At 64.9% G+C, this 395,942-nt stretch carries 301 protein-coding genes, 3 tRNA genes, 2 pseudogenes and 2 riboswitches (1 of these 308 only partly in view); of the genes and pseudogenes, 206 read left to right on the top strand and 100 right to left on the bottom strand.

The window, feature by feature from the left end; genetic code table 11:
- Positions 1-632 precede the first annotated feature (632 nt).
- Complete coding sequence (locus tag EMB92_RS08820) at positions 633-1,298, top strand: tRNA (cytidine(34)-2'-O)-methyltransferase (protein WP_223846827.1); 666 nt, start codon at positions 633-635, stop codon at positions 1,296-1,298.
- Here the strand turns inward: EMB92_RS08820 and EMB92_RS08815 are convergent.
- On the bottom strand, positions 1,271-2,998 hold the full coding sequence (locus tag EMB92_RS08815) for a glycosyltransferase family 39 protein (RefSeq protein ID WP_150394558.1): 1,728 nt from the start codon (positions 2,996-2,998) through the stop codon (positions 1,271-1,273). The genes EMB92_RS08820 and EMB92_RS08815 overlap by 28 nt on opposite strands.
- A 147-nt stretch (positions 2,999-3,145) precedes the next feature.
- Complete coding sequence (locus EMB92_RS08810) at positions 3,146-4,135, bottom strand: glycosyltransferase family 2 protein (protein WP_150394557.1); 990 nt, start codon at positions 4,133-4,135, stop codon at positions 3,146-3,148.
- A 293-nt stretch (positions 4,136-4,428) separates the two neighbouring features.
- On the opposite strand from EMB92_RS08810, the gene EMB92_RS08805 reads away from it, so the two are divergent.
- The 4 genes from EMB92_RS08805 to EMB92_RS08790 all read left to right on the top strand — a co-directional run bounded on the left by EMB92_RS08805 (position 4,429) and on the right by EMB92_RS08790 (position 14,614).
- A complete protein-coding gene (locus tag EMB92_RS08805) occupies positions 4,429-5,487 on the top strand; it encodes an HhH-GPD family protein (protein WP_223847649.1) in 1,059 nt (352 codons plus the stop codon).
- Positions 5,488-5,586: 99 nt separating this feature from the next.
- Positions 5,587-6,336: a hypothetical protein gene (locus EMB92_RS08800; protein WP_190973625.1), complete on the top strand. Its 750-nt coding sequence runs from the start codon at positions 5,587-5,589 to the stop codon at positions 6,334-6,336.
- Between the two features lie 356 nt (positions 6,337-6,692).
- Positions 6,693-10,256: a DNA-directed RNA polymerase subunit beta gene (gene rpoB, locus EMB92_RS08795; RefSeq protein ID WP_043165114.1), complete on the top strand. Its 3,564-nt coding sequence runs from the start codon at positions 6,693-6,695 to the stop codon at positions 10,254-10,256.
- Between the two features lie 134 nt (positions 10,257-10,390).
- The gene (locus EMB92_RS08790) at positions 10,391-14,614 is read left to right on the top strand and encodes a DNA-directed RNA polymerase subunit beta' (RefSeq protein WP_150394555.1); all 4,224 of its coding nucleotides are present in this window, start codon (positions 10,391-10,393) and stop codon (positions 14,612-14,614) included.
- Between the two features lie 101 nt (positions 14,615-14,715).
- Here EMB92_RS08790 and EMB92_RS08785 read toward each other — a convergent pair whose 3' ends face one another.
- Both EMB92_RS08785 and EMB92_RS08780 read right to left on the bottom strand, forming a co-directional pair.
- On the bottom strand, positions 14,716-15,552 hold the full coding sequence (locus EMB92_RS08785; protein WP_150394554.1) for an FHA domain-containing protein: 837 nt from the start codon (positions 15,550-15,552) through the stop codon (positions 14,716-14,718).
- A 12-nt stretch (positions 15,553-15,564) separates the two neighbouring features.
- Positions 15,565-16,209 carry a variant leucine-rich repeat-containing protein gene (locus tag EMB92_RS08780; RefSeq protein ID WP_150394553.1) on the bottom strand — a complete coding sequence of 215 codons (645 nt, stop codon included), beginning with the start codon at positions 16,207-16,209 and terminating at the stop codon, positions 15,565-15,567.
- A gap of 215 nt (positions 16,210-16,424) precedes the next feature.
- Here EMB92_RS08780 and EMB92_RS08775 point away from each other — a divergent pair, with 215 nt between their 5' ends.
- The 4 genes from EMB92_RS08775 (at position 16,425) to EMB92_RS08760 (ending at position 26,980) form a co-directional block, all read left to right on the top strand.
- Positions 16,425-20,879: a PD-(D/E)XK nuclease family protein gene (locus EMB92_RS08775; RefSeq protein ID WP_223847648.1), complete on the top strand. Its 4,455-nt coding sequence runs from the start codon at positions 16,425-16,427 to the stop codon at positions 20,877-20,879.
- Positions 20,876-24,817: an ATP-dependent helicase gene (locus EMB92_RS08770; protein ID WP_223847647.1), complete on the top strand. Its 3,942-nt coding sequence runs from the start codon at positions 20,876-20,878 to the stop codon at positions 24,815-24,817. The genes EMB92_RS08775 and EMB92_RS08770 overlap by 4 nt, the downstream gene beginning before the upstream one ends.
- 175 nt (positions 24,818-24,992) lie before the next feature.
- Entirely contained in the window at positions 24,993-25,670 is a 678-nt protein-coding gene (locus EMB92_RS08765; RefSeq protein WP_190973624.1) for a GNAT family N-acetyltransferase, read from the top strand.
- A 107-nt stretch (positions 25,671-25,777) separates the two neighbouring features.
- Entirely contained in the window at positions 25,778-26,980 is a 1,203-nt protein-coding gene (locus EMB92_RS08760) for an MFS transporter (protein WP_223847656.1), read from the top strand.
- A gap of 3 nt (positions 26,981-26,983) precedes the next feature.
- On the opposite strand, the gene EMB92_RS08755 is transcribed toward EMB92_RS08760, so the two are convergent.
- Positions 26,984-28,051 carry a Gfo/Idh/MocA family protein gene (locus tag EMB92_RS08755; RefSeq protein WP_150394550.1) on the bottom strand — a complete coding sequence of 356 codons (1,068 nt, stop codon included), beginning with the start codon at positions 28,049-28,051 and terminating at the stop codon, positions 26,984-26,986.
- Positions 28,052-28,233: 182 nt separating this feature from the next.
- Here EMB92_RS08755 and EMB92_RS08750 point away from each other — a divergent pair, with 182 nt between their 5' ends.
- The 3 genes from EMB92_RS08750 to EMB92_RS08740 are packed head-to-tail and all read left to right on the top strand — an operon-like array spanning position 28,234 to position 31,313.
- Positions 28,234-29,409 carry a pyridoxal phosphate-dependent aminotransferase gene (locus tag EMB92_RS08750; RefSeq protein ID WP_190973633.1) on the top strand — a complete coding sequence of 392 codons (1,176 nt, stop codon included), beginning with the start codon at positions 28,234-28,236 and terminating at the stop codon, positions 29,407-29,409.
- 57 nt (positions 29,410-29,466) lie between these two features.
- Positions 29,467-30,435, top strand: coding sequence for a Ppx/GppA phosphatase family protein (locus EMB92_RS08745; protein WP_150394548.1), 969 nt, complete (start codon positions 29,467-29,469; stop codon positions 30,433-30,435).
- Between the two features lie 11 nt (positions 30,436-30,446).
- On the top strand, positions 30,447-31,313 hold the full coding sequence (locus EMB92_RS08740) for an aldo/keto reductase (RefSeq protein WP_150394547.1): 867 nt from the start codon (positions 30,447-30,449) through the stop codon (positions 31,311-31,313).
- A 119-nt stretch (positions 31,314-31,432) separates the two neighbouring features.
- Here the strand turns inward: EMB92_RS08740 and EMB92_RS08735 are convergent, their stop codons facing one another.
- The 3 genes from EMB92_RS08735 to EMB92_RS08725 all read right to left on the bottom strand — a co-directional run bounded on the left by EMB92_RS08735 (position 31,433) and on the right by EMB92_RS08725 (position 32,752).
- Positions 31,433-31,822 carry a type II toxin-antitoxin system PemK/MazF family toxin gene (locus EMB92_RS08735; protein WP_150394546.1) on the bottom strand — a complete coding sequence of 130 codons (390 nt, stop codon included), beginning with the start codon at positions 31,820-31,822 and terminating at the stop codon, positions 31,433-31,435.
- Entirely contained in the window at positions 31,819-32,079 is a 261-nt protein-coding gene (locus tag EMB92_RS08730) for an AbrB/MazE/SpoVT family DNA-binding domain-containing protein (protein WP_150394545.1), read from the bottom strand. The genes EMB92_RS08735 and EMB92_RS08730 overlap by 4 nt, the downstream gene beginning before the upstream one ends.
- 268 nt (positions 32,080-32,347) lie before the next feature.
- A complete protein-coding gene (locus tag EMB92_RS08725; RefSeq protein WP_150394544.1) occupies positions 32,348-32,752 on the bottom strand; it encodes a hypothetical protein in 405 nt (134 codons plus the stop codon).
- Between the two features lie 258 nt (positions 32,753-33,010).
- Here EMB92_RS08725 and EMB92_RS08720 point away from each other — a divergent pair, with 258 nt between their 5' ends.
- Positions 33,011-34,483 (top strand): ATP-binding protein, encoded by a 1,473-nt coding sequence (locus tag EMB92_RS08720; RefSeq protein WP_150394543.1) that lies wholly within the window; start codon positions 33,011-33,013, stop codon positions 34,481-34,483.
- Positions 34,484-34,717: 234 nt separating this feature from the next.
- Here the strand turns inward: EMB92_RS08720 and EMB92_RS08715 are convergent.
- A tRNA-Arg gene (locus tag EMB92_RS08715) sits at positions 34,718-34,793 on the bottom strand.
- A gap of 676 nt (positions 34,794-35,469) precedes the next feature.
- Between EMB92_RS08715 and EMB92_RS08710 the strand changes: the two genes are divergently transcribed.
- From EMB92_RS08710 to nrdG, 5 genes are all read left to right on the top strand, one after another.
- Complete coding sequence (locus tag EMB92_RS08710) at positions 35,470-36,432, top strand: endonuclease/exonuclease/phosphatase family protein (protein ID WP_190973632.1); 963 nt, start codon at positions 35,470-35,472, stop codon at positions 36,430-36,432.
- A 63-nt stretch (positions 36,433-36,495) separates the two neighbouring features.
- Positions 36,496-37,839 (top strand): exodeoxyribonuclease VII large subunit, encoded by a 1,344-nt coding sequence (gene xseA / locus EMB92_RS08705; protein WP_223847646.1) that lies wholly within the window; start codon positions 36,496-36,498, stop codon positions 37,837-37,839.
- Between the two features lie 80 nt (positions 37,840-37,919).
- Positions 37,920-38,267, top strand: coding sequence for an exodeoxyribonuclease VII small subunit (locus tag EMB92_RS08700; protein WP_150394541.1), 348 nt, complete (start codon positions 37,920-37,922; stop codon positions 38,265-38,267).
- A 361-nt stretch (positions 38,268-38,628) separates the two neighbouring features.
- On the top strand, positions 38,629-41,028 hold the full coding sequence (gene nrdD / locus EMB92_RS08695) for an anaerobic ribonucleoside-triphosphate reductase (protein WP_150394540.1): 2,400 nt from the start codon (positions 38,629-38,631) through the stop codon (positions 41,026-41,028).
- Between the two features lie 177 nt (positions 41,029-41,205).
- Complete coding sequence (gene nrdG, locus EMB92_RS08690) at positions 41,206-41,919, top strand: anaerobic ribonucleoside-triphosphate reductase activating protein (RefSeq protein WP_150394539.1); 714 nt, start codon at positions 41,206-41,208, stop codon at positions 41,917-41,919.
- A gap of 541 nt (positions 41,920-42,460) precedes the next feature.
- Here nrdG and EMB92_RS08685 read toward each other — a convergent pair.
- Positions 42,461-43,792 carry an MFS transporter gene (locus tag EMB92_RS08685; protein WP_150394538.1) on the bottom strand — a complete coding sequence of 444 codons (1,332 nt, stop codon included), beginning with the start codon at positions 43,790-43,792 and terminating at the stop codon, positions 42,461-42,463.
- A gap of 1,864 nt (positions 43,793-45,656) precedes the next feature.
- On the opposite strand from EMB92_RS08685, the gene EMB92_RS08680 reads away from it, so the two are divergent.
- The 6 genes from EMB92_RS08680 (at position 45,657) to EMB92_RS08655 (ending at position 60,145) form a co-directional block, all read left to right on the top strand.
- Positions 45,657-50,855 carry an acyl-CoA dehydratase activase-related protein gene (locus EMB92_RS08680; protein WP_150394537.1) on the top strand — a complete coding sequence of 1,733 codons (5,199 nt, stop codon included), beginning with the start codon at positions 45,657-45,659 and terminating at the stop codon, positions 50,853-50,855.
- A 114-nt stretch (positions 50,856-50,969) separates the two neighbouring features.
- Entirely contained in the window at positions 50,970-52,247 is a 1,278-nt protein-coding gene (locus tag EMB92_RS08675) for a glutamate-cysteine ligase family protein (RefSeq protein ID WP_107044245.1), read from the top strand.
- Between the two features lie 104 nt (positions 52,248-52,351).
- Positions 52,352-54,748 carry a glycoside hydrolase family 3 N-terminal domain-containing protein gene (locus EMB92_RS08670; protein ID WP_150394536.1) on the top strand — a complete coding sequence of 799 codons (2,397 nt, stop codon included), beginning with the start codon at positions 52,352-52,354 and terminating at the stop codon, positions 54,746-54,748.
- An 833-nt stretch (positions 54,749-55,581) separates the two neighbouring features.
- On the top strand, positions 55,582-56,151 hold the full coding sequence (locus EMB92_RS08665; RefSeq protein ID WP_150394535.1) for a MarR family winged helix-turn-helix transcriptional regulator: 570 nt from the start codon (positions 55,582-55,584) through the stop codon (positions 56,149-56,151).
- 140 nt (positions 56,152-56,291) lie between these two features.
- On the top strand, positions 56,292-58,088 hold the full coding sequence (locus tag EMB92_RS08660; protein ID WP_223847655.1) for an ABC transporter ATP-binding protein: 1,797 nt from the start codon (positions 56,292-56,294) through the stop codon (positions 58,086-58,088).
- On the top strand, positions 58,085-60,145 hold the full coding sequence (locus EMB92_RS08655; RefSeq protein ID WP_150394533.1) for an ABC transporter ATP-binding protein: 2,061 nt from the start codon (positions 58,085-58,087) through the stop codon (positions 60,143-60,145). Before EMB92_RS08660 ends, EMB92_RS08655 begins: the two co-directional genes overlap by 4 nt.
- 71 nt (positions 60,146-60,216) lie before the next feature.
- On the opposite strand, the gene EMB92_RS08650 is transcribed toward EMB92_RS08655, so the two are convergent.
- Positions 60,217-61,980, bottom strand: coding sequence for a zinc-dependent metalloprotease (locus tag EMB92_RS08650; protein ID WP_150394532.1), 1,764 nt, complete (start codon positions 61,978-61,980; stop codon positions 60,217-60,219).
- A 106-nt stretch (positions 61,981-62,086) separates the two neighbouring features.
- Here EMB92_RS08650 and EMB92_RS08645 point away from each other — a divergent pair, with 106 nt between their 5' ends.
- Together EMB92_RS08645 and EMB92_RS08640 are read left to right on the top strand one after the other, a co-directional pair.
- Positions 62,087-63,022, top strand: a complete 936-nt coding sequence (locus EMB92_RS08645; RefSeq protein ID WP_150394531.1) for a YlbL family protein — start codon at positions 62,087-62,089, stop codon at positions 63,020-63,022.
- A gap of 72 nt (positions 63,023-63,094) precedes the next feature.
- Positions 63,095-63,511, top strand: a complete 417-nt coding sequence (locus EMB92_RS08640) for a DUF3052 domain-containing protein (protein ID WP_043165149.1) — start codon at positions 63,095-63,097, stop codon at positions 63,509-63,511.
- Positions 63,512-63,773: 262 nt separating this feature from the next.
- On the opposite strand, the gene EMB92_RS08635 is transcribed toward EMB92_RS08640, so the two are convergent.
- Positions 63,774-63,847, bottom strand: a tRNA-Val gene (locus tag EMB92_RS08635).
- 266 nt (positions 63,848-64,113) lie between these two features.
- Here EMB92_RS08635 and EMB92_RS11520 point away from each other — a divergent pair.
- The 6 genes from EMB92_RS11520 to EMB92_RS08605 all read left to right on the top strand — a co-directional run bounded on the left by EMB92_RS11520 (position 64,114) and on the right by EMB92_RS08605 (position 71,700).
- On the top strand, positions 64,114-65,916 hold the full coding sequence (locus EMB92_RS11520; RefSeq protein ID WP_190973623.1) for a DivIVA domain-containing protein: 1,803 nt from the start codon (positions 64,114-64,116) through the stop codon (positions 65,914-65,916).
- Complete coding sequence (dxr, locus tag EMB92_RS08625) at positions 65,916-67,097, top strand: 1-deoxy-D-xylulose-5-phosphate reductoisomerase (protein WP_150394585.1); 1,182 nt, start codon at positions 65,916-65,918, stop codon at positions 67,095-67,097. Before EMB92_RS11520 ends, dxr begins: the two co-directional genes overlap by 1 nt.
- Complete coding sequence (gene ispG, locus EMB92_RS08620) at positions 67,097-68,332, top strand: flavodoxin-dependent (E)-4-hydroxy-3-methylbut-2-enyl-diphosphate synthase (protein WP_150394530.1); 1,236 nt, start codon at positions 67,097-67,099, stop codon at positions 68,330-68,332. The genes dxr and ispG overlap by 1 nt, the downstream gene beginning before the upstream one ends.
- Before the next feature lie 78 nt (positions 68,333-68,410).
- Positions 68,411-70,138: an alpha/beta hydrolase family protein gene (locus EMB92_RS08615; protein WP_223847654.1), complete on the top strand. Its 1,728-nt coding sequence runs from the start codon at positions 68,411-68,413 to the stop codon at positions 70,136-70,138.
- Between the two features lie 15 nt (positions 70,139-70,153).
- Positions 70,154-70,903 (top strand): DNA repair protein RecO, encoded by a 750-nt coding sequence (recO, locus tag EMB92_RS08610; RefSeq protein ID WP_043165155.1) that lies wholly within the window; start codon positions 70,154-70,156, stop codon positions 70,901-70,903.
- A gap of 5 nt (positions 70,904-70,908) precedes the next feature.
- Positions 70,909-71,700, top strand: a complete 792-nt coding sequence (locus tag EMB92_RS08605; protein WP_043165158.1) for an isoprenyl transferase — start codon at positions 70,909-70,911, stop codon at positions 71,698-71,700.
- 189 nt (positions 71,701-71,889) lie between these two features.
- Here the strand turns inward: EMB92_RS08605 and EMB92_RS08600 are convergent, their stop codons facing one another.
- The 8 genes from EMB92_RS08600 to EMB92_RS08565 all read right to left on the bottom strand — a co-directional run bounded on the left by EMB92_RS08600 (position 71,890) and on the right by EMB92_RS08565 (position 80,664).
- Positions 71,890-73,158, bottom strand: coding sequence for a nucleoside hydrolase (locus tag EMB92_RS08600; protein ID WP_150394528.1), 1,269 nt, complete (start codon positions 73,156-73,158; stop codon positions 71,890-71,892).
- 82 nt (positions 73,159-73,240) lie between these two features.
- On the bottom strand, positions 73,241-74,311 hold the full coding sequence (locus EMB92_RS08595) for an ABC transporter substrate-binding protein (RefSeq protein WP_043165159.1): 1,071 nt from the start codon (positions 74,309-74,311) through the stop codon (positions 73,241-73,243).
- A gap of 322 nt (positions 74,312-74,633) precedes the next feature.
- Positions 74,634-75,416, bottom strand: coding sequence for an ABC transporter permease (locus EMB92_RS08590; protein ID WP_043165161.1), 783 nt, complete (start codon positions 75,414-75,416; stop codon positions 74,634-74,636).
- A 161-nt stretch (positions 75,417-75,577) separates the two neighbouring features.
- Complete coding sequence (locus EMB92_RS08585; RefSeq protein WP_150394527.1) at positions 75,578-77,155, bottom strand: glycoside hydrolase family 32 protein; 1,578 nt, start codon at positions 77,153-77,155, stop codon at positions 75,578-75,580.
- Between the two features lie 126 nt (positions 77,156-77,281).
- A complete protein-coding gene (locus EMB92_RS08580) occupies positions 77,282-78,628 on the bottom strand; it encodes an MFS transporter (RefSeq protein WP_150394526.1) in 1,347 nt (448 codons plus the stop codon).
- A 298-nt stretch (positions 78,629-78,926) separates the two neighbouring features.
- On the bottom strand, positions 78,927-80,006 hold the full coding sequence (locus EMB92_RS08575; RefSeq protein WP_150394525.1) for a LacI family DNA-binding transcriptional regulator: 1,080 nt from the start codon (positions 80,004-80,006) through the stop codon (positions 78,927-78,929).
- A 119-nt stretch (positions 80,007-80,125) separates the two neighbouring features.
- Positions 80,126-80,383, bottom strand: a complete 258-nt coding sequence (locus EMB92_RS08570) for a Txe/YoeB family addiction module toxin (RefSeq protein ID WP_043165169.1) — start codon at positions 80,381-80,383, stop codon at positions 80,126-80,128.
- Between the two features lie 2 nt (positions 80,384-80,385).
- Positions 80,386-80,664: a type II toxin-antitoxin system Phd/YefM family antitoxin gene (locus tag EMB92_RS08565; RefSeq protein ID WP_150394524.1), complete on the bottom strand. Its 279-nt coding sequence runs from the start codon at positions 80,662-80,664 to the stop codon at positions 80,386-80,388.
- A 154-nt stretch (positions 80,665-80,818) separates the two neighbouring features.
- Here EMB92_RS08565 and EMB92_RS08560 point away from each other — a divergent pair, with 154 nt between their 5' ends.
- Positions 80,819-81,184 carry a phage holin family protein gene (locus tag EMB92_RS08560; RefSeq protein ID WP_150394523.1) on the top strand — a complete coding sequence of 122 codons (366 nt, stop codon included), beginning with the start codon at positions 80,819-80,821 and terminating at the stop codon, positions 81,182-81,184.
- An 84-nt stretch (positions 81,185-81,268) separates the two neighbouring features.
- On the opposite strand, the gene ilvD is transcribed toward EMB92_RS08560, so the two are convergent.
- The gene (ilvD, locus tag EMB92_RS08555; RefSeq protein WP_043165175.1) at positions 81,269-83,134 is read right to left on the bottom strand and encodes a dihydroxy-acid dehydratase; all 1,866 of its coding nucleotides are present in this window, start codon (positions 83,132-83,134) and stop codon (positions 81,269-81,271) included.
- Positions 83,135-83,532: 398 nt separating this feature from the next.
- Here ilvD and EMB92_RS08550 point away from each other — a divergent pair, with 398 nt between their 5' ends.
- Entirely contained in the window at positions 83,533-84,540 is a 1,008-nt protein-coding gene (locus tag EMB92_RS08550; RefSeq protein WP_150394522.1) for a hydroxyacid dehydrogenase, read from the top strand.
- Positions 84,541-84,746: 206 nt separating this feature from the next.
- Here EMB92_RS08550 and EMB92_RS08545 read toward each other — a convergent pair whose 3' ends face one another.
- A complete protein-coding gene (locus EMB92_RS08545) occupies positions 84,747-85,880 on the bottom strand; it encodes a LacI family DNA-binding transcriptional regulator (RefSeq protein WP_150394521.1) in 1,134 nt (377 codons plus the stop codon).
- Between the two features lie 268 nt (positions 85,881-86,148).
- Between EMB92_RS08545 and EMB92_RS08540 the strand changes: the two genes are divergently transcribed.
- From EMB92_RS08540 to EMB92_RS08525, 4 genes are all read left to right on the top strand, one after another.
- On the top strand, positions 86,149-87,213 hold the full coding sequence (locus tag EMB92_RS08540) for a glycerate kinase family protein (RefSeq protein WP_263390629.1): 1,065 nt from the start codon (positions 86,149-86,151) through the stop codon (positions 87,211-87,213).
- Positions 87,214-87,302: 89 nt separating this feature from the next.
- Positions 87,303-88,694, top strand: a complete 1,392-nt coding sequence (locus EMB92_RS08535) for an alginate lyase family protein (protein ID WP_150394519.1) — start codon at positions 87,303-87,305, stop codon at positions 88,692-88,694.
- Positions 88,691-90,352 (top strand): glycoside hydrolase family 43 protein, encoded by a 1,662-nt coding sequence (locus tag EMB92_RS08530; RefSeq protein ID WP_223847645.1) that lies wholly within the window; start codon positions 88,691-88,693, stop codon positions 90,350-90,352. The genes EMB92_RS08535 and EMB92_RS08530 overlap by 4 nt, the downstream gene beginning before the upstream one ends.
- A 53-nt stretch (positions 90,353-90,405) precedes the next feature.
- On the top strand, positions 90,406-91,293 hold the full coding sequence (locus EMB92_RS08525) for a sugar phosphate isomerase/epimerase family protein (protein WP_150394518.1): 888 nt from the start codon (positions 90,406-90,408) through the stop codon (positions 91,291-91,293).
- Between the two features lie 411 nt (positions 91,294-91,704).
- On the opposite strand, the gene EMB92_RS11515 is transcribed toward EMB92_RS08525, so the two are convergent.
- Complete coding sequence (locus EMB92_RS11515; protein WP_190973622.1) at positions 91,705-92,028, bottom strand: hypothetical protein; 324 nt, start codon at positions 92,026-92,028, stop codon at positions 91,705-91,707.
- Between the two features lie 98 nt (positions 92,029-92,126).
- Entirely contained in the window at positions 92,127-93,344 is a 1,218-nt protein-coding gene (locus EMB92_RS08520; protein ID WP_150394517.1) for an ATP-binding protein, read from the bottom strand.
- A 690-nt stretch (positions 93,345-94,034) separates the two neighbouring features.
- On the opposite strand from EMB92_RS08520, the gene EMB92_RS08515 reads away from it, so the two are divergent.
- Both EMB92_RS08515 and xylA read left to right on the top strand, forming a co-directional pair.
- A complete protein-coding gene (locus tag EMB92_RS08515; protein WP_150394583.1) occupies positions 94,035-95,264 on the top strand; it encodes an ROK family protein in 1,230 nt (409 codons plus the stop codon).
- 253 nt (positions 95,265-95,517) lie between these two features.
- A complete protein-coding gene (gene xylA / locus EMB92_RS08510; protein ID WP_150394516.1) occupies positions 95,518-96,864 on the top strand; it encodes a xylose isomerase in 1,347 nt (448 codons plus the stop codon).
- Positions 96,865-97,047: 183 nt separating this feature from the next.
- Here xylA and EMB92_RS08505 read toward each other — a convergent pair whose 3' ends face one another.
- The 6 genes from EMB92_RS08505 to EMB92_RS11830 all read right to left on the bottom strand — a co-directional run bounded on the left by EMB92_RS08505 (position 97,048) and on the right by EMB92_RS11830 (position 100,416).
- Positions 97,048-97,302 (bottom strand): hypothetical protein, encoded by a 255-nt coding sequence (locus EMB92_RS08505; RefSeq protein WP_150394515.1) that lies wholly within the window; start codon positions 97,300-97,302, stop codon positions 97,048-97,050.
- Positions 97,299-97,775, bottom strand: a complete 477-nt coding sequence (locus tag EMB92_RS08500; RefSeq protein WP_150394514.1) for a DUF3990 domain-containing protein — start codon at positions 97,773-97,775, stop codon at positions 97,299-97,301. Before EMB92_RS08500 ends, EMB92_RS08505 begins: the two co-directional genes overlap by 4 nt.
- On the bottom strand, positions 97,772-97,996 hold the full coding sequence (locus tag EMB92_RS08495; RefSeq protein ID WP_150394513.1) for a DUF3791 domain-containing protein: 225 nt from the start codon (positions 97,994-97,996) through the stop codon (positions 97,772-97,774). Before EMB92_RS08495 ends, EMB92_RS08500 begins: the two co-directional genes overlap by 4 nt.
- A 189-nt stretch (positions 97,997-98,185) precedes the next feature.
- Positions 98,186-99,706, bottom strand: a complete 1,521-nt coding sequence (locus EMB92_RS08490) for a xylulokinase (RefSeq protein WP_150394512.1) — start codon at positions 99,704-99,706, stop codon at positions 98,186-98,188.
- Between the two features lie 267 nt (positions 99,707-99,973).
- Entirely contained in the window at positions 99,974-100,102 is a 129-nt protein-coding gene (locus EMB92_RS11835; protein WP_258184550.1) for a hypothetical protein, read from the bottom strand.
- A 188-nt stretch (positions 100,103-100,290) separates the two neighbouring features.
- Positions 100,291-100,416, bottom strand: a complete 126-nt coding sequence (locus EMB92_RS11830) for a hypothetical protein (protein ID WP_258175602.1) — start codon at positions 100,414-100,416, stop codon at positions 100,291-100,293.
- 102 nt (positions 100,417-100,518) lie between these two features.
- Between EMB92_RS11830 and EMB92_RS08485 the strand changes: the two genes are divergently transcribed.
- Complete coding sequence (locus EMB92_RS08485) at positions 100,519-100,764, top strand: hypothetical protein (RefSeq protein WP_150394511.1); 246 nt, start codon at positions 100,519-100,521, stop codon at positions 100,762-100,764.
- A gap of 5 nt (positions 100,765-100,769) precedes the next feature.
- Here the strand turns inward: EMB92_RS08485 and EMB92_RS08480 are convergent, their stop codons facing one another.
- Positions 100,770-101,654, bottom strand: a complete 885-nt coding sequence (locus EMB92_RS08480; RefSeq protein ID WP_150394510.1) for a Fic family protein — start codon at positions 101,652-101,654, stop codon at positions 100,770-100,772.
- A 484-nt stretch (positions 101,655-102,138) separates the two neighbouring features.
- Here EMB92_RS08480 and EMB92_RS08475 point away from each other — a divergent pair, with 484 nt between their 5' ends.
- Positions 102,139-102,822 carry a YesL family protein gene (locus EMB92_RS08475; RefSeq protein WP_150394509.1) on the top strand — a complete coding sequence of 228 codons (684 nt, stop codon included), beginning with the start codon at positions 102,139-102,141 and terminating at the stop codon, positions 102,820-102,822.
- On the opposite strand, the gene EMB92_RS08470 is transcribed toward EMB92_RS08475, so the two are convergent.
- A complete protein-coding gene (locus EMB92_RS08470) occupies positions 102,803-103,837 on the bottom strand; it encodes a LacI family DNA-binding transcriptional regulator (protein WP_190973621.1) in 1,035 nt (344 codons plus the stop codon). The two genes, EMB92_RS08475 and EMB92_RS08470, sit on opposite strands and share 20 nt — an antisense overlap.
- Before the next feature lie 198 nt (positions 103,838-104,035).
- Here EMB92_RS08470 and EMB92_RS08465 point away from each other — a divergent pair, with 198 nt between their 5' ends.
- A complete protein-coding gene (locus EMB92_RS08465; RefSeq protein WP_150394507.1) occupies positions 104,036-106,249 on the top strand; it encodes a beta-galactosidase in 2,214 nt (737 codons plus the stop codon).
- Here the strand turns inward: EMB92_RS08465 and EMB92_RS08460 are convergent.
- Positions 106,243-107,304 (bottom strand): LacI family DNA-binding transcriptional regulator, encoded by a 1,062-nt coding sequence (locus EMB92_RS08460; protein WP_190973620.1) that lies wholly within the window; start codon positions 107,302-107,304, stop codon positions 106,243-106,245. The genes EMB92_RS08465 and EMB92_RS08460 overlap by 7 nt on opposite strands.
- Positions 107,305-107,759: 455 nt before the next feature.
- Between EMB92_RS08460 and EMB92_RS08455 the strand changes: the two genes are divergently transcribed.
- The 20 genes from EMB92_RS08455 to fmt all read left to right on the top strand — a co-directional run bounded on the left by EMB92_RS08455 (position 107,760) and on the right by fmt (position 137,717).
- Positions 107,760-109,355 (top strand): type 2 periplasmic-binding domain-containing protein, encoded by a 1,596-nt coding sequence (locus EMB92_RS08455; RefSeq protein WP_150394505.1) that lies wholly within the window; start codon positions 107,760-107,762, stop codon positions 109,353-109,355.
- 165 nt (positions 109,356-109,520) lie between these two features.
- On the top strand, positions 109,521-110,513 hold the full coding sequence (locus EMB92_RS08450) for an ABC transporter permease (RefSeq protein ID WP_150394504.1): 993 nt from the start codon (positions 109,521-109,523) through the stop codon (positions 110,511-110,513).
- A gap of 24 nt (positions 110,514-110,537) precedes the next feature.
- A complete protein-coding gene (locus tag EMB92_RS08445) occupies positions 110,538-111,500 on the top strand; it encodes a carbohydrate ABC transporter permease (protein WP_043165208.1) in 963 nt (320 codons plus the stop codon).
- A gap of 328 nt (positions 111,501-111,828) precedes the next feature.
- Positions 111,829-113,619 carry an ABC transporter ATP-binding protein gene (locus EMB92_RS08440; protein ID WP_150394503.1) on the top strand — a complete coding sequence of 597 codons (1,791 nt, stop codon included), beginning with the start codon at positions 111,829-111,831 and terminating at the stop codon, positions 113,617-113,619.
- Positions 113,620-113,716: 97 nt separating this feature from the next.
- Positions 113,717-114,631, top strand: coding sequence for a family 43 glycosylhydrolase (locus EMB92_RS08435; RefSeq protein ID WP_150394502.1), 915 nt, complete (start codon positions 113,717-113,719; stop codon positions 114,629-114,631).
- A gap of 55 nt (positions 114,632-114,686) precedes the next feature.
- On the top strand, positions 114,687-116,054 hold the full coding sequence (locus EMB92_RS08430) for a glycoside hydrolase family protein (protein WP_150394501.1): 1,368 nt from the start codon (positions 114,687-114,689) through the stop codon (positions 116,052-116,054).
- Between the two features lie 82 nt (positions 116,055-116,136).
- On the top strand, positions 116,137-117,675 hold the full coding sequence (locus tag EMB92_RS08425) for a family 43 glycosylhydrolase (RefSeq protein WP_223847644.1): 1,539 nt from the start codon (positions 116,137-116,139) through the stop codon (positions 117,673-117,675).
- Positions 117,676-117,740: 65 nt separating this feature from the next.
- On the top strand, positions 117,741-119,780 hold the full coding sequence (locus EMB92_RS11510) for a hypothetical protein (protein ID WP_190973619.1): 2,040 nt from the start codon (positions 117,741-117,743) through the stop codon (positions 119,778-119,780).
- Positions 119,781-119,848: 68 nt separating this feature from the next.
- Positions 119,849-121,987, top strand: coding sequence for a beta-galactosidase (locus EMB92_RS08420; protein ID WP_190973618.1), 2,139 nt, complete (start codon positions 119,849-119,851; stop codon positions 121,985-121,987).
- 55 nt (positions 121,988-122,042) lie between these two features.
- The gene (locus tag EMB92_RS08415; RefSeq protein ID WP_190973617.1) at positions 122,043-124,121 is read left to right on the top strand and encodes a glycosyl hydrolase 115 family protein; all 2,079 of its coding nucleotides are present in this window, start codon (positions 122,043-122,045) and stop codon (positions 124,119-124,121) included.
- A gap of 33 nt (positions 124,122-124,154) precedes the next feature.
- Positions 124,155-125,765, top strand: a complete 1,611-nt coding sequence (locus EMB92_RS08410; protein ID WP_190973616.1) for an MFS transporter — start codon at positions 124,155-124,157, stop codon at positions 125,763-125,765.
- A gap of 723 nt (positions 125,766-126,488) precedes the next feature.
- Positions 126,489-127,529, top strand: coding sequence for a LacI family DNA-binding transcriptional regulator (locus tag EMB92_RS08405; RefSeq protein ID WP_150394498.1), 1,041 nt, complete (start codon positions 126,489-126,491; stop codon positions 127,527-127,529).
- A gap of 311 nt (positions 127,530-127,840) precedes the next feature.
- A complete protein-coding gene (locus EMB92_RS08400) occupies positions 127,841-128,992 on the top strand; it encodes a Gfo/Idh/MocA family protein (RefSeq protein WP_150394497.1) in 1,152 nt (383 codons plus the stop codon).
- A 50-nt stretch (positions 128,993-129,042) separates the two neighbouring features.
- On the top strand, positions 129,043-130,263 hold the full coding sequence (locus EMB92_RS08395; protein ID WP_150394496.1) for a DUF993 family protein: 1,221 nt from the start codon (positions 129,043-129,045) through the stop codon (positions 130,261-130,263).
- Between the two features lie 43 nt (positions 130,264-130,306).
- Positions 130,307-131,152: a sugar phosphate isomerase/epimerase family protein gene (locus tag EMB92_RS08390; protein WP_150394495.1), complete on the top strand. Its 846-nt coding sequence runs from the start codon at positions 130,307-130,309 to the stop codon at positions 131,150-131,152.
- A gap of 195 nt (positions 131,153-131,347) precedes the next feature.
- Entirely contained in the window at positions 131,348-131,680 is a 333-nt protein-coding gene (rpoZ, locus tag EMB92_RS08385) for a DNA-directed RNA polymerase subunit omega (protein WP_052119197.1), read from the top strand.
- Between the two features lie 248 nt (positions 131,681-131,928).
- Positions 131,929-132,008: riboswitch (SAM riboswitch) on the top strand.
- Positions 132,004-133,233 carry a methionine adenosyltransferase gene (metK, locus tag EMB92_RS08380; protein WP_150394494.1) on the top strand — a complete coding sequence of 410 codons (1,230 nt, stop codon included), beginning with the start codon at positions 132,004-132,006 and terminating at the stop codon, positions 133,231-133,233. (Overlaps the previous riboswitch by 5 nt.)
- Positions 133,234-133,477: 244 nt before the next feature.
- Positions 133,478-135,838: a primosomal protein N' gene (locus EMB92_RS08375; protein WP_150394493.1), complete on the top strand. Its 2,361-nt coding sequence runs from the start codon at positions 133,478-133,480 to the stop codon at positions 135,836-135,838.
- Positions 135,839-135,949: 111 nt separating this feature from the next.
- Positions 135,950-136,663 (top strand): HAD family hydrolase, encoded by a 714-nt coding sequence (locus EMB92_RS08370; protein WP_150394492.1) that lies wholly within the window; start codon positions 135,950-135,952, stop codon positions 136,661-136,663.
- A gap of 52 nt (positions 136,664-136,715) precedes the next feature.
- Positions 136,716-137,717 carry a methionyl-tRNA formyltransferase gene (gene fmt, locus EMB92_RS08365; RefSeq protein ID WP_150394491.1) on the top strand — a complete coding sequence of 334 codons (1,002 nt, stop codon included), beginning with the start codon at positions 136,716-136,718 and terminating at the stop codon, positions 137,715-137,717.
- Here the strand turns inward: fmt and serB are convergent.
- Complete coding sequence (gene serB, locus EMB92_RS08360) at positions 137,714-138,415, bottom strand: phosphoserine phosphatase SerB (protein WP_190973615.1); 702 nt, start codon at positions 138,413-138,415, stop codon at positions 137,714-137,716. The two genes, fmt and serB, sit on opposite strands and share 4 nt — an antisense overlap.
- A gap of 149 nt (positions 138,416-138,564) precedes the next feature.
- Between serB and EMB92_RS08355 the strand changes: the two genes are divergently transcribed.
- The 7 genes from EMB92_RS08355 (at position 138,565) to EMB92_RS08325 (ending at position 146,646) form a co-directional block, all read left to right on the top strand.
- The gene (locus EMB92_RS08355; protein ID WP_223847653.1) at positions 138,565-139,173 is read left to right on the top strand and encodes a DedA family protein; all 609 of its coding nucleotides are present in this window, start codon (positions 138,565-138,567) and stop codon (positions 139,171-139,173) included.
- Between the two features lie 46 nt (positions 139,174-139,219).
- Positions 139,220-140,797: a proteasome ATPase gene (gene arc / locus EMB92_RS08350; RefSeq protein WP_150394488.1), complete on the top strand. Its 1,578-nt coding sequence runs from the start codon at positions 139,220-139,222 to the stop codon at positions 140,795-140,797.
- Between the two features lie 153 nt (positions 140,798-140,950).
- Positions 140,951-141,904 (top strand): hypothetical protein, encoded by a 954-nt coding sequence (locus EMB92_RS11715; RefSeq protein ID WP_150394487.1) that lies wholly within the window; start codon positions 140,951-140,953, stop codon positions 141,902-141,904.
- A gap of 319 nt (positions 141,905-142,223) precedes the next feature.
- Positions 142,224-143,909, top strand: a complete 1,686-nt coding sequence (dop, locus tag EMB92_RS08340) for a depupylase/deamidase Dop (protein ID WP_150394486.1) — start codon at positions 142,224-142,226, stop codon at positions 143,907-143,909.
- Positions 143,910-143,955: 46 nt separating this feature from the next.
- Entirely contained in the window at positions 143,956-144,804 is an 849-nt protein-coding gene (locus EMB92_RS08335) for an inositol monophosphatase family protein (RefSeq protein ID WP_150394485.1), read from the top strand.
- 124 nt (positions 144,805-144,928) lie between these two features.
- Positions 144,929-145,135: a ubiquitin-like protein Pup gene (locus EMB92_RS08330; RefSeq protein ID WP_043166336.1), complete on the top strand. Its 207-nt coding sequence runs from the start codon at positions 144,929-144,931 to the stop codon at positions 145,133-145,135.
- Complete coding sequence (locus EMB92_RS08325) at positions 145,135-146,646, top strand: proteasome accessory factor PafA2 family protein (RefSeq protein WP_150394484.1); 1,512 nt, start codon at positions 145,135-145,137, stop codon at positions 146,644-146,646. Before EMB92_RS08330 ends, EMB92_RS08325 begins: the two co-directional genes overlap by 1 nt.
- Positions 146,647-146,720: 74 nt before the next feature.
- Here the strand turns inward: EMB92_RS08325 and EMB92_RS08320 are convergent, their stop codons facing one another.
- From EMB92_RS08320 to purB, 3 genes are all read right to left on the bottom strand, one after another.
- Positions 146,721-147,005, bottom strand: coding sequence for an HU family DNA-binding protein (locus EMB92_RS08320; protein ID WP_043166340.1), 285 nt, complete (start codon positions 147,003-147,005; stop codon positions 146,721-146,723).
- Positions 147,006-147,121: 116 nt separating this feature from the next.
- A complete protein-coding gene (locus tag EMB92_RS08315; protein WP_223847643.1) occupies positions 147,122-149,578 on the bottom strand; it encodes a lysylphosphatidylglycerol synthase transmembrane domain-containing protein in 2,457 nt (818 codons plus the stop codon).
- 16 nt (positions 149,579-149,594) lie between these two features.
- Positions 149,595-151,031 carry an adenylosuccinate lyase gene (gene purB / locus EMB92_RS08310; protein WP_150394482.1) on the bottom strand — a complete coding sequence of 479 codons (1,437 nt, stop codon included), beginning with the start codon at positions 151,029-151,031 and terminating at the stop codon, positions 149,595-149,597.
- Between the two features lie 208 nt (positions 151,032-151,239).
- Between purB and EMB92_RS08305 the strand changes: the two genes are divergently transcribed.
- A complete protein-coding gene (locus EMB92_RS08305; RefSeq protein WP_150394481.1) occupies positions 151,240-151,935 on the top strand; it encodes an ECF transporter S component in 696 nt (231 codons plus the stop codon).
- A 120-nt stretch (positions 151,936-152,055) separates the two neighbouring features.
- Here the strand turns inward: EMB92_RS08305 and EMB92_RS08300 are convergent, their stop codons facing one another.
- The gene (locus EMB92_RS08300) at positions 152,056-152,268 is read right to left on the bottom strand and encodes a hypothetical protein (protein WP_043166344.1); all 213 of its coding nucleotides are present in this window, start codon (positions 152,266-152,268) and stop codon (positions 152,056-152,058) included.
- A 550-nt stretch (positions 152,269-152,818) separates the two neighbouring features.
- Between EMB92_RS08300 and EMB92_RS08295 the strand changes: the two genes are divergently transcribed.
- On the top strand, positions 152,819-153,244 hold the full coding sequence (locus tag EMB92_RS08295; RefSeq protein WP_150394480.1) for a DUF4186 domain-containing protein: 426 nt from the start codon (positions 152,819-152,821) through the stop codon (positions 153,242-153,244).
- A gap of 7 nt (positions 153,245-153,251) precedes the next feature.
- Here EMB92_RS08295 and EMB92_RS08290 read toward each other — a convergent pair whose 3' ends face one another.
- Positions 153,252-154,409: a LacI family DNA-binding transcriptional regulator gene (locus tag EMB92_RS08290; protein WP_150394479.1), complete on the bottom strand. Its 1,158-nt coding sequence runs from the start codon at positions 154,407-154,409 to the stop codon at positions 153,252-153,254.
- A gap of 141 nt (positions 154,410-154,550) precedes the next feature.
- Between EMB92_RS08290 and EMB92_RS08285 the strand changes: the two genes are divergently transcribed.
- Positions 154,551-155,909: an ABC transporter substrate-binding protein gene (locus EMB92_RS08285; protein ID WP_190973614.1), complete on the top strand. Its 1,359-nt coding sequence runs from the start codon at positions 154,551-154,553 to the stop codon at positions 155,907-155,909.
- 229 nt (positions 155,910-156,138) lie between these two features.
- On the opposite strand, the gene EMB92_RS08280 is transcribed toward EMB92_RS08285, so the two are convergent.
- Positions 156,139-156,372, bottom strand: a complete 234-nt coding sequence (locus tag EMB92_RS08280) for a DUF2283 domain-containing protein (RefSeq protein ID WP_150394477.1) — start codon at positions 156,370-156,372, stop codon at positions 156,139-156,141.
- 23 nt (positions 156,373-156,395) lie between these two features.
- Entirely contained in the window at positions 156,396-156,836 is a 441-nt protein-coding gene (locus EMB92_RS08275; RefSeq protein WP_150394476.1) for a DUF4258 domain-containing protein, read from the bottom strand.
- A 287-nt stretch (positions 156,837-157,123) separates the two neighbouring features.
- Between EMB92_RS08275 and EMB92_RS08270 the strand changes: the two genes are divergently transcribed.
- On the top strand, positions 157,124-159,001 hold the full coding sequence (locus EMB92_RS08270) for an oleate hydratase (RefSeq protein ID WP_150394475.1): 1,878 nt from the start codon (positions 157,124-157,126) through the stop codon (positions 158,999-159,001).
- Between the two features lie 298 nt (positions 159,002-159,299).
- On the opposite strand, the gene EMB92_RS08265 is transcribed toward EMB92_RS08270, so the two are convergent.
- Together EMB92_RS08265 and EMB92_RS08260 are read right to left on the bottom strand one after the other, a co-directional pair.
- Entirely contained in the window at positions 159,300-160,595 is a 1,296-nt protein-coding gene (locus tag EMB92_RS08265; protein WP_150394474.1) for a sensor histidine kinase, read from the bottom strand.
- Positions 160,592-161,281, bottom strand: a complete 690-nt coding sequence (locus EMB92_RS08260) for a response regulator transcription factor (RefSeq protein WP_150394473.1) — start codon at positions 161,279-161,281, stop codon at positions 160,592-160,594. Before EMB92_RS08260 ends, EMB92_RS08265 begins: the two co-directional genes overlap by 4 nt.
- Positions 161,282-161,473: 192 nt before the next feature.
- On the opposite strand from EMB92_RS08260, the gene EMB92_RS08255 reads away from it, so the two are divergent.
- The 5 genes from EMB92_RS08255 to EMB92_RS08235 all read left to right on the top strand — a co-directional run bounded on the left by EMB92_RS08255 (position 161,474) and on the right by EMB92_RS08235 (position 165,696).
- Positions 161,474-161,881: a lactococcin 972 family bacteriocin gene (locus tag EMB92_RS08255; protein ID WP_081887429.1), complete on the top strand. Its 408-nt coding sequence runs from the start codon at positions 161,474-161,476 to the stop codon at positions 161,879-161,881.
- A gap of 18 nt (positions 161,882-161,899) precedes the next feature.
- Positions 161,900-163,912, top strand: a complete 2,013-nt coding sequence (locus tag EMB92_RS08250; protein WP_223847642.1) for a bacteriocin-associated integral membrane family protein — start codon at positions 161,900-161,902, stop codon at positions 163,910-163,912.
- Between the two features lie 45 nt (positions 163,913-163,957).
- On the top strand, positions 163,958-164,698 hold the full coding sequence (locus tag EMB92_RS08245) for an ABC transporter ATP-binding protein (RefSeq protein WP_150394472.1): 741 nt from the start codon (positions 163,958-163,960) through the stop codon (positions 164,696-164,698).
- Complete coding sequence (locus tag EMB92_RS08240; protein WP_150394471.1) at positions 164,695-165,117, top strand: hypothetical protein; 423 nt, start codon at positions 164,695-164,697, stop codon at positions 165,115-165,117. The genes EMB92_RS08245 and EMB92_RS08240 overlap by 4 nt, the downstream gene beginning before the upstream one ends.
- A 234-nt stretch (positions 165,118-165,351) precedes the next feature.
- Complete coding sequence (locus tag EMB92_RS08235; protein ID WP_150394470.1) at positions 165,352-165,696, top strand: hypothetical protein; 345 nt, start codon at positions 165,352-165,354, stop codon at positions 165,694-165,696.
- A 502-nt stretch (positions 165,697-166,198) separates the two neighbouring features.
- Here EMB92_RS08235 and EMB92_RS08230 read toward each other — a convergent pair.
- Complete coding sequence (locus tag EMB92_RS08230) at positions 166,199-167,026, bottom strand: aldo/keto reductase (RefSeq protein WP_150394469.1); 828 nt, start codon at positions 167,024-167,026, stop codon at positions 166,199-166,201.
- A 408-nt stretch (positions 167,027-167,434) separates the two neighbouring features.
- Between EMB92_RS08230 and EMB92_RS08225 the strand changes: the two genes are divergently transcribed.
- The 8 genes from EMB92_RS08225 to priA all read left to right on the top strand — a co-directional run bounded on the left by EMB92_RS08225 (position 167,435) and on the right by priA (position 175,572).
- Positions 167,435-167,977, top strand: coding sequence for a GNAT family N-acetyltransferase (locus EMB92_RS08225; RefSeq protein ID WP_150394468.1), 543 nt, complete (start codon positions 167,435-167,437; stop codon positions 167,975-167,977).
- Between the two features lie 46 nt (positions 167,978-168,023).
- Positions 168,024-169,853, top strand: a complete 1,830-nt coding sequence (locus EMB92_RS08220; protein WP_223847641.1) for a xylulokinase — start codon at positions 168,024-168,026, stop codon at positions 169,851-169,853.
- A 316-nt stretch (positions 169,854-170,169) separates the two neighbouring features.
- Positions 170,170-171,549, top strand: coding sequence for a histidinol dehydrogenase (hisD, locus tag EMB92_RS08215; protein ID WP_150394578.1), 1,380 nt, complete (start codon positions 170,170-170,172; stop codon positions 171,547-171,549).
- Positions 171,546-172,730 carry a histidinol-phosphate transaminase gene (locus EMB92_RS08210; protein ID WP_043166356.1) on the top strand — a complete coding sequence of 395 codons (1,185 nt, stop codon included), beginning with the start codon at positions 171,546-171,548 and terminating at the stop codon, positions 172,728-172,730. Before hisD ends, EMB92_RS08210 begins: the two co-directional genes overlap by 4 nt.
- A 40-nt stretch (positions 172,731-172,770) precedes the next feature.
- Positions 172,771-173,373: an imidazoleglycerol-phosphate dehydratase HisB gene (gene hisB, locus EMB92_RS08205; RefSeq protein WP_043166357.1), complete on the top strand. Its 603-nt coding sequence runs from the start codon at positions 172,771-172,773 to the stop codon at positions 173,371-173,373.
- Positions 173,373-174,125, top strand: a complete 753-nt coding sequence (locus EMB92_RS08200) for a hypothetical protein (RefSeq protein ID WP_150394467.1) — start codon at positions 173,373-173,375, stop codon at positions 174,123-174,125. The genes hisB and EMB92_RS08200 overlap by 1 nt, the downstream gene beginning before the upstream one ends.
- Positions 174,126-174,168: 43 nt before the next feature.
- Complete coding sequence (hisH, locus tag EMB92_RS08195; RefSeq protein ID WP_150394466.1) at positions 174,169-174,813, top strand: imidazole glycerol phosphate synthase subunit HisH; 645 nt, start codon at positions 174,169-174,171, stop codon at positions 174,811-174,813.
- A 33-nt stretch (positions 174,814-174,846) separates the two neighbouring features.
- Complete coding sequence (priA, locus tag EMB92_RS08190; protein ID WP_150394465.1) at positions 174,847-175,572, top strand: bifunctional 1-(5-phosphoribosyl)-5-((5-phosphoribosylamino)methylideneamino)imidazole-4-carboxamide isomerase/phosphoribosylanthranilate isomerase PriA; 726 nt, start codon at positions 174,847-174,849, stop codon at positions 175,570-175,572.
- Between the two features lie 13 nt (positions 175,573-175,585).
- Here priA and EMB92_RS08185 read toward each other — a convergent pair whose 3' ends face one another.
- A complete protein-coding gene (locus EMB92_RS08185) occupies positions 175,586-177,043 on the bottom strand; it encodes a DUF2252 domain-containing protein (RefSeq protein WP_150394464.1) in 1,458 nt (485 codons plus the stop codon).
- A 213-nt stretch (positions 177,044-177,256) separates the two neighbouring features.
- Here EMB92_RS08185 and EMB92_RS08180 point away from each other — a divergent pair, with 213 nt between their 5' ends.
- The 3 genes from EMB92_RS08180 (at position 177,257) to EMB92_RS08170 (ending at position 181,531) form a co-directional block, all read left to right on the top strand.
- Positions 177,257-178,663 carry an ATP-binding protein gene (locus EMB92_RS08180; protein WP_150394463.1) on the top strand — a complete coding sequence of 469 codons (1,407 nt, stop codon included), beginning with the start codon at positions 177,257-177,259 and terminating at the stop codon, positions 178,661-178,663.
- A gap of 49 nt (positions 178,664-178,712) precedes the next feature.
- A complete protein-coding gene (glnA, locus tag EMB92_RS08175; RefSeq protein ID WP_150394462.1) occupies positions 178,713-180,050 on the top strand; it encodes a type I glutamate--ammonia ligase in 1,338 nt (445 codons plus the stop codon).
- 200 nt (positions 180,051-180,250) lie between these two features.
- The gene (locus EMB92_RS08170) at positions 180,251-181,531 is read left to right on the top strand and encodes an MFS transporter (protein ID WP_150394461.1); all 1,281 of its coding nucleotides are present in this window, start codon (positions 180,251-180,253) and stop codon (positions 181,529-181,531) included.
- 9 nt (positions 181,532-181,540) lie between these two features.
- On the opposite strand, the gene EMB92_RS08165 is transcribed toward EMB92_RS08170, so the two are convergent.
- From EMB92_RS08165 to EMB92_RS08155, 3 genes are all read right to left on the bottom strand, one after another.
- The gene (locus EMB92_RS08165) at positions 181,541-184,006 is read right to left on the bottom strand and encodes an energy-coupling factor transporter ATPase (RefSeq protein ID WP_150394460.1); all 2,466 of its coding nucleotides are present in this window, start codon (positions 184,004-184,006) and stop codon (positions 181,541-181,543) included.
- A gap of 26 nt (positions 184,007-184,032) precedes the next feature.
- Positions 184,033-184,632, bottom strand: coding sequence for an ECF transporter S component (locus EMB92_RS08160; RefSeq protein WP_150394459.1), 600 nt, complete (start codon positions 184,630-184,632; stop codon positions 184,033-184,035).
- Positions 184,633-184,639: 7 nt separating this feature from the next.
- Positions 184,640-184,795, bottom strand: a riboswitch (FMN riboswitch).
- Between the two features lie 109 nt (positions 184,796-184,904).
- Positions 184,905-185,687 (bottom strand): nitroreductase family protein, encoded by a 783-nt coding sequence (locus EMB92_RS08155; protein ID WP_395951967.1) that lies wholly within the window; start codon positions 185,685-185,687, stop codon positions 184,905-184,907.
- Between the two features lie 89 nt (positions 185,688-185,776).
- Here EMB92_RS08155 and ppgK point away from each other — a divergent pair, with 89 nt between their 5' ends.
- Together ppgK and EMB92_RS08145 are read left to right on the top strand one after the other, a co-directional pair.
- The gene (ppgK, locus tag EMB92_RS08150) at positions 185,777-186,547 is read left to right on the top strand and encodes a polyphosphate--glucose phosphotransferase (protein ID WP_150394457.1); all 771 of its coding nucleotides are present in this window, start codon (positions 185,777-185,779) and stop codon (positions 186,545-186,547) included.
- A 183-nt stretch (positions 186,548-186,730) separates the two neighbouring features.
- On the top strand, positions 186,731-187,918 hold the full coding sequence (locus EMB92_RS08145; protein ID WP_150394456.1) for a pyridoxal phosphate-dependent aminotransferase: 1,188 nt from the start codon (positions 186,731-186,733) through the stop codon (positions 187,916-187,918).
- Between the two features lie 45 nt (positions 187,919-187,963).
- On the opposite strand, the gene EMB92_RS08140 is transcribed toward EMB92_RS08145, so the two are convergent.
- From EMB92_RS08140 to EMB92_RS08130, 3 genes are all read right to left on the bottom strand, one after another.
- Positions 187,964-188,755: an ATP-binding cassette domain-containing protein gene (locus EMB92_RS08140; RefSeq protein WP_150394455.1), complete on the bottom strand. Its 792-nt coding sequence runs from the start codon at positions 188,753-188,755 to the stop codon at positions 187,964-187,966.
- Between the two features lie 64 nt (positions 188,756-188,819).
- The gene (locus EMB92_RS08135; protein ID WP_150394454.1) at positions 188,820-190,496 is read right to left on the bottom strand and encodes an aryl-sulfate sulfotransferase; all 1,677 of its coding nucleotides are present in this window, start codon (positions 190,494-190,496) and stop codon (positions 188,820-188,822) included.
- A gap of 210 nt (positions 190,497-190,706) precedes the next feature.
- Entirely contained in the window at positions 190,707-192,899 is a 2,193-nt protein-coding gene (locus EMB92_RS08130; RefSeq protein WP_223847640.1) for a hypothetical protein, read from the bottom strand.
- Between the two features lie 263 nt (positions 192,900-193,162).
- On the opposite strand from EMB92_RS08130, the gene EMB92_RS11500 reads away from it, so the two are divergent.
- Entirely contained in the window at positions 193,163-196,627 is a 3,465-nt protein-coding gene (locus EMB92_RS11500) for a tetratricopeptide repeat protein (RefSeq protein WP_223847652.1), read from the top strand.
- A gap of 183 nt (positions 196,628-196,810) precedes the next feature.
- On the opposite strand, the gene EMB92_RS08120 is transcribed toward EMB92_RS11500, so the two are convergent.
- The 7 genes from EMB92_RS08120 to EMB92_RS08090 form a co-directional block, all read right to left on the bottom strand.
- Entirely contained in the window at positions 196,811-197,938 is a 1,128-nt protein-coding gene (locus EMB92_RS08120; RefSeq protein ID WP_150394453.1) for an Mrp/NBP35 family ATP-binding protein, read from the bottom strand.
- Between the two features lie 69 nt (positions 197,939-198,007).
- The gene (gene ligA / locus EMB92_RS08115; protein ID WP_150394452.1) at positions 198,008-200,677 is read right to left on the bottom strand and encodes an NAD-dependent DNA ligase LigA; all 2,670 of its coding nucleotides are present in this window, start codon (positions 200,675-200,677) and stop codon (positions 198,008-198,010) included.
- 246 nt (positions 200,678-200,923) lie between these two features.
- The gene (locus EMB92_RS08110; RefSeq protein WP_150394451.1) at positions 200,924-201,943 is read right to left on the bottom strand and encodes a cation diffusion facilitator family transporter; all 1,020 of its coding nucleotides are present in this window, start codon (positions 201,941-201,943) and stop codon (positions 200,924-200,926) included.
- Between the two features lie 152 nt (positions 201,944-202,095).
- The gene (gene glnA, locus EMB92_RS08105) at positions 202,096-203,529 is read right to left on the bottom strand and encodes a type I glutamate--ammonia ligase (protein ID WP_043166424.1); all 1,434 of its coding nucleotides are present in this window, start codon (positions 203,527-203,529) and stop codon (positions 202,096-202,098) included.
- A gap of 341 nt (positions 203,530-203,870) precedes the next feature.
- Complete coding sequence (locus EMB92_RS08100; RefSeq protein WP_150394450.1) at positions 203,871-204,656, bottom strand: DUF4191 domain-containing protein; 786 nt, start codon at positions 204,654-204,656, stop codon at positions 203,871-203,873.
- Between the two features lie 81 nt (positions 204,657-204,737).
- Positions 204,738-206,279, bottom strand: coding sequence for an FAD-dependent oxidoreductase (locus tag EMB92_RS08095; protein WP_150394449.1), 1,542 nt, complete (start codon positions 206,277-206,279; stop codon positions 204,738-204,740).
- Positions 206,280-206,354: 75 nt separating this feature from the next.
- Complete coding sequence (locus EMB92_RS08090; RefSeq protein ID WP_043166376.1) at positions 206,355-206,978, bottom strand: DUF3043 domain-containing protein; 624 nt, start codon at positions 206,976-206,978, stop codon at positions 206,355-206,357.
- 145 nt (positions 206,979-207,123) lie between these two features.
- Between EMB92_RS08090 and EMB92_RS08085 the strand changes: the two genes are divergently transcribed.
- From EMB92_RS08085 to EMB92_RS08000, 18 genes are all read left to right on the top strand, one after another.
- Positions 207,124-208,491, top strand: a complete 1,368-nt coding sequence (locus EMB92_RS08085; protein ID WP_150394448.1) for a dipeptidase — start codon at positions 207,124-207,126, stop codon at positions 208,489-208,491.
- A gap of 209 nt (positions 208,492-208,700) precedes the next feature.
- Positions 208,701-209,294, top strand: coding sequence for a hypothetical protein (locus tag EMB92_RS08080; RefSeq protein WP_150394447.1), 594 nt, complete (start codon positions 208,701-208,703; stop codon positions 209,292-209,294).
- 261 nt (positions 209,295-209,555) lie between these two features.
- Positions 209,556-210,155: an ECF transporter S component gene (locus EMB92_RS08075; protein WP_150394446.1), complete on the top strand. Its 600-nt coding sequence runs from the start codon at positions 209,556-209,558 to the stop codon at positions 210,153-210,155.
- On the top strand, positions 210,155-211,708 hold the full coding sequence (locus tag EMB92_RS08070) for an ABC transporter ATP-binding protein (RefSeq protein WP_190973612.1): 1,554 nt from the start codon (positions 210,155-210,157) through the stop codon (positions 211,706-211,708). Before EMB92_RS08075 ends, EMB92_RS08070 begins: the two co-directional genes overlap by 1 nt.
- A gap of 53 nt (positions 211,709-211,761) precedes the next feature.
- Positions 211,762-212,607, top strand: coding sequence for an energy-coupling factor transporter transmembrane component T family protein (locus EMB92_RS08065; RefSeq protein ID WP_223847639.1), 846 nt, complete (start codon positions 211,762-211,764; stop codon positions 212,605-212,607).
- Between the two features lie 88 nt (positions 212,608-212,695).
- Positions 212,696-212,989, top strand: coding sequence for a type II toxin-antitoxin system RelB/DinJ family antitoxin (locus EMB92_RS08060; protein WP_150394445.1), 294 nt, complete (start codon positions 212,696-212,698; stop codon positions 212,987-212,989).
- A complete protein-coding gene (locus tag EMB92_RS08055; protein WP_150394444.1) occupies positions 212,989-213,279 on the top strand; it encodes a type II toxin-antitoxin system RelE/ParE family toxin in 291 nt (96 codons plus the stop codon). The genes EMB92_RS08060 and EMB92_RS08055 overlap by 1 nt, the downstream gene beginning before the upstream one ends.
- Positions 213,280-213,331: 52 nt before the next feature.
- Positions 213,332-214,228, top strand: a complete 897-nt coding sequence (locus tag EMB92_RS08050; RefSeq protein WP_150394443.1) for a TrmH family RNA methyltransferase — start codon at positions 213,332-213,334, stop codon at positions 214,226-214,228.
- Between the two features lie 166 nt (positions 214,229-214,394).
- Positions 214,395-215,459: a phenylalanine--tRNA ligase subunit alpha gene (gene pheS / locus EMB92_RS08045; RefSeq protein WP_043166436.1), complete on the top strand. Its 1,065-nt coding sequence runs from the start codon at positions 214,395-214,397 to the stop codon at positions 215,457-215,459.
- A 6-nt stretch (positions 215,460-215,465) separates the two neighbouring features.
- Complete coding sequence (gene pheT, locus EMB92_RS08040) at positions 215,466-218,075, top strand: phenylalanine--tRNA ligase subunit beta (protein ID WP_150394442.1); 2,610 nt, start codon at positions 215,466-215,468, stop codon at positions 218,073-218,075.
- Between the two features lie 135 nt (positions 218,076-218,210).
- Complete coding sequence (locus EMB92_RS08035; protein WP_150394441.1) at positions 218,211-218,987, top strand: hypothetical protein; 777 nt, start codon at positions 218,211-218,213, stop codon at positions 218,985-218,987.
- A 139-nt stretch (positions 218,988-219,126) separates the two neighbouring features.
- Entirely contained in the window at positions 219,127-220,221 is a 1,095-nt protein-coding gene (argC, locus tag EMB92_RS08030) for an N-acetyl-gamma-glutamyl-phosphate reductase (RefSeq protein ID WP_150394440.1), read from the top strand.
- On the top strand, positions 220,218-221,390 hold the full coding sequence (gene argJ / locus EMB92_RS08025) for a bifunctional glutamate N-acetyltransferase/amino-acid acetyltransferase ArgJ (RefSeq protein WP_150394439.1): 1,173 nt from the start codon (positions 220,218-220,220) through the stop codon (positions 221,388-221,390). The genes argC and argJ overlap by 4 nt, the downstream gene beginning before the upstream one ends.
- A gap of 167 nt (positions 221,391-221,557) precedes the next feature.
- On the top strand, positions 221,558-222,514 hold the full coding sequence (gene argB, locus EMB92_RS08020) for an acetylglutamate kinase (RefSeq protein WP_043167853.1): 957 nt from the start codon (positions 221,558-221,560) through the stop codon (positions 222,512-222,514).
- Entirely contained in the window at positions 222,504-223,832 is a 1,329-nt protein-coding gene (locus EMB92_RS08015) for an acetylornithine transaminase (protein WP_150394438.1), read from the top strand. The genes argB and EMB92_RS08015 overlap by 11 nt, the downstream gene beginning before the upstream one ends.
- A gap of 70 nt (positions 223,833-223,902) precedes the next feature.
- Complete coding sequence (gene argF, locus EMB92_RS08010; RefSeq protein WP_107043391.1) at positions 223,903-224,868, top strand: ornithine carbamoyltransferase; 966 nt, start codon at positions 223,903-223,905, stop codon at positions 224,866-224,868.
- Complete coding sequence (gene argR / locus EMB92_RS08005) at positions 224,865-225,368, top strand: arginine repressor (protein ID WP_150394437.1); 504 nt, start codon at positions 224,865-224,867, stop codon at positions 225,366-225,368. The genes argF and argR overlap by 4 nt, the downstream gene beginning before the upstream one ends.
- Positions 225,369-225,471: 103 nt before the next feature.
- Positions 225,472-226,710, top strand: coding sequence for an argininosuccinate synthase (locus EMB92_RS08000; protein WP_107043389.1), 1,239 nt, complete (start codon positions 225,472-225,474; stop codon positions 226,708-226,710).
- Positions 226,711-227,199: 489 nt separating this feature from the next.
- Here the strand turns inward: EMB92_RS08000 and EMB92_RS07995 are convergent, their stop codons facing one another.
- Both EMB92_RS07995 and EMB92_RS07990 read right to left on the bottom strand, forming a co-directional pair.
- On the bottom strand, positions 227,200-227,475 hold the full coding sequence (locus tag EMB92_RS07995) for a hypothetical protein (RefSeq protein ID WP_150394436.1): 276 nt from the start codon (positions 227,473-227,475) through the stop codon (positions 227,200-227,202).
- Positions 227,472-228,047 (bottom strand): macro domain-containing protein, encoded by a 576-nt coding sequence (locus EMB92_RS07990; RefSeq protein WP_150394435.1) that lies wholly within the window; start codon positions 228,045-228,047, stop codon positions 227,472-227,474. The genes EMB92_RS07995 and EMB92_RS07990 overlap by 4 nt, the downstream gene beginning before the upstream one ends.
- Positions 228,048-228,240: 193 nt before the next feature.
- Between EMB92_RS07990 and argH the strand changes: the two genes are divergently transcribed.
- From argH to EMB92_RS07925, 13 genes are all read left to right on the top strand, one after another.
- Positions 228,241-229,713, top strand: a complete 1,473-nt coding sequence (gene argH, locus EMB92_RS07985; RefSeq protein ID WP_043165461.1) for an argininosuccinate lyase — start codon at positions 228,241-228,243, stop codon at positions 229,711-229,713.
- Between the two features lie 457 nt (positions 229,714-230,170).
- Positions 230,171-230,365 carry a sulfur carrier protein ThiS gene (thiS, locus tag EMB92_RS07980; RefSeq protein WP_043165460.1) on the top strand — a complete coding sequence of 65 codons (195 nt, stop codon included), beginning with the start codon at positions 230,171-230,173 and terminating at the stop codon, positions 230,363-230,365.
- Between the two features lie 59 nt (positions 230,366-230,424).
- Positions 230,425-231,294 (top strand): thiazole synthase, encoded by an 870-nt coding sequence (locus EMB92_RS07975; RefSeq protein ID WP_150394434.1) that lies wholly within the window; start codon positions 230,425-230,427, stop codon positions 231,292-231,294.
- Between the two features lie 28 nt (positions 231,295-231,322).
- The gene (gene thiF, locus EMB92_RS07970) at positions 231,323-232,132 is read left to right on the top strand and encodes a thiazole biosynthesis adenylyltransferase ThiF (protein ID WP_150394433.1); all 810 of its coding nucleotides are present in this window, start codon (positions 231,323-231,325) and stop codon (positions 232,130-232,132) included.
- 49 nt (positions 232,133-232,181) lie between these two features.
- Positions 232,182-232,577, top strand: coding sequence for a rhodanese-like domain-containing protein (locus EMB92_RS07965; protein WP_043165458.1), 396 nt, complete (start codon positions 232,182-232,184; stop codon positions 232,575-232,577).
- A gap of 208 nt (positions 232,578-232,785) precedes the next feature.
- Positions 232,786-233,286, top strand: a complete 501-nt coding sequence (locus EMB92_RS07960) for an HD domain-containing protein (protein ID WP_140444436.1) — start codon at positions 232,786-232,788, stop codon at positions 233,284-233,286.
- Positions 233,283-234,134 (top strand): putative ABC transporter permease, encoded by an 852-nt coding sequence (locus EMB92_RS07955; RefSeq protein ID WP_190973611.1) that lies wholly within the window; start codon positions 233,283-233,285, stop codon positions 234,132-234,134. Before EMB92_RS07960 ends, EMB92_RS07955 begins: the two co-directional genes overlap by 4 nt.
- 98 nt (positions 234,135-234,232) lie before the next feature.
- Entirely contained in the window at positions 234,233-235,555 is a 1,323-nt protein-coding gene (gene tyrS, locus EMB92_RS07950) for a tyrosine--tRNA ligase (RefSeq protein WP_150394432.1), read from the top strand.
- A 163-nt stretch (positions 235,556-235,718) separates the two neighbouring features.
- Positions 235,719-237,659, top strand: coding sequence for a tetratricopeptide repeat protein (locus EMB92_RS07945; RefSeq protein WP_150394431.1), 1,941 nt, complete (start codon positions 235,719-235,721; stop codon positions 237,657-237,659).
- Between the two features lie 11 nt (positions 237,660-237,670).
- Positions 237,671-238,714 (top strand): HAD-IIA family hydrolase, encoded by a 1,044-nt coding sequence (locus tag EMB92_RS07940; protein WP_150394430.1) that lies wholly within the window; start codon positions 237,671-237,673, stop codon positions 238,712-238,714.
- Positions 238,711-238,917, top strand: coding sequence for a hypothetical protein (locus tag EMB92_RS07935; protein WP_150394429.1), 207 nt, complete (start codon positions 238,711-238,713; stop codon positions 238,915-238,917). The genes EMB92_RS07940 and EMB92_RS07935 overlap by 4 nt, the downstream gene beginning before the upstream one ends.
- The gene (locus EMB92_RS07930) at positions 238,910-239,755 is read left to right on the top strand and encodes a TlyA family RNA methyltransferase (RefSeq protein ID WP_395951957.1); all 846 of its coding nucleotides are present in this window, start codon (positions 238,910-238,912) and stop codon (positions 239,753-239,755) included. Before EMB92_RS07935 ends, EMB92_RS07930 begins: the two co-directional genes overlap by 8 nt.
- Positions 239,756-239,804: 49 nt before the next feature.
- On the top strand, positions 239,805-241,283 hold the full coding sequence (locus tag EMB92_RS07925) for a TrkH family potassium uptake protein (protein WP_150394428.1): 1,479 nt from the start codon (positions 239,805-239,807) through the stop codon (positions 241,281-241,283).
- Between the two features lie 88 nt (positions 241,284-241,371).
- On the opposite strand, the gene EMB92_RS07920 is transcribed toward EMB92_RS07925, so the two are convergent.
- Both EMB92_RS07920 and EMB92_RS07915 read right to left on the bottom strand, forming a co-directional pair.
- The gene (locus tag EMB92_RS07920; protein WP_140444432.1) at positions 241,372-242,025 is read right to left on the bottom strand and encodes a potassium channel family protein; all 654 of its coding nucleotides are present in this window, start codon (positions 242,023-242,025) and stop codon (positions 241,372-241,374) included.
- Positions 242,026-242,117: 92 nt separating this feature from the next.
- Positions 242,118-243,581: a TrkH family potassium uptake protein gene (locus EMB92_RS07915; protein ID WP_150394427.1), complete on the bottom strand. Its 1,464-nt coding sequence runs from the start codon at positions 243,579-243,581 to the stop codon at positions 242,118-242,120.
- 225 nt (positions 243,582-243,806) lie between these two features.
- On the opposite strand from EMB92_RS07915, the gene EMB92_RS07910 reads away from it, so the two are divergent.
- The 5 genes from EMB92_RS07910 to yidC all read left to right on the top strand — a co-directional run bounded on the left by EMB92_RS07910 (position 243,807) and on the right by yidC (position 248,774).
- Positions 243,807-244,721: an NAD kinase gene (locus EMB92_RS07910; RefSeq protein WP_150394426.1), complete on the top strand. Its 915-nt coding sequence runs from the start codon at positions 243,807-243,809 to the stop codon at positions 244,719-244,721.
- Positions 244,721-246,514 carry a DNA repair protein RecN gene (gene recN, locus EMB92_RS07905; protein WP_150394425.1) on the top strand — a complete coding sequence of 598 codons (1,794 nt, stop codon included), beginning with the start codon at positions 244,721-244,723 and terminating at the stop codon, positions 246,512-246,514. Before EMB92_RS07910 ends, recN begins: the two co-directional genes overlap by 1 nt.
- The gene (locus EMB92_RS07900; protein ID WP_140444429.1) at positions 246,511-247,182 is read left to right on the top strand and encodes an HAD family hydrolase; all 672 of its coding nucleotides are present in this window, start codon (positions 246,511-246,513) and stop codon (positions 247,180-247,182) included. The genes recN and EMB92_RS07900 overlap by 4 nt, the downstream gene beginning before the upstream one ends.
- Positions 247,183-247,236: 54 nt before the next feature.
- Positions 247,237-247,617 (top strand): hypothetical protein, encoded by a 381-nt coding sequence (locus tag EMB92_RS07895; RefSeq protein ID WP_150394424.1) that lies wholly within the window; start codon positions 247,237-247,239, stop codon positions 247,615-247,617.
- Between the two features lie 152 nt (positions 247,618-247,769).
- Positions 247,770-248,774: a membrane protein insertase YidC gene (gene yidC / locus EMB92_RS07890; protein ID WP_223847638.1), complete on the top strand. Its 1,005-nt coding sequence runs from the start codon at positions 247,770-247,772 to the stop codon at positions 248,772-248,774.
- A 13-nt stretch (positions 248,775-248,787) separates the two neighbouring features.
- On the opposite strand, the gene EMB92_RS07885 is transcribed toward yidC, so the two are convergent.
- Complete coding sequence (locus tag EMB92_RS07885; protein ID WP_150394422.1) at positions 248,788-249,408, bottom strand: GNAT family N-acetyltransferase; 621 nt, start codon at positions 249,406-249,408, stop codon at positions 248,788-248,790.
- A 349-nt stretch (positions 249,409-249,757) separates the two neighbouring features.
- Between EMB92_RS07885 and EMB92_RS07880 the strand changes: the two genes are divergently transcribed.
- The 4 genes from EMB92_RS07880 to EMB92_RS07865 all read left to right on the top strand — a co-directional run bounded on the left by EMB92_RS07880 (position 249,758) and on the right by EMB92_RS07865 (position 252,675).
- A complete protein-coding gene (locus EMB92_RS07880) occupies positions 249,758-250,135 on the top strand; it encodes a GntR family transcriptional regulator (protein WP_150394421.1) in 378 nt (125 codons plus the stop codon).
- A gap of 63 nt (positions 250,136-250,198) precedes the next feature.
- Complete coding sequence (locus EMB92_RS07875) at positions 250,199-251,137, top strand: ABC transporter ATP-binding protein (protein WP_150394420.1); 939 nt, start codon at positions 250,199-250,201, stop codon at positions 251,135-251,137.
- Positions 251,134-251,847: an ABC-2 transporter permease gene (locus tag EMB92_RS07870; protein WP_150394419.1), complete on the top strand. Its 714-nt coding sequence runs from the start codon at positions 251,134-251,136 to the stop codon at positions 251,845-251,847. Before EMB92_RS07875 ends, EMB92_RS07870 begins: the two co-directional genes overlap by 4 nt.
- A gap of 48 nt (positions 251,848-251,895) precedes the next feature.
- Complete coding sequence (locus EMB92_RS07865) at positions 251,896-252,675, top strand: DUF5808 domain-containing protein (protein WP_150394418.1); 780 nt, start codon at positions 251,896-251,898, stop codon at positions 252,673-252,675.
- 36 nt (positions 252,676-252,711) lie between these two features.
- Here EMB92_RS07865 and thrC read toward each other — a convergent pair whose 3' ends face one another.
- Positions 252,712-254,202, bottom strand: a complete 1,491-nt coding sequence (gene thrC, locus EMB92_RS07860; protein WP_150394417.1) for a threonine synthase — start codon at positions 254,200-254,202, stop codon at positions 252,712-252,714.
- A 338-nt stretch (positions 254,203-254,540) separates the two neighbouring features.
- On the opposite strand from thrC, the gene glyA reads away from it, so the two are divergent.
- The 6 genes from glyA (at position 254,541) to tnpB (ending at position 260,788) form a co-directional block, all read left to right on the top strand.
- The gene (glyA, locus tag EMB92_RS07855) at positions 254,541-255,848 is read left to right on the top strand and encodes a serine hydroxymethyltransferase (RefSeq protein WP_140444421.1); all 1,308 of its coding nucleotides are present in this window, start codon (positions 254,541-254,543) and stop codon (positions 255,846-255,848) included.
- A gap of 128 nt (positions 255,849-255,976) precedes the next feature.
- On the top strand, positions 255,977-257,284 hold the full coding sequence (locus EMB92_RS07850) for a glutamate-5-semialdehyde dehydrogenase (protein ID WP_150394416.1): 1,308 nt from the start codon (positions 255,977-255,979) through the stop codon (positions 257,282-257,284).
- 38 nt (positions 257,285-257,322) lie between these two features.
- Positions 257,323-257,961 carry a phosphoribosylglycinamide synthetase gene (locus EMB92_RS07845; protein ID WP_395952004.1) on the top strand — a complete coding sequence of 213 codons (639 nt, stop codon included), beginning with the start codon at positions 257,323-257,325 and terminating at the stop codon, positions 257,959-257,961.
- A gap of 14 nt (positions 257,962-257,975) precedes the next feature.
- On the top strand, positions 257,976-258,695 hold the full coding sequence (nadD, locus tag EMB92_RS07840; RefSeq protein WP_395952002.1) for a nicotinate-nucleotide adenylyltransferase: 720 nt from the start codon (positions 257,976-257,978) through the stop codon (positions 258,693-258,695).
- A gap of 220 nt (positions 258,696-258,915) precedes the next feature.
- On the top strand, positions 258,916-259,497 hold the full coding sequence (locus EMB92_RS07835) for an IS607 family transposase (RefSeq protein WP_150394415.1): 582 nt from the start codon (positions 258,916-258,918) through the stop codon (positions 259,495-259,497).
- Positions 259,490-260,788 carry an IS607 family element RNA-guided endonuclease TnpB gene (tnpB, locus tag EMB92_RS07830; protein WP_150394414.1) on the top strand — a complete coding sequence of 433 codons (1,299 nt, stop codon included), beginning with the start codon at positions 259,490-259,492 and terminating at the stop codon, positions 260,786-260,788. The genes EMB92_RS07835 and tnpB overlap by 8 nt, the downstream gene beginning before the upstream one ends.
- Before the next feature lie 13 nt (positions 260,789-260,801).
- Here the strand turns inward: tnpB and EMB92_RS07825 are convergent, their stop codons facing one another.
- On the bottom strand, positions 260,802-262,154 hold the full coding sequence (locus EMB92_RS07825) for a glycoside hydrolase family 3 N-terminal domain-containing protein (RefSeq protein ID WP_223847637.1): 1,353 nt from the start codon (positions 262,152-262,154) through the stop codon (positions 260,802-260,804).
- 347 nt (positions 262,155-262,501) lie between these two features.
- Here EMB92_RS07825 and EMB92_RS07820 point away from each other — a divergent pair.
- From EMB92_RS07820 to mfd, 4 genes and pseudogenes are all read left to right on the top strand, one after another.
- Positions 262,502-265,657, top strand: a pseudogene (locus EMB92_RS07820) (UPF0182 family membrane protein); the annotation flags it as partial.
- Between the two features lie 17 nt (positions 265,658-265,674).
- On the top strand, positions 265,675-266,187 hold the full coding sequence (locus EMB92_RS07815; RefSeq protein WP_223847636.1) for a GNAT family N-acetyltransferase: 513 nt from the start codon (positions 265,675-265,677) through the stop codon (positions 266,185-266,187).
- Between the two features lie 58 nt (positions 266,188-266,245).
- A complete protein-coding gene (pth, locus tag EMB92_RS07810; RefSeq protein ID WP_043165427.1) occupies positions 266,246-266,845 on the top strand; it encodes an aminoacyl-tRNA hydrolase in 600 nt (199 codons plus the stop codon).
- Complete coding sequence (gene mfd, locus EMB92_RS07805) at positions 266,835-270,425, top strand: transcription-repair coupling factor (protein WP_150394412.1); 3,591 nt, start codon at positions 266,835-266,837, stop codon at positions 270,423-270,425. The genes pth and mfd overlap by 11 nt, the downstream gene beginning before the upstream one ends.
- A 90-nt stretch (positions 270,426-270,515) precedes the next feature.
- Here mfd and EMB92_RS07800 read toward each other — a convergent pair whose 3' ends face one another.
- Positions 270,516-271,178: a hypothetical protein gene (locus EMB92_RS07800; protein WP_150394411.1), complete on the bottom strand. Its 663-nt coding sequence runs from the start codon at positions 271,176-271,178 to the stop codon at positions 270,516-270,518.
- Between the two features lie 291 nt (positions 271,179-271,469).
- A complete protein-coding gene (locus tag EMB92_RS07795; protein ID WP_107043359.1) occupies positions 271,470-271,955 on the bottom strand; it encodes a GNAT family N-acetyltransferase in 486 nt (161 codons plus the stop codon).
- Between the two features lie 317 nt (positions 271,956-272,272).
- Here EMB92_RS07795 and eno point away from each other — a divergent pair, with 317 nt between their 5' ends.
- The 9 genes from eno (at position 272,273) to EMB92_RS07750 (ending at position 279,352) form a co-directional block, all read left to right on the top strand.
- Entirely contained in the window at positions 272,273-273,571 is a 1,299-nt protein-coding gene (eno, locus tag EMB92_RS07790) for a phosphopyruvate hydratase (protein ID WP_043165421.1), read from the top strand.
- A gap of 72 nt (positions 273,572-273,643) precedes the next feature.
- A complete protein-coding gene (locus tag EMB92_RS07785; RefSeq protein WP_395951950.1) occupies positions 273,644-274,234 on the top strand; it encodes an FtsB family cell division protein in 591 nt (196 codons plus the stop codon).
- Positions 274,235-274,237: 3 nt separating this feature from the next.
- Positions 274,238-274,792: a DUF501 domain-containing protein gene (locus tag EMB92_RS07780; protein ID WP_150394409.1), complete on the top strand. Its 555-nt coding sequence runs from the start codon at positions 274,238-274,240 to the stop codon at positions 274,790-274,792.
- Positions 274,793-274,859: 67 nt separating this feature from the next.
- Positions 274,860-275,858, top strand: a complete 999-nt coding sequence (locus EMB92_RS07775) for a Ppx/GppA phosphatase family protein (protein ID WP_150394408.1) — start codon at positions 274,860-274,862, stop codon at positions 275,856-275,858.
- A 73-nt stretch (positions 275,859-275,931) separates the two neighbouring features.
- A tRNA-Leu gene (locus EMB92_RS07770) sits at positions 275,932-276,011 on the top strand.
- Positions 276,012-276,118: 107 nt separating this feature from the next.
- The gene (locus tag EMB92_RS07765) at positions 276,119-276,688 is read left to right on the top strand and encodes a cadmium transporter (RefSeq protein ID WP_150394407.1); all 570 of its coding nucleotides are present in this window, start codon (positions 276,119-276,121) and stop codon (positions 276,686-276,688) included.
- A 72-nt stretch (positions 276,689-276,760) separates the two neighbouring features.
- Complete coding sequence (locus EMB92_RS07760) at positions 276,761-278,221, top strand: L-serine ammonia-lyase (protein WP_150394406.1); 1,461 nt, start codon at positions 276,761-276,763, stop codon at positions 278,219-278,221.
- A gap of 122 nt (positions 278,222-278,343) precedes the next feature.
- The gene (locus tag EMB92_RS07755; RefSeq protein WP_043165408.1) at positions 278,344-278,748 is read left to right on the top strand and encodes an FKBP-type peptidyl-prolyl cis-trans isomerase; all 405 of its coding nucleotides are present in this window, start codon (positions 278,344-278,346) and stop codon (positions 278,746-278,748) included.
- A 124-nt stretch (positions 278,749-278,872) separates the two neighbouring features.
- The gene (locus tag EMB92_RS07750; RefSeq protein WP_043165406.1) at positions 278,873-279,352 is read left to right on the top strand and encodes a GreA/GreB family elongation factor; all 480 of its coding nucleotides are present in this window, start codon (positions 278,873-278,875) and stop codon (positions 279,350-279,352) included.
- Positions 279,353-279,429: 77 nt separating this feature from the next.
- On the opposite strand, the gene trhA is transcribed toward EMB92_RS07750, so the two are convergent.
- Positions 279,430-280,308 (bottom strand): PAQR family membrane homeostasis protein TrhA, encoded by an 879-nt coding sequence (gene trhA, locus EMB92_RS07745; protein ID WP_190973628.1) that lies wholly within the window; start codon positions 280,306-280,308, stop codon positions 279,430-279,432.
- Between the two features lie 202 nt (positions 280,309-280,510).
- Between trhA and EMB92_RS07740 the strand changes: the two genes are divergently transcribed.
- Positions 280,511-282,001 carry a sensor histidine kinase gene (locus EMB92_RS07740; RefSeq protein WP_043165404.1) on the top strand — a complete coding sequence of 497 codons (1,491 nt, stop codon included), beginning with the start codon at positions 280,511-280,513 and terminating at the stop codon, positions 281,999-282,001.
- 89 nt (positions 282,002-282,090) lie between these two features.
- Here EMB92_RS07740 and EMB92_RS07735 read toward each other — a convergent pair whose 3' ends face one another.
- The 3 genes from EMB92_RS07735 to EMB92_RS07725 all read right to left on the bottom strand — a co-directional run bounded on the left by EMB92_RS07735 (position 282,091) and on the right by EMB92_RS07725 (position 285,646).
- Positions 282,091-282,369, bottom strand: coding sequence for a WhiB family transcriptional regulator (locus tag EMB92_RS07735; protein WP_003826822.1), 279 nt, complete (start codon positions 282,367-282,369; stop codon positions 282,091-282,093).
- A 169-nt stretch (positions 282,370-282,538) separates the two neighbouring features.
- Positions 282,539-284,017 (bottom strand): LCP family protein, encoded by a 1,479-nt coding sequence (locus EMB92_RS07730; protein ID WP_449727608.1) that lies wholly within the window; start codon positions 284,015-284,017, stop codon positions 282,539-282,541.
- 249 nt (positions 284,018-284,266) lie between these two features.
- A complete protein-coding gene (locus EMB92_RS07725) occupies positions 284,267-285,646 on the bottom strand; it encodes an LCP family protein (protein WP_150394404.1) in 1,380 nt (459 codons plus the stop codon).
- Positions 285,647-286,093: 447 nt separating this feature from the next.
- Between EMB92_RS07725 and EMB92_RS07720 the strand changes: the two genes are divergently transcribed.
- The 3 genes from EMB92_RS07720 (at position 286,094) to EMB92_RS07710 (ending at position 291,155) form a co-directional block, all read left to right on the top strand.
- A complete protein-coding gene (locus EMB92_RS07720; RefSeq protein WP_043165517.1) occupies positions 286,094-286,396 on the top strand; it encodes a WhiB family transcriptional regulator in 303 nt (100 codons plus the stop codon).
- A gap of 101 nt (positions 286,397-286,497) precedes the next feature.
- Positions 286,498-289,635 carry a glycosyltransferase family 2 protein gene (locus tag EMB92_RS07715; protein WP_223847650.1) on the top strand — a complete coding sequence of 1,046 codons (3,138 nt, stop codon included), beginning with the start codon at positions 286,498-286,500 and terminating at the stop codon, positions 289,633-289,635.
- Positions 289,632-291,155: a DUF5719 family protein gene (locus EMB92_RS07710; protein ID WP_150394403.1), complete on the top strand. Its 1,524-nt coding sequence runs from the start codon at positions 289,632-289,634 to the stop codon at positions 291,153-291,155. The genes EMB92_RS07715 and EMB92_RS07710 overlap by 4 nt, the downstream gene beginning before the upstream one ends.
- Positions 291,156-291,158: 3 nt before the next feature.
- Here the strand turns inward: EMB92_RS07710 and EMB92_RS07705 are convergent, their stop codons facing one another.
- On the bottom strand, positions 291,159-291,587 hold the full coding sequence (locus EMB92_RS07705) for a metallopeptidase family protein (RefSeq protein ID WP_081887230.1): 429 nt from the start codon (positions 291,585-291,587) through the stop codon (positions 291,159-291,161).
- A gap of 161 nt (positions 291,588-291,748) precedes the next feature.
- On the opposite strand from EMB92_RS07705, the gene EMB92_RS07700 reads away from it, so the two are divergent.
- A complete protein-coding gene (locus tag EMB92_RS07700; protein ID WP_150394568.1) occupies positions 291,749-292,573 on the top strand; it encodes an HAD-IIB family hydrolase in 825 nt (274 codons plus the stop codon).
- Positions 292,574-292,582: 9 nt separating this feature from the next.
- Positions 292,583-293,323 (top strand): ComF family protein, encoded by a 741-nt coding sequence (locus EMB92_RS07695; protein WP_150394402.1) that lies wholly within the window; start codon positions 292,583-292,585, stop codon positions 293,321-293,323.
- On the opposite strand, the gene EMB92_RS07690 is transcribed toward EMB92_RS07695, so the two are convergent.
- The 3 genes from EMB92_RS07690 to glgB all read right to left on the bottom strand — a co-directional run bounded on the left by EMB92_RS07690 (position 293,296) and on the right by glgB (position 297,446).
- Entirely contained in the window at positions 293,296-294,312 is a 1,017-nt protein-coding gene (locus EMB92_RS07690; protein WP_395951999.1) for a sensor histidine kinase, read from the bottom strand. The two genes, EMB92_RS07695 and EMB92_RS07690, sit on opposite strands and share 28 nt — an antisense overlap.
- Before the next feature lie 89 nt (positions 294,313-294,401).
- On the bottom strand, positions 294,402-295,157 hold the full coding sequence (locus EMB92_RS07685) for a response regulator transcription factor (RefSeq protein ID WP_043165393.1): 756 nt from the start codon (positions 295,155-295,157) through the stop codon (positions 294,402-294,404).
- A 33-nt stretch (positions 295,158-295,190) separates the two neighbouring features.
- Positions 295,191-297,446 carry a 1,4-alpha-glucan branching protein GlgB gene (gene glgB / locus EMB92_RS07680; RefSeq protein WP_150394401.1) on the bottom strand — a complete coding sequence of 752 codons (2,256 nt, stop codon included), beginning with the start codon at positions 297,444-297,446 and terminating at the stop codon, positions 295,191-295,193.
- Positions 297,447-297,586: 140 nt separating this feature from the next.
- Here glgB and EMB92_RS07675 point away from each other — a divergent pair, with 140 nt between their 5' ends.
- Complete coding sequence (locus EMB92_RS07675) at positions 297,587-298,183, top strand: CarD family transcriptional regulator (RefSeq protein ID WP_150394400.1); 597 nt, start codon at positions 297,587-297,589, stop codon at positions 298,181-298,183.
- A complete protein-coding gene (gene ispF, locus EMB92_RS07670; RefSeq protein WP_150394399.1) occupies positions 298,183-298,677 on the top strand; it encodes a 2-C-methyl-D-erythritol 2,4-cyclodiphosphate synthase in 495 nt (164 codons plus the stop codon). The genes EMB92_RS07675 and ispF overlap by 1 nt, the downstream gene beginning before the upstream one ends.
- Position 298,678: 1 nt before the next feature.
- Here ispF and EMB92_RS07665 read toward each other — a convergent pair whose 3' ends face one another.
- From EMB92_RS07665 to EMB92_RS07655, 3 genes are all read right to left on the bottom strand, one after another.
- A complete protein-coding gene (locus tag EMB92_RS07665) occupies positions 298,679-299,515 on the bottom strand; it encodes a metal ABC transporter permease (RefSeq protein ID WP_150394398.1) in 837 nt (278 codons plus the stop codon).
- 26 nt (positions 299,516-299,541) lie between these two features.
- Complete coding sequence (locus tag EMB92_RS07660; RefSeq protein ID WP_150394397.1) at positions 299,542-300,507, bottom strand: ABC transporter ATP-binding protein; 966 nt, start codon at positions 300,505-300,507, stop codon at positions 299,542-299,544.
- 113 nt (positions 300,508-300,620) lie between these two features.
- Complete coding sequence (locus EMB92_RS07655) at positions 300,621-301,757, bottom strand: metal ABC transporter solute-binding protein, Zn/Mn family (RefSeq protein ID WP_150394396.1); 1,137 nt, start codon at positions 301,755-301,757, stop codon at positions 300,621-300,623.
- Positions 301,758-301,948: 191 nt separating this feature from the next.
- Between EMB92_RS07655 and EMB92_RS07650 the strand changes: the two genes are divergently transcribed.
- From EMB92_RS07650 to pyk, 6 genes are all read left to right on the top strand, one after another.
- On the top strand, positions 301,949-302,833 hold the full coding sequence (locus EMB92_RS07650; protein WP_150394395.1) for a bifunctional methylenetetrahydrofolate dehydrogenase/methenyltetrahydrofolate cyclohydrolase: 885 nt from the start codon (positions 301,949-301,951) through the stop codon (positions 302,831-302,833).
- Between the two features lie 121 nt (positions 302,834-302,954).
- A complete protein-coding gene (gene rpsA, locus EMB92_RS07645) occupies positions 302,955-304,427 on the top strand; it encodes a 30S ribosomal protein S1 (protein WP_043165382.1) in 1,473 nt (490 codons plus the stop codon).
- A 116-nt stretch (positions 304,428-304,543) separates the two neighbouring features.
- On the top strand, positions 304,544-305,149 hold the full coding sequence (gene coaE / locus EMB92_RS07640) for a dephospho-CoA kinase (protein WP_150394394.1): 606 nt from the start codon (positions 304,544-304,546) through the stop codon (positions 305,147-305,149).
- Positions 305,150-305,155: 6 nt separating this feature from the next.
- Positions 305,156-307,267, top strand: coding sequence for an excinuclease ABC subunit UvrB (gene uvrB / locus EMB92_RS07635; protein WP_150394393.1), 2,112 nt, complete (start codon positions 305,156-305,158; stop codon positions 307,265-307,267).
- A 130-nt stretch (positions 307,268-307,397) separates the two neighbouring features.
- Entirely contained in the window at positions 307,398-308,393 is a 996-nt protein-coding gene (locus tag EMB92_RS07630) for a TerC family protein (protein WP_140444411.1), read from the top strand.
- A gap of 261 nt (positions 308,394-308,654) precedes the next feature.
- A complete protein-coding gene (gene pyk, locus EMB92_RS07625; protein ID WP_150394392.1) occupies positions 308,655-310,097 on the top strand; it encodes a pyruvate kinase in 1,443 nt (480 codons plus the stop codon).
- A gap of 167 nt (positions 310,098-310,264) precedes the next feature.
- Here pyk and EMB92_RS07620 read toward each other — a convergent pair whose 3' ends face one another.
- Entirely contained in the window at positions 310,265-311,230 is a 966-nt protein-coding gene (locus EMB92_RS07620) for a universal stress protein (protein WP_150394391.1), read from the bottom strand.
- Between the two features lie 139 nt (positions 311,231-311,369).
- Between EMB92_RS07620 and EMB92_RS07615 the strand changes: the two genes are divergently transcribed.
- On the top strand, positions 311,370-313,964 hold the full coding sequence (locus EMB92_RS07615) for an ATP-dependent Clp protease ATP-binding subunit (protein ID WP_150394390.1): 2,595 nt from the start codon (positions 311,370-311,372) through the stop codon (positions 313,962-313,964).
- Between the two features lie 101 nt (positions 313,965-314,065).
- Here EMB92_RS07615 and EMB92_RS07610 read toward each other — a convergent pair whose 3' ends face one another.
- Positions 314,066-315,838 carry an acetolactate synthase large subunit gene (locus tag EMB92_RS07610; protein WP_150394389.1) on the bottom strand — a complete coding sequence of 591 codons (1,773 nt, stop codon included), beginning with the start codon at positions 315,836-315,838 and terminating at the stop codon, positions 314,066-314,068.
- Positions 315,839-316,003: 165 nt separating this feature from the next.
- Here EMB92_RS07610 and EMB92_RS07605 point away from each other — a divergent pair, with 165 nt between their 5' ends.
- Both EMB92_RS07605 and EMB92_RS07600 read left to right on the top strand, forming a co-directional pair.
- Positions 316,004-317,797: a bifunctional metallophosphatase/5'-nucleotidase gene (locus EMB92_RS07605; protein WP_150394566.1), complete on the top strand. Its 1,794-nt coding sequence runs from the start codon at positions 316,004-316,006 to the stop codon at positions 317,795-317,797.
- Between the two features lie 152 nt (positions 317,798-317,949).
- Positions 317,950-320,286, top strand: a complete 2,337-nt coding sequence (locus EMB92_RS07600; RefSeq protein WP_150394388.1) for a hypothetical protein — start codon at positions 317,950-317,952, stop codon at positions 320,284-320,286.
- Between the two features lie 124 nt (positions 320,287-320,410).
- On the opposite strand, the gene EMB92_RS07595 is transcribed toward EMB92_RS07600, so the two are convergent.
- Complete coding sequence (locus EMB92_RS07595) at positions 320,411-321,829, bottom strand: DUF349 domain-containing protein (protein WP_150394387.1); 1,419 nt, start codon at positions 321,827-321,829, stop codon at positions 320,411-320,413.
- 157 nt (positions 321,830-321,986) lie between these two features.
- Here EMB92_RS07595 and hisS point away from each other — a divergent pair, with 157 nt between their 5' ends.
- Together hisS and aspS are read left to right on the top strand one after the other, a co-directional pair.
- On the top strand, positions 321,987-323,309 hold the full coding sequence (gene hisS / locus EMB92_RS07590) for a histidine--tRNA ligase (protein ID WP_263390628.1): 1,323 nt from the start codon (positions 321,987-321,989) through the stop codon (positions 323,307-323,309).
- Positions 323,310-323,390: 81 nt separating this feature from the next.
- Positions 323,391-325,190 (top strand): aspartate--tRNA ligase, encoded by a 1,800-nt coding sequence (aspS, locus tag EMB92_RS07585; RefSeq protein WP_150394385.1) that lies wholly within the window; start codon positions 323,391-323,393, stop codon positions 325,188-325,190.
- A 633-nt stretch (positions 325,191-325,823) separates the two neighbouring features.
- Here the strand turns inward: aspS and EMB92_RS07580 are convergent.
- Positions 325,824-326,774 (bottom strand): DUF559 domain-containing protein, encoded by a 951-nt coding sequence (locus tag EMB92_RS07580; protein WP_150394384.1) that lies wholly within the window; start codon positions 326,772-326,774, stop codon positions 325,824-325,826.
- 521 nt (positions 326,775-327,295) lie between these two features.
- Between EMB92_RS07580 and EMB92_RS07575 the strand changes: the two genes are divergently transcribed.
- From EMB92_RS07575 to EMB92_RS07545, 7 genes are all read left to right on the top strand, one after another.
- Positions 327,296-327,850 (top strand): YbaK/EbsC family protein, encoded by a 555-nt coding sequence (locus tag EMB92_RS07575; RefSeq protein WP_150394383.1) that lies wholly within the window; start codon positions 327,296-327,298, stop codon positions 327,848-327,850.
- A gap of 161 nt (positions 327,851-328,011) precedes the next feature.
- Positions 328,012-328,812 carry an amino acid ABC transporter ATP-binding protein gene (locus tag EMB92_RS07570; RefSeq protein WP_043165354.1) on the top strand — a complete coding sequence of 267 codons (801 nt, stop codon included), beginning with the start codon at positions 328,012-328,014 and terminating at the stop codon, positions 328,810-328,812.
- A 24-nt stretch (positions 328,813-328,836) separates the two neighbouring features.
- Positions 328,837-329,682: a glutamate ABC transporter substrate-binding protein gene (locus EMB92_RS07565; RefSeq protein ID WP_043165352.1), complete on the top strand. Its 846-nt coding sequence runs from the start codon at positions 328,837-328,839 to the stop codon at positions 329,680-329,682.
- A 3-nt stretch (positions 329,683-329,685) separates the two neighbouring features.
- Positions 329,686-330,363, top strand: coding sequence for an amino acid ABC transporter permease (locus EMB92_RS07560; protein ID WP_043165351.1), 678 nt, complete (start codon positions 329,686-329,688; stop codon positions 330,361-330,363).
- A gap of 5 nt (positions 330,364-330,368) precedes the next feature.
- Complete coding sequence (locus EMB92_RS07555; RefSeq protein WP_140444401.1) at positions 330,369-331,613, top strand: amino acid ABC transporter permease; 1,245 nt, start codon at positions 330,369-330,371, stop codon at positions 331,611-331,613.
- A gap of 164 nt (positions 331,614-331,777) precedes the next feature.
- The gene (locus EMB92_RS07550; protein WP_395951997.1) at positions 331,778-333,295 is read left to right on the top strand and encodes an acid phosphatase; all 1,518 of its coding nucleotides are present in this window, start codon (positions 331,778-331,780) and stop codon (positions 333,293-333,295) included.
- A 140-nt stretch (positions 333,296-333,435) separates the two neighbouring features.
- On the top strand, positions 333,436-334,020 hold the full coding sequence (locus EMB92_RS07545) for a hypothetical protein (RefSeq protein WP_150394381.1): 585 nt from the start codon (positions 333,436-333,438) through the stop codon (positions 334,018-334,020).
- Positions 334,021-334,046: 26 nt separating this feature from the next.
- Here EMB92_RS07545 and EMB92_RS07540 read toward each other — a convergent pair whose 3' ends face one another.
- Positions 334,047-335,156: a sensor histidine kinase gene (locus tag EMB92_RS07540; protein WP_150394380.1), complete on the bottom strand. Its 1,110-nt coding sequence runs from the start codon at positions 335,154-335,156 to the stop codon at positions 334,047-334,049.
- A complete protein-coding gene (locus EMB92_RS07535) occupies positions 335,150-335,794 on the bottom strand; it encodes a response regulator transcription factor (RefSeq protein WP_043165347.1) in 645 nt (214 codons plus the stop codon). Before EMB92_RS07535 ends, EMB92_RS07540 begins: the two co-directional genes overlap by 7 nt.
- Before the next feature lie 182 nt (positions 335,795-335,976).
- Between EMB92_RS07535 and EMB92_RS07530 the strand changes: the two genes are divergently transcribed.
- Complete coding sequence (locus tag EMB92_RS07530; RefSeq protein ID WP_043165345.1) at positions 335,977-336,993, top strand: PPK2 family polyphosphate kinase; 1,017 nt, start codon at positions 335,977-335,979, stop codon at positions 336,991-336,993.
- A gap of 99 nt (positions 336,994-337,092) precedes the next feature.
- Here the strand turns inward: EMB92_RS07530 and EMB92_RS07525 are convergent, their stop codons facing one another.
- Positions 337,093-337,560 carry a hypothetical protein gene (locus EMB92_RS07525; RefSeq protein WP_150394379.1) on the bottom strand — a complete coding sequence of 156 codons (468 nt, stop codon included), beginning with the start codon at positions 337,558-337,560 and terminating at the stop codon, positions 337,093-337,095.
- Positions 337,561-338,847: 1,287 nt separating this feature from the next.
- On the opposite strand from EMB92_RS07525, the gene EMB92_RS07520 reads away from it, so the two are divergent.
- From EMB92_RS07520 to EMB92_RS07510, 3 genes are all read left to right on the top strand, one after another.
- Positions 338,848-339,645 (top strand): ABC transporter ATP-binding protein, encoded by a 798-nt coding sequence (locus EMB92_RS07520; protein ID WP_150394378.1) that lies wholly within the window; start codon positions 338,848-338,850, stop codon positions 339,643-339,645.
- A gap of 98 nt (positions 339,646-339,743) precedes the next feature.
- Positions 339,744-341,012, top strand: coding sequence for a hypothetical protein (locus EMB92_RS07515; protein WP_150394377.1), 1,269 nt, complete (start codon positions 339,744-339,746; stop codon positions 341,010-341,012).
- Positions 341,002-341,640, top strand: a complete 639-nt coding sequence (locus EMB92_RS07510; protein WP_150394376.1) for a hypothetical protein — start codon at positions 341,002-341,004, stop codon at positions 341,638-341,640. The genes EMB92_RS07515 and EMB92_RS07510 overlap by 11 nt, the downstream gene beginning before the upstream one ends.
- A 451-nt stretch (positions 341,641-342,091) precedes the next feature.
- On the opposite strand, the gene iolD is transcribed toward EMB92_RS07510, so the two are convergent.
- Positions 342,092-343,969: a 3D-(3,5/4)-trihydroxycyclohexane-1,2-dione acylhydrolase (decyclizing) gene (gene iolD / locus EMB92_RS07505; RefSeq protein ID WP_150394375.1), complete on the bottom strand. Its 1,878-nt coding sequence runs from the start codon at positions 343,967-343,969 to the stop codon at positions 342,092-342,094.
- A gap of 384 nt (positions 343,970-344,353) precedes the next feature.
- Between iolD and iolB the strand changes: the two genes are divergently transcribed.
- The 6 genes from iolB (at position 344,354) to iolG (ending at position 351,044) form a co-directional block, all read left to right on the top strand.
- On the top strand, positions 344,354-345,229 hold the full coding sequence (iolB, locus tag EMB92_RS07500; protein ID WP_150394374.1) for a 5-deoxy-glucuronate isomerase: 876 nt from the start codon (positions 344,354-344,356) through the stop codon (positions 345,227-345,229).
- Between the two features lie 114 nt (positions 345,230-345,343).
- Entirely contained in the window at positions 345,344-346,447 is a 1,104-nt protein-coding gene (locus EMB92_RS07495; RefSeq protein ID WP_150394373.1) for an alcohol dehydrogenase catalytic domain-containing protein, read from the top strand.
- Positions 346,448-346,501: 54 nt separating this feature from the next.
- Positions 346,502-347,965: an NAD-dependent succinate-semialdehyde dehydrogenase gene (locus EMB92_RS07490; protein WP_150394372.1), complete on the top strand. Its 1,464-nt coding sequence runs from the start codon at positions 346,502-346,504 to the stop codon at positions 347,963-347,965.
- 145 nt (positions 347,966-348,110) lie between these two features.
- Positions 348,111-349,007, top strand: a complete 897-nt coding sequence (locus EMB92_RS07485) for an IclR family transcriptional regulator (protein WP_181281118.1) — start codon at positions 348,111-348,113, stop codon at positions 349,005-349,007.
- Between the two features lie 5 nt (positions 349,008-349,012).
- A complete protein-coding gene (locus tag EMB92_RS07480) occupies positions 349,013-349,777 on the top strand; it encodes an IclR family transcriptional regulator (protein ID WP_150394371.1) in 765 nt (254 codons plus the stop codon).
- Positions 349,778-350,033: 256 nt separating this feature from the next.
- Positions 350,034-351,044: an inositol 2-dehydrogenase gene (iolG, locus tag EMB92_RS07475; RefSeq protein WP_150394370.1), complete on the top strand. Its 1,011-nt coding sequence runs from the start codon at positions 350,034-350,036 to the stop codon at positions 351,042-351,044.
- Positions 351,045-351,140: 96 nt separating this feature from the next.
- Here iolG and EMB92_RS07470 read toward each other — a convergent pair whose 3' ends face one another.
- The 6 genes from EMB92_RS07470 to EMB92_RS07445 form a co-directional block, all read right to left on the bottom strand.
- Complete coding sequence (locus EMB92_RS07470) at positions 351,141-351,869, bottom strand: MIP/aquaporin family protein (protein WP_107043311.1); 729 nt, start codon at positions 351,867-351,869, stop codon at positions 351,141-351,143.
- A gap of 89 nt (positions 351,870-351,958) precedes the next feature.
- On the bottom strand, positions 351,959-352,900 hold the full coding sequence (locus EMB92_RS07465; protein ID WP_107043310.1) for a TIM barrel protein: 942 nt from the start codon (positions 352,898-352,900) through the stop codon (positions 351,959-351,961).
- A gap of 117 nt (positions 352,901-353,017) precedes the next feature.
- Positions 353,018-354,046, bottom strand: coding sequence for a Gfo/Idh/MocA family protein (locus EMB92_RS07460; RefSeq protein ID WP_107043309.1), 1,029 nt, complete (start codon positions 354,044-354,046; stop codon positions 353,018-353,020).
- Positions 354,047-354,474: 428 nt separating this feature from the next.
- Positions 354,475-355,656: an ISL3 family transposase gene (locus tag EMB92_RS07455; RefSeq protein ID WP_223847633.1), complete on the bottom strand. Its 1,182-nt coding sequence runs from the start codon at positions 355,654-355,656 to the stop codon at positions 354,475-354,477.
- Between the two features lie 227 nt (positions 355,657-355,883).
- Entirely contained in the window at positions 355,884-356,171 is a 288-nt protein-coding gene (locus EMB92_RS07450) for a putative quinol monooxygenase (RefSeq protein WP_181281117.1), read from the bottom strand.
- A 193-nt stretch (positions 356,172-356,364) separates the two neighbouring features.
- Positions 356,365-357,366, bottom strand: a complete 1,002-nt coding sequence (locus EMB92_RS07445) for a GlxA family transcriptional regulator (protein WP_150394369.1) — start codon at positions 357,364-357,366, stop codon at positions 356,365-356,367.
- Between the two features lie 349 nt (positions 357,367-357,715).
- Between EMB92_RS07445 and iolE the strand changes: the two genes are divergently transcribed.
- From iolE to ppdK, 6 genes are all read left to right on the top strand, one after another.
- Positions 357,716-358,603: a myo-inosose-2 dehydratase gene (gene iolE, locus EMB92_RS07440; protein ID WP_223847632.1), complete on the top strand. Its 888-nt coding sequence runs from the start codon at positions 357,716-357,718 to the stop codon at positions 358,601-358,603.
- A 156-nt stretch (positions 358,604-358,759) separates the two neighbouring features.
- Complete coding sequence (locus EMB92_RS07435) at positions 358,760-360,196, top strand: sugar porter family MFS transporter (protein ID WP_190973610.1); 1,437 nt, start codon at positions 358,760-358,762, stop codon at positions 360,194-360,196.
- 45 nt (positions 360,197-360,241) lie between these two features.
- Entirely contained in the window at positions 360,242-361,681 is a 1,440-nt protein-coding gene (locus EMB92_RS07430) for a sugar porter family MFS transporter (protein ID WP_150394366.1), read from the top strand.
- Positions 361,682-361,747: 66 nt separating this feature from the next.
- On the top strand, positions 361,748-362,632 hold the full coding sequence (locus tag EMB92_RS07425; protein WP_223847631.1) for a sugar phosphate isomerase/epimerase family protein: 885 nt from the start codon (positions 361,748-361,750) through the stop codon (positions 362,630-362,632).
- A 176-nt stretch (positions 362,633-362,808) separates the two neighbouring features.
- Positions 362,809-363,861 (top strand): 3-isopropylmalate dehydrogenase, encoded by a 1,053-nt coding sequence (locus EMB92_RS07420; RefSeq protein ID WP_107043302.1) that lies wholly within the window; start codon positions 362,809-362,811, stop codon positions 363,859-363,861.
- Between the two features lie 463 nt (positions 363,862-364,324).
- A complete protein-coding gene (gene ppdK, locus EMB92_RS07415) occupies positions 364,325-367,000 on the top strand; it encodes a pyruvate, phosphate dikinase (protein WP_150394364.1) in 2,676 nt (891 codons plus the stop codon).
- Positions 367,001-367,165: 165 nt separating this feature from the next.
- On the opposite strand, the gene EMB92_RS07410 is transcribed toward ppdK, so the two are convergent.
- Positions 367,166-367,789 (bottom strand): XRE family transcriptional regulator, encoded by a 624-nt coding sequence (locus tag EMB92_RS07410; RefSeq protein WP_150394363.1) that lies wholly within the window; start codon positions 367,787-367,789, stop codon positions 367,166-367,168.
- A 616-nt stretch (positions 367,790-368,405) separates the two neighbouring features.
- Here EMB92_RS07410 and EMB92_RS07405 point away from each other — a divergent pair.
- From EMB92_RS07405 to EMB92_RS11495, 5 genes and pseudogenes are all read left to right on the top strand, one after another.
- Positions 368,406-370,991 (top strand): DEAD/DEAH box helicase, encoded by a 2,586-nt coding sequence (locus EMB92_RS07405; RefSeq protein ID WP_150394362.1) that lies wholly within the window; start codon positions 368,406-368,408, stop codon positions 370,989-370,991.
- Positions 370,992-371,041: 50 nt separating this feature from the next.
- Positions 371,042-372,409, top strand: a complete 1,368-nt coding sequence (locus EMB92_RS07400; protein WP_150394361.1) for a replication-associated recombination protein A — start codon at positions 371,042-371,044, stop codon at positions 372,407-372,409.
- A gap of 58 nt (positions 372,410-372,467) precedes the next feature.
- Positions 372,468-373,273: pseudogene (gene mtrA, locus EMB92_RS07395) on the top strand (MtrAB system response regulator MtrA).
- Positions 373,270-375,024 (top strand): MtrAB system histidine kinase MtrB, encoded by a 1,755-nt coding sequence (mtrB, locus tag EMB92_RS07390; protein WP_150394360.1) that lies wholly within the window; start codon positions 373,270-373,272, stop codon positions 375,022-375,024. Before mtrA ends, mtrB begins: the two are co-directional and overlap by 4 nt.
- Complete coding sequence (locus EMB92_RS11495; RefSeq protein ID WP_223847630.1) at positions 375,008-376,798, top strand: LpqB family beta-propeller domain-containing protein; 1,791 nt, start codon at positions 375,008-375,010, stop codon at positions 376,796-376,798. Before mtrB ends, EMB92_RS11495 begins: the two co-directional genes overlap by 17 nt.
- A gap of 89 nt (positions 376,799-376,887) precedes the next feature.
- On the opposite strand, the gene EMB92_RS07380 is transcribed toward EMB92_RS11495, so the two are convergent.
- A complete protein-coding gene (locus EMB92_RS07380; protein WP_150394359.1) occupies positions 376,888-377,157 on the bottom strand; it encodes a hypothetical protein in 270 nt (89 codons plus the stop codon).
- Positions 377,158-377,516: 359 nt separating this feature from the next.
- Here EMB92_RS07380 and EMB92_RS07375 point away from each other — a divergent pair, with 359 nt between their 5' ends.
- The 5 genes from EMB92_RS07375 to EMB92_RS11705 all read left to right on the top strand — a co-directional run bounded on the left by EMB92_RS07375 (position 377,517) and on the right by EMB92_RS11705 (position 383,609).
- Positions 377,517-378,500, top strand: a complete 984-nt coding sequence (locus EMB92_RS07375) for a fructose ABC transporter substrate-binding protein FruE (protein WP_150394358.1) — start codon at positions 377,517-377,519, stop codon at positions 378,498-378,500.
- Between the two features lie 161 nt (positions 378,501-378,661).
- The gene (locus tag EMB92_RS07370; RefSeq protein WP_150394357.1) at positions 378,662-380,191 is read left to right on the top strand and encodes a fructose ABC transporter ATP-binding protein FruK; all 1,530 of its coding nucleotides are present in this window, start codon (positions 378,662-378,664) and stop codon (positions 380,189-380,191) included.
- An 8-nt stretch (positions 380,192-380,199) separates the two neighbouring features.
- Positions 380,200-381,273, top strand: coding sequence for a fructose ABC transporter permease FruF (locus tag EMB92_RS07365; protein WP_395951931.1), 1,074 nt, complete (start codon positions 380,200-380,202; stop codon positions 381,271-381,273).
- Complete coding sequence (locus EMB92_RS07360; RefSeq protein WP_150394355.1) at positions 381,270-382,292, top strand: fructose ABC transporter permease FruG; 1,023 nt, start codon at positions 381,270-381,272, stop codon at positions 382,290-382,292. The genes EMB92_RS07365 and EMB92_RS07360 overlap by 4 nt, the downstream gene beginning before the upstream one ends.
- Positions 382,293-383,015: 723 nt before the next feature.
- Positions 383,016-383,609, top strand: a complete 594-nt coding sequence (locus EMB92_RS11705; RefSeq protein WP_223847629.1) for a TM2 domain-containing protein — start codon at positions 383,016-383,018, stop codon at positions 383,607-383,609.
- Positions 383,610-383,708: 99 nt separating this feature from the next.
- Here EMB92_RS11705 and EMB92_RS07350 read toward each other — a convergent pair whose 3' ends face one another.
- The 4 genes from EMB92_RS07350 to EMB92_RS07335 form a co-directional block, all read right to left on the bottom strand.
- Positions 383,709-385,172: an MFS transporter gene (locus EMB92_RS07350; RefSeq protein WP_150394354.1), complete on the bottom strand. Its 1,464-nt coding sequence runs from the start codon at positions 385,170-385,172 to the stop codon at positions 383,709-383,711.
- 11 nt (positions 385,173-385,183) lie between these two features.
- Positions 385,184-385,489 carry a YhbY family RNA-binding protein gene (locus tag EMB92_RS07345; RefSeq protein WP_043165319.1) on the bottom strand — a complete coding sequence of 102 codons (306 nt, stop codon included), beginning with the start codon at positions 385,487-385,489 and terminating at the stop codon, positions 385,184-385,186.
- Between the two features lie 72 nt (positions 385,490-385,561).
- Positions 385,562-389,689 (bottom strand): DUF3418 domain-containing protein, encoded by a 4,128-nt coding sequence (locus EMB92_RS07340; RefSeq protein ID WP_150394353.1) that lies wholly within the window; start codon positions 389,687-389,689, stop codon positions 385,562-385,564.
- A 57-nt stretch (positions 389,690-389,746) separates the two neighbouring features.
- Positions 389,747-390,412 carry a class I SAM-dependent methyltransferase gene (locus EMB92_RS07335; RefSeq protein ID WP_150394352.1) on the bottom strand — a complete coding sequence of 222 codons (666 nt, stop codon included), beginning with the start codon at positions 390,410-390,412 and terminating at the stop codon, positions 389,747-389,749.
- Positions 390,413-390,566: 154 nt separating this feature from the next.
- On the opposite strand from EMB92_RS07335, the gene hflX reads away from it, so the two are divergent.
- Together hflX and EMB92_RS07325 are read left to right on the top strand one after the other, a co-directional pair.
- Positions 390,567-392,054, top strand: a complete 1,488-nt coding sequence (gene hflX / locus EMB92_RS07330; protein ID WP_150394351.1) for a GTPase HflX — start codon at positions 390,567-390,569, stop codon at positions 392,052-392,054.
- Between the two features lie 249 nt (positions 392,055-392,303).
- Positions 392,304-393,269: an L-lactate dehydrogenase gene (locus EMB92_RS07325; RefSeq protein WP_043165480.1), complete on the top strand. Its 966-nt coding sequence runs from the start codon at positions 392,304-392,306 to the stop codon at positions 393,267-393,269.
- Between the two features lie 855 nt (positions 393,270-394,124).
- Here EMB92_RS07325 and EMB92_RS07320 read toward each other — a convergent pair.
- Complete coding sequence (locus tag EMB92_RS07320) at positions 394,125-395,066, bottom strand: cation diffusion facilitator family transporter (RefSeq protein WP_150394350.1); 942 nt, start codon at positions 395,064-395,066, stop codon at positions 394,125-394,127.
- A 138-nt stretch (positions 395,067-395,204) separates the two neighbouring features.
- Positions 395,205-395,942: the 3' portion of a transcriptional repressor LexA gene (gene lexA, locus EMB92_RS07315; RefSeq protein ID WP_150394349.1), read on the bottom strand. Its footprint extends 66 nt past the window's final position; 738 of the gene's 804 nt are visible here — the last part of the coding sequence; its start codon lies off the right edge, out of view; the stop codon is at positions 395,205-395,207.

The raw sequence follows: 395,942 nt of genomic DNA, 5'->3' as shown, positions 1-395,942 counted from the left end.
AGATGTGTATAAGGGGCGGCCTACCACCCCAACCCTTCTCTCCGCCCTCCTCACTGCGGCTGGCGTACGTTTCCCTGGGTCTTTTCAATGTCTTTCCGGACAAACGTACGGTGAGGCACATTTAACGTACGTTTGTCCGGATAGCTCACAGAAACCTCCGGATGAACGTACTCTGATCGGGACTCTGCGTACGTTTGTCCGGGCGCGAGACGAAAACATCCGGATAAACGTACGCCAGCTGTGTGTGGGTGGGGGTGGATTGGCTGTGGTTCCAGGGGTTGTGGTTCCGGTAGTGATATGGAGGGGTTCTGGTGGTGATGTAGGGGTTGTGGTTCTGGGAGGTTGTTTTTCTGGTGGTGACACGGAGGGGTTGATGGTTCTGGTGATATGGAGGGGCCGGTGGTGATATGGAGGGTTGTGATTTCCGGGGGTTGTGGTTCTGATGGTGATGGTGTAGGGGTTATTGATGGTGTAGGGGTTGTGGTTCAGGGATTTCATGTGGATTGTGGGCAGAGCATGTCCTATGCTCGATTGTCGTCCGTGACGGTGGAACGGATATGAAGTCGTCCGTGACAGGGAACGGATATGGACAAGACGAGACCCGTGGTGGGAATAGGACGGAAAACAGGAATATGAGCGAGAACCAGACCATGCCGGAGGGCGAGACTTCCTCCAACCCGGAGGACAAGGTCGAGAAGATGTTCGAATACGGCTACCGCAAGTCGAACTACGGGCCGGACGAACTGGTGACCGACGCACACGGCAACCCGATCTCGGTGGTCGACGCGATGCTCTCCGCCGAGAAGGCCGCCGAGACGGAGACCGTCACCCCGCATCTGTGCTACTACAGCCCGCGCATCCCCGGCAACACCGGTTCGGCGATCCGCCTGTGCGCGGTCACCGGCACGATCCTGCATCTGGTCGAGCCGCTCGGTTTCAATCTGCGCGACACCAAACTGCGCCGCGCCGGCCTCGATTACCATGACATGGCGCACGTCGTACTGCATCCGAACTTCGAGAACCTCGTCGAGTCGATGCCGAACTCGCGCATCATCGCGTTCACCGCGCACGCCACGAAGCTGTACACGGAGATCGACTACCGTCCGACCGACATCCTCCTGTTCGGCCCCGAGCCGGGCAACATCCCCGACCCGATGGACATCATGGCTGGACCGCATGTGGCCGAACAGGTGAGGCTCCCGATGCGCCCGAGCCTGCGCAGCCTCAACCTCACCAACTGCGCGTCGATCGCGATCTACGAGGCGTGGCGTCAGTTGAACTTCGCCGGCGGACGGTGATCCGGGAGTCTCCGATACTCCTGATAGGTGATGGCCGCGTTCGCGTCGTGCTTCAGGATGCCGGTTCGCGTCCACTTGTCTGAGTCGAGCAGTCGGTCGTAGTCGCGCGTCGTCGACCATGACAGCAGCGTGAACCCCGCCGCGTCGAGGTCGTCGAGGGACCGCAGTTGCGCGGCCGACCCATGCAGGGGCGCGTACCCGCCGCGCGCCGGCACGTCGTCGGCGTCGAGGAAACGGTAGGCCGGACAGTCGCGGTAGTACCAGTACGCGTCGATGTACGTGTATTCGTCCTGCGCGACCACCGGATGCGTCTCGGAACATTCGACCTGCCGGCTCAGGGCGGCCGATCCGGGCGTGTCATCGCGATCGAAGCTGTGATTGCCCCGCACCCCGAACACGATGGCGCCGGCGACGAGCGTGACCAGCGTCACTACGTAGGCGATTCCGGTGAGGTGTCGGAAGGCTGTGGTTCGGCGGAGTATGGCTATGTCTGGCGATGAGGACGGTGATTGTGCCGGCGATGCCCGGCCCTCGGTGAGGGGCATGGCGAACGATATGCCCAGCGTCGCGTAGAGGAACGGCGCGACTACGCTCAGATAGCGCACCGAGAACATGCCGTATCCGCCGTTCGCCGTCTCCTGGATCGCCGACCAGAGTATGAGCAACGTTGTCGGTACGACGAACAGCATGACGATCAACGTCATCGCCGACATGCGATTCGGGTGGTGTATCCGGTTCGCCGGATCCGTCCATCGCAGTGTGCACATATATGCCGTGTATGCCGCGACCAGCGATCCGATGGCCGCCAGCACGATCGCCCCGACCATCAATGACGCCGGCGCGGGAATCTCGTCCTCGGTCATGCCGAGCAACATCACGTCGAACGCGTTCGCCACGCCGGACATGTTCATCCTGCGCGTCACCGGCGGCAGTACGGAGGATGAGCCGCGGACCTGTCCGATCGCGGCCGGCATCCAAGGCAGGAACAGCAGGATCGACGCGACGTAGGCGAGCATCCAACGCCATCCGTGCCATGTGCCATCGGTTCGGGTCCCTCCCGATTCGGCCCGTCGCGTCGCCTTCACCGAACGGACGGTCAGCCAGACCGCGTGCGTGAACCAGACGAAGGCGGTCAGATACAGCGTCAGCATGCCCAGCGCGACGATCACCGCGTACGCCGCCCACCAGCCGAATGTCGCGGATGGGCTCCGCGATTCGGGTGGTGATGTGGCCGGGCCCGGTCGCGACTGGCCGGCACGGCGAACCACGGTGACGCCCGTGGCATGCACGAGCGCATAGGTGCCGAGCGTGGCGAGCAGCATCGCCATCGCGTACATGCGCAATTCGTAGCCGTAGCGCAGCGTGAACCCGCCGCACAGCAACAGCGGCATGCACAGGCACGCGACGCGTTCGCCGAACAGGTCGCGTAGCATGACGAGCAGCGTCAGCACGGCGGCCCCGAGCAACAGGCAGTTGAACGTACGCAGCATGTCGATGTTCCCCTGCGCCAGCGGCATCCACGACTTGAGCATCAGGTAGTAGAGCGGCGGATGGGCGTCCACGGAGGTCAGCCTGATGAGTTCCGGCACCGGTTTCGAGGCGAGGATCAGCGAATACTGTTCATCGAACCACAGGGATCGTCCGCGTCCCATCAGCGCGCTGGTCGTCGTGACGACGGCGGCGCAGCACGATGCCAACACGGGGAATGGTATGGGAAGAAGGATGGAACGCAGGTGTGGGCGTATCCGGCGTAGGACAGGGGAGAGGGCCGGGGCAGAAGCGGCTGCGCGGCATGTGGAAGGGCGTGGGCGTGACATGGCTGGACTTCCTGTGACGGTTGCCGGCGGCTACCGCGACGTCGGCTGCCCGAGGTTGCCCCCGAGGTTGCCGTCGCGCACGATGTAGCTCGGCCGTCGCTTCGTCTCGAGATACGTCTTCGCCAGATACCGGCCGATCACCCCGAGACACAGCAGCTGCAACCCGCCGATGAACGTGACGATGCAGGCGAGCGACGGCCAGCCGGCCACAGGATCGCCGAACAGGGCCGCGCGCACGGCGATGAAGCAGGTGGCGCCGAACGCGACCGCGCACAGCAGCAGCCCGATGTAGGAGGCGATGGTCAGCGGCATCGTGGAACAGGACATGAGACCGTCGATCGCGTATCCGGTCAGCGTGAGGAAGTTCCATGTCGTGCGTCCGGCCGCGCGTTTCGCGTTCGGGTATTCGATCCACGCGGTGCGGAATCCGACCCACGCATACAGCCCCTTGGAGAACCGGTTGCGTTCGGGCAGTGCGGTGATCGCGTCGACCATGGCCCGGCGCATCATGCGGAAGTCGCGCGCTCCGTCGGGCACCTCGACCGGCGACACGAGGTTCATGAGACGGTAGAACAGTCGGGAGAACGCCGATCGGATCGGTGGCTCGCCGGCGCGTGTGGTACGTCGCGTCGCCACGCAATCAAGCGTCGGATCGTCGACCAGCATGGCGGCCATGCGCGGCAAGAGCGACGGCGGGTCCTGCAGATCGGCGTCCATCACGGCCACGAGGTCGCCGCTCGCCGCGTCGAGTCCGGCGAGCAGCGCGCCCTCCTTGCCGAAGTTGCGCGACAGCGACAGCCATCGGACGTCGAACGGCCATGTGCCGTCCGCCGCCTCGCGCAGCAGATGGGCGGTGCGGTCGCGGGATCCGTCGTCCACGAACACCAGTTCGACGCGCGTGCCGGGCGCGGCCGCGTCGATGCCGGCGATGGTGTCGGCCATCGCCGCGAGAAACAGCGGGATGCAGTCCTCCTCGTTGTAGGAGGGCACCACGATGGACAGGGTGGATGCGTTATGCATGGGAGCCTCCTTCTCTCGCGTTTCGCTTCTTCGTGATGCTCGCGATGATTTCATTGTCGGTTCGGGCGACGGCGAACTTGCCTGTAGTCGCCCTGAACGGACCCTGATTCATGTCCGGGTTGTCCTCATAACGGCTACGGGATGACGTAGGGGTTGTCGGGGCGTCGTGTCGTCGGCGGCTGTACGGCGTGACCGGCACAATGGGATCCTTGACGAAAGAGGTGGAAATGGTGCGGAACGGTGATCGGACTGACAGCGGTCGGGCTGATGGTCGGATCGATGGAACCGGCGTGGTGGCGTCCGGTGATGCGGGCGGTACCGGTCCGGCTGATCGGGCGAACCGCGCCGAACGCGTCCGCCTCAGGCTCGCCGCGTGGTGGGAGGCGAACGCGCGCGACCTGCCGTGGCGCTTCGGACGCGCGACCCCGTGGGGCGTACTGGTCTCCGAGGTGATGAGCCAGCAGACGCAGATGAGTCGCGTCGTGCCGTACTGGACCCAATGGATGGAACGCTGGCCCGACGCCAGGGCGCTCGCCGCCGCGCCGAAGGCCGACGTGATCACCGCGTGGGGACGGCTCGGCTATCCGCGCCGCGCGCTGCGATTGCAGGAGTGCGCGCGCGTCGTCTCGAGCGAATGCGGCGACGAACTGCCGCGCGGGTACGACGCTCTGATCGCGTTGCCCGGGGTAGGCGACTACACCGCGTCCGCCGTGATGAGCTTCGCGTACGGCGAGCGCGTGGCCGTGATCGACACGAACATCCGTCGCGTGCTTTCCAGACTGTTCCGTGGCGAGGAGTCGCGCGGGGGTGCGGCGAGTCCCTTGGAGCGCGCGCTCGCGAATGAGGTGCTGCCGTCGGATGGCGATGATGGCATGAACGATGTTTCACGCGGTGTTTCACGCGGTGTTCCACGTGGTGTTTCACGACGCGCCCCGCGTGCGACCCCGCCGTCGGTCGTGTGGAACCAGTCGGTGATGGAGCTGGGCGCGCTGGTGTGTACGGCGAAGAACCCGCTGTGCGAGCGGTGTCCGGTGTCGGCCGACTGCGCGTTCCTCGCCGCCGGGCGTCCGGGGCTGGGGGAGCGGCGTACAAGGCCGCGCCAGCGGTTCGAAGGCACCGATCGTCAGGTGCGCGGCATCGTGCTCAAGGCGTTGCGGGAGCTGGGTTCCACCGATTCCGGCGGTTCCGCCGGTTCCGCCGGTTCCGCCGGTTCCCGGGATTCCCTGCCGCGCGAGCGGGTCGAGGCGTTGTGGAAGGACCATGTCCAGCTCGACGCCTGCATCGCGGGTCTTGACGATGACGGACTGATCGAGATCCTGCCCGACGGGGCGCTGAGGCTGCCGCGGGGCTAGGCCCGGCGCGTGTGAGGTATTGGGAGAATCGTCTGTTCCGCGCGTATCGAACGCGTTCGTCCGTACACTGGGGATGTTATGGCAGTCAGGAGGAGCAGCATGGGCGGAACCGTGAATCCCGGCGGTGCGGGCCGTCCGGGGGCGAGATCAGGGGCGATGTCGGGGAACAGGGCGTCGGGCCGTTCGGCTGGCAGTGGCCGGTCCGGCGGTTCGCCTGCCGGTAGGCCCAACGGGAAGAAGCGCAGGCTCAGCAAGCGGCAGCGCGCGATCTACCGCCGTCGCCGCATAGTCGTGTTCTCGGCGCTTGTCGTCGTCCTGTTCGTGCTGGGATTCACCGTGTACAGCCTTGGACGCGGAGCCGGTGCGGTCATCAACGTGGCCACGGGCAATGCAAGCCATGCCGTCCTCGAACGCTCCACCTCGCCCGAACCGCATCACAGCGCCACCGTGAAGAACTGCACGGCGAAGAACACGCGGCTTGAACTGACGGCGAAGACCGCCACCGTCGCGGTCGGCGGCTCGCTCGACTGGGTGGCGACCATCACGCACGAGGGATCCGACTCCTGCATCATCGACGCGTCCGACTCCGGCCGCGTGCTCACCATCACCTCCGGCGGCGAGACCGTGTGGCGCTCCGACTCCTGTCCGACCGAGGCGCGCTCGCTCCTCATGGCCAAGGGCGACAAGGACGTCCAGACGATCACGTGGAACGCGAGCCGCACGTCCGACCAGTGCGTCGAGAACCAGGACGATCTGCCCAAGGTGGATCGCGGCACGTACGTGGGCGTGCTGAGTCTCAAGAACGCGCCGAAGGTCAAGAGTCAGCCGGTCACGGTCGAGGTGCAGTGACGGTCGAGGTGCAGTGACGGCTGAGAGTGTCTGTGGTGAAGGCGTGGGACGTCACTGGGGCGCTGTCAACACCGGCAAATGCATCGGAAAATGCATCGGCAAATGCCGAAAATACCGAATCAGCCGCCAATAGTCATGTGATTTGTGAAGGAAATGTGCTGATTTGATTCCGTCGTGTGGGGAGATCGTCTCGTCGCGGTAAAGAGTCCACCCTTACCACTACATTTATTTACTTGCATATGGCGTGTCATATTGCGGGCATGCCGTCAACGATGAAGCGCCCGCACAGGCATATGGTGGCCGTGCCGGCGCTCCCGGGGAAACCATACGATCTAGCGAGCGATAAGGAACGTCCATTGGCTACTGAGTCCAAGACGAACACCACCACCATCACCGCACGCGCCGACCAGCACGACATCGACCTGCACAAGGCGTCGGACCGCGTGAACTTCGGTTCCATCAAGGAACCCATCGATGTGCCCTACCTGCTGGGCGTGCAGACCGACAGCTTCGACTGGCTGATCGGCAACGACCGCTGGAAGGCGCGCGTCGCCGAGGACGAGAAGAACGGCACCGTCACGACGCCGCACACCTCCGGCCTCGATGAGGTCTTCAACGAGATCTCTCCGATCGAGAACTTCGCGCAGACCATGTCCCTGACCTTCTCCGACCCGTACTTCGAGGAGCCGCGCCACACGGTCCAGGAGTGCAAGGAGAAGGACTACACCTACTCCGCGCCGCTGTACGTCAACGCCGAGTTCGAGAACGGCGAGACCGGCGAGATCAAGTCCCAGACCGTGTTCATGGGCGACTTCCCGCTGCAGACCGCGCACGGCACCTTCATCATCGGCGGCACCGAGCGTGTCATCGTCTCCCAGCTCGTGCGCTCCCCGGGCGTCTACTTCGACCGCCAGCAGGACCGCACCTCCGACAAGGAGGTCTTCGGCGCGAAGATCATCCCGTCGCGCGGCGCGTGGCTCGAGTTCGAGATCGACAAGAAGGACCAGCCGCAGGTGCGCGTGGACCGCAAGCGCAAGCAGTCCGCGATCGTCTTCCTCATGGCCATCGGCATGACCAAGCCGGAGATCCGCGAGGCGTTCAAGGACTACCCGCTGGTGCTCGACGCCCTGGAGAAGGAGCAGCTGCAGACCCAGGACGAGGCCCTCGTCGACCTCTACCGCAAGATCCGTCCGGCTGACACCCCGACCCCGGACGCCGGCAAGAACCTGCTCGACTCCTTCTACTTCAACACCAAGCGCTACGATCTGGCGCGCGTCGGCCGCTACAAGATCGACCGCAAGCTCGGTCTCGAGACCGACATCAATGATCGCAGCCTCAAGCACGAGGACATCATCGCGACGATCAAGTACCTCGTCACCCTGCACGACGGCAAGACCACCTTCCCGGGCAAGCGCAACGGCGAGGACGTGGAGCTGCGCGTCGACGTCGATGATATCGACCACTTCGGCAACCGCCGCATCCGCCAGGTCGGCGAGCTGATCCAGAACCAGCTGCGAACCGGCCTGAGCCGTATGGAGCGCGTCGTGCGCGAGCGCATGACCACCCAGGACGCCGAGGCCATCACCCCGCAGTCCCTGATCAACATCCGCCCGGTGAACGCCACCATCAAGGAGTTCTTCGGCACCTCCCAGCTGAGCCAGTTCATGGATCAGAACAACCCGCTCTCCGGCGTGACGAACAAGCGTCGTCTCTCCGCGCTGGGCCCCGGCGGCCTCTCCCGCGACCGCGCCTCCATGGAGGTGCGCGACGTGCACCCGTCCCACTTCGGCCGTATGTGCCCGATCGAGTCCCCTGAAGGCCCGAACATCGGTCTGATCGGCTCGCTGGCGACCTTCGGCCGCGTCAACCCGTTCGGCTTCATCGAGACCCCGTACCGCAAGGTCGTCGACGGCCACGTCACCGACGAGGTCGAGTACATGACCGCCGACCGCGATCTCGACCACGTCATCGCCCAGGCCAACCAGGAGCTCGACAAGGACGGCAACTTCGTCCAGGACGAGGCCCTTGCCCGAGTCGGCGAGGAGGAGGCGGTCGATGTCCCGGTCAGCCAGGTCGACTACATGGACGTCTCCCCGCGCCAGATGGTCTCCCTCGGCGCCTCGCTGATCCCGTTCCTCGAGCACGACGAGGGCCACCGAGCGCTGATGGGCACCAACATGCAGCGTCAGGCCGTTCCGCTGATCGAGTCCGAGCGCCCGCTCGTGGGCACTGGCTCCGAGTGGCGCGCCGCCAACGACTCCGGCGACGTCATCAAGTCCGAGAAGGACGGCGTGGTCACCTACGTGTCCGCCGACATGATCCGCGTGATGAACGACGACGGCACCACCAGCTCCTACAAGCTGGCCAAGTTCCAGCGTTCCAACCAGACCACCTGCTACAACCAGCGTCCTATCGTCCACGACGGCGAGCGCGTCGAGGCCGGCACCGTGATGGCCGACGGCCCGGCCATCCAGAACGGCGAGCTGGCCCTCGGCAAGAACCTGCTCATCGCGTTCATGCCGTGGAACGGCTACAACTACGAGGACGCCGTGATCATCTCCCAGCGTCTCGTGCAGGACGACACCCTCTCCTCGATCCACATCGAGGAGTACGAGATCGACGCCCGCGAGACCAAGCTGGGCGCCGAGGAGATCACCCGCGACCTGCCGAACGTCGGCGAGGACGCGGTGGCGAACCTCGATGAGCGCGGCATCATCCGCATCGGTGCCGAGGTCGAGGCCGGCGACATCCTCGTCGGCAAGGTCACGCCGAAGGGCGAGACCGAGCTGACCCCGGAGGAGCGCCTGCTGCGCGCCATCTTCGGCGAGAAGTCCCGCGAGGTGCGCGACACCTCGCTGCGCGTGCCCCACGGCGAGACCGGTACGGTCATCGGCGTCAAGGAGATCACCCGCGAGGATGCCGAGGAGGACGGCGACGAGCTGCCCAACGGCGTCAACCAGATGATCCGCGTCTACATCGCCCAGCACCGCAAGATCACGGTCGGCGACAAGCTCTCCGGCCGCCACGGCAACAAGGGCTGCATCTCGCGCATCCTGCCCGAGGAGGACATGCCGTTCCTCGCGGACGGCACCCCGGTCGACATCATGCTGAACCCGCTCGGCGTGCCGTCGCGAATGAACCTGGGCCAGGTGCTCGAGCTGCACCTGGGCTGGATCGCGCACTCCGGCTGGGACATCTCCCTGGATCCGGATCTCGAGGCCGAGTGGAAGAAGCTCGTCCCCGCCGGCGCCGAGAAGGCCGAGCCGGGCACCCCGGTCGCGACCCCGGTGTTCGACGGCGTCAAGCCGGACGTCCTCAAGGGTCTGCTGTCCACCACGCTGCCGAACCGCGACGGCGACCGCATGGTCGGCCCGGACGGCAAGGCCACGCTGTTCGACGGCCGCACCGGCGAGCCGTTCGCGCGTCCGATCTCCGTGGGCTACATGTACATGTTGAAGCTCCACCACCTCGTGGACGACAAGATCCACGCCCGTTCCACTGGCCCGTACTCGATGATCACCCAGCAGCCGCTGGGCGGCAAGGCGCAGTTCGGCGGCCAGCGCTTCGGCGAGATGGAGGTGTGGGCCCTCGAGGCCTACGGCGCCGCGTATACGCTGCACGAGATGATGACCACCAAGTCCGATGACGTGGACGGCCGCGTGCGTGCCTACGGTGCGATCGTCAAGGGCGAGAACCTGCCGCCGGCGGGCATCCCCGAGTCCTTCAAGGTGCTTCTCAAGGAGATGCAGTCCCTGTCCCTGAACGTCGAGGTCCTGAACGCCGAAGGCCAGGCCATCGACATGAAGGACGAGGACGACGATCCGACGAACGCCTCCGACGACCTCGGCTTCAACATCGGCGCCCGCCCGGACGCCGCTGCGAAGGAAGACCAGGCCGCCCCGCAGCCCGAGTATCAGTGAGCGATACCGGACCTGAAGGTCTTATGACGGCGGCGCGCGGCCGGACGGGGACGACCCCCGGCCGGCGCCGCCCATGAGCCAAAGAGTCAATCGAGACAACGACAAGCTAGCGTAAGTAAGGACGAAAGAAACAAGTGCTGGACGTCAACGCATTCGACAAGCTGAGGATCGGCCTGGCCACCGCGGACGACATTCGCGGCTGGAGCCACGGCGAGGTCAAGAAGCCCGAAACCATCAACTACCGCACCCTGAAGCCGGAGAAGGACGGTCTGTTCGGTGAGCAGATCTTCGGTCCGACCCGCGACTGGGAGTGCGCCTGCGGCAAGTACAAGCGCGTGCGCTTCAAGGGCATCGTGTGCGAGCGATGCGGCGTGGAGGTCACCCGCTCCCGCGTGCGCCGCGAGCGCATGGGCCACATCGAGCTGGCCGCCCCCGTCACCCACATCTGGTTCTTCAAGGGCGTGCCGTCCCGTCTGGGCTACATGCTGAACGTCACCCCGAAGGAGCTGGAGAAGGTCATCTACTTCGCCTCCTACATGGTCACCGCCGTCAATGACGAGCAGCGTCACCAGGATCTGCCCGACCTGCAGGCCGAGTTCGACCACGACATCAACGCCCTGGAGCATCGCCGCAACAACGAGATCGAGGATCGTGCCAAGAAGGTCGAGGCCGATCTGCACGAGCTCGAGGAGGCCGGTGAGGCCAAGGGCGCCGCCAAGGCCAAGCTGCGCAACTCCGCCGAGCGTGATATGGCGGCCATCCGCCAGCGCTACGACGATCAGATCGCGCGCATGGGTGCCGTCTTCGACAAGTTCAAGAAGCTCAAGCCGGGCGACATCATCGACGACGTGGATCTGTGGAGCGAGATGCGCGATCGCTATGACGACTACTTCGAGGGCTGCATGGGCGCCGAGGCGGTCAAGAAGCGCCTCCAGTCGCTCGACCTCGAGGCCATCGCCGCCGAGCTGCGCGAGGAGATCAAGGACGCGTCCGAGCAGCGCAAGACCAAGGCTCTGAAGCGCCTGAAGGTCGTCAACGCCTTCCTGTCCACCGGCAACAAGCCGGAGGCCATGGTCCTCGACGTGATCCCGGTCATCCCGCCGGATCTGCGCCCGATGGTCCAGCTGGACGGCGGCCGCTTCGCGACCTCCGACCTCAACGACCTGTACCGTCGCGTCATCAACCGCAACAACCGTCTGAAGCGACTCATCGAGCTGGGCGCCCCGGAGATCATGCTCAACAACGAGAAGCGCATGCTCCAGGAGGCCGTCGACTCCCTGTTCGACAACGGCCGCCGCGGCCGTCCGGTCACCGGCGCCTCGAACCGCCCGCTCAAGTCCCTGTCCGACATGCTCAAGGGCAAGCAGGGCCGCTTCCGTCAGAACCTGCTCGGTAAGCGAGTCGACTACTCCGGCCGTTCCGTGATCGTCGTCGGCCCGTCCCTGAGGATGCACCAGTGCGGTCTGCCGAAGCCGATGGCGCTCGAGCTGTTCAAGCCGTTCGTCATCAAGCGCCTCGTGGACATGAACTACGCGCAGAACATGAAGAGCGCCAAGCGTCTGGTCGACCGCGGCGACTCCGAGGTGTGGGGCGTGCTCGAGGAGGTCATCTCCGAGCACCCGGTGCTGCTCAACCGTGCGCCTACGCTGCACCGTCTGGGCATCCAGGCGTTCGAGCCGATCCTCGTCGAGGGCAAGGCCATCCACCTGCCGCCGCTCGCCTGCGCCGCGTTCAACGCCGACTTCGACGGCGACCAGATGGCAGTCCACCTGCCGCTGTCCGCCGAGGCCCAGGCCGAGGCCCGCTCGCTGATGATGGCCTCCGACAACATCTTGAAGCCGGCCGACGGCCACACCGTGACCATGCCGAGCCAGGATATGATCCTCGGTCTGTACTACCTGTCCACCGTGGTGGAGGGCGCCAAGGGCCAGGGCCGCGTGTTCTCCTCGCTCGCCGAGGCCGAGATGGCCCTCGACCTGCACGAGATCGACATGCAGGCCAAGGTGCTCATCCGCGTGCCGAGCAACTTCGTGCTGCCCGCGGACTGGGAGCCGGGCGAGCTCAAGGTCGCCGATCCGGCCGCGCAGAACGGCGAGGAGGTCGTCAGGGAGGAGCGCTTCCACGACGGCACCGCGCTGTTCGCCACCTCCTACGGCCGCGTGCTGTTCAACGAGACCCTGCCGATCGACTACCCGTTCGTCAACGAGCAGGTCGGCAAGAAGCGTCTGGCCAAGATCGTCGACGACATCGCGACCCGCTACTCCACCGCGCAGGTGGCCGCCTCGCTGGACGCCCTGAAGGATCTCGGCTTCACCCGAGCCCCGTGGTCCGGCGTGTCCTTCGCGTTCTCCGACGTCATCGAGCCGGCCGAGCGCACCAAGCTCGTCGCCAGCTACGAGGACGAGGCCGCCACGGTCAACGAGAACTACGAGATGGGTCTTCTGACCGAGGAGGAGCGCCGCCAGGAGCTCATCGACCTGTGGACCAAGTGCACCGCCGAGGTCTCCAAGGCCGTCGAGCACGACTTCGATCCGTCGAACAACCTCGCCATCATCGTCCAGTCCGGTGCACGAGGAAACATGATGCAGATCAACCAGATCGCAGGCATGCGTGGCCTCGTGGCGAACCCGAAGGGCGAGATCATCCCCCGTCCTGTCAAGTCCAACTACCGCGACGGCCTGTCCGTGCTGGAGTACTTCATCTCCCAGCACGGCGCGCGTAAGGGTCTGGCCGATACCGCACTGCGTACCGCCGAGTCGGGTTACCTGACCCGTCGTCTGGTCGACGTGGCGCAGGACGTCATCGTTCGCGAGGAGGACTGCGGCACCAAGCAGGGCATCCAGATCCGCGTGGCCGACCGTGACGCCGACGGCAATCTCGTGCTCGTCAAGAACGCCGACGGTGGCCCGTACTCCCGTCTGCTTGCGGCCGACGTCGTCGACCCGGCCGACGGCACGACCGTGCTGTACAAGCGCGACGATGCCCTGTCGATGGACGTCCTCAACGATCTGGTCGCCCACGGCGTCGAGTTCGTCAAGTGCCGTTCCGTGCTCTCCTGCGAGTCGAGCCGCGGCGTGTGCGCCAAGTGCTACGGCTGGTCGATGGCCACCAACAAGCTGGTCGACGTCGGCGAGGCCGTCGGTATCGTCGCCGCCCAGTCCATCGGCGAGCCGGGTACGCAGCTGACCCTGCGTTCCTTCCACTCCGGTGGCGTCGCCTCCGCGTCCGATATCACCCAGGGTCTTCCCCGTGTCACCGAGCTTTTCGAAGCCCGTACGCCTAAGGGTGAGTCCCCGATCGCCGAGTTCGCCGGTACCATCAAGGTCACCGAGAACGACCGCGGCCGTCAGGTCATCCTCAACCCGGACTCCGACTCCGGCGCCCCGACCGAGGACGGCGTGATCAAGCCGATCACGTACAACGTCTCCCGCCGCGTGCCGCTGCTGGTCAAGGACGGCGAGCACGTCGAGACCGGCCGCCAGCTGGTCGAGGGTTCCGTGGATCCGAAGAAGATCCTGCGCATCCTCAACAAGCGCGCCGCGCAGATGAACATCGTCGAGGAGGTGCACAACGTGTACCGCTCCCAGGGCGTCGACATCCACGACAAGCACATCGAGGTCATCGTGCACCAGATGAGCCGTCGCGTCACCGTGATCGACTCCGGCGACACCGACCTGCTGCCGGGCGAGCTGGTGGACCAGCGCCGCTTCCGCGACGTGAACAAGGCCGCCGTCAAGGCCGGCAAGAAGCCGGCCTCCGGCCGTCCGGAGCTCATGGGCATCACGAAGGCCTCGCTGGCCACCGATTCGTGGCTGTCCGCCGCCTCCTTCCAGGAGACGACCCGCGTGCTCACCGATGCCGCCCTGAACCAGAAGGTCGACGACCTCAAGGGTCTCAAGGAGAACGTCATCATCGGTAAGCTCATCCCCGCCGGCACCGGTCTGGCCCGCTACCGCAACGCGGTCGTCGAGCCGGACAAGGCCATCCGCGACACCATCTACCCGAACTTCGGTCTGGGCGGCGACGCGGACAACGAGGGCATGGACTTCAACGACGGCGACATGGGCGATGTGGACTTCTCCAACATCGACTTCGGCGATCTCAAGCTCGGCGAGGACTTCAACCCCGACGACTTCCTCGACGACCAGGGCGGCACCGCCGACTTCGGCGGCGACGAGGGCGACGATGCGCATCACATCGATCACAGTGACCTGCTCGCCGGCCTGGACACCGACGACGCCGGCGATGCCGGTGCCGCGGGTGCCGATTCCGCGGATACCGATTCGGACACGACCGCCGATGACGCCGATGATTCGGCTGCATCCGATGACGCCGACGCCGATGATCAGAACGCCTGAGCGCAGCTGATCCGCGACTGATCCGCGCCTAATCACAAGGGCCGCGGTTTCTTCCCCATCAGGGGAGGAACCGCGGCCCTTGCCGTTGTTCGTATTGCCATCTACTGCAGATTGAACAGCTGATCTCCGAATCGGATGACCGCAGGCGCCTCGATGGAGACCGGCGAGCCGGGCGTGACCTTGACGTCATGCCCGTCGACGACCAGATACGTGCCGTTGAGCGAGTCGCAGTCGTCAAGCCACAGCCGCCCCTCGGCGTCCATCGTGATCGTCGCGTGATTGCGCGAGATCGTGCGCGTCGGATCGTCGAGCTGGACGACCTTGGCACCGTCCGGCACCGGATTGGACGGTCTGCGCCCCAGAAGCATGCTGGCGTCCACGAGGATCTCCTGATGCGTGGTCCCGTTGATCATGCGATACGTGCGGACCGCGGGGGTACCGGGGGTACCGGAGGAGGCGGAATCGCCAAAGTCGTCGGGCATGACCTGACCGGCATCCGAAGGGCCCGAAGGCATCGCATTCGCGTCCGCACCCGCATCCGAGGAGTCGGACGGCTCCTGATGGCGCGGCAGCGTGCTGCGCGCATCACCCGTGGGAGCGCCGGCGGTCGCGGAGGACCCGGGGAACCCGGAAAGGACGGACTGCTGGCCGTTGCGGCCGACCGCCGACCGTACCGTCATCGGCACGGTCGACTGCGGGATCGCGGCGCTGGTAGCGGGGTAGGCGTCCTCGATTGCCGCAAGATCGCTGATATCGGACATGCCGCCGATACCGTCGATGGGGGCGATGCCGAGCAGGCCGTCGCCGTCGAGGGCTTCGGCGTCGATCGGATGATCGGCGATGGACTCGATATCGTCGGCCAATGCGTGACCGTCATGCGCGTCATCCTCATACCAGCCGGGTTCGGGCGGGGGAGGGAACGGAATCGTTCGGGCCATCGGATGCTCCTTTCAGAAGCGACGTCCGCGTGCGGCGAGCGCCGCGTCGACCGCCGGGTCGTGCAGCTGGGCGAGCCAGTCGACGAGCGCGGGGTACAGGTTGGGGTTGCGCGCCAGATCGGCGTACAGCTCGGGGGCGTTGCGGGCGATCTCCGCCATCTGCATCTGATCGGTGGTGGTCGCGGCCTGCTCCGCGGTGAATCCGTAGGGGTTGCGCGCCGGCTGCACGTAGGCGTCAGCGCCGTACGATGCGGCTCGATCGTATGATGCGGGCTGCACGCTCTGGTTGGGCTGCGCGCTCTGTCCGGAGAGGGCGGACCGGTCGCCCCCCGTTGCCGAACGGATCTGCCGGCCGCCGGCCTGATCAACGCCGACTCCCGCGCCGCCGTCCGGCTCGTTCGCCGCCGGCGTCGTCTGCTGATTCGGCTGATCCGCTCCGGCGGGGGAGCCCGACACCTCGTATCCCAATTGCGCGACGGTCTGGCGCGCGCGGTCGTCGCCGAATTCGGCGAGCCAGCGGATCAGACCCGGGTAGGCACGCGGGTTGACCGCCACGTTCGCGCCGAACTCCGGATTCTCGTAAGCGATTTTCGCGAGGAAGACGGGATCCGCGTCCGGATCCTGCACGGCCGCGACTGCGGCGTCATAATCGACCATCCTTGAACTCAACTCCTTGTGTGGTGTGTGCGGTGCGAAGTCGCATCGGCGCGCTGCCGGATTCCTCACCTTTGGTATCCAAGTGTAGTCAGGCGCACGTCATGCCCGGTTTTCATGAAGACGCATACTGGACGCGACACGCCGCAACACGGTCGTCCGATAGGTTCCAGGTAGATATCGACCGCCCGCCCGAAAGAGGAATAGGCTTGAGGATTATGAACGAGATGATGGGAAACGTGACGGCGTCCGAGGCGTTGGACATGCTGCTTGGCGATGCCACGGCGACCGGCGATGCCATCGCCGGGGACCCCGCCGGAGACGATCGGCCGCGTGCGCTGCTGGCCGCCGCACCGCCGCGGGGCGGCAAGACGGAGTTCGCGTTCGCCGCGCTGCTGGACGCATTGGACCGGCTCGGCGACGAGCGCGCGCTGATGGCCGTCTCCAATCGCATGGTCGCCGATCGGCTGCGCGACGAGGCGATCCGTCACGTCGGCGGCTCCGCGCAGACCCGTCCGGTGACCACGTTGTCGGCGATCGCCTTCCGTGTGATCGCCGACCGGCGTTTCACGCAGGGGCTCGCCGCCCCGAGGCTGCTCAACGGCGCCGAACAGGATGCGCTGCTGCGCGGCGTGCTGGCCGTGCATCTGGCCCACGCCATGGCCGGCGATCCGTGCGACGTGTGCATGCTGCTGCGCGCGTACTTCGCCTCCGATGACTGGGCGCGCGCCGTCGCCTCGCACGCGGAGACGCCCGTGGACTCGTCTGCGGGCTCGTCTGCGGGCTCGCATGGCGATGCCGCATCCACGCCCGAGATGTTCGAACGCGGCATCTCGTCGGCGTTCGTCGACCAGCTGCGCGACATGCTGGCGCGTATGAGCGAGCTCGGCGCCTCGATCGCGCGCGAGGGCGAGCTGCTGTCCGCCGCCCGCGCGGCCGGTGCGCACGGCGAACGACTGGAGCTGCAATGGCGATTGGCCTTCGCGCTGCGCAGCGAGTACGCGGCGGCCATTGAACGGGCGTATCCGGGCGAGTACCGGCTTGACTCGTCGCGTCTGCTCGTCGAGGGTGCGAGCGTCCTGCGGCAATCGGGCGCGGGCGCGGCTACCGGCGGCCCGTCCAGCCTGCCTGGTGTGCTGATCGTCGACGATTTCCAGGACACCACGCTCGCGGGACTGCGATTCCTCGAGGCGCTGGCCGACGCCGGCGTGAGGCTGCTGCTCGTCGGCAACCCGGACGAGGCCGTGCAGACCTTCCGCGGCTCCTACCCCGAATACCTGTTCGCCGAGGCCTGCGAGGGACCGCTCAACGCGGCGCGCATCGGCATCGCACAGGCCGATCATGCGGCCGATCGGGTCACGTATCGCGACATCGTCGTCTCGCGGGTCTCCCTGTCGATCCCCTCGCCTGAGGACGATCCCACGCCGCTGCCGGATCGTCCGGGCAAGACCCCGAAACGCGAGGGCGCGTGGCCGATCGCGATGCTCGACGCCGCGTCGCCACGCCGCAATGACGGATCGTTCGCCTCGGCACTGTACCGTTCGCCGCGCGAGGAGCTCGACGACGTGGTCTGGCGGATCAAACGCGCCCGACTCGACGGCGACGCCCAATGGAACGACATGGCCGTCATCGCGCACGACAACGCCACCGTACGCGTCTTCGGCGAACGCCTGCGCCGCGACGGCGTGCCCGTACGCTACTCGTCCGTCACCCGGCCCCTGAGCGAGGAGCCGTTCGTGCAGGGGCTCTTCGCGCTGATCGAACTCGCGCGTCTGCGCCGCGAGGGCATGGACGGCACGTCGATGACCCTGCGGCAGATCGCCGCGTTCGCCCGATCCCGCGTCGCGACGCTGATGGACGGACCGCTGATCACCATCGGCGCGAAACGGTCGGTGGAGGGACGCCCCGCGCGCATCGAGATCGTCGAATCGGCCATGAGCGCGTTGGAATCGCTCGCCGGAGTCATCGGGGCTGAGCCTGAGCGGCCCGATGATGCGGGGGAGATCGGTGACGATGCCGCCGCCGATGACCCCGGCACTGCGAGTGCCGACTCCGCGAGTGCCGACACTGCGGGAACGCTGTCCGAACTGGTGCAGGCGTGGGGTGAGCTGTGCCATCGGCGCTCGTCCCGGAACGCCGCAGCATCCGCCGGCACAGCATCCGCCGGCACCATATCGGTCGACGAATCGCTCGTCGACGCGACGGCTTGGCCGGATGCAGACGCGCCGTCGTTCGGCGTGAACGCGCTCTACGCGATGCTCGCCCTCGACGACCCGCACGCGCCGGCCGACATGGTTGTCGCCGCCGTCGGACAGGTGCTCGGCACCGACCCGCAGCTCAAGGCGTTCCAACGCCTGTGGACGCTCGTCGGCAAGGTCGCCGAAGGCCTCGGCACATTGGCCAGCAGGGAGCCGCAGTTCGCGCTCGCCCTCGCCTGGGAGGCGACCGGCGTGGCCCGCGTCTGGCAGCGGACCGCATTCGCCAACACGCCCGACGGCCGCGCCGCCAACGACCGGCTCGACGCGGCGATGCGCCTGTTCCAGTACGCCGAGGGCGGGGCGTCCGGCCACGACATCGTCTCGTTCATCGAACGGGTGCGATCCATGCAGATCGAAGCGGACTCCCTCGCCCACGTGGGGCCTATCGAACAGGCCGTGACCCTCACCACGCCCGCCGGCGCGGCCGGACGCCACTGGGCGTACGTGTGGTGTCCGGCGATCCAGCAGGACGTGTGGCCGAACCTCGCCGAACGCAACACGATGTTCGGCGGCGAGGATCTGGGCGACGTCATCCTGCACGGCGGCATCACCTGGGACGATACGGCCCGCGCGGCCGCGGGCGTCGCGGGCGATCCCCGACTGGCGGCCGTGCTCTCCTCCGAGAAGAAGAGCCTGCTGGTCGCGCTCACCCGCGCCGACCGTCTCGTGACGGTCAGCGCCGTCGCGAACGACGACACGCTGCCTTCCGACTTCCTGTACACCTACCTGCCGGAACGCTACTGCCGCGACCGGAACCTCTTCACCCCCGTCGGGCGGGAGACGGTCGGCGCCGCCATCGCCGGCCGATCCCGTCAGGGCACGTTCACCCGCGACGGAAACGGCGTGGCGGTGATCGTCGATCCCGGAGCCGACGGCGGGGTTGATCCCGCGACCGGTGACGGAGCCGACGGTGGGAACGACGCCTACGGCGAGTACGCGGGATTGGACGCCGACCCCCGCGGCGTCGTCGCGGCGGCCCGCGTCGCGCTCGCCGTCAATCCGGCCGATTCGCCCGAAGCCCGCGATGCGGCCGCCGCGCTGGCGCTGCTCGCCGATCATGGCGTCGCCTCCGCCGACCCCGATCACTGGGCGTACCTGCCGCACGCGTTCGACGACGAGTCCCCCCAGCCCGAGCGCGCCCCGATGGTCTCCCTGTCGCCCTCGTCGGTGGACCGGCTGTGGGAGTGCCCGGTGTGCTGGATGCTGGAGAACACGTTCGCCGGACCTCGCCCCTCCGCCATCGCCACCAGCTTCGGCACGCTCATCCACGCCGTCGCCCAACGCGGCAGCGAGGAGGGAGTCGACCTGCCCGGCTTCATGGCCGACGCGTCGCACGAACAGCGGCTTGCGGCGGTCACGGAACGGCTGAAAGCCATCTACGACGAGCTCAGGCCCGACACCTCCCTGATCGAGGATCCCGCCAGCCGGTACGCGGCCATCCGCAAGGACGAAGGGGCCGGCGAGACGCTGGCGAACATCGCCTCCTACTTCGTGGACGGCAACGAGGCCGGATACCTCGGCGCCAACGCGAAGTACTTCGACATCGGGCGGCTCGAACGGGTGTCCTGCGAGGAGGAGTTCGCCGCGCGATTCGATCTGGGCGACATCCTCGCCGCCTACAACGCCACGCCCGGCGTCGAACCGGTGGATCGCCATGGTCTTTCCGAGCTCATGGGCCTTCTGGTGGGCGGCTGGCCCGAGGGCATGCGCGACGACCTCATCGTGCGGCTCACCGGACGCATCGACCGCAAGGAGATCCGCACGCTGCCGGATGGCGGCACTCGCGTCAGGCTCATCGACTACAAGACCGGCCAGCTGCCGGCCGTGAGCCAGATCGTCAACGACCTGCAGCTCGTGTGCTACCAGCTCGGTCTGACCTTCCCCGAACGGCCCGCCGCATCTGGTCAGGACCGATCCGGACAGAGCCAGTCGAAGGGAGGCTCCTTCGGCCCGCGCGGCGCCGAGGCCCTCGCGATCGCACCCGAAATCGGCCAGAGCGCGCTGTTCCACGTCGAACACAAGTCCGCCCCCGCACACAGCCGAGCCCCCGAGGGCCTGCACCAGCCGGCGCTGTTCACGAGCGGCTCGCTCAACGCCCGGGCCTACACGCCGCGATCGTACTTCCCGAACCCTGCGAAGATCCTCGACATGCCCGCCCTCGACCCGTCCGTCAGACCCGAGGGGCTGACAAACGTCGACGACGCGCAGTGGGCCGCCTTCGCGTCGCTCAACGGCACGCAGGCGCTGTGGTCGCTGACCATGATCGCCCGTGTCTTCTACACGGCCGCGGCCAGCCGTTGCGAACATCTCATGGCCCACCCCACGGCCAATCACCTGAAGCACTGCCGTATGGGCGCCGTCTGCCCGGCGTGCGCCGGCCGGATCGACACCGTGATCGAAACGAGGCAAGCATGACATCCATGATTCCCGCAGGCACCGCGACCACCGCATCGCAGGGCGCCAGCCCCGAGCAGGCGGCCGTCATCGACGCGCCCGCGAACGACGACGTGCTCGTCGTCGCCGGCGCCGGATCGGGCAAGACCTACACGATGACCCGCCGCATCATCGCCCTGATCGAACGCGGTGTGCCGCCGGAGCGCATCCTCGGCCTGACGTTCACGCGCAAGGCCGCCGGCGAGCTGCTCACCCGCGTCTCCGCCGCCGTGGCCGACATGCGCGACGAGGCGATGTTCCTCAAGCCGTCGGTGTTCACCTACGACGCGTTCTTCCAGTCCATCGTGCGCCAGTACGGCCTGCTCGTCGGCTTCGACCAGAACACGCAGCCGCTGAGCGACGCCGGAGCGATCCAGATCGCCGTCGACGTCATCGACCGCCACATGGACCTGCTGCGCGGACACGATCTCGGCGCGTTCAACACGCTCGCCGGGCGGTTGCTCGCCCTGTCCGGAGCGATCGGCAGCGCGATGATCGGCGGCGAGGTCACCGACATGACCGAGGCCATCGCCCGGGTGCGCGCGTGGGACGACGCGTTCGCGCGGCGGGTGCGCGAGGCGATCGGCGACGACCCCGTACCCGAACAGGAGCCGAAACCCAAGAGGCCGAAGCGCACCAAGCGCGACACCGACGCCACCTGGACGGCCAAGCTCGACGACTACCAACGCGCCCAGCACGAGGTGTGCGTCTACCACTGCGCGAACCTCGTCGGCGTCGCCGAAACGCGCAACATCCTGCTCGACCTCGTCGAGGCGTACGTCGAGGAGAAGCGCCGACGCAACATGGCGGAGTTCGGCGACTTCACCATCGCCGCATACCAGCTGGTCACCCGCTTCCCGTCCATCGGCGAACGCTACCGTAGACGGTTCAGCCACGTGCTGCTCGACGAATACCAGGACACCTCCACCACGCAGGCGTCCCTCATCGCCACCCTGTTCCACGGCCGAGGCACCGCCGTCAACGCGGTCGGCGACCCGTTCCAGTCGATCTACGCGTGGCGTGGCGCCAGCCCCGGCGCGTTCCGCATGTTCCAGCGGGACTTCGCCATGCCATCCGGGTCGAAGCCGTATGCGCTGAGCGTCACCCGACGCAATCCGCGCATCGTGCTCGACGCCGCCAACGCGCTCACCCTGCCGCTGCGTGAGAAGCCGCGCCGGCCCGGCAGCTCGCTGATGCGTGAGGTCGACGTCACCCCGCTCGGCACGCTCGCGGGAGCCGCCGAAGGCACGATCGGCGTGCTCGGATACGACACGCTCGGCCAGGAGATCGACGGCGTCGTGCGATTCTGCCGCATGAGCGTGCGCCCGATCGCGGAGGCGGTGTCGGCGGGGGACTCCGCCACGCCGGATCCGTGGAACCCCGGCGACCCGCACAGCAGGAGCGTGGCCGTGCTGTTCCGATCCAAGAAGACCATGCCCCTCTACCAGCAGGCGCTTGAGGCCGCCGGGCTGACCACGTTGGTCGTCGGCTATTCGGCCATGCTCGAACGCCCCGAGATCCGCGATATCCTCGCGCTGCTGCACGTGGTCGCCGACCATACCGATGCGGCGTCGCTGATGCGTCTGCTCGCCACCCCGCGATTCGGATTGGATGCGGCGAGGCTGACCGCATTGGCGTCGATCGCCGAGAACCTCAACATGGAGACGCGCTACCGTGCGCTCGTCGCCGCCGGACTCGCCTCCGCCGAGGCGCCGCGCGGCCAGTGGGCGGCGATCGTGCACGATCACCGCAACGAGGTCGCCAACGCCGTGTTCCTGCCGGACGTGATGCTGCGCGGCGATCTGGACGCACTCATCGACGACGACCGGTTCGACGTCGAGTCCCGACGCGTCATCCTCAACGCGGCCGGTGTGCTCCGGCAGGTGCATGATCTGATCGGCCGTCCGCTTGCGGACGTGGTGCGCGAGGCGGTGCGCGCGCTCGATCTGGACATCGACGCCGTGGTTGCGCAGGCGTTCCGTCCCGACGGCGACGCGACCGGCGATGCGACCGGCAAGGCGACCGGCGGCGTGCGCATCGATCCCACGCTCGCCAACGTGCCGATGGACGCGGTCATCGATCTGGTGGACACCTACACCACCGAGATCGCGGCCGGATCGACGCCCACGCTGCGCGGGTTCATGGCCTGGGTCGACGCGCTGAGCAGCGTCGATGACTACACGTCGATGCTGAACGCCGACCGGAGGGCCGACGTGGAGCTCATGACCATCCACCAGTCCAAGGGACTCGAATGGGATGCGGTCGCCGTCGTCGGTCTGGAGAGCGGCGTCTTCCCCAGCGACGAGGGCGACGGCCTCAAGATCGAGACGGACGAGGAGCACGCGGGAGGCATCGAGGACGGGCGGTGGCATGCGCCCGAATACCGTGAGACCGCCCGCACATGGCTCGACGATCCGACCGCCGTGCCCGTGCCGATCCGCGCCGACGCTGGCATTCTGCCCCGGTTCCCGCACGACGCGCCGGTCGACGCGGATCCGATCGCGACGATGGACGACTCGGGATTCGACGACGTCGAGACCATCGACGACGAGGTGTACGGCACGCTGCGCGGCATCGGCGACGGCATCGACGACGTCGACCCCGACTCCTGGCATCTGACGCAGGCGGAGGAGTACGGCCGCCGGCTGCACGCCGACGAACGCCGGCTCATGTACGTCGCGCTGACCCGCACGAAGGGGGAGATGCTGCTCACCTACGCGAAGTCCAAGGATCTCGGCCGCGGCGTGGAGGGCGAGACCAAGGGGGCTAGGGCATCGAACTTCTGGACCGAGGTGCATGACGCGTTCCACGCGCGCCCCGATGCGGTCTCGCAACCCGCCAACCTGCCCGACGGCGTCGAACCGACGACCAGCGCGCCGCAGGGATTCTTCATCGGCGAGCGCGCCGCGGCGTACGAGGACGCGGTCGTCGGCGAGGCGCTGCTCGAACCGGTCGAGGAGGTCGACGGCGGCGAGACGCTGCCGTGGCCGGCCTCGCTGAGCGAGACGATCGAATCACGGCTCGTCGCCGCCGCGGACGCGGTGCGCGCGGTCCGATCGGGTCAGGCGGGAGCGTCCGGACCGCTGCTCACCCGTGCGCGCATGCTGGTCGCCGACGAGGACCTCATGTCCTCGCAGGCCGAGGGCGACCGGCTCGACGAGGAGATCAGGGTACGGGCGCAGCGCATCCTCGAGGGGTCCCGGCAGTCGGTCACCGGTCTGCAGGCGCGCGCCGGACGCATGAGCGAGCGCGAGGAGCGCCGCTACTGGCGCGGCGTCGTCCGCCCGATCCCGACCGTCGCCTCGCCGGCGGCATCGGCCGGCACCCGGTTCCACGCGTGGGCGGAGCGTTTCGTCGACGCCGCGATCCCCGGCGTGTTCGACGACGCTGCGGCAGGCATCGGAGGCGAGACGCGCGTCGCGATGCTCGCCGATCTGGAGGCGCGCGAACGTGACCGCGACCGTGTGAATGCGGATGCGGTGGAACGCGAGCTGATCGCATGGGAGCGTCGCCTCGCCTCCTCGCCGTGGGCGGCGCGCACCCCGGTGTGGGCCGAGCGTCCGATCGCAGGGCCCCTGCCGCAGTTCGACGGCATCATCGCCAACGGCAAGCTCGACGCGGTGTTCGCGGGCGGACTCGACCCGGACGATGCGGCCAAACGGTTCACCATCGTCGACTGGAAGACCGGACGGCGGCCGCACACGGCCAGACAGGTCGCCGAGAAGCTCGTCCAGCTGGACCTGTACCGGCTGCTGCTCGCCGCGGTCGCCGGCGTGCCGCTGGACAGTATCGACGCCGCTCTCTACTATGTCAGTGAGCCTGACGAATCGTACCGACTGGTGCGCGCCGAGGCGAAAACAGAACAGGATATCATTGCCGAGTTGAGCTCCGGAGTTCCCGAGCAATCCGACGACGACTAGACCCATCCGCCTTACGCCTCCCCGGGCAACGACACCCTGCGGGATGCGGGGCGGACAGCGGGTCCCACGGCTGGAACGCGCCGTGAACGCCGCGCCGGGGGAGACCGCGACCCTCGTGCGTGCACGTGTGGGCGGGCGCACGTGCCGAACGACCAACCAAAGGAGTGCAAGGCATATGGCTGCGACCGGCGCAACCGCCAACACAACCGCAACCGCAACCGTCACCTACCGGCCGATCCGCCGAAGCGACATCGACGCCATCGTCGAACAGTTCTACCGCACCTGGGGCGTCGACGAACCCGGGGATCCGGCCATCTCGCGCATGACCTCGAGTCATTTCACGCTCCACTACCTTGAACCGGCCACACGCGGCGACATCGCCGAAGGCCCCGACGGCACGTTCATGGGCGTCACGCTGACCCGCGTGGCCGGCCGTCCCACGCTGTTCGACGACACGGCGGACGAACTGGCGCGCATCGACGCCGAACTCGACGCCACGCCCGAAGGTGCCGCGGCGCTCGCACGCACCAACGCATGGCATGCGCTCGAAACCCGCATGGAGGACGACATCGCCATCAACAGCCGATGCCAGGGCGAACTCGAACTGTTCCTCGTCGCGCCCGCCGCACGAGGCCACGGCGTCGGCGGCACCCTGTGGCGCAGGATGCTCGACCATTTCGCGGCCGAAGGCGTCGAACGCTACTACCTGCACACCGACTCCACGTGCGACGTCGGCTTCTACGACCACAAGGGATTGCGGCGCGTCGCCGAACGGTACGCGAAGGATCACGCCGACGAACCCGCCGGCAACGGCGAGGACGTCTTCATCTACGAAGGCGGGATCGAGGCGTGAGCGCGAGTGCAACCACGGTGAACGCATCCCCCTACGCACGCCTGTTCCGCATCCCCGGCGCGAAGGCGTTCTGCGTCTCCGGGGCCGTGGCGCGACTGCCGATCTCCATGATGAGTCTCGGCATCGTGCTCGCCCTGAACCACCTGTACGACAACTGGACGGTCGCCGGCACGATGAGCGCCGTCTACGTGTTCGCCCTGTCCTGCGTGACCCCGTTCTACGCGCGCGCCTTCGACCGGTTCGGCCAGCGCCGCGTCGGCCGCATCGCCCTCGCCGTGCAGGTCGTCTCGATGCTCGCCTTCGCGTTCGCGGCCCTCGTGCGCGTGCCGATCCCGCTGTTGTTCGCGCTCGCGATCGTGATGGGACTGACCCAGTTCTCGTTCGGCGCGCTCGTGCGCACCCGTTGGGCGTACGCGCTGCGCGGCGTCGAGGACGGCGAGGCGCTGCTCAACACCGCGTACGCGATGGAGGCGGCGATCGACGAGGTCGTGTTCATTCTGGGTCCGATCCTCGCCGCGTGGCTCGCGACCTCGGTGCATCCGGTCAGCCAGCTGTTCGTGCCGACGCTCGCCTGCGGCATCGGCGGCGCCGTGTTCTTCTCGCTCAAGTCGACGCAGCCGCCGGCCATGGTCGAGACCGTCGACGTGTCCGGGGTCGGGGCGGGGGCTGCCGCGGATCGCCCCACCTCCGGCAAGGCCGATTCCCTGAGCCTCGACCCGCTGCGCCGTCAGGGCGCCAGACCGAGGAGCGTGCTGCTCTACGGCGGCGTGCTGCCCCTGCTGATCGTGTTCGTGGTGTTCAACATGAGCTTCACCGCGTTCGACGTGTCGATCGCCGCGTCGATCAAATCGATGGGACTGGAGGGCTTCCTCGGCCTGCAGCTGGCCATGTTCGCGCTCGGTTCGTGCATCGGCGCGATCGTCTTCGGCTCGCGCCAGCTCAAGGGCTCGCACTGGGGGCACATGGTCATGTTCCTGTGCCTGCTCGCCGTCGGCTATGTGGGATTCCGTCTCGCGATGGACAACCTGCTGCTGCTCGGCGCCGTCGAGATCCTCACTGGTCTGTTCGTCTCGCCGCTGTTCACCACCGGCAACCTCATCGTCAAGGATCTCGTGCCGGCCGAAAGCCTGACCGAGGGCCTGAGCTGGGTGACGACCGCCGGCACGGTCGGCACGTCGATCGGCTCGTCCGTGGCGGGCATCACGCTCGACGCGGCGGGCCCGCACGTCGGCATGCTCCTGCCCGCCACGTTCACCGCCTGCGCCGTGCCGCTCGCCCTGCTGGGCTGGGCCCTCGCCAAACGGCGGTGAGCATCACCCCTCGAACGGATACACCAGCCCCCATGCCCCGCGGATGCGATCCATCAGCTCCATGATGCGCATCGTATCCGCGTGGGGCATCTGGGCGCATTCGCCCAGGCCATCGAGGATCGCGTTCGCCGCGGCGGCGACCTCGTACTCGTAGCCGGTCAGCTGCGCCGGCACGTCGATGTGGCGCTTCACCTCGTGGTCGAGGCCGTACACGTCGATGCCGGTCGGATTGTTGATGTTGTCGACGATCGCATACCCCTTGTCGCCCTCGATCACGCCGGCGCGGTCCGAGGCGACCGCACGCGAGCTGGTCGCCACGGCCATCATCCCGTCGTCGTAGACGATCGTCGTCGCGTTCGACTGGTCCACGCCCGACTCGTACGGGACCATCACCGTGTTCAGCGAGGCGATCTCACGCCCGTGGTCGGCGCCGACGGCCATGTCGATGAAGTTCAGCGCGTACACGCCCACGTCGAGCAACGCGCCGCCGGCCAGCGCCGGATTCGTGATGCGATCGCGCCCGTGGTTCTCGTAGCTCAGGTCGGCGCGCACCATGCGGATGTCACCCAGTTCGCCCGAGGTGACGAGCTCGTTGATGATCGCGCGGCTCGGCTGATAGCGGGTCCAGATCGCCTCCGTGGCGAGCAGACCGGTCTGACGGGCCACGTCGAGCAGCTCACGGGCCTGCGCCGCGTTCGCGGTGAACGACTTCTCCACCAGCACGTTCCTGCCGGCCTTGAGGCACAGGATCGCCTGCTCGGCGTGGAAGACGTGCGGAGTCGCGATATACACCAGATCGACCATCGGATCGGCCGCCAGCTCCTCGTACGATCCGTACGCCCTGTCGAAGCCGTACCTGCCGCGGAACTCCTCGGCGCGGCTCCAGTCGCGGGCCGCCACCGCATACGGGTGGATCCACCCGGCGTAACGCTCGTCCGCGGCCATTTTCACCAGCGTCGTCGCCATCGTGTTCGCGATCGAACCGGCGCCCAGAATGGCGACGTTCACCTTCTCGCCGTTCGCCTCGACCTCGGCTCGTCTGCCGTTCAGCCTGCCGTTCGGACTGCCCATCGTTCCTCCTTGAATCGTGTCGAATCGTGCGTCCACCCGTGCGGGACGGGCCCGACGGGCAAGCCCAATCCTACCCGTCATCGCGTCTCGCGGGCGGGACCACCCCGCCGCCCCACGGCCATCCTGTCGGGCCGTGCCGATACAACGGGCGTATGACCAGTGGTGAAGCACAGCAGCCCGTGATGTCACGACGCGCCCGCGAGGCGCAGCCCTTCCGCGCCATGGTGTTCGGCGCGAAGGCCGACGAGATGATCGCCAACGGCGTGAACGTCATCAAACTCTCCCTCGGCGAACCCGACTTCGGCGCGCCCCCGGCGGTGCGCGACGCGATGCGCGAACAGTACGACGGCCGCGCACTGCCCTACACCGCCGCCATGGGCCTGCCCGAACTGCGTCAGGCGATCGCCGACTTCTACCGCGAACGCCACGACCTCGACATCGACCCCAGACGCATCGTCATCACCTCCGGAGGATCGGCCGCTCTCCTGCTCGCCACTGCCCTGACCGTCGACCCGGGCGACGAGGTCATCATCGCCGACCCGTCCTACCCGTGCAACCGCGAACTCGTCAACAGCTTCGAAGGCAGGGTCGTCGACGTGCCCACCTCGGCCGCCACCCGATTCCATTTGAACCGCGAACTGGTCGCCGCGCACTGGACCGAACGCACAAAGGCCGTGATGATCACCTCGCCGTCCAACCCGACCGGCACCACCATCGACTTCCGCGTGCTTTCCGAAGTCGCTGCCTTCGCGCGCGAACACGGCGCATGGCGCATCGTCGACGAGACCTACCTCGATCTGGCCGACCGCGAACCGGACGGCACCGAGGTCAAATCCGTCCTCGCCTGCGACGACGGCGCAATCGTGTGCAACAGCTTCTCCAAGTTCTTCGGCATGACCGGCTGGAGACTCGGCTGGGCCATCGTCCCCGACGACCCCGCCGTGCTCACCGCGGTCGACGACCTCGCCACCAACTACTATCTGTGCGCGCACACGCCCACCCAGCACGCCGCGCTCGCCTGCTTCACGCCCGACAGCCTCGCCGAATGCGAGCGTCGCCGTCAGGAGCTGCTCGCGCGCCGACGCATCGTCGTCGACGGCCTGAAACGCATCGGCCTGCCCGTCGAAGTGGAGCCGAACGGCGCGTTCTACGCCTACTTCAACATCTCCTCGACCGGGCTGGACGCATGGGCGTTCTGCGAGCGCGCGCTCGACGAGGCGCACGTCGCGCTGACCCCGGGCCGAGACTTCGGCGCCGCCACCGCGGACACGCACGTGCGTCTGAGCTACGCCGCATCGCGCGAGGCGCTCGCCGAGGGGCTTGACCGTCTCGGCCGATGGCTGCCCACCCTGCGGTAAGATTTGATACCTGATCAGAGAAAAGATCAGAGAAAAAGAAGAAGGAATCCAACCCACATGGTCAATCTGCGCGCGCATACCACGCGACTCGGCGTGCTCGACATCGGTTCGAACACCATCCACATGCTCATCGTCGACGCGGCGCCCGGCGCCCGCCCCGAGCCGGAGGCCAGCACGAAGCGCACCGTGCGTCTGATGAAGTACCTCAAGGAGGACGGCTCCATCAAGAAGGCCGGCATCGACGCGATCCTCGAGGCCGTCGACGAGAGCATGAAGCTCGCCGAGGAGTATGACATCACGCAGCTGCTCGCGATGGCCACCAGCGCCCTGCGCGAGGCGCCGAACGGCAACAAGGTGCTGCGCAAGATCGAGGAGCGCATCGGCCAGGGCGTCACGGTCCTGTCCGGTACCGACGAGGCGAGGCTCACGTTCCTCGCCGCCCGCCGCTGGTACGGCTGGGACGCCGGCCGTCTGCTCATGCTCGACATCGGCGGCGGCTCGCTCGAGGTCGCGATGGGCTCCGACGAGGAGCCGACCGTCGCGCTGTCCGTGCCGGCCGGCGCGGGCCGTGTGACCACCAAGTACCTGCCCGAGGGCACCGCCACGCCCGAGCAGCTCGAGGACGTGCGCCGGCACGTGCGCAAGATCCTCGAGCCGATGGTCGAGGCATTCCCCAAGTCGAAGCATCCGAACCATGCGGTCGGCACGTCGAAGACGTTCCGTTCGCTCGCCCGGCTCGCCGGAGCCGTGCTTCGCCAGCCGGGACGCGAGGACACGCTCATCATGACGCGCGAGCAGCTCGAGGATTGGATTCCGCGTCTCGCCGCGATCGCCCCGGAGCAGCGCGTGGCGCTGCCGGGCATCACCCCGGAGCGTACGATGCAGATCGTCGGCGGCGGCGTCGTGGCCGACGAGATCATGAAGGCGCTGAACATCCAGGAGATCGAGATCTGCCCGTGGGCCCTGCGCGAGGGTGCGATCCTGCGCTGGCTCGACCAGTTCGGCCGCACCCGCCTCGGCTTCTAGGATGCATGAGTATGAGCATGTCATTCAAGCGGACGGTCACCCTGCATGACGGCACGCTGATGCCGCGACTCGGCATGGGCACATGGCATCTGGCCGAGGGGCGGCGGTCCGAACAGCAGGAGATCGCCGCGCTTCGGGCCGGACTCGACGCTGGAATCACCCTGATCGACACGGCGGAGATGTACGCCGATGGGGGAGCGGAGCGTCTCGCCGGCCGTGCGATCGCCGGATACGACCGCTCCAGGCTGTTCCTCGTCTCCAAGGTCTACCCGCACAACGCGGGACGCGGCCGGCTGCGGCGCAGTCTGGAGGCGTCGCTCGCGCGCCTCGGCACCGACTATCTCGACATGTACCTGCTGCACTGGCGCGGTTCGATACCGCTGTCCGAGACCGTGGCGTGCATGCAGGAGGCTAGGGCGGACGGGCTGATCCGCAACTGGGGCGTCTCGAACTTCGACGTCGACGACATGCGCGAGCTGTTCGCCGTGCCGGGCGGCGATGCCTGCGCGGTCAATCAGGACCTCTACCATCTCGGCTCGCGCGGCGTCGAATTCTCGTTGCTTGACTGGATGGACGCGCATGGCGTGCCGCTTATGGCCTACTGTCCGCTGGCGCAGGCGGGTGCGTTGCGCGACGGGCTGCTCTCCTCGCCGGTCGTGCGCCGCATCGCCGACGCGCATGGCGTCGAACCGATGCAGATCCTGCTCGCGTTCGTGCTGCGCCGTGACGACGTCATCGCGATTCCCTGCTCGGGTGACGCACGTCACGTGCTCGCGAACCTGCGCGTGCGTGACATCGAACTGGCGGCAGACGAGCTCGCGGCGCTGGACGACGCCTTCCCCGCGCCGAGCGACAAGGAGCCCCTCGACATGCAGTGACGGCGTGGCGTCGGAACCGAGGTCGCGGGTTCCGGTCTTCCGGGCCGTCAGGCGGATCTCCGGGATGTTGGGCAGCACTCCCCGGATGATGTCGTGGAGCGGGTGGAAAGGATGTTGCGCTAATCCTGTTGCGCGTAATTCGGGATGACCATCATTTCGGGCTGGATATAGCAGCTGATGAGGATTCCGGTGATCTGATCCATGTCCTCCTCTTTGAGGCGGCCGATGTGTACGGGATTGCGTTCCTCGAGGTCAAGGGCGCAGATCTGCTCGACTTGCGCGTAACCGTCAATCCATCCGTCCTCATCCTCTCTCCGAACGGCAGTGATGGGCAGGTGAAGTTCGAAGTCGCCGCGTCCATGCGAGATCGCGATGACGACGGTGAGGCTGCAATTGCGGTTGAAATCGTCGTTACTTACCACGACCACGGGACGACGCTTCTTTTGCTCATGGCCCTTTGACGGGTCGAGATCGACCAGAAGAACGTCTCCGTATCTCCAGGCGGTCATAGGGCTTCCTCGCCTACTGCCGGCCCCGCGAGTTCCTCCGTGGCCTTGTATTCCTCGGTGCGGTTGCGGAATACGTCGGCAAGGCGCGGAACCCGAATGATTCTTACGTCCGTGCGAATCGGGCGAAGCACGATGGCTCCGTCCTTGATGGTCGCTTCAACGCGGGACCCGTCGGTCATCCCCACTTGTTCGCGCATGTCCTTGGGCAGGCGCACGCCTTGGGCGTTGCCCCACTTACTGAGGGTCAGTGTGGTCATTGCGCATCGCCTCTCAACATGACTTTCAACATAAACGATATGTATATCATAGTATATACATTGTAGCTGATCGGATTCTTCCGTTCTGTCTGCGGGTTGTGTCATTTGAATCGTTCCGGCGTTCAAACCGGACAGCTGTCATGGATGTACGAATTCCATGATGTGCCTTTTCATCAGCGTTCCAATCAACACCAGTGAGAGGATCGTGATTTGGGCCATGGTCAGTGCCGGAACGGGGCTGGGGACGGAGTCTCCTCTGAACCAGTCTTCAATGAACCGGATTGTCGCGCAGCAATAGACAAGCATCACCATCAAGCGTTCCGGCGCCATCCGCGTGGAGAGGGCGTGGGTTGTGAGAAACAACAAGAACATGCTCGCGGAGTCGATGATTTGCCGATTCGATCTCATCCTTGACCTGTTGGTACGACTTGACGGCTGAGTCGACCGCCGCTTTGCAGACGACGGTCTCGTTGTCCGTGCTGTCGGTGCTGGATTCGGTGTTGCTGGAGGAGCTGCTCGCCTTGTTGTTGCCCGATGTCTGCTCGGTTTCCGCCGAGTGATCGGCGAGCGTGGGCGAAGCCGATTGAGAATGCGTGCCGCAGGCTGATAGCGACGTGACCGCCGCGAGCAATGCGATGACTGCCGTGATCTTCTTGATGTGAGCGTTGACCATGAGGTCCTCCTTGCTGTGGAGCTGTTTGCCTTACACCTATAACAAACTGGATATCTCCATGTTTTTTTTGAGACACGCCTCGATTTTCAACGTTTTCGAGTCTTGGGGAAACGACTGTTGCGGTGCTCTCGGGCAGTTCTTCGATGAGGATCTGGAACTGCTGGCAGGTGGGGGGTTCTTGTGTTGTGGGTTCGCTCGGGTATGCTCGTGGCTTGTCGTAGGTGGTTCTGCCGGTGAGGGGAGACGGTCGTGGTGGACATGAGTGCTGACGAGGCGACGCTGTTCGCCCGTATGGACGAGGGACAGTACTTCGACCGCAAGAGCGCGCGCATCAAGCCGGAGGACGTGTCCCGCCACCTCATCGCGTTTGCGAACGCTTCGGGAGGCCAGCTGGTCATCGGCATCGAGGACGACGGGAGGATCACCGGGTTCAAACGATACAACGCCAGACCGGTCGAGTCGTTCGAACAGATCCCGATCACGCAGTGCGCCCCCACGCCGCAGGTGAGCGCGCGGCGCGTCCCCTGCGTGAACACGGCCGGCGAGAGTGACGTGATCCTCGTGCTGGACGTGGCCCCGTCATCGAACCACGTGGTGACGAAACGGTCGAATGGCGACGTGTACCTGCGCGAGGCGGACCGCAGCGTCCTGCTGGATCGCGAGCAGGTGCGCGCCCTGGAGTACGACAAGGGGCAGCGCTGGTTCGAGGACGAGCCGGAGCCCCGGTCGGGCATGGGTGACGTCGACCACGGGGTGCTGGACCGGTACAAGCGGGCCATCGGTGCGGCCGACATCCCAGGTGAACGGGTGCTGCGCAGCCGCGGCTTCCTTGTGGACGGGCGCCTGACGAACGCTGGCGTGCTCCTGTTCGCGCAGTATCCGGCGGCGTTCCTGCCGTCGGCGCGCGTGCGCGTCATCAGGGTCGACGGGACCGAGCTGCATACCGGTCGCGGGCTGAACATCGTCAAGGATAGGGAATTCGACGGGCCGCTGCCCGACGTGGTGGCGCAGGCCAGCCAGTTGATCGGGTCGCTGCTGCGCGAGTTCCAGGTTCTCGGTGATGACGGCCGGTTCCGCACAGTGCCCGAGTACCCGCGGTTCGCGTGGTTCGAGGGACTGGTGAACGCGGTCGCGCACCGAGACTATTCGATCCGCGGCGAGTACACGCGGGTGATGATCTTCGACGACCGGCTGGAGGTCACCAGCCCGGGCGCGCTGCCGAACCGGGTCACGTTGGAGAACATGCGCACCACCCGGTACGCGCGCAACCCGAAGATCTGCCATGTGCTCACCGCGTTCGAGCTGGTGCGCGAGCTCAACGAGGGCGTGCACCGCATGTACGAGGAGATGGAGGAGCTCGGCCTGCCCGATCCCGAGTACAGCGAGCCGAACGATTTCAGTGTCCGGCTCGTGCTGCGCAATAACATCAGGCGGCGCGTCCCCTACCTGAACGGGCAGCAAGACGGGCCCGTCACCGTCGTCAACCGGACGGAGATCCCCGCCGAGGGTCTGACCTTGACCGAACGCACGGCCCTCGCCCTCGCCATCGACAACGGGAAGGTGACGACCGGGGCATTGGCCGAAGCCGCCGGAGTAAGCGCCAGGACCGCATCGAAAACCCTGAAGGAACTGGCCGGCAAGGGGATCCTGCAATGGCATGGTTCTGGGACTCGTGACCCCAAGCAGTACTACACGTATTCGGGGCAGCAGGTTCGGAGTATTTCGGAGTAGCTTCGGAGTATTTCGGAGTAGCTTCGGAGTAGCCTTCGGCAGGATGTCGCTGGATCACGGCATTTTGCCGATGGGAGACGAACGGGAAGTGTCAGTTCAGTCGGTTTTGGGTGATGATCTCACAGCTCTTCGTAATGTGGTTTGATTCGCGGGAAGTTGACGCCCCGCCACACCCCCGAACGACGGCGCCGAATAAGCAAAACCCCTTGGAACTCAATGGCTCCAAGGGGTTTGTGGTGCCCCGGATCAGATTCGAACTGACGACACCCGCTTTAGGAGAGCGGTGCTCTATCCCCTGAGCTACCGAGGCGACAGCGGTCCATTGTACACGGAGGGTGGTCAACACGCATCCCGCGTGGCAGAACGGGTGTCTGCGTGCGTCGGTTACGTCCGCGTGCGTCGGTCGCCGGTATTGCCCGTGCGCGTCGGTTCGCGCCACATTGCCCGGCTTGGGGGCGAACTTGTGAAATCGTCCTTCGAACATGTCTCCTCGCATCGCGATCACAGTAATGTGGCCGAAGATATAAGGAGGTGCGGTGGCAGGTCGATCGGCGGGAGGAAACAGGCGTGGTGCGTCGTGTTCGACGAGTGCGTCGCGTTCGGCGAGTGGATCCCGTTCGACGGGTTCACCTCGCTCGTCCCGTCCGTCCCGTTCTGGCCGTTCATCCGGTGCATCCCGGTCGTCGTCGAGATTCGACTCCGGCCGGGACGAACTGATCAGACGCGCCGAGGCCGACGCCAGGGAGCGTGCCCGCGCAGAGCGTGCGAACGGTGCGCGCTCGTCGGAATCGCGCTCCGGCGGGAAGCCGGGGAATCGCGCCGGCAAACTTCGCGCATCCGGAGCCCCGCGCGGTGTGGCAGCCTCGCGCGCAACCCGCACGGCGCGCAGGATCACGGTAAGGAAGCGCAGTATGAACGGACATGGGGATTACGGCGGAAACACGCGCAGGCATCGGGTGCTGGGTGCATGTTCGACGTTGCTTGCGATGTTCGCGCTCGTCGGCGTGGCCGCCCGTGCGCTGCCCTCCGATCTGCAGACGACGCCCTACGTGCCGATCATCGTGTCGGCCGCGCCGTGGTTCATTCTGCTCGCGGCCCTGTCGCTGGTGCTGGCGTTCGTCTCGAAACGCGTCGTGACCGCCGTGGTCGCACTCGCCCTGCTCGCGGTGAACGTGTACTGGCAGTACCCGTTCCTCCACCCGTCGGCGCAGCTTCCGGGCCGGGCCCTTTCCGCCACCGCGCAGGCCAATCCGATCCTCGACGACTCCTACGCGCGCGTGATGACGTTCAACGTATATAAAGGTCGCGCCGACGCGCAGGCGATCGTCGACACGGTGCGCGACCAGCGCGTCGAGGTGCTGGCATTGCAGGAGACGACCGAGGCGTTCGTCGCCCGTCTCGAGGCCGCCGGCATCGGGGACTATCTGCCGTATGCGCACGTCTCCAGCTCGGACGGCATGTACGGCAACGGACTGTGGTCCGCGACGCCCCTCGCCGATCCGGCCGATGACGACGTGAACTCCAGCGCCTCGTTCATGCCGGGCGGCACCGTCTCGTTCGCCGGCGGCGCGAAGCGGATCCGATTCGTCTCCGTGCACACCACCGCCCCCGTGCCCGGGTACTGGAACCAGTGGAGGCGTGCGCTCGACGAACTGGCGCTGATGCGCTCGCACACGGACGCGACGTACGTGTTCATGGGCGATTTCAACGCGACCTACGATCACGCCCCGTTCCGCGGGTTCCTGGGCGATCGCTTCAGCGATGCCGCCCGACAGTCGGGCCACGGGTTCACGTTCACCTGGCCGGCCGATCGGGTCGTGCCTCCCGCGTTCGCCGGGATCGACCATGTGGTCGTCGACAGGGGGGTCGTCGCGGGGCGGATGCAGGTCAAGCGCATCGCCGGGTCCGATCACGAGGCGCTGCTGGCGACTCTTGCAGTTGAGGGCTGAGTTATCCACATTGGCCGTATTCGGTTTCCGGCCTGACAGCGGGCCTGAACTATAGTGGACCCCATGAGTTATGACATGAACGCCAACGGCTACGGTCGGGGCTATGGCCAGGGTTATGGCCAGGGCTATGGGCAGGCCCAGAACGGTCCGGCGGGATCGGGGGCGCAGCCGCCCGCCGGCCCCCGTTCGCTCGACCAGCTGCCCCGGCTTGCCGCCGAGACCACGGCCGAGAATCCGTGGCCGGTGAGTGTGCTGAGCCAGAAGTTCCACAACGCCGTGGCGAAATGGCCCGCCGCGTGGATCTGCGGCCAGATCACCGAGATCAATACGCGTCGCGCCGGATCCGCCTACCTCACGGTGCGCGACGACTTCGAGGACATCGCGATATCCGTCTCCGGCTGGCGCGGGTTCGCCGCGGCCGCCTCGCAGTTCCGTCAGGGCGATCGCGTCGTCATCCACGGCCGCGCCGAGATCTGGGTCAAGCAGACGCGACTGAGCTTCATCGGCGACGACATCCGCAAGATCGGCGCCGGCGGCCTGAAGGAGCAGATCGACGAGCTGCGCAAGAAGCTCAAGGGCGAGGGGCTGTTCGACGCGGAGAACAAGATCCCGCTGCCGGAGTTCCCCAAGTGCATCGGCCTGATCTGCGCCCCGCAGGCCCGCGCCGAGGGCGACGTCGTCACCAACGTGAATCTGAGGTGGCCGGCCGTGCGATTCAAGATCGTGCATGCGCACGTGCAGGGCGCGCAGTGTCCGCCGGACATCATCGAGGCGATCCGTCGCCTCGACTCCGATCCGGACGTGGATGTGATCATCGTGGCCCGAGGCGGCGGCGCGTTCGAGGATCTCGTCGGCTTCTCCGACGAGGGCGTGGTGCGGGCCGCCGCGGCCTGCCGCACGCCGATCGTCTCCGCCATCGGACATGAGGACGATTGGACGCTGATCGATCTGGCCGTGGATCTGAGGGCGTCCACGCCGACCGACGCCGCCAAGAAGGTCGTGCCGGACGTGCGCGAGCAGTGGCAGCTCATCGACAACGCCGTGCGCCAGATGCGACTGCGCATCTCCGCCCACGTGGACAACGAGATCCGCCTGATCGAGGGCTATGCGAACCGGCCGAGCCTGACGCAGCCGCTCACGATGCTCGAGCCGCATCAGCGATTCATCGACGATGCGGTGAACCGGCTCGACATCGGACTGCGCCGCATGGTGGACGACGCCTCGTTCACCATCGAGAAGGCGCACGCCTCGCTCACCGCATTAAGCCCGCAGTCCACGCTCAATCGCGGATACGCCGTCGTGCAGACCGCCGACGGGCGTGTGCTCGACGACGCCGCGGCCGTCAGGTCCGGCGACGAACTCACCCTGACCCTGAAGAAGGGCGTCGTCACCGCCAAGGCCGACTGACCCGCCGTCCCGCGAAACGGGACTGAGGGGTAGTCAGGGCATGCAAATCATGCAAACATACACACGAAAAGGAGAACGTCATGGCCGAGAACATCGAGACCACCGAGACCACCGAGAACGCCGCGAAGGCTGGGGAGGCCGAGAGGGCCGCGTCCGCCGCCCCCGCCTCCACGCTGACCGACAAGGAACGCGAGATCATCGCCAACATGCCGTACGAGGAGGCGCGCGACAAGCTCATCCAGGCCGTGCAGGCGCTCGAGGCAGGCGGCCTCAACCTCGATCAGTCGATGCGTCAGTGGGAGATCGGTGAGGCGCTCGCCAAGCGCGCCCAGAGCCTGCTGAGCGACGTGCGCGCCCGCCTCGACGCCGCGCAGAACGCGCAGGCGGCCACGGCGAATACCGCTGGAACTCAGTCCAATCTGGACTGAGTTCCCCTCGCCGCATAGCGGCTCGCTTCGCCTACGGGAAGCCCACTGGGCTCCCCGTTTGACGGCTCAGCCCAGTCGAATCTCGACTGAGTTCCAGCGTCGCACGACACGCGGGAACGTGCGATTGTCACATTAGTCACACGTTGCCGATTCGGCTTTATTCCGCCAAAAACCACTACCCCTAGTGTCGTTGCGGCGCGTCGCGACTAGATATAGGGTCGGGGTTGCCGTACAGTATCTGAGGCTCAAGTAATTACACCCGTGTGATTCACTCGGAATTCACCTGAATCACCCTTGTCGGACGTCTTGAAAACGGCCGCGCGGGGCATGCAGGTACGTAAGGAAGAAAGAGGGAGAAGCGATGGATACCGCAGCGATCGATACCGCGACCACAACCGTCAGGAACACAAGCCGTCAGGTGCAGGTGGAGAAGCGTGACGGCCGTATCGTCGACTTCGACCCGATCAACATCATCGAGGCCGTCAAGGCCGCCTTCGGCGATCTCGACAAGCAGGTCGGCCCCGAGGAGGAGGCCATGATCCGCGGCTTCGCCAATCAGGTCGAAGGCGAGATCAAGGAGCGCTACGCCGGCCCCGCCAAGATCGAGGACATCCAGAACCTCGTCGAGCACGCCCTGATCGACGCGCACCTGTACGACGTGGCGCGCGCCTACACCAACTACCGTCTCGACAAGGACATCCAGCGCGCCAAGGCCACGGACGTCAACGAGGCCGTGTCCCGCTTCATCAACCAGGACCCGACCCTCATCCACGAGAACGCCAACAAGGACGCCAACGTCTACGCCACCCAGCGCGATCTCCTCGCCGGCGCCATCTCCAAGGCCGCTGCGTTCAACATGCTGCCGCCGGCCGTCTCCAACGCGCACATGAAGGGCGACATCCACTTCCATGACGCCGACTACTCGCCGTTCACCGCGCAGTCCAACTGCTCCCTGCCGAACTTCTGGGACATGCTCGCCAACGGCTTCACCCTCGGCAATGCGCCGATGGCCTCGCCGAAGTCGATCGCCATCGCCGCCACGCAGATCACCCAGATCATGAAGGACGTGGCCTCCAGCCAGTACGGCGGACAGACCGCCAACCGCGCCGACGAGCATCTCGCCACCTACGCGCGCCTCGACTACGAGAAGTTCCTCGAGGAGGCCCGCGAGATGATCCCCGACGACATGCCGATCGAGTTCGCACGTCGTCAGGTCGCCAACGCCAAGGCGAACGAGCCGGCCAAGCTGCACTTCGAGAAGGGCCGCGAGCCGTTGCCGATGGACACCCCGTTCCACACCGACGTCGACGAGCTCGAGCAGGAGCGCGAGATCCTCGCCAAGATCCGCACCCGCAAGGCCATCTACGACGCCATGCAGACCATGGAGTACCAGATCAACTCCAACCGCGTCTCCAACGGCCAGACCCCGTTCGTCACCGTCGGCTTCGGCCTCGGCACCGACTGGTTCTCCCGTGAGATCCAGCGCGCGATCCTCTTGAACCGCATCCGCGGCCTCGGCAGGGAGCACCACACCGCCATCTTCCCGAAGCTCGTGTTCACCGTCCGTCACGGCGTGAACGCCGACCCGGGCGACCCGAACTACGATCTGAAGCAGCTGGCGCTCGAATCCGCCACCAAGCGCATGTACCCGGACGTCGTGTTCTACGAGAACATCGTCAAGATCACCGGCTCCTTCAAGGCGCCGATGGGCTGCCGCTCCTTCCTGCAGGGCTGGATCAACCCCGCCACCGGCAAGGATGAGGAGGACGGCCGCATGAACTTGGGCGTTGTCTCCGTGAACGTGCCGCGCATCGCCATCGAATCCCACGGCGACAAGGCCCGCTTCTGGAAGCTGTTCGAGGAGCGCATGGAGGTCGCGCACCAGGCCCTGCAGTTCCGCATCATGCGCTGCAAGCAGGCCACCCCGGTCAACGCCCCGACCCTGTTCCGCTACGGCGCCTTCGGCCGCCTCGGCGCGAACGACAACGTCGACCAGCTGTTCAAGAACGAGCGTGCCACCGTCTCCCTCGGCTACATCGGCCTGGCGGAGGCCACCGCTGTGTTCTACGGCAAGAACTGGATCCGCGATCATGGCTGGGATCCGGAGGGCAAGGAGTTCGCGCTGTCCATCGTCAAGCGCATGAGCGAGCTGTGCAAGCAGTGGAGCAAGGCGGAGGGCTACCACTATTCCGTGTACTCCACGCCGGCCGAATCCCTGACCGACCGCTTCAACCGCATGGACCGCGAGAAGTTCGGCCGCATCGAGGGCGTCACCGACCACGACTTCTACACCAACTCGTTCCACTACCCGGTGTGGCTGCAGCCCACTCCGATGGAGAAGCTCAACTACGAGAAGGACTTCCCGTACTACGCCTCCGGCGGCTTCATCAACTACTGCGAGTACCCGTGCCTGCAGGACAACCCGAAGGCGCTCGAGGCCGTGTGGGACTACGCCTACAACGTCGGCATCGGCTACCTCGGCACCAACACGCCGATCGACCACTGCTTCGTGTGCGGCTTCCAGGGTGACTTCGAGCCCACCGACGAGGGCTTCAAGTGCCCCGAGTGCGGCAACTCCGACCCGGACAAGTGCAACGTCACCAAGCGCACCTGCGGCTACCTCGGCAACCCGGTGTCCCGTCCGATGGTCCACGGCCGTCACGAGGAGATCTCCCACCGCGTCAAGCACATGAGCGGCGAGACCGGCCACGTGACGCTGGACGACGGCTCCACGCGCGAGTGGTTCGAAGAAGCCAAGTAATTACTGGTATCGCGAGGGTCCGCATCGGCCTTCGCAATGGATCGCCTGACACACTCAAGGCCGTTCGGCCAAGCCTACGGTCAGTCAATCCATTGCGAAGGCCGATGCTCGTTTCGCTCAACGTTTCGGTTGGGTGGAGCGGCTGGGATGATGGTGTTACGGAAGCAGGGGGTGAATATGGAGAGACGGGAGATGAGTCGGAGGGACTTTGCTCCGGATGAGACCGGGCGAGGGCCGTCTGTGCCCTCGCATGGTCTCGCCAACGATCCTCGTGCGGGGCAGTGGGACGGACGGCGGATGTCCAAGCGGATGATCGCCGACTACAAGACGTTCGTCGTCACCGATGGCGAGGGCGTACGCAACTCGCTGTACGTGTCCGGATGCCCGTTCCACTGCGTCGACTGCTTCAACTCGTCGATCTGGGATTTCCGTGCCGGACACGAGTACACGCAGGCGCTCGAGGATCGCATCATCGAGGATTTGAAGGCCCCGTGGGTGCAGGGCATCACGTTTCTGGGCGGCGAACCGTTTCTCAATACGCCGGTGCTGCTGCCGTTGGCGCAGCGCATCCGGCGTGAGTTCGGCGACTCCAAGGACATCTGGTCGTGGACCGGATACACGTGGGAGGAGCTCATGCGCCCCGGGGAGACCCCTGACAAGCTCGAGCTGCTGAAGCTCATCGACATCCTCGTCGACGGGCGATATCTCAAGGATCAGAAGGACTCGCTGCTGCAGTTCCGCGGCTCGAAGAACCAGCGTATCATCGACGTGCCGAAATCCCTTGACGCCGGCCGGCCGATCATCTGGGCCAAGCTGCACGATCAGGAGCGCGACATCCCTGAAATATATCTGAAGGACCGCGAGGCCGGCGAAGGCGCCCAGGCCTCCTGACGCGGTGCGTCAGCTGCGCTGTTCCTCGGTAGACGTACCTTCGTACGTCTACCTTCGGTACGCCTTGGGGTCTCGCGTATTTAGCAGTCTTTCAGCCTTATGACATCGGCACGTCGGCCACAGGAGAAACAATTGCGGACACGCTACGCGCGCAATTGCACGAGCGGATGTTGACTCTGTTGATCCACAACTGATCCATCGATCGATTGATGCTTGAGTTGTGGCGAGGATCATTGCCACAACTCAAGAAAAACGAGAATTCCATCCACTTAAGGCAACGGCCCATGCCACAACGCGACAATACGGCATCGTTTCGTGAGTTATGACAAAAGCTGATTTTCGAGAGGCTTGGAAATCCGCCATTCTTGCCGAGAGGTCGAAATCGTGCGTCTGGAGCGCCTGCCACAACTCGCGAAAACCATTCGATTCCGCAAGCTGTGGCAGGGGTCTGTGCCATAACACGATGAAACGTCATTATGCTACGTGTTGTGGCGCGTCGTCGCGACGCCAGGCGCAGGACTGTCAGGCGCGGCGCCGGAACCTACTTCACGCGCTTGACGGCGAGGATGAGCAGGCCGCCGACCACGCAGATGATGGTCTCGGTCGGGAAGATCCACTGGTAGTTGTTGCCGGAGATCGTCAGGATGAAGCCGGCGACGGCGGGGCCGAAGATCTGTCCGAGCGTGTTGGCCATGTTGATGATGCCGAGATCCTTGGCGGCGGTCTTCGGATCGGGCAGCACGGCCACGTTGAGTGCGCCGTCGACGGCGTTGTAGCCACCCATGCCGATGCCGGCGATCACCGCGTAGGCATACATCGTCCACGGTTCGGGCGCGAGGAACGGGAAGAAGGCGCCGACGCCGAGCAGGATCGTCGTGATGGCGACCGGCAGCTTGAGCCTGTGGAAGCGATCGGCGAGCGGTCCGGCGATGATGCAGAACACGATGCCGGTGATCATGAGGATCATCGACATGATCTTCAGGGAGGCGGACTGCTGGTCGGCGTCGAGCTTCATGTAGTCGGAGAAGATGTACAGCTGATAGCCGACGATCACGTACTGTCCGGTGACCATGAGCATCTTGCCGACGAGAGCGAGGTAGTAGTCGCGGCAGTTCTTCGTCGGGAACATGAAGTTCTGCCTGATGGTGGCGGCGTCGAACTTCACCTTGGCGACGTGCGCGTTGCTGGGTTCGCGCATGAGCAGCGGGGAGACCACGCCGCCGATCGCGGCGATGACGGCGAAGATCAGGATGCCGGTGGTGGCCGCCGTGTTGTCCCTGATGAAGCTGGAGGCGATGATGCCGGAGCCGTAGTTGCCGATGGCCATGCCGATGCCCCAGAACGACGAGATCGTGCCACGCCAGCGCGGGGCGATGCGGTCGGAGATCTGGGCGATCATCGGGGCGGTCACGCATTTGAGGGCCACGTTGTACAGGGTCCAGGTGACCAGCAGCATCGGCCACGAGTTGGCGAACGCGAACCAGACGAACAGCAGGGCGCAGGCGATCGACGAGCAGAAGATCCACGGGGATCGCGAGCCGAAGCGTGAGCGCGTGATGTCCGACAGTGCGCCGGCGATGATGTTGGAGATGGTTGCCGCGATCATCGCGACGAGCGAGAACAGCGGGATCAGCGCGACCTTCTGGTCGGGGGCGAAGAACTGCAGCTTGGCGGGCAGCAGCGTGGCCGAGACGCCCACGTAGGCGATCATCCAGCAGGCCGGGCCGACCATGAGGCCGAGGCCGAGACGGGTGGGCAGCTTCGGCTGCTGCTTGTTGGTAACGCCGTAGACCGGTTGATCCGATGTGGCTTCAAGTGATGTGGTTGCGTTATCAGGGCCGTTACCGGCCGAGTTGAATGATCTGTCAGACATGATCGGTGCCTCTCCTTCTCATAGGGCTTATTTCCCAAGCAGTTTGTGGTATTCGTCACCTGTGTGGGATTGCTGCCCGGTGTGTGTCCATAAGATGTTTGCGTAAACATCTATAGACGTGGGTAGTGACAATTCGTTCGATAAAGTGAGTTTGTGTTTGATATTTTGGACTTCGGTGCGCTGGATTCGTGATCTTCTGGGTTTCGATGCTCTGGTTCGCGGTGCTCTAGTATCCCGCGCTGTAACTTCACTGATGGACTGACTGCCCTCATCCCGCTGGCTGCCCCTTGGTCCTGCTGACTATCCCTTGGTCCTGCTGGCCACCTCTCGGTCCTGCTGACAGCCCTTCAGTCCCGCTTCGCGGGCCAGCTCATCCCGTATAAAGGACGCGCGCTATGCCCGTGCATCTTACTGGCTCGCCTGTCGGCTCACACGTTGCCTGCAAACAGTTGGCAAGGCGGCAATGACGCATCGTCGTGCCGCTCAACGTCAAAACCGCCGAAAATGCGTTGAGCGGCACAGGAGGGGTGCAGCCGGACGGTATAGCTGGGGTGCGGCTGGGCGGCGTGGCTGGGCCGGACGGTATGGCTGAAGTGGCATGCATAGCTGGGCGGCACCGTCGGGGCGCAGATGGCATAGCTGAAGTGGCGTGGCCGGGCGCCATGACTGAGGTAGTGCGGCCGAGCGGCGCAATTGAGTTGGCCTGTGATGGCGCGGTCGAGCGTCTAGCATCTTGCGCCGGGAATTCGTTGGTCTCATTCCTGGCTCCCCTTGTCGGGACGTTGCCGCGGAGCAAACGGCGGAGCTGCTTGTAGACAACGTGCAAGCTGGCAGGCGAGCCGGTATGACGCGCGTGTCCGTAATTGCAGGACGAGCCGGCCCGCGAAGCGGGTCCGAGGAGTGATCAATTCAAATTCAACAATGGATTCACGGCGCAGGGTACTAGCCGTCTCTGCTTGTTCCGGGGGATTCAACGTGAAAAACGCGGGGAATCGTGTTGAATCCCCCGGATTCGCGGGACTCAGCGCGGTTATAGGCGATTTCGTCGCTGAGTCCCACGGCCTGAACGCCCGCCCCCGTGACCGTCCGTCGGTCGCAGAACGGAAATCGTTGGAATTCCGCCGTTTTGCGGCGGTATTGACATGGCGTTTCCAGCCCGGTGCCGGTGTGGGCGGGTGTGGTCGCGGGACTCAGAGCGGAAAACGCGGGGAATCGCGTTGAGTCCCTCGGATTCGTGGGACTAAGTGCCGGAATCGGCCTTGACCGCGCTGAGTCCCACGCGAGGCTGTCGAGACAGACCGCAGGAGAATGTGCAAATGGGCGAAATTCGGGATCGAGTATTCGAATGCCGCCGTTTCGACAATGGGAAGGCCCTTTCCCTGAGGCTCAATGGCGAGCAACCACCCGCGAAAACAGCAATAGCGCCTCACTGCATTAGGTGGGCAGCACAGGGATCATCGCAACAGGGCAACGGAGTCATGTAGATCTATTTGACGCAGATGGAGAGATGACTTGGCCGTGCGAGCGTGTGGACACCGCAGCCGGCTGGCAGTCCACGACTCGCGTGTAGCGGGATGGAATTGTTATGAGGCATCGGGAGGCGCAGGGCGTTCGCCAACTCATCTAAGCGCTTCGTGCGTTCGTCCGGGTGGGCTCGCATCGACCCAATCCCAATCCCGACAGGACACGCGGGAACGTTGCGTTTGCGGCTTTTCCTGTTAGATGAATCACGCCGAATGACCGCGTCACCCGCCGTTCTTGGGCGGGGCTTCGGACTACAGTATGGGTTTTGAGCGGCCGGGCCATACGCTATCTGTGCGCGACGCGCAAGGGGCGTCCCGGAAAATCGGTTGAAGAGGTTTACATGGTGAACGAAGCACATACCGTGGCGTCGAACCACGATACGAAGCCGTTGCGCGTGGGATTGGACATCGGCTCCACCACCGTCAAGGCCGTCGTGCTCGACCAGTCCGACTCCCTGTCCGAGACCCTGTTCTCCGACTATCGCCGACATCACGCCAACGTGCGCGCCACCGTCGCGGGGCTCCTCGTCGACATCCACAAGAAGCTCGAGGAGCTCGGGCGCGGCGACGAGCCGATTCGCCTCGCCATCACCGGATCCGGCGGACTTGCGCTCGCGGACAACCTGCGCGTGCCGTTCGTCCAGGAGGTCATCGCCGAGACCGAGGCGATCGACAAGGAGTACCCGCAGGCCGACGTCATCATCGAGCTCGGCGGCGAGGACGCCAAGATCACCTACCTCAAGCCCACCCCGGAGCAGCGCATGAACGGCTCGTGCGCGGGTGGCACCGGCGCGTTCATCGACCAGATGTCGACTCTGCTCGATACCGACGCCGCAGGCCTCAACGAGATGGCCAAGAGCTACCAGAACCTGTACCCGATCGCGTCACGCTGCGGCGTGTTCGCGAAGACCGACCTGCAGCCGCTGATCAACGACGGCGCCGCCAAGCCGGATCTCGCCGCATCCATCTTCACCGCCGTCGCCACGCAGACCATCGCCGGTCTCGCCTCCGGACGCCCGATCCACGGCACCGTGATCTTCCTCGGCGGACCGCTGTTCTTCATGAGCGAGCTGAGAGCCGCGTTCCAGCGCGCGCTCGACGGCAAGGTCGACGAGTTCATCGTGCCGACCAACGCCCACCTGTACGTCGCGTACGGCGCGGCCCTGCAGGCCGAGACCGACGTCGACGACGAGGGTCACCACTTCGAAGCGCATTCCTGCGCCGATATCCTCAAGCGCTTGGAGGAGCTCAAGAACCTGCCCTCCAACACCCCGACCATGCCGCCGCTGTTCCCCACCGAGGCCGATCGCGAGGCGTTCAACGCACGCCACCACCGCGAGCACATCCACATCGGCACGCTCGAGGGCGCGCACGGCCCGCACTTCCTCGGCATCGACGCCGGATCGACCACCATCAAGGCCACGCTCGTCAACGACGATCGCGAGATCGTCTGGTCCTCGTACGCGAACAACGAGGGCAGCCCGCTGACCGCCGCCATCAACATCGTCAAGCAGATCCAGTCCGAGCTGCCGGCCGACGCGTGGATCGCCCGCTCGTGCGCCACGGGCTACGGCGAGGGGCTTATCACCACAGGCCTGCATCTGGACGAGGGCGTCGTCGAGACGATGGCCCACTACCGCGGCGCCGAAATGGTCAGCCCCGGCGTCACCGCCGTCATCGACATCGGCGGCCAGGACATGAAGTACCTCGCCATCACCGACGGCGTCATCGATTCGATCGCCGTCAACGAGGCGTGCTCCTCCGGCTGCGGCTCGTTCCTGCAGACCTTCGCCATGTCGATGGGACTGACGATCCAGGAGTTCACGGCCAAGGCGCTCGCCTCCACGCATCCGGTCGATCTGGGATCGCGATGCACCGTGTTCATGAACTCGTCGGTCAAGCAGGCGCAGAAGGAAGGCGCCTCGATCGAGGACATCGCCGCCGGCCTGTGCTATTCCGTCGTGCGCAACGCCCTGTACAAGGTGATCAAGCTGCGCGACGCGGGTGAGCTCGGCGATACGGTCGTCGTGCAGGGCGGCACGTTCCTCAATGACGCCGTGCTGCGCGCGTTCGAGCTGCTCACGGGCCGCGAGGTGACCCGTCCGAACATCGCGGGACTCATGGGCGCGTACGGCGCGGCCCTGACGGCGCGCATGCACTACGAGGACGTCGCTGACGACGACCACGATCACGTCGCGGCGGACGGCACCTCCCTCGAGGACGCGGGCGATTCGGCCGGCGCGACCGATTCGGCCGAAGCCGAGGAGTCCGCCGCGGGCGACACCCCCAACGCCAACGCGCACGAGGGCGAGGTCGTCATCGACGGCGTGCACCACACCGCCTCGTCGATTCTCACCGGCGACGCGCTCGACAACATGTCGATGACCACCGAACGCGACGTGTGCAAACTGTGCCAGAACCACTGCAAGCTCACCATCACCACGTTCTCCGACGGTTCGCGCTTCGTGACCGGCAACCGCTGCGAGCGCGGCGGCGACGCGAAGAAGCAGCGCTCCGACCGTCCGAACCTGTACGACTACAAGTACAAGCGCTGCTTCGCCTACCGCAGGCTCACCGACAAGAAGGCCACGCGCGGCGAGATCGGCATCCCCCGCGCCCTCAACATGTACGAGAACTACCCGTTCTGGTTCACGCTGCTGACCTCCCTGGGCTTCAAGGTGATGATCTCCGGACGATCCAGCCACGAACTGTTCGAGACGGGCATCGAATCGATCGCCTCCGAGAACATCTGCTACCCGGCCAAGCTCGTGCACGGCCATATCAAGTGGCTCCTCAACAAGGGCGTCAAGACGATCTTCTACCCGTGCGTGAGCTACGAGGAGAACCTCGTGCCCAACACGGACAACCACTACAACTGCCCGGTCGTGGCGAACTACCCGCTCGTCGTCGGCGCGAACATGCCCGAACTGCGCGAGGAGGGCGTGCGCTACATGCACCCCTACTTCAACCTCGCCAACCACGAGCTCATGGTCGACCGCATCGTCGAGGAGTTCGCGTGGGCGAACGTCACGCGTGAGGAGGCGGAGACCGCCGTCAAGGCCGCCTACGCCGAGGACAAGGTCTTCAAGCACGACGTGCAGCAGGAAGGCCTCAAGGCCCTCGCCTACATGAAGGAGCACAACTGCCGAGGCATCGTGCTCGCCGGCCGCCCCTACCACATCGACCCGGAGATCAACCACGGTATCCCCGAGACCATCTGCGCGCTCGGCATGGTCGTCCTCTCCGAGGATTCGATCTGCGAGCTGCAGCCGGGGGAGAAGCTCAACCTGACCGAGTTCCTTGCGCAAGGCGAGGAGGATCCGCGCAGGAAGAACGCCAACGGGTTCCGCCATGTCGGCGACCGCACCGTCACGCGCATGCCGCTGCGCGTGACCAACCAGTGGGCCTACCACTCCCGCCTGTACGCGGCGGCCCACTTCGTCGCCTCCTACCCGGGGCTCGAGCTCGTCCAGCTCAACTCCTTCGGCTGCGGCCTCGACGCGATCACCACCGATCAGGTCGCCGAGATCCTCGCCGACAAGGCCGACGTGTACACGCTGCTCAAGATCGACGAGGTCTCCAACCTCGGCGCCGCCAAGATTCGTCTGCGCTCGCTCAAGGCCGCCGTCGAGGAGCGCGAGGCCAACAAGCGCCGCGAGGAGCAGGCGACACACGCCCTTGAGGCGGCCCGGTCCGCCGGCGTCGACAAGCATGATCAGCCGCTGCTGGATGACAAGGCGATCGCCGTGAAATCCGCCGAACTGGAGGCGCAGATGGAGGAACGTCGCAAGGCACAGGCCAAGGCCGAAGCCGATCTGGCCGCCGCGAAGGCCGCGCTCGCCGAGGCGCAGGCCGCCGTCGACGCCGCCGAGGCCAAGGTCAAGGCCGAGCAGGCCGCGTCCGACGCATCCGGTGACGCGTCCGGTGACGCCTCCGGCGCCGTTCCCGCCGGCGCGCCGAAGTCCACCGGATTCCGCAGGACCGGATCCAAGGCGCCGACCCCCGGCCGCCAGATCCTCCTCGACACGACGATGGCCGCCAACCCGAAGCTCACCGAACGCATGCGCGAGGCGTCCAAGCGCGCCGCCAAACGCGACATCGAGGCCGCGCGCCTCGCCGCGCTCGGCGACGGCACCACCGGCACCGCCAAAACGGACCAGTCCGCCGGAAGCAAGAAGACCAAGGGCCACAACAACGCCACCATGTCCCGCTACGCGCATCGCGAGAAGTTCGTCAAGGACATGAAGAAGAACTACACGATCGTCGCCCCGCAGATGAGCCCGATCCACCTCTCGCTCGTCGAAGCGGTCATCCGCTCCGGCGGCTACAAGTTCGACGTCCTGAAGCACGCCTCCCGCGCGGACGTGGAGACCGGCCTCAAATACGTCAACAACGACGCCTGCTACCCGGCCATCATGGTCATCGGCCAGCTCATCGATGCGATCCTCGAAGGCAAGTACGATCCGGACCACGTGGCGCTCGCCATCACCCAGACCGGCGGCATGTGCCGCGCGACCAACTACTTCGGCCTGATCCGCAAGGCCCTGATCGACGCGGGCTACCCGCAGATCCCGATCATCGCCATCTCCACGCAAGGCTTGGAGGACAACCCCGGATTCAAGGCCACCGTGCCGATGCTGCATCGCGCGGTCAAGGCGCTGATTCTGGGAGACCTCCTGATGAAGTGCCTCTACCGCGTGCGCCCGTACGAGGTGGAGAAGGGCTCGGCGAACAGGCTCTACGAGCAGTGGGACACGATCGTGCGCGAGACGATCGAGCATCACGGCTACTCGAAGACCGGTGCGAAGACCCCGTGGCTGAAGAAGGGCTGGCTGCCGTACCCGACCCTCGCCAGGGAGATCGTCAGGTCGTTCGACGCCCTGCCCTTGAAGGACATCCCGCGCAAGGTGCGCGTCGGCGTGGTCGGCGAGATCCTCGTCAAGTACCAGCCGGATGCGAACAACCACGTCGTCGACGTCATCGAATCGCAGGACTGCGAAGCCGTGGTGCCCGGCATCATGGAGTTCATGACCACCAAGCCGTACATCACCGACTGGAACGAGCATAACCTCGGCATGGGCGGCAATCAGTTTGCCTACGCCGTGATGCGCTGGGGCCTCGACCGCTACTTCGCGCCGATCAACGCCGCGCTCGACACCTCGCACGGCAAGTTCCGCCGCGACGAGCCGATGCCGGAGCTCGTCAAGAAGGCCGCCGAGGTCACGTCGATCGGTGTGCAGGCCGGCGAGGGATGGCTGCTGACGGCCGAGATCCTCGAACTCATCGAACAGGGCTGCCCGAACGTGATCTGCGCCCAGCCGTTCGCCTGCCTGCCGAACCACGTGACCGGCCGCGGCATGTTCGGCAAGATCCGCCGACTGCACCCGGAGGCCAACATCGTCTCGATCGACTACGATCCGGGCGCCTCCGAGGCCAACCAGCTCAACCGCATCAAGCTCATGATCGCGGCGGCGAAGAAGGCGCACAAGGCCAAGTTCGCCGACGGCGACGAGCCGCAGGGCTTCACGACCGCCGACTGAACGTCGGCTGCGTCGGCCGGAAACCCATGGAAATCGCCCGCTATCGGAAAAAGGTATAGCCGATTGGCGGGCGTACGGCGGGGCGCGGCCGGAGGGACGGATACCATACCGCTTATGGTTACTCCCAGAATCAGTTACGCGCACCTGCTCGCCAAGCCGAACCCGAAGCACGTCGAAAGTCTCCTGAAGTTCTTCGAGGCGGGCCGGTCCAAGCGCGGCACCGGCGGCTTCGGCGTCGAGATCGAGCATCTGCCGGTGCACAACAGCGACGATACGGCGGTGAGCTACTACGAGCCGAATGGCATCGAGGCGCTGTTGAAGCGCATCGCCCCGTACTACGATCACGACAAGGAGTACTGGGAGAACGATCATCTGGTGGGCCTTTCGCGCCCCGGCATCGCCGTCTCGCTCGAGCCGGGTGGCCAGGTCGAGACCTCGATCGGCATCCTGCACAAGCCGGAGGATCTGCTGCAGACGTACGCGACCTTCCGCCGCGAGGTCGACCCGGTGCTCGACGAACTCGGTTTCCGTCTGGTCAACTATGGCTACCAGCCCAAGTCCAGCTTCGCCGACGTGCCGGTCAATCCGAAGGACCGCTACGACGCGATGACCGACTATCTGGGACGCGTCGGCCAGTTCGGCCCGTGCATGATGCGCTGCTCCGCCTCCACGCAGGTGAGCATCGACTTCGTCGACGAGAAGGATTCGATCGACAAGATGCGCGTCGGCACCGCGATCGGCCCGATCCTCGCATGGTTCTTCCGCAACACCCCGTACTTCGAGGGGCGGCTCAACCCGTATCCGCTGCTGCGCCAGCGCATGTGGGACTACCTCGACTTCCAGCGCACGAACGTGATCCCGGGCCTATACGACCAGCGCTTCAGCTGGGAGGACTACGCGATCGACGTGCTATCCACGCCGCTCATGTTCGCGGACCTCACGCACACGCCCGAGGCCGTCGAGGCCGGTCTGAGCCGCAAGGAGCTGCATCACGCGGCCTTCCGCGAGAACGCGGGCGAGGTGTACCCGGATCGCGAGCTCAACGCGTACGAGATCAACCACATCATCTCCACGCACTTCAACGACGTGCGCCTGAAAAACTTCATCGAGTTCCGCCACTGGGACTCCCTGCCGATCGAACGCGCCGAGAGGCTCACCGAGATCATCAACTCGCTGTACTACGTGCCGTCCAACCGCATCCGCCTCGAAAGCTACTTCGACGGGCTCACCGAGGAGGACGTGTTCGAGGCCAAGGCCAACATCCAGGCCCACGGCCGCGACTCCAACCCCTATGGACAGCCGCTTGACTTCTGGCGCGAGTTCCTCGGTCTCGAAGGCCTTCTCGAGGACATCCCCGGCGATCCGAAGCACCCCGAGGTGTTCCAGGGCTAAAGGGATCTAAAAGGGATACTATGGGCTCGTGCATGGGCGAGGTGACACCGCTGGTCACCTCTCCCATCTGTTTTCCGCTCATCCCAGCCGAAAGGAACACAGCCATGACCGATGAAACGGCCAATCAGACCCCATACGCCCCCGTCGCCGCCGACGCGCCGTACAGGAACCCCGACCTGCCCGTATCCGAGCGCATCGCCGACCTCATCTCCCGCATGAGCCTCGAGGAGAAGGTCGGGCAGATGATGCAGCTCGACGCGCGCAGCAACGATCTCAACGATCTCATCGTGAACAGGCACGTCGGCTCCATCCTGCACACCAGCCGCAAAGACCTGTCCCTCGCCGTCGAAATCGTCAATGAGAAGACCCGACTCGGCATCCCGCTGATCATCGGCGACGACTGCATCCATGGCTACTCGTTCTGGCCGGGTGCCACGATCTTCCCCTCGCAGCTGGGCATGGCCATCAGCTGGGACCCCGCCAAGGTCGAAGCGGCCGCACGCGCCACCGCCGAGGAGGTGTCCTGCACCGGCGTGCACTGGACGTTCTCCCCGGTCCTGTGCATCGCCCGCGACACCCGTTGGGGGCGCGTCGACGAGACCTTCGGCGAGGATCCGACGCTGATCGGCGAATTCGCCTCCGCCATGGTCAGGGGCTATCAGGGCGGCGCCAAGGTCGGTGACCCCCTGCCCAAGGACGCGATCCTCGCCTGCGCCAAGCATTTCGCCGGATACTCCGAAACCCAGGGAGGCCGCGACGCCTCGGAAGCCGACCTGAGCCACCGCAAGCTCGAATCGTGGTTCCTGCCGCCGTTCGAGCGCGTGGCCAAGGAGGGATGCGGCACGTTCATGCTCGGTTACGAGTCCATCGACGGCGTGCCGGTCACGTTCAACAAGTGGCTGCTCACCGACAAGCTGCGCGGCGCATGGCGGTACGACGGCACGCTCATCACCGACTGGGACAATGTGGGACGCTCCGTGTGGGAGCAGCACGTCAAGCCGGACTACGTGCACGCCGCGGCCGACGCCGTCAAGGCCGGCAACGACCTGATCATGACCACCCCGCAGTTCTACGAGGGCGCGATCGAGGCTGTGCGCACCGGCCTGCTGGACGAACGGCTCGTCGACGAGGCGGTCTCGCGCATTCTGGCTCTCAAGTTCCGCCTCGGCCTGTTCGAGGATCCGCGTCTGCCGGACGAGAAGCGCATCAAGACCGTCATCGGATGCGAGGAGCATCGCCGGGCCAACCTCGAACTCGCCCGCGAGGCCGTCGTGCTGTTGCGCAACGACGGCGGCCTGCCGTTCGACGCCAACGCCGATGGCGCCGACGATGGACGCAGGCGGCGCATCGCCGTGATCGGACCGCTCGCCGACGACGCGCAGAACCAGCTCGGCGACTGGACCGGCAACTCCGGACAGGTCTCCTGGATGCCGGACGGCCAGCCGCGCGACATGATCGCCACCGTGCTCGACGGCTTCCGCCAGATCGCCGGCGACGAATGCGAGGTCGTCTACTCGCGCGGCGCGAACATCATCGACCTCATCCCCGATCCGGCGGGCGAGTTCTACCCGGACGGCCAGCCGCGTCCGAAGGTCGGCGTGGCCGCATCCATCGACCGCAAGCTCATCGACGAGGCGGTTGCCAACGCCCGCCGGTCCGACCTGATCGTCGCCGTGGTCGGCGACGTGGTCCAGTTGATCGGTGAAGGTTGCTCCACCGCCACCCTCGACCTGCTCGGTGGACAGAATGCGCTGCTCGACGCGCTCGCGGCCGTGGCCCGTCAGACCGGCAAGCCTATGGTCACCGTGCTGGTCAGCTCCAAGCCACAGGTGCTCCCCGCCTCCATCGCCGGCGAGAACGGCGTCTTCGCCAAGCGCGTGAGCGACCCCGAGGCCGGCACCGGTTCGATCCTGTGGGCCGCCAACCCGGGCATGGAGGGCGGCCGCGCCGTCGCCGAAATCGTGCTGGGCGTCACTGAGCCATCCGGCAGGCTGCCGATCACCTTCCCACGCCACGTGGGCCAGCTGCCCGTCTACTACAACCAGATCCGCGGCCAGCACGGCAACCGCTACGCCGATCTCACGCAGGATCCGGCGTTCGCGTTCGGCGAGGGCCTGTCCTACACGACGTTCGCATACGGCGAGCCGGTCATCACCGGCGGCGCGAGCAACGCCGACGGCACGTTCGACGCGGGCGACACCGTGCACGCCGAAATCACCCTGACCAACACGGGCGATCGCGAGGGCACCGAGATCGTGCAGGCGTACATCGGCGACCTCGTCACCTCGTACAGCTGGACTGACCGCGAGCTCAAGGCCTTCCGCCGTGTGACCCTCCGGCCCGGCGAGACCCGGACCGTCATGTTCGACATCCCGGTCGCCGACTGCACGATCGTCGACCCGGATGCCAACCGCATCGTCGAACCCGGCGAATTCGAACTGCTCATCGGCCACTCGTCGAGGCGCGAGGACCTCAAGCGCGCCGCCTTCACCGTGGCGTGAGCCGCCGCGTCGCGTTCTCCGCGTTGTCCCTGAGGTGACTCCTGCCGGCAGTCGTGTTGCCGGCAGTTGTTGCCGGCAGGAAAGGAAAACAAGTGGCTCGGTGTCGGGGCGTTTCTGCCACAACTCGCTGCCACAACTTGCACTGCGCGCCGATTCCGCGCTGTTGTGGCCCCCTGCGTTTCCACAACACGACCGGAACCGTACTTGTGCGATCCTGTGGCAGGAACCCCTGCCACAGGATCGACGATTTCGCTTTTTCGAACACTTGTGGCAGCGGGTCCGGCCACAACACGACGAAATCGGCGTAATGCGAGCGTCGTGGCGTACCTCTCCATTGCCGAATCCTTGGAATTCCGCCATTGTATTTGAATCGGTCCTCAAGTGCTTCTGGAGCATGCTGTCACTACTCGCCCGTCACCCCGTTTTCGAACACTTGTGGCAGCGGATTTTGCCACATCACGCCAATACGGCCGGAATGATCGGGTTATGGCAACGGGCGCGAAGGTGGCGAAGCAAGGTTTTCCACGTCCGCCGCTGGAACGGAGACAGGTGATTGTGATTGGCGAAGGTCTCTCCGCGTGAAGGCCGATGCCGTGCCCCGATGCCGTGTCGTCGGCGGTCCTCGGTCGCGCGACACGCCGATTGTTGCATATGCAACTGTTGTATACGGAACGTATTACCATGGCCGTCGGCAAAGGTTGCATATGCAACAATTCATCTGTGATGGACCGTCGACACCAGCACGACACTGCCCTGCAGGGTCCTGCAGTGCAGTACAGGGCAGTGCGTCAAGGCGGTTCGTCGCGGATCAACGGCAGTGAAGTGGAGGAGATATGGACAAACACATCCTCAGCTTCGACCTGAGGGCCCTGGTCAAATCGCTCAACCGCCTGCTGAGCGAGACGATGCCCGAAACGGCGCGCATCGCCACCGGCGGCAACGCCCGCATCATCATGTTCCTCGCCCGCAACCGCGATCGCGACATCTACCAGCACACGATCGAACAGAAGTTCTGCATCACGCGGTCCACCGCCTCGCGCGTGCTCGCGCTGATGGAGAAGAAGGGTCTGATCGAACGCGTGCCGGTGGAGCATGACGCCCGGCTCAAGAAGATCGTCCTGACCGACAAGGCCGATGCCATCGTGAGCATCCTCATCGAGAACGGCGAGCGGATCGAGCAAAGACTGGTCGACGGCTTCTCGGACGAGGAACGGACGGCGCTCGCCGGCTACGTCTCGCGCATGCGGGCGAACATCGACGCCGCACGGTGCGAGTTCGAGGAACGCGAATCCGCCGATGACGGGACCGATGGCACCGGCGCAAGCGCCGGCGCCGGCGACGGAGCCGACAGGGTCGAGCGAAACGACATGGATACGAACGAAACGAAGGAGGAGCACGAGTGAGCGACAACACTCCAACGAAGACCGCGGCCGCGGCGGGCACGGACGCCGAGGCGGCCGCGACCGAGGCCGCGATCGAAAGGTCCCGTAAGGCCGTGGCACCCGCCAGGCCGAAGCACATCATCCGCACACTGGCCGGATCGATGCGCGAATACAGGAAGGAAAGCCTGCTGACGCCGCTGTTCGTCGTCGTCGAGAGCGTGTTGGAGATCGTGATCCCCACGGTCATGGCCTCGCTGATCGACCAGGGCGTCACCGGCGGCAACATGAACGCCATCGTCAAGTTCGGTCTGATCCTCCTGTGCTGCTCGGCGGTTTCGCTCATCACCGGCTTCCTCGCCGGAAAGTTCGCGGCGATCGCGGCCGCCGGCTTCGCCAGGAACCTGCGCCACGACCAGTTTGAGAAGGTGCAGGCGTTCAGCTTCACCAACATCGACCGCTTCTCCACCGGCTCGATCATCACCCGTCTGACGACCGACGTGACGAACCTGCAGATGGCGTACGGCATGATGATCCGCATGGGCGTTAGAGCACCGATCATGGTGATCGTCGCCTGGATATTCTCGTTCCGCATCTCCCCGTCGATCTCGATGGTGTTCCTCGCCTGCATCCCGATTCTGGCGATCGGCCTGTGCGGACTCGCCGTGCTCGTCCATCCGGTCTTCGAGCGCGTGTTCCACACGTACGACGCCCTGAACAACGTCGTCGACGAGAACCTGCAGGGCATCCGCGTGGTCAAGTCCTACAACCGCGAGGACTTCGAGGTCTCCAAGTTCGATCGCATCTCGCAGCGCATCTTCAAGGACTTCAAGCTCGCCGAACGCATCATGAGCTTCAACAGCCCGATCATGATGTTCTGCATCTACGCCTCGATGATCATGATCTCGTGGATGGGCGCCCAGCAGATCGTCGCCTCCGGCAACAACGCCGCCATGGGACTGACCACCGGCGACCTGACGGCCCTCGTCACCTACGCGATGCAGATCCTCATGGCCATGATGATGCTCTCGATGATCTTCGTCATGATCATCATCTCCCAGGCCTCCGCCGAACGCATCTGCCAGGTGCTGCAGGAGGAGAGCACCGTCGTCGACCCGGCCAGCCCGGTCATGGAGGTCGCCGACGGCTCCATCGAATTCGACCACGTCATGTTCCGCTACTCGGACAACTCCGAGAAGCCGGTGCTCGACGACATCAGCCTGACGATCCCGTCCGGCGCGACCGTCGGCATCGTCGGCGGCACCGGCTCCGCCAAGTCGAGCCTCGTCCAGCTCATCCCGCGCCTCTACGACGTGACCGGCGGCTGCCTCAAGGTCGGCGGCCGGGACGTGCGCGACTACGATCTGGAGACCCTGCGCGATCAGGTGGCGATGGTGCTGCAGAAGAACATCCTCTTCTCCGGCACGATCACCGAGAACCTCAAGTGGGGCAACCCCCAGGCCACGGACGAGGAGATCCGCCACGCCTGCCAGCTCGCGCAGGCCGACGGATTCGTCAGCGAGTTCCCCAAGGGCTACGACACGTACATCGAACAGGGCGGCACCAACGTCTCCGGCGGCCAGCGCCAGCGTCTGTGCATCGCCCGCGCGCTCCTGAAGAAGCCGAAGATCCTCATCCTCGACGACTCCACTTCGGCCGTCGACACGAAGACCGACAAGCTCATCCGCGAGGCCTTCCACCACGAGATCCCGGACACGACGAAGATCATCATCGCCCAGCGCGTCGCCTCCGTGCAGGAATCCGACATGATCCTCGTCATGGACAACGGACGCATCATGGCGCGCGGTACGCACGACGAGCTGCTCAAGACCTGCGACGAATACCGATCCATCTACGAGTCGCAGACCCGCAACACCGCCGCCGGACAGGCCGAACTCGACCGGCTCGAACAGGCCGAACAGGAAGCAAAGGACCAGGAAGCAAAGGAGGAGACCCGATGAGCGGCAACGACACCAAGCGCGACACCCGCGACACCCGCGACGCGCAGGACAAGCAGACCTTCGCCGGCCGCAAGCCGGCCATGGGCAAGCCGGCGCCGGGCACCACCAAGCGCCTCTTCGGCTACATCCTCTCCTACCGCTGGCACGTCGTCACCATCGTCGCATGCATCCTCATCGGCGCGGTGGCGCAGGCCGGATCGGCGCTGTTCCTCCAGTCGCTCATCGACACGTACATCATCCCGATGGTCGGCGAAACGAACCCCGACTGGAACCCGCTGATCCGCGCCATCACCCTGATGGGCTGCCTGTACGTGGCCGGCATCGTCGCGTCGTGGGCATGGCAGTACCTCATCGTCGCCGTCGAGCAGGGCACCCTGAAGAAGATCCGCGACGACATGTTCGCCCACCAGCAGAAGCTGCCGATCCGCTACTTCGACACCAACGAGCACGGCGACATCATGAGCCACTACACCAACGACACCGACACCCTGCGTCAGGCGATCAGCCAGTCGTTCCCGCAGATGTTCGCCTCGCTGATCTCCGCGCTTGCCGCGGTCATCTCGATGCTGTGGCTGTCCGTGCCGCTGACCCTGTTCGTGCTCGCGTTCACCGTGATGCTGTTCTTCATCATCAGGGCGATCGTCGGCCGCGCCGGACGCTTCTTCGTCCAGCAGCAGCGCTGGATCGGCGACGTCAACGCGTTCGTCGAGGAGTCCGTCAACGGACAGAAGGTCATCAAGGTCTTCAACCACGAGGACGCCACGCAGAGGACCTTCGACGAGAAGAACGACGAGCTGTTCGCCGCATCCGCCGAGGCGAACACGTGGGGCAACGTCACGATGCCGGTCGTCGGCAACATGGGCTACGTGCTCTACATCCTGCTCGCCATCATCGGCGGCGCGATGGCGCTGTCCGGCGTCGGCAACTTCGGCCTGTCCGGCTCCGGCCCGCTGACCATCGGCACGCTGGTCTCCCTGCTGACCCTGTCCCGCTCGTACATCAACCCGCTCGGACAGGTCTCCATGCAGCTCAACATGGTGATGATGGCCCTGGCCGGCGCATCCCGCATCTTCGCGCTGATGGACGAGCCGGTCGAGACCGACGGCGGCACCGTGACGCTCGTCAACGTCGAACTCGACGAGGACGGCGTGACGATGCGCGAGGTCGATCATGAGACCGGCCACTGGGCGTGGAAGCGCGAGGCCGGCGACGACGGCACGCGTTCGATCAAGGCCGCCGAGAAGCTGCACGGCAAGGCCCGTGAGGTTGCCCTGAAGGCCAGGGAGCACGCCATCACCTCGCCCGACGGGCGTCTCACCCTGCTGCAGGGCGACGTGCGCTTCACCGACGTCACGTTCGGCTACAACCCCGACAAGCCGGTCCTGCACGACATCACCTGGTTCGCCAAGCCGGGCCAGAAGATGGCGCTCGTGGGCGCGACCGGTGCCGGCAAGACCACCGTCACGAACCTCATCAACCGGTTCTACGACATCCAGGAGGGCCAGATCCTCTACGACGGCATCGACGTGAAGAACATTGCCAAGCCCGATCTGCGCCGCTCGCTCGGCATCGTGCTGCAGGACGTGAACCTGTTCACCGGCACCGTGATGGACAACATCCGCTACGGTCGACTCGACGCCACCGACGAGGAGTGCATCGCCGCGGCGAAGCTGGTGAACGCCGACGGCTTCATCCGCATGCTGCCGCAGGGGTACTCCACCGTGCTCGAGGGCGACGGCTCGGGCCTGTCGCAGGGTCAGCGCCAGCTGATCTCGATCGCCCGCGCCGCCGTGGCCGACTCCCCGGCGCTGATCCTCGACGAGGCCACCTCGTCGATCGACACGCGCACCGAGGAGGTCGTGCAGGCCGGCATGGACGCGCTGATGAAGGGACGCACGGTGTTCGTCATCGCCCACCGTCTGTCCACCGTGCGCAACGCCGACGTGATCATGGTCCTCGACCATGGCCGCATCATCGAACGCGGCAACCACGACGAGCTCATCGCCCTGAAGGGCGAGTACTACCAGCTCTACACCGGCGCAGTCGAGCTCGAGTAGTCGCCGCTAGTCGCCGCTAGTCACCACCGGCGGGGCGGATGGCCGCAGGTGGTGACTAGCGGGTATGTGGTCTACCGGTTGTCTGAGGAGCCGTTGGAGCCGTCGGAATCGTCGGAGCCGTTCCCCTCCTCGCCGAGGAGCTTGGAGAGTTCGGCGTCCCAATCGGTGCCGGTGGAACCGGGTGCGGGGGAGCCCTCCGCACCCGACCGGGAGGAGGATTCCCCCTTGACGGAGTCGGAGGAATCGGCATCCGAGCCGGCGGTGGCTCCCGCCGTGCCGGCCGTCGCGGCATCATCGGCCAGCGTCGGCAGCAGATCCGGATGCGACCACTTCGCGTCGCGCCCCTCGTTGCCTTCGGCGGAGGTGATCATCTCCCACAGGGCAGCCGCCTCGCGCATGCGCTTCGGACGCAGTTCCAGACCGAGCAGGCTTTCGAAGGTGCGCTCGGCCGGGCCACCGGTCGCACGCTCGCGGCGCATCATCTCACGCAGCTGCTCGATGTGCGGCAGGTGCGCCATGCCGGCGCGCCACACCACGCAATCGACCCATCCCTCGACCATCGCGAGCATGGTCTCTATGGAGCGCAGCGCCTCCTTCTGCTCGGGAGTATCGGGAATGCCGACCTTCGTGAGGTTCACCGCACTGGAGATCGAATCGGCGTCGAGCGCACCCGCGTCGCGCAGCTGTTCCTCCATCGCGTCCAGATCGATGGAGATGCCGCGCGCGTACTTGCCGAGCAGCGCCTCGAAGCGCGGCATCAGCCACGGCACCGCGGAGTAGAGGCGTGCGTGCGCGGCCTCGCGCAGGGCGAGGAACGACATGACCTCGTCGGCCGGAATTGTGTCGTTCGGGCGCACGATCTCGGCGAACAGCGCCTCGGTCTGCGGGTCGGACGCCGGGTGATGCGGCGTGCCGGTGCCCTCGGCGTCGGTGCCGTCGACACTGTCCGACTTGGATTCGGTCTGCGGGGCGGCGGCCGACGTGAATCCGATCGGATTGCCGGTGCCATTGCTGGCGGAATCACCGGCACCGACGTCGCCGGCCTCAACTCCGTCCCCGGCCTCGCCGTTGAGCTGCTTCGTGTACTCCTCGACGTTCTGAACGACCAGTGCGCCCGCCGGATTGGACAGCAGCGCGATGCCCTGATCGAAGCCGCCGTGCACCTCGCGGCTCAGCGTGCCGGCCGCGTTGCCCAGCTGCATCGCGAACGAGGTGTTGCCCAGCAGCTTGACCAGCTGCTTCGGATCCTTCATGCCGTCCGGGATCGGAATCGGGATCGGACCGGCGAACATGCCGGCGACCTCGCCGTTGAACGCATCGCCCAGACGCTCCGAGATCACCGCGGCCAGGGCGTCGCCCATCGACGAGGCCACGGGGGAGGCGAATTTCGCCCACGCCTCCAGCGTGCCCTCCACCCAGCCGGCGCGGGTGAGCGCCTGCGCCTCTCCCGGTGCCGGATCGAACTCGCATGCGGTGTCGAGCCACAGGTTCGCCTCGCTCATCGCGCGACGCACCTCACCGCCCTCTACGGCGGAGACCGACGTGCGCGAGCCATTCGCGTTCGCCTGCTGCAATGCCAGCGACTTGGCGAGCTTCACGTTGATCGGCCCCTCCTCGACCACGTGGGCCATGTCTCCCATCGTGTTGAGGCCGCCGGCCGTGAACGCGGCCATCATCTGCTGCACCTCGGCCGGATTCGGCAGCGTGCTCGGATCCTGGCTCATGAGCTGCTCGCGGATCGAATCGGGCAGCTGGGAGATCTGCTGCCACGCCATCTCGCCCTGGACCGGGCCGAAGCATTTGATCAGCCACTCGTGAATTGCGTTCTCGTCCATATCGGAACCTCTTGGTCGTTCGCGGTCTTTTCCTGCCATTCTAGGGGGCACAGGCGTCCGGCCGCATGTTTTTCCGCGTAAAGCAAGCGCTGGTATCATGCGCGGTATGCCGTTCCTGAATTCGATCGTCGATATCCTGCGCCGCGTGCCGAAGATCCCGGCCGCAATCGGCAGGTACCTGACCACCCGCTCGCCCCGATTCCTCGCAGGTTTCCTCGCCGTCGCCCTGTGCGTGCTGGTGATGTGCCTGCCGAGCGCCTACTCGGTCGAATGGCCCGGGCCGACGCGCGATGTGCTCGGCACGGTCGGCGGCGACGGCAAGTCCGTCGACGACCAGGTGATTCAGGTCTCCGGCGCCGACACGCACAAGGACTCCGGCAAGCTGTTGCTCGTCACCGTCTCCGCCAACGGCGTGCCCGGCTATCCGGTGACCAACGCCGAGGTGCTGTGGGGATGGATCGCCCCCGATCGCGTCGTCATGCCGCGCGAGGCCGTCGTGCCGGTCGGCCAGACGACGGAGGAGTACAAGAAGGAGACCGACAAGGAGATGTCCAGCTCGCAGTCGAACGCGATCAAGGCCGCCGAACGCTTCCTTGCAGCGAATGCGGACGTCGCCGAATCGGCCGGTCTGACGGGCGCCGATCTGTCCAAGCTCAAGGTCTCGATGCACGTCGACGACATCGGCGGTCCGTCCGCCGGCATGATGTACACGCTGGGCCTGATCGACAAGCTTACGCCCGCCGACGAGACCGGCGGCAAGACGATCGCCGGCACCGGCACGATCGACGCCAAGGGCAAGGTCGGGTCGATCGGCGGCATCAGGCTCAAGATGCTCGGCGCCAAGCGCGACGGCGCCACATGGTTCCTCGCTCCCGAGGCCAACTGCGGCGAGGTCGTCGGCCACGTGCCATCCGGCCTGCGCGACGTGAAGGTCTCGACGCTCGACGAGGCGTACGACGCGCTCGTCGCGATCGGCCAGGGCAAGGGCGACTCCCTGCCCCACTGCACGGTCGACACGGTCGACAAGCAGACCAAGCGGTAGCCGTCCCATATTTCAGCGATTTAATCGCGTGTTAACGCCGCTGTTCGTCGTGTGTTGCTATTCTTGACTCTCGTGAATGAAACCGCATCACAGAACGCAGAGGAATTTGGCTTCAAGCCCGGCGACATCGTGCAGGAATGGCTGTGGGATGATGACGTGGATGACTCGATCAGGGAGAAGATCGAGAATCTGACCGGTGAGGATCTCGTCGACGAGGACTACGATTCCGCCGTGGACGGCGTGATTCTGTGGTGGCGCGACGGCGATGACGAGGACGAGCTGTCCGACACGATCGTCGACGCGTACGCGGTCGTCGGCAACGACGGTCCGCTGTGGGTCCTGACCCCCAAGCCCGGCCGCCCGGGTGCCGCCAGCTCCTCGACCGTCCAGTCCGCCGCGAAGACCGCCGGCATGAACGCCGCGACTCCGCTGACCGTCAGCCCCGACTGGAACGGCATCCGCCTGCGCGCCTTCGGCAAGGGCCGCTGAGCGTCTTTCTGTTCCCCTGCGGTACCGGTCCCACCGAATCCCGCAGGATGAGTTTTGACGCGAACGTGACATGCATGTCCGTTCGCCGGCGATGACCTTGGTACGCCGACCTGTTCGACAGCGATCTCGAGGACGTGGTGGACGCGCTCGACAGGATGGCGGGGGATGCCGCGTGACTTTTCGTTGTCACGATGTTGTCACAGCGCCATCCTACTGGACGGATAAGGCCCGGAACCGTTGCGGTTCCGGGCCTTATCCTATGTGGGCGATACAGGACTCGAACCTGTGACATCCACCGTGTAAAGGTGGCGCTCTAACCAACTGAGCTAATCGCCCGCAGACATTTAACCATAGCGCAACCCGGGCACAAGCCGCAAGCCTGATGGGGGCGAATGGGGCCGGATGGGGGAAGCAACGCGAAAAGCGCCGGTCAGTGGAGGAAACACCCCTATTGGGAGCCGTCGTCGGCGGGAAAACGGCGGCCCGGTGGTGAAAACGCCGTGATATTTCCCTGTTGATCGACGCCGAATGCGCTCATGCGTCTCAACAGTCACGTAATGTGGCACACAGTATCGTATGTTCCTTGAGGAGGTTTGAAGCCCATGGCGCAGCAATCCGAAGCCGGAATCCCCAGGGCGGGCAAGCGCAAGTGGGGATACGACCCCGACCAGGTGGACGAGTTTCTGGATAAGGCGCACAAGCTGTACGAGAGCGACGACGCGCAGCTGACCCAGCAGGACATTCAGAACGTGTCCTTCGAATTGAAGAGGGGAGGATACGTCATCGCGCAGGTCGATGCGGCGCTCGCCAGGCTGGAGCGCGCGGTGGTCGACAAGCAGACCACATGGGAGATCTCCAAACAGGGTCGCGTGGCGTGGAAGGCGCGCACCGAGGAGCTGTACCGCGAGATCGCCGGCCATGCCGACCGGGGGGAGGGCGAGCGGTTCGCGCCCGGGCGGGGCAAGTCCCCCTCTTACGATCGCAGGCAGGTCGATCGTCTGATCGACCGGATCGTCGACAAATGCGCCGCCGAACTCGGCGTGGACGGCGCCGAGAAGGATCCCAAGCTCGACGTCATCACCCCCGACTACGTGGCTGACTCCGTGTTCACCCAGCGCAAGGGCAGGAAGGGCTATGACGAGCGTCAGGTCGACTACTTCCTCAACTCCTGCGTGGAGCTGCTGAGCCGCATCGAATCCTTCGACCGTATCTCCGACTACATCGCCGCCGACGGCGCCGCCGACGGTTCCGCCGCCTCGATCGGCTCCCAGCCGCGCCCCCGCGCGGTGCCGATGGAGGCAGAGGCGTCCATCGCATCCGCCGCGCAACCCGTCGCATCCGCTGCGAACGCTGCATCCTCCGCCGCGCAGTCGGCCACCGCGATCGCCGGCGGACAGGTCGCGCCCCTGTTTTCCGCCGACGCCCGACGCCGTTCGACCGACGGCGACGACGACACCCCGCACGGCTACGCGCCATCCGTCAAGGCCGATGAGGCGGCAAGCTTCAACGCGCTGAGCCAGGCCGAGCAGAGCCTGTTCTCGGCATCGGCCACGGCATCGGCGTCGACACCGTCCGTGCCGCCAGCCGAACCGGTCGCGTCGGTCGCATCGACTCCGGTGGCGCCGCTCTTCCCGGTCGCCTCGGCCGCGCCCGCGACCTCCGCCACAGCCCCGACCGCATCGACTGCCTCGGTCGTCTCGGTCGCCCCGATTGCTCCGATCGTCTCTCCCGTCGTCCCGGTCACCGCGGCACCCGTGACATCCTCGCCGACGTTTACGCCGTCCTTCGCCCCCGCGGCTTCGGTCACGATCCCGACCGCGGCACCCGTGACGCCTTCGTCGACGTCGGCGCCGGCGTCGTACACCACGCCGACGGCTCCGATCGAGATGCCGCCGTCGTTCGCGACGCCGCCGTCCCCGTCCCTCACCCCGTCCGCATCGCCGAAACCGGCATCCCCGGTTCCCGCACAGTCGGACGACAAGTACACGACCTCCTCGCTGAATGCGCTTGCGCAGATGGCCGAGGCCTCCCAGGAGTTTCCGAAGGTGAACGGCACCTCCCCGTTCGAGCCGCACATGCCGAGCCTCGACGTGCCCAACACCTTCACCTCGATGCCGGCGGTCACGCCGTCCGCCCCGGCCTCGGCGCCGTCCGCGCCCGTCGCGTCCTCCGCCACGGCATCGCCCGCCCCATCATCCACCTCACCGTCGGTCTCCACGTCCGCCGCGATCCCGTCCTTCGCGCCCGCCGCGAAGCCGGAACGCGGCTCCACGCAACCCCCGCAGCCGCCCTTCTCGCTGCTGTCGGCCAACAACCACGATCTCGGCATCCCCGACCTCTCGTTCCCGTCCATCAACGGAAACATGTCGGATGACATACAGGACACGACAAAGAAGGAACAGTGATCCACAGCAACACCGTCGTCGTACTCGGGTCTACCGGTTCGATCGGCACCCAGGCTCTTGACGTCATCTCCCGTCATCCCGAACGATTCACCATCGTCGGCCTTGCGGCCGGCGGTTCGCACATCGATCTGCTCGCCCGCCAGGCGGCTCGCTTCCGTGTGCCGCAGGTCGTCATCAACGACACGTCCAAGGTCAAGGAACTGCGCGAGGCCCTCAATCAGGCCGGCGCCCCCTACACGCAGGTGCAGGCCGGCCACGATGCCGTCGTCGCGATGGCCGGTTTCGGCGCCTCGGTCGTCCTCAACGGCATCACCGGCTCGATCGGTCTCGAACCGTCGATCGCCGCACTGAAGGCCGGATCGCAACTGGCTCTGGCCAACAAGGAGTCCGTCGTCGCCGGCGGACACCTCCTGTTCGGCGCGCGCGTGCGCGAGGACCAGATCAATCCGGTCGACTCCGAGCACTCCGCGATCTGGCAGTCGCTGCGCTCCGGCACGCACGCCGAGGTCGCCCGCCTCATCGTCACCGCCTCCGGCGGCCCGTTCCGCGGCATGAAGCGCGAGCAGATGACCGACATCACCCCCGAGCAGGCGCTGCACCACCCCACGTGGAACATGGGTCCGGTCGTCACCATCAACTCGTCCACCCTGATGAACAAGGGCCTCGAGGTCATCGAGGCGTCGCGCCTGTTCAACGTGCCGCCGGATCGCATCGACGTGACGGTCCACCCGCAGTCCATCGTGCATTCGATGGTCGAGTTCGTCGACGGCGCCACCATCGCGCAGGCGTCGCCGCCGGACATGCGCTTGCCCATCGCGCTGGGCCTGTCCGCGCCGGATCGCATGACGAACGTGGCCGCCGCATGCGATTGGACCAAGGCGGCCTCGTGGACGTTCGAGCCGCTCGACGACGAGGCGTTCCCCGCCGTCTCGCTCGCGCGCCACTGCCTGATGGCGTCGGAGAAGCACACCGCGGTCCTCAACGCCGCCAACGAGCAGGCCGTGCATGCCTTCCTTGACCATCGTCTCCCGTATCTCGGCATCGTCGACACGGTCAAGGCCGTGCTCGACCAGATGGACGCCGAACTGCGAGGCGACCCGCTGTTCCGTGACGTGGAGGAAATGGAACAGCTCGAGCGCGAGGCCCGCCGCCGCGCAGACGACCTGATAGACAAGCAGTGATGAATACGTTGAACACGTTGAGTACCGATCCCGTTTCCAAACCGTTCCGCAAGACCGGCGACCCGGTCACGCTCACGAGCGAGTCGCCGCTGCACCCGCGTCGCAAGTCGCGCCGCATCATGGTCGGCCCGGTGCCGGTCGGCGGAGGGGCGCCGATCTCCGTCCAGTCGATGACGAACACGCTCACCGCGGACGTGCCGGCCACGCTCCAGCAGATCGCCGAGCTGACCGCCGCCGGCTGCGACATCGTGCGCGTGGCCGTGCCCAGCCAGGACGACGCCGACGCGCTGCCCGAGATCTGTAGGAAGTCGCCGATCCCGGTCATCGCGGACATCCACTTCCAGTCGAAGTACGTGTTCCAGGCGATCGACGCCGGATGCGCGGCCGTGCGCGTCAACCCGGGCAACATCCGCAAGTTCGACCAGGTAGGCCCCGACATCTGCAAGGCCGCGACCGACGCGGGTATCTCCCTGCGCATCGGCGTCAACGCCGGATCCCTCGACAAGGAGCTGTACGCCAAGTACGGTGGCCCCACGCCCGAGGCGCTCGTCGCCTCCGCGCTGAAGGAGGCGCACATGTTCGAGGACGTCGGCTTCCACGACTTCAAGATCTCCGTCAAGCACCATGACGTGATCACCATGGTCCAGACCTACCGTCTGCTCGCCTCGAAGGGCGACTGGCCGCTGCATCTGGGCGTCACCGAGGCCGGTCCGCAATGGCAGGGCACGATCAAGTCGTGCCTCGCGTTCGGCGCGCTGCTCGCCGAGGGCATCGGCGACACGATCCGCGTCTCCCTCTCCGCGCCTCCGGTCGAGGAGGTCAAGGTCGGCTGCAAGTTGCTTGAATACATGGGCCTGCGCCCGCGCAAGTTCGACATCATCTCCTGCCCGAGCTGCGGACGCGCGCAGGTGGACGTCATCCAGCTCGCCTCCGCCGTGACTGAGGGCCTCAAAAACGTGACCGCCCCGATCCGCGTGGCCGTCATGGGCTGCATCGTCAACGGCCCCGGCGAGGCGCGCGAGGCCGATCTCGGCGTCGCCTCCGGCAACGGCAAGGGCCAGATCTTCATCAAGGGCAAGGTCATCAAGACCGTGCCCGAGGATCAGATCGTCGACACGCTGCTGGAGATCGCCAACGACATGGCCGCGCAGATGGAGGCCGAAGGCAAGGTGCCGGACGGCTCCACCGGCCCGGTCGTCGTGCCCATCCAGCATCCCAACCGCCGCAACGGCTGAGGACGCGCCTTGACCTATCCCGCCCCGTGGTCCTTCTGGCGTCGGCTGACGGTCAGCCTGCCCATCTTCATCATCCTGATGGGCCTGCTCGTCTCCGTCTCCAACCTCACCACCGTCCCGTGGAACAACGATCCCACCGGACAGACCATCGCCACGCTCACCGACGACACGGCCGTCACGTTCGACACGGACGCGGCGGCCGGTGACGGCGACGCGGGCGGCGTGGGCGGGCATACGCTCGACCGCGCGGGCACGTACGAAGTCGAGGAGCGAGCCATCGAACTGACCATGCGCCGCGACGGCACGCAGGTCGGCGGGCCTCGCAGCGTCGCCGTGGATCCGGACGCGGACGCCACCTGGAAGGTGCAGGGGTCGGGCGCGGACGAGACGCAGACCATCACCGTGCTGATACGCGAGCCGGTCGAGGCCTCGGGCAAACCGGTCAGGCGTCCGGGCGTGGTCTTCATGCACGGCGCCGGATTCGGCACCGCATACAATTCGTTCGGCGACATGGCCACCACGCTCGCCTCCGCCGGATTCGTCACCGCCGTCATCGACAAGCCCGTCTGGTCCACCTCCGACGTGACCCGCGACTATCCGGCGTCCGCGCGCGTCTACGACGCCGCCATCGACCTGCTGCGAGGCTTCGAGAACGTGGACGTCGACAAGGTCGGCATCTACGCGACCAGCGAATCGACGTGGATCAGCCAGTACCTGCTCGCCGACGATCCGGACATCGCCTTCCAGGTGCTGTTGAGCCCGATGGTGTTCACGCCCCGCCGATCGCTCGGCTTCTTCATCTCCCAGGACTTCGCGCTCGTCGGCGCCAACGACGGCTACCAGTCGATCGTCCGGCGCGTGTTCAACGCCGACACCGCCCTGTTCGGCCTGACCAACTTCGACCTCGACCTGCCCGAATCGCACGCCTACGCGATACCGACGCTCGTCGCCTACGGGTCGAAGGACGTGATGACCGCACAGGTCGAAGGCGTCAAACACATCCTCCTCGAAGCGCATCGGGCCGGCAACTGGGACGTCACCGTACGCAGCTACCCGGTGGCCAACCACGTGCTGCGCGTCGGCGACGAGGCGGAGACCGGCACGAAGTTCGCCGACCAGTACGTCGACGACGTCACCTCATGGGCCTTGGGTACGGTCGCGGGGCTCACGCAGACCAGCGAGCGCGTCGCCGGCGACGTGATCTACCAGTCGATCGCCGTGCCCGACGATCTGACGCCCAGACGGTCGCTGACCGTCTATGGCGCGATCCTGCACGCGGGAATGCTGGTGCTGCTCGTCGCCACGGCGCTCGCATGGCTTGCGGCGCTGTGGCGGCACGCGGCGTTCCGACTGCGCCGCGCCAACCGCGGGGTGCGCTACCCGGGGCTGGGATTCCGGCACGGATTCGGCAACGCCCTCATCACCCTCGCCGTCACCACGATGGCCACGCTGCTGCTGTTCGCCTCCGGTTTGGGGCAGGTCATCATGGGCGTGGTCAGGCTCGCATGGGGCGCCGCGCCGGCCGAGGAGCCCGGGGTCATGTGGTGGAGCTGGCCGGTCATTCAGATCGTGTGCACGCTCGTCGTCTGGGCGTGGTCGCGCGTGTTCGCTCGGCTCATCGAAGTGGCCACCGAACGCGGCATCCTCGCATGGCCGCCGCGGGCGGGATCGATCCGCGGCGTGGTCAGCGGCGCCGAACCGGTGCTCGCCACCACGCGCTTCGGCCGCGTGCTGTTCTGGCTCACCGCCGTCACGATGCTGCACGTGCTGTTCTTCTTCGCCTTCTGGGGCCTGTTCGTCTACTGAGGGGATCAATCGCCCATGCCGTTGTACAGGGATGAAGGGGTGGTGCTGCGCACCGCGAAGCTGGGGGAGGCCGACCGCATCATCACCCTGCTGACCAGAGGCCACGGCAAGGTGCGTGCCGTCGCCAAAGGCGTGCGACGCACCAAATCGCGCTTCGGCGCGCGCCTCGAACCGTTCATGCGCGCCGACCTGCTCATCGCGCAGGGACACTCGCTCGACGTCGTCTCGCAGGCCGAATCGATCGCCGCCTACGCCGGTCCAATTAGCGCCGACTACGACGCGTACACCGCCGCGAACGTCATCGTCGAAACGGTCGACAAGCTCGTGAGCACCGAGGAGGAGCGCGTCGCCGGACAATACCGGCTGCTCGTCGGGGCGTTGAACGCGCTCGCCAGGCATGCGCACGCGCCATCGCACATCTCCTCGTCCTACGTGATGCGCGCCCTCGCGCTCGCCGGCTGGGAGCCGCGCCTCAGAACCTGCGTGGTGTGCGGGGAGAGGCCCGCGATGGATGATCGATCGAACGGCTTCGCCTTCGGCATGTACCTGTCGATGCCGGCCGGCGGTCTCATGTGCGGCAAGGACCACACGCCCGAATCGCACCGGCTCTCGCCGCTCGCGCTCACGCAGCTGCGCGCGCTCGTCGACGGCGACTGGGCCACGCTCGACGGCACCGAGCTCGCGCAGGAAACCGAACGTGAAGTGGAGGAATGGGCCGAGTACTATCTCGAACGCCCCCTACGTTCCATGCGACTGCTAGATTGACAGTCATGGCTTTCGAAAACGTCGACTACACTTCGCTGGACATTCCCGCGGCACCATTCTCCGACCCTTCGCGCATCCCCGATTTCCCCAAGGACAAGGTGCCTCGCCACGTGGGCGTCATCATGGACGGCAACGGACGCTGGGCCAAGCAGCGCGGCATGATCCGCACCAACGGCCATCAGGCTGCCGAACCGGTCGTCTTCGACACGATCGCCGGCGCGATCGAGGCCGGCGTGCGCTATCTGAGCCTGTACACGTTCTCGACTGAGAACTGGAAGCGCAGCCCGCAGGAGGTGCGCTTCCTCATGGGCTTCTCACGTGAGATTATCCACCGCCGCGTCGCGCAGATGGACGACTGGGGCGTGCGCGTGCGCTGGTCCGGACGCCGTCCGAAGCTGTGGAAGTCGGTCATCGACGAGCTTGAGGTCGCGATGGAGCGCACCAAGCACAACAAGGTCATCGACGTGGTGTTCTGCATCAACTACGGAGGTCGCGCGGAGATCGCCGACGCCTGCGCCGCGATCGCGCGCGAGGTGCGCGACGGGCGCATCTCCGGCGACCGCGTCACCGAGAAGATGATCGCCGACCACCTCTACAATCCGGACATCCCGGACTGCGACCTCGTGATCCGCACCTCCGGCGAGCAGCGCACGTCGAACTTCCTGCCGTGGGAGGCCGCCTACGCCGAACTCGACTTCGTGCCCGAACTGTTCCCCGACTGCGGCCGTGAGGTCCTGTGGCGCTCCATCGACCACTACATCCACCGCGACCGTCGCTTCGGCGGCGTCAAGAAGTAGGACGTGAGGCCTGTCGGCGAGCTGACTGGGGGAGAAACCGCGTTTCCTAGGCACATTTTGCATTTCCTAGGCAGGTCCGTCCGCATTGAATTGGAAGCCACGTTTCGGAATGTCTTGATTTCCTTATGTTTTGGAGTCGGTTCCATATCCGGTTTCCGACGACACCTGCCTAGGAAATGCAAAAAGTGCCTAGGAAACGCAGCCGGAACGGCATAGGGATGCCAGGCGGTCGGTGAATTCCTTGAGGAACCGCTGCACATCGACCTGAAGGGCCACGTGGACGCGCGGGGCGTCCGGGGTGACGAGGCCCGCGGGGTCTCCCGTGGTGCGCCCGCGCACGCCGTGGAAATCGCCGGTCACGGTCTCGGCCTTCAAAGCGATGTCGAAGCAGCCGACGAGCGTCGGGTCGAGTGCGACCGCGGCCGCCAATGGATCATGCAGCGGCATGCCTCCGGCGAAGATCGTCGGATCGGCCTCGAGATTCGCCGCGATGGAGAACTCGGCGAGACCGGCGAGGAAACGACCGCGGGCTCCGACGGCCGTCTCTCCGATGGCCCGCCACCGTGCGGCGGCTTCTCTGGACAGCAGGCACTGATGCGTCACATCGAGACCGACCATCGTCACGTCCGCGCCCGAATGGAACACGCGGTCCGCGGCCTCGGGATCCTGGATGACGTTCGTTTCGGCGACCGCATCCCAGCAGTTGCCCGGCTGGGTGAGCGTGCCGCCCATCATCACGAGTCGCAGCTTCGGCGCGATGTCCGGCGCCTTGGCGAGGGCCGCATCCACGTCGGTCAGCGGTCCGGTGGCGAGCACGGTGACGTCGTGCCCGTATGCGCGCACCTGTTCGATGAGGAAGTCGATGCCGCAGGTGCCGGAGGGGACGTCCTGCTCCGACGAGAGTCGTGCCGCCGGCTCGGCGGCGATATCGGTGGTGGTCCCGGTGACGGTTCCGATACCGGTCTCATGCGGTGGGGCGGCCGGCACGGCCGGATTCGCATGCGGGTCGTCCAGTGGATACCCTCCTACCGAGACGATGCCGTGCGGCTGCGAATGCGTGGGCCATGCGGATTGTGCTGTCTGCGGATGCGAGCCGCATGCCGGGCCATGCGCCGTGACGACATGTGCGGCGATGTCGGTGCGGACCGCGGTCCGGCCGCTCAATCCGCCCAGTCCGTCCGTACCGTGGAACTTGGCGCATCCGGCGTCGGGAATGAACGAGTCGGCCCATGAGGGATGCGTCGAGCCGTGGAACACGGGCACGTCGTCGGCATGGCCGAACAGATCGAGCACGTATCGCGTGTTTGCGAACGCGGTCGGCTCGTCCACGTTGCCGTAGCCGGCGAGCACGCCGAGCAACTCGCATTCGTGCGGCAAGGCGAGCAGATACGCCAGCGCCATCGCGTCGTCAACGCCGGTGTCGACGCAGGCGACGATGCGGGTGGGGGAGTGGGGCATGGCATGTCTCCTTTCAGTGCCGTGACGACAAAGCGCCCGCGAACGGGCGCTTTGCTGCTCATTGTGTTCCCGGATCGCGGGACTACTTGCCAAGGAACTCGTTGGTGGCGAAGTCCTTGGTGTTCGGCGCCTCGTGGATCACCTTGTCGTGGCTGTCCGTGTAGGCGTCCTCCTCGGCAAGGAAGTCGAAGTACTTCTGCGGTTCGACGAAGTCGTTGGTGCCGAGCACGAACGAGCCGTCCTTGATCTTGGCCGGGTCTCCCCAGTACTGGCCGTCGACGATGGTCTGCATGCTCTTCTTGACGAAGTCGACCTTGAGGTTGGCCTCAGGGGCCTCGTCGACGAGGATCTGCGCGGCGTCGTCCGGGTGCGAGTAGGCGTACTCGTAGCCCTTCTGCGTGGCCTGCGTGAACTTCTTGACCAGATCCGGGTTCTCCTTGATGGTCTTGTCGCTGGTGATCACGCCGATGGCGTCCGCGTTGCCGGGAACGCCGTAGTCGGGCTCGGTGAAGCAGTTGAGCTTCGGGCCGTACATCTCGGCCTGCACGCCCTCCCAGGTGGCGTAGAAGCCGCCGAAGTCGGCCTTGCCGGACTGGAGCGTCTGGAACGTGGAGGTGCCGACGGTGACCTTGTCGAACTCGCCCTTGCCGCCGTCGGTCTGGATCATGCGGCGCACCACGGCGTCGGACTCGTTGGAGCCGAACGTGGCGAAGGTCTTGCCATCGAGGTCCTTCGGGGACTTGATGGCCGTGTTGGAGGCGAGCGCGCACCAGATGGCGCTCGGCTTCTGCTGGACCTGCAGCACCTGCTTGAGGTGCGCGCCCTTGATGTTGTACATGCCCACGTTGGTGAGGTTGGACAGCGCGAAGTCGGCGTTGCCGTTGTTCACGGCCTGCTCGGCGCCGGCCTGAGCCACGGCCACGATGTCGACGTCGAGGCCCTGATCCTTGAACCAGCCCTTGTTCTTGGCGACGTAGACGCCGATGTGGTTGGTGTCGGGAGCCCAGGACAGCATGAACGTGACCTTCTTGAGGTCGCCGTTCGAAGCGGAGGAGGAAGAGGTGTCGTTGCTCTGGCCGCACGCCGCAAGACCGATGGTCATGGCGAGGGCGCCCACGAGGGCGATGGCCTTGTTCACAAGGCTGTGCTTCATGATGAATCCCTAGTTCGTTGTTCTCTCGATCGTTCTCTGGGTGACGCTTCGGGCGGATGATCGGCAGAGAACGATATGGAGGGCCTGACGATCCGCCCGACCGACGCCCCGGCGTCTCCCAGTCGAAGCGCTAGAAAAGGGGAGAGGCCGTTTGCCACACGTCGGACAAGCGCCCCCCATTATAGAAGACAGGCACTACCTCTCTCACCGGCCCACTCTGACGAGGGGGCTCCCGGCCGGAGCCGGGTGGGGGAGAGAAGCATGAGCGGCCCGAATGGGCCGCGGGAAACGCAGTATCGGCCGTGCGGCCGATACTCACCACTCACTGATCCGCATCCGGATCCGTGTCCTCGCCCACCGGGCCGAGCAGCACGCGCTCGCTGATGTTCACGGCGATGAGCAGCAGACACGTCATCGCGATGATCGTGAACGTGGCGGAGAAGATCAGCGGCGTGCGGAACGAGTTGTACGCGGCCTGCAGCCAGATGCCGAGACCCTTGCGCGCGCCCAGATACTCGGCCGTCGAGGCGGTGGCGAAGATGTAGGCGGCGGTCACGCGAATGCCTCCGTAGATCTGGCGGGCGGCGACGCGCAGCTTGACATGCCACAGCGTCCACACGCGCGTGGCGCCGCAGGTCAATGCCACGTCCTCGTAGAACTGCGGCACCGCCTCCAGTCCGCGCACGGTCTGCACGGCGACGGGGAACAGGCCGAACACGGCCGTGATGACGATCTTGCCCTCGGTCTCGAATCCGAACCAGATGAGGAACAGCGGGGCGATGGAGATGAGCGGCATCGTCTGCGCGGCGGCGAGCAGCGGATAGAACGCCGCGTTGAACACGCGCGAACAGTACAGGCCGATGCCGATGAGAATGCCGAGCAGCACGGCGAACAGGAAGCCGGTCACACCCTCGTAGGTGGTCACGGCGGCGGCCGGTCCGAGCGTGGGCCACACCTCGATGGTGGCCTGCGCGATCTCGCTCGGCGCGGGGATCATCGTCGAGGGCACGTGTCCGATGCGCACCCACGCCTCCCAGATGGAGAACAGTGCGATGACGGCGATGATGGTGGGGATGCGGCGTCTGACGCGCGCGACGATGGACATTTAAGGGTTCACCTTGCCTTCCGTGGCGCCGGCCTGTCCGACGCCTGATGCCGGGGCGTGGAGCAGTAAGGTGAGGAGCCTGCGCGCCAGCCGGACATGACTAACCGCGTCACAGTATAGCGACGCGGTTAGTCCGGCAAGGGGATGGTTTTGAGAGAGGCTTACTCCAGTCCGATGGACTTCAGGTGGTGGAGCTTCAGCGAGTCGACCTTGAGCGAGCCGGATTCGGCCACAACCCTGATCGCGCGCGGGCCCTCGGAGGCGTACGAGTAGGAGCTCAGCACCTGACGGCCGCCGTTGACGTACACCTCGACCGAGCCGCGGTCGACGAACACGCGCAGCTCGAGCCTGCCGGAGGCGAGCTCGGCCTCGGTCAGCGGGGCGACGCGGTAGCCGCGGTCGCCGTGCCTCATCGCGCCGCGATCCACGACGACCGCACCCAGCTGGTCGTCGTACGCGACCGACGTGTACGCGCCGTCCTCGGTCGCGTGGACGCGCAGGCCAGCGCGCTCGGCGGTGGAGGCGTCGAGGTCGATCGTCATCTCGATCTCGACCGCCTCGGCGTCGTCGGCGATCGTGCGCTCGCCGTCCCTGTCGAGGGTGATCGCGCCGTGATCGAACGTGTCGGCGCGCAGGCCCTCCATCTCGGCGACCGGCGCGGTGACGACGTCGCCGTCACGCAGGGTGATCTCGCGCGGCAGGGTCAGCTGGCCGCACCAGCCGTCCTCCTCCATCGGGATCGGCTGGACGAACGGGCTCATCCAGCCGTAGACGATCTGACGGCCCTCGCCGCCGTGCTCCGGGCCGTTGACGTGGAACGACTGCGGCGCGTAGTAGTTGTGGCCGCAATCCCACAGGCGGAACTCGGTCTCGGGCTTGAACGCCTCGCCCGGCTCCCAGGTGCCGATCATGTAGCCGGCATTGTTGACGTTGCGGTTCATGAAGCCCTGAGGCTTCGAACCCATCGCGGAGAAGCCGATGACCCACTTGGTGACGCCATGCTCGTCACGAATCGGGAAGAAGTCGGGGCACTCGAGCATGAACACGTCCGGGTCCGGGTGCTCGAACAGCACGCGCTCGTAGGTCCAGCGCACCATGTCGTCGGAGGAGAACAGCCACATCTGGCCGCGGCGCTCGGCGGAGGAGACGCCGAAGGTCATGTACCACTTGTCGCCGGTCTTCCACACCTTCGGGTCGCGGTAGTGGTGGTCGACCTTGTCGGTCGGGCAGTCGATGATCATGCCCTGCTTGGTGGCGGAGGTGAGCTCGTCGTTGTCCGGGGTGGCGAGCATCTGCACCTGCCAGTCGCCGCCGGTGTTGTCGTGGCCGTTGGCCCAGCGGTGGCCGGTGTAGTAGAACTTGAGATCGCCGTTGTCGTCGATTACGGCGGAGCCGGAGAACACGCCGTCCTTCTCCTGCTCGAGCGAGGGCGCGAACATGATCGGCTCGCGCTTCCAGTCGACCATGTCGGTGGAGGAGACGTGGCCCCAGTGCATCGGGCCCCACTGGGTGCCGTACGGGTGCAGCTGGTAGAAGACGTGCCAGCGGCCCTTGTAGTAGGTCAGGCCGTTCGGGTCGTTGATCCAGCCGCCGTTCGAGGCGATGTGGAATTTCGGGTACCAGCGGTCGTTGCGCTTGGCGGCGAGCGCGGCGACGCCCTCCTCGGCGCGGGCGAGTTCGGCGGCGTGGTCGCGGATCGGGGTGAGCACGGGGGAGTCGGGGGTGAAGTCGGTGGTCATGATGCACTTCCTTGTGAGTATGGGTGTGGTTGCGGTTGTGGTTGCGGTTCGGTGCGGATGTGGGATTGCGCCCGACCGGACGGGGAAGGGGGAACCGTCACGGTCGGACGCAAGTGTGGTGTGTGATCAGGCCTTGGCCGCTTCCATGGCCTTGAGCTGGCGATCGGTGTAGAACGGGTCGCCGCCGACCTCCTGATCGTCCTTCTTGATGATGAAGAAGCCGTAGATCAGGGCGAGCAGGACGATGCCGGAGATCACCCAGAAGGTCACGCGGGAGCCCATGTCGTTGGCCGGCATGAGGGCGGCCATGTAGTCGTGGAAGGCGCCCATCGGGGTGGAGAAGATGACCTGGCCGATCTGCGAGGCGATCTGGAAGCCGACCATGTAGAGCGTGGCGGACAGCTTGGTGTCGAAGTGCAGGGTGAAGTAGCGGAACGCCGGCAGGCAGAACAGCGGCACCTCGATGGAGTGGAACAGCTTGACGATGGAGACGGTGATCGGGTCGTGGAACACGCCGCACAGGCCGATGCGGGCGAACATGACGAACGCGCCGAGCAGCAGGGCGTTGCGCACGCCGATCTTCTTCATGATGATCGGCACGACGCCCATCATCGCGGACTCGAGGAAGACCTGGAAGCTGTTGAGCACGCCGTAGGTGCTGTTGCCCATCTCGGTGGTCGGGAACAGGCCGGCGTAGTAGTTCGGGAACATCTGCTGGTCGAACACGACGTAGAAGGTGTTGGTGAACAGCATGAAGACGACGAGGATCCACAGGGTCGGCATCTTCAGGACGCCGAGCATCTCCTTGAAGGACGGGTTGGTCGGGGCGGCGTTCGGATCAGCCTCCTTCTTGAGCTCCTCACGCTGCTCGGACGGGATCCAGAACGCGTAGATGAGCAGCATGCCGAGGCCGCAGGCGGAGCCGACCCAGAAGTTGATCAGCGGGTTGATGTTGAACAGGAAGCCGGCGCACAGGGCGACGATCGCGTAGCCGAAGGAGCCCCAGGCGCGGGACTGGCCGTACTCGAAGCCGAACTTGCGCGAGTAGCGTTCGGTGACCGCCTCGAACAGGGAGCAGCCGGACATGAAGCCCGCGGACAGGACGATCGAGCCGACCAGGACGCCCAGGAAGCGGGTGGTGCCGCCTGCGGTGAGCATCGGCATATAGATGAACTGGACGAACGGTCCGACGAGCGCGGCGATGATCGAGATGAAGACGACGAGCTTGCGCTTGATGCCGAGCTGGTCCTGGATCACGCCGTAGACGAACATGATGATCAGCGTGGCCAGCGAGTTGATCGAGTAGATCTGGCCCTGCTCGGCGGAGGTCATGCCGAGGCCGTGCGTCGGGTCGGTCAGCCACCTCGAGAAGAAGGACCACCAGATGCCCCAGGAGCAGAAGAACATGAAGATGCCGAAGGAGCTCTGCAGATAGGAGGGGTTCCTCCATGCGGACTTGGTTGAGCTTGCCATGTGTAATTCCCTTGTCTCTCCCATCCGCTGCCGTGCGGATGGCCATGATGTATGGCGTTTGTCGTATCGGTGCCGGATGCCGGCTGGGGTTCCTCCCGCGGCTGCCACGCCGTGTGGGGAATCGTGTTGACGGTTATCAATATAACGCATCAAACGATTTACGTCAAACGTTCTATGTAGACCGGTTCGACAACAGACGAGTCAACGCGTCAAACGATTGATATAACGCCGTTTTGCCAACCGTCCCAAAACGAGAGCCCGCAACACTCCGGCGTGTCGCGGGCTCGGAAGAACAAGGTCAGCCCCTTCTGACCGACTCCTTCTCGATCAGGGTGCAGTGGATCTTCGCCGGCGCGGGTGCGTCGAGCGGCGGGATCGGCGCGGTCGTCCTCGGCCATTCGCCCTTGTCGAGATCGCGTCCCTCGATCAGCGAGATCAGCTTCGCCGCGGCCCAGTATCCCATCTCGAAGTGCGGCAGCTCGATCGTCGTCAGCTGCGGGGAGAGGGTCTCGGCGAACACGCGGTGGTTGTCGACGCCCACGACGGACAGGTCGCGTCCAACCGTCATCCCGCGCCGCGCCGCGCACTCGTACACGTACCAGGCGCGTGCGTCGTTGAAGCAGAAGAAGCCGTCCGGCCGCTCCCAGTCGAACAGGTCGGATACGGCCGCGAGTGCCGGACCGTTGTTGAGCACGTTGACGACGAGCCGGTCGTCGGGCTTGCGGCCGACGTCCTCAAGCGCGGCGCGATAGCCTGCGAGACGCCCGTGCTGGGCGATCATGTCCTCGCTGCAGCCGACGTACGCGATGCGCTCGCATCCGGCGTCGATGAGCCGGCGGGTTGCGTCGTAGCCGATACGGAACTCGTCCGGTTCGACGCTGGGGACCGGCGCGGAACTGGTGCCGTCGGCGAGGCTGTTGTCATCGTTGCGATCGGTGGCGTCGACGAGCACGACCGGCAGGTCGGCGAGCGCCTGCGGCACGTCGGTGATGCGGTTCGACATCTTCGCGTAGAGGAACCCGTCGGCGCCGTAGCGTTTCAGGGCGGCGATCTCGTCGTCCTCGTCCATGCCGCCGTCGGTGCTGACGGTGATGAGCATGTAGCCGTACTGGCTGGCGGCGGACTGCGCGCCGAGGATCATGCCGCCGGCGTACGGGGTGGTGGCGACCTCCTCGCTGATGAAGCCGAGGATGTGCGTGCGGTTCGTTCTCAGGGAGCTTGCCATCGGGTTGACCCTGTAGCCGAGGCGTTCGGCCACCGCGCGCACGTGCGAGGCGATCGCCGGCTTGACGCGCCCCTCGTCGCGGTGGTTCATCACCAGCGACACCGTCGAAACCGAAACCCCCGTCTCCTGCGCGATCTGCTTCATCGTAACCATACGTCAAACGATACACCGTATGTCTGGCGTGATCCCGAACTGACTCGCTATACGTACATTCGTACGCATCGGGATGGTGGCATTTCCGGCCGGTCCCGAGTGTGCTTTGCCGCCGATGGCTATTGGTAGTGGTCGCGCGCGGACAGGATGCAGAGCCTGTCGCCGCTGACCGTGTATATGATGCGATTCGCCGAATCGATGCGACGGGACCATGCGCCGGACAGCTCCCATTTGAGTGGCTCCGGCTTGCCGATGCCCTCGAACGGGGTGCGCATGGCATCCCGGATCAGGGTGTTGATGCGTTTGAGGGTTTTCCTGTCCTGTGACTGCCAGTACAGATAGTCGTTCCACGCGTCTTCGGTCCAGCACAGCAGCATGGTCACCGATCGTCCTCCGGGGTGGGGTCGATCAGATCGTGCTGTGCGACGTATCCATCGCGCACCTGCGCCAGACCGCGTGCGACCTTGTCGAGCAGATAGGGGTTGTGGTATACGCGCAACGTCTCCATCAGCGAATCGTAGTCGGCGGCGCTCATGACGACCACGTTGTCCTCCGGATTGGTGTTGGTGACCAGCAGCATGTCCGCGTCTTCGTTGACCTTGCGCATATAGGATTTGAGGTCGTTGCGGAAGGCGCTGTATGTGACGGCCTGTACCATGGTTCCTCCTTGGTTGTTGTACAAGATATTGTACAACAACCAAGGAGGAACCTTCTCGCGCATGGTCATCGCACGACGGGGCGGGTGATGGGTCTTGTGTAACAAGATGGCGTTCGGCCGCCGACCGCCAGTGGGACGCGGATAGCATGGGGCTATGAGACAGTTTCTGACGCAATGGCTGATACTGACCGTGGCCGCCGCCGTGATGGTGGTGCTGCTGCCCGGCATGACGACGGTGGGGGAGCCGCCGATCCTCGGTATCGCCGTGTTCTCCCTGTTCATGGCGCTGATCAATGCATCCGTCAAGCCGGTGATGCAACTGGTCTCCCTGCCGGTCACGATCCTCACGTTCGGCGTGTTCTATCTGGTGGTCAACTGGCTGTGCATGCGGCTCGCCTCGTGGTTCGCGCTGAGCCTGTTCGGCGTCGGAGTCTACGTGCACGGCTTCCTGTGGGCGACGATCGGCTCGATCATCATGGCCATCGTCTCCGGCATCGTCGGCGCGATCATCGGCGATTGATATGCATTTCAGACATATGAAAAGCCCCGCGGCTTTGAACCGCGGGGCTTTTCATCTATATGGTCAGCCGATGTCATCAACCGATCAGGCGAGACCGGAGAGCTTGTTGATGAGCTCCGGATCACGAGTCGCACCCTTGTCGGCGGAGCGGGCGAAGGCGGCGTAGGCCTTGAGGGCCTGCGAGACCTTGCGGTCGCGGTGCGCGACGTAGCCGTCGCCGGCCTCGAGCTCACGGCGGCGCTCGGCGAGCTGCTCGTCGGTCAGCTCGACGTTGACGGAGCGCGCCTCGATGTCGATGTCGATGATGTCGCCGTTCTTGATGAGCGCCACCGGGCCCTTGTTCGCGGCCTCCGGGGCCATGTGGCCGATCGCGAGGCCGGAGGAGCCGCCGGAGTAGCGGCCGTCGGTGAGCATGGCGACCTGCTTGCCGATGCCCTTGCCCTTGACGAAGGAGGTCGGGTAGAGCATCTCCTGCATGCCCGGGCCGCCCTTCGGGCCCTCGTAGCGGATCACGAGCGCCATGCCGGGCTTCAGCGTGTCGTCGAGGATGACCTTGATGGCCTCCTCCTGGGATTCGACGACCAGAGCCGGTCCGCGGAACTTCCAGATCTCCTGCGGCACGCCGGCGGTCTTGACGACGCAGCCGTCGGGCGCAAGGTTGCCGCGCAGCACGGCGAGACCGCCCTCGTGGATCTCCGGGTGGTCGATGTCGTGGATCGCGCCGTTGACGCGGTCGGTGTCGAGGGAGTCGAACAGGGTCTCGTGCGTCCACGGCTCGGGGGAGATGATGTGGCCCGGCGCCGCGTGGTAGAGGGTCTTGGCCTCCTCGGTGCAGGTGTCGCGCATGATGTCCCAGTCGGCGAGCTTGTCCTCGAGCGTCGGGTAGTCGATCGAATGGACGTTCCTGTGCAGCTTGCCGGCGCGGTCGAGCTCGCCGAGGATGCCGCAGATGCCGCCCGCGCGGTGCACGTCGGAGATCTCCCACTTGCCGGACGGCGCGGCCTTGCAGATGCACGGCACGGTGTGGGAGATGCGCTCGATGTCGTCGAGCGTGAAGTCGACGTCGGCCGACTGCGCCATCGCGAGGATGTGCAGCACGGTGTTGGTGGAGCCGCCCATCGCGACGTCCATCGTCATCGCGTTCTCGAACGCCTCCTTGGTGGCGATGGAGCGCGGTAGCACGGAATCGTCGTCGTCCTTGTAGTACTGGTTGGCGATCTTGACGACCTGACGCGCGGCCTTGCGGAACAGCTCCTTGCGGAAGCCGTGGGAGGCGAGGATCGTGCCGTTGCCGGGCAGTGCGAGGCCGATGGCCTCGGTCAGGCAGTTCATCGAGTTGGCGGTGAACATGCCGGCGCAGGAGCCGCAGGTCGGGCAGACGGTCTTCTCGTAGTTGAGCAGGTCCTCCTCGGAGACGCTGTCGTCGGCGGAGGCGTACATCACGGAGATGAGGTCGGTGTTCTTCTTGACGGTGCCGTCGGCGAGGACGGTGGTGCCGGCCTCCATCGGGCCGCCGGAGACGAACACGGTCGGGATGTTGAGGCGAAGGGCCGCCATCAGCATGCCGGGGACGACCTTGTCGCAGTTCGGGATGCAGATCAGGGCGTCGGCGCAGTGCGCGTTGCACTGGTATTCGACGGTGTCCGCGATGATGTCGCGGGAGGGCAGGGAGTACAGCATGCCGGTGTGGCCCATGGCGATGCCGTCGTCGACGGCCATGGTGTTGAACTCGCGCGGGATGCCGCCGGCCTCCTTGATGGCTTCGGAGACGATGCGGCCGACCTTGTTGAGGTGGACGTGGCCGGGGAGGAATTCGTCGAAGGAGTTGGCGATGGCGATGATGGGCTTCTTGCCCATGTCGTCGCCGCTGACGCCTGCGGCACGGTAGAGGGCTCGGGCACCTGCGAAGACGCGGCCCGACATGAGTTTGGCAGAACGCATTTCAGTCATGCTTCCATTCAAGTCCCTAATCGGGACACGCGTTTTGTCAAGAGTCAGAATATGGAATTCACGAGGATGTTACCAAACACTCGGCTCCCTCACGCCTCCCGCACGGTCTGTGTCTTGCGGATCGCCGGCACGAAGCGGAAGTGCCGGTTGAGCAGGTTGACGATCTGGCCGGTGATGACCGCCGCCACGACGGAGAATGCGTGCACGACGTCCTTGCCGGGCACGGGCCGATCCCGGCGATGAAGCAGAGGAACCGTTTGGTGATGTACGGCAGAGTTCAGAAAGCCCTTACAGTCTTTTCTCCGAACCCGGTCGACAGATATCATGGATCGCGGTACACTTGTTCGCGGTAAGGGCTTACCGCAAAGCTGTGAAAGAAATCAGGAAGTACATACACCATGACCGAATCCAAGCCGAAAGTCGTTCTGACCATGCAGCCGCCGGAGCTCGTGAACAAGCTCATGAACGACACCCAGTGGGCGCGCCTCGACGCCATCGCCGACGTCGACCGCAACGTGATCACCGACTTCCACGCCGACGGCGTCGAGGACCGGATCAGGGACGCCGACTACATCTTCTCCGGATGGGGCCCGGACGGCCGCATCGACGTCGACACCCTCAACAGGATGCCCAAGCTCAAGGGCATCGCCGCGGCCGCCGGCAACGCATGGCGTCTGCTCACCCCGGAGGCGCTCGAGGAGGTCGACAAGCGCGGCATCCTGCGCTCCAACTCCGGCTACGTCAACGGCATCCCGGTCGCCGAGTACTGCATGGCGATGATTCTCATGGCCAACAAGGACTTCTTCCGCGCCGAGCGCATCTACCGCGAGCGCCGCGAGTACATCAACCGCGAGGTCGAGTTCCCGACCGCCGGCAACTACCTGAAGACCGTGGGCCTGGTCACCGCCTCCGCCCGCATCGGCCGCCAACTGATGGGCCTGCTCAAGGGGTGCCGCATGCGCGTGCTCGCCGAGTCCCGTTCGATGGACGCCGAGGAGACCGCCTCCTACGGTGCGACCAAGGTCGATCTGGAGACCATCTTCCGCGAGTCCGACGTCGTCTCCGTGCACACGCCGAGCCTGCCCGCCACCAAGGGCATGATCGGGGCCAAGTACTTCAAGATGATGAAGGACGGCGCCTGGTTCATCAACTCCGCCCGTGGCGCCGTGGTCGACGCCGACGCGATGATCGCCGAGCTCAAGACCGGCCGCATCAACGCGATCCTCGACGTCACCGATCCGGATGAGCCGCTGTCCGCCGACTCCCCGCTGTGGGACATGCCGAACGTGGTCCTGACGCCGCACATTGCCGGCTCCGAGGGCACCGAGCTGCAGGGCATGGGCGAGAACGTCGTCAACGAGCTCACCCACATGATCAAGGGCGAGCCGCAGGAGTACGCCGACTGACTCGCCTTGCAGCGAATCGTTCTCAATAAGAAACGTGTGAGGCCTTTTCGGCCTCAATCGAACAGGGGATGCCCCGGAACGTTGGAATTTCGGGGCATCCCCTGTTGTGCGTTTGTGCGATGGTGTGCGATGGGCTCACACGTTTGCTATTGAGAACGATTCGCTGCAAGCGGCGTATTCCGGCATGCCGGAATACGGAACATATCTCACTTTCTGGGCAGCGATCCGCGCAGGACGACGTCCGGGGCGCTCTGCACGTAGATCAGACGTCCCGTGGCCGGTTCGGCCGCGGCCGAACCCGAGTCGGTCCCGTCGCCCTTGACCTCCTGCGCGTCGCGCTTGGCGAGGACGCTGCCGACGGCGGCCTGTCCCATCTGCTCGAGCGGCAGGTGCACGGTGGTCAGCGACGGGTAGACGTCCGCCGAGTAGGGGATGTCGCCGAATCCGGTGACGCCCACGTCGATCCCGGGCTCGATGCCGTTGGCGCGCAGTGCGGTCATCGCGCCGATCGCCATCACGTCGTTCAGAGCGATGACCGAGTCGACGCCCCTGCCCTCATACAGCGCGCCGTCGCCGGGCTTGAGGAGCCCCGCGCGCGCCATCTGCATGATCGCCGCATAGCCTTCGGTGCGGTTGAACCGGCCATTGACCGTCGCACGCGGGTCGATGGCGACGCCGGCGTCGGCGAACGCGGCGAGCACGCCATCCAGTCGTTCCCTCGACGTGCGGTAGGTCTCGTCGCCCCTGAGGATCATGGGCCGGGTGTAGCCGAAGTCGATGATGAGTCTGGCGATCGCGCGTGCGCCGACGTCGTTGGCGACGTCCACCGCGGGGAATGGCAGGTCTCGGTTGAGGATGAACACGGCGCGGCCGCCGGTCGACTCGTACTGCCTGAGCTCGTTGGTCAGCGGCCCGCGTTCGGGCGCGTCGACGTATTCGCTTTCCGCGATGATGATGCCGCGCGGGCGGGTGGCCGTGGCCTTGCGCACCGCCTCGAGCTCCTCGCGCGGGGTGGGTGCCACGCTGATCGTGACCGTCAGGCCGTGTTCGGCAGCGGCTTTGACCACGCCCTGCGAGACGGCGGCGAAGTACGGGTCGGAGATGTCCGAGACGAGCAGGACGATGTTCGGCGCCGTGCCCTTGGCGACCGCCTGCGCGTAGGCGTTGGGGCGGTAGTTGAGTTTGGTGGCCGCCTCCATCACCTTCACGTATGATTGGTTGCGGACTCTGCGCGTGCTGCCGTTCAACACGCGTGACGCCGTGGCGATGGAGACGTTGGCCGCCTTGGCCACGTCCATCAGCGTTGCGGGCGATTGCGTTTTATCGTTCTGAGCTCCCATGGTCTACGCCGATCCTGTTCTTCCCGGAAACGGAAAATAATCTTCAAACGTTTACCGCAATCATAGCCGCATTGCGCACGAAATGCGTGCGATGACGCGCGATTGTGCAGTCTTTTGCGCGAATGTATCCGCCTGCGCGCGTCCCGATATCGCGGTAAGCGTTTTCCATTTCGGCGTGTCGTGAGGTATGCTGGAGTGCATGACGCGATATCTATGCTCCCCTGACTCCTTCAAGGAGAGCCTGACCGCCATGGAGGCGGCGCAGGCCATGGCCCAGGGGATCAAGAACGCGGACCCTGACGCCGAGGTCCGCTGCCTGCCGATGGCCGACGGCGGCGAAGGCACCGCCCGTGCGCTCGTCGATGCGACGCATGGCGTGATGCTCAAGGCAACGGTCCATGATCCGCTCGGACGGCCCATCACCGGCCATTACGGCATGCTCGGCGACGGCGTGACCGCCGTGGTCGAAACCGCCGAAGCCAGCGGCCTCGCCCTGCTCGCGCCCGAGGAACGCAATCCGCTCATCGCCTCCTCATACGGTACCGGCGAGCTCATCCGTGCCGCCGCGCATGCGGGCGCCAAGCGCATCATCGTCGGGCTCGGCGGCTCGGCCACCAACGACGCCGGCGCCGGACTCCTCCAGGCATTGGGTGTGCGTCTGCTCGACGGAAACGGCGACGAGCTCGCCCGCGGCGGTGCGGCGCTCGCCGACCTTAAGACCATCGACGTGAGCCACATCGACGAGGCCGTGCGCTACGTGCGCATCATCGCCGCCTGCGACGTGACCAACCCGCTGATCGGACATGACGGCGCCAGCGCCGTATTTGGGCCGCAGAAGGGCGCCTCGCCGGACGACGTCACGCGCCTCGACCATGCGCTCGCCCACTTCGCGCACATCATCGCCGACCAGCTGCACGTCGAGGTCGTCGACGTGCCCGGCGCGGGTGCGGCCGGCGGCATCGGCGCGGCCCTGAAAGGCTTCCTCGACGCTGAATTCCGCCACGGCATCGACATCGTCATCGAGACCTCCGGATTCGACGAGGCCGCCAAGTGGGCGGACATCGTCCTCACCGGCGAAGGCTCGATCGACTTCCAGACCAAGTTCGGCAAGACGCCCGCCGGCGTCGCCCTGACCGCCAAGAACCATCGCAAGCCGGTCATCGCCGTCGCCGGACACATCGGCAAAGGCATCGACGAACTCCACGAGGTTGGCATCGACGCGGTCTTCGGCATCGCCCCCGGCGCCGCAAGCCTCGAAAGCCTCCTGAAGAACGCCGCCGACAACGTCACGTTCACCACCGAGCAGATCGTGCGCGCGCTCAGGCTCAGATGAGTTGAGATGCACAGCCAAGGAAAGACCAATATGGGAATCTCGTTGAGAATCGTCACCATCACCACCCATATGAACAAGGGTGACGAATCATGACCGATCATACCGACGACTACCCCACACGCGAGCGGACCGTGGAACGCATCGTGCGCATCCGCACGGCCGAAGGCGACTACGTCGCGCTCGCGGCCGACGGCGGGCTCACGCTCGGCACGGCCGACGAGGCCGAACGCTTCGCGATCTACGCCTCCCGATACCCGCAGTACCTGCCCTCCGGCGGCACGTCCGACATTGCGTTCGACGGCGCGCAGGACGTGACCTACGCCCTGAGGAGCCTGACGAACGGGTGCTACCTGACGATCCAGAACTACGCCGACACCGTCGACTGCGACGGCCGGCCCGCCTACTACCGCAGGAGGGGACTCACGTACGTGGTCACCGCCACCGCGCCAGAGGCGTTCTGGAACGAGCGGTTCACGCTGACCGACCAGCCGGACGGATCCACGCTGATCGCCAGCCATTGCGACGACCTGCGCGACGAGCCGGACTGCTCGGCGTTCCCGATGCGCGTCACCCTGTCCGGCGCGTACATCGACTACGGCAACGTAGCCGTGCAGCGCCTGTTCCTCGAGGACGCGGGAGAGGGCGATTCCGCGGGATTCGCCGCGGACTCCGCGGGCGACGTCCCCGACTCCTTCCCGCACGCCTTCACCCACCCCGGCGTGAACCTGTCGGCCGCGCAGCTGACGGTAATGCGCGATCACGTGCGCGCCCACGAGAACCCGTGGTACGCCGACTATCGCAGACTGACCGACACCGTGCCCAACGACATGTCCAGCGAGCGATACGTGCCCACGTTTCGCGAGGGCGTCGGCCGCGGCAACCCGGAGGGATCCGGCCACATCGGCGACTGGGAGATGTCGTGCGCGGCCGCCTACTTCAACGCGCTGCGCTGGGTCGTCACCGGTGAGCGCCGATACGCCGCCAAGGTCGTCGAGATCATCGACGGCTGGTCGACGACCCTGCGGGTCATCGACGGGCGCGATCGCATCCTCGGCGCCTCGCTCGCCACCATCAAGCTCATCAACGCCGCCGAGATCGTACGCTACTTCGACGGCGGCTACGCGGGGTTCGACGACGAATCGTTCGCCCGATTCCGCACCATGCTGCGCAACGTCATCTACCCGGTCGTGCGTGACGGCGGCGCGCCGATGAACGCGAACGGCAACTGGGACGTCGCCCCGATGACCACGCTGCTGGCCATCGGCGTCGCCACCGACGACCGCCGGATCTTCGCCCGCGGCGTCGACATGTACTCGAGCCGCTACTGCAACGGGTCGATCGAGAACTACCTGACCGACTGGGGTCAGAGCGTCGAGACCGCGCGCGACCAGGCACACGGCCAGCTCGGCATCGGCGCGATGGGCGACACCTGCGCCATCGCCGAGCATCAGGGCGTCGAAAGGAGTCAGAAACAGCAATGACCACGATGATCACCAACCCGATCCTGCCGGGCTTCCACCCGGATTCGAGCGCCCTGCGCGTCGGCGACGACTACTACATCGCCACCTCCACCTTCGAATGGTGGCCGGGCATCGACATCTACCATTCCAAGGACCTCGTCAACTGGGAGTGGGTCGCCGCCCCCGTCAACCGCGAATCGCAGGTCGACCTTCGCGGCAACTACGATTCAGGCTCACTGTGGGCGCCGCACCTGAGCTACGCCGACGGCAAGTTCTGGCTCGTCTACACGGACGTCAAGACCTACGCGCCGTTCAAGGACACCCTCAACTACGTGATCACCGCCCCGGACATCACCGGACCGTGGAGCGAACCGCACTTCCTGACCGCCTCCGGCTTCGACCCGGCGATCTTCCACGACGACGACGGCCGCAAGTGGTTCCTCAACATGCTCTACGACTACCGTCCCGGCCACCAGCTGTTCGCCGGCACGGTCATCCAGGAGTTCGATCCCGAATCGATGCAGCTGATCGGCGAGCGCAAGCACTTCTACAAGGGCACCAAGCTCGGCGTGTGCGAAGGCCCGCAGATCCTCAAAAGGAACGGCTGGTACTACCTGCTGTGCGCGGCGGGCGGCACCGGCTACATGCACGCCGCAACCGTGGCCCGCGCCCGCACGCTCGAGGGGCCGTTCGAGGATTCCCCGTACACGCCGCTGATGACCACGCGCGACGAGCCGAGCAATCCGCTGCAGAAGTCCGGCCACTGCTGCTTCCTCGAGATCGGCGACGAATGGTATGTCACGCAGATCTGCGGCAGGCCGCTGACCGAGCGAGGCAACTGCACGCTGGGCCGTGAGACCGGCATCCAGAAGATCTACTGGACTTCGGACGGCTGGCCGCGCCTGATCAACGACACGATCAGCCCGGACCTCAAGGTTCCGGCTCCGAAGATCGCACAGGGCGTCACGCAGATCACGGACCACTCCGAGCGCATCGAGTTCGAGGCGGATCGCGCCGCCGAGGCCAACGCGCCGCTCGACTCCGTGACCGATCCGGCCATCCCGCCGAGCCTCAAGACCCTGCGCACCGCGCTTGTGGCCGAACAGGACTACTCGCTCACCGAGCGTCCCGGATGGCTGCGCATCCACGGCGCGCAGTCGCTGCGCTCGCAGCACAGGCAGACGCTGTTCGCCCGCCGTTGGGAGGCGTACGACTTCGACGCACAGACCGTGCTCGACTTCGATCCGGCCAACTACCAGCAGATGGCCGGACTGATCCTCTACTACGATACGCAGAACTGGATCTACGCGTACGTGAGCTTCGACTCGGAGGGCACCGACAGGCGCATCATCCAGGTGCTGCGCTGCGACCACGGCAAGCTCGACTACGGCTCCGATGCGATCGCGCTCGAGGAAGGCCCGGTGCGCATCAAGGTGGAGGTGCGCCGTGACAAGGCGAACTTCCACTTCGCTCAGGGCGAGGACATGTACGCCGACAACGCGTTGTGGAAGGCGATCGGCGGCGTGCAGCCGGCCGATCACATCAGCGACGACTACGTCGAGCGCACGATCCAGGGCTGCGCGTTCACCGGCGGCATGGTGGGCATCTGTTCTCAGGACATGGACGCCCACCGCTCGCACGCCGACTTCCAGTACTTCGACTACCAGGAGCAGCACTGAGTCTTCCTTCTTTTTCGGTTCCCCGACATTTTTCAACGAAAGGACAATCAATCATGACATGGGAACTGGCCGCGTCCACTCTGGGCGCTCCGTACGACTCGATGGATGAGCTCGCCAAGACCTTCAACGCCACCGGCGTCAAGAGGATCGAGGTGGCCGTCGGCGATGAGATGAAGTTCACGATGGCCTCCACCGACGACGAGCTCAAGGCGATGCGCGACGAGCTGGCCGAGAAGGCCGGCGTCACCATCTTCGCCGTCGACTCCCGCGTGCAGGTATGCAACACCGCCCGCGAGGAGGACGAGCTGGTCGAAAGCCTCGAGCACTGCCTGCACATGGCCGACGTGCTGGGGGCCAAGTACGTGCGCGTCTTCCCGACCGCGCCGCTCGAGCCGAGCTGGGATCCGGACCGTCTGCCGGGCATGGTCCTGCCCAAGGGCATGAATCTGGCCGGTGTGTCCAAGCGCGGCGCGGAGATCATCGCCCGCGCGCTGCCGACCGCCGACAAGCTCGGCGTGCAGCCGCTCATCGAGACGCACGACAGCCACACCAACGGCGAGCGCAACGCGATCATCCACTACTACCTCGATAAGATCGCCCCGGACAACCAGGTCGGCTCCATCTGGGATCTCGCGCACCCGTGGCGCGTCGGCGAGGCCCCGGCCAAGACCTTCGAATACTTGAAGCCGTACCTCGTGGGAGGCCGCGGCGTCGTGCAGATCAAGGACTGCGCGTTCCCCGGTGACCAGACCCCGGTGCTGCAGGGTACCGGCCGTGTGCCGCTGGCCGAATGCTGCAGACTCCTCAAGGACGGCGGCTACACCGGCCCACTGTCCCTCGAGTGGGAGCGTCGCTGGTACCCGCAGGTCGAGCCGCTCGAGGAGGCGCTTGTCGCCGCGCGCAAGGCGATCGAGGCCCTGCCGGCCGAATCCCAGCTGTGACGCAATGATCGGCGCGGCCGCACAGCCCGCCGACCTTGGTGACCCCGTGGAATGTGTGGCATGCACCTACTGAGTGTGCATCTACACACGTTCCACGGGGTCTTGTCGTTGCTGCCGGCATGTCGGTGCCTGTTTTGGTGTGTGGTGGTGTCTTTCGGTCTGTGTTGGTGCCTGTCTGACCTGTGTTAGTGCCATTAGTGCCGTTTTGGCCTGTTGCTCCCTCCGCTGCCTCTTCCCATCGAGTGGTCTATGGTGCCATGGCGCGGTGAAATCCCCATCGAGCGGTGAGCTGTTTTCAGGAAATGGCGGAATTAGGCCATTTTGCGTCACCGCTCCATGGATGATTCACTACTTCATGGGCATATCACCGCGTCATGCGGTGCGATGCTGCGCCATGGTCATTGCGCGGCGTCACGGACAGTGCGCTGCATCGCATGCGTAACTGATTACGCTTTCATGTGCCGTGATGTGCGATTGGGGGGTATCGCCGACGCGGTCGAAATGAACATCACGTTTCGGGGAAACGTGCGAACAAATGCCAAGAAACGCTATTTTCAGCGGATTAGGTGAAATTGCACCAATGGCAGCGATAATGCGGTAAGCGTTTACCGGCGTGTCGGAAATGAACGCAGGAGGTGTTTTGAGTTGGATGGCGATGAGGATGAGCTGGAGGTTGGCAAGGAAGGTGGTGTCGAGCCTGTCGTAGCGGGTGGCGGCTTTCCTGTAGTGCTTCATGCGGTTGAAATGGACCCGGGGTTCGGTTCAGTATGGCAGGGCCCTTTGCCTTCCCCATGCCGTTTGTGCATGCGCTACTCGGCGCGCTGTGAGGACGCTCATTCGGAGTGCGTCAGCCAGTCGAGCGCATTGACCACGTCGATGCCGTCGACACTGCCCAGCCCGAACGTGTCGAGTGTGAGGATCATCCGGCGCCCAGATGCGTTGTGCAGCCTGTGTAGCGGCTCGAATTCGCGATCGCGGGTCGAGGAGTCCATGATGGTCGCGCTCACCTGAATGAACAGCCGCTCATCGGTCATATCGGCCGATATCCGGTCGGCGACGAAATCGATCTCGAGGTTGTCCATCCTGCCGACCTGCACGTCATATCCCCGGGTCTTGAGCTCGTTATGCACGATGAGCTCGAGCAGTGGCCCGATATCGCCCTGATGATAGCTGACCAGCATGTTCCTGATGCCGGGATCCGCAGGATAGTACTTGCTCAACCCTTGGAGGTAGTCGCCACCTTTCACGTTGATGCGCCGGGCCTGATGGAAGAGAAACGCATCGAGCAGGCCGGAGATGTACCGTTCGATGGTGTCGTTGGTCGCCGAACGCCGTGCGCTTTTAAGTCTGTGCTCGATCCTGGAGATGGACACGGGGGAGCCGGCGGTGTCGGCAAGATATCGGGTGACGTCATTGAACACCATGGGATTGCGTATCTGCAGATACTGGGAGATGTCCCGTACGAGTACCGTGTCGTAGATGCCGGAGAGCACGGTGTATGCCAGTTCCTGGTTGGTCCCCTGATCGACGACCGGCGGCAGGCCGCCGTATCGCATGTACCGTTCGAATGCGGTGTTACGGTCGAGTTCCCCGGTGTATCGAAGAAACTCCGCGAAGGACAGCGGGAACACCCTGATCTCGACATAGCGTCCGGACAGCAGCGTTCCCAGTTGCCTTGACAGCAGATGCGCGTTGGATCCGGTCAGGTAGATGTCGACGTTCGCGTCCACCCGCAACGCATTGACCACGCGTTCCCATCCGTCAATGAGCTGCACCTCGTCGAGCAGCAGGTAATACCGATCGTGGTCATGCATGAGCCCCATGATGCGGTCATGCAACTGCGTCCGATCAAACGAGGCGAATTCGAATGACTCAAGATTGATGGTGAGAATATGATCCGATGGAACGCCTGCCGAGACGAGCCTTTGCCCCAGTAGCTTCAGGAGTGATGACTTGCCGCATCGGCGCATGCCGGTGATGACCTTGATGAGTCCGTTGTCTTTGGCGGCAAGGAGTTTGTCCAGATACAGCGGTCGCGCTTTCAGTTTCATGATGCTCCGAATTTTTGCTGGTGTACTAGTAAAAGTATAGGAGATGTGGGCTATTTTTACTACCATGCTAGTAAAAGTCGCGGTTGTTCTGTGAGTTTTGCTGGTGTACTAGTAAAAGTGGTGCTGGATGACGGTGCGGTATGGGGCTATCTCGTCTATAAGACGTACTTTCAGCGTCTTACGGACATCTATCTCGCTTATGAGGGGTGCATACCCTAGGTATTACATCCTCGAATCGGCTTGACCCCAACGCCATCAAGCCGTTTTTGGCCCTTCATACCTGTGGGAGGTACCCCTCGTAACGCGGATAGAGGTCCGCAAAACGGCAAAAGCACCCCTTGTAACGCAGATAGGCGCGCAGATAGACACGGGCAGGTGCGGATGGCAGGCAAACAACGGCTCATCCATTACCGTGGTTGGGGTCGAGTCACCGGTTCCGGCTATGACTTTTCTGGGCTCCATCTCATTCCCGCACGAACAGCGGGGACCGGTCCTGGAATGATCATGGGGACTTGTGGGTAGAGGCTATTTCGGTCACTGCCTTTACAATCGAGGAGGGCAAGGATAGGGCCGGCATCCGGTCGGGCTCGGAACCAGCACGAACTTCGGCGGCGTGCCGAAGGCGTCGTCGGGATGCCGGCAAGGCTTCGGGCGGAGAGCAGTATGAGAAGGAACGAGGGGAGGGCCGCAGTGCCGCGAGTCAGGAGCATCAACCAGGACGATCTGCGCAACCACAACCTGTCGGTGGTGCTCTCCACGCTCGCCCGCTCGCGCACGCCGCTGAGCCGCGCCGAACTCGCCAAGGAGACAGGCCTGACCAAAGCCACGCTTTCGCTGCTCGGCGACCTGCTGCTCAGAAACCATGTGATCCGCCAGCTCGACCCGGCGGTCGGCGCGGCCTACGGTAGGCCGAGCACCCCGCTCGCCTTCGCCCCCGGACACTGGGCCGGCGTCGGCATGCAGGTCAACACCGACGGCTTCGGATACCTCGTGCTCGACATCAACGGCGCCGTCGTCGAATCGAACTGGTGCGAACGCACGATGGACGATGTGCGCCCCGACGACATCCTCGGCGAACTCGACGCGATGATGACCCCCGTCGAAACCCGCCTCACCCGGCGCGGTTACACGATCGCCGGCGCCGAGCTCGCCCTGCCGGGCCTCGTCACCAGCGGCAACGAACTGCTCGTCGCGCGCAACCTCGGTTGGCGCAATCTCGACCTGAACCGCTATTCGGTGATCGAACGGCTCGATGCGAAAGCCGAGAACGAGGCGACGCTCGCCGCCCTCGCGCAGATCCCCGGCTACGCCTCGCAGCGCACCGACGGCGACTGGCCGCTGAAGACCTTCGACTCCTTCATCTACGTGTCCACCGACATCGGCATCGGCGGCGCCTACGTGCGCGAAGGCCAGATCGTGCGTGGCGATCACGGGTTCGCCGGCGAGATCGGTCACGTATGCGTCGACATGCACGGGGAGCTGTGCCGTTGCGGTCGCCATGGCTGCCTCGAGACGCTCGCCGGCCGTCGCGCGCTCATGGTCGCCTCCGGCCTCGCCGACGAGGGGCGAGCCGCCGACACGACGCTTACGCCGAAACTGCTCGATGCGTGGCGTCACGGTGACGCACGGGCCGTGCTCGCGGTCGATCAGGCGATGACCGCGCTCGCCGTCGCGCTCGCCAGCGTCGTCAACATCGTCGACATCGAGAACATCGTGATCGGCGGCCTGCTGGGGGAGTTCGGAGACGAGATGGCGGACGTCCTGCGCGCCCGGGTCGCCTCGCGCATCCTCGCTCGCGACGGCGTGGACGTGCGGGTGATGGTTTCCCCGGTCATCGACCATCCTGCGTTGCACGGCGCCGCCGTGATGGGCCTGCGCCGCCTGTTCGACTCGCCCCTCAAATACATGACGACGGTCTAGCCCGTCGGGCGATCGCGGCGGCTTGAACTGGTTGGTCGGCAATGATGTGAGTCGATGCCGCTTATGAAACCCAAACCCCTGAAACACGCCTTATCCGGCAGATAAGTTCATTCGTTTGACAAATATAGTTCAGTCATTTAACATAAGAGTCGTCAGCTGGTTCGCTCCGGGATCATGGCGGATGAAACGTCATGCGGAGGCCGAACGGCGCAACGGACAATAACACGCACATCCCGAGTCTAAGGAGACAGCAATGGGTCTGTGGGACATCGACAAGATCGAATACGTCGGCCGCAAGGGCGGCGCCAAGGAAGGCCTCGGCTTCCGCTACTACGACGCCGACAAGGTCGTCGCCGGCAAGAAGATGAAGGACTGGCTGCGCTTCGCCGTGGCCTACTGGCACACCTTCGACCAGCGTCTCGTCGACCCGTTCGGCGACGGCACCGCCGAGCGTCCGTACGACAAGTACACCAAGCCGATGGATCTGGCCCTCGCCAAGGTCGACTACGCCTTCGAGTTCTACACCAAGCTCGGCGTCGAGTACTTCTGCTTCCACGACCGCGACATCGCCCCGGAGGGTGACACCCTGCGCGAGACCAACGCCAACCTCGACAAGGTCGTCGACAAGATCGAGGAGAACATGAAGTCCACCGGCGTCAAGCTGCTGTGGAACACCCAGAACCTGTTCACCAACCCGCGCTTCGTCGCCGGCGCCGCCACCTCGCCGTTCGCCGACATCTTCGCCTACTCGGGCGCCCAGGTCAAGAAGAGCCTCGAGATCGCCAAGCGCCTCGGCGCCGAGAACTACGTGTTCTGGGGCGGCCGCGAAGGCTACGAGAACCTGTGGAACACCCAGATGCACCGCGAGCAGGCCCACATGGCCAAGCTCTTCCACCTCGCTGCCGACTACGCCAAGGAGATCGGCTTCACCGGCCAGTTCCTCATCGAGCCCAAGCCGAAGGAGCCGACCAGCCACCAGTACGACTTCGACGCGGCCGCCGCGCTCGCCTTCCTCAAGACCTTCGACCTCGAGGACGTCTTCAAGTTGAACCTCGAAGGCAACCACGCCAACCTGGCCGGCCACACCTACCAGCACGAGGTGCGCTTCGCCCGCGAGAACGGCGTGCTCGGCTCCCTCGACGCCAACCAGGGCGACAAGCTCATCGGCTGGGACATGGACGAGTTCCCGTCCGACCTGTACGACTGCGTCGCCGTGATGTGGGAGGTCCTCGAGAACGGTTCGATCGGTCCGCGCGGCGGTCTCAACTTCGACGCCAAGCCGCGCCGCACCTCCTTCGAGGCCAACGACCTGTTCCGCGCCCACATCGCCGGCATGGACTCCTTTGCCGCCGGTCTTCTGGTCGCCGCCAAGATGCACGAGGACAAGTACATCGAGAACCTGCAGGCCGAGCGCTACAGCTCCTTCTCCTCCGGCATCGGCGCGAGCGTCGAGGACGGCACCGCCACCCTCGCCTCCCTCGAGGAGTACTCGCTCGACAAGCCGCAGGCCGACCTCATCGCCGCCACCAAGTCCGACCACCTCGAGTCCGTCAAGGCCACGATCAACAACTACATCGTGGACGCCCTCGCCGAGGCGTGATCAGCTAGGCGTGATCGTCTAGGTGTGATCGTCTAGGTGTGATCGACCGGGAGGCCCGACGAGGCCGGGCCTCCCGCTTTCCTCTCTTCTCCTCCTGTTTTCCTTCCATCACGCGAATATCCGTCTGTGGCGCTCGTCAGCCGCAGGCGGATATTCGCGTGCTCGGCCGAGACCGTTGAAGCGCTACTTGTCATCCACGTCGCGGAACAGGTCGGATTCGTTGTCCAGCAGGTCATCAACCAGATAGTGCGTGTCCAGCGCCTGTATGTCGTAGGTGCCGGCGTCGATTTGGCGGGCCAGCCTGCTCCGGTAGTACAGATTCATGGCGTGTTCGGCGGGGATGTCAAGGCGTTCCGCCAGCAGCGCGATGATGTCCGCGTCAAGATGCTCCTTGCGTAGGGCATCAAGTTCGGTCAGCATATCCTTGGTTACGTTCATCGCTCCACCTCGTATGATTCGGCGAATGCCAATGCGTGATCTATGGCTGATTGCGTGACGAAGCAGTACTGGTCGTTCCGACCGTAGAATTTCAATGCCCGCAAAGTGGTGTCCATGTCCCACAGACCACGGAAATACATGTCGATCGCCATATACACCTTGTCATCCGCGACGCCGCCATATACGATATCGGTTCCCGCCGGGGGCAGGCCGCCCCGTCGGCAATCACAGACGAATTCGACCCATGACCTGTCGTCGTCGAACGTCAGGATGTTCAGATCGGTGGTTTGCGAGAAATCGAAGACATTGATGACGGCGGTCCCACCGGATCTCATGCTCCGTCGCAACGCCCAGCGCTCCGCTTGCTGGCGGAAGCTGGTCGCGTAGAAACCGGGGCCGAAATCGAGGTTCTTTCTGGAAAACGAGATGTCGGGTGATTCGATGACGCAGTCCGAACCGTGGTACAGCTTCATACGTCCACCCCTTTGGAGCGCACGTATTCGGTGAGGTCGTCGGTCAGATAGTCGCTTCCCAGCGTGTGCAGCACGTCATATGCGGGAAAGATATAGCGGTTCAGGGCATCGGTCCTATCGAGGATGGCGTATACCTCGGGACTGCTCTTGCGCCATTTCCGTGCAAGCTGATGTATGAGGAACACGGAGAAGTCGACCTGTTGGCGTTCCAATGTGGTCAATGTGCACCTCCCTGTCCTGCGGTCAGTCGATGGCGCATGTCGTCGTGCGACTCTCCGAACGATTGTACTGTATCATCGCGCTGCATCATCGCGCTGCAACTGCTGCCCGGCGAATCTTGTCGCTGTCGTCATTGACGACAGCGACAATCGGGCGTCTCGCGGATTCGGCGTCTGTTCGAGCTGACGCGTTCAGCCGCGATACCTCGCGTACTGCGCGTACACCTCGGGCGTCGGCTCGCCGGTCAGGGTCTCCTCGATGGTCAGCGGCCACGCCGGCGGCTCGGCCTCGCCCGAAAGCACCCATGCGGCCTGGCGTGCGGCGCCGATCGCCACATACTCGTCGGTCGCCGGCAGCTCGACGTCCATGCCGAGGATGCCCGGCGCGTAGGCGCGCACCGCGGCGGACTTCGCGCCGCCGCCGATCAGCAGGATGCGCGTGATGTCCGCGCCGAGCGAGCGGATCAGTTCAAGGCAGTCGCGCTGCGAGCACAGGAGTCCCTCGATGAACGCGCGCGCGATGTTCGCCTTCGTCGTGTTGGCAAGCGTCATGCCGTGCAGCGTGGCCGTCGCGTCCGGACGGTTCGGCGTGCGCTCACCGTCGAAGTACGGGATCAGGGTCACGCCTTCGGCGCCCGGCACCGACTGCGCGGCCAATGCGGCAAGCTCGTCATAGTCGACGCCGAGCGCGGCGCGTCCGGCGTCGGCGATGCGCGATCCGTTGATCGTGCAGGCGAGCGGCAGGTAGTGTCCGGTGCAGTCGGCGAATCCGGAGACCGCTCCGGTCAGGTCGTACACCGGGTTCTCGGCGATGGCCGCCGCAACTCCGGACGTGCCGAGCGAGATGGACACGTCACCGACGGCCATGCCGAGGCCGAGTGCGGCCATCGCGTTGTCGCCGCCGCCGGGGCCGAGGATGCATCCGCCCTCGACCTCCTTGCCGGCGATGGCGGGGGAGGCCTTCACCGCCGCGGTTTCGCGGGGGCCAAGCACCGTGGGCAGCGTGATCGCATCGGCATGGGATTTGGCGGCTTCCTCGCATTCGGCCGCGGCCAGCACCATGGCCAGCAGGTCGCGGCGGTACTGGCTGTGCGCGGCGTCGTAGTAGATGGTGCCGGAGGCGTCGGAGCGATCGGTGAACAGGGCATCGAGATGCGCGTCCTCGCCGGGGGCGACCGGGCCGTAGCCGGCGATGCGCCAGCTCAGCCAGTCGTGCGGCAGGCAGATCGCGGCGATCCTCTTCGCGTTCTCCGGCTCGTTCTCGGCCACCCAGGTGACCTTGGTGAGCGTGTACGAGGCGACCGGCGAGGAGCCGACCGCCTTGACCCAGCGCTGCTTGCCGCGTGCGATGACATCCTCCGGCTCGCCGTCATCGGCGGGGGAGACGCCGAGGCGTTCGATCAGGGCCGCCGCCTGCGGGGCGGAGCTGATGTCGTTCCACAGCATCGCATCGCGGATCACGTTGCCCTGTTCTTCGAGGATGACCATGCCGTGCTGCTGGCCGCCGACCGAGAGCGCGGACACGTCGTCGAGTCCGCCGGCCTGCGCGCTCGCCTCGAGGAACGCGTTCCACCACGCGTTCGGGTCGACGCTCGTGCCCTCGGGGTGCTTCGCCTGTCCGAAGCGGACGAGCCTGCCGGTCGCGGCGTCGGTGACGCGGACCTTCGTCGACTGCGTCGAAGTGTCGACTCCGGCGACCAGAACCTGTGCCATGGGTGTTCCTTTCGTTGGTGATCCCTGATGATCCCTATGGGCGGCTTTCGATGCAGCTCAGGCAACTCCACTGCCGCCCATATAGTTAGATGATTTAATTTAATTGTACGTGCATACGAGGCCGATGTCCAGCATGAAAGGGTCGCAGTTGCGGGCGCGCATGGGCTGTTGGCATATGAAAAACGGGACCCCGCGATTATTCGCGGAATCCCGTTTCCTTGTGTGGCTGAAGCCGTGACGGCCGGAACGAGCCGGTCATCGGATCATTCAGCGGTTGGTCTCCTTGACGTCGTTGATGATGTCGGACATCACCTTGTAGTTGGCGTAACCGTTCTGGGCCATCGAGTTGACACCGTACATGGCCAGACCGCGCATCATGGAATCCTTGAACGACATAATAAACTTCCTTTCGGTTTGGAGCGGGCCCTGTCGGGCTCATGCTCCGTGATGATGTATACGTTTGTTGTTGTGTGTGCTGCAATCGCCGGAATCCGTTCGGCATCGGCGGTTGCGGGGGGAGTGCGCGCGGCTCTGCTGCTCTGTTTTCAGAGGCGGCCGTCAGGCGCGCTCCTCAAGAGCTAAAGTCAGCGGCCGATCTTGTTGTCGTTGATGATGTCGGCGAGAACCTTGGTGTTGCCCATCGTGTACTGGGCCATCGTGCTTGCACCGTAGAGAGCGAGACCGCGGACCATGGAATCCTTGAACGACATAATGTCTTTCCTTTCATCAGGTCAAAGCCTTGCGGCTTCGATATCTTCGTTTTCTTGGCTTCTTTCTGAAACCGGTTTCAGAATAACGCATCATGATGACGAATGCAAGCGAAATTCGCCTTTTCGGCGTTTCTTCACAATTCTGAAACCGATTTCGTGGATTATCCATCGAACCGGTTCGATGCAAAGGGGGCGGCAATCCCTACTCCCAGGCCGATTCCCGGGGTGCTGCAGGCCGAGCCGGTCGGCCGCCGTCGCCATCCGAGCCGATTCGGTCGCCGCGATGCATATCCGCACCTAAAGGGGCTCTACGGACGCGATCGGCGTCCATTACGTGCTGCGATCTGAGAGCGCTAATGGGAAACGGACGGATGCGGGTTGACCCGTGTCCGCATATCATCCTCGGTCCAGTTCCGTTTCACGAACGGGTTGAAGATTCGCCGTCCGCCGCGTCGTTCCGCCACGGCGGACGGATCCCACTCGGACACATACGAATAACGAATGCGATCCGGTGCCAGGCGTTCGATGAGTACCTCGTAGTGGTCACGTTCGGTCAGCAGGGTGTCGACGAGGTAACCGGGCTCCTCGCCGAATCGGCTCAGGCCCCGTACGTACAGGTTTTTGTCGGAGTCGCGCACGATCAAGGGGACTGTGTTCAGACGCAGCAGCTCCTTGAACATGATCAGCCGGCCGATCCTGCCGTTGCCGTCGGAGAACGGGTGTGTGGTCTCGAACATCCAATGCGCATGCGCGATCTCATACGGATCGTCACGCAGATTCCGATACAACGTGAACACCTGTTCCATGGCCTGCGGGACATCGGCCGGCAGGGCGGTATGCACGCCGAGGATCTCGCTGATCACGTTCGGCACGACCTTGTATCCGCCCACATTGCGGTCGGGGTCGAGCTCCTGACTCGTACCACGCTTGAGTATCGCATGCAACGTGCACACCATGGCCCTGTCGACCGGGTCGTCGACATGATCGAGAATCCAATTGAACGCATGGAAATGGTTGCGCGTCTCCACCACGTCGTCGGCGCGGATCTGATCGTCGGAACCGTTCGGTAGCAAGGCGCCGGTGTTGTAGAGCTGGGCGGTCTGTTCGGGGGAGAGCGTCGAGCCCTCCATATGATTCGAGTTATAGGCGAACAGGATCTGCGTGTTGTAATACAGTCCGCCGTCGACCCGCTGATCGCGCTCTCGCCTGAGCCATTCGACAAGTCGTATGCGTTTCATGTCTCTCCGATTCGCCGTTTCCGATGTTGCATAACTCTGTGTCGTGATTCTGAGCGTACCGCATTTCCGGTCGTGTTCCTGTGTACTGGTCGGGCTGGGGCGTGGAACGATGGGTGTAGGGAACTCTCGTCTCTCCGGTAGTGAGTCTGCGATGCCTGCGGCCACCAGTGGATGACTGACCTGTGCGGAAGACGGTCGGCACGATTGCGCTGTGTAGTGCGATGCGCAGGCGCGATGGGCGGGTGCTGTCCGCCGGCAGGTGCTGTCCGTCGGCGCGTCGAACGAAAATCGCAACGTAACGATGGTATCGTTACCATAGATTGCGGGTGATCTCCGCGATGGATTCGCCAATCGCGGTTGGCGGACGGACCGTGGAGATGACCGCGGGTTCCGGGTCGCTCAAGACCGGTCAAGGACCTATCAAGGACCGATCAGGGATCAGCAAAGGACCGGCCGGAAAGCGGCCGGAGGCGAAGGAGCGTTCATGCGACGGATCGCAGTTGGTTACGAATTCATATGCCGCATCATCATGATGCTGATGGTGTGTCAGGTGGCGTTCATCGTGCACACGGTGATGGGCCTTGTGGTCGCGGGGTTCTTCCCCTCGGTCGCCGCCCTGTACTCCACGTTCCGCACGTGGCTGCTCGACGTCGACGATCGGTCCTGGACCATCAAGCAGAGCTGGGTAACGTTCCACCACGCATGGCGGAAGGAGCTGAAGTCGGCGAACCTGTTCGGCTGGCCGCAGCTCGCCGTCTGGGCGCTGCTCGTCTGGGACTACTTCCTCGCCAACTGGAACGACATGGGCGTGGTCGGCTATGCGGTCTCCGGCATCCTGCTCATGGTCAACGTGGTGTACGGCCTGTTCGTGCTCATCTCCTGGGCCATCCGTGCGAACTTCGACGAGAAGCCGTGGTGGGTGGTGCGCACGTCCGTCTCGATGGTGATCGCCCGTCCGTGGTGCTCGCTGATGGTGACGGCGCTGTTCGTCGCGAGCGTGTGGTCGTACTACACGTGGCCGGGACTGGGTGCCGCGCTCGGCATCACCGTGCCCGTGTTCCTCACCATGGTGGCGATCTACGCGTACGGCCGTCTGCCTGGCATGGACATCCACGTGCTGGCGCCGCCGAAGACCGCCGGTGCCGCCTCTACGCCGATTCCCCGATGACCAGACGACAGCGTCCTCGCTCCACCCGCGGTTCGCGCTGCACATCCGGGTGCTCGATCTGGTCAACCAGCATGTCCAAGGCCTTTTCGGCCGTGTCGTCATAGTCCAGCGCCATGGTCGACAGGGTGGGCACGGTGAACTGATCACCGTAGGTGTAGATGCCGTCGTTGCCGAACACCGCCTTGTCCTGCGGCACGCGCACGCCCTCGTCATGGAATCCGCGGATCAGCCCGTAGGCGATCAGGTCGTTCATGCAGTAGAACACGTCGTACCGGTCGACCATGCGGGTGCCGTCCGCGTCCGTTTCGCACAGTCTGTGAGCCGCGGCGATGGCTGAGGTCGTCTCCCAGTTGCATTCCACGAAGTCGTGCTCGTCGCCCAGTCCGCTGTCCTTCATAGCCGTGACGGTGTATCGGATGGCCGGAGAACGGCCGCCGGGATCGTCGGTGAGTTTGTCGAGCGGATAGCCGCCGACGATGCACGCATGCCGGTAGCCGCGTCCGGCCAGATATCCGAACGACACGGAGACGCCGCGGGACAATGGCGGCAGCACGTTGTCGAACAGCGGATCGTCGACCTGGTAGTTGAGCAGGACGGTCGGGTGATTGCCGAGCATCGCCTTGAGGTGTCTGTCGTCGACATTGCTGGCATTGAGGATCAGTCCGTCGCATACGGCCGAGTTGATCTGCTTGACGATGTCGGTTTCGGTGTCCGCGTTGTATCCGGTCTGCATGATGAGCGTGCGCAGGTGGCGCTTGCCGGCCGCCTTGGAGATGGCTTCCACCAGATTCGCGTAATACGGGTGCGTGATGCTGGGGATCAGGGCCGCGATCGATCCGGTGCGGCCCTTCTTGAGGAATCGCGCCGACAGGTTGGGGGAGTAGCCGAGCTGCTTGGCCGCGGCGAGCACTTTGTCGCGCGTGACGGGTTTAACGATATCCTCCCCGCGTATCGCCGCTCCGGCGGTGCTCATCGACACGCCCGCCAGGGCCGCCACATCCTTCAAAGTCGCCATAGGCGCCACGCCATCCATTTTCCGTTTTCGCCGTTATTTGCGGACTCCAGACTAGCGCATGGGTGGAAGATCGCACGGTTCAGATAGAATCATATCGTTGCGATTCAATGCCGCGCTGCCGATGGCGTCGTGTGTTTCGGGTTGTGGCCTATCATGAAGGGTGATGGGAAAGGTTAACGTTAACCGAAGCGAGGAAGTATGCAGTTCCCCTGTGTTCCCGGCCAAGGCGGGCCGATCGATCTTGACTATTCCACCGACGGCGTCGATCTGACGGTGTTCGAGCGTGCCACGATGCCCGAAGCGGTCGTCGCGCTTGAATCCGCCGCGGCGCTCCTCGTACGCGCGCAGAGCCTCGACAGCTACTCCGTCTGTCTGCAGCTCGCGTTCTACGAGGCCGGCCAGCGCGAGCGCGGCGAGGACCCGACCCTGCGCGCGGTCTTCGGCATCCTGCCCGGAGTCGAGGTGCCCGTTCCGTTCGATTTCGCCTGGCTGGACGGCCAGACCCTGTTCGCTCCGCGCACATTGGGGCGTCTCAAGATGACGCTGTTCGGCAAGCGGATCCGCCGCGACGACATCGCGTCCATCGTGCTGTCGGCTACCCCCGGATTCCCGGGGCGCAGGCTCCGCCTGTGGCCGTGCGAGCTCCTGGACGACATGCCGCTGATTGACATCCCCGTAAAGCCCCTGATCGACGAACTCGGCCAGTGGAAGCCCGGCGAATGGCCCGGGAAGCTTCCCGATCGCGCCGCATGCAGCACGGGGCTGCGGGCCATGGCCGATTCCGAAGACGCACGATGCGGGATCGGTGGCGAACCGGGCGACGGACCCGATCGGGAACCTGATCCGCATGGAAACGAGCCGGAATCCCCGCACGCCGGCGACCCGTACGCAGCATTCCCCGCATGGGACCGCTTCGGCGGCTGGACCGGCAGGCGATTCGAGGCGACCGGCTGGTTCCGCGTCGAACGGGAGACGAACCCCGACGGCACACCGGGGCGATTCTGGCTCGTGGACCCGGAAGGCGGTGCGTTCCTCTCGACCGGTGTCGACTGCGTCGGCGCGGGCATTCAGACCCGACTCGACCCGGTGCGCCCGTGGCTGGACGCCCACGCGGCCGGACTGCTGGATCAGGCGATTGCGAAGGCCGCAGTCGGCAACGGCGGAAAAGCCGGCGATGCCGACGACACCGACGCCACTGATGACATCGCCACCGATTTCGGCGACCCGTCATTCTCATGGCGCCCCGATCCCGCGGGCTGCAACGGCGTCAACGCCTCCTACGACTACGGCCAGGCCAATCTGCGCGCCGCATTCGGCGACGACTGGTATGACGCGTGGACGCGCATCACCCGCAATCACCTGACCGACTGGGGCGTCAACACGATCGGCAACTGGTCCGATCGCAGGTTCATCCGCAGGGCCGGCATCCCGTACGTCCTTCCCGCCGACGAACTGAACGGGGGATTTCCGAAGACCGGGACCATGCTGTTCCGTGACTTCCCGGACGTGTGCTCGCCCGAATACGCGCGCGACGCCGAACGATACGCGCAAGGGCTGCTCCCGTGGCGGGACGAGACGAACCTGATCGGCTACTTCATGCGCAACGAGCCGAACTGGGCGTTCGTCTACGACCTCAACATCGCCGAGGAGATGCTCGCCAACCCCGCCGACCTCGTCTCGAAGCGAACGTTCGTCGAATGGCTGAAGGAGCGCTACAGCGACGAAGTCGCCGCGCTCAACACGGCATGGTCGTCGTCGTTCGCCTCGTTCGACGCGATCATCGCCGAACCGCGTTTCCGTCTGGCCACAGCATTGCCGGGCAGTCTCGACGATCTGCGTGAGTTCTCGACGCTGCTCATCGACCGGTATGTGCGCGTGCCCGCCGAGGCATTGCGCCGAATCGACCCGCATCACCTGAACCTCGGCATGCGCTACGCGTACATCACCGATCGAAGCCTGCTCGCCGGAGCCGACTGCTACGACGTGTTCTCGATCAACAGCTACCAGCGCACCGCCTATGACCAGGTCGAGCAGGTCGGACGCATGCTCGACATGCCGGTCATGGTCGGCGAGTTCCACCATGGAGCGCTCGATCGAGGTCTGACCGCCCACGGCATCCGCGGCGTCACCTCGCAGACCGAACGCGGCGTGGCCTACCGGTACTACGTCGAACAGGCCGCGCGCAGCCCGTACTTCGTCGGCGCGCACTACTTCCAGTACAACGATCAGAGTACGCTTGGCCGCTTCGATGGCGAGAACTACCAGATCGGTCTGGTGGATGTGTGCATGCAGGAGTATCCGGAGATGGCCGAGGCGATGCGCGCCTGCCATCGGTCGCTATACGAGGTCGCGGCGGGGGAGCGCGGGGCGTTCGAACGCATCCCCGAGGAGATCAACCCGATCCACTACTGAGATACGGCCGTCGAACCGCGTTCGATGAGGCGGAATCCGGCGATGACCCGTTGGGGCATCGAGACCGGGTTGTCGCCGAATTTGCGCAGCATCATGGCCACGGCCGTCTCGGCCATGCCCTCGTAGTCGAGCGCGATGGTCGTCAGGCCCGGCACGCTCCATTCGCCCTGCGGAATGCCATCGAATCCGGTCACCGCCACGTCCTCGGGTACGCGCACGCCGCGATCGGCAAGACCGCGGAGCACACCGAGCGCGATGTCGTCGTTCATGCAGCACACCGCATCATAGCGGAGTCCCTTCGGTCTGCCGTCATTGCTCCAACCGGTTGCGGTGTCGGCGATGCGGTGGCCGACGTCGGTGCCGCCATTCGCGCCCCAGTCGCAGTCGATGGCGCCGCAATCGCCGGAGATTCCCAACTCATCGAAGGCGTTGACCGCCGAGCGCGCCCGTTCGTAGCGCGCGCGGCTGCTGCTGGATACGTCGGCCATGGCATGCAATGGTATGGTGGCGCCTGCCACGCAGATCCGTGTGCGGCCCCGTCCGACAAGATGGCAGATGGCCCGGTCGATGCCGCCGGTGCTGGGAGCGTTGACCGAATCGATGACGATGTCGGTGCTGTAGTCCTCGAACATCACGGTCGGATGGTCGCCCGCGAGGCGTGCCACCTCCCGGCTGTCGGTTTTGGCGGCCAGCAGGAACATGCCCTCCGAAAGCGTGTCGTCCGACTGTGCGATCAGCTGCCGTTCGCGATCCGCCTCGAATCTGGTCTGCTGGATGATGAGCTGATATCCGTGCCGTTCGATGCTTGTCTCCATCGCGGTGACAAGACGACCGTAGAACGGGATGTCCACGGTGGGGATGACCAGCGAGAAGATGCCGGTACGGCCCGAGCGTAGCGCCCGAGCCGAGAGGTTGGTGCTGTAGTTCAGGTCCTGCGCGGCCTTGAGCACTCGTTCGGCGGTTTCCGGGCGCACATACGAGAGTCGCCGCAACGCGCCCGATGCGGTTGATGGTGACACGCCGGCCTTGGCTGCCACATCCTTGAGGGTGACCATCTTCGTCGTCCTTCGTCCTGTCTCTTGCGGTGTGTGCGGCTTCCTCGACGGCCGGATCATAGACGGCATCCTGTGCGGAAGGGCACCAACGTGTTCGTACGTCTGTATCGAAATGATTCGATGGTTCATACGATCTGACTGTGATGGTACTCGCAAAATCGCATCGCTCTGAATTGCGCGTGTCGTGCGTTCGATAGGCGATATTCGTTGGAATTGAAGGGATTCTAGGAAAAACAAAGCGTGTTGCAAGGATTTGACTTCGCTGTTGAATCGATATAGAATCGCAGCGTTGCGAAAACAAAGCGAACCTCCGGAGGGTACTGCAGCCCCCCGAATCGTTTCGTAACGCAGACAACACAGTCAGCCTTTCACGTGGAAACCGGCCCGTACGGCGGCATGGGGAAGGGGAGACACTCCCGGACACAACGAGGTCGGGGGCAAGGAAAGGAACATCGATGACACGCAGAAGTGTGATGACGAAGGCGCTGGCGGCGATCTCGGCGATCGCGATGCTGGGCACGGTGGCGGCCTGCGGCGGCAGCAGCGAGCCGACGACCACGGAGGACGGCAAGCCGATCCTCAAGATCCTGGTCGTCAAGAACACCAACACCGACAAGACCACGAACATGCAGTGGGCTAAGGACCTCGAAAAGGAGGCCGGCGTCAAGATCGAGTGGCAGGAGGTCACCGATGACCAGTGGGGCCAGCAGAAGAACCCGTCGATGTCCGGCGGCGAAATCGCCGACATCTCCCTGCGCGCGTTCAGTCCGGATGATGCCGCACAGTTCCCGGATCTGTTCGAGGATCTCTCCGATGACATGGACAAGCTGCCGAACGTGAAGAAGTTCTTCGACGAGAAGCCGGATGCGAAGAAGCTCGTGGCCGATCCGGAGGGGCACATCTACAACCTGCCCTCCTCCCGCGGCAAGGCGTACTCCGGTTCGGGCCAGAACATGATGATCAACAAGGCGTGGCTCGACAAGCTTGGCCTGAAGGTCCCGACCACGTGGGACGAGCTGGAGACGGTCCTCAAGGCGTTCAAGGAGAAGGACCCGAACGGCAACGGACAGGCCGATGAGATCCCGATGAACATCCGCGCTCTGGATACCGGCGGCTTCGGCTGGTACAGCCCGATGCTGCTGCTCAACTCGACCGGCATCGTGACCGGCTACAACAAGGGCCCGAGCGCGCAGGGCATCTACGTCAAGGACGGCAAGGTCAAGAGCTACCTGGTCTCCGACGAATACAAGGAGGTCATCAAGTACTACAACAAGCTCATTTCCGAAGGGCTGATCCCGGCCGACTGGTCCACCAAGCAGGCGGACGCCTACTACGCCGACCAGACCAACGACGGCAAGACCGCGAAGACCGGCGTGATCTTCGGTTGGTCGCTGGCCGACTTCGGTGATATGCGTGATCAGTACGAGGCGATGCCGGTGCCGGCGGCTCCGGGCGTGTCCGCGGACAAGGTCGTGTGGGACGGCTCATCGAACGAGTTCGAGAACTTCAAGCTGTCCATCGCCGCCAATACGGCGAACAAGGACGCGGCGCTCAAGGTGGCCAATCTCCTCTACTCCGAGAAGTACTCCGTCCAGCAGTTTGCCGGCTCCTTCGGCGTGACGCTCACCGATGACGGCAACCACACCTACACCCAGGACGCCGACAAGATGCAGCAGCTCAAGGCCGACAACAAGATGCCCGCCTATGCCGACCGTCTCGCCGGCTGGATCCCGGACGAGGTGACCATCAACGGCGACTATGATGCCGAGGACATCCAGGAGGTCAACAAGGCGAACGAGGAGCAGCGCACGCACTTCGACCCGGTCAAGGACTACATGCCCGACTACGTGCGTCCGGACGCCACCGATGCGACCACGATCTCCAACAACAACACGCAGATCATGAACATCGCCATTCAGAAGGCCGCGCAGTGGATGGCCGAAGGCGGCATCGACGGCGAGTGGGACGCCTACGTCAAGCAGCTCGAAAGCCTCGGCCTCAACGACAACGTCAAGCTCTGGCAGAAGTGGTACGACACCTACACCAAGTGATCGCCACCCGAGTGACTTGTAACCATTCGGCCGTCCGCGGGTGATTCGCGCTCGCGGACGGCACGGGGCCGGACGGGAGACTTTTCTCCACACATAAAACCCGTCCGGCCCTTTCTCTTACACTTTCGCATCCAGATTCTTCAGCCATCAAGGAAAGCAATCACCATGTCTGCATCTCGTAAGACTGCGGCGACTACGGCTGCAGCACCGTCGGGCGACGGCGCGGTCGTCGTCGACAACATCCAACTCGCCAAGCAGGCGCCGCTCGGCGTCAAGATCGTGCGTCACTTCAAGCGCTACGGCGCGCTGTGGCTCATGAGCCTGCCCGCCATGTGCTTCGTCGCACTGTTCGCCTACGTGCCCATGTACGGCCTGCGCCTCGCGTTCTACAACTTCAACCCGCGCGAGGGCCTGATGGGCGGCACGTTCGCCGGATTCAAATACTTCAACCAGTTCTTCAAGTCCGGCATGTTCACGAACATCCTCGGCAACACGCTGCGCATCAGCCTGTGGACCCTCGTCATGGGCTTCATCTGCCCGATCATCCTCGCCCTGCTCATCAACCAGATCGGCTCGACGAAGATCAAGTCCTTCGTGCAGACCGTCACCTACCTGCCGCACTTCATCTCCACCGTCGTCATCGTGACGATGATCAACATCTTCCTCTCCCCGAACACCGGTTTGATCGGCCGTCTGTTCCCGGGCAAGAACCTCTTGGCCGACGCCGACCTGTTCACGCCGCTCTACTGGATCACCGAGGTCTGGCAGCATGTGGGCTGGAACTGCATCATCTATCTGGCGGCGCTCTCCTCGGTCGACCTCGCGCTCTACGAGGCGGCGAAGATCGACGGCGCAGGCCGTCTCCAGCTCATCCGCTACGTCGACATCCCGACCATTCTGCCCACCGTCGGCATCCTGCTCATCATGAACATGGGCAACGTGCTCAACGTCGGTTTCGAGAAGGTCTTCCTCATGCAGAACTCGATGAACCTGTCCGCGTCCGAGGTCATCTCGACGTACACCTACCGCATCGGTATTCTCGGCAACCAGTTCAGCTACGCGACCGCAATCGGTCTGTTCAATACGTTGGTGAACTTCTTCTTCCTGGTGTTGGCGAACATCATCTCGAAGAAGGCGTCCGACACGAGCATCTTCTAAGCCGCGAAAGGAAAGGCAATCATCATGACAAGTGCAACCGTGCAGCCGTCCCTCGCGCCCAAGGCCAGCTCGGACGACATCCCCTGGAACCCGAAGGTCCGTCAGCAGCGAACCGTCTCCGACTGGATCACCGACATCGTGATCTGGGTCATCCTCGCCCTCGTGGTCGTCGCGATCATCTATCCGCTGTGGTTCGTGATCATCGCGTCCGTATCCAACCAGGGCGCCGTCAACCAAGGCCGCGTCACGTTCTGGCCGGTCGGCTTCAGCCTCGGCGGCTATGAGAAGGTGTTCTCCGACGGCCGCATCTGGACCGGCTACCTCAACACGATCATCTACTCCGTGGTCGGCACCGCCCTGAACATGATCGTCACGATCCCGGTGGCGTTCGCGCTGTCCCGCCGCGAATTCAAGCCGCGCCGCGTGATCCTGTTCCTCTTCACCTTCACGATGTTCTTCGCCGGCGGCCTGATCCCGAACTACCTGCTTTTCAAGCAGCTCGGCCTGCTGGACAACTGGCTCGTGTTCATCCTGCCGACCGCCGTGTCCGTGTGGAACGTGATCATCGCCCGCTCGTTCTTCGAGACCTCCATCCCGGAGGACCTGCATGACGCCTCGCAGATCGACGGCCTCGGATACTGGGGCTACTTCCTGCGGATCGTGCTGCCGCTGTCCTCGGCCATCATCGCCGTGCTCGCGCTGTACTACTTCGTCGGCCACTGGAACGACTTCTTCACCGGCCTCGTCTACATCCGCGACTCCGACAAGCTCCCGCTGCAGAACGTGCTGCGTTCCATCCTGCTCGCGAACCAGACCGGCATGACCGGCCAGAGCTCCGGCGGCATGGACCTCCTCCAGCAGCGCGAGTTCGCCAACCAGATCAAGTACGGCGTGATCATCGTCTCCACCCTCCCGCTCCTCGTCCTCTACCCCTTCCTCCAGAAGTACTTCAACAAGGGTGTCATGATTGGTGCCGTCAAGGGCTGAGCCGTTAAGCGGGAAGCCCGGTGGGCTTCCCGTAGGCTCAGCCTGAGTGAGGCGAAAGCCGAGCGAAGGCAGCATTGAGTCCGGTCGAAGACCGGTCCTTAATTGCTGGACCAATAACTCTTGCCGGGGTCGATGACCGAACCGGAAGGCAATCTCTCTCCTTCCTGTCAACCGGTTCGGCCGTCGGTCCCGGCATCCCATTCGTAACCACATTGCAATCCACCTCGATCCTGACGGAACCAATGCGACGGCGGCACGTCCACCGTACGTTGACGCTAGGCTTTTCTCTTGGGAGGAGAGCTTAGGAGCATAGGGAAGGTATGGGAACATGGCTCCACAAGCTCAAGCAGCCACGTTCGACGAATACATCCAGAACTATCGACGCAACAGCGGTCATCCGATCCGCATCCTGCTGCACTTCTTCAAGGGCAGCGGCAGGGATCTGACCATCTCGACGATCGCGTTGATCGCCAAGCAGTCGCCGATGTGGGTCACGCCGATCGTGACTCGCAACATCATCAACTGCGCCACGGATCCGGCGTCGCATTCCGTCACGGAGATGGTGATCAATCTCATCATCGGCATCTTCTTTATCGCACAGAACATCGGCACCGCGTACCTGTACATCAGGCATTTCGGCAAGGTGAACAGGCTCATCGAACGGCGTCTGCGCGGCAGCCTCATCGCCAAGCTCCAGCAGCTGTCGATCCGCTTCCACACGGAGACGCAGTCCGGCAGGCTCATGTCGAAGATCATGCGCGACGTGGAGAACGTGGAGGTGCTGCTCGACCAGACCTACCGCAGCCTGCCGCTGGTGATCCTCGACATCATCATCGCCGTGACCGTCACCGCGGTGAGCAGTCCGACCGTCCTCGTGTTCTTCGCGCTGGCGATCCCGACCGCGATCTTCGCGATCTGGTTCTTCCGCCGGCCGATCCGCGAGTCCAACCACGACTTCCGCAATCAGATGGAGCGCACGCAGGCGGCCGTCGCCGAGATGATCGAGATGATCCCGGTCACCCGCGCCCACGGTCTGGAGAACGTCGAGATCCGCAAGATGGACCGCAAGCTCGAGTTCATCCGCTCCGCGGGCCTCAGGCTCGACATCATCAACATCGTGTTCGGCGCCACCAGCTGGGTGATCTTCCAGATCTTCCAGCTGCTGTGTCTGGGCTTCACCGGGTATCTCGCCTACCGCGGGCGGATCTCGGTGGGCGATGTGGTCCTGTTTCAGACGTACTTCACGCAGATCGTCAACGGCGTGTCCAACATGATCAACATGTACCCGCTGCTCACCAAGGGCGTCGAGTCGATCAACTCGATCGGCGAGGTGCTCCAGGAGGACGATGTCGAGCACAATCCGAAGCAGAACGGCGTCGAACCGGGCCGGCTCGACGGCGACGTCGAATGCCGGCATGTGGACTTCCGCTACAAGCCGGACCTGCCGCTCGTCCTCAACGACTTCTCGCTCAAGGTCAGGGCGGGGGAGTCGATCGCCTTCGTCGGCGACTCGGGCTCCGGCAAGTCGACGCTCATCAAACTGCTCATCGGCTTCGGCGAACCGGAGTCGGGAGCGGTGCTCGTCGACGGCATCGATTTGAAGCGCATGGACCTCGACGCCTACCGCAGCCAGATCGCCGTGGTGCCGCAGAACACGATCCTGTTCTCCGGCACGCTGCGTGACAACATCACGTACGGACTCGAGCACGTCGACGACGCGGAGGTCGATCGGATCATCGACGAGGTCGGTCTCGACGACGTGGTCGCCCAGCTGCCGCAAGGGCTCGACACGCTGATCGGCGAGCACGGCGGCACGCTGTCCGGCGGACAGAAGCAGCGCATCTCGATCGCGCGCGCCCTGATCCGCCACCCGCGCATCATCGTGTTCGACGAGGCGACCAGCGCCCTCGACTCGGTCTCCGAGAAGAAAGTGCAGCACGCCACCGAACGGATGATGGGCCATTGCACGACGTTCATGGTCGCGCACAGGCTGTCCACCATCCGCAACGCGGACCGCATCATCGTGCTCGAGCACGGGCGCATCGTCGAACAGGGGCCGTACGAGGAGCTCATGGCCGCCCGCGGCAAGTTCTGGCGGCTCAAGACCATGCAGGAGTAGCGGGAGATGACCTTCCCGAAGGTCCCTGCCGCAACCATCATCATCCACCGACCCACCATCACATCACACCATCACACCATCACAAGGAGAATTCGACATGGCCACTCTCAAAGGCGTCCAGCTGTTCCATGACACGGACGGCAACGTAGCCCAGCTCCACGGCATCGGCGTGCAGCGCTTCGGCGAGCGCTGGTACGCGTACGGCGAGATCAAGAACGACGGCAACCTCTTCCAGGGCGTCGCCTGCTACTCCACCACCGACTTCGCTCAGTGGCGTCACGAGGGCACCGTCCTGCCGGTAGGCGAGGAGGGCGAGATCTTCGGTCCGACCCGCATCATCGAACGCCCGAAGGTGCTGCGCCGCCCCTCGGACGGCAGGTACGTCATGTACCTGCACGTCGACGGCGAGGACAACTACTCGTACGCGCACATCGGCACCGCGATCGCCGACTCGCCGACCGGACCGTTCGAGTTCCTCTCCACGTTCCAGTTCCGCGGCTACGAATCGCGCGACATCGGCGTGTTCCAGGATGAGGACGGCACCGGATACATCCTGTCCGAGGACCGCCCGCACGGCACGCACATCTACCGCCTGTCCGAGGACTATCTGAGCGTCGTCGAGGACGTGGCTTGCCTCAAGGGCACCGACTACTGGGCGGGCTACGAGTCGCCGATCATGGTCAAGCGCGACGGCGTCTACTACTGGTTCGGCTCGCAGCTGACCGGTTGGGACTGCAATGACAACATGTACGCGACCGCCTCCGACCTGCACGGCCCCTGGAGCGACTGGCAGCCGTTCACCCCGGCGGGCTCGCGCACGTTCGACTCGCAGTGCGACATCATCGTCCCGCTCGACGGCGCCGATCAGTGGCACGCCACCCGCTTCCTCTACATCGGCGACCGCTGGAATCCGAAGGATCTCGGCAACTCGCAACTCGTCACCCTGCCCATCGAGATCGGGGAGGGCAAGGCCCTGCTCGAATGGCATGACGAGTGGGACAACCGCCTGTAGGGGTATCGCCCGTATATCCCGTATATCGGAGGGGAAAGAAGGATAGGAGCAGTCGATGGGCGTCATCTTCAACGGAGTCCCATGGTTCGACGACCGCGGCGAGATCGTGAACGCGCATGGCGCGTGCGTGGTGCGCGAGGAGGACACGTTCTACCTGTTCGGCGAGTACAAGACCGACGACAGGAACATGTTCAACGGGTTCTCCTGCTATTCATCGCGTGACCTGTCACGCTGGCATTTCGAAGGACTCGCCCTGCCCCGGCAGCAGTCGGGCAGGCTCGGTCCGGACCGCGTCGGGGAGCGCGTCAAGGTGATGCGATGCCCGGCGACCGGCTCCTATGTGATGTTCATGCACTCCGATGACCTGCACTACCGTGATCCCATGACGCTGGTCGCCGTGTCGGATTCGATCAAGGGCGAATACCAGATCGTCGGCCCGCTGCTGTGCGGCGGCGAGCCGATCCGCATGTGGGACATGGGCACGTTCCAGGATTCGGATGGCACCGGGTATCTGCTCACGCACGGCGGTCACGTCTATCGTCTGTCCGATGACTATCTGACCGCCGAGCTCATTCAGCCGGACAACCTCGAACCGTATGGGGAGTCCCCCGCGATGGCGCACGTCGGCGACACGTACTATCTGATCATGTCGCACCTGACCGGATGGGATCGCAACGACAACTTCTACCTGACCGCGCCCGATCCCGCAGGTCCTTGGACCTACCGCGGCAACATCGCGCCCAAGGGAAGCGATACGTGGGATTCGCAGAGCTCGTTCGTGTTCCCGCTGCACACCGGACACGGCGACGAGCTGATCTATATGGGCGACCGCTGGTCGTTCCCGCATCAGGCCTCGTGCGCGAGCCAGGTCTGGCTGCCGTTGAGATTCGAATCGTCGCACGAATCCGTCGAGATCATGGATGCCGGCCCGTCGGCTTCGATCGAAACGGCGGACAGCAGCGGATCCGTCGCCGTCGATGCCGATCCCCGCAATCGACCGCTCCTTCCGCAATATGCCGAGGCGTGGGACAGCACCACCGGCGAACCGGTTCCGCTGGCCGGTGATCCGCTTGATCTGCGCCTGTGCTCGAATCGGCGCGGCGACACGGTGACGGTTCGATTCGCCGCCGCGGACGGAGTCCGTTTCGCGCTATTCGGCCATCGTGGCCCCGACTGCGGCGTCGGACGCATCGAGCTACGCGACGATAACGGGGAGACGTGGCATGCGCAACTGCTCGACACCTACGCCCAACACTCCTACGACGGGCCGCTATTCATCAGCGAACCGCTGTCGGACGGCAACTACACGGTCACGGTGACGGCATTGGGGGAGACGGGCCTGTGGATCGAGAAAAGCGGTCGGCGGCTTGGAGGGACCGACGCGTTCTTCAATATCAGTCAAGTGCGAATGGTCCGGGTATGACCCTGTCCGACGAGTCCGAGGCGTATGAACCCCGCGCATGAATGGCGAGAGGACAAGGAATCGGGAAGGAAAGGAGCATGACATGGTGAACAAGTCGGTAGCACAGTATCCGGGGCGCAGGATGGTGCGTGGCAACGGCATCCACGGTGATGGAGGCCCGTACGAGAGCATGTGCATGGTCGAGGATTCGCTGGCCGTCACCGGTGCCGTCGACGGTCAGGTGCTGGCCACGCGCGTGCGTGACGCCGGCGACGGTCGGATCGCGATTGAGGTGACGCTCGACCATTGGAAGGATCCGTACACCGGCGAACGCTCGAACGTCGCCGACGTGGCGCTCGTATACCACACGCAGCCGTGGTCGAGCGTCGAATACGGCCGGGACGTCATCGCCGTGGAATCCTCCGACCCGATCGCGCAACTGAACGCGATCCGCGACTACCGCACGCCGGTCGAACTGACGCTCGTCGTCGCCGACCGCGCGTTCGACGGAGACACCGAATTCGTCCGCATCCCCGTGATCGTGCGCGTCGTGGTGCTCGACACGCCGGTGCGCATCAGTGGCGAACGCGGGGCCGAACAGCGCGGAGTCGGCGCGACCAGCCCGACCGGCGAGGTCGGCTGGCGCTATTTCGCCGATCCGCAGATCGTCGCATACGACGGGCGCTACTATATCTTCCCCACGACCGACGGCTACGCGGATTGGGGCGGCTGGCAGATCCACTGTTTCGTCTCCGACGATCTGACGTCATGGCGTGATCTCGGCGTGGTCGTCGATCTCAAGGACCAGCACCTCGACGGTTCCGGTCGCACCGATATCCTGCCGGATCGCACCACCTGCGCGTGGGCGCCCGGATTCGCGATCCGTGACGGTCGCTTCTACCTCTACTTCTCCGGTCATGGCAGGGGCTCGCGCACCAACCAGACGAACGTCGCCGTCTCGGAGCGCATCGATGGCGGCTACGAGCTGCAGCCGATGGCCGGGTTCGACGAGGACGGCGTGGTCGCGGGCGATATCGACCCGGCCGTGTTCGAGGACCCGCGTACCGGCAGATGGTGGATCACCTGGGGCCAGAGCCCCGGCATGTACGCCGAACTCAACGACGACATGATGTCCATCAAGCCGGGCACGCTCGTTGAAACGCAGGCGACCCGCGGCATCCGCGAGGGATCGTACCTGCACGCGCGCCGCTACAAGGGCGTGTGGACGTACTACTACACGTATTCGATCGACGATACGAGCAGCGAATGGTACCGCATCGCCTACGCAACCGCCCCGAGCATGGAGGGCGACGGATCCCAGTGGACCTACCGCGGCGAGATGCTCGTCCAGGACGCCTCCAAGGGCATTCGCGGCACCGGTCATCATTCCATCATGCAGGTGCCCGGCACCGACGACTGGTACATCGCATACCACTGCTTCCTTGACGATGCGATGCGTCCGCGCGGCATCGACCGATACAGCGGACGACAGCTCGTCAACGGCAACAAACGCGAGGTGCGCATCGCGAAATTCACCTACACGCATCCCGATGACGCGGCCGTGGCCGCCGGCGAAGTGCCGCTCATCAATGCGGTGCCGGTGACCTACGAGGGGCCGAAGCCGCAGCGGTACACGGCGTGAACCGCATCAGGCAACACAGGCAACCAACAACATAACCCCAAGAACCAAAGGACAGGGAAACAACCATGTACGCACTCGGCAGCAACTCCCCGGTGACACCGGCGTACGCCGACACCAAGGCCATGACCTCCCAGCTGGCAGACGTATCGATCCGATTCTCCGCAGACCCGGAGGGCATGGACTGGCTGCGCCACGACCACCCGTACGCCGCCGTGAGCGCGCCGGCCGGCATCCAGTCCACCGTCCACATGATGCGCGACGGCGACACGATCGTCACCACCATCCTGCTCGGCAACGCCACCGCCAAGACCATCAGCGCCGCGGTCGGCGACATCGGCATCACCATGCCGCTCGAGGACCGATACTGGGATGAGACCGGCGACTATTCGATCGAACGTCACTGCAACGCGCACCTCTTCTGCGGCGGCACCTGCAGTTGGATCTTCGCCCTGCGCATGAGCGGCAAGGCGCCGCATCTGGGACTCGTCCTGACCGAGGGCGCGCTCGCCGACTACAGCGTCAGTCGCGACTTCAGCCACTACAGCAACGATCGCGGATGCTTCGTGCTGCATCCCGAGGCGATGGAGTTCGCCCCCGGGCAGACGCGCACGATCTCATGGACGATCTTCCCCTGCGACTCGCGCGAGGACTTCCTCGATCAGGCCGCGTCCCGCAGCCGGTTCATCGACGCACGCTGGAACTCGTACGTCACGTTCCCCGGCGAGACGGCCGTACTGCACGTCCACCCGTCGTTCGTGCTTCAGCCGGGCGAGACGGTCACCGTCAACGGACTGCCGGCCTCCCCGGACGGGGACGGCGGATACCTGTTCTCCTACACGCCCGACGACGCGGACGCGCTCACGCATGACGCCTACCGCGACCGGATCGGCGAGCACCGTTTCATCGTCCGTGCCGGTGACCGAACGGTCACGACCCGCGTGTTCGTCTCCACACCGATCGACCGACTGATCGCCGAACGCGACCGCTTCATCGCCGACCGCCAGCAGTATCGCGGGCAGGACGAGCATCTTAGGGGCGCGTACCTGCCCTACGACAGCGAGGACGGCGCGCAGTACTACTACGCGGGCGACGACAACGGCGGCATCGTCAACGACTACAACGCCGGACGCGAGCGCGTCGGCATGGGACTGCTCCTCGTCGCCTCACTGCGGGCGTTGGGTGACGGAACCCTCGTGGACGATGCAGCTCAGCGCGAAGCCGCCGAGCTGCGTGAGAGGCTCGCCGACAGCCTGCGCGACTACCGCGCGTTCGTCGAACGCGAACTGGTCGACACCGCCACCGGCGAGGTGTTCAACGACTCCCCGAGGGACAACGCCTATCGCCGTCTGTACAACGCGCCCTGGTATGCCGAACTGTACGTGGAGCTGTGGAAGCTCGACGGCGACGTCGAGGATCTCAGGATCGCCTGCCGCATCCTTGAATGGTTCTACGCGCAGGGGTCGTTCCGCTTCTATCCGATCGAACTGCCGATCCTCGCGCTCGAACACGCGCTCGACGAAGCCGGGGAGGCGGATCTGCACGACGAGATGCGCGACCTGTTCGTCCGTCACGCGCGCGAACTCGCAGGACTCGGGCTCAACTACCCGAAGCACGAGGTCAACTACGAGCAGTCGATCGTCGCCCCGGCCACGAGCGTGATCCTGCAGACCGCCGCACTGACCGGCGATCGTGCGCTGCTCGACGCCGGATTCGAACAGCTGCACGTGCTCGACCAGTTCAACGGATGCCAGCCCGACGCGCATCTCAACGAGGTCGCGATCCGCCACTGGGACGGCTTCTGGTTCGGCAAGCGCAAGCAGTACGGCGACACGTTCCCGCACTACTGGAGCGGACTGACCGGCGACCTGTTCGATCTGGCCGCCGATCTCATGGACGACGGCGAGCGGTCGGCGGCGTACCGCCGTCGTGCGGACGCCTCCCGCAAGGCGCTGCTGCAGCTGTTCTTCCCGGACGGCACCGCCTCCTGCGTCTACGTGTTCCCGTTCTCCGTCAACGGCGAGCGCACGCACTTCGCCGATCCGATGGCCAACGACCAGGACTGGGCGCTGTACTTCATCCTTCGCCACAGGCTCGACGCCGAGTGACGTCATCAATCCAACCAACGGCATCGAAGACAACCGTTACGGACGGTAGAGAAAGGACACCGATCACCATGGCCGACACACCGACCTTCGCCGACCGCCTCGCCTCGCAGGGCGGCATGCTCTACGGCGGCGACTACAACCCCGAACAGTGGCCGGAGGAGATCTGGCACGAGGACATGCGTCTCTTCCATGAGGCCGGCGTCAACGAGGTCACCCTCAACGTGTTCTCCTGGGCGCAGCTGCAGCCCAGCGAAGACGAATACGACTTCTCCAGACTCGACCGGATCGTCGAGACCGTCACCGACGCGGGGCTCTCGATCGTCATGGCCACCTCCACCGGCGCACTGCCCGCATGGATGGCCCTGCGTCACCCCGACGTCAACCGCGTCGACGAGAAGGGGCGCAAGATGCGCCACCGCGAACGCCACAACGCGTGCATCAACAGCCCGACCTTCCGCAGGTACTCGGCGGCGCTCGCCGGCAAGCTCGCCGAACGCTACGGGCATCTCGACAATCTCGTCGCGTGGCACGTCGGCAACGAATACGGCGGCATGTGCTGGTGCGACACGTGCGCCGAACGGTTCCGCGACTGGCTCAAGGCGCGCTACGGCAGCATCGAGGCCGTCAACGAGGCGTGGAACGCGGCGTTCTGGTCCCACACCTACCACAGCTTCGACGAGATCTTTCCGCCGAATGAGCTCGGCGACATGACCAGCTGGGGCGGCAAGGCCATTCTCGGCGGCTATTCCCTCGACTACCAGCGCTTCTACGGCGAGTGCGTGCTCGAGTCGTACAACGAGGAGAAGGCCGCGATCCGCCGCTTCGATCCGGTCAATCCGGTCACCACGAACATGATGGGCACGTACCCGACCTACGACTACTTCCGCTGGCGCGACAGCGTCGACGTCGTCTCATGGGACTCCTACCCGCGTCCCGACGCCCCGGCGGCGGACGTGGCCATGAACCACGAGCTCATGCGCGGCGTTGGTGGCGGAAGGCCGTTCATGCTCATGGAGCAGACGCCGAGCCGGCAGAACTGGATGGCGTACAACACGCAGAAGCGTCCCGGCCAGATGCGCGAGCTGAGCTGGCAGGCCGTCGCCCACGGCGCCGATACGGTGCAGTTCTTCCAGCTGCGTCAGAACCGTGCCGGCTGCGAGAAGTTCCACGGTGCGCTCATCGGCTCCGACGGCACCGATCGCACTCGCGCGTTCCGCGAATGCGCCGAACTCGGCGCCGAACTGAAGCGCGTCTCCGGCCGCATCCTCGGCAGCCGAGTGGCGCCGGCGAAGGTGGCGCTCGTCTTCGACTGGCAGTCGCGCTGGGGCATCGGCCTGTCCGCGGGGCCCACGATCTCGATGGACTACGTTGCCGAAGTGCGCCGCTGGTACGCCGAACTGCACCGCCGCAACATCCCGGTCGACATCGTCGGCCCGTACGACTCGTACGATCGCTACGACGTGGTGCTCGCACCCTGCCTGTACATGATGGACGACACGCTCGTCTCCCGTCTGCGTGCTTTCGTCGAGGGCGGCGGGCGACTCTTGCTGACCTCGCTGAGCGCCCTGGCCGACGAGCACGACAGCCTCTACCAGGGCGAGATCCCGGTGCCGCTGCGCGATCTGGCCGGCGTGTGGGTCGAGGAGACCGACGCGCTCGACCCGGCGAAGACCGTCGTGCCGCTGCGGTTCGCGGACGGCGCCGGCGACGGGACGGCGGCGACCCCGAACGGCCGCGTGCTATTCGACATGCTCGAGGCCGACGAGGGCACGCAGGTGCTCGCCACCTACGGCACCCAGTACTACGCCGGCACGCCCGCCTTCACGTTCCGCCCGAGTGCGGGCAACGGCGGCGTCTTCTACGCCGCCACGTTCCCCGACGAGACGGCCATGCCGCTGTTCATCGACCGGATCCTGAACGGCACCGCCGTGTCCGGCCTGACCGCCGAACCGCTGACCGGCACGCCCGTCGACTCCGTCGCCGACATCGCCGCGCCGGCCGACGACACGCCGGTCACCATCGAGGTGACCCGCCGCGTCGCCGACGACGGCACGACGTTCACGTTCGTCCTCAACCCCGCGTACGCGACCGTCAGCGTCGACCTGCCGCAAGAGCTCGCCGGACACGATTTGCTCACCGGCACCGACATCGCCGCGGGACCCCTCACCCTCGCCCCCTACGCCGTGCTCATCCTCGAAACGGCATGAGCGCCGTGATCGCATCGGCAACAACGCAACACGCAGTGACAAGGACATGACAGCAATGACAGTGACACTTGACGGACGATCCACCGTGATCTGGCGCGACGGGACGTTCCCCGACACGCCTGAGCCGGTCCAATACGCGATCGAGGATCTGGAACATGACCTGCGCACGGCGTTCGCATCCGGTACGCCGGCCGCCGATGATGCGCCGGCTGCCGGCGACGCGTCGGTGACCATCGCCGTGCGATACGACCGCGCACTGGACGACGAACAGTACCATGTCACGGTCGATGACGCAGCGAACGAGATCATCGTCTCGGGCGCCGACGATCTGGGCTGCATATACGGTCTGTACGCGATCAGCAGATCGTGGCTCGGCTTCGAGGACTTCTGGTTCTGGAACGACCAAAGGCCTGCGGTCCGCGATCGCCTCGTTCTGGACGCCGATGCGAGACTCGACTCCAGTCCCGCGGCCGTACGCTATCGAGGCTGGTTCGTCAACGACGAGGTGCTCATCGTCGCGTGGAACATCCGCAACGACAACGAGCTGACCTGGCGCATGGTGTTCTCCACGCTTCTGCGCTGCGGAGGCAATCTGGTCATCCCCGGTTCCGGGCAGAACATGGAACCGCATTGGGATCTCGCGCGACGCATGGGCCTGTACGTCAACCAGCATCATGCCACGCCCCTCGGCGCCCGACTGTTCTCCGAGGCGTATCCCGGCACCAGGGCCCGCTGGCCGGAGGATCATGACAAATACGAGGCGCTATGGCGCGAATCGATCGAACGGCAACGTGGATCGAAGGTCGTGTGGACGCTGGGTCTGCGCGGCAGCTCCGACGGCCCGTTCTGGGGCGATGACCCGCGCCACGTCACCGACGAGGACCGTGGGCGCGTGATCTCCGAGGCGATCCGCGACGAATACGATCTCATCCGCGCATCGGATCCATCCGCCCCCGTCTCCACCTACCTGTACTCCGAGGCGCTCGAACTGTACCGCAAGGGGCTGCTCGACATCCCGGACGACGTGATCAAGATCTGGGCCGACAACGGGTACGGCCGCATGATGGTCAGGCGCAACGGCAACTGGGATCCACGCGAACCGGCCATGCCGTCCGCCGACGATCCGGGAGCCAACGGCATCTACTACCACGCCTCGTTCTACGATCTGCAGGCCGCCAACCACATCACCCAGCTGCCCGAATCGCCCGACGACATCGCCCGCGAACTGGCGGCGGTGCTCGCGAACAACGGCAACGCGCTGTGGGTCGTCAACTGCTCGAACGTCAAACCGCATGTGCTCACGCTCGACCTGATCGCCCGCATGTGGCGCAACGGACCGGATCTCGACGTCGACGCCTTCCTCGACGACTACGCCCGTCGCTACTACGGCGAGGAATCCTCCTCGGCGGTGGCACGGCTGATGCGAGGCTACTGGGATGCCGCCGCGGGCTTCGGCGACCAGTGGGACCAGAAATGCGGCGAACAGTTCTACAACTATCTGCCGCGCATGATCGCCACGCACTACCTGTCCGGAAACCGTGACGAGGAGAACGACCTCGCATGGCTGGTGCGCGGAGGATTCTCCGACCAGATCGCGTACGTCCAAGGCATCTGCGATGCGGCGTTCCCACGCTACGACCGGCTTGCACGCGACTGCGAGCGGGCCGCGCTCGACGCCGAGGATCATGGCGATGCGCATGCGGCGCGACTCATCCGCGACACGATCGGCCTGCAGGCGACGATCTATCGGGAGAGCATCCACGGCACCACGCTGGTGTGCACGGCGGTCGGCGAGGCGCTCGCCGGCGACTTCAAGCACGCCTTCTACCACGCAGGACTGGCGCGCGAACGATTCGAGGCCGGGAACGCGGCAATGCGCGCACGCGAACACGACGTGTGGCAGGGCTACTGGGCGAACGACTGCCTGACCGATGTCAAGTTCTCCGCACAGGTGTGCGCCACATTGATGGCGTATCTGCGCAATCGCGGCGACGGACCTCACTACTTCCGCTGGAAGCATGAGTTCTGCTATGCCGAGCAATGGCGTGACGTGATCGTCGTGCTCAACATGGAGAACCACGAGACCGACGAGGAGATGTTCCAGGCGATGAAACGGGTCTGGGGCGAAGAGTAGCGGTAACGACGACGGGGAATCACGACGGGAATCATGAACGGTAACGCGAGTGCCACCGGTGAAGGCGGCGGCAGTAGTAACGACGATAGCGGCAGCGAGGCGTTGCATAGGGCGACGTCATCGTCCCAGAAACATGCGATCACGATGCGGCAGGCGCTTGGCTACGGCATCGGCGACTTCTACGGCGGCGGCCAGTTGACGCTCATCGCCACGTACCTGTCGTTGTTCTGGACGCGGTTCTGCGGCATGGACATCGCGACCTCGCAGTCGGTGATCGGCATGAGCGCGCTGGTGAGCGCGGTGGCGGCTCTGTTGTTCGGCGTGCTCGACGACAATCTGTACCGCTACGACGTGGGCCGGCGGTTCGGACGCCGCCGTCTGTTGCTGATGATCATCTCGCCGCTACTGCTCACCGGCGTGTTCCTGTGGGTCCCGGGACTGCCGATCGCGGCCTACGCCGGCATGTACGTGATCTGGGTGGTGCTCGCGCAGGTGTTCGCCACCGCATACAATCCGCTGCCGGGGGAGATGACGACCGATTTCACCGGTCGCACGAAGCTGTCGACGGTGCGTCTGTTCGTGTCGACCGGCGCGGCGACGCTGATCCCGCTGGCCGGCAGTGCGGTCCTGTCCGTGACGGGCGAGGACCGGCCGACCGGGTACATGATCTTCACGATCGCGACGACCGTGTTGTTTGCGTTGGCGGTGTTCGCCGCATGGCGGTTCACGTGGGAGCTGACGCCGGAACAGGCCGGTTTCGGCGCCTACGCGCGTGGCGAGGTGCGTGACGGGCACATTGGTCTGGCGCGGTGGATGCGGCGCGCGGTCAAGGTGTTGCACGAGTACGCGACGACGCTTCGGGTGAAGGAGTTTCGCAAGCATCTGGCGATCTATCTGATGGTGCAGGTGTCGATGGACGTGTTCGGGCAGACGTTCGTGTTCTTCGTGGTGTTCGACTGGGGGAGTACGGCCGCGTTCGCCTCGCTGCTCTTGGGTTGTGCGGCGGTGTCGCTGCCGTTGATGCCGCTGTTCGGCATGGGCATGACGAAGCTGGGCCCGCGTCGCATGTACGCGATCAATTTCGCCGGGTGCCTGTCGGGCGTGGCCGGGCTGCTGCTCGTGTGGGTGCTGGCGGGGCGTGTGCCGGGGCCGGTGTGGACGGTGGTGGCGGTGGCGGCCTCGTTGTGGTTCTTCGCGTTCAAGTCGCTGTGCGGGTATCTGCCGTGGGCGGTGTTCCCGTACATGGCCGACGTGGATCAGGTGGTGACGCGTCGCTACCGGTCGGCGACGTTCTCGGCGATTCAGGCGTCGTTCCGTCAGCTGTTCTCGGGGTTGGCGACGATCCTGGTGGGTGTGGTGCTGGGGGTGGTCGGGTTCGATGCGACTCGGTCGGTGCAGTCGCCGACGGCGCGGATCGGCGTGGGTGCGGTGCTGTTGGACTGGTTCGGGGTGTCGATGATCCTGTGCTGGCTGATCTCCGCGCATTTGAGGATCGACAAGAAGACGGATGGCATGGTGCTCTCGGAGATCGACCGTCTGCAGTCCGGCGGCCGCAAGTCGGCCGCCGACAAGGAGACCCGTCGCACGATCGAGAAGCTCACCGGCATGCCCTACGACCAGGTCTGGCTCAACGGCGGCCGGTGACCTCGGTCCTGTCATCGGGGGGTGCCATGGTTTGGAGACCGTCGATCCGGTTCATAGACCGTACGTTCCTCGTGGTCGGGGACGGTGTGACTCCGATGAGCGTACGGTGGGTCGGTCCTGGATGCGGGGTGATCCCGGCCGGTGTACGTTCCTTGTGGCCCGGGGTGGTGGATTGTGGTGAGGCGTACGCTTGTCGTGGCCTGGGACGGGGATGTCTCGATGGGCGTACGGTGAGTCGGGCTGAGCGTACGCCCATCGGGGTGATGCCGGTTCTGTCACCCGTATTCGTACGCTGACTCCGTCCTGGCGTACGAATACGGGTGATGGAATAGATATGGCCACCGGGAACGTACGCTGAGCATAGGGCGGCGTACGCAGAATGGGAGTCGGGCGACAATAGTCACCGGGAACGTACGCCGGATATGAAGCGACATACGCAAAACGGGGGTAGACGGTGGGCGGCCACCGGGAACGTACGCCAGTCGTCATGTGATCGGATGGACGATGCCGGCGGAATCCTTCCAGCCCCTTGTCGAACGTGTACATTTTCATGGGGGAGACGGTGGTCCTGCATCGACCTCCTGTCAGCTCCCCCGTGCCGGGGGTCCGATCCGGAACGGTTCTGAGGGGTGTTCGATGCGGGAATTGGGATGCCGTCGGCGTAATGAAGTAATGAATAGTAGGAACGGTATCCGTCGATGACAGTGTAGGGAGCGGTGAGATATGGCGAGGAGCACGGGGCATTCCCGTCCGGTGATCAAGGACGTCGCGCGTCTCGCCGGGGTGTCCGCGCCGACCGTCTCGCGATACCTCAACGGCACCGTCAAGGTCTCCGAGGACAAGCGCGAACGCATCGCCAAGGCCATCAAGCAGCTCGGGTACGAGCCGAGCGTCGTCGCGCGCGCCCTGTCCAATCAGGAGATGGACACGGTCGTCGCGTTCGCCGCGAACCCGTCCTCCTTCTCCACTTCCGAGACGAATCACGGCGTCGAGGCGGCGGCGCGCAGGCGACGCTTCCTGCTCAACATCGTCTCGCTCGACGAATCCGACATGGATTCGGTCGAGCAGCGCGTGCGGATGGGCCTGTCCGTCCGCCCGGCCGGAGCGGTGGTCTACCTGTACGACAAGGCCGGCATCAAGGCGCTCGACTACATCCCGAAGGATCTGCCGCTCGTGGTCGTCGGCGGCAGCTTCGGCGACGGCGACTATCAGATCGTCAACGCCGAGCGCGAGGGCGGGCGATGGATGACGATGCATCTGCTCGACCTGAAGCACAAGACCGTGTTCCATGTGGCACGTCCGGCGGGGCCGAACGACAACACGCGCACCAACGGCTGGCGTGACGCGCTGGAGGAGCGCGGCGCGACGATCCACGAGCCGATCATCGTCTCTCCCGACGATCTGGAGGAGGCCGTCGAGGCCGGACGCCGGCTCGGCGAACGCGACGACGTGACCGCCGTGTTCGCGGGCAACGACGAGACCGCGATCGCCGTGATCAAGGGATTGAGGGAGTCGGGGCGGCAGATCCCGGACGACGTGAGCGTGGTCGGCTTCGACGACCAGCGGTTCGCGCCCCTGTGGCAGCCGGCGCTGACGAGCTACAGCCAGAACTTCCTCGAAATGGGGGAGCGCGCCTTCCGCATGCTCTACGAGCAGGTCAGGGCCAAGCGCGAGGGGGCCGATGCGCCGCAGCCGCGCGTCGAGGTGGTCGAGGGCCGTCCCTGCCTGCGCGGCTCCGAAACCGAATACGTCCCCTGGGAGTAGAGCCCCTTCACTAGGACGAGCTGGCCCGCGAAGCGGGTCTGAGGGGTAGTCGCGGCGGTATGGACGATAGGTATCTCGAGCGCAGCAAGCCTCGTTAAAAGCAATCGTTTACCGTTTACATGGTCGCCGGAAGGCGGCCATTTTTCGTATATGTGTGGCGTTTCGTGTGATTTGCGCCACGTCATTCGGTGATGTATAGTGCACATTAATGGAAAGCGCTTACCGAACATGGTGAGCACGAGGGCCAGAACAACGCAACGTCAAGGACACGTGACTGCAAAGCCGCAATCAGCGAAAGGACACGAAAGAACATGGCAGACAAGACCATCGGAATCATCCTCAACGGCGCGACCGGCCGCATGGGCTACCGTCAGCACCTGTGCCGCTCCATCCTGCCGATCATCGAGCAGGGAGGCGTGGAGCTGTCCGACGGATCGCACGTGCAGCTCGACCCGATCCTCGTCGGACGCCACGAATCCAAGCTCAGGGAGGCTTCCGAGAAGCATGGCGGGCTCAAGTACACCACCGACCTCGACTTGGTGCTCGCCGATCCGCACTACCCGCTCTACGGCGACTTCCTCGTCACCTCCGCGCGCGTCGAATCCCTGAAGAAGGCCATCGCCGCCGGCAAGGACATCTACACCGAGAAGCCGCTTGCCGAAACCTACGAGGACGCATGCGAGCTCGTGCGTCTCGCCGAGGCCAAGGGCGTCAAGACCGGCGTCGTGCACGACAAGCTCTTCCTGCCCGGTCTGTTGAAGCTCCGCCGCCTGATCAAGTCCGGCTTCTTCGGACGCATCCTCTCCGTCCGCGGCGAATTCGGCTACTGGGTGTTCGAAGGCGACTGGCGCGAATCCCAGCGCCCCAGCTGGAACTACAGGAAGGAGCTCGGGGGCGGCATGATCTCCGACATGTTCCCGCACTGGAACTACGTGATCGAAGGCCTGTTCGGCAAGATCAAGACCGTCTACGCCGAGGCGAAGACCGAGATCCCCGAGCGCGTCGACGAGAAGGGCAACACCTACCAGGCCACCGCCGAGGACGCCGCCTACGCGATCTTCGAGCTTGACAACGGCATCACCGTGCAGATGAACTCCTCCTGGAACACCCGCGTCTACCGCAACGAGCTGCTCGAGTTCCAGATCGACGGCACCCGCGGCTCCGCGGTCGTCGGCCTGTTCGGCGCCGAAATTCAGGTGCGCGACGCCACCCCGAAGGCGTTCTGGAACCCGGACGTTCCGGACCCGCACAAGTACATGGACGGCTGGCAGGAGATCGGCACCGACGAAACCTATGAGAACGGCTTCAAGGCGCAGTGGGAGGAGTACATCCGCGCCCTCGCCGAAGGCGCCGACTACCCGTACGACTTCGCCTCCGGAGCCCGCGGCGTGCGTCTGTCCGAGCTCGGCTATGAATCCGCCGCCAAGGGCGCCAAGGTGATCGTGCCCGAAGGCCGCTACTGATCGTACCGATCCCGTCTTTTGACAAAGAGCCTTCACGAAAGGACCTACACATGGCAACATTCACACTGATCGACAAGTCCGGCGAGACCAGCAGGGTCGGGGCGAATCCGGCCCCGGCGTTCGCGAAGCCCACGCAGCCGCTCACGTCCCGTGTGGCCTACGCGGCCGCCCACGTCGTGCCGCTGGCGTGGGCCGACAACACGCCCGGACGGCCCGCCGAGGTCGACTGGGAGTCGACCATCGGATTCCGTCGCATGGTGTGGTCGTGGGGGCTCGGCGTGGCCGACTGCATGGACACGGCCCAACGCAACCTCGGCATGGACTGGGCCGCCACCGCCGAACTCATGCGCCGCTCCGGCGCCGCCGCCAAGGAGTACGCGGCCAAGGAGGGATGGGGCCGCTCCGTCGCCGACCTCGTGTCCGTCGGCGTCAACACCGACCAGCTCAAGCAGGGCGGCGACTACACGCTCGCCCAGATCGTCGCCGCGTATCTCGAACAGCTCGACGTGTGCGAATCCGCCGGCGACGGCCCGGTCATCATGTGCTCGCGCCACCTGTGCCGCACCGCCAAGAGCCCGGCCGACTACATCAAGGTCTACGACGAGGTCATCGGCGCCGCCAAGAGCCCGGTCATCCTGCACTGGCTCGGCGAGGTGTTCGACGCCCAGCTGCACGGCTACTTCGGCTCTCCCGACTGGCGCGAGGCCTCCCGCACCGTCCTGACCATCATCGAGCACAACCCCGGCAGGGTGCGCGGCGTCAAGATGTCGCTGCTCGACGCCGACTCCGAACGCTACATGCGCGCGATGCTGCCCGAAGGCACGATGATGCTCACCGGCGACGACTTCCACTACGTCGACCTCATCAAGGACGCCGAACAGGACGATCCGAAGCACGGCGGCCGCGCCGTCATGCACTCCAACGCGCTGCTCGGCGCGTTCTCCGTGCTCGCCCCGCACGCCTCCGCCGCCATCCAGGCGCTCGACAGGGGCGATGAGGCCGAATACCTGCGCATCCTCGAACCCACTCAGGCGCTTGCGCAGCAGGTGTTCGTCCATCCCACCGAGTTCTACAAGACCTCCGTCGCGTTCATGAGCTGGCTCAACGGCCATCAGAGCGCCTTCCAGATGGTCGGTGGCCTGCAGTCCGCGCGCAGCCTGCCGAACCTCTCCCACGTGGTCGAACTCGCCAACGCCTGCGGCGCCTTCGAGCACCCCGACCTCGCCACCGAACGCTGGAACGCGCTGCTCGCGATCAACGGCATCAAGTGAACTGAACGCCTGAAAGGACATCAATCATGAAAGGACATCAGTCATGACCAATCCGATCCTCTCCATGAATCAGGCGACGATCAAATACGCCGACCTCAAAGAGACCCTTGACACGCTCACCGCCGCCGGATACCGCAGCGTCGGCCTGTGGCGCGAGCCGGTCGAGGCGGTCGGCCTCGACACGGCCGTCAGGATGGTCGCCGACTCCGGCCTCAAGGTCTCGACCATGTGCCGCGGAGGTTTCTTCACGATGCCGGAGGGCCCTGCACGCCGCGCCTCCATCGACGACAACCGCAAGCTCATCGAGGAGACCGCCGCCTTCGGCTGCAAGGTCCTCGTCCTCGTCGTCGGCGGCCTGCCGGAAGGATCCAAGGACCTGATCGGCGCCCGCGAACGCGTCGCCGACGCGCTCTGCGAGCTGGAGCAGGACGCGCTCGACGCCGGCGTCACGCTCGCCATCGAGCCTCTCCACCCGATGTACTGCACCGACCGCGCGTGCGTCTCCACGCTCGGCCAGGCGCTCGACCTCGCCGCGCCCCTCGACCCGAAGGCCGTCGGCGTGACCGTCGACACGTTCCACATCTTCTGGGATCCACAGGTGCTCGACTCCATCGCCCGCGCCGGCCGCGAGGGCCGCATCGCCACGTATCAGGTGTGCGACTACCGCACCCCGTTCGAGAAGGACGTGCTGCTCTCCCGCCACTACATGGGCGAGGGCGTCATCGACTTCAAGAGCCTGACCGAAGCCGTCGCCGCCACCGGATGGCGCGGCGACATCGAATGCGAGATCTTCAACCAGGCCGTCTGGGACACCCCGTTCGCCGAGGTCGCCGCGAAGGTCTCCGACGCCTTCGACAGGGAAGTCGCCCCGTACTGGCCGGAGCACTGATTGTTCGTTACGCATCGCGCGCCAACTAAGGAAGCGCGCAGCATGACCGCGGTCACCCTTGGCCGATGCGCCGGCCGGCGAGGGCGATTCATCGTCGATGATACGCCGATTCCCGGGTCTTCGGGGGAGTCCCCGGGCGGGACTATACTTGCTGCGGTTGAGATAGTTTTTCCGCATGTTGGGAGATGCACCGTTATGGCAAATGACACCGAGGCGAAGGACACCGAGCCGAAGGCCGTCGAGGAGGAGTTCGGCACCAAGCCCACCCCGGACGGTCTGGCCAGCCCGTCGATCGACGAGCTCATGGAGCACGCCGATTCCAAGTACGCGCTGGCGATCTTCGCCGCCAAGCGCGCCCGTCAGATCAACTCCTACTTCACCCAGCTCAACGAGGGCCTGCTGCAGAACGTCGGCCCGCTCGTCGAATACCAGAACAACGAGAAGCCGCTGTCCATCGCGTTCCGCGAGATCAACGACGGCCTGCTCGAGGAGACCCTCGGCGAGGACGACCTGTCCGAAGGCAACTGATCCGTGCGAGACCGGTGGACACCGGCCGCATGGTTGACCGATAATCGAAGAACTCCGGTCCGAACTCGTCCGACACGCTTGCCCAAGCGTACGCGGACGAGTACAACTGACCCTCAGGAGCGAACAACGTAGGGCTCGCGCCGGCCGAAAGGTCTGGCACGGGCCCTTTTGTATCACCGCCGAAGGCAGCCGTTTCCGGCCTGCCGTGGACAGTGTCGGTCCTGATGTACAACCAACAATTCAAGAAACGTATCATTGTGCCCCGCACTTCCGGGCCCGAAGCGGCCGTGCATGCGAGGCGATAAGTCCGAAAGAGGGATGATATGACCAACCACGAGCGCAAGCTCATCTCCGCCGAATCCGTCACCGAAGGCCACCCCGACAAGGTCTGCGACCAGATCTCCGACGAAATCCTCGACGATCTGCTGCGGCAGGACCCCCAGTCCCACGTCGCCGTCGAGACCTCTGCCGCCACGGGCGTGTTCCTCGTCTTCGGCGAGGTGACCTCCGAAGGCTACGTGGACGTGCAGGCGAAGGTGCGTGAAACGCTGCGCCGCATCGGCTACACCTCGTCCGAGGTCGGCCTCGACGCCGACTCCTGCGGCGTGATCGTCGCCATCACCGGCCAGAGCGCCGAGATCAACCAGGGCGTCTCCCGTCTGAGCGGGGCCGAGGAGTCCGCCGCCAGTCGCGAGGAGCGCTACGAGGCGCAGGGCGCCGGCGATCAGGGCGTGATGTTCGGCTACGCCACCGACGAGACCGACGTGCTCATGCCGCTGCCCGTGCATCTTGCCCACCGACTGGCCTACCGCCTCGCCGAGGTGCGCAAGAGCGGCGAGGTGCCGCATCTTCGCCCGGACGGCAAGACGCAGGTCACCATCGAATACGACGAGCACGATCACCCGCTGCGCGTCGACACCGTGCTCATCTCCACGCAGCACGACCCCGAGGCCACCCACGAGTGGCTCGAGAAGGAGCTCAAGGAGCACGTCATCGACCCGGTGCTCGACGAGATCCTCGGCGACACGCTCAAGCACGACGACTACCGTCAGCTCGTCAACCCGACCGGTTCGTTCATCCTCGGCGGCCCTGCGGCCGACGCGGGCCTGACCGGCCGCAAGATCATCGTCGACACGTACGGCGGCGCCGCGCACCACGGCGGCGGCGCGTTCAGCGGCAAGGATCCGTCCAAGGTCGACCGCTCCGCCGCGTACGCCACCCGCTGGGTGGCCAAGAACATCGTGGCCGCAGGACTTGCGCACCGCGTCGAGGTGCAGGTCGCCTACGCGATCGGCGTGGCCGACCCGGTGTCCATCAACGTCGAGACGTTCGGCACCGAGATCGGCGGCGTGACCCGTGACCGGATCCAGCAGGCCGTGCGCAAGGTCTTCGACCTGCGCCCCGCCGCGATCATCGACGAGCTCGACCTCAAGCGCCCGATCTACGCGAAGACCGCCGCCTACGGCCACTTCGGCCGCACCGATGTCGCCTTCCCGTGGGAGGAGACCAACAAGGTCGACGAGCTCAAGGCCGCCATCGCCGAACTCGCCTGAATCGACTGACCGAGCATCACCTGCGCCCTCCCATCGCGCGGTGATGTCACCCATGACGCGGTGAATATCCCATCGCGCGGTGAGGCCGAAATCCGAATCGTTGGAATGAAGCCGTTTTCCTACACCGCGCGATGGGACATTCACCGCGTCATGTCGTATTCACCGCGCGATGGGGTGTCTGACCGCGCGATGGAACGGGCCGGGGTGCGTCGGGCGGCGCGCACATGCCGCTACGATGGCTCCTATGAGTGACATGGACGCGGAACAGCTGACGCTTGACGGGCTCGCCCCCCGCAGGCGTCGGCATCGCGCGCCCGCGCAGCACACGCCCGCAGCCGAACACCCCATCGCCCGCGTCGTCCTCGACGTGCAGGCCACGCATCTGGGACAGACCTTCGACTACCTCATCGACGAGAAACAGTCGGACGCGGCCATCCCCGGCATGCTCGTGCGTGTCCGCTTCGGCGGACGGCGCGTCACCGGCGTCATCTGGGAGCGTGCCGACGCCAGCGACACACCATCCTCCTCATTGCGCTATCTCGAACGCGTCCTCGGCGACGACATCCTCGTCCCCGCCTCGATGCGACGCGACATCACCTTGATCACCGACGCATACGGCGGCACGCGCGCCAACATCCTGCGACTCGCCGTGCCCCCGCGCGTAGCCAAGGTCGAGAAGGAGCAGCGACTCGTCGCCGGATTCGCACGCGACGGCCGGGATGACGGGCGATTCGGCGCAGGGAACGGCGACGGAACCACTTCCGACTCACCAGCCGCCCGCATCGCCGCCCGCTTCGATCGTCTGAGCGGCATGTACGACCGCAATCTGGCCGCCCTGCAGGACGCGCTGCACGCCCGCGCGGCCGCCTTCCGATCCTTCGTGTTCGACCCGCTGCCCGGCGTCGGACAGGCCGCGGCCGCGCTCGCCTGGATGGCCGCCGAATCGCTCGCCGCCTCCCGCACCGCCGTCATCGTTCTGCCCGGCATGAAGGAGACGCGCGACGTCCTCGACTCCCTCGGCGCGCTCGGCCTGACGCCGTTCGGCCCCGGACGATCCGGCACCGGCGGCTGGAGCGGCGACGTCGCGGTCCTGAGCGCCGAAACCCCGCCCATCGACCGGTACCGCGCCTACCTCGCCGTCGCCACCGGACAGGTGAAATGCGTGATCGGACCGCGCGCCGCCATGTACGCGCCGGTCGACGGCCCCGGTCTCTTCGCGATCATGGACGACATCGCCTACCAGCAGGCCGACGGCATGATGCCCTACGCCCACGCGCGCGGCGTGCTGCGACTGCGCGCCAAGGCGCACGGCGGCGTGTTCGTCGCGCTCGCCAACGCGCGCAGCCCTTTAAGCCAGATGGAGGTCGCAGGTTTGCCGGGCATCGGCATGCCCGCAAGGTCCGCTGCGACGGCCCTGTCCGGTTCGACCGGCTCGTCCGACCTGTCCGACGCGGTGAGCGGGCCGAGCGTCGCGATCCGCCCGCTGCCCAGCGTGCTCAAGGACGCCTCGCCGTGGATCCGCTGGCTCAGCCGCGAGGAGCTCGCGCGTCTGGCCGATCCGTCGATCGGCGCGCGCGTGCCGCACACCGCCGTCGCCAACATCCGCGTGGCGTTGAACGCCGGCGGTCCGGTGCTCTTCTCCATTCCCGCCGACGGCGTGGCCGAAGCGTTGAGCTGCGCCAACCCGAAATGCCTGCGTCAGGCGCGATGCCGCAAATGCGCGGGACCGTTGCAACGCGTGCAGGGCGTGGCCGTGCCCCGATGCCGATGGTGCGGGGCCGCCGCCTCCAACTGGACGTGTCCGCACTGCCATGGCGACCGTCTGCGCGTCATACGCGTGGGCGCCGCCGGCACCGCCGACGAGCTGCGTGGCCTGTTCCGAGGCGTGCCGCTGCTGCTGTCCAGCCCCAGTCAGCCGCGCGGCGTCATCGAGGAGATCGACCATCGCCCGGTCATCGTCATCGCGACTCCCGGCGCCGAACCTCGCGTGCGCGCGAAGAGTGGGCCGGGGTACGGCTCCTACGCGGCGGTCGCGATCCTCGACGCGTGGACCAGCCTGTACGCACCGGGACTCGACGCGCGCGTCGACACGCTCGCCGCATGGATGCGCGCGGTGTCCCTGTGCGCGCCGCGTACCGCCGGCGGACAGGCATTGCTCCTGGGGGAGACCGACCCGGCCATCGCCCAGTCGCTGATGCTCTGGGACTCCTCGCTGCTCGCTTCGCGCGAACTCGACGAACGCGCGCAGACCGGCATGCCGCCGGTCGTCGCCGTCGCCTGCGTCTGGGGACGCCGGGACACGGTCATGCGCGCGCTCAGGGCCATCGGCGCGCTGGACGGCGACATGGCCGTCTGCCCGATGCCGGGTGGTTCCGATGAGATGGCGATGCCCGGCGTACTGGGCCCGGTGCCGATCCCGCAGCCGCGCACGGTAGACGCGCGCGAACTGGAGGTGACCGCCGACCGCGTGCGCGCCGTCGTCCGCGTGCCGCACGCGAGACGCGAGGAACTGGCCGCACGCCTCAAAACCGAGGTCGCACGCCATGTCGCCGCGCGCGAAGGCGGGGAACTGAGGTTCCAGCTGGATCGCAAGGACCTGATCTGACCGCATGGGAGCCCGTCCGATCCCGCACGCGGAGGCGTCCCGCGCGCATGGGAACATGATGTCGGCAAGGGGCCCGAGGCCCCACGAATCATGGAAACGAAAGGAACCGCGATGAAGGGTTGGCCTGGAGAACCGGACATGGACTACGACGTGCTGGTGGCGGACGGCGAGGCCGCCGCGAACGCCGGCAAGCCGATCACCGACGTCATCTTCGACTTCGGCAACGTGCTCATCTACTGGGATCCGTCCGCGGTGCTCATCCCGCGATACGACAAGGAGACCATCGACCGGTTCCTCGACAACGACGTCTCCCGCTTCTACGACGCCAACGACCTGATGGACGGCGGCGCCACCCCCGAGGAGGGCGTCGCGTGGATGCGCGAGCACAGCGGCGACCAGTGGGCCGACATGCTCAAGTACTACCTCGACAACTTCGAGGACTCCCTCGTCGGCGTCGTGCCCGGCGCGCGCGTGCTCATCAACGACCTCAAGGCCGCCGGCATCGGCGTGTGGGGCCTGTCCAACTGGGAGAAGGAGCTGTTCCCGATCGCCGAACGCGCCACGCCGATCCTCTCCAAGCTCGACGGCAAGGTCGTCTCCGGATACGTCAGGCTGCGCAAGCCGCACAAGGACATCTACGAGCGTGCGCTCGCCGACTTCGGCATCACTGCCGACGGCGCCGTGTTCATCGACGACAAGGCGATGAACATCGTCGGCGCGAACGCGGCCGGCATCCGCGGCATCCGCTTCCGCGACCCGGTCAAGCTGCGCGAGCTGCTCATCGACGCCGGCGTCGACATCCCCGACGTGCAAAGCGTGAATTGATCATGAAGCCCATGAAGCCCATGAAGTAAAGGACAAAGGAATCACCACACATATGCTCAAACTGCTGTTCGCAGGCACTCCCGACGTGGCCGTGCCGTCCCTCAAGGCGTTCGCCGCCGACCCGCGATTCGACGTGAAGGCGGTCCTGACCCGCCCCGACGCGCCCACCGGCCGCGGCCGCAGGCTCACCCCCAGCCCGGTCAAGGCCGCGGCGCTCGAACTCGGCATCCCCGTCATCGACGCGAAGCCGCGCGATCCGGGCTTCCTCGACACGCTCGCCGGCCTCAACGTCGACATCGCCGCCGTCATCGCCTACGGCAACATCCTGCCCAAGGCCGTGCTCGACGCCGTGCCGCTCGGCTGGTACAACCTGCACTTCTCCAACCTGCCCGCCTGGCGCGGCGCGGCGCCCGTGCAGCGTTCCATCTGGGCCGGAGACAGGACCACCGGTGCCGACGTGTTCAAGGTCGGCGAGGGACTGGACGACGGTCCGGTCATCGCCACGATGAGCGTGGACCTGACCGGACGGGAGACCTCCGGCGAACTGCTCGACCGCCTCGCGGTCGAAGGCGCGCCGATGTACGTGGACGCGCTCGCCAGCGTGGGGGAGGGAACCGCCGTGTTCACCCCGCAGCCGGAAGGCGAATTCGAGTACGCGCACAAGATCACCGTCGACGACGCGCGCATCGATTTCACGCTGCCGATTGAGGCGATCGACCGGCAGATCCGCGCCTGCACGCCCGCCCCCGGCGCATGGTGCGAACTGTATCCGGAAGGAAAGCCGGCCGCCGGCGAGACGGTGGCCGAGGCTGACGAGCACGTCAGGCCCCTGACCCTGCACGTGCTGGCCGCCCGCCCCGCCGACCTTACCAATCCGAACGCGCCGCAGGCGCTCGCCCCCGGCGAGCTCAAGGCGGGCAAGAGGAACGTGTGGGTCGGCACCGGCACCGCCCCGCTGGAACTGCTCCAAGTCAAGGCGCAGGGCAAGAAGGCCATGCGCGCCGCCGACTGGGCCCGAGGCGCCCGCCTCGCCCCCGCCGCCCGCCTTGACTAGTCGCGCAGGAACCCAAGCACCTTCGTCAGGTCGCGCTCGTTGATCGACTCATGGGCGGCGAGCTGGGTCTTCGGCTTCGCGCAGAACGCGATGCCGAGGCCCGCGGCCTGAATCATCGGAATGTCGTTCGCGCCGTCACCCACGGCGACGGTCTGCGCCATGTCGATGCCGTCGCGCCTCGCCCACTCGCGCAGCGCATGCAGCTTGACGGTCTTGCACACGATCTCGCCGAGCACCTTGCCGGTGAGTTTGCCGTCGTGCACCTCGAGACGGTTCGCAAGCCAGTGGTCGATATGCCCCTCCTCGGCGAGTCGATCGACCACCTCGTGGAATCCTCCGGAGACGACGCCGACCTTCCAGCCGTGCGCGTGCAGCGTGTCGATGAGCTCCAACGCGCCGTTGGTGAAATGCAGCTTGTCATGCACGGTGTCGAACACGGAGACCGGCAGCCCCTCGAGCAGCGCCACACGGGCGCGCAGCGCGTCGCAGAACTCGAGCTCGCCGCGCATCGCGCGCTCGGTCACGGCCGCGATCTCATCACCGGCGCCGGCCGCCTCGCCCAGCTCGTCGATGACCTCCTCGTCGATGAGCGTGGAATCGACGTCCATCACCAGCAGACCCGGCTTGGACAGGGTGGGATTGTCGGCAGTGTTCTCGGCAGTATTGTCGTCAAGGGATTGCGCATGTTCTTGCATCATGCCTTTGATTGTCGAAAAACCTTGGGACAATGCCCATTATGATTTTTGACGCCATTCATGACGCCGCAATCCAGGCGAATTCCGCAATCACGATCGCAGCCCCGGCCACCCCCGTGTGCACCACCGGAGAAAGCGGGCTCATCGGCTCGATCACCGACTGGCTCGTCTCCCTGATGGAGACGGTCGGCGGCCTCGGAGTCGCCCTCGCCATCGCGCTCGAATCGATCTTCCCGCCCATCCCCTCCGAAGTGATCCTGCCACTGGCCGGATTCACCGCCTCACGCGGCTCGTTCGGCCTCATCGAGGCGATCATCTGGGCCACGGTCGGCTCGCTGCTCGGCGCATGGGCGCTCTACGGCATCTCCCGCTGGGTTGGTCTGCACCGCATCCACAAGGCCGTCGACGTCATCCCGGGAGTCAGCCGCAGGGACGTCAACAAGGCCAACGACTGGTTCACGAAGTACGGCACCTGGTCGGTGCTCATCGGCCGCGTGATCCCGGTCGTGCGCTCGCTCATCTCCATTCCCGCCGGATTCAACGCGATGAACTTCGCGCAGTTCACCGGCTGGACGCTGCTCGGCTCGGCCGTGTGGAACACGATCCTCGTATCCACCGGATACTTCCTCGGCGAAGGCTGGTGTTCGATCCTCGGCTACCTCAACGTGTTCGAGGACGTGGTGATCGTCGCCTTCATCGTGGTCATCGTCGTGTTCGCCGCACGCAAGATCCGTACAGTGGTACGTGACAGGCGGCGGTAACGCCAACGAGCAATCACGACAGGCGACGAGGAGACCCGAGGAACACATGACGGACGATCAGGAGCAGCTCAACCGGCAGGCGCGCGAGGAGACGGCCCGAGAACTCGCCTCGCTCAACGACCGGCTCATGGCCAGGAACCATGCGCTGGCCGAGGCGCTCACCCGCGCCGGCAAGGAGCTGACGAAGGCCAAATCACAGCTCGCGCAGCTCGCCCAGCCGCCGATGACCTTCGCCACGATGATCAAGGTCGACTCCACGCACCTCGACGATCTCGGCGTCCAGCACGCCTCCGCCGAGGTCATCACCGGCACGCGCCGCATGATCGTGCCCGTCGCCGCGAACCTCAACGCCGCGCGACTCGCCGCCGGCCGCACCGTCCTGCTCAACGAGAAGATGGTCCTCGTCGAGCAGCGTGACACCGACACCGTCGGCTCCATCCGCGTCGTCTCCCAGACGCTCGCCGACGGTCGGCTCGTCGTCGCCGACGGCGGCGGCAACCCCACCATCATCCGCCGTGCCACGGCGCTCGCGGGCACGTCCTTCGACAAGGGCGACCGCGTGATCGTCGACCCCTCCGGGCGCATCGCGTTGGAGAGCCTGCCGCACGAGGACGACGCCGATCTCGTGCTCGAGGAGACCCCGAACGTCGACTTCTCCGACATCGGCGGCCTCGACGAGCAGATCGGACGCATCAGGGACGCGGTCCAGCTGCCGTTCCTGCACCGCGAGCTGTTCGCACGCTACGATCTGACGCCCCCGAAGGGCGTGCTCCTGTACGGGCCTCCCGGCAACGGCAAGACGCTCATCGCCAAGGCGGTCGCGCACGCGCTCGCCGAAGGCTCGAACATGGGTGGCAGGGGCGTGTTCCTGTCGGTCAAGGGTCCGGAGCTGCTCAACAAGTTCGTCGGCGAATCGGAGCGGCTCATCCGCCTCATCTTCCAGCGCGCCCGCGAACGCGCCGCCGACGGCCGACCCGTCATCGTGTTCATCGACGAGATGGATTCGCTGCTGCGCACGCGCGGCTCCGGCGTCTCGAGCGACGTGGAGACGACGATCGTGCCGCAGTTCCTCGCCGAACTGGACGGCGTCGAATCGATCGGTAACGTGATGGTGATCGGCGCGTCGAACCGCGTGGACATGATCGACCCGGCCGTGCTGCGCCCCGGTCGCCTCGACGTGAAGATCCGCATCGACCGGCCGAACGGTGACGCGGCGGCCGCGATCGTGCGCCACTATCTGACCGACGATCTGCCGCTCGAGGAGGGCGTGGACGCCGAGGCGCTGACCCGCGTGCTCGTACGCGACATCTACACGCGCTCCGAACGCCGCCATCTGGCCGACGTGCGCGACGAGCACGGCGTGTGGAACGCGCTGTTCCTCGCCGACGTGGTCTCCGGCGCCTCGCTGAAGAACGTCGTCGACCGCGCCAAGACCTACGCGGTCAAGGCGTCGATCACGTCCGGACGGGACGTCGCGCTGAACGTCGACATGCTCGCGCGGGCCGTCGAGGACGAATACCGTGAGACCCGCGACTCGCTGCTCGACGCGGACCCGGTCCAGTGGTCGCGAGTCAACGGCTTCGACGCCGGCAGCGTCGTCGCCATCCGCGCCGTGGAACACTGACGAATGTGGGATGTTCCATCCGTCTATCCATGAAATGTGTTGGATCGCCATTTGTATTGAATATTGAGACTCCAATTGGACAAATATGTCTCATATGTCTGAAGCTGTAATCAGCTTGATTGCCAAGCTGATTATGTTTGCAAAGGAAAAGATATGAGAGTGAAGATTTGTCGACTTATAGTAATGCTTTCTGTGTGTTTGTTCTGCGTTTCCTCTGTTGGCATTGCATCTGCGGATGAGCGTTCAGGCGTAAGTGACATTGTGAAAAGTGCTGAAGAGTTGGTGGGTATTGATGCTGGTATTTCTGTCGAATTCAAGAAGGATGCATGGATGAATTCAACGGAAACCGTTGATGGAAATTTACATGTTGCATCTACTTTCAATGATTCGATATTGATAAATAAAAATACAACAAGTAATAGTGTATTTACAATACCAAACGCTGATGCTGGGTCCTATACTGTAGAGGATGGTATCATTGTCGCTGAATCAAAAACGACTGAATCTGTGGAATATGCAATATCTGCTTATCAAACTGGTAACGTGAGAATTCATAGTATCTTAAGCGACAAGATGGCTCCAGAGCGTTACGAGTATCAATTCCCTAATATAGATTCGATCATACTGGATGGTGATACTGGTACGGCGTTTTTATTTTCATTGCATAATGATAAATATGAACTTGTCGGAGGTGTCGATGCTCCTTGGGCGGTTGATGCTGTAGGTAATGCAGTACCTTCTCATTTTGAAGTTGATGGAAACGTGTTGGTGCAGGTTGTTGAACATAGGAATGGAGATTATGTATATCCCATCACTGCCGATCCGTCATGGTGGGATAATGTTAAAGATTGGTTTAAGAATGCAGGGGCATCCGTTGTATCAAAAGCAAAAAGCGCTGCGAATTGGCTAAAGGGTAGCTCAAAATGGTTGGCGGGGAAAACTTGGTCAGGAGTGAAAATTGTCGGTAAAGGGGCAAAGATAGTTGGTAAGAAAATCGGCCCCTTTGGTGTTGCTCTTTGCCTAGTTGGTGGCGGATGGGCCTGGTATCGGTCTGATGCTTCGGGATGGGTCAGAGTCGGCGACGCGGCGGCGGGGTGTTTCTTGTGAAAAGAGTTTTAAGGATCGCAGGTGATTTCCTCATCGTTTTTCTGGTAACCGCTTTTATCCTATCGAAGGTTAGTCACTCGTTCTCGTATTGGTGGATTGGTCTTATAACGGCGGGAATTGCGGTGCTTCCGGATATTGTCTCCCTTGTGCCCGGTCATGATCACCGTGATTCAGACGGAGACCGTTCACAGTCGGACAATGATGAATAGCCATCAGTGACTTCGCCCACGTGTCTGTACATGCTCGGTTCTCACTTGGTTGAGGACCGAGCTTTTCGGGATCCGGTGCGTTCGGTCCGAGATGGCTATTATGGGATGGCATGAGCGTTCGACGAGTAATGGGGACGGAGACCGAGTACGCGGTCTCGCAGCTGGGCGAGGCGTACGGCCAGCCGGTCAAGCTGAGCTTCACCGTGGTGGGGGCGGCGGCCGATGACGCCACACGGCACATCAGATGGGATTACCGACAGGAGGACCCGGTCAACGATGCGCGCGGCACCCGCCTCGACCGCGCCTCGGCCCGTCCTGAGATGCTCACCGATTCCCCGCAGCTCAACATCACCAACGTGATCGCGCCCAACGGCGGACGCATCTACGTCGACCACGCGCACCCCGAATACTCCGCGCCCGAAACGACCGACCCGTTCGAGGCGCTTGCCTACGACCACGCCGGCGACCGGCTCATGCTCGCCGCCGCCCGCGCCGCAAGCGCGCAGCCTCAGATCCGCGAAACCGGCCGGCCGATCGTCCTGCATCGCAACAACGTCGACGGCAAGGGCGCCAGCTGGGGCACGCACGAGAACTACATGATGGCGCGCGCCGTGCCGTTCACTGACGTGGCCGCCCTGATGACCGCGCACTTCGTCTCCCGCCAGATCTGGGCCGGATCGGGGCGCGTCGGCCTCGGCGAGCACAGCGAGACCGCCGGATTCCAACTGAGCCAGCGCGCGGACTACATCCACGCGAGGATCGGCCTGCAGACCACGTTCGACCGCCCGATCATCAACACGCGCGACGAATCCCACTCCACCTCGGACAAGCGCCGTCTGCACGTCATCGTCGGCGACGCCAACCGCATGGACGTGCCGCAGGTCCTGAAGCTCGGCGTCACCTCGATGCTCCTGTGGACGCTCGAACACGCGCGGGACGCCGGCTACGACCTCGACGCCCTGCTCGGTCGGCTCCAGCTCGCCGACCCGGTCGAGGCCATGCACGTCGTCTCCCACGACCTGAGCCTCGCCGCCGCACTACCGCTCGAAACCGGCGGCGAGACCAACGCATGGCTCATGCAGATCGAACTGCGTCGAGCCGTCTACGAGGTCGCCGCCTCGATCCTCGGCACCGACACGAAGGGCGAACCTGCGTGGGAGGACCGTCAGACCCGCAACGTGATGGCCATGTGGGGGCAGGCGCTCGCCGACGTCGCCGCGATTCGCCATGCCGACGACGATACGCGACTGACGCTCAAGGCCGAGGCCGGACGCATCGAATGGCTGCTCAAATGGCAGCTGCTGGAGAAGCTGCGCCGCAAGATCGCCGGTGCCGCCGACGGTGGCAGCGGGTGGAATGACCCGCGTCTGGCCGCCGTCGACCTGTCCTGGGCGGCGCTCGACCCGGCCGCATCGGTGTTCGCCAAGCTCGAGAAGGCGGGGCGGGTCGAGCGTCTCGTCGACGACGACCGGCTCGCCGCGGCCGTGTCCGAACCGCCGTCCGACACCCGCGCCTGGCTGCGCGCCGCTATCGTGCGCGCGTTCCCGTCCGACGTCGTCGCCGCCAGCTGGTCGCATCTGACCGTGCGCGTGCCGCGCGAGGACGGTCAGGACCTCTTGGCCGACACGTACGGCAACTCGTCCGCCGCCGAGGCGACGAGCGTGCGGCCGGGGGATCTGGTGAGCCTCGACATGTCCGATCCGCTCGCCTTCCGCAGGGAGAATGTCGAGAGCGTCGTCGCCCGTGCGGCCAACGCCGCCGAGGCGATCGGCGAACTCGCGGCTCGCGGCAGATAGCGTGCGGGTTGTACACCCTTGCGAGCGAACGATAAGATTGTGAGCCATGGCACAACAAGAGAATCTGCGTGACCTCGCGATGAAGGTCGCCCAAATCGTCCAGGCGGCCGGCAAGCATGCGCTGCAGGACCAGATGGCCCCGCACAACATGATCATCTCCCGCGAGAACCCCACCGAACAGTTCAACGTGGACGTCGACGGCCGTCTGCTGCGCTACATCTCCGGCCGGCTGGCCGACATGGAGCACTTCGACGGCTTCTGGCAGACGCGTCCCGCGCAGTCCCGCCCCGGACAGCGCTACTGGTGCGTCGGCAAGATCGACGGCTCCATCAACTACATTCGCAACATGAGCGAATGGACGGTGACCGTCTCCCTGTTCGAGTTCAACGAGGAGGGGGCCGCCCAGCCGATCCTCGGCGTCGTGCACGCCCCGGCGCTCGGCGAGACCTATCTGGCCGCCCGCGGCGCCGGCGCGGTGCGCATCCGCAGCACGCCGGTCGGTGAGAAGCGCGAGAAGGTCGTACCCTCGATGACCTCGACGCTCGACGGCGCAGTCGTCAGCTACGGCATGTCCTACGTGCCGAGCGAGGCGGAACGCGCCCTGAAGACCGTGGCCGGACTCGCCGAGGCGGGCCCCGCCGACATCAAGCGCGTCGGCCCGGCCTCGCTCGACCTGTGCAAGGTGGCCGACGGCACGTACGACGCGTACTTCGAGCCGATGCTGCACGAGTGGGACATTCCGGCGATCTCCGCCGGTGCGGTGGTCGTCTGGGAGGCGCAGGGCACGCTGCGCCGCTGGAACGGCAACGGCATCCACTGGCGCCGCGCCAACGACGTGCTGTGCACCAACGGCATGATCGACCGCGAACTCAAGCCCTACCTCGTCCAGGAGTAGAGCCAGAAGTAGGAAGTGGCCGGCAAGACGCGAGTCAGGCCGCATGACGGGCCCCGGGAGCATGTTCCCGGGGCCCGTCGCGTATCGTAGAGGAATCGAAACGAACAGGAAGGAGCGGGCCATCATGCCTCAGCAATTCGAACAGGGTCAGTCGCAGCGCAACGACAACGAGCAGGTCGAGCAGGACGCGCCGCTCGCGGCCGCGCAGACCGAGACCGCAGCGGACACGGACGTCGACGCGCTTGACGCCGTGCTCGACGACATCGAAAGCACGCTGGAGACCAACGCCGAGGAGTACGTCAAGAGCTTCGTGCAAAAGGGCGGCGAGTGATGCCGCAGCTGCGTGACAGCGGCACGCGGGCGGCCCACGAATCGAACGGCACTCCCGCGGCCGAACTGAACGGCTTCGAACGCATCTTCGGCGTCGAAACCGAATACGGGGTGGCCGTCACCGGCACGTCCGGCGCGCGGGGACCGGTCGACGCCGGTCAGGTCGCGATGACGATGTTCCAGCCGGTCGTCTCCCGCGCGCGGTCGACGAACACGTATCTCGACAACGGTTCGCGCCTCTATCTGGACGTCGGATCGCACCCCGAGTATGCGACCGCCGAGGCGAGGGACCCCTTCGACGCGCTCGCGCAGGACATGGCGGGGGAGCGGATCATGGCCTCGCTCGCCGCCCAGGCGCAGGAGCGTCTTCGCGTGAGTCACGGCGATCACGCCGCGATCCACGTGTTCAAGAACAACGTCGACTCCGCCGGACACGCGTTCGGCTGCCACGAGAACTATCTCGTGCGCCGTATCGTGCCGCTGGAGACGATCGAACGCCAGCTGCTGCCGTTCCTCATCACCCGCCAGCTGTACACCGGCGCGGGGCGGTTCACGCCCGACGGCACCGGCTTCCAGCTGACGCAGCGGGCCGACTTCCTCGACGAGGCCGTCTCGTCGGCCACCACGCGATCCCGTCCGATGGTCAACACGCGTGACGAACCGCACGCCGATCCGGAGTCGTTCCGCCGTCTGCATGTGATCATCGGCGACTCGAACCGCTCCCACTGGGCGACATGGATGAAGCTCGCCGTCACGCATCTGGTGCTGTGCGTGATCGAGGATGCGGTCAGACGCGGGATCCCGAGCGGATTCGAGGATCTTGCGTTCGACGATCCGGCCGCCGCCAATCGTGCGGTGAGCCGCTGGCTGGACGGTGGCGCCGGTGCCGACGGCGGTGTTGATGCCGCCGATCCGGCCGGAGCCCTCGCGATGCAGCGCCGATACCTGGGCGTTGTCGAATCATTCGTGCGCGATCACGCGGACGCGATGAACGCCTCGCTGCCGAAGACGCCCGTGGCTCTGGTGCTCGATCACTGGCGTTGGGCGCTGGACGCGTTGGAACGCCGTGACATCGCCGAACTGTCGAAGCGCGTCGACTGGGCGGCCAAGTATCGTCTGGCCGAGGCGCTGCGGCGGCGTCGCCCCGACGTGGGCTTCGCGCAGCTCGAACGCATGGAGCTCGACTATCACGACGTGGCCAACGGCAGACTGTACGGCTCGCTGGTCTCGCACGGCCAGCTGGACGAGGCGGTCGATCCCGCGCTCGCCGTGGCGGGCGCAGGATCCGCAACGGGCGAGGCGCCGGATCCGCGTCACACCCCGCCGCAGGACACGCGCGCGGCACTGCGCGGCGCGTTTGTACGCCGTGCGCTCGACGCCGGCGTGCAGTTCTCCTGCGATTGGACGACGCTGGTCGTCTCCTCGCCTGTGCGCCGCGAGGCGACGCTCCTCGACCCGTTCAGCGCCGAGCCCACTCCCGAATACCGGGCGCTGATGGCCCAGCTCGGTTGACCTAAACGAAAACCCCGACCGTCATGGTCGGGGTTTATTCGTGTCTCGCGCGTCGCAACGCGGCTGGCCAACAATCAGTTGTTGGTGACGGCCTTCTTGAGCAGGGAGCCAGCGGAGATGCGCACGCCGTAGGTGGCGGGGATCTCGATGGTCTCGCCGGTGCGCGGGTTGCGGCCGGTGCGGGCGGCGCGCTTGACGCGTTCCGCGGAGAACAGACCGGTGAGCTTCAGGCCCTCGCCAGACTGCATGGCCTCGACGAACACATCCTGGAAGGCGTTGACAGCGGCCTCAGCCTGAGCCTTGGTCAGGTTGGACTTCTGGGCGATCTTCGAGACGAGATCAGACTTGTTGTATGCCATAAAGCATCCTTCTTTGTCCGGGGACTGGCTACTGCATTGCCGGTCCGTTGTTTGTCATGAATGATGATAGCGCATGATGTGACCAGATGCCGCATTTTCCAACGTTTTTACTGGTTTCACACCATATTGCGCCTATCGAGCCAGCGCATCGCCAGCGCACCGAGCGGGATGCGCAGCCAGTAGAACAGCGCACGGTACAGCAGCGTCGCCGACAGGGCCACGCCGGCCGGGACTCCGGCCGCGCCGAACGAGAAGACCAGCGCCGCCTCGACGCCTCCGAGGCCGCCCGGAGTGGGCACGGCCGAGCCGATCGCGTTGGCCAGCAGGAACAGGAAGATCGTCTCGAACGGGTTGGTCATGTGTCCGAACGCCAGCAGGGCCGCCCAGAACTCGAGGCCGGTCGCCGCGTTGAGCAGCAGCATGCCGATCGCGCTGAAGGTCAGCTGGCGCGGGTTGGAGAGCACGTCGACCAGCTGGCGCGCGTACGCCTTGGCCAGCGGCAGCAGCCTCTCGGCGACGAGCCTGCGCACCGGGGGGATCATCATCGCGATCGCCAGCGTCATGAGCACGACGCCGATGACGGTGATGAGCGTGTTCGTCGGGATCATCGAGCTCAACGCGGTGGATCCGGTGAACAGGCCGATCAGCACCAGCATGATCACGGTGCCGCCGTAGTAGACGGCCATCACCGCGGTCATGATCGCCGTCGCCGTCGTATTGCGGTACCCGGCCTTGCGCAGGAACTGGAGGTTCACGAACGCCGGGCCCACGCCCGCGGGCATCGAGACCACGGCGAAGCCCTGCGCCAGCTGCGACATGAAGATGCCGATCGGACGGCGCCTGTCCTTCTCGATGAACGCGCCCAGCTCGATCGACGAGCCGAGGATCGCGAGGAATTCGAAGACGAGGCAGACGACCGCCATCACCGGATTGGCGTTCCTGACGGCCGCGATCACCTCGTTCGGCTTGAGCTGCGTGAACACGACGACGACAGCGACCATGAGCAGTACCGTGCCGATGAACGAGCGCGGCGAGAAGCGGGAGAGCTTCACCGGCTCCAGCGCACGCTCGTCCTCCTCGGGCGCGAGCGCGCGCAGACGGGCGCGCAGATCGTCCATCACATGCCTGTCCCACCCGATGAGTGCGCGCGTGCCGGCGGGGACGGCGGCCTTCTGCACGAACGGCGTCAACGCGATCATCTGCTCGTCGCCCCACACCGTGCGTCCGGCCGCGATGGCGCGTTCCGGGCCGATGAGCACGGCAAGCAGCGTGAGCAGCTGGACCTGATCGAGCGCCACGTTCGGCGCGGCGCTCGAATCGTCGCCGTTCTGCCATCCGGCGATGATCGGTGTACCCGATTCGAGCCGTGCCAGCGTGTCCGGGGTGATGCGCCGGTGCGTGTATCCGCGGCGGTTCGCCACGGACAGGTAGCGCATCAGGGCGATCGCATCGTCGTCGGACAGGGTGTTGAGGTTGCATTCGCGCATCGAATCGTTGCCGCGCAGCACGAGGATCGACGACTCGCCGGTGTCCGCAATGCCGTAGATGTGCGGGGTCGACAGACCCGCGTTCTTGAGACCGAGGATCATCAGCATGTGATGCTGCGTGGCCTCGCGCGGGGAGCGGTCGCGGCGCATCGACACGCCGGTGAAGCGGATCCACTGCCACAGCTGGCGCATGTATCCGGCGGTGTGCACCTGCGTATCGAGTACGGAGACGATGAACCGGCGGCCGAGATCGTCGCGCACGTCGTAGACGCGCGAGCCCTCGACCAGATCGTCGTCCAGCGTGGTGCGGAACGATCCGCGCGATGTCGGATCCGAATCCACGCGACGTTCGAGCGAGGTGACGCGCAGGCCGATGCCGTTCAGCGCCTGGACGAGGTCGGCGCCCCACGTGCCCTGGTTCTTCGTGCCGATGCCGAAGCGCAGCAGCATGCCGATCAGGCGTCCGGCGGCGAACGAGACGAGCACGCCGGCCACCGAGTTGACCGACAGCAGGATGAGCAGCGCGGCCACGGTGTAGAGGATGTTCCACCCCCATTTGACCGTCGCGCGCGTGCGGCGCGGACCGGCCACCGTCAGCAGGGCCGCCGCCCCCGCATAGAAGTCGGGCAGCAGCCCGACCCCGTACGTGCTGCTTGCCGAGCCGAGCGCGGAGATCATCGTCGCGTTGCCGATCGAGGAGACGGCCATCGAGATGCCCCACGCGAAGGCCATGCCGCCGAACAGCGCGAGCAGCGCCAGCACGGCCTGCAGCCATTCGCGCGAGATGAGCAGCTGGGCGATCGCCATGACGACGATCGCGACGATCGCCAGCTGCTGCAGCATCGACGTGGGCAGGTCGACCATCCAGTTGAGGGTCTGCCCGGCCACGTGATGGGCGTCCGATTCGATGCCGGAGACGAAACCATTGAGGTAGATCGCCGACAGCATCGCGACGACGGCGAGCAGCACCGAGGCACCCGCGTGCAGCAGATCGCCGAAATCATGGATGCGCTTGGGCGGCACATCGTCGATATGCGGATTGGAGGGGTCGCCCGGCGTCGTCTCGTCGAAATCGATGGAAGTCACGTCTGTCAGCGGTCTGTCAGCGGTCGAAGTCCACCAGCCTGCTCGCGACACCGGTGTAGGTGGCGGGGGTGAGGACCTTGAGACGCGCGGCGGTGTCGGCGTCGAAGGACTGCTGATCGATGAACGCCTCGACCTGAGCCTTGTCGATCGTGTGGCCGCGCATCAGCTCCTTGACCTTCTCGTACGGCTTGTCCATGCCGGGCAGACCGCGCAGCTCGCAAGCGCGCATCGCCGTCTGGATCGGCTCGCCGAGCACCTCCCAGTTCGTGTCGAGCTCGTGCGCGATGACGTGCTCGTTCGGGTGGATGGACTTCAGGCCCCCCATCAGGTTGTGCAGGGCCAGCAGCGAGTAGCCGAGTGCCGAACCGATGTTGCGCTGCGTGGTCGAATCGGTCAGATCGCGCTGCCAACGGGACTCCACCAGCGTGGCGGACAGCGTGTCCAGCAGCGAGCAGGACAGCTCGAAGTTGGCCTCCGCGTTCTCGAAGCGGATCGGGTTGACCTTGTGCGGCATCGTCGAGGAGCCGGTCGCGCCCTTGACCGGGACCTGCGCGAACACGCCGCGCGAGATGTACATCCATACGTCCACGCACAGATTGTGCATGATGCGGTTCGCGTGGGAGACGGTCGAGTACAGCTCGGCCTGCCAGTCGTGGCTTTCGATCTGCGTGGTGAGCGGGTTCCAGGTCAGGCCCATGCGGTTGGTGACGAACTCGCGGGAGACGGCGATCCAGTCGACGTCCGGGCAGGCGGCCAGATGCGCGCCGAACGTGCCGGTAGCGCCGTTGATCTTGCCCAGATACTCCTGGCTTGTCAGGTGCTTCAGCTGGCGGTTCAGACGGTAGACGTAGACGGCGAGCTCCTTGCCGAGCGTCGTCGGCGTGGCCGGCTGGCCGTGCGTGAGGGACAGCAGCGGCATGTCACGGAACTCGTCGGCCTTGGCGGCGAGATGATCGATGATCTCCTCGAACGCGGGCGTCCACACCTGCTCCATCGCGTTCTTCACGCAACGGGCGATCGACAGGTTGTTGATGTCCTCGGACGTGCAGGCGAAGTGCACGAGGGTCTTCAGCGCATCGTTGATGTGCGTGAGCTCGGCCGGAGCCTTGTCGAACTGATCGTCGATGTAGTACTCCACGGCCTTCACGTCATGATGAGTGACGGCCTCGTGCGCGGCGTGCTGACGGATGCCCTCGGCGCCGAAATCCTCGGGGATGGAGCGCAGGAACGCCTTCTCGGCGTCCGTGAACGGCTCGACGCCGTCGATGATCGGCCGGTTGCCGTTGCCCTCGAAGCCGTTGGCCAGCAGGATCATCCACTCGACCTCGACGCGCATGCGCTCGCGGTTGAGTGCCGGCTCGCTCAGGTATTCGACGAGCGGGGCGGTGGCGTTGTGGTAGCGGCCGTCGAGCGGCGTCAGTGCGATTGCGGGGGAAATATCGGTAAGCTTCATAACTCTTTAGGGTACTTCCAGCCGTGAACCGCGAACAATAGCAATATGGACTCCGCGGCGAGGGGCGAGGGCCGATCAATCATCGCGTTACCTGAAACGTGCGAATCGCCCCTATACTGGCCTATTGGCGCTCCCGCCCGAGCCGCGCAGGTCAAGGGGCGTCTCCGTAGGTATCACTGTGCGCGGCTGTAACTGGCAGGGGAGTACCATGTCCGCAATCGACAATCGTCCATCTTCGTCTTCTTCGTCATCATCCGTTCCTTCAGGCATTCCCGGTACCCCCGGCGTTCTCGGCGCCTCCCGCCTCAAGTGGCGTCCGGTCGACATCGCCGTCGGCGCGGCGCTCGGCGCGGCCTGCGGCGTGATCTTCTGGGGATTCAACTTCGCGTACATGCCGATCTCCTCCGTGCTGGGCGCTGTGCTGCCGGGACTGGCATCCGTGACGCATGCGATGTGGTACTTCTCCGGCACGCTCGCATTGCTGATCCTGCGCAAACCGGGTGCCGCGATGTACGTCAACGTCGTCGGCACGCTCGTCGAGACGGTGATCGGCAGCCAGTACGGCGTCGGATTCGTCATCGTCTCCGCGCTGCTGCAGGGCCTGTTCGCCGAGATCCCGTTCGCATTGACCCGGTACCGTGTGTTCAACCTGCCGGTCTCGATCGCCTCCGGCCTGCTCGTCGCGCTCGAATACGGCCTCTACCTGCTGTTCTTCCGCTACCAGGGCGTCTCGATCGTGAGCCCCCGCGGCATCGTCCACATGATCTCCGAGCTCACGGGCGGCGCGATCCTGAGCGGTGTCATGCCGTGGTTCCTCATGCTGGGACTCGTCGGAACCGGCGCCCTCGACCGCCTTGCCTCCGGCCGCGCCCTCATCGACACCGAGTCCTCCTCCCGCGTCTGATGCCCTGATTCCGGCATCATAAGACCGGCCGCATAAGAAAAATGGCTTCCATCCCCGCGTCGCATGGGCGTTGCGTGGGGACGGAAGCCATTTGCGTATCAGGGGGATGCGCCAGATTCCTCAGATGCCGAACTCCTTCTCGGCCTGCGTTCTGACGGAGTCGCCGACCAGTTCGGCGGTGTCGGACTTGGCCTGTTCGATGCGTCCGAAGAATGCGTCCGCCTCCTCGTAGTTCAGCGGGTGTCCGGCCTCCTTGGCGATCGCCATCACCTCGTCGATGGTCTGCGCCTCGGCCAGCTTCTCGTCCAGTTCCTTTTCGTCAATGCCGGTCATGATGACTCCTTGACTTGCATGCCGCCGTCCGCGTCCGACGTCATCGGCGTCGCAGGAGGCGGTGTGGGGGAACCCCGCCCTCGGAATTCCTTGGCTAGAGCGGTATTGTAGTCGTTTCCGTCGTTGGTGAGTAGGGCGTATCGGGCGTTTCCCTCGGTCGAAGGGGACGGCGGTTCGGATCTTTCGCGAGTCATGTCCGCCGGGAACGCCACGGATTGTCACAACTCGCTTTTCATCGTCCTTCCGGCGCGTTGTGGCATATTTCGTTGTCACGACGTGCTGGAATCGGTGTGAATTGCGGGTTGTGGCAGGGGCGGCGTATCGCTTGCGCGGAGGGGGCTGGGAGAGCGTTGTCGAAATGCTTGGAATTCCGCCATTTTCACGATATTGCCCGTTGCTTTGATCGCGGTCGGTGGCGTGCCGCGTCGGTGATTTGTGTCACGACGCGCGACAATCATCCGAAATCGCATGTTGTGACAAGCGGTACGCTCGTCTTGGATTCGACAGTCTTGGATTCGACTGGACGCGGCGGATCGGATGGGGGTGTCGTATGGATGACGATGAGCGGCGGTGGATCGAGGACACTTTGGAGCGGCTGTCCCATTCGGCGTTCCGGTCGAAGTTCGCGCTTGCGGCTAGGGACCGCGCCTACGCGCGCGCCAAGGGCAGGGACGTGATCGATCGCCACGCGCGTGAGATGCTGCGCGATCGGGTCGGCGATGCGACCCCGAGGAACGACGGTCGCCAGACCCCGTGGAAGGGCCACCCGGTGTTCACTGCGCAGCATGCGACCGCCACCTGCTGCCGCGGATGCATCGAGAAATGGCATCACATCCCCAAGGGCCGTGCGCTGAGCGAGATGGAGATCAACCGCCTCGCCGACCTCGTCATGGCATGGATCGAACGCGACCTCAAGAACCATCCGGCGCCGGCCGCAAAGCCAAAACCGTCCGCCTTAGAGCCGACCCTGTTCTGAATCCGATTCACGCCGACTGTCTCGGCACGACCTCGGTGGGCAGCCAGACGATGCGCTTCGGCTCGTCGCCCTCGATCTGGGCGAGCACCATGTCCGCCATCTCGATGCCGAATCGCCCGATCGGCTGGCGGACGGTGGTCAGCGGGGGAGTGGACGCGGCCGCATCGGGGCTGTCGTCGAACCCCGCGATGGCGATGTCCTGCGGCACGCGCACCCCGTGCGAGACGAGATACTGCATGGCGCCCGCGGCGATGCAGTCGTTGGCGCACATCATCGCGTCGACGCCGTGATCGCGCAGCAGCTGCGCGATGTCGAGGGCGTCGGGATTGACTCCGGCGAAGTCGATATCTCCGGCGTCGCCGGAGTCGCCGTCAGCGCCGTCGTTGCGGATTCCGGCGAGTTTCGCGAGCAGCAGGCGCACGGCCTCGCGTCCGTCGGCGCGGCTCCAGCCGTAGGCGTCGACGACCAGATCGGGGTCGAACAGGCCTTTCATCGTGCTGCGGAACCCCTCGAATCGCCCGTACGAGCAGGGGATGAAGTTCGGACCGCGAAAGTAGGCGATGCGCCGGTACCCCTGATCGAGCATGTACCGGGTCAGTGCCGTCGACGCCGCATGGTTGTCGATGTCGACCGTCGGGAATGGCGACTGTCCGCCATAGCCCACGCCGGAGACCGCCACCGGGGCGTTCGACTCGCGGAATACGGTGAACAGGCGGTCGCCGACGTGCAGGTTGTTGAGGATCCATCCGTCCGCGAATCCGCTGCGCACCAGTCGCGCGATGCGTTCGGCGGCCTCGTCGGTGTCGGAGATGAGCACGACCAGCTGATAGCCGGCCTCGCCAAGCCTGCGGTTGGCGTTGACCATGATCGTGTTGATGTTCGGATCGGTGGTGATGGTCTCCGGTTCGCCGTGCATGACGAAGGCCACGGTCTGCGTGCGCTGACGCACCAGCGATCGGGCGGCGTTGTTGGGGATGTAGTTGACCTCGCGCACGGCGGCGGCGATGCGTTCGCCGGCCTCGGGGGAGACGTGGGGGTTGCCGTTGAGGAACCGGGAGACCGTTGCGTACGACACCCCCGACACGCGGGCGACGTCCATGATGGTCGGTTTCCTCGACGCCCGTTTGCGCCTGATTCCGCCGTTTTCGCCCGATTGATCGCCCATGGCGCGCCTCCGATCGTAGACAACTGGTTTGTAAACGTTTCCATATCAGTGTACACTGTCACCTCGTAAACGATTACACGGCTTATGGCAAGCCGAAAACGCAGCGGCAGAGTAGCCGTTGCGCTTGAGGAAAGGAACGACATGAAGCGAACGGCTCTGCGCAGAATCACCGCGGCGACGATGGTCGTGGGATTGGGCATCGGACTGGCCGGCTGCGGCGGCGGAGACGGAGGCAACGGCGCGTCCGGCACCATCGGCACCGCCGACAACCCGGTCGAGATCGCCGTATGGGGCTGGGAGCCCACGCTCAAGCAGGCGACGGCCACCTTCGAGAAGGAGAACCCCAACATCAAGGTCAAGGTCACCAACGTCGGCTCCGCCGTGCAGACCATCACCTCGCTGCAGAACGCCATCAACGCCGGCTCCGGCGCGCCGGACGTCGCCCAGTTCGAATACCACGCCCTGCCCCAGTTCGCACTCGCCGGATCGCTGTCCGACCTGTCCGACAAGGGCGCCAAGGACTACGCCGACTTCTACACGCCCGGCACCTGGAGCCAGGTCAACATCAACGGCGGCATCTACGGCCTGCCGATGGACTCCGGCCCGACCGCCCTGTTCTACAACAAGGAGGTGTTCGACGCCGCCGGCGTCACCGAACCGCCGAAGACCTGGGACGAGTACTACGAGGCAGCCAAGAAGATCAAGGCGCTCGGCGGCGGCCACTACATCACCGCCGACACCGGCTCGGAAGGCTCGTACACCATGCTCGCCAGCCTGATCTGGGCCGCCGGCGGCCGCCCGTACGAGATCAAGGACGCCGAGAACGTCTCCATCACCCTGACCAGCGACCCGGCCGTCAAGAAGGTCGCTGACTTCTGGCAGAAGATGATCGACGAGGGGCTCATCAACACGCAGATCAACTCGTGGTCCGACGAATGGAACCGTGGCTTGGGCGACGGCACCATCGCCTCGCTCAACTACGGCGCGTGGATGAGCGCCAACCTGCTCGCCAGCGCCTCGCAGGCATCCGGCAAGTTCCGCGTCGCCACCATCCCGCAATGGGACGCCTCCGCCAAGCCGAGCAACGGCGAGGCCGGCGGATCCACGCTCGCGATCCTCGCCTCCAGCAAGAAGCAGGAGGCCGCATGGAAGTACATCGACTTCGTCAACCACGAACGCGACGGCATCAACGCGCGCGTCGACAACGGCGCGTTCCCCGCCGATCACGAGACCCTCAAGTCCGACGACTTCCTCAAGGGGTCGGCGAAACTGACCGACTACTTCGGTGGCCAGGAATACAACAAGGTGCTCGCCCAGGCCTCCGACGAGGTCTCCGAGGGCTTCTCGTACATGCCGTTCAGCGCCCACGCGATGAGCATCTACGGCGACAGCCTCGGACCCGCATACCGCGGCCAGAAGACCCTGAGCCAGGCGCTCGCCGACTTCCAGAAGGCGCTGACCGATTACGGCAGGGATCAGGGCTTCACCGTCACCAACTGATCGCCGATCCGGCTGGTCCGGTCGGTCCGGTCGCTTCATCTCAAGACTTGTCCTGAACACTCCAACCGCGAAGCCGGTCCTCCCACTTCCTCGGGGAGGACCGGCTTCGTCCTGCTTGCATGGTTGGCGGAACCAGCTCGACGGGCCGATTCTTCGTCCCGCCGGGGTCTGGCTCAGGGACTGTCAACAGGCATTTTCACGGCAATGCTGAAGGCATACCTCGCTGTGTTCAATTGTGAATCAGTTGCGCAGAGGCAATGACATGAGGATCGAGATGTGATGATGCGTCGAGAATTTCAATTCCAAGAATGTTTCCATTCTGACTGAAATCCACATTCACATATGAGTTTTCATCATTGGGGAAGAACGGCACCTCAACGGTATGATGTACATGTTCCTCAACGATGTTGTCGGCTATGCTGATGTATGCGGCGTCGGCATCAGGATCGTAGGTGATGTTCATTGGTTAGCCTCGATAGGCGGTAACTACATTATGGGTCGTTTTGCTAAGAATAACTGTGATTTTATTTTTCCCCTTCCCATGACATATTTCCAAGTTCCTTTATTGGCATTACTTTTAACGCCATTAAGGAGAACTTGCTTAACTAATTGTTGCGAAATGCCTCTTGCTGTCATCTGCTGAATCGCGTGCGCCGTCAGACGAACTGCAATGCCACCCAACCATATTAAGATAGGGGCGACTCGTGCGGAAGGGGTGGATTCTGTATTTTCAGACGAAGGTACCGAAGTGTTGTACTCCGAGTCAGAGCTTTCTATGGGAAAATTAGAAGTGTCTTCAGTCGTAATACCGTAATTTGCGACTTGAGTGTTGTAGTCTGCAGTTACCGCATTTGCGGGCACTGTCCCCGATAAGGTCAAAGCAGCAGAAAGAATTATGGCTAGCAAACAGCTTCGTAATTTGGTCATCTTTTTCCTGTCGTGTTGGGTGGATTTCGCCGCGCGGCAATGTGACTCTATGAAAATAAGAAATAAATCTTTTTTGTCTAGTTTTTTACGCTCCTGGCGTAAGGTGCATGGTTATGGCTGTGCGATGGCGGGTTGCGAGATGCGTCCGCCGTGCCGGATGTCATGGAATTTGGGTGGATATTCGACGAAACCCGGCGTAGTGTCTATGGCGAGAGGGAAGTAAATGCGACAATATGTCCATTAAGAAAAGTTGACAGTATGTCAACAAATCCCCAAGGAGGCGGAACATGTACTATTCCAACGGCAACTACGAGGCGTTCGCGCGCCCGAAGAAGCCCGCAGGCGTCGACGGCAAGTCGGCTTACATCATCGGCACCGGACTGGCGGCCCTGTCCGCCGCGTGCTACCTCGTGCGCGACGCGCAGATGCCCGGCGAGAACATCCACATCCTCGAAAAGGACGCGGTCCCCGGAGGCGCATGCGACGGCGCCGAAATCCCCGGACTCGGCTACGTGATGCGCGGCGGACGCGAGATGGACAACCACTTCGAGGTGATGTGGGACCTGTTCCGCTCCATCCCGTCCATCGAGACGCCCGACGTCTCCGTCCTCGACGAATACTACTGGCTCAACAAGGAGGACCCGAACTACTCGCTGTGCCGCGCCACCAAGGATCTCGGCCACGACGCCGAGACCAACGGCAAGTTCGGCCTGTCCGACAAGGCGTCACAGGAGATCATGAAGCTCTTCTTCACCCCCGATGAGGAGCTCTACGACAAGCCGATCACCGACTTCTTCGACGACGAGGTCCTAAACTCCAACTTCTGGATGTACTGGCGCACCATGTTCGCCTTCGAGAACTGGCACTCCGCGCTCGAGATGAAGCTGTACATCAAGCGCTACATCCACCACATCGGCGGCCTGCCCGACTTCTCCGCGCTGCGATTCACCCGATACAACCAGTACGAGTCGATGATCCTGCCGATGGTCAAGTACTTGGAATCGCACGGCGTGCAGTTCCACTACAACACCAAGGTCGAGAACGTCGAATTCGCGATTGGCGGCGGAGACGGCCCGCGCCGTGAGCACACCGGCGTCGGCCAGGACACGATCCTCAAGATCCAGGCGACCTCCGGCGTCTTCAAGCGCAACCCGTTCAGCTCCGACACGAAGAAGCTTGCCGTGCGCATCGACATCGACCACGAAGGCGACAAGTCGTCCATCGACCTGACCCCCGACGACTACGTGTTCATCACCAACGGCGGCTGCGTCGAGAACTCCACCATGGGCTCGCAGCACGCGCCCGCAGCATGGAACCCCGACCTGAAGCCCGGCGGCGGCTGGGACATGTGGCGCCGCATCGCCAAACAGGACCCGAGCTTCGGCCACCCGGACAAGTTCTGCTCCGACCCGCAGGCCACCAAGTGGATGAGCGCCACCGTCACCACGCTCGACGGCGAGATCCCGCCGTACATCAAGCGCATCTGCAAGCGCGACCCGTTCAGCGGCCACGTCGTCACCGGCGGCATTATCACCGTCACCGACTCCAACTGGCTCATGAGCTGGACCCTCAACCGCCAGCAGCAGTTCCGCGACCAGCCCAAGGACCAGTTGTGCGTGTGGGTCTATGGCCTGTTCCCCGACAAGCCCGGCAACTACATCAAGAAGCCGATGACCGAATGCACCGGCGAGGAGATCTGCGCCGAATGGCTCTACCACATGGGCGTTCCCACGGAGAAGATCGAGGCGCTCGCCAAAACCCACGCCAACACCGTGCCGGTGATGATGCCGTACATCACGGCCTTCTTCATGCCGCGCGCGGCCGGCGACCGTCCGGACGTGGTACCCGACGGCGCCGTCAACTTCGCGTTCCTCGGCCAGTTCGCCGAGACCCCGCGCGACACGATCTTCACCACCGAGTATTCGATGCGCACCGGCATGGAGGCGGTGTACACGCTGCTCGACGTCGATCGCGGCGTACCCGAGGTGTGGGGCAGCGTCTACGACGTGCGCAACCTCCTCAACGCCACCGTCAAGCTGCGTGACGGCGCACCTGTGACCGACATGAAGCTCAACTTCGTGGAGAAGGCCGTGCTCGGCAAGATCCTCAAGAAGCTCGACGGCACCGACATCGCCACATTGCTGCGCGAGTACCACGTCATCTGACGCCCGATACGACACCCCGCGCCTCGCTTGCTGCATCCGTTGCGGGGCATACGGCGAGAGATAACGGTCATCAGATGACCGTTATCTTTCACAAGTCGCTCCGCAGCGAGAGATAACGGTAGCTGACCAGCCGTCATCTCTCGCCAACTACCCTTGTAGCGAGAGGTTATCGTTGTTCAGAGACGGCAACCTCTCACTACGGGGGTGGTTAGCGAGAGATTTCCGTCAGAGATAAGCAATGATCTCTCGCTGACCGCCCTTCAGCGAGAGATCTTGGTCATGAGACTGCGGGTATGTCTCATTTGCCTAACTGATGCCACGGCACACGGAGGTGAAATGCCCGTATCGGACCGTGCTGTTCTCGCGATAGCGTTCCGCCGGCTGCGGCAGCCGTTCTATCGAGCCGAGACAGGCCTCTGCCGCCGGTAAAGGATCGCGTGGTGTGCGTGCGGGTGGAACCGGCGTCTGCATTGCTCGAAGCGACTGTTATATCAGTTGGCGTGATAGTGATGCCAAGACTGCATGCATCGTTTGGGTCAGCATATTTGATCATATTACTGGTGAATTCATCGATGCCTGCGTGGATGATATCCAGTGTCATTGGGTCGTAATTCTGAGGAATGTTGCCCGTGATGGACGTGCTGATGGTGAATCCAATATTGCGCATTTCCTCTTCGGACTGTGCGAGATGGGCCACAAACATTTCCATTTCGGTATCGGGATCAGGTGATGCAAGCGATGCATCGGTTTTGGGAAACGAATTCCGGCCAGTGGAATCGGCATTGATCGGTGTTTCCGAGCTGAGAACGTCGATCGTTGATCGTACGATTTTGAGCAGTTCCTGCGATATATCGGCAAGTTGGATGATCTCAGCCCGGTATTGGTCAGGTTGTGCAGGCCGCTCCTGCCATGCTTGCAAATCATGCTGCATGCGTAGTATCTGATAGGCGAGTCTATTGGTCACCTGATCATGAAGTGTGGCGGCTATCGTTTCGCGCCGTTGCCGTTCCGCATTGATCTCTCGTTGCCGTTCCAGTTCCCGATTCATGCGACGCATGTTCGCGACGTCGTTGCGCCAGTGCAATCCGATGCCGAGATACGAGGCTGCGGGAAGCGCAACCGCAATGATCATGTCCAGAGTGTGCGACGGGTTTACACCGGTCATGCCCAGCATGTCATGAATGATGATGACGATGACGGATTGGGCTATCCCTAGGGCAATCCCCGGAAGTGATAACCGATAGGACAACACCATCAACGCGGTGGCGAATGATGGGAACAACGGTAGCATCAATGGTGACAGTGCAGGGATGGCGTTGATGCCTATCAGCAGCGTCGTCTGCATCGATACGGCGGTTACGGGGAACCGTAAGGTGATGATGCACAGCGCCATGACGGCCGCGGCAAGTATGCAACCGATCCAATCGATCGTTCCCACCATCTGATCGGCTGCCAATAGAACGATTCCATATCCATAACTCGCAGCAACTGCGATTATGCGTGCGACCTGCCATACGGCGTCGTTGGGCATGGTTCGTTGTTCATGCGAGAGATATCCGATTGTGCTGGTTTCATTGCTGTTGCTCCGATTCATAACAGACCGCGTTTCTCGCACAGAATGATGGCGTGGATTCGGTTTCGTGCATGCAGTTTGGCCATCGCTCGCTTGGCATATGTGCCGATGGTGAATTTGCTTAAGGATAGTGAATGGGCGATCTCCTCGGTCTCCAATCCCTCAGAGTACATGCGCAGGATCTCGATCTCTCGAGCAGACAGTCGATTCTCATCCGCATGGTGTGTATGTCGAGAATCCATTGCATCAGCATCATTGGCTGAGGTCGCGGACTGCACATCGGGAAATTGGACTGAAGTGTCAACGGGACATTGCACTGCCAGACCTGCCGACGCATGCCGAATCGCGTTGGTTAATCCACGAAGATCCGTTTTGGAAATCAATGCCTGAGCTCCAGCCTCGGCGGCGATGCGGGCATAGCTGCCCAACGCGAACGAAGTCATGCACACCAATCCGACCGGTAACGATCGGCGACGCAGCGTTCTGCACACCTCCGCGCCGCTTGTGACCTCCATGGACATGTCGACCAGCACCACCTGCGGTCGCGTTCCCGGATTCAGGCAGTTGTCAACCGCATCATCTCCCGAGACTGTGGTCCACAATATGCGCAGCCATGGCAGATCGCGCAGTATGCTCGAGAGCGCGGCCAGCGTCAGGTGATCGTTGTCCACGATCCCCAACGTCACTTTTTCCCCGTCTTGCTTCATACCTTGATGATACGGCTGGTTGTTTTCGACACTCTGTTATGTCACTTATGGAGGGACATGGGTGGAGCACTCTGCCTGAGTGTTGATACATTGAAATTGTTCTGGAAATAATCCAGATCACTACAATACATAGTTCCTATTGATATCAATTGGATTGTGTATATGTAGTATTGATATAAATTGGAGAACATTATGTCTATTATTGAGGATAAAGCATCTAGGATTAAAAAGTTGGCAGTTGTACTGCTGACGTGTGTTTCGATGACATTTATTCCAGTGGCATCTGCATCTGCGGCAGAGTTGGATGTTATCGTTCCTACTTCGGAGAATGGAGAATACGAAATTCAGCCTTTGTGGCTTAATCCTGAGGGTAAGCACACTCAGTATCCTGCCCAAGGGGGAGTTTGGGAATGGGGCTTCTGGAATGTTAAGATTCGTTCGTATTACACGCATAGTACGCGAGTTCATGGTTCTTCGGTTTCATTGAACGGATCGACTGTTCGCAGTATTGATACCGCTCGTGGCAAGCGTTCTATTGCAGAGAAGTATGCTGTGAATTATTGGGGAAATAACGACGCTTATTACTACCGCGTTCTTTAATTGTCATGTAGTTAGTCGGTGGCATTCTTTTCAAGATTGGCATCGGCTTTTCTTTTTTCATTGAGAGTGTGGTTTATGCATCGTCGATTGTTTTTCGCGGTATCCACGTTGGTATTCCTGCTCGCTTCATTGCTGTCCGTCATATCCAGTGATCTACATGATCGTGCATTGCCACAAGGAATCCACGCCAACGTTTCGATGATGCTGGATTTCCAATCATCCGGCATGGATGACGCATGGGCGCTGCGGGAACTCACCAACATCGGCGATCAGCGCAAGCTCGGCATCGTCAAGGTCATGCCTGATCTTGACGGCGATGCCGCGGAACGGCAGGTGTTTGTCGCGATGGATGCTACGGCACGCGGACGGCTTCCCGTGGGAACATCCATCAGACGTTTCGGCAACATGCCGGATTCCACAGTGGTGTCGGATTCTCGTCTATCGTCGGCATCCGCCAGCGGACAGTACTACCTGATTCGCGGCGACCAGTCAGATGTCGGGCTGCATGACTGGCTGAACCGCAACGGGGTGACGGTGACATGGGGCACTGATTCGCTACGTGATGATATACGTCTGCTGGTATCGCAGTTGAGTTTCATGATGTCGATGGCGGCGGCTCTTGCTCTGATAGCGACGATGGTCCTGTACTGGATGGCATCCAAGGTTCGTTCGCGGGCATTGCGTGTGTTGGCGGGCGTTTCGACATGGCGCATTCAGAAGGACGATATGATGGGTGTTCTGGTGCCGTCGCTGTGCGCGGCAAGTTGCATCGACATCACCGCGGTCACGGCGGTTGGTGTGATCAAGGGGCTCGTGTTTATACCATATTTCTTTCGCATGTTGTTGGTGCTCGAGGGCGTGATGTTGTCCGGACTGTTCGTGGCGATGCTGATCGTGGGCGCGGTTTCATGGCCTTCGACCGTGATGATCATGCGTCGCGCATCCGGCAACATCGGTCTGCGACGGTCGGCTCTCGCGATGAAGTCGGTTGTGTTCGTGGCGGTACTGGCGGTAACCGCGCCTGCGATGTCCGCCATGGCGTCAGCCGATTCGTCGGCACGCGAGCAGCGCGTGTGGGAACGTCTGTCCGATCAAGTTTCGATAGCCCTGTCCTACAATGACGATCCGCGACTGGATGCCAAGGTCGCGAACGTGTTACGCGCCATGGAAAGTGAGGGGAAGGGGGCCCTCTCCTATACGTTCACCCCGGAAACGACCGGGGAGACCGGTACCGATCCGGTGGCCTTGGTCACGGAAGATTGGCTTGATCTGGTGCGGGTCGATCCGAAACATATGAAACATGCCATACGTGTTTCGCAGGACCGCCTGTCGACGGAGGCGAAGGATGTCGTCTCCCAGCTGCCGGGATGGGCATCGGATTCACGCCACGGTGAGGACATGATCAGGCAGGCCAGATACTACATCATCGATGGCGACACGATACCGGTGCTTCAAGGAGGCTCAGACACCATGCTCTTCCCGAAACGACTGACGCTCATCGTCCTTGACGATTATTCAGGATTCTCCGACTCCGGATTTCTGGTGCCGGCGGCAACCACCCGCAACATTGTGATGACGGGATTACAGGACGTGCGATCCAGATTGCAGCGTGCCGGATTAGCGCAACGGGCTCAGGTACGCTATGTCGCCGAGGAACAGATCCTGCAGAGCCAGTTCTCCACGTATTTCGCCTGGCTGCAGGCCGCGGCGTTCGTCATGCTCATCGTCTCGTTCGCACTGACGGTCATGGTGCATGCGATGGTGCGCGCCGCACTACGTGCCAGACACGACTACCCGCTCATGTTGAACGGTATCCTCGCCGGTCGCTTGGCGGAATTCACGATACTTGCGGAAAGCGGCGCGGCGTTGGCGGCGGGAGCCGTCATCACCATGATCGCGCTCCATTCGACGGGCGCCACGGCGGCATTGGCAACCGGCGCATTGACGATACTGGCGATCCTCGTCTCGGCTCTGTCCCACATCCTGTCCGTGCGGCGTATGTTCAAGGCCGTCAACACCCGCACTCTGTAACCGTTTTTGCGTGGATATTTTGAACACGCCATGGAAAGGAAGCTCATGACCACCATAGAATGTGACAATCTGACGGTGCACATCGCCGGACGGACAATTCTTGAGCACATCAATCTGCATATTCCGGAAAGTGGCATGATCGCCCTCACCGGACCCAGCGGATGCGGGAAGACCACGCTGCTGCACACTCTTGGACTTCTGCAACAATCCGATGACGGGCGGCTGATCATCGACCATGAGGATGTCACGTATGCGTCGTCCGGCAGACGCAGACGATTCTGGCACGATACGGCCTCGTTCATCCTCCAGGATTACGGCATCATGGACGAGGAAAGCGTGGAGTTCAACGTATCCATGCAACTCGGCCCATTCGGTCAGCGTGCCGGGGGAGACCGTAGACGAATCCATGAGGCGCTCAGAGCAACAGGTTTGGCGAAGCGAATCCAGGAACCTGCATCCCACCTCAGCGGAGGGGAGAAGCAGCGCCTCGGTATTGCGCGCGCGATATACAAGAATGCATCGGTGATCTTCGCGGACGAGCCCACTGCATCACTCGACGCGCACAATCGTCAGATCGTCATCGATCTACTGCGACGCCGGGCCGGCGAGGGAACGACCGTAATTATCGCCACTCATGACCCTGTTCTGATGTCTTCATGCGACTGGAATTATCCGGTGGGCAATCACAGCAACGCGAGTTTGGGCGATACTGCAACAGCGGCATCCGACGAACGATCCGTCACTTACAGTGCGAATGTCGCAAAAACACATAAGGAGCCTCAATGAAGTACGCGGACAATTCGACAAAGGCCAACCGTAAGACAAGTCTCGGTCGGAAAGTGGTATACGCAGCCGTCGCTTTCGTCGTAGCCGCGGCGATCGCGGTCGGTCTAATCCTGACGGGCGTCATCCCGATGAGAAGAGGCAGCGCGGGACTACCATGCGATGACCTCACGTCGTATCAATCGACGCAGGATGCCTATGATACGCATCGATCTACCATCGATTCGATCAAAGCCGTTGGGAAAGGCGTCTCGATCACCGTCAAACATGCCGATTGTCCCACGGCATCGCAAGATGAAGGCTATCTGGAGATCACGTACCGAGATGAGGACGAGCGAAACGCCATCATGAAGATCCTTGACCAGGCGGAACTCGGAATATACGCTTCGTTGGTTCAGTCTGGAGGAGCAGGATTGTTCTGACAAGGCACAGATATCGACTAGTATCCTGCGCCGTAAATTCATTGTTGAATTGACCACTCCTCAGACCTGCTTCAGGCCTGCTTCGCGGTCTGGCTCGTCCTGCGATTACGGATGCGCTGCGCGCGTCATGCTGGCTCGCCTGTCGGCCCCGCACGTTGCCTGCAAACGGCGAAGCTGTTTTCTTCACGGTGACGTTTTGGCCAACGGCGACGCCCCGACAAGGGGAGATGGGATGTGACCAACGAATTTCCGGTGGAGGTACTAGACACTCGGCCGCGCCATCGCAGACCGACTCAATTGCGTCGCCCGGCCACGCCTCAGCTGTGCCGTTCAGCCATACTGTCCAGCTGTGCTGCAGCTGTGCCGTCCGGCTATGCTCTGGCTGTGCCGTTCAACGCATTTTTCAGTGTTTTTGGCGTTGAGCGGCACGACGATACGTCATTGCTGCCTCGCCGACTTTTTGACGTGTTGTCAAAATGGCTGTTTTCCAACGATTCTGCAATGGCCGGTATCGCAAGGACCGCCCCTGTCGCCGATTTGTCTGCCGTTCAACGTGAAAAACCACCGAAATTGCGTTGAGCGGCACGGTTTTCTGCCGCTCAACGAACATCAACCGATTGACATGCACTGAGTGGCAGACCATCGCGACTCATCGCGCATCCATCCCCGATCCACCCCGATCGACGTCTCGGACCCTACGGAATCAAACGTTTTCGCCACTTCCCACCACCCACTCAACGTCGGATCCTACAGGATCGGACGAAATGTGTGTGTTCAATAGAAAGTCAATAGAAAGTGGGCCGTATGGGCGTGTGGAAAGGCTTCGAAGCGGGCCCGAGGGGGTGGCCAATTCAACAACGAACTTCCAACGGAGGATACTAGTGGGTTTCTTTGTCATTGGAGTGATGACGAAGCCGCAACGGAACCACAGCTAAACCAGCAAGGAGCGGGGGATGACGGTACGCTGATCGAGACCGTAGGCTTGGCCGAGCGGCCTTGAGCGTGTCCCGATCAGCGTACCGTCATCCCCCGCGGTCAACGCTGGACAGGCGGAACGAAAGTGCCGGCAGGCTATCGCCAGTCAGAAGTCGAAATCGTCCGGGTCGGCGCCGTTGCGGCGGCCGGTGTCGATCGCGTTGACGGCGGCCATGTCGGCGTCGGACAGCTGGAAGTCGAAGACGTCGAGGTTCTGGCGGATGCGCTCGGCGTGCGTGGACTTCGGCAGGACGATGACGCCGCGCTGGATGTGCCAGCGGATCACGACCTGCGCGGCCGACTTGCCGTACTTCGCGCCGATCTCGGACAGACGCGGGTCGGCGAGCAGCGTGCCGCCGGTGCCGCCGAGCGGACTCCACGCCTCCACGTCGATGCCCTGCGCGTGCGCGAAGTCGATGAGCTCCTGATTGGCGAACTGCGGTGAGGATTCGATCTGGTCGACCGCCGGCTTCACGTCCGAATTCGCAAGCAGCTCCTCCAAGTGATGCCGCTGGAAGTTGCTCACGCCGATCGCCTTCGCGCGGCCGGACGCGTAGATCGCCTGCAGGTCATCCCACGCCTGCTGCCAGCCGTCGGCCGGCCAGTGGATCAGGTACAGGTTCACGTAGTCGAGGCCGAGACGATCGAGGCTCTCCTCGAACGCGTCCTGTCCGCGGCGGGCGCGGATGTCGTCGTTCCACAGCTTCGTCGTCACGAAGATGTCGTTGCGAGGCACGCCGGAACGGCGGACGCCCTCGCCCACGGACGCCTCGTTGCGGTAGATCATCGCCGTGTCGATATGGCGGTATCCGGCTTCGAGCGCCGCAGTGACCGCGTTGACCGTGGTGTCGCCGTCCGGCGTCCGGAACACGCCCAGTCCCACCTGCGGGATGACCGTTCCGTTGTTCAGCGTGATCGTCGATTGAATCGCCATGATGCTCCCTTCGTGGCAATGGTGTTTTCCCTTCGTCAGCCATTGTACGGTCGGCCATGGCGTCCTGAGATGCCCGTTCTCGCCCATTCTCGATGGTTCGAGTCTGATTCCCGGCGCAACAATTTCCCGAGCGGAACGGCCATTTCCGGAATTTGTTGCACTGACCGGTCATCAGCGCAACAATCTCCCGAAATCGGCCTTGAGCTCCCGAGATTGTTGCACTCACTCCGACTCAGCGCAACATATTCCGGAGCAATGGGCTTATTTCCGGAATTTGTTGCGCTGAGATGTGGTGGTTGTGGCGGTGATTTTGTGGTTGCGGTGGACACGTGGCAGGACGCCACTGTAAACGTTGAGTATGTGCTGCGCAACCAATGATGGACGATGGATAATGGGGTCATGGATGGAATGGGCGATGGGAATGGGAACGCGATCGGTGTCGAGCTATCGGGATTGACGATCCGGCACGCGACCGCATCGGACGTCGACGCGATCGCGGCGATCGAATCCGCGTGCTTCCCGCCGGCGGAGGCCGCCGACCGGGAGACGATCCGCGAGAGGGTCGCGGTGTATCCGGAGTGCTTCTGGCTGCTGTGCTGCGACAATGGACGGGACGCCGGCCGCATCATCGCGTTCATCAATGGGTTCGCCACGGATCGACCCGATCTGACCGACGACATGTACGACGATCCGTCCGGTCATAATCCAAAGGGTGCGTGGCAGATGATTTTCGGTGTCGACACGGCGCCGGAATACCGGCGTCGCGGGTATGCGAGCCTGCTGATGCGCCGTGTCATAGCCGATGCGCGCGCCGCCGGGCGCAAGGGACTGGTGCTCACCTGCAAGGATCGCCTTGTCGGCTTCTACGCGCGGTTCGGTTATGTGGACGAAGGGATCAGCGGTTCCACGCATGGAGGCGTCGTCTGGCATCAAATGCGATTGACATTCTGATTTGACGGTGAGGTGCGACGATCGGGCGGTGACTACGATGGGCGGCATGGATACACGGGATGCGTGGAACGAGGATGAAGCGCGAAAGGCGCGCAGGGATGAACTGCGCGGTGACGCATTGCACGGTGTGACGCAGCACGGGGATGCGCCTCGCTACGCGGCGACGTTCGATTCGGGGACCACGGCGCTGAAGGGCGCGCTGGTCGCGCTGGACGGACGGATCGTGGCGAGCGCGAGCGAGGATCTGGACCTGATCATCGCAGGGCCTCACGGCGAATACCGCGAACAGGATCCGGACCAGTGGTGGCGTGCGTTCGTCGCGGTGAGCCGGCGTATGCTCGCTGCGGCGGCCGCGAACGAACCCGGTTTTCATACGGGCGATTCGGCCGATTCGGGTGATTCGAACGATGCGGCTGGAACCGGCCGTATCGCGGGGATCATCTTCAGCGGTCAGATGCAGGACGTGATCGCATTGGACCGCGACCTCAACCCGGTGCGCAACGCCATCCTGTACTCGGATGGCCGGGCGGAGGAGGAAGCCGTCGAACTCGCGGAGCGGTATGGTGCAACCGCCGGTAATGCGGCCGATAACACGGTAAACGATGACACGGTAAACGACGGCACGGTTTCCGTTGGGAAGACGTCTGATGCATCCCGGGAAACCGGTTCCCGGCGATTCCTCGATGTGGTCGGCAACCGTCTCGAGGGATGCCTGCCGCTGCCGAAGCTCATGTGGATGCGCGCTCACGAGCCGGAGCTCTTCGCCCGCACCGTCCACGTGCTCATCAGTTCGAAGGACTATCTCATCGCACGGCTTACGGGCCGTTGCATCGGTGACGTCGCCGCCTGCTCGACCGCCGGCGCGATGGACATCCGCTCCGGCGAATGGGATGCGGGCCTGCTCAAGGCGTCGGGCATCGTCGGCGGAGGTGATGCAGGTACAGGCTTAAATGCGAGTGATGCCGATGGCGGCGCGAGCGGCGCCGATGTCGTCGACGCTACGTGCTTCGGCCGTGGCGGGATCCTGCCCGAACTGCACCGTCCGCAGGACGTCGTCGGCGAGGTGACCTCGCAAGCCGCCGCCTTGACCGGTTTCGCGCCTGGGACCCCGGTGTTTGCCGGCATCGGCGACGCGGGCGCCACCACATTCGCCAGCGGCGTCGACCGTCCGGGACGCTACAACATCAACCTCGGCACGTCCGGCTGGATCGCGACCGTCTCGCCCGAGCCGTTCGTCGACAAGCCGGGCGCGGCGAACCTCGCGTTCGGCGTGGCCCCGGGATTCGTCAACGCCGTCCCGTTCCTCAACGCCGGCGACGTGCACAAGTGGGTGACAAGAGCGCTCGCCGGCGTCACCTCCGCAACCCCCGAGACGTCCGACTACGCCGCGGCACACGATCTCATCGAACAATCCCGGCCCGGCGCGAACGGCGTCCTGTGCCTGCCGTACCTCGTGGGGGAGCGGTTCCCGGTCATGAACCCGTCGATCCGCGGCGCGTACGTGGGCATTTCGCCGGACACCACGCGCGCCGACCTCGTCCGGGCAGCGCTGGAGGGCGTCGCCTTCTCGATCCGTCAGGGCATGGAGAGCTTCGACACGGCGCCGGAGGAGATCTCCCTGATCGGCGGCGGCGCCCGCGAACCCGCCTGGTGCCAGATCATGGCCGACGTGCTCGCGCACGACATCAAGGTCTTCACCAACGCCGACATCCTCCCCGCGGTCGCCCTGGCCTCCCTCGTATTCCAGAACCCGCGGATCCTCACCGATGCCGCACAAGGCACGACCTACACCCCCGACCCGGCAGCAACAGCCGTATACGGCAGGATCTATCCCAGATTCCTCACCCTCTACCCCGCACTGTCAACAATGAAGTAGAAGGCGGAAACGCAACGAACCAGCGCAAAGGAGCGGAGGACGACGACGCGCTGTTCGGGACCGTAGGCTTGGCCGAGCGGCCTTGAGCGTGTCCCGAACCGCGCGTCGTCGCCCTCCGCGGTCGTGCGGCGGTCGCGGAGCAAAAGAAGTCGCGACAAAGGCAACCGGGGCGGGGAGGGGAGTCGTCCTCCGCGGCCGCGGGAAAGGTGACAAGATAACGAAATCTCACGATTCGGCTGGAATTGGACGCTTCCCGACGATTCGTGCGCGAACGTTGTTACGATGGGCTGTTATGAGCGAGAACAGCGAAAACATCATGCGAATCATCGATCTTCGAGGCAAGAGCCTCTCCCGTGCCGAGCTGCTGGCCGCGATGCCGCGTGCCGCCATGGGCACCTCCGAGGCCACCGATCTAGTGCGTCCGATTCTGGATGACGTCAAGGAGCGCGGAGCGGCGGCCCTGCGCGATTTCGAGGAGAAGTTCGACCATGTGCGCCCCGAGCACCTTCGCGTGCCGAAGGAGGCGTTCGCCGAGTCCCTCGAGACCCTTGATCCCGAGGTCCGCTCCGCCATCGAGGAGTCGGTGCGCCGCGCCCGCGCCGTCGCCGCCAATCAGGTGCCGAAGGACTTCTACACCGATCTGGCCGAGGGTGCCCGCGTCGCCGAGCGTTGGATTCCGATCCAGCGCGTCGGTCTGTATGTACCGGGCGGCAAGGCCGTCTACCCGAGCTCGGTGATCATGAACGTGGTGCCCGCGCAGGCCGCCGGCGTCGAATCGCTGGCCATCGCCACCCCGCCGGCACGTGACGGCTCCGGCCTGCCGAACCGTACGATCCTCGCCACCTGCGCGATCCTCGGCGTCGACGAGGTGTACGCGGTCGGCGGCGCCCAGGCCATCGCCATGTTCGCGTACGGTGCCAAGGGCTCCGAGCCGCAGGACGGCGACGTGCTGTGCGATCCGGTCGACAAGATCACCGGTCCGGGCAACATCTTCGTGGCCACCGCCAAGTCGCTGGTCTCCGGTTTCGTCGGCATCGACGCGGTCGCCGGCCCCACTGAGATCGGCATCATCGCGGACGAGACCGCGAACCCGAGCCTCCTCGCCGCCGATCTCATCGGACAGGCCGAGCATGACGAGCTGGCCGGCTCCGTGCTGTTCACCGACTCCACCGAGATCGCCGAGAAGGTGCAGGAGAACCTCAACTACCGCGTGCCGCGCACCGAGCACGCCGATCGCGTGCACACGTCCCTGTCCGGCACGCAGTCCGCGATCGTCCTGACCGATGACCTCGATCATTCGATCGACGCGGCCAACGCGTACGCCGCCGAGCACCTGGAGATCCAGACCGCCGACGCGGACGCGGTCGTCAAGCGCATCAGGAACGCCGGCGCGATCTTCCGCGGCCCGTACTCCCCGGTACCGCTGGGCGATTACATGTCCGGCTCCAACCACGTGCTGCCCACCGGCGGCACCGCCCGCTTCGCCGCCGGCCTCGGCGTGCACACGTTCATGAAGCCGGTCGAGGTCATCGAATACGACGAGGAGGGTCTGAAGGCCCTGGCCGCGCGCATCAACGCGTTCGCGGTCTCCGAGGATCTGCCCGCGCACGGCGAGTGCGTGCTGTCCCGCTTCGTCAAGGACCCGTATGACAAGGCCACTCTGCGCGAGCAGGAGAAGGAGGCCGGTCTGCTGTGAGCGGAAACAACGAGACCAACGGCAACGCGATTCCGGCGAACCTGCCGCTGAGGAACGACCTGATCGGCGAGGAGCCGTACGGCGCGCCCCAGCTCGACGTGCCGGTCTGCCTCAACGTCAACGAGAACCCGTACGCGCCGGATCCGGCCGTGTGCGACACGATCGCTAGGCGCGTGCGCGAGATCGCGCCGACGCTGAACCGCTACCCGGATCGCGAGCACATCGAACTGCGCAAGGCGTTCTCCGACTACCTCGCGCGCGAATCCGGCGCCCGTCTCGACGTCGACGAGCTGTGGGGCGCGAACGGCTCCAACGAGATCATGCTCCAGCTGTTCCAGGCGTTCGGTGGCCCGGGCCGCACCGCGCTCGGCGCCGACCCGACCTACTCGATGTACCCCGAGTACGCGCGCGACACGTTCACCGGATGGAAGCTCGCGCATCGCAACGAGGACTTCACGCTGAACGTCGAGAAGACCATCGAGGCGATCCACGAGGTCAAGCCGAGCATGGTGCTGCTCACCAGCCCGAACAACCCCACCGGCACGCCGCTGGCGATGGAGGACATCGAGCGCATTCTCGCCGCCTGCGAGACCGCTGAGGTCGAGGGCGCCGGCGAGGGCGTGCACCCGATCCTCGTCATCGACGAGGCGTACGTCGAGTTCCGCAAGCCCGGCACGCCAAGCGCCGTGACCCTCATCAAGGATCATCCGAACCTCGCCGTCTCCCGCACGATGAGCAAGGCGTTCGCCTTCGCGGGCGCGCGCGTCGGCTACCTCGCCGCGAGCAAGGGCATCATCGACTGCGTGCGCATCGTGCGCATGCCGTATCACCTGTCCGCCGTGACTCAGGCCGCCGCGATCGCCGCGTTCGAGCACACCGACGAGCAGCTGAGCCGCGTCGAGCACCTGCGCGAGACCCGTGAGGCCACCGCCGAGTGGCTCAAGGCCCAGACCTACAAGGGCGAACCGCTCGAAGTCGCCGAATCCGGCTCCAACTTCCTGCTGTTCGGCGGTCATTTCGACGACCGCGAGGCGATCTTCGACGAACTGCTCAAGCGCGGCGTGCTGATCCGCGTCGTCGGCCCCGACGGCTGGCTGCGCGTGTGCATGGGCACCGATGAGGAGATGGCCCGCTTCCGCGAGGCGCTCGTCGAGTCGATGCGTCTCGTCGAGGCCCGCTGAGCACAGTCAGAACCCAATCGATATAAGGAGCGTAAGCATCATGGCGCGCACCGCGCACATCGTTCGCGAGACCAGCGAATCGCACATCGACCTCGAGCTGAACCTCGACGGCACCGGACAGACCGACATCGACACCTCCGTGCCGTTCTACAACCACATGATGAACGCGCTCGGCAAGCATTCGCTCATCGATCTGAAGATCCACGCGCACGGCGACACCGACATCGACGTGCATCACACCGTGGAGGACACGGCCATCGTTTTCGGCGAGGCGTTGAAGCAGGCGCTCGGCGACAAGCGCGGCATCCGCCGGTTCGCCGACGCCACCGTGCCGCTCGACGAGGCGCTCGCCAAGGCCGTCGTCGACATCTCCGGACGCCCGTACGTGGTGTGCTCCGGCGAGCCGGAGGGCTTCGAATACTGCATGATCGGCGGCCACTTCACCGGTTCGCTCGTGCGTCACGTCATGGAGTCGATCGCCCTGCACGCCGGCATCTGCCTGCACCTGCAGGTGCTCGCCGGCCGCGACCCGCACCACATCGCCGAGGCCGAGTTCAAGGCGCTGGCCCGCGCACTGCGGTTCGCGATCGAACCGGACCCGCGCATCGAGGGACTGATCCCGAGCACGAAGGGAAGCCTGTGATGGCGGACGACTTCGACGACGACAAGGATCGCTCCGGCCGGGATTCCAACCCGGGCGATTCGCATCTGACCGACGAGGACATCGCGAAGGCACTGGAGGGATTCGAGAAGGAGTTCGCCGACGAGGAGACCTCCGACCTGTCCGACGTGGACGACCTCGACCCGCATCCGGACTCAAGCGTCGACGACCTGTCCGACGATCTCGACATCGACATCCCGGACGACGCCTCGTCGATCGACCCGTCGTTCGGCTTCGAGGATGCGCTCGACGGTCTGCTCGGCAACAAGGCCAAGATGGCGGCGCTGGTCACGCGCATCGCGTCCGCGCCGCTGCTCGCCGCGTTCTGCCAGCTGTCCGACATCTCCGCAGACTGCGTCGGCTCGAATCAGGGCGCGATCGCGGTCCTGCGCAATCTCGACGGCGACGGCCCCGAGGCCGCGGCCCGCGACATCACCACCGTGGTCGGTGGCATGAGCGTCGTGCTCGGCGTCAACCGCGCCGACAAGCTCGAGGTCTCGATCTACGCGGGCGGCAAGGCGGGGGAGACCCTCGCCCCGCCGATCCTGTTCAACTCGACGCCGCGATTCGTCGAGGACCTGATGCTCGGCATCACCACCGTCGCCCAGCTCAAGACGCAGGGCTTCGAGGTGGTCGACTCCGGCAGCCTCGATCACGAGTCCGCGATGAAGGTGATCGCCGAGCACACGCGGTTCGGCCGCGGAGGAGCCACGCGCGGGTCGAGCATCGACTGACCCGCATCACACTGATCACACTGTAAGTACCTAAGGGGGATCAATGACCACTGCGGTCGTGTTCGACTATGGATTCGGCAACGTGCGCTCCATGGTGCGCGCCCTTGCGCGCCTCGGCGTCGACACCTCACTCACCTCCGACTACCGTCAGGCTCTCGAGGCCGACGGTCTCGTCGTGCCGGGAGTCGGCGCGTTCGCCGCGTGCATGGAGGGCCTGAAGAAGGTCGGCGGCGACCGTGTGATCACGGATCGCCTGCGCGCTGGCCGCGCCGTGCTCGGCGTGTGCGTCGGCGAGCAGGTGCTCTTCGAGCTCGGTCACGAGCATGGCGAGGAGTCCCACGGCGTCGGACTGATCGGCGGCAGCGTCGATCCGCTGGACGCCGACGTCGTGCCCCACATGGGCTGGGACACGGTCGAGGCCGCCGACGGCTCCGCACTGCTCAAGGGCGTGGAGGACGAGCGTTTCTACTTCGTCCACTCCTACGCGGCGCTCGACGCGAAGGCGAAGGACCTGAGCGAGTTCCAGATCGAACTGCCCGACGAGCAGCGCATCACGTGGTGCACGTACGGCCGCAGCCGTTTCGTCGCCGCCTATGAACGCGGCCCCCTGTTCGCCACGCAGTTCCACCCGGAGAAGTCCGGCGACGCCGGCGCTCAGCTGCTCGAAAACTGGATCGCCACGTTCTAACGGGCGGACACCTATCTACGAAAGGTTATTGACATGTCGTTGACTCTGCTTCCCGCCGTCGATGTCCGTGACGGCAAGGCCGTGCGCCTGCGTCAGGGTGAATCCGGTTCCGAAACCGACTACGGCTCCCCGCTCGAGGCGGCCCGCACGTGGGTCGAGTCCGGTGCCGAATGGATCCACCTGGTCGACCTGGACGCCGCGTTCGGCACCGGCGACAACCGTGCCCAGCTGCGCGAGATCGTCCACGAGCTCGGCGACCGCGTCAACATCGAGATGTCCGGCGGCGTGCGTGACGACGCCTCGCTCGACGCGGCCCTCGAGGCCGGCGCGGCCCGCGTGAACATCGGCACCGCGGCGCTTGAGAACCCCGAGTGGACGCGCAAGGCGATCGCCAAGTACGGCGACCGCGTGGCCGTCGGCCTGGACGTGCGCGGCCACACGCTCGCCGCTCGCGGCTGGACCCGTGAGGGCGGTGACCTGTTCGAGACGATGAAGATGCTCGACGACGCCGGCTGCTCCCGCTACGTCGTCACCGACGTGGCCCGCGACGGCATGATGAGCGGACCGAACCTCGACCTGCTGCGCGAGGTCGCTGAACGCACCGACGCCAAGGTCACCGCTTCCGGCGGCATCGCCAAGCTCGACGACCTGCGCAACATCCGCACGCTCGCCGAGCTCGGCGTCGACTCCGCCATCCTCGGCAAGTCGCTCTACGCCCGCGCCTTCACCCTCGAGGAGGCGCTGGAGGTCGCCCGCTGAGCGGCACCGTCCGCTAGGCGCAGGGCAGCTCGCCCTTCTTGATCATGCGCTTGAACACGGCGTAGTCCTCGTCGTTCTGTTCGGCGTAGCTCACCGCGAACGAGGCGATCGCCCGGTCGAAATCGTCCGAACCGCCGAGGTAGTTCGCGATCGCGATCGAATCGCCCGTCCGCGCGTGCGCGTGCGCGAGACACCACGCGCACATGCGGGACAGGTCGGACAGCGCCGTTGCGTTGAGGTTGTCGATGTCGATCGAACCCTTGCCGTTCCACAGCTGACGCACATAGTAGTCGCGCTTCCTGCCGTCCTCGGCGAGGAAGCTCGTCCAGCCGAGCAGCACGTCGGCGGTTGACTGGATCAGCTTCTGACCCTGCACCACGCGTTCGCCGTGCGTCGTGTACGGGGAGGCGCCGCAGTAGTGCTCGAGCACCGAATACGTGGCCTCCTTCATCTGGATCATCATCGGGTCGTCGATGTCGCGCGCGATCCACACGCTCGCCCATGCGCGCTGGCCGACCGATCCGACGCCCACCACCTTGCGCGCGCTGTCCTGATAGCGGAAGTGGTCGAACACCCAGCGGCGATCCTCGTACAGGGAGTGGCGGTAGTTGTCGAACAGGGTGTCGAGGCGCGCCTGCAGCGCCTCCGGGTCGGCGTAGCTCGTCAGCTCGTTGATCGGCACCAGTTCCGGCGGATTGGACTTGAAGCGCAGTTTGCCGTCCTTGAGCCGGCACAGTTTCGCGGCGGCCGCGTCGTTGTCCTTGAGCAGCGCCTTCATCGCGGCCTCGCGCAGCGTGCGGTTGCGCTTGCCGCCCTCGTTCGTCTCGAAGCGGTCGAGCGTCTCCTCGACGTCGAGGTGCTCGTACCAGGCGTCGAGATAGTCCATTTCCGAGAACTGCTTGATGCATTCGCGGTACGTCTCCACGCACTTGAGGACGGCGGCGCGCACGTCCTTCTCCTTGAGCTTGTTCGCTCGCCCGCAGATCTCCACCGACACCGCGAGACGCTTCAGATCCCACTCCCACGGGCCGATCGCGGTCTCGTCGAAGTCGTTGATGTCGAACACGAGTCGCGCCGAGGGGGAGCGGAAGATGCCGAAGTTGCCGATGTGCGCGTCGCCGACGCACTGCACCGGGATGCCGGTGACGGGCGTGGTGGCGAGATCGTTGGTCATGATGAGCACGGTGCCGCGGTAGAAGGTGAAGGGGCTGACGCTCATGCGCTTGTATCTCAGCGGGATCAGATCGGGCACGCGGATCGCCGACTGCTCCTCGAGCAGCGCGATCGCCTCGCTGCGGTCCGACCTCACCTGCCAGATGGCGTGCGATTCGAGAGGCGCCTTCGTGCGGGCGGCGATGCCTGCGCGGGATCGCTCGCGCGGATCGTCGGCCTGTCTCCACGACGTGACGTCGACGGGGGGATTGGCGGACGGGGTCAGATGGTCTTGCGCAACTGCGCTAACTTCGCTCATAAGGTTCTACTTTAGCGCGGGTGCGGGGCGTGCGATTTAGGAGTCGCACGCCGTTGGCATCGTGGTCGGCATCGTGGTCGGCGGATGATTTCCCCGTTGAGTTCCACCTGGTTCTGGCTATGGAACCCATCGTGCAAACTTCATAAATGATTTAAGAGATTATGGTAAAATCTCTTAAATAGTTTACGAAGTCTGCATATTGTGGAGGTAGATATGGCACAACGGTTGTCCGTATCGGGGCACCTCGCGCCGGACTATCCGACATTGGTGCGGGAGATGCGTGAATACCGGTTCCCCCGTCCGATTCGTCGCGCGCCGATCCTTGACGCCTTGCCCGAGCCGGCGATGTTCAACCTCGTCCACATCCTGACGGGCATGCGTCGCAGTGGCAAGACGTTCCATCTGTTCCAGCTCATCAACGATCTGCTTGACAATGGGGTTCCAAGGGAGCGTATCTTCTATTTCAACTTCGCCGATGAGCGCCTTCAGCCGATGCCGCAGGACGCGCTTGATCAGGTCGTCGCCGAATTCTGGCGTCAATGCCCGGAAGTCAGGGATCAAGGCGCCTATCTGTTTCTCGACGAGGTTCAGGAGGCGCATCGCTGGCAGGGATTCTGCCAACGGCTTGCCGAGCATGACAAGGTCACGCTGGTCATCACGGGATCGTCGTCCAAGCTGTCCAGCGAACAGATCGCGACGAGTTTCCGCGGGCGGTCATATGCTCATGAGGTGCTGCCGCTGTCATTCCGTGAATATTGCGTGTTTCGCGGCATCACCGCTCCCGGCACCGATGACGACGCCTTCTCTCCCCGGACCCGGACCGATATGGAGTCGGCGTTCGATCGGTATCTTGTCGACGGCGGTTTCCCCGGAGTGCAGTCCCTTTCCGATGCAGGAAGAATAGACATGCTGCAAAGCTACATGCGCGATGTCGTCGCCCGCGATGTCGCCGAGCGTCTCGGCCGCGGTGAAATCGCCCTCGCGAATCAGATCGCCCTGTTCGCGTTGCGCAACACGGCATGCGAACTGTCCGTCAGCAAACTCACCGCGCAACTGGAACAGGTCGGGTACAAACTGTACTGGGGCAAGGCCAGACGCATCCTCGATCTGCTGCGGCAGGCGTTCCTGTGCTACGAGGTCAACGAATACTCCACATCGCTCAAACCCGACAGCACCGCCAGACCGAAGATCTACGCCGAGGATCCGGGGCTGGTGTATGCGGTGTCCCGTGCCAACCAACAGGACATCGGCAAGCGGCTGGAGACCGCGGTCTATCTTGAACTCCGACGTCGTCAGGCCGGGAAGCGCACCGACTCCATCACCTCGCTGACCCTGCCTGACACCAGACATCGGAAAGTCGATTTCCTCGTGGGTGATGCGCTCGGCATGGAACCGTATGAAGCCATACAGGTGACGGTCGATATGACGGCACCGAAGACACGCGACCGGGAGGTCGCCGGTGTCCGAGAGACCATGCGGCGCATGCCCGGCGTGGCCGGAACCATCATCACCATGCGCGAGGAGGGCGTCATCGCAACGGAAACCGGCGATGTCCGTGTCGTTCCTGCGTGGCGGTGGGCGTTGGAATCGGCACGATCGCCGGACGGTCCCGTCCGATAATCGGCTGACGAAACAAAGCGATAACACGCGGGTGTGAGGATATGTGCCTATGGATAAGCAGCAAGAGTTCGCCCTGCGCACGGTCGAGGAACGTGACGTGCGCTTCATTCGACTATGGTTCACGGACGTGCTCGGCACCCTGAAATCCGTGGCCATCGCTCCGGCGGAGCTGGAGGCGGCGTTCGAGGAGGGGCTTGGATTCGACGGTTCGGCCATCGAGGGCATGACCCGTGTCTCCGAGGACGACATGATCGTCAAGCCGGACCCGTCCACCTTCCAGATCCTGCCGTGGCGCGGCGGTCCTCAGGGCACCGCCCGCATGTTCTGCGACGTGCTCACCCCGGAGGGCGAGCCCAGCCTCGGCGATCCCCGCCACGTGCTGAAGCGCTCGCTCGCCAAGGCGAAGGAGAAGGGCTTCACGTTCTATGTGCACCCGGAGATGGAGTTCTACCTCTTCGAGCAGCAGGACGACTGGTCCAAGGCCCCGACCCCGATCGACGCGGGCGGCTACTTCGACCACGTGCCGCGCAGCCCCGGAATGGACTTCCGCCGCGCCACCGTGAACATGCTCGAACAGATGGGCATCTCGGTGGAGTACTCGCACCACGAGGCCGGTCCCGGTCAGAACGAGATCGACCTGCGGTACGCGGATGCGCTGACCACGGCAGACAACATCATGACGTTCCGCACCGTCGTCAAGGAGATCTCGCTGGAGCGCGGCATCCACGCCAGCTTCATGCCCAAGCCTCTGGCCGACGCGCCCGGTTCCGGCATGCACACCCACCTGAGCCTGTTCGAGGGCGATGCCAACGCCTTCTACGAGGCCGGTCAGGAGTTCAACATGTCGATCACGGCCCGTCAGTTCGCCGCCGGCATCCTCTACCATGCGGCGGAGATCTGCGCGGTCACCGACCAGTACGTCAACTCGTACAAGCGTCTGTGGGGCGGCAACGAGGCTCCGAGCTACATCTGCTGGGGGCACAACAACCGTTCCGCGCTGCTGCGCATCCCGCAGTACAAGCCCGGCAAGGGCAATTCGGCACGTATGGAGTTCCGTGCGCTCGACCCGGTCGCCAACCCGTACCTCGCGTACTCCGTGCTGCTGGCCGCCGGCCTCGACGGCATCGAGAAGAAGATGCAGCTCGGCGAGCCGACCAGCGACGACGTGTGGGAGCTGACCGACGAGGAGCGTCAGGCGATGGGCATCGAGCCGCTGCCGCGTTCGCTCGGCGCCGCCCTGAAGATCATGGAGAAGTCCGACTTCGTGGCCGACGTCCTCGGCGAGCACGCCTTCGAGTACTTCCTGCGCAACAAGCGCCGGGAGTGGGAGGAGTACAACCGCCAGGTCACGGCGTACGAGCTGAAGACGTATTTGCCGAAGCTCTGAAGCCCACGGGGGACTCAGCGTGGCCGAAACCGATTTCGGCCCTGAGTCCCCCCGAGATCGTCGAACTCTCTTCCACCACGTCATCAACCTCATCGCCCTCGTTGTGCTCCCTCGCGCTCCCGCGTGTCTTCCCGCTTCCGTTGTAGGGCCGGAACAATAGCATGCACATGACATGAAAATGACGAGAGGGAACAGGGAAGATGACGAATGGTTCCGCGCCTGCGCCGCAGCATGATCCGCATGATCCGGCACCGATTTCGAGCGCAGCAAACAGGGCGAATAAGGCGACCAAGCCCGATCGCTTCTTCAACCTGCCGGTGACGATCCTCATCCTCGCGAGCTTCATGCTCGGCATGAGTGAGTTCGTCGTCGTCGGCATCCTGCCGGACATCGCGCAGGGGCTCAGGGTCTCCGAGGTCACCGTCGGCAACCTCGTCGCTCTGTTCGCGTTCGTGTACGCGCCGGTCACGCCGCTCGGATCCGCGATCTCCGCGCGATTCCCGCGTTTCGCGACCTATCTGACCCTGATGGGCGTGTTCCTCGCCGGCAATCTCCTGTGCGCGCTCGCGCCGAGCTATCCGGTGCTGCTCATCGCCCGCATCATGATCGCGCTCGTCTCCGGAACGCTCGTCGCGATCGCGATGACCTACGCGCCCGATGTGACCACCGAACAATACCGCACCAAGTTCATCGCGTGGGTGTTCTCCGGCTTCTCCATCGCCTCGGTGGTGGGTGTGCCGTTCGGCACGTGGGTGGCGAACACGTTCGGATGGCGCATCACGTTCTTCATCATCACGGGCCTGACCGTCGTGCTTATGGGTCTCATGGCCACGTTCCTGCCGCGCAACTCGCATCCGGTGACCATCGGATTCCTGCGCCAGTTCCGCCTCTTCTTCGACAAGCGCATCTGGGGCGGCGTGCTCACCGTCGTGTTCGGCGCCGGATCCAGCTACGTGTTCTACACGTATCTGACCCCGATCATGCGCGATGAGATCGGCGTGCCCGAACAGTACGTGAGCGTGGGGCTCGTGCTCTACGGCGTCGCATGCCTGTGGAGCAACCTGTATGGCGGCAGGATCGCCGAACGCGGGCGCGGCGTCGAACCGCTGGCCCGTACCCGCCCGATCTTCTGCCTGCACGCGATCCTGCTGTGCTCGCTCGCGCTCGCCTCGATCGTGCCGCTCTACGGTGCGGTCCTGCTTGTCGCGCTCGGCATGATGATGTACCTGTTCAACTCCGCGTCGCAGGTGCTGTACATGGACGTGGCCGCCGAAGCGCACCCGGGCTCGATGAATCTCGCCGCCTCGCTCAACTCGATGAGCTTCAACATCGGCATCGCCCTCGGCTCGGCGGTCGGCGGACTGGTCAACGACCATCTGGGCCTGACCTGGCTTGGTCCGGTCGGCGCGATCTTCTCGGTCGGCGCGATCGTCATCACGACGCTGCTGCGCCGGGCGATGCCGGCCAAGGCGGCGGCGTAGTCGGTTGAATCAGATGGACGGCAGCAGCAGTCCCAGCGTGACCAGCACGGCGATGTAGACCGCCGCGAACGCAAGGAACGCGATATCGCGTGCCGCGACGCGCATCACACGCCAATGGGTGCGTCGCGCGCCCTCCTCGTAGCAGCGCGCGTCAAGCGCGAGGGAGAGATTGTCCGCGTGACGCAGCGTGCCGGCGAAGATCGGCACGATCGTGGCGACCATCGCGCGGATGCGTTCGGCGGGGGAGCCGGTTTCGATCGAACCGCCGCGCGCCGCCTGCGCGTCCGCGATCGCCTTCGCCTCGTTGCCGAGCGTCGGCAGGAATCGCAACGCCAATGACATGACCAGCGCGATCTCCTGCGTGTGCATGCCGAGGCGTTGCAGGGGGGAGAGCAGCGCCCCGAACGCGTCGGTCATGGACGTCGGCGTGGTCGTTTCCAGAAAGACCGCGCCGAGGATGATCACCAGTGCGAAACGGCACGCGTACAGCACGGCGACGGTCACGCCGTCGTCGGTGATCGGGATCGGTCCGAGCTGCGCCAGTATGGTTCCCGATCTGACGAAGAAGATGTTGAGCAGGCCTGCGACCACGAACAGCGCGAGGAACATGTGCACCGAACGCAGGAGCCGTGCGGGCCGTATGCGCGCCGCAGCGACGACGCTCGCCACGGCGAGCGCGCCAAGCAGCAGCTGCGCCGGCGTGTTGATCGCGAACGCCGTGAACATCATCGCCAGGAACGACACCATCTTCACCCGCGGGTCGAGCCGCGCGATCAGGGGGAGCGACCGCCGGCCATCGTTCTGATCGGAGGCTGCGAGGGCCGGGGGATTGCCGTTGTCGCCGTGCGACGGCATGACGACGATCCGATCGGCCAGTTCACGTGCCTCCGCTTCGGAATGCGTGATGATGAGCGTGGTCACGCCCTGATCGTGCAGGGTATGCACCAGTTCATGGATGCGCGCCGTCGCCTCCGTGTCGAGGCTCGCGGTCGGCTCGTCCATGACGAGCACGCGAGGCCTGCAGGCGATCACACCGGCGATCGCCACCAGCCGCTGCTGTCCGCCGGAGAGCTCCAACGGCGATCGATCGGCCAGATGTTCGATGTGCAGCAGCTCGAGCGCCCAGTCGACCCGTTCGCGCACCTCGGATTCACCGAGATGCTGGTTGCGCGGTCCATACGCCACATCCTCGGCCACGGTTTCGGCGAACAGCTGCCGTTCCGGCCGCTGCATCACGAATCCCACGACCTCGCGCAGCCGACGACGATCTGCGCGCCGGAGCATTCGCGGCTTGCGCCCCGCGTCACGCGCGTTTGCCACAGGAATCCCGTCGACCGTGATCGACCCCGCATCGGGCTTGTCCAGCGCGCAGATCAGCCGAGCCAGCGTCGACTTGCCGGCCCCGTTGCTCCCCATGATCGCCACGGTCTCGCCCCGCGCAACGGTAAGCGAATAGTCGCGCAGCACCGCCGGCGAATCCGGCGAATAGGCAAAGGAAACGCCCGAAACCGCAACCGCAACATCGCCGGACTGCGCGGAGGCAACGCAGGAACGCGCCATTGCGAGCGAATCGAGCGATTCGAGCGATGCGAGCGATGCGAGCGATGCGAGCGATTCGAGCGATTCGAGCGAACGGTGGGCGGTGTGCGTGTCTCGACCGTAGGCTTGGCCGAGCGGCCTTGAGCGTGTCGAGACACGCACACCGCCCACCGATGAGCGGTCACCGGAAAAACCGGAAGAATCAGAGCCGGAAACAAACACGATTCGTCCCGCTTCAACCCGCACAACACGATTCGCCCGCAAAACCTCGTCGCGATGATGCGTCACATGCACGATCGTCGTGCCGGAAGCATGCAGCGAGTCGAGAATCCGCAGGACCTCCGCGCGCGCCGCCGGATCCAGCATCGCCGTCGGCTCGTCGAGCACGAGCATGCGCGGTCGCATCGCGAGCATGTCTGCGATGGCGATGCGCTGCTGCTGGCCGCCGCTCATACGAGTGGGGTCGGCCGAACCGTATGCCTCCATGCCGACGTCACGCAGCGAGGCATCGATCCGACGCCCGATCTCCTCACGCGGCACGCCGAGGTTCTCCGGACCGAAGGCGACGTCGTCCTGCGTGACCGTGGTGACGATCTGATCCTCCGGGTTCTGGAACACCGCGCCGATGCCGCGTCGCGCCGCCCGATACGCGTCCGGATTCGGAGCGAACACGATGCCGGCCGGCGTTTGCGTCCGCCCGAACACCTGCTGTCCCAGCAGGGTCACCTCGCCCGCGTCCGGCGCGGTGAGCCCGGAGACGAGTCGGGCCAGCGTCGACTTGCCCGATCCGTTGGGACCGGTCAGTGCGACGTACTCCCCGTCGCGGATGACGAGATCCACGCCGTCGAGCGCCCATGTGGCGCCGCCGTCGTAGCTGAATCGGATGCCGGACAGGCTGGCCGCGTCTGCGGTGGAGGTGGGGTCATATGAAGTCATACGGTCGGGATGGGACGGCCTTCGGTTCAGCGGTCCAGCAGGTTCGAGATCGGCTTGTAGATCAGGAACGTGACCACGCCGTGGATCGCGAACTTGAGCAGGTTGAACGGCAGGAGGGCCGGCACGATGAGGGCGGCGACCTGCGCGACGGTCATGTGCGCGTAGATCGGGGTCACGACGAGGTTGCCGAGGATCGCGACGACCAGTGCGACGATCGCGCCGACGATCAGGCCGATGAGCGCGCCCTTGCGGCTGCGGTTCCTGCGGTAGATGAACGCGGCCGGCACCGACAGCGCCAGCGCGACGAGCACGGCCATGAGCGTGCCCCACGGATCCATGAACAGGTGGGGCACGAAGCCGAGCACGGAGACGATCGCGGCGGCGGACGGCCCGAAGGCGAAGCCGGCGATCAGGCACACGATGCCGGACGGATCGTACTTGAGCCATGCGATGCCCGGAATGATCGGGAATTCGACGAAGCTCAACGCCATCGCGAGCGCGACGAACAGCGCGTAGACGGCGATGCGGCGCGTGGACCAGCGGCCGGAGTCGGCGACGCCCGTGGCGTGCGAACCGGTGGCGTGGTCGACGTTGGTCTGGATATGGTTATCAGAAGACACACTCATACTGAGTTCCTCGTTTCTTCCATCCGGACTGTAACCGTTGGCTCCGGAATCGCACCGGATCGGCCGCCTTAGGGCGGCTCGCGGGCTTTCCGCATGCTCCCGTTATGAATCCCGGGGTGCGGATTACCGCCAGTAAGGAATTGCACCTTCCCTGAAACTGACAGAACCCTGTATACACGTATGAGCGGATATGCCAAAGCCGACATTCCACGGTGTGGGAATGTCGGCTATAGACGCTGCTTATGGCGCGCTGGCGTGCGGCGAGGCGTGCGCTACTTGTGCAGGAACAGTCCGCCGTCGCCCCACGCCCACTGGCCCTGTCCGGCGCCGATCTGGAAGTGCAGCTTCGCGATGCCGAGGTCGTTCGCCGCGCAGTGCTCGTCGCCCGCCGCCGGGTCGATGCGCGCCGCGGCCGTGCCGTCGGTGGGATTGTAGGAGAAGACGACCGGTTGACGGTTCATCGCGCTCGGTGCCTTCATCGCCGCTTCGACGCCGGCCCTGAACCATTCGGGCGCGGCCGCGCGTTCCTCTTCGGACATGCCGGCCGTGAACTGCTCGTACGTCTTGGTCGGCCGGTGCGTGCGCTGGTATTCGACGAGCTCGTCATAGCCGCGCTGCAGACGTTCAAGATGATGCTCCGGGTATCCGATCACGACGGCCAGATACAGTTCCTGATCGCGGGCGATGCGGCAGTGCTTTTCCGCCTCCCCGCGATCCCACGAACCGCCGACCCACAGGGTGCCCAGTCCTCGCAGCGTCGCCGTCAGCACGACGCGTTCGGCGTAGAAGCCGGCGCGCTCCTTGGCCTCGTCGTCGTCCTTCGGCCCGACGATCGCCAGATAGTTGGCCGCGTTCTTTAGGTGTCCGGATTCGTTCGCCGCCGCGAACACCTTCGGCTGGTCGCGCACGAGCTGGATGTCGAGTCCGGAGATGAGGTTGATCGGATCGAGCGTCATGTTGAGCTGCCGTGCCACGTCGTCGTCGATCGGGTCGGCGTCATAGGAGCGGATCGCGGTGCGGATGTTCACCGCGTCAATGAGTTGCGTATGTTCCATGCGACCCATTATCCCACCATAGGGCGCACGGGGGAGTAGGATGCACATATCGGCATATCCCAACGTACACAGAGGAGAAGAGGTCAACGATGATTGAAACCGCACAGGCGTTCGGCGTGGATATCGGCGGCTCCGGCATCAAGGCGGCGCCCGTCAATCTGGAGAAGGGCGAGTTCGCCGAGCCCCGACTCAAGATCCTGACTCCGGAGGTCTCCACCCCGCAGGCGGTCGCCGCGATCGTCAGGCAGCAGCTGGATCACTTCGAGGTTCCGGAGAGCGCGCCGGTCGGCATCGCGTTCCCGGCGCCGATCAAGCCCGGCCAGAAGCTCGACTTCATGGCCAATCTCGATCAGTCCTGGGTCGGCGTGGACGTCACCGCCGTGTTCTCCGAGGCGTGTGGCCGTCCGGTCACCGTGGTGAACGACGCCGACGCCGCGGGTCTCGCCGAGCAGCAGTTCGGTGCGGCCAAGGGCAAGGACGGCCTCGTCATCGCCACGACCCTCGGCACCGGCATCGGCACCGCCCTGATCATGGACGGCGTGCTCGTGCCGAACACCGAGCTCGGTCATCTGATCCTCGACGAGGAACACCCGGATGCGGAGCGCTACGCGTCCAGCGCCGTGCGCGAGAACGAGGATCTCGGCTTCAAGAAGTGGGCGAAGCGTCTGACCAAGTACTACGCGCTGCTCGAGAAGTACTTCAACCCGGATCTGTTCGTCATCGGCGGCGGCGTGAGCCGCAAGTCGGAGAAGTTCATCCCGTTCATCGACGTGAAGACTCCGATCGTGCCCGCCGAGCTGCGCAACGAGGCCGGCATCGTCGGCGCCGCCTACTACGCCAGCACCAAGCAGCAGGCCTGATCGTCTGATCATTATCCGTTGCACGCATGCGGCGGTTCCCTCGGGGAAGGCTCCGGCCTTCCGACGGGAGCCGCCGCATGCGCGTTTCCGGCGGCGGTGCATGGAGGTCAAGGAAGGCCGGCATGCCGATGCCCGTCCGGATCCGGATGCCGATGCTGCTCGCAGAGGCGTACAGTGAGGATCATGACCGTTCATTTCTCCTCGCGCGTGGACATCTCCGCGCCCAATCCGATCGCCGCCGCCGAGGCCGATGCCAGGGCGCACGGCGTCGTCCTCGGCAAACTCAACGACTCCAACCCGACCCGGCACGGGCTCGCCCCGGCCGAGGTGCCGGGCGTGTACACCGCCGAACCGCGCGGCCCCCGCCCGGCACGCGAGGCGCTGGCGCGGTATCTGAGCGACGCCGGCGATTCCGCGGCCGGCTCCGCGCCCGTCGACCCGGAATCCCTCTACCTGCTGAGCTCCACGTCCGAGGCGTATTCGTGGCTCATCAAGCTCCTGTGCGATGCGGGCGACGCCGTGCTCGCCCCGAAGCCCGGCTACCCGCTCATCGAGTCGATCGCACGTCTCGAGTGCGTCGACACGATCGAATACCAGCTTCGGTTCGATGGCTCATGGTTCATCGACACCGCCGCCATCGAGCAGCTGCTCTACAGCGAGCAGGGCGAGCGCATCCGCGCGCTGGTGCTCATCAATCCGAACAACCCGTCCGGCTCCTATGTCAAACCCGAGGAGCGCGCCACGCTGGTGCGCCTGTGCGCCGAACGCGGCATCGCGATCATCGCCGACGAGGTGTTCTACGACTACTCGCTCGAGCCGTTCGACGGCAACGCGCGGCTCGCGGGGGAGACCGGCGTGCTCACGTTCGCACTCGACGGCTTCTCGAAGATGCTCGCCGCCCCGCACGCGAAGGTCGGCTGGATCCGCGTCTCCGGGCCTGAAAACGACGTCATCGAGGCGCAGCGTCGACTCGACGTGATCGCCGACGACTACCTGCCGATGAGTGACATCATCGCCGACCGTCTGCCCGAGCTGCTGGCGGCCGCCCCCGCTCAGGTCGCACGCGTGCGCGAGCGTGTGCGCGGCAACCTCGCGGCCCTGCACGGCATGCTCGAGGGCGACGAGCACGGTCTGGTCGACGTGCTGCGCGCCGAGGGCGGATGGAACATCCTGCTGCGCGTGCCCTCGGTCATCGACGAGAACGAGCTGGTGCTGCGTCTGATCGAATCGCACGGGCTCACCGGCCAGCCGGGCTACTTCTTCGACATGACCTCGAACGGGTATCTGGCGGTTTCTCTTCTGCCCGAGCCGGACGAGTTCCGCCGCAACATCCGGGCCGTGCTGGACACGGTCGCCGCGATGCTCGGCTGACCGCGACGCCCGGCCGGCGGCCATGGACCGGGCATCATGGCCGGATCAGCCTACGGCCTGACCCTCCTCGTACTTCCTGCGGATCAGGTCCATGTAGAAGGCGACCGCGTCCTTCGGGGTGCCGTCGAAGACGACATGCTGCGCGTCGAGCACCAGCGTGCGGTCGATCGCATACTCGGGGCGGACGATCATGTCCGTGTCGTGCGTGGCGACGATGACCTGCTTGTCGTAGGTGAACAGCGCCTCGGCCACATGTCGGGTGCCGATCTCGTCCAGCCCCTTCGACGGCTCGTCGGCCACGATCGCGGACGGGTTGAACGCGAGGGCCGCGGCGATCGCGAGCAGATGGCGCTTCTCCGAGTCGAGTTCGGCGGCCTTCGCGCCGCGGATCTGCTGCAGACCGAAGTGCGCGAACAGGTTGCCGATGCGCGCCGAGCGTTCCGCGTCCGGGATCTTGTGCTTCTTGAGCGATTCGTCGACCGCCTTGACGATGTTCTCGGCGCGGTAGAACACGTTCGGGATCTCCTCGCGGCGCACCTTGCCGACCCATTCGTCGACGGTTTTGAGGTCCTTCTTCGAGGACGTGTCGAGCGTCATGTCGACTCCGGAGAGCGTCACCTTGCCGGCGGTCGGCTTGAGCGAGCCGTCCAGCAGCCCCAGCAGCGTCGACTTGCCGGAGCCGTTGAGGCCGATGATGGCGACGCGCTTCTCGGTGATCGTGAGGTCCAGCGGGGTCAGTCCCACGTGCCCGTCGTCGTAGGTGTGTCCGGCGCCTGCGAGCGTGAACGTGACTGAGGTCGGTTTCGCAGTGTCCTTGCGAGAAAAGAAAAAGCCCATGGCACTCCAGTCTAGTGAGTGCCATGGGCCTTGGATGACCGCCCGCCCGAACGGATGGTGTACGTCAGGCGAAGTAGAAGCCCTTGAAGTCGTAGTGGTACACGCGGTAGATGTACGACGTGCTGAGCTTCATCGTGTACTGGGCCTGGAGGTTGCCGTCGTCGTCGTACACGCCGAAGACGCCCTGCATGCCGGTGTCCACGAGGTTGATCGAGTCGGTGATCTCCTGCGAGGAGCTCACGTACGGCGAGTACGGCACGTCGAAGCTCTGCACCTCGGTGTACGTGCCGGCCTTTTCGTCGACCAGGTACTTACGGAACTGCAAGTTCGAGTTCTTATCCTTCGAGCTCTGCGCGGTGGAGATGCCCTTGATCGTGGTCCAGTCGTAGTCAGGTCGGGTCATCGCGTAGCCGAAGTTGTTGTCGAACATGTAGATGTAGTACTGGCCGTCGGGCAGCGACGGGTCGGCCTCGTACGTAATCGAGTGCTGGCCGCCGGTGTCGCCGAAGTCGCCCGACTTAGTGAGGAACAGGTCCTTGTACGAGGTGCCGTCCCACACGCTCGGCTCGCCGATCATGTAGTCGACGCTCGGCTCGCCGTTCTCGCCTTCGATGTCGTTGATCTTGATGATCGTCGAGGTCTCGCGCGCGGAGAGCAGCGCGGAGCCGTCGTCCAGCAGCTGGATCGTGTTGAAGTGGATCCAGTCCCAGCGGTTCGTGGCGGTCGGATCGGATTCGTCGATGCTCGAATGGTCGGTGGACGACTTGTAGTCGGGGAAGATCTCGCCGAAGTCGACGAGCTGCGTGACCTTGCCGGTGGTGGTGTCGACCTTGATGACCTGATCCTGCACCGCGTGGTCGGAGCGGGTCAGATCGGTGGCGAGGGAGACGATGTTGCCGTCCGAGTCGAGCGCGTAGTCGTGATGGAGGATGAACCGGCTGCCGAGGTTGATGATCTTTTCGAGCTTGCCGAGCCGGTTCATGCCGACGAAGTGCTTCGTCGAGGCGGAGAACCACATGAGTCCGTCGTCGTCGAACAGGAGACGGTGCGAACGGTAGTACATGACCGGCACCTCGCCGCGCAGCACGCCGTTGACGTCGTAGTAGTACATGAAGTCCTGCTCGTTGGAGTCGTTGCCGAGGATCGCGTACAGGCCGTTGCCGAGCGCCTGCGTGGCGGAGTCGGTCGGTTCGACCGGCTGGTCGAGGCGGACCTCCTCCTCGCCGAGGAGCTTCGCGCCCTGATGCGTGATCTGCCTAGTGGCCACGGTCTCGCCCGTGGAGTCCCTGAGCGTGAAGGTGATGGTGTTGCTTGTGCCCGGAATGAGACCGAGTACGAGGAACTCGTGCTCGGTGGAGTAGTCGTCGCCCTGTTCGGCCGTGGCGGAGAAGTCCGGGTAGCCTTCGGCGTGCACGGTGTAGGAGACGTCGGTGGCCTTGTCCGTGGTGAAGTAGACGTAGAGCGACGTCGTGTTCGTGCCGTACGGGTTCTCGGTGACGAACGGCTTGTCGAGCGTCGCCTCGGCCTTGTCGCGCGATGAGGTCAGCTGCTCGTCGGCCATCTTCTGGTAATCGGTGGTGTACACGTTCGCGATGCGGGCGTTGAGGCGTTCCACGCGACGTTCCTTGATCGACGCCTGGACGTTGTCCTGTGAGAACAGGCACAGGCCGATGGCGATGGCGAGGGTGACGGTCGCGGCCGCGATGCGTACGGCGAGGTTCCTGGTTGCGATGCGCTTCATGAAGTGGTGTTCGGCTTTCGTTGTTCGATGTGCGAGGGCTCCCTGCGGTGAGGGTTCCGAGGATAGCCGCCGATGGGGGATCGGAAGGTTATCGATTTGTGAAGAAACCATTTCATAGTATGCGCGGACCCCTGGAATTCTTGAGGTTTGCCTGTACGCGCAAGACTCGTTCGCTGAATGTTCGCTGGGAGCGCATCCGACCCTTTTCCGTCAGGCGAGGAACCAGGAGGCCACGTCGCCGAAGAGACGCGGATTGCCGGAGAGCATCACATCCTGACGGCCTGGAGTGAACCAGCAGGTCAGAGCCACCAGCAGCGACCACATGAGGATCGCGAGGATGATCAGACGCAACGCCGGCCGGATGCGGCAGACGCGGGAGGATGCGTCGGCCGCCGCCATGTCGTCATGGTCGACGACGTCCCCCATCACGCGCAGCAGCGCCGGCAGCGCGGCCAGCGCGAACAGCCAGCCGAAATCGCACATGTACCGCCAGCCGAGGCCGGCGCTCACCGCATCGAACGCCACCAGGGCGAGACCCAGCACGAGCATCCCCATCAGCATCGGACGCAATCCGGGCGTACGGCCCGTATCCGGCACGCGCAGCAGCGCCGGCAGCGCGAAGGCGGCCAGCAGCAGCGGGCACAGGACGAACAGGCCGCCCACCATCGGCTCGGCGAACGACCATTCGGGCAGTGGTGTGGGGGAGAGGCGCAGCCACGGGAAGCCGTCGCCGAAGCGCAGCGGCAGGAACAGGTAGTAGCCGATCACCGGCAGGATGTCCGCGACCGGCTCCCTGAATCGGGTCATGTCGGTGACGGTCATCTGATAGGCGGTGCCGAAGTCGAACAGAGAGCCGAAACGCGCGCGGTTGTACAGCATGAGCGGCACGATCGGCACCGCGGCGGCCGCGATCACCACGCCCGGGGCGCGCAGCGCCTTGCGCCACGACACCTTGCCGGCGGCGAGATGCGAGACCAGTGCGCGGATCTGCGGCCAGAACAGCGGGAAGCCGAGCAGCGCCGCCAGACAGAACGTGGGTCGGCATCCGAAGTTCGACGCGATGCACAGCGCCCCCAGTCCCAGGCGCGGCAGGGAGATCTCCGGCGCCGAACCGACCTGCCACCGGTCGGCCGGGTTGAGCGGCGGCTTGGCGGTCTGCGCCCCCACCCACAGCCACAATCCCAGCGCGGTCAGGGTCAGCGAGGCGGCGAACGGCACCGAATAGAAGTTCGTACGGTAGAACAGGTACCCGTAGTTGCCGGCCAGCGGCACGAAGATCAGGGCGATCAGCGTGGCCGCCACCGACGTGCGCGGTGCGAGACGGGCGATGACGCGCACGACCAGCAGACAGGTGAACAGCAGCGCTAGGAACATGAGCAGATGCACGGCCGCGGCGCTCGAGAGCATCCTGCCGCTCAGCATCCGGTAGGGCATGAACAGCAGCACCGCCGGCAGCACGCCGAAATACGTGTACCAGCGTCCCTCGAAGTACGCGTGATCCCAGTAGATCGGGTCGACGCCCTCGGCGAACAGGCGATTGCGGGTGATGACGTCATGCGGATCGGCCGCCGAGGCAAGCTCCGGCGGCACCATCAGATCGAGCCAGGTACGGCCGTGCAGGAGCGAGTCGGCCAGCCGGCCGTACTGCTCGAAATCGTAGGTGTAGCCTCCCAGGGCGTGGAAGACCAGCGGCTGCGAGTACATCATCTGCCAGACGACGTTCGTCACCATGGACACGGCGAACGGCGTCAGCAATGCGGCGAACCCCAGGCGCTGCCAGAGTCTCGACGTGTCCAATGCGATGCGCCACAGCCTCGACCACGGGCCGAGCAGAACGACCATCAGCACCGCGCCCGCCATCAGCGCCACCCGCGTCACGTCGAACGTGAACGGGACACGCACGTTCGCGCGTATCGCCTCGATCGGAATGATCTGATTCTTGCCCTCCTCGATCCACACGCGCAGTGTTCCCGCGCCATGCGTCGGGATGAACAGGGAGCGCTGGGAGACCAATGAGACGGTGCGGGAGGCGGCCGTGCCGCCGTCGAGCGAGGCGCGCAGATGCACGATGCGCAGCGCATCCTGCTTCGGCGTGAGCGCATCGACGCGTGCGAAATCGGACGTGCCGTCCGTCTCGACCTGAAGCCAAGCCCCGCTCGGATCGGTGACGCGCAGCGAACCCGTGTCAGTGCGTTCCAATCCCGGTCCCATCGTGTTCTCGTATGCTGCCGAATCCATGCTCGCGCCGAGCGTGCGCCAGAATGGCATGTTGAACCCGAAGCATTCGATCAGCAGGATGAGCAGCGCCGTGACGACGGTCAGCACGATCGCGCGTCGGTGACGGCGCAGCAGCCGTCGCGGCAGCGGGGAAAGCCCAAAGGAAAGCCGGGGAAGATGTGGCACCCCCTTATTCTATAGGCATTATTCTGTAGGCTTCACGGCCGAGCGCCATGTCGGGTTGCGTTGAAACAATGTGAGGCATGTCAGTACGTAAGCCACATCGCAATTTCCCGTTCGCACCGATTCCCGACCCGATCAGGGACGCGATGACGCGAGCGCTGCGGTTCGCGTCGCGCCTGACTCGCTCGGGTCGAGGCGCCGTGGAGGGCGCCATGGAATCGGCCGACCCGTTCGGCGCCACCCTCGACCGTGCGGCGGCCGAGGCGATGAATCGGGCCGCATCCGACACCTCCGACGTCGGACGTGACCCCAGCGACGTCGAGCTCGATGTGGCCCGGGAGCTCGCCAGCCATTCGCGCAGGCTCGGCCCGCTCGTCAAACGTCACCTGCTCGACTTCGACGACGTGCCCGGCAAGCTCACGCTCGGCTGGGCGCAGCTGTCGGGCAGCGGCCCGTCCTCCTCGTCCGGGGAGGGCTTCTCGCTCGGCGTGTTCGCCGACAAGGACCACTTCTCCCAGATCGCATACGCCGACGGCCGCGGCCGCGTGTTCGTCGGCCCCGAGATCGGCATGGACGTGCAGAACATGCAACCGCGGTTCATGTTCACCAAGGAGCCGCGCGGCCTTGCGGACGGCAACGGAGCCGACGGCCGCAAGCCGGGCTCCTCGAACGTCTCCGGTGCCGTCGGCAGCCCCCGCGTCGGCGGCGGCATCGTCGGCCGCGACGACCGCGGACGCATGACCTGGCTTGCCGCATGGAGTCGCACCGACGACGGCAAGGGCCGTGGCATCGGCATCGGCGTCGGCAGGGACGGCTGGGGGTCGCGTGGCGGCCGATACCGCCTCGAACAGATGCGCTACCCCCTGCCTCGCGAGATGCGCGAGGATCTCGAATACCGTGACGCCATCGCCATCGGCTTCTTCGCCGCCTATATGCTGCCGCAGATGAGCGGCCTCATGCTCGGGTTCGGCGCGGGCAACATCTTCCGCAGGCTCAACCGCGAGGCGCCGATGGGCGCGATCCGCCGCTCCGTACGCGACATGCTCGCCGTACGCGCCCACGGCATGCGCGTGTCCGGACTCGAGGACCACTTCGCCGAACTCATGCACGAGGCCGGCGCGCTCGACGACGCCCCCGGACTCGAGGCCGTCCACGGGGCCGAACCGCTGCATCTGTACACCTCCAGCTATTCCGGCTCCTACTTCTTCAACTGGGACTCCTCGCTGTCGCTCGCTCCGGCCCTGCGCGCGCTCGCCATCGAGGGCAACCTCAACCGCTTCGCACAGGTGAGCGCATGGCTGGAACGCAACACGCGCCTTGGGCTCGAACCCACCGAGGAGACGATCACCCGCGCCCAGGCCTCGACCCTCGACCTGAAGCTGCTCAACGATCCGGCGCTGATCGCCCTCGGCGGCGGCGACCCCACGGACGGATCCCTCGGCTCCGGGCAGGAGGACGACGCCAATTCGATGCTCGCGCTCATCGAACAGGCGCGCCGCATCGCACGCGACATCGGCGAGACCGCGAGGGAACGCGGCGGCACCGACTCCGAATGGACCTACCGTCAGAGCATGGCGCTGCTCGTGAGGAAACTGCGCCTGCCGTACCGCTTCGACGTGGAGATCCGCTCCAACCTCGCCGCCGGACGCGTGGCCGTCGGCTTCACCACCGCGGGCGTCTCGATGATGCCGGCGAGCCGGTACGACGAGCAGTCGCACGGCTGGGTCAAGCTCTCCGACCGCGAACGCGCCGAAATGAGCGCCGACTACAACCTGCGCGTCGGCCTGATCATGGCGGCGCTGAGCTTCGCGGCCTCCGAGCGCGTGCACGAGGTGTCCCTGCACGTCGACTCGCTGGGGCTCGAGGAGGCGCTCGCCGAACAGGACTCCGCCATCGAGGAGATGATGAGCGAGGCGCTGAGCGCGTTCGAACGCATGCACACCGGCAACATGGGCGCGGTGCACGGCGGCAAGTCCGAGCCGAAGGACGGCGACTTCCATGGCGATCCGACGCGTACGCCATCGCCCTCCCGTCCGATCGCGGATCGTGCGTCCGACCAGTCGGGCGATGCTGGGGACGGGAGCGAAGCGGGTGAATCCTCCGCCGACGCGACGGCCGCCTCCGGCGTCTCCGGGGACACGCTCGATCAGCGGTTCGAGGATCTGGTCAGGGACGTCGACATCGACATCGACGAGACGGCGTTCGCCAATCCGGGCGATGGCCGCAACGGCATCGACGGACAGGCGGACGGCGACGATACCGTCGATGACGCCTCCGATTCCGACGATATGGCCGATGACGAGTTCGGCGCCAACGGACTGATCTCCGGCGCAGGTCTCGGCTCCGGACCGGACGGCGACGATGACGGCGATTCCGGTGCGGCGGACGACCCGATGAGCGTGCTCAGGCGCAATCCCACCGTCCGCAACCTCGCCACCGTGACGTTCACGCGCGAGGCGTTCCTCATGCGCGTCGAACAGGATTCGCTCGCGCATCCGATGAGCACGTATCGCATGTTCGACGCCGTGATGGACGTCGATTCCGGTGCGCTCAAGCCCGTCAACGAGGGCTTCGACCTGCGCGACCCGGCGTTCGCGCCCGCCGGCGCCCAGGAGGAGCCGGAGATGTCCGACCGCGTCTTCACCGGCGAGACCGCTCGCGTGCTCGGCACCACGAGGGCCTCCGGCCTGTCGATCCAGCGCGTCGACCTCATGCAGCGCGCCGACACGGACTTCCATCGTCTCGCCTCCGACGAGACGATGCCGTCCGTCGCCAAGGCCCAGGAGGCGATGCGCATCGTCGACATGATCGGAGATCCGGAGCTGAGCGAACAGGCGCCGCTGATCACCAGCGCGCTCATCGACGGGCGGGATACGCCATCGGTCGCGCTGCGCATGGCCGACGAGCTCGACAGGGAACGGCTCAAGGCCCGCGACCTCCTGTTCAACGGACAGGTCGATCAGGCGTTCGAGGCCGCCGAGGCCGCGATCGGACACGTCGACGCGTTGTACGCTAAGGGCGGCGGCGTGCCGCGCTACTTCAACTCGTATGCCGAACGCGTCATCTACAATCGTCTGTTCGCCACATCCGGCGAGCGCACGGTGCTGATCCCCGACAACCTGTTCTACGCGCACATGGAGCTTGCCGACGTGCTCGCGCAGGTCAAGGGCGCCTCCCACTCCCTCAAACATCTCAACGCGATGGTGGCCTACGCGCCCGCCTATCCGCTCACGCACCTGAAGCTCGCCGTGCAGCTGGCACGCAACGAGGACTGGGATTCGGCGCGCGCCGCATGCCTCAACGCCCTGCGGGTCGCCCTCGATCGCGACGACGCCGCGTTCGCCTACTATCGCCTCGCCTACGACGAGTGGATGCAGGATCATTTCGATGTGGCGGTGGCCGCGTACATCATGAGCGACCACATCGCCCCCGGGCAGATCTCCGCATTGGAGGGGGAGCTGCAGGAGCTCGTCGCCCGCGCCGACTCGCAGTGCATCCGCGTGCCGGAAAGCGTGGCCGACGCGGCCGCGGTGCTTGCCGCGCATGATCTGCCGGTGTGGCCGCACACCGAGGTGGCGCGCATCGTGGCCGACGCCGCGCGGCTCACGGTCGACGAGGGGCTGTTCGTACCCGCCCGTACGCTCTCCGTCGCCACCGCGCGCATGGCCGATGACGACGACAGCGGCATCGACGTGGTGCAGGCCCAGTTCATCCGCTCCCTGAGCGTGTGAGCGCCCCACCCGTTGCAGCGAATCGTTCTCAATAGGAAAAGTGTGAGGCAACCGCACGGGAACGCACAATCGCACATCACCCCATAACGGCGGAATACCGCCGATTTCAGGCAATCGGATGTGCGATTGACAACCCGTCAATCCTCACACTTTTCCTATTGAGAACGATTCGCTGTAAGGGGACTAGCCGATCAGCCGCTCGGCCAGCGCCTTGAACTCGGTGCCTAGACCGTCGCCCCTCAGTGCGCCGTCCTCGTCGAGGACCGCGGGGCGCCCTGCCTCGCCGGTCTCGCGCAGTTCAGGCTCCAACGGCAGCTGCGCCATCAGCGGCACGTCATAGCCGAGCGCGTCCGTCAGCTGGCGGGAGACGCGCTCGCCGCCGCCGCGGCCGAAGATGCGCAGTCGCTCTCCCTTGTGCTCGTAATAGCTCATGTTCTCCACGACGCCGCGCACCTTCATCGGCACCTGCAGCGCGACGAGTCCGGAACGCACGGCCACGTCGGAGGCGGACGGCTGCGGGGTCGTCACGACGACGAGCTCGGCGTTGGGCAGCGCCTGCGCGACGGAGATCGCCATGTCGCCGGTGCCGGGGGCGAGATCGAGCAGCAGCACGTCGGGCTCGCCCCACCACACGTCGGACAGGAACTGTTCGAGCGACCGCTGCAGACGCGGACCGCGCCACAGGATCGCGCGGTCCGCGCCGGCGAACATGCCGATCGAGATGAGCTTGACCCCCCATGCGGTGACGGGCATGAGCATGCCGTTGAGGTTCGTGGGCTGCGTGTGCACGCCGAACAGGCGCGGCAGGGAGAAGCCGTAGATGTCCGCGTCGATGGCGGCCGTGTCGTAGCCGAGGGCCGCGAATGTGGCGGCGAGGTTCGCGGTGACGGACGACTTGCCGACGCCGCCCTTGCCGGAAGCGATCGCGAAGATGCGCGTCTTGATGCCGGGCTTGTTGAACGGGTTCTGCTTGCGTTCGGCCTTGAGGTCGGCGACGAGATCGTCGAGCTTGTCGCGGCTCATCGAGCTGACCTCGATATGCGGGGTGAGCGTCGCGTTCGGATAGGAGGCGACCGCGCCGTTGATCTGGTTGGTGATGGTCTCCGACAGAGGGCAGCCTTCGACGGTGAGTTCGACGTGCACGGTGACGTCGTACGCAGGGCGATTGCCATCGGTCGACGACTCGGCCGGGACTGCGTTGATCGCGGCGATCATCCCCAGATCGGTGACGGAGCGGCCGAGCTCCGGGTCAATGACGCGGCTCAGCCGCTCGTAGATGTCCGCTTCGATCCGTCGGGTGTCTGCTGTCATGAATCCTCCTTAATTGCCGCGTACCACACTAGCGTGCCAATCGGCGGATTGCCAGACCCTTCGATCGCCCTATTCGGTGTCCGCCTCGCCGGTTTCGAGCAGCCGGTTGAACCCGTCCTCGTCGAGCATGGGGATGCCGAGCTCCTCGGCCTTGGCGGCCTTGGAGCCGGCGTTCGCGCCGACGACGACATAGTCGGTCTTCTTGCTCACCGATCCGGCCGCCTTGCCGCCGCGTTCGATGATCGCCTCCTTGGCGGAGTCGCGCGAATAGCCCTCCAGCGATCCGGTGACGACGACGGTCTTGCCGGCGAGCGTCTGCGGCAGCGTGCTCGCCTCCGCGGCGGCGACTCCCACGCCGGCCGCCCTCCACGCACGCAGCGTCTCGCCTCGCCAGTCGCCCGGCTCGCGTGCGGCGGCGAACCAGCCGACGACCGATTCGGCGATCTCCGGACCCACGCCGTCGATTTCGGTCAGCTCGTCGACGCTCGCTTCCGCGATCGCATCCAACGATCCCAGCGACGAGGCGATGAGACGGGCGGTGGGCGGCCCGAGACGCCTGATCGACAGGGCGACCAGCACGCGCCACAGGTCGGCGTGACGCGCCTTGTCGATCTCGTCGAACATCTTGCGCGTGTTCTCGCCCGGACGGATGTACACCGGCACGTCGGTCTCGCCTGTACGCGTGCGCTTATGGTCGACGCGCACGATCTCGGCGTCCGCCGGCACGTCGTAGTCCGGATACGCCGATTCCGCCGACTCGTCGCGCCCCGCAAGCTGCTTGGCCGTAAGCTTCCTCGCCGCCGTGGGCGTGGTCCAGAACGCCGGCACCTGATGCCACAGGCCCGATCCGCCGATGCGCCGACGCGTCTTCTTCTTGCGACCGTTCGCGTCGACCGTCTCGTGCACCTCGATGATCGGCGCCTCGCGCCACACGCGCACGTCCTTCAAGTCGGCGGCGGTCAGGGCGAACAGTCCCGCCTCGCTGGAGAGCACCGGTACTTGCGGCTCGGGCAGGGCAAGTCCCGGCACCGGCTCGTACGGTTCCGGCTCCTCGCCCGGCGCGACGAGGATCTCGGTGGTGTTCGGCGCGAACGTCGCGACCGAACCGGGTCGGTTCTCCTCCGGGTTCGTCAGCGCGATCGCCGACTGGTCGCCCAGATGCTCGATGTCGAACGCCTTGCGCGAGGCGAGCGAGATCACGCGTTCGGTCAGCTGCGCGGGGCAGCTTTCGACGTTCGGGCAGCGGATGTCCTTGTCGCCCTCCTTGGCGGGGGCGAGCTTCGCCCCGCACGACGGGCAGTGTTCGGGCATGACGAACTCGCGCAGTTCGTCCTCGCGGCCGCGGCGACGCTCCAGCACCGGTCCGACGAGCTCGGGGATCACGTCTCCCGCCTTGCGTACGACGACCGTGTCGCCGATCAGCACGCCCTTGCGCTTGACCTCGAACGGATTGTGCAGCGTGGTGCGTGCGACCGTCGACCCGGCCACGTACACGGGCTTCAGGATCGCGACGGGCGTCACGCGTCCGGTGCGTCCGACCTGCACGGTGATGTCGAGCAGTTCGGTGTTGACCTCCTCGGGCGGGTACTTGTAGGCGATCGCCCATCGCGGTGCGCGCGAGGTCGCACCGAGGGATCGCTGCAGCGCGAGATCGTCGACCTTGACGACGATGCCGTCGAGCGCATGCTCGATGTCGCCGCGATGCTCGCCGTAGTAGTCGATCATCGACAGGATCTCGTCAAACGATTTCACGGTGCGATTGTGCGGGGAGACCGGCACGCCCCACTTCTCGTACAGCGCGTACGCCTCGGACTGGTCGTTGACCTCGTCGTGAGAGTCGGCCGCGCGTCCCGCACCCCAGCGCAGCGTGCCGATGCCATGCGCGTAGAAGCTCAGTCGGCGGGTGGCGGTGATGCGCGGATCCTTCTGACGCAGCGATCCGGCGGCCGCGTTGCGCGGGTTGGCGAACGGCGTGCGACCGGCGTCCTCCTGCTCGTCGTTGAGCTTGCGGAAGTCGTCCCAGCGCATGAACACTTCGCCGCGGATCTCGACGAATTCGGGGATGTCGTCCTTGTCTCCGCCGAGATTCGCGGGGATCGACCCGATCGTGCGCACGTTCAAGGTGATGTCCTCGCCGGTGACGCCGTCGCCGCGCGTCAATCCCTGCTCGAGCACGCCGTTCCTATAGATGAGATTGAGGGCGAGGCCGTCGATCTTGACCTCGCAGCTCATCGGCAGCGCCTTGCCGTCCGGCCAGTCGAGATCTCGGCGCACCGAATCGTACCAGTCCCTGAGCTCCTCGATCGAGAACACGTCGTCGAGGCTCATCATGCGGCTCGGGTGGCGTATGGACGCGAAATCGTTGGAGAACGTGCCTCCGACGCGATGCGTGGGGCTCTGCGGGTTGTCGAGTGCGGGGAACGCGGCCTCGAGCCGCTGCAGACAGCGCAGTCGCGCGTCGTACGCGGCGTCGGAGGAGACCGGCGAGTCGTCGATGTAATAGGCGATCTGATCCGACTCGACCCATGCGGCGACGCGCGCCCACAGACGCTGGGCGTTCTCCGCGCTCAGCGATGCAACATCGAGCCGGTCGAGGCGCACCGCGTCCGTGTCGGTGGGTTGGAGCGCGGCGATCCATTGCTCGCTGCCGGGAGCGAACCGCGCGATGCCCTCATCGGCGACAATGTCGGGCGACCCGTCCGACACGTCGAAGTCCCAAGCGAGCTGTTCGTCTGCCATATTTTCCGCCTTTGCCGTACTGCCGTGGTCCCATTGCTCTGTCGATTGTACCCATGGAGCGATCACGGCTTACAGCGAATTGTTCTCGATAACAAATGTGTGAGGGTTGACGGGTTGTCAATCACACATCCGATTGCCTCGAATCGGCGGTATTCCGCCGTTGTGGGGTGATGTGCGATTGTGTGTTCCCGTGCGGTTGCCTCACACATTCCTTATTGAGAACGATTCGCTGCAAGGCGGGCTAGGTTACTTCCCGCTCCTCCAGATGTCCGGCTCAACATAGATCTCCCATTCGTACCAGGGCATCCGGCTGCGGATGCTCGATTCGACCTTGTCGACGGTCTGCACGTCATAATCGCGGTCGAGCTTCGAGGTCTCGACCTTCATGCACAGCAGCACCGCGTCCTCATCCATGTGAATGGCCTGCATGTTGATGAGTCGGTCGACGCCCGGGGTGGATTCGATCGCCTCGACGAGCATCTCGCGTGTGCGGGGATCGATGTCCTCGCCGATCAGCAGCGAGCCGGACTTGAACGCGAGGGCCGCCGACCCGCAGACCAGCACAAGACCGACCATCAGACCGCCGATCGCGTCGTAGAGTTCGTCGCCGGTGGCGATGGACAGGCCTATGCCGAGCCCTGCGAAGGCCAGGCCGATCAGGGCGAGCGTGTCCTCCATCATCACGGAGGCGAGTTCGGCCGATTTCGTGCGACGCCAGAACCGGACCAGCGACGTGCTCTCCACCTTGACGCGCTTCATGCGGCCGCGTGCCTCATGCACGGACGTGTGCAGACCGTAGCCTTCGAGGCAGGCGGAGACGCCGACCACAACGAGCGCGGCGACGAGCTCGAGCGAGTTGGCCTGACGGGGGAGCGTGCCCTCGATCAGCCCGGTGAGCTTGCCCGCCGCCTGCGATACGGCGAACACGCCGCCGACGAAGAACAGCAGCGTCGCGACGATGAAGCTCGCAAGATACTTGACGCGGTGCAGACCGAACGGGTGATCGCCGTCGGTCTTGTGGTCGGACGCCTTGTCTCCGACCATGAGCACGAGCTCGTTCGCGCAGTCGGCGACCGAGTGCACGGATTCGGAGAACATGGATGATGATCCGGTGAACGCCGCGGCCGCGAACTTCGCGATGGCGACGCCGACGTTCGCGGCCAGCGCGGCCTTGACCGCGGCTCCGGTCTTGGCCTTGGGATTGGCTTGGCCATCCCGATCCGGCCTAGTGACTGATATGCTGCCATCCGCAGTATCCTGCGACATGATTCCCATCTCCCAGATGTGCGTATCCGCCCGTAAGATCCGCGGGCGTCCGGAACGTCATTGTAGTGCGCATGCGTGCATACGAAAAACGCCCTGACCGGCAGTGTGGTCAGGGCATTTCCATTGCGCTTCAGGCGCGAGTCATGCGACTATCAGATGTGGTAGTACAGCTCGTACTCGAGCGGGGTCGGGGCCAGACGGGCCTGATCGATCTCGTCGCGCTTGAGGTCGATCCAGGTCTCGATCAGATCCGGGGTGAAGACGTTGCCGGCGGTGAGGAAGTCGTTGTCCTCCTCAAGGGCGTCCAGCGCCTCGCCGAGGGAGCTCGGCACCTGCTTGATGCTGGCGTGCTCTTCCGGCGGCAGCTCGTAGAGGTCCTTGTCGACCGGTGCCGGCGGCTCGATGTGGTTCAGGATGCCGTCGAGGCCGGCCATCATCTGGGCGGAGAAGGCCAGGAACGGGTTGCAGGACGGATCCGGGGCGCGGAACTCGATGCGCTTGGAGGCGGGGGAGGTGCCGGCCAGCGGGATACGGATGGCGGCGGAGCGGTTGCGGGCCGAGTAGACCAGCGAAACCGGGGCCTCGAAGCCCGGGACCAGACGGTGGAAGGAGTTCAGCGACGGGTTCGTGAACGCCACGACCGCCGAGGAGTGCTTGATCAGACCGCCGATGTACCAGCGGGCGATGTCGGACAGGCCGCCGTAGCCCTGCTCATCGTAGAACAGCGGCTTGCCGTCCTTCCACAGGGACTGGTGGCAGTGCATGCCGGTGCCGTTGTCGCCGGCGATCGGCTTGGGCATGAAGGTCACGGACTTGCCGGCCAGAGCGGCGGTCTCGTGGACGATGTACTTGTACTTCATCAGGTCATCGCCAGCGTGCTGCAGGGTGTTGAAGCGGTAGTTGATCTCCTGCTGACCGGCGCCGGCCACCTCGTGGTGGGAGCGCTCGAGCTGCAGGCCGACCTTCTGCAGGTTGGCGACCATGTCGTCGCGCAGGTCCTGGTTGTGGTCGATCGGCGGAACCGGGAAGTAACCGCGCTTGATGCGGTTCTTGAAGCCGATGTTCGGGGTGCCGTCCTCTTCGGTGTCGACGCCGGAGTTCCACGGGGCCTCGATGGAGTCGACCTCGTAGAAGGAGCGCTGCATGGAGTTCTCGTAACGGACCTTGTCGAAGATGAAGAACTCGGCCTCGGGCGCGAAGGACGCGGTGTCGGCCACGCCGGTGGACTTCAGGTAGGCCTCGGCCTTGCCGGCGACCTGACGAGGATCACGGGAGTACGGCTCGTCGGTCAGCGGGTCGACGATGGAGAAGGCCACGTCGAGGGTCTTGTGCTTGCGGAACGGGTCGACGAAGGCGGTGGTCACGTCCGGGACCAGCTTCATGTCGGACTCGTTGATGGCCTGGAAGCCCTGCACGGAGGAACCATCGAACGGCATGCCGTCGGTGAACGCGTTGTCCAGGAACTCGCTGACCGGCACGGTGAAGTGCTGCTGAACGCCGATGAGGTCGGTGAAACGAACGGAGACGTACTCGATGCCTTCCTTGTTGATGAGGGCCTCGACTTCTTCCGGCGTATGGGCGAAGATCTTATTCTCTGCCACGATCGCTCCTTTGGTGAGAACGTTTTGTTGATTGACAACTTACAAGGGTTAAGCATAGGAACAAGCGTTTCGCCCGCTCGAAACTTCGGTTACGAGAATGTTTCGTGAACGGTAACGAGGAGCGTCTATGCGTGCGATTTCCGTTGCGATGACTTGCTTTGCGTCCGATCGCACCTTTTCGGGAGCGGATCGGCGCATACGCGTGCGCGTCCGTCCTATGGACGGATGGGGACGGATGGGGACGGATGGGGACGCATGGGCGGATACGACGATGGGCCCGGCGGTGTTTGCCGCCGAGCCCATCGCTCTGGTAATAGCCAAGTCGATCACTTGCCGCGCATCGCGCGACGGCTGACCTTCTGCATGCGGTTCGGATCCACGCCCTTCGGGATGCCGTAGCCGCTCTTCATCTGCAGCGTGCGCAGACGGTCGTTGAGGATGGCGAGCTCCTCCTTGGTGAGCATGAAGCGACGGCGCGGGTGGATCTTGTCCATCAGCTTGCTCTTGTGCTGGATCGGCACGTAGCTCTTCTGACGGGTCACGGTCTTGCGCAGGTCGCTCAGCTTGGTCTGCTTCGGTCCGTTGCCCACGAGGATGCGGTAGACGGGGATCTGCGAGCCGGCGGTCACGCCCTTGATGGCGCGCTCCTCGCGGTCCATCTGACGGTTGACGCGGCCGTAGTCACCCTCACCGAGCAGGTAGATGCCGTTGTAGCCGGTGCCGCGCCAGATCGCGTCCTTGGTGCGCGGATCGACCCACACGGGCTGCTCGGGGAAGTTGAATCCGGCCTTGTTCATGTTGCTCAGCACGCCGATCGCGGCGCCCGGACGGCCTTCGAGCTGCCTGTAGCCGACCTTGTCGGCGCGGTTGGTGAGCGTCATCGTGCCGAAGAGCAGGCCAAGCATGATGGCGGCGATGATGATGAAGATCCAGTTGAGCCAGTTCCACTGGAAGATCAGCCCGATGATCACGGCCACGACGATCGGGGCGAGGATGGCACCGGCCAGCAGCCACGGCAGCTGCTTGTCGTCCTTGACGGTGTACTTGTAGATCTGGATGATCTGCTTGATCGTGCTCTGCTTCTTGGGCTTCTTCTCGTCCTTGTCGGCCATGCTCCCTCACTTGCATCGGAATGTACGCATACTGGCCCTACACTCTACCAGCAGCTGTGACCGCGCGTGCCTGCGGCGGGTTCAGCGCGTGTGCAGAGGACGGCCGTCCGCCTTGAGCAGCGCCTCGCCGAGCGTCTCGCCGAACGTGGGATGCGGGTGGATGAGCCGTGCCGCGTCGCTGAGCGCCACATGGTTGCCGACCAGCTGCTCGGCCTCGGCGATCACGTCGGAGGCGACGGGGGAGACGATGTGCACGCCGAGCACCTCGGGCGTGTCCGGACGATCCGAGTCGGCGCGTTCGCCGCTGACGACGGTCATCGAACCGCCCACGCCGCTCATGAGCATGCGCGAGTTGCCCATCATCGGATAGATGGTCTCCTTGACGTTGTTGAAGCGCGGATCGTCGATCGCCTCGCGTCCGGTGAGCCCCACGCACGCGGCCTCGGGATGCGAGAAGACGACCTGCGGCACGCTCGCCTCGTCGACCGGCTTGGGATCGAGGCCCGCGATCGCCTCGGCGACGGTGATGCCGTGCTCGAAGGCGCGATGCGCGAGCGCGTGCCCCGCCACGATGTCGCCGACCGCCCACACGTGTTGCGCCGATGTGCGTCCGAGCGGATCGCACGTGACGTAGCCGTCGGCGTCGCGCCGCACGCCGGCCGCCTCCAGCCAGTCGGCGTCGGTGTTCGGGTCGCGTCCGATCGCGGCGAGGACCATCTCCGCCTCGACGGTGTGCTCCGTGCCGTTCGCACCGGATGTGCCGGGACCGCCCTGCATGTAGTGAACGGTCGCCCCGAGATTCGCCCCCGTGTCCACGTGCTTGACGGCTGTGTTCCTGACGACCTTCACGCCCTGACGGACCAGCTCGCGCGTGAGCGTCACGCCGGTGCGCCTGTCCCAGTGCGAGAGCACGCGATCGCGGCGGATCAGCATGGTCACGTCCACGCCGGCGGCGTTCCACATCGACGCGAATTCGACCGCGACCGCACCCGCGCCGACGATCACCGCGGAGGCGGGGAACTCGTCGAGCTCCAGCGCCTTGGTCGAGTCGATCAGCGCTCCGGCGAACGGATTGCCCGGCAGCGGCCGCGGGGATGCGCCGAGCGCAAGCACCACGTCCGTGGCGTGAAGCTCCAGCGATGCGCCCTGCGGCTTCGGCTCGTCCGCCTCGTCGGATCGCAGGACGTCCGTCTGGCCGGGGGCGGCGACGAGACGGACCGTACGCGTCGTCGCACCCACGCCGTCCGATGCCGGTTCCAGCGATCCCGACGCGCGGAAGACCGTCACTCCGCGATGGGCGAGCAGCGCCGACAGGCCCTGCGTCATCGTCTCGACGATATGGACGCGATAGTCGCGCAGCGTGCCGTAGTCGATGCCGTCCACGTGCGCTTGGACGCCGAGTTCGGCCGCGCGATGCACGGTGTCGATCGTGTGCGTCGCGGTGATGAGGGCCTTCGATGGGATGCAGCCGCGGTTGAGACAGGTGCCGCCCATGGTGGCGTCGCGTTCGATGAGCGCGACGCGCCTGCCCAGTTCGGCGGCGCGCAGTGCGGTCGAGTAGCCTCCCGGACCCGCGCCGATGATGACGATGTCGAATGCTTCCATGTCGGATGATTCACTCATGCCATCCATCGTAGCCGCGTGGAACAAAAAAAGGAGGTCCCGATCGGGGCCTCCAAAGGATGGTGTCGGACGAGATCACTCCGGCCAGTGACCGCGCTTGTCATAGCGCGGCTTCGGCAGACGCCAACGGCGCACCTGGATCGCACGGCTCCACGCGTAGGAGCCGGAACGGCTGCCCCTGGCGACGGAACGCTCGCCGAACTTCTCGATGAGCTTCTTCTTGAGGCCTCGCCACATGATCCACACGTCGATGATCACGGCGAACAGGTAGACGTACATGAGGATCATCATGATCATCGAGGCGAGCGGGCTCTGCCACACGGTGCTGATGATCATCGAGCCGATCAGGATCACGATGGCGACCGGGATGAAGAACTCGCCGATGTTGAAGCGGGCGTCGACGTAGTCGCGGATGTAGACGCGGTAGGGCAGACGCTCGGCCTTGGGCATGTGGTTGATGTCGCCCTTCTGCATCGCCTCGTACTCGGCGTTCTCACGCTCGCGCAGACGTTCCCTGGCGGCCTTGCCCGCGGCCTTGCGGTCGGTCGGCACCAGCGGTCGGATGCCGGCGGCCTGCGCCTGCTTCATCTTCGGGGTGGGACGGTTCTTCTTCTCGCCCCTGACCGATTCGGTCCTCGCCGGAGTCGCCTCGACGGACTCCTGCGCGTCTTCCTTCTTCTTGAACGGATTCCATGTCATGCTTGCAGGTTACGGTGACGTCTAGACGCGCGTCGAAGGCGTGCGAACGGCGGTATTCCGCCAGTGAAGGCCATTTGGGGCCATTTGAGGCCGGGCCATGCGGACAACCGCAGACAGATCAGGTAGTAGTAGAAGGAGTCCACTGATGGCACAGATCAGCGCAGACGAGATCCGCTCCCGTGTGGAGGCGGACTGGAACCGCATCGTCGACGTGCTCAACCGCAAGATCGCCCTCGCCTCGGTGTCCGCCAAGGGCATCACCGGCGAGCACATGAAGCGCTCGGCCGAATTCGTCGCCGAGCAGATGCGCGAGGTCGGCGTCGACGCGAAGGTCGTCCAGTCCGCCAACCCGGACGGCACGCCGGGCGCGTGGGAGGTCATCGGCTCGCGCGTCGTCGACCCCGACGCCCCGACCGTGCTGCTCTACGCCCACCATGACGTGCAGCCCGTGCCGGACCCGGCCGCCTGGGACACGGACCCGTTCGTTGGCACCGAGGTCGACGGCCGTCTCTACGGCCGCGGCTCGGCGGACGACGGCGGCGGCATCGCCATCCACTCCGGCGCACTCAAGGCCCTCGGCGACGACCTCAAGGTCAACGTGAAGATCTTCATCGAAGGCGAGGAGGAGATGGGCTCGCCGAGCTTCATCCCGTTCATCGAGGCGCATCGCGACGAGTTCGCCTCCGATGTGATCATCGTGGCCGATTCCGGCAACTGGTCCGCCGACATCCCGTCCCTGACCACCTCGCTGCGCGGCAACACCTGCATCGATGTGACCGTGCGCGCCCTGAAGCATCCGGTCCACTCCGGCCAGTACGGCGGCCCGATTCTCGACTCCAACACGCTCGCCGCGATGCTCATCGCCTCCCTGTATGACGACAACGGCGATCTCGCAGTGCCGGGCATCGCCGCCGAGGAGCCGATCGGCGGCCTGCAGCGCGACCTCGACGAGGCCACCGTGCGCGAGGACGCCGGCATCGTCGACTCCTACGTGCTCGCCGGCTCCGGATCGCTCGCCTCGCGCCTGTGGACCAAGCCAAGCCTGACGGTCATCGGCTTCGACGCCCATCCGGTCGACGGCTCATTCAACGTGATTGCCCCCGAGACCCGCTTCCGTCTGTCCCTGCGCACCGCGCCGAACCAGCGCCCCGAACAGGCGCAGGACGCGCTCGCCAAGTTCCTCGAGGACAACCCGCCGTTCGGCGCCGAGGTCGAGGTGACCAGGCTTGAAAACGGCATGGGCTGGGCCATGGACCCGAACGCCGTGGCCACCAGGGACGCACTCGAGGCGATGGAGGAGGCGTTCGGCGTCGCCCCGATCAACAAGGGCGAGGGCGGCTCGATCCCGTTCATCCCCGAACTGCAGCGTCTCTTCCCGTCCGCGCAGGTGCTCGTCACCGGCCCGGAGGATCCGAAGGCCAACGCGCACAGCCCCAACGAGTCGATCTCCCTGTCGGGTCTCAAGAACAACGTCGTCACCGAGGCGCTGCTGCTCGCCAAGCTTGGCGCGTGACGATCCTCGATATTCGATCTCCGATTCTTTAGGACACCATGACGATGGGCCGGCGGGATATGCAGTCCGCCGGCCCATCGTCGTTTATTCCCACATTATTTCCGCCTATATCTCTCGCACCTCGACTCCGATTTGGCGTGGCGAATGATATCGGATTATCGTTGTATCAACGCACTCAATGTAGAGTTCGGCTTTAGGTAGGTGAGCATATGATGAACGGCAAGAGTTATGAGAGCAGACTCATATGGCGTCCTGTCGTGGCATTGGTCGTGCTTGTGGTGTTCGTCGGGATCTCGTATATATGGCAGACGTCCAGGGAGGTCACCGGAAAGACGATCGAACGGGAGATGCTTTCGCTGAGTGCCGATGCGTCCGAGGACCGGCTGCGTGAACTCGGTTATCTCTCTTTATCCGAAGCGAACAGTACAAATGCCGTTGCGAATTTCATCGACGACGTCAACGCCAACAGGCAGTCCGTGCTGAGAATGATCGAAGATGATCCTTCCGGTGACGGCCCCAAGGTTCGTGTGCTGATGTTCGACCTCTATCAGGAGGATCTCGGCGGCGTGACGACGAGCGATCACGCCGTCACGGTGAGCAAGGCATCCGGACCCGGGCAGATCCGCGAGTGGATCTACGACTGCTCCACTCGGCAGTGGGTGACATACGACAAGCGCTTCTCGCGCGACATGAGGGTACGCGTCGAGGATGGACGCCACGTAGTCGATCTGGTCAATATCCCCTCCCACTATCCGATCGACTCCAAGTGGAAGGGAAGCGACGAGCGCCTCACCTATTCGTAAACGACCACGATCATCGACGACTGCGACATGGCGGCCGGTTCCTTATCAACAAGGATTGCGCTGGGACTTTGACGATTTGACTCTTGATTTCGTCGGCTACGTCATTTATGGTGGTGCGCTGACACGGGAGCTGCCTTGAGGCGGCTGAGAGGAGACCTCACGGGTCTCGACCGATGGGACGCGGCCAGGTAATGCCGGCCGCGGAATTGTCGCTCTTACCTTCACCCGTGCCTTCGATTGAGAGAGGAAAGGCACATCACCATGGCCGAAACCGTCGCCAAAGCCAACTACAAGTGGCGCGTCGTCGATATCGTCGTCGCCGCGATCATCGCCGTCGCATCCGGCGTCATCTTCTGGGGCTGGGACATCGTCTGCGCGGCCCCGATCGCCCTGTTCGAGGCCGTCACCCCGGGCTTCGAGGGACTGCTCAACGGCTTCTGGCTGTTCGCCGGCCCGCTCGCCGCGATCATCGTGCGCAAGCCGGGCGCCGCCCTGTTCTCCGAAACCCTCGCCGCGTTCCTCGAGCTCACGCTCGGCAACCAGTGGGGCGTCGGCGGATCGCTGATCGTCGGCATCATCCAGGGCCTCGGCGCCGAGATCGGCTTCGCGGTCTTCGCGTGGAGGAAGTGGAACCTCGGCACCACCATCCTGTCCGGCGCGCTCGCCGGCGTCGGCTGCTGGGCCTACTACTGGATGACCAACCCGGGTTGGAACATGCTGCGCGTGAGCTGGTACCTCATCGGCTCCATCATCTCCGGCGTCGTCATCGCCGGACTCGTCGTGTGGTTCCTGCACAAGGCGATCGCCGCCACCGGCGCGCTCGACCGTTTCCCGTCCGGCCGTAGTCAGGCCCGCGTCTGATGCGCATCACACCCGCCGGCGTCGAAGCGAAGGGATGGGGATGGCGTCACTCCACGCGCAAGGACTTCGCGCTGCGTGACGTGAACCTCACCATCCGTCCCGGGGAGCACGTACTGCTCCTCGGCGCTTCCGGCGCCGGCAAATCGACGTTCATGGCCGCGCTCGCCGGCGTGCTCGGCGGCTCCGAGGAGGGCGACCAGGAGGGAACCCTCACCGTCGACGGCGTCGAACCGTCCGTCGTGCGCGGCAAGGTCGGACTCGTCCTGCAGGACCCCGATTCGCAGATCATCCTCGAACGCGTGGGCGATGACGCGGCCTTCGGCTGCGAGAACCTCGGCGTGCCGCGCGAGGAGACGTGGACGCGCGTGCGCGAATCCCTCGATCTGGTCGGATTGCAGGACATCGATTTCGAACGTTCCACCAGACACCTGTCCGGCGGGCAGCGCCAGCGTCTCGCGCTGTCCGGCGTGCTCGCCATGCGCCCGGGTCTTCTGCTGCTTGACGAGCCGACCGCGAACCTCGACCCCGAAGGGGTGCGCGAGGTGCATGACGCGGTACGGCACGTGCTTGAGACGACCGGCCAGACCATGGTCGTCGTCGAACACCATATCGACGTGTGGCTCGATCTCATCGACCGCGTGATCGTCATCGGACACCCCGATCCCGATTCGCGCGTCGGCGGGATCATCGCCGACGGCACGCCCGACGAGGTGTTCGGGCGATTCGGCGACATGCTCGCCGCCGGCGGCGCATGGGTGCCGGGACGCGCGATCCCGGACCGCGGCCCGGGACGCCACGGCGACGTCATGATCGCCGAAACGGGGGAGCCCGATGCATCCGCGCCGTCCGGTGCGTCCGCGCAACCCGCGCTCGTCACCGAGGACTTGAGCTTCGGACGCGGCACCGCGCTGGGCTCGCACATCGATCTTCGGTTCTTCGCCGGCGAGGTCACGGCCCTGATGGGGCCGAACGGCGCCGGCAAATCTACACTCGCCTTGACGCTCGCCGGACTTCTGCCGCCGATCGCCGGGCATGTGCGCGTCCGCGCCGACATCGCCGAGGGCGCCCGCGGCGACGAGCCGGCACAATGGAGGAGTCGCGAGCTTCTGGGACGCATCGGCATGGTCTTCCAGGAGCCTGAGCACCAGTTCGCCGCCCCTCTCGTACGCGACGAGGTCGCCATCGGCCCCAAGTCGCGCGGCGCGAGCCAGGAGGAGGCGTATGCGATCGCCGACCGCATGCTGGAGCGTATGAACCTCTCCCGGTTCGCCGAGGCCAATCCGTACACGCTGTCCGGCGGCGAGAAACGACGCCTGTCCGTCGCCTCGATGCTCGCCGGCGCGCCGAGAATCCTCGTCATGGACGAGCCGACCTTCGGACAGGACTTCACCACATGGACCGAGATGGTCGACCTCATCGCCGCCGTGCGCGATCAGGGGTCCGCCGTCATCGTCGTCACGCATGACGAGCCGCTCGTAAAGGCGCTCGACGCGCGACGCATCATGTTCGGCTTCGCCGGAGGTGCTGAGGGAAACGGAGGTGCGGCGCGATGACCGCAGCCGTGGAACATCCCGTGGAACACATGGAGCATGTCGTGGAACAATCCGTGAAACACAACGAAGCACGCGTCGACACCGTCCACGTCACGCCGCCGACCGAACGCAGGGAGCCGGCGCGCCCGGCCTCGCCCTCGCCGTTCCTCGCCAGGGTCAACCCGGTCGCGCGCATCATCGGCGCGCTGCTCCTGTGCATCCCGATGTTCTTCAGCCTTGATGTGGTCTCCGCCTCCGTGGCGCTCGCCATCGAATTCGTGCTGCTGTGGATCGGCGGCATCAACCCGATCCGCGTGTGCCGCAGCACCTGGCCGGTGTGGATCGCCGCGACCGGCGGCTTCATTTCCGTGCTCCTGTACGGTCGCACCTCCGGAGAGATCCTGTGGTCCGCGGGCTGGATCGTCGTTTCGGAAGGCTCCGTCTATCTGGCGTGCGCCACGTTCCTGAGGGTCGGGGCGATCGCCGTGCCCGGCGTGATCCTCGCGCTCGGCATGGATCCGACCGACCTCGCCGACGGACTGGTGCAGATCCTGCACCTGTCGCCCCGATTCGTGTACGGCGGACTCGCCGGCATGCGCATGTTCACGCTCCTGCAGGAGGACTGGCGGGCGCTCGGCCTGTCCCGCCGCTCCCGCGGGCTAGGCGACGGCAACGCGATCGGCCGCGCCCTGTCGCAGGCGTTCGGCCTGCTGGTCCTGTCGATCAGACGCGCCACGAAACTCGCCACCGCGATGGAGGCGCGTGGCTTCGGAGGCAGCGCCCCGCGCAGCCAAGCGCGCACCTCCCGCCTGCATCCGGTCGACTGGGTGTTCTTCGCGATCAGCATCGCCATTCCGTTCATCGCCCTGACCGTCGCCGTCATGACCGGCTACTGGCGCTTCTCCTTCCAGGGCGCGTGACGACGGTTCTGCGAGCGCACGAGCACACTCTTTGATGTGCACCTGTGTGGTAAAATATGCCACATCAGTGCACATTAAGGGGGTTGCCATGACCGCATCGACGTCTTCCGCCAACGCGACGGAATCCAAGGCCATCAGGGCCAGCAAGCAGGTGATCGCCCAGGCGTCGGAGGTGGCCGAGGAGTACGGCCTCACCCTCGCCTCCGCCACGCGTGCCTTCTGGACGCAGATGGCCCGAACCCGCAGCATCCCGCTGACTTTTGAATCGGAGAAGCCGAACGAGGAGAGCCGTGAGGCCATCCGCGAGACCGAGGAGATCATCAAAAACGGTGGCCCCTCGTACGCCAATCTCGATGAGATGTACAAGAGTTTGGGAATCTGATGCTCAGGCCCGCACCTACGTCGAAATACACGCGTGATCTCAAGCGACTCAGGAAGCGTCATATCGATCTCAAGCCGCTCGATGAAGTCATGCAGCTCATCCTCGACGACACCGTCGAATCCATCGAGGAACTGAAACGTCGTCACAACATGCACACGCTGTCCGGCGAGTGGAAGGGTTCCATCGAATGTCATGTCGCCAACGCCGGCGACTGGCTGCTCATCTGGTGCACCACCGACGACCTCGCCATCTTCCAGCGCACCGGCTCCCACGACGACCTCTTCGGCTGACAGCCGGTGCGCGATAATGTGCGGATGCGCTCTCGTGCGGTAGGGTGGAGCCATGCCGATCAACCAAGCTTTGCTCGATAACCCGAAATCCGACCGCGTCCGCCGCGTCGCCGACCTCGCGCGCGCCAAGGGGCGTGAACGCTCCGGCAGGTTCCTCATCGAAGGGCCGCAGTCGGTGCGCGAAGCCGTCACCTGGCGTCCGGACGTCGTCCAGGACCTGTACGTCGCCGTCGACGACACCCTGGGCCGCGTGCGCTACGCCTCGGACACGCTCGCGAGGATCGTCGAGACCTCGCAGGACGCCACTATCTACGTGCACCAGGCCACGCGCGAGGTGATCGAACGGATCAGCAAGGACGCGCAGGGCATCCTCGCCGTGGGCAACATGAACGCGATGCACGTCGGGCCCGATGCGGTAAAGCTGCCGGCAGCGGGGGAGCGCACGCCGCGCATCGCCGCGTTCTGGCAGGTGCGTGATCCGGGCAACGCCGGCACCGTGATCCGCGCGGCCGACGCCGCCGGATGCGACGCGGTCATCCTCGTCGACGAATGCGTCGACCCGTTGAACCCCAAGGTTGTACGCTCCACCGCCGGATCGCTGTTCCACATCCCAGTCCTTCAGATGGACGTCGAGGGCTTCCTCGCGTACTGCGCCGAACACGATCTCACGACCATCGCGGCCGACGTGTACGGCACGCCCGACCGCCGCCCCGAATCGCTGCCCGCGCTGCTCGCCGAACGCGCGGACGCACGCGGTGATGACGCCGACACCGCCGCACGGCCCGGCGAGGCCGTGCTCTTCGGCAACGAGGCGAGGGGACTGCCTCCCGAGATCCTCACACGCATGGACCGCATCGTCTCGATCCCGCTTTACGGCAAGGCCGAATCGCTCAATCTCGGCACCTCCGCCGCCGTGATGCTCATGAGCCTGGCGATGGCCGACCGCTGATCGCACAGCAAGGGCCGGCCGCCGGGCGACCGCCTGATGAGCGGGCGGCCTCATGTCGAGTCGTATAGTGACAATGTGATGTTGGACAAAGCTTGGGGAAACGCGTGTTTTCGCGCGGTTTCCCACGTGTTTTCACGTCAATGAAGCAACAAAGGAAAGGGTGCTCGTGGCAGAAGCGCTATTCGATGCGCAAGCGGTGACCGATGCGGTCGCCGAAGGCATCGCCAAAATCCAGAACGCCTCCACGCTGGAGGAATTGAAAGCCATCAGAACGCAATACGCCGGTGCCGAGTCGGCGATGACCCTCGCCAGCAAGGCGATCGGATCCCTGCCCAAGGATCAGAAGAAGGAAGCCGGCAAGCTCATGGGCAAGCTGCGCGCCGACTTCGGCCGCGCCTTCGGCCCCAAGGAGGCCGAACTCAAGGAGGCCGCCGAGAAGGCCGCGCTCGCCGCCGAGACCGTCGACATGACGCTGCCCGTGAACCGCAAGCCGCTCGGCGCCCGCCACCCGCTCGCCAAGCTCATGGAGGACGTCGAGGACTTCTTCATCTCGATGGGCTGGCAGATCTCCTCCGGCCCCGAAGTGGAGGCCGAATGGTACAACTTCGACGCCCTGAACTTCGGCCCGGATCACCCGGCCCGCCAGATGCAGGACACCTTCTACGTCAAGGGCAATCAGGCCAAGGACGCCGCCGGATTCGTCGGCTCCAACATGGTCGTGCGCACGCAGACCTCCTCCGATCAGGTGCGCGCCCTCATCGGCCGCGGCGTGCCGCTGTACATCGCCTCCCCGGGCCGCGTGTTCCGCACCGACGAACTCGATGCCACCCACACCCCGGTGTTCCACCAGTGCGAGGCGCTCGCCGTCGACAGGAACCTGACCATGGCCGACCTCAAGGGCGTGCTGGACAAGCTCGCCGTCGCTATGTTCGGACCGGAGGCCAAGACCCGCCTGCGTCCGAGCTACTTCCCGTTCACCGAGCCCTCCGCCGAGCTCGACCTGTGGTTCCCCGACAAGAAGGGCGGCCCGGGCTGGCTCGAATGGGGCGGCTGCGGCATGGTCAACCCGAACGTCCTCAAGTCCGCGGGCCTGGACCCGAACGAGTACACCGGCTTCGCATTCGGCGTGGGCATGGAGCGCACGCTGCTGCTGCGTTCCGACATCAACGACATGCACGACCTCGTCGAGGGCGACGTGCGTTTCGCCGAACAGTTTGTGATGGGGGAGTGATTGCCCATGCCTATGGTTGATATCGATTGGCTCAAGGAACACGTCGAGGTCCCGGAGGGCCTCACCTATGAGCAGCTGGCCAAGGACCTCGTCAAGGTCGGCCTCGAGGAGGAGCAGATCCACGCCTCCCAGGTCACCGGTCCGATCGTCGTCGGCTACGTCGTCGACGCCACCCCGGAGCCGCAGAAGAACGGCAAGGTCATCAACTGGTGCCACGTCGACGTCGGACCCGAATACAACGAGACCGACGAGAACGGCAACAAGGTGCCGCGCGGCATCATCTGCGGCGCGCCGAACATGGCCGCCGGCGAGAAGGTCGTCGTGACGCTTCCCGGCGCCGTCCTGCCGGGCGATTTCAGGATCGAGCCGCGCAAGACCTACGGTCACATCTCCAACGGCATGTGCGCCTCCGAGCGCGAGCTCGGCCTCGGCGACGACCACAACGGCATCATCCTGCTGCGCCACTACGGCTTCACCACCGAGGAGTACGAGGCCCTGAAGCCCGGCGACGACGCGATGCACCTGCTGCATCTCGACCAGCCGCTGCTGGAGATCAACATCACCCCGGATCGCGGCTACACGCTCTCCTACCGTGGCGTGGCCCGCGAATTCCACCACTCCACCGGCGCCGCGTACACCGATCCGGTCGTCGAGCTCAACGCCAAGGTCCCCGAGCCGGCAGGCGAGGCCTCCGGCACCGTGCCGGACGTGCAGGTCGAGATCGAGGACGACAACCCGATCCACGGCGTGCCCGGATGCGACCGCTACTACGCGCGCGTCATCCGCGGCTTCGACCCGAACTCGCACACGCCCAACTGGATGCGTCGCCGCCTGATCCGCGCCGGCATGCGCTCCATCTCCCTGGCCGTCGATGTCACCAACTACGTGATGCTCGATCTGGGCCAGCCGATGCACGCCTACGACCTTGACAAGCTCGAGGCGCCGATCGTCGTGCGTCGCGCCAAGGAGGGCGAGAAGCTCACCACGCTCGACGGCAAGGAGCATGAGCTGAGCGTCGAGGACCTGCTCATCACCGATTCGCCGAACGGCGAACGCGCCTCCCGCATCATCGGGCTGGCCGGCGTGATGGGCGGCCTGTACGGCGAGGTCACGGCCGAGACGAAGAACATCCTGCTCGAGGCGGCGCACTTCGATCAGGTGACGATCGCCCGTTCCGCACGCCGCCACAAGATCCCGTCCGAGGCGTCCCGCCGCTTCGAACGCGGCGTCGACTACGAGCTGCAGCCGGCCGCCGCGCAGATGGCCGTCGATCTGCTCGTCAAGTACGGCGACGGCGAGCCGAGCGAGCACCCGACCGACGTGAACCATACCGCCCACCGCAAGGCCATCCACTTCAAGGCGTCCGAGGTCAGGCGCGTCGCCGGCCTCGACACCCCGGTCAACGAGATCTCCGACATCCTCACCGATATCGGCTGCAAGGTGGCCGGCGGCGGCAACGGCGAGTTCGTCGTCACCCCGCCGACCTGGCGTCCGGACTTGAACGAGCCGTGCGATCTGGTCGAGGAGGTCGCGCGCCTCGTCGGCTACGACGAGATCCCCGTCACCGTGCCGCCGGCACCGGTCGAGGGCCTTGTGGGGCTCACCCCGGATCAGCTGCGTCGTCGCCGCGTGGCCGACGAGCTCGCTGAGTACGGCATGGTGGAGGCGCTGAGCTACCCGTTCGTCGGCGACGCCGACTACAAGGCGTTCGGCTACGACGCGGAGGCCACCAAGAAGGTCAGCGTCGAGATCGCCAACCCGCTCTACGGCGACCGTCCGTTCCTGCGCCGCCACATCCTGCCGACCCTCGCCGGCACCGTGCAGCGCAACATCCGCCGCGGCATCGAGAACGTTTCGCTCTACGAGCTCGGCCACGTCTACCTGTGGAACCCGGACGCTCCCGCGATTCCGGCCCTGCCCGGCGGCGTGAAGCCGACCGACGAGCAGTTGGCCGCGCTCGACGCCGGTCTGCCGGATCAGCCCGACCACGTGGCCGGCATCCTGACCGGCCTTGCCGAGGACTCCGGCTGGTTGGGCGGGCGGCGTCCGGTCGACTGGTCCGACGCCGTCGAGGCCGTGCGCCGCATCGCCGACCGTCTTGGTGCGAGGATCTCGCTCGAGCAGCCGGCCGCCGCGGACGTGCCCGTCCAGTGGCATCCGGGTCGTTTTGCCAACGTCAAGGTCGGTGACCTGTTCGTCGGCCTCGTCGGCGAGCTGCACCCGCACGTCAACGAGGAACTCGGCTTCCCCGAGCACTCCGCCGCGTTCGAGCTCAACCTGACCGCGCTGTTCTCCACGCTGGACGGCAAGCCGGTGCAGGCCAGGCCGATCTCCACGTTCCCGCCCGTCAAGCAGGATCTCGCCTTCACCGTGGACGACACGGTGACCGCCGCCCAGCTCGAGGCCGTGGTGCGCGAGGCCGCCGGCGCGAACCTCGAGTCGATCGAACTGTTCGACGTGTTCACCGGCGACGCCCTCGGCGAGGGCAAGAAGTCGCTCGCGTTCGCCGTGGTCTTCCGCTCCCCGGACAGGACCCTGTCCGCCGAGGACAGCGAGGCGATCCGCAAGGCGATCATCGACAAGGCCGCCGAGCTCGGCGCGCAGCTGCGCGCGTGATATGCGTCACAGCGTGACCGAGCGTGCTTCGCGCTTGGCGTGAACCGTGATCAGGGGACGTCGAAAGACGTCCCCTTTCGCGTAAGCTAGGGACTGATCGATCAATATCCCGCGACCCTGTAGGAAAGGAACCTGATGACCGCACCCGAACAGCAGCCGAATAACCCCACCGAACCGAACGGGGGTAACGCGGCCACCCCGGGGAACGCATCAGACCAGGGCGCGTCCGCTGCACAGCAGCCGACGCAGACTTCTGCACAGCAGCAGCCGCAGTATGGCCAGTACGCAAACCTCGACTACGGCGCGATGCGCAGCCAGTTCGGGCCGAACTACAATCCGTACCTCTATGGCGCCCCCGATCCCGACCCCAAGAGCGGAGACGGCAACGGCACGCAGCAGCAGAACGCGCAGAACGTGCAAAACCCGCAGGGCTATCCGCAGAACGCCGCATACAATCCGTACGGCTACCCGGGCCAACAGGGCGGACCGTACAATCCGTACAACCCGAACGGCGCCAACCAGTACGCCGGCAACAACCCGAATCGCCCCGCCGACGGGCATACGCCGCACTACATCTACGGCATCGACGTCAACGACCCCAATCAGAACCCGCTCTACGGCAGGTGGGACTCCTACGCGATCATCGCCTTCGTGTTCGCGTTGATCTTCTCAGTGCCGCTCCTGCCGGCGATCATGGGCGTCGCCTCGCTGTGGCGCACCAAGACGTTCCACATGAAGGGACGCGGCTTCGCGATCGCCGCGATCATCATCAACGTCATCACCACCGGCGTACAGGTGTGGATGTGGCTCAACGGCATCAGCATGAACGACCTCTATGCCCAGCTCCTCAACGCATACGGCCTCGGCGGTGGTTCCGGCTCCTCCTCCGGCGGCGACTCTTTGTCCGCGTGACGTTTCGATTCCCGCCCTCATGCGGTCCGAAGTCGCAAAAGCGATGAATCACACTGTGAAACACATCGTTGCATAATTATGCAATAGTCCGCATAAGTCGTATACTCGTGCTTGTTGTCTTGTTGGATAAGGACGTGATATGGCGAAGTATACGGTGGCCGTGGCGGGTGCCACGGGCTATGCAGGCGGTGAGGCATTGCGCATTCTGGCGGCCCACCCGGATTTCGAGGTGACGTGCGTCGCCGGCCATTCCTCGGTGGGGGACAAGCTCGGCAGGCATATGCCCCACATCCCGCAGCTGGCCGATCTGACCGTCGAGGACACCACCCCCGAGGTGCTCAACGGCCATGACGTGATCATTCTGGCGCTGCCGCACGGCGCATCCGGGGCCCTTGCCTCGAAGCTCGATCCGGACGCGGTCGTCGTCGATCTTGGCGCCGACCATCGCCTCGAGGAGCAAAGCGCGTGGGACGAGTTCTACGGCGGCGACTTCTACAAGCACTGGACCTATGGCATGCCCGAGCTCATCACCGGGCACGACGCCCACGGCGGCTACACGCGCCAGCGCGCGAACCTGCCCGGCGTCAGGCGCATCGCGGGCCCCGGCTGCAACGTGACCGCCACCACCCTGGCCATGCAGCCGGGCGTCGCCGAGGGACTCGTCGAACCCCGTGATCTGGTCGCCGATCTCGTCGTCGGCTACTCCGGCGCCGGCAAGAACCTGAAGCGCACCAACCTGCTCGCAGCCGAGGCACTCGGCTCCGCCCTGCCCTACGGCGTGGGCGGCACGCATCGCCACATCCCCGAGATCCTGCAGAACCTCGCCCACGCCGCCGGCAAGCCCGCCTCGGCCGCCGACGAGTTCACGCTCGGATTCACCCCGGTGCTCGCCCCCATGTCGCGAGGCATCCTCGCCACCGTCTCCGCGAGGATGACCGACAAGGCCGCCTCGATGAGCGACGAGGAGATCCGCCAGGTGTGGGCCAGTGCCTACGAGGGACAGGACTTCATGGTCCTGCTGCCCGAGGGCTCCCTGCCCGCCACCGGCAATATCATCGGCTCGAACGCCGCCCACCTGCAGGTCGTCACCGACCGTCACGCCGGGCGCATCATCGCGTTCGCCGCCATCGACAACCTCAACCGCGGCACCGCCGGTCAGGCTGTCCAGTCACTGAACATCGCCCTTGGTTTGCCCGAGGATCAGGGACTTACCAAGATCGGAGTCGCACCGTGAGCGTCACATTCGCGCAAGGATTCTCCGCCGCCGGAGTCGCGGCGGGCATTTCGTCGGTCGAAGGCAAGAAGGATCTCGCCCTCGTCGTCAACAACGGACCGCTGGACGCGGCCGCGGGCGTGTTCACCTCGAACCGCTTCTGCGCAGCCCCCGTCCAATGGTCGCGCAAGCAGGTCGCCGACGGCCACGTCAAGGCCGTGATCCTGAACTCCGGCGGCGCCAACGCGTGCACCGGCGCGGCCGGCTACGCGCAGTCCCAGGCCACCGCCGAGAAGGTCGCGGCCCTCGTCGGCGCCGAACCGCAGGACGTGGCGGTATGCTCCACCGGTCTGATCGGCGAACTGCTGCCGCTCGACAACGTGCTCGCCGGCGCCGAGACCGCCTACCAGGCGCTCGCGGCCACCCCCGAGGCCGGCGCGGACGCCTCCCACGCCATCATGACCACCGACACCAAGCCGAAGACCGTCGAACTCGAGAGTTCCAACGGCTGGAGGATCGGCGGCATGGTCAAGGGCTCGGGCATGATCGCCCCGCAGCTGGCCACCATGCTGTGCGTCATCACCACCGACGCGGTCGTCACCGCGGGCCAGATGCAGGCCGCACTGGCCGTCGCCACCGAGCATTCGTTCAACCGCATCGACGTGGACGGCTGCATGTCCACCAACGACACGGTGCTCCTGCTCGCCTCCGGCGCCTCCGGCGTCGAACCCGACAAGGACGAGTTCAACAGGCTCGTGCGCCAAGCCTGCGCCTCGCTCGCCCGCCAGATCATCGGCGACGGCGAGGGTGCCAGCCACGACATCCGCATCACCGTCACCGGCGCCACCAGTGAGGACGCGGCCCTCGCCTGCGGCCGCGCGGTCGCCGCCTCCAACCTGCTCAAGTGCGCGATCAGCGGCAACGACCCCAACTGGGGGCGCATCGTCTCCTCGCTCGGCACCGTCCCGCCCGAAGTCGCCCCGTACGACTCCGAGAAGGTGACCGTCGACGTCAACGGCGTGCGCATCTGCGAGAACGGCGGCGCCGGACGCGACCGCAGCGAGGTCGACATGACCCCGCGCGAGGTCCACATCGACATCGACCTGAACGCAGGCGACGCCGAGGCCACCGTCTGGACCGACGACCTCACCCACGAATACGTCCACATCAACGCCGACTACGAAAGCTGAAGTTCCGGCGGGTTCCGGGGTGGATGCCGTCACGTTTCGCCGGGACGGAGGGATGGGCGTCGGTTTTCGTCGTCAGACCGTAAAGACTTGGCCAGAGCGGCCCGGAGCGTGTCGGATGACGAAAACCGACGCCCATCCCGGACAACGCTGGGATTAGAAAGAAGACTATGGCTACAGAATTAAAGGGACCTGGGTTCCATTTCGACGTGCACACCGATCTGCGCGCCGATCAGAAGGCGGAGGTACTCATCGAGGCGCTGCCGTGGCTCGAGGAGTTCGCCGGACAGCGCATCGTCGTCAAGTACGGCGGCAACGCGATGGTCGACGAGCACTTGAAGCAGTGCTTCGCCGAGGACATGGTGTTCCTGCGTCAGGTGGGACTGCACCCGATCGTCGTGCACGGCGGCGGCCCGCAGATCTCTCGCATGTTGAAGGCCCTCGGCATCAAATCCGAATTCAAGGGGGGCCTCAGGGTCACGACCCCCGAGGCGATGGACGTGGTGCGCATGGTCCTGACCGGCAAGGTCTCGCGTGAGCTCGTCGGCCTCATCAACGCGCACGGCCCGTTCGCCGTCGGCCTGTCCGGCGAGGACGGCGGACTGTTCTCCGCCATGCAGCGCAAGCCCGTCATCGACGGCAAAGCCACCGACATCGGACTGGTCGGAGACGTGGTCTCCGTCGACGCGTCCGCCGTCGAGGACCTCGTGGCCGCCGGACGCATCCCGGTCGTCTCGTCGGTCGCCCCGAACGAGGACGACGCCACCGAGGTGCTCAACGTGAACGCCGACTCCGCGGCCGCCGCGCTCGCCGCCGCTGTCGGCGCGCGCAAGCTCGTGATCCTCACCGATGTCGACGGCCTGTACGCCGACTGGCCGGACCGCAACTCGCTGATCGGTCGCATCGGCGTGGAGAACCTGCGAGACATGCTGCCCGATCTGGAATCCGGCATGCGCCCGAAGATGGAGGCCTGCGTGCGCGCCATCGACGGCGGCGTGCCCCAGGCGCACATCATCGACGGCCGCAAGCCGCACTCCATCCTGAACGAGATATTCACCACCGCCGGCATCGGCACCATGGTCGTGCCCGAGGACGGCATCGAGATGAGGAGCTCCTATGTCTACTGAATCCATTGATGTCAGCAACGCCAATGTCCCCGCGGGCGGCGAGACGCTCGGCCCGAACGATGAGAAGTGGCTGGGGGAGTACTCCCAGGTCCACATGAACGTGTTCGGCACCCCGCTGCGCGTGATGGACCACGGCAAGGGCACGCGCGTGTGGGACATCGACGGCAACGAATACCTCGACTTCCTCGCCGGCATCGCCGTCAACTCGCTCGGCTACGCGCACCCCAAGTGGGTCGAGGCCGTCTCCGAGCAGGCCGCGAAGGTCGCCCACACGAGCAACTACTTCGCCACCGAGCCGCAGATCAGGCTCGCCGCCAAGCTCGTCGAACTCGCCGGCGCCCCCGAAGGTTCCCACGTGTACTTCGGCAACTCCGGCGCCGAAGGCAACGAAGCCGCCCTGAAACTCGCCAAGCTCTACGGGCGCACGCTGCCCGGAGCCTCGCCCGCGATGGGCGGCAAGCCCGCGCGCATCATCGCCCTGACCAACGGCTTCCACGGCCGTACTCTGGGCGCGCTGTCCGCGACGTGGAAGCCCGCCATCCGCAAGCCGTTCGAGCCGCTCGTGCCGAGCATCCAGTTCGTGCGAGCCGGCGACCCGTTCGCCCTCTACGAGGCGTTCGCCGAGACCGGCGTCGGCCACTACGGCAAGGGTCCGGTCGCCGCCGTCATCATGGAGCTCATCCAGGGCGAGGCCGGCGTCAAGCCTCTGGGCGCCGACTACGTCAAGCAGGTGCGTCAGATGTGCGACATCCACAACGCGCTGCTCATCATCGACGAGGTGCAGACCGGCATCGGCCGCACCGGATCCTGGTTCGCGTTCCAGCGCAAGGACCTCTCCGGCGGCATCACCCCGGACATCGTCACGTTCGCCAAGGGCGTCGCCGGAGGCTTCCCGATGGGCGGCATGATCGCCTTCGGCTCCAAGCTCTCCGCGCTGTTCACCCCCGGATCGCACGGCTCGACCTTCGCCGGCAACCCGCTCGGCGCGGCTGCCGCGCTCGCCACGCTCTCCGTGATCAAGCAGGACGGGCTCGTCGCCAACGCCGAGGAGCGTGGGCGCCAGCTGCGCGAAGGCCTCATGGCCACCGGCAACCCGCTGTACGTCTCCGTACGCGGCCGGGGCCTGCTGGACGCGGTCGAACTGTCCCACCCGTGCGCGCATGCGGTGATGAACTGGTGCCTCGAACACGGACTCATCGTCAACGCCGTACGCGCCGACGCCCTGCGCTTCGCGCCGCCGCTCATCGTCTCCGAACAGGACGTGGACGATGCGCTGGCCATCCTCAAGGCCGTCCCGACGGACCTTCCCAACGACTGACCGGCCGATGTCGGCGCACGGTCCGTCCCAGACCCATTCGTCATTCGTCTTTTGAAAGAGAGCAACCATCATGACCCCCGAACTTCGCCACATGCTGCGTGACGACGACCTGAACCACGAGGAGCAGAAGCAGGTCCTCGAACTCGCCATCAAGTTCCACAAGGATCGTTTCTACAAGCAGCCGTTCGCCGGCCCCCAGGCCGTCGCGGTGCTGTTCGACAAGCCGTCGACCCGCACGCGATCCAGCTTCTCCATCGGCGTGGCCGAACTCGGTGGCTACCCGCTGGTCATCGACAAGTCCGGATCCCAGCTGGGCCGCGGCGAGCCGGTCGCCGACACCGCCCGCGTGCTTGACCGCATGGCCTACGGCGTGGTGTGGCGCACCTTCGGCCAGGATCGCGTCGAGGAGATGGCGAAGTACTCCACCCACCCGGTGGTCAACGCGCTGACCGACGACTTCCACCCCTGCCAGATCCTCGCCGACTTCCAGACGATCGCCGAGCATCGCGGCGGCGTCGACAACCTGAAGAACCAGACCATCGCCTACGTGGGCGACGCGGCCAACAACATGTCCAACTCGTACCTGCTCGGCGGCGCCGTCGCCGGCATGAACGTGCGCGTGGCCGGCCCGCAGGGCTACCTGCCCCGTCCGGACATCGTCGCGGACGCGGAGGCGCTCGCGGCCGAGAACGGCGGTTCCATCCTCGTGACCACCGACGCGAAGGAGGCCGTCAGGGACGCCGACTGCGTGTTCACCGACACGTGGGTGTCGATGGGCGAGGAGGCCGAGTATGCGATCCGCTCCAAGCCGTTCTGGCACTATCAGGTCAACGACGAGCTCATGGCCCTCGCCAAGCCCGACGCGCTGTTCCAGCACTGCCTGCCCGCCTACCGCGGCAAGGAGGTCACCGCCTCGGTAATCGATGGCCCGCAGTCCGTGGTGTGGGACGAGGCGGAGAACCGTCTGCACGCGCAGAAGGCGCTGCTGACCTGGCTGACCGGCAAGGCACGCGGCGACGAAAGCCTGCTCGCATGAGCGAATCCAGCTCCCTGCAGCGTCCGACGACCCGTACGGCGCGGCTGAGCGCCATCGAGGAGGCGCTGACGAACCACGTCGTCACGTCGCAGTCGCAGCTGTCGGCGATCCTCGCCGATCAGGGCATCGCCGTCACGCAGGCGACGCTGAGCCGCGATCTGGACGAGATGAACGCGTTCAAGAAGCGCCTGCCCGACGGCACGATGGCCTACGCCGTGGGGCACGTCTCCGACGACGAGCACCCCGACATGACGAAGGCCGAGACGCAGATGTCGCGCGTGCTGAGCGGGCTGGTCACCTCCGTGGCCGCCGCGAGGAACCTCATCGTCGTGCATACGCCATCAGGCGCGGCACAGTACGTGGCGTCCGTCATCGACAAGCAGCCGGTGGAGGGGGTGCTCGGCACGATCGCCGGGGACGACACCGTGATGGTGATCTGCCCCGACGAGGGGAATGCGGAGGCGCGCGCCGACTGGCTGCTCGCGCTGGCGTCGAAGTGAGGTGTGGCGCGTCCGCATCGTAAGACGCGCCACACCGGTGGTGCATAAATATACGGACTTATGTATATACTTTCATCAGTTTGTTTTTGAAGAAAGGCATTCCATGGCAGACAACAATCGACTCGTACTGGCCTACTCCGGCGGTCTTGACACCTCCGTCGCGATCTCGTACCTCAAGGAGCGCACCGGCAAGGACGTCGTCGCCGTCTCCCTCGACGTCGGTCAGGGCGGCGAAAGCCTCGAGACCATCAAGGAGCGCGCCCTCGCCTGCGGCGCCGTCGAGGCGTACGTCGTCGACGCGCGAGACGAGTTCGCCAACGAGTACTGCATGAAGGCCCTCAAGGCCAACGCCATGTACGAAGGCGTCTACCCGCTCGTCTCCGCCATCTCCCGCCCGCTGATTTCCAAGCACCTCGTGCGTGCCGCCCACCAGTTCGGCGCCGACACGATCTCCCACGGCTGCACCGGCAAGGGCAACGATCAGGTCCGCTTCGAGGTGTCCATCGCCTCCATCGACCCGACGCTCAAGGCCATCAGCCCGATCCGTGATCTGGCCCTGACCCGCGACGTCGAGATCGCGTTCGCCAAGGAGCACAAGCTGCCGATCACCCAGACCGAGAAGTCCCCGTACTCCATCGACCAGAACGTGTGGGGTCGCGCCATCGAGACCGGCTTCCTCGAGGACCCGTGGAACGGCCCGACCAAGGACTGCTACTCCTACACCGACGACCCGGCGTTCCCGCCGGTCGAGGACGAGGTCGTCATCGAGTTCAAGCAGGGCATCCCGGTCAAGATCGACGGCCGCGACGTCACCCCGCTGCAGGCCATCGAGGAGATGAACCGCCGCGCCGGCGCACAGGGCATCGGCCGCATCGACCTGATCGAGGATCGTCTGGTCGGCATCAAGTCCCGCGAGCTGTACGAGGCCCCGGGCGCCGTGGCCCTCATCACCGCGCACCAGGAGCTCGAGAACTGCTGCCTCGAGCGCGAGCAGCACCGCATCAAGCGCGACATCGACAAGCGCTGGGGCGAGCTCGTCTACGATGCGCAGTGGTTCTCCCCGGCCACCCAGTCGCTCAACGCGTTCATCGAGGACACTCAGAAGTACGTCTCCGGCGAGATCCGCATGACCCTGCACGGCGGTCGCGCGGTCGTCACCGGCCGTCGCTCCGACTCCTCGCTGTACGACTACAACCTCGCCACCTACGACTCCGGCGACAGCTTCGACTCGAAGTCCTCCAACGGCTTCATCGACATCTACGGTCTGCCGAGCCGCGTGGCCGCCGCCCGCGACGTCAAGTTCGGCAACGGCATCGAGGTGCCGTCCAACACCGTCGAGTGACAACGGGCTGACGCGATCGGTCGGTTGTTGCCGACTGGCTCTGATCGGGCTGGTCGGGTGTCTTACTGACACGTCGGTCGACCGTCGCAGGTCAGCAACGATCAACTCCATTTCCTCAAGGCCTTCCTCCGGATTCATTCCGGGAGAAGGCCTTTTGCATATGCCGACGCATGGCGACGCAAGGTGAAGTCTGGCGGCATAGAACGGCGCGGCATAGGACGAGCGGTATGAGGCGAGCCGTTTCCGTCACTTCGTGACGTGTACCTCTCGCTGAGGGCGCCCTTGGCGAGAGAAATGTGTCACCGATATGCGTGGTTCTCTCACTGGGAGCCGTTCAACGAGAGGTCCTTCGCACGCCGCAACGGCAATCTCTCGCGGGCCCCTTGGCCAGTGAGAGATTCATGTCATAACATGGCAGTGATATCTCGTCATGCCTTGTTCAGCGAGAGGTTTCGGGCTGATGACGGCAATACGATCCTGGCACAGTCCTCAGTGTCGCCTCGACTGCCCCCTCGACCGGTAGTCCTCGCGTACGTCCTGGAACACGGCGGTGGCGGAGGCCGCTTCGAGTCTCACGCCTCCTCGTACGGCCGTCGCGGCGCGTGACACGGCAGCGAACGATGATTCGACACCTTGTCCATCGGCGTGGAAATCGGCGGCGCATTGGGGCGCGATGCCGAAATCATCCGCCGTTTGCACGGCGTCGATGTTGGCGCCGAGGAATACGAACTCCCAGTGATATCGAGCGCGTTCCAGTTCGATCATGCTGCGCACCTGTCGCAGAGAATACCGGCGGCGAAGGCCTCCTTGTCGAATACGCATAGGTACACGTCGAGATCCGCTCGATCGGCCGGATCGGCGCCATGGTCCGGATCATCCTGCTTCAGCGACTCCTCCGGCGACTCCACCGAGGAATCCAGGAAGCGCCGGATCTCGTCGACGGCAACGTCGAGCGCCTGAGCCTTCGGATAGCCGTAGATGCCGCTCGAGATCAGGGGGAACGCGATGCTGTCGCACTTGAGATGTGCCGCCAACGCCAATGAGTTCCGGTAGCAGGCGCGCAGGAGCGTCTCCTCACCGTGATCGCCGCCCTGCCAGACCGGTCCGGCCGTGTGGATCACGTACCGCGCCGGCAGGTCGAAGCCCGCAGTCGCCACGGCCTGCCCGGTGCGGATGGGGGAGAGGCGGTCACACGCCTTCCGCATGCGATCGGCGCCGGCCGCGCGGAAGATCGCCCCGCACACGCCGCCTCCCATGCGCAGCGCGGTGTTCGCCGCGTTGACGACGGCGTCCACATCCAAGCGTGTGATGTCCTGCCGAACCAGGTGCAACGGCATGACGGCCTCCCTCATGCGATACCTCGATACACTCATCGATACACTCAATAGGATATCCGCGGATATCCATCGCAAACAGATCCAGATTCATCCCCATGAATCCCCGACGCTATGTAGCGCAACGCTGATAGTCTGGCATACGGTCGAAAACGCATAGCAACCCCAAGCAACCAACATCGTAAAGGAGCAGCATATGGCCGAAAACACCGAACATCTCGCCCTGTGGGGCGGCCGCTTCACCTCCGGGCCGTCCGCCGAGCTCGCCCGTCTGTCCAAGTCCACCCAGTTCGACTGGCGACTCGCGGACGACGACATCGCCGGCTCGCGCGCCCACGCCCGCGCGCTCGGCCGCGCCGGACTCCTCACCGACGAGGAGTTGAAGCGCATGGAGGACGCGCTCGACACCCTCCAGCGCCACGTCGACGACGGCAGCTTCGCCCCGATCGAGGACGACGAGGACGAGGCCACCGCACTGGAGCGCGGCCTCATCGACATCGCCGGCGACGAGCTCGGCGGCAAGCTCAGGGCCGGACGCTCCCGCAACGACCAGATCGCCTGCCTGATCCGCATGTGGCTGCGCCGCCACTCGCGCGTCATCGCGAAGCTCCTGCTCGACCTCGTCAACGCCCTCATCGCCCAGAGCGAGAAGGCCGGACGCACCGTCATGCCCGGCCGCACCCACATGCAGCACGCCCAGCCCGTGCTGCTCGCCCACCAGCTCATGGCCCACGCCTGGCCGCTGCTGCGCGACGTCGAACGCCTCGTCGACTGGGACAAGCGCATCAACGCCTCCCCGTACGGCTCCGGCGCGCTCGCCGGCAACACGCTCGGCACCGATCCGGAGGCCGTCGCCCGCGAGCTCGGCTTCTCCCGCGTGACCGACAACTCGATCGACGGCACCGCCTCGCGCGATCTCGTCGCCGAATTCGCGTTCGTCGCCGCGATGACCGGCGTCGACATCTCCCGCCTGAGCGAGGAGATCATCATCTGGAACACGCAGGAGTTCGCCTTCGTCAAGCTCGACGACGCCTACTCCACCGGCTCCTCGATCATGCCGCAGAAGAAGAACCCGGACATCGCCGAGCTGGCGCGCGGCAAGTCCGGACGACTGATCGGCGATCTGACCGGTCTGCTCGCCACCTTGAAGGGTCTGCCCACCGCGTACGCGCGCGATCTGCAGGAGGACAAGGAGGCCGTGTTCGACCAGGTCGACACGCTCGAGGTGCTGCTGCCCGCGTTCACCGGCATGGTGCGTACCATGCGCTTCGACGCCGACCGTCTCGAGGCCGAGGCGCCGACCGGCTTCGCGCTCGCCACGGACATCGCCGAATGGCTCGTCAAGAACGGCGTGCCGTTCCGCCACGCCCACGAGCTCTCCGGTGCATGCGTGAAGATCGCCGAGGGCCGCGGCCAGGAGCTGTGGGATCTGACCGACGAGGACTTCATCTCCACCTTCGCGGCGTTCCTGCCCGCGGACAAGGCGCCGGGCGTGCGTGAGGTGCTCTCCAGCCACGGTTCGGTCGACTCCCGCAACGGCAAGGGCGGCACCGCCTACGGCCGCGTGCGCGAGCAGATCGTCGACGCCAAGCGCGAGCTGGAGGAGCTCAGGGTCTTCGCCGACTCCACCTCCGACGGCCCGTCCTACAAGACTCCGGGTACGTTCTGACGGTTGTCATCGTCGCCATCTAGACTGGGCTTCATAACGAACGGGAGCCGAAAGGCTGAGAGGAAGTGCAAAGCTTCGACCGGGGAACTTGACGCGGGTCATGCCGCCGTAAGGAATCGTTGTTCATGGTTTCCTACCGTGCATCCGGTTCATCGGAATGCCGGTTCCTCGACTCAGTCGGAACGCGGATCGTTCGCTGAAAGACCCATAACTGAACAACTCATAATCTAGCCATGCGAGCGCGGGATCCGCGGTCGTTACTCGTCCGGCTGCGAATCCGGCGCACGCATGGTCGCATGTCAGGGCACATGGATGGGCGCACCACTTAGGGTACGGCTTACATTCGTGCGCCCTTTTTCATACCGGTCGTACCGGCTCATGCGGTCGCCGTGCCATACACGGCTGCCGCAGGAGATATGGAGGGCATGCCCTACGAACACCGAAAGGGGTGGAGCATATGCAGGTCAACGGGGAGCAGGTCACGTTGGAGGCGCCGGTCAGCGTCGCCGAATACCTTGACGCGCACGGATACCGGGCAGGCCGCGTGGCCATCGAACTCAACGGGGAGATCATCCCGCGCGAGCGTCGCGAGGAGACGATGCTCGACGACCAGTGCGTCATGGAGATCGTGCAGTTCGTTCAGGGCGGGTGAGGCGTAGAGCGTCTCGCAACCACATCAATACACCAATGAAGGCAATGAAGGGAAACAACATGAGCAACATCAATCCGGTCACCGAGGCATCCGTCGAAGCCACGCCGCTGCCGCCGCAGCCGGCGGTCGTCAACCCGGTCGGCACCTCCGCGCCGATCCTGCCCGTCGAGGACAAGCCGCTGAACCTCGGCGGTCACGAGTTCCGGTCCCGGTTCATCCTCGGCTCCGGCCGCTACGACCTGAACCTCATCAAGGCCACCGTCGAGCACGCCGGCACGCAGATCGTCACGATGGCGCTGCGCCGCGCGACCACCACCGAGAACAGTGTCCTCGACTACATCCCCGAAGGCATCACGCTCCTGCCGAACACGTCCGGCGCGCGCAACGCCGAGGAGGCCGTGCGCATCGCCCGCCTCGCCCGCGAGGTGTGCCACACCGACTTCGTCAAGGTCGAGATCGAACACGAGACCAAGTACCTCCTGCCGGACAACGCCGAGACGATCCGCGCCACCGAGATGCTCGCGAAGGAGGGATTCGTGGTCATGCCGTACATGTTCCCCGATCCGATCGCCGCACGTCAGCTCGAGGAGGCCGGCGCCGCCGCGGTCATGCCGCTCGGCTCACTGATCGGCTCCAACATGGGTCTGCGCATGCGCGACTTCATCGAGATCATCATCGCGAACGCCCATGTGCCGGTCATCATCGACGCCGGCATCGGCCGCCCCAGCCAGGCGTGCGACGCGATGGAGATGGGTGCGGACGCGGTCATGGCGTACACGGCCGTCGCCTCCGCGGGCAACATCCCGCTCATGGCCGAGGCGTTCAAGCACGCGATCGACGCCGGCCGTGCGGCCTACCTGTCGGGCCTCGGCAAGGTGACCGAAGGCCACGCCGTGCCGTCCAGCCCGACCACCGGCTACCTGCACTGAGAGCGGCGAATAGTAGGAGGCATCTGGCATGGCGTTCTCGGACGAACAGCTCGAACGGTATTCCCGTCATCTGATATTGCGCGGCGTCGGCGTCGCAGGGCAGAAGCGGCTGCTCGCCGCAAGCGTCCTCATCGTCGGCGCGGGCGGGCTCGGCTCGCCGGTCGCGCTCTATCTGGCGGCAGCCGGCGTCGGGCGAATCGGCATCGTCGACGGCGATACGGTCGACCTGAGCAACCTGCAGCGCCAGATCATCCACACCACCGCGAACGTCGGCGAACCGAAGGCGGAGTCGGCCGCCGCCTCGGTTCGCGCGATCAACCCGGACGTGACCGTCGAGACCTACGACGAGCCGGTCGACGCCGGCAACATCGCCGATCTCATCGCCCGATACGATCTGGTGATCGACGCGACCGACAACTTCTCGGCCAAGTTCCTCATCAACGACGCCTGCGTGCTGGCGGGCAGGCCGTTCATCCATGCGGGCGTCGTCGGGTTCGCCGGTCAGGTGATGACCGTCGTGCCGGGGCATGGCCCCTGCTACCGATGCATCTTCGGCGACATGCCGGCCGCCGGCGAGGTGCCGACCTGCCGCGAGGCGGGCGTGCTCGGTGCGGTCGTCGGCGTGATCGGCAGCCTCGAGGCCACCGAGGCGCTCAAGCTCATCATCGGCGTGGGCGAACCGCTGGTCGGACGCATGCTCACCGTCGACGCGCTGACGATGAACATCCGGCGCGTCCCGCTTCCGGACCACGTGTCCGACTGTCCGGTGTGCGGCGACAGGCCGACCATCACCACGCTCGACCCGGACAACTACATCCAGCCGGCCTGCGCGATCTGAGATCCGAACGTTTCGGATGAATCCATACGAAGGGGAAGAAGAACAGCACATGTCCATTGCGTTGCAGCTGCATGCGAATGATGCCGATGCCGTCGATACGGCGGACGCCGAACCGGCGTTCCGGCGCATCGGCCCGGCCGAATTCGCCGTGATCGTCACCTCGGGAACGACGGGAGAAGGAGAACCCGTCACGCTGCTTGACCTGCGCGAACCGGCCGACGTGGCCGCCTGCCCGATCGAGGGGGCCATCAACGCGCCCCTCGACCCGCTGGCCAAGGTGCTCAGGACCGTGCCGAAGACGCGCACGGTTGTCGTCTACTGCACCGAGGGCTGGTGGAGCGAGGAGGTCGCCGAGATCCTCGCCGACCGCGGTTACGACGTGGCGAGCCTCGAAGGCGGGTTCCGCGCCTACCGCGAATACGCCGAGTCGCACGGACTGGCGTAAAGCGACTCGCGGGGCGATCGCCGGTGAATGGCGACTTCGGGCAACACGAACGCAAATGGTGAAGGCCCGGTGGAAATCGTTCCGAGGGATGAAAGCCCGAGCCACGGGACGACCCTACAATCGGTCCTGACATCGCTCGACATGTTCCATATGACTGTCGAGCGACCGCGCAATCCCCGCACATCGCAAAACCGCAAAGGACCGAACCGTGGCACGTCTGCTCACACGTACGCAGATTCAGGAACTGGTGGCCGTACACGGCCGTGAAGTCATCGAACACAGGCACATGCAGATCGAACGGCGCTGCTTCCAGCATGGCAACGTCTCCACGTTCGCCCATTCGATCCGCGTGGCGTGCCTTGCGGTGTGGATCGCCGACCGTGCGCATCTGTGGCGTCGCGTCGACCTGAAATCACTGATCCGCGCCGCCCTGCTGCACGACTACTTCCTGTACGACTGGCACGATTGGGACGACGGCGAACACCGCCTGCATGGCTTCACCCATGGTGGCGCCGCCCTGCGCAACGCACTGCGGGACTTCCGTCTCAACGCGATCGAACGCGATTCGATCGCCAATCACATGTTCCCGATGACTCCGACGCCCCCGCGGTACGTCGAGGGGTATCTCGTCACGATCGCCGACAAGCTCTCGGCCACGCGCGAGACGCTTTCGCTCGATCGGTTCAACAAGGGCGAGGTGCCTGCGTGATCCTCACGGTCGAATACCTGTTCCTGTGGTTCCTGTTCTACAGCTTCTGCGGCTGGGTGTACGAGTCGATCCTCGTGTCCGTTCAGGAGCGTCGCCCCGTCAACCGCGGCTTCCTCAACGGGCCGCTGTGCCCGATCTACGGCACCGGTGCGGTGCTGGGCGTCGTCGTGCTCGGCGGGGTCCGCAATCCGATCCTCCTGTTCGTCATCTCGGCCGTCGGCGCGTGCCTGCTCGAATACGTGACCTCGTGGGCGATGGAGCTGCTGTTCCACGCGCGCTGGTGGGATTACTCGAACTTCCCGATCAACCTCAACGGACGCATCTGCCTGTACGGCGCGCTGATCTTCGGCGTCGGGGGAGTGGTGATCGTCGACGTGGTCCAGCCCGAGGTGGCGCGTGTCACCGCCATGATCCCGATCATGGTGATCCACTGGCTGTTCGTCACGCTGTTCGCGCTGACCGTGGCCGACACGATCATCACCGTGATCGGCATCATCGACCTCGAGGACAGCCTCGAACGGTTCAAAGCGGTCGCGGCCAGGTACAGCGGCGCGATGCGCGAAAGGGTCGGCGATATGGTCGACGGCGCGTCCGATGCATTCGGCGACGCGTTCAACGGCGCGCCGGGCAGATTCGGCGAGAAGGTCGGCGAATCCCTGCGCTCCGGCCGGCAGATGTCGACCGAACTCATGGTGCGTCTTCGCGAGACCGCCGACTCCGTGTTCAACCGTCAGCAGCGTCGTATGATCGCCTCGTTCCCGAAGCTGCGCACCGTGCGCAACAACGAGACGCTCGAGCAGTTGCGCGAGGCGTTCAGGCAGCTGCGCCGCGGCGAGGGCCGCAGGTAGCTCCTCTTTTCCGGCCCCCCTGACGAATAGAGCTGTCGGCCTGTTCTGCGACACTGTAAGACGCATTATGCCCACAATTCGATAGGGAGACAAAGGTTATGGCTCACGTCATCGACTTCAAAGAGGCGGGATTCGACACCCTGCTCGATGAACTGGAATGGCGCGGTTTGATTTCCCAGTCCACGGACCGGGATCGACTCGCGACGGCATTGAACGGAGAGCCGATCACCTATTATTGCGGGTTCGACCCGACGGCCGCGTCCCTGCACATCGGCAACCTCGTCCAGCTCATCAACATGCGTCACCTGCAGGCGGCGGGCCACCACCCGATCGCCCTAGTCGGCGGCGCCACCGGTCTGATCGGCGATCCTCGCCAGTCGGGCGAGCGCACGCTCAACCCGAAGGACGTGGTGGCCGGCTGGGCCGAGAGGCTGAAGAAGCAGATCGGCGGCATCCTCGTCACCGACGGCGCCAACCCGGTGCGCTTCGTGTCCAACTACGACTGGACCGCGCAGATGAACGTCATCGACTTCCTGCGCGACGTCGGCAAGAACTTCCGACTCGGCACGATGCTCGCCAAGGACACCGTGGCCCGTCGTCTCAACTCGGAGGACGGCATCTCCTTCACCGAGTTCAGCTACCAGGTGCTGCAGGGCAACGACTTCCTCCACCTGTACGACGAATACCAGTGCACGCTCGAGCTGGGCGGCTCCGACCAGTGGGGCAACCTCACCTCCGGCCTTGACCTGATCCACAAGGTGCGCGGCGTGGACGTCAACGTGTTCACCAGCCCGATCATCACCGACGCGCAGGGCAAGAAGTTCGGCAAGTCCGAGGGCAACGCCGTGTGGATCGATCCGACGATGCTCTCGCCGTACAAGTTCTACCAGTTCTGGATCAACCGCCCGGACGTGGAGATGGAGAGCCTGCTCAAGGCGTTCACCTTCCTGCCGAAGGCCGAGATCGAACGACTGGTCGAGGAGTCGAAGACCAATCCGGGCAAGCGCGAGGCGCAGAAGGCGCTCGCCTGGGAGGTCACCAGCTTCGTGCACGGCGAGGCCGCGACGCAGGCCGCGATCGACGCCTCCTCCGCACTGTTCGGCCGCGGCGGTGACCTGAACACGATCGACGAGGACACGCTCGAATCCGTGCTCGACGGCTTCAAGGTCGTCGATGAGAACGGCGAGCACATCTTCCCGGCCGCGGCGGCCGGCGATCGCGTGATCGACGCCGCCCAGAGCGCAGGCCTGTTCAAGACCGCATCCGAGGCGCGCCGCGCGATCAAGTCCGGCGGCGTCTACCTCAACAACGAGCGTGTCGAGGACGAGGAGGCAGTGCTCGGCGAGGGCGACTTCCTCCAGGGGCGCTTCGCGCTGATCCGCCGAGGCAAGAAGGCCCTCGGCGCCGTCGAGAAGCACTGATCCGATACGCGGTCCCCGGTGGAACATCGGGGACCGCCTGCATGCGGGGCGCGGCATCGCCTTCCACGGCGGTTGCATGGCGTTTCCCGCATAACCGTTTTTTCATTTGATTGTTTGGGGATCCACTCTTCGATTACGGATCCACACGAGGAAAGGCATACACATGGCAGAAGGCAACGAGCGTTCCGGCAAGTCGTTCGGCGGACGCAGGGGCGGCTACGGTCACGGAGGCTCCGGTTCGGGCCGTCCGTCCGGCCGCGGCGGCAAGGGCTTCAAGCCGCGTGGCAACGGCGGCAAGTCGTTCGGCGGCTCCCACGGCGGCTACGGCAAGTCCGGAGGCCGTGACGGCGGCGAGGGCGGCTTCCATAAGGGCGGTTTCCGCAAGGACTTCCATAAGTCCGGCGGCTTCCGCAAGGATGGCGATCGCGATTTCCGTCGTGAGGACCGTCAGGGTGCCGGTGAGGGCGGCGAGCGTCGCGAGTTCCATAAGGGGCCGCGTCAGGACGGCGGCTTCCGCGGCAACGGCCGTGGCGGCTACGGCGCCGGCAAGGGCGGTTTCCGCAAGGACTTCCATAAGTCCGGTGGTTTCCATAAGGATGGCGATCGCGATTTCCGTCGTGAGGACCGTCAGGGTGCCGGTGAGGGCGGCGAGCGTCGCGAGTTCCACAAGGGCCCGCGCCAGGAAGGTGGTTTCCACAAGGACGGCGGTTTCCGCAAGGACTTCCACAAGGGCCCGCGTCGCGACGGCGATCGCGGCGGCTTCCGCCGTGACGGCGGCAAGGGCGGTTTCCGCAAGGATGGCGATCGCGATTTCCGTCGTGATGATCGTCGTGAGGGTGCCGGTGAGGGCGAGGAGCGTCGCGAGTTCCACAAGGGCCCCCGCAAGGAGGGCGGTTTCCACAAGGACTTCCACAAGGGCCCGCGCCGCGACAACGGCAACCCGCGCTACCAGCGCGACGACCGCCGCGACGACCGCGGCAACCGCGACCAGCAGAACGCCGAGCGCCGTTCGTTCACCGACGAGGAGAAGCGCGAATACCGCGAGCACAAGCGCACCGAGTACATGAGCCGTCCGCGCCGCAACTCCGACGGCACGATGAGCTTCCCCTCGCAGAACCCGTACACCGATCGTCGTCCGAACGAGCCGAAGATGCCGAAGGGCCTCGTGTGGGCCATGCTCTCCAAGGACGAGCGCGAGCGTCTGCGCGGCCTGTCCAAGGAGCACGCCGAGAACATCGGCCTGCACATCCTGGCCGCCTACACGCTCATCGAGGACGATCCGCAAGCCGCGCTCGAGCACGCCCAGTGGGCCGCCAAGCAGGCCTCCCGCATCGACTTCGCACGCGAGACGCTTGCCTTCATCGCCTACCGCAAGGGCGACTACAAGCTCGCCCTGCGCGAGTTCCGCACCGCGTACCGCATGAACGGCTTCACCGACTACCTGCCGTTCATCGCCGACTGCGAGCGCGGTCTCGGCAACCCGAAGAAAGCCATCGAGATCGTCTCCTCCGACGACGCCAAGACGCTGCGCGGCGAGTCCAAGGCCGAGATGTTCCTCGTCTACGCCGGCGCGCTCGCCGATCTGAAGCTGTGGGACAAGGCCATCGAGATCGTGCACACCCTCGGCCGTTCCAAGGGTCTGCCGGGCGCCTACCGCATGCGTGCGCTGCAGGCCGAGCAGCTGTTCCTCGAGGAGGCCGGACGCAACGACGAGGCCATCGACCTCGATCAGGTCATCGAGAAGCTCGAGGACCAGTACGCCGACTTCGACGAGGACGAGGAGAGCGACGACGTGGTCATCGACCACGATCTGGAGCATCTGGAGGATCCGGAGATCCTCGAGAAACTCGGCATCACCGAGGAGGATGCCGAATACGCGCCCGAGGACGAGTCCGATGAGCCCGAGGACGACGCCAACCATGGCGACGAGTCGGCCGAGAGCGTCGACGGCGAATCCGCCGACGAGGACGAGACGCAGGCCCCGGCCGAGGAGGCCGTGGACGGCGCCGAATCGGACGACGAGCCCGAATCCGACGAGACGGAGAAGGTCGAGGAGCACGCCGAGGCGGAATCCTCCGAGCCGGCCGAGCAGCCCGAGGCGTGAGCGAGACCGGTATGACGACGCGATTGCTCAAAGGCACCACGAAGCCGCTCGCCGAGGCCTACCAGCTTGCGCTGCTCGACCTTGACGGCGTGGTCTACCGTGGCAAGAACCCGGTCGAACACGCCGCCGACTCGATCCGTGCGGCCGAACGGGCCGGCATGACCATCGAGTACACGACGAACAACTCGTCGCGTTTCCAGAGGGTCGTCGCCGAACAGCTCAGGGGCTTCGACCTCGACGTCGAACCCTGGCAGGTCATCACCTCGTCCGTGGTGGCCGCGCGCATGGTCGCCAAGGCCGTGCCCGCCGGCTCCACGGTGCTGGTCGTCGGCGCCGAACACCTGCGCGAGGAGGTCACCCGCGCCGGACTCGTCGTCACCGACGACCCGCAGGCGCATCCGACCGCCGTCATCCAGGGATGGTTCCCGGAGATGACCTGGCAGATGATGGCCAACGCCGCGTTCGCGGTCGAGGCGGGCGCCACGTACTTCGTGACCAACCGCGATCTGACGATTCCGCGCGAGCTCGGCATCGCCCCGGGCTGCGGTTCGATGATCCGCGCCGTGATCGCCGCCACCGGCGTCGAACCGGTCGCCTCCGCCGGCAAGCCGGAATCGTTCATGTACGACGAGGCGCGCGAGCTCAACGCCTCCGAGGGCTTCGATCTCGTGCCCAAGGAGCATTCGATTGCGATCGGCGATCGTCTCGACACCGACATCGAGGCTGGCAACCGCGGCGGCTATGATTCGCTCGCGGTACTCACCGGCGTCACCAACCCGCACGAGCTCATGCTCGCTCCCGCGCACCTGCGCCCCACCTACATCGCGCCGGATCTGCGCGCGCTGGGCGAGGTCATGCCCGAGCCCGTCGATCAGGGCGGCGGCCGCTGGACGTGCGGCGAGGCGAGCGCCGCGTTCGACGCCGTCTCCGGCACGATCGCCGTCTGCGACGCGACCTCGGTCGACGCGCTTCGCGCCGCCGTCTGCGCCGCATGGCAGGCCGCCGACTCGGGCGCGGACATGAGCACGATCGATCTGCCGGAGTTCGCGCTGTGAGCGTGACTCCCGCCAACCCCGACGACGAACGGTCGCTGCGGGATCCGCTGATCGAACGGTTCCCGCAGCTCGCCGACATCGGAGGCATGGATGACGATCGACGCATCGACGCGCTGCGCGGCGTGCTCGACGATCTGCAGCACGAACTCGACGCGATCGGCAGGTCGGATGCGTCCCACGGGCGGGGTGCGCACCATGGGTGACGTCGAATTCAACACGTCCGGCCCGGCCGGCGACATGCCCGACATGCCCGACCGACTCGATCTGTGGCTCGTCGCCGGGGGAGTGGTCGACTCGCGCTCCAAGGCGCAGCGGCTCATCAGGGCCGGCAAGGTCACCGTCGACGGCAGGGTCGTGACCAAGCCGTCGTTCGCGGTCGGCGCCGCCGCCACTGCTGGTGGCGCCGACACGTCGGGCGATGACGGCGATATGCCTCGCATGCGCATCGTCGTCGACAAGGGCGACGACTACGTCTCGCGAGGCGCGTACAAGCTCGTCGGCGCCTTCGACCGGTTCGCGGCCGAGGGGCTTGCCGACCCCGCGGGCCTTGATTGTCTTGACATCGGCGCGTCCACCGGTGGATTCACGCAGGTGCTGCTGCGCCGCGGCGCCGCGCATGTCATCGCGCTCGACGTCGGCCACGGCCAGCTCGACCCGCGTGTCGCCGGCGATGCGCGCGTCATCGAGATGAGCGGCGTCAACATCCGCGACGTCGAGGCCGACTACCTGCCCTACCGTCCGGCGATGATCGTCTCCGACGTCTCCTTCATCTCCCTCAAGTACGTGATTCCGGTGATCGCCCGCATAGCCGCACCGGGCGCGCGCGTCGTGCTGCTCGTCAAACCGCAGTTCGAGGTCGGCCGCGAGGGACTCGACCGGCATGGCATCGTCGAAAGCGAGGCCCTGCGCAGACAGGCGCTCGACGACATCGTCGCATGCGCGCGCGAACACGGGCTCGACGTCGTGGCGACGGCCCCAAGCCCCATCGAGGGCACCCACGGCAACGCCGAATGGCTGCTCTACGCCGTCTGCCGCTCCTGACCGACCCCGGTCCGGGCCCTTCATCCACGCCTCGAGTCACGATGGAGCCATGTCCGACCATGATTTCGATGAGAGCGAGGCGAACGGCGACACATCCCGAGGACTGTCATGGTGGTTCTCCTCGGGATTGTCCCTGAGATCGGCAGGCGGGGCGGGGAATCGTCGTTCACAGCACCGCGAGCCGTTGCGCGAGCGGATGCTGGCACGGCCCGGCACCCTCACCATCAGCTATTTCGGTCTGCTGACGTTCACCATCACCATGCTGCTCCTCCTGCCCGCATCCTCGCGTCAGGAGGGATCGACCTCGTTCCATGTGGCGTTCTTCACCGCGATCTCCGCGTTGTCGACCTGCGGCATTCCGGTGGTCGACATGACCGAGCATTGGACGATCTTCGGTCAGGCCATCATCCTCATCGCCATCCAGATGGGCGGCATCGGCGTGATGACGTTCGCATCCCTCATCATGGTCGTCACCAACCAGCGGCTGCGCGTCTCCCAGCAGCTGGTGACGGCCCACGAGCTCGGCACCTCGAAGATCGGCGAGACGCGCGGCGTGCTGTCCATCGTGCTCGGCACCACGGTCCTCATGGAGTTCATCACCTTCCTCGTGCTGTTCCCCCCGCTCCTCAAGCTCAACGATTTCCAATGGCGGCGCACGGCGTGGGAATCGCTCTTCTACGCGGTCGCCGCGTTCAACAACACCGGGTTCACTCCGGATGCGGCCGGTCTGCACGTCGACCATTGGGGCGTCGGCCTGCCGATTCTGATCAGCGCCTTCTGCGGCACGCTCGGCTTCCCGGTGATCCTCGATCTGCTGCGTTCGTTCCGCTACCGGATCCGTCCGCGGTTCTGGACGCTCAACACGAAGATCACGCTGTCGGCGACGTTCATCATCGTCGGCGTCTCGCTGGCGTGGTTCCTGCTCGACGAGTGGAACAACCCGTTCCTGTTCGGCAATGCGGACGTGCCCACCCGTCTGCGCGGCGCGCTGTCCGTGGCCGTGGCGCCGCGCACATCCGGCTTCGACCTGTCGTGGGTGCCGCAGGTGAGCGAGACCACGAAGGTGTACATGTGCCTGATCATGTTCATCGGCGGCGGCAGCTCATCCACGGCCGGCGGCATCCGCGTGACCACGTTCGTCCTGCTGGTGATGACGATGATCTCGACGTTCCGCGGACGCGGCGAGGTGAACGCGTTCCACCGCCATATCCCGGACCGAGTGCTCAAAACCGCGGTGAGCGTGACGATGTCCTGCGCGACGGTGGTGCTCGTCGCCTCGATCGCCCTGATGCAGGTGACCGGACGATCGCTGACCGACACGCTGTTTGAGACGTGCTCCGCGTTCAGTCTCGGCGGATACACGCTGGGGGTCGCCGACGCCGGCAACACGCCGTCGCTCTACATCCTCGCCGCGGTGATGGCGTTCGGCCGCATCGGCCCGATGACCATCGCCTACGCGATCAACAAGACCCGTTCCGAGGACGACACCGTCATCCACTACCCCCAGGAGGCCGTCTCCGTCGGATAGCCCTTTCCTTGGCTCCCCTTGTCAGGGGAGCTGGGCCGCGTAGCGGGACTGAGGGGTAGTCGATGCGAGCGGCGTGGGAAAGTGCTCGTCACCCCCGGATGAACTTGTCGATCTGATCCTCCTTGCCCATGAGCACCAGCTCGTCGTTGCGGTGCATGACGAGCTCCTTGGAGCCGTACTGGAACTCCCTGCCCGGCGATTTGATGCCGACCACGGTGATGCCGTAGCGCTCGTGCACCTTCGCGTCCTCGATCGACTTGCCGGCCACATGCGAGGGCGTGTGGATCTTGACGACCGTGTGCGCGCCCTCGATCTCGATGTAGTCGAGGTAGTTGCCGGAGACCAGATGGCCCACGCGCTTGCCGGCGTCGGTCTCGGCGTTGATGATGTGCCGGGCGCCGATGCGCTGCAGGATGCGCGCATGCTCCACGGACACGGATTTCGCCCACAGGTCGATCACGCCGGCGTCGAGCAGGTTGCCGGTGGTGATCACCGACGCCTCGACGCTGTCGCCGATCGCGACGACCGCCGTGTCGAACTGGGAGGCGTCGATCTGCTCGATGGCCTGCACGTCGGTCATGTCCGCCTGGATCACGGGCAGGCGGGCCGACCAGCGTGCCACCAGCTCCGGATCCTTGTCCACGGCGAGCACGTCCTGACCCACCGCGTCAAGCGTCGTCGCCACCGCGCTGCCGAAGCGTCCCAGCCCCACGACCAGCACGCTCTTGCCTGTCTTCGCCATCGGTTGCCCCTTTCCTCGTGGTTTGCCCTGTGCCTTGCCTGAAGTCCCTTGGATCCTCCCGACCAGTCTCGCCAGCCAGGTTCCGTCGTCCGTCATCCGACCACCACCGTTTCGCTTGGATATCGTATCGCCTCGGGCGATCGCGGACGGCTGATCGAATAGGCGATGGTCATCGGCCCCAGACGGCCGACGACCATCGCGGTGGCGAGAATGGCCAGCGCCGCCGGATTGTCCTCGCGTGCAACACCCACCGTATACCCGCCCAGACCGAACGCCGAACAGGAGTCGAACAGCGCGTCGGTCAGCGACGCGCCGGAGACCAGCATCAGCGCCAGCGAGCAGACGAACACCAGCATCAGACACGTGGTGGTGATGCTCACCGCCGTCATCGCCACGCGCGTGTGGATGCGTCTGCGGAACGCGTTGACGTCCCTGCGGCCGGTGAACGAGGCGCGGCATACAAGCAGGATGATCGCGAACGTCGTCACGCGGATGCCGCCGGCCGTCGACGTGCTGCCGCCTCCGATGAACATGATCGCGCTCATGAACACCTTCGTCGGCTCGCTCACCTGCGGCACCCACGTCAGGTCGAATCCGGAGGAGCGGGGCATGACGGCCGCGACCATCGCGTACCGCATGCGCGTGTTGACGTCCGCGTCCTTGAACAGGAACGGATTGTCCCATTCGACCAGGAGGAACCAGGTCAGGGAGAGCGCCACGATCAGGAACGTGCCCATCAGCGTGATCTTCGTGTGCAGGCTCCACTTGCGCGGCGGCAGATGACTGCGGCCGCAGCGGATCAGGTTGAGGATCACCGGGAAGCCGAGCGTGCCGCAGAACGCGGACATCATGATCGGCAGTCCCACGCCCCAGCTGTTGACGTGCAGGCCCGCGTTGTCAGGCGTGAAGCCCGCGTTGTTGTACGACATGACCGCGAAGAACAGCGACTCCCACAGGGACTTGCGCCAGTCGCCCGAATTGACGTTGAGCAGGCCCGGGAACAGCGCCACGAACGTGATCGCCTCGATCATCAGGGAGACGGTGAGGACCACGCTCAGCACGCCCCGGATCTCGCTGAGCTTCGTGGTGCCGAGCTCGGTGGCGGTCAGCAGCCGCTGCGCCGCCTTCATGTGCCGGTTGATCGCCAGCGTGATCAGCGAGGCGAACGTCATCACGCCGATGCCGCCGAGCTGGACGGAGACGAGCAGCACCGCCTGTCCGAACAGCGTCCAGTGCGTCGTCGAGTTGACGATCGAGATGCCGCATGTCGACAGTGCGGAGACGGCGGTGAACAGCGCGGTCGAGAACGTCGTCGTCTCGCCCCTGGGCGTGGACGGCGGGATCATGAGCAGGGTGGTCGAGACGACCACCAGCACGAGGAAGTACAGGATGGTCAGCTGCCCCGGGCGGGAGACCATGTGCTGGACGAGGCCACGTCCGTGCGTGCGCCGGTCCTCGTCGGCGGCCTTCGCGAACGAATTGCCGGAGAACCACCAGGCGAAGCCGCGCGAGGATTCGCGGTTCGAGGAGGATTCGTCAAAGACGGGGTTCGCCATTCGTCTCCCTCTCGCGCGGCGTGTGCCTTGCGCCTTGCTAACGGATTCCTTACGCCTCGCATTGTATGCCCCATGCTCCCCACCGTGACTGTCCGCTTCTTGGCCGGTGATGGGCAGGAACATCCCGGCCAGCGTGTTCCGCTCTTCGCTCGCGTCGGTTAGGATTGAGGCGTATTGAAACATTTGTCCGAATTCTTGACGTGCTTCACGGGAAAAGGGGATGCGATGGCCGGTGTCCGTCATGCGGTGGTGGTGACTCACACCAGATTGCGTCAAAGCGGCACGGTGGTGTCCGAAGCTGTCGGCCAGCTGCACGACGCCGGCTTCGAGGTCAGGATCGTCGACAACCTCGAGCCGCCCGCGTTCGACGTGCAGCCGCCGGTCGTGGGGGAGGACACCGAGATCGTCGTCGTGCTCGGCGGCGACGGCACGATCCTGCGCGCCGCCGAGCTCGTGCGATGCACGCGCACGCCCATCATCGGCGTGAACATGGGGCACGTCGGCTTCCTCGCCGAGTTCGAGAGCTTCCAGATGGACGAGGCGATCCGACGCATCGCCGAACGTGACTATTCGATCGACGAGCGCATGATCGCCCACGTGGACGTGTGGCTGCCCGGCGCCGACAGGCCGATCGAGAACTGGGCCCTGAACGACATCACGCTCGAACGCGCCGACCGCGGCAAGATGGTCGAACTGTCCATCAGCGTTGACGGCGTGGAGATGAGCTCGTTCGGCGCCGACGGCGTCATCGTCTCGACGCCCACCGGCTCCACCGCCTACGCGTTCTCCGCGGGAGGGCCGATCATGTGGCCGAACGTCAAGGCCCTCCAGCTCGTGCCGCTCGCCGCGCACGCCCTGTTCGCGCGGCCCTTGATCATCGGCGCCGACTCGACGTTCACGATGACCATCCTCGACGATTCGATGTCCGACGGCTGGATCTGCTGCGACGGCCGACGCCAGCGCGCCCTGCCGAAGGGCACGCGCGTCGACGTGCGAGCCTCACGCGGGACGCTGCGGCTTGCGAGGCTCTCCGGCGCGCCGTTCACCGACCGGCTCGTCACCAAGTTCGACCTGCCGGTCGTCGGCTGGCGCGAACAGGCCGCACACGGACAGAAAACCCGATCGGAGGATGCCAGCTGATGCTTGAGGAGCTCTCCATCCGCTCGCTCGGCCCCATCCGTTCCGCGATCATCGCGCCGGCCGCGGGCATGACCGCGATCACCGGCGAGACCGGTGCCGGCAAGTCGATGCTGCTGTCCGCCCTCTCGCTGATCTCCGGAGGCCCAGCCGATGCCAAGCGCGTCTCGCCCGGCGCCGACAAGGCATGGGCGCAGGGCATCTTCGCATTGTCGCCGTCGCCGTCCGGGGACACGCCCGCGAACGGCACGGGGGAGGACGGAGACGACGGTGACGACGCGCTCGACGCCGCCGCGATCGCACGTCAGGCCGGCGTCGAACCGGAGGACGACGAACTCTTCCTCGCCCGCACCGTGCCCGTCCACGGCCGCTCGCGCGCCGTGCTCGGCGGTAAGACCGTACCGCGTTCCGTACTGGCGAAGGTCGCCGGAAGACTCGTCACCATCCATGGTCAGGCCGAACAGTTGAGGATCGCCTCGCAGGCGCGCCAGCGGGAGTTCCTCGACCACGTCGCCGGCGACACCGCCGAACTCGCGGCCTACCGCACGGCGTTCGGAGCCCTGACGGACATGGACGACCGCCTCGAACGCCTGCGCTCGCAGGAGTCCTCCGCCCGGCAACAGGCCGACTACCTGCGCGAATCCATCGCGCGCATCAACGAGACCGACCCGCACCCCGGCGAGATCGAGGAGCTCAAGGCCAAGCGCGACCGGATCGAGAACGCCGCCGACATCGCCGAAGGGGTCTCGCGGGCGCTCGCAGCCCTCGACCCCGGACAGGTCGGCTTCGACGGCGCCCCTGAAACCGTCGGCGCCTCCGAACAGCTGCTGCAGGCCGCGCAGGCGCTACGCGCCATCCACGCCTCCGGCGATTTCACCGAACTCGCCGATCGGCTCGAATCGCTCAACGCCGACCTCGCGGACGTCGTGTTCTCCCTGTCCGGCCATTTGGACGAGGATCTCGGCGACGTCGACCTCGACATGCTGAACGCTCGCATCCACGACCTCGACGAGCTCACCCGCCGTTGGGGCCCGACCATCGAGGACGTCATCGCATGGCGTGACAAGGCCGTCTTCGACATCGAGGACCTCGACGCCTCACCGGAGAAGCTCGCCGAACTGGAGGGCGAACGCACGCGGCTCTACCATGCCGCGCTCGCGGCCGCCGGCGAGCTTGGACGGGCGCGGCAAGCGGCTGCCGGCGAACTCGCCTCGCGCGTCACCGGGGAGCTGTCCTCGCTTGCGATGGACGGCGCGTCGCTGCGCATCGCCGTCACCCCGCGTGAAGGAGATGATCCGCTCGACGCGAACGGCGGCGACGACATCGCATTCCTGTTCACCGCGTACGAGGGCGCGCCCGAAAGGCCGATGGGCAAGAGCGCGTCCGGCGGTGAGCTGAGCCGTCTGATGCTCGCGATGGAGCTGTCCGCCGCGGACATGCGCGCCGGACATGATGGCGTGGCGAACGCCGACATGACGTTCATCTTCGACGAGGTCGACGCCGGCGTCGGCGGCAAGACGGCCGTCGAACTGGGGCGTCGCCTCGCCCGTCTCGCCGTAAGCTCGCAGGTCATCGTCGTCACGCATCTGGCGCAGGTCGCCTCCTGGGCGGACGCGCAGTTCGTCGTCACCAAGGAGCCGCCGGACGCCGACGATGACGCGGTCGGCGTCGTCACCACCGTCGCCGAGGTGCGCGACGACGCCCGCGTGCGCGAGATCGCCCGCATGCTTTCCGGCTCCGAATCGGAGGCCTCCCTCGACCATGCCCGCGAACTGCTCAAGGAGAGCGACCTATGACCACTGCTGATAACAAGGGATCGCGCAAGGCCGCGATCTTCGATCTGGACGGGACGCTCCTCGACTCGATGGGCGTATGGGATCAGGTCGACATCGACTTCCTCGCCCGCCGCGGTATCCCCGTGCCCGACGACTACATGGCCAAGGTCGCGCCGATGCAGTTCAGGCAGATCGCCGAATACACGATCGCGCGCTTCGGCCTCAATGACACGCCCGAACAGCTCATGGACGAGTGGGATGAGATGGCGCGCGTCGCCTACGCCACGCAGGTCGAGGCCAAACCCGGCGCACTCGACTACCTGAGGGAGCTCAAGGCCCGCGGCGTGCGCCTCGGCGTCGCGACCTCCCTGCCGCCGCGCCTGCGCGAACCGGCACTGGGCCACGTCGGCATGCTTGACCTGTTCGACGAGATCGTTTCCGTCGACGACGCCAACGACGTCGGCAAGGACCGTCCGGACGTCTACCTGCTTGCCGCGCGCCGCCTCGGCGTTGAACCCGCCGACTGCACGGTCTTCGAGGATCTGCTCGTCGCCATCCGCTCCGCGAAATCCGTCGGCATGACGGTCTGGGCCATGCACGACGACTCCTCCGACGCCGACTGGCCCGAGATCTGCGAGCTCGCCGACGGCGTCCTCTTCGACTTCCGCAACGCCCCGCGCGACCTGTAGGCGTATACTGGGCGGCGTCGATCGAATCGGGTGGTCGGTCAATCAGGCAATCGGATGAAGGGCACGACGGGCATGGACGGCATCAGGGTGAGCACGCGGCTGGGCTATGCCGCGTACTTGATGCTGTTCGCCGTCTTCGCGGTGTTCCTGCTGCCCGCCGTCGCCTTCGGGATCGCCTTCCGTACGATTGCGCCGCATGCCTCCGGTCTGACCCTGATCGCCGCGCTGGTGGTCCCGTGCGTCGTCACCGTCCTCGCGGTTGCGGTTCGCCGCGTCGTATGCGTGTCCGTTTCGTCAGGAGCCATCGCCGCACGTCGGCCGTTGCCGCGTGATTTCCGCTTCGACACCCGCGTGATGAACGCCGTGCGCTCATGGTCGCGCCCGCAGTGGGTGCCCAGCTGGGCGCGCTACACGCTTCCCGATCCTCGGATCTGAACATTTCTCTGTGATTTTTCGCCTTGCCCGGCATGGCTTGCGCCGCGGCACAGGCCGTATTCCCGCGGACCCATTTCGTCGGTTCGCCAACGGTTCAGATCCTTTTGTCCTTTGCATCGGAGAAGCGTTTTCCCATGAATCCCATGAATCCCATGAATTTCCTGTTTCAGGTGCTGCGACCCATCGAATGGGTCATCGCCCAGCTGCTCACCCTCATCCACGCCTTGTTCACCGCTCTCGGCATGCCCGACGGCCCCGGCACCACATGGGGCCTCGCGGTCATGTGCCTCGTCGTCGTCATTCGCGTATGCCTGATCCCGCTGTTCGTCCGACAGGTGCACGGCATGCGCGCCATGCAGGCCATCCAGCCCAGGATCCAACGCATCCAACGCAAGTACGCCTCGCGCAGCGACCCGCGTTCCAAGGAGGCGATGCAGCGCGAGATCATGGCGTTGCAGCAGGAGTCCGGCGCCAACCCGCTCGGCTCGTGCATGCCGGCGCTCATCCAGGCGCCGATCCTGTGCTCCCTGTACTACGTGCTGCAATCGCTGCCGGCCATCGCGTCCGGCGCGTCCGAGCCGCTCGGCGGACTCGACCGGGCGATCGCGGGCGACGTCGAATCGTCGTCGATCGCCGGAGTACGCCTGTTCGAATCGTTCGGCACGGCGTCGGGCGATGGCTCGCGTGCCGTCATCGTCACGGTCGTCGCGATCATGTGCCTGACGATGTTCGCGATGCAATGGATACTCATCCACCGCAACACGCCGCGCGAGACGATGGAATCGTCGCAGTTCCGCACGCAGCGGATGGCCGCGTTCCTGTTCCCCGCGATCTACGTCGTCTCCGGGTTCACGCTCCCGTTCGGCGTGTTGCTCTACTGGATGACGAACAACCTATGGAACCTCGCGCAGACGCTCGTGCAGTTGCGCTGGTTCCCGACTCCCGGCTCCGTCGCCGGCGAGCGCAAGGAGGCGCGCGACCATGCGCGTGAGAACGCCCGTCGTGCCGCCGCGGGATTGCCCTCGATCGAACGGGAGCTGGCCGAGGCGGCGCGCGTCGTCGCCAACGAGCGTCGCGGGCGGGAGCAGAACGCCCGCACCCGGAACCCCCGCGCGCGACGGCGATCGGTCATCAAGGCGAGTCGCCGTCGCGCGTAGGAGCCGGTCGCGCCTACCGCACCGGCAGCAGGTCGGAGGGGCGTTCGGCCTCGTAGCGGCGGCGCTCCAGCTCCTCGCCCTCCTCGCGTTCGACGACCTCGGCGGCGATGCGGTCCAGCAGGCGGCTGACCGGCGCCTTGTAGATCACCTCGTCGAAGGAGCGTCCGTCGCGGTTCACGGCGTTCGGGTTGCGGTCGACCTCCTTGAAGCCGAGCGACTCGTACATGTGGCGGGCGCGCAGGTTGAACGACCACACCTTGACGGTGATGGTCTTCGCCCCGAGCTGTTCGGCGGCGAGCCTGATGCCGAGCTTCATGGCCTGGCTGCCGTAGCCGCGGTCCTGGAAGTACGGTCCGATGAGGATCGCCATCGTGGAGTTGCGGTCCGGGTCGACGGAATCCCACGCGGCGAGGTGCCCGACCGGGTTGCCGTTCGGGTCGAGGATCGTCCGACCGAAGCGGTGGTCGGAATCCTCGTCGCTGAAGGAGTGGAACAACTTGTCGACGGCGTCGCCGGGGATCGGGGCGGTGTCGACACGTGCTCCGTTGGCGACGTTCTGGTCGTTCCACCACTGCTCGAGCAGTGGGTAGTCGTTCGGTTCGGTCTTGCGCAAGGTAACGGCGTTGTCTGGCATGATGGCTCCCTTCGTGCGGCCATTGTATGCAGGGTGACGGCTCCGGCACGACGACGTTAACCGTCTATTCACATGCGGCTTGCAGCGAAGCGTTCTCAATAGCAAACGTGTGAGGGTTGACGCTGCGTCAATCGCACATATGTGACCGGGGAACGCCGGAATCTCAATGATTTCGGGTGATGTGCGATTGTTCGGAATCGTTCGGTTGGTTCGCACTTTCGTTATTGAGAACGATTCGCTGTAATGACTGTTATGTTCTCGACCTTGACAGTTGGCCATAATAGATATACTGTTATGTATAACAGCTAAACAGCTGGACGATAATCACACCTATGGAAAGAGGGCATGAATGAAGCTGATCATCTCATCCGTGTCCGGCGAACCCATCTACGAGCAGATCAAGACCCAGATCCGCACCGCCGTCTTGGACGGCGAGCTCAAGGCGGGGGATGCGCTTCCCTCCCTGAGGAAGCTCGCCAAGGAGCTGCGCATCTCCGTGCTCACCGTCACCAGGGCGTACAACGAACTGGCCGACGAGGGCGTGGTGCAGAACATCCAGGGCAAGGGCACGTTCGTCATGGACAAGGGCAACGAGCTGATGAGACGTCAGCTCGAAACCCAAGCGCGGGCAAGCCTCGCCGAGGCGGTCTCGGCCGCCAAGGCCGCGGGCCTGCCGCTGGAACAGGTCGGGTCGATGCTCGTTCAGGAGTATCGCAGGCAGCGGTGACCGCGCCGCGCGAGCCGCTGGCGTCGTGCGGGGCGGACACAGTCATATGAAAGGAGATCCGCGATGAACACCGCGAATGTGAACGTCGTGTCCGGCGGTCCGGGCGGCGGGACGCCGATCCTGTCCGTCACCGGCGTCACGAAACACTATGATTCCGGGTTCATGCTCGACGACGTGACCTTCGACCTGCCGGCCGGCTACATCATGGGACTCATCGGCCCGAATGGCGCCGGCAAGTCGACCCTCATCAAGCTCATCCTCAACATGGTCCGTCGCGACGCCGGCGAGATCCGGGTGTTCGGTCTTGACGGCATCGCCGATGAGGAGCAAGTCAAGGACCGGCTCGGCGTCGTCTTTGACTCCAGCTACCTCGTCGACCAGTGGCGTGTCGGCAAAGTCGGCCGCACGATGGCGGATATGTACTCGACGTGGGACGCCGTCAAGTTCGACGGATACCTGAAGCGATTCGGCCTCGCCCCGGCCAAGCGTGTCAGCGAGCTCTCCCGCGGCATGCAGATGAAGCTCATGCTCGCGATCGCCCTGAGCCACGACGCAAGGCTCCTCATCCTCGACGAGCCGACCGCCGGCCTCGACGTGCTCGCCCGCGACGACCTCATGGACCTGCTGCGCGACTTCATCGCCGACGGCGAGCGCAGCGTCCTGTTCTCCACGCACATCACCGCCGACCTCGAACGCGCGGCCGACTTCATCACCTACATCACCGGCGGGCGGCTCTACTACACCGGCCCGAAGGACGAGTTCGAGGAGTCGTTCCGCATCGTCAAGGGCGGTCCCGACGATCTTGACGACGCGATGCGCGGCGCGGCCGTCGGCGTCCACGCCTATGAGACGGGGTTCGATGCGCTTGTGCGCGCCGAGGGCGTCGGCCGCGCGCTTCACGGACGGGTCGGTCTCGGCGTCGAACCCGCGTCGATCGACGACATCATCAGACTCACCAACACGCGCGACGCGCAAGCCGCAGGGAAAGGATCGGAGCAATGAACCCCACGATGCGATCGGTTCTGCGGGCGTACCGCATGGACTGGCACAAGGTCTCCTCCCAGGGGTGGATGTGGGTCCCCGCCGCCGTGCTCACCGTGCCGGTGCTGGTCACGGCCGGCGCCGCGGCCCATATGGAAGCCCTGACCGGCGGCGTGTTCGGCGCCGCCATATACATCTACGTGCTCATCCTGATGTACCCGTTCATGTACGAGCAGCAGGGTCATGGCGGCTGGATGAATGGTCTGATGCCGGTGGCTCGCCGTCATCAGGTGATGGGGCGGTATCTGCTGTTGCTGACCTCCGCCGGCCTGCTACTGGTCTCCTGTCTGCTCACGTGGGCTGGGCTGGCCGTCGTTGGCGCCGCGGGCGCGGGGTACTTCGGCGGGATCTGCGTCTGCCTGATATGGGTGTATCTCATCATGGTGTCCCTGCTCTGCCCGCTGATGTATCGGTTCTCCATCCAGAGGGTCGGGATCTGGTTCATGGTCGTCGTTCTGGTGCTCTGCTTCGCGGCGGTGGGCGGTCTCGCCGCGGTGACGGCGCTGGTTCCCGAGGCCGTGCTCGACCGCGTCCTCGACGGGGTCGTCGCACTGGCCGGCAACATGATGCTGGTCCCGATCCTCGCCGTCATCGGCATCGCCACGGCCGCGCTCGCGCTCGCGGTCTCGTTCCGAGTCTCCTGCCGGTTCTATCTCGCCAAGGAGCTGTAGTCTGGAGCTGTAGATTGACGTCAACGGTCAGCGATCAAGGAGAATACGATGAAGCGTGAACGCGGCTGGACGGCGACGGGGGCGAAACGCATGGCGGTCGTTGCCGACGATACGTTCGCGCGGCCGCTGTCGCTGTGGTGGGATCTCGTCTACGTCATCGTGATCGTGGCGACGATCGTCATCGGATATGCGGGGTACGGCGGCATGCCGCAGCGTGTGCCGATCCATACAAACGCCGCCGGAGTCGTCGACGGATGGGCCGACAAAAGCCCGCTCGTGATCTGGTTCGCGCCGCTCACGGAGCTGATCCTCGCCGCCGTGATGACCGGCGCGCATTCGGCCGTCCTGTATGCGAGGCGTCCGGTCGACGCGGACTCGCCGGTGCGTTCGGCGCGGCGGTACGCGGCGATGGCACGCGCGTGGAGCGTGTACGTGCTGGTCGTCGGCGTGGCCGTGACCGCGGGGGTCGGCATGACCGTGCAGCTCGGCACGATCGGAGTGCTCGATCTCGGTACGGTCGGGCTGGCCGGTACGTTCGCCGGCATGCTCGCGCTCGTCGGCGGCATCGTGGTCGTGCTGTTCTACGGACAGAACGGCTCGCGGGTCGACGCTGGGGGAGCGGACGACGAGACGATGCCGTGGGACGAGGACCGTTACTGGTACGGCGGCGTCATCTACGCAAACCGTGACGACCCGGCAGTCTGGGTGCCCAAGCGTTTCGGCGTCGGCTGGACGGTCAACATGGCCCGTCCCGTCGTCTGGGTCGGCGCCGTCATCCTCCTGCTCGTCGTCATGGGCCTCCCCTTCGCCCTCAGCGCTTTGCTGTGATGGGATCGGTCGCGTTAGGCCGATTCCATCATTCGATCACAGGGCCTTGGCGGACTGTTCGACGAAGGACTCCATGCCGTCGATCGGGACGACGGTGTCGAAGCGCACGTCGGCGGTCTCGAGGCCTCGCAGCGCGGCCGGGGCGGTGGTGCCGGTCTCGCGGGCGAGCACGTCCATGCACTCGAAGTCGGTGCCGGTCGCGTCGAATCCGAGCGCCTCGTTGACCACGCGCGGGAACTTGTACGGGCTCGCGGTCGCGAGGATCACGCGCGGGGTGAGCGGGTCGCGCGGCATCTGCTGCGCGACGAAGTACGCGCACGCGGTGTGCGGGTCGATGACGTAGCGGTTCCTCGTCCAGCAGTCGGCGATCATCTCGCGCACCTGGTCCTCGTTCGCCCAGCCGCAGCCGAACAGCTGGCGGATCTTGGCCAGCAGGTCCTCCGGGATCTCGTACGTGCCCCAGTTCTTGAGGTCGTTCATGAGCATCGTGATCAGACGTGTGTCGCCTTCGGAGAAGTAGTAGAGCATGCGCTCGAGGTTCGAGGAGACGAGGATGTCCATCGACGGGCTGATCGTCTGGTAGAACGGGCGCTGGCGGTTGTACGTGCCGGTCGTCAGGAAGTCGAACAGCACGTTGTTCTTGTCGGAGGCGACCACGAGGTGCTTGACCGGCAGGCCGAGGAGCTTGGCGTAGTAGCCGGCGAGGATGTCGCCGAAGTTGCCGGTCGGCACGACGAACTCGACCTCGTCGCCCACGTTGATGATCTGGCGTTCGAGCAGCTGCGCGTACGCGGAGAAGTAGTAGACGACCTGCGGCACCAGACGGCCCACGTTGATCGAGTTCGCCGAGGAGAGCACGACGTGCGAGTCGTCGGCGAGGCGCGCGGCCAGCTCATGGTCGCCGAAGATGTTCTTGACGGCCGTCTGCGCGTCGTCGAAGTTGCCCTCGACAGCGGCGACGTTCACGTTGGCGCCCGACTGCGTGGTCATCTGCAGCTCCTGGACCTGACTCACCTTGCCCTGCGGGTAGAAGACGGTGATCGCGGTTCCCGGCGCGTCGGCGAAGCCCGCCAGCGCCGCCTTGCCGGTGTCGCCCGACGTGGCGGTCAGGATCATGATCCTCTCGTCCGCATCTCCTCCGGCCGGCGTGGTGTGCGCCATGAAGCGCGGCAGGATCTGCAGCGCCACGTCCTTGAACGCGGAGGTCGGGCCGTTAAAGAGCTCGAGGATGTAGTCCTCGCCCAGCTCCTTCAGCGGGGTGATGCGATCATCCGACCACTGGTCGCCGTACGCGTCGGCGATGCACTGGGCCAGCTCCTCGGCTGTGAAGTCGGGCAGCAGGGCGCCGAGCACCTCTGCGGCGATCTGCTGGTACGGCTTGCCTGCGAGCGAGGCGACGTCCACCTTGGTCTTGCCCAGCTCGTCCGAGACGAACAGGCCGCCGTCGTCGGCGATTCCCTTGCGGATCGCCTGCTTGGCGGTCAGCGAGTCGGTGGTGGAGCGTGTGGAATGGAAGGTGGTTGCCACGGTTGAATCCTTAATCCTTGAAAATGACGAAAGCCTTAAGGGGTGAAACGAATCCCCACCAGTCTAGCGTGCGGCATGGGCGATGGCGGTGCGGCGTCTCGCATGACAGATCGCCCGACGGGACGGGTGGTCAACAGACGCCGAGGGCGTGTCCGCCGATCGGGGGAAAGCATGGTCAAGTCCATATGCCGAGACGGCATGTCCCGTGGTTTTCTGCCAATCGCCGGGACAATTCGTCCGATTCGGCACGTGCAGGAAACAGCATGGCCACAAACACGTCGTACACTCGACGCCCAAACGGCATGCCAGTCGTTGTCCACACCGACAAAGGAGCACAGATGACCGCTTCACCACTCGCCCAGAAAGCCACCGACGCCTTCAACGCGCCCATCAGCGCCGCCGACCCCGAGATCGCCGAGCTGCTCGACTCCGAGCTGCACCGCCAGCAGGACGGCCTCGAGATGATCGCCTCCGAGAACTTCGTGCCGCGCGCGGTCCTCCAGGCCCAGGGCTCCGTGCTCACCAACAAGTACGCCGAAGGCTATCCGGGACGCCGCTACTACGGCGGCTGCGAGTACGTCGACCAGATCGAGACCATCGCCCGCGAACGCGCCAAGAAGCTGTTCGGCGCCGAATACGCCAACGTCCAGCCGCACTCCGGTGCACAGGCCAACGCCGCCGTCTACCAGGCGCTCGTCAAGCCCGGCGACACCGTCCTCGGCCTCGCCCTCGACCACGGCGGCCACTTGACCCACGGCATGAAGATCAACTTCTCCGGCCGCTTCTACCACGCCGAAGCCTACGGCGTGAACCCCGAGACCTTCCGCATCGACCCGGAGATCATCCGCCAGCGCGCCCTCGAGACCCACCCCGCCATGATCATCGGCGGCTGGTCCGCATACCCGCGCATCGAGGACTTCAAGGCGATGAAGGAGATCGCCGACGAGGTCGGCGCCAAGTTCTGGGTCGACATGGCCCACTTCGCCGGACTCGTCGCCGCGGGCCTCCACCCGAGCCCCGTGCCGTACGCCGACGTCGTCTCCTCCACCGCGCACAAGACCCTCGGCGGCCCGCGCTCCGGCTTCATCCTCGCGCGTGCGGAGTACGCCAAGAAGCTCAACTCCTCCGTCTTCCCCGGCCAGCAGGGCGGCCCGCTCATGCACGTCATCGCCGGCAAGGCCGTCAGCTTCAAGGTCGCCGGCACCCCCGAGTTCAAGGACCGCATGCAGCGCACTCTCGACGGCGCCAAGATCATCGCCGAACGACTCCTCGCCGACGACGTCAAGGCCAACGGCATCACCGTCCTGACCGGCGGCACCGACGTGCACCTCGTCATGGTCGACCTGCGCAACAGCGAAATGGATGGCAAGCAGGGCGAGGACCTGCTCGCCGCCTGCGGCATCACCATCAACCGCAACACCGTGCCGTTCGACCCGCGCCCCGCATCCGTCGCTTCCGGCCTGAGGATCGGTGCCTCCGCGCTCGCCACCCGCGGCTTCGGACCCAAGGAGTACGAGGAGGTCGCCGACATCATCGGCACCGCGCTCGCCGCCGGCCCGTCCGCCGACGTCGACGCGCTGAAGGCCCGCGTCGACAAGCTCGTCGAGGACTTCCCGCTCTACCCGGATCTCGACCAGATCCACTGATCCCTCGACTCCCTCGATTCCCTCGGCTCCGCGGCCGGGGCCGCCGATCACGGGGCTCCCCATCCCACCTCACGGGAAGGGGAGCCCCGCAACATATCTGACCCCGATGTGCGCTAAGGTGGATGGTTATGACGAACAGTGAGGAAGCCAATATCCCGTCTGCCGTGTTCGACGCGGTATGCGCCCGCGCCGACGCCGCCGCCCGCGCCCAACGATCGCTCGCGCAGGCCGACACCGACTCCAAGAACGCCCTGCTCAACGCCATCGCCGACGCGCTCGATGCCCGGGCCGGTGAGATCGCCGCCGCCAACGCGCTTGACATGGATTCGTCGCGCGAGGCAGGCATGGACGCGGGCAAGCTCGATCGTCTCCGCTTTGACGAATCGCGTGTGAAGGCCGCCGCCGACGGCGTGCGCCACGTCGCCACGCTGCCCGATCCGATCGGCGAGATCGTGCGCGGCTACACCCTGCCCAACGGCCTGCGCCTCAATCAGACGCGCGTGCCGATCGGCGTCATCGGCATGATCTACGAGGCGCGACCCAACGTCACCGTCGACGTCGCGTCCCTATGCCTCAAATCCGGCAACGCCGCGATCCTGCGCGGCGGGCACGCGGCCGAACGCACCAACGCCGCGACGCTCGCCGTCATCGGCGACGTGCTGTGCGAACGGGGCTACGATCCGGCGCTCGTCGGTTCCGTCGACGATTTCGGACGCGACGGCGCCACCGCGATGATGGAGGCGCGCGGCCACATCGACCTGCTCGTGCCGAGGGGCGGCAAGGGTCTCATTCAGGCGGTCGTCGCCAACTCGAAGGTCCCCGTCATCGAGACCGGCGCCGGCAACGTGCACATCTACGTCGATGCCTCGGGCGACCCGGCCAAGGCCATCCCGATCCTCATCAACGCCAAGACGCAGCGCGTCGGCGTGTGCAACGCGGCCGAGAAGCTGCTCGTCCACGCCGACGTCGCCGACGTGTTCCTGCCCTACGCGGCCGCCGCCCTGTTCGAGCGAGGCGTCGAGATCCACGCCGACGAACGCGCCTACGCGATCATCGACGCCACCGACCACCCGGCGGACCTGCTCGTCCACGCGAATGACGAGGACTGGGACACCGAATACCTGGCCCTGAAGATCGGCGTCAAGGTCGTCGACTCGCTCGACGAGGCCATCGACCACATCAATACGCACTCCACCGGACACACCGAATCGATCATCGCCGAGGACTACACCGCCATCGAGGAGTTCACCTCGCGCATCGACTCCGCGGTCGTCATGGTCAATGCATCCACGCGATTCACCGACGGCGGCGTGTTCGGCTTCGGCGCCGAACTGGGCATCTCCACGCAGAAGATGCACGCCCGCGGGCCGATGGGACTGACCGAGATGACCACGACGAAATGGATCGGCTACGGCCGGGGGCAGGTACGCGCATGAGCGGCAACGACACGACCACGACCATGACCACCAACGATATGAACGACGTGAACGACATGAACGAGACCAACGGAACCGTTATCGACGACACCGACGACGGCATGAGCGTGCCGATCACCGAACTGCGCACCGACCTCGATCTGGACGATCCGCGCTGCGGACTCAAGATCGCGGCCGAACGCCTGAGCATCGTACGCTACGTCTTCCTCGTGCAGATCGAGGACGGCATCGCCTCCGCCTCCCAGCGTGCCTCCCTCGAGTACGCCGACGCGGTGCTCATCGGCTGGCCCGACGAGGACGCGCCCGACGTCGTCGACCTCGACGACGCCCAGCTCAAGGCCATGCGCGGCCACATGGAGATGATGGAGGAGTACATCGCCCGATTCTCCGCGCTCGAACGCGACGGCGACGTCGACGGCATGACCGACACCCTGATCCGCGTCACCGAACGCGTGGCCGAGGTGCGCCGCATGTTCCAGCCCGACTTCCCCCTGCCGACCTTCGCGGAGATCCGCCGCGTCGTGCAGGACGAATGGGACGAGGACATGGGCAAGATCGACCCGAAGGACGACGATCCGACGGCCGCCGACATCGAACAGGAGACCGAACAGGCCGAGGAGCGCGAATCGGACGGCACCACGGCAGGAGACGGCATCTACAAGGGGGAGCGAGCGTGAGCGAGGAACGCCGGATGGCCGATCTGTCCGTCGACTCCGTGTCCGCCACGGCCAACATGTCCAGCGTCGGCGCACCTGGCACCGGTGGAGCCGAAGGCGTGGCTGGACGTGCGGGCATGCGGCGCTCCGCACGCGGCAACTGGCACGCCACCCCGCGCATCGGCATCATGGGCGGCACCTTCGACCCGATCCACAACGGCCACCTGGTCGCCGCCTCCGAAGTCGCGTGGGTGTACGACCTCGACGAAGTCATCTTCGTACCCACCGGGCGGCCGGTGTTCAAGCTCGACAAGCACGTCACCAACGCCGAGGACCGCTATCTGATGACGGTCATCGCCACCGCATCCAACCCGAAGTTCACCGTCAGCCGCGTCGACATCGACCGGCCCGGCGTCACCTACACGATCGACACGCTGCGCGACATCCGCGCGCAGCATCCCGACGCCGACCTGTTCTTCATCACCGGCGCGGACGCGGTCGCCGAGATCATGCAGTGGAAGGACGCGGAGAAGATGTGGGATCTCGCGCACTTCGTCGCGGTCACGAGACCGGGCTACTCCTCGCCGGAGGGCGTGAGGCTGCCCGAGGGCAAGGTCGACACGCTCGAGATCCCGGCGCTGGCGATCAGCTCCACCGACGTGCGGCGGCGTGCCGAGCATGACGAGCCGGTGTGGTATCTCGTGCCTGACGGCGTGGTGCAGTACATCGGCAAGCACGGGCTGTATCGGGCGTAGTCCGGTTTCGTACGTGGACGTGGCGGTCGGGCGTTCATCTCATTGCGACTCGCTCCGGGCCGCTCTGGCCAAGTCTTTACGGTCTCAACACGATGAACGCCCGACCGCCACTTGCGTTGGTCTCGGATGTTGCGTTAACTTCGGCTCCCCTTGTCAGGGGTTACCAGCTGATGCTTTGTTGGTTTGATTTGCTTTGTTCTGGCGTGTTATGGTTTATTTCATGCGTGTGAAGGAATGGGCGGCTCGTGAGGGGTTGAACGAGCAGACGGTGTGGAAGTGGTGTCGTGAGAACCGTATGCCGGTCCCGTTCGAACGGTCGGGGAGCGTGTGGCTCATCCACGATCCGAAGTATGAGAAGCCCGCTGTTCCTGCCGTGGGTTCGCGTACGGTCTGCTATGCGCGTGTCTCCTCATCCGATCAGAAGGCGGATCTGCAGCGTCAGGCGGACCGGTTGAAGGCGTTCGCCATCGGCATGGGGGTCGAATCGCCCGAAGTGGTGTGCGAGACCGGCAGCGGCGTGAACGACAAGCGCCGCAAATTGAGCCGCATCCTCGCCGATCCCACGGTCGGCACCATCGTCGTCGAGCATCGTGACCGGCTGGCGCGTATGAATGCGGGACTCGTCGAGTCCGCGTTGAAGGCGGCGGGGCGCAGGCTGATCGTCGTGGACGATTCGGAGCTGGATGATGATCTGGTGCGCGACATGACCGAGGTGCTGACCTCGTTCTGCGCGCGCCTGTATGGCCGTCGTGCCGCCAGGAGCAAGGTGGAGGCCGTGTTGAGGGCGGCGCGTGATGCTTGAGGCGGTCAAGGTCGCGTTGGACCCCACGCCGGCGGAGGAGCGTTTGCTGTCCTCGCATGCGGGGGCGGCGCGGTTCGCGTTCAACGCCGGGCTTGCCCACGTCAAGGCGATGATCGACGCACAGGAAAGACCGGAGTGGTCGCTGTACGCGCTGCGCCGCTGGTGGAACGCCAACAAGAACACGCTGGCCGTGGACAAGGACGGTGTGCCGTGGTGGCGGGAGAACAGCAAGGAAGCCTACAACAGTGGTTTGGAAGCCCTGTCGAACGCCCTGAGGAACTGGTCGGAAAGCCGCAAGGGGCAGCGCAAAGGACGTCGCGTCGGCTTCCCCGGGTTCCGATCGAAGGATCGTGCGACGCCCCGGTTCGCGTACACGACCGGCTCGTACGGTCTCATCCCCGGTGATCCCAGGGCGTTGAGACTGCCTCGGATAGGCCGCGTGCACTGCATGGAGAACGTGGCGGGACGTGTCGGCGATGGTCGGGTGCTGCGCATGACCGTCAGCCGGCACGCGTGCCGCTGGCACGCCTCGTTGACCGTGGAACGCGCCGATCCCGCGCCCGCGACCCCGTCGAGGGGCGGCGCGGTCGGCATCGATCTGGGCGTCAGGACGCTGGCGACGCTTTCCGACGGGACCGTCATCGCCAACCCGCACGCGTTGAGGGGCAGTGAACATCGGTTGAGACGCGTGCAGAAGGCATTGTCACGCAAGGCAAAGGGGTCTAACCGTCGGCGCAGGACGCGCGAACGCGTGGCCCGTCTGCACGCGCGAGTCGCCAACCAGCGCCGCGACCTGCTGCACAAGCTGACCACACGACTCGCCTCCACCTACTCGGACATCTCGATCGAGGACCTGAACGTGGCCGGCATGGTCAGGAACCATCGGCTCGCCAAGGCGGTCGAGGACGCGTCCTTCCATGAGCTGCGACGTCAATTGGAGTACAAGACCGCGCGCACCGGCGCACGGCTGCACGTCGTCGACCGCTGGTATCCGTCAAGCAAGACATGCTCGAACTGCGGGAGGGTGAAAGCCAAGCTCTCCCTCGACGAGCGCGTCTACCGGTGCGACGGATGCGGCCTCATCATGGACCGCGACCTGAACGCCGCGATCAACATCATGGTCGCCGGGAGTGCCCCGGAGACCCTAAACGCGCATGGAGCGGACGTAAGACCCGGCGTCCCGTGGGATGCCGGGCAAACCGCGGTGAAGTGCGAACCAAGCAGTCACCACGGTGGCATGAGCCTTGGAGCGGACGGCCGCAAGACCGTCCTGCAAGCCAAAACAAACTAGCTTGCAACGGTAGTCACGCCAGTCCCATTTGCACCTTAAGCCGCATGACGCGGGTGGCGGATTCGGTGACCTTCTGGGCGAACGTTTGATCCGCCTTCGCCCTCGCGTTGAGGCCGTCGAGGATGGGGATGATGTCGGTGCTCTGACCGATGCAGGCGAGATCGCCGCCGGCCTCGATGAATTTGACGCCCAGCTGGTCGGTGGGGACGTGGGCCACGGCCTCGGCGGACAGGGAGTCGGAGGTGACGACGCCGTCGAAGCCGTGCGTGCCGCGCAGCAGCCCGTCGACGATCGTCGGGGAGAACGCGGCCGGGTTATTCGGGTCGATTCTTTGATAGGTGGCGAGCGACATCATCACCATCGCCGGTTTCGCCTGATCGATGACCGTGTGGAACGCCTGCAATTCGGCGCTCTCCGCGGTGGTCGTCGCGTCGGTGATGCCGTTCGCGGTGAAGTCGGTGTTGCCCTGCACCGCGCCCAACCCCGGATAGTGCTTGATCGACGACTGGACGTCGGCGTCGCGCATCCCCTCGACGAACGCCGCGCCATGCGCCGCGTTGCCGGCCGCGTCGAGACCGAAGTCACGGTTCAGCGCGCCGACCGGGGCGTTCGACTTCCTCTCGATCGTCACCGTGCCGAGCACGGGCGCGAGATCCACGTTGATGCCGGCCTCCCCGAGCTGCGTGCCCCATCGGGCGGCCGACTGGCGCAGCGCATCCGTCGACATCGTACCCTGCTGCACGGCGCTCGGCATCGTGTCGAATCCGGTGCCCTTGAGATGCTGCACCAGGCCGCCCTCCTGATCGGTGGCCATGATGAGGCGATTGCCGTCCGGCGCGTACGATTGCAGCGCATCGGTCGCCTTGCGTACGCCCGTGACGCCGTTCCTCCAGTTGCCGATGATCAGCACCGATCCGACATGACGATCCGCGATCGCCGTCTTCAGCACCGACGCGTCATCGCCGGCGAACAGCGGCGCCATCACCAGCTGCCCCACCTGCTCCTCGAGGCTCATGTCCGCGACCAGCCTGCGCGCCTTCGTCAGCGCGGGGTCGACGGGGGAGGGGGCCGTGCCGCGCGACACGTCACCGTCCGCCTGCGACGACCGATCCGATGACGGATTCGACGACGTGCTCGCCGCATCGTCCCCGGAACCGCCGAAACCGATCATCCGGCGCAGATCCGGTACGAGAAGGAACGCGGCGACCAGCGCGACCACGGCGACCAGCGCGGTCAGCGTCAGCGCGATCGCTCTAGTACCCGCGCCCCGGCGTCGTATGGGGCGTCGCCCGGCGTGCTGCCCCTGTCGACCGGCCCTGCCGTACACGTCGCGCCGCCTGCCGCCATGCTCCCGTTGCCTCGCCATCGTTCGTCCCTCACGTTCCCGTCACCAATCGTTGTGATCGTCATTCACGATATCCGCGATATCGCACACGACAATACCCGGAGCCATGCTCCCCGGTCCCGGCGCCGGTCGATCGTCATTCACCGTGGGCGAAGAGACAATGTGGCATCATGCGTCGTATTGCGCGCAATCCGGTCGATCGGCCTCAGGCGAACGGGTGATTATTGACATTCCTGACCTTTTTGTAGGCTGTAACCATGTCTTTCTCAGATTTTCTCGGTATGTTCGATCCCGATTTCGATCCGCGTAACCCCCGCGGATCGCGCGGACCGCACGGGGGACGCAGCGGCAACGGCAACGGACAGGCCGACGACGACCCCATCATCATCAACGTGGAGGCGGACGGCGACGAGCATCACGCCTCCGGCAATGCGAACGGCGGCGGTCGGCCTCCCCGCGGGCCGCAGTTCCCGCGCATCACGCGCCAGCCGAGCCGACCGTCCGGCTACGGCTCGAGCCGTGGCACGAAGGTCCTCATCGGACTCGTGCTCGTGCTCGTCATCCTCGTCGGACTCTTCTTCGGCCTCTCCCGCTTCATCACCGACCTCATGTGGTACGGCCAGCTCGGCTTCCAGTCGGTCGTGTGGGTCGAACTGGGCGTGAAGATCGGCCTATGGGCCGCCTACGCCCTCGTCATGGCGATCGTCGGATTCGTCTCCGCATGGCTCGCCATCCGGGCCCGTCCCGACGCCTCCGACGGTTCGACGATCCGCATCAACGGCGACGTCGTCGAGGTCAGGCAGACCGTCAGCTCGAAGACCGCCCGACGCGTGGCGGTCGTCGTCTCCGCGATCGTCGGCGTCATGTTCGGCGCCCAGTTCAACGCGAACTGGTCCGACGTGCTGCTCATGTTCAACGCGCAGTTCTTCGGCATCAAGGACCCCCAGTTCGGACTTGACAACGGCTTCTACGTGTTCATCCTGCCGGGGCTCAGGCTTGCTATCTCCGCCGTCTCGATGCTGCTGTTCATCGGCATCGTCTTCTCCGTCATCACGCACGTGATGATGGGCGGCATCCGCCTGACCATGCCGGTCAAGGGCCGCGGCCTGTTCGCCATCACCAAACGCGCCCGCCGTCAGATCGCGATCTGGCTCATGCTCAACATGTTCGGTCTCGCCGCGCAGATGATCGTCGGCGTGTTCGCCAGCCTCACCGAACAGGGCAGCCGCATCACCGGCGCCACCTACACCACCGTCCACGCCACCATTCCGGTCACGTTCGTCATGGCCGCGCTCGTCGCCATTCTCGGCGTCGTGCTCGGCGTGTGGCTCATGCGCTCGCATGCACTCGAAGGCAGCGCACCGATCGGCGTGCGCGCCGCCGCCGCGCTCAAGGCGTGGCGAACCCCGGTCGTCGCGATCGCCGTCGTGGTCGTCGTCTCCATTGCGCTCACCGTGGTGTGGCCGACGCTGCTGCAGCGCTTCCGCGTCAACCCGAACGCGCAGGAGATGGAATCGACCTACATCCAGCGCAACATCGATGCCACTCGCGCCGCCTACGGTCTCGACAAGCTCAAGACCGAGAACTACAAGGTCACCACGAAGGGCGAATCCGGCGCGCTGAGCTCCGAAGGCGAGACCACCGCGCAGATCCGACTGCTCGACCCGCAGGTCGTCTCCCCGACGTTCAAGCAGCTGCAACAGTCCAAGCAGTACTACACCTTCGCCGACTCGCTCGCCGTCGACAAGTATGAGATCGACGGCAAGAGCCAGGACACGGTGATCGCCGCCCGTGAGCTCGACCTCGCCGGCAACGACAACCGCAACTGGGTCAACGACCACACCGTGTACACGCACGGCTACGGCATCGTCGCCGCCTACGGCAACAAGGTGACCCCCGACGGACAGCCGCAGTTCTTCGAATCCGGCATCCCCACCCAGGGCAAGCTCACCGAATCGCAGAAGTACGAGCCGCGCATCTACTTCTCCCCGAACATGAGCGAATACTCGATCGTCGGCGCGCCCAAGGGCACCACCGCATGGGAGTTCGACTATCCGACCGGATCCAAGGGCGCCACCAACACCTTCGACGGCAACGGCGGTCCGTCGGTCGGCAACCTGTTCTCCCGACTGCTCTACGCGATCCGCTTCGGCTCCGACCAGATCCTCTTCTCCGACCGTGTCACCAGCGAATCGCAGATCCTCTACGATCGCTCCCCGCGCGAACGCGTCGCCAAGGTCGCCCCGTACCTGACGCTTGACGGCCGCGTCTACCCGGCGGTGGTCGACGGGCGTGTCAAGTGGATCGTCGACGGCTACACCACCTCCGACGCCTACCCGTACTCCCAGATGACCGAACTCGGCTCGGCCACCAAGGATTCCACCACCGTCTCCTCGAACACGGTCAGGGGACTGGGATCGCAGCAGGCCAACTACATCCGCAACTCCGTCAAGGCCACCGTCGACGCGTACGACGGCTCGGTGGATCTGTACGTGTGGGATCAGAACGATCCGGTCATCAAGGCGTGGGAGCAGGTCTTCCCCGGCCAGTACCACCAGCTGTCCGAGATCTCCGGCGACCTCATGAGCCACATGCGCTACCCGGAGAACCTGTTCAAGGTGCAGCGCGAGCTGCTCTCCAAGTATCACGTCACCTCCGCCAGTCAGTACTACTCCGGCGAGGACTTCTGGCAGACGCCGGTCGATCCGACCGAATCGCAGTCCCAGCAGAACCAGGACATCCTCCAGCCGCCCTACTATCTGACGCTGCAGACCGGCGGCACCAAGGAGCCGGTGTTCTCGCTGACCTCCTCGTACATCCCCGCCGGCACGTCCACGCGCGAGATCCTCACCGGCTTCCTCTCCGTCGACTCGGACGCCGGATCCACCAAGGGCAAGATCGGTCCGAACTACGGCACCCTGCGACTGCAGGAGCTGCCGAAGGACTCCAACGTGCCCGGCCCCGGACAGGCGCAGAACAACTTCAACGCGGACGCCGACGTGTCCAAGGAGCTGAACCTGCTGCAGTCCGGATCCACGCAGGTGGTGCGCGGCAACCTGCTGACGCTGCCGCTGGGCGGCGGCCTCGTCTACGTGCAGCCCGTGTACGTGAAATCCTCGGGCGCCACGTCGTTCCCGCTGCTCAAGAAGGTGCTCGTCGCGTTCGGTGATCAGGTCGGCTTCGACGACACGCTGACCGGCGCGCTCGACCAGGTGTTCGGGGGCGACTCCGGTGCCGCCGCGGGCGATGCCGAGAACGAGACCAGTGACGAGGGCTCGTCGTCGGCCGGCGGCGACAAGAACAACCAGTCCGATCAGTCTCAGTCCAAGAACGACGAGAAGACCGACTCCGGTTCCGGCTCGTCGGCTGCCCGCAGTCCCGAACTCCAGCAGGCCCTGACCGACGCCTCGCAGGCGATGAAGGACTCGCAGGCCGCGATGAAGGATGGCGACTGGGCCTCCTACGGCGAAGCCCAGAAGCGTCTCGAGGAGGCCCTCAACAAGGCCCTCGAACTGGATAAGTGACCCTGATCTCGGGAGTCATGTCCATGTCATCGCCGCCGTACCGTTTCCGGGCCGCGGGGTCGGAGGACCTCGCGGCCATCACCGCCATCTACAACGCCTCGGTCATCGAGGGCGGATCCACCGCCGACCTGACTCCCCGCACCTTGGAGCAGCGCCGCCAGTGGGTCGAATCCCACAAGCCGCCCTATGGGGTGTTCGTCGTAGAGGCAGCGGACGGGGGCGTCATCGCCTTCGGCGCGCTGTCGGTGTTCTACGACCGCGCCGGGTACGACGGCGTCACCGACCTCGCCTATTACATCGACCCCGCATGGCGCGGCAGGGGAGTGGGCACGTTCCTCTTGAGCCATCTCCTCGACGAGTCGAAGGACCGGGGCATGCGCAAGGCGATCGGCGTCATCTTCGCCGACAATGCCGGATCGATCGCCCTGATGCGCCGGTTCGGCTTCACCGGATTCGGCGAACTGCCCGACGCGGCCACCGATGCGAGAGGCGTGATGCACGACATGTCGTATTGGTACCTCGATCTCTAACAGGTTTCCGACGCTATGGGTACAATCCTTAAGGTTTTCACGGAACATAAGGAGTGACATGGCATCGGATTTCTGGCTGATCGCAGGACTGGGCAACCCCGGCAAGAAATATGAGGGCACGCGCCACAACATGGGGTTCATGGCCGCGGACGTGCTGGCCGAACGCTGGTCGGTGAACTTCGCCGACCACAAGGGGCTCGCGATGCTCGGCCGTTCCGTCATGAACCTCGACGGACGCACCGTCAAGTTCTTCCTTGCCAAGCCCCTGACGTACATGAACGAGTCCGGCAACGCCGTCGCCTCGATCGCCGCCTACTATCAGATCGAACCCGACCACATCGTCGTCATCCACGACGACATGGATCTGGAGTTCGGCCGCATCAAGGTCAAGGCCGGCGGCTCCGCGGGCGGACATAACGGCATCAAGTCCATCGACCGCTCCCTCGGCACGCCCAAGTACGCGCGCGTGCGCATGGGCGTCGGCCATGCCAAGCGCGGCGCCAACGCGCACGACAACACCGTCAACTGGGTGCTCGGCGGCTTCGGCCCCGACCAGCGCAAGCAGCTGCCCGACTTCCTCGCCGACGGCGCCGACGCCGCCGAGGAGATCATCTTCCACGGACTGGCCAGGACCCAGGAGAAGTTCAATGGCCGCTGAGTCCGGCGTCACTCCCGAGCAGACCCTCGTCAACGGCTCGCTCGCCGGCATCCTCGAATCCCTCACCCGCGACCCCGTCTTCGGCAAGGTCGTCTCCGGCGGCATCGACGAGACCGACGACGTCGACGGTTCGATCGTCGTCGGCGCGCCCGAAGGCGTCCGTCCGGCCATCGCCGCCGCCATCGCGCAGGGCGGGGCCGTCAAGCCCCGCCCGGTCGTGCTCGTCGTCGCCTCCGGCCGCGAGGCCGAGGAGATGGTCGGCTCCCTGCGCTCCTGGTACGACGGCGATCCGAACGACATCGCCCAGCTCGAGGCGTGGGAGACGCTGCCGCACGAGAGGCTCAGCCCCCGCGCCGACACGGTCGCCGGCCGCATGGCCGTCTTCCGCAGGCTGAGGCATCCGAGCGACACGGATCCGATGTTCGGCCCCGTCCGCATCCTCGTCATGCCGGTCCGCTCGCTCATCCAGCCGGTCGTCTCGGGTCTCGCCGACGTCGAACCGCTCGTCTTCACGCGGGGGCAGGACCTGCCTCTTGACGAGGCCGCGAAACGTCTGATCGAGAACGCGTACACGCGCGTCGATCTCGTCATGGACCGCGGCGAGTTCGCGGTGCGCGGCGGCATCCTCGACGTGTTCCCGCCGACCGCCCCGCATCCGGTGCGCATCGAGTTCTTCGGCGACGAGATCGACCAGATCAAGGAGTTCCACGCCTCCGACCAGCGCACGTACGGCGATGGCCTCAAGACCATCTGGGCGACGCCCTGCCGCGAGCTGCAGCTCACCGACAAGGTGCGCGCCCGCGCCAAGGCGCTGATCGGGTCGATCCCGAACGCCGAGGACATGCTCGAATCCATCGCCAACGCGATTCCCGTCGAAGGCATGGAATCGCTGATGCCGGCGCTGATCGACGACATGGAGCCCGTCTCCGCCATGCTGCCCGGGACGGCCGTCATCCTCCTGTCCGATCCGGAGAAGCTGCGCCGTGCCGCCGACGATCTGACCAAGACAGCCAACGAGTTCCTCGCGGCCAGCTGGCACGTCGCCGCCTCAGGTCACGGCGCGGGCGCCCCGATCAGCTTCGACCAGGCGAGCTTCCTCGACTTCGAGGAGACCGTGCGCAGCCTCAACCTCACCGGTCACGACGTCATCGACCTGACCAGCTTCACCGTCGACTCCACACGTCCCGGCCACGTGCAGATCGACGCCAAGAACCCGGCCGAGTACCGCGGCGACGAGTCGAAGGCGGCCGCCGGCATCGAAGGCCTGATCGACGAGGGGCTCAAGGTCGTCATCACCGCGGGCGCGAAGGGCACGCTCGCGCGTCTCAAGCGCGCCATCAACGAGACCGGCATCACCCGCTTCGAGACGATCCGCTCGCAGGCGCTCGACGGCTTCGTCGATCGGAGCGCCGGCGTCGCGCTGCTCACCGAACGCGATCTGACCGGCCGCACGTCGGCCGTGGGCGTCGCGAAGACGCCGAAGCGCCGTCGCAAGGCCATCGACCTGATGGAGCTCAAGGCCGGCGACTACGTCGTACACGAGCAGCATGGCATCGGCCGGTTCGTCGAGATGCGCCAGCGCACGATCGGCACCGGCGCCAACAGGACGACGCGCGAGTACCTCGTCATCGAATACGCGCCGAGCAAACGCGGCGCCCCGCCGGACAAGCTGTTCATCCCCACCGACCAGCTCGATCAGGTCAGCAAGTACATCGGCGCCGAAACCCCGAAGCTCAACAAGCTCGGCGGCTCCGACTGGGCGGCCACCAAGGCGAAGGCGCGCAAGCACGTGCAGGAGATCGCCGACGATCTGGTCAAACTGTATTCGGCCCGTCAGCGCACGCCCGGATTCGCGTTCAGCCCGGACACGCCGTGGCAGAAGGAGCTGGAGGACGCGTTCCCGTATCAGGAGACGCCCGACCAGCTGACCACCATCGACGAGGTCAAGGCCGACATGGAGAAGCCTCGCCCGATGGACCGTCTGATCTGCGGCGACGTGGGCTTCGGCAAGACCGAGATTGCGGTGCGCGCCGCGTTCAAGGCCATCCAGGACGGCAAGCAGGTGGCCGTGCTCGTGCCCACCACGCTGCTCGTCCAGCAGCATTACGAGACGTTCACCGAACGCTACGAGGGATTCCCCGTCACCGTCAGGGCGATGAGCCGCTTCCAGAAGCCCAAGGAGATCCAGGAGACCATCGACGGACTCGCTTCGGGCGGCGTCGACATCGTCATCGGCACGCACAAGCTGCTCAACCCGAAGATCAAGTTCAAGGATCTGGGACTCGTCATCATCGACGAGGAGCAGCGATTCGGCGTCGAACACAAGGAGACGCTCAAAGCCCTGCGCACCAACGTGGACGTGCTCTCGCTCTCCGCGACGCCGATCCCGCGTACCCTGGAGATGGCCGTCACCGGCATCCGCGAGATGTCGACGCTCGCCACCCCGCCGGAGGACCGTCTGCCCGTGCTCACCTACGTGGGCGCGTACGAGGACGCGCAGGTCACGGCCGCGATCCGACGCGAGCTGCTACGCGGCGGCCAGGTGTTCTACGTGCACAACCGCGTCGAGGACATCGCGCGCGTGGCGGACAGGATCCACACGCTCGTGCCTGAGGCGAAGGTCTCCGTCGCGCACGGCAAGATGGGGGAGAAGCAGCTCGATCAGGTGATCCGCGACTTCTGGCATCGCGACATCGACGTGCTCGTGTGCACGACGATCATCGAGACCGGACTTGACATCTCGAACGCGAACACGCTGATCGTCGATCATGCGGACCGCTTCGGCCTCTCCCAGCTGCACCAGCTGCGTGGTCGCGTCGGCCGCGGCCGCGAACGCGCGTACGCGTACTTCCTGTACGATCCGAGCCGGACGCTCACCCAGCAGTCGCACGACCGTCTCGCCACGATCGCGCAGAACACGGCGCTCGGCTCCGGCTTCGACGTGGCGATGAAGGATCTGGAGCTGCGCGGCACCGGCAATCTGCTCGGCGACCAGCAGTCCGGACACATCGAGGGTGTCGGATTCGACCTGTACGTGCGCATGGTCTCCGAGGCGGTCGAGGCGTACAAGGAGCCGGACAAGGCTTCCGAACCGGTCAACGTGTCCATCGACCTGCCCGTCGAGGCGTCGATCCCGGTCGACTACATCGACTCGGACAAGCTGCGTCTCGAGGCGTACCGCAAGCTCGCCGCCGCCCGCGACGAGCAGGACCTCAAGGAACTCGCCGAGGAGCTCACGGACCGCTACGGTCCGCTGCCGGAAGAGTTCGAGATGCTCTTCGGCGTGGCGAGGCTCAAGTTCAAGGCGCGAAAGCTCGGCATCTCGGAGATCCTTGCGCAGTCGAACCGTCTGCGCATCGGCCGCGTCGACCCGCCCGAGTCGATCCTGATGCGCATGTCGCGCATCTACAAGGGATTCCAGTACCGTCCGGTCACGCACCAGATGATCATCCCGACCCCGTTCGCCGGCACTCTCGGCGGCAAACCCATGCCCGGCGAGCAAGTCATGGACTGGGTGAGCGACCTCCTCAACGACCTCGCATGGACACCGGCGTCAAGCAAACGGCAGAGCCGTTTGTAGCCGGTGTGCGAGGCGACAGCCGAGCCGGCAAGACGCGCGCGTAGCGTGTCCGAAGTTGCCGGACCACCGGCGTCAAGCAAACGGCGATGATCATTCTGCCTTGTCCGCGATGCCGAGCCGGGCGACCAGCGAGTCGGTGAGGGCGAACGAGCCGTCGGTGTTCCTTGAGACGGACGGCTCCTTCGCCGTCCGTCCCGTCACCGGGAACACGCTCAACGCCGGCGTCATCTCGTAATATCCGTCTGCTTCCCCGGCTCCCGCGTCGAGGAAGAACACGTATCGTTCGCCGACCGTGAGTTTGCCCGCGCCGGACCTCTCGGCCGTGTATCCCCGGATGACGATGGTCTCGCCCGCAGGAGGCGGGTCGATCCGATCGGTCTGTTCCTCATCGTCTGCCGGGAGATCTCCTGCCGAAGCGCCGCCGAGCACCACGGCGTTGATCACCGTGTCGTAGCCGGCGGCGTCGGTGTCGCCGCCCGCCCCGTCCGGCGCGGTGCATCCGGTGATCATCACATATGCGATGACGTCCGACGCCTGCTCCAGTTCGTCCAGCGAGTCGTACCACGGCCAGTCGTATTGCGCGTCCGACTTCTGGCCGGTGCAGTACTCGTTGTCGACCAAGACGCCGCTGTGCTCCTCGGCGCATCCCGTCAGGGCGGCGAGGCACAGGACGGCCGCCATCGTCGCGCCGATCGCTCTTGTAATGGTGCCGGTTGTCGTTTTCGGGCCTGTCCGACCGGTTGCGTGCCTCATCGCCGTCTCCCTTCAGCGCGCGGATGGGTGGCATCTGCGTTGATGCCGTTCTCTTTCCATTATCCCGCGGCATGCACGTTTCCCCGCCTCGTATGCATGCAGCCATCACGCGGTGTGAGAGTACATGAAGCGGTGAAATACCCATCAAGCGGTGACCGCATTTTGTGAATTGGCGGAATTAAGCCGTTTTGCGTCACCGCGTCATGGACCAAACACCGCTCCATGGGGATTTCACCGCGTGATGTGGCGCGTTACCGTGGGATGGAACGCCCGCGGGAGACACCGACGGAATTACAGGATCGTCTCCATGCCGATTTTGTAGGGCTTCAGGCCCATGGCCTCGTAGAACGCCTGCGCGCCGGGGTTGCACGACCACACGTTGAGGGTCACGTTGTAGCAGCCGTTCGCCTTGGCGAAGTCGAGCACGTGCCGGTAGACCGCAGTGCCGACGCCTCGCCCGCGCGCCGCCTCGTCGACGCAGATGTCGTCGATGTAGAGCGTCGTGAGGTCGGTCAGGACATGATTGTGCTGCGGGCGCTGGAACACGCAGAAGGCGTAGCCGAGCAGCGTCGCGTCGTCATCGTCCGAGAAGACGCCGAACACGGGCGTCTCGTCATCCGAGACGATATGAGCCAGCTCCTCGTCCGTGTACTTCGTTGTGTTCGGCCTGAACAGGTCGGGCCGTCCGTTGTGGTGCACGTCGGCGACCTGACGCAGTAGCCTGTGCAGTTCGGGGATGTCGCGCTCCTGCGCGCGGCGGATATGCGATTCGTCCATATGGTCCAGTGTACCGATCGTATATCGGTGAGACGGCATTTCGCACCGGGGCACGCATCCATCGGCCACCCCCTCAGACCCGTTTCACGGGCCGGCTCCGCTGATAAGAGGTGCTTGAATCTGATCGTCGGATGCTTGGCTTTGCCATCATGTCCTTACCTCATCCAGACGAACGGCGAGGTAACATTAGGCGTAGTTTTGGTGTATTTCCAATGACTGTGAGCGCTCACAACACGCTTTGCGCCCCTCTTGCGCGTAGTCCACAAATCGCACTATTCTTGACGATGTCATCACAACATAACGTTAAAGGAGCAGTTGTGGCAGCAATTGAAAGCGTGTACGCGCGTCAGATTCTCGATTCCCGCGGCAACCCGACCGTCGAGGTCGTTCTCGACACCGAGGATGGCGCCCGTGGTCTTGGCCTAGTTCCGTCCGGCGCCTCCACCGGTGAGGCCGAGGCTTGGGAGCGTCGTGACGGCGACAAGTCCGTCTACGGCGGCAAGGGTGTTCTCAACGCGGTCAAGGCCGTCAACGAGGAGATCGCTCCGAAGGTCATCGGTCTGGACGCTTCCGACCAGCGCGCGCTCGATGATCTCATGATCGAGCTCGACGGCACCCCGAACAAGGGCCGTCTCGGCGCCAACGCCATCCTCGGCGTCTCCCTGGCCGCCCTGTACGCCTCCGCCGAGTCCGCGGACCTGCCGCTGTACCGCTACATCGGCGGCACCAACGGCCACATCCTGCCGGTCCCGAACATGAACATCATGAACGGTGGCGCCCACGCTGACTTCGCCACCGACATCCAGGAGTACATGATCTCCCCGTACGGCTTCGACTCCTTCCACGAGGCCCTGCGCGCCGGCGTCGAGGTCTACCACACCCTCAAGAACGTTCTGAAGAAGGAAGGCCTGAACACCGGCCTCGGCGACGAGGGCGGCTTCGCCCCGAAGCTGAAGTCCAACAAGGACTCCCTGAACTACATCGTCGACGCCATCTCCGCCGCCGGCTACGAGCCGGGCAAGCAGATCGGCATCTGCCTCGACGTGGCCTCCTCCGAGTTCTACAACAAGGAGACCGGCCTGTACCACTTCGAGGGCGACGAGCGCGACGCCGAGTACATGCTCGACTTCTACGAGCAGCTCATCGACGAGTACCCGATCGTCTCCATCGAGGACCCGTATCAGGAAGAGGGCTGGGACGACTGGGCGAAGATCACCGCCAAGCTCGGCGACCGCCTCCAGTTCGTCGGCGACGACCTGCTGGTCACCAACCCGAAGCGTCTGCAGAAGGGCATCGATCTGGGCGCGGCCAACTCCCTGCTGGTCAAGCTCAACCAGATCGGCTCCGTCACCGAGACCCTCGACGCCATCGAGCTGGCCACCGCCAACGGCTTCACCTCCATGGTCTCCCACCGTTCCGGCGAGACCCCGGACACCACCATCTCCGACCTCGCGGTTGCCAAGAACACCCGCCAGATCAAGACCGGTGCCCCGGCCCGTGGCGAGCGCGTTGCCAAGTACAACCGCCTGCTCGAGATCGAGGAGGAGCTCGGCTCCACCGCTCAGTACGCCGGCTACAGCGCCTTCAAGGCCTGCAAGAAGTACATCGCCAAGTGAGTCTGTGACTCGCCGAGCCGTACTCCGGCCGACTGAATAAGTCATCAGGTACCCGTCGCATTCGCCCGTCGAATGCGACGGGTATTTTTATATGCCATGAGCACACGGAACCGAAGCACACCGAAGGACGGCAAGGCCTCGAACGTGAAGAAGCGCCAGCGCTCGGGCAACTTCGGACCGATCGCCTTCTTCGTCTCGCTGTTCATCGTGGCGGTCGGAGCGATCCAGCTCGTCTCCACGTTCAACACCTACGCCACCGATCTGGCGCATCTCAACAGTCTCAAGCGCGAGGAGGCCGCGCTCATCGCCCAGAAGCAGGAGCTCGAGAACAACATCTCCCGCTGGAACGACAAGAACTATGTGGCGGCTCAGGCCCGGGAACGCCTGGGATTCGTCTTCCCCGGCGAGCAGTCCGTACTCGTGCAGCATCCCGAGGCCGTGACGGGAGACGACGCGGCCGAGGACGGCACAAGCGGGGAATCGGCATCGACCGGCACGGACACGTCGAAGCAGCTGCCTTGGTACAGTGAACTGGCGTACGCGTTCAAGAAGGCCGACGAGCCGGATGATCAAAGCGATCGGAACGGCGATCAGGCCGATGGCCAGTTGGACAGCAGCCAGCAGTCGAAGACCTCGAACAACCAGGACACGAAGGGACAGTAAGCAGTGAGCCACATCGATCCGTCCGCTCTGGCGGACGCCATCCTCGAGCACCCCGCCACCGACGAGGACTACGCCATCGTCGAACGGCAACTCGGACGCTATCCGCGCGGCATGGTCGCCGTGGGCGCCCGATGCGCGTGCGGCAGGCCGCTCGCGGTCGTCACGAGACCCCTGCTGCCCGGTGGCGTACCGTTCCCGACCACCTGCTATCTGACCAGCCCCGAGGCCGTCAAGGCCGCCTCGCATGTCGAGGCCGACGGCGCGATGCGCGACTACACCGAACTGGTCGAGCATGACGAGGACGTGAAGGCCGCCTACGAGCATGCCCACCGGTACTATCTCGCGTTCCGTCACGAGATCGCGGTGAAGCTCGGCGACAGCGAGGAGCACATCGAAGGCACCTCCGCCGGCGGCATGCCCGTGCGCGTCAAGTGCCTGCACGCGCTCATCGCCCAGTCCCTCGTCATGGGCCCCGGCGCCAACCCGATCGGCGACATGGTCCTCGAGCGCGTCAGGGACGAGTTCGATCCGTCCGTATGCCGCTGCAGCGTGGAGTGACGCGGGGCGTCGGCAGACAAAGCAACGGCAAAGCACATAGCATAACCCACTACAGGAAGGGCTCATCATGGGCAAGGCGGTAACCGTCGCAGGCGTCGACTGCGGCACCAACTCCATCCGGCTCAAGGTCGTGCGCGTCGACGAACACGGCATGACCGAGATCGTGCCGCGCGTACTGCGCGTCATCCGTCTCGGACAGGACGTCGACAAGACCCATCGATTCGCCGACGAGGCGCTCGAACGCGCCTACACCGCCGCCCGCGAGTTCGCCGGGATCCTCGCCGACCATCCGGTCGACGGCATCCGCTTCGTCGCCACCTCGGCCACGCGCGATGCGGAGAACCGCGAGGAGTTCGAGGACGGGATCGAACGGATCCTCGGCGTGCGCCCCGAGGTCATTCCGGGCACCGAGGAGGCCGATCTGAGCTTCCTCGGCGCCACGTCCGTCGTCAACCGCGGCGATCTGCCCGCCCCCTACCTCGTCGTCGATCTCGGCGGCGGCTCGACCGAACTGGTCCTCGGCGGGGATGGCGTGAACGAACCCGCCACGCGCGTCGAGGCCGCGTTCTCGATGAACATCGGATCGGTGCGCATGACCGAACGTCACCTCAGGACCGATCCGCCCACGCAGGAGGAGATCGACGAGGCCGTCGCCGACATCGACGAGCACATCGACGAGGCGTTCCGCACCGTTCCGGCCGGCCGCACCCGCACCATCATCGGCGTGTCGGGCACCGTCACCACGATGACGGCGCTTGCCATGGGACTTAAGGAATACGATCACACCGCCGTCGACGGGCATCGCATGTCGATTGCGGACGCCTACGCCATCGACGACCGGTTCCTCAGGATGACCCGCGCCGAACGTCGCGAATACAAGACGATCCACCCCGGGCGCATCGACGTGGTGGGCGGCGGCGCGCTCGTGTGGAACCGCGTGCTCGCCAAGGTCAGCGAGGCTGCGAAGCGTACGCATGGCGAGACGATCGACTCGTACATCGCCAGCGAGCACGGCCTGCTCGACGGCATCGTCCTCGACTACGGTCGCCGTCTGCTCGCCGCGTAGACCGCAGTCGGAGCGCGACGCGAGCACGAGCGTACGGTAGCGTACAATAGAACGGTTGGCCCTTGCGGCCAGCGCCTCCATGGCGAAATCGGTATACGCAGTCGACTTAAAATCGATCGCTTCGGCTTGCGGGTTCGAGTCCCGCTGGAGGCACCCAAGAACCGGACGGCGGCGAACATCACCGTCAACATACGTCGCCGAAACAATGGACGGATAACCTGCTGGCAGCTTCGTTACGAGAGAAAAAGGAGAGACCCGCCATGCCGTCCAGCTGGACCACCGTCGACAAGGACACCGTCACCGGACTGCCGATCATGCTCGCGCAGAACATCATCGCCGGCACCGTGCTGAGCGTGGGGGCGATCGCCTGCTCCGGCTTCTACCTGTCGATGATCGGCAACGTGGCCTCGCTGGTGCCGTGGGCGCTCATGGTCGTGCTCGTCGCCGTCGCCTTCACCTACATCGTCGGATTCGCCCTGCTGTGGTGCGTCGAATCGTTCACGCTGCGCATGCGCGAGAAGTTCAGGCCGATCGCCTATGGTGTGGTCGGCGCGCTCGGCTACGGCGTGTGGGGCATGCTCGTGATGAGCAGCCTCATGAACTCGCTCGACCAGCCGCTCAACGGGGTCGTGCTCTCCAACGGCGACATCGCCGCCCTGACCGTCAACTACGCGGTGTTCGGCTTCATCGCCTACATGCTTGCGCAGGCGTACGGCAGGAGTTTCGCCTCGCGCAGGGGACTCGCCGTGGGGCTGCTCGTCGTGCAGATCGTGCTGGCGGCGCTCGGCATCGTCGTCGGCGCGATGATGTTCTCCGCGCTGGCCAGCTAGCCCCCGAGAAGAGACCGTCCAATCCCGTTCATCCCGTTAGTCCCATCCGTCGGATCGAAAAGGAGGATCACCATGTTCAGCGTGCTCGACATGTTCAAGATCGGCGTGGGGCCGAGCTCCTCGCACACCGTGGGGCCGATGGTCGCGGCCCACGCCTTCGTCTCCTCGATGCGGGACTCCGGTCTCATCGGCCGCACCGCCCGGATCAAGGTCACGCTCTACGGATCCCTGTCCCTGACCGGTCTGGGCCACGGCACCGACCGCGCCGTCATGGCCGGACTCGAAGGCAACGTCCCCGCCACGGTCGATACGCAGCACATGCTGCGCATCCGCGAGACCTGTGCGCTAGACGACACGCTGAACCTCGCCGGCGTCAGACGTATCGGCTTCGACTACGACCGGGATATGGTCTTCGACCGCTGGCGCCGCATGGCCGCCCACCCCAACGGCATGCGATTCCAGGCGTTCGACGACGACGGCAACCTCGTCGACGAACAGGTCTGGTACTCGATCGGCGGCGGATTCATCCGCCGTGGCGCACCCGACGATCTCATGATCGGCATCCACGACAAGCCTCCCGAGGGCACGTCGTTCGCCGACCGGGACGAGGGCTCATCCACCGACTTCGGCCTCGACGCCCCCTACCCGTTCTCCTCGGGCTCCGAACTCGTCGCCCTGTGCCGCGAACACCACCTGAGCATCGCCGAGCTCGTCTGGGCCAACGAGACCGCCACCCGCTCCGCCGTGCAGGTCCGCGCCGACATCGACACGGTGTGGAGGGTCATGCGCGAATGCGTCGACCACGGGTGCACATCCACCGAACAGTCACTGCCCGGCGGACTCGACGTGCCGCGCCGCGCGCCGCGCATGTACGAGCGGCTCGCCTCCAACTCCGACGTGCTCAAGCGCGGACGCTCCCGGCGCGACGCCGTGCTCGAATCCTCCGACGCCGCATGGGTGAACCTGTTCGCGCTTGCCGTCTCCGAGGAGAACGCCGGGGGAGGGCGCATCGTGACCGCACCCACCAACGGCTCGGCGGGCATCATCCCCGCGGTGCTCCACTACTACTGGCACTTCATGGACGACGCCAACGAGGAGGGCGTCGTCACGTTCCTGCTCACGGCAGGCGCGATCGGGTACCTGTTCAAGCGCAACGCCTCGATCTCCGGCGCCGAGGTCGGCTGCCAGGGCGAGGTCGGATCGGCCTGTTCGATGGCCGCGGCCGGACTTGCCGCCGTGCTGGGCGGGACCCCCGAGCAGGTGGAGAACGCGGCCGAGATCGGCATCGAACACAATCTGGGCCTGACCTGCGATCCGGTCGGCGGACTCGTGCAGATCCCCTGCATCGAACGCAACGCGATGGCGGCGAACACGGCGATCAACGCGGTGCGCATGGCCATGCTCGGCGACGGATCGCACATCGTCACGCTCGATCAGGCCATCGAGACGATGCGCGAGACCGGCGAGGACATGATGGCCAAGTACAAGGAGACGTCCAAGGGCGGCCTCGCGGTCAACGTAGTCGAATGCTGAACGTTCGTCGATGCGGATAATCCATGGGCCGAAACGGTGCGGACCGTGCCGTTCGGTGCTATTATGAGCGACATTATGTCCAGTCGAGGACGCCATCCAAAGGCATCCTAAGGAGGAAACCCATGGCTGATATGCCTTCCGTGCAGGCCGAGTTCGGCTCCACGCCCGTCATCGAGTTCCCGGCCACCGAAGCGCCGGCCGGTCTCAAGGTCGTCGAGGTCGTCGAGGGCGACGGTCCGATCGTCCGTCGCGGCGACACCGTCACCGTGAACTACCACGGCGTCGTGTGGGGCAAGGACAAGCCGTTCGACTCCAGCTTCGATCGTCACCAGCCGGCCAGCTTCGGCATTGGCGTCGGACAGGTCATCAAGGGATGGGATCAGACCGTGCCGGGCCACAACGTCGGTTCCCGTCTGATCGTCTCCATCCCGCCGGAGTACGGCTACGGCTCCCGTGGCGTCCCGCAGGCCGGCATCGGCGGCGGCGACACCCTGGTGTTCGTCATCGACATCATCTCCACGCGCTGAATTCGGGCCCATATAGCCGCATATCGGATTCGCTAGAAGTTTTCAGGGAAGGCGCCGGGAATGACATCCGGCGCTTTCTCGTATTGGTACGCATATCCACTTTCAAGAGAGGACAATCACGACTATGACCGAGGAAAAGACGATCCTGCTCACGCAGGAGGCCTACGACAAGATGAAGGAGGAGCTCGCCTGGCGCGAGGGCGAATACCGCGACGAGATCCTCGCCAAGGTGTCCGCGGCGCGCGCCGAGGGCGATCTGAGCGAGAACGGCGGCTATCAGGCCGCCCGTGAGGCCCAGCGCGTCAACCAGGGCCGCATCGACGAGCTCACCGTCAAGCTGCGCAACGCGAAGATCCTGACCGCTCCGCCGGAGGGCAAGGTCGGCGACGGCTCGCTGGTCACCCTCGACGTGATGGGCCGCGAGAAGGTCTTCGTGCTCGGCACGCGCGACCTCGCGATCGCGACCGACCACGACATCATCAGCCCGGAGTCGCCGATCGGCGCGGCCATCAACGGCGCCAACGCCGGCGACACCGTGAGCTACAAGGCCCCCAACGGCCGTGAGATCTCCGTGACCATCAAGGCCTCCAAGCCGCTGGTCTGATCGGCTTATTTCGGCCTATCGCAGAACCCCCGCACCTTCAGGTGGCGGGGGTTTCCATTTCCGGCGCCCTTGGCGGCTCACACCCACAGCGCCACGATCACCATGTAGATCGCGACCATGTGGCATGCGTATCCGGCGACGGTGCCGCAGTGGAAGATCTCGTGGAAGCCGAACACCTTCGGCCACGGGTCCGGCCGACGCAGCGCATAGACGATCGCGCCGAGGATATAGCACGCGCCGCCCGAGCACAGCAGGACCACGACGGCCGGGCCGGCATACGGCGAGGTCCAGAACAGCGCCATGAACGCCAGACCGTAGATGCCGAACACGATGTACACCAGCGTGTACAGCCATCGCGGCGCGTTGATCCAGATCACGTGGATGATGATCGCCACCGCCGTGCACGCCCACATCGAGATGATGATGAAGTTGCGCCAGAACGGCTGCAGCGCGAACGAGACCGGCGTGTACGTGCCGGCGATGAGCAGAAAGATGTTCACGTGATCGATGCGTCGCAGCACGTCGGTGACGCGCGGGCTCCAGTCGCCCAGATGGTAGCAGGCCGAATTGGTGAACAGCACCAGCGAGGCGACCATGAACACCGCGCACGCCCACTTGAGCCCCGCTCCTTGTGCGAGGCAGATGAGCACGATGCCGGCCGCCAGCGACAGGGGAGCGGCGACCGCATGGATCCAGCCGCGCATCGCGGGCTTCGGACGGCCGTGCACGTCGAGACGGATCTTGCGCTCGACCTCGGCCGGCGCGATGCCCTCGAGCCGTGCCGCGCGCTCCTCGCCCTTGGCGATGACGTGCTTGGCCTTGGCCTCCGCCTTCGAACGGATGCGTTCGGCCTTGAGCTTCGCCTTCAGCCGAGCCGCATCGGCCCGGGCCTTGAGCGCCTGTTCCCTCGCTTCGGTCACCGCTTGTCGCCGTGCCTGGATCTCCTCGTCGGTCATCATCGTGTCGTCGCCTCCGGACTTGTCGTGATGTTGACGTTTTCGTAACTTACGTTACCGTAACCTACGATACCGTAGGTTACGTCAAAGTCAAGCAATGATCTGCGAACATGCAGGCCTCGCGTATCGAACGCAGCCTGTTGAACGTAACCCTATCGAACCGTGCGACGACGACGAGGAACGGCATGCGTATGATGGACGCATGGCAGATTTCTCACAGATACTCGCAACGCGCCCTGACCTCGATGACAGGGATCGCGAATGGCTGCACCAGCTGGTGGCCGACTGGCAGGTGATCGCCGACCTGAGCTTCGCCGACCTGCTGCTCATCATGCAGAACGGCGACGGCAGGTACGTGGTGGCGGAACAGTGCCGTCCCTCCACGGTGATGACCCTGCGCACCGACGACGTCGTCGGCGACATCATGCCCGAATCGATGACCGGCGAGCTCGACGCCGCCATGGAATCGGCGGTCGTCTTCCGCTCCACGGTGCTCAGGACCGTCGGCAAGTCCACCGTGTGCAACGTCTACGCTCCCGTGCGCCACAACGGCAAGACCCTGGGCCTCGTCGTGCGTGAGACCAACATGGCCACCCGCGAATCCAACGGCCGCTACGAATCCGAAAGCATCAACGCGGGCAAGCAGCTCTACGAGATGATCCCCCGCGGACAGTTCCCGTACTCCGATTCGGTGATGAGCCAACGCCATGTCGCGCGCGTCGCCGACGGCTTCATCGTCCTGACGATGGACGGCGTCGTACGCTACGCCTCGCCCAACGCCATCAGCTGCTTCCGCCGTCTGGGTCTGCTCATCACCATGCAGGGCCACTACCTGAGCGAACTGGGCACCGATCTGCTCGAGGAGCAGAAGGAGCAGGTCGACGAGCAGCTGCCGCTCGTGCTCAGCGGCAAGGCCGCCGTCGACTCCGAGATCACGACGAAGCGCTCCGCCGTCTCCGTGCGCTCGCTGCCGCTGTATGACATGAACGGACGTGTCGGCAGCATCGTGCTGTGTCGGGACGTCACCGAGCTGCGCCGGCGCGAACAGGAGCTGCAGACCAAGGACGCGGCGATCTCCGAGATCCACCACCGCGTGAAGAACAACCTGCAGGCCGTCTCCGCGCTGCTGCGACTGCAGGCGCGCAAGACCAAGTCCGAGGAGGTGCGCAAGGAGCTCAAGGAGGCGCAGCGCCGCGTACAGACCATCGCGATGGTGCACGAGGGGCTGAGCCAGACCGTCGACGAGGTCGTGGACTTCGACAAGGTGATCGCCGGGCTGCTCAAGATGGCCGTGGACGTGGCCACGATGCGCGACCAGCACATCTCCATCGACTTCGTCGGCAAGTTCGGCATGATGCCCGCCCAGGACGCGACGCCTCTGTCGCTGGTCCTCACCGAGCTCATCACCAACTCCGTCGAACACGGGTTCGAGGGACGCACGCAGGGCCATATCACAATCTCCGTGGGCCGTTCCGGCTCGAATCTCAACGTGGTCGTGGAGGATGACGGCACCGGTCTCGGCTCTGAATCGCAGGGCGGCATGGCCAAGTCCTCCGGTTCCGGCCTCGGCACGCAGATCATCAACACCTTCGTGACCAACGACTTCGGCGGCACCGTCAACTGGGAGCCCCGCCGCGGCGGCGGCACCCGAGTGGTCCTCAACATGATCCTCAGGGCCGCTCAGGCGGAGTAAGTAAGTAAAAACCAAGGGGCTCCCGGTTCATCGGAACCGGGAGCCCCTCGACGTCCATCAGCAGCTGCATGAGCTGCATGGAGCGGATGTCAGATCTGCATCTGCATGGCCTGAGAGCGACGCAGGCGCATCGCCTTGCGCTTGAGCTGACGACGCTCGTCCTCGCTCAGGCCTCCCCACACACCGTAATCCTGATTCGTGTCCAGTGCGCACTTGAGGCATGCGTCGATCACCTTGCAGGTGCGGCACACGGCCTTGGCCTCCTCGATCTGCTGATAGGCCGCACCGGTGTTCCCCACCGGGAAGAACAATTCCGGATCCTTGTCACGGCACGCAGCCTTGGCACGCCAATCGAAAGCACTGCTCATCGTCGTTTCCTTTCCTGTCCGAGCCCTGAAATTCGCATCCAGTACGTACTACCTAAGCACGTTCAGGGTCGTTTTTCAAGACTTTCCCTGAAAAGAGATATTTCATGCGCCTCCCCGGGCGCGCCGGGCGGTTCGCGATTCGTCCGGCGCGCCCGAGGAGCGCCGTCATTCACGCTGCCGATCCGGAGGCGGTCTGGCTCTCGGCGAGTGTACCCACTGTGCCCGCCTTGTGCTTGCCGGAGGAGAGCTGCGAGAACAGTTCGAGGTTGCGCGAATCGTCCAGCAGCACCGAGGATCCGACGCCGGAGACGCGATAGTCGGGGTTGCTCCAGTACACGCTGCCGGTCACGCCTCCCGAACCGGTGGCCCCCTTGAACGCGATCGCCATCTGCACGAGCGTGAACGGGGACGTCGTGTCGTCCACGGTGAGCGCCGTGAGTCCCGCATCGGCGACCTTCGTGAGTCTGGCGGGGTTGGCGATCACCTCCGAGGAAGCGGCCTTTTTCACGATCGCGGCGATCACCTGACGCTGGCGCTGCGCACGACCGAAATCGCCGTTCGCATCGGAATAGCGCATGCGGGAGAAGGCCAGTGCAGTGCCGCCATCGGCCATATGGCATCCGGACGTCCAGTTCAGGCCCGAATCAGGGTCGTTGACCGTGTGGTCATAGCACAGATTCACGCCGCCGATCGCGTCCACCACGTTTTTCAGTCCGCCGAACTGGATCTTGGCGATGTGGTCGATGTGCTGTCCGGTGATCTGCTCGACCTCGCCGACCAGAGACTTGTACCCCTTGATCTGCGCGACGGCGTTGATCTTCATGTAGAGACCGTCCACCTGCGTCAGGGAGTCGCGGGGGATCGAGATCAGGGAGCTCGGTCCGTGCGAGGGCTTGGTGAGCACAAGGATCGTGTCGGTGCGGAAGCCCGGCGTGTCGTCGGCGGAGCCGCCGGCCGTGCCGTCGCGCTCGTCCGAGCCGAGGATGAGCCAGGATTCGCCGGTCGTGTTCGAGGAGCCGGTCAGCCAGCCGTCTTCCTTGTTGAGTCGTGAATCCACCCAGTGCCATGTGCCGAACATGGTGAGCAGTAGCGCCGCGACGAGCACCAGAATCACCATGCGGATGATCCTGCCGACAGGCACTGTACGCATCGGACGGGCGCCTTGGATGCCCTGTCCGAATGTGGATACGCCTACGGCCGATGATCCAGCGGCGGGACGGGAAAGGGACGGCCTTGCCGAGGGCGTTGCGCTGGTCGAGCCGGATGAGCGGCGGGGCGTGCGCGCGGGGGCTACCGATCCCGGCATGGACGAAGCCGAGGACGATGACGCCGACGTGCGTCCGGCCACGCGAGGAGAGGCGGAGGCGCGGCGCGCCTCCGATCTGCGGCGCGGGGTGAACGAGGCCGGCATCGCGGATGCGGAGGCGCCATGTTCGGCGGGGGAGTCCGCTGCATGGGCACCTTGCGCGGCATCATGCGTGGTGTGCGTCGCATGAGCGCTCTGGGAGGCTCGCCGTGACTGGCCGGATCGGCGTGATCCGCGCGCGTCGGGGTTGAAGCTCGGCGGATTCGAGGTGATCGGGGCCGGCTCGTCCTCGGGGGTGCCGGCGTGTCGACCCCTGGAGGCGTTGAGGGAGCCCGAGTCGATGATCGGACCGGTGGGCTGGGAGCGGCGGCGGGAACCCGAGGGGATGAAACTCGGAGGAATCTCCTGAGGGTTGGACCTATCGCCTTGCTGCACGCTATGCCTCCCCGTAACGAATCTGGACTTCTGTCACTGTTGCACATCACGCCGCGCGGGAGGGCGACGCGATGGGTATTTTCTCATTTCCGGCACAAGTATGCGCCACGTGATCGGTGTGTGATTGGTCTGCGAACGGCCTGTCCGGGAATCGGTCTACTTGACCTTGCACACCACGTTGTTGAGGTACGAGTCGGAAATGCCCATGACCACATTCGTGGTGGCGTTGTGGATGATGCCGGTCTTCGCGTCGATGATGCCGCCGGTGGCGGTGTCGATGAGCTGGCCCTGCGCATTCTTCTCCACGCCGTCGGCCACCTTGGTGTTGACCGGGGTGGGGGTCTGCGTCTGTGTGGACTGAGACTGGTCGGCACCCGACTGGCCTGACTGGCCCGACTGGTCGGCCTGCGTGGAGTCGGCGTTCTGCTGATCGGTGCTCTGCTGATCGCCGGAGGACTGGTCCGTCTGCGTGGAATCGCCCTTCGACGCGGAATCCGAGGAGTCGACGAACGGCTTGTCGTTGCGCATCTTCGCCCACAGCGTATCCGCCTCGGAGGTCCACACGACGCGGTTCGCGTCCCGCACCCAGTCGGTGACGGGCACCGTGCGCGTGTACAGGTTCGAGGTCTTGAAGTCCTTCATGCTCATCGCCAGACCGGCGAGCGTGGTGGTGTTGGCCAGACCGGTGGAGATGTTGAGCGACTTGAGCGCCGCCTTGGCGAGCTGGTAGAGGTCGCCCGATTGGGTGAACAGGTTCTTGGAGAGCGCCTGCGCGAGCAGCTGCTTGACCAGATACTGCTGGCGGGCGGTGCGTTCCATGTCGGTGCCGTCGGTGTCGGCGCCGTGGCGGCGACGCGCGTACTGCGTGGCGGTCAGGCCGTCGAGGTGCCTCCATCCGGCGTCGATGTTGATGCCGGTGTAGCCGTCGTAGACGTGCGTCGGCAGACAGACGTCCACGCCGCCGATCGCATCGATCATCGAGGTCAGTCCGGCGAAGTCGACGACGACGAAGTTCTGGATGTCGAGGCCGGTGAGCGAGTTGACGGCGTTCACCGTGCAGCTGGCCGCCGAGGCGAGATCGCCGCCGGTCTCGTAGGCGTTGGCGAAGATCGTGTTGAACATGACGTTGCGCTGCGCCTTGATCTCGCCCTTGGTGGTCGTGCAGCTGGGCACGTCCACGATCGAGTCGCGCGGGATCGACACCAGTTCGATGAACCTGCGGTCCGCGGAGACGTGCATCACCATCGCGGTGTCCGAATTGTGGTTCGATTCGAGGGTCGTGTCGCTGCCGCCGATCGCGAGGTTCTCGTCGCCGGATCGCGTGTCCTGTCCGAGAATCAGGATGTCGAGCGGCTGGCCGGCGTTCGGATCCACGATCGACGTGGCCACCGCCTCGCCGTTTTGTCCGATGAGATCGACCTTCTGCCCGTGGATGATGCCGTCGATGTTGACGTACGTCGCCGCCGCGGCGGTGCTGACGAACACGAGCAGGGCGACGACGACGCATACCAGTGTGTTGCGCAGACGGTGCTGCACGCGGAACGCCGTGCCGCTATGACGCGGGGCTCCGTTCCAACTGTTGATATTGGGGACACCTGGGGCGGATCGCTTCGAACTCACGGGACGAAAACCTTCCTATCGGGGTCAAATCCTCTCGATTGTACGGCAGACGAGCGAAAACGACGTCTGAACGGGCGTTGCCTCGCGGATGCGGGAATCGACCTTCACCGAATTTCCTCGAAGCGCGCAATCCCGTCGCCTTATCCGACACACATCCAAGAACGCCGTCCCGGACAGGCGTATGCGTACCGCGCCGGACCGTATTACAGTGGACAGGCCGCACTCAAGCGGTGACGCCCGGGCTTATACCACACATCATGCCGAATGGTCGTACCAACACGGGTCCACTTGACAAACGGGAAATCGCATGTGTGTAATTTAGTGGCGTGAACAGGCCCGGCGAGGCTAAGGAGGATGATGCGCATGTGGGGGATTGCCGATGATTCCGCCGACGAGCCTTTGAACGAGCTATTGTGGGGGTTGTTCTCACCGGACGGTGACATCTCCTGGCAGCACAAGGCGCTGTGCTCGCAGACCGATCCGGAGGCGTTCTTCCCCGAGAAGGGCGGCTCCACGCGCGACGCCAAGCGGGTGTGCGCGCAGTGCGAGGTACGTGAGCAGTGCCTCCAATGGGCCATCGACCATGACGAGCGCTTCGGCATCTGGGGCGGCATGAGCGAACGGGAACGCCGCCGGTACAAGAAGACCCACAAGGAGCAGGCGTGAGCGCGGATCGAGATGATCTCGGCACCGAACCGTCCGGCATCACCGGCATCACCGGTATCAGCGGTGCGGACGGATCGAACGAAACGAACGGAGTCAACGGCGTGGCCGAATCCGGCATCGCGGCCGCAAGCGTGCGTCGCATCGTCAACGACGCCCTGTCCTCACGCCCCTACACGCATACGCAGAGCGTCGAACGATCCGTCGCCGCGCTGATCACCGTCGAAAGGGACCTGCGCTTCCTGCCGGCCACACTGGCGGCCGTACTGCGTCAGAGCATGCTTCCCGGCGCCATCATCATCGCCGACTGCACGGGGGAGACGTCGCATCCGATCGAACTGTCGTTCGAGGTCGTCTCGGCGGGTTCCGAGCCGCTTGACAGCTTTCCCGAGGCCTCGTCCATCAGCGTGCAGCTGGTGCGCGCGCAGGGGGCGCGCTCCTTCGGCGAGGCCGTCTCACACGCGATCGAGCAGGCGAGGATCGACTACTCCACGCAGATGCTGTGGCTGCTGCACGACGACTCGCGTCCCGCCGACGACCGTTGTCTGGAGCAACTGGTCGAGACGTGGCGCAACACGCCGGGCGCCACGCTGATCGGCGCCAAGCAGCTCGACTGGGAGGGCACCCACCTGCACAACGTCGGCGCCTACGCGGCCGGTCACGGCACGCACACGCTCGTCGTGGACGGCGAACCCGATCAGGAGCAGTACGACACCCGAACCGACGTGTTCCGCGTCTCGATGGCCGGCGCGCTCGTCCCGCTGGACATCGCCCGATCCTCGAGGGGCCTGTCCAACTGGTTCACCACATACGCGCAGGGCGCGGACCTGTGCCGCAGAATCTGCCGTTCGGGAGGCCGCGTCGTCGTCGCCCCACGCGCACGCATCGCCCACCGCCGCGCACGCTTCGAGGGATTGCGCACCCGCAACGGCGAGCCCGCCCAGGACGGCGCGCTCAACCCCTCGATGAGGGTGCTCGGCGCATGGCAGCGCTACCGCTACACCGACATCCCCATGCCCTTGTGGCCGCTGGTATGGGTGATTTCGCTCGTGACCGCCATCGGCCGGGCGCTCAGACGCTTCGCCGCGAAGCAGCCGTACGAGGGACTGTGCGAACTGTGTCTGCCCTGGCGTGCTCTGGCCGGCGTGATCGGCGGCGTCAACGCACGCCGTGCCGTGGCGTTGCAGACCTCGGTGACACGCCGTCAGCTCGCCGTGCTGACCGTCACCCGCGACCAGCTGGCGCGTTGGCGCGAACGCGCACGCGCGCTGGAGGAGCAGCGCGGCACCGTGCTGCTCAGCCCGCTGGTCCGATCCCATCTGCGCATGCGTCTGATCCGACGCTGGGGACTCGCCTGCGCGATGGCCGCCGTGGCGTTCCTCGTCGTGCTCGCGCTCGACTGGTCCCTGTTCCGCTCCGCGATGGGCGGCGGATCGCTGCACTCGGCGCAATGGCTGCCGACGAACGTCCCCTTCGGCACACTGGCCGAAGCCGCGACAACCCAATGGGTATGGGGCATCGGTTCCGGCATCGCCGCCCCGCCCGCACCATGGCTGTGGGTGCTGCTCGCCGCCTCCGTCCTCACCGGCGGGCACGTTGCCGCGGCCACCACGCTGCTCTTCTTCCTGTCGGCTCCCATGGCCGCGTTCGCGTTCTGGGCGCTGGCGGGCATCTTCACCCGTTCCGATGCGGTACGCGTCATCACCGGACTCATGTGGGTATCGTTCGCCCTGGCGCTCGGCCTGTACACGACCGCCAACCTGCCAATGCTCACCGTGATGGTGTTCCTGCCGGCCGCATTCGCCTTCACCTTCCGCGCCGTGGGCCTCTACCACACCGAGGACCGAATCCACCCGCACCGTTCCGTGCAGGCCGCCGCGGCCGCCGCACTGTGCTACATGCCGACGGTCGCCGCCGAACCCCAGCTGCTCATTCCGCTGCTGGCCGTCTTCCTCGTCTTCCTGCTGTTCGTGCCGCGCCACCGCCCGATGCTGCTGCTCATGCCGCTGCCGGCGGCCCTGCTCGCCGCGCCCACGCTCGTCAACGCCATCCGCCACGCCGAAGCGGGCGAATGGCGCCAGCTGTTCGGCGACATGACGCTGCCGTTGTCCGACGTGAACGGACACCCGGCCGCACTGAACCTCACCGACGTCATCGTGCGCGCCTTCGGCTTCGACGAACATGCCGGATTCACGTGGACGGCGTTCATCGCCGACCCCTTTGCCTCCGCCACGTTCGTCACGCTCGCACTGCTCGTCACGCTCGCCGTCGTCTCGCTGTTCCTGCCGTTCGCGCTGCGCGCCTCCCGCATGATGTGGATCGTGATCGTGTCGGGCGGCGCTCTGAGCCTGCTGTCAGCGCGCGTCGCGATCGGCGTGGACCAGCGCGGTGCAATCGCCGGATCGGTGGTTCCCGGATTGGTGTTCGCGGTGCTCGGCGCGCTCTCCTGCGTGTGTCTGGTGGCCGGAGGCGCCGTACGACGCTTCGTCGAACTACGCGAATCCTCCACGCACGAGTCGACGCGCGTGGAGGCGCGCAGGAAGTCCGTCGAACGGATCCGCCACGGATTCGTCGTCGCCGGACGTGCGCTGCTGTGCTGCGCGCTGGCCATCGGAACCGTCTCGTGGATCGGCTTCTCCACCGCGCGCCATATCTCCGGCGCGGTGGCGGTGAGCGACTCGGGACTGCCGATGGTCGCGATGGACGCGCTCGAACGGACGCCGAACCAGCGTGTGCTGGCGCTTGACGCCGAATCGCACACCGATGTCAGCTACGCCATCATGCACACGTCGCGCGGCGATCTGGTCGACTCCTCGCCCGCGTGGAGGGCGCGTCAGGCGGTCGGCCAGCATGACGGCGACGACCTGAAGATCGGCGAGCTCGCCTCGCGTCTGCTGTCGAACAGCGATTCCGATGCGATCAACGAGCTGACCGCCATGGGCTTCGGTGGACTCTTCGTCGTCACCGACGGCGCCGGTTCGTCCCAGCTGTCCACCAACATCACCGCCTCGGACGGCACGCAGGCCGTCGTCACCGACACGGACGGCACCTACTACCGTCTCACCGCCGCCGAAGGCAACGCGATAGGCGTCGACGAGACGCACCTCAACGAGATGCGCCGCAGCCCGTGGCGGTTCGCCTGGCTGACGAGTCTGGGCGTGATCACACTGCTGTACGTGCTCGTGGCGGCGCCGCGCCGTCACGATGAGGCGCTCCGTCAGGAGCATGAGGGGGAGGCATGAACCGGACCACATCACCCATCGCCTCGCGCCTATGGCGTGTCGCACGTGTCATCCTGGCGACGCTGACCAGCGTCGTGCTGATCGTCGCCTTCGTCTGGCTGTCCATCGGGTCGATGCCGCAGTGGTTCGTCGATCGCGCCACATCGGGCGTCGTCGCCTCGCACCGCATCGTCCAGCGGACGGTGCAGTCGTATTGCCCCGCCCGCATGACGCTGCCCGACGCCACCGATTGGGGCGACAGCGAATACCGCGCCTCCGACGGCGACCTGACCACCTCGGCGTCGTTCGCCGCGTTCGGATCGGTCTACGCCTCCACGGCCTTGCCGTTCGGTGCGTCCTCCTCGGACGCAGTCCTCTCGCTCAAGGCCCCCGCCAATCCGCGCAGCACGGATGCCATGGTGGGCCGCGACAAGGTCGACTCCGCCCGCCTGCTCGAGACCAACCTGCTCGAGGCCTCCGAGGGATCCGGCCACGCCGGAGTCATCGCCTCGCACGCCTCCAAGGGCGACCTGCGAGGCATCTCCGCCGCCACCTGCGTCACCCCGTCGATGAGCAGCTCGTTCCTGCTGCCGGGTACCGGTACCGGTGCCAGCCGCCGCATGACGATCGCCAACCCGTCCTCGAAGGCGACGACCGTCTCGCTCAAGGTGATCGGTACGTCGTCCTCCGGCACGATGAGCCTGTCCACCTCCGGCACCGCCACCGTGGCGGCCGGCGGTACCACCGTCGTCGACCTGTCCGCGGCGGCCCCCGATCAGGACGGTCTGTACGTGACCATCACCAGCGACGTGATGCCCGTGGCCGCATACGTGGCCTCCGTCAATGCCGATGGGCTGACGCCGAAGGGCTCCGATTTCACGATGCCCTCCCCGGCCGCCTCCACGCTCAACGCGATTCCCTCGGTGTCGCAGGATGACGAGATCACACTGTATGCCTACGGCAGCAAGGCCGGGGATGTGAATCTCTCGTGGGTCACCGACGACGGCCTCTCCTCGATCGGCAGAAAGGCCCTCAAGGACGGGCGCGTCACTATCCTCGATCTCGGCAAGGCCCCCAAGGGGGCCCGTGGCATCCTCGCCACCGGCGACGACGATTTCGTCGCCTCGGCTCGCGCCATCCGATCCGGGGCCGAGGGTCAGGAGGACTTCGCCTCCCTCGCTGCGGTACCCGTATCGGACTTCGACGGCGCCGCCCTGCCCGACGGGCTCGACGCGACGATCACCCTCATCAACACCACCAACAAGGAGACCACCGTCACGCTGACCTTCATGGACGACACCGGCAAGGCCGGCGACGCGAAGGACGTGACCATCAAGGCCAACGGCGCCTCCACGCTCAAGGGCGAGGGCGATGCCGTGCTCGTCGAAGGCGCGGACAGGGCGGTCGCATGGGGCGTACGGCTGGGCGGCGGCGGACTCGACGGCGCCAAGGTGGCGGGTCTTGCCGCCTACGAGCCGAGTTCGCTCACCGTGCGCGAGGCGACGATCCGCTCCGCCCAGGACAACACCATCGTCCGCTAGACCCTACCACTCGAAGTCCGGATCGATCTCCTCGGGCCTGCGCCCGTACAGCTCCGCCAGCCGGATGACCAGTTCGTCGCGGATCGCCCACTGCAGCTCATCGCGCCCCCGCGTACGCGACTGCAGCGGCATCCGGTAGAGCACGATGCGCGCCGGCGCGCCATGATCGGCCGGGAACGCGCGCGAATTGAGACTCGGCTCCGTCTCCCACGGCACCGGATCGGACGGCGGCACGTCCTCCACGGCGAACTGCACCGGCTTGATCAGGTCCGGCCACGCCTCCGCGAGACGGCGGATGTGTGCGGCGACCAGATCGTCGAATATGCCGGAACGCGTACGGTATCGTGGCAAACGTGTGCCGAACATGGGGGTACGCGTGCCGCGTCCATGACGATTGCGGTAGACTCGTTCATTCCAAGGGGCATCAAGCATGCCCTCCACTGTAGGTCAAGGCGGCGAGGAACGCCCGATGCCGGTGCGGTTGCGCTAGGATACCGTTACAGCGATGCAATCGCGCGATGGCACCGCGGGTGGTGGCGTTGCGGGTGGTGGCGTTGCGGATCGCGCCGAGAACCGGATGGGAGGTACGGTCGATGATCAAGCCGTGGAACGAATGGGATCTGGATGCTCTGGCTGCCCATACCCGACTTGTCGGATTCGATCTGGACAACACGCTTGCCAATTCCAAGCTGCCGATGAAGCCTCAGATGGCCTCCCGGTTCGCCGAGCTCACCCGTCGCATTCCGGTGGCGGTCATCACCGGCGGACGTTACTCACTCGTCGTCAGCCAGATCCTCGACGTGCTGGAGGATCGTGCGATCCTCGCGAATCTTCATCTGATGCCCACCAGCGGCACCCGATATCTGCGCTGGAACGGGCACGAGTGGTCCTGCGTCTTCAGCCATGATCTCGATGCCGACCAGCGTGCCCGCGCCGCCGCCAGTCTGGAGCGTCATGCGCGCGAGCAGGGGCTGTGGTTCGAGCACGTCTGGGGCGAGCGCATCGAGGACCGCGGCTCGCAGATCACGTTCTCCGTGCTCGGCCAGCAGGCCCCGCTCGAGGCCAAGCAGGCGTTCGACCCGACCGGGGAGCTCAAGGAACGTCTGGCCCGGGCCGTGGCCGATGACCTGCCCGATCTCAAGGTGCATGCGGGCGGCTACACCAGCGTCGACGTGGCTGGCCGCGGCATCGACAAGGCGTTCGCCATCCGCGAGCTCGCCGCATGCACTGGCATTCAGGTGGCGGATATCGTCTTCGTCGGCGACCGTATGACGCCCGGCGGCAACGATTATCCTGCCGCCGAAGCAGGTGCGATGGGCGTCGCCGTCTCCTGTCCGGCCGATACGATCCGCTTCGTCGACGGTCTGCTCGAACGTCTGCCTGAGTGGCATCCCGAGCAGTCGCCACGTCAGGCGTAGTCGCTGATCATGAACGGGGGGAGCGGCGTATCCGGCAGGACATCCGGCGTGTTCGCGGGCATGCTGGGATTGCTGCTGCCGCGTGGATGCGCAGGCTGCGATCGGCCCGACGAAACACTCTGCCCCTCATGTCGAGACCTGTTCGACCGGGTGATCGCCCTGCCGTTCCCCGCGGCCGTGACGGGATACGCTTACGCCGGCGCCGTCTACGGCGGAAACGTCCGTCGTGCGATTCTCGCATGGAAGGATCACGGCGACGAGGAATGCGATCGCGAGTTCGCGCGGTGCATCGTCGCGCTTGCACGTCGCTCGCTGCCGATCGAGGGGGTGGCCTTGGACGGCGCGCTGCTCGTCGTTCCCGCGCCCTCATCGGCCCGTTCCTTGGCCGAACGCGGACGGCGTCATCTGATGCCGCTGGCGAAGGCCATCGCGGCCTACTACCGATCGTCGGGGCTTGATGCACGGGTGGAGCCGGCATTGCAGATCGCCGCCCGCGTCGTCGACGGCAAGGCCGTGGAGACCGCCGGCGCGGATCAGCGCGCCTCACGAATGGGCGGTCGACTGACGGTGCGCAATCGTTCCTTGAGCCGGGTGGCTGGACGAACTGTCGTCATCGTCGACGATATCGTGACGACCGGTGCCACGATGCGCGCCTGCGCCGCCGCATTGGAGACAGCGGGCGCGCGGGTTCTGGCGGGGTTGGCGCTGGCCGCGACCCCGCGCTACGACTCCGACTCTCCCGCGTCGTGATGCTTCGGCAGGACGATCTCGAAATCGGCGCCGCGCACGTCATCGACCACCCGTACGGTGCCACCGTGCAGCTGCGCGGCCCATCGTGCGATCGACAGTCCCAGACCGGTGCCGCCTGACTCGGTGCCGGGACCGGATTTGCCTTTGACGAACCGGCGGAAGATGTCGGAACGGATTTCGGGAGCGATACGCGAGCCGAAATTGACGACGTTCGTGACCACGGTGCCGTGTCCGACGTCCTCGTGCACCTCGACGAGCACCGTCGTGCCGTCGGGGGAGTGCTTGAGCGCATTGCCGATGATGTTGGTGAACAGCTGCCTCAGACGGTCCTGATCGCCCTCCATCTCGATGTCGTCGTTCACCCGCACGTGGATGTCGTGCGCGTGCCCGCCGTCCGCCAGTTCCAGCGGTTCGATCGTATCGTCGAGGAAGTCGGCGAAGTTGAACCGCTCGATCTCGAGGCTCGCGGCGCCCGCCTCCATACGGCTCAGATCGAGCAGGAAGGCGATGAGATCGGTGAGCCGCTGCGTCTGGTCGAGGATGCTCTCGAGATTCGCGGGCGTGGGGTCGGTCACGCCGTCGGCCATGTTCTCGACCTGAGCCTGCAGGGCGGAGACCGGCGTGCGCAGCTCGTGGCTGACGTTGGCGATGAGGTCGCGGCGGGTCTGATCGGCGTGCTGGAGTTCGGCGGCCATCTCATTGAACGATCGGGCCAGCTGGCCCACCTCGTCGTGGCTGGACTCGTCCATGGGAACGCGCACGGTGTAGTCGCCGCCGGCCATCGCCTCGGCGGCGTCGCGCAGCTGGCGCAGGCGCGCGGTGAGCCCGCGTGAGAAGTAGTAGGTGATGCCGAGCGCCACGATGAGGGCGACCGGCATGGCGATCCATCCGCTCCAGCCGAATTTGAGCAGGAACCAGCACATCGCGAATGCGATGGCGGTGGCGATGACGATCAGTGCGCCCAATTCGAGCTTGAGCGAGGAGAACATGCCGAGAGGGCGCACGCGGCGAACGCGTGCGCCCTCTCTCGACGATCCCGTCAATACGGGGTAGTGCGATGCGGCCATGGGCTTGGAGCTCACTTGCCGGGCTGTTCGGATGCGGTCTCGGTCTGCGGTGCCGGAGGCTCGAACGCGTATCCGACGCCATGGACGGTGCGGATCATGTCCGGGCCGAGCTTGTGACGCAGCGCCTTGACATGGCTGTCGACGGTGCGGGTGCCCGAGGCGTCGACCCAGTCCCAGACCTCCTCGAGCAGCTGTTCGCGCTTGAGGACCGACTTGGGCTTGCGCGCCAGCGTGGCCAGCAGGTCGAACTCGGTGGGGGTCAGGTGCACGAAGGTGCCGTTGACGCTCACCGTACGCTGCGCAGGATCGATGACCAGCGAGCCGAAGTCGAGGATCTTCTCGTTCTCCGCGTTCTTGGCGATGACCTTGGCGCGTTCGACGCGGCGCAGCAACGCCTTGCATCGGGCGATGAGCTCACGCATCGAGAACGGTTTGGTCATGTAGTCATCCGCGCCGGCGCCCAGACCGATGACCTTGTCCGCCTCGTCGTCGCGGGCGGTGAGGATGAGCACCGGCACCGGACGGGCGGCCACGATGCGCTTGGTGGCCTCCAGTCCGTCCATCACCGGCAGCATGATGTCCATGATCACCAGATCGGGCTTGAGCTGACTGGCCGCCTGAACGGCGCTGGCGCCGTCACCGGCAACGCGTGCGGTCCACCCTTCGGTGGCCAGGCGTTGCGCGATGGCGGTCGCCAGCGTGGGTTCGTCCTCGACGACCAGCACGGTGCGCGGCGTTGTCTGTTGACGTGCCGTGGTATTGAGCATGGTTTCTGTTTCCGCCTTTCGACTGTGTATGAATCAGTCTTCTGGCTTCAAGAATACAGCTCCAAGCGCGGGGACGGTGATTTTCGCCGAGGCCGGACGCGAATGGTATTCGCCGGCATCCGCCTCGAAGGTGCCGTTGGAGATGCCCGAGCCGCCGTACTTCTTGTCGTCGGTGGTGAACACCTCGGTCCACTTGCCGCCCTTGGGCAGGGCCACCTGATAGTCCTGCCACGCCTCGCCGGCGAAGTTGACGACCACCGCGAGCTGCTCGCCCTTCGAGCCGATGCGCAGGAAGCTCAGCGTGTTGTGGTCGGCGTCGTCGCTGGTGAGCCACTGGAAGCCCTCGGGGGTGAAGTCCTGGGTCCACAGGGCCGGGTGCTGCTTGTAGAACGCGTTGAGGTCGGCGACCATCTGCTGCACGCCGACGTGGTCCTGCCAGTCGAGGCACGCCCAGTCGATGGAGTTGTTGTAGTCCCATTCGCCCCACTGCGCGAGCTCGTTGCCCATGAACGTGAGCTTCTTGCCCGGATGCGCCCACTGGTAGGCGAACAGGGAGCGCACGCCGGCGTACTTGTCCCAGCCGTTGCCCGGCATCTTGCCGTACAGCGAGCCCTTGCCGTACACGACCTCGTCGTGGCTCAGCGGCAGCACGTAGTGCTCGGAGTAGGCGTACACCATCGAGAAGGTGATCTCGTTGTGATGCCACTTGCGGTTGATCGGCGTTTCGTGCAGGTACTCGAGTGTGTCGTGCATCCAGCCCATGTTCCACTTGAGGCCGAAGCCGACGCCGCCGGCGCTCGTCGGGGCGGTGATGCCCGCGTACGCGGTGGACTCCTCGGCGATCATCATGATGCCCGGGTTGTTCTTGTACGCGGTGGCGTTGGCCTCCTTGAGGAAATCGATGGCCTCGAGGTTCTCGCGGCCGCCGTAGATGTTCGGGTGCCACTGGCCGGGCTGGCGGCTGTAGTCGAGGTAGAGCATCGAGCTGACGGCGTCGACGCGCAACGCATCCACGTGGTATTCGCCCAGCCAGAAGCAGGCGTCAGCCACGAGGAAGTTCCTCACCTCGTTGCGCCCGAAGTTGAAGATGTAGGTGCCCCAGTCCGGGTGCTCGCCACGGGTCGGGTCCGGATCCTCGTACAGCGGGGTGCCGTCGAAGCGGCCGAGCGCGAAGGAGTCCTTCGGGAAGTGGGCCGGGACCCAGTCCATGATCACGCCGATGCCGGCCTCGTGCAGCTTGTCGACGAGGTACTTGAAGTCGTCCGGGGAGCCCAGACGGGAATCGACCGCGTAGTAGCCGGTGACCTGATAGCCCCAGGAGCCGGTGAACGGGTACTGCGTCAGCGGCATGAACTCCACGTGGGTGAAGCCGAGCTTGGTGACGTAGGGGACCAGCTTATCGGCCAGCTCGCGGTAGTTCTTCACGTCCTTGCGCCAGCTATGCGCGTTCATCTCGTAGATCGCGATCGGGCGGTCCATCGGATCGGTGGCGCGGCGGTGGTCCATCCACGCGTCGTCGCCCCATTCGTGCTGCGATTCGACGACGATCGAGCCGGTCGCCGGCGGCACCTCGTGGGAGCGCTCCATCGGATCGGCCTTCTCGACCCATTCGTGGTTGGCGTTGAGGATCTGGTACTTGTACACCTCGCCGGCCTTGACTCCCGGGATGAAGATCTCCCACACGCCGGAGGAGCCGAGTTCGCGCATCGCGTGGCGGCGGCCGTTCCAGCCGTTGAAGTTGCCGATCACGCGCACCGCGTGGGCGTTCGGCGCCCACACGGCGAAGGAGACGCCCTCGACCTGCTCGCCGGGCGTGCCGTCGGCGCCGCCCATCGGATCGTCATAGCGCAGCACGTGCGCGCCGAGCATGTCCCACAGGCGCTCGTGGCGGCCCTCGCCGAACAGGTACATGTCCATGTCGCCGACGGTGGGCAGGTAGCGGTACGGATCGTCCTCGACGTGCTCGACGCCGTCCTCGTACGAGTACTTGATGCGGTAGACGGGCACGCCGTAGCCGTCCTCCGTCTTGAGGGACGGCACCACGGCCACGAATACGCCGTTGTACTCGTGCACGGCGGGGAATTCGGCGTTCTGGGTCAGGACGGAGACGGACTTCGCATTCGGGCACAGGACTCGAATGGTCGTGTATGCGGCGAACTTGTCCTCTCCCAGATGTCCGCCGAGGACCTCGTGGGGGTTGTAGTACTCCGCGTTGCTGACCTGGGTGAGCGCACCCTGGTCAACGGGCACTGCAAAGGAATCGTCATTGATGTTTGTGTTAGTAGCCATGCCCATAGTGTACGGCTACAAACGTTATCATCGTGGAATTGGCGCGTCGCATCGTGGACGTTTCCGGCTCAAAACGCAGGTCCACGGGGTGTGGCATACTTTTTCAGGTTTTTTCTGCAGTCTGCTCCAGCGGAGGTTTCATGGGTTACAAGGTCGGCGATATGGTCGTCTATCCGCGTCATGGCGCGGCGAGGGTCGAGGCGGTCACCGAACGAACCGTGAGAGGGGTCACCCGCGAATACCTGCAGCTGTCGGTGCTGTCCTCCGACGGCCTGGTGATCAACGTGCCGGTCGACAACGCGAAGAAGGTCGGCGTCCGAGACATCGTCGACGCGAACGAGGTCGCCACGGTGTTCGAGATCCTGCGCACCCCCATCGTCGAGAAGGAGATGAACTGGTCCCGTCGCTACAAGCTGAACGTCGAGAAGATCGCCACCGGTGACGTCAACAAGATCGCCGAGGTGGTGCGTGATCTGGCGCAGCGCGACGTCGACGAGCACGGTCTGTCCGCGGGCGAGAAGCGCATGCTGACCAAGGCCCGTTCCATCCTCACCTCGGAGATCTCCCTGTCCGAGAAGATCGACGAGGAGGAGGCCCAGCGTCTGCTTGACGTGAATCTGGGCTACAGCGAGCCGAAGCCCGGTGACGAGAAGCACCACACCGAGGCCCCCGAGGAGGCGGCCTCGGAGACGATGGCCCGCATCGACGCCGAGAAGAAGAAGACCCGCAAGCGCTGATGCGCATCGGTCAGGGGTTCGACGCCCATCGTTTCGCCTCCGCTGACGCCGCGGAGGCCGTTGTGCGCCCGTTGTGGCTTGCCGGCATCGAATGGCCCGGCGAGGGCAGCGGCATCGAGGGGGATTCCGACGGCGACGTCGCCGCGCACGCGCTGATCGACGCGCTGCTGTCCGCCTCCGGGCTCGGCGATATCGGTTCGTTGTTCGGCGTCGGGTCGAACGCTCACGGTGCCGGCATGCATGGTGTGGCCATGCTGCGCGAGACCGTCGCCTATCTTGAATCGCATGGCTTCACGCCATCCTCGGCGTCCGTCGCCATCATCGGCAACCGTCCGAAGATCGGCCGTCACCGTGCCGAGGCCGTTCGCGCGTTGTCCGAAGCGGTCGGATGTCCGGTGTCCGTAACCGCCACCACCACCGACCGCATGGGGTTCACCGGCCGAGGCGAAGGCATCGCCGCCATCGCCTCGGCCCTCGTTGAGGAACGAGAATAGCCTACCTGTGCCGTGCCGATTCGATCGCCTTGGCCACGGCCCAGATCACGGTGGAGATCGTCACGATGATGAAGCTCGGGGGAGCAGGGAACATCGCGGCGAGCACCAATCCGCCCCAGATCGAGATCAGACAGATCACGCCGGAGACGATCATCGCCTTGAGTGGCGAGGCAACGAGGATGTTCGCCGCGGCCGCCGGGGTGATCACCAGCGCGAAGATGAGCAGCGTGCCCACCGCTGGCACGGCGATGGTGATGACGCCGGCCATGATCGCCATGAACGCGACGTTCATCCAGCCGATCGGCACGCCCTTGGCCTGCGCCACCTGCTCGTCGAGCGAGCTGAACAGCAGCGGACGGTAGATGATCGCCAGCGCCGCGAGCAGCACGACGTCGAAGATCGCGAATCCGAGGATCTGACCGTTGGTGATGGTCAGGATCGAACCGAACAGGATCGACTGCATCTGCTGGGATGCGGACGACGACAGTCGGGCGAAGAACAGGCCCAGACCGGTGGCGAACGCGAGCACCGTGCCGGTGGCGATCTCGCGTTCCGAGACGCGTTTGCCGAGCGCGCCGATGACGAGCGCGCCGCCGAGCGCGAACGCGCCCAGACCCACCGAGACCGGCAATCCGAGCAGGACCGCGCCGGTCGCGCCGGGCAGACCGATGTGTGCCAGCGCGTGCGCGGCGAACGTCGAATGGCGGGCGATGGTGAAGTAGCCCATCACGCCGGCCGCGAACGCGATGCACAGGCCGGCGAGGAACGCGTTGGTCATGAACGGCGCGGTGAGCGTGTCCATCCAATTGGGGTCGAAGCTGAAACTGATATGGCTCATCGTCACTCCTTTAAGATGCCCTGATGTCAGATGCCCTTGATGCCCTTGATGCCCTTGATGTCCCGAGTGGCGTCCTGCGACGCGTCGTGCTCCGCGTACTGCGCATGGTGCATCGACGGCGTATGCGCGTGATGGTGCAGCTCGGCCACCTCGTCGACGGTGTGCATGTCCATCGGCTGTCCTTCCGGCTCGTCGAGCGAGGGGGTGACGAACATGTCGCCCTGCGGAGTGGTCACGACCTGCACGTTGGTGCCGTACAGGTGAGTGAGCAGCTGTGAGTCGAGCACCTTGCGCATGTCTGCGTAGTGGGGGTGCCCATCCAGCAGATAGACGGCTCCAGTCAGGATCGGCAGCAGCATGTTGAGGTCATGCGCCACGATCTGGATGGTCATGCCGAGCTCCTGGTTGAGACGGGCGAGCAGATGGGCCACCGAATGCTGGGACGCCAGATCGAGATTGGCCAGCGGCTCGTCGAGCATGAGCAGCTTGGGGTCGGAGACGATGGCCTGTGCGATGGCGACGCGCTGGCGCAGACCTCCCGAGAGCTCGGAGAGACGGTATCCGGACTTGTCGTCGATGCCGACGAAAGCCATCGCCTGATGCGCCCGCGCACGCTGGGCTCTGGTGATCGGATGGATGCCGAAACGCGTGCCGGTTAGTCCCAGCAGCACCGACTGCTCGGCGGTGAGGTTCGAGTCGATACCCGACGTGTAGCTCTGCGGCACGTAGCCGATGAGCCGGTTCGCCTCGCCCGCCGGTTTGCCGAGCACCGTGACCGAGCCCGAGGCGAGCGGGATCAGTCCCAGCTCCGCCTTCATCATCGTGGTCTTTCCCGTGCCGTTCGTGCCGACGATCGCGGTGACCGACCCGGCGGGGATGGCGAAGTCGCCATGCTGCCAGATCATCCTGTCGCCGCGCCTGATCGCGGCGTCACGGAACACGATGGCGTCGGTGGGTGTGCTGGCGCCGGCGTCGCTGTGCCGATCGTTCATGCGATTCTCCTTCGCAGATCTGCCAGCGAATTCCTGCCGCTGGTCACTGTCCTGCCGAAAGGGGATTATCGCAAATGATGTTGACAACCGTTTTCAATAGCCCTGCTTGAGCTCTACTTGCCGGGGTCCTGCTGGCCGGCGTTGGAGCCGTCGTCGCCGCCGGTGCAGTCGCCGGTTCCGTCGCCGTTCGAGCAGCCGGTGGTCGCCGATCCGTCCGATTGGTTCTGCTTGGACTGGTCCCCGGACTGCTCCTGCCCGTCGGTCGGCGCGTCCGGATCGGTCTGCCCGTCGTTGGAGTCGTCGTCGTATTCCGGATCGACGGCCGTGAAGATCCTTTCGGTCAGATCCTCGATCCAGTCATCGAGCGTGTCGTACTTGTCGGGCATCTGCTCGCTGACGTCCACCACCGGCACATCGGCCCTGCCGGCGGCGCCGGTGAGCATGTTCGTCGCGTCCGTGGCCTCCTGCGTGTTGTTGATCAGCACGTCGAGCTTCTTGTCCTCGACGAGCTTCTGGAAGGTCTGCAGATCCGCCGGCGCGATCTCGCCGCCGTTGGCCACCGCCTGCTCGTATCCGCGCGGGGTGACGTCCTCGAAGGACATGTCGCTCATCAGGTAGTAGACCACCGCCTCGGTGGCTGCGTAGCTGGCGTTCGGATGCGCCTTGGCGAACTTCGTCATCGCGGCGTCGAGATCGTCCTCCTCGGCCTGCCACGCCTTGAGACGCTTGGCAAATTCGGCCTTCTTCTTCGGTCTCGCCTTCGAGAACGCATCCGCCAGCTCCTTGGCCATGCCGCTGCGCGCGTCCTTCGAGAACCATAGATGCGGATTGTCGCCGTCCATCGCGCCGACGATCTGCGCCGCCGAGACGAGCGTGGAGTCGGAGGCGCGAGACTTCGTGGCCCATGTGTCGTACCCGGCGCCGTTGGCCACGACGATCTCCGCCTTGCTCAGCGTGGCGAGATCCGAGGTCTTCGGCTCGAAGTCGTGCGCGTCCACGCCCGTCGAACTGAGCACCGACGTGACCTTCACGTCGTCGCCGCCGATCTCCTCGGCGAGGGATCCCCACTGGTTGATCGATGCCACCACGGTGATCGCGCCGGTCTTCTCCTGCGTCTTCGTCTGGGAATCCGGCTGCTCGACCTGCGTGGTGTTCGAGGTGCCGCACGCTCCGGCTGCGAACAGCAGCGCCGATGCGATCAGCGCGGCCAGCACCCCTCTCGTGGCCCGAGTGCGATGATTCCTGGTCATGTCTGCCGCCCTTTCCGATACTTGGAGTCCACTTCGACGAAACCGATCCGATACCTTATGGTCTTTATGGTAGTAGCATCCCGGTCCGTTCGATGGAGGTTTCCCGGTGAATCCGACGGTGAGCCTGACGGTGAATCCGAACCGACCTGACAATCGACCTGAAAACCAACCTGACAAGAGGTGAACGAGATATGGCCATACGACTTGACGGCAAAGCGGTGTCGGCGCAGATCAAGGAAGGGCTCAGGGCACGCGTGGAGCGGCTGAAGGCCGCCGGCGTCGAGCCGGGGCTGGGCACCCTGCTGGTGGGATCGGACCCCGGTTCGGTCAAGTACGTGGCCGGCAAGCACGCCGACTGCGCCGAGGTGGGCATCCGATCGATCAAGCACGAGCTGCCAGCCGACGCGAGCTTCGACGACATCGCCGCAGCCGTGAGGGATATGAACGAGGATCCCGCATGCACCGGATACATCGTGCAGCTGCCGCTGCCGCGCGGGATCGATGAGAACGCGATCATCGACCTGATCGACCCGGCCAAGGACGCCGACGGCATGCACCCGTACAATCTGGGCGAACTCGTGCTGCACGTGCGCGAGGACGTCACGACCCCGCTGCCGTGCACCCCGCGAGGCGTCATCGAACTGCTCGGCGCGTATGACATCGACCTCGCCGGCAAGGAGGTGTGCGTGCTCGGCCGCGGCATCACCATCGGCCGCACCATCGGACTCATGCTCACGCGTCGTGCCGTCAACGCCACCGTCACGCTGTGCCACACCGGCACGCGCGACGTCGTCGACCATATGCGCCGCGCCGACGTGATCGTCGCCGCCATGGGCTCCGCCGGATTCGTCAAGCCGGACATGATCGCCGATGGCGCCGTGCTGCTCGACGTGGGCGTCTCTCGCGTCTACGACGATGAGGCCGGCCGCTGGCGCGTGAAGGGCGACATCGACAAGGCCTGCTACGACAAGGCCTTCGCCTACTCGCCGAACCCCGGGGGAGTGGGGCCGATGACCCGCGCCATGCTCCTGGCCAACGTCGTCGAGATGGCCGAGCGGCAACTGCGACACGCCTAGGATTTCGCTCATATTTTGGGCAGGGCTGGCGGTATCGTAGACATTTGTGTGCCTTTAGGGGTGCGCGAATAACTTAAGAACGAGTAATTATCCATCCAACTATTAGAAACCATACATTTACATGGCAGAGAACAACACTGAGGTCACCAAGGTCGCCATCAACGACATCGGCACCGAAGAGGACTTCATCAAGGCAGTCGATTCCACCATCAAGAACTTCGATGATGGTGATCTGGTCGAGGGTACCGTCGTCAAGATCGATCACGACGAGGTCCTCCTGGATATCGGCTACAAGACCGAGGGCGTCATCCCCTCCCGCGAGCTTTCCATCAAGAAGGACGTCGATCCCGACGAGGTCGTCAAGGTCGGCGACACCGTCGAGGCCCTTGTCGTCACCAAGGAAGACAAGGAAGGCCGTCTGATCCTGTCCAAGAAGCGTGCCCAGTACGAGCGCGCCTGGGGCGACATCGAGAAGATCAAGGAAGCCGACGGCGTTGTCGAGGGTACCGTCATCGAAGCCGTCAAGGGCGGCCTTATCGTCGACATCGGTCTGCGTGGCTTCCTGCCGGCCTCCCTGGTCGAGATGCGTCGCGTCCGCGACCTCTCCCCGTACATCGGCCAGAAGATCCAGGCCAAGATCCTGGAGCTCGACAAGAACCGCAACAACGTGGTCCTGTCCCGCCGCCAGTACCTCGAGGAGACCCAGTCCGAGGTTCGCGAGACCTTCCTGTCCCAGCTCAAGAAGGGCCAGATCCGCGAGGGTGTCGTGTCCTCCATCGTCAACTTCGGCGCCTTCGTCGATCTCGGCGGTGTCGACGGCCTCATCCACGTCTCCGAGCTGTCCTGGAAGCACATCGACCACCCGTCCGAGGTCGTCAAGGTCGGTGACAAGGTCACCGTCGAGGTCCTGGACGTCGATCTGGACCGCGAGCGCATCTCCCTGTCGCTCAAGGCCACCCAGGAGGATCCGTGGCAGCGCTTCGCCCGCACCCACGTCCCCGGCCAGATCGTCAAGGGCAAGGTCACCAAGATCGTCCAGTTCGGCGTGTTCATCTCCGTCGAGGACGGCATCGAGGGCCTGGTGCACATCTCCGAGCTCGCCAACCGTCACGTCGAGAACCCGGAGACCGTGGTCAAGCCGGGCGAGACCGTGTTCGTCAAGGTGATCGACGTCGATCTCGATCGTCGCCGCATCTCCCTGTCCCTCAAGCAGGCCAACGACTCCGTCGACCCGGCCTCCGAGGACTTCGATCCGGCGCTCTACGGCATGCCGGCCGAGTACGACGAGCAGGGCAACTACAAGTACCCCGAAGGCTTCGACCCGAACACCAACGAGTGGATCGCTGGCTACGAGAAGCAGCGTGAGGAGTGGGAGGCCCAGTACGCGGCCGCCCACCAGCTGTGGGAGGAGCACAAGGAGTTCGTCGCCAAGGAACTCGAGCACGCGGACGAGTCCGCTGCCGCCGACGGCCAGGCTCCGAAGGAAGAGAAGGTCGAAGAGGTGTCCAACTACTCCTCCGAGTCCACTTCCGCCGGCACCCTCGCCGACTCCGATCAGCTCGCCGCCCTGCGCGACCAGCTCCTCGGCAAGTGAGTTCCGTCTCGTCGCTGAACTTGTGGCGTAACGCCTAGGAAAACCCCGGTTCTTCCCGAAAGGGAGCCGGGGTTTTCTCGTATGCTCGTACGATTTCCTTCGTAGAATGGCGAGTCATGATACGAATCGGACTGACCGGCGGCATTGCGGCGGGCAAGAGCACCGTCGCCGCGCATCTCGTCGAGCTCGGCGCGCTGCACATCGACTATGACGTTCTGTCGCGCAAGGTCGTCGAGCCCGGGGGAGCGGCGCTGCCGCGGATCGCACGGGAGTTCGGTCCCGACGCGCTCAATCCGGACGGGTCGATGAACCGCGCGTGGGTGGCCGAGCACGTCTTCGGCGACACCGCCGAACCCGGTGCGCGTGAGCGGCTCGACGCCATCGAGCACCCGCTGATCTATAGGGAGGCGGCGCACATCGAACGTGATCACCCCGAGGCGCGCGTCGTCGTGCATGATGTGCCGCTGCTCGCCGAGGTGATCGGCGAGATCCCGTTCCGGTTTGACTGGATCATCACCGTCGAGGCGCCGGTCGAGACCAGGATCGAACGCATGGTCTCGACGCGAGGCATGACGCGCGCGCAGGCCGAGGCACGCATCCGCAGCCAGTCGACCCGCGCCGAGCGCGAGGCCATCGCCGACGTCGTCATCGACTCCTCGAGGCCCGTGGGCGAGATGATGGCCGCGGTTGATCGGTGGGCGAACGCGGAACAGCTACTATAAGGCCTTATGGGATTCAACATCGAGCGCACGGACAAGCCGTTCGTCGTCAAATCGCCGTACAAGCCGTCCGGTGATCAGCCTCAGGCCATTGAGGAGCTCTCCAGACGCATCGAGGACGGCGAGAACGACGTCGTGCTCATGGGCGCCACCGGCACCGGCAAGACCGCCACCACCGCGTGGCTCATCGAACGCCTCCAGCGACCGACCCTCATCATCGAACCGAACAAGACGCTCGCCGCGCAGCTGTGCGCCGAATTCCGCGAGCTCATGCCCGACAACGCCGTCAGCTACTTCGTCAGCTACTACGACTACTACCAGCCCGAGGCGTACATCCCGCAGACCGACACCTATATCGAAAAGGACTCCAACATCAACGACGATGTGGAGCGACTGCGCCACGCCGCCACCGCGAACCTGCTCACCCGACGCGACTGCGTGGTCGTCGCCACCGTCTCGTGCATCTACGGCCTCGGTACGCCCGAGGAATACGCGGGGCGCATGCTGCTGCTTCGCGAGGGCATGCAGATCGACCGCGACCAGCTGCTGCGCCGGTTCGTCGACATGCAGTACAAGCGCAACGACATCGCCTTCACCCGCGGCACGTTCCGCGTGCGCGGCGACACCGTCGAAATCATCCCCGTCTACGAGGAGCTCGCCGTGCGCATCGAGTTCTTCGGCGACGAGATTGACCGCATCTCAACGCTCCATCCGTTGACCGGCGACGTCATCGCCCATGAGGAACAGGTCCACATCTTCCCGGCCTCGCACTACGTGGCCGGCCCCGAACGCATGGAACGGGCGCTGAAGACCATCCGCGAGGAGCTCGACGAGCGCGTCGCCGAACTCAGGAAACAGGGCAAGGATCTGGAGGCGCAGCGGCTGACGATGCGCACCACCTACGATTTGGAGATGCTCACGCAGGTGGGCGTGTGCTCCGGCATCGAGAACTATTCACGGCACTTCGACGGCCGTGCCCCCGGTACGCCTCCGCACACGCTGCTCGACTTCTTCCCCGACGACTTCCTGCTCGTCATCGACGAAAGCCACGTGACCGTCCCGCAGATCGGCGCGATGTACGAGGGGGACGCCTCACGCAAGCGCACGCTCGTCGAACACGGCTTCCGCCTGCCCTCCGCGATGGACAACCGTCCGCTCAAATGGCCGGAGTTCCTGGAGCGCGTCGGCCAGACCGTCTACCTGTCTGCCACCCCCGGCGACTATGAGCTTGGATTGTCCGACGGGGTGGTCGAGCAGATCATCCGTCCGACCGGCCTGCTCGATCCGAAGGTCGAGGTGCGGCCGACCAAGGGGCAGATCGACGATCTGCTGGCCGAGATCAAGGACCGCGTCTCGCGCAACGAGCGCGCGCTGGTGACGACCCTCACCAAGAAGATGGCGGAGGATCTGACCGACTACCTGATCGAACGCGGCATCAAGGTCGAATACCTGCATTCCGACGTGGACACGCTGCGCCGCGTCGAGCTGCTGCGTATGCTGCGCGAGGGCAAGATCGACGTGATCGTCGGCATCAACCTGCTTCGTGAGGGCCTCGACCTGCCGGAGGTGTCGCTCGTCGCGATCCTCGACGCCGACAAGGAGGGCTTCCTGCGCTCCTATCGCTCACTCATCCAGACGATCGGCCGCGCCGCGCGAAACGTGTCCGGCACCGTCATCATGTACGCCGACGAGACCACCGACGCGATGCGCAAGGCGATCGACGAGACCGAACGCCGCCGCGCCAAGCAGATCGCGTACAACAAGGAGCACCATATCGACCCCAAGCCGCTGATCAAGAAGATCAGCGACGTCAACGACATGCTCGCCAAGGAGGACGTCGATACGCAGACCCTGCTCGAAGGCGGCTATCGCAACGCCGGCAAAGCGGGCAACACGCATCTCGGCGTGCCGGTGTACGACCCGACCGAGGCGGACAGGCGCCATGAGGAGATCCTCAAGGCGGGGCTGCCGGCGCAGGATCTCGCCGATCTGATCCGCCAGCTGAGCGAGCAGATGCACACCGCCGCCGAGCAGCTCCAGTTCGAGCTCGCCGCGCGTCTGCGCGACGAGATCCGCGACCTCAAGAAGGAGCTGCGGCAGATGACCGAGGCCGGCAAGTAGTTCCGGAAGACCCGGCCGGGAGACCTCAGGTAGCTCGCCGGGAGATCGGGATGAAGGTCGAGATGACGGGCATGAGACGGGGCGGAACAGGACACATAGGCGTCAACATGATGGGTTAGGGTAGTGAATCATGGCCGAAACCCCTCTTGCTTTTGAAATCGCCACGTTCGTGGTGCTTGCCCTGTTCTTCATCGTCGACCTGTTCGTCATCGGACGGCGGCCGCATGTGCCCTCCACGAAGGAATGCGTGCAGCATATCGCCTTCTTCGTGGTGATGGCGCTGATCTTCGGCGGATTCATCTGGTACTTCGCCGGTTCGAAGCCCGCCATCGAGTTCTACTCCGGATGGCTCACCGAATACTCGCTGTCGGTCGACAACCTGTTCGTGTTCGTCATCATCATGTCGAACTTCGCCGTGCCGAAGCAGCTGCAGAAGTTCGTGCTGTCGGTCGGCATCACCGTCGCGCTGATCTTCCGTGGCATCTTCATCCTCATCGGCGCCGCGCTCATCACCCGCTTCACCTGGGTGTTCTTCATCTTCGGCGCGTTCCTGATCTACACCGCCATCAAGCTCATCGCCGGGGGAGACGATGACGAGGAATACAAGGAGAACGGCATCATCCGCACGCTGCGCAAGGTGATTCGCATCTCCAACGAATACGACGGCGAGAAGCTGCGTACCACCAAAAACGGCGTACGCTACTGGACGCCGATGCTCATCGTCTTCCTCGCGATCGGCACCACCGACGTGATGTTCGCGTTCGACTCGATCCCCGCGATCTTCGGCCTGACCAAGGACCCGTTCCTCGTGTTCACCTCGAACGTGTTCGCGCTGCTTGGTCTGCAGCAGCTGTACTTCCTGCTCGGCGCGCTGCTCGACAAGCTCGTCTACCTGCCCGCCGGCCTGTCGATCGTGCTGGGCTTCATCGGCGTCAAGCTCATCATGGAGGCCCTGCACGGCAACACCCTGCCGTTCATCAACGGCGGTCAGGGCGTCCACTGGGTGCCCGAGGTGCCGACCTGGCTGTCGCTGGCGGTCATCGTCGTGGCGATCGGCGGCGCCGCGATCGCATCCGTCGTCAAGATGAAGCAGGTGGAGGGGAAGCCCGCTGCCTCGTCCAAGTGACGGCGTGGCCGGAGGCGGAACCGCCGCCGGCCACGGGACTGATGCGATGTTTACCGCATCGTGAACGCTATGGGAACGCTCACGGAATTGCCTTGGAAGGGCTGATTCCGTGAGCGTTCCCATTGTTGCGGCCATTGGGTTGTGAGCGCTAACAACACGCCTTACGAAAAACTGGATTCACCGGAGGGAACCTAGTACACTGCTGTAGTGGAAAACGGAGCCATTCCGGTTCCGTCCGTTGCAAAGTTAGGAATAGGCAACATGCGCAAAGCCAAGATCGTCGACACCATCGGCCCCGCCAGCGAGTCCCTTGAAGGCATCACCAGCCTCGTTGAGGCCGGCATGGACGTGGCCCGTCTGAACCGTTCCCACGGCACGCCTGAGGACCACCTCAAGGTCTACAACAACGTGCGTCAGGCCTCCAAGGCCGCCGGCCGCAACGTGGCCGTGCTGGTCGATCTGCAGGGTCCGAAGATCCGCTGCGGCTGGTTCAAGAAGAACGCCGAGGGCGAGGACAAGGTCGAGCTCAAGGAAGGCCAGGAGTTCGTCATCACCACCGACGACATCGAGGGCGACGAGCACATCACCTCCACCACCTTCAAGGGCCTGCCGGGCGACTGCCACCCGGGCGATCCGATCCTGATCGATGACGGCAAGGTCCGCCTCGAGGTCACCAAGGTCGAGGGCAACAACGTCCACACCAAGGTCGTCGTCGCCGGACCGGTCTCCTCCCACAAGGGCATCAACCTGCCGGGCGTCGCAGTCTCCCTGCCGGCTCTGACCGAGAAGGATGAGGAGGACCTGCGCTGGGCCATCCGCACCGGCGCCGACATCATCGCCATGTCCTTCGTGCGCTTCGCCACCGACATCGACCGCGCCCACGAGATCATGGACGAGGAAGGCCGTCGCATCCCGATCGTCGCCAAGATCGAGAAGCCGCAGGCTCTGGAGAACCTCGAGGACATCGTCAAGACCTTCGACGGCATCATGGCCGCCCGTGGCGATATGGCCGTCGAGTGCCCGCTCGAGGAGGTCCCGCTGGCCACCAAGCGCATCATCGAGCTCTCCCGCCAGTACGCCAAGCCGGTCATCGTGGCCACCGAGGTCCTCGGCTCCATGGTCCACTCCCCGGTTCCGTCCCGCGCTGAGGCCTCCGACTGCGCCAACGCCGTCCTCGACGGCGCCGACGCCACCATGACCTCCAACGAGACCGCCGTCGGCGAGTACCCGGCCGTCACCGTCTCCACCATGGCCCGCATCTCCGGCTTCGCCACCGAGCACGGCTTCGACCGTATCCCGGCTCTGAAGAACCTGGACATGTCCTCCACCGGCGCCGTCTCCTCCGCCGCCGTCGACCTGGCCGACAAGCTCAACGCCAAGGCCATCGTCGCCTACACCCAGACCGGCAACACCGTGCACCGCGTCTCCCGCGAGCGTCCGGCCGCCCCGATCTACGGCATCACCAACAACGAGCACACCTACCACTGGCTGGCTCTGTCCTGGGGCACCGAGGCGTTCCTGCTCGACGAGGATTACCACGACAAGTCCCGCAAGGATCTCATGGTCTTCACCGACAAGATCCTGCGCGAGGCCGGCAAGGTCTCCAACGGCGACAAGGTCGTCATCCTGAGCTCCGCCCAGGGTCTGCACCAGCCGGGCAGCACCGACTCCATCTACGTCCACACCGTCGGCGCCTGCGACTGATCAGCGCCAACCGCACCGCCGTCAGTGAGACCGGAGGAATGAGCCGTCTGCACTGACAACGGTGCGCGTGATCTGATGGATATGAGTGATCCCCCATCCGTTTAGGGTGGGGGATCACTCGTTGATGCGTTGATACGCACGCACGCGACGCATCAACGCGCACGCCGTCAGTGCACGACGGTCACGGTCGACTCGGCGAAGTTGACGATCTGACGTGAGACCGATCCGAGGAAGTGCGCGTCCAGACCACTCAGGCCGCGCGAACCGACCACCAGATGGCTGGCGTAGCGTGAGGCGGCGATCAGGCCCTTCGAGGCGGGGATGTGGAACGCATGCGTCTGGACGGCCAGTCCCTCTGGCACCGCGGTATCGCTCATCAGACCGTTGAGCAGCTCCTCGGCGCGGCGCTGCCCGACCTCGATCGGGGCCACCGAGTTCTCGTACCCTTCGATGTGGCCGAGATCGCGCAGCTGCCAGCAGAACAGCACATGCAGCGGTGAATCGTGGACCTGCGCCTCGTGCATCGCGAACTCCAGCGCGCGCTTCGAGGTTTCGGAGCCGTCCACGCCGACCACGATCGGACGACGCGACTCCTCGACCACGCCCTCGCTGGGCACGTAATGCACCTTCTCCTCGACCGGCGTCAGGGCGTTGGCGATGTCGTCGGTCACGGTCTCGTCCTCGCTGCCCGCGATGCGCACCACCGTCACCGGCACCTCCGCCTCCTCGGCGAGCGAGGCGGACAGGGATCCCATGAACCAGCGCGCCACACGTCCCAGCGAACGACGGCCGACCACGATCTGCTGTGAATCCTTGCCGATCTGCAGCAGCGCGGACGTGCCGGACGCCTTCACCGAGGTGAGCTTCAAACGTTCGGGATCGAAGTCGATGCCCTCGGACGCCTTATCCACCCACTGCCGCAGCTGGGCGGCGATGTCGTGGCGCATCTGGGCCCACGCCTCCTTGCTGTCCGGCTCGGAACCCATATCCCACGATTGCGTCCAGCCGAACACGGCGTTGATCGTCTGCCCGGTCAGAGCCGCCTCGCGCATCGCCCACTTCAACGCCGCGAACGACTCGTCGGAGCCATCGACACCGACGACGATGTCGGCGTCAAACTGCTGTGTGGTCATCATGTGCCTCCTATCAATGTGGCTATACCATCAGCATAATGGCCGCGGATACGTTTTGAGCGGAATATGGGCGGAAAGTCGCCAAACGTCATCGCGAATCGCTAGAGTGAACCACAGTGTCAATTGAGGAAGGACAAGTATGTTCGAACGGTTTACAGACCGTGCGCGGCGCGTGATCGTGTTGGCGCAGGAAGAGGCGCGAGCCCTTCAGCACAACTACATCGGCACCGAACATCTGTTGCTCGGCCTGATCCGCGAGGGTGAGGGCGTGGCGGCCAAGGCGCTCGCCGCGAAGGGCGTCGAGCTGGACGCCACCCGCAAGCAGGTCGAGGAGATGATCGGCAAGGGCAACGCGACGTCCAACGGTCACATCCCCTTCACCACGCACGCCAAGCAGGTGCTCGAACTGAGCCTGCGCGAGGCGCTGCAGCTCGGCCACAGCTACATCGGCACCGAGCACATCCTCCTTGGTCTCATCCGCGAGGGCGAGGGCGTGGGCACCCAGGTGCTCATCAAGATGGACGTCGATCTGGGCGAGCTGCGCTCGACCACCATCGACATGATCCGCGGCAACTCGGGCACCGCCGATGCCAAGGGCGATCTGGCGAACGCCGGCGGCGTGGCCGACAAGTCCAACAAGACCGGCTCCGCCATCCTCGACCAGTTCGGCCGCAACCTGACGCAGGAGGCCGCCGAGGGCAAGCTCGATCCGGTCATCGGCCGCTCCAAGGAGATCGAGCGCGTGATGGTGGTCCTGAGCCGCCGCACGAAGAACAACCCGGTGTTGATCGGCGAGCCCGGCGTCGGCAAGACCGCCGTCGTCGAGGGCCTCGCCCAGAAGATCCAGGCCGGAGACGTGCCGGAGACCTTGAAGGGCAAGCAGGTCTACTCGCTGGACCTCGGCTCCATGGTGGCCGGCTCCCGCTACCGCGGCGACTTCGAGGAGCGTCTGAAGAAGGTCCTCAAGGAGATCAAGACCCGTGGCGACATCGTGCTGTTCATCGACGAGATCCACACGATCGTCGGCGCCGGTTCGGCCGACGGCGCGCTCGGCGCGTCCGACATGCTCAAGCCGATGCTCGCGCGTGGCGAGCTCCAGACCATCGGCGCGACCACGACCGACGAGTACCGCAAGTACATTGAGAAGGACGCGGCCCTCGAACGTCGTTTCCAGCCGATTCAGGTGCACGAGCCGACCGTCGCCGAGACCATCGAGATCCTCAAGGGTCTGCGCGGCCGCTACGAGAACCACCACCACGTGACCATCACCGACGGCGCCCTGCAGGCGGCCGCCGAGCTGTCGGCGCGCTACATCCAGGACCGCAACCTGCCGGACAAGGCCATCGACCTGATCGACGAGGCCGGCGCGCGTCTGCGCATCAAGCGTCTGACCACGCCTCCGGAGCTGAAGGAGCTCGAGGACAAGGTCACCAAGGTCTCCGCCGAGAAGGAGCAGGCCGTCAAGGACCAGGACTTCGAGAAGGCCGCGTCGCTGCGCGACAGCCTCGAGAAGATGCAGGCCGATCTCAAGACCAGGCAGACCGCATGGCATGAGGGCGAATCCGACTCCAAGATGGTCGTGGACGAGGACGTGATCGCCGAGGTCATCTCCTCCTCCACCGGCATCCCGGTGTTCAAGCTCACTCAGGCCGAGTCGAAGAAGCTGCTCAACATGGAGGCCGAGCTGCACAAGCGCATCATCGGTCAGGACGAGGCGGTCTCCGCACTGTCCCGTTCGATCCGCCGCACGCGCGTGGGCCTCAAGGATCCGAAGCGTCCGTCCGGCTCGTTCATCTTCGCCGGTCCGACCGGCGTGGGCAAGACCGAGCTGGCCAAGACCCTCGCCGAGTTCCTGTTCGACGACGAGGACGCGCTGATCCGCGTCGACATGTCCGAATTCTCCGAGAAGTACGCCGCCTCGCGTCTCTTCGGTGCGCCGCCGGGGTACGTCGGCTACGAGGAGGGCGGCGAGCTCACCGAGAAGGTGCGCCGCAAGCCGTTCTCCGTCGTCCTGTTCGACGAGATCGAGAAGGCCCATCCGGATATCTTCAACACGTTGCTGCAGGTGCTCGACGACGGTCATCTGACCGACGGCCAGGGCCGCAAGGTGGACTTCAAGAACACGATCATCATCCTGACGACCAACCTCGGCACGCGTGATATCGCCAAGGCCGCCAACACCGGCTTCAACCTCGGTTCCAACACCGAGTCGAGCTACCAGCGCATGAAGGAGCAGGTGAGCGCCGAACTCAAGCAGCAGTTCCGCCCCGAGTTCCTCAACCGTCTGGACGACATCATCGTCTTCAAGCAGCTCACCGAGCCGCAGGTGCGTCAGATCGTCGATCTCGACATCAAGCAGCTCAACGATCGTCTGTTCGAGCGTCACATGTCGCTCGAGCTCACCGACTCGGCCAAGGACCTGCTCGCGCAGAAGGGCTTCGACCCGCTGCTCGGCGCCCGTCCGCTGCGTCGCGTGATCCAGCGCGATATCGAGGACGCCATCTCGGAGAAGATCCTCATGGGCGATCTCAAGGACGGCCAGCGCGTGGTGGTCGACTCCGAGGGCGAGGGCATCCTGGGCGAGTTCACCTTCAAGGGCGAGGCGTTCGAGGAGCCGAAGGCCGACGGCACCGAGGGCGAGGGCGACAAGCCCGAGCTGGTCGGCGCGTCCGCTCCGGCTGCGTCCGGTGACGCCCCGGCCCAAGCCGATGGCGCCGACGCTCCTCAGGAGTGATCTTCTCAGCTCCCTAAATAGCCGATGAGGTCCCTGATTCCAAGGAATCAGGGACCTCATGTCGTTTCGGGGCCGATCGGCCGATCGGACCTCACCATCGCTCAGCCGCTGAAATCGACCTCGCCGAGCTTCTCGATGAGCTTCATGTTCTCCGAATAGTCGACCGGGCAGGCGATGATGTCGATGCCCGACCCCGAGCGCAGCGCCGCGCGCAGCACGGGGTAGAGCTCGTCCGCCGATTCGATGAGATGGCCCTTCGCGCCGAAGCTCATGCCGAGCGCGACCACATCCGGATTGTTGAAGTCGACGTATTCGTGCGCCCCGTCATGGATGTCCATCTTCCACTTGATCAGACCGTACGCCTCGTCAACCCACACGAGGATCACGATGCGCGCGCCGACGCGCACCGCCGTCTCGATCTCCTGCACGTTCATCATGAACGAGCCGTCGCCCATCACCGCGAGCACGGGCCTGCCCGGATGCTCCAGCGAGGCGGACACCGCGCCGGGCAGCGTCCACGCCATCGTGGAGAGCGAATTGTCGATCACGCACGTGTTGGAATAGTAGGTGGGGTAGAGGCGCGCCATCCACATCTTCAGCGCGCCCGTATCGACCAGTGCGATGTCGGTGTCCGTCTCCATCGCGCGGCGCGTGTCGGCGACGATGCGCTGCGGCTTCATCGGGAACGAGTCATCGTGAAGATACGCATCGTATTCGTCGGTGAGCAGCTCATGGATCTTCGGATGCGATACGCCGAACGTGATCCGATGCTCGCGCAGCGCGGCGATCAGCGCCTTCAGCGTGGTGTCGATGTTGCCCATGATGTTCAGAGCCGTCGAATAGTGCGCGTCCGTGTCCTCGATGAACGTATTGATGTGGATGATCGTCTTGTCGTCGTTCGGATTGATCTTCTTCGGATCGAACTGCTGGATCGAGAAGCCGACCGCGATGATGAGATCCGCCTCGTCGAACGCGAAGTTCTCGTAGTCGTGACGCATGAACCCGACCACGCCGAGCGCCAGCGGGATGCGATCGGAGATCACGCCCTTGCCCTCGAACGTCGTCGCCACCGGCACGTTGAGCTGTTCGGCGAGCTCGAGCAGACGATTCTCGGCGTGACCTCGCGCCACGCCGTTGCCGGCGAGGATGATCGGATGCTTCGCGCTGCGGATGATGTCGACTGCGCGCGCGATCGTGTCCTCGGTCGGCGCGAAGTCCATCGGATCGGGCAGCGGCAGCGGATGCGCGTCCTCGGGCGCCGGCATCTCGGCCACATCCTCCGGCAGGATCAGACAGGTCGCACCCGGGCGGTTGCGCTGCGCGATCGAGAACGCCTTGCGCACCATCTCCGGCACCGACGCCGGCTCCACCACCATCGACGTCCACTGCGTGAGCGGACGGAACACGGAGACCAGATCGACGATCTGATGCGACTCCTTGTACAGGCGCGTCACATTGCCCTGCGCGCAGATCGCCACCAACGGCACTGTGCTCGCATTCGCCTGCGCGACCGGCAGCGTCAGATTGAGCGCCCCCGGTCCGAGCGTCGCCAGACACACACCCGGCCTGCCGGTCAGATGCGCCTGCGTGGCCGCCATGAAACCGGCCCCCTGTTCGTGACGCGTCAGGATGAATCGGATGCGTCCGTCTCGGGCGATCGCCTCCATCAGCGGGATGTTCTCCTCGCCGGGGATGCCGTACATCGTCTTCACGCCCTCGTTGACGAGGCATTCGACGAACAGATCGGCCACCGTGCGCACATGCGTCCTCGACTTCGAAGCGGTGTGCGACGTGTCCGTGACGCCGTTGCCAATATTGTTGTTCCGGATGCTGCCGTGATGTTCCTGCACTTGTTCCTCAACTGCTGTTGTCATGCAAGAGGAATCTAAACGGACAATGTTACGTATGCGTGTTGCCTATCACGAGCGCAATGGGTGCCAACGTCGTCGCACCGATGCGTCGGCGGAAATTCACCTCGGGGTCGCGTATGGCACCACATGCGTTCAATCGCCGGGCATAGCGTTGCAAACGTGAGCAGGATGAAGTTGGGCCGGCGCACAATGGCCGGCAGGCGACCGGGGGTCGTCATCGCAGTCGTCATCGCATTGGCCGCAACGGCCTTCATCGTTCCCCGCGCCTCCGCGACAAACCCGGGAATCACACTCTTCCCCGGGGCCGGCGCATCCGACACGCGCACGGTGACCATCGCCGACATCACCGATTTCCACGGACACGTCGAACGCGGCGAGGACAACGCCTCGGCGTTCGCGCTCGCCGAAGCCCACAACCCGGGAGCCATGGTGAAGGTCTCCGCCGGCGATCTGGTCGGCGGCAGCCCATACGAATCCGCGTTCGAGCAGGATCGCCCGACGCTCGACATGGCCCGCGCATGGGGGCTGACGATCTCCGCGATGGGCAACCACGAGCTGGACCGCGGCGTGAAGGACTTCAACGACCGCATCGCGGACCCGGCCAACGGCATCGACTGGCTGTGCGCGAACATATCCGCCGCCAACAAATCCCCGAACGGCAAGCTGAGCCGCGTCAAGGACTACGTGATCCGCAAGGTCAACGGCAAGCGCATCGCATTCGTCGGCGCGCTGACCGACGCGCTCGGCGCCGTGGCCACTCCTCAGATCACCAAGGACGCCGATCTGACCGAGGACGCCGTCCATGCGATCAACCGCGTGGCGGACAGGCTGCGCGACGGCAACGAATCCAACGGCGAAGCCGACGCGGTGGTCGCGCTCCTGCACGCCGACGCCAGCGCCGCCGAAGGCACGAAGCGCGGCGAGGCGATCGACGGCAACGTGGATCTGGTCTACACCGGCCACAGCCACGCCATCAAGCGCGGACGCACCGCCGCCGGCGCGCCGGTCATCGAGGCGGGGTCGTTCGGCAGGCAGATGGCCGTGCAGGATCTGGTCATCACCGGTTCCGGACGCCACGCGAAGGTTGAGGTGCGTGACGTGGACCTCGGCAACGGCATGACCCAGACCGCCAACGCCAAGGGCGTCTACGATCTGAAGGGACTCGTGGAGGGCTGGAACGGCGCGCATGTGGGGCAGGCGGCATGGCAGTCGGCGGGCGCCGATGATACCGCGCCCATCGTCAAGCGCACGGACGACATCTACGCCGACGCCGCGGATCGGGCCGATCGGGTCGGCTCGCGAGTGGTCGGCACCATCGCCAAGGGCGCGTACTTCGGCAAGGTGGCGTCGCACGGCACCGAAAGCGCGCTCGGCATGCTGGTCGCCGACGCCGAACGCGACGCGGTACGACGCGCCTTCTACGCGGGCGACCGCATCCCCGTCATCGGCTTCTCCAACGACGGCAGCCTGCGCACCGACAACCTCGATGTGAACGGCGATGGCAAGATCAGTCTGCGCGAGGTGGACAGCATGATGGCCCTGCAGTTCAAGGTGTCCAAGCGCGTGCTCACCGGACGCCAGCTCAAGGCGGTGCTCGCCCAGCAGTGGAGGGGCAAGGCCGGACGGCTCGTCGTCTCCCGTCTCGGCGTGTCGTCCAACGTCTCCTACCGATACACCACCGACGGCAAGGCGCCGTTGGTGCCGGGGGAGAGCGTCGAGGACGCCGGCAGCGTCTCGATCGTCGACCTGAAGATCGACGGCAGGCCGATCGACGACGACGATCTGGTCATCGCGGCATCCAACTCGTTCCTCCTGCAGGGAGGCGACCGATACACCGCCTTCCGTGCCGGCACCGACTACCGGGAGCTCGACAAGGGATACGGGCAGGCGCTCGTCGACTATCTCTCACGTCATCCGAAGGTCGGATTCTCGGCGCCCGTGACCGGTACCGTGCTGGTGTGAACCATCCCATCGCGTCCATTCCATGGAAACCGCAGGATGAACGGTGATACCATGGCCATGTAAGTGGTCCGATGAGTGAATGTCGGTCATTACATGGGGCATGCATGACGGCCGTGTGCTCGTGGCACGTATCGGCACGTCAAGGAGACGATGTGGAGCAGGGGTTTACCGCGTGGTATCGCACACGGTTCAGTGTTCGGCTCGGTGTACCGCGGTCCGCGGGGGAGGATCGCAGCAGACTCATCCGCGCCATCGTCTGGTCGGTGCGCGACTGGTTGGAGGACACGTACGGCAAGGACGCCTCGCCGTATTCCGTGGAGTATCTCAACGCCATGTTCTGGCCCAAACGGTACTGGAATTCATGGGAGATGGGCGGCGACCTGCCGAAGATGACCTTCGTGAGCACGCTGCGTCACGCCCGGTCCGACGTGCAGGGCACCGCCTGCAGCATCAGGGGAGCGGACGGCGAGATCGAAACGTGGGCGTGCCGTGTGCAGGAGCGGGTCATGGTCATGGACCCCGACGAGTCGCTGCGTCGGTTCCCGCGGATGTGGCGCACCGACATCGCGTTGTCCGAGCCGGACGACGGTGCGGCCCGTCACGCTCGTTCGCTGGTCATGGATATCGCGGTCTCGTATCGTGACGAGCGATCCGGCTTCGGCGTCGCGCAGGATGTTCCGGATCCCCGTCCGCCGCGCCTGCTGCGGTTCCTGATCGACAACGAGCGCCTCATCTGCGAATGCTCCAGCGTGCCGCTGACGATGATGGATCTGACTGCGACGGCACAGTCGGCCGCACCTGATGCGGAAGGGGTGGGCGGCGTCGCGCAGGACGGGACGCGCTCCCGCATCAGCGCACACGACCTGTGGGACATCGTGTCCGATCCCAAGCGCGATGTACCGTTGGCGGTCGTCGGTATCGACGCCGGTACGCGGCGTCCCCTGATCGACGTCGGCGCGCTGCACGACATGCTGTTTCCGGACATGATGGTGTGCGTGCCGCGCGATATGCGCGCCATCGGCGAGATCCGACGCGTCTTCGACGCACGGATGCCGGGCTCGTCACCGCGCGCCGACGCCGTGCGCGTCTACGCGGCGCATCCCGCATTCCCCGCATGCGATGACGATCCGGACGAGGATCCGAAGCTGGCGCGACTGATCACGAGCGAACTGGGCCGGCATCCGAGCGTGACCCGCGCCCAGATCGACGCGTATCGGAGCCTCACTCGGTCCGTCGCGGATGCTGCGGATACGGATAATACGGATACGCGGACTGACGGGACGACGTGGCGCGACGCCATCTGGCCTCCGACCGACGGCACCCGGACCAGGGACGCGGCGACGCTGCTGCTGCGCGACCTGCTCGAAGAGCGGATGCCCGACATGACGGTGGACGTGGACTCCATCCTGCGTGTGCGAAACCGGCATGAGGAGACGGCGAAATCGGTGCGGTTCGAACGCCAGCTCAAGGAGTCGGCGAACAGGATCGAACGACTGGAGCGTCAGACGGAACGCGAACGGGCCGCATACGATGACAGAATCCGCGATCTGGAGAAGGACAACGACCGTCTCTCACGCCGTCAGAACCAGATGGATGAGGAACGCGATCTGCTCGAACGGTCGATGATGCGTCTGCGCGCCGACAAGATCGCACTCAAGGGTCGCGCGAACAAGGCGGAACGCGAGCTGCGGGCCATGACGGCGCAACACAGGACGGCCGAAGTCGCGCCGAACGGCAACGGCGTGACGGGCGGACCGGGCGTCACTGGCATGCGCACCATGGCGGACCAGAACGAGGACGCGCAGATCATCGCCCTGCTCAACGACGACAACCGACGGCTCGAACACGAGGCGCGCGAGTACGAACGACGGATGGGCGAGCTGACCCGCAAGAACGAGCAGCTGAGGCAGCGCATCATGGCGCGTGTGGCGGGCTCCGGCGTGGCGGCGGAACTCGAGGCCGCACGCGGACTGCTTTCGGCGAAGCTGCCCGCGAAACTCGTCTCGAACAGCCGGGTGTCCAACAGCCGGTACGATCAGGACATCGTCCGCTTCTACGAGACGTTGTATCCGGATCGCATCAGCGTGCACGACAACGCATGGCGCACGTTGCGCGAGTGTGTCACCAAACCGTCTCTGGTCTGGCAGGCCATGCAGCTGATCTGCACGGCGGTCTACGACATCTACTCTACCGGTCAGGGCAGCGGCAATCCGGGCGACCGGTTCAGGACGTACCCGGACGTGGGAGGGTTCGAACTGGCCGAAAACGAAGGTCAGCAGACGCATCGCGACGCCAAGTTCATGCGATTGCGACAGATCGAGGACCACGGCCGGACCCTGCTCATGGAGCCCCATCTGCGCATCGGCAACCGGGAGGACGACGCCTCGCTGCGCGTCTACTTCGCGTGGAATCCGGACACCGGACGCATCGTGATCGGGGCGATCGGACGACATCTGGAGAACTACACGACCCGCACCCGCAAGCGCTAGCCTTTCGAAACGACACCCGAAACGACACCCGAAACGACGAATGGCCGGTCGGCGCATCCTACGCCGACCGGCCATTCGTCTTGGTGAACGTGTGCTCACACGATTGATCGTGTGATGCCGAGCATCACTTCACCGCGTTGAGCCACTGCTCCTTGGTGGCCTTCTCGGCCTCCAGCTTGGCCTTCTTCTTCGGATCCGACTCGGCCGCGATCTTCTGGTCGAGCTCGGCCAGCTGCGCGTTGAGCTGCTCCTCGAAGCTCGACTTGCGGGCGTCGGCCTCCGGATCGGACTGCTTCCAGGCGGCGTCCTCGACGGCCTTGATCTGCTTGTCGACGGCGTCGAGACGGCCCTCGATGCGACGCATGTCGTCGCGCGGCACGTAGCCGATCTGATCCCACTCCTCCTGGATCTTCGCCAGCTCCTGACGGGCGTGCTTGGCGGCCTTCTCGTCGGCGACGGGGACCAGCGCCTCGGCCTTGACGAGCAGCTCCTCCTTGGCGGCGAGGTTCTGCTTCTCGTCGGCGGAGATCTGATCGCGATCGGCCTGGCGAGCGTTGAAGAACGCGTCGGCGGCCTCGCGGAACTGCGCCCACAGCTCGTCGTCCTCGTTGCGGCCGGCACGGCCCGCCTGCTTCCAGCGATCCATCAGCTCCTGGAACCTGTGGGAGGTCTCACCCCAGGCGGTCGAGTCCTTGAGCTCGTTCGCCTCCTTGATGATCTCCTCCTTGACGGTGCGGGCCTCCTTGCGCTCGTTGTCGCGCGCCTGGGCCCACTTGCGACGTCCCTGGTTGAACGTGGTGCGCGCGGCGGAGAAGCGCTTCCACAGCTCGTCGGCGTCCTTCTTGTCGATGCGCACGTTGTTGCGCTGGTGAGCCTGCCACTCGTCGAACAGGGCGCGGAACTTGTCGGCGGTGGAACGCCAGTTCGTGTTCTCGCCCAGCGAGGCGGCCAGCTCCTCGGCCTTCTCGACGATGGCGGTGCGTCCCTCGATGGCCTTGGCCATGGCGGCCTTGCGCGCCTCGGAGATCTCGGCCTTCTTGGCCTCGCCGGCGGTCTTGAGCGCCTCGAACTGGGCCTTGAGGGAGGCGATGTCGCCCACGACGGCCGGGGCCTCGGTCTCCTCGGAGAGCATCTTGATCGAGTCGTCGATCTCGCGCGGCTTGATGTTCTTGGACTTCAGACGCGCCTCGAGCGTGTCGAGCTTGGCCTTGAGATCCAGATAGCGACGGGCGTACAGCGCCAGCGCCTCCTCCTTGGAGACGTCCGGGAACTGGCCGACCTCGCGCTCGGACTCGCCCTCCTTGACGAACACGGTGCCGTTGTCGTCCACGCGGCCGAAGGCCTCGGCCTGCTTGATGTCCGCCTCCGAGAACCCGGCGGGGGAGGGTGCGGCGACACGCGCGGCCGGAGCCTTCTTCGCAAAGGCGGCCGGGGAGGGCGCATGCGGTTTCGGCATGGCGCTCGGCTTGGGCGCAGCGGGCTTCACTGCCTGCTCGGTCGTCTCGGTGGTGTTCACGGGTTCGGTGGCGTTTTCGTCGGCCATGGCCAGCTCCTTACAGCTTGGAAGTATGTGCGGTGTACGTCCCTACGTCATGGAGGAATTCCACAACGTTGACGCAACCCTCACCTATTATATTGATTTCGTGGCTAAAGGCGCATCAATATCAGGATTTCCAGAGTGGCTCCCCTCTGAACGCGTTGTGGAGCAGCGTGTCATCGACACGCTCCGTGAAGTTTTCGAGCTCAACGGCTTCCTCGGCATCGAGACTCGTGCCGTGGAAACCGGGGCATCGCTGCTGAAGAAGGGCGAGACCAGCAAGGAGATCTACCTGCTGTCCCGTCTGCAGGAGGTCGGGCATGAATCCGACACCCCGATCGAGGAGCGGCTCGGCCTGCACTTCGATCTGACCGTGCCGCTGAGCCGGTACGTGGTCGAGCACTCCGGCCAGCTGGCGTTCCCGTTCAAGCGGTGGCAGATCCAGAAGGTCTGGCGTGGCGAGCGCCCGCAGGAGGGCCGCTTCCGCGAGTTCGTCCAGGCCGACATCGACGTGATCGGCGCCGGCGAGCTGCCCGACCACTACGAGGTCGAGCTGCCGCTGGTCATGGTCTCCGCGCTCGAGCGCCTGCGCGCGTTCGGCCTGCCCAAGGCCACCGTGCACGCGAACAACCGCAAGCTGTCCGAGGGCTTCTACCGCGGACTGGGCCTGACCGACATCGAGGGCGTGCTGCGCGAGATCGACAAGCTCGACAAGATCGGCGCCGACGAGGTGTCCCGTCTGCTCGTCGAGAACTGCGGCGCGGACGAGTCGCAGGCCCGTGCCTGCCTCGAACTGGCCGAGCTGACCGCCGCCGACGGCGCCGAGCTCTCCTCCCGGTTCGACGCCCTGTGCGCGTCGCACGGCATCGCCACCGACTCCGAGGCGTACGCGCTGGCCCGCGAGGGCCTCGCCACGCTCGCGATGATCGTCGACGAGGCCGCGGCCATCCGCCCCGGCTCCGTGATCGCCGATCTGAAGATCGCGCGCGGACTCGACTACTACACCGGCTCCGTCTACGAGACGTTCCTCGACGGCGCCGCCTCCCTCGGCTCGATCTGCTCCGGCGGTCGCTACGACAACCTCGCCTCGCAGGGCAGCCGCAAGTACCCGGGCGTCGGCCTGTCCATCGGCCTGAGCCGACTCGTCAGCTACATGCTGCACACCGCGGGCGCGCACGCCAGCCGCGTCTCCCCGGCCAGCGTGCTCGTGGCCGTGTGGGACGAGGCCGATCGCGCCGCGTCCAACCGGATCGCGGCAGAGCTGCGTTCGCGCGGCATCGCCGCCGACGTGGCGCCCACCGCGGCCAAGCTCGGCAAGCAGATCAAGTACGCCGACAAGCTCGGCATCCCCTACGTGTGGTTCCCCGGTCAGGAGGGCGCGGGAGACGAGGTCAAGAACATCGTCACCGGCGATCAGGCCCCGGCCGACGCCACGTCGTGGGAGCCGGATACTGTTAATGCCCGGCAAACCGTTGTCATTGGCTGATTTTTCATGTCTCCGTGCCCTGCGCGCGGCGGAAAAACCAACATTGTGATCACTGAAAACTGAATCACTGAAAGAGGAAGCATGAGCCAGACGGCTTACAGAACACACCATGCGACCGAGGTCACCGAGGCCCTGGTCGGTCAGAAGGTCACCCTTGCCGGTTGGGTCGACCGTCGTCGCGACCACGGCGGCGTCGCCTTCATCGATCTTCGCGATTCCACCGGTCTCGTGCAGGTCGTCATCTACGACGAGGAGGTGGCCCGCCCGCTGCGTAGCGAGTTCGTCATCCGCGTCACCGGCGAGGTCCGCCTGCGCCCGGACGGCAACGAGAACACCCATCTGGCCACCGGCAAGATCGAGGTCGTGGCCGAGAACATCGAAATCCTCGCCAAGGCCGACGCGCTGCCGTTCCAGGTGTCCACCGCCCTCGAGAACGAGTCCGAGAACAAGCTGCCCGGCGAGGACGTGCGCCTCAAGTACCGCTACCTCGACCTGCGCCGCCCGTCCATGCAGTACAACCTCAAGCTGCGCTCCGACATGACCAAGGCCGCCCGCCACGCGCTCGAGGAGATGGACTTCACCGAGGTCGAGACCCCGACCTTCATCAAGTCCACCCCGGAGGGTGCGCGCGACTTCGTCGTGCCGGCCCGCCTCGTGCCCGGCTCCTGGTACGCGCTGCCGCAGTCCCCGCAGCTCCTGAAGCAGCTGCTCATGGTCTCCGGCGTCGAGCGCTACTACCAGCTGGCCCGCTGCTACCGCGACGAGGACTTCCGCGCCGACCGCCAGCCCGAGTTCACCCAGCTCGACATGGAGATGGCGTTCGTCGATCAGGAGGACGTCATGGCCATGGCCGAGAAGGTCATCGCCGCCATCTGGAAGTCCGCCGGCTACGAGGTCACGCTGCCGCTGCCGCGCATCACCTGGCAGGACGCGATGGACAAGTACGGTTCCGACAAGCCGGATCTGCGCTTCGGCAACCCGCTCGTCGAGCTCACCGACTACTTCAAGGGCACGCCGTTCCGCGTGTTCCAGGCCTCGTACGTGGGCGCGGTCCTGTTCAAGGGCGGCGCCTCCACGCCGCGTCGCCAGTTCGACGCATGGCAGGAGTGGGCCAAGCAGCGCGGCGCCAAGGGTCTTGCGTACGTGTCCTTCGCCGATGACGGCGAGCTCAAGGGACCTGTCGCCAAGAACCTGTCCGAGGAGGAGCGCAACGGCCTCAAGGAGGCCGTCGGCGCCGAGAACGGCGACGCCGTGTTCTTCGCCGCCGGCTCCCGCGAGTCCTCCCAGCTGCTGCTGGGCGCCGTGCGAGTCGAGCTCGCCCGCCGTGAGGGCCTGCTCGATCCGAAGAAGTTCGCCTTCACGTGGGTCGTCGACTTCCCGCTGTTCAAGCCCACCGACGATCCGGATGACGACGACGTGGCGGTCGGCCACTCCAAGTGGACCTCCATGCACCACCCGTTCACCATGCCGAGCAAGGACTGGATCGACAAGTTCGACAAGGATCCCGAGCACGCCATGTCCGACTCCTACGACATCGTCTGCAACGGCGAGGAGATGGGCGGCGGCTCCGTGCGTATCCACCGCGACGACATCCAGGATCGCGTCCTCAACGTCCTCGGCATCGGCTCCGAGGAGGCCCAGGAGAAGTTCGGCTTCCTGCTCGACGCCTTCAAGTACGGTGCGCCGCCTCACGCGGGCATCGCCCTCGGCTGGGATCGCACCGTGTCGATCCTCGCCGGTGCCGACTCGATCCGCGACGTCATCGCCTTCCCGAAGGCCGGTGGCGGCCGTGACCCGCTGACCGGCGCCCCGGCCCCGATCTCGGCCGAGCAGCGCGCCGAGACCGGCGTCGACTACGACCCGGACGAGGATCAGGACTGATCCGTTTCACCGTTAGGGGATGAAAGGTGAGGTCATGCACTATGCATGGCCTCACCTTTTTCGTATATGCGCCTCGTATACCTCCTCGTATACCTCCTCGTATACCTCCTTCGCACCTCCTGTTACCCTCGTTGCCTTCGTTGCCCTCGTTACCTCCTGCTACTTCCCGTTACTCTGCACAGTCACCATCTCCTCCCATACTCCGTTACTCCGTTACCTCGTTACTCTGCACAGTTACCATCTCCTCCCGTACTCCGTTACTCCGTTACCTCGTTACCCCGTTACTCCTGTTATCTCCCTTCATCTCCCGTTACTTTCCATTACCTCCTGTCACACTGTCACTCCCATCCCTAAACCCTTTTACTCACATCCCCATCGAGTCCTTGGAGTGCCCATGACGCGGTGACTTGCCCATGAAGTAGTGACCTGTCCATGAAGCGGTGATGGAAAACGGCTTTATTCCGCCGTTTCTCAAAAACGCCTCACCGCTTCATGGGAAAGTCACCGCGCGATGGGGAACGAGATCGCGCGATGGGGGAGTGTCTCGGTAAGTGTGTAACTGGTCTTGGTCGCCGGTCGGGGGCCATCACGCTATGTGATCGTCGGGCGACGGATGTACGACACGCCGTGCCATCACCTCCTGCGTGCGTTTCCCCGCGCCCGGGTCGCTCTTGCATACTCGCCCTTGCGCGCGTGTATGGCGAGTTTCGGGTCGGTAAGTGCCCGATATGCGAGTTGCGGTCTTCCCGGCAAGGGTGTTTTCAATGCGTCGGCGACCTGCTGCGCGAAATCACGCTGAACTGTTTCGGTCAGCAGATCATCGGCGAACACTTCGATGACGATCCATCCCATCTGACGCAGACGCCGGCGCTTCTGCTGGTCCCGCACGTACTGGGCGCGAAACCGGCGATGATGGTCGCCGTCGTATTCGATAGCGACCTTGCCCTGCGGATACGCCATGTCGACCGTATACCGTGCGTTGTTGACCGGATCGACGATGACGTGCAGGATGGTCGGCGCGGACAGGCCGAATCGAAGCAGGGCGAGTCGTGCGCGCGTCTCCTGAACCGAATCCGACGATTGGGCGATGCCAAGCGCCGCCTCACACCGTTTGCGTCCCACGATTCTGCAAAACGCCGGTAATCGATTGGTGAAGGCGTCGATCGGATATCTGCATCGTCTGCTGATCGCCTCGAGCAGGACGATCAGCTCGTCGACGTTCAGATACTGTGCGAACTGTACCCACACGTCGATGGGATGCAGGCAGGACACTCCATTGGGAAACGTATGCACCTTGAACGGCTGATCCCATATGTGGAACGAGACATCGGTGAAGGTCGATCGCTGTTTGCCTTTTCTCACGGTGACGTAGAAGCTGCTGTTCGGCAGCGTGCTGCGTTGCGGCCTTTCGATCCTGCACAGCTCGAGCGCGGTATGCAATGAGAACCAGATCTTCCTGTCGGTACGGAAACGGGACATGAGCTCCCAGCATTGCGAGAGCTTCACCGTCGCCTGCGCGTCGAGTCCATTGCGCACGTAGTCGCGTACCTCGCCGTTCTGCGGTACTGCGTTGTAACCGTTCATGCGGGAGAGGATAGTTGTCCGAGACGGACGTGTCGAATGACCGAATCGATGATGTGCATAAGCCTCTCCCGATGTGGATCGCGGCCCGATGCTTCCCATTGCGCCCCTACGGGGGCCATGACGCGGTGATTTGCTCATCGAGTGGTGACCTGCCCATGGAGCGGTGATGGAAAACGGCTGTATTCCGCCGTTCCTCAAAAACGACTCACCGCTTCATGGGCAAGTCACCGCGCGATGGGGGTCCAGTTCGCGCGATGGGTGGGGTGGATGGGTGATGGATGGGCGGGGCGGATGGGTGACGATGGGTGATTGGTGAGTTGCGGGTGAGTGATGGTGAGTTGCGGATGGGTGATAGGCGAGTGACGAGTGGGTGATAGGTGATGGATGGATGGTGGGCGGGTTGTGGATGGAGGGGAGTTGACTCGGGAACCGGCTATAGGCAATCCCTATAGGCTGGGCGGCGCGCCAAGGTGATTCGTCGTTATGCTTGGGCGCAACATCATGAGCGTATGGAGGGGAATATGGCGTTGGAGATTTTGGATTGGCGTGACGGGTCATTGCTCGCCAAGCCGGTGTTTGACAAGTTGAACGAGCTGGTCGCGTCGGGCGTGCCCGAGAGCAAGATCCTCGGAGTCACGATCAATTCGGACGAGGAGTCGGATACCGACCTGTGGTGCCCACAGTACGATATCCCGTTCAACATCACCGGCAACGTGGTGGTCGTCCACACGCACAAGACACGCAAGGCGCCGCCGCAGTTCGCCGCCGCGTTCGTCACGGCCGACACGCGCGCCGACCTCAACGGCGTGGTCAAGCACACGCTCGAGGTGTCGAAGGTGAGCTTCGCGCCGATCGACGCGGCCGTGGAGGCCACCGGCATGGAGTCGGGCGGCATGTCGCCGATCGGCTTGCCAGAGGGATGGCCGCTGCTCGTCGACCAGCACATCCTGTCGATTCCGAAGCTGTATCTGGGTTCCGGCATCCGGCCGTCGAAGCTCGTGGTCGACGGGTCGATCTTCGCCGACCTCCCCGGCGTCACGTTCGTGCCGACGCTCGGCAAGCCACGTGCCGCGTGACGAGATGAGCGGCGTGGCCAGGGTCTCAGGCAAGTAAGGGGATGTGAGCGATCACACCCGCATATCACCCCGATCGACGTCCGTTGATGGTCTCACATAGTGAACGCATGGGGGATGGCGGGTGTTACGCAGGTAACACGGCATGGCTATACTGCCCGACTATGGCAGAAAAGCAAGAAGAAGAAACGCGCCCCGTGGCGCCGCTGGTGCCGGGCAACGATACCGGCCGACCCCTCGTCGAACTGACCCACGTCGAAAAGCACTTCGGCGACCTGCACGTCCTCAAGGACATCAACCTCACGGTCAACAAGGGCGAGGTGCTCGTCGTCGTCGGCCCGTCCGGCTCCGGCAAGTCCACCATGTGCCGCACCATCAACCGCCTCGAGACCATCGATTCGGGCGACATCCGCATCGACGGCAAGGCGTTGCCGCAGGAGGGCCGCGAGCTCGCGAACCTGCGCGCCGAGGTCGGCATGGTGTTCCAGTCGTTCAACCTGTTCGCCAACAAGACGATCCTCGACAACGTCACCCTCGCCCCCATCAAGGTCCGTCACATGGACAGGAAGGAGGCCGAGAAGCTCGCCATGGACCTGCTGGCGCGCGTCGGCGTCGACAGCCAGGCGAACAAGATGCCGTCCCAGCTCTCCGGCGGTCAGCAGCAGCGCGTCGCCATCGCCCGCGCCCTCGCCATGCGACCGAAGGTCATGCTCTTCGACGAGCCGACCTCCGCGCTCGACCCGGAGATGGTCAACGAGGTGCTCGACGTCATGGTCGAACTCGCCCACGAAGGCATGACGATGATCTGCGTGACCCACGAGATGGGCTTCGCCCGCAAGGCCGCCGATCGCATCGTGTTCATGGCCAACGGCCAGATCCTCGAGGAGAACACCCCCGACGAGTTCTTCGACCATCCGAAGACCGAACGCGCCAAGGACTTCCTGTCGAAGATCCTCACCCACTGATCGATAGGGGAGGACAGACACGACATGACATTCACATTCAACACGCATATGAAACGGACGGCGCGCCGCGTGATCGCCGCCGTCGCCGCGCTCGCCTGCACGCTGTCCCTGGCCGCGTGCGGCGAAAGCGAGGAGGGCAAGATCCGCATCGGCATCAAGTTCGACCAGCCGGGCCTGGGCTTCAAGAAGTCCGGCACGTACGTCGGCTTCGACGTGGACGTGGCCAAGTACATCGCCAAGAAGCTCGGCTACTCCGAGGACGAGATCGTCTGGAAGGAGGCACCGTCCAAGCAGCGCGAGGCCATGCTCCAGAACGGCGACGTCGACATGATCCTCGCCACGTACTCGATCACCGACGAGCGCAAGAAGGCGGTCTCCTTCGCCGGCCCGTACTTCGTGGCCGGACAGGACCTGCTGGTGCGCAAGGACGACCATTCGATCAACGGTCCGGAGGACCTGAACGGCAAGCGCCTGTGCTCGGTGACCGGTTCGACCTCCGCCGCCACCGTCAAGGAGAAGTTCGCCTCCGAGGTGCAGCTCATGGAGCAGCCCGGATACGCCGAATGCGCGACCGCCCTGTTCTCCGGCATCGTCGACGCGGTGACCACCGACGACATCATCCTCGCCGGTCTCGCCTCCGCCTCGCGCGGCAAGCTGCGGGTCGTGGGCAAGCCGTTCACGCAGGAGTACTACGGCGTCGGCATCAAGAAGGGCGATACCAAGTTCGCCACGCAGATCAACAACGCGATCGTCGACATGATCCAGGACGGCTCGTGGAAGCGCGCCGTCGCCGACAACACCAAGGGCACCTCGTACACGCCCGACGTGCGCTACAACCCGCCGACGCCGAACGAAGGGGAGGAGGAGTAGACGATGAACGGATTCATCGAACTGTTCAGCCAGTATGACGTGCTCGGCGCGTTCCTCGTCAACATCGAGCTGACCCTGTGGTCGGCCCTGTTCTCGACCATTCTGGGCGTCATCCTCGTGATGATGCGCATCTCGCCGATCTCCTCCCTGCGCGCCGTGGCCGGCGCATACGTGGAGCTGTTCAAGAACCTGCCGCTGACGATCATCATGGTGTTCATGGTGCTCGGCGCCTACGCGCAGCTGAAACTCACGTTCTCCGACACGTTCGCCACGAACTTCTTCTGGCTGGCCGTCACCGGTCTGAGCCTGTACACGGCGGCGTTCGTGTGCGAGTCGCTGCGAAGCGGCATCAACACGGTGCCGCTCGGCCAGGCCGAGGCGGCGCGCGCGCTGGGCCTCGACTTCATGCAGTCGGCCACCGAGATCATCCTGCCGCAGGCGTTCCGCGGTTCGGTCGCGCCGCTCGGCAACACGCTGATCGCGTTGCTCAAGAACTCGACCGTCGCCGCCGCCGCGTCCGTCTCCACCGAGACGTCGTCGCTGATGAGCCAGATGATCGAGTTCCGTCCGGACGTCATCATCCAGATCTTCCTGATCTTCGCGTTCGGCTACGTGATCCTGATCATCCCGATCGGCATGCTCACCACGTACCTGTCCAACAAGCTCGCGGTCAGGAGGTGACCGACATGGCCGATACTTCGAATTCCGTCCTCTTCGACGCGCCCGGTCCCAAGGGTCGTCGCCGCATTCGCATCCTCAACTGGGTGGCGGGCGTCATCTTCGCGATCGTCATCGTCCTGATCCTCATGCGACTGCACAACCCGCCGGACGGCGAGAACCAGCTGAGCTGGGAGCTGTGGAAGCCGGCCGTCGACCAGGAGGCGTGGACCGACTTCTACCTGCCGGGCCTGCTGATGACCCTGCAGGCCACCGTCGTCGCCGTGATCGGCGCCGTGCTCTTCGGCCTCGTCTTCGGTGTGGGGCGACTCCTGCCGAACGTGGTGCTGCGCGGCGTCTCCGGCGTGATCGTCGAGTTCTGCCGTGCCGTGCCGGTGCTGCTGCTCATGATCTTCTTCTGGCGATGGTTCGCGTTCGCCGGTATGCAGAGCCCCTCCTACTGGGCCGTCGTGATCGCGCTGATCCTGTACAACGGTTCGGTCGTGGCCGAGCTGGTGCGTTCCGGCGTCGGCAACCTGCCGAACGGCCAGCGTGAGGCGTCCCTCGCGCTGGGCCTGACTGAAACGCAGTCGCTTCTGTCGATCGAGGTGCCGCAGGCCGTCTACGCGATGCTGCCCGCCGCCGTCACCCAGCTGGTCGTCGTCCTGAAGGACACCGCCCTGGGCTCGATCATCATGTACACCGACCTGCTGCAGGAGTCGCGTCGACTCGGCTCGATGTACTTCAACATCCTGCAGACGTTGGTCATGGCCGCGGTGATCTACTTCATCGCCTGCTGGCTGCTGTCGCGCCTCGCCGAATGGCTGCCCGAGCGCATGCAGGAGAGGACCGCCGCCCCCGCCGAACCGGAACCGGTCGCCCCGATCGCGATCATGGATCCGTCCAACGTCAACCAGATCGCCGTGGCCAAGGAGGTCGAGGAGCTGCCGCTCGGCGGCGCGCCGCGCAAGTACCACGTGCATCACCGCGGCACCAACGCCTCGATCCGCAACTGGCGCCGCACCCGCTACGAGCAGGGCTACGACGAGACGCATCCCGAAAGCCAGGTGGACCCGGAGACCGGCGTGCCGTTCCGCGAGGAGCAGGCGCGCAAGGCCAAGGCCGCCAGGGACGCCAAGACCGATCACGATGGTCACGGTCACGAGCAGCATGATCAGTACGGCCACGGCGAGAAGCACGACCGCGCCGTATTCAAGCCGCACAACGACATCGGCAAGGGTCACCCCGATCTGGGTGGCCGGCCGAAGATCTGAGCGGATCGTGGCTAGGGCCGGGAGAACCCGCGCTCGGACGCCGCTAACCCGGCACGAAGAGTTCACCCAGAGTTCGGTCGGACTCCGCGCTACGTAGCGAAACGGCGGATAGGTTAGGGAACGTGAAGTTCCCCAGCCCATCCGCCGTTGCCGTATCCTCCCGCGTGATCGCCGCGCTGTGCGCCATTCTGACGATTGCGCCACTCACGCTCGTCGCCCTCGCCGCGCCACTGCCCGCCGCACAGGCCGACCAGCTGCCCAATCCCGACTGGGTCGCGCTCCTCGCGGACTACGAGAAGGACTACTGGCAGGCCCCGAAGGACAAGGCGAACGGCGGCAAGGTGCTCAACGTCGCCACGATGAAACGCGACGAGGACCTCGCCGTCGAGATCAACCATCTCGGCGCCGAGGACGCCGACGAGAACGGGCTCACCCCGCAGCGCAAACGCGCCCTCATCGACTCCGACCTCTACCCGCGGGAAACCATGCCCGATTCCCTCGGTCCGGTCCTTGGCCGCTACATGAGCGAAGGCATCAACCAGCACAAGCTGGGGCTGGTTGTCAACCTGTTCAAGTTCAACGTCGCCTCCACCTACCAGTCGAAGCGCGCCGCCATGCACCCCAGACCCTACCTCGACCGCTCCGTGAGCACCTACGACGGCACCAACGATCTCGCAGGGCTCCCCGCGACCCTCGATATCAAGGAATCACCCTCCTGGCTCGAACACATCCCCGGATACTCGAACCTGCAGAAGAACAGCTCCTACCCGTCCGGGCACACCACCATGGCGTACTCGTGGGGCGTGGCGCTCGCCGGCATGATCCCCGAGCTCGCGCCGCAGATCATGGCGCGCACCTCCGAGGCGGGCAACAACCGCATCGTGCTCGGCGTCCACTACCCGCTCGACATCATGGGCGGGCGCATCGGGGGCTCCGCGCAGAACGGCCAGTACTGGCACAACGACTTCTCCGACGCCGTCGTGCCCGCTGCGAACCAGCTGCGCGGGTACCTTACCGAACGCTGCAAGGCGGACGGGCATGGATCCACGCTGGGCGAATGCATCACGAATCTCAAGGCCGCTTCGAGCGGCGGCTACACGAACGACTTCCTCGACCCCGTGGCCACCGAGCCGGTCAGGGACCAGGCATCCGCCATACGCGTCTACACGGCGCGCATGACCTACGGCTTCCCGCAGGACAAGAGCGAGGCCGGCAAGACGTTCACCGCGCCGCGCGGGGCCGCCGATGTGCTGCGGCTCGCATACCCGCAACTCCACGCCGACCAGAGGAACGCGATCCTGAAGGCCACGGCGCTCGACTCGGGATATCCCCTGTGGCGGTCGAGTGAGGGCTGGCAGCGCATCAACTGGGCCAAGGCCCTGTGCGCCCGCGTCACGCTCGACGAGAACGGCGACGTCGTCAAGGTCGAGACCGCCGAGTCCGCCGACAAGGCGTCGGATCCGATCAATGGGCCAAGCGTCGTCAACGCGCAGTACGCCGACAGGGGAGGGCACCCCGCCTCCGATGCGGCCGCCGGCGAGAACGCGCTCAAGCCCTCCGGTCCGGGCCTCGCGATCGTCGACGTGCGTCGCCGTGCCCTGATCGCCGTCGCGATCGGCACCGTCGCCGCCGTCATCGCCGGATATGCGATGAACCTGCGCGGCCGGCGCGAGGAGCGATGATAATCATCGCGGAGGTCCGTGTCTGATCAATCGCGCTGTCTTTCTGAGGAGGACAGCGCATTCGGTGATCCTGTACGTGATCTGTACCATCAGAAGTATCGGAAGTGATGAGGCTTCCAACTTCAAGGAAAGGACATCCGATGGTTGATCAGAGGATTATCAATGGGGATCAACAACCTGATGGCCAGTCGATTCCCGTGGTGAGACGGAAGGTCGATCTTGTCGATGACGCAGTGCTTGATGCTCCGATTCGTCATGTGAAGATGCGACTGGCGATCAAGACGATACTCGCGCTCGTTGGCAATGGCATGTTCTGGTTCACCGTTTTCGCCTCGGAATGGATGAATCGGTTGACCGGCGGCGAAATGCGGTCCACTGTCATGATGCTAATCGGGGCAGTGGTGATCGGATTGTCGAGTGTGATTCGTCCGCATCCCATCCGTGATGCGATCGATGACATTTCCTCACCGATGAGGCGGAAATTGACTCGTAGGACAAGAACGACGGGGAAACGGGTCGTCGATGGCATCACGGTGGTCTGCGGATGTGTCTTGTTGACGTCAATCATTGCGAACTCGGCTGAATCGGCTGCTCCGTGGTACCTCAACATTGCGCTCGCAGTATATTACGCGTGGATCGTTGTAGCAATAGTCGTCAAAAGACTCGTTTTCAATGACAGGATTGATAACTCAGATGAAATGACTGGAAGAAGAAGTGCCCAATAGAGTATATACAAATCATTATAGTGCCACTATTGCGGAATGATTGCCAGTAGCTGCCATTCTCTTGAGATGCTGTCTACTGGCCCATATTGGAGTAAGCCTCCGGATTTGGTTATTTGAGATTGTAATTGTTGTAGTCCAAAGTGTCCCGATAGATCTTTAGCGTGATCTTGAATGACATTTGTCGCAGTGATATAAATTTGACCTGCTTGGGTGGATATTGAGATAATGTAACCTTTGCTGCGATCGGCGTACTTTCCGATGTTGGTGTACGCTTCATATAGAATTTGTGTTAATAAATGTTTGGTGTTGCTATTTATAGAATCTTCATCTAGCTGAATAACTGTTCTACCTCTGAGTCCTAAGGAGTGAAGTAGCGTATCTTGTTGAATGCATAATTGTTTGATTTCCTGTCGTTCGTCTTTAGTGTAAATGTCTTGAATGATGCTGCTTGGGTCTCTTGGTTGCTCTAACACATGGATTACGTTATGAATTTTAGACAATACTGTTTTTAATTCTTTGCTTATTTCTTTGGTTGAATAGTTGTCAGTTTCTAGTTGAAGTATAGCTACACTAATTCCATTAGCAATTTCGTTATGGATTGTTGCTGCAATCATTCGCTGTTCTATTTCTTTTTCCTGTTGTAGTCGATTGGCTAACGTCTTGTTATGCCAAAGCACCATTCTTCCTAGCAGTATGGCTGAAAGATATAATGTAAGGAAATTAAATAATGTCGACCAAGGCAAAATACTATTATTATAGATAAAGATAGCCAAGGAGGTTGTGTTGATGCTAGCTAGTACAATAGCTTGAATGAGATGTAGGTTGGATAGTATGACTAAAGCGCATAGGGTTGAGAGCAATCCTGAATTCAAAACTGGTTGCGGGGATAAAGTACCTGCGGCCATAATAATGCCGACTATCCAAGCGCCGTTTTTGTGCCATTTTGCCATTACGAGTGTCGCGCTAATCTGTGCGATAGACCATATGATCATCGGAAAGTCGGCCAATCCGCCTATGGCATAGAATGTTATTTCTATTATTCCGAGTCCTGCGGCTGTCAATGCGCAGATCGTCATCCAATGGTCTGTTAGCAATTGAATGAATTGCTTGTATTGTTGAAGTAGATCTTTCAGCATGTCATTCCCGTCGTCAGTAGGCGGACGTATTTTGCGACGGCCTGTGCGCGGGTTGCGGCGCCCAGTTTGGCGCAGGCGCGTCTCTCGTAGGTGGCTACGGTGCCCTTGCTTACGGACAGCTTTCGCATGATGTCGTCGGTGGTGAAGCCGTCGGCGTACATGGCGATCACCGTACGTTCGCGTTCGGAAAGCTCGCTTTTCGATGAGACGTTTCGCAGGAGGGCGTTGCGTGCCTCGACGCAGTTCAAGAAGCCAGAATCGGATTGTGCGGTGTCTCCCGTTGCCGCCGCTCGGACCCCTGTACGGATGCCGGCCACATCCGTTTTGAGATAGAGCCCCTGTGCACCGGCTCTGACTGCCTGTTCGAGATAACGTTTCGGCGGATACGCGGTGATCATGATGATGCCCGGCGTGGTTTTGCGCTGACGGATCTGGCGGCATAGCTCCATGCCGTTCATGTCGTCCATCTGCACGTCGGAAACAAGCACCTGCGGTGTTGCCGATTCGAACAGGCAACGGCGAAGGGCCGCCGAGGCGGAGGTGGTTCCCCATTGGACGTCCATGCCGGACTCCCTGAGCAGTTTCGAGAGCACGGACACCGCATACGGGTCGTTATCCACGATGCCGACAGTGATCATCTCATCCTCGCATAATGTCACGCGTGATCATTTTCGTTCACGATCAATCGTATCACTGTGGGTCGTGTATGTACCTGATGATCACATTGGTCATGCATGGTGCCATGAAGAGACGATGCGAAGGTCGTCGCCCGACGTGTGTGCTCGTGCGCAAGACGGTTCCCGGGGCGTAGAATCGGCTCATGGGCAAGGATGACAAAGTCAAAGTGGACAGGACCGCCAAACGGCGCATCGACCGGGCGATGGATCTCGCCGAGGAGCGCATCGGACTGATCGAGGAGAGCGCGACCGTCGCCGAACGGCTCGCCAACGCGGCGAAATCAAGCGAACTGCTGAGCGCCGTATGGTCGATGCCGCCGGCGCAACGGCTCATGTTTCACCACGGAGTCGATCTCGCCGAGGTGGCCGACGCGCAATCCGGCGCGACGCCCGGTTTCGACGGCGACAAGTACGACGCCGAACGGTTCATCTCACTGAGTTCCTCGGAGATCGCCCGATACCAGCGGCTGCTCTACGCCAACGGAGTCAAAGGCTCCAACCGGCGGCTGCTCATCGTGCTGCAGGGTATGGACGCCTCCGGCAAGGGCGGGATCGTACGCCACGTCTTCCGTCAGGGCGATCCGATGGGCATCCACTACCATGGCTTCGGCAAGCCGACCGATGAGGAGACGAGCCACGGGTTCCTGTGGAGGGTCGAACGCGAACTGCCTGACCCGGGGTGGATCGCCGTGTTCGACCGATCCCACTACGAGGATATCGTCATGCCGCACGTGTACGGCACTCTCCCCGAGGACGTGTGGCGTGCCCGCTATGACCTCGTCAACGAGTTCGAGCGCAGTCTCGTCGCTGACGGGTGCGCGGTCATCAAGATCTTCCTCGTCGTCGGCCGCGAGGAGCAGCGCCGCCACTTCCTCGGGCGGCTCAACGACCCGACCAAATACTGGAAGTTCGATGCATCCGATCTGGACGCCCGTGACCGCTGGAACGACTACATGGCTGCATGGCAGGAGGTGTTCGAGCGGACGAGCACATCCGCCGCGCCGTGGTATCTGGTCCCCGCCGACAACCGCTGGTATTCGCGCGCCGTCGTCTCCGAGCTGTTGCGCACCACCCTCAAGAACATGAACATGACCTGGCCTCCGCTCGCGCCGGACATCGACAAGGCCGAGGCCCGACGTCGACTGGCGGCCGACGATTGATGATATGGATGGTTCCCGCTGTCGTCGGCGATGTTGCGGTCTGACGGCGACAATGGGAGCCATTATGCACGTCAACCGACTGTGGTGATCAGGCTGTCGTCATGCAGTCATGCGACGACGTTTCTCCTTGAGCCCGAGGTCCAGCAGTTCGCGCAGCATCGTGGCGCGACTCACGTTGTCGTGGTTTGCCAGCTGCTCGGCCTCATGGAGCGTGTCGGCGGTAACGCGCAATGTCACGGTATCCATAGGTTCGGCATAGGTGCGCGGCCTGCCGAAACGTCGACGGGTGACAACCTTCCCGGGGGAGCCGTGATAGACACCGTGCTCGACATCAGCGGGCCACTGGTCGAGCATCTTTTCCGTGACGACCGTGCCGTCTGCCGTGGTGATCGGATCCATAATGTCATCTCCTCCGATGAGCCTGCGGATGTCGCGTTCACTCAGACCCAGTTCCCGAAGGAACTTCTTCTGCGCGTTGTTCGCGTGGTACATGATCATGCTGCCGTTGCCGGCATCGAATGCGATCATCTCGACCAGACGTACTTTCGGATCGTAGTCGATGGCCATGGTTTCCATCGGATCGGTGCCCAGCCTCGTCATGTACTTCCAAGCGTGGGCCCATGTCGAACGCAGTGCATCGACGCTGGACTGGGGGTGCCGTGCGGTGACTCGGCCCAGGATTATGATGTCGTACGAGCCGGCGCGTTCCAAGGCCCGCACCCTTTTCGTGCACATAAGTCTACCTATTTCGTGCACGAAATTCAAGATCTAGGTGCGTGCAAAGAATCGTAGTAGGGTCATCACGCCCCCTTGTCGTGTCCGATGGGCGTCGCTGTGACGTCCATCGAATCAGTGAGCGTCCAGTCCGACCCCATCGCGTCCGATCCCCTAGGATCCACCACGAGAGCCCCCATTTCTCGCCTCATCGCGTCCGATCCCGTAGGATCCGACGTTATGGGGGCGGGGGAAGCGGCGAAAACGTCCGATCCCATAGGATCCGATACGGCGATCGGGGCGGATCGGGGACAGATACGTGAGGAGTCTGCCACTCAGCGCAGGTCAATCGGTTGATGTTCGTCGGGTGGCAGAAAATCGTGCCACTCAACACGATTTCGGCGATTTTCCGCGCTGAGTGGCAGACACATCGGCGGCATGGACAGTCCTTGCGATATTGGCTATTGCGGAATCGTTGGAAAATGGCCCTTTTGACAACATGCCAACAAGGCGGTGAGGCGGCAATGACGCATCGTCGTGCCACTCAACGCCAAAACCGGTGAAAATTGCGTTGAATGGCACGGATAGGGGCGGGCATGGCCAAGGACGCGTCCGGACGACATGGCTGAAATGGCGCGGCCGGGCGGCGCAATTGAGTCGGTCTGTGGTGGCGCGGCCGAATGTCCAGTATCTCGCGCCGGAAAATCGTTGATCCCATTCCCGGCTCCTCTTGTCAGGACGTTGCTGCGAAGCAAACAGCGGAACTGTTTGCAGGCGACATGTAAACCGACAGGCGAGCCGGCATGACGCACGCGTAGCGCGTCCGTAATTGCAGGACGAGCCGGCCCGTGAAGCGGGTCTGAGAGTCAGTCAATTCAACAACGAATTTACGACGCAGGATACTAGGCAACGACGATAATCGCTTGTATTCGCGCGCCGTCGTCTCCGAGCTGTTGTGCACCACCCTCAAGAACATGAACATGACCTGACCTCCGCTTGCGCCGGACGTCGACAAGGCCGAGGTGAGGCGTCGACTGGTGGCCGACGATTGATGATATGCGATGGCTCGCATTGTCATCCGCGGGCTGCGGTCCGACGGCGAAGATGGGCTGGCCATATCGCTGATTATCATGGGGCGGTATGAACGAGGCGGTTGGGATCGACTGCGAGTCGTTGTCGGTCAGACACGGGGCTGTGTGGGCGCTGCGCGATGTGACGCTGCGTATCGGCGCCGGTGTGACCGCGGTCCTAGGACCCAACGGGGCCGGCAAGAGCACGCTGCTGCGACTGCTCGTCACGCAGTGCGCTCCGAGTCGGGGATCCTTCAGCGTCGGCGGACTCGACCCGCGGCGGCAATCCGATCTCAATCGCCTGCGACTTGACATGGGCTTCCTGCCACAACGGTTCGAATGCATGGAATGGTCCAGCGCATTGCGCAACGTGGAGTACAGCGCGTGGGCGCACGGCGTCGCGGTTCCGGACTGCAATGAGGCGGCGTACGACGCGCTGTCTATGGTCGGGCTGTCGCATGTGGCCGGCATGCAGGTGCGCAAGCTCTCCGGCGGCATGCGCCAGAGGCTCGGTCTCGCCTGTGCGGTGGTCCACCGGCCGCACGTGCTGATCCTCGATGAGCCGACCGTGGGCATCGACCCCCGTCAGCGTATGGACATTCGTCGCTTTCTCAAGGATTATGCGGCGCAGGGCGATGTGATCGTGGTCATGAGCACGCATATCGTCGACGAGATCCAGACGCTCGCCTCCGATGTGCTGGTGCTCGATCGGGGGAGCGTCGCGTTCCATGGGAGTCTCGAACGGTTCCGATCGTTCGGCGGGGAGCGCGACGGTCTGGGATCGGTCTGGGAACTGGCCTATGCGGCGGTTCTCGACCGTTCGGAACATACGGGTGCGCGTGGTTCGGACCCTGTCGGGAGCGCATGATGGCATCTGCGTCGGCAACACCATCGGCAACGCCAGCATCGTCATCGTCATTCCGTCGTCTCGCCGGACGTATCGTGTTCCCCTTCCCGTTGGGCGGCATGGGGTATGCGGCCATGTGCCTGCTCATCATGCTGCTGTCGCTGCTGCAATCCAAATGGTGGCTGTCATGGCCTCCCGCCGTCTGGAACGACGTGGAGATAAGGATGCGTGAATCCCAGTTGGCGGGGTCGCTCGTGGCGGGCGCATACGCCGCCATGCAGGCCCGGGCGTTCGGCGTGAATTCGGTGCTTTCGCCTCCCTCGGCGGGCCGTGGCGTTGCGCGTCGGGTATGCCGCGTGTGCGCCTTGTCATGGCTGGGCTGCGTTGTTTCATATGCGGTGGGATTCGTGCCGCTGATCGCCGTGACGGCGAAGAGTCAGGGACTGGCCCGTTGCGATGTCCTTGCACTGGCGTCCATACTGCTTGGCGTCGGCATGTGGCCGGTCATCGCGTTTCTTGTCGGAGTGCTGACGAGCCGGCTGGCGTCGTATCTGTCGTTGTCCGTGGCGCTGGTCGTCATCACGGTCGTCTCCACCGCTCCCATGGCGCTCAGTGTGAACTCGACGGGTCGTTCGTATCTGGCCCTCTCTGCCCGTTGGGGATTGGATTTCCCTCGGGTTGGGGATGTCACGGCTCCCGTCATCACCTGGGCCAGGATGGCGTTCTTCGCGGTGGTGACGATCTGCATGGTCATGATCGCGATCGGCGTGCTGTCCGCCTTCCGGCTGCCGGAACGATTGGGAGCCGCCTGCTGGCTCGTGCCTCCCGCGGCGATGGTGGCGTTGGTGATCGCGATGCAGCCGAACATCGTCGCCCCCGATCCCCGTTCGTCCGCGGTATGCGAGACCCGCGGCGACATCACGATATGCGTCGAATGGTATTACCGGCGGCAGCTTCCTGTCATGATGGACGTCGACTACAACGCGTATCGCCTGTTCGACCCGGGCGAACGTCATATGCTGATCGGTCCGGGGCTTCTGGGGGCGTATTCGCGAACCATACCCGGCATGCCGCAGCCGGTCGACAGGAACCGTTGGCGTCTGAACAATGCAAGCATCGGTACCACCCTCTCCGAACGGGAGTTTCGCTCGCAGCTCGTCGCGGATGTGGCGGGCGACCTGTCGGGAGACGGCCCCCAATGCTCGGCCGGCGTCGACATCGACAAATCCGCCGCCCGGCATCGGCTCTATGAGCTGATGAGGAGGAAGATAGGCGGGGATTCGGTGGATGCGGATTTCGTGGCGTGGTATCGGCGTCATGACAAGCAGATTCGCGCCTGCGAGTGGACGGCCGACATGCTCGAGGAGATGGAGTCCTATGAACGGTGAGGGTGAAGGCGATCCGCGCATGTGGCTGTCCGCACGCTATCCGAAGACGGCCTTTGCGGTCGGGGTGATCGGCGTCGTATGCGGCGTCATACCCGTGTTCGACATGCCGGCCGTTCCCTACGCGGGATTCGGGCCGATGGAGAGGATCGGCGTCGACACCGTGATGCTGTCATTGTGCGGCATCCTGATGTGCCGGTGTCTGATGTCACGGATACCGATCGTCGATGCGGTGTCCGGCAGGGATCTGGGAGGCTACTGCGCCCTGAGCGCGATGGTCATGCTGTGCTACGCCGCGCTCGCTCCGACCGCGTGGCTGATCGGACGCGACATCTGGATCGCGTTTCCGGTGGTGGTGCTCAACATCGTGTTCTCGCTGACCGTGACGACCATGGCGATGATCGCGGTCGCCCTGTTCGGGCGCGTGGGATGCGTGGTCGCGATGTGCGCGGCCGGATGCGTGCTGTTCACGCTGCCATGGCAGCCGCGGTGGCTCGGATTCTCTCTGCTGCCGATGGATCTTGACGATCACGTGCTGATACGGCTGGCGGTGTGTGCCCTTCTGGGTCTGTGCGCCGTGCTGGGATGGCATCGCAGCCGTCTCGGGGCGGCGCCGCTGCTGCTCGGGTGATGAAGGGTGAGAAGGCGGACGCCGTTGTCCGTCGGGGGGGGGGTCACTTGTGCTGCTCGAAGCTGATGGCGTCGTTGATGATCTTGCCTTGCGACACATTGTTCATGATGTTGGCATAGCCGCTGATCGCCAGACCGCGCATCAGCATGTTCCTGAGGGACATGATCGTATCCTTTCCGCTTGGGGTCGTTGGTTCAATGCGCCACGGTGCGGAAGGTCGGGTTCGGCTGGGCCGGATCGCAACGCTGTCCGCCCCATCGCGGTTTCCACTGTAGGCCGGTGATGCGGGAAATCAACGTCGTTGGCATGATTGTGCGTATTTGTGACCGTTCCGGTACGGGTGATACGGCTCGTGCAGGTTTCGCAAGTACGGTGAAGGCCCCGCACGCATGATGCGGGGCCTTCACCGTGTCATCGGGCTATCGTCGAACGCCGTCCGATATTCCAGAGGTCACAGGTATTCGCGCTGGGCGGCGCGGATCCTCTCGTACTCCTCATGGGCCTTGATCGAGGATTCGATGTGGGCCACCTGAGGCGTGGCGACCTCCCAGAACGCGCCGGAGGTGTCGTCACGCACGACCGGGTCGGTCTCCACGTAGATCGCGGTGATCTCATCCGCGGCCATCGCCTTGGTCATGGCGTCGCGCAGCTCGTCGGCGGTGGTGGCCGAGTACGTGGTCACGCCGTAGCCTTCGAGAATCTTCTTGAAGTCGACCTTGAGCGGGCGGCTCGGGTCTTGGCGGCCGTCGGCGCCGCGATGGTAGTACTTCGTCTCGAAGCCCTGCGAACCGACCTTCACGGACAGCGAGTGAATGGAGCCGTAGCCGCCGTTGTCGACGACGAGCAGGATGATCTTCTCGTGCTCCTGCACGGCGGTGAGCACGTCCTGGTGGTACATGATGAACGAGGCGTCGCCGATGAAGGTGAAGATCTCACGGTCCGGGTCGGCGATGCGCATGCCGAGCGCGGCCGGGATCTCGTAGCCCATGCACGAGTAGCCGTATTCGACCGAATAGCCGAGCGGGGACCCCGCCTTCCACAGCTTCTGCAGGTCGGAGGGCATGGATCCGGCGGCGTTGACCGCCACGTCCTGCGGACGGGCGAAGGAGTTGACGATGCCGATGACCTCCTTCTGGCCGAGCTCGTGCTCGCCGGGGATCGGCTTGATGAGCTCGTCGACCGCCTCGCGCTGCTCGACGGCCATCTCCTTGGCCTCGGCCAGATACTCGTCCGACACCGTCCAGCCGTCGAGCTCGGCCCGCAGCTCCCTGAGCGTCTCGCGCGCGTCGGCGACGACCGGCACGGCGGACTCCTTGTGCGCGTCGAAGGACTGCACATTGATGTTGACGAACTTCACGTCCGGGTTCTGGAACATCGTGTTCGAGGCGGAGGTGAAATCGGTGTAGCGGGTGCCCACGCCGATGATGAGGTCGGCGGTGTGGGCGAGCTTGTTGGCGAAGCTCAGGCCCAGCGCGCCCATCGGGCCGGAATTGAGCGGGTGCTCGTACGCGATCGACCCCTTGCCGGCCTGCGTGGTGCCCACCGGGATGCCGGTCGCCTCGGCGAAGGCCTCCAGCTCCTCGGTCGCTTCGGAGTAGACCACGCCGCCGCCGGCGATGATGAGCGGACGCTTGGCTGCGCGGATCGCCGCCGCGGCCTCGCGCAGCGCGTCGACGTCGGCGCGGGTGCGGGGCACGCGCCAGATGCGCTCGCGGAACAGGTCCTCGTCGAAGTCGTAGGCCTCGGCCTGCACGTCCTGAGGCAGGCAGAGGGTCACGGCGCCCGTGGTGGCCGGATTGGTGAGGGTCTCCATGGCGCGCATCAGGGCGGCGGTGAGCTGTTCAGGGCGGTCGATGCGGTCCCAGTAGCGGCTGACGGCCTTGAACGAGTCGTTGGCCGAGATGTCGTTGGACTGCTCGTTCTCGATCTGCTGGAGCACGGAGCCGGTGCGGCGGGTGGAGAAGTAGTCGCTGGGCAGCAGCAGCACCGGCAGGCGGTTGACGGTGGCGGTACCGGCCGCGGTGACCATGTTCGCGGCTCCCGGTCCGATCGAGGTGGTGACGGCCATCGCGCCGAGACGGTTCATCTGGCGTGCGTAGCCGACGGCGATGTGCGCCATGCCCTGCTCGTTCTTGCCCTGGATGATGCGGAAGCGGTCGACCTCCTCGAGGAGCGCCTGGCCGATGCCGGCGACGTTGCCGTGGCCGAAGATGCCCAGCGCCCCGCCGAAGAAGGTGTTGACCTTCCCGTCGCGTTCGACCTTCTGCACCTCGAGGAATCGTACGATCGCCTGTCCGACGGTGAGGGTGATCTTGTCATTGCTTGCCATCGTGATGGTCCTTTCTAATAGTCTGTCGCCGCGGCGCTTCGTTGCCATGGCTTGGTTCGGCGTCGTCGCCCGGGCTGATTGGGTCGATGGTGTTCGACTTCCAAAGCTCTACGCAGAGAATATATCAGTTACTGGGACTGATGATTTAATTGATGGCAATATTTTCCGGTAAAACGGTTGGATTTACGCCCCTGTGATCAGTGGTGGTAAAAAACTGCCATATAAACTGTAAATCTGTTCTTGGCGCGGTTTCCTCCGCAGGGTGACGCGTATGCTATGTGTTGTATATCGGACTTCAAGTCCTAAAAAATGAGAATTACTTAGTGTATAGACGACGTACGGGGCGTGGGTGATGCACGCCGACGACGTGGAAAGGAAATTGCGATGACGCAATGGGTTTACAAACATGGCAGCGCCGCCCAAGGTGACTGGGACGTATCCCTCGGCACGGTCGATTCCGAGCCCGTGGAGGGCTGGGCGTACACCGGCCTCAAGGTCGCCGACGCCGCGGCCGGGCAGGTGCTCCACCTCGACGCCGCCGACGAGGAGCGCCTCGTCATCCCGCTGTCCGGCGCGTTCGACGTGACCTCCGCGAACGGCGAATACCACCTGCGCGGCCGCAGGGACGTGTTCTCCGGTCCCACCGACGTGGTGTACGTCGGCGTCGGCAGCCCGGTCGACATCACATCGGCCGAAGGCGGCCGTGTGGCCGTGGCCACCGCCCCCGCCACCACCAAGTACCCGGACCAGCTCGTCAAGGCCGAGGACAACGAGATCGTGCTTCGCGGCAACGGCCCGACCTCCCGTCAGGCGCGCAACTTCGGCATGATGAACAACATCCAGGCCGAGCGCTTCCTCGTATGCGAGGTCATCACCCCGTCCGGCTCTTGGTCCTCCTACCCGGTGCACAAGCACGACGTGGAGAACGAGCATGAGACCGCGCTCGAGGAGATCTACTACTTCGACATGAAGGCGATCGACGGCGCGACCGCCGCCGCCGAGCCGATGGCATATCAGGGTGCCTCCAGCGCCGACGACCGGCCGCTCGACATCATGACCGAGGTGCGCCCCGGCGACACCGTGCTCATCCCGTACGGCTGGCATGGTCCGTCCATCGCGGTCCCCGGCTACGACCTCTACTACCTCAACGTGATGGGCGGTGCCGGCGAGCGTGACTGGCGCGTGACCATCCGCGAGGATCAGGTGTGGGTCAACGAGGCGCTCAAGGACGTGCCGCGCGACCCGCGCCTGCCCATGTGACCGACGGCGCGCCAACCGTTACCTCGCGCGGGCAGGACCCGCGCGATCGCGAATCTGGAACATAGCCCAAACCGAAACACGAAAACGTAACGTAGCAATACGAAAGGAACCATCATGGAAATCACCGGTGCCGTACTCGAACGTATGGAGATGCCCGCCCCTTATGCCAAGTCACGCCCGATCAGCGTGTGCCAGCTGGAACTGGACGAGCCGCAGCAGGACGAGCTGCTCGTGCGCATCACCGCATCCGGCATCTGCCACTCCGACCTGTCCGTCGTCAACGGCGTGCGTCCGCGCCAGACCCCGATGCTGCTTGGTCATGAGAGCACCGGCGTCATCGAAAAGCTCGGACCCGGCGTGACCGGTCTTCGCGTCGGCCAGCACGTGACCCTCGCCTTCCTGCCGCGCTGCGGCGAGTGCAAGAACTGCAAGACGAACGGCAAGCTGCCCTGCATTCCCGGTTCCAAGGCCAACAACGAGGGCACGCTGATGAACGGCGGCATCCGCCTGCACCGCGACGGCGAGATCGTCTACCACCACATCGGCGTCTCCGGCTTCGCCACCTACGCGGTGGTGGACCGCCGCTCCGTGGTGCCGGTGCCCGACGAGCTGCCCGCGCCGATCGCCGCCGTGCTCGGCTGCGCGGTCCTGACCGGCGGCGGCGCCGTGCTCAACGCCGGCAATCCGCAGCCGGGCGAGGATGTCATGGTCGTCGGCCTCGGCGGCGTGGGCATGAGCGCGATCCTCACCGCCAGGGCGCTGGGCAGGGGGCGCGTCATCGGCGTGGACCGGTCCTCGAACAAGTTCGACCGCGCGCTCGACATGGGCGCGGACGAGGTCTACACCGTCGACGAGGCGCTCGCCAAGGGCATCAAGGCTCCGATCGTCATCGAGGCCGCCGGCGCCCCCGGCGCGCTCGACAATGCGTTCAACCTGACCGACGTGGGCGGCAAAACCGTCACGGTCGGGTTCCCGAAGCCGACCGTCAAGGCGGCGTTCACCACCGCCACCATCACCGGCGAGGCCCGCACCATCATGGGCAGCTACCTCGGCTCCGCCATCCCCGCGGTGGACATCCCCAAGTACGCGCAGATGTGGCTCGACGGCAAGCTGCCGGTCGAGAAGCTCATCTCGCACCACATCCGCCTCGACGACATCAACGAGGCGATGGACGAGCTCGACCAGGGCCGCGCCCTGCGTCAGATCATCGAGTTCTGAGCGGCGGCCATCACGGTCATTGCAGCCATCACAGCCACGAAAGAGACGATCGACATGACATGGACCAACAACGTCACCACACTGCTGCCCGCTGAGGGCGAAACGCTGTTCATCGACGGCGCATGGCAGCCCACCGGCTCGCGCGCCACCTTCGCCGTCGACAATCCCGCCGACGGCGCGACCCTGTTCCAGGTGTCCGACGGCACCACCGAGGACGCCACGCGCGCCCTTGCCTCCGCCGACGGCGCGGCCGAGGCGTGGGCCGCCACCAGTCCGACCGAGCGTCGCCGTGTGCTCGAGACCGCCTACGACGCGGTGATGGACCACAAGGAGATCTTCGCCGAACTCATGACCCGCGAGATGGGCAAGACCTACAGGGAGGCGCTCGGCGAGGTCAACTACGGCGCCGGATTCCTCAAGTGGTTCGCCGAGGAGGCGATGCGCGCCTACGGGCGCACCTTCCACCTGCCCGACGGCCGCAAGGGCCTCGTCACGCACGATCCGGTCGGCCCGTGCTATCTGGTGACCCCGTGGAACTTCCCGCTGGCCATGGGCACGCGCAAGATCGGACCGGCGCTCGCCGCCGGCGACACGATGGTCGTCAAGCCGGCCTCCGCCACCCCGCTGACCACGATCGCCCTCATCGAGGTGCTGCGTCAGGCCGGCGTGCCGGCCGGTGTGGTCAACCTCGTCACGTCGAAGCATTCGACCGCGATCTCGAACACACTGCTCGACGATCCGCGCCTGCGCAAGATCAGCTTCACCGGCTCCACCTCCGTGGGCAAGGCGCTGATGGCCCGGGCCACGAACCAGGTGCTGCGCACGTCGATGGAGCTCGGAGGCAACGCGCCATTCGTCGTGTTCGACGACGCCGACGTGGACAAGGCCGTCGAGGGCGTGCTGCTCGCCAAGTTCCGCAACAACGGCCAGGCGTGCACGGCAGCCAACCGAATCCTCGTACAGAACGGCATCGCCCCGGCGTTCGTCGCCAAGCTCAAGGCGGCGGTGGAGGACTTCACCGTGGGCGACGGCATGGACGAGGGGACCGACGTGAGCGCCCTGATCAACGAGCGGGCCGTCGAGCGCATGGAGCGCATCGTCGCCGACGCCGTCGACCATGGCGCCACGCTGGTCGTCGGAGGCCATCGGGACGGCCATGGACCGTGCTTCTTCGAGCCGACCGTGCTCGACAACGTGCCGCGCGACGCCGAGGTGTTCACCGACGAGATCTTCGGTCCTGTCCTGCCGATCTCCCGTTTCGACACCGACGAGGAGGGCATGGCCGCGGCCAACGACACGATCTACGGTCTCGCGTTCTACGCCTTCACCACCTCGATCGCGCGCAGCGAATGGGTGCAGCGCCACGCGCAGGCCGGCGTGCTCGCCATCAACTCGGGCGTGCTCTCCGACGCGTCGGTGCCGTTCGGCGGCGTCAAGCAGTCCGGCATCGGCCGCGAGGGCGGCGCCGAAGGCATCTACGAGTACATGAACACCAAGTACACGCTCATCGTGCCGTGACGAATACGCGGTGACAAGCCCGCCGCACGCATACCCAAATGGGAAACGCAGCCCGAATTCCGCGAACCGAACATGGCAAACGGGATCGGGCTGCACGCATTATGCGGCTATAGTGACATATATGCCCCATCAGAATGAGAACAGCATGAGAGATAAGGCGTCCAACGAGGAACGCGGCGTCGAGGTGCTGGTCAAGACCCGCGCGGTGCTCGACGCTCTCGCGCGGCTCGGCCCCTCGAACATCAAGACCATCAGCGCCCACGTGGGCGAGCCGACCAGTTCCATGTACCGGCTGCTCGCCAACCTCGTGGCATTGGGATGGGTGGAGCCCGCGGTCAAACGCGGCGAATACCGACTGGGACTGGCCTGCCTGCGCATCGGCGGACAGATCGAATCACGCCTCGAGGTCCAGGACGTGGCGCACAACGCCTTCCGACGCTACCGCGACCCGATGGGCACATGGAGCCTGTTCGTGCGCCGAGGCACGCGCGACGTATGCATCGAGATGCGACGGGCGGTGCACAACCCGCTGCGCGCGCCACTTCCCGGCTACTCGCTACCCGTCGACTCGGACGCGGCGCCGTCGCAGGCACTGCTCTCGTTCCTCGTCGACGATCAGTTCGACGACGTCGTCGAACACTGCCGGTACGCCGCCGATTCCGCCGGACGGCAGGCCACGTTCCCGCACGCCGCCGCGATGACGCGCGAACGCGTGCGGGGGAGCGGATACGCCTATGACTTCGGCGTCACCGTACCCGGCGTTGTCACACTGTGCGCTCCCGTGTTCGATCATCGCGGCGAACTGAGCGCCGCCATATGCCTGAGCGGATACCCCAGGGAACTGGCGCGGGCCATCGAACGCGGCGAACTCGTCGATCAGGTCGGCAAACTGCGCTACGTCTCCAGGGAGATCTCCAAAGGGCTCGGCCACGCACCCGAAGACGCGCAGGGCGATGTCGGCGTCGGAGACCTCGCCGAGCACAACCATGAGGCGGTCTCCGCGGCGGCCATGCAGCGCAGGGGAGAGACGGGAAAGGAGTGACGACGATGAACAGAGGCACGACGCAGGAGCCGACCCGGGCGCTGGCGAAGGCCGGCAAGGTGGTGAACGCGCTCGCCGAGGAGAACGACATCGGCCCGGTGGAGATCACCGAGCGATGCGACATCCCACGTTCGTCCGCCTACCGCATCCTCGACGGGCTCGCGAACGTCGGACTCGTCGAGACATCCGGTGACATGTCGTATTCGCTCTCGCTCGACTGGCTTGCGCTCGCTGACGCCGCGCGCCGCTCGATGACCGAATGGGCGGGCGCGCCGCAGTTGCTGCGCGAACTGACGGGGGAGACCGGCGTCACCTCCTTCCTGTCCGTCGTCGACGGCGAGGAGACCGTCTGCGTGGAGTGCGCGCGCGGGCACGGTGTCGACGCGCTGATTCTGCGTCCGGGCGGCACGCTGCCGTTCCACGCAGGGGCGGCCGGCCGCGTCGCGCTGGCCTACAGCGCTCCCGAGATCGTCGAACGCTACCTCGCGAAGGCCCCTTTCCGCGGGTACAACCTCAACACGCTCGTCACCGAGCGTGCGTTGCGGGCGGACATGGAGGAGACGCACTCGCGCGGGTACGCATTCTCGGACGAGGACGTGACGATCGGCGTGTGCTCGGTGGGCGTGCCGCTCTTGGCCGACGGTTCGCCGTACGCGGTCGGCAGCCTGTCCGTGGGCGGATTCGTCGATGTCGTCAAGCCGCGTCGCGACGAGATCGCGGCGACGCTGCACACGTATGCGAACCGGCTGATGGCCGGATGGCATCGCTGAATCAAGCTGAACCAAACGGTGCGCTGCGGCCGAGACGATCGCCATGAACGCCTGATCGCCACGCTTCCCGTCCGTCGGGAAGTGTGTTCGTATACAGGTGGAGAAAACAGACAAGAACACGGAAAATCGCAGATCAGCCTCTCATATTCATGCCCATGAATGCCTCTCGTTGGGAATAATGGATGGTGAGGAAGCCGCATGACAACACTACGGCTGCCGATCCAACACCATCCGATCCCAACGAGGGGAGCAATCCATGAGCACCATTCATGTCGGCATCATCGGCGTCGGCCGCATCGGCCACGTCCACTACCTCAACCTGTCGCAGATGCCGAACGTCTCGATCGACTACATGTGCGATCTGCTGGCGGACGACAGCTGGGCTGACAAGTACCCGGCGGGCGGCAGGTTCGTCACGGACTATCACGAGATCCTCGCCGATCCGGCCATCGACGCCGTGCTGATCTGCGTGCCGACCGATCTGCACCCGCAGGTCATCATCGACGCCGCCGAAGCGGGCAAGCACATCTTCTGCGAGAAGCCGGTCGGCTTCGACAACGATCAGATCCTCGCCGCCTACCATGCCGTCAAGAAGGCCGGCGTGTACTTCCAGACCGGCTTCAACCGCCGTCAGGAGAAGAACTTCCGCCGCATCGTCGAGGCGCGTGACGCCGGCCAGCTCGGCAAGCCGGAGGTGCTCAAGGTCACCTCCCGCGACCCCGAACCGCCGTCCTACGACTACGTGAAGCGTTCCGGCGGTCTGTTCAAGGACATGATGATCCACGATTTCGACATCGTGCGTTTCATCTCCGGCGAGGAGGTCCGGACCGTGCGCGCCATGGGCGCCGCCCTCGTCGATCCGCACGTCGGCGAGCTCGGCGATGTCGACACCGCCATCGTCACGCTCGAATTCGCCAGCGGCATGCTCGGCGTGATCGACAACTCCCGTCGTGCCGCCTACGGCTATGACCAGCGCATCGAGCTGTTTGGCTCCAAGGGCGTCGCCGTGTGCGGCAACAACCACGAGTCCGAAACCGTCGTAGCCACCGCCGACGGCGTGCGCCGCGACCTGCCGCTGCACTTCTTCCTGGAGCGCTACAAGGAGGCGTACCGTCTGGAGACCGAGAAGTTCTTCGACGTGGTCGCCAACGGCGGCGAGATCGAATGCACCTTCGAGGACGGCATCAAGGCCGTGCGCCTCGCCGAGGCCGCGCTCGAGTCCCTCAACAACGGCGGCGCGGCTGTGGAGGTGAAGCCCATCGAGTAGCGTGTGAACATACCGGGACCTTCTGCAGGGAAATACGAGGGCGCCCCGATCCGAGAAATCCGGATCGGGGCGCCCTCGTATTTGTGCCCGTGGCCTTCAGGAGAAGAAGGTGAACAGGGCGATGCCGGTAGTGCCGCCGAGGATCGGTGCGACGATCGGGATCCAGGCCTCGTTCCAGCGGGAAGGACCCTTGTGCTCGATCGGCAGCAGCATGTGCAGGATACGCGGCATGAGGTCGCGGGCCGGGTTGAGGCAGGGGCCGGTCGGGCCGCCCAGCGCGTAGATCAGGCCCCAGATCACCATGCCGACGACCATGATGGCGACGGCGCGGTTCGCGGTGCCCCAATCGCTGTTCAGACAGGTCATCGCGCATACGCCGAGCGCCATCGTGCCGATGAACTCGTTGACGAAGTAGTTGAGGCGGCTGTCCGCGGCGTCGAACGTGGCGAAGGTGCCGAAGATCGCCTCCGCGTCCTCGCTGCGATCGTAGTACGGCTTGTATGCGGCGTAGACGAGCAGCTGGCCGATGACGGCTCCCACGCACTGGGCGAGGATGTACGGCAGGACCTCGCTCCACGGGAACAGCCCCATCACCGCCTGGCCGATGGTCATGGCCGGGTTGATGTGCGCGCCGGAGATGGAGCCGAACATCAACCCCGGCACCATCACGCCGAAGCCGTATGCTGCGGCGATGACGGTCCATTCGGAGTGGAAGGTCTTGCTGCCCTTGAGTGAGACGCCGGCGACGGCGCCGTTGCCGAACAGGATGAGGATGGCCGTGCCCACGCATTCGGCGGCGAGTCTGATGGCCAATGGGTAATCCATGATTGCTCCTTTGCAAGAGAAAAGCCGCGTCGTGTGTACAAGGCGCGGCTTGGGGAGGGTGTGATCGCACGTCGGCCAGAGCATGCCGGTCAGAGCATGCCCAGACCGCAGCAGGCGAGGAACCGACGTACGTTGATCGCGTTGGGCAGCGGCACATCCGGCCGTGTTGGGTAGAGGTCCTGCTCGCAGATCACGGTGATGTGCTTGTCGAGGTCGGCAAGCGCGTTGACGAGCCGGTGCATGTCCGGCTTGCCGTCGGGCGGCGTCACGGCCGCGCCGTGGGCGATGGCCTCGTTGAAGGGCCAGTCCATGTCGTGCGCCTCGCGCACGATGCGCGGATCGAAGGCCTTGATGTGCACGTATGGTATGCGGTCGGCGAACTGGCCGACCATCTTCACCGGGTCTCCGCCGCCGTAGACGACGTGGCCGGTGTCGAGACAGAGATTGACGTATTCGGGATCGGTGTCCTCGAGCATGCGCTCGATCTGCCGGGGCGTCTCGATATGCGAGTCTCCGTGCGGGTGCATGAGCAGCTGCAGCCCGTAGTCCTCCTTGAGGATGCGGCCCAGACGGTTCGCGTTGCTCATGTACAGTCCCCATGTGCCGGCGGTGAGATGACGGTGGTCGATCCACTCCCATGTCTTCTCGTCGCGTGCCATGGGCGGCAGATAGACGATGTACCTGGCTCCCACCGCGGCGTGGGTGGCGGCGATGTCGCGGAAATGGCGTTCGGTCTGCGCCCATGCGTCCTCGCGATGGAGGATTCCCCAGCCGGTGCCGGCGACGATGCGCATGCCGAACTCCCGTGTCCATGCGCCGAGCGTCGCCGGATCGGTGGGGAAGTAGCCGTAAGGTCCGGTTTCGAGGATCTCGAAGCCCGCCTGGGCCATTTCCCCCATGGCCTTGCGCGGTTCGATCTGCCGCTCGTCATGCGGATACCAAACACCCCACTGGTCGGGGCACACGCCTATGGAGAGCTTCGAATACCGTGGATTGACGGTGTTGCTGGACTTTCCTGTGTTGGTGGACATGGCGGGCGCCTCACGGACCGGTGGGGTGTACGGGTGCGATGATCGGGGGGAATGGGCTTCGGGATGCCGGGTGTGCGCCTCGACATCCCGAAGGTGGGGGAGGGGGAAGATGGATCGTCAGTCCATGTGGTTGTCGATGTAGAACTGCGGGGTCTCCGGCAGCTCCACCTGCTTGCGCACACCGCCCTCGTCGCGCGAGGCGAACAGGGCATCGCAGGTCACGCAGGCGACGAGGCCGTCCCACGCGGTCGGGCCGGTGAGTGCGTCGTTGGCGACGCCGTCGACGAAGGCCTGGAACTCGGTGTCATAGGCCTGGCGGAAACGCTCGGTGTACTCGGCCGGGATGCGCTCGCGCTCGGACTCGGCCACCTTGACGATGGTGTTCTGTGGTGCGTGCAGGGCGATCTCGCCCTTCTCGAACACGACGCGGCAGTTGATGTCGTAGCCCATCTGGTTGTTCACGAACACCTCGAGGTCGATGTGCACGCCGGATTCGGTGTCGAGCTCGACGATCTGCGGGTCGTGCAGGCCCTCATGGGTGTAGCGGGTCTGCTTCTTCGGCAGGAAGGTGAGGGCGGACTCGTAGTTCTCGCCGAGCAGGTAGTGCAGCACGTCCACCTCGTGAATCGCGGTCTCGACGATCGACATGTCGGAGTTGTACACCGGCGGGGTGGTCATGTTGCGGTGGGCGCAGTGGATGAGCAGCGGCTCGCCCAGCTCGCCGCTGACGATCGCCTTCCTGATCTCCTGGTAGCCCTTGTCGTAGCGGCGCATGAAGCCGACCTGGACGAGGCGCTTGCCGGCCGCGATCTCGGCGTCGACGATCTTGCGGCATCCGGCGGCGGAGGTGGTCAGCGGCTTCTCGGAGAGCACGTACTTGCCGAGCTTGATGGCCTCGAGCACGAACTGCTCGTGCGTCTCGTGCGGGGCGGTGGCGACGACGACGGCGTCGATCTGCGGGTCGCGGACCAGATCGAGTCCATCCTCGTAGATCTTGGCGCCGAACTTGTCGTGGATGGCCTGGGCGCGCTCGGGGATGAGATCGGAGACGCCGGCGAGGGTCGCGCCGTTGATGGTTTCGGCGATGCGACGGGCGTGGTCGGATCCCATGGTGCCGACGCCGATGATGCCAAGACGGAGGGTCATGATGGTCTTCTTTCTGTGATCGGTTGTGGCCGTCGGCCGCGTCAATGCGGCTGTGCCACCGATGTGGTCTTGCTGTTCATCCCGGCGCTTCGCCCTGTGGCGATCGCTTCGTGGTGAACGTGATGCCAGTATGGCATGTAATTTCAAATTACGCAGACTGATCGCGGTAAAAACGAGAATAGTTATGGCTTTGTGGCAAGAATTGGCGTTTGTTTTTCTTTATTATGGACAAATGGAATTAAAAGTGAGGTTCTGTGGCAGTATTTGCTGTGTGACATCCGCCCGCGCGATGCGCTTGTGTGGTGCGGTGCGCGGCGCGCCGTGGCGGTGCGAACGCGAGCGGCCCCCGTGTCGGAGTCCAGTTCCGATGCGGGGGCCGCTCGCGGTTGGCCGGGAGAAAAAAAGGAGGCTTCTGCTGTTTTCGTGGGTTAGGGGTTGGGCTTCGGTAGTCGGATGTCGAGGCCGCCGCATCGGAGCATGACCAGGGCGATGAGGTTGTCCACGTGGTGGAAGCCGTAGGCCATGCGGATGGTGACCTTGATGCGGTTGTTGAACGCCTCGAGCCTGGCGTTGGAGTAGCCCAGCTCGATGGTCCTGAGGATGTCGGGCCGCCTCCTGCGGATCTTTTTGGAGAGCTCGACGATCTCGGGGATTCGGCTGTGGGACGCCCAGAACACCCAGTGTCTGAGTTCCGCGGTGGCCTGTCCGAGCGGGTGCTTGAGCAGGTTCCTCAACAGTTCCTTGAGCCGCCATGCGCGGTAGAGCTGGCCCCTGGGGTCCGCGTTCCCCAAGGCCGCGAGGGATTCGTCCTGCCGGTCGGTCAATCGGTCCGGGTTCTTCAGCACGGCGTATTTGACGCCGCGCATACGCTTGGTCGTCTCCTGGTCGCCGTCGCGCCTCGCATCGTTCCACAGGCGCTTGCGGACGTCGTCGAGCGCGCCGGTCATCCAGCTGACGATGTGGAACCCGTCGAGCACGCGCTCCGCGGCGGGGCACCATTCGTGCACGCACGAGTCGATCCACTTCGCCCCGTCGCCGGTGACGACCCGGATGGAGGCGCGCTGCTCCGGGGTCAACTGTTGGAAGAACAGGTCGAACACGTCTTTGCCGTACCCGTCGTGCGCCCATATCACCTGGCGCCGCTCGTGGTCGACGACGACGGTGATGTACGTGTGGCCCTTCCGGTAGCTGGTCTCGTCCACGCCGATGGCGTGCAGCCCGTCGAACGGCGAGCCCATCGCGGCCTTCAACCGGCCGGCGACCCTGCGGGCGATCTGGCCCGCGGTCCTCCACGCCACGTGCAGGAAACCGCTCACGGTCCTCTGGTTGGCGACGGTCATCAGCCACGCGCACTCCGCCTCGAAGTCCCGCGTGAACCGGCTTCCCGGCTCCGCCCACGGCACGGACGCGACCACGACGCCGCATCCGGGGCAGTCCACGCGCGGCATCATGGAGACCAGCTCGACCCGCCAGCAGCCGAAATCCTGGTGACGCCAACGCCTGACGCCGCCGCCACGGTCATAGCCGCGCCGGCGCCTGCCGCACCTCGAGCACCTGAGCATGCCCGCACGCGGGCGCACCCGCACCTCGAGCACGGGCTCTGGGCGCATGGGACCATCGACAATGCGAACATCCTCGACGACCATGCCTTTGACGTTGAGAAGACGTTTGAATAAGCTGTTCATCAGGCGCTTTGCGGTTGCTTGTTTATCTTGGTCGAAAACATCCTACCCGGAAAGCGCTCTTCTCTTACTCCCCCAACACCTCAACCACGAACCACCACCCACAAAAACAGCAACAGCGCCAAAAAAAGGGGGTGCCTTCGGTGTGGGCGTCTTCAGACGAGCACGTTGCTGGTGATGCCTTCGACCTCGCCTTCGATCAGGGCGCATGCCTTGGGGAACAGCGTGCGGAAGTGCTCGGTGTTGCAGTGGTCGGTGTGACCTTGCTCGGTGGGCCAGAACTCCACGAAGGCGAACTCGTTGGGATCGTCCTCGCGCTGCAGCAGGTTGTAGCCTCCGCAGCCGGGCTCGGCGGCCGACTTGGTGACCAGCTCGGTCATGATGTCCACGAATTCGGCCTTGTGCTCGTCCCTGACGTGGACGGTGGCGTAGATGACCTGCATCGTCGCTCCTTTCAGATAAATATCCGTGCGGAAAGTCGTCATCGGCTCCGCGTGCCGGCTGACGCCGGCGATGGCTGCCAGTATAGGGGCGTTCGGGCTCGCGTTTCGGGCGTCCTGTCCGATCGATGCAGGTTATGGCAGGTTGTTGGCACGTTTTGCCGCCATGCGGCCGCCAATGCGTGCCCTCACGCCGTCACGACCTGGCGATGTGCGCCTTGCGGTATTCGGCCGGACTGGTGCCCAGATGCGACTGGAAGTTCTTGCGCAGCAGGTCGCTGCTGGACATGCCGACGCGCTTGGCGATGATGCCTGTCGTCAGCGTCGTCGTCTCCAACAGCTCGCAGGCCAGCGTCAGCCGTTCCTCCAGCAGCCACTGGATCGCCGACTTGCCATACTCCTGCTTGAATCGGCGCTGCATCGTCCTGGTGGACATGTTGCCCAGCTGCGCCATCGACTCCACGCTCCACGGGAACTCCGGGTGGGAGAGCACCGGGATCGTGATCGCGCTCAGATCAGCTCCGCGGTGCTCCGACGCCTTCGACTTCTCCGGAATGTACTGCGGGCTGGATTCGCCTCGGGCGCTCGACACGAGCAGCGTGCGCGATGCGGCGGCGTTGACCGCCTGCCCGTACTGTCGGCGCATGAGCGTCAGACACAGGTCGAGCGACGACGATCCGCCGCCGCATGTCCAGATGCGTTTGGTCTCGTCGTGGGAGAACAGTACGTCCGTCTCGATCAGGGCCTTCGGGAACCGGTGCTGCAGGGCGTCGCCGAACATCCAGTGCGTGGTGACGCGGGTGTCGTCAAGCAGTCCGCACCAGCCGAGGAAGAACGAGCCGGTGCCGAGCGAGGCGATCTCGGCTCCGCAGGCGTGGGCCCGGCGCAGCCATGTGCGCGCCATCTCGCATGAGGTCTGCCCGTCCCACAGATTGCGGTACGAGTCGCTGGTTTCGTCGAGTAGCGGATTCGGATAGGCGATGCCGGGTACGACGACCAGATCATAGCCGTTCGGGGCCGGCAGGGGGGATGCGCCCACGATGATGCGGTGATCGAGCCGCACCCGAGGCGTCGCCGCGATGATGTCAAGCGTGTTGTCGGTCTTCTGGATCGGTGAGATGTCGCCATCGAACACCTGGAGCACCGTGCTGAAGTCGAAGCTCCACATGCGATCCGTCAGGAGGATTGCGTTTCTCATGTCTTGCAGTGTATCTTCGCCGCGTCGGATTTGCACTGTCCGTGGCGGGATATTCCGGTTCTACGGCATTGAGGTCGGCAAAACGTGCCAATACCCAGCCATTTGCCTCGTGCTGCGGCCGGCGTTGTCGCTCTCGTACGGTGTGCTGGAAGGGTGAAACCCCTTGAAACGACTGGGATTGTGCGTCGTTTCATTTTGGAAAACAATCTCAGTATCAAAGATTCATCACTGTTGAGTTCTCAAAAATGCTGGCTATAGTTACTGACTGTCGAACACAAACACCGTAATTCGATAAAGAAGTTGAGTGTCGGTGACGACGAGCAGCAGCATACAGAAAGGCATGATGATCATGAGCAACATCAGCGTGGGCATTGCCCCCATCGGCTGGACCAACGACGATCTTCCCGAGCTCGGCGGCGAGACCCAGTACCAGCAGATCCTCAGCGAAGTGGCACTCGCCGGTTTCGCTGGTACGGAGATCGGTAACAAGTATCCCAAGGACCCGAAGGTCCTCAAGCATCAGCTCGACCTGCGCGGCATCCGCATCGCCTCCGCATGGTTCGGCACCTACTTCACCACGCAGCCGCTCGAGCAGGTCGAGAAGGACTTCATCGCCTTCCGCGACTACATGAGCTCCCTCGGCGCGGATCACATCAACCTGTGCGAGCAGGGCAACACCATCCAGGGCATGATGGACGTGCCGGTCTTCGACGGCAAGCCGGAGTTCACCGCCGAGGAATGGGACAAGGTGACCAAGGGCCTCGACCGTCTGGGCGAGATCGCCGCCGACACCGGCACCATCGTCTCCTACCACCACCACATGGGCACCGGCGTGCAGACCACCGCCGAGATCGACCGTCTCATGGAGAACACCGATCCGGACAAGGTCAAGCTGCTCGTCGATATCGGCCACCTCCAGTTCTCCGGCGAGGACCCGGTTGACATCGTCGCCCGCTACAAGGATCGCATCGGCCACTTCCACCTCAAGGACATCCGTCCGGACGTGCTCCAGCGCGTCAAGGACGAGAAGCTCAGCTTCCTTCAGGCCGTGCTCGCCGGCGTGTTCACGATCCCCGGCGACGGTCAGGGCGACTTCAAGACCATCCTGCAGCCGGTCGTCGAATCCGACTACGACGGTTGGTTCCTTGTCGAGGCCGAGCAGGACCCGGCCAAGGCCGATCCGTTCGAGTACGCCCTGCGCGCCCGCAAGTACATCAAGGAGACCCTCAGCGTCTGACCCGAGACAACGCCGGTGCGGCCCATGACCCGGGCCGGCAGACCCCGCGTCCGGCCCTCCGTTCATCCCGCGGAGGGCCGCGCATCCCCACTCAGATAAAGAGGGCATCGCATCCGACGAGGACGTCCGGGCGATGCCTTGCGGAAAGGAATGGCAATGGCGTCATTCGAGGAACTCACGAATGATATGGATCTGGCAGCCCTTGCGAGCAGACGCAGCCGCTACACCACCCTGATGGTGGCGCTCGGCGTGTTCGGCGGCGGACTGTACGGATACACCCTCACCGCACTCTCCGGCGCGCTGATCACGATGAATATCGGCACCGGCGAGAACGGCCTGCTCACCAGCGGCGAGCAGGGACTCATCACCTCGCTGCTGCTGCTCGGTGCCATAGTCGGCTCCTTCCTCGGCGGCACGCTCTTCGACAGGCTCGGCCCGCGCCGCATGATCCGCATCGGCGCGCTGCTCGCCGTGCCCGGCGCCGTCATCTGCGCCGTGTGCCCGAACCTCATCGTGCTGTACGTCGGCCGCCTCATCATGGGTCTGGCCATCGGCTTCACCTCGACGATCATTCCCCTGTATCTGGGCGAGATGACCTCCGCCGCCAAGCGCGGCCGCATCGTGTCCGTCAACTCCGTGATGATCGTCGTCTTCCAGCTGCTCGCCGTGTCCGTCAACGCGGTGATGAACGTGATGGGCGCCGACTGGCGAGCCATGCTGTGGGCCGTCGTCGTGCCCGCCGCGGCCCTGCTCATCGTTGCCGTCATCATCTCCGACAGCCCGTACCACATGGCCCGTCACGGTCTGGATGCCGAAGCGGTCCGGCTGCTCGTCGAAACCCGTGACGAGATGGAGGCGCGTTCCACCTACGAGGCGATGACCGCCGGTCCGAAAAGCGGCGAGGATTCCAAATCCCGGCATCCCGGATTCTCCGAGCCGTGGCTGCGCCGTGTGCTCATCGTCGGCATCGGCGTGGCGCTGATGAACCAGCTCGGCGGACAGAACATGATCAACTATTACGCGCCGACTATCTTCTCCTCGACGCTTGGGTTCGACTCCTCGATGGCCATCGTCGCCACCGTGCCCGTGATCGCCGTCTCCGCCGTCGCCGCCGTCATCGGCGGTCTGGGCCTCATCGACCGCATCGACCGCCGCGTCATCCTCCTGACCGGTCTCGCGGGCACCGTCATCTTCCTCGTCGCCATCGGCGTGAGCTACATCTTCGTCAACGCCAACCCCGGCTCCGGCACCGCCGCGTGGGTGATGATCGCGCTGATGATGATCTACCTCGTGTTCGTGCAGGGCATGGTCGCCCCCGTCTCCTGGCTGCTGCTGGCCGAGGTGTTCCCCTCCTTTGCCCGCGGCCGCGGCGTAGGTTATGCGAACATCGCGATGAACGTCGCCAACTTCCTGCTCTCGCTGGTCTTCCCCGTCCTGCTCGGCCTCGTCGGCGGCTCCGGCACGTTCTTCGTGTTCGCCGTCATCAACATCGCCTGCTTCATCTTCGCCAAGGTGATGGTCCCCGAGACCCGCGGCAAGAGCCTCGAGCAGATCGAGCTCGAAGCCCGCGAACGCGGCGGCGCGAAGGCCTGAACAACCACCTCTACCATCCCCAACCATTAATAAGGACAGGCAACCATGGCTTCCTTCAACGACATTGCGAAGACGATGGACGTGGAGCGGCTCGCGGCGAAGCGTCGTCGCTACTCCACGCTGATGGTCTTCCTCGGCATCTGCGGCGGCGGCATGTACGGCTACGTGACCGTCGTGCTCTCCGGCGCGCTCATCTCGATGACCTTCGACGGCGCGCACACGCTCAGCTCGCTCGAACAGGGCATCGCCACCGCCGGTCTGCTGCTCGGCGCCGCCGTCGGCTCCCTGCTCGGCGGCTCCCTCGCGGACAATCTCGGCCGCAAGAAGGTGATCCTCGTCGGCGGCGTGATCGTACTGCTCGGCTGCCTCGGCTGCGCCCTCGCGCCCAACTACGCGGTGTTCGTCGTCTCCCGCGTCGTACTCGGCCTCGGCGCCGGCTTCACCTCCTGCGTCGTGCCGATGGCCATCGGCGAACTGGCGCCCGCTGCCAAGCGCGGCACGCTCGTGTCCGTCAACTCCGTGATGATCAACATCGCCCAGCTGCTCGCCACCGTGGTCAACGCGGCGATCGCCGTCGCCGCTCCCGGCAACTGGCGGCTCATGTTGTGGGCGAGCATCGTGCCGGTGATCCTGCTCATCGCCATCACGTTGGTCATCTGCGATACGCCGAACTACTTCATGCGCCACGGCATGGACACCGAGGCCGTGCGCGTGCTGCTCGCCACCCGCGACAGGGAGGAGGCCGAGGGGACCTACGCCGACACCGTCGCCAGCCTGCGCGGCGCCTCCGAAGGCGACGCGAACGCGAAGAAGGAGGGCTTCTCCTCCCCGTGGCTGCGCCGTGTGCTCATCGTCGGCATCGGCCTCGCCGTCATGCAGCAGTTCTCCGGCATCAACGCGATCAACTTCTTCGCTCCGAAGATCTTCGTCGATACGCTCGGCTTCGATGCCACCAATTCGATCCTGCTGGCCGTGCCGGTCATGCTCGTCTCCGCGGTCGCCGCGATCTTCGGCGGCCTGTTCCTCATCGATCGCGTCGACCGTCGTCCGAACCTGCTCGTCGGCACCGCCGGCATGGTGGTCTTCCTGTTCGTGATCGCAGTGTGCTACCACCTCATCAGCCGCTATCCGGAAGGTGAGGCTCCGAAGTCGCTGGCATGGCTGCTCATCGCGATGATGATGGTCTACCTGCTGTTCGTGCAGGGCAGCGTCTGCCAGGTCACCTGGCTGCTCATCGCCGAGGTCTTCCCCTCCAGTGTGCGCGGCGCCGGCATGGCGTTTTCGATCATCGCGATGAACGCCTCCGCGCTCATCCTCACCGTGGCGTTCCCGCCCCTGCTCGACGTGCTCGGCGGCACCGGCGTGTTCGTGCTCTTCGGCGTGATCGGCATCATCTCGTTCATCTTCGTCGAGCGCATGGTGCCGGAGACCCGCGGCAAGACCCTCGCCCAGATCGAGCAGGAGGCGCGCGAACGCGCGTCCTGATCCTCGTGCCTGGCTTCGACATTTCCCCGAACCAACCGTGAGAACAAAGGAACCAAAGGAACCATCATGGCGAAAATCACGATGAACCAGACCGTCACCTTCTTCGGCAACGTGCAGACCGACGTGCGTCTGGCGAAGGAGGCGGGCTACGACGGCATCGACCTGCAGGACCCGAAGCTGTACCGCTACCTCGACAAGGGGTTCAGCCCGGAGAGCCTGCTGCCCTTCTTCGAGGGGATCGAGGTGAGCGACATCGGCTCCATCCAGAACATCGAGCGCGAGGGCGATGCCGCCGAGGACCTGATGAACGAGGTGCGTCGCATGAGCGAGCTCGCCTCCCTGTTCGGCGCGAAATACATTCAGCTGTGCACCGGTCCGGGCCACTGGGACGTGTGCAACGATTTCGCCGCCGGGCGTCTGAAGGCCGACGATCCACGCTACCGGGGCTTCCTCGGTCGTGACGAGAAGGAGATGATCGACGTGACGGCCGCAAACGTGCGCCGCGCCGCCGACATCGCCGCCGAATACGGCGTGGAGATCTACGTGGAGCCGCTGGCCTGGACGCCGCTCAACCGCTGCTCGCAGATCCTCGAGGTGTTGGAGAAGGCGAACCGTTCCAACGTGGGCCTCGCCGTCGACACCTGGCAGTTCTACTCCGCCGGCGACACCCCTGAAGACGCCGCCGCGCTGCCCGCCGAACTCATCAAGATCGTTCACGTCTCCGATGGCCTGTGGCTCGACCCGGCCACCACCGTGGCGGATATGGGCATCTACCGTAACGTGATCCTCGGCGGTGGCGTGATCCCGTTGCAGGAGTGGATCGACGCGATCAAGTCCACCGGTTTCGATGGCTGGTACTGCCCGGAGATCTTCTCCGACCGAGCCAGCGAGCAGGACCTCAGGATGATCGCGCGACTCATGCACGATATGGTCGCCGTGCTCATCAACTGAGCGTCCGTACCGCTTCGCCGTACAATAGCCACAAACCGACAATAATGTCGGTTTGTGGTTTTTCTGTTTTAAAAATACAAATAGTAGCAAATTGATACCGATTATTGCGGACACAAAGCGCGAAAAATGGGAATTGGAAGTTGTTTAGCGAGAATTTGTTGCGTAGTATTGGGGTCATGGCAAATACAACATCAAAGAAGATCCTCAACATCGCCGTCATCGCCGGAGATGGCATCGGCAAGGAAGTCACGCCCGAGGCGCAGGCCGCACTTGTCAAGGCCGCCGGAGACGAAGTTGAGTTCAAGTTCACCGACTACGATCTCGGCGCCGAGCGCTACCTGCGCGACGGCACCCTGCTGACCGACGAGGACCTCGCGTCCATCGGCGAGAAGGATGCGATCCTCCTCGGCGCCGTCGGCGACCCGCGTGTCAAGTCCGGCATCCTCGAACGTGGTCTGCTCATCAAGCTGCGTTTCGCGTTCGACCAGGCCATCAACCTTCGCCCCTCCAAGCTGTACCCCGGCGTCAAGTCCCCGCTTGCCGACCCGGGCGAGATCGACTTTGCGGTCGTCCGTGAAGGCACCGAGGGCCTCTACTCGGGCATGGGCGGCTACATCCGCCGCGGCACCGACCAGGCCGTCGCCACCGAAACCTCGATGAACACCGCCTTCGGCGTCGAACGCGCCGTGCGCTACGCCTTCGACCTGGCCCGCAAGCGCGGCGGCAAGAAGCACGTCACCATGGTCAACAAGACCAACGTGCTCGTCTACGCCGGCGGCCTGTGGCTCGACATCATGGACAAGGTCGCCGCCGAGTACCCGGACGTCACTTGGGACTACCTGCACGCCGACGCCTGCACCATCTTCCTGGTGACCAACCCCTCCCGCTTCGACGTGATCGTCACCGACAACCTGTTCGGCGACATCCTCACCGACGAGGCCGGCGCGGTGGTCGGCGGCATCGGATATTCCGCCTCCGCCAACATCAACGTGACCAACGAGCACCCCTCCATGTTCGAGCCGATCCACGGCTCCGCCCCGGACATCGCCGGCAAGGGCATCGCCAACCCCTCCGCCGCGATCCTCTCCGCCGCGATGCTACTGCGACACTTCGGCTACGACGCCGCTGCCGGGCGCATCGAGTCGGCCGTCGAGGCGGACGCCAAGGAGAACTCCTCCAGGAAGCGCTCCACCCATGAGGTCGGCACGGACATCCTCGCTCGTCTGTAGGCAAGCGTCCGATTCCGACTCGTTCCACCTGTAGGTCCGGCGCGTGCTGCATATGAAACCGCGCGTCGGACCTATCCAATCGTTATCGCGAGCGTTTACGCGCATTGCCCAATGGGGATGCGCCGTAACGATGCGCACATAAGTTAGTACCATCTACGTACGGCCGGAAACGTGGCTTCTCGCCACGCTTCCGGCCGTTTCGTCGTCTGGGGGTGTTTCGTGGGGAGGCGGGCGTGCGGGGATGCGGACGTGTCCCGATCCGCATGTCGGGCATTGTGTCGGTGGGATGATTCTGCCAAACATCATACCAATTCTCGCAATATGAACAAAATGTCTGTAATTTGGTTTGATTCTCCGCTGGTATGGCGGTAGATTGGCGATATGCGGGAACGCGATTGGGCATACGTCCCGAAAGTGGTCCGGCATAGTCGTCTATGCCGTAATCAGTAAGAGAGGTCCGAAGATGCGCTTCAGCGGCAACGAAGTCAATCAATATGTTTACAAGTTCTCGGAAGGTGACGCGTCCATGCGCGACCTTCTTGGCGGCAAGGGCGCCGGAGTGGCCGAGATGACCAAACTCGGCATGCCCGTGCCGGAGGGATTCACGATCACGACGTCGGCGTGCGTGCGCTACTTCGATGACGGCGGCAAGATCGATGAGGATATCAAGTCCCAGATTTTTGACGCACTGTCCGAATTACAGGAGTCTCTTGGCAAGCGTCTTGGTGATCCGGAGAACCCGCTGCTGGTATCGGTGCGTTCCGGCGCCCGGGTCTCCATGCCGGGCATGATGGACACGATCCTCAATCTGGGGCTCAACAGGGACGTCGTCGAGGCGCTCGGCGCACGCACCGGCAACCCCCGCTGGGCGTGGGATTCCTACCGCCGTTTCGTGCAGATGTACTCCGACGTGGTCATGGGACTCGACAAGTCTCGTTTCGAGCGCGCCATCGACGACCTCAAGCGCGAACGTGGCGTCGAATCGGACACCGATCTGACCGCCGAGGACCTCGAGGGACTGACTGACCTCTTCCTGGATGAATACAAGCGGCAGGTGGGGCGCTCCTTCCCGGCCGATCCGGTTGAGCAGCTCATGGAGGCCGTCAAGGCCGTATTCCGCTCGTGGAACAACCCGCGTGCGATCTACTTCCGCCGCATGAACTCGATCCCCGACGACTGGGGCACCGCCGTGACCGTGCAGCGTATGGTATTCGGCAACATGTCGGCCGATTCCGGAACCGGCGTGGCGTTCTCACGCAACCCCTCCACCGGCGTCAAGGGCCTGTTCGGAGAGTACCTGATGAACGCGCAGGGCGAGGACGTCGTCTCCGGTGTGCGCACCCCACAGCCCATCAGCCATCTCAAGGATCAGAATCCCGAGGTCTTCGACCAGTTCACGCATATCGTCGACAAGCTCGAGCTGCACTACCGCGACATGCAGGACATGGAGTTCACCATCGAGGAGGGCAAGCTCTATATGCTGCAGACGCGCAACGGCAAGCGCACGCCGCAGGCCGCGTTCCGCATCGCCTCCGATCTCGTGGACGAGGGTATCCTCACCCAGGAGGACGCCGTGTGCTCGATCGACCCGAAGTACGTGACCGCGCTGCTGCATCCGCAGTTCGACGCCGACGCGTTGGCGCAGGGTACGCTGCTCGGAGCCGGCCTGCCCACATCACCGGGGGCGGCGTCGGGACGCGTGGTCTTCACCGCCGAGGATGCGGTCGAATGGACCAAGCGCGGCGAGCAGGTGATCCTCGTGCGACTCGACACCACGCCCGAGGACATCGTCGGCATGAACTACGCGCAGGGTGTGCTCACCGCGCGCGGCGGCATGACCAGCCATGCGGCGGTCGTGGCACGTGGCATCGGTCGCTGCTGTGTCTCAGGTGTGTCCGGTATCGAATTCTCCGAGGACGCCGAGGGGAATGTCGTCGGATGCGCGATCGGCGAGAACGTGGTGCATGAGGGCGACTGGATCTCGCTGGACGGCAATACCGGCAAGGTGTACGCCGGACGCATCGCCACGGTCCCCGCTTCGATTTCCGGTGCGTTCGGGCGCGTGATGGGCTGGGCCGACCGGTTCCGCCGTCTGGAGGTGCGCGCCAACGCCGATACCCCAAGAGATGCCGAACAGGCGCGCGAGTTCGGCGCCGAGGGCATCGGTCTGGTGCGTACCGAGCACATGTTCTTCCAGGAGGACCGCATCACGGCCATTCGCGAGATGATCGTCGCGGCCAACGAACAGGAGCGCCGGCGCGCCCTCGACAAGCTGCTGCCGATGCAGCGCGCGGACTTCGAGGCGCTCTACGAGGCGATGGAGGGCCGTTCGGTCACCGTACGCCTCATCGACCCGCCGCTGCACGAGTTCATCCCGAAGACTCCCGAGGCCGTCGCCGAACTCGCCGCCCAGACCGGTCACGATACGGCCTACATCGAGAACGTGGTTGACGAGCTCAGGGAGGTCAACCCGATGATGGGTCATCGAGGCTGCCGACTTGCGATCACCTACCCGCAGATCGCGCGTATGCAGGCCCAGGCCGTCGTCGAAGCCGCAATCAACGTCAAGCGCCGGCATCCGCTGTGGAGCGTGTCGCCCGAGATCATGGTGCCATTGGTCGTCAACCGCTGCGAGCTCGACTACATCAAGCAGCAGATCGACCAGACCGTCGGCGAGATCCTCGCCCACGCGAGCGATGTGACGATGGTCTGCCAGATTGGCACGATGATTGAGACGCCGCGCGCCGCGATCCGCGCCGACGAGATCGCCGCCGATGCCGAGTTCTTCTCGTTCGGTACCAACGATCTGACCCAGATGACCTTCGGGTTCAGTCGTGACGACGCCGCCTCGTTCCTGGACGACTACTACGACAAGCACATCCTCGATGCCGACCCGTTCATGCATCTGGACCGCAAGGGCGTCGGATTCCTCATCTCCCGCGCCGCCGAACTCGGCCGTCGCACCCGCCCCAACCTGCGTCTCAGCGTATGTGGTGAGCACGGCGGCGACCCCGAGTCGATCGCCTTCTGCGAGGAACTGGGACTCGACTACGTCTCCTGCTCGCCCTACCGAGTGCCCGGCGCCCGCCTCGCCGCCGCCCAAGCCGTCCTGGGACGCAGGGCGCCCGTCCGCCGTTGACCGCCGTATCGGTCGACCGGTCGATGCAATCGACCGGTCGGCCGCATCGCCGGCACCATCCGTCTGGGTTTCCGTCTTGAGTTCTCACTTGCACTTCTCATAGAAGTGCAGACTCATAGAAGTGCACCGTCCGGCTTCGATGGTGACGGGAAGGAAACTGAACGGTTATATTGCAGAGGGAAGATCTGCGACCGGTATCAGTACGTTGTAGACGAGGAAATCCTCGGAGAACGTTGCGTTGGAAGCCTTGCCCCTGCGCATTGACCTCTCGCGTTCATGCTCAATGATGGCCGTTGGTAACGGGGACCAGGCAGAGAGGAGACGATAGCGTCGAAGTGTCGGCTTGTATGTTGTCGTCATGAGTCGGCGTGATGTGCCGTCGCCCCAACGCAGATAACGGTAGACACCCGCGAGGGTGGCGAGCCATCGCTGGTCGCGTATGCCGTAGGATGCCTGTGTGAAGGCGATGCATTGGTCGTCACGGTTGGCGGCGCGGACGAGCTCGTCGATGTGCGTTGACAGCGCACGCCATATCGTGCCGTTGTCGATTAGCCGTTGATCGACCGGGCGGCGAAGCTCGATGAGCAGACTATGGAGTTCGTTGTCTGGCGGGTCAGGGACGAAAGAAGCCGTCCGTTCGACCCTGAGAGTGAATCCGGCCCTTTCCAGACCTTCGGCGAGCAGATCGAATCCCATATGTCGATCACCGCGGAGCACTTTGGCGATCGACGATTTGTCGAGCCCCATATGCCGTGCCAGTTCGGTAGCGTTCCAGCCGGTATCGTCCATGATTGACCGCAGGATGATTCCCGACGGTTTCGTATCCGTCCTCGATATGTCTGTCGATATGTATGTCCCCGACGTACGAACTTCTGTTTCCGATGGTTGTATATCCGTCATATTCCCGTGCCTCGTCGTCGTTGCCATTGCACTCTCTTACTTCTTTTATGATGACTCTTGGTCTTCCCAAACGTGGCCGTTGGATGGGATGGCGACGCCTTTCCAAGACAATGACAAGTCAGTGTCTGATGGGACACTGCGAATGGGAAGGACGGTGTTGACCGCGTGTCACCACTATTGGGACGCTGTGGGAGACCCCGCACAACTCGAGCCAGTGGATACCGTGTCACCACAGGTCAGAGGATTGATGTGTCCACGCACGATTGAAGTGGCCTGATTGTTGTTCCGTCTCGATTCTCCGGGAGGAAGTGCGGTGTCTTATCGGACACTGGATTGTCAGTCTTATGTTCATGCCGTGATGCCCTCGCTCTTATGAATGGGAGATTCTGGGAGCAGGAGTCATGAAGGAGATGGCCGGTCCCCTTGATGGATACCGATGTCGCGCGGACTTGCGTCTCATGATAGCGAGGTGACAGGAACTGGTCGTCGACTAAGCTAGTGAGACATGACTGACGAGAAGGACAACGCATACGGGTCGCTGGGGCGGCTCGCCCCCGCGTGGGATGGCAGCGAACGGGAACGCAACCTGACCGACGACGACATCTACGAGCGATTCTTCGGCTGGGTGTCGGACGTCAAGGGCATCGAGCCGTGGCCGCATCAGGAGGAGGCCATCATGGACCTCCTCGCAGGCGACCACGTGATCCTCAACACGCCCACGGGCTCCGGCAAGTCGCTGGTCGCCCTTGGCATGCACTTCGCCGCCCTGTGCACCGGCCGGCGCTCCTACTACACGGCCCCCATCAAGGCGCTCGTCTCCGAGAAGTTCTTCGACCTCGTCGAGGTGTTCGGCCGCGACAACGTCGGCATGATCACCGGAGACAGCCACATCAACGCCGACGCGCCGATCATCTGCTGCACCGCGGAGATCCTCGCCAACCAGGCGCTGCGTGAGGGCGAGCACGCCGACGTCGGGCTCGTCGCGATGGACGAGTTCCACTACTACGGCGACCCGGAGCGCGGCTGGGCGTGGCAGGTGCCGCTGCTCACCCTGCCGCAGACCCAGTTCCTCCTCATGAGCGCCACACTCGGCAACGTCGACGCCATCGCCGACAAACTCGAGGACCTGAACGACACACCCGACGTGGACGTGATCGCCGACGCGCCCCGCCCGGTGCCGCTGAGCTACGAGTACACGCTCGACCCGTTGGAGAAGACCGTCGAACTCGCGTTCAGGAACGGCGAGACCCCGATCTACGTCGTCCATTTCTCGCAGGACGCGGCCCTCGACACCGCTCAGGCGCTCGCCTCCACCGGCGTCTCCTCGAAGGAGCAGCGCGCCGCCATCGCCGAGGCCATCAAGGGCGTCAAGTTCACCACCGCGTTCGGCAAGATCCTCCAGCGTCTGCTACGCACCGGCGTCGGCATCCACCACGCCGGCATGCTGCCGCGCTACCGCAGACTCGTCGAACAGCTCGCCCAGCAGGGCCTGCTGCCCGTGATCTGCGGCACCGACACGCTCGGCGTCGGCATCAACGTGCCGATCCACTCGGTGGTCCTGACGGCCCTGACCAAGTTCGACGGCACCAAGATGCGCCGTCTCAAGGCCCGCGAGTTCCATCAGATCGCAGGTCGTGCCGGCCGCATGGGCTTCGACACCGAGGGTCTGGTCGTCGCGAAGGCCCCCGAATACGAGATCGAGAACCAGAAGGCCGTCGCCAAGGCCGGGGGAGACCCGAAGAAGCTCAAGAAAGTCAAGCGCAAGAAGGCACCCGAGGGGTTCGTCACATGGAACCAGAACACGTTCGACAAGCTCATCGACATGGAGCCCGAAACGCTCATCCCGCACTTGAAGATCACCCATTCGATGGTGCTCAACGAGGTCGCGCAGGGCGGCGACGCGCGCGAGCGCATCGACGATCTCATCGACGACTCGGCGCAGACCCCCGAGCAGAAGGAGCAGCTGCACCAGCGCGCCGACGAGATCTTCCAGACCCTGTTCGACACCGATGTGATCGAGATCCTCAAGACCCGCGACGGCGGCGACGACTACGTGATGACCCTCGACATGCCCGACGACTTCGCGCTCGACCAGCCGCTCAGCCCGTTCCTGCTCGCCGCGCTGGAACTGCTTGACCCCGAGTCCGACACGTACGCGCTCGACGTGATCTCGATGGTGGAGGCCACGCTTGACGACCCCAAGCAGGTGCTGCGCGCTCAGGAGCGTGCCGCCCGCGACAAGGCCATGGCCGACATGAAGGCCGACGGCCTCGACTATGACGAGCGCATGGACCGCCTGCAGGAGATCACCTACCCCAAGCCCCTGGAGGACATGCTCCAGGCCGCGTTCGACCAGTACCGCCACGACGTGCCGTGGGCCAACGACTACTGGCTGAGCCCTAAGTCGGTCGTGCGTGACATGGTCGAGACCGCCTCCGACTTCACCGGATACATCGCCCGCTACAACATCGCCCGCTCCGAGGGCACGCTCCTGCGCTACCTGTCCGATGCATACCGTGCGCTCGCCCGCACCGTGCCGCCGGAGAAGCGCGACGAGCAGCTCAAGGACATCATCGCCTGGCTGCGCGTGCTCGTGCGTTCGATCGACTCGAGCCTCGTCGATGAGTGGGAGAACGCCGGCGACTCGTCCGACGCCTCCGAGGCGGCCGTCTCGCTCGCCGCACCCGGCGCGAAGGACGCCGTCGTCGAGGACCGTCGAGGCCTGACCGTGCTCGTGCGCAACGCCCTGTTCCGCCGCGTCACGCTCATGGATCTGGACGATCCTGACATGCTGGGCGCGCTCGACAAGGACTGGGGCTACGGCGTGCACGAATGGGAGGATGCGCTCGACGACTACTACGACGAGCACGAGTACGTCAACACCGACGCCAAGGCCCGCTCCGGCGAACTGTTCATCCTCGACGAACGCCACGAGAAGGACGAACACACGTGGAAGGTGCGCCAGATCATCGACGACTCCGACGGCGACCACGACTGGGCCATCACCGGCGTCGTCGACCTCGACTCAACGCAGGAGAGCGGTGAGGTGGTCTTCGTCGACTACCGTGTCGGCACGATCGACGGCGAGTGATCGCGGGGTGCATACGAACGTCTGTTCGAATCGTGAGGTAGTGTGGAGGCATGACCGATAACGACCTGTTCGCCGCATCCGACGCGCCCGACGACGTGACGCGCCCGCTCGCGGTGCGCATGCGCCCGCGCACCCTGGACGAGGTGATCGGGCAGTCCCACGTGCTGGGGGAGGGCTCGCCCCTGCGTCGCCTCGCCAACCCGGCCAGCCGTGGGAGCCTGACCGCGCCGAGCTCGATCATCCTGTTCGGCCCTCCCGGCGTCGGCAAGACCACGCTCGCCACGATCGTCGCCCGCCAGTCAGGACGCGTGTTCGAAGAGCTGTCCGCCGTGACCAGCGGCGTCAAGGACGTGCGCGCTGTGCTCGAGCGCGCGCACGAACGGCTCGTCGCGAGAGGACAGGAGACCGTCCTGTTCATCGACGAGGTGCACCGCTTCTCCAAATCCCAGCAGGACGCGCTCCTGCCCGCCGTCGAGAACCGGGACGTCACGTTCATCGGCGCTACCACCGAGAACCCCAGCTTCTCCGTGATCAAACCGCTGCTGAGCCGGTCCGTCGTCGTCAAACTCGAATCGCTCGAACCCGAGCAGCTGACCGAACTGGTCCGGCGCGCCCTGACCGACGAACACGGGCTCAAAGGCGAGGTCAAGGCCAGCGACGAGGCCATCGCCGAGATCGTTCGCATGGCCGGCGGCGACGCGCGCAAGTCCCTGACCATCCTCGAGGCGGCGGCCGGAGCCGTCACCGGCGACAAGGCCCGAGAGAAGGGCAAACGCCGACCGACCATCACCCCCGAGATCGTCTCGAGCGTGATGGACACCGCTACCGTGCGCTACGACAAGGACGGCGACGACCACTACGACGTGATCTCCGCGTTCATCAAATCGATGCGAGGGTCCGACCCGGACGCCGCGATCCACTACCTCGCGCGCATGATCCGAGCCGGCGAGGACCCACGGTTCATCGCCCGACGCATCATGATCGCCGCCGCCGAGGAGGTCGGCATGGCCGCCCCGCAGATCCTGCAGGTCACCGTCGCCGCCGCGCAGGCCGTGGCGTTGGTCGGCATGCCCGAGGCGCGCATCATCCTCGCCGAGGCGACGATCGCCGTGGCCACCGCCCCCAAGTCGAACGCCAGCTACAACGCGATCAACGCGGCGCTCGCCGACGTCGACGCGGGGCGCATCGGCGCCGTGCCGCTGTACCTGAGGAACGCGCCCACCAAGCTCATGAAGGAGTGGGGCAACCACGAGGGCTACAAATACGCGCACGACTGGCCGGGCGCGGTCGCCCCGCAGGAGTACATGCCCGAGGAGCTGCGCGGGCGCGAATACTACCATCCGAACGACCGCGGGTACGAGCGGGAGGTCGCCGCGAACCTCAAACGCATCAGGCCGATCCTGCATGGCGGCGAATAGCGGGCTACAATGATCGCGAAGTGAGGAATTCAAGGAAGATGGGAGAAAGAGGCCGGCGATGACGCAGGACGAGCTTGAAGGCAGGACGATCATGATCGTCGACGACGATCAGGCGCTGGGGGAGATGCTCTCGATCGTGCTGGAAAACGAGGGATTCCGCACCGTCACCTGTCTCGACGGGCTGCGCGCCGTGGAGATGTTCCCCACCGTCGAACCGGACCTCATCCTGCTCGACGTGATGCTGCCCGGCATCGACGGCACCGAGGTGGCGCGCCGTATCCGTGCGACCTCCTCGAACGTGCCGATCATCATGCTCACCGCGAAATCCGACACCGTCGACGTGGTCGCGGGTCTCGAGGCCGGAGCCGACGACTACGTGTCGAAGCCCTTCAAGGTCGTCGAACTGCTGGCACGCTCCGCGCCCGCTTCCGTATCCAGTCCAAGATCGCCGGTGCCACCGGCTCCTCCGTCGGAGCCCGCGGTCTCGCCCCGAACGGCGACGCCGGCCCGTCCGGGATGGCGCAGGGCGGCAACGGCGATCCGAACCGCATCGAACGCGGCTCGATCGTCATCGACCGTCTCGCCCACACCGCCACCCGGGACGGTCGTGACCTCTCCCTGACGCCGATGGAGTTCGAACTGCTCGCCGTGCTCGCCGCCTCGGCCGGCGACGCGATCAGCCGCTCCAGCCTCCTGAAGCGCGTCTGGGGGTACGAGTCCTCCGGAGACACGCGTCTGGTCAACGTGCACGTCCAGCGTCTGCGCGCCAAGGTCGAGGACGATCCCGAACATCCGAGCGTCATCGTCACCGTGCGCGGCATCGGCTACAAGTTCGTGCCGCCCGAGCCTCGCGCCGACGCATGAGCGAGAAGTCGCGCAGCGTCGAGCGTCTCGCCGGCAGGCTGCGCCGCGGACCGCATCCCCGGCGAAGGTTCAGCTGGCGCAGGCTGATCAGAAGCGGCCGCGCCGAGGTCAGACGATCGCTTCAGGCACGTACCGTGGCTCTTGTCGTCCTGATCGCACTGGCGGTCGCGGTCGTCTTCTCGATCATGTCGATGCTTTCCGTTCGCTCCTCGATGATCGACCAGGTCACCAATCAGGCGCACTCCGACTTCTCCGACATGGTCTCGCAGGCGCAGACCGCGCTCGACTCCGCCGACGTGTCCGACTCGGTGCAGTACCAGCAGCTGGTCAACGACATCGCCTCATCGCTGCAGAACGAGGGTGCGGCCAACCTGACCGGCGTCTACCTGTGGAGCCGTGATATGTCGAACCGGCTCATCGTGCCGGTCTCCACGGACCCCACGTACGAGTCCGACATCTCCGACGACATCCGCGTCGCCGTCTCCTCCGACACTTCGGACCGCGTGTTCTACCAGCCCGTCTCCATCGCCGTCTCCGACGGCGGCAGAGTGCCGGCCGCGGTGCTTGGCACCTCCCTCGACTTCGGTGCGACCGACGGGCTCGCCCTCTTCGCCCTGTTCTCCTACGAGACGCAGCAGACGTCGCTGCTGCAGATCCAGCTCAACCTGCTTGTCATCTGTCTCGCGCTAAGCGTGCTCATGGGCCTGCTCGTGTGGTTCACGCTGCGCGGCATCGTCCGTCCCGTCTCCGAGGTGGCCGCCGCCGCCGAAACGTTCGCGTTCGGCGATCTCGACGCGCGTGTTCCGGAGAACCGCAACGACGAGATCGGTTCGCTGCAGCGCTCGTTCAACTCGATGGCCGACGCGCTGAATCAGAAGATCGACGAGCTGGAGGAGGCCGGCGCGATGCAGCGGCGATTCGTCTCCGACGTGAGCCACGAGCTGAGGACCCCCGTCACGACGATGCGCATGGCCTCCGATCTGCTCGAAAGCCGCAAGGACGAGTATGATCCGATGACCCGGCGCACCGTCGAACTGCTCGGCGGGCAGATCAACCGATTCCAGGACCTGCTCGCTGACCTGCTGGAGATCTCCCGCTACGACGCCGGATACGCGGCCGTCGACCTCGTCGAGACCGACGTGCGCGACCCCATCGACGAGGCCATTGACCAGGTGAGCGAACTCGCCGCGGCCAAACGCGTGCCCATCCACGTGTACCTGCCCAACATCCAGGTGCTCGCGCGCATCGACGCGCGTCGCATCATCCGCATCGTCAGGAACCTCCTCGCCAATGCCATCGATTTCGCCGAGGACAATCCGATCGAGGTGCAGCTCGCCGCCAACCGCCGCGCCGTCGTCATATCCGTGAGGGACCGGGGCGTCGGCATGTCACCGGATCAGGTCACGCACGTCTTCGACCGGTTCTGGCGCGGCGACCCCTCGCGCGCCCGCACCACCGGCGGCACCGGACTTGGCCTGTCGATCGCGATGACCGACGCCAGACTGCATAAGGGCACGATCCGTGTGCGCTCCGAACTTGGCGAGGGCACGTGGTTCCTCGTCATCCTGCCGCGCGACCCGGGCAAGGGTCCGGTCGCCGACACGGAACTGCCGATCGACTTTAGGCATGACACCGACCGGATGGTCGTCACCGGCGGATTCGGCGTCGCCGACAACCGCAGCGTCGACTATCTCGAAGGGCGGCCCGAAGAGCAGGGGGAACAGGAGGGGCATCATGCGCAGGAAGCATGACGTGCATGGCGTGCATGACGTGCATCGCGTACGGCATCGCATACTAAGGGTGCTCGCGGCGGCGTTCACCGTCCTTGCGTTCGCGGCGACGACCGCCTGCTCAAGCCCCATCGGACTGCCCACATCCGGCGCGATCCGCGCCACGGCACCGGTGGAGAAACAGACGAGACGCGTCTACACCAGCCCCGAAGGGCCCACCCAGAACGACCAGCCCGAAGGCATCGTCGAGGGGTTCTTCAGCGCCATGCCGGCAGGCGTACAGGCCGACGGCTACCGGGTGGCCCGTGAATACCTCTCCGAATCGGCGTCTGACACGTGGAACGGAGACGCATCCGCCATCATCTACGACGGCACGCCCACCTACATCAGAAAGGCGATCCCGCGTGCCAGCTCCGTGGAGACGGGGGCTCTTGAAATCGATGTCGAGATGAACGTCATCGGACGGCTCGACGGACACGGCCTGTTCACCCCCACCGTCCAGGGCGATCCCACGGTCCTGTCGTTCACGATGAGCAAGGAGTCGGGACAGTGGCGCATCTCGGGGCTCGACGACGGCGTCGTCGTCTCGTCCGCCGACTTCGAGCAGGTGTTCCGTCAGGTCTCCGTCTACCGAGTCGACGCCGCCGGCAGGCATCTCGTCCCCGACGTCAGATGGTTCAGTTGGCGCAACTGGCGTACGCAGGCAGTCAGAGCCGTGCTCGCCGACGGACCGGCATGGCTCGGCGAGGCCATCAGGAGCCTTGATGCGGACAAGGTCATGCTCGCCGTCGATTCCGTGCCGATGGAGAACAACAAGCCGCAGGTGCAGCTGACGGACGGGTTCCTCGCACTGTCGTCGGGGGAGCGCGCTCTCCTCGCCCATCTGATCCGGTTGACCTTGGGCGATGGGGTCGTGAGTGCGCCGCTCAAGCTGCTGGTCGACGGCGCCGATTATTCGGACATCGACGGCGGCGTCAATCTGGATGCGCAGCAGCCCAGCGTCGGCATCTACACGCTCACCGACGGCCGTGTGGTCTCGCTCGATTCATCGAGCCCGCTGCGCGTGGGCGAGACCAAGGGATTCGATGACGCGAGGGGATTCGCGTTCTCCTCATCCGGCGGGGCCGTATTGCGTTCGGATGGCGTCGTCGAATGCCTCAAGGCGGACGCCTCGTCATGCGGCGTCATGTTCTCGGGGCGCGCCATGACCTCGATCTCCTCCGGTCTCGACGGCGAGATCTGGGCCGTGTCCCGTGACGGTCGCAGCCTGTACGTGTCGAGGGACGGGGTCAGCCGTGAGATCAAGCCCCTCTGGCTGGGCGATGAGGTGATCCATGCGGTTGCGGTGTCACCCGAGGGGGCGCGTCTGGCACTGGCCTCGGACGACGGGGTGAGACTGACGGGAATCGGTCGCGATGACAGCCAGACGCCGTCCAAACTGTCCTCGCAGGCGACGAAGGTGAGCGAGCGCGGCGATGTGACGATGATGACGTTCTATAACGATCTGAATCTGGTGTACGCCACTTCGGCGTTGCCGACCGATGCGGTCGGGAAGGAGGGCGACCGCGGCTCCGCGCAGGTCGCGCAGCAGGCGTTCCGTCAGATCACGCCAGGCCCCGATACGCAGCAGCGTCTGCCCGATTCGACGGTCGTCGCATTGGCCTCCGGGCAGATTGCCCTCTATCGCAGGCTGGCCGTGCTTGACGATCTGGGCATCGTGCGTTCCGTTTCCGGTTCGCTTGACGGATCATGGTCGATCGCCGACTCCCAGGTCACTGCGCTGGGGGCGCAGTAGCGCGGGTGACGTGACGAATTGCGCCCCGTCCTTGGATGAGGAGCGGGGCGCAATTCGCATGCGCATGGGGCGCAGGTGGGCGGGCAGGATCAGATGCCGCCGTACTCGCTCTTGAAGAGCTCCTGCGGCACCTCGGAGTTCATCGGCACCTCGTAGATGAGGTACTGCATGTTGAACGGGATGTTGAAGAGGTGGCGCTTGACGCCGTACACCTCCTCGGTGCCCAGGAAGTTGAAGTTGTCCGGGCACTCCGGCTCCCACTTGGCCAGCAGATTGGCGGCGTCGCCGATGGTGGCCGCCACGCCGGCCAGATGCTTGATGCCGTCGATCTGCTTGATGATGAGGAAAACGGTATCCATGAAGGGTTCCTTCCATGTTGCGTTGTGTGATGCATGGTAACGACCGGTAACGGTGCCTGCCGCACGTGTTATCGTGCTACCCGACGTAGCGCCATCGCCACTATGTAGTAGGGGCTGCGGCGCCTCGTTACGGCACCCCTATTATCGCTCGAAAACGGCGAAACCGCGCCGATATCTCGACCTTGCAGAACGATGTTACCAATTTGTTATGAAGCTGTTATCGAATCGTTATCGCCTCGGATTGAACGGCATCGATGTTTGATTCATACTTGGGATTGTCGATGACAGAACGTCATCAAGGGAAAACAGCCAAGGGAACGAGCCCTTGGAAATCTCGAGCACTCGAGGAGGAGTACACCATGAAGAATTGGAAGAAGGCCATCGCGCTTGTTGCGTCCGCCGCGGCTCTGGTCAGCGTCGCCGCCTGTGGTTCCGCGTCCGGCTCCGGCAGCGGCGATTCCGGCAAGAAGGTCGTCGGCTTCGTCGCCGTCGGCCCGGAGGGTGGCTTCCGTACCGCCAACGAGAAGGACATTCAGGCCGCGTTCAAGGCCGCCGGCTTCGATCTGCGTTACTCGCCGACCCAGAACAACGACCAGCAGAAGCAGATTCAGGCCTTCAACAAGTTCGTCAACGACGAGGTCGACGCCATCATCCTGTCCTCCACCGAGGATAAAGGCTGGGATGAGTCCCTGAAGAAGGCCGCCGAGGCCGAGATCCCGGTCTTCACCGTCGACCGTAACGTGGACGTCAAGGACGCCGAAGCCAAGAAGGCCATCGTCTCCCACATCGGACCGTCCAACGAGTGGGCCGGCGAGCAGGCCGCCGAGTTCATCAACAAGAGCTTCCCGGATGGAGCCAACGGCTTCATCCTCGAGGGCCCCGCCGGCCTGTCCGTGGTCAAGGACCGCGGCACCGGCTGGAACAACAAGGTCGCCTCCAACATCAAGGTCCTCGAATCCCAGTCCGCCAACTGGTCTACCGATGAGGCCAAGACCGTGACCGCCGGCCTGCTGGACAACCACAAGTCCGAGAACCCGCAGTTCGTCTTCGCCCAGAACGACGAGATGGGTCTCGGCGCCGCTCAGGCGATCGAGGCGGCCGGTCTCAAGGGCAAGGTCAAGGTCGTCACCATCGACGGCACCAAGAACGCACTGCAGGCGCTCGTCGACGGCGATCTCTCCTTCGTGATCGAGTACAACCCGATCTTCGGCAAGGAGACCGCTCAGGCCGTCAAGGACTACCTGGACGGCAAGAAGGTGGAGAAGGACATCCAGATCGAGTCCAAGACCTTCGACGCCGCCTCCGCCAAGGAAGCCCTGGATTCCGGCTCCCGCGCCTACTGATCGACATTGATCGACATCCGGCCCCGGTCGGATCCGTGATGACTCGCAACCGCACATGAACCGCATGATGGTGCATGAAGTACTGCTTCGTGCACCATCATTCATGTGGGAACGAAATATCACAAAACGGTAACAATCTCCCTTCTCCCAAAGGCAAAGATATGACAGACAAAACCCCTATCGTCGTGATGAAGGGCATCACGATCGAGTTCCCGGGCGTCAAGGCCCTGGATGGTGTCGATCTGACGCTCTACCCGGGCGAGGTCCACGCTCTCATGGGTGAGAACGGCGCCGGCAAGTCGACGATGATCAAGGCGCTCACCGGCGTGTACAAGATCGACTCCGGATCCATCGTCGTCGACGGCAAGCCGCAGCAGTTCAACGGCACGCTGGACGCCCAGAACGCCGGCATCGCCACCGTGTACCAGGAAGTCAACCTGTGCACCAACCTCTCCGTCGGCGAGAACGTGATGCTGGGCCACGAGAAGCGCGGCCCCTTCGGCATCGACTGGAAGAAGACCCACGAGGCAGCCAAGACGTACCTCGCGCAGATGGGCCTCGACCACATCGACCCGCACACCCCGCTGTCCTCGATCTCCATCGCCATGCAGCAGCTGGTCGCCATCGCACGCGCCATGGTCATCAACGCCAAGGTGCTGATCCTCGACGAGCCGACCTCCTCCCTCGACGCCAACGAGGTCAAGGACCTGTTCGCCATCATGCGCAAGGTGCGCGACTCGGGTGTCGCCATCCTGTTCGTCTCCCACTTCCTCGATCAGATCTACGAGATCACCGACCGTCTGACCATCCTGCGCAACGGCCGCTTCATCAAGGAGGTCATGACCAAGGACACCCCGCGTGACGAGCTCATCGGCATGATGATCGGCAAGTCCGCCGAGGAGCTCTCGCAGATCGGCGCCAAGAAGGCGCGCCGCGAGATCACCCCGGGCGAGAAGCCGATCGTCGACGTCAAGGGCCTCGGCAAGAAGGGCACCATCAACCCGGTCGACCTCGACATCTACAAGGGCGAGGTCGTCGGCTTCGCCGGCCTGCTGGGCTCCGGCCGCACCGAGCTCGGCCGTCTGCTCTACGGCGCGGACAAGCCGGATTCGGGCACCTACGAGCTCAATGGCAAGCAGGTGAACATCAACGATCCGTACACCGCCCTGAAGAACAAGATCGCGTACTCCACCGAGAACCGCCGCGACGAGGGCATCATCGGCGACCTGACAGTCCGTCAGAACATCCTCATCGCCCTGCAGGCCACGCGAGGCATGTTCAAGCCGATCCCGAAGAAGGAGGCGGATGAGATCGTCGACAAGTACATGAAGGAGATGAACGTCCGACCGGCCGATCCGGATCGTCCGATCAAGAACCTCTCCGGCGGCAACCAGCAGAAGGTCCTCATCGGCCGTTGGCTGGCCACGCACCCGGAGCTGCTCATCCTCGACGAGCCGACCCGAGGCATCGACATCGGCGCCAAGGCCGAGATCCAGCAGGTCGTCCTCGACCTGGCCTCCAAGGGCATGGGCGTCGTCTTCATCTCCTCCGAGCTGGAGGAGGTCGTGCGCCTGTCCGACGACATCGAGGTCCTCAAGGACCGTCACAAGATCGCCGAAATCGAAAACGACGATACCGTCTCGCAGTCCACCATCGTCGAGACGATCGCCAACACGAACGTGAATAACTGAAAGGAGGGATGATGGCTGATAAGAAGCAAGAAGACAAGAACAACGTCTTCAAGAAGCTGCTGTCCTCGAACCTGACCGTCGAGGTCATCGCACTCGTCCTGCTGATCCTGCTGTGCACCCTGTTCGATCACGCGTTCCTGTCTCTGAGCTGGAACCAGAACACCGGCGGTCTCGCCGGCCCGCTGATCACGATGCTCCAGGAATCCGCCCGTTACCTGATGATCGCCACCGGCATGACCCTGGTCATCTCCACCGCAGGCATCGACCTTTCGGTCGGTTCCGTCATGGCGGTCGCCGGCGCCGCGGCCATGCAGGCTCTCAACGGCGGCACGAACGTCTGGGTCGCCATCCTGCTGTCCCTCGTCATCGGCGTGCTCGTCGGATGCATCAACGGTGCGCTCATCGCGTTCCTCGGACTCCAGCCGTTCATCACCACGCTGATCATGATGCTCGCCGGCCGAGGCCTGGCGAAGGTCATCACCTCCGGCGAGAACACCGACGCCTCCGCGGTCGCCGGCAGCGAACCGCTCAAGTGGATGGCCAACGGCTTCATCCTCGGCATTCCGGCCAACTTCGTGATCGCCGTCATCATCGTGATCCTCGTCAGCCTGCTGTGCCGCAAGACCGCCATGGGCATGTTCATCGAGTCCGTCGGCATCAACCCCGAGGCCTCCCGCATGACCGGTATCAAGCCCAAGAAGATCCTCTTCCTCGTGTACGCGATCTCCGGCTTCCTCGCGGCCATCGCCGGCCTGTTCGCCACCGCATCCGTGATGCGCGTCGACGTGGTCAAGACCGGTCAGGATCTCGAGATGTACGCGATCCTCGCGGTCGTCATCGGCGGCACCTCGCTGCTCGGCGGCAAGTTCTCCCTCTCTGGCAGCGCCGTCGGCGCCGTCATCATCGCCATGATCCGCAAGACCATCATCACCCTCGGCATCGATTCCGCCGCAACGCCGGCATTCTTCGCCGTCGTCGTGATCGTGATCTGCGTGATGCAGGCTCCCAAGGTTCGTAACCTGAGCGCGGAACTCAAGCGCAAGCGCGCGCTCAAGGCCCAAGCAAAGGCGGTGGCAGCATGACAACAGCTACGGCAACCCCGGCCAAGAAGGCCGCTAAGAAGACGCGTCGCATGGACGCGCAGATGATCCCGACCATCGCGGCCGTGGTGATCTTCATCCTGATGATCATCATGGGACAGGCCCTCTTCGGCACCTATCTGCGACTGGGCTTCATCTCCTCCCTGTTCATCGACCACGCCTACCTGATCATCCTGGCGGTCGCGATGACCCTGCCGATCCTCACCGGCGGCATCGATCTGTCCGTCGGCGCGATCGTCGCCATCACCGCCGTCATCGGCATCAAGATGACCATCGCGGGAGTCCCGGCCTTCCTGGTCATGATCGTCATGCTCCTGATCGGCGCGCTGTTCGGCCTGCTGGCCGCGACGCTGATCGAGGAATTCAACATGCAGCCGTTCATCGCGACGCTGTCCACGATGTTCCTCGCCCGAGGCATCGCCTCGATCATCTCGACCGACTCGCTGACCTTCCCGAACAACAACAACTTCGATGTGATCTCCAACGAGATCAAGATCATCGACAACCCGAAGATCTCCAACGATCTGTCCATCAACCTCGGCGTGATCATCGCCATCGTGGTCCTGATCGGCGGCTACATCCTCCTGCACCACACGCGCACCGGACGTACGATCTACGCCATCGGTGGCTCCCGTTCCTCCGCGGAGCTCATGGGCCTGCCGGTCCGTCGAGCCCAGTTCACGATCTACATCACCTCCGCGACCCTCGCCGCGCTGGCCTCGATTGTGTACATCGCCAACATCGGCTCCGCCAAGAACACGGTGGGCGTCGGCTGGGAGCTTGACGCGGTTGCCTCCGTCGTCATCGGCGGCACGATCATCACCGGCGGCTTCGGCTACGTCCTCGGTTCCGCACTCGGTGCCCTGGTCCGTTCGATCATCGACCCGCTGACCACCGATTTCGGCGTCCCGGCCGAGTGGACGACCATCGTCGTTGGTCTTATGATCCTCGTCTTCGTGGTCCTGCAGCGTGTGGTGACCGCGGTCGGCGACAAGAAATAGGCGAGCCCGGTAAGTGTCCTTAAGGCCCGATCCCGATCACACGGAACGGGCCTCGGACACCCCGGGTGATCACCGTGAATATCAATAACTGAATAGCCTTCTCGAGTTGATCGTTTCCGGTCCTGTTGTCCTGGGTCCTGTTCCTTCCGTCCTCTCCGGACAATCCGGCAAAGAACGGAAGAAACAGGACCCAGGCGGACACACGAACGGTACGCCATCTCGATCAGTCTCGGAAGGCAACCTTCTCTTTATTCCTTTCCTCCTTCATCCGACGTGTGGGGTGTGTTTCCTAATACAGGGACCGCACCCCACACGTTTTTGTTTCCTGTCCATCTCCGCCCCTGTCCTCGTTCCACCCGTCCTACCTTCACCCCAACCCCATTCCGCGTACGCTGAGTCCCCATCAGCGTACGTTCCTCGTGGCCATTCCTCCGTCATCACCCGCATTCGTACGCTGAGTACGGGGCAGCGTACGACTGCGGGTGATAGACCGGGAATAACCACGTTCAACGTACGCTGACGACAACTCAGCGTACGTTCGTCGGGAGTTAACCCTTGTTAGTCACCGTAAGGGGACGGCAGCCAGGAACCGACGTAACCCAAGGGGCCTCGACAAGGACCGGAAGACGTGGAGAAGAGGGGGAGTCTGTTCGTCGGATATGTGAGAAAATGTATGCAACAATGCATGGTCGGTTGATCCGGCTGGAAAGGGAGGACGTCACGATGAGTGATCCGAATCAGTTCAATCAGACCCCGAATCAGACGGATGGATCAGGACAGGTGGGGTACAACGGAAACACCAGTCAGGAAGCCGGCAACGGGTACCCCGGTCAGGGATATCCGGCGTACGACGGACAGTCGGCAGGATCGGCGCAGTATGGCCAACAGGCGGGATACGCCGGCCAGCAGCAGGCACCGGGGTACGGCACCCAGCAGGCACCGGCGGGATATGGTGCACCCGGATACGCCCAAGGATATACCCAGTATGGTTCACAGTACGGATACGGTGCCGGACAATACCAGTATGGGCAGGGCGCTCCATACTACGGTCCATACGAGGCGAGGAGCACGAAGTCGAAGATTGCGGCAGGACTGCTCGGCATCTTCCTCGGCGGGTTCGGTGCGCACAACTTCTATCTCGGCAACACGAGCAAGGCGGTAGCGCAGCTCCTGCTCACATTGGTCGGCTGGATCGCATTCGGATTGGGACCGATCGCCGCGGCGATCTGGGGATTCGTCGAAGGCATCCTCATCCTGTGCAGCAGTATGGGAAGCCCCTGGCACCGCGATGCGCAGGGCCTTGAACTGAACGATTGACGATTCCCGTCGACGGGAATACGAAGAAGTCCCCGGGCCAGTACGGCTCGGGGACTTCTTCGGTTGATTGGTTATCGGTTTTGGTCGATCGGCCGTATATCACTGGTGCCGTGCCGCACGGATGCGGAAGGCGGCGGCCAGCGAGAGCCATCCGAGCACGCAGATGACGGTCATCGTGGCAAACACCCACGAGCCGCCGACCGCGGTCGCGTGCATGAACTCGGGGGAGCCCTCCGAGCCGTGACCGGCCTGCGCGACCGCGAGGATCGTGGAGAACAGTGCCGTTCCCGCAGCGCCGCCGAACTGGAGCGCCGTGTTGAAGATCGCATTGCCGTCGGGTGCGAACTCGTGGGGGATCGAACTCAGCGCGCTGGTCATCACGTTCGAATTGCCGAGCGCGAAGAAGAACCCGAAGATGAAGTAGAAGCCGGCGAGCAGCGCCGGCGTGAGGTTCATCGAGAAGACGAACAGCAACGCCGGACCGAGGATCGCGATGCCGAACGGCACCAGCACCGGACGAACCGCGCCGAACCGGTCGTAGAGCCATCCGCCGAGCGGCGCGCACACGGCGCCGATCAGAGCGCCGGGCAGCACCAGAGCGCCCGCGAGGAAAGCGTTCGTGCCGAGCGAGAGCTGGGCCACGTTGGTGATCACATAGCCGAAGCCGATCGAGACGATCGGCATGATCAGGTACGCCACCAAGTGCAGCAGCACCACACGGTCCCTGAGGATCCCGAGACGCAGCAGCGGTGAGAACGCGCGACGGGACAGCCAACCGAACGCGATCAGCGAGGCGAGGCCGATCACGAAGCTCGCCACGGCGATCACGCCCGAGGTACCGACCGTCTGCCCGGACACGGCGGCACTCACCGCCACGCCGGCCTGATTGAGCCCCAGCACCATGCCGACCAGCGCGACGACGATCGCGATGAGCTGCAGCGGATCGAGATACGCCGCCTCGGTGGGCGACTTCTGCTCGATGCACATGAGGCCCACGACCGCGGCGACGAGCATCAGCGGGATCGCGATGACGAAGATCGCACGCCACGGCAGCACGGTGGTCACCGCGCCGCCCACGGTCGGTCCGATGGCCGGGGCGACCGTGATGACGAGGGATCCGACGCCCATGAGCCGGCCGATCTTGGAACGCGGCGACTGCTCGAGGATGATGTTCATCATCAGCGGGGTGGCGACGCCCGAGCCCACGCCCTGGATGATGCGGGCGATGATGAGCATCGGGAACGCGCTCGCGAAGATCATGATGACCGAACCGGTCAGGGCCAGCACCACCGCGGCGATGAAGATCGTCCTCAGACGGAACCGGCGCTTGAGGAACGAGGAGACCGGCATCGTGGCGGCCACCGTCAGCAGGTAGATCGTCGTGATCCACTGCACGGTGGCGGTGTCCACATGGAACTCGCGCATGAGCTGCGGGAAGAGCACCGTCATCACCGTTTCGGTGAGGATGCCGATGAAGGCCAGCGATCCGGTCGCGACGATCGCGCCGATCAGCCTGCCGGGGATGCGCTCGTCGGGAACACGGGAATCAGTCTGCGAAGCCATGCCGCCCCGCGTCACTCGCGCACGAGGGCGATGTGCTCGATGTCGTCGCGCTTCGAGCGACGGAACAGCACGAAACGGTTGCCGATGGTCTGCACCACCTCGGCGCCGAGCTGTCCGGCAAGCTTGTCGGCCGCCTCCTTGGCGTCGAGGCCGGAACCGTCCTGCACGCTGATCTTCACCAGCTCGCGCTTGGCGAGGGTTTCGCTGGTCTGCTTGACCAGCGAGTCGCTGATGTCGTTCTTGCCGATGTTGATGAGCGGCTTGAGGCTGTTCGCCATGCCGCGCAGCTGCTTGATCTGCTTCTTGGTCAGTGCCATGACAGTGTTCTCCTTAACTCACGTTTCCTTGTCACGTTTTGTCACGTTTTCGTTCCGTCGTATTGTATCGGCTCAGGCGGCCAGCGCCTTTTTGATGCGGTTGAGGCTGGCGGGCTTCGGCGTGCCGAGCTCCTGCGCCCACAGGCTCACGTAGAACTCCTCGAGCATCCACCGGGCCTCGGTCGCGCGCTTCATCATCCTCTCGTGCGAGGGCCCCGCCGGCTCGCGCTTCGCGGCGGCCATGGCCTTGTCGACCAGCTGGCGCGCCTCGTCGGCCTCCCACGCCCAGCGCACGTCGCGGTTCTTGTCCTGCTTCGCCTTGTTCAGGCGCATGAGATCGGCGTTGAGATAGCGTTCGATCGACTTCAGGGCCGTCGGGGGAGCGGCGCCGATGAAACCGGGGAACACGAGCGTGGCGATATGCTCGCGGATCGACTGCAGCACCGAGAGCATCGGCAGATCCGCCTTGCCCGATACGGCCTTGTCGACCTCCGCGTAGCGCTTGAGGATCGCGATCACGTCATGAGCGACCGCGTAGACCGTGTCCTCGTACACCTCGCGCACGTCGAGCACCGCGTTCGCCAGCGCCTCGTCGTCCGGCAGGCGATCCACATCCGGCAGGAGTCGTTTGACGGCGGCGAGCTGGAGATCCTCGACCAGTTCCTTCGTCGACTTGTACGGGGCCGAGGCGAGCATCAGCGCCTCCGCACCCAGCCAGCGCGAGGAGATGCGGTCGGAGGGGAGTCTCAATGCGTCCAACGCGCCGTGCCAGAGCATCGAGGCGCGCGATTCGGTGGTCGCTCCCGCCTTGTGCAGCAGGTCGGCGCGTTCGACGAGACGACCTGCGTCGCCGGCCTTGTCGGCCTGCTTGCGCACCATGTTGCGCGCCGACTCCTTGGCTTCGGCGGCGAATTTCACCTGCAGCGCCTTCAGGTCCTTGGACCTGCCGAGCGTTTTGACCTGCGTGCGGCCGCGTCCGGGACGCCCGCCGACCCGCTCCTCGACGACGAACGTCATCTTCAGGTACGGCTGGAGGCGCGCGATCAGATCCGGTCCCAGCACCTCCGGGTGGATCTGCGCGCCCATCACGGCGATCGCCGCGCGGGTGAACACGTGCGCCAGATCCGGCCAGACGGTCTCGTCGTCCGGGGGCGTGTTCGGCTTGCGCATGTCGCCCGATCCGGGCAGGCACGGGTAGTGGTCGTCGATCCACGCGCGGATCTTCCTCGCGGCGTCCGGCGCGGGCACGAACTGCACGCGCAGCTGCTTGGGCAGCGCCTTGATCATCGCGAGGATCAGCTCGTCCAGAAGGCCGGGCACGTTCCAAGTGAACTGGTCGGGCAGGAGGCGTGAGAGGGCCTTCAACGGCACGTGCACGGTCACGCCGTCGTTCTCGTCGCTCGGATCGTACACGTAGCTCAAGCGCAGGTCGATCGGCTGGCCGTCCGTGCCGTGTGTGTGCCAGTGATCCGGGTAGTCGTTCAGGCTGACCGTGTCGGCCGTCTGGAGGCGTTCGACCTTCTCCGGGTCGAAGTCGAGCAGCGTCGGCTTCTCGTCATGGACGCCCTTCCACCATTTCGCCAGCGCGGCCACGGAGGTCACGTCATTGGGGATGACGGCGTTGTAGAAGTCGAACAGATCCTCATCGGACACGGTCTCGGCGACCTGACGCGTACGGTTCGCGTCGTCCGCGGCCTCCTCGAGGAGCTTGAGGTTCTTCGCCACGAACTCGTCGTAGCTGAACCGCTGCTGGATGTCGCCCTCCACGAGCCCCTGACGGATCAGGAAGTCACGAGCCTCCGGCGGGTTGATGCGTCCCCACTGCACGGTGCGATCCTGCACGATCGGCAGACCGTACAGCAGCACCTTCGCGTTCGCCACCGCCGAGCCGCGCGATCCGGACCAGTGCGGCTCGGCGTACGTGGTGCGCGTGAGACTGCCGGCCAGCGGTTCGGCCCACGCGGGGTCGATCGCGGCGGAATAACGGGCCCACAGACGCGAGGTCTCCACCAGTTCGGTCGACATCACCCAGCTCGGCGTGGCCTTGGAGACCGCCGAGGCGGGGAAGAGCGCGAAATGCGTGCCGCGCGCGCCCAGATAGTCGTTTTTCGACATCTTCTGCGCGCGCTTCAAGGCACGGGCTCGCGCCGCACCCTTGAGATTCGCGTAGTCGGACGCCTTCGGCTCGCGGATCACCTGCATGCCCATCATCGACAGCAGACCAGCGAGCATCGACTTGTGGATGCCGTCCGCATCCCACGCGCAGCACAGCGAATGCGCCGCCTGCTGGTTGATCGGCAGCTGGCGGATCTCCAGTCCGGCGCGCGTGGAGGGCAGGGGATCGCCCACCTTGAACTTCATCTCACGGCACATCTGCCTGAGCTGAGAGACCAGATCCTTCCACTGGCGCATTCGCAGCCAGCTGAAGTACTCGGTCTTGCAGATGCGGCGCAGCGCGTTGTTGCTCGGCTCTCCATCCGCCTGGAACACGCGGTCCCAGATGTTCAGCGCCGTCAGATAGTCGCTCGTGGCGTCCGCATACCGGTTGTGGATGCGATCCGCCTCCTCGCGCTTGTCATCCGGACGCTCGCGCGGATCCTGCAGACTCAGGAACGCGACGACCACCAGCACGGCGGCCAGCGTGTTCGGAGATGCGGTCCTCGCCGCCTCGATGATCATGCGGCCCAATCGCACGTCGATCGGGATGCGCGCCAGCTGGCGTCCGATATGCGTGAGCGTCACCTCGCCGCGATGGCGAGCCACGGCCTTGAGCTCGGTCAGCTCGTTGAAGCCGTCCGACACGGCCTTCATGTCCGGCGGATCGATGAAGCCGAACCGCGTCACGTCCTCGGCGGTGCGGGCCACGCCCACCGACAGCATGTGCAGCACCACCGCGCCCAGGGAGGTCCTCAGGATCTCCGGCTCGGTGAACCTCGGGCGCGTCTCGTAGTCCTCGCGCGAATACAGGCGGATCGCAATGCCGTCCGCCACACGGCCGCATCGGCCGCTCCTTTGGTCGGCGCTCGCCTGGCTGATCGGCTCGATCGGGAGCCTCTGCACCTTCGCGGTCTTCGAATAGCGGGAGATGCGCGCGTTGCCCGGATCCACCACGTAGCGGATGCCCGGCACCGTCAGCGACGTCTCGGCCACGTTCGTGGCGATGACGATGCGCTGGTGCGTATGCGATTCGAACACCCTGTGCTGGTCCGCGGCCGAGAGCCTGGCGAACAGGGGCATGATCTCGATCGCATCCGGACGGCGCATGTCGTCGGCGCGCGGGCCGTAGTGATGCCGCAGCGCCGCCTCGAACTCGTGGATGTCGCGCTCGCCCGAGGCGAACACGAGGATGTCGCGTGGCCCGCGCTCATGCGAGGAGTGGATGACCAGCTCGGCGCAGGCGCGCGCCACGGCCGTGGGCATGTCCGTGATCGCGTCGTCGGCGAAGCGGGAATTGGAGTTGCCGCCCGACCTGCCGGCGCGGGGGGAGTCGGAGCCGTCGTCGGCGATCGCGTTGGCCAGCTCCTCGTAGTCGGCGTCGCCGGGGCGGGCGCCGGTGGCGAACCCCGGCACCTCGCGCATCAGCGCGGGCGCGGTGCCGAGCGGCTCGTAGACCACCTGCACCGGGTAGGTGCGGCCCGACACCTCGATGACCGGCACCTTCTCGTGCAGCGCCTCCTCGAAGTGGCGCTGGAACTTCTCCGAATCGATGGTCGCGGAGGTGATGACGAGCTTCAAATCTCGCCTCTTCGGCAGCAGGGCCGTGAGATACCCCAGCAGGAAGTCGATGTTGAGACTGCGCTCATGCGCCTCATCGATGATGATCGTGTCGTAGCGGCTCAGCTGCGGATCCCTCTGAATCTGCGCGAGCAGGATGCCGTCGGTGACGACCCTCAGACGCGTGCTCGGCGAGCTCTCGTCGGTGAAGCGCACCTGATAGCCGATCTCGTCGCCGAGGCGCACTCCCATCTCCGAGGCGATGCGCTCGGCCACGGTACGGGCCGCGATACGCCTCGGCTGCGTGTGCACGATCTGCCTGCCGTGCGAACCCCTGCCGAGCTCGAGGAGGATCTTCGGCAGCTGCGTGGTCTTTCCCGAACCGGTCTGGCCGGAGACGATGACCACCTGGGATGAACGAACGGCCTTCGCGATCTCATCGCGCGCGGCCGAAACCGGCAGTTCGGACGGATATTCGAAACGCATTCCCTTATGACTTCCCGCTGACTTTCCGCATCACTAGCGTCACTATGTCACTAGTTATTAGTTATTTCGCAAAACCTCAATGATACGGAAGCCCTTGGAGCTTGCGTACTTGGACACGGAGAAATCCTCTCCGAGCGCATCGTCCAGCCATGGGATCAGCGAATCGGAGCCGAGATTCCTCTGCACCACCAGATAGGCGGCGCCGTTCGGTTTCAACCTCGGCAGCCAGGCCATCAGCAGCGTGTGCAGCGCCTCCTTGCCGATGCGGATCGGGGGATTCGACCAGATCGCGTCGAAGGTCTCGTCCGCGTCGATCGGCTCGCAGAACGCGGGCTGGCGATCGGTCGGCAGGGGAGTGCCGGACTCGTCGACCTGCGTGACGCGCACGTTCGCACAGCCGTTGGACACGGCGTTGGCGTGCGTGAGATCCAGCGCGCGCTCGTTGACGTCCACCGCCATGACCTGCGCCTCGGGAGACTCGAACGCCATCGCGAGGGTGATCGGACCCCATCCGCAGCCCAGATCGAGCAGACGACCGGTCTCGGGCGCCTCGGGGGCGTGCCTGAGCAGCACCGACGTGCCAAGATCCACGCGCGAGGAGGAGAACACGCCGTTGGAGACCTGGACCGTCGCCTCACGCCCGCGCAATGTCACGTGGAGCGTGCGCCGCACGTCCTTCGAGGATGGCTCGGCCGAGAAATACTGTTCCGTCTGTTGCGTCATGATCGTTCCACTTCCGTGTTCGTTCGTTTACTTGTTCGTTTGAATGATTGTTCGATTGTCCGTTGGTCGGTCCGTATAATAAGGAACCATAGTTCAATCGTGATACCACGCAACGCGTGAAAAAGAGGTGGCATTGACCCGCGACGCCGAATCCATGGGGAAGTACGAAGACCGGACCGAGGGGGACGAGCATGGCGATGTGCTCGCCGAGGCGTCCGAGGTCCTGATCGACGAGGGCGGCGGATCCGCACCATGGGCCGAAAGCCACGATGAGGCGTGGGAGGAGCGCGAATCCCGCAACCAGCTCAAGCACGTCACCGGTCTCGGCGAGCTGCAGGACGTCACCGAGGTCGAATACCGCAAGGTGCGTCTGGAGCGCGTCGTGCTCGTCGGCGTGTGGTCGTCCGCGCTCACCACGCAGGCCAAGGCCGAGGAGTCGCTGCGAGAACTCGCCGCGCTCGCCGAGACCGCGGGCGCGGTCGTGTGCGACGGCCTCCTGCAGCATCGCATCAAGCCCGACGCCGCCACCTACGTAGGCTCCGGCAAGGCGAAGGAGATCGCCGACATCGTCGCGCGCGAGGAGGCGGATACCATCGTCGTGGACGACGATCTGCCGCCGAGCCAGCGTCGAGGACTGGAGGATGCGGCCAAGGTGAAGGTCGTCGACCGCACCGCGGTGATCCTCGACATCTTCGCCCAGCATGCCACCAGCCGTGAGGGCAAGGCGCAGGTGGAGCTCGCGCAGCTCGAGTACATGCTGCCGCGACTGCGCGGCTGGGGCGGTTCGCTGTCCCGTCAGGCCGGCGGTCGAGCGGCGGGCGCCGACGCGGGCATCGGCTCGCGAGGCCCGGGCGAGACGAAGATCGAGATGGATCGTCGCGTCATCCGCACCCGCATCGCCAGGCTTCGCAGGCAGATCCGCGAGATGGCGCCGGCCCGCGAGGTCAAGCGTGGATCCCGTCGTCGCTATGGTCTGCCCACCATCGCCGTGGTCGGCTACACCAACGCCGGCAAGTCGTCGCTCACCAATCGTCTGACCGGTTCGAGCGAGCTCGTCGAGAACGCGCTGTTCGCGACGCTCGACACCGCCGTGCGCCGTGCCAAGGCGCGGGACGGGCGACTGTACGCCTACGTAGACACCGTCGGATTCGTCCGCAGACTGCCCACGCAGCTGGTCGAGGCGTTCAAGTCGACGCTGGAGGAGGTCGGCGAGGCCGACGTGATCCTGCACGTCGTCGACGGCTCCCACCCCGATCCGTTCTCGCAGATTGACGCGGTCAACGAGGTGCTCGCCGACATCGAGGGCGCCGAATCGATCCCGCGGCTGCTTGTGTTCAACAAGGCTGACCGATGCGACGAGGCGACGCTGGAGCGACTCGCCGCGCTGGAGCCGGACGCCCACATCGTCTCCGCGTATTCCGGTCGCGGGCTCGACGAGCTGCGCGACGCGGTCGAGGCGCTGCTGCCCACCCCGGGCGTGCATGTCGAGGCGCTGCTGCCGTATTCGGCCGGCTCGCTGCTCTCGCAGGTGCGCGAGTACGGGCATGTCGACAGCATCGAATGGCTCGCCGAGGGTGTGAAGGTGGTCGCGGACGTCGACAGCCGTCTGGCCGCGCGTCTGGTGGAGCATTCCATCGGGTGACTCTCGGGTGTGTGGATCGGTTCGGCCGGCGTGTCCGACCGGGTGTTGACGAATGTTCATGCACTGTCAATGTGACCTTTACCACATTGTTCCCTGCATGATGTTGTGAGCGGTAACAATCCAGTATTTCCAACGATTCATGACGTGTGTCGGTGTATGCGAAGTCAGGTAATGGGAGTACATTGAGAGCCGTTGGTTGAATGATGTTCGCCCGCAAGCGGACGTCCACTCTAAGAGAGGTTCATGAACATGGCAGAAACCCTGGTTACCAAGCCCACGAAGCTTGCCGTCATCGGCGCCGGCGCAGTCGGCTCCACCCTCGCCTTCGCAGCCGCCCAGCGCGGCGTCGCCCGTGAGATCGTCCTCGAGGACATCGCCAAGGAGCGCGTCGAGGCCGAGGTACTCGATATGCAGCACGGTTCCAGCTTCTATCCGACCGTCTCCATCGACGGTTCGGACGATCCTGAGATCTGCCGCGACGCCGACATGGTCGTCATCACCGCCGGCCCGCGTCAGAAGCCGGGCCAGTCCCGTCTGGAGCTTGTCGGCGCCACCGTCAAGATCCTGCAGGCCATCATCCCGAACCTGGTCAAGGTCGCCCCGAACGCCATCTACATGCTGATCACCAACCCGGTCGACATCGCCACCCACGTCGCCCAGAAGCTCTCCGGCCTGCCGGAGAACCAGGTCTTCGGTTCCGGCACCAACCTCGACTCCGCCCGTCTGCGCTTCCTGATCGCGCAGCAGACCGGCGTCAACGTCAAGAACGTCCACGCCTACATCGCCGGCGAGCACGGCGACTCCGAGGTTCCGCTGTGGACCTCCGCCACCATCGGTGGTGTTCCGATGCTCGACTGGACGCCGCTGCCGGGCCACGAGCCGCTCGACGCCACCGTCCGCGAGCAGATCCACCAGGACGTCAAGAACGCCGCCTACAAGATCATCAACGGCAAGGGCGCCACCAACTACGCCATCGGCATGTCCGGCGTCGACATCATCGAGGCCGTCCTCAAGGACTCCAACCGCATCCTGCCGGTGTCCTCCATGCTCAAGGACTTCCACGGCATCTCCGATGTGTGCATGTCCGTCCCGACCCTGCTCAACCGCAACGGCGTCAACACCGCCATCAACACCCCGGTCTCCGACAACGAGCTCGCCGCCCTCAAGCGCTCCGCCGAGACGCTGAAGGAAACCGCCGCCCAGTTCGGCTTCTGATCGGCTTCTGTTCGAACCGATATCACCTGTACGCGTGACTATTCGCGCGTGAGTTGGTGATGGGCTGTGATTTACGGTGGCTTCCAACCTTACTATGCATTGGTTGGAGGCCACCGCTTTTTCTTTTTCTTTTTCTTTTCCTTTTCCTCTTCCTCTTCCTCTTCCTCTTCCTCTTCCTCTTCCTCTTCCTCTTCCTTATAATCGGGTGTCGGTGTGGGGGTCTGTGTCGGTAGTGCGTAACTGGTCTTGGTCGCCCAGCCGTGAATAGGCGGAAAGGGGCTTTGCGATGAACTTGCCGACCGGGATAATCATCCCAGCCGGACGCTCGAACTAGAAAACTTGATTGGCGTATCGATCGGCGCCTGCGTCTCGTACCTGTTGTCACAACGCGATCATTTCGACCGAATCGGCGTGATATGGCGGAATCCGCTGTCACAAGTGTTTGAAAATGGAATTCCGGGCACGTTGTGGCAATGTGCGTTCCGAGGTGTCTGTGATGCGATTTGCAAGGAATGGCGGAATTCCAAGGATTCTGCAATTAAGAGGCTCGTCACAACGTCTGTATTGCGTGGATTTTGCCGTGTTGTGGCAGTGCCCGTTGCCACAAGTGTTCGAAAGAACAAAATCGCCTGTGATGTGGCAGGAATCGCTGCCACAGGATCGCGAAAGTGCGGTTCCGGTTGTGTTGTGGAAGAGCAGAGGGGCACAACAGCGTGGAATCGGCTCGTCATGCGAATCGTGGCAGAAACACCACGGTATCGACCAGGCAGACACCTAGGCATCGGGCTGAAGTGGCCATTGTTGTCTGCACCCTCTCTCGATCCTTTCGCATGTACTTGTTTGCTTGCGTGTCTGTCATTTCTCCGATGAGTGCATCTGGTCGTCGGAGGGGGAGCGGTAGCCCTCCGGCTCCAACTGGAACGTGGTATGGGGCACCGATACGGGGAAGTGCTCGCGCAGGCAGTCCTGCAGCTGTTCGAGAATGTCCGCGGCCTGCTCCATCGTCAAGCCCTTCTCGACGACGATATGCGCCATGAGGATCGGCATGCCGGTCGATACCGTGCTTGCATGCAGGTCGTGTACGGCCACCACATGCGGCACATGCTCCAGATGCTCGCGCACTGCGTCCAGATCCAACCCCTCCGGGGTCTCCTCGAGCAGTACGCGCACCGCATTGCGCAGCAGCATGATCGCGCGCGGGATCATCATCAGGGCGATTACGCCGCCTGCCACCGCGTCGAATCCGCTCCATCCCGTCGACATCGTCACCAGTGCGGACAACACCACCGCCACCGAGCCGAGGGCGTCGTTCATCACCTCCAGGAATGCGGCACGCATGTTCATGTTGTCGCCGCGCTGCGAGGCGAGGATGAAGATCGACGCCACGTTCGCCGCCAGACCGAGAATGCCGACGAACAGCAGCAGATCGATGTCCTCGATGCCGGCCTTGGAGCCTCCGAACAGACGCATGCCGGCCTCCACCAGCGCGTAGATGCCGACGATCAGCAGCACGATCGCGCCGGCGGCGGCCGTCAGCACCTCGAGGCGCGCCCAGCCCCACGTACGGTGATTATTGGGTTTGCGACGCATCAGAATCGCCGTCACCGTAGAGGCGATGAGCACCGACATGTCGGTGAGCATGTGACCGGCGTCCACCAGCAGCGCCAGCGATCCGGTCAGCAGCGAGCTGACCACTTCGATGACGAACACCGAGGCGGTGACGGCGAGCGTCGCCGTCAGCCGATGCTGGTGCTCCTTGGATCCGTTCGATCCGCTCTCCGCGAGCGTATGTGCCATGGTCGTGATCCTCGTTTCCTTCGTGCCTTCTCGGTATTCGCGGAATGAGACCGCTTCTCAATACCATTTCCGTTTTGCTTGAGAAACGCGAAAACTCCGGCCGTTGCCGGGGTTTCCTGTTGCTGGGCGTTCAGTGTATCACAGCTTGCGCAGAACCGTCACGACCCTGCCCATGATCGTGGCCTGTGTGCCATCGATGGGGGCGTAGGCGGGATTGTGCGGCATCAGCCACAGATGGCCATGCTCCTTGCGATAGGTCTTCACCGTCGCCTCGCCGTCCAGCAGTGCGGCGACGATATCGCCGTTGACGGCGTCGTTCTGCTCGCGCACCACGACGAAATCGCCGTCGCAGATGGCGGCGTCGATCATCGAATCGCCATGCACCTCCAGCATGAACAGCCTTCCGCCTGAACCGGTCAGACGTTCGGGCAGACGCATCACATCCTCCACGTGCTGTTCGGCGGTGATCGGCACGCCCGCGGCGATGCGGCCCACAAGCGGGACGTCACGGGAGTCCGACGACTCGCCGTCCGTCTCCTGCCCAAGCGTGGTGGGGAATCGATAGACGATGGCGCTGGAACGACGTTCCACGCTGTCCTTCGCCTCGATGTCGGCGGCCGTACGGGACGGTTGGACGGAGATATGCTGATCGGTGGATGATGCCGTCTCGGCATCGGGAGCGCGCAGGATCTCGATGGCGCGCCCCTTGTTTGCATTGAGGCGGATATAGCCCTTCTGCGCCAGCACCTGCAACTGATGCTTGACCGAGGAGGGGCTCTTGAGGCCGGAGGCCTCGCCGATGTCTCGGAAGGAGGGAGCGAAGCCGCACTCGTTCTGGTACGTAGTGATCGCCTCGAGGATACGGCGCTGACGGTC

Origin of the sequence: Bifidobacterium callitrichos (assembly GCF_008698085.1) — a bacterium.
In the GTDB taxonomy this organism is placed as follows: Bacteria; Actinomycetota; Actinomycetes; order Actinomycetales; family Bifidobacteriaceae; genus Bifidobacterium; species Bifidobacterium callitrichos.
This window is presented reverse-complemented; position numbering and strand designations above follow the sequence as displayed.

Bases quoted from the DNA above. Each gene is read 5' to 3' on its own strand.
- EMB92_RS08820 (WP_223846827.1), top strand. From the start codon at position 633: ATGAGCGAGAACCAGACCATGCCGGAGGGCGAGACTTCCTCCAACCCG.
- EMB92_RS08810 (WP_150394557.1), bottom strand. From the start codon at position 4,135: ATGCATAACGCATCCACCCTGTCCATCGTGGTGCCCTCCTACAACGAG.
- EMB92_RS08800 (WP_190973625.1), top strand. From the start codon at position 5,587: ATGGGCGGAACCGTGAATCCCGGCGGTGCGGGCCGTCCGGGGGCGAGA.
- EMB92_RS08785 (WP_150394554.1), bottom strand. From the start codon at position 15,552: ATGGCCCGAACGATTCCGTTCCCTCCCCCGCCCGAACCCGGCTGGTAT.
- EMB92_RS08780 (WP_150394553.1), bottom strand. From the start codon at position 16,209: ATGGTCGATTATGACGCCGCAGTCGCGGCCGTGCAGGATCCGGACGCG.
- EMB92_RS08775 (WP_223847648.1), top strand. From the start codon at position 16,425: ATGAACGAGATGATGGGAAACGTGACGGCGTCCGAGGCGTTGGACATG.
- EMB92_RS08770 (WP_223847647.1), top strand. From the start codon at position 20,876: ATGACATCCATGATTCCCGCAGGCACCGCGACCACCGCATCGCAGGGC.
- EMB92_RS08765 (WP_190973624.1), top strand. From the start codon at position 24,993: ATGGCTGCGACCGGCGCAACCGCCAACACAACCGCAACCGCAACCGTC.
- EMB92_RS08760 (WP_223847656.1), top strand. From the start codon at position 25,778: ATGATGAGTCTCGGCATCGTGCTCGCCCTGAACCACCTGTACGACAAC.
- EMB92_RS08755 (WP_150394550.1), bottom strand. From the start codon at position 28,051: ATGGGCAGTCCGAACGGCAGGCTGAACGGCAGACGAGCCGAGGTCGAG.
- EMB92_RS08750 (WP_190973633.1), top strand. From the start codon at position 28,234: ATGTCACGACGCGCCCGCGAGGCGCAGCCCTTCCGCGCCATGGTGTTC.
- EMB92_RS08745 (WP_150394548.1), top strand. From the start codon at position 29,467: ATGGTCAATCTGCGCGCGCATACCACGCGACTCGGCGTGCTCGACATC.
- EMB92_RS08740 (WP_150394547.1), top strand. From the start codon at position 30,447: ATGAGCATGTCATTCAAGCGGACGGTCACCCTGCATGACGGCACGCTG.
- EMB92_RS08735 (WP_150394546.1), bottom strand. From the start codon at position 31,822: ATGACCGCCTGGAGATACGGAGACGTTCTTCTGGTCGATCTCGACCCG.
- EMB92_RS08730 (WP_150394545.1), bottom strand. From the start codon at position 32,079: ATGACCACACTGACCCTCAGTAAGTGGGGCAACGCCCAAGGCGTGCGC.
- EMB92_RS08725 (WP_150394544.1), bottom strand. From the start codon at position 32,752: ATGGTCAACGCTCACATCAAGAAGATCACGGCAGTCATCGCATTGCTC.
- EMB92_RS08720 (WP_150394543.1), top strand. From the start codon at position 33,011: ATGAGTGCTGACGAGGCGACGCTGTTCGCCCGTATGGACGAGGGACAG.
- EMB92_RS08710 (WP_190973632.1), top strand. From the start codon at position 35,470: ATGTTCGCGCTCGTCGGCGTGGCCGCCCGTGCGCTGCCCTCCGATCTG.
- xseA (WP_223847646.1), top strand. From the start codon at position 36,496: ATGAGTTATGACATGAACGCCAACGGCTACGGTCGGGGCTATGGCCAG.
- EMB92_RS08700 (WP_150394541.1), top strand. From the start codon at position 37,920: ATGGCCGAGAACATCGAGACCACCGAGACCACCGAGAACGCCGCGAAG.
- nrdD (WP_150394540.1), top strand. From the start codon at position 38,629: ATGGATACCGCAGCGATCGATACCGCGACCACAACCGTCAGGAACACA.
- nrdG (WP_150394539.1), top strand. From the start codon at position 41,206: ATGGAGAGACGGGAGATGAGTCGGAGGGACTTTGCTCCGGATGAGACC.
- EMB92_RS08685 (WP_150394538.1), bottom strand. From the start codon at position 43,792: ATGTCTGACAGATCATTCAACTCGGCCGGTAACGGCCCTGATAACGCA.
- EMB92_RS08680 (WP_150394537.1), top strand. From the start codon at position 45,657: ATGGTGAACGAAGCACATACCGTGGCGTCGAACCACGATACGAAGCCG.
- EMB92_RS08675 (WP_107044245.1), top strand. From the start codon at position 50,970: ATGGTTACTCCCAGAATCAGTTACGCGCACCTGCTCGCCAAGCCGAAC.
- EMB92_RS08670 (WP_150394536.1), top strand. From the start codon at position 52,352: ATGACCGATGAAACGGCCAATCAGACCCCATACGCCCCCGTCGCCGCC.
- EMB92_RS08665 (WP_150394535.1), top strand. From the start codon at position 55,582: ATGGACAAACACATCCTCAGCTTCGACCTGAGGGCCCTGGTCAAATCG.
- EMB92_RS08660 (WP_223847655.1), top strand. From the start codon at position 56,292: ATGCGCGAATACAGGAAGGAAAGCCTGCTGACGCCGCTGTTCGTCGTC.
- EMB92_RS08655 (WP_150394533.1), top strand. From the start codon at position 58,085: ATGAGCGGCAACGACACCAAGCGCGACACCCGCGACACCCGCGACGCG.
- EMB92_RS08650 (WP_150394532.1), bottom strand. From the start codon at position 61,980: ATGGACGAGAACGCAATTCACGAGTGGCTGATCAAATGCTTCGGCCCG.
- EMB92_RS08645 (WP_150394531.1), top strand. From the start codon at position 62,087: ATGCCGTTCCTGAATTCGATCGTCGATATCCTGCGCCGCGTGCCGAAG.
- EMB92_RS11520 (WP_190973623.1), top strand. From the start codon at position 64,114: ATGGCGCAGCAATCCGAAGCCGGAATCCCCAGGGCGGGCAAGCGCAAG.
- ispG (WP_150394530.1), top strand. From the start codon at position 67,097: ATGAATACGTTGAACACGTTGAGTACCGATCCCGTTTCCAAACCGTTC.
- EMB92_RS08615 (WP_223847654.1), top strand. From the start codon at position 68,411: ATGGGCCTGCTCGTCTCCGTCTCCAACCTCACCACCGTCCCGTGGAAC.
- recO (WP_043165155.1), top strand. From the start codon at position 70,154: ATGCCGTTGTACAGGGATGAAGGGGTGGTGCTGCGCACCGCGAAGCTG.
- EMB92_RS08605 (WP_043165158.1), top strand. From the start codon at position 70,909: ATGGCTTTCGAAAACGTCGACTACACTTCGCTGGACATTCCCGCGGCA.
- EMB92_RS08600 (WP_150394528.1), bottom strand. From the start codon at position 73,158: ATGCCCCACTCCCCCACCCGCATCGTCGCCTGCGTCGACACCGGCGTT.
- EMB92_RS08595 (WP_043165159.1), bottom strand. From the start codon at position 74,311: ATGAAGCACAGCCTTGTGAACAAGGCCATCGCCCTCGTGGGCGCCCTC.
- EMB92_RS08590 (WP_043165161.1), bottom strand. From the start codon at position 75,416: ATGTCCATCGTCGCGCGCGTCAGACGCCGCATCCCCACCATCATCGCC.
- EMB92_RS08585 (WP_150394527.1), bottom strand. From the start codon at position 77,155: ATGACCACCGACTTCACCCCCGACTCCCCCGTGCTCACCCCGATCCGC.
- EMB92_RS08580 (WP_150394526.1), bottom strand. From the start codon at position 78,628: ATGGCAAGCTCAACCAAGTCCGCATGGAGGAACCCCTCCTATCTGCAG.
- EMB92_RS08575 (WP_150394525.1), bottom strand. From the start codon at position 80,006: ATGGTTACGATGAAGCAGATCGCGCAGGAGACGGGGGTTTCGGTTTCG.
- EMB92_RS08570 (WP_043165169.1), bottom strand. From the start codon at position 80,383: ATGCTGCTGTGCTGGACCGAAGACGCGTGGAACGACTATCTGTACTGG.
- EMB92_RS08565 (WP_150394524.1), bottom strand. From the start codon at position 80,664: ATGGTACAGGCCGTCACATACAGCGCCTTCCGCAACGACCTCAAATCC.
- EMB92_RS08560 (WP_150394523.1), top strand. From the start codon at position 80,819: ATGAGACAGTTTCTGACGCAATGGCTGATACTGACCGTGGCCGCCGCC.
- ilvD (WP_043165175.1), bottom strand. From the start codon at position 83,134: ATGACTGAAATGCGTTCTGCCAAACTCATGTCGGGCCGCGTCTTCGCA.
- EMB92_RS08550 (WP_150394522.1), top strand. From the start codon at position 83,533: ATGACCGAATCCAAGCCGAAAGTCGTTCTGACCATGCAGCCGCCGGAG.
- EMB92_RS08545 (WP_150394521.1), bottom strand. From the start codon at position 85,880: ATGGGAGCTCAGAACGATAAAACGCAATCGCCCGCAACGCTGATGGAC.
- EMB92_RS08540 (WP_263390629.1), top strand. From the start codon at position 86,149: ATGGCCCAGGGGATCAAGAACGCGGACCCTGACGCCGAGGTCCGCTGC.
- EMB92_RS08535 (WP_150394519.1), top strand. From the start codon at position 87,303: ATGACCGATCATACCGACGACTACCCCACACGCGAGCGGACCGTGGAA.
- EMB92_RS08530 (WP_223847645.1), top strand. From the start codon at position 88,691: ATGACCACGATGATCACCAACCCGATCCTGCCGGGCTTCCACCCGGAT.
- EMB92_RS08525 (WP_150394518.1), top strand. From the start codon at position 90,406: ATGACATGGGAACTGGCCGCGTCCACTCTGGGCGCTCCGTACGACTCG.
- EMB92_RS11515 (WP_190973622.1), bottom strand. From the start codon at position 92,028: ATGAAGCACTACAGGAAAGCCGCCACCCGCTACGACAGGCTCGACACC.
- EMB92_RS08520 (WP_150394517.1), bottom strand. From the start codon at position 93,344: ATGAAACTGAAAGCGCGACCGCTGTATCTGGACAAACTCCTTGCCGCC.
- xylA (WP_150394516.1), top strand. From the start codon at position 95,518: ATGGGTCTGTGGGACATCGACAAGATCGAATACGTCGGCCGCAAGGGC.
- EMB92_RS08505 (WP_150394515.1), bottom strand. From the start codon at position 97,302: ATGAACGTAACCAAGGATATGCTGACCGAACTTGATGCCCTACGCAAG.
- EMB92_RS08500 (WP_150394514.1), bottom strand. From the start codon at position 97,775: ATGAAGCTGTACCACGGTTCGGACTGCGTCATCGAATCACCCGACATC.
- EMB92_RS08490 (WP_150394512.1), bottom strand. From the start codon at position 99,706: ATGGCACAGGTTCTGGTCGCCGGAGTCGACACTTCGACGCAGTCGACG.
- EMB92_RS11835 (WP_258184550.1), bottom strand. From the start codon at position 100,102: ATGTCGTTCAAGGATTCCATGATGCGCGGTCTGGCCATGTACGGTGTC.
- EMB92_RS11830 (WP_258175602.1), bottom strand. From the start codon at position 100,416: ATGTCGTTCAAGGATTCCATGGTCCGCGGTCTCGCTCTCTACGGTGCA.
- EMB92_RS08485 (WP_150394511.1), top strand. From the start codon at position 100,519: ATGCAAGCGAAATTCGCCTTTTCGGCGTTTCTTCACAATTCTGAAACC.
- EMB92_RS08480 (WP_150394510.1), bottom strand. From the start codon at position 101,654: ATGAAACGCATACGACTTGTCGAATGGCTCAGGCGAGAGCGCGATCAG.
- EMB92_RS08475 (WP_150394509.1), top strand. From the start codon at position 102,139: ATGCGACGGATCGCAGTTGGTTACGAATTCATATGCCGCATCATCATG.
- EMB92_RS08470 (WP_190973621.1), bottom strand. From the start codon at position 103,837: ATGGCGACTTTGAAGGATGTGGCGGCCCTGGCGGGCGTGTCGATGAGC.
- EMB92_RS08465 (WP_150394507.1), top strand. From the start codon at position 104,036: ATGCAGTTCCCCTGTGTTCCCGGCCAAGGCGGGCCGATCGATCTTGAC.
- EMB92_RS08460 (WP_190973620.1), bottom strand. From the start codon at position 107,304: ATGGTCACCCTCAAGGATGTGGCAGCCAAGGCCGGCGTGTCACCATCA.
- EMB92_RS08455 (WP_150394505.1), top strand. From the start codon at position 107,760: ATGACACGCAGAAGTGTGATGACGAAGGCGCTGGCGGCGATCTCGGCG.
- EMB92_RS08450 (WP_150394504.1), top strand. From the start codon at position 109,521: ATGTCTGCATCTCGTAAGACTGCGGCGACTACGGCTGCAGCACCGTCG.
- EMB92_RS08445 (WP_043165208.1), top strand. From the start codon at position 110,538: ATGACAAGTGCAACCGTGCAGCCGTCCCTCGCGCCCAAGGCCAGCTCG.
- EMB92_RS08440 (WP_150394503.1), top strand. From the start codon at position 111,829: ATGGCTCCACAAGCTCAAGCAGCCACGTTCGACGAATACATCCAGAAC.
- EMB92_RS08435 (WP_150394502.1), top strand. From the start codon at position 113,717: ATGGCCACTCTCAAAGGCGTCCAGCTGTTCCATGACACGGACGGCAAC.
- EMB92_RS08430 (WP_150394501.1), top strand. From the start codon at position 114,687: ATGGGCGTCATCTTCAACGGAGTCCCATGGTTCGACGACCGCGGCGAG.
- EMB92_RS08425 (WP_223847644.1), top strand. From the start codon at position 116,137: ATGGTGAACAAGTCGGTAGCACAGTATCCGGGGCGCAGGATGGTGCGT.
- EMB92_RS11510 (WP_190973619.1), top strand. From the start codon at position 117,741: ATGTACGCACTCGGCAGCAACTCCCCGGTGACACCGGCGTACGCCGAC.
- EMB92_RS08420 (WP_190973618.1), top strand. From the start codon at position 119,849: ATGGCCGACACACCGACCTTCGCCGACCGCCTCGCCTCGCAGGGCGGC.
- EMB92_RS08415 (WP_190973617.1), top strand. From the start codon at position 122,043: ATGACAGTGACACTTGACGGACGATCCACCGTGATCTGGCGCGACGGG.
- EMB92_RS08410 (WP_190973616.1), top strand. From the start codon at position 124,155: ATGAACGGTAACGCGAGTGCCACCGGTGAAGGCGGCGGCAGTAGTAAC.
- EMB92_RS08405 (WP_150394498.1), top strand. From the start codon at position 126,489: ATGGCGAGGAGCACGGGGCATTCCCGTCCGGTGATCAAGGACGTCGCG.
- EMB92_RS08400 (WP_150394497.1), top strand. From the start codon at position 127,841: ATGGCAGACAAGACCATCGGAATCATCCTCAACGGCGCGACCGGCCGC.
- EMB92_RS08395 (WP_150394496.1), top strand. From the start codon at position 129,043: ATGGCAACATTCACACTGATCGACAAGTCCGGCGAGACCAGCAGGGTC.
- EMB92_RS08390 (WP_150394495.1), top strand. From the start codon at position 130,307: ATGACCAATCCGATCCTCTCCATGAATCAGGCGACGATCAAATACGCC.
- rpoZ (WP_052119197.1), top strand. From the start codon at position 131,348: ATGGCAAATGACACCGAGGCGAAGGACACCGAGCCGAAGGCCGTCGAG.
- metK (WP_150394494.1), top strand. From the start codon at position 132,004: ATGACCAACCACGAGCGCAAGCTCATCTCCGCCGAATCCGTCACCGAA.
- EMB92_RS08375 (WP_150394493.1), top strand. From the start codon at position 133,478: ATGAGTGACATGGACGCGGAACAGCTGACGCTTGACGGGCTCGCCCCC.
- EMB92_RS08370 (WP_150394492.1), top strand. From the start codon at position 135,950: ATGAAGGGTTGGCCTGGAGAACCGGACATGGACTACGACGTGCTGGTG.
- fmt (WP_150394491.1), top strand. From the start codon at position 136,716: ATGCTCAAACTGCTGTTCGCAGGCACTCCCGACGTGGCCGTGCCGTCC.
- serB (WP_190973615.1), bottom strand. From the start codon at position 138,415: ATGATGCAAGAACATGCGCAATCCCTTGACGACAATACTGCCGAGAAC.
- arc (WP_150394488.1), top strand. From the start codon at position 139,220: ATGACGGACGATCAGGAGCAGCTCAACCGGCAGGCGCGCGAGGAGACG.
- EMB92_RS11715 (WP_150394487.1), top strand. From the start codon at position 140,951: ATGAGAGTGAAGATTTGTCGACTTATAGTAATGCTTTCTGTGTGTTTG.
- dop (WP_150394486.1), top strand. From the start codon at position 142,224: ATGAGCGTTCGACGAGTAATGGGGACGGAGACCGAGTACGCGGTCTCG.
- EMB92_RS08335 (WP_150394485.1), top strand. From the start codon at position 143,956: ATGGCACAACAAGAGAATCTGCGTGACCTCGCGATGAAGGTCGCCCAA.
- EMB92_RS08330 (WP_043166336.1), top strand. From the start codon at position 144,929: ATGCCTCAGCAATTCGAACAGGGTCAGTCGCAGCGCAACGACAACGAG.
- EMB92_RS08325 (WP_150394484.1), top strand. From the start codon at position 145,135: ATGCCGCAGCTGCGTGACAGCGGCACGCGGGCGGCCCACGAATCGAAC.
- EMB92_RS08320 (WP_043166340.1), bottom strand. From the start codon at position 147,005: ATGGCATACAACAAGTCTGATCTCGTCTCGAAGATCGCCCAGAAGTCC.
- purB (WP_150394482.1), bottom strand. From the start codon at position 151,031: ATGAAGCTTACCGATATTTCCCCCGCAATCGCACTGACGCCGCTCGAC.
- EMB92_RS08305 (WP_150394481.1), top strand. From the start codon at position 151,240: ATGTCCGCAATCGACAATCGTCCATCTTCGTCTTCTTCGTCATCATCC.
- EMB92_RS08300 (WP_043166344.1), bottom strand. From the start codon at position 152,268: ATGACCGGCATTGACGAAAAGGAACTGGACGAGAAGCTGGCCGAGGCG.
- EMB92_RS08295 (WP_150394480.1), top strand. From the start codon at position 152,819: ATGGATGACGATGAGCGGCGGTGGATCGAGGACACTTTGGAGCGGCTG.
- EMB92_RS08290 (WP_150394479.1), bottom strand. From the start codon at position 154,409: ATGGGCGATCAATCGGGCGAAAACGGCGGAATCAGGCGCAAACGGGCG.
- EMB92_RS08285 (WP_190973614.1), top strand. From the start codon at position 154,551: ATGAAGCGAACGGCTCTGCGCAGAATCACCGCGGCGACGATGGTCGTG.
- EMB92_RS08280 (WP_150394477.1), bottom strand. From the start codon at position 156,372: ATGAACATCACCTACGATCCTGATGCCGACGCCGCATACATCAGCATA.
- EMB92_RS08275 (WP_150394476.1), bottom strand. From the start codon at position 156,836: ATGACCAAATTACGAAGCTGTTTGCTAGCCATAATTCTTTCTGCTGCT.
- EMB92_RS08270 (WP_150394475.1), top strand. From the start codon at position 157,124: ATGTACTATTCCAACGGCAACTACGAGGCGTTCGCGCGCCCGAAGAAG.
- EMB92_RS08265 (WP_150394474.1), bottom strand. From the start codon at position 160,595: ATGAATCGGAGCAACAGCAATGAAACCAGCACAATCGGATATCTCTCG.
- EMB92_RS08260 (WP_150394473.1), bottom strand. From the start codon at position 161,281: ATGAAGCAAGACGGGGAAAAAGTGACGTTGGGGATCGTGGACAACGAT.
- EMB92_RS08255 (WP_081887429.1), top strand. From the start codon at position 161,474: ATGTCTATTATTGAGGATAAAGCATCTAGGATTAAAAAGTTGGCAGTT.
- EMB92_RS08245 (WP_150394472.1), top strand. From the start codon at position 163,958: ATGACCACCATAGAATGTGACAATCTGACGGTGCACATCGCCGGACGG.
- EMB92_RS08240 (WP_150394471.1), top strand. From the start codon at position 164,695: ATGAAGTACGCGGACAATTCGACAAAGGCCAACCGTAAGACAAGTCTC.
- EMB92_RS08230 (WP_150394469.1), bottom strand. From the start codon at position 167,026: ATGGCGATTCAATCGACGATCACGCTGAACAACGGAACGGTCATCCCG.
- EMB92_RS08225 (WP_150394468.1), top strand. From the start codon at position 167,435: ATGGGCGATGGGAATGGGAACGCGATCGGTGTCGAGCTATCGGGATTG.
- EMB92_RS08220 (WP_223847641.1), top strand. From the start codon at position 168,024: ATGGATACACGGGATGCGTGGAACGAGGATGAAGCGCGAAAGGCGCGC.
- hisD (WP_150394578.1), top strand. From the start codon at position 170,170: ATGCGAATCATCGATCTTCGAGGCAAGAGCCTCTCCCGTGCCGAGCTG.
- hisB (WP_043166357.1), top strand. From the start codon at position 172,771: ATGGCGCGCACCGCGCACATCGTTCGCGAGACCAGCGAATCGCACATC.
- EMB92_RS08200 (WP_150394467.1), top strand. From the start codon at position 173,373: ATGGCGGACGACTTCGACGACGACAAGGATCGCTCCGGCCGGGATTCC.
- hisH (WP_150394466.1), top strand. From the start codon at position 174,169: ATGACCACTGCGGTCGTGTTCGACTATGGATTCGGCAACGTGCGCTCC.
- priA (WP_150394465.1), top strand. From the start codon at position 174,847: ATGTCGTTGACTCTGCTTCCCGCCGTCGATGTCCGTGACGGCAAGGCC.
- EMB92_RS08185 (WP_150394464.1), bottom strand. From the start codon at position 177,043: ATGAGCGAAGTTAGCGCAGTTGCGCAAGACCATCTGACCCCGTCCGCC.
- EMB92_RS08180 (WP_150394463.1), top strand. From the start codon at position 177,257: ATGGCACAACGGTTGTCCGTATCGGGGCACCTCGCGCCGGACTATCCG.
- glnA (WP_150394462.1), top strand. From the start codon at position 178,713: ATGGATAAGCAGCAAGAGTTCGCCCTGCGCACGGTCGAGGAACGTGAC.
- EMB92_RS08170 (WP_150394461.1), top strand. From the start codon at position 180,251: ATGACGAATGGTTCCGCGCCTGCGCCGCAGCATGATCCGCATGATCCG.
- EMB92_RS08165 (WP_150394460.1), bottom strand. From the start codon at position 184,006: ATGACTTCATATGACCCCACCTCCACCGCAGACGCGGCCAGCCTGTCC.
- EMB92_RS08160 (WP_150394459.1), bottom strand. From the start codon at position 184,632: ATGAGTGTGTCTTCTGATAACCATATCCAGACCAACGTCGACCACGCC.
- EMB92_RS08155 (WP_395951967.1), bottom strand. From the start codon at position 185,687: ATGGAACATACGCAACTCATTGACGCGGTGAACATCCGCACCGCGATC.
- ppgK (WP_150394457.1), top strand. From the start codon at position 185,777: ATGATTGAAACCGCACAGGCGTTCGGCGTGGATATCGGCGGCTCCGGC.
- EMB92_RS08145 (WP_150394456.1), top strand. From the start codon at position 186,731: ATGACCGTTCATTTCTCCTCGCGCGTGGACATCTCCGCGCCCAATCCG.
- EMB92_RS08140 (WP_150394455.1), bottom strand. From the start codon at position 188,755: ATGGGCTTTTTCTTTTCTCGCAAGGACACTGCGAAACCGACCTCAGTC.
- EMB92_RS08135 (WP_150394454.1), bottom strand. From the start codon at position 190,496: ATGAAGCGCATCGCAACCAGGAACCTCGCCGTACGCATCGCGGCCGCG.
- EMB92_RS11500 (WP_223847652.1), top strand. From the start codon at position 193,163: ATGAATCGGGCCGCATCCGACACCTCCGACGTCGGACGTGACCCCAGC.
- EMB92_RS08120 (WP_150394453.1), bottom strand. From the start codon at position 197,938: ATGACAGCAGACACCCGACGGATCGAAGCGGACATCTACGAGCGGCTG.
- ligA (WP_150394452.1), bottom strand. From the start codon at position 200,677: ATGGCAGACGAACAGCTCGCTTGGGACTTCGACGTGTCGGACGGGTCG.
- EMB92_RS08110 (WP_150394451.1), bottom strand. From the start codon at position 201,943: ATGTCGCAGGATACTGCGGATGGCAGCATATCAGTCACTAGGCCGGAT.
- EMB92_RS08100 (WP_150394450.1), bottom strand. From the start codon at position 204,656: ATGGCCGACAAGGACGAGAAGAAGCCCAAGAAGCAGAGCACGATCAAG.
- EMB92_RS08095 (WP_150394449.1), bottom strand. From the start codon at position 206,279: ATGAGTGAATCATCCGACATGGAAGCATTCGACATCGTCATCATCGGC.
- EMB92_RS08090 (WP_043166376.1), bottom strand. From the start codon at position 206,978: ATGACATGGAATCCGTTCAAGAAGAAGGAAGACGCGCAGGAGTCCGTC.
- EMB92_RS08085 (WP_150394448.1), top strand. From the start codon at position 207,124: ATGGCACAGATCAGCGCAGACGAGATCCGCTCCCGTGTGGAGGCGGAC.
- EMB92_RS08080 (WP_150394447.1), top strand. From the start codon at position 208,701: ATGATGAACGGCAAGAGTTATGAGAGCAGACTCATATGGCGTCCTGTC.
- EMB92_RS08075 (WP_150394446.1), top strand. From the start codon at position 209,556: ATGGCCGAAACCGTCGCCAAAGCCAACTACAAGTGGCGCGTCGTCGAT.
- EMB92_RS08070 (WP_190973612.1), top strand. From the start codon at position 210,155: ATGCGCATCACACCCGCCGGCGTCGAAGCGAAGGGATGGGGATGGCGT.
- EMB92_RS08060 (WP_150394445.1), top strand. From the start codon at position 212,696: ATGACCGCATCGACGTCTTCCGCCAACGCGACGGAATCCAAGGCCATC.
- EMB92_RS08055 (WP_150394444.1), top strand. From the start codon at position 212,989: ATGCTCAGGCCCGCACCTACGTCGAAATACACGCGTGATCTCAAGCGA.
- EMB92_RS08050 (WP_150394443.1), top strand. From the start codon at position 213,332: ATGCCGATCAACCAAGCTTTGCTCGATAACCCGAAATCCGACCGCGTC.
- pheT (WP_150394442.1), top strand. From the start codon at position 215,466: ATGCCTATGGTTGATATCGATTGGCTCAAGGAACACGTCGAGGTCCCG.
- EMB92_RS08035 (WP_150394441.1), top strand. From the start codon at position 218,211: ATGACCGCACCCGAACAGCAGCCGAATAACCCCACCGAACCGAACGGG.
- argC (WP_150394440.1), top strand. From the start codon at position 219,127: ATGGCGAAGTATACGGTGGCCGTGGCGGGTGCCACGGGCTATGCAGGC.
- argB (WP_043167853.1), top strand. From the start codon at position 221,558: ATGGCTACAGAATTAAAGGGACCTGGGTTCCATTTCGACGTGCACACC.
- EMB92_RS08015 (WP_150394438.1), top strand. From the start codon at position 222,504: ATGTCTACTGAATCCATTGATGTCAGCAACGCCAATGTCCCCGCGGGC.
- argF (WP_107043391.1), top strand. From the start codon at position 223,903: ATGACCCCCGAACTTCGCCACATGCTGCGTGACGACGACCTGAACCAC.
- argR (WP_150394437.1), top strand. From the start codon at position 224,865: ATGAGCGAATCCAGCTCCCTGCAGCGTCCGACGACCCGTACGGCGCGG.
- EMB92_RS08000 (WP_107043389.1), top strand. From the start codon at position 225,472: ATGGCAGACAACAATCGACTCGTACTGGCCTACTCCGGCGGTCTTGAC.
- EMB92_RS07995 (WP_150394436.1), bottom strand. From the start codon at position 227,475: ATGATCGAACTGGAACGCGCTCGATATCACTGGGAGTTCGTATTCCTC.
- EMB92_RS07990 (WP_150394435.1), bottom strand. From the start codon at position 228,047: ATGCCGTTGCACCTGGTTCGGCAGGACATCACACGCTTGGATGTGGAC.
- argH (WP_043165461.1), top strand. From the start codon at position 228,241: ATGGCCGAAAACACCGAACATCTCGCCCTGTGGGGCGGCCGCTTCACC.
- thiS (WP_043165460.1), top strand. From the start codon at position 230,171: ATGCAGGTCAACGGGGAGCAGGTCACGTTGGAGGCGCCGGTCAGCGTC.
- EMB92_RS07975 (WP_150394434.1), top strand. From the start codon at position 230,425: ATGAGCAACATCAATCCGGTCACCGAGGCATCCGTCGAAGCCACGCCG.
- thiF (WP_150394433.1), top strand. From the start codon at position 231,323: ATGGCGTTCTCGGACGAACAGCTCGAACGGTATTCCCGTCATCTGATA.
- EMB92_RS07965 (WP_043165458.1), top strand. From the start codon at position 232,182: ATGTCCATTGCGTTGCAGCTGCATGCGAATGATGCCGATGCCGTCGAT.
- tyrS (WP_150394432.1), top strand. From the start codon at position 234,233: ATGGCTCACGTCATCGACTTCAAAGAGGCGGGATTCGACACCCTGCTC.
- EMB92_RS07945 (WP_150394431.1), top strand. From the start codon at position 235,719: ATGGCAGAAGGCAACGAGCGTTCCGGCAAGTCGTTCGGCGGACGCAGG.
- EMB92_RS07940 (WP_150394430.1), top strand. From the start codon at position 237,671: ATGACGACGCGATTGCTCAAAGGCACCACGAAGCCGCTCGCCGAGGCC.
- EMB92_RS07930 (WP_395951957.1), top strand. From the start codon at position 238,910: ATGGGTGACGTCGAATTCAACACGTCCGGCCCGGCCGGCGACATGCCC.
- EMB92_RS07925 (WP_150394428.1), top strand. From the start codon at position 239,805: ATGTCCGACCATGATTTCGATGAGAGCGAGGCGAACGGCGACACATCC.
- EMB92_RS07920 (WP_140444432.1), bottom strand. From the start codon at position 242,025: ATGGCGAAGACAGGCAAGAGCGTGCTGGTCGTGGGGCTGGGACGCTTC.
- EMB92_RS07915 (WP_150394427.1), bottom strand. From the start codon at position 243,581: ATGGCGAACCCCGTCTTTGACGAATCCTCCTCGAACCGCGAATCCTCG.
- EMB92_RS07910 (WP_150394426.1), top strand. From the start codon at position 243,807: ATGGCCGGTGTCCGTCATGCGGTGGTGGTGACTCACACCAGATTGCGT.
- recN (WP_150394425.1), top strand. From the start codon at position 244,721: ATGCTTGAGGAGCTCTCCATCCGCTCGCTCGGCCCCATCCGTTCCGCG.
- EMB92_RS07900 (WP_140444429.1), top strand. From the start codon at position 246,511: ATGACCACTGCTGATAACAAGGGATCGCGCAAGGCCGCGATCTTCGAT.
- EMB92_RS07895 (WP_150394424.1), top strand. From the start codon at position 247,237: ATGAAGGGCACGACGGGCATGGACGGCATCAGGGTGAGCACGCGGCTG.
- yidC (WP_223847638.1), top strand. From the start codon at position 247,770: ATGAATTTCCTGTTTCAGGTGCTGCGACCCATCGAATGGGTCATCGCC.
- EMB92_RS07885 (WP_150394422.1), bottom strand. From the start codon at position 249,408: ATGCCAGACAACGCCGTTACCTTGCGCAAGACCGAACCGAACGACTAC.
- EMB92_RS07880 (WP_150394421.1), top strand. From the start codon at position 249,758: ATGAAGCTGATCATCTCATCCGTGTCCGGCGAACCCATCTACGAGCAG.
- EMB92_RS07875 (WP_150394420.1), top strand. From the start codon at position 250,199: ATGAACACCGCGAATGTGAACGTCGTGTCCGGCGGTCCGGGCGGCGGG.
- EMB92_RS07870 (WP_150394419.1), top strand. From the start codon at position 251,134: ATGAACCCCACGATGCGATCGGTTCTGCGGGCGTACCGCATGGACTGG.
- EMB92_RS07865 (WP_150394418.1), top strand. From the start codon at position 251,896: ATGAAGCGTGAACGCGGCTGGACGGCGACGGGGGCGAAACGCATGGCG.
- glyA (WP_140444421.1), top strand. From the start codon at position 254,541: ATGACCGCTTCACCACTCGCCCAGAAAGCCACCGACGCCTTCAACGCG.
- EMB92_RS07850 (WP_150394416.1), top strand. From the start codon at position 255,977: ATGACGAACAGTGAGGAAGCCAATATCCCGTCTGCCGTGTTCGACGCG.
- EMB92_RS07845 (WP_395952004.1), top strand. From the start codon at position 257,323: ATGAACGACGTGAACGACATGAACGAGACCAACGGAACCGTTATCGAC.
- nadD (WP_395952002.1), top strand. From the start codon at position 257,976: ATGGCCGATCTGTCCGTCGACTCCGTGTCCGCCACGGCCAACATGTCC.
- EMB92_RS07835 (WP_150394415.1), top strand. From the start codon at position 258,916: ATGCGTGTGAAGGAATGGGCGGCTCGTGAGGGGTTGAACGAGCAGACG.
- tnpB (WP_150394414.1), top strand. From the start codon at position 259,490: ATGCTTGAGGCGGTCAAGGTCGCGTTGGACCCCACGCCGGCGGAGGAG.
- EMB92_RS07825 (WP_223847637.1), bottom strand. From the start codon at position 262,154: ATGGCGAGGCAACGGGAGCATGGCGGCAGGCGGCGCGACGTGTACGGC.
- EMB92_RS07815 (WP_223847636.1), top strand. From the start codon at position 265,675: ATGTCCATGTCATCGCCGCCGTACCGTTTCCGGGCCGCGGGGTCGGAG.
- pth (WP_043165427.1), top strand. From the start codon at position 266,246: ATGGCATCGGATTTCTGGCTGATCGCAGGACTGGGCAACCCCGGCAAG.
- mfd (WP_150394412.1), top strand. From the start codon at position 266,835: ATGGCCGCTGAGTCCGGCGTCACTCCCGAGCAGACCCTCGTCAACGGC.
- EMB92_RS07800 (WP_150394411.1), bottom strand. From the start codon at position 271,178: ATGAGGCACGCAACCGGTCGGACAGGCCCGAAAACGACAACCGGCACC.
- EMB92_RS07795 (WP_107043359.1), bottom strand. From the start codon at position 271,955: ATGGACGAATCGCATATCCGCCGCGCGCAGGAGCGCGACATCCCCGAA.
- EMB92_RS07785 (WP_395951950.1), top strand. From the start codon at position 273,644: ATGCGACGGGTATTTTTATATGCCATGAGCACACGGAACCGAAGCACA.
- EMB92_RS07775 (WP_150394408.1), top strand. From the start codon at position 274,860: ATGGGCAAGGCGGTAACCGTCGCAGGCGTCGACTGCGGCACCAACTCC.
- EMB92_RS07765 (WP_150394407.1), top strand. From the start codon at position 276,119: ATGCCGTCCAGCTGGACCACCGTCGACAAGGACACCGTCACCGGACTG.
- EMB92_RS07760 (WP_150394406.1), top strand. From the start codon at position 276,761: ATGTTCAGCGTGCTCGACATGTTCAAGATCGGCGTGGGGCCGAGCTCC.
- EMB92_RS07755 (WP_043165408.1), top strand. From the start codon at position 278,344: ATGGCTGATATGCCTTCCGTGCAGGCCGAGTTCGGCTCCACGCCCGTC.
- EMB92_RS07750 (WP_043165406.1), top strand. From the start codon at position 278,873: ATGACCGAGGAAAAGACGATCCTGCTCACGCAGGAGGCCTACGACAAG.
- trhA (WP_190973628.1), bottom strand. From the start codon at position 280,308: ATGACCGACGAGGAGATCCAGGCACGGCGACAAGCGGTGACCGAAGCG.
- EMB92_RS07740 (WP_043165404.1), top strand. From the start codon at position 280,511: ATGGCAGATTTCTCACAGATACTCGCAACGCGCCCTGACCTCGATGAC.
- EMB92_RS07735 (WP_003826822.1), bottom strand. From the start codon at position 282,369: ATGAGCAGTGCTTTCGATTGGCGTGCCAAGGCTGCGTGCCGTGACAAG.
- EMB92_RS07720 (WP_043165517.1), top strand. From the start codon at position 286,094: ATGTGGGGGATTGCCGATGATTCCGCCGACGAGCCTTTGAACGAGCTA.
- EMB92_RS07710 (WP_150394403.1), top strand. From the start codon at position 289,632: ATGAACCGGACCACATCACCCATCGCCTCGCGCCTATGGCGTGTCGCA.
- EMB92_RS07705 (WP_081887230.1), bottom strand. From the start codon at position 291,587: ATGCTTGATGCCCCTTGGAATGAACGAGTCTACCGCAATCGTCATGGA.
- EMB92_RS07700 (WP_150394568.1), top strand. From the start codon at position 291,749: ATGATCAAGCCGTGGAACGAATGGGATCTGGATGCTCTGGCTGCCCAT.
- EMB92_RS07695 (WP_150394402.1), top strand. From the start codon at position 292,583: ATGAACGGGGGGAGCGGCGTATCCGGCAGGACATCCGGCGTGTTCGCG.
- EMB92_RS07690 (WP_395951999.1), bottom strand. From the start codon at position 294,312: ATGTTCTCCTCGCTCAAGCTCGAATTGGGCGCACTGATCGTCATCGCC.
- EMB92_RS07685 (WP_043165393.1), bottom strand. From the start codon at position 295,157: ATGCTCAATACCACGGCACGTCAACAGACAACGCCGCGCACCGTGCTG.
- glgB (WP_150394401.1), bottom strand. From the start codon at position 297,446: ATGGCTACTAACACAAACATCAATGACGATTCCTTTGCAGTGCCCGTT.
- EMB92_RS07675 (WP_150394400.1), top strand. From the start codon at position 297,587: ATGGGTTACAAGGTCGGCGATATGGTCGTCTATCCGCGTCATGGCGCG.
- ispF (WP_150394399.1), top strand. From the start codon at position 298,183: ATGCGCATCGGTCAGGGGTTCGACGCCCATCGTTTCGCCTCCGCTGAC.
- EMB92_RS07665 (WP_150394398.1), bottom strand. From the start codon at position 299,515: ATGAGCCATATCAGTTTCAGCTTCGACCCCAATTGGATGGACACGCTC.
- EMB92_RS07660 (WP_150394397.1), bottom strand. From the start codon at position 300,507: ATGAACGATCGGCACAGCGACGCCGGCGCCAGCACACCCACCGACGCC.
- EMB92_RS07655 (WP_150394396.1), bottom strand. From the start codon at position 301,757: ATGACCAGGAATCATCGCACTCGGGCCACGAGAGGGGTGCTGGCCGCG.
- EMB92_RS07650 (WP_150394395.1), top strand. From the start codon at position 301,949: ATGGCCATACGACTTGACGGCAAAGCGGTGTCGGCGCAGATCAAGGAA.
- rpsA (WP_043165382.1), top strand. From the start codon at position 302,955: ATGGCAGAGAACAACACTGAGGTCACCAAGGTCGCCATCAACGACATC.
- coaE (WP_150394394.1), top strand. From the start codon at position 304,544: ATGATACGAATCGGACTGACCGGCGGCATTGCGGCGGGCAAGAGCACC.
- uvrB (WP_150394393.1), top strand. From the start codon at position 305,156: ATGGGATTCAACATCGAGCGCACGGACAAGCCGTTCGTCGTCAAATCG.
- EMB92_RS07630 (WP_140444411.1), top strand. From the start codon at position 307,398: ATGGCCGAAACCCCTCTTGCTTTTGAAATCGCCACGTTCGTGGTGCTT.
- pyk (WP_150394392.1), top strand. From the start codon at position 308,655: ATGCGCAAAGCCAAGATCGTCGACACCATCGGCCCCGCCAGCGAGTCC.
- EMB92_RS07620 (WP_150394391.1), bottom strand. From the start codon at position 311,230: ATGACCACACAGCAGTTTGACGCCGACATCGTCGTCGGTGTCGATGGC.
- EMB92_RS07615 (WP_150394390.1), top strand. From the start codon at position 311,370: ATGTTCGAACGGTTTACAGACCGTGCGCGGCGCGTGATCGTGTTGGCG.
- EMB92_RS07610 (WP_150394389.1), bottom strand. From the start codon at position 315,838: ATGACAACAGCAGTTGAGGAACAAGTGCAGGAACATCACGGCAGCATC.
- EMB92_RS07605 (WP_150394566.1), top strand. From the start codon at position 316,004: ATGAAGTTGGGCCGGCGCACAATGGCCGGCAGGCGACCGGGGGTCGTC.
- EMB92_RS07595 (WP_150394387.1), bottom strand. From the start codon at position 321,829: ATGGCCGACGAAAACGCCACCGAACCCGTGAACACCACCGAGACGACC.
- aspS (WP_150394385.1), top strand. From the start codon at position 323,391: ATGAGCCAGACGGCTTACAGAACACACCATGCGACCGAGGTCACCGAG.
- EMB92_RS07580 (WP_150394384.1), bottom strand. From the start codon at position 326,774: ATGAACGGTTACAACGCAGTACCGCAGAACGGCGAGGTACGCGACTAC.
- EMB92_RS07575 (WP_150394383.1), top strand. From the start codon at position 327,296: ATGGCGTTGGAGATTTTGGATTGGCGTGACGGGTCATTGCTCGCCAAG.
- EMB92_RS07570 (WP_043165354.1), top strand. From the start codon at position 328,012: ATGGCAGAAAAGCAAGAAGAAGAAACGCGCCCCGTGGCGCCGCTGGTG.
- EMB92_RS07565 (WP_043165352.1), top strand. From the start codon at position 328,837: ATGACATTCACATTCAACACGCATATGAAACGGACGGCGCGCCGCGTG.
- EMB92_RS07560 (WP_043165351.1), top strand. From the start codon at position 329,686: ATGAACGGATTCATCGAACTGTTCAGCCAGTATGACGTGCTCGGCGCG.
- EMB92_RS07555 (WP_140444401.1), top strand. From the start codon at position 330,369: ATGGCCGATACTTCGAATTCCGTCCTCTTCGACGCGCCCGGTCCCAAG.
- EMB92_RS07545 (WP_150394381.1), top strand. From the start codon at position 333,436: ATGGTTGATCAGAGGATTATCAATGGGGATCAACAACCTGATGGCCAG.
- EMB92_RS07540 (WP_150394380.1), bottom strand. From the start codon at position 335,156: ATGCTGAAAGATCTACTTCAACAATACAAGCAATTCATTCAATTGCTA.
- EMB92_RS07535 (WP_043165347.1), bottom strand. From the start codon at position 335,794: ATGATCACTGTCGGCATCGTGGATAACGACCCGTATGCGGTGTCCGTG.
- EMB92_RS07530 (WP_043165345.1), top strand. From the start codon at position 335,977: ATGGGCAAGGATGACAAAGTCAAAGTGGACAGGACCGCCAAACGGCGC.
- EMB92_RS07525 (WP_150394379.1), bottom strand. From the start codon at position 337,560: ATGGCCATCGACTACGATCCGAAAGTACGTCTGGTCGAGATGATCGCA.
- EMB92_RS07520 (WP_150394378.1), top strand. From the start codon at position 338,848: ATGAACGAGGCGGTTGGGATCGACTGCGAGTCGTTGTCGGTCAGACAC.
- EMB92_RS07515 (WP_150394377.1), top strand. From the start codon at position 339,744: ATGGGGTATGCGGCCATGTGCCTGCTCATCATGCTGCTGTCGCTGCTG.
- EMB92_RS07510 (WP_150394376.1), top strand. From the start codon at position 341,002: ATGAACGGTGAGGGTGAAGGCGATCCGCGCATGTGGCTGTCCGCACGC.
- iolD (WP_150394375.1), bottom strand. From the start codon at position 343,969: ATGGCAAGCAATGACAAGATCACCCTCACCGTCGGACAGGCGATCGTA.
- iolB (WP_150394374.1), top strand. From the start codon at position 344,354: ATGACGCAATGGGTTTACAAACATGGCAGCGCCGCCCAAGGTGACTGG.
- EMB92_RS07495 (WP_150394373.1), top strand. From the start codon at position 345,344: ATGGAAATCACCGGTGCCGTACTCGAACGTATGGAGATGCCCGCCCCT.
- EMB92_RS07490 (WP_150394372.1), top strand. From the start codon at position 346,502: ATGACATGGACCAACAACGTCACCACACTGCTGCCCGCTGAGGGCGAA.
- EMB92_RS07485 (WP_181281118.1), top strand. From the start codon at position 348,111: ATGAGAGATAAGGCGTCCAACGAGGAACGCGGCGTCGAGGTGCTGGTC.
- EMB92_RS07480 (WP_150394371.1), top strand. From the start codon at position 349,013: ATGAACAGAGGCACGACGCAGGAGCCGACCCGGGCGCTGGCGAAGGCC.
- iolG (WP_150394370.1), top strand. From the start codon at position 350,034: ATGAGCACCATTCATGTCGGCATCATCGGCGTCGGCCGCATCGGCCAC.
- EMB92_RS07470 (WP_107043311.1), bottom strand. From the start codon at position 351,869: ATGGATTACCCATTGGCCATCAGACTCGCCGCCGAATGCGTGGGCACG.
- EMB92_RS07465 (WP_107043310.1), bottom strand. From the start codon at position 352,900: ATGTCCACCAACACAGGAAAGTCCAGCAACACCGTCAATCCACGGTAT.
- EMB92_RS07460 (WP_107043309.1), bottom strand. From the start codon at position 354,046: ATGACCCTCCGTCTTGGCATCATCGGCGTCGGCACCATGGGATCCGAC.
- EMB92_RS07455 (WP_223847633.1), bottom strand. From the start codon at position 355,656: ATGCGCCCAGAGCCCGTGCTCGAGGTGCGGGTGCGCCCGCGTGCGGGC.
- EMB92_RS07450 (WP_181281117.1), bottom strand. From the start codon at position 356,171: ATGCAGGTCATCTACGCCACCGTCCACGTCAGGGACGAGCACAAGGCC.
- EMB92_RS07445 (WP_150394369.1), bottom strand. From the start codon at position 357,366: ATGAGAAACGCAATCCTCCTGACGGATCGCATGTGGAGCTTCGACTTC.
- iolE (WP_223847632.1), top strand. From the start codon at position 357,716: ATGAGCAACATCAGCGTGGGCATTGCCCCCATCGGCTGGACCAACGAC.
- EMB92_RS07435 (WP_190973610.1), top strand. From the start codon at position 358,760: ATGGCGTCATTCGAGGAACTCACGAATGATATGGATCTGGCAGCCCTT.
- EMB92_RS07430 (WP_150394366.1), top strand. From the start codon at position 360,242: ATGGCTTCCTTCAACGACATTGCGAAGACGATGGACGTGGAGCGGCTC.
- EMB92_RS07425 (WP_223847631.1), top strand. From the start codon at position 361,748: ATGGCGAAAATCACGATGAACCAGACCGTCACCTTCTTCGGCAACGTG.
- EMB92_RS07420 (WP_107043302.1), top strand. From the start codon at position 362,809: ATGGCAAATACAACATCAAAGAAGATCCTCAACATCGCCGTCATCGCC.
- ppdK (WP_150394364.1), top strand. From the start codon at position 364,325: ATGCGCTTCAGCGGCAACGAAGTCAATCAATATGTTTACAAGTTCTCG.
- EMB92_RS07410 (WP_150394363.1), bottom strand. From the start codon at position 367,789: ATGGACGATACCGGCTGGAACGCTACCGAACTGGCACGGCATATGGGG.
- EMB92_RS07405 (WP_150394362.1), top strand. From the start codon at position 368,406: ATGACTGACGAGAAGGACAACGCATACGGGTCGCTGGGGCGGCTCGCC.
- EMB92_RS07400 (WP_150394361.1), top strand. From the start codon at position 371,042: ATGACCGATAACGACCTGTTCGCCGCATCCGACGCGCCCGACGACGTG.
- mtrB (WP_150394360.1), top strand. From the start codon at position 373,270: ATGAGCGAGAAGTCGCGCAGCGTCGAGCGTCTCGCCGGCAGGCTGCGC.
- EMB92_RS11495 (WP_223847630.1), top strand. From the start codon at position 375,008: ATGCGCAGGAAGCATGACGTGCATGGCGTGCATGACGTGCATCGCGTA.
- EMB92_RS07380 (WP_150394359.1), bottom strand. From the start codon at position 377,157: ATGGATACCGTTTTCCTCATCATCAAGCAGATCGACGGCATCAAGCAT.
- EMB92_RS07375 (WP_150394358.1), top strand. From the start codon at position 377,517: ATGAAGAATTGGAAGAAGGCCATCGCGCTTGTTGCGTCCGCCGCGGCT.
- EMB92_RS07370 (WP_150394357.1), top strand. From the start codon at position 378,662: ATGACAGACAAAACCCCTATCGTCGTGATGAAGGGCATCACGATCGAG.
- EMB92_RS07365 (WP_395951931.1), top strand. From the start codon at position 380,200: ATGATGGCTGATAAGAAGCAAGAAGACAAGAACAACGTCTTCAAGAAG.
- EMB92_RS07360 (WP_150394355.1), top strand. From the start codon at position 381,270: ATGACAACAGCTACGGCAACCCCGGCCAAGAAGGCCGCTAAGAAGACG.
- EMB92_RS11705 (WP_223847629.1), top strand. From the start codon at position 383,016: ATGAGTGATCCGAATCAGTTCAATCAGACCCCGAATCAGACGGATGGA.
- EMB92_RS07350 (WP_150394354.1), bottom strand. From the start codon at position 385,172: ATGGCTTCGCAGACTGATTCCCGTGTTCCCGACGAGCGCATCCCCGGC.
- EMB92_RS07345 (WP_043165319.1), bottom strand. From the start codon at position 385,489: ATGGCACTGACCAAGAAGCAGATCAAGCAGCTGCGCGGCATGGCGAAC.
- EMB92_RS07340 (WP_150394353.1), bottom strand. From the start codon at position 389,689: ATGCGTTTCGAATATCCGTCCGAACTGCCGGTTTCGGCCGCGCGCGAT.
- EMB92_RS07335 (WP_150394352.1), bottom strand. From the start codon at position 390,412: ATGACGCAACAGACGGAACAGTATTTCTCGGCCGAGCCATCCTCGAAG.
- hflX (WP_150394351.1), top strand. From the start codon at position 390,567: ATGGGGAAGTACGAAGACCGGACCGAGGGGGACGAGCATGGCGATGTG.
- EMB92_RS07325 (WP_043165480.1), top strand. From the start codon at position 392,304: ATGGCAGAAACCCTGGTTACCAAGCCCACGAAGCTTGCCGTCATCGGC.
- EMB92_RS07320 (WP_150394350.1), bottom strand. From the start codon at position 395,066: ATGGCACATACGCTCGCGGAGAGCGGATCGAACGGATCCAAGGAGCAC.